The organism is Prevotella melaninogenica ATCC 25845, from assembly GCF_000144405.1.
GTDB lineage: Bacteria > Bacteroidota > Bacteroidia > Bacteroidales > Bacteroidaceae > Prevotella > Prevotella melaninogenica.
In genome coordinates this window covers 377,501-838,873 of sequence record NC_014370.1, presented here as the reverse complement: position 1 = coordinate 838,873, position 461,373 = coordinate 377,501, and the positions used below count along the sequence as shown (strand labels likewise).

Genomic DNA, 461,373 nt, shown 5'->3' with positions numbered 1-461,373 from the left:
AAGAACTACTGCCATCCTCAAGACTTTTATACTCTACTTCAACTCCAGCTCTTGTCAGCAAATCTATACCGTCAGTAAGACGATACTTCTCGGCATAAACAACTCGTCGAATACCTGCCTGAATAATGAGCTTTGCACATTCAATACAAGGAGAAGCTGTTACGTAAAGCGTTGAACCTTCACTATTATTACCACTTCGGGCAAGTTTCGTAATAGCATTGGCTTCAGCGTGGAGGACGTATGGCTTTGTTACGCCAGATTCATCCTCACATATATTTTCAAAACCACTCGGTGTACCGTTATAGCCATCGCTAATAATCATCTTATCCTTCACAACCAAGGCACCTACCTGACGTCGTTTGCAATAAGAATTCTCAGCCCAAATACGTGCCATACGAAGGTAACGATAGTCAACAGCAGCCTTACCTCTTCCCTCTACAGAAGAAGATGCTGATGAGTGTTTTGATATATGTTCGTTATTCATTCTATTGATAGATTTTATAAATAAACATGGAAACAAACAGCAAAATAGCCATTATCCTTTATCTATTATCCGATTTTCAAAACTATTACTGCCCTTTCGTAAGTCCATCTCTCGCTTTCAACGCATCAATAGTTGGCTCTTGTCCACGGAAACGTTTGTAGAGAATCATAGGATGTTCTGTACCACCACGTGAGAGAATATTATCTCGGAAACGCTGTGCAGTAGCTTGATTAAAGATTCCTTCTTTCTTAAATACACTGAAAGCATCAGCATCAAGGACCTCTGCCCACTTATAGCTATAATAGCCAGCAGCATAACCTCCTGCCATAATATGAGAGAATTGTACAGTCATACATGTATCCATACGTTGCTCATCAATAATTGCTGGTGCCCATGCTTTCTTCTCAAAGGAGATGATATCCTCAGTGAACTCTTCTTTGTGTGTGTAATAAGCCATATCTAAGAGACCGAAACTTACCTGTCTCAAACATGCTGTTGCAGCTCCATAATTACGGCTGGCTATTACCTTTTCTATCAACTCATCGGGCATTGGTTCACCTGTCTGATAATGAAAAGCAAAGGTACGGAGGAATTCTTTCTCAACAGCAAAGTTCTCCATAAACTGAGAAGGAAGTTCTACAAAGTCCCACCAAACATTGGTTCCTGATAGACTCTCGAAACGTGTGTTAGCAAATATACCGTGAAGCGAATGACCAAACTCATGCAAGAAGGTCTCAACCTCACCTAATCTTAACAATGCAGGCTTATCCTCTGTAGGCTTAGAGAAGTTCATAACAAGAGAGGCATGTGGGCGTATATTTGTACCATCACGCTCAATCCACTGACCTTGGAACTCTGTCATCCATGCTCCATCACGCTTTCCTTTACGTGGGTGGAAGTCAACATAGAGTACAGCCAAATAGCTACCATCCTTGTCGTAAACCTCAAACGGTTTTACATCTGGATGATAAACAGGTATATCCTTGTTCTCTTTGAAGGTAATACCATAAAGACGTGTAGCCAAGCCAAAGACACCCTTGATTACATTGCCTAACTCCAAATAAGGACGAAGCATCTCGGGATCAAGGTCGTATTTCTTCTTCTTCAGCAACTGACTATAATAAGCTAAGTCCCATGGCTCCATCTTAAAAGCTGCGCCCTCTTCTTCCTTAGCTAAAGCTTCTACTTCTTCACGCTCCTCAATAGCCTTTGGTTTATAAGCCTCAATAAGGTCATTCAGAAGTTTATACACATTCTCAACCTTCGTAGCCATGCGATGTTTCATCACATAATCAGCAAAGGTATTATAACCAAGAAGTTGCGCCATCTCCCTACGAAGATTTATCAGACGCTTACAAAGTTCAAGGTTGTTTGTGTCGTTATCTTTTATACAGAGCGTGTTGCGAGCCATATAGAGGTCTTTACGCAGATCACGCTGAGTACTATACATCATAAAAGGACCATAACTTGGGGCATCCAAAGTAAATACCCAGCCATCTAATCCATGCTCTTTTGCAGCTTCATGTGCCGCTTCACGTGCTGTATTTGGAAGTCCATCAAGCTGTTGCTCATCAGTAATGTGCAGAGTATATGCTTTATTCTCCTTCAAAACATTCTGTGAGAACTGCAGTGATAGCATAGAGGCTTCCTCAGTAAGCTTGCGCAAACGGTCCTTTCCTGCTTCATCCAACAAGGCACCACTACGCACGAATCCTTCATAACTTTTCTCCAACAGACAGTTTTCCTCTGGTGTCAACTCTCCATGATGTTCATAAACATACTTGACACGTTCGAAAATCTTAGGATTTAAACTAACATCATTACCGTGCTTAGTGAGGATAGGACTCATCTTCTGTGCCAAAGCATCCATTTCATCATTTGTTTCAGCACTGAGCATATTAAAGAATACACTCTCCACACGACTCAGAAGATCATAGTAATGCTTACGTCCTTTAACCTCATCCTCTGGTATAATTGTATTCTCAAAGGTTGGTTCATCAGGATTATTAATAATCTTCTCAATCTGTTCGTCCTCACGGCGAATACCTTCCATCATTGCCTCTTCATAATCAGCAAGAGTAATACGGTTGAAAGGTACCGTGTAATGCGGTGTATCATAAGGTAGGAAGAAAGGATTTATACGCTCTTTCTCCCCTGTTATATTATCTATCATTTCTTTTTCTACTTTCTCTTAATTTAATTTACAAAGATAACTCAAAAAAAGGAAATATACTACATAAAGAGGTGGAATTTAACGCAATTTTGTTTCTATATTACATGTAGAGTAATAAGTCTCTACAACTTAAACCCAAATTGACTCATTAGAAACAAATCTGATTCTGTTTTTGTCTGTCTTTGTAACGAAGGCATAGCGAGCTACGTCATATTTACAAAGACAATACAAGATGCCGACAAGATGATGAAAAACATTAAGAAATAATAAGCTGATTAACGCTCAACACGATTGGTGTTTACCATCAGCACGAGAGGTGCTAAGCCCCAGCACCATATGTGCTAATCATCAACACGTGTAAAAAAGGGAGTAAAAGAAACTCATTGTTACACTTAAACAATAAGGAATTAATAACTAATTAATATAGAAAAAAGTAACTGAATTGTACTAATATCAAATTAAATATTAGTAAAAGAATATAAGAGAAACCATCTATCCTCTTAAGGTTTCCAACTGCGGAATAGTAATGATTCCCCTACTCATTGTTAACAGCCCATCACGTTGTAAAGCATTGAGCATACGAGAGATATTAAGACGACTTTGATGTAACTCTTGAGCAAGGTCTTCCATCGTTATCCTTAACACTTTACGACCTGCTTGTGTAAGACAGCGAAGACGTAAAAAATTAACAAACTGCTGGCGTATGTCACTGGGCTGTTGCCTCCATGGGATATGACTCATTCGCTGTGCTTGCATAGAAATACTATTGAGAAGATTAAGGCGGAAAATAAGATAATTATCAAGTAGACGTAACACCTCTGACTTATCCAACGAAAGCAGACTACAATCTGTCTGCGCTATAAAATCCTTTGTATAGCGTTGCATAAGTCCGAAGAAGTGTTCGGGCTGAATAACTGCTGGTGCCGACAATTCTTCCTCTATTCGATAACGATGGTTGTCAGCATGACTTATCACACGAAGTGTACCATTCATTAGAAAGAATAGCTGTGTACATTTATCATCCATGCTTACAAGCGGTTTGTCTGCAATAAGTTTATGAAAGCCAAACTTTGTTTGTCCTACGATATCTGACAATTCATTCGTACTAATACCGATGAAAAGTGGCAGTTCGAGAAGTTTATCGTAGAGTTGGAGCATAGTAATAAAAAACATATATAGCCGCCTTCTCAAGAGAGAAAGCGGCTATACTTTTATTTAACAACTTTTCCTTTCATTGAAGGGCTATACCATACTTGCAAATTACCTTTCGCATCAGAATAGATGAAGTAAGCCATCAACTCTGGATGACGTTCGAGTAATTTACGTGCTTTCTCGATACCCATCACCATAAACGAAGTGGCATAAGCATCAGCTGTAGCACAGTTTTTAGCTAAGACAGTTGCAGAAAGGAGTGAATGCTGTACAGGATATCCAGTCTTTGGATCAATGGTATGAGCATATTTCTTTCCACCTTTATAATAGAAATTACGGTAGTTACCACTCGTTGCCATAGCCTTATCCGTAACATTCAATACCGTCTGTATCTCTTGATTAACCTTCACGCTATCATCCGTTGGCTTTGTAACACCAATCTTCCAAGGCAGACGCTGTTCACTATTACCCATCGTAACAATCTCACCACCAATCTCCACCATAAAGTTTTTAATACCATTACGACGTAAGAAACGAGCAACAATATCAGAGCCATAGCCCTTAGCAATTGCAGAACAATCAAGCATAACACGCTTATCTGTCTTCTGAATTGTGTTACCAACAAGCTTCACCTTATGATATCCTACAACTTGATGCAAGCTATCTATAGCCTGCTTAGAAGGATGCTGACCAGTCTTAAAACCAAAGCCCCACATATTTACCATTGGAGCAACTGTGATATCAAAAGCGCCATCAGTCTCTTTAGAAATAGACTCAGCGAGTGTAAACACTTCACGAAACATTTCATTCACCTTCACTGGTTTGTTTTGATTAATCTGTGATATCAACGAATTAGCTTCAAAAGTAGAGAAGGTCTGATTTACCTTCTTCAATTCTGCTTCTATCTGCGGCTGAAGATCTTCATTGCTTTGATAGGTAATATTATAAACTGTACCAAAGATAAATCCCTTGTTATGCTGATATGGCATTGAACGCTGACAACGAACAATAGCTATTGAACCAATTATCAACACAAGAAGAAAAGGAATTTGCCAATATAGTTTTTTCTTATTCATATAATGTTTTTATTTATTAAGAGTTAAGAGAAAGTTAGACTTAGAAGGGAATAACTTTTACAGTTAGGACGCACAAGCAGTACGTCCATTAGTAAAAACTATTAGAGAAACTAACAACAAGTTCTCTCTAACTTCTAAATAACTATCTCATTATAGTTCAAAAAGTACATTAAAGGTGGCACCAAGCTGTGATGACCCACCACAACCATAACCAGGAACATACCAAGCTTCACCTATTTCTCCCATCTTATGAGCTACACGGAGTTTATAACGAACACTCCAACCCATACGAATAGGGCCTAAAATCTTTGCATCAACACTACCAACGAGTTCTGCCCAAAGTTGACTTCCCTTATTACCAAGAGCACCATAAGAGGATTGTGTTCCCCAAATAGGGTCAGCAAGTCCTGGACTAAGAACATCATACTTAAACGAAGTGTAGCCTACTCTACCACCCACCATGAAGCGATAATCGTCATGCTTATTCTTAAGCATATTAAAGTCGCAGCCCACTCGTCCATAAGGTGCACTCGTCTTAAAGTTCGTTCCTGTTGTTTCATCGGCTTTATCAGCCTGTCCCACACCAACTTCAACTATAGGAAAATATCTATCCTTGAGATTTACTCGTAGCAAAGCTTCATACTGACCGTATGATGCAAGCCAACGCATAGCAGGTCCAACAAGATCTACACCCACTGCTGCCCCCCTAAAGAAAGGAATGCTATCCTCCTTTACCTTTGGCAAGAATGACCGGCGTTGTGCATTAGCTGTAGTTGGGCACAACAGGAATAATGCATTAAGGATTAGTAAAAGTGATAAGTATATGTTCTTTCGTACCATCATAATCAACATTAGGATTACTGATTTCAACCTGACTCACACGTGTGCCCTTTGCTGATACGGCAGTAAGGGTATGAAAGAATGCTGGCGAACAGTCAACACTCTCAAAATGACTAATATTTGTCTTTGACACTGTAACAGTATCAACTGTTGTTACACCTGCCTTACTTGTGAACACAAAGCGTAACTTGTCACTATCGCCACTATAGCTCATGGGCAAACTGAATTTTGTCGTGTTAACCTGTTTATTCAACAAAATCGTATCTGTTTTGTTCTGACGTATTGCCGAGATAGTAAGTGTATCGTGCAAAGTATCGCCCTGTACAACATAATTAGCCCATACACCATTGGTTACAGGACAATCAATGTCAGAACAAGAACTCATCCAAATTACTCCTCCAAAGAGAAGAGTAATCAAGAGAGTTTTACTTACTATATGTTTAATCTTGCTATAGTTCATTTCCTATTGAATTATATAAATAAGTAACATCAGTTGATAAGAGTTTTCAAACTTATTCTCACAGCTCTCCATTAAGTATGGCATATAAAAAGAGACTGTTGCTGTAATCATCTATCAAAAACTACAGAAAGAGGGATTTCTCTTACATTTCTTTCTCTATCTGATAGTCATTTCTGCGTGGATTACTGCGACTGATAAGGTCGCCAATAAAGCCAGCAAGGAAAAGCTGTGTACCCAATACCATCGCAACAAGAGCGATAAAGAAGGATGCATGATCAGAAAGTAGGTCGCCATATACACCATTAACAAGCATAATAACCTTTTCTACAATCAGCCAAAGGAATGCTATAAAGCCAATGAAGAACATAAACGAGCCCATCAAACCAAAGACATGCATTGGCTTCTTACCAAAGTTGGTGAGAAACCAGAGTGTCAATAGGTCAAGATAACCATTGAAGAAACGATTAATTCCAAACTTTGATTTACCATACTTACGTGCTTGATGTTGTACAACCTTCTCACCTATACGTACGAAGCCTGCTTCTTTTGCAAGATAAGGGATATAACGGTGCATCTCACCATATACTTCAATATTCTTCACAACATCACGGCGATAGGCTTTCAAGCCGCAATTAAAGTCATGCAAATTATGTACACCACTAATCTTACGTGCCGTGGCATTGAAAAGTTTTGTTGGTATAGTCTTTGTCAATGGGTCATAACGTTTCTGCTTATAACCACTGACAAGGTCGTACTTCTCCTCCATTATCATACGATAAAGTTCTGGTATCTCGTCAGGAGAATCCTGCAAGTCAGCATCCATCGTAATAACAACATCACCTTGAGCAGCATTAAAGCCACAGTAGAGCGCAGGACTCTTACCATAGTTACGACGGAACTTTATCGCATGAACATGTTCCTCATCTTTATGATGTAAATCCTCAATGACATCCCAGCTCCTATCTTTAGAGCCGTCATTGATAAATATTATTTCATACGTGAAGCCATTAGCGTTCATCACGCGCTGAATCCACGCGTGTAATTCTGGTAAACTTTCTTCCTCATTGTAAAGAGGAATAATTACTGATATATCCATATTCTGTATTAGGAGTTTTCTATTAGAAATGAGGAGTTTATTAAGTTTAAATTTAAGATATCTGTCTCTTGCCTTTCTTAGACATAATAGCTGCAATAAATAGAGAGCATAAGCCACCTAACATTACGGCAGTAACAAAAGTGCTTGAGGCTAACGAGTAGGGTTGAAAAGCCTCTGGCAACGCTGTAATAAACTGGTCATATGGAACACCTATAGCTGCGAGAGTGCTTTTCCCCTCATTACTGGAATAGAGATTAGTAACCATCATGAGTAATTTCCCATTATCAAGATAGTGCATATAAAGCCATTGCAGCAAGCTAAAGATAATTGCAGCATTAAAGAAAACACGTACACAATAAAAAAGACTACGACGAAAAGATATAACTCCATTACGTCCCTCCTCACGAAAAATCTTCAATCGATAAGCAACAAAGAAAGGAGTTGAAATAGAGAGTAAAAAACTAAATTGTGCCAAAACCGGCAGAATGGTTATACCCAACAAGCATGCGAAACTTGCTGCCCAAATGATAGCAAGATAAATACCATCATAACGAGTATAAGCTGTCAGCTGTTTAAAATCTTCATAAATCATGATACAAAAGTACGGAATATTTATTATAAATAATGTAGTACACTGCCAAATTTATGTTTTTTTGTTAAAAACAGAAAAAGTTTTGATTTCTCTTTGCCAGAAATAAATAATTTATGTATCTTTGCACCCGCTTTAACAGCAATGGTAAAGTAGAAGACGGGCAAGTCTCTTACGACCAGCTCCCTTTGAACCCCCCAGGACGGGAACGTAGCAAGGGCAGAAGGTTGTAGCGGTGCGATAGGAATCGCTTGTCCACCCCGCCTCTTTAGCTCAGTTGGCCAGAGCACGTGATTTGTAATCTCGGGGTCGTTGGTTCGAATCCGACAAGAGGCTCAAATTAATAGAATGACTAAGAACACAGAAGAAGGTATGTCGTGAGGCATACCTTTTTTGCATTATATGGCATCAGAAAAGTTTCTGATAACCTAATTGGAAGATCTAAAAAAATAAGACGTCCCACAGAAACCCTAAATTATCAGGACTATATTTTATCTTGGAATTACATTGTCAAGCAGGAGAAAGCCCCCCTACTCCCAAATCTTCGCGGCGAGTTTGACAAATTCGACCTTACCATCAATGTAATCTGCAAAATATTCTGCTGCTGGTACACCATCAGGAAGATTACATGAGCCACAACCGCCACACGAAGGTGCTTTACAATGGAAACGTTCTTGAATAAACTCAATTCGCTCTTCTCGGTCTGAATATTCTATTTGTGGTGCTAACATCTAACTTACTATTTGTTTAAAAAGTATTTTATCTCCTTATAATAATCGATTTGCAAACTTACACAAAATATTCGATATATAATGAAATAATTACAAAAGTTTCAGCAAGTAAAAGCAAAACAAGTTTACAAGACTTGCTTCAACTGTGTAAAATACTCCAACTTTAACAAATGAGGGTGTTCATACTCCTCTACAACTTCATGCTGCCATGTTGTATGAAAAGGAATATGAGCCGCCCAACCACCAAGTTTTAATACGGGTTCTATATCCGAACGAAAAGAATTACCCACCATCAATAACTGCTCAACATTAATAGAAAACCTCTCACACAATTGGTAATAAGATGCCTCTGTCTTATCTGAGACAACTATAATATCATCAAAATATGGCTTTAAGCCTGAACGATGAAACTTATTTTCTTGATCAAGCAGTTCACCTTTTGTAAAGACAACTAAATGGTATTCTCCTCTCTCACGTAAAACCTTCAAAGTTTCTTCAACTCCATCCATTGGCTTGCCTGGTAATTGGAGAAGTTCTTTACCTAATTTTATAATCTTCTCAACCTCATCTGCTTTTAACCTTCCCCCACTTACCTCTATCGCATTCTCCAATAAAGATAATAAGAAAGCCTTACTCCCATAACCTAAAAGTGGCATATTTGCTGTTTCAACAGCAAAAAGAGCTTTAGAAATTTCATCGGCTGAGGCGTATGACTTTAATAGCTCACAATACTCTTTCTCTACCGCCTCAAAATAAGTTTGACACTCCCACAGAGTATCATCTGCATCAAAGGCTATTAATGATATATCTTTCATAACTTTATTGTTTCCACCTGCAAAATTACATTATTTATATGTGTAACACAAATAACAGCCACGAAATAATCTCTATATTTAACTAACTACCTTAAAGGATGTAAGCGTCATTCTAAAAAAATCATTATAGACTTAACTTAAATAGGTTCTCCATAAAATTCAAATAATTATTTTCTTAAACTTTAGGATACATCCTTCAAAAAAAAATTCTTCGAAATGAAATAAACATCAATCCCTTTTGCCACCAAGAGTCCAAGCGAAAAAGTACAGGAAATTAGTAATTTATCCAATATTTTTTAGTCCAAATATTTTTTGCTGAATGAATAGTTTTATATAAATTTGCAACAGAAAGTTTATCAAAATGGAAAACTTTTGAAGAAGAAAAAATAAAAAAGTTATCCAAAACAGACAACTTTCACAAGAAAACAGTGTATTAAAATTACACCTTCTGATAGACAGTAACAACAAAGTTATAAACACCTAAAAAGATAAAATGAGCAATGGAAATGAAGAACTTTACAATCACAAAACGTGATGGGTCAAAGGATCGGTTCTCCCTCGACAAAATTATGAATGCTATTCTCAAGGCATTCGAAAGCGTCAATGAACCTACTGATTTGGGTACTTTATCAAAAATCATCGCTAACTTGAATATTCAAAACGACATCAAGGTAGAAGACATCCAGAATCAGGTTGAGTTGGCACTTATGAAAGAAGGCTATTATCAAGTAGCAAAAAGTTTCATCGTCTATCGTCAGCAACACACAGAAGACCGTGAAACTCTTGAAAAAATGAAGTTTCTTTCTGACTATTGTGTTGCATCAAATGCAGCTACGGGGTCAAAATTTGATGCCAATGCAAATGTTGAACATAAGAACATTGCAACACTTATTGGCGAACTTCCTAAGCAAGGATTTATTCGTCTCAATCGCAGACTACTTGTTGATCGTATTAAGAAGATGTATGGTAAGGACTTGGCTGATGAGTACATTGACCTTCTAAACCACCATTTTATATATAAGAATGACGAGACAAACCTCGCCAACTATTGTGCATCCATCACGATGTACCCTTGGCTTATTGGTGGTACAAATTCAATTGGTGGCAATTCGACAGCGCCAACAAATCTGAAAAGTTTCTGTGGTGGCTTTATTAATATGGTATTCATGGTGTCATCTATGCTCGCTGGAGCTTGCGCTACGCCAGAATTCTTGATGTACATGAACTACTTTATCCAAAAGGAATATGGTAAAGACTACTGGGAGCGTGCTGATGAAATTGTTGATCTTAGCCTAAGAAAGCGTACCATTGACAAGGTAATTACTGATTATTTTGAGCAAATAGTCTATTCACTCAACCAGCCTACAGGTGCCCGCAATTATCAAGCAGTATTCTGGAACATTTCTTATTATGACCGCCCATACTTCGAGTCACTCTTCGGAAACTTCTATTTCCCAGATGGATCACAGCCAGATTGGGAGAGTCTTTCGTGGTTACAGAAACGCTTTATGACTTGGTTTAACCAAGAGCGTCTAAAGACTGTTCTCACCTTCCCTGTAGAAACAATGGCTTTATTAGCAGAGAATGGTGATTGCAAGGATAAGGAATGGGGTGACTTTGCCGCTAAGATGTATTCTGAGGGACATAGTTTCTTCACATATATGAGTGATAATGCTGATTCACTCAGTTCATGCTGCCGTCTGCGTAATGAGATTCAAGATAACGGCTTCTCCTATACACTCGGTGCTGGTGGTGTCTCAACTGGATCAAAGAGTGTATTGACAATCAACCTCAATCGCTGTATTCAGTTTGCAGTCAACAACAACCTTGATTACAAGGAGTATCTGACACATATTATCGAGTTGTGTCATAAGGTACAATTAGCATACAATGAGAACCTCAAGGAGTTACTGCGCAATCACATGCTCCCACTCTTTGATGCTGGATACATCAACATTGATCGCCAGTATCTCACTATTGGTATCAATGGTCTTGTAGAAGCAGCAGAATTCATGGGACTTGACATCACACCGAATGAGGAGTATAAGAAGTTTGTACAGACTGTACTTGGATTGATAGAAACACAGAATAAGGCCTTCCGTACAAAGGAAGCTATGTTCAACTGCGAGATGATTCCTGCTGAAAATGTAGGTGTAAAGCATGCTAAATGGGATTCAGAAGATGGGTATTTTGTTCCACGCAGCTGCTATAACAGCTATTTCTATCGCGTTGAGGACAACTCGTTGACGATTCTTGACAAGTTCAAACTGCACGGAGCACCTTATATAGAACATCTAACTGGTGGTTCTGCACTTCACATGAACCTCGAAGAGCACCTCTCTGAGCCACAGTATCGTCAGTTGTTGCGTGTCGCTGCACAAGAAGGTTGCAACTACTTCACATTCAACATTCCAAATACCGTCTGCAACGACTGCGGCCACATAGACAAACGTTATATGCACGAATGTCCACATTGCCATTCTAAGAATGTTGATTATCTCACTCGCATCATTGGTTACATGAAACGTGTTAGCAACTTCTCTGTACCTCGCCAGGAGGAAGCACACCGCCGTTTCTATGCAGGAGAAGATAAATATACAGTTAATACAACAAATGAGAAGTTATGTAAAGAAACGGTTACTGAAACCAAGAACGCATAACAGACATTATTGTAAAAACGCTTTAACTTACTAATAGGGTTGACAGACTTCACGTCTAACACCTTAAAATCATTTACGGACACGCGCTTATGTGTGTCCGTATTTGTTTGTATTCCTCTTCATAGATTTCATACTGCAACATTCAAAAATAAATCCAGGTATCCACAAAACCACTTATTTGACACACAACACTATTATAAAAAGTTCACCCTACTACCAATAAAGTAACTAATCTTTTATTTTGGTGTCCTCGGATTTGGAGCATTACTCTTGAGACCTAAAAAGAGCTATTCCACATTTATAATCATCGATTTTACTGAGGTCCATCCAATCTGCTTCAGATTCATGCAACGAATGGAATGTAAGTACACATGACTCTCTTTGTATGGTTAATATAATCTCATATCCACATTTCATTTCTTTAAGTATATTCTCCAGTCTATCTGCAAAAATAAAAGCATTTGATACAATATCCTTACGACAAAAATCCTCAATGTGGACATTATTGAGAAAACATTCATACGCCGTCATATCATCAAACAAATCTAATGTTATATGTGGATTATTGACATAAAAACGTTTAAAGAAAATACATTGTCCATTAACAGTGATTCCTTCTTTTAAAAGATCTGCAAGCCCTTTGGACAGCCTATTTGAAATAGGCTGTCTTTTCAGAAAGATCATCATTTTTTTATTAAATACTATCATTCTCGAAGATATTTTTATCCTTTTTTATGACACGTTTGACATCTTTGTTCTCGAGTCATTAGTGTCCCGTTAAAATCGGGACATTAATGATATACTAAAGTTTCCCACCCTAATAAAAAGAAAGATAACAGTTTGTCGAATTTTCTTTGTAAATTAGTAATCGCTAAACAACTGATTTTAAAAACAAGACAACAAAACTATTATGGAAGCTAAAATAAAGAAAATAAGTGAGTTATTCAAACTTTTGAGTGTTAAAACTCGAATGAGTGATGATTTATTTCATCTTTTTGGCAAGTTTGACATTGGTCACTTGTTATCTCGCCTGTCATTGGAGAAACATGACGGAGTTTCGGCTTCGGAATTAATCCTTTCTCTTTGCCTCTTCCGCATTGTCGGTGAGAGCATCCACCGCATATGCAAGCATAAGATATATGAGCTTTCAAATCATGGTAAAAACTGTTTCTATCGCATGATGATTCGCCCACAGATGGATTGGAGACGTTTGATGAACCACTTTGCCCCGCGTTATATGTGCCTTTTACGTAAGTATAGCGAAGCTCCTCAATCCAATACCACGACATGTTTCATTATAGATGACACAGTGCTTGAGAAGAGTGGCGTGAGAATGGAGGGTATCAGTCGTGTTTACGACCATGTAAAAGGTAGGTGCGTATTGGGCTACAAACTGCTACTTTGTGCATTCTTTGACGGCAAGACAACCATACCCTTTGATTTTTCACTGCATCAGGAAAAAGGGAAACAAGGCGACTGTGGGTTGACAAAACAGCAATATAGAAAGGCATATCATATTAAGAGGAATACTGGCAACCCCGATTATAAGTGCTTTCAAGAGTGTAAGATGTCTAAGATGGAAGTTGCCATGGATATGCTTCGCCGTGGATGGAAGATGGGCTTGCATGCGAAGTATGTGATTACCGATAGTTGGTTCACCTGCGAGCAACTTATGACATGTGTTAGAAGCATAGGTAAAGGGGCAATGCACATTGTTGGACTTGCAAAAATGGGAAAGACAAAATACACCGTATCAGGCAGGAAGAAAAATGCGGCAGAACTCATTGCCACCTATGAACGCGAACGAGGAAAGAACTGTCGTAAGTATAAATGTCGATATATTCAACTCAACGGACACTTAGGAGATATACCTGTAAGAATCTTCCTTATCAACTATGGCAGGAACTCCCGCATGGAACGTCCTGCTATTCCACCTTTCAAATTTGCTTGTTCACTTTTACCTAAAGAAGTAATAACGTCTTTCTTTAGTACTAATTTCTGTAATTTTTTCATAAATTTAAGTTATTATATTATTATCACCCTAATATTACGCTAGGGGCCACGTTTTGTTTTAAGTATAAATCTGATGACTCTAAAGTTGAATTTGTTCAGAATGTCAATATTAATAAGATTCACTAGTGTAGTAATGAACTGCTCTTTTTAAGTGCTAATTTCTGTAACTTCTCCAAAATCTTGTTTATTAATTAATTATTTGATTTTTTTACCGAAGGGTATCTTTTATTTTTTCCTTATAAATACAAAAAATGAAATAATGATAAAGAATAACACACAGGATATGTTTAAGTATTCGCCTTTCGAAAAGTCTATTATCCCACTATAAAAACCATAGTTTAATCTCCACACTGTACCATAGGGTATAAGATAGATATAATCTTTATTTTGAGCAATAACCCCAAAGATCGTCATGAAACCAGCAAACCCGATAGGTAAAACAAAACTCTTAAAGATCAAACTAAGATAATATTGCATAATTGAAACAGCAGAAAGTGCTATAAACAAATATGAGAAATAAAAAGCTGTTAGGTTATTAACATTATAACTGGAGAATTCATATCCAGGTAATAACTTATCCAGAGCAAAACCAGACAGAAGGAAAGCAAGATAACCTATGAGGAAAGAAATAAAATTAATCTCTAAAAGGAAGACCATTTTGCTCGAATAAATTGTCAGCTTGCTAATTGGTCTTGTAAAAAGAAGTCTAAATCCATAATTCTTATATTCTACATCGCATAAAGAATAACTCAAAATGGCTGCAAGAATTGGATAAAGCAGAGCATAGAAGTCGAAGATGTATCTACCCAATACCCATACCCAAGGATTATAATCAAAAGTTATTGTTGGATTATTGACAGCATCAGCATGTTTAAACAAAACATATATATCAATGCATAAAGTCATGAACAAAGGAAATAACAAGAAGAGCCAAATGGCAATATTAAATCTTAATTTATAGTGTTCACTTTTAAGAATAGTAAAGAACGATATAGGTTTCATAAGTCGGTTTTTATTAGATGAAGGAATACAGACTCCAAATTTTCTTGGTATGTATCTGCAAATAAAATTTGAATGTGGTTTTGTTGCATTAATTTTTTAAAACTGTCAAAGGAACCATCTTGCTCTATTTCTATAATAAGCGTTCCATCAGAGATCCTTTTTGTGGGAATCAAGTGTTCTTTACATATCTTCATGCATCGTTCCGGTTGGTCCGTATGTATTAAATAAGATTGCTTTTTCTGATTGAGTAGACTATTAATTTCTCCTTGAAACAATAATCTTTTATTATTTAATATTCCGATGTGTGTGCATATTTTCTCCATTTCAGCTAAGATATGTCCTGAAATGAAAATAGTTTTTCCTTTACTTTTAAGTTTGAGCATTAGCTCTCTCATTTCAAAAACACCTTGAGGATCTAGTCCATTGAGTGGTTCGTCAAGAATGAGTAATTTAGGATTATGAAACATTGCCATCGCAATTCCCAAGCGTTGTTTCATTCCTGTAGAATATTTTCTAACTTTTTTGTCTTTATCTTTAGTCAAATTCACAAGCTCTAGAACCTCTTGAATGCGTTTTTGTCCACAATGATATAGTATATCCAAATAGTTTAGATTCTCATAGGCACTCAAATCTGCATAGAAGAATGGATGTTCAATCAAGCATCCTATATTTTGAAGGATATGCAATCTGTTGGAATGAAATTCTTTTTTATTGAAAAATACCGTATTTATTTTAGTTTGCTCCAATCCTAAAAGTATCTTTATCGTTGTTGATTTACCCTCTCCATTCTTGCCTAAGTATCCATAAATGGAACCTTCTGGAATCTTCAAGTTAATGTCTTCTAATACAGAATGATTTCTGTAGTTAAAAGTGAGATGGTTAGTTTCAAGTATATTCATAATCAACACTTTCTTTTAAAATTATTCGTATTTAAATGATTTAACTAAAGTTTCCCACCCAAATAAATAGATAGAAAAATAACAGTTTGTCGAATTTTCTTTGTAAATTAGTAATCGCTAAACAACTGATTTTAAAGACAAGACAACAAAACTATTATGGAAGCAAAAATAAAGAAAATAAATGAGTTATCCAAACGTTTGAGTGTTAAAACCCGAATGAGTGATGATTTATTTCATCTTTTTGGCAAGTTTGGCATCAGTCACTTGTTATCTCGCCTTTCATTATAGATGACACCATGCTTGGGGAGAATAGCGTGAGAATGCAGGGTATTAGTCGTGTTTTCAATCATGTAAGAGGCAGATGTATATTGGGCTACAAACTGCTACTTCGTGCATCCTTTAACAGCAAGACAACCATACCCTTTGTTTTTTTTATCACTCCAGTCCAATTTGACAACTTATAGCTAAGTGAAAAGTACTCCATCCCATTGGTGTTAGTAGTTCGCACCAATGGTGCTTACCAACAGCACAATATGTGCTAAGCAACACTACAAGTATTTTAAAGTTTCTATATGCAAACTTATATCAAGATGTAAAAGAATGAATACTCATATCAAACATTCGAATAGTTTAATCATCCTTCTTAAACACTATCATTTGCGTTTCCCTAAAACTTATTGGTATATCTATATTAACCGAATGCACTTTAATGCGTCCAACTTCTGTATTCAGAGAACAAAGTATTTCTCTAAAAATAATTTTGCTGTCACTACTGTCATCCAAAATCATCATATAACTTCTTAGTTTACAGCAGTATTACATGAAATGTTAAAAGTGACAGCAACTTAAAATAAAAAATACTCTTGTAAGATGTGTAAAATAATCCTTCTATTCGAGTGTGAAAACTTCAAAAAACACATTTATATAATCTTACCTTTATGCTTTAACCCAAGCAAATAAAGTCAATTCCAAACGTTAGTCATGTTCTTTTCATCACATTTTATTATAATTTCTCCACTCTCTTTATGTTGTTTTGATTAATATTATTATCTTTGCAGTGATTATTTCGAAATAAAAATCTCTGCTTATCCGAGAAAGATGAGTAGACAGTAAATTCTAATCGTATAAATGAAACAATTCAGACTGGTGGACAACATCGTCGGATGGCTTGCATTCTTTATTGCAGCCTTCGTCTACTGTTCCACAATTGAACCGACAGCCAGTTTCTGGGACTGTCCCGAATTCATTACAACAGGCTATAAACTGGAGATTGGACACCCTCCTGGGGCACCATTCTTTATGCTTACAGCCAATCTTTTCTCACATTTTGCAAGCGACCCAACAGAGGTAGCACGTATGGTTAACACCATGAGCGCATTGCTTTCTGCAACGTGTATCATGTTCCTATTTTGGACCATTACCCACCTCTCACGTAGACTGATTGTGCGTGATGGTGAAGCTCCTTCACTTGCAAAAACTATCGCCATCGAAGGTGCAGGCCTTGTTGGTGCACTGATTTATACTTTCAGTGACACTTTCTGGTTCTCAGCAGTTGAGGGCGAGGTATATGCCTATTCATCAGCGTTTACAGCTGTTGTTTTCTGGCTTATATTGAAATGGGAAGATAATGCAGACAAGCCTCATTCTGACCGTTGGTTGATACTGATTACCTATATGACTGGTCTGTCAATTGGTGTGCACCTACTCAACCTCCTTTGTATTCCAGCCATTGCACTGGTTTACTATTATAAGAAGGTGCCAGATGCAAACTTGAAGGGTTCACTCTTTGCCTTACTCCTCTCTGTAGTCCTCGTTGCAGCCGTTCTGTATGGTGTTGTTCCAGGTATTATCACAGTAGGTGGATGGTTTGAGTTATTCTTTACGAATACACTTGGCATGCCATTCAACACGGGTACCATTATTTATATTGCCTTACTTATTGCTTCCTTCATTTGGGGCATCTATGAGACATATCAGGATAAGAACCCACGCCGTCAGAATATAGCATTCTTGGCAGCACTGGGACTGATTGGTATTCCATTCTATGGCTATGGATGGACAGCATTCTTTACTGGACTTGTCGTACTTGCACTCGTTTACGTACTGCTTCAGTGGCAGCGTCCATTTAACAAAGATGGCAAGAAGCAGCGTGTTGCACTTGTTTCTTCACGCATAAAGAATACAGCTTTACTTTGTATGCTGATGTTGTTTATCGGCTACTCTTCATATGCTGTAATCGTTATACGCTCAACAGCCAATCCACCAATGGATCAGAATTCACCAGAGGATATCTTTACTTTGGGTAGTTATCTGAGTCGTGACCAGTATGGTGACCGTCCATTACTCTACGGACAGGCATACTCAAGTCAACCTGCAGTTGCAGAAGACGGTATGCACTATAAGTTTGATGAGGGTGCTCCGGTCTATGAGCGTAAGGAGAAAGCGTCTAAAGACGAGAAAGACTCTTACTTCATTGTCCGTCATAAAGCAACACAGGTTTTTGAACAGAATATGTTATTCCCACGTATGTACAACCCTGGTTCTGCTGGTCTATACGAACAGTGGATGGGTGGTATTACTGGACATGATGTTGATGGCGTAAAGATACCTACACAATGGGAAAACTTAAAGTTCTTCCTTTCTTACCAGTGTAACTTCATGTACTGGCGTTACTTCATGTGGAACTTTGCAGGACGACAGAACGATATTCAAGGTAATGGTGAACCAGAACATGGTAACTGGATTACAGGTATATCATTCATTGACAATTCGCTTTATGGTGACCAAAACTTGTTACCTGATGAGTTGAAAGCAAACAAAGGACACAACGTCTTCTATTGTCTACCATTATTGCTCGGATTAATCGGTCTTTTCTGGCAGGCATGGCGTGGAAAACGTGGTATACAGCAGTTCTGGGTCGTATTCTTCTTGTTCTTTATGACTGGTCTTGCCATTGTTATCTACCTGAATCAGACACCAAGTCAGCCACGTGAACGTGACTATGCTTATGCTGCTTCATTCTATGCATACGCTATCTGGTGTGGATTAGGAGTATTGGCACTCTACGACTGGGCACGTAAACTCAAGGTTGCACCAGTATTATCAGCCTCTGTCATCTCACTTGTTTGTCTGCTTGTTCCTATCCAGATGGCATCACAGACATGGGATGACCACGATCGTTCAGGTCGATATACTTGCCGTGACTTTGGTCAGAACTATCTTAATTCATTACAGCAGAAGGGTAATCCTATTATCTTTACGAATGGTGACAACGATACCTTCCCACTTTGGTATAACCAAGAGGTTGAGGGAGTGCGTACAGATACACGTGTTTGTAACCTTTCTTATCTGCAGACAGACTGGTACATCGATCAAATGCGCCGTCCAGCATACAACTCACCAAGTGTACCTATCTCATGGCCACGCCTTGATTATGTAAGTGGAACAAATGAGTATGTACAGATTCAACCAGAATTTAAGGAACAAATACGAGAGTTCTATAAGCAGGATCCTGTTTCAGCAAAGGCACAATTTGGTGACGACCCATTTGAATTAAAGAATATTCTCAAGTATTGGGTACGCTCAAAGAATGCTGACAGCCATGTTATCCCTACTGATACCATCTACATGACTATCGATAAGGAGGCTGTTCGTCGCAGTGGTATGATGCGTCCAGGTGATTCTATTCCAGATCGAATGGTTATCTCATTGGCAGGAAAACAAGCTTTATACAAGAATGACTTGATGATGCTTGAGATGATTGCTAACTGTAACTGGACACGTCCTCTCTATGTAGCTGTAACCGTTGGAGCTGAGAACTTTATGAACTTAGGTGAAAACTTCATTCAAGAAGGTCTCGTAAATCGTATTACACCATTCTCTACAATGGACAATGCTAATTCTACTGGCATCAATATGCGTAACTTCGATACTGAGAAGACTTATGATGTCATGATGAATCGCTTCAAATGGGGTGGTCTTAGCAAGCCAGGACTTTACATCGATGAAACTGTAGCTCGTATGTGCTATACACATCGTCGTGAGATGGCTGACCTTGCACTTCACCTCATTGCAAAGGGTGAGAAGGCTAAAGCGTTGAAAGTATTACAGAAGGCTGAGAAGGAAATACCAAGCTATAACGTGCCAATCAGCTACATGAGTGGTTCATCAGATATGGCACGTGCATACGCATTACTTGGTCAGAAAGTAAAGGCACGCCAGATGTATGATGATTTGTGGAAGATTTCACTTCAGTATGTAAACTACTATTTGAGTCTTAATCCTCGTCTCTTCAATATGTCTCAGAGTTCATGTAAGATGAATTTCCAGATTATGATGAATCTTGTTAACGAGAATGAGCAAGCTGATCGTGAATGGGCAAACAAACATGCAGCCCAGCTTGACAATCTTTTTGTAAGATTCAAAAATAGAGGTGGTGCATTGATGTAGGATTACTATAATCCTATTAAAGAGATTCAAAACTAAAAGCCAGAATCTGGTTGTCCTTAAAGACAGCCAAACTCTGGCTTTTTGCTTTACACTATCCGCTCTTAGCCCTACACAAACAGGATTTTAGTTGAATAGACGATAATAATATTAAAGTACAAATTCTTTCTCAGTCATTGAGAAAAGAGTTTAGGGATGTATTGAATAATATGCTAATAGAACAACCTGCACGCTGGCTACGTATCTTTTATCCACACGCTCTTTGGCGTATGAACAAGAACGACCATTCCGTTTATCTCACATTTGATGATGGACCAATACCCGAAGCAACACCATTTATTCTCGACATACTTGACCAATTCAATGCAAAGGCAATGTTCTTCATGGTTGCTGACAATGTAAGAAAACATCCAGAAATCTATGAGGAAGTAATACGTCGTGGACATAAAGTGGGGAATCATACTTATCATCATCTTGGTTCTTTCAAACACTGGACACTAACCTATGCTGTAGATGTTACTAAGGCAGATGCGCTTCTCAACACTCCTTATTTTCGTCCACCACACGGATGGTTACGCCATACTGTATATTGGTGGGTAAAACAAAATTATCGTGTTGTTATGTGGGACCTTGTAACACGTGATTATTCTAAATGGTTATCAGCTGCAGATGTTGTAAACAATGTAAAGCGATATGCTCGTAATGGGTCTATCATCACATTTCATGACTCTCTCAAAAGTATTGACAAGCTTCGTACAGCACTCCCAGAATCATTGCAATGGCTTAAAAACCAAGGTTATGAGTTTAAAGTCTTCCCTGATGACCCTGCCGAAACATTTTAATCACCCATACCTCTATGGTATAAAAAATAAAAATATTGTGGTAGTAGTTTATGTTTCTCCTTTAACTATCATCTAATTACCCTCTTTCTATAAGGAAATTTAATCTCATTATATGTCATCAATAGATGCTTTAAGCCCTAACATAAATAAGGAAGATTCAATTGTCGTCCAATCATCAACAATAAAATCTTTAGCACGCTCCATGGGATTCTTTGCTTGTGGTATAGCAAAGGCAGCACCTGTTGATAAAGCTGTAGCACAGAAATATCGTAAATGGCTGGAGAATGGTGAAGAAGCTTCAATGGCATATATGACAAATTACTTAGAGAAACGACTTGACCCACGGCTTCTCGTTCCTGGTGTACGGAGTATCGTTTCACTTGCTCTCAACTATGCTCCAGCTCAACAGCTACCTAAAGGCGAGTATCAAATAGCAGCATATGCACTTGGTTTAGATTATCATGACCTAATGAAGCAAAAGATGAGGGAATTAGCGATAAAGATAACAGAACGGTGGCAACTCCCCAAACAAGAAGAAGGCGAAGAACCCTCAGTACGTTGCTTCTGTGATACTGCTCCTGTCCTTGAACGTTATTGGGCACAGAAGGCAGGACTTGGATGGGTAGGACGCAATCATCAGCTCATCATTCCTCATGCAGGTTCTATGTTCTTTTTGGGTGAGATTTTCTTACCTTTTGATGTTGATGTATACGATGAAGCGATGTCAAACCGATGTGGAAGTTGCCATCGTTGTATTGATGCCTGCCCTACTCGTGCAATCATCCCTGATGAAGATTTCCATGCCGAACGATGTCTTTCATATCAACTGATTGAAAATCGTGGAGAACTAACTGACGAAGCAAAAAACCACATGGGTGATACGATATATGGCTGTGATCGATGCCAAACTGCATGTCCTTGGAATCGCTTTGCAACACCTAATACAGAACCAGCTCTCCAACCTAAGCCTGAGCTTCTCAGCATGAGCAAAGAGAAGTGGCACAATCTAACAGTTGAAGATTATCAACGGTTATTTAAAGGATCTGCTGTTAAGCGAGTTAAATACGAGGGTCTGAAAAGAAATATTACGGTAAAGGAAAAATAAGTAATTCCTAAGATATATGTAGTAACAAAGGCTCTCTAACAAGAGATATTACTATACTTCCTACAAGAATAAGTTTATTTTTAATTTGCTGTCACTTTTAACACTTCATGTATCTATACTGTAAGCCAAGGCATTAGATGACAACATTGAATGACAGAAGTGACAGTAAAATTAGTTTTAAGAAAAAACACCTTGTTATCAGTACTCAGTGGTAAAGTGTATTGCTTATTTCAGAGTTATCAAAAGTTTAAGAAAAAGGATACGAAAACAATTTAGAATTTTTCAAAACTCACAAAAGAAGTGAGCAAGAGAGAATAAGCTACCATTATATCTACCACCAACGACTTTAATAGTAACATTTGTTCCCACTTTCTAACTTGGCATCAACTTTGTAGCATTTAATATAGAGAAATAAAACAAAATATTATAAATCAAATAAAGGAGATACAAACATGGCTAAAGTAGAAAAAGGAATTGTTTTCACTTCAAACAGTGTGATTGATTATGCAGAAGGTGGCGTAGTAAGTAAAGAATTGGTACACAGTAATGCTGGTAGTGTTACTTTGTTCAGTTTCGATGCTGGTCAAGGACTTTCAGAGCATACCGCACCATTCGATGCTTTCATTCAGGTTGTTGATGGAAAAATGGAATTGACCGTTGAAAACATAAAGCACGTGATTAGTGCTGGCGAAGGTTTCATCATTCCAAGTGGTGCACCTCACTCTGTGAACGCACCTGAGCGATTCAAGATGATTATAACAATGATTAGAGGGTAGGGTTGATAGTTTACCAGTTGACGAGTTAACGAGTTGACGAGTAAACAAGTTGCTTGATAGAATAGTTAATTAGTTGACAAGTTAACGAGTAAACAAGTTGCTTGATAAGATATAGGCAGTAAGTTGACAAGTTAATTAATAATAAAATTTATAAGAACTTTTTAGTTGGTTAATAAAACGAGTTGGCAAGTTGAAATGATAAAAGGGGATTGAATCCTTCTTATCAAACAACTTGTCAACTCGTTTACTTGTTCACTCGTTAACTTATCTACTATCTTCTACTTCACAATAGCTTGATAATCCTTTTCAAATGAACGAGGGTGACGACCAATTAAAACCGTATTCAATAAACAGTTAGCAACCAATTCTTCATTTGTAAGGTCAACCTTAGGTTCTTTCTTAACTTCCTTACCAAGAAGAACTTCCCACGGACCATTAAAGTCATGGTCATCTGCTCCATAGAACATCTCGTTAGTATCTGGATCTTCCATTAACTGATAACGAATCTGCTTCTTTGATGCAACAGGGTTAAGCGTTAACAATAAATTGTATGCATTACCAAACTGCACACGCAAATGGCGACCTTTAGGAAACATAAGTCCTATCTGTGGATAAATTTCATCAAACTCGTAAGCCTGGAATAACTCTTTTAGCTTCATAGATAATGTTGTAATATATTATCAATTAATACTTTCGACACACCATTGCAATGATGCAGACGAACCATTATAAATGCAAAGTTACATTATTTTTTTGATACACTTGCAAGTTAGAACATTAATTCGTATATTTGCAGCGTATCACTAACCAGGGGTTCATTTATAGAAAATGATTCCCCATAAACATTCAATACACATGAGAAGAGACCAAGAAATTTTTGACCTTATTGAGATGGAACACAAACGCCAGCTCAAAGGTATGGAGCTGATTGCATCAGAGAATTTCGTCAGTGACGAAGTTATGCAAGCCATGGGATCTTACCTAACAAACAAGTATGCTGAAGGTTACCCTGGCAAACGCTATTATGGTGGTTGTCAAGTGGTTGACCAAGTTGAAACACTTGCCATTGAGCGCGTAAAGCAACTCTTTGGTGCAGAATATGCCAATGTGCAGCCTCACTCTGGTGCGCAGGCTAACCAAGCTGTGTTGCTTGCCGTGCTGAAACCAGGCGACACATTTATGGGACTTGACCTTGACCAAGGCGGTCATCTCTCTCATGGTAGTGAGGTAAATACATCTGGTATCCTTTATAACCATGTTGGTTATACATTGAACCGTGAGACTGGTCGTGTTGACTATGACGAGATGGAGCGTCTCGCACGTGAGCACAAGCCAAAGCTTATCATCGGTGGTGGTTCTGCTTACAGCCGTGAGTGGGATTATAAGCGCATGCGCAAGATTGCTGACGAGGTAGGCGCTTTGTTAATGGTTGACATGGCTCATCCTGCTGGTCTTATTGCTGCAGGTCTGCTCGATAACCCTGTAAAATATGCTCATATTGTTACCACTACAACTCACAAGACACTCCGTGGTCCTCGTGGCGGTATTATCCTTATGGGTAAGGACTTCGATAATCCTTGGGGCTTAACAACCAAGAAGGGTGATTTGAAACCAATGTCTATGCTCTTGAATTCTGCTGTATTCCCAGGTAACCAGGGTGGTCCATTGGAACATGTTATTGCAGCTAAGGCTGTTGGCTTTGGTGAGAACCTCCTACCAAGCTGGAAGGAATATGCAACACAGGTGAAGAAGAATGCTTCTGTTCTTGCTCAAGCACTTGTTGAAAAAGGCTTCAGCATTGTTAGCGGTGGCACAGACAACCATTCTATGCTGCTCGACCTACGTCAGAAGTATCCAGACCTTACTGGTAAGGTTGCAGAGAATGCACTTGTTGCTGCTGACATCACAGCCAATAAAAATAAGGTACCATACGATGAGCGTTCTGCGTTCCAGACCAGCGGTTTACGCCTTGGAACAGCTGCAATGACAACACGTGGCTGTAAGGAAGATATGATGTTACTCTGTGCTGACCTTATTGATGAGGTATTGTCAGACCCAGAGAACGAGCAGGTTATTAAGCGTGTACGTGAGAAAGTGAATGAGACGATGAAGGACTATCCTCTCTTCGCTTACTAAACACAAGATTTATAAAAGATATTATACAATAGAGGTGTACCAATCATTTGGTACACCTCTATTCGTAAAATTACCATATAACGAAATTAGCGTTTTCCAATACCCCCACATTATTCATTAGCAATTTACAATATTCAATAAAGCGGGTATAATATCCCCTAAATACCCATCTTCAATCATTGTACTACAGCTCCGCACACATCGTGTTGATACCCAGCACACGTCGTGCGGTGGGTAAACACCAATGGTGCTAAGCACTAAAGACAATACACGATGTAAGCAATTTCTTACATACCAAACGGCTTATATATTCTCAGAACAATACTGAAGTAATACACAAGCCGTTTTTATGAGTTCATTAATACAATCCAATTCCATGGAATGTAAACTAAACTAACATTCCCCTACTCTCCCGTATAGAACTTGATAAGTTTTGTAAGTCCTAAATTGCAAGCAGGACAGAATTCAGGGTGCATATTTGTACGCATACGACAGTCTGGGTATGCGCGATAAACTCCATGCTGAGAATAGCCTGCAGGTTCATAAACACCCACCTTCCACTTATCATAACGCGCATTTGGTTTATCAAGGTCAGCTGGCTGAGGAGTTGGAATAGGTGTCTTCTTGTTTATAAGATTCTCCCATTTCCCATGGAAGTCAACTAAAGTTGTAAGGTTTGGCTCCCAAGGTTCTACATCAGTTGGATACATATTAATCTGCTCCTTTTCGTATGCATATTCATCACCCAGACCTGCAAAGGAATGTCCAAACTCATGTACAACAACTGGCTTGAAATAAGGATTACGCACCATTGAAAGGTTATAAGAGTTCAGAATACCACCGCCACCATACTTCTCTGTATTTACAAGTACAATGATATGCTCATAAGGTGTACCAGCCAACCAGTCATGTAATTCCTTTAGATGCAATGTTGTCAGATAACGGTCACTGTAGAATGTATCAAAATGTGAGTGAAGTGCCGTGTTTTTCCAAATACCCTTTGATGGTTCAGACGTACCACTCTCCATAGATGGTGACTTAACAGCTACAACATTAAAGCGTTGACGCAGTGATTTAAATGGCTCATGTGCAAAAAGAGCTTCATTAGCAGTGCGACAATCTTCTATAAAGTTTGCCATCTCCGCCTCTGTATATCCCTCTGCAACATAAGCAATGTGAATACAACGTGTCGTGTCTGCAGCCTTCTGCAGTGTTTCGTAAGGTGTTACAGAACGTTCACCGATGTGACGAATGAGAATATCCTTTGGATTAACAGTATGACTCATAGATACTGTTACCTCACGACGGTTGTTCCTTAGTTCAACTGTTATATCTACAGAATCCTTTGGGAAAGGAACGAGAAAGACATTTTCAAATGCTTTACCAGAAGGTTTCTTTGCCTCATCATACGTCAACCATTCCTGAAAAAGTGTTGAGAATGAATTTCGATAAATAACCTTTTGTGTGCGATGATCACGAACAATAACTTGACCATTTCCTTCGACAGGCACCTCAGCCAATCGTTCATGCTTACCATACCAACGTGGTATGCGTGACAACTCGTCTACAGCAATGGCCTGATGCTTAGCATTACCTGAAAAAATGTAATCAAGACGAAGCGTTGCATCCTCAAAGTAATGATTAAAATCCTGTGCTGCAGCAGTTAGTGTGACAGCCAAGAACAAGAGCGTGATAATTTTTTTCATAAGGTTATAATGAATTAGGTTTCTACATTATGATCTATTACATCAATCATGAACAGGCATTTGTATAGCTTTACGCCTATTCTCAATTAGATAAATATCATACCATATATTATCGAATACAAAGTTATCAATAATAATGAAAAAGTCAAAACGAAATACCATAAATCACAACTGAAAAATACATAAATTATAAAACAATAAACAACAAAGAACCGTCTCAGCCAGAATAAAGTCTGCATTTAACCCAAATCGTTCATTAGCCACAAAATGTATAGTTCTTATTACTATGGTATGTTACCTAATAAGCGATTTGGCTTTAAAAACTAATAATATAATTTACTATCCTTATAACCTAAATATATATCGCTTAACTACAAAACTAATAACAAAAACATAAATCAAAAATTTGGCTGTTTGTTTTTTTTAATGTAACTTTGCACCGCAATACCGCCGATATGGCTCAGTTGGTAGAGCAACGCATTCGTAATGCGTAGGTCCCCGGTTCGAGTCCGGGTATCGGCTCCATTTGCGGAATTAGCACATCGGTAGTGCACGGGCTTCCCAAGCCTGGGAGGCGGGTTCGATTCCCGTATTCCGCTCACCGGTTATTAGATATAAAAATAAGGACAGCTTTCTTAAGTTGTCCTTATTTATTATTATAAGATTCAGAAGCAGCTAAACCGTGATTTTTGGTTAAAACATGCTGCTTCCATTAGACACTACTACTAATCCCAACCTTTAATTTCTACAATATTATAATCAACATATTTCTTATCAACGACGATAATGAAAAATGGTTGTGTAAAGTAGGTTTGTGCCTTTCCTTGTTCTAACTTGTATTGCAATTCAAGACGCTTCTTCTTTAAAGTCAATGAAAGAGGTGCCAAGTCTGTCTTCCGATTTGTTTGCGGGAGAATATAAGCAATTGCAAAGTTCTTATTAAAATCAATCTTGGTTGGTTCACCGCCCTTACCCATAAAAGCTGCCTCACCAAACTCCTTTGCAAGAGTCTCCTGTGAAGTAATCTTCTTTATTATCGGTTTGGTCTCATTACCAATATGAAAATAATTACGAGCTTCTGTATAACTTACAATATTAGATTTCTCCACCCCCATTTTAGAAGTGCCACATGAAGATAACAACAACATTGTAGCTGCAAAAGCAAGCAAAAGTTTCTTCATCATAATATAATTACTATCAAATATTTTTACAAACACTATACTTCTCTAAGTGAATATGAAAGAGTCACTTAAGTAGTTTTTACATCAATTGTGACTGACATTTTACCAACAATATCTGTCAGCAAAGACAAAAGTAATTAAATTATGTCATATTATCACTTTTAAGCAATTAAAATTAGTTAATTTAACACATGGCACATCTTTTGCTTATATAAGATTGTGCAAAGAATGATTCAATGCACGAATTTATTAACAAAATAGAATAAAATATGGCACATGGACATGATGTACTCCATATGATGGAGGGTAATAGTTATGAAACAAAAGAAGATTTAGTAAAGGCAATTATAGAGCACTTCGGTGAAGAGGAGCGTTTTCATACTTGTTCTGTAGACGGAATGAACGCTGAGGAATTAGTAGATTTCTTGACAGAACGCGGTAAGTTTATGCCTGCTAAAGGGGGATTCACTGTTGATACAACTAAGATTTGTAATCACTAAGACAGTGAAAAATTGAGGTAAAAAACATAATAAACTTTAGAGTTGAATCTAAAAACATTTGATTATGATTAAAATATATGGAATGAATACTTGTCCAGACTGTATTGCAGTTGACAAGCACGTAGAAGGTGACAACCGTTACGAAGTAATAGAAATTGGTTCACATATTAAGTACTTGAAGGAATTCCTTCGTCTTCGTGATAACAACGCTGTATTTGACGAGGCAAAGAAGCACGGCTATGCTGGCGTACCTTGTTTTGTACTTGAAGATGGTACAGTAACACTATCACCAGAAGAAGCTGGCATCAACCTTAACGATGCCCCTGCAGCAGCTTCTTGCCGACTTGATGGTTCTGGCTGCTAACAAAATAGATAGAATAAAATTAAAGCCCTCGACAATTCGTGGAAATAACTTCATGAATTACGAGGGCTTTTGCTAGGCTCAGTAGAAAAAAGGTGGGGAAATTTTCTTAATTAATATATTTTTCTTTCCTTTGTATCATGGAAGAAAAATATCTATATCAGTTAGCCGAATTCGTTTTACCCAGTGATGTATTACATTATTTCTCTATTGTTAAGATAGAGTCTGATACTTCATTGTTACGTATTTATCTTGATGAGAAGATGGAGAAAGAACTTTCCGATGATCTTCATTTTGAATCAAAAGGCTTTATGGAAGCTGTCGAGGTGACGGACTTTCCGATTCGTGACCATAAGGTTATTTTGGTTCTTCGTCGACGTCGCTGGATAGATATTCGTACAGGTAAGAGTTTCTCTCTTCCCTTGCAGATAGATATTACAGCCTCCGGCACTCGTTATTCCAAAGAGTTCGGAGCTTTTTTAAAAGAAACGTATGGAGACATCCCCAGTGACCTGCCGTACGCTTGAGGAATTCTATCATATCAATGGACGTAGTTTTGAGAAACAATACAAGGAAACACTAAGTGGTTACAGGTCTTGGGATCAGTTGTCTCATGCTCAGAAGTGGCTTCTCTTTGAGGATAATATTGGTAAGAATATAGCAATAGACGAGACATCCTTGTCCAATGGTGAACTCTATACGATTATCACTAATAGGGACAAACACGGCAAGCAAGGATGTCTTGTAGCCATTGTTGCTGGAACCAAATCCTTGGATGTCTGCAAGGTATTGGATAAGATAGATGAAAAGAAACGGGAAGCCGTAGAAGAGGTCACCTTGGACTTATCCGATAGTATGCGTAAGATTGTAAGGCATTGTTTTCCAAAGGCTAAACGAGTGATTGATCGCTTTCATATACAGAAACTTGCAAGTGATGCCGTGCAACAGATGAGAATAGAGTATCGCTGGGCAGCTTTACAGCTAGCAAATGACGAGAAAGAGAATGCGAAGTTAGAAAAGATAACGTATCAACCACTGACTTTTGAAAATGGAGATACACGTAGTGAACTGCTGGTAAGAAGTAGGTACCTGTTGTTCAAATCATCAGAGAAATGGACTGATGAACAGAAGCTAAGAGCCAAAATACTGTTCAGAGAATATCCTGACATTAAGAAGGCTTACGGTTTATCACATTCGCTAAGAATGATTTTTGCTAAGAATACTATCAAAGATGCAGCCAGACTATCATTGGCAAAATGGTATAATAATGTCGCAGAAGCTGGCTTTCATTCCTTTAATGTCATTGCTGCAACTTTCTACGAGCATTACGAAGACATTCTTAACTTTTATATTAACAGATCTACAAATGCTGCTGCGGAATCCTTCAATGCAAAAATAAAACTATTTAGGGCTAACTTAAGAGGAGTTGTAGATAAAAGTTTCTTTCTTTTTAGACTTGCCAAAATATATGCCTATCCCCACTAAATATCTACTGTCCCTTTTGCTATTCATATAAATTACTTCAATATAAATAGTAAAACAAAAAAGCACCCCATATAGGAGTGCTTTCTATAATAATTCAAATAAAATCAAACTTTACTTTGCATAAGCAACAGAACGAATCTCACGAATAACCGTAATCTTAACCTGTCCTGGATAGGTCATTTCATTCTGTATCTTCTCTGCAATCTCAGAACTGAGCTTCTCGCTTTCTGCATCATCCATCTTATCAGCACCAACGATTACACGGAGTTCGCGACCAGCCTGAATAGCATAAGTCTTTGTTACACCTGGATAACTCATTGCTATCGCTTCAAGATCATTCAGACGCTTGATATAAGCTTCCACAATCTCACGACGAGCACCTGGACGAGCACCAGAGATGGCATCACATACCTGAACGATTGGTGCAAGAAGTGTAGTCATCTCAACCTCATCGTGGTGAGCTGCAATGGCATTGCAAATATCTGGTTTCTCTTTATATTTCTCAGCAATCTTACCTCCATAAAGAGCATGTGGTAAATCAGTCTCTTCGTCTGGTACCTTACCGATATCATGCAATAAGCCTGCACGCTTTGCCTTCTTTGGATTCAAACCTAACTCACTTGCCATAACAGCACATAGATTTGCTGTTTCACGGGCATGCTGCAAAAGGTTCTGACCATATGAAGAACGATATTTCATCTTACCAACAATACGAATCAACTCAGGATGAAGACCATGAATTCCAAGGTCAATAGCTGTACGCTTACCTGTTTCAATGATCTCATTATCAAGTTGCTTCTTAACCTTAGCAACAACTTCTTCAATACGTGCTGGGTGAATTCGTCCATCAGCAACAAGCTGATGAAGTGCCAAACGACAAATCTCACGACGAACAGGATCAAAAGCTGAAATAACAATAGCTTCTGGAGTATCATCAACAACAATCTTAACACCTGTTGCAGCCTCCAAAGCGCGGATATTACGACCTTCACGACCAATAATACGTCCCTTCACCTCATCACTATCAATATGGAAAACACTTACTGAATTCTCAATAGCTGTTTCGGTTGCAACACGCTGGATGGTCTGGATAACTATTCTCTTAGCCTGCTGATTAGCATTAAGCTTTGCTTCATCAACAATCTCATTAATATATGAGGCTGCGTCAAGCTTTGCTTGATCCTTCAAACTTTCAATCAAACGCTTCTTAGCTTCTTCTGAACTAAGACCAGAGAGTTCCTCAAGTTTCATTCGCTCCTGCTCCTGCATCTTCTCAAGATCCTGCTGCTTAATCTGCAGTAGCTTCTTCTCATTATCAACACGCTGCTGCTGCTGATCAACATCCTGCTTACGACGATTAATCTCTTCTTGACGTTGATTCAATGCAACCTCACGCTGCTTCAAGCGATTCTCACCCTGTTGAATCTTCAATGTGCGCTGTTGAACCTCTTTCTCGAGTTCACTTTTCTTATTAAGAAACTTCTCCTTAACTTCAAGAAGTTTCTTCTCTTTAATTACCTCTGCAGCTTTCTCTGCTTTATCCATTGTATCTTTGTATTTTCCAGTTAAGATATAACGGAAAATAGCAAATCCACCAGCACATCCTGCTGAAAGGCATACCACAGCTATTATAACTGTTACTATTGGACTCATTGATTCTTTTTATGATTTAAATTAAATATTCTCACTATTACTTCAGTGCATCTTCAATTTCTGAAGTGAGTTTACTGAGAACATCATTGAATGGAGCAGTATCATTACGTACACCTTCTTTCTTATATCGCAATGCAATATCCAACATAGCCATATATATAATGTCCTTATCCCCCTTCTTACCCTTAAAAAGAGTTGAATAAGTATTAATTGTGTCGGTAATAAGCTTGGCTGCCGAACGATAATACTCCTCATCCTCTCGTGGAACGTTTACGGAGAGTTCTGCATCATAGACATGCAATCTTATATGTAACTTATCGTCTGCCATTATATTCTGTTTTATTTCTCACTTAGAAGTGTAATACACTTATTTACATCTCGGATAAGTTTGGCAACACGCTTTTGTGCAGTTTCCATATCACCATCCGTAACTTCAAGCATTTTAGCCATCTTCAACGAGTTATAATCAGCTTCTGCTTGAGATAACTCATCCTGCAGTTGCTTTATCTTCTGTTCACGTTGGCCGACAAGTGCATATAACTCGTCATTTTCCTTCTTCAGTGCTTCGTACTGAAAGATCATCTGACGAACACGCGTCGCAAACGTATTCAGAATCTTCTCATTTGCATTCATAGCTAATCTATTCGTTTTGGCTACAAAATTACATTAAAGTTTCTATTTAAGCAAATATATGCTTAATTATTTTGACTCTGCCTCTTCAGCAGGTTTAGGTTCCTTCTTAGCAAGTGAAACTACTTGATAAACGAAGTCTGTGGTCCATTTACGACTAAATCCAAGACGCTGATTATATTGGCGAACTGACATAACAGCCTTAATAACACCTGGATCAGAGAAACTATTCTTATCGTATATGTCATTTACAGTCTTCTCCGTCATCGTATAGATAGCTTTCTTGAAAAAGCCAGGAACCCGCAACTTAAACTTCATCAAATTACCCACAAGCATCATCAAATCTTGTGTGAAACCTTGGAACTGATAAAGATAAGGCTGGATATCCTGCATTTTCTTACAATTCTTTTTGATGCTTGCATCTATCTCATCAAAGAAGTTATCATCAACATTATAAATATTTTTCATAGTCTTTCGCACACTTGCTTTTTCGCCAGGTCCCAACTTATTATTCAACGTAGGGACACGAAAAGTCTGCTTGTAGGTACGTAAATCTGGAAGCATTGCTAAATTATTGATACCCAAACGAGTTGCAAGCACTGCTTGAAAATAAACTCGAACAAGTGTCATATAGTCCTCCATACCACCAGTCTTTGACTGTGTAGCATCATTCTTCCCAAAGAGTTTTGATAAGAATCCCATATCTTTTGTTTAAAGTTTTAAAGTTATTAAGATGAACTTTTAATTTTTACTCGATTGCAAAGTTAATAAAAAAACATGAAATTCACCTATTAAGTAAATGATTTCTCATTTTCACAGCTTTTAATTAAATTAAATTTATTACCTTTGCAATCAAGATAGCAATATTGCAAATGAAAGCGTGTAACGACAAATACTTAACGAAAGGATTGGTTGTCCTCAATGACTTGTTCATATTGAGTACAGCCCTATTACCACCCATATTTGCACTTAAAGCACATATGGTAGGATACGTCTATAGGTATTTAGCGTTAAAGCATATAAAGATAAACAATAACTACTAATTTAAAACAGATATCAAACCATACTATTATGAAAGGAATAGTTCTCGCTGGCGGTTCAGGCACACGCCTCTACCCTATCACAAAAGGAATAAGCAAGCAGCTTATACCAATTTACGATAAACCAATGATTTACTATCCAGTATCAGTTTTGATGCTGGCTGGAATTAAAGAGATTCTAATCATCTCTACCCCATTTGACTTACCAGGCTTTAAACGTCTTTTAGGAGATGGAAGTAGCTTTGGAGTACGCTTTGAATACGCAGAACAACCTTCACCAGATGGCCTTGCGCAAGCATTTATCATAGGCGAGAAGTTTATTGGCAATGATTCTGTTTGCTTGGTCTTGGGAGATAATATTTTCTATGGAGCAGGCTTCAGTTCATTATTACAAAATAGCGTACAAATGGCTGAAAGAGAGAACAAAGCTACAGTATTTGGCTATTATGTAAATGATCCTGAGAGATATGGTGTTGCTGAATTTGATAAGACTGGAAAATGTCTTAGCATAGAAGAAAAGCCCGAACATCCAAAGAGTAACTACGCTGTTGTAGGACTTTACTTCTACCCTAATAGTGTTGTTGAGATTGCGAAGAATATTAAACCATCTCCACGAGGAGAGTTAGAGATTACAACTGTCAATCAGTGCTATCTTAAAGAAAATAATTTAATGGTACAGACTCTACAACGTGGTTTTGCATGGCTTGACACTGGTACACATGACAGTTTGTCGGAGGCAAGTACTTTCATTGAATGTATTGAGAAACGACAAGGACTTAAGGTTGCATGCTTGGAAGAAATAGCATACAAAAAAGGCTGGATAACCACAGAAAAGCTTCGAGAAGAAGCACAACCAATGATTAAGAACAACTATGGTAAATATCTCCTTCAGCTTGCTGAGGAGAAGAGTAACCCAAAATAAACTCCTTACTGAATAATAAGAAAAGTAATAAATATGGAAGAAACAACTAAATTAGAGCAAGGGAAGGAACTTGAAGTTAATGAAGGTAACTCCTCCTTTGATTTTGCCACCTTGTATCGAACCATCGTACTCAACTGGTACTGGTTCGTACTGTCATTAATTATTTTCGGTAGCTTAGGAGCAATCTATCTTAGATATGCCACACCAATGTATCAGGCTACTGCAAAGTTGCTGATTAAGGACGAAAGTAATAGCAATAGACGTGGTTCCTCTTTACAGAACATGTCAAATCTTGGTATTATCTCAAACTCAACTGGTATTGATAACGAGATGGAGATTCTGACATCACACTCTATTGCTGAAGATGCTATTAGAGACTTGAAGTTATATGTTAACTACTCAACAAAGGGAAGAGTAAAAGACATTATTCTTTATCGCAATCAACCTCTTAACGTTGATGTAGACCAGGCTCATCTTGAGAGATTGAATGCTCCCATTAACTTGAGCATAACAAGAGACAGTTTAACATATACTGTTACTGGAACTTACTATGTACCAACTAACGACAACTCAAATGAAGGTCCATACTCTATTAATAGAAAGTTCACCAGCCTTCCTGCAACAATAGCTACTCGCGCTGGTATTATTACTATTAGTTCTAATTATGGACATTCATTAAAGAATGCAGATGTACTTAATGTAAGCATTCTCTCACCAAGAATGGCATCTAACAAGTATGTCAACGAACTTCAAGTTGCACAGACAGCAAAGTCAACCTCTATTGCGCAGCTGCAGCTTACAGACGAAGTACCACAGCGTTCTCTTGATTACTTGAAGCAGTTAGCAATTGTATATAACCGTCAAGCAAATGAGGACAAGAATACCATTGCACTTCGTACAGACAAGTTCATCAATGACCGTTTGGGTAAGATTAATGCCGAACTGGGCAAGACCGAAGGTCAGTTGCAGAACTATAAACAGCAAAATGGTATTGTAGAGTTGAAGATGAATGCAGGTAACTCTGTAGCAAATCAGAATAGCTCAGAATTAAAGCTTGCAGAGGTTGAGACACAGATTGAATTGTTCAATACAATTGCAAGAGAGGTCGAGAGTTCATCTCGTAATCTTTCTCAAGTAATTCCTTCTAATGTAGGTTTGGATGACCAAAGTTCTACATCTCTGATTAACAAATATAACGAGTTAGTACTTGAGCGTAATCGTTTACTCCGCAGTGCTTCAGAAAGTTCTCCTGTTGTAGAACCACTTACAGCACAAATTCGTGAGCTAAATGGTAACATTCGTCGTGCGATTGGTGCTGCACGTCAGAACCTACAGATTCAGCGTGATGCAGTTTTGTCACAAGTTAATAAGTTTAATGAACAGGTTGCTGAGACTCCACAGCAGGAACGAATGCTGACACAGATTGACCGTCAGCAGGAAGTAAAGTCTGGTTTGTACCTGATGTTACTCCAAAAGCGTGAGGAAAACAACATTTCTTTGGCAGCAACAGCCGATAAAGGTAAACTTATTGATGACCCACAGTTGTTAGGTAAGATTAGTCCAAAGTCAACATCAATTATGCTTGTTGCTTTACTAATTGGCTTAGTACTTCCAGTATTGGTAATCCTTATCTTACAATTCTTCCGTTATAAGATTGAGGGCCATGACGATGTTGCTCGCCTTACCAAGTTACCAATCATTGCAGACGTTGCTATTGCAAGTAATAAGGCGAAGGGTAAAGCAGATATCGTTGTACATGAAAACCAGAACAACCAGATGGAAGAAATCTTCCGTTCAATGCGTACCAACCTTCAGTTTATGCTTAAGGAAGGACAGAAGGTTGTACTCTTCACTTCATCTACTTCTGGTGAGGGTAAGACCTTTAACGCAGCAAACCTTTCTGTTAGTTTCGGTCTCTTAGGCAAGAAAGTTATCTTGGTTGGTCTTGATATTCGTCGTCCACGTTTGGCAGAGTTGTTCGGTATCAATGATCACAAGCATGGTATTACAAACCTTCTTGTAAAGGATAATCCAACGATGGAAGATATACATGAGCAGATTTTGCCTTCAGGAGTTAATAAGAATCTTGATCTCCTCATGGCAGGTCCAATTCCTCCAAACCCAGCAGAGCTTATTGCACGTAATTCATTAGATATTATCATTAATCTCTTGAAGGAGAAATATGATTATATCATGATTGATACCGCACCAGTCGGTCTTGTTACAGATACTCTTCAGATTGCGCGCGTTGCAGATGCTTCTATCTATATGTGTCGTGCAGACTATACTCCAAAGTCAAGCTTCAACTTGATTAATGCACTTGCAAACGAGAAGAAGTTCCCTAACATGGCTATTGTTCTCAATGGTATTGACATGTCTAAGAGAAAATATAGCTATTACTATGGCTATGGCGGTTATGGTAAGTATGGTAGATATGGTAGAGCAAGCTACGGTACAAGCTATGGACAGTATGGAAACTATGGCAATTATGGTAACTATGCTAACAGCCACTATGGCAATAAGCACGATGACTCTATAAAGCGATAAACTAACAGACAATGATTATTGCAGTTGACTTCGATGGAACCATCGTAGAACATAAATATCCTAAAATCGGTAGCGAAATTCCTTTCGCTACCGATACGCTTAAAATGCTGATTAAAGATGGTCACCAACTTATCTTATGGAGCGTCAGAGAAGGCGAACTACTCCAAGAGGCTGTTGATTGGTGCCATGAACGTGGGGTAGATTTTTGGGCTGTGAACAAGGATTATCCTGAAGAAGAAAAAGAGAAGAACAATCATTTTTCAAGAAAGTTAAAGGTAGAAATGTTTATTGATGACCGTAATCTTGGTGGATTACCAGACTGGGGAACTATCTATCAAATGATTACCAATAACGAAACATGGGAAAACCGTAACTTTGCGCATCGTTCGTTTGAAGATCATAAACCACCTAAGAAAAAGCATTGGTGGAATTTCTAACAAATAAAATAGGATACTCTACAAGGGTATCCTATTTTATTTGTACTATAACTTACCAACAACACTACGTGTGCGGAGCATCAGCACAACATGTGCGGAGCATTAACACAATATGTGCTAACTTACAACACATACATGAAGAACAAATTATGGGGGACGTTATAACAAAAGGGTATATTGGAAAACATTAACCCAAATCGGTCTTTAGAGCCTAAACATATTTTGTTTTATTATCGAGCAAATTGTTTGGCTTTATAACGCAGGCGTAGCAGGCTACGTCAAGTTAAAAAGACGGACAAGATGCCGATAAGAAAATAAAATATGTTAGGAAACAATACCATAGTAATAAGAATTATACATATTGTGGTCTAATGACCGATTTGGGTTAAACCAAGCCTATACAGTAAGAACTTGCCAAACAATAATAAGTTTCAATAAAAAAGATGTATCAAATATATTCATAGGATTACAATATATTTGATACATCCCTTATCGGAATATGTTCAGGTTTTAATAAACCTATTTTGATTAAAGTTTACCAGCTTCACCCAAATAACTATCCTTAAAACCAAGAAAGTAAAGTACACCATCTAAACCGATAGTAGTAATATTTTGTTCAGCATTAGCTTGTACACGTGGTTTAGCATGAAAGGCAATACCCAAGCCAGCTTCAGAAAGCATAGGAAGATCGTTAGCACCATCACCAACAGCTATAGTCTGAGCGAGATTAACCTTCTCTACTTGTGCTAATAACTTTAATAGCTCAGCCTTACGTTTACCATCCACAATATCACCAATGTAGCGCCCTGTAAGTTTATTATTTTCATCTATCTCAAGTTCATTAGCATAGACATAATCAATACCATACTTGCGCTGTAGATACTCTCCAAAATAAGTAAAGCCACCACTTAATATGGCTATCTTATATCCACACTGCTTCAAAACAGTCATTAAGCGATCAACGCCCTCTGTTATAGGCATTGTTTCGGCAATATCCTTCATGACATCAGCATCGAGCCCCTTCAACAAAGCAACTCGTTCTGTAAAGCTTTTCTTAAAATCAATTTCACCACGCATTGCACGTTCAGTAATAGCAGCAACCTGCTCTCCTACCCCAGCACGTTTTGCTAATTCGTCAATACATTCTGCCTGAATAAGTGTAGAGTCCATATCAAAACATATTAGACGACGCATACGCCTGTACATATTGTCTTTCTGCAAAGAAAAATCAATTCCTTGCTCGTGACTCATCTGCATGAGGTCAGCCTGCATCTGTCTATAGTCTTTAGGAGTACCACGCAATGAAAACTCTATACATGCTCTGACATTTTGATTACTTTTGCGAATACTCTGACGCCCTGTCAAGCGAAGAATAGAATCTATATTCACACCTTGTTCTGTAATTACCCGAGTAGCCTCCTCAATATTACGAGCTGATAAAGACCTACCAATAATCGTGAGAATATAACGATTTTTCCCTTGTCTATTAACCCAATCTTCGTATTCATCATCTGTTACAGGAGCAAAACCGATATTTACACCAAGTTCCGTAGCCTTGAATAACAGTTCTTTCATTACCTGCCCGGCACCCTGATCATCAATACGAATAAGAATACCAAGTGATAAAGTAGAATGGATATCAGCTTGACCAATATCTAAAATATGGGCATTATAACAAGCAAGAATAGACATCACCGCAGTTGTTAATCCTGGTCTATCTTGTCCTGTTATACGTATAAGTATTAGTTCCTCCCTTTTTACGTTTGCTTCGTTCATAATATGTTTTTTACAGATACAAAAGTAATCATTTCTGACGAAGTAAACAAATAGCAATTATCATTTATACATACTCTGCCGTTTACTATAAGTAAGATTCACTAAAATAAGTATGTAACCAGAATAATTGACCCATTTAGATAATGCAAAAAGTTTAAACAAAACAAAAAACGCACTTAAACTCATAGAGTAAGTGCGTTCCTAAAATCAATTATAAAATATATAATCTAAACTCATACAACATTAGTTGTACCAAATTTCACCACCAAGCGTTTCATTCGCATCGGTATGTTCCTGACTGTTCTGATTCTCGAAATCATGAGTTTCGAAAAATTCTCGTGTTTTGTTTTCTTTCATGTTTATACCTCCTATTAATTAGACTAAATGGTAAATATATTACGTTACCCGCTAAATGACTGTTACAAATATAGGTAAAATGAAAATAAAAAACAAGTCAAACACTAAATAAATTAATTATTTAAACATTTTTTACTGCATAATGAATTTTTTATATCATTATATGCATTTATGATATCAAAACTATTATCTGTGATTAAGATGTGCCAGTAAGGACGAAATAAAATAAGACTTAATACCAAGTATAAGTCAAAATGTACTTTGAAGAACACTCACACTGAAACTTAAGCGTGATATTACGCTTCATATTAGTTACTAAGCTTGACTGCGGGTCTACTTTTATATCTTTTAAAGCTAAATGCTCAGAAGAAAAGAGTTTATACATAGTTTCCTTGGCACACCAAGCAATAAGCTTATCTGTCGTACCAGGAAAGACCTCATCATCTCTTAGGAAACGTGATGATATACGGTTTACTCTATCAGAAACGTATTCTATATCAACACCTACTTCATAGTCACGAGAAAGAATAACAGCAACATAACCAAGAGTATGAGATATACTTATATGATAACCCTCTATCATTGGTTTACCATCCTCATTATGTTCTACTAAAGGCTCATAGCCTAACATTTCCGTTAAAACATAATGTACCCCATCGTTCTCAGCCTGTCTTCCTTTCTCTATCTCCAACAGACCAATGACGACCTTACCCTCAACATCATTCGTTATCCTTACCACAAACAGTAACTTTAACTTTACTAATACGACGCTCTTCAATAGCTAAGACTTCAAACTTATAGTTCTTATAGTCCAGCATCTCATGTACTGCAGGGAAATCTCCCTTGATTTCTAATAGTAAACCTGCAACAGAATCAGCATCGCCTTCTATCTCATCAAACTCATCATCTGGGAGATTAAGAATCTTAGAGAAGTCCTTCAAGAGAGTTTTACCCTCAAATATGTAGATATTAGAACCTAACTTTGTATAGTTACGCTCTTCTTCATCAAACTCGTCATTAATCTCTCCAACAATTTCTTCAAGAATGTCCTCTAAAGTAACAATACCACTCGTACCGCCAAACTCATCAACGACAATAGCTATATGAACTTTATTTTCTTGGAAGTCACGTAAGAGATCGTCTATCTTCTTCGTCTCTGGAACAAAATAAGGTGGTCGAATCAAACTCTGCCATCTAAAGTTAGTTGGCTTAGATAGGTGAGGCAGGAGATCCTTAATATAAAGTACACCTCGTATGTTATCTTGATTATCTTGATAAACAGGAATACGAGAATAGTTATTATCAACGATACATTTCAAGACATCTTCATATAAACAGCGGATATCCAAATCTATAATATCCTGACGAGAAGTCATAACCTCTTTTGCAGTTTCATCTCCAAAGCGAATAATACCTTGCAGCATACCCTGCTCATCCTTAATATCATTCTTATCTGTCAATTCTAAAGCCTGTTCAAGATCATCAACAGACAACTGACGATTCTCCTTTTGAACTACCTTTTCAGCAAAAGCACCACTTTTCAACAATATAGTTTCGATAGGCCAAAACAACTTACGGAAGAAAACAATGCCTTTGACACCACTTCTGCAGAATGCCAATGGATTTCTTCTACTATAAACCTTTGGAATAATCTCACCAAAAAGTAAAAGTAAGAAGGTTAAAAGAATTGTAACACAAAGAAACTGTAACCACTCTTCCTTAAAAGTAAACAGACTGGAAAAGATATAATTACACAGCATAATAATCGCAACATTGACAAGATTATTCGTAATAAGAATTGTTGCCAACGTACGCTCACTATCGTCTCTAAACTGCTGAATAAGCTTATCAGAAGTATTCTTATCCGGGTCAAGCGACTCTATATCAGTTGGAGATAAACTAAAAAAAGCAATCTCCGACGCACTTGCAAAAGCCGAAAGACTTAGTAGAAAAACAGCCAATAGAATTGCAAGAATCACACTAATATCTATTGGATTAATACTTATATAAGAAGAAAAAACTACTAAAAAACTATCCATTAAAAAGGTAAATTAGAATTATCTGTAGTATCAGAAGCATTATCATCTACTTTCTCTCCAGACACACTTTCAGATTTACGGGATGCGGAAAGCCATTCAAGGTTGTCACCATAAATCTCTGTAACATAACGACGCATACCTTTCTTATCATCATAAGTACGATAACGCACACGCCCCTCAATATAAAGTTTATCGCCTTTATGAATATACTTCTCAGCATACTTAGCCAATGCCTTAAAGAGAACTATGTTATGCCAATCAGTGTGATCAGGTACAACCGTACCATTTGGAAGTGTATATCCACGCTCCGTTGTTGCCAAAGTAAAAGAGGCAACACATTGGTCTGCCTCATAATATTTTATCTCTGGCTCTCGACCAACATTACCAATTAACATTACTTTATTCATAAGAAAGCAATAGCAAAAAGGCATGTGAAATTACTTCCACATACCTAAATATCTAAACTTAAAATTCTTACCTTTAGCAGAAGGGAACTGACTTCTATTGTCAACCCTATCTTTTAGATACTCAACGATACGATTATAGCAATCCCATCCTGAAACAGCCTTACACTGTGCTACAAAATGAGTATCACGATATTCATGCTTACCAGAAGTAGGAATGAGGACGACACGCTTAAAATCAAGTTCACCTTCATACCACCCCTCACGTTCCTCATTGAGATGCATAATAGCTGGATTATCCTTACGCACGATTCCATCAGCAACCGGACGAAGGGCTTTTTTCTGCTTAAAATCCATCATTGTAGCTGCCTCAGTCTTAATGACTATAAAATAAACTCGAGGACGAACCTTATAACGTTTTGGATAAAAGACATCGTTGGAAGCATAATTTCTAATATCATCTTCCAATTCTGGAGTGAGTTGAATGTCGGGAATAGAACTTAAGAAATCCAAAGCTTCCTCAACATTGTGTACTAATACTTCATTATCGAAATATCGCAAATATAAATTCATAAAGAAATTGCTATGTATGTTTCTCTAAAAAAGAGCGGCAAACGAGGCTCGAACTCGCGACCCCGACCTTGGCAAGGTCGTGCTCTACCAACTGAGCTATTGCCGCATTTACTAAGTAAGTAACTACTTACTTCAAAACTCTATGTGAAGAGGAGGAGACTCGAACTCCCACGAAACAATTTTCACTACCCCCTCAAAGTAGCGCGTCTACCAATTCCGCCACCTCTCCAGCATATACGAGACATTCTGATTTAGAAAGTGCCCAGAACAGGACTCGAACCTGCACGTCGTGAAACACACGCACCTGAAACGTGCGCGTCTACCAATTCCGCCACCTGGGCATTATTTAGAAGAATTTCTTCTATATAATTCAGAATATCAATGAGCGGCAAACGAGGCTCGAACTCGCGACCCCGACCTTGGCAAGGTCGTGCTCTACCAACTGAGCTATTGCCGCATTTAACGTCTTTCTTTCTCTAAAGAGTTAGACAAAAAGTCGGGGTGACAGGATTCGAACCTGCGACCGCCTGGTCCCAAACCAGATGCGCTACCGAGCTGCGCTACACCCCGTTGCATATTCATTAGTGATTGACTCATTTCCGAATTGCGAGTGCAAAGGTACTATATATTTCCGACACCTCCAAACTTTTCCATGTTTTTTTCAATAAAAATTAATACTTTTCTTACGATTCTTGTTTGCACATAGTATCAAACAAACACAAAGTTATTGATAAACAAGCAAGTAAGAAGATAGAGTACTTATAATGTCTAAACTCAAAAAAATATCTTATTTTTTAATCAAAACAATATTTTCATAAGATAATGTAGCTTTCAAACAAGATAACAATAGATGCAAAAGAACGAACTTTCCTATCCTTGTAAGTCTAAAATCTCAAAAATATCTCTATATCTTCACTTATAATAACAGTCCGACCACAACTTTTATACCCATTACCAACAAATTCTTTTCATAAAAACTTTTCATAATGAAGAATCATCCTACACAATAAACGAAATAAAAGCTGAATAATCCAAAGAAACATTTATTAAATAAATATCTTTTGTTATATGCCCTAATTGGCTTATTAGGCTCATTAGGCCAATTAGGCTTATTGGGCTTATAAGCCTAATAAAGCCACAATCTTAATTATCCCCCTACACTCAAGTACCAACAAAACATCAACACCCATCACCTAACACCCATCGCCCTATATATATAAGGTATTAAAAAAACGATGGGCTTACTCTATAAGAATAACCCCATCGTTTTAATATTACAAATCCTTTTAAATAAGGAAATAGATAATACTTATTTAATGATGCCTTGCGCCTTGAAAATCTTAGTCAAAGCCTGAACACCACGTTCAACCTGCTCCTCTGTATGAGTAGCCATCAAAGCAAAACGTACCAAGGTGTCTTGTGGAGCACATGCTGGAGGAATTACTGGATTGATAAACACACCAGCCTCATACGCCAACTTTGTAACCACAAAGGTCTTTTCTATATCACGAACATAAAGAGGGATGATAGGACTCTCTGTTTCACCTATCTCAAAACCCTCTTCTTTAAATCGCTTCAAAGCATAATTAGTTACCTTCCACAACTGTTCCAAACGTTCTGGCTCCTGCTCTATAATATGGAGAGCTTCCAAAGCAGCAGCTGTTGCTGCAGGTGCATTACTTGCAGAAAAGATATATGTACGGCAGGTATGACGGAGATAATTAATAGTATCCTTATCACCAGCAATAAAACCACCAATTGAAGCCAAACTCTTTGAGAAAGTACCCATAATGAGGTCTACCTCATCTGTCAAGCCAAAATGATCACAAACACCTCTACCCTGGCGACCAAAGACACCTAAACCATGTGCCTCATCAACCATGATTGAGCAGTTATACTTGTGCTTCAATTCAACAATTGCTGGCAGATTAGCTAAATCACCCTCCATCGAGAAGACGCCATCAACAACAATCAGCTTAACAGCTTCATGAGGAAGTCTCTGAAGAACACGCTCCAAATCTTCCATATCATTGTGCTTGTAACGAAGTTGAGTAGCAAAACTCAAACGACGCCCATCAACAATACTTGCGTGATCACGGTCATCACAGATAACATAATCACCACGTCCTACTACAACAGAGAGGACACCAGCATTTACAGAAAAACCTGTTGAAAAAACAAGCGCCTCATCCTTGCCTTCAAAAGCAGCAAGCTCTTTCTCCAACTGAACATGAAGATCGAGTGTACCATTTAAGAAACGACTTCCGGCACAACCTGAGCCATACTTCTCAAGGGCACGCTGAGCAGCATTAATCACACGTGGATCGTTTGGAAGACCTGTATAGGCGTTAGAACCAAACATAAGAATCTTGTTGCCATCAATATCTGTAACTTCTGTTCCTTGCTTACTTGTAATCTCGCGGAAGTATGGATAAACACCTGCATCCATAAACTTCTGCGGCTCGCGGTAGCTTTTGTACTTGTCTTGTAACTGTCCCATTATTTTTTAATGTGGTGTAGTCATTGACTACTTAAATATTATTTTTAGGCTGCAAAGATACTAATTTAGAATGACAAAAAAGTCTTTTTGATTAGAAAAGTGATTTTTAAACATTTTTACTCTCATAATATCCACGATATAACTGATAAATATGTATCTTTGTACAAATAAACCATGCGCTAATTATTTGGCACAATGAATAAGAAAAAAGTAGTTTTTATCCTAAACCCTATATCGGGTACAATTAGTAAGGCGGGTATTCCAGACCTTATTGAAGAACGACTCGATAAAGACAAGTTTGACTATCGCATTGCAGAAACGCAACATGCGGGTCATGCGACCGACCTTGCCCGAGAAGCCGTGGAAGAAGGCGTAGACCTCGTTGTGGCTGTGGGTGGAGATGGAACGGTCAACGAAGTTGGAAGGTCACTTATCAATACTAAGTCAGCTTTAGGCATACTCCCTTGTGGTTCAGGAAATGGACTTGCAAGGCATCTAAACCTACCGATGAATCTAAAGAAATGTATTGACATCATAAACTGTTATGATGTTAAAGCACTCGACTATGGTATCATCAATAACCATCCGTTCTTCTGCACGTGTGGAATGGGCTTTGATGCTTTTATTTCGATGAAATTTGCAGAAGCTGGCAAACGTGGACCTATCACTTACATGCAGAAAGTTCTTGAAGAAGGATTAAGCTATGAGCCTGAAACTTATGTAATAGAAGATGAGGATGGAACACATCGTTATAAGGCTTTCCTCGTATCAGCAGCCAATGCTTCACAATATGGTAATAATGCCTATATCGCTCCGCAAGCATCTATGAGCGATGGTCTGTTGGATATTATTATCATGGAACCATTTGACCTCATCGAAGCCCCACAGGTTGCCATTGAGCTTTTCAACAAAACGTTGGATAAAAACTTAAAGATAAAGACTTTTAGAGCCAAACATATTCATATACGCCGCAAGAAAGAAGGAGTTATTCATTACGACGGCGATCCTACCACATCTGGCGCTGACGTAGACATCTCTGTGGTACCAAAGGGAATAAATATCGTAGTCAATCCTAAGGGAGGGAAAGATTGTAGACAACCCAACATGCTGCAAACCGCCTTTTCTGAAATATTCTACAACATTGATTTGATGAGACAAGACCTCACGAAGCAAAGTAGAAAGGTACAGGCACTTAATAAAAATCTGCTTCGTAAACTGAATATATAAATCCTGAAACGAGACGAATGGGATTTACTTTCAAGCAATTTCATATCATTGATGACCACACGGCCATGAAGGTCGGGACTGATGGCGTATTGCTCGGAGCTTGGGCAAAAGGTGGTACAAGAATTCTTGATATAGGAACAGGAACAGGACTCATTGCCCTTATGATGGCACAACGTTTCTCTACAGCTCAGATTGATGCTATCGAGATTGACAAGGGAGCGCTTGAAGATGCGCATCTTAATGTTTCAGCGTCTCCATTTAATGATAGAATAAACATTCTCAATAGTTCCCTACAAGATTACATCCCATGCAGTGAAACCCAAGAAGAAGGAATTTACGATGCAATTGTTTGCAATCCACCTTATTTTATTAATTCATTAAAAAATCCTTTACAACAAAGAACAACTGCAAGACACACTGACACCCTCTCTCACCAAGAACTAATCTACCATTCTAAAAGGCTCCTTAAAGCAAACGGAACACTATCCGTTATCATCCCTTATGACAACAAAGATATACTTGAAGCAGAAGCTATATTTAACGGATTATCAATACTAAAGATAACTAATATTAAAACAAAATCTTCAAAACCTGCTAAACGCTGCTTAATAGAGTTTGGAAAGGATACTACCGCAGTATATAAGATAGAAGAACAAGTACTAAACGACGATAATGGAGTACGCACAATGTGGTATCAAAATCTTACACAAGCATTCTACATTAAGTAAGTAAGAAGGCTATAAATGATAAGACAATAACTAACATTCAGTAAAGAAACGTATTTAAAGCTATTATCATCCGAAAACACATTAACAGACAAGTAAGACGTTAAGGGCTTACTGTAGCTTATTGTTCCTACAATAGTAGACTTACTCACCAGCTTTTATCGGATCAAAGAGGCTTAGCACACATAGTGCGGAGGCTTAACACCAATGGTGCGAAGCTTCAACACCAAATGAGCGGAGTACAAACAGCCTACTATTTACCACCTGTTTCTTATGCACATAACCCCACCTTTTTACAAGATAGCTAATTAAAGCACAATTATTCTTTTAGTCTTTCGGTTTTATTTTGTACCTTTGCAAGCTAAAAGCAGGTATAAAAGAACTTTATGAAACAAAATAGCTCTATACAAATGATTACTGATTACGAAGGAGACATGCCAAACTTGGACGTACAAGTTGATGGCGAAATCCCTATTTTCGTAACCCGTAACCTCGTTATGTTCCCAGGTATTCTCTCCCCTATCCTCGTTGGCAGAAAACCAACTCTGGCTCTTGTCGAACACTTGGAAGAGAACCCTAACACGATTATAGCAATTGTAAGTCAGAAAGATAGCAATATTAATGACCCTCAAGTAGACGATGTCTATATGACAGGTATCTACGCACGATTCGTTCGTGCCTTTGATATGCCTGGCAATTACGAGGGGAACAACCGCACGGTCATCTTACAGGGACTTGGCAAGTGTAAGATAAAGGAAATCACAGCCGTAGAACCCTACATGAAGGGATACACCATTGCATTACCAGAAGAAGCAGAACCAAAGAGAGACAAGGAATTCTCTACGGCTGTTGAGGACATGAAGATGGTCACTAAGGAGTATATCCATGGTAGCGATGACATCCCAGATGACACACAGTTTGCACTTGACAATATCAACAATCCTGTTGTCGCAGTGAATTATGTGTGTTCAACCATGCCATTCCCAGTAACAGATAAGATTCAAATGTTAGAAGAAAATTCTATCAAAGATCGTCTGTTTGCGTTGATGAAGGTGCTGAATCGTGAAATTCAGTTCCAGCATCTCCGTCAGGATATACGCTCAAAAACACGTGAGGACCTTGACGAACAGCAGCGCGAATACTTCCTACATCAGCAGATTAAGAACATTAAGGAAGAATTGGGTGATGGCGATTCTGCACCTGACAAGAAAGAATTACTTGAAAAGGCTAAGAATAAAAAGTGGTCAGAAGATATTGCCAAAATATTCCAAAAGGAATTAGACAAACTTGACACTTTAAACCCACAGAGCCCTGATTATAGTGTGCAGGTGAATTATCTGCAGACAATGGTCAACCTACCATGGAATGAATATACTAAGGACGATCTTGACTTGAAGCGTGCAAAGCGTATTCTTGACAAGGATCACTATGGTATGGAGAAGGTCAAGGAACGTATCCTTGAATACATTGCAGTCCTTCAGTTGCGTGGAAATTTGAAGTCGCCAATCCTCTGCCTTTACGGTCCTCCGGGTGTTGGTAAGACCAGTTTGGGTAAGAGTATTGCGGAAGCTATGAAGCGTAAGTATGTACGTGTATCTCTCGGCGGTCTCCACGACGAATCAGAAATCAGAGGACATCGTAAGACTTACATTGGTGCTATGCCTGGACGTATCATCAAGAATATCCAAAAGGCAGGCTCATCAAATCCTGTTTTCATTCTTGACGAGATTGACAAAGTTACTCAGAACACTGTTAATGGCGACCCATCATCAGCCTTGTTGGAGGTTCTCGACCCTGAGCAGAACAACGCTTTCCATGATAATTATCTGGATATGGACTATGACTTGTCAAAGGTATTGTTCATAGCTACGGCAAACGACCTCAATACTATTCCACGTCCACTACTCGACCGTATGGAACTTATTGAGGTTTCAGGTTATATTACGGAAGAAAAGGTTGAGATAGCAAAACGCCACCTCGTACCAAAAGAACTCGAAAATACAGGTTTAGACCAGTTAGAAGAGAAGCCAAAGTTTGCCAAGGCAACGTTGGAGAAGATTATTGAAAACTATACACGCGAAAGTGGTGTGCGTCAACTTGAGAAGCAAATCAACAAAGCAATGCGCAAGTTGGCTTTCAAGCAGGCAATGGATAAGCAACTTCCTTATACGAAGATTACTCCAGATAAGTTAGAGGACTTATTAGGTAAGCCACCTTTCACACGTGATATCTACCAGGGCAACAAATATGCTGGTGTGGTAACAGGTCTTGCATGGACCAGTGTTGGCGGTGAGATTCTCTTTATTGAAACCTCACTTTCTAAGGGTAAAGCGGGTAAGTTAACCCTGACCGGTAACCTTGGTGATGTCATGAAGGAGTCTGCTGTCATTGCATTGGAGTATGTCAAGGCACATATCAGCGCATTGAACGTAGATTATCGCATCTTTGAACAGTGGAACATCCATATCCACGTACCAGAAGGAGCAACTCCAAAGGATGGTCCTTCAGCTGGTATAACGATTGCAACAAGTATTGCTTCAGCCCTCACACAGCGTAAGGTGCGTAAGAACACTGCTATGACGGGTGAGATAACCCTACGCGGTAAGGTTCTTCCTGTGGGTGGTATCAAGGAGAAGATACTTGCTGCTAAACGTGCAGGAATTACTGATATCGTGATGTGTTCAGAGAATAAGAAGGATGTTGAGGAGATTCCTGAGGTTTATCGTAAGGGTCTTCAATTCCACTTCGTTGAGAACATTCAGCAGGTATGGGACTTTGCTTTGACCGATGAAAAGGTAGAACACCCTGTAGACTTTACGATTGTTGAAGAAAAGAAGGAGGAAACAAAATAATGACATTTGAACTTCAGCATACAGATAATGCCAGTGATGCCCGCACAGGTATCATCACAACCGACCACGGACAGATAAAAACTCCTATCTTTATGCCTGTTGGTACCGTCGGTTCTGTTAAGGGTGTACACTTTGAGGAGTTACGTAAACAGGTCAAGGCTCAGATTATCTTGGGTAATACCTATCACCTTTACCTGCGTCCGGGACTCGATATCATCAAGGCTGCAGGTGGTCTGCATGGTTTCAATGGTTGGGATCGTCCAATCCTGACAGACTCCGGTGGCTTCCAAGTTTTCTCATTGACAGGTATTCGTAAACTGTCAGAAGAGGGCTGTGAGTTCAGAAGTCACATCGATGGTTCTAAGCATATCTTCACACCAGAGAATGTGATGGACACGGAGAGAATCATTGGTGCCGATATCATGATGGCTTTCGACGAGTGCCCTCCAGGACAGAGCGATTACCAATATGCCAAAAAGAGTTTGGAAATGACACAGCGTTGGCTGGATCGTTGTATCAAACGATTCAACGAGACGGAGCCGCTCTATGGTCATAAACAAAGTCTCTTCCCTATCGTTCAAGGCTGTACTTACAAAGACTTACGCCGTGAAGCAGCAAAGTTTGTGGCTGATAAGGGTGCAGATGGCAATGCTATCGGTGGCTTGGCAGTTGGTGAACCAACAGAGGTGATGTATGAAATGATTGAGGTAGTCAATGAGATTCTTCCAAAAGACAAACCTCGTTACCTGATGGGAGTTGGTACACCACAGAACATTCTTGAAGCTATTGAGCGCGGCGTAGATATGTTCGACTGCGTTATGCCTACCCGCAACGGTCGTAATGCAATGCTCTTCACCTACAATGGTACGATGAATATGAAGAATAAGAAGTGGGAAAATGATTTCTCACCGATTGATTCAGATGGCTGTGACATTGATGTTATCACAAGTAAAGCCTATCTCCATCATCTCTTCAAAGCGGGAGAATTGCTTGCAATGCAGATTGCCAGCATCCACAACCTTGCGTTCTATCTCCGTCTCGTAACGGATGCACGTACACATATTGAGCAGGGTGACTTCGTGCAGTGGAAAGCTTCTGTCATTGAACAGTTAGGAAGAAGAATTTAAGAAGAAACCAAATGAGTAAGGTTAAAGAGATTGTTGATAAAGTTAAGAAACTGATTAACCATTTCGGGCAACGTGTTTTAGCACGCTTTCCTGTCTTGAAGAAGGTAGGACATCTACTTCAGATGCTCTCCCCTTCTCATTTTATCGGTATTCTGGACTGGTATATCATTAAGAAATTCATAGGTACATACATCTATGCTATCTTATTGATTATCTCCATTGCTATTGTGTTCGACTTCAACGAGAACCTCTCTAAGTTCACGCAATATCATGCCCCATGGCGAGCAATCATCTTTGATTACTACGCCAACTTCGTCCCTTACTATTCTAATCTCTTCTCACCACTATTCGTATTCATTGCAGTAATCTTCTTTACTTCCAAACTGGCGGGTAATTCTGAGATTATATCAATGATGGCAGCAGGCATGTCTATCAGACGACTGATGCGCCCTTACATGATTTCGTGTATTCTTATTGCAGGCTTAACATTCTATCTTAACAGTTTTGTGATACCTCATGGGACTGTTATTCGCCAAAACTTTGAGTCTCTCTATCGTAATTCTAAAAAGAACACATCGGCAGAGAACGTACAACTGTTTGTTGCAAAGAATACTACCGCTTATATTCAGCATTACGACGACCAGTATAAACGGGGCTATGGATTCTCACTTGTAAAGACTAAAAACAAGAAGATTGTTAGCCACATGACTGCAATGGAGATTCAGTATGATACCGTTGCTGACACAAAGTATCATTGGAAGGTAAGTAATTGGAAGATACGTACACTCAAAGGATTAAAGGAGCATATCCAAAGCGGAGCCTCAAAGGACACCGTTCTACTCATGGAACCAACTGATCTTGTCTACTCTAAAGGTCAACAAGAAACCTTTACCTCTCCAGAACTACTAAACTACATCTCCAAGCAGACCAGCCGTGGCTCTGGTAATGTGGTACAGTATGAAGTTGAGTTCCACAAACGAATAGCGATGTCGTTCTCATCTTTTATCCTCACCATTATCGGTCTCTCCCTCTCTTCACGTAAGAGGAAAGGTGGAATGGGACTCTATCTTGGAATCGGTTTAGCATTGAGTTTCGGCTATATCATGCTCCAGACCGTTTCAGCAACCTTTGCTATTAAGGATGACACACCGCCTATATTGGCAGCGTGGATACCAAATATCATTTTTGCTATCATCGCCTACTTCTGCTATAGACATGCACCAAGTTAATAAGGCGGACAAAACAAAAGTAAAAACTACCCTCATGATGAAGGGAAAAACAGTAAAATATGTATTTTGAAGATTTAGATTTAAACGATAACGTACTTGACGCACTATATGACATGCGTTTTGATGAATGTACTCCAGTTCAGGAGAAGTGCATTCCCGAAATATTAAAAGGACACGACGTATTGGGCGTTGCCCAGACTGGAACAGGTAAAACAGCGGCTTACCTCCTTCCAGTTCTCTCTAAACTGGCTGATGGTGGCTACCCTGAGTCAGCAATTAATTGTGTCATCATGTCGCCTACTCGCGAGTTAGCACAGCAGATTGACCAAGGTATGCAGGGCTTTGCCTACTATCTTGATGGTGTATCTTGTGTTGCTGTCTATGGTGGTAATGATGGTAATAGATACGATCAGGAGTTGAAGAGTCTCGCATTAGGAGCAGATGTAGTGATTGCTACTCCAGGGCGCTTTATATCACATATTTCACTCGGAAACGTAGACTTGTCGAAGGTAAGCTTCTTTATCCTCGACGAGGCTGACCGTATGCTCGACATGGGTTTTGCTGATGACATTATGACTATTGCAAAGAAATTGCCTGCAACATGTCAGACAATTATGTTCTCTGCTACGATGCCTGCAAAGATTGAAGAACTTGCTAAGACACTGCTAAAGAATCCTGTTGAGATTAAACTCGCTGTAAGTAAGCCTGCAGAAAAGATTCAGCAGACAGCATACGTATGCTATGAGACGCAGAAAATGGGTATCATTAAGGATATCTTCAAGGCTGGAGATCTCAAGCGTGTCATTATCTTCTCAGGTTCAAAACAGAAGGTAAAGCAGATTGCAGGATCGCTTAATCGCATGCACATCAACTGTGGTGAGATGCATTCCGACCTCGATCAAGAACAGCGTAATGACGTTATGTTTAAGTTCAAGAGCGGACAAATTGATGTGTTGGTGGCTACTGACATCGTTTCACGTGGTATTGATATCGACGACATAGCAATGGTCATCAACTATGATGTACCTCATGACGCAGAGGATTACGTACACCGCATCGGTCGTACAGCACGTGCTGACCGTGACGGAAAGGCGATTACCTTCGTGAATGAAGACGATATCTACTTCTTCCAGCAGATTGAATCGTTCTTAGAGAAGGAGGTTGAGAAGGCGCAACTACCAGCAGAACTTGGCGAAGGTCCTGAATACAAGAGCAATGGAAAGCCTAAGAAGGCTGGCAATAGTGCAAAGAGTCGTCGTCGTAAGGACCGTGACCATCAGAGCCACAAGGACAAGAAACAGGGAAACAACAAGCAGCGCAACAGACGTCCTGCACCGCAGACTCAGAACAACACTGACGAGAACAACGCGAACCAACAGGAGCGTAAGGCTGGAAATAAACAGAACCATAGACCTCAAAAGCAGCAAGATAACAATCCTGCAGCAACTGAAGGTAAACCAGTAAACAAGAAGAATAATCGTCAGAATAAGGGTAAGCAGCAGGAACGTCAGCCAAAAGCAGACAACGAGAAGCGCAATGACAGGAAACCTGCTAATAATAAAGGTAATGCTGAAAGCACTACCAATCAGCAGAACAAGAAGCCTAACAATAAGCGCAAGAAGCGTAACAACCGCCAGCGTACACCAGAAGACAAGTCTGTAAGAAGGAGTACGAAATATGATATTCGTGAGGAGTTGCCATCAACATCCAACAACGAATCAGGCTTGAAGGCTCTTATTAAAAAACCTCTGAAGTGGCTTCGTGGACTCGGTAAGAAGTAAAGCGAGTTCGTTTACACATTATTATATAATGCCCGTAATCCCAAACAAGGATTATGGGCATTGTTATATCGCTATCAAACTTTTACCGTATTATACGCATAAAACATAGTTTTTTACTCATATTAGTTTATTAAACCTAAACAGATTGTATGCTATTATCGAATAGCTTGTTTGTTTTTGCAACAAAGACGTTGCACACTTTTCGAGTTACATAACCTGCCAAGAACTCTGTCTATCTACGAAATTAATAAAAGAAGAAGTCTTCAAACGCTCAAAAAGGAATACCCTTCTTCATTACTAAGCCTTATTAGTCAATATATCCGAAGTCCCATGCAACAGATTCTGTGGCTAAAGAAAATAGTAATACTCCTCCACACCATTGGTGCTTACCCTCCGCACAACATGTGCGGAACCTTCGCACATAATGTGCTAAGCATTAAAATGTATGGAGAAGATTTGTAAAAATGAAAAAGCGACCTCACTTAAAATATTTAATAAGTCAAACAGCCTTATCCGACTTGTAATGCAGTAACTATACCTTAAGATAAGAAACCATAGCAAAGTGGCTTTTATCAAGATTAATTTTCCTGTCACTACTGTCATTACCTATATATAGGTAACTATTTAGTTTACAAACACTTGTACGAAATGTTAAAAGTGACAGCAACATGAATTATAAAAATAGTGTAATAAAGTAAGATGTTTACATATATGTAGTACTAACAATACGCTCTTCATGTTGTAAAAAGATAACAGGTATTCTACTAAAATCAAAAGAGAGTTGATAGTTACTTATTCACACCATAATCAAATATTTTACAACAAAAAGATAGCTATTTGAGCAAAAAATCATTATCTTTGCAACATAAACAAGCGTAATTATAAAAATAAAACATTTCAGGATATAATAATAAAAACAACTATTTATGAAAGCAACAGAAGTCGTAGAGAGATTAAAACAGCGTTTTCCAAATGAGCCAGAGTATATTCAGGCCGTTTCACAGGTATTAGATACGATCGAAGATGAATATAATAAACATCCAGGTTTTGAACAAGCCAATCTTATTGAGCGACTCTGTATACCAGACAGAATCATTAAGTTCCGTGTAAACTGGGTTGATGACAAGGGAAATGTACAAACCAATATGGGCTTCCGTGTACAACATAACAACACGATTGGTCCTTACAAAGGTGGACTCCGTTTCCATGCATCAGTTAATGAGTCTATCTTAAAATTCCTCGCATTTGAGCAGACATTCAAGAACTCACTAACAACACTCCCTATGGGTGGCGCTAAGGGTGGTTCAGACTTTTCTCCTCGAGGTAAATCAAATGCAGAGGTAATGCGTTTTTGTCAAGCTTTCATGAGAGAATTGTGGAATTACATTGGTCCAGACTGTGACGTTCCAGCTGGTGACATCGGTGTTGGTGGACGCGAAGTTGGTTATATGTTTGGACAATATAAGAAACTGACGAACCAGTTTGTTGGTATCCTTACAGGTAAAGGTCAGGAGTTCGGTGGTTCACTTATCCGTCCTGAAGCAACAGGATATGGTAATGTATACTTCTTGCAGAACATGCTTAAGACTCGTAATATTGACCTCAAAGGTAAGACCGTCCTCGTCTCTGGTTCGGGTAATGTAGCACAGTACACAATAGAAAAGTTGCTTGAATTAGGTGCAAAGCCGCTTACCTGTTCCGATTCAGATGGCTACATCTACGACCCAGATGGCATAGATGAGGAGAAATTGGCTTATATAATGGAACTTAAGAACATTGAGCGTGGACGTATTCGCGAGTATGCAGAGAAGTATAATGTCAAGTATGTTCCAGGAGGAAGACCTTGGTCTGAGAAGGCTGACATCGCAACTCCATGCGCAACACAGAATGAAATCAACGGAGAAGCAGCTGCTGAACTCGTAAAGAATGGTGTTATCGCTGTGACAGAAGGTGCAAACATGCCTTCTACACCAGAGGCAGTAAAGATTTTCCAAGACGCAAAGGTACTCTATTGTCCAGGTAAGGCAAGTAATGCTGGTGGTGTAGCAGTGTCAGGACTTGAGATGAGTCAGAACTCTGGACGTCTGAAGTGGAGCCGTGAAGAGGTTGCCCAGAAACTCCATCAGATTATGGATGATATCCACGCAAACTGTGTGAAGTATGGTACTGAAACAGATGGATACATCAACTATGTAAAGGGTGCTAATGTAGCAGGCTTCATTAAGGTTGCTAAAGCAATGATGGCGCAAGGCGTTATTTAGATTCTTCACAGTTAGAACCGCAATAAAAGAACTGGAGTACACAACTTAAACTTTTATATATGCTCAAAGAATTCAATCGGTAAATTCTCTACTATGAATGTTTGAAAGCGTGATAAAAGATTTTAAGTTATGTGCTCCTGTTATTTTCCTACAATTAACCTTAATTGAATTACATATTCTGACTATATCAAACAATTCTACATTAACCCATAAAACACGCCTACCCCAACTCAACTAACCTTTAAAAAGACTTTTGAAACATAACAAATCAAGTTCGTTTTTTTCCGTATAATTTAGTACTTTTGCAGCTGAATTAAAAATTAAGTTTATGAAACTTTCAACAATATTACTTTCCATCATGTTAGGACTCAGTTCTTCAACTATGGCACAACAGAAAGATGTTACTATCAAACTTATCGAAACAACTGATGTGCATGGTTCTTTCTTCCCATACGACTTCATCACCAGAAAACCTAAAAGTGGTTCTATGGCAAGAGTCTATACATTGGTAGAAGAGCTGCGTAAGAAGGATGGGAAAGACAATGTCTATTTATTGGATAATGGTGATATCCTACAAGGTCAGCCTATCTCCTACTACTATAATTACGTCGCACCAGAGAAGACTAACATCGCTGCAAGCGTGCTTAACTATATGGGATATGACGTAGCAACGGTTGGAAACCACGATATTGAAACAGGACATAAGGTTTATGACAAATGGTTTAAGGAGCTGAAGTTCCCTATCCTTGGTGCAAATATTATTGACACAAAGACTAATAAGCCTTATATCTTACCTTATTATACTATCAAGAAAAAGAATGGTATTAAGGTTTGTGTTATCGGTATGCTCACCCCTGCTATACCTAACTGGTTGAAAGAGAGTATTTGGAGTGGTCTACGTTTTGAAGAAATGGTCTCTTGTGCCAAGCGAACAATGGCAGAAGTGAAGACGAAAGAGAAGCCAGACGTTATTGTTGGTTTGTTCCATTCTGGCTGGGATGGTGGTATTAAGACACCAGAATACGACGAAGACGCTTCGAAGAAAGTAGCAAAGGAAGTGCCTGGTTTTGATATTGTGTTCTTCGGTCATGACCATACTCCACATAGCTCTATTGAAAAGAACATTGTTGGTAAAGACGTAATCTGTCTTGACCCTGCTAACAATGCACAACGTGTAGCCATAGCAACATTAACCCTTAGTCCTAAGACTGTCAAAGGTAAACGTCAATATACCATAACAAAAGCTACGGGTGAATTGGTTGATGTAAAGGAACTCAAAGCTGACGATGCTTTCATTCAACACTTCCAACCAGAGATTGATGCGGTAAAAGCATGGAGCGATCAGGTAATTGGAAGATTTGAAAATACTATCTATTCAAAAGATAGTTACTTTGGCAACTCTGCTTTCAACGACCTTATCCTCAACTTGGAGTTGGAGATTACTAAGGCAGATATTGCTTTCAATGCACCTTTATTATTCAACGCATCTATCAAGGCTGGTCCTATCACAGTTGCTGATATGTTCAATCTTTATAAGTATGAGAACAACCTCTGCACCATGCGTTTGACAGGTAAAGAGATTCGTAAGCATCTTGAAATGAGTTATGATCTGTGGTGTAACACCATGAAGAGTCCTGACGACCATCTGCTTTTGCTCTCTAACACACAGAATGATGCACAACGTCTTGGTTTCAAGAACTTCTCATTCAACTTTGATTCAGCTGCTGGTATCGATTATGAAGTAGACGTTACGAAACCTGACGGACAGAAGGTACATATCCTTCGCATGAGTAATGGAGAACCATTTGATGAAAATAAGTGGTACACAGTAGCAGTGAATAGCTATCGTGCTAATGGTGGTGGTGAGTTATTAACCAAGGGTGCTGGTATTCCACGTGACTCTTTGAAGAGTCGAATCATTTGGGAAAGTCCAAAAGACCAACGCCATTATTTGATGGAAGAGATAAAGAAGGCAGGTGTGATGAATCCACAGCCAAACCATAACTGGAAGTTTATTCCAGAGACATGGACCATTCCTGCTGCAGCACGTGACCGTAAACTTCTTTTTGGAGAATAAACAAATCAGAAGGTAAAGTAACCAAAGAGCAATAAACATAATGACAGTTTAGAGTTTAAGGTTAATAGAATTAGGCAAAAGATTAATACTTAGACCAATGAAGAATTACTGGTTTGTTTTCTGTAAGACAGATATCATGCTTGAGAAAGTGGGTAAAGACTATACCATTCCACTTTCTGAAGAAGCTCCAGTAACACTACATCCTTGGACACATGTGCTGAATGTCACTCCTATGGAGGATGGTACAGAAGTGAAGGCGGTCATGATAGACCAACCAATTACAGACAATCCTCTGTATGAGATGTGTGGCTTACGTCCATCTTTCTACCACCTTTCCAAAGAACTTTATCTCAAGGCTGGTAAGTGTCATGAATTACTTTACTGGGATAATAACACTAAGTTCTGTGGCGTTTGTGGTGCACCAATGAAGATGCACACCGATATATCTAAGCGTTGTACGAATTGTGGAAAAGAAGTATGGCCACAATTGGCAACAGCAGTCATCGTTCTTGTACACCGAGGCAACGAAGTACTTTTGGTACATGCTCGTAACTTCAAGACCGACTTCTATGGACTTGTAGCAGGCTTTGTTGAGACTGGTGAAACACTCGAAGAAGCTGTACATCGTGAGGTTGAAGAAGAAACAGGAATCAAGATAAAGAACATTCGATACTTTGGTTCACAACCTTGGCCCTATCCTTGTGGTCTGATGGTAGGCTTTAATGCCGATTATGACGGTGGAGACATTCATCTACAACAAAGCGAACTATCCAAAGGAGCCTGGTTTACAAAGGACAACCTACCAACCATTCCTGAGCCTTTATCAATAGCGAGAATGATTCTTGATGATTGGATAAACAAAACATCAATATAAACTAAAGAGTATTTAAACCTTAAAACAATGATGACTTTCTTAGAAAAAGCCCTCGGATTTGATCCCAAATCTATGAAGCTCCGCACTGAGATTATTGCAGGAGCAACAACATTCTTAACTATGAGCTATATCTTAGCTGTCAATCCAAGTATTCTTACAAGTACTGGTATGGACAAGGGAGCGCTCTTCACTGGTACAGCACTGGCAGCAGCTATAGCTACATTGTTGTTAGCATTTATGGCAAAGCTTCCTTTTGCACAAGCTCCATCTATGGGTCTTAACGCCTTCTTTGCCTATACACTCTGCGTATCTTTAAAGTTTACATGGCAGCAGTCGCTTGCTATCATGCTCATTGAGGGTATTCTCTTCATCGCAATTACCTTTTTCAACGTGCGAGAGATGATTCTCAATGCTATCCCGACAAATTTACGCTATGCCATATCAGCTGGTATTGGTATGTTCATTGCTTTTATCGGTCTGAAGAATGCAAACATTATAGTTAATAACGATGCAACTCTCGTTGGCTTAGGAGCCTTCACACCTACCTGTATTCTTGGTATCATTGCTATCTTACTCAGTGGTGCGCTCATGGCAAGAAACGTCAAAGGCTCTTTGTTCTGGGGTATCATCATCACAACAATTATAGGTATACCAATGGGCGTAACAGTCTTTCCTAATGGATGGCTACCAGTTTCTGCACCACAGGACATAACTCCTATCTTCTGTAAGTTTGACTTTTCAGGTCTTCTGAATCTTAAGACTGTATTGGTAATATTCTCTCTACTCTTAATAAACATCTTTGACACTATCGGCACCCTGATGGGCTTAGCTGATAAAACAGGTATAGTTGAACCAAATGGCAACATCCCACATGTAAAGGAAGCAATGATGAGTGATGCCATTGGTACAACTTGCGGGGCTATGTTGGGTAGTTCAACGCTGACTACATACGTTGAGAGCGCAAGCGGTATTGCAGAAGGTGGTCGATCTGGTGTAACAGCATTTACAGTAGGTATTTTCTTCATCGTATCACTCTTCCTCTCCCCTATCTTCTTACTCATCCCAAGTGCAGCAACAAGTGGAGCTTTGGTTATGGTAGGTGTACTGATGATTGACTCTGTAAAGAAAATCAATCTTCAGGATATTACAGAATCATTCCCAGCCTTCATCACAATGATTACAATGGTGCTTTGCTATTCTATCGCTGATGGTATTTGCTTAGGAATCATTGCATATGTATTTATGAAGACTTTTACACGTCAGTGGAAGGATCTGAACTGGACACTCGTTGTATTAGCAGTTCTCTTTATCCTGAACTTTGTGAGAAGCTAACAACGACTTTTAAATAAGCAACTCCCTATGAGTCATAAAGCTACTCATAGGGAGTTTTTATTTATATCACCATATCACACCTACTCTAAAAGAACATTTCTTTGTCATATCATAGAAAAAAGAAGAAAAAACCATGATAAAGTTTGCACAATTAAAATAAAATGACTACTTTTGCAACCGCTTACGAAAAGTAAGGGCGTTTAGCTCAGCTGGTTTAGAGCATCTGCCTTACAAGCAGAGGGTCGGCGGTTCGAATCCGTCAACGCCCACCACCTTGGGTAGTTTCCAGAGTGGCCAAATGGGGCAGACTGTAAATCTGCTGCTTCTAGCTTCGGTGGTTCGAATCCATCACTACCCACAAAAGAGTTGTAATCAAATGATTACAACTCTTTTGTTTTCTATACCCATACCATCATACCGCTGACGAAACATTGGACTGTATGAGGGCATTCCTTCTCATACAGAAATGTAACCATATTACTATAAAATTTTAATTTTACTTTGCTGTCACTTTTAACACTTCATATAAACGCACTATAAATCAATAAGTTAAGAATAATAATTACATAACAGAAGTGACAGGAATTCATGTATCTGTTAACAATAGTGATTGTAGCAGCGTTTGCTATCTTTTAAATTCTACAAACCTAATTTAGTTAAATAAACACAAAAGAGCATCACATTTGCTTTTTTTCCTAAAGAACTTTACCGTTATCTACGAAAATTTAGTAGCTTTACAGCGCATTTAAAATATTGCACTATGTGTTATTATGTAACAAACAACATTTTTGAAAGTAAAACAAAAAAAAGCATTATAAATTTTATATGAAGAAATTATCTATTCAAGAAGAAGCAATTATGCAAAAAGTGTGGAAGCTAAAAAAATGTACGGTAACAGAGATTCTAAAGGAACTCCCTGAACCTAAACCTCCCTACACCACAGTAGCTTCTGTTATGAGGAATCTTAAACAAAAAGGGTACATATCCCAAGAAAAGCAGGGCATTGCATACAGTTATTTACCAGCCATAGAGGAAGAGGAGTATAAGCATCGTTTTATGAGAGGATTTGTACATGACTACTTCAAAGATTCATTTAAAGAGATGGTATGTTTCTTTGCCAAGGAGGAGGATCTATCGTTTAAAGATTTGGTAGACATTATTCGTGAAATAGAGAAAGGAAAAGAGTAATACTATGATATTATAGCTATCTGTATTAAAGATAATGTATAAAAAATATTTGGATTATGCTTTCATACCTTGTTGAAATAAACATTATTATCATCTTTTTGTATGGTTTTTATCGCCTATTGTTTACTAATGATACTTTCTTTAGTTGGCGAAGATTTATGTTGTTGAATATATACCTTATAGCTTTATTAGTCCCTTTTGCAGATTTTAGTAATTGGATTAGTATTCGTGAGGCTACTCAAAATATGGCTAATACATATGCTGAAACTGTCTTGTCAGAAGCTCCTTCTCCTCCATCCAAAGCCACAGTGCTGTCATGGAATACTGTACTTTTGTGGATATATATGGGTGGTGTTTGCATCTTTCTGCTACGCTTTGTAATTCAACTCATTGGAATATACAGATTAGCAAGAAAAACAGAGGTAAGTATCATTAAAGGGGTTAAGGTACACATTATCGAGAAAAATGGGAGCCCTTTTTCTTTCTTCCATTGGATTTTTATTAATCGAGAAGTACTATATGAATCGCAACTACAAGAAATATTAATTCACGAACAGTGTCATGTAGAACAGAAGCATTCCATAGATGTTATGCTATCTGAATTATTTACTATCGTATGTTGGTTCAATCCTTTTGCATGGTTATTAAAAAGAGAAATCAGACTCAATCTTGAATACCTTGCAGATTTTCATGTTGTGCAAGTAGGGTGTGATCAAAAGAGTTACCAATATCACTTATTGAGGATGACTTATCATAAGAAAACACCTACTATTCTAAATAATTTCAATGTTTTACTTCTTAAAAAGCGCATAAAAATGATGAACAAACGTAGATCAAGAGTAATAGTAAAGGCAAAATATGCCCTTCTTATTCCAGTAATAGCTACACTATTAGTCGTCAAAAATATTGAGAGTGTAGCGCACTCATTAGTATCAAACAAAATTGTAAATAATGAAGTGATTGTACCTATTTATACAAAAGCAAACAATGCACTTCAAAAGAAACCAATTTTTTCATCAAAGATTTCAAAAGAAGATAATATTAAAAAACTCAAGGAAGAAGTACATGAAGTGTCACATGATAAAATAAATACTATTGTCAAAAAGAAAGCTATAAATAATACTGCTCCGAGTAATGTAATCAAAGATTCTCATGCTGACATAAAAGATTCAGAATTACCAGAGAAAAATAGCACTAATGTGCGTATATATAATATTTCTTTTGCTGTTGACGCAAAGGGCTCAGTTTCATCCCTGAATGTAACGCATATAAAAGACACTTTATATAATCAGAAGGATTTACAAGAAATAGAAAGAATGTCAAAAGATAAACCTGATAACACCAAAAATAAGACTATAAAAGCTATATATAATCTTCCTATTTCTTTTAAGTTATAGCAACAATTATATCACATACTCTTTAGACCAATGCAAATTGGGCTAAAGGGGTGATTAGAATAATCAAACATACTCTTCATTTATAAAAAATATGAATATGAAAAACCTAAAATGGGCACAAGTTGTCTTACTTGCTTTATTAATATTACTACCAAAACAAATATCAGCTTATCAAAAAAAAGTATTACTTTCCCCAACACGAAATTATACTATTCATGGTCGTATTGTAGACTCTTTTACAAACCTCCCTATATCAAATGTTAAACTAACTTTACTATCAGCAGATAGTACTGTAATAGATACATGTCGCACCTTTATATGGAACGACAAAGCTGTTCATCCCGACTCCTATTTCTATATGCAAAAGAATTTGAGTGAGGGAAAATACATTTTTAAGATAGAACATCCTGATTATTTTACAACTTTTGTCGACAAAGAACTGCTATTCAAAAGTAGAAACACAAGCATTGACATGCAAGACATTCCTATTAAGAGAAAAGGAATGGAAAATAAAGAGCATATGTTAGGCGAGATTGTTGTTAAGAGTACAAAAATTAAGATGGTTATGAAGGGTGATACTATCATATATAATGCAGATGCCTTCAATCTTCCTCAGGGAAGTATGCTTGATGCGCTAATCAGACAATTACCAGGCGCCACACTTAATAGTAATGGAGAAATATTCATCAATGGTCGAAAATTAGATTATCTTACACTTAACGGTAAAGATTTCTTCAAGGGAAATAACAAACAATTAATAGAAAATTTGCCAAACTATACTGTTAAAAATCTAAAGGTCTTTGAAAAAAGTACTGATAGAAGTCAGGCTATGGGTGTTGATATTGATAAAAAAGACTACATCATGGATATCTCACTAAAGAAAAAATATGAAAAAACTTTTATAGCTAACTTTGATATAGCTGGTGGTACGAACAGCAGGTATGCAACCAAAGCTTTCGGATTATATTTCACTCCACGATTTCAGTTATCTATTTTCTCAAATATTAACAATGTGAATGAGGACCGCAAACCCGGAGAAAAGGGAGATTGGGATCCAACCAAACTACCAAACGGTCAGGTTATACAAAAAACAGTAGGTCTCAACGCTGCTGTTAGCAATGAAAAAAACACATTGGAAAATAATATGTCTACAAGTTTCACATGGAGAGATACACATAATATCAGTCAAATAATAGCTGAATCTTTCTTAACTGGAGGAAACAACTTTAATCGTAGCATCTCAGATGTTAAATCCAAGAACTTTATTTATGACTTTCAAAATAATTTAAAGATTTCAACGCCCATTTTCCTAAAATCAACCATAAGCTTAAATTATAATAAATTTGATAATTGGGGAACTGTCCGTTCAGCACGCTTCAATGCAGACCCATCACCAATAGGTAGTACAGAAGCAATATTAGATACAATATTTTCGTCTTCCAGAAACAGACTTATAAATAATTTTGGTGTAAACCGATTGTCTTCTAAAACATATGGATTCGGTCATTCACTTACAACTTTCGCCAATGTTAATGCATATAAACAGTTGCCATCTGGTGATCGTATATCAGCATTGATAGAAGGTGACTATTTAAATACTACAAATTCAATGTTCAACAATTACCAATTGAAGTACTTAAAAAGCAATGCTATAAGTGACTACCGCAATCGATATGACAACACTCCATCTTACTCCTACAATTATCGTGTAGGACCACAATATACATTCGTGATTCCTAATGGATTTAGACTTTTCACAGGATATCAATATCAGCAAAAAGGAAGTTACCGAAACAACCAAAAATACAGATTAGACAAACTATACAAATGGCAGGAAGAAAATCACGATCTTGGCAGTTTACCTTCTTCTCGTGATTCACTCCTACTCGCATTAGATGCTAACAATAGTTACAAAGGGTATTATATAAGTAAGCAAAATTCGGTTTCACTCGGATTTGGTTGTTCAAAATCTAAGAATCACAACAATGTGTTCTTCAATACAAACGTGTCTGTTGGTTACAAAAGTGAAAAGCTTGACTATCGCAATTCATTGCTAAACACTTCTGTCAAACAATATAATTGGGTTGCAGGATTGTCTCTAAATATGGGATTTACAATAAACAAATACAGTTTTTACGGTACTATCACTTCGAAAATGGAAACACCAGATCTTTACTCAAAAATTACCCGATCTGACAATTCCAATCCTTTAGCTATCTCTTTAGGTAATCCGAATTTGAAAAATAGTAGAAAAACAAATGTATCTTTAACCTTTAGTTATAACAACAATAGGCGATTTAAGCTACCGATGGCATTTATAAATATCAATATTCATCAGAATGCTGTTGCTAATGGTTTTACTTACAACCCTACAACGGGTGTATATACATATAAACCACAAAATGTTAAGGGAAACTGGTATGGCAATATTGGATTATATGAAACATTTCCATTAGATAATAAAAACAACTTCACATTAGTAAACGCTATTGTCTATAGTTACAACCACAATGTAGACTTCACAGGAATGACAGGTCAAGCAGAAAGTATATTGAGTAAAGTGAATAACCATTGGTTAGAAGATAATCTATCTTTAAATTATCAAAAAGGGGGATTAACCTGTAGCTTGGTTGGCGAAATGAAATGGAGATATGCTAATAGCAGACGTGAAAATTTCTCAACTATTCGTACCTTGGATTTTAATTATGGTATGTTAGGTTCATACAAATTTAAATTTGGATTAGAAACAGGTATGGATCTTAAGATGTTTAGTCGCCGAGGTTATTCTGATCCTCTTATAAATGCTAATGATTTAATTTGTAACGTATACATTAGTAAGAGTTTCTTAAAAGGAAAACTGGCAGCCAAACTCGAAGGGTACGATATATTTCATCAACTCAAGAGCATAAGTTATGAGATAAATGGGCAAGGAAAAACCGAAACACGTTTTAATGCTATTCCAAATTACTTAATGTTGCATCTCATTTATAAGATGAACATAAGTGGGAAGAAGTAAAATTAGTCGTTCATTTAAAAATATATTTCAGCGTGAAGTTTCTAAAAGTAACTTCACGCTATATTTTTAATCCATATCGGTCATTAGAGGCTAAACATATTTTGTTTTATTATCGAGCAGATTGTTTGGATTTGTAACGCAGGCATAGCGAGCTACGTCAAGTTACACCCTCTTTCTCACAAACAAAATGCAGCTATATTACTATAATAATGTTGATTTCACTTTGCTGTCACTTTTAACACTTCATATAAACATACTACATATCAACGCATTAGAAGTATATTTCGAATGACAGAAGTGACAGGAAATTTTATTCTAAAGAAATCACATTGTTATACGAAAGCAGGACTATGGGGTTTAAGTGAGAAATGAGTGTTATACCACAGAAGCATTCTTGATGACAAATCCTAAGGAGTTATATCACATTAGCGATTTGCCTTGTCTACACACACCCGCATACCCTCTATCGTAAATAAGACACAATAAAGCTTCATTATAACAAACAGAGGGCAAACACATATCGTGCGAAGGCTCAACACGCATGGTGCGAACGGCAAGTACCAATCGCTTGGAAAGTTTATAGTCTTTCACCCAACCTACTATACTTAAAGCAGAAACAACTGTTTACATATTACTCTGTTGTGAAAGAAAAAGCAAACCACAACTATTGATGTGCTGACAAAGTTATAGAAATAAAAAAAACTCCCAATACTGAGAGTCTTTTGAGGTGCCTAGCGGAATCGAACCGCTCTACATGGTTTTGCAGACCATTGCCTAACCTCCCGGCCCAAGCACCATTCTATTACAAATCATAATTGCGATTTGCGAGTGCAAAGATAATCAATTATTTCGGTCTAACCAAACAATTCAGAAACTTTTTTCAATAAAGATTACGTAAAATCTTATTCATGTAAGATACCAAGAATCTTTCACAGACATCAAGCAAAAAGATAAGTTCAAGTAATCCTATTGATAGGTTTCTTAAATGAAACTATTTAAAACAAGCGGGCTTCTTACGACCTTCCAATTTCTGCTTTTTCTTTAACTGATTATGAATGGCACAACCCGAGCATCCATGGCATGGATCACTTGCTGCTCGAAACGATTGCCACGTACGATAAACCACATAGCCTATAGCTGATAAAATTACTATGGCTAAGACAACATACTGCCACATCTTTTCCTACTTATTCTACTTTTCACACTGGAGCATCAGTAGTATCTTCCGTAAAGATATCTTCTGCTACCTCCATCTCATCATCATCAAACCACTTTGACAGCTTTTCGCGTGCCTGCTTTTTCATATCATCATCAACAGAAGACCACACCTTATTTAATACGTAAAGCAAAACACCAAGGTCGTCTGATAGTCCTGCAATAGGAATAGCATCAGGCACAGCATCAAGCGGTGAGATGAGATAACCCAATGCACCAATGATAATAGCCTTATCCTTAAGTGACACCTTATCACTTTGTATCAAATAATACAAAATCAATGCCACATATACCAATTTAGCACCAGCACGCTTTGCTACACGTTGAATCTTATCAAAGAAACCCTGTTGGGTAAACTTATCTTTATACTTTTGAAAATCAGGTAATTCCATACTACAACTAAATCATTAACAAAACTTACTTAAAATCCATAACTCGGTCTACATAAGCCTTCGCCTCTGGATAGTCTTGATTAGCACGACGAATCTTGTTGCGCACTAAAACTTTCATCATTACCCTATAAAGAAGGAAGAGAACCAAGCCCACACCGATAGCTGCCAACACATTCAGTATTCCTTTAAAAGGCAACGAATCATCTGGAAATGCCGACATTATCAATATCGGTAAGCACAAAAGGAAGCCCGCTATTGTATAACGCGAACGCTCTGTACCCTCACTGTCCAAAGCCGCTTGGTAATCAAAAAGATAATTAGAAAGTTCCTCCTCACTTACATTAGCTGGTAACTGAGGGAAGCCCACTTCGTCTTTATGATTTCTGATTTTATTTTCTACTGTGTGTTGAAAATCATCCAACACAGTTACATACTGTTCTTCTAAATCTTTCATGATTTTCCAATGTTTTTATATTAATAAAAAACTCCCAGCTCTCCTCCATCATTCCAAACAGAATGGGAGAAGATGAGCGTATATGAAAGAAAAATAAAACAGTGTTCCTATAAGCCGGGTTCTGTTTCTTCCTCATCTTTCGATAATAGGAAGATGCCTGTCATTTATCTATATTACAAGTCACCTTGCAACTAAAGCATTCTACCCTCCGTTGTGCTTGCGCTTGGGCGGGCTACCCTCAAACAACGGTTTACATGAACTTGCAGCTCCTGAACGGCACAGCCAGACGATCACCCGCCTGCTGGTAGTCTCTTACACCACCTTCTCACCCTTACCACACATTACTGCGTGGCGGTTATTTTCTTCTACCTACATCTACTGTCACCAATAGCTTCTATTTTCGGAAGCAGGATGCCCTATGCTGCCCGGACTTTCCTCTCGCATCCATTACAGATGCCAGCGACAGAGCCGGAACACTGCCTTATCAGAATGCAAAGATAATGGAAAACATGGAAAAGCCAAAATATTTCAATGATAATCTAAACTTAGCCAAGAAAAGAGATAGTATAAAAAGACAGAAAGAAGTTATTGTGTGAACCTAAACACATAGACATTAAGATAATTATAACAACATAATAGCATATCAAGCTATAAACAAGATTCTTAAAGCTACCTTTACACCTATTATACCTATGCTCTACGTATTATAAAACAATGCTTTACACACATTAGAGTATATCCTCACGAAAGTATTTTCATGACAATAAAAATTTCTTTTCATGAAAATAATCACGTCATACAGTAGTTTTTGCATCTCTGCCATACCTTTCAGTACCTATAAATATTAAATAATGCACTCATCCAAAGCCCTCTCCAAAGAGTGGAGTTACATCAATCACATGATACAATGACTTACATTTCCTTTCATTTTGTCAACTTCTTAAAACAATAAGATGACAATTAGGAACAAAACAACTACCCAAAACAAATAAATGCAAAATTTACATCACATCAGATTAATAGTCGTTAAGTGTTAAATTTTAATTGTTAAAATCGGATAAAGATAACTGACAAATTGTCGGTTTTACAAAATTTGCTCCTATATTTGCATTTCAGAATATGTCAACAAGACATTTACAAATAATGACGGCTTGACACATAAAAAAGTAATTAACGAACAAATAATTAAGAATATGAAGAATTTATCAAAGTATTTGGCAGGCGCGGCATGTGTTACAGCCCTCGCCTTTTCTACTGGCGCCTTCATCAAAGTGTATGCTGCAGAAGCCCCAGTTGTAGCTCCTGGTCAGCCAGTTGACCTCACATACGCATCTGAGAAAGCTCTTCCAGCTGTCGTTCACATTAAGTATGTACAGAATTCTAAGACACAAACCGTTGAGGTTCAAGATGACCCATTTGGTGGTTTCTTTGACCCATTTGGTTTCTTTGGAAATCCTAACCAAGGTAATGGTTCACGCCGTCAGCAGGTTCAGACTCCTAAGAAGGAGGCTACAGGTAGCGGTGTTATCATCTCACCTGATGGTTATATCGTAACGAATAATCACGTTGTTGAGGGTGCTGACGAATTGACAGTCACACTGAATGACAACCGTGAGTTCTCTGCTCGCATCGTTGGCACTGACAAGCAGACTGACCTCGCACTGCTAAAGGTAAACGCAACGAATCTCCCTACCCTTCCTATTGGCGACTCAGACAAGCTGAAAGTTGGAGAATGGGTAATTGCAGTAGGTAACCCTTACAACCTCAACAATACTGTAACGGCTGGTATCGTAAGTGCTAAGTCACGTGGTTTGGGTGCTACTCGCAATGGTATTGAGAGCTTTATCCAGACTGACGCAGCCATCAACCAGGGTAACTCTGGTGGTGCATTGGTTAACACTCAGGGTGAGTTAGTAGGTATCAACGCTATGCTCTACTCACAGACAGGTGCATATAGTGGTTACGGTTTTGCTATCCCAACATCAATAATGAATAAGGTTGTTGATGATATCAAGAAGTATGGTAGTGTACAACGTGTAATGCTCGGCATTCAAGGTGGTGACGTACTGAACTTCATCAACGCTCAGAAAGAAGAAGGCAAGAACGTTGACCTTGGTACAAATGCTGGTGTTTACGTTAGTGAGGTTTCAGAAGAAGGAAATGGTGCAGCCTTAGGTTTGGCAAAGGGTGATGTTATCACTAAGTTTGACGGACAGAAGGTGACACGTATGTCTGAGCTTCAGCAGGCACTCAACAGCAAGCGTCCTGGCGATAAGGCAACCGTTACTTTCATCCGCAATAAGAAAGAAATCTCAAAGACTATCACACTGAAGAATGCACAGGGTACGACAAAGGTAATCGAGCAGGCTGATATCGACGTTCTTGGTGGTCAGTTCCGCCCAGTACAGGATGCCCTTAAAAAGCAGTTGAATATCAACTATGGTCTTGAAGTACTGAAGGTTAACAATGGTGCATTGAAGTCTGCTGGAATCAATCGTGGCTTCATCATTCAGAATGTAAACGAGACCATGGTGAAGAACATTGACGACTTGCAGAATATTGTTAAGAAGGCATCTACCAGCAAGGACCCAGTTCTCTACGTTCAGGGTATTTACCAAACTGGTAAGAAGGCTTACTTCGCTATTCCTCTTGCTGATTAACGACAGATAACTTTCAGCTGAAAATCTGGCAAAATAAGAATTCCCCCATTCTTGGTTTTAGATACAAGAATGGGGGATTACTTTTTGATAGGCAACACCTTGAAAAATCATTACATAATACCAAGTGAAGCATCTATAAACAACGGCAAAAACACATATAAAAAGTGACTTTATAACCAACAGTATATCAACCAGTTATAAATCAGTAAATCAAAAGGTACTTAATAGGACTTCAAAAGGGCGTTAGTAAGGGTCTTAAAGGGCATCTTTTGCAAGTCAATTAGGCGTCTTTAAGAAGCCAAATGGGCATATATTGGTTTCGAGTCATCCGAAAATAGTTTACAAACTTCAACAAGTAAGGGAATAAATTGTTTGTAGAATACAGATAGACATCAGACCTAATGACATTTATCATGTAGTCTTTCCGCCTTTATAAAACCATCTAATTGGGGGTAGTCATACCATGCAAGTAAATTAATATTATTCTATTAACAATCTATGTGTTTAACGTAAGAACCCTCTTCTTACCCTATAAACGCAACATAATAACCACCAAGAATCCAAATCTAACCACCTCTTATCGCACTAAAAAACGTTGTATGAACATGACGAGAATATGCAACCATTATCAACCAATAAAACTCCTATCAGTCAACAAGAAACCGTTAAAAGACCAAAAACCTAATACACAACACAAAATCATTATAGATTCTTATGTGAGTTTTTTACTTTTTTATTTGTTTAACTCATTGAATTTGTGTAAATTTGCCATCACTTAAAATAATGCTAAGCACATGAGACAATTGAAAATCACAAAATCGATTACGAATCGAGAGAGTGCTTCTCTTGATAAGTATCTGCAGGAAATCGGTCACGAAGAAATGATCAGTATCGAAGAAGAAGTTGAGCTTGCTCAAAAGATTCGAAATGGTGATCGAAAAGCTTTAGAACGTCTGACGAAAGCTAACCTGCGCTTCGTTGTCTCAGTTGCAAAGCAATATCAAAATCAGGGGCTTTCTCTGCCCGATCTTATTAACGAAGGTAATGTAGGATTAATCAAAGCAGCAGAGAAGTTTGATGAAACACGCGGCTTTAAGTTTATCTCATACGCTGTATGGTGGATAAGACAAAGCATCTTGCAAGCAATAGCAGAACAAAGTCGTATCATCAGATTACCACTAAATCAAGTAAGCTCTGTCAATAAAATCAATAAGATATTGACACAGTTTGAACAAGAGAACGAACGCCGCCCGAGTATTGATGAGATAGCACAGAACACTGATATACCAGAAGACAAGATTGTTGATGCAATGAAAGTTAATTCACGTCATGTCTCGGTAGATGCTCCATTCTATGACGACGAGCAAAGTAGCTTACTTGACGTTATTCCTAATGATAACACACCATCAACTGATAAAGAGTTGGTTGAAGAGAGTCTACGGGAAGAAATTGGAAGAGCTTTACAGATTCTTGAGGATAGAGAGAAGGTGGTTATAGAGGCTTACTTTGGAATTAACCAACGTGAAATGACATTGGAAGAGATAGGAAGTAAATATAATCTCACACGTGAACGGGTAAGACAGATTAAAGAAAAAGCAATAAGACGCCTACGCCAACTATCCAATAGCAAGGTTTTGAAGGCTTATTTAGGACAATAACATTAACATTGTAAGATATTAATTTAAGATGAAATTACGTCAGGTATTAATCATAGCAGTACTCCTGCTGGGATGGGTAAATAGTAGTAACGCAAAAGGATACAAGCCTACAAAGGTATATATGTTTGGTTTTGCAGCCTCTTTTAATGATTCAACGGTTTATATGACCAATATTCAGAAGGTGGATGCCTACCTTGTAAACGACCGTACTAAGTTCCTTGCTAATCGTGAAGACTACTCATATCAACTCCGTTATTACCTTCAGAACAATGGTTTGGTAAGCTATCCAACTTGCGTTACGATGTATGCTGAGAATGAGAATAAAGCTATGAAACAGTTCACAGCTTTGAAAAATAAATACGAAAAGGGAAAGAAGAAATATATAGTTAAGTCTATCTCTGATGCAGAGTTCAGCTATAAGACTATAACACCAGACAACTATACTCCAAACGAAGAGACACAAGTGAATACTAAAACCACAAAGTCAAAGTAAGCAGAGCCTATAAAGATGGAAATAAATAACTTCAGAATAGCTGACTTTGATATACAGATTATATTCCGTGAGACTGATGTCAACGGAATGCACTTGCTAAGTTCGTTTGAACCTTTCAGAATCAAAGAGATTTCAGAGAATGTCTTTTTCCGCTTAACGGTTGACGATACGCTTCGACCTGTTCCAAAGGAAAAAAGACAACGTATCCGTGCTTTCGATACAGGAAATGGTGATACCATTGTGGATCGGGTTGATGATGGTAGCTATCAGTATATTATCAAGGACATTAATGGCTCTGATTGTTGTCTGCTACAGAGTAATAAAGACTTCTCTGACTGTCGTTGTGCACTCAATGGCAACAAGAATATGCGCACATTTGGACTTAATAATGCATTGATGCTTATCTTTGCCTTTGCTGGTGCACATAAGAAAACCTTGCTGATTCACGCATCTCTTGTTCGTAACAATGGCTATGGCTATGCCTTCATTGCCAAGAGCGGAACAGGTAAGTCAACCCAGGTTAGTATGTGGCTACGCTATATTCCAGGCAGTGACCTCATGAACGATGACAATCCTATCGTGAGAATCATTGATGGAGAAACATGGATATATGGTAGCCCATGGAGTGGTAAGACACCATGCTATCGCAATGTCAAGGCTCGTTTAGGTGCTATTACACGTATTGACCGCGCTACAACAAACTCTGTTGAGAAGCCCAATCCTATTGCAGCATTTGCTTCACTACTCCCCTCTTGCTCCAGCATGAAGTGGGATTCAGACATTTACAATGGCGTTTGTGATACTATTACAAAGATTGTAGAAGCTGGGAAGATATTTACGCTACATTGCTTGCCTAATCAAGAAGCAGCAGAAGTGTGCTATCAAACCGTAACGAAAAGATAAAACTTATGTCAAAAACAGTACTTACGACTTCTGAAATCCAGTTTGCGAATGCAGAGTTTCTACCAGAAGTTGTCAAGATGTTAAATGAAGGACATACTGTTACGTTACGCCTTCGTGGCTATTCTATGCGTCCTTTCCTTGAAAATGACCGTGACAAAGCTTTGCTTGTCAAGCCTTCCACAATAAAAGTTGGCGACCCAGTCTTAGCGGAGATAACACCACGACACTTCGTCTTACATCGTATTGACAGCATAGAAGGTGACAACGTGACCTTACGCGGTGATGGCAACCTTGGTGTTGAGCATTGTAAGAAAGAGAATATTGTTGGAGCAGTCATTGGTTTCTACCGTAAAGGAAGAAATAAGATGGATGCTACAAATGCTTGGAAATGGAAGACATATAGCTTTATTTGGACTCGACTTCTTCCTATCCGAAGATATTTATTAGGTATTTACAGACGTATCTGGATTCCTATCTTTGGCACCATTTAATGGAATATAAAAAGAAAGATAATAATATAAACTATCAATAAGAATGAAAGTAAAGAATGGCTTCAACCTCCGTGAAGTATGCGGAGAACATATTATCGTTGCAGAAGGAGATGAGAATATTGACTTCAGCAATATTATATCTATGAACGAAAGTTCTGCATACTTATGGGAAGAGGTGCAGAAGATGGATTCTTTTACAGTAGATAAGCTCGTAGAGTTAATCTGTAGTCAATATGAAATTGATGAGGAAACAGCTCGCAAAGATGCCACAATACTTGCTGCACAATGGGGTACTGCGGGTATCATCGAGGGTGAAGACATCCCTGCAGATGATTCTGCTGTTAAGAAGGAAACAATCTCTGAGAAAGTTGATTCTACACACCTCGAGGCAGCTACAAGCGAAGAAAAGCCTAAAAAGAAAGGTTTCTTTGAGCGTCTCTTTGGTTAAAGAGCAAACTGAAAACAATTATAAATAAAAACTCGGACACTGATTATATCAATTCAGTGCCCGAGTTTTTTATTTATTAGTGCTATCTGATAGAACTTTGAATAATATATTCGTCCATACGACATCACCTTTGATTTACAGTTATCTGATAGAACAACTCCTTTCTACCAACAATTTGTTCCCTGATAATATCATATTGCACTACACTAAGTACTCAACACCATTGGTGTTTACCATCCGCACATGACGTGTTAAGCATCCGCACACTATGTGTTGAGCATTAACACATCAGTAAAAGATGAATTAAAAGCCCCTTGTCATCATCATAATATGTAGTAAGACACGCATGGTTCATTTATACATAAGGGCGCTTAGCAAACAGCACAGTTCTTTTATCAGCGCCTATTACAGATTCTCAATAAACCATTCAGCAACCTGTCTCAGAAGATGATTACGTGTGTTACCCCCATAAATACCATGGTTACGATTGGTATAAAGATTTTCTTTGAAGTCCTTATCAGCTTGAACCAAAGCCTCAGAATACTCAAAGGCATTCTGCGGATGTACGTTATCGTCCGTTAGACCATGACATATTAAGAGTTTTCCATGAAGCTTCTCTGCTCTATTGATTGGATTAATAGCATAACCAGTAGCATTCTCCTGTGGTGTACGCATATAACGCTCAGTATAAACAGAGTCATAATAGCGCCAGTTCGTTGGTGGAGCAATAGCTACACCTGCCTTGAACGCATTGCGTCCCTCGCTCATACTCATCAATGTATTGAAGCCTCCAAAGCTCCAACCCCATATTCCAATACGCGAAGCATCGACATAGCTTTGCTTGCCCAACCACAATGCAGCTTCTGTCTGATCCTTTGATTCCAAATCGCCAAGCTTCAAATAAGTACACTTCTCAAACTCTGCACCACGCGCACCAGTACCACGACCATCTACAGTAACAACGATATAGCCCTTTTGTGTTAAGTAGTAGTCAAACATTGCCCCACTACCCATAGACCCAACGCCCCAGTTGTCGACAACCTGCTGACTACCCGGACCACTATACTGGTGCATAATTACAGGATACTTCTTTGTTGCATCGAAGTTAGCAGGCTTCACCATCCAACCATTAAGTTTCACACCTTCGGAGGTTGTAAATGTAAAGAACTCAACACCAGTGTTACCATACTTTGCCAACTTAGCCTGCAACTCATCATTATTGAGCACCTCACGCACCTCCTTACCCTTATTATCATAGATGGCAAACACGTATGGATGATTGCTATCGCTCCATGTATTGAGGAAATACTTATAATCGCCTGAGAATGAAGCAACATTCCATCCCGCACGAGCAGAAAGGCAAGTCAACTTACCCGACTTGTCTGCAACATATATTTCACGCTGCATTGGCTTACGTGCTGCTGCTTGGAAGTAGGTATTTCCAGTCTTCTCATCATATCCATAGATTTCAGTTACGTCATAGTTCCCCTTATCAATCTGACGTAAAAGCTTACCATCCTTATTATATAAGTAAAGGTGCATATAGCCATCACGGTCAGAAGGAACAAGAATATAATCCTTCATGATGCTAATACCCTCCATAGCTTCTTCCTTCACATACTTAGGTACACTCTCCTTTATCAGTAGTTTACATGTACCAGTGAGGGGATTAGCAGCATAGAGGTTCAACTCGTCCTGATGACGGTTCATTGTATAGAGGATAATTCTATTTGCATCAAAGGTAGACTTGATGCGTGGAATATAACCATCTGCCGCTAATGGTAAATCATATTTACGCACAGCACCATCACTCAAGCTATAAGACCATGCACTAACCTTTGAGTTTGCTTCGCCAGCCTTTGGATATTTATAGCTGTAATCACCAGGATAGATATCAAACATATCATATGCAGGGTGAGAACCTTTGTAAAACTGTAGAGTATAACTCTTTACCTCACTCTCGTCATATCTAATCCAACTTAGCGTCTTGCTATCTGCACTCCAAGCAAGTGCATTATTAAAGCCGAACTCCTCTTCATTCACCCAGTCGGGTAAACCATTGATTACCTTATTGAACTCACCATCCGTTGTAACCTGCTTTACGCTCTCTCCATCTGTAATATAGATATTATTCTGATGAACATAAGCGATCTGACGACCATCTGGAGAGAAAGTCGGAATCTGCTCAGAGCCATCTTTTGACAGTTTCTTTAACTGTTTTGTCTTTACATCATAGAGATAAAAGTCTGCTGTAAACGAACGACGATAGATACGATTTGTATTCGTTTGTAATAACAGTCGACTTCCATCAGACGAGATCTGATAATCATCAAAGGATTTTAATTGTTCACCCTTGGCATCAGCGAGGTCAAAGATAACCCCTGTAGAGCTACCTGTTTTAAAAGAATACTTAACAACCTGACGACCATCAGACGAGATTTGTGCATACTCAGAAGTTCCTTTTAAAGGATTAACACCCGAGATACGCTTAGTTGCAAAAGCACCATTAGTAATGTCTTTCAAAGAGATAGGTTCTCCAGCCATCAACTGAAGTACGGTTAGCATTGTTGCAAACAGAAGTAATATACGTTTCATAAATTCAAGTTTTAACAGCACAAAAATATAAAATATTCCGTATATTTGCAAAAGAATGGAACAATATTATTGCGATTTCGGGAACTGGTTGCGCTCTCAGTTCCCTTATAAAGTACAGAAGATATCGGTTAATGCTGGCTTTACTTGCCCTAACCGAGACGGTAGGATTGGCCGTGGTGGTTGCATTTACTGCAATAATCAGACATTCAATCCTGCTTATTGCGATAATGGAAAGAGTGTGACCCAACAACTTGAAGACGGCAAACTATTCTTTTCAGGTAAGTATCCTGAGATGAAATATCTTGCTTATTTCCAGGCTTATACCAATACTTACGGCACTAATGACCATATTAAAAAGCTCTATGAGGAAGCACTTGCTGTGAAGGATGTGGTTGGACTCGTTATCGGTACACGTCCCGACTGTATTAATGACGACCTCTTAGACTACTTTGAAGAACTGAATCGCCGCACATTCCTCATCGTTGAGTATGGTGTGGAAACCTGCAATGATGAGACATTACGACTGGTTAATCGCGGGCATGACTTTGCTTGTGCTCGTAAAGCTATAGAAGAGACTGCCCGACGTGGTATCCGTGTCGGTGCACATATCATTCTCGGTCTACCTGGCGAAGATGCAAAAGAGAGTTTAAGACAAGCTCCAATCATCTCTTCTCTTCCCTTAACGACATTGAAGATTCATCAGTTACAGATTATTCGTGGAACTCGTCTGGCAAAGATGTACGCTGAAAAGCCATTTCACCTTTATACGGTTGAAGAGTATATCAAGCTCATAGCAGATTACATTAGTCTTCTTCGCCCCGACCTTGTACTCGAACGCTTTGTCAGTCAGAGCCCTCCCGACCTCCTCATAGCACCCAAATGGGGACTGAAAAACTATGAGTTTACACATCGCCTTCATAACTTTATTAAGGAGAAGTTGAATAATAAAGCTCAATCTGACAAATGAAAAGAAAGCATCAACGCTCAATAGCCTATCTTGTTATCGCATTGTTAGGAATCTCTTTATGGCATGTATGGAAGAGTAGCAAGATTGCTGAGAACCCAGCTTACACTAAAGGTGTAGTCAACAAGCTTTATAAAATTCGCGCAACTCCTTACTACTCCTATTCATATAACGTAGATCAGAAGACCTATGAAGGTAGGGGTAAACAATATGGAGAATATGAAAGTCTGCATATTGGTGACACTATCACCGTTTATTATCAAAAAAATAACCCCAGTAACAGTGAAGCTTATGTAAGAAATAATAAACAATAGTCATAATCTTATACCAATTCTTATATTTGACTCTATCAAAATATGGAGTGATAAAAACAAACCTATTACATAATAAGGCACACAGATAAGCAGAGAGAAGACGGAGTTAAAAACAATACATGGAGGTTCCAACGAAACAAAGAACGAAAGAGATGTTATACACAGATGACTAACATCTTTGTTATTTTTGCCAATAAACATTGCAATTATACTCCTTTGCTCTCTAAGCCTTCGATGAATCTGTGTGAGTTTTAACGTAGAAAGGCAAAGAAAAATATTGACAAAATAGTTAAAGCAAAGGTAGAAAAATAGACTAAAAGTGATTTATTTCAGCACCCCTGTAAGTTTCTTACTATCAACAAATTGCAAGGATAGATTTAAAAAGGTGCTTAGTAAGGCTTCAAAAGGGCGTTAGTTAGACCTCAAAAGGGCATCTTTTGCAAGCCAATTGGGCGTTATTTGCAAGCCGTTTTATGGTCCTTATAAAATTAACATACGAAAAATACGGACAAAAAAGCGTCTTTAAAACTTGGGAATGACAAGATTTACCTTTTGCATTTAGCATTATAAGAAATATTATACAGAGCAGTTTTAAGTTTCTTACTGAGAACTTAGAGTTGCTATGTGGGCCTTATTATATAATTACTTTATCTCGTCCCTCTATATATTGGATGAGCCTTATATCTTTTCTTTATCTTTAGATGTAACAAACAGATATATTATACGAAAGAGTTTTCTATACTCTTTGGGGCATACTTGCATGTGTTTGTGCATTAATATACTGTAAGTGACAAGAGAACTAATCATTAAGAAACACGACTCCTTCCTCCCTTTCCTCCCTTTTCAAGAAACGAATAGCTGACAAATTGTCCAATATAAGCGACAAGTTGACAGAAAACACCTATAGGCATAAGGTTTGATATATAGGCATTAGAAACAAAAAATAAGAACAAGTTCTGAAGCCTATTATAAAGGTGTATGAGCTATAGGAAGGAGATTTGAATATGACATTTGAGAAATTTACAATTAAAGCACAAGAAGCTGTTCAGAGTGCGATAAACATTGCACAGCGAAATGGACAGCAGACCATTGAGCCAGTACATATATTAGCTGGTGTAATGGATAAAGGAAAGGATGTAATAAATTACGTCTTCCAGAAAATTGGCGTCAACGCACAAGCTGTGGAGACTACCATTCAGAATGAGATGAGCCACTTACCAAAAGTATCTGGTGGTGAGCCTTACCTCTCTTCTGAAACCAATCAGGTGATGCAGCGTACTATAGAGACCTCCCAGAAGATGGGTGACGAATTCGTTAGTATCGAACCGATGCTGCTCGCCCTACTTGCGGTAAACTCAACTGCAAGCCGCATTTTGAAAGATGCGGGTTGTACTGAGAAGGAAATGACAGCTGCTATCAATGATCTTAGACAAGGTCAGAAGGTACAGTCACAAAGTGGTGATGAGAACTATCAGTCATTACAGAAATATGCACGCAACCTTATCGAGGATGCACGTGCAGGAAAACTCGACCCAGTGATTGGTCGTGATGAGGAGATTCGTAGAGTATTACAGATTCTATCTCGTCGTACAAAAAATAACCCTATTCTCATTGGTGAGCCAGGTACTGGTAAGACAGCTATCGTTGAGGGGTTAGCAGAGAGAATCGTTCGTGGTGATGTGCCAGAAAACTTAAAGGACAAGCAACTCTATTCACTGGATATGGGTGCGATGTTGGCTGGTGCTAAATATAAAGGTGAGTTCGAGGAGCGTCTTAAAAGCGTTGTTAAGGAAGTGATGCAGGCTGATGGTAACATCATTCTCTTCATTGACGAGATTCACACATTGGTTGGTGCAGGTGGTGGCGAAGGTGCCATGGATGCAGCAAATATCCTTAAACCAGCCTTAGCACGTGGTGAGTTGAGAGCTATCGGTGCAACAACACTCAATGAATATCAGAAGTATTTTGAGAAAGATAAGGCGCTTGAACGTCGTTTCCAAACCGTATTAGTAGATGAACCAGACGAGTTGGATGCTATCTCTATCCTTCGTGGATTGAAGGAACGTTATGAGAATCATCACAAGGTACGTATCCAAGATGATGCTTGTATCGCAGCTGTTAAGCTTTCTGAGCGGTATATTTCAGACCGTTTCTTGCCAGATAAGGCTATCGACTTGATGGATGAGGCTGCTGCAAAACTGCGTATGGAACGTGACTCTGTACCAGAGGAGTTGGATGAAATCAGTCGTAGATTGAAGCAACTTGAGATTGAGCGTGAGGCTATTAAACGCGAGAACGACACAGAGAAGATTGCACAACTCGACAAGGAAATCGCTGAACTCAAAGAGCAGGAACATGGATTCCGTGCAAAGTGGGAGGGCGAACGTGGACTGGTGAATAAGATTCAGCAGGACAAGCAAGAGATTGAGCAGCTCAAGTATGAGGCTGATCGTGCCGAGCGTGAGGGTAATTACGAGCGTGTTGCCGAGATTAGATACTCACGACTAAAGCAATTAGAAGACGATATCAAGAACATCCAACAGCAGTTGCAAGCGACACAAGATGGGCAAGCAATGGTGCGCGAGGAGGTTACAGCAGATGATATCGCTGAGGTTGTGAGCCGTTGGACAGGTATTCCTGTCACACGAATGTTACAGAGTGAGAAGGATAAACTGCTCCACTTAGAGGATGAATTGCACAAGCGTGTCATCGGACAAGATGAGGCTATCACAGCTGTAGCAGATGCGGTTCGTCGTTCACGTGCAGGATTGCAAGATCCAAAGAAGCCTATTGCTTCCTTCATCTTCTTAGGTACAACGGGTACTGGTAAGACCGAGTTGGCAAAGGCATTGGCTGATTATCTCTTCAATGACGAGTCTATGATGACCCGAATTGATATGAGTGAGTATCAAGAGAAGTTCAGTGTAACTCGACTCATCGGTGCGCCTCCAGGATATGTAGGCTATGATGAGGGCGGTCAGTTGACTGAGGCTGTACGCCGCAAGCCTTACTCTGTCGTACTCTTTGATGAGATTGAGAAGGCACATCCAGACGTATTCAACATTCTTTTGCAGGTGTTGGACGATGGTCATCTGACAGATAATAAGGGACGAACAGTGAACTTCAAGAATACGATTATCATCATGACGTCTAATCTTGGTTCACAATACATCCAGCAACAGTTTGAATATCTTAACGATACTAACCGTGAGGAGGTAATCGACAAGGCAAAAGTTGCGGTAATGGATATGTTGAAGAAGACTATTCGTCCTGAGTTCCTCAACCGTATCGATGAGACTATCATGTTCTTGCCATTGACAAAAGAGCAGATTGGTGATGTCGTTCGTTTGCAGCTCGAAAGAGTTAAGGATATGTTAGAGCCACAGGGTATTGAACTTCAGTGGACCGACCCAGCCATCAATTATCTTTCAGATGTTGGCTACGACCCAGAGTTCGGTGCACGTCCTGTCAAGCGAGCTATCCAACGTTACGTATTGAACGACCTCAGTAAGTCATTGCTTGCAGGTACAGTCAACCGTGACAAGCCTGTCATCATCGACAGCTTCGGCGAAGGCTTAGTATTTAGAAACTAATATAAAAAGGGAGTGTGTCATTTGGCACACTCCTTTTTTTTGTTTCATCGGACATTTCAAGTGATACTACTATAAACCTTTATGACGTAAACTTCTGTTCTCCTTTAAGCTTCTTCGTGACCAACATCGTTTCTTATCTTTAGTGATTCTACATGTCATAACCGTCCGCACTATTGGTGTTCACCAACCGCACCATTGGTGCTAAGTATCCGCACGATGATATGACATGATAAAAAGGGCTATTGTGGCTCATCCACTATGGAGAAAAAAATAAGATGTGCCGTCACTGTGAAAACAGTTCCAAACTCCTTACTATCAAGAACGAGTCCGTCTCAGAATACGCTATTTCTCACTTTCATTCCATCATCTATGATTTTCTACAATAAAAGAAGGGTCTTCTGGAATTTCAAGTGATAGCTTTTATATTTTTAGGCTACTTGCTGATAAACAAGTATGGATCTATAACAAATCGTGTGGGTAATTATAGAAAACTCAGATAAGAATATTACCTTTGTCACATGAATAGTACCGAGATATTTACACAAGCTTTGAGCCTATCAGAAGCAACTTCTTAAAAGGAGGGCAAGGGGATTCGTAAATACAGAAAACTTTAAGTATATGGTCTATTTCATAACAGGGGAGCTTAAACTTAATTACCCACACGATTCGTTATAGAGCCGAATATTTTTTGTAACTTTGTGCTATAAAACTTAAAAACATTATCATTATGGCATCAAAAGCATATAACGTTCTATTTATTGTAGCAATGTTGTTGTTCAGTAGTTGCAGCGTATTCCGTGGACTCACACTCGATGGTCCTTCTGGTCCGGATATATATGAATATCAGAAGTTGGAACGAGACACTATTTTCAAAGGAAACAATCCGTTTCATTTTCCACTTGCTGCATCGCATCGTTGCATAGATAGAAATATGCATATAACTCACAAAAAGGCAGGAAATGCAGAGGAGATGCGAATAGATTCACTCGTTGAACAATGGTTTGGAAAAGATGGGCAATTGCTTATTATTCATAACGACAGTATTGTTTACGACCAATGGACAGAGCCTTTTTATCCAAGAAAGAATGCTACCATTTTCTCTGTTTCCAAATCGTTGACGGGGCTTCTTTGTGGTATTGCCGTAGACGAAGGTTATATCAAGAGCGTAGACGACTATGTAACTGATTATATTCCAGAATTGGCACAATACAATGCTACATTCAAAAAGTTACGGATTGTCCACCTACTGAATATGCAGGCTGGTTTCGATTTTTACGAGGACTATGAATTGACTCTAAAAGGTTTGTTTAAAATATTCAAGATAACTCAACTGCAATATGGGCACGACTTCACCCAACTTTTCCGACACATAAAGTTTAAAAGTCAGCCTGGCGAGAAATATGAATATAACAGTTTAACAACAGCTCTACTTTCTTGGATTATTGAACGAGCAACGGGTAAAACCTATGCAAACTATATGAGTGAGAAGGTATGGAAACCATTAGGTATGGAACGCGATGCATGGGTTACAATAGACAGTCGTAAGCATCATCACACACAAGGCTTTGGAGGTATTGCTACAAACGTGTATGACCTTGCAAAAATAGGAAGATTATATTTGAATGATGGTACGTGGAATGGGAAGCAAATTGTCAGCAAGGAGTGGATAGACAAGAGCTTAGAAAAGACTACCGAGAATAAAGGTTATCATTATTGCTGGTACCATCAGTATCGCGATAACAATGCCGAAAACTCTTCTTTCTATGCGTTTGGTGTCGGACACCAATTCATTTATATTAATCAGAAGAAGAATGTAATTATTGCCCGAATAGGAAACAACTACAATTGGATGGGGTGGGAAATGTCATTTTTCGACTCCTTATGCGACAAATTGTTCTAAACAAAATAAGTAGTTAAAATTCTGAATATATTTTGTAGGTAATGACAAGTAATACTACACAAAATATCCCGAAAATTTATGAAAAATATTTTTGCCGGTTAAACTTGGGATAAGATCCTTACTGTCAAAAACGAGTCCGCCTCAGAAACGCTATTTCTCACATTCATTCCAATATCCCTGATTTTCTACAATGAAAGAAATCCTCAATATGAAAGTTCCTGTCACTCCTGTCACAAAAGAACAGCGTATAACCTACTGACTTATAGCACGTTTATACGAAGTGTTAAAAGTGACAGCAAAATGAAATTAAAAATACTATCGTTATATCGTTACATTTTTAAAAGAGCTAACAACTTTTTATTACTCAAAGAACAACATATAAACAGAATTATTAGACGCACCCAACTCTTACGTTAGCAAGATTAATATTTCTTCTCGAATAAAAATAATTCTATTCATACATTTAACCTTAGTGAAAGCAATAAGAACCTTCTACTCATAGTAAAAAGAAGCAATGAAATAATAGAGAACAAAGATAAAAAGCGTTGCTTTACACTTAACTATAAAGGTTCAAGACTGCATATTACATACTTCTTGCTATGTTTTAGAACATAGTTTATAAACAAACTATCTATAACAAATCCTGCAAGGAGTAAAGCCTTTTGACTTTGCTGCACTCACAGAAAGGCTTTTTATACTGCCAGAGCATCTATTAAGACCACGGCAATTTGGGCTTGAATGATACTTTCTTGCCTTTGGACCCGTACAAATGTAAACCGTTCCAGACTGAATATTCGTATTTTTCTTTGTAGAAGCAGTCGTTCCTCCTATCGTAGAGAACAACGCAAGTGCTATAAACGCTGATTTAATAAATTGCATTTTGGTATAAAGTAAGATTGTTGTAATGAACTTAGTAAATTAGAAGTGAGAGCGAAAGGTAAAGACTCTACCTCTTTTAGATATACATTTATAAACCATAAGAAATAGGCGGTATACCTACGTAAAAACATGGTATACCGCCTAAAAAATATATTTCTAAGAAATTACTTCATTTCTTCCACTGCTGCTTGTGCCGCAGCAAGTCTTGCGATAGGCACGCGGAATGGAGAACAGCTAACGTAATTAAGACCTACACGATGGCAGAACTTAACAGAACTTGGCTCACCGCCATGCTCACCACAGATACCACACTTGAGGTTCTTGCGAGTCTTGCGGCCCTTCTCAACACCCATTTGAATTAACTGACCAACACCCTTCTGGTCGAGAACCTGGAATGGGTCAACATCAAGAATCTTCTTCTCCAAGTAGCTTGGCAAGAAGCTTGCGATATCGTCACGGCTATAACCGAAGGTCATCTGAGTCAAGTCATTTGTACCGAAGCTAAAGTATTCTGCCTTCTGTGCAATAACATCAGCTGTCAAAGCAGCACGAGGGATCTCAATCATCGTACCCACCTTGAATTCAACCTCAACACCCTCCTTCTTGAAGAGTTTATTTGCAGTTTTGCGAATGATGTTCTCTTGAATGTCAAGCTCATTAACAATACCAACCAATGGTACCATAATCTCAGGCTTAGGATTGAAGCCTTCCTTCTTCAACTGAACAGCAGCACCGAGGATAGCCTTAGTCTGCATTGCAGTAATCTCTGGGAATGTGTTACCCAAACGGCAACCACGAAGACCCAACATTGGATTGCTCTCAGAGAGTGCACTTACACGACTCTGAATAAACTGAACGCTAACGCCCATCTCTTCAGCCATGACTTCCTGTCCCTTAAGGTCATGTGGAACAAACTCATGCAAAGGAGGATCGAGCAGACGGATGTTAACTGGTAAACCGTCCATACATTTCAAGATACCATAGAAGTCCTGCTTCTGATAAGGCAAGAGCTTGTCAAGTGCTCTTTCACGCTCCTCAGTAGTGTTTGCGAGAATCATCTCACGCATAGCCTTAATCTTCTCGTTCTCAAAGAACATGTGCTCTGTACGGCAAAGACCGATACCAACAGCACCGAAGTTGCTTGCTACTTCTGCATCGTGTGGAGTATCTGCGTTGGTACGAACAACCAACTTGCTATACTTCTTACAAAGATCCATTAGCTCAGCGAAATCACCTGTTACCTCAGCTGGACGAGTCTTAACCTCACCGAGATAAACTTCACCTGTTGAACCATTCAAAGAGATATAGTCACCCTCACGGATAATAGTTCCATCAATCTCTAAGGTACGCGCCTTATAGTCGACCATGATTGCACCAGCACCACTGACACAGCACTTACCCATACCACGAGCAACAACGGCAGCGTGTGAAGTCATACCACCACGAGCTGTCAAGATACCCTCAGCAGCAGACATACCTGCGAGGTCCTCTGGAGATGTTTCAATACGAACCATGATAACCTGACGACCATCCTCATGCCACCTTGTAGCATCGTCAGCGAAGAATACAACCTGACCACTTGCAGCACCTGGAGAAGCTGGCAAACCACGTGTCAACACATGAGCCTGAGCCAATGCCTCCTTATCGAAGACTGGGTGGAGGAGTTCGTCGAGTTTGTTTGGTTCACAACGCATAAGCGCTGTCTTCTCATCAATCTCACCTTCATGAAGCAGGTCCATAGCAATCTTAACCATTGCAGTACCTGTACGCTTACCATTACGAGTCTGGAGGAACCAAAGCTTACCTTCTTGTACTGTAAACTCCATATCCTGCATATCATGGTAGTGCTTCTCCAACTTATCCTGGAGTGCATAGAGCTGCTTGTACAACTCAGGCATAGCCTCTTCCATTGAAGGATATTTAGTTGCACGAGTCTCTTCATCAATATTTTGCTGTGCAGCCCAACGGAGTGAGCCTTCTTTTGTAATCTGCTGTGGAGTACGGATACCTGCAACAACATCCTCACCCTGTGCATTGATAAGATACTCACCATTGAAGAGATTCTCACCAGTACCAGCATCACGAGAGAAGCAAACACCTGTTGCAGATGATTCTCCCATATTACCGAATACCATTGCCTGAACTGTTACTGCTGTACCCCACTCTTGTGGAATACCCTCCATCTTACGGTAAAGGATAGCACGCTCGTTCATCCATGAATCAAACACAGCACAAATAGCACCCCACAACTGCTCCATTGGATCATCAGGGAAGTCCTTACCTGTCTGCTCCTTGATAGCCTTCTTGAAGAGAGCAACAAGTTGCTTCAAGTCTTCAACAGTCATCTCGCTATCGAGCTTAATGCCACGCTCAGCCTTAACCTGCTGAATAATTGCCTCAAATGGATCAATATCTTCCTTGTTTACAGGCTTCATACCCAAAACAACATCACCGTACATCTGTACAAAACGACGGTAACTATCGTAAGCAAAACGCTCGTTACCCGTCTTTTCAATTAATCCGGCAACCACTGCGTCATTAAGACCAAGGTTAAGGATTGTATCCATCATACCTGGCATAGAAGCACGTGCACCAGAACGCACACTCATCAGGAGAGGATTAGCTGGATCTCCGAAGGTTGAATTCATCAAGCTTTCTACATGCTTAACACTATGCTCTACTTCTGCCTTCAGCAAGCCTACTACAGTCTCTTTACCTTTCTCATAATACTCAGTACATACATCAGTGGTAATTGTGAAACCTGGAGGAACAGGTACACCGATGAGGTTCATCTCAGCCAGATTGGCACCCTTGCCACCAAGGAGATTTCTCATATCAGCCTTACCCTCAGCCTTACCATTACCAAAGGTATAAACTCTCTTTTCGCTCATAAGTTAAAAATGATAATGAATTTTAGTTATTTCTATAGTGCAAATATACCAATAAATAGGTAAAGTAACAAACTTTTCTATAAAAATTGCTATCTTCACCTTACATTTTTGCTTTGTTAGCGAACACAGACTTGATAAAAACTATCAAGCAGACTACAAACGGGAAAAAATTAGTAACTTTGCAGCGAAATACAAAACAGATTATGAGTAGAAAAAGAAAGCCATTACCCATTCTGGAGAATGTCACAATAGAAGCTGTGGCGGCCGAAGGTAAATGTGTTGCACATGTTGATGATAAAGTTATTTTTGTTCCTTTTGTTGTACCAGGAGACGTAGTTGACCTTCAGGTACGCAAGAAGAAGCGTAGTTATTGTGAAGCTACAGTCATACGCTTCATCAGTAAAAGTGCTGTACGTCAGGAACCTATGTGTGAACACTTTGGCATCTGTGGTGGATGTAAGTGGCAAAACCTTCCTTACGAAGAACAGTTGAAAGCAAAGCAACAACAAGTATATGATCAACTGAGTCGTATTGGCAAGGTTGAGCTCCCTGAGTTTCGCCCAATCATGGGTTCAGTACACACCAAGGAATATCGTAACAAGCTCGAATTTGGTTGTGCTAATAAGCGTTGGTATACAGAAGAGGAGCTAAAAGCGCTACCAGAAGGCATTGGCTTGGCTGAAGGAGCCATCGGCTTCCATATTACAGGTGCCTTTGACAAGGTATATCCTATAGAGAAATGCTGGTTGATGGATGACCTCTGCAACGAGATTCGCAAGGATATCCGGGACTATGCACTCTCTACTGGAATGAAATTCTACGATATTCGTGCACAACATGGTTTATTGCGAGATATTATGGTGCGCAACTCTAATACAGGCGAATGGATGGTACTTGTACAGTTCCACTATGATGAGGAGGGAGACGATGAGCGTGCAAAGGCATTAATGCAGCATATTGCAGACCGTTTTCCACAAATTTCTTCACTCTTCTACGTTGATAATCAGAAAGGTAACGATACATTCAACGACCTTGAACTAACACTTTTCAAAGGTAATGATCATATCTTTGAAACGATGGAAGACTTAAGATTCAAGGTGGGACCAAAGAGTTTCTACCAGACTAATACCGAACAGGCATATCACCTCTATTCTGTTGCACGCGAATTTGCCAACCTTACAGGTAACGAGCTTGTATATGACCTCTATACGGGTACGGGTACAATTGCAAACTTCGTAGCAAAGAAAGCTCAGAAAGTAATTGGTATTGAATATGTTCCAGAGGCAATAGAAGATGCAAAGGTTAACTCAGAAGTCAACAAGATTGACAACACACTCTTCTATGCAGGTGACATGAAAGACATTCTTACAGAGGACTTTATCAGTGAGCATGGACGCCCAGACGTTATCATCACAGACCCTCCACGCGCAGGTATGCATCCAGACGTTGTGAACGTTATACTCGGAGCAAGTCCAAAGCGAATTGTTTACGTTAGTTGTAACCCTGCAACACAAGCACGTGACCTTGCTCTGCTCGATGCAGACTATAAAGTTTCTGCCGTCCAACCTGTAGACATGTTCCCACATACACCACACGTTGAGAACGTTGTCTTATTGGAGAAACGATAAACGACAGTAAACTACATATTTAAAGATTGCCCACTATTCCAGCCAAAGGAATTATCCTTTACAGTGACTGCCATAGTGGGTAATTTCACCTTAATATATATAGAAAGCCCTTATCTTCAAACTCTAACCAAGAAAAGACACGACAAAAGCAGCATAATATTTTGTTATTATTTGATAAAATACTATCTTTGCATCGTCAATAGCCGAGTTATCAACCTAAAATATTATCATTACCTAAATTCATAGAGTTATGAGAAAAACAATTATCCTATCAGCAATGATGCTATGCTCACTTCTCGGTAAAGCACAGGAAGCACCAAAGTGGATTAATAACGTAAAATTGTCTGGCTTCGGTATCGTTCAGTACCAATACAATGGTATGAACAACAACAAGTCAAATAGTTTCAACCTCCGCTTAGGCCGTGTATCACTTGATGGTCGTATCCTTGAAGATTGGGCTTGGAAAGCACAGTTACAGTTCAATGGAAACACATCTACATTGGGCGCATCACCACGATTAGTCGACCTCTTTATTGAATGGCAGAAGTATGATTTCTTCCGTGTTAAAGCAGGACAGTTCAAGAATCCATTCACTTTTGACAACCCTATCCATCCTATCGACCTGGGATTTATGAGTGTAGCACAAGGTGTTCAGAAATTAGCAAGTTTCTCAGACCGAGCTGGTGCACATCCATCTAACGGACGTGACATTGGTGTACAGATACAAGGCGATTTCCTAAAGACAGCCGCAGGTAGAAATCTTGTTCACTATCAGGTAGGTGTATTCGATGGGCAAGGAATCAACGTAAGAGATGTTGACCAACAGAAGAATATCATTGGTGGTGTATGGGTAATGCCTGTTGAAGGCATGCGCTTAGGCTGGTTCGGATGGACTGGTTCGTATGCTCGCAAGGGAACATGGACAGATGCAGCTGGTGCCACACACTCAGGTGTACGTAGTCTGCAACAACGACGCTATGCCTTCTCTGCAGAATACAAAGTTAACGATTGGACCATACGCTCTGAATACGTACATTCTACTGGTAATGCCTTCGCTAAAGCACTGAGCAACACAGATGCTTCGGCAGCTACAGACTGCAGTCTTAGTGCAGATGGAGACAAAGCTCAGGGTGTTTATGCTTTAGTCATTGCGCCTATCATTCCTAAGAAGCTACATGCCAAGGCACGTTACGATATGTATCAGCCATCTGATGGTGCTGAAAAGCAGCGTACACAATACGACTTAGGACTTGACTACGAGTTCACCAAAAACCTTGCATTGAGTGGTATTTATTCTTATGTTCATGATCGTTCTATGAATAGTACGGGTAAACCAAACTATTCAATGTTTGACTTAGAATTAAGTTTTCGCTTTTAAAATAAAGAAAAATTAAAGAAAATCACGGATACATTAGGTTGTATCCGTGTTTTTTTGTATCTTTGCCGAAGTTATGATAAACAAATATTAACAAACGAAGGTTGTAAGTATTCACGATAAAACATCCTCGTACAAACTCTAAAACATGACAAGACATCAGCACATCGACTATCAGACAGGAGGAATCAAACCTCCTTCTTCATCAGCGGCACGCCGTCGTAAGGTTTTTAATAAGGTAATGAAGATTGTTATGACATTCTTTGCCTTAGCAGTTGTTGGCTTGGCTTACTGGATGTATCACAACTAAGCCTATTAAATCTTTTAACCAACAAAAAATCAAACGTCTACGTCTTATTCAGCTATTTTTAGCTGAATAAGTCCGAATTTGTAAGTAAATACAAGTTCACAACATCATGGGAATGTTATTTTTAAACACTATTTCTTAGTAAACATTTCCTATATAAGATTGTCATTAATAGCTTACTATAGTGTAATTAATGACAATTGAGGTCTTCTATCCCTCTTTATTTAATGATATCTGTAGCCCAACACATATCGTGCGAAGCGCTAGCACTATTCGTGCGGAGGGTAAACACAAGTTGTGTTGCAGGCTAACACATCACAAATAAAGACCTGATATGACTTCATATACTCTTCTATAAGCAATTATTCAAGTACAGACATTATCTATCTTTGTGAACTATATGAAGATGATAATGAGAACCATCATAATCTATTCGCATCATTCTATTATGGAGTTCTTCCCAAGCAGATAAAGACAAGGCTACATGCCCCATCGTACGTCTCAAGTTAATCTCTACTACAGGGTGAAGCATAAAACTATCTTCTGCAGCAACAATCATCATATCAACGCCTAACGGACCGCTATAAACACCTCGCAAATGATTGGTTAGCAACTGCTCTAAAGCTGAAATAACTTCATGTAACAGTTCATTCGATACATAAGTAGACAGAGTCGAATGTTTCTCAGCTTCGTCTGCAAGGCTATTACCTACATATGCACCGCTAACAGTATGGAATACAGACAGTCCTGCGTAATGGGCTCCATCCGCATCCGCATAAAATTCTACACCAAAATCCTTCACCTTATTGTAATAAGGCTCTATCATTATACCGCCTTGCGTCTTTATCACATTCTTAGACCAATTAGCCAAGGCAGCATCCAAGACAGTATCAACATAGCGCACTCCTCTCCCACTGCTACTCCACGGAGCCTTTATCACAGCCTTACCCAAACTCTGAAGAATACGTTCTAATTCTATAATACTATCAACATAGGACGACTTACCAAGTAAAATAGGATGAATAAATTTCTCTTGTAGTTCCTTTAATACAGCAGAAGAGAACTGACGATTACTAAGTCTACGTACATTTGCAAGCACCTCATTATCAGGAAGTACAGATGGCTTAACCCCCATCTGGCTCAACTGAAACTTAATAGAAGAATCCCATCCCCATGGCACAACCTTATCAATCTGTTCTAATAGACGATCTACACCTTTTTTATCAACAAAATTCACCTGCTTACCATAACGCTGAAGGCGAGAGGCATGCTGCTGAGCAGAACTCACGTTTTCTACAAGTACATAGTCACCTTCCGCTGCCCACAGAACAGGTAGGTAATCTAAATCATTGCGAAGCTGCCTACCTGCGTGCGGAGCCGTAAAGTACTTGTTATCATAAGCTAACGCAATATCATGTTCGGGGTTAAATACGTGTAATGTCATTGAAATCCTTTGTTAATGCTGTGCAAAGGTACATCAAACCAAATATAACACAAAATAAAAACAAAAAAATCATTTTTTGCTATCTATAGTTTGCAAATTAAAGAAATTAATAGTAACTTTGCATGTGGATAATATATATAACGGGAACAAGATGGACGCATTCTTTCGCACGCATACTTACTTGGTGGAGCATGTAAATGCCCCAGTGCGTCGTCGTCTCATGGATGAGATTAATTGGGACGACCGCCTCATCGGCATCAAGGGTACGCGAGGCGTAGGTAAAACGACCTTCCTCCTACAATATGCCAAAGAGCGCTATGGCGCTACTGATCGCCAATGCCTTTATGTAAATATGAATAACTTTTACTTCCAAGGCAGAGGTATAGCAGACTTCGCTGGCGAGTTTTATCGTAATGGCGGAAAAGTCTTGCTGATTGATCAAGTATTCAAACAGCCTGATTGGAGTCATGAACTCCGTCAATGCTATGACAATTATCCTGAGTTGAAGATAGTTTTCACAGGCTCAAGTGTCATGAGACTGAAAGAAGAGAACCCAGAGCTTAATGGCATTGTAAAGAGCTATAACCTGAGAGGTTTCTCTTTTCGCGAATACTTGAATTTACAAACAAACCAACAGTTTGAGCCTTACGCATTAAAGGATATTATAAACAACCACGAGGAGATAACAAGACATATTCTCTCAAAGGTTAGCCCGATGAAGTACTTTGCAGACTATATTCACCATGGCTTTTATCCCTTCTTCTTAGAACATCGTAACTTCTCAGAGAATCTGCTGAAGACGATGAATATGATGACAGAGGTAGATATCCTTCTCATCAAACAAATAGACTTGAAATATCTGACCAAGATTAAAAAGTTATTTTACCTTCTTGCTTTGGAAGGTCCTAAGGCTCCAAACATCAGCAACCTTGCTAAAGATATCAACACAAGCCGTGCTACGGTAATGAATTATATCAAGAATCTTGCTGATGCACGACTTATCAACCTTGTATATCCAGTAGGACAAGAGTTTCCTAAAAAGCCTGCAAAGGTTATGTTACAGAACTCTAACTTGATATATGCCATCTACCCCATCCAACTTGATGAACAGCAGCTTATGGAGACATTCTTTGTAAATGCGTTACAAGAAGTATGCTCGGTAAATGAAGGTAATAAACAAGGCACATATATTATCAATCAAAAAGAAAAGTTTAAGGTATGTGATACTGGAAAGACTAAAAAGCGATTTAGCACAGACACAACCTATACTATATACAATACTGAGGTGGGAAAAGACAATCAAGTACCACTTTGGCTAATAGGTTTCCTATATTAGGCAAGACCAAAAACATTATAACAATATTCATTTAATAAATTTCAAAATGGCTAAAGAAAAGAAGTTTATCACTTGTGATGGTAACGAGGCCGCTGCTCACGTGAGCTACATGTTCTCTGAGGTAGCAGCTATCTATCCTATCACTCCATCATCTCCAATGGCTGAGCACGTAGACGAGTGGTCAGCACGTGGTCGTAAGAACCTTTGGGGTCAGACAGTAAGCGTTCAGGAGATGCAGTCAGAGGGTGGCGCAGCAGGTGCCGTACACGGTTCACTGCAGTCTGGTGCTCTCACGACAACCTTCACCGCATCACAGGGTCTTCTCTTGATGATTCCTAACATGTACAAGATTGCTGGTGAACTTTTGCCATGTGTATTCAATGTTTCAGCACGTACACTCGCAAGTCACGCTCTTTGTATCTTCGGTGACCACCAGGACGTAATGGCTTGCCGTCAGACAGGTTTCGCTATGTTCTGTTCAGGTTCTGTTCAGGAGGTTATGGACCTCTCTGCAGTTCCTCACCTTGCTTCATTGAAGACATCAGTACCATTCATCAACTTCTTCGATGGTTTCCGTACATCACACGAGTATCATAAGATTGAGTGCCTTGACCAGGAAGATATCCGTCCATTGGTTGACGAGGAAGATATTAAGCGTTTCCGCGATCGCGCAATGACTCCAGAGCGTCCAGTAGTTCGTGGTACAGCTGAGAACCCTGAGACATTCTTCACACATCGTGAGGCATCTAACAGTGCTTACGAGAATGTAGCAGAGGTTGTTGAACATTATCTCGGCGAAATCTCAAAGATTACAGGCCGTGAGTATCACCTCTTCGATTACTATGGTGCTAAGGATGCAGAGAACATTATCATCTTGATGGGTTCAGCTACTGAGGCAGCTCGTGAGGCTATCGACTACTTGATGTCTCAGGGTAAGAAGGTTGGTATGATTGCTGTACACCTCTATCGTCCATTCTCAGTTAAGCACTTGCTCGCTGCAGTACCAAAGTCTGTTAAGCGTATCGCTGTTCTTGACCGTACTAAGGAACCAGGAGCAGAGGGTGAGCCATTGTACCTCGATGTTAAGAGTGCATTCTATGATGTTGAGAACAAGCCATTGATCGTTGGTGGTCGTTATGGTCTCGGTTCTTCAGATACAACACCAGCTAAGATTATCGCTGTTTATGACAACCTCGAGTTGCCAGAGCCAAAGAATCACTTCACTGTAGGTATCGTTGATGACGTAACCTTCACTTCTCTCCCAGAGGTTGAGGAGATTCCATTGGGTGGTGAAAGCACATACGAGGCTAAGTTCTATGGTCTTGGTGCTGACGGTACCGTTGGTGCTAACAAGAACTCAGTAAAGATTATCGGTGACAACACTAATAAGTACTGTCAGGCTTACTTCTCTTATGACTCTAAGAAGTCTGGTGGTTTCACTTGTTCTCACCTCCGCTTCGGTGATAATCCAATCCGTTCTACTTATCAGGTAAATACACCTAACTTCGTAGCTTGTCACGTTCAGGCTTACTTGAACATGTACGACGTTACACGTGGTTTGCGTAAGAATGGTACATTCTTGTTGAACACTATCTTTGATGGTGAGGAACTTGTACACTTCATTCCTAATAAGGTTAAGCGTTACTTCGCAAAGAACAATATCAGCGTTTACTATATCAACGCTACTAAGATTGCACAGGAGATTGGTCTTGGCAACCGTACCAATACTATCCTCCAGTCTGCATTCTTCCGTATTACTGAGGTAATTCCTCTCGACCTTGCTGTTGATCAGATGAAGAAGTTCATCGTTAAGAGTTACAGTAAGAAGGGTCAGGACGTTGTAGACAAGAACTTCGCTGCTGTTGATCGTGGTAACGAGTACAAGCAGTTAACTGTTGACCCAGCATGGGCTAACCTCTCTGATGACGATGCTAAGGTAGACGATGCACCAGCATTCGTTAAGGAACTTGTTCGTCCAATGAACGCACAGGCAGGTGACCTCTTGAAGGTTTCTGACTTCGTTAATCATGGTACTGTTGACGGTACATGGTCAGTAGGTACAGCAGCTTTCGACAAGCGCGGTGTTGCTACCTTCGTTCCAAAGTGGGATGCAGAGAACTGTATCCAGTGTAACAAGTGTTCATACGTTTGTCCTCACGCTTGTATCCGTCCATTCGTATTGGATGAGGCTGAGAAGGCTAACTTCAACGAAGAGACACTCGACGTCATCGCTCCAAAGCAGCTCAAGGGAATGCAGTTCCGTATTGAGGTGTCAGTTCTCGACTGTACAGGTTGTAGCAACTGTGCTGATGTATGTCCAGGTAAGAAGGGTAACAAGGCTCTCTCTATGACTCAGTTCGTTGCTGGAGAGGAAGAGGCTAACCACCGTGCAGCTAACTGGAATTACCTCGTTAAGAACGTTAAGAGCAAGCAGAACTTGGTAGACATCAAGTCAAATGCTAAGAACTCTCAGTTCGCTCAACCTTTGTTCGAGTTCTCTGGTGCTTGTGCTGGTTGTGGTGAGACTCCATACGTTAAGCTTGTTTCACAGCTCTTCGGTGATCGTGAGATGATTGCTAATGCTACTGGTTGTTCTTCAATCTACTCAGCTTCAGTTCCTTCTACTCCTTACACAACTAATGAGGAAGGTCATGGTCCTGCATTCAATAACTCACTGTTCGAGGACTTCTGTGAGTTTGGTATGGGTATGGCTATGGGTAATAAGAAGATGCGCGAGCGTATCGCTGTACTTCTTAACGAATCTATGGCTAACGACCATACACCTGCAGAATTCAAGGAGGCTGCTCAGGAGTGGCTTGATAACATGAATGATGCAGATGCATCTAAAGTTGCTGCTGCTAAGCTGAAGCCATTGATCGCTGCTGGTGCTGAAAAGGGATGCCCTGTATGTGCAGAGCTGAAGACACTCGACCACTATCTCGTTAAGCGCAGCCAGTGGATTATTGGTGGTGATGGTGCTTCTTACGATATCGGTTACGGTGGTCTCGACCACGTTATCGCTTCTGGTGAGGACGTTAACATCTTGGTTCTTGATACTGAGGTTTACTCTAACACTGGTGGTCAGAGTTCTAAGGCTACTCCACTCGGTGCTATTGCTCAGTTCGCAGCTAAGGGTAAGCGTATCCGCAAGAAGGACCTCGGTTTGATGGCAACTACATATGGTTACGTTTACGTAGCTCAGATTGCTATGGGTGCTGACAATGCACAGACATTGAAGGCTATCCGTGAGGCTGAGGCTTATCCTGGACCATCACTCATCATCGCTTACTCTCCATGTATCAACCATGGTTTGAAGGTGAAGGGCGGTATGGGTCGTAGCCAGGCTCAAGAAGCAAATGCTGTTGCTTGTGGTTACTGGCAGCTCTGGCGTTACAACCCACTGTTGGCTGAAGAGGGTAAGAACCCATTCTCACTCGATTCTAAGGAACCAGAATGGGATAAGTTCCAAGACTTCCTTCACAGTGAGGTTCGTTTCCTCTCTGTCCTCAAGGCTTATCCAAATGAGGGCGAGGAGCTCTTCAAGGCTTGTGAGGATATGGCTAAGCTCCGTTACAAGAGCTATGTTCGCAAAACTCAGGAAGACTGGAGCGAGGAGGCATAATCGCCTAACCCACAGATTAAAAAGATATAGTTAAAACACTATATAACATACGCAAAGAGGCTTCTCCATCATGGAGGAGCCTCTTTTTTGGGCTATTCCGTTAAATGCATAGACACTTATCGTATAGCGTTAACAAAAGAATCAAAATAATTCATTAAACAAAAAATAACCAAGACAGTCTTGACTATCTATTTTGTTCATCCTCCGACACAGAAAATCTTATCATGTTAAGGCTACGAAAATTTGCAGATAGAATATTGAAAATTCATGACACAATTTTGGATAAAAAGTATAAAATAAAGCGGAAAAGCACATATAAAAGGTAAGATTACAACCAGCAGTAAATCAATTAGTTATAAAATCGTGCAAGTAAAGGTGCTTAGTAAGGTTTCAAAAGGGCGTTAGTAAGACCTCAAAAGAGCACCTTTTGCAAGTTAATTGGGCGTCATTTCAAAGCCCAAAGAGCATATATTAGCTTTGAGTTGCATGAAAATAATTTACTAACATCGCTTTATAAGGGGGATAAGTTATTTGTAGAAGACAAAAACATATTTATCCCAATAAGCCTATTTTTTTCAAGAAAAGAAAGTAAAATAACAACAAGCAAATAGAAACAATGCACAATAAACATATTTTCTTTTATTTCTTAAGAGAATAAAAACATCTTATATTGTTTGTTTTTCCTAAAAATTATATATATCTTTGCCCTAATTGTAGAGAAAACAAGTTACATCATAGCACAAAATAAAATAGTTTTTTAGATTATATATCAGAATATTAATATTATTAATTATTCATAATGAGTTATTAGATTAGGTATCTTTATAACATTTCAAAGATTAGACAAATTTGACAATAAATAAGATTGTCAAATAAAAATATTTATAGATTCTAATAAGTAGCATGGTAACCTTTCGCTACTAACAAAAATATAAGAAAGTATGGATACATCTAAAGAAATCTTGAACAACCCTTTCGTCAACAAGGGAACAGCCTTTAGTATGGCTGAACGTAAGAAGTTAAATCTTGTAGGACTACTCCCTCCAGTTGTACAGACACTTGAAGAGCAGATAGAAAGAACATATCTGCAATATCAGAAAAAGGTAAATAATCTGGAGAAACGTGTATATTTGATGACACTTTTCAATACCAACCGTACTCTATTTTATGCACTTATGGCGCAGCACATCGAGGAATTCATGCCGATTGTTTATGATCCAGTTGTCGCAGATGCTATTCGTCAATACGACGAATTATTCATGAAACCACAAGATGCAGGATTCCTCTCTATCGACCATCCAGAAGATATCGAGAAGTCATTGCGCAACGCTTCAGAAGGAAGAGATATAAAACTCATTGTGGTTACTGATGCCGAGGCTATATTGGGTATAGGTGACTGGGGAGTTAATGGTGTTGCCATTGCCATTGGAAAACTGATGGTTTATACCGCAGCAGCGGGTATTAACCCTAATGAGGTATTGCCATTAGTACTTGACGTGGGAACTGATAATAAACAGTTGCTCGACAATCCTCTTTATTTAGGCAATCGTCATGAACGTGTTCGTGGTAAAAAATATCATGAATTTGTAGACAAGTTTGTTGAAACAGCAGAATGTCTCTTTCCAAATTTATACCTTCATTGGGAGGACTTTGGTCGTCCTAATGCAGCAGCCATTCTCGAACGCTACCAGAATAAAATTACAACATTTAACGATGATATACAGGGAACAGGCATAGTTTCTTTGGCTGCTATTCTCGGTGCACTGAACATTTCAAAACAGAAATTTACTGACCAACGTGTGATGGTGTTTGGTGCAGGAACAGCAGGCGCAGGTATTGCACATCAGATTTACGAAGAATTTATGCAACAAGGACTATCTTCTGATGAGGCAAAGCAACATATTTATTTAGTAGACAAACAGGGATTGCTCACTGATGACATGACTGACTTGACAGAAGGTCAGCAGTTCTTTACACGCTCAGTAAATGATTTCCATAAGCCTCTACCTACTTTGCGCTCAGCAGTTAGCGCCATTAAACCTACTATATTAATAGGAACTTCTACACATCCAAGAGCTTTTACAGAAGAAATTGTGAAAGAAATGGCTGCACATACAGAACGCCCTATTATCTTCCCGCTGTCAAATCCAACAGAACTTGCTGAAGCAAAAGCTTCTGACCTGATAGAATGGACTGATGGACGTGCGCTCATCGCTACTGGTATCCCAAGTTCACCTGTAGATTATAAAGGGGTAACTTACGCTATCGGGCAAGCTAATAACGCTCTGATGTATCCAGGATTAGGACTGGGAGTGATAGCCTCTACGGCAAAATTAGTAGATCAATCACTCTTATCAGCAGCAGCACATGCTTTAGGCGGAATTGTGGATGCATCACAACCTGGCGCAGCAGTGCTCCCTCCTGTGAACAAAATTACTTCTTTCTCACAGCATCTTGCCGAGGTAGTAGCACAACATGCCATTGACCATCAGAATACAAGAGAGAATATTACAGATGCACATGCTGCTGTAGAGCATATAAAATGGTATCCTCGTTATGAATAGATGGAAAGTACAAGTAATTTTATAATGCTAAAGATTGCTATCCGATAAAACTTAAATTATATAGAAATCCTTGCAGAATTACCTTTATATAGAGGTAATTCCGCAAGGATTTTTTTTAATGATTACCAAATAGTAATAGTTTTATATAAACATTTTTATAGCGTTTATACGAATAAAAAAACAGATATTCGTTTTGAACTTTATAAAATAAAATCTATCTTTGTTCACGAAAACAGACTCTTCTAACATCAACAACAATCATAATATGAAAAGTAAAATCCTATCATTAGCCATTATCATTGCAATTACAGTAATTGCATTATATTGTGTTCTGAGTGGACCTGAGACTATTATCCTACATTGGAACATTGGTGGAGAAGCAGAAAGCTATGGTTCTAAGTATCTTATACTGGCACTTCCAGTTATTTCATTTATCGTATTCTTACTGATTGTCAACCAAGAAAAGCATCCATACGACACAAGTCTTATGAGCGAAAAATCACGCAGAAACAGGAATCCTAAAGCTCTTCGCGATATAATGCCAATCCTGTTGTTGGTTATATTGTATCTTACAGCATGTTCTGTCCAAATAATTTCTATGTCATCATTAGTACCATTCTCTCTTATTATTATTGCTATTATTCTCTTTATGTATAAATCACGCAAGTCGACAAAGCTATAAAAACGACCTTATTTATTTTGCATTTCGCTTGATTTAATGTATCTTTGTAGCTATGAATGCACAAGAAGCACAGAACATTAAATGGAGTGAGAACATCATCATTGTGGATGGTGATTATATAGACCATGTCGCTTTCGACCTCATTGTCAACTTTGAGCGAATGCTGAACCGTCGTATTCCCGCTGCTGATTTCAGCCAGTGGGTTGTAAACATTGCCCTTGATGGACGTTTGAAGCCTGGAAATCACGAAACACAAGTGGTGCTTTTACATGATAAGCAGAATCCAAAACTTGAGAATTTTGCTCCAGCGGATTATGCGAAAGAACTGAATGGGCAAGCATTCAAGGATTCACAGCTTGGCGAATTTATTATCAATGCTATTGCTACAGGTGATGAAGTAGCCAAGAAAGACGATGTTCTTCTCGACCTTCTAAAGACAATTCTTAATCATGAAGAGGTTAAACGTATTATGGTTGTATCAAACGCTGAGGACAGCCAATTGATGAGTACACTTCGTTCTACGCTTCGCGATGTAGATGATGAGCTAAAACATATTACCTTGTTTGCAATGCAACCACTCGAAGGAGGTAATTTCAAACAGCAAATTTTGGGTTACTCGCTTCTTAATGCAATGGGTATATCCGCTTCAGAGATTGAAAGTAAGATTAAGTAAGACATAAAAATAAAGTAATAATAATAAAATAAGAATTCTCAAAATAACATTCCATAGCTCCCTTCTTTGGAGTGGAGAATAGAATGGGAATACAGAGAATTAAATTGAACTATGGGAAAAGTTTTAATGATTGGCGCAGGTGGCGTAGCTACTGTAGCCGCTTTTAAGATTGTCCAGAACCAGGACGTGTTTACGGAGTTCATGATTGCCAGCCGTCGTAAGGAGAAATGTGACGAACTGGTTAAGGCAATTCATGATAAGGGCTACAAGGCTGATATCAAGACTGCACAGGTTGATGCAGATGATGTTGAGCAATTGAAGGAACTCTTCAATTCATTCAAGCCTGAGCTGGTTATCAATCTTGCACTACCCTATCAGGACCTCACTATCATGGATGCCTGCTTAGCTTGCGGTTGCAACTATCTTGACACCGCTAACTATGAGCCAAAGGATGAGGCACACTTCGAGTACAGCTGGCAGTGGGCTTACAAAGATAAGTTCGAGCAAGCTGGATTGACAGCTATCCTCGGTTGTGGTTTCGACCCTGGAGTGTCACAGGCTTATACCGCATACGCAGCAAAGCATCACTTTGATGAGATTCACTATCTCGATATTGTTGACTGTAACGCAGGTAACCACCACAAAGCATTTGCAACCAACTTTAACCCAGAAATCAATATCCGTGAGATTACCCAGAAGGGACTTTATTATGAGAATGGCAAATGGATTGAGACAGATCCATTGGTAGTACATCAAGATATTACCTATCCAAACATTGGTCCTCGTGACTCATACTTGATGCACCACGAGGAGTTGGAGTCATTGGTCAAGAACTTCCCAACTATCAAGCGTGCACGTTTCTGGATGACCTTTGGTCAGCAATACCTTACTTACCTTGATTGTATTCAGAACCTTGGTATGAGTCGTATTGATGAGATTGAGTATGAAGCACCATTGGCAGATGGTTCCGGCAAGACAGTGAAAGTTAATATTGTACCTTTACAGTTCTTGAAGGCTGTGTTGCCTAACCCACAGGATCTCGGTGAGAACTATGATGGTGAGACTTCTATCGGCTGCCGTATTCGTGGTATCAAGGATGGTAAGGAACAGACTTACTACATCTATAACAACTGTAAGCATCAGGATGCCTATAATGAAACAGGTATGCAGGGCGTAAGCTATACGACAGGCGTACCAGCAATGGCTGGTGCAATGATGTTCTTCAAGGGATTGTGGCGCAAGCCTGGTGTATGGAACGTGGAAGACTTCGACCCTGATCCATTCTTGGAGGTACTCAATAAGCAGGGCTTACCTTGGCATGAAGAGTTTGGTGGTGATTTAGAACTATAAGAAGATGGCTTGCTCTTTGGACTTTATTGAATTTGTCAGTAGTCAGATAGCTACTGCAGGGACTGTAAGATACAGGAAGATGTTCGGTGAATACATGATTTATGTTGACGAAAAGCCTGTTATCATAGTTTGTGACAATATACCTTATGTCAAAGAACACGAGGCAATTAAGTCAATGATGCTATCTGCCGAACGTGGATTCCCTTATGAAGGAGCTAAGGAACACTACGTTTTAGATGTTTCAAGGTCTGATTTTGCTGTCAAGGTTGTTAAGGTCTTGGCAGAAGTGTTACCTTATCCAAAGAGTAGAAAGAAGAATAAATAATATTTTATCAATCAGAAAAAAAGATAATAGTATATGGCAAAAGAAGATACAGGTACGACATCAGCAGCTGAAGGTAAACTGAAAGCTTTGCAGGCTGCAATGTCTAAGATAGAGAAAGACTTTGGTAAAGGGTCCATCATGCGTATGGGCGACGAACAAATAGAACAGGTAGAGGTTATCCCAACAGGTAGTGTTGCACTCGACACAGCACTCGGCGTAGGCGGTTATCCACGTGGTAGAATCATTGAGATTTATGGTCCGGAGAGTTCTGGTAAGACTACATTGGCTATTCATGCCATTGCAGAGGCACAGAAGCAGGGCGGTATTGCAGCCTTCATTGATGCTGAGCACGCCTTCGACCGTTTCTATGCAGAGAAGTTAGGTGTGGATGTTGATAACCTTTGGGTTTCACAGCCAGACAATGGTGAGCAGGCTTTAGAGATTGCCGACCAGCTGATTCGCTCTTCCGCTATTGACATTCTCGTTGTCGACTCAGTTGCAGCCTTGACTCCAAAGAAGGAGATTGAGGGTGACATGGGTGACTCTGCAGTAGGTTTACAAGCACGACTGATGAGTCAGGCATTGCGTAAACTTACCTCAACAATCGCAAAAACTAATACTTGCTGCATCTTCATCAACCAGTTGCGTGAGAAGATTGGTGTGATGTTTGGTAATCCAGAAACAACAACTGGTGGTAACGCACTGAAGTTCTACAGCTCTGTACGCCTTGACATCCGCCGTGTTACATCTATCAAGGATGGCGATCAAGTTATCGGTAATCAGGTTCGTGTGAAGATAGTAAAGAACAAGGTTGCTCCTCCTTTCCGTAAGGCAGAGTTTGAGATTACCTTCGGTGAGGGTATTTCAAAGATTGGTGAGATTGTTGACTTGGGCGTTCAGTATGGCATTATCCAGAAGAGTGGTAGCTGGTTTAGCTATAACGGAACCAAACTCGCACAAGGCCGTGATGCTACAAAAACAATGATCAAGGATAATCCAGAACTTGCAGAAGAGCTGGAGGGCTTGATTAAGAATGCTATCGTCGAACAGACGAAGTAATAAGCACAAACCTATGGTAACTTGAATGTAACTCTTTCATATAAGTACATTCCTGATACCATAGGTTTTTTGTATACCTTAATTAATTTCCAGTCCTATAAGGTTTAACAAGGATACTACATTAATTATAAGCTTTATTTTTATGCTTTCATTCTCTTCTCTTAATTCCAACGAGCGCACACTTCTTATGCTGATGGCTTATTTTTACAAATATGGTCAAACTAAGAAAAAACTATCAAACTTGTTGGAGAAGATAATGTTGCCATCTCTTTCCGATTTGGCTTTTAAAAAGTTAATGACCGATGGTTTACTGGTAGAAGTAAATCTTCACTATTACGGAGGTGGAAAAGTATTATACATAAATAAGGATATGCTGATTCCTTCTCTCTTTGAACTTTTCAAAGAAGAAAACAGCCTATTATTACAGAATATTCGCAGACTTTATAAAAAGACTTATAATAATGAAAAACCATCTCCTTTGGTGCGTTTGATAATATATTACATTGCGACAAATGCAGAGGAAGCTGTATCTACTCCCTATGCGCAAATCTTAGAATCGTTCAATGACTGTTGCCTTAACTTGATTGATGAAAGAGAATATGAGACTTTCTTTCTATCAATGCCCACAGAATTATTGTCTTTTGTTCTGAATGCAACTCTTCGTATGGCAATGGCTCGGGATAAAGTAATGGACTGGGAATATTTAAAAGGACTTGTTTTCAGTCGTAAAAAAATAGGCAATAGTGTAGCAAAAAAAAGCGATTTAGAATCAGTCTTTGCTTATTATTACTATTTAGGTACAGGTAAAATCTGTATTAATCTCAAAACATCTGTAAGCAATATCTTTACACTTCAGATAGCAGCAATTGATGCATTGTATAAAGAAGATTACGCTTTAGCCTATAAGCTATATACCAAGGTGATGACGGCTAATAATAAGGTAGCGCCTATTAAGGGACTTTTTGTAAATCCAATTGCTAATTATTATTTCTCACTTGCAGCTATCTTTACCAACACAGAGACCTCTCTGAAGAAGTTAGAAACGATGATGAAGCGTAATGGGGATAGAGAATACACGCCTACATACTTCCTTGTACAACCGTTGAAGGCTTATTTTTATGATAAGTCTGATGCAAATATACGAAAAGAATCTTATCTTGAATCGTGTGGGAAACCAGATATGCAGATGGTATCCTGGCTTACTTGGACGATGTATCCGTCTTTTGGCATACTTCCGAAAAAAGCAACTAAGCCTATGGCCCCACCTAACTGGGCTTTCTTACAGCTAGAGACTGGCATTATGAAGAGTAGCTCTTCTGAAGCAAATATGGTGAAAGACTTCGGTGGCACATCGCTGTTGAGCCGATTAGAAGTAAAATCTCTTTGGCAGCTTCGCCTTGAAACGCTAATTGCGGAGAATCAAGCAGTAGGGAATCAAACAACAGAGATTGTTCGAGACACAATGCTCGTATATCTGTTGCGTTATGGAATTGTTGTTCCCATTCTTAAACGTAGGTTGAAAAATGGTAGTTGGTCTGTGGGTAAGGAACTTTCTGTTCGTGAACTTATAAATCTGGATGTTCCGGGCTTAGACAGTGTTGATCAGCGTATTAAAGAAGGAATCTTTTCCTGGGAATATAGTGTCTATATTGAAAAGTATCTGTATCTTTTTGTTGATTGTGACCATATCTACACTGGTTCCACCTATGACTTGCAGCCTGTGAAGATTCATAAGGACAATCCACACCTTATAATAGATAAACGTTCGGATGGTTCTTTCAGTGTCTCTACGAATGTAAAAGAGTTACAAAGAGGTGAGAAGTCGTCTTTCTTTTATAAGAAGAATTCAGAAACAGACTATTCTGTCTTTACCCCTTCTGAGTTTGAATACAAGACTTATAAGGAGATTCTCACACAGAGCATTTACCCTGCAGAAGCCGAGCCCTATCTTATCAAGTTGATTACAGCTATTGGAGGCAAGACAGAGATACACTCTAATATGATTGCGGAACTCGATTCTATGAAGAAGGTTGACATCTCACCATGTATCACCCTCCGCATCGTTCCAGACAAGAACTACAGCTTCTTAATGACTGCCTCTGTACGAGCTTCAGAAAGTATGCTATTTGTTCCAGGAAAAGGTAACATCACTACAATAGCTGAACATGAAGGGAGGAAGGTGCAACTGGTGCGAAATTTAAAGAAAGAACGGGAATGTTTAAAGACTATCAATGAAGGTTTAGTAGAGTCAGAAGTCTTCGAAGAAGAAGACACATGGACTCCTCAGAGCATCAACGAACCTTTAACCCTATCACTTCTGTCATTACTTCCGTTTATCAATTGGTGTAAGGAACATCAAGATATATGCACTTTAGAATGGGCTGAAGGCTGTAAAATTAATTATTATCCTAATATAAGTAGCAGTACAACACAAATTTCTTTCAGCTCAAAGAACGGTTGGTTTGAAGTTGAGGGAAATGTACAAATAAGTGAAGGACAAGTTATATCCCTCCAGAAACTTCTTGAACTAATGCGACAAAGCTATAAACAGAAGTATATTCGCATTAGTGACAATGAGTTTATCACCCTTAGTAGCCAGCTTTCACGTATACTAAAACGGCTCGACACGGTGACAACAGAAAACCACTCACACTTACAGATGTCTCCTGCTGGCGTTTCTTTATTAGGCGATTTATTAGATGATACATCTTTAGATATCAAGAGTAATAAGACGATAGACGAATTGCGCCAACGTATTGAGGCGTGCAGTAAGAAGTCACCTGTAGTCCCCAAGACCTTACAGGCACAGCTTCGCGACTACCAGCAGGAGGGATTTGAGTGGATGTCAAGGACCACTTCGTGGGGAGCAGGTGTATGCCTTGCCGACGATATGGGATTAGGAAAGACTATCCAAACCATCACCCTACTGCTTGAACAAAGTGAAAATGGAGCCTCATTGATTGTCGCACCAGCCTCAGTCGTCCCCAACTGGCGCAATGAACTCCAGCGTTTTGCACCGACGTTGAATCTTACTATTCTCAATCAGAGTGAGGATCGTTCAAAAGATATTAAGGAGGCAAAGGCTGGAGATGTTATTATCACCACGTATGGTTTGTTGAATATTCAGCAGGATGACCTCACTGGGAGGGAATGGAACGTAGTCTGTCTTGATGAAGCACATACCATCAAAAATGCCAATACAAAGATGTCAAAGGCGGCTATGCTGTTGAAGGCACAGCACAAGGTTATCCTTACGGGTACTCCTATTCAAAACCATCTTGCAGAGTTATGGAATCTCTTCCAGTTTATTAACCCCGGTCTTTTAGGAAGTGCAGAACAATTCAGGAAGAAGTTTATCCTGCCTATTGAAGGAGATAACGACAAAGCACGCCAAAGCCAGTTACGCCGTCTGATTTCTCCGTTCCTTTTGCGTAGAACAAAAGCAGAGGTCATTGACGAATTACCTGCAAAGAACGAAATAAAACTCCCTGTTGAACTATCATCGGAAGAGATGGCTATGTATGAGGTTAAAAGGAGAGAAACAGAGGCGAAGATTCTTGAAAATAAAGCTGACAAGGTAAGTACGTTGGCAGAGCTTACTCATTTGCGCCAGATGGCGTGTAGCTGTTCGTTGGTTGACAAGAAATGGAAGCTACCAAGCAGCAAAGTACTTGCGTTCATAGACTTGGCGGAGAGTCTCAACGACAGCGATAATCGTGCACTTGTTTTCAGTCAGTTTACCAGTTTCTTTGAAGAGGTAAGAAAGGCGATGGATAAGGCAAAACTTCCATATCTTTACCTTGACGGAAGCACCTCGATGGCTATGCGCGAGAAGCTGGTAAAGGAATTCCAAACAGGAAAATGTCCTTTCTTCCTTATCAGTCTGAAGGCTGGAGGATTGGGACTGAATCTTACGGGTGCTAACTATGTTGTTCACCTTGACCCTTGGTGGAATCCTGCCATCGAACAGCAGGCTACCGATCGTGCCTATCGTATAGGACAACAACAGGATGTAACGGTTTATCATCTTATTAGTCAGCACACTATCGAGGAGAAGATTCTACGCTTACATAAGACAAAACGTAATCTTTCCGACTCGCTTCTTGAAGGTTCTGATATCTCTCATGCAATGACACAGGAAGAATTGCTCGAGTTGTTGCAAGATAACAGATAAGAAAAGAGAAATATGAGGAACTTGCTTATTTATATCTATTATATGTTTAAGAATAGTTTACTGTCATTTTAACATTTGCTTATAACAGACTTATAATCAATTTCTTAACGTTTAGTTCTGCATGACAGGAATGACAGCAAACACAAATTCTTAAACCTATATCTCCGTAAGTATTGATAAAGTGAGGGATGCACTTCAGCCTGTGCATCCCTCACTTTTATTATCAGATCCTGATAGAGAGAGAACCCTCTTACTTATTATCCATTTAGAAAGAGGCTGTCATTGTTGCGCTTTCTCCCACTCTTTCTCTATATCTTCTATTGTTATTCCTAATAGTTTCATCTCACGAAAGACAGAGGGAAGAGACTGTGTAAGGAATGTTTTACGCCGAGCTATTATAATTTGCTCACGTGCACCAGCTGAAACAAAGTAGCCAAGACCACGTCGGTTATAGATAATCTCCTCACGAGAGAGTAGCTCATAGGCCTTCACTGCAGTGTTCGTATTCACCTGCAGCATAACAGCATACTCCCGGACAGACGGTATTCGGTCGTCAGCTTTATAGGTTCCAGCTATGATCTCATCGCAAAGGCGGTCAGCCATTTGCTCATAGATAGCCTTATTATTTTCAAAATTCATAAGCCTTAATATTTAATCCACGCCGTGTTAAATATTTCTCCATCGATTGTTGATAACCTGCAGACGTGTATAAATCTTATAGGAAGACCAGAACATCAATAGGCTTACTCCAATCGAAATCATAGAATCATAAGAATCTCCTATTAAAACAACCTCATAATCAGTGTATTCGTAAAGGTACAACTTTAAGAAGAAATAACCTATAAAAAAAAGAATAATCACAATAAAAAAAACAACTATCGACTTCAGCCAAGCTAACTTGCGAAAGAGTAAACCTCCATAGATAGCAATTGAATAGTTCGAAAGTGTCGACAAAGCCTTGGTCCATAGGGGTGAGTCTGCACTTACATACGTATCAATATCAAAGTAGGCTACAACCATAGACATCCTTTCTCCGTGTGCAATAATCATTGAAATCAACTGCTGTAATCCGTCTGCAACAATAAAAGATGCACAAATAGCTAATGGATAAATCACTGCAACCAATAGCACACGGGCAACAAACTTCTCAAGATTAGTAGCTGGTAGCATCAATTCATTGATACGTTGCTGATGTCCTTCAAGGTCTTGAATAAAAAATGTACCTAACACGAAGAAGACAAATGGAGAAAAACTCCTAAGAGGACCTACGATATCAATGACGAGTTGCCTGTAACCAATATCATCTATCGTCTTTCCAGAAAACATAGGTATAACGAACATTGCAAAAGCTAAGAATATGATAAGAAAAGTAATAAAGATTACACTTATCTTGCGCTGACTTATCACCGAGAGTCTGCTCATTACATTACCGAAACGGTCTAAATCAAACTGTGCCATAATTTATATCCTCCTAAATTCTATTTTATTCTTGTTGTTTTATCGTTAATAACACTTGATTCCCGTGCTATCATTATCAAAGGCAAGCGCGTTGTCCCTGTGATATTAGCCTTTCCTTTACCCATCGTAGAGATAATTGCCGTATCAGTTCGATAGAGATTTACGCCTAAGCCAATATCCCCATTGGTATCAAAGTCTGCTTTCTTAGCTGTTAGGCTTTTGACACCAATAGCTCCAGCATTCTTCATAGATACTTTCAGCTGATTTACATTCATCTTATTTATCTTCAAATTACCACCAGCGGGAGCTTCAATACTGAGCGTATTAAGCTTAAAAGAATCTGAAAGAATAACTGTAGCAGAATTGTTCCATCTTAGACTCGAAAGGGTTGGCGTAGTAATGTATATATCAATACTTTTAGTTACCCTATCAGATGGGGGTAATAAAAATAAAACCATATTCTTTTTTAAGTTTTTCATGTCAATTACCAGTTTATTTTGTAGATTGACAAAACTGAAAACATCAAGTCGCTTTTTCTGTCCTTTAAACTTTAAACTATACTTTTCACCTTGCGAAATATAAACAGTACCAGCTCCACGAACATCTATCGTGTCAAATGAATCAACAGGAACCTCCTCTGTAACTACCTTTCCGTAATCAATTTTTCTAATAATACAAGAACTGAAAAGGAATAGGCAAGCAGCGAAAACAAGGCTGATATTAATGATTTTTGCAAATGTTGTCTTCATAATTCTCTTCCTCCTCGTTTTATTTAAGTTTACCTGTTGTTGCAGCATTAAACAACAATTCAAGATTGATCGTAGTCTCGTTGTCACCCGTCTGACGTCGTGCAATCACGTTGTTGCCTTGAATGGATGGCTCTGCATAGAGTACGCTGTCGTCCATCTCGTTAGGTTGACGAATACCGAAGGTGTAATCATTTGTTATATCCTCAGTTGATGCGTTCACAATCACTTGTGAATTGTCAAGAATGATAATATGGTCAAGCAACTGCTCAACATCGTGCACCTGATGGGTAGAGATAATCAGCGATGAATCTTCTGCCATATTGCCTGCCACAACCTTACGGAAAAGAGCCTTTGATGGAATATCGAGTCCGTTAGTAGGCTCATCCATCAGAAGAAGATGACATCCAGTAGCAAGTGCAAAGCTCATATACACCTTCTTTTTCTGTCCCATAGAGAGTTGCTTAAAGTCAAGATCAGAGGACATCTCGAAGTCTGACAAGCACTTTTCAAGAACCTCCTCGCTAAATCGAGGGTAGAAGTCTTCGTGAATCTTCGCATACTTACTGAGTGACATATTGGGCAAGTCATACTCTTCTGGTACAATATACATTTCCTCTAACATTTCTGGATAACGGCACGAAGCGGTGTAACCATCAACGATAACACTACCCTTCTTCGGTTTCAGAAGTCCTGCTATAAGATATAGCAGCGTACTTTTTCCCATACCATTCTTGCCTAAGAGACCGTAAATTCGGTTCTCATTGAGTTGTAGATTCAGTCCCTCAAACACGTTATGCTTACTTTTTGGGTAGCTGAAAGTCAGTTCATTTACTTGAATCATAGGGCTTTTCTTTTTAATAGATTGTTTTCTTTGATTGCATTTTTTATTCTCATTTTTTTAACCTAAAGTGTACTACTATAATAGTACACTGCAAATGTAAGACTAAAAATCAATACTTGCAAGTATTTTAGTAAAAAAGTGATGAAAAGATAATCATTTTCTTATGAACAACCTCAATTTAACAATCATGCTCTTTAGGTTTTCTAAGAAAAAAGAAAGCCATATATAAATAAGGTATAAATGGAATAGAGTGACAACTACAAAGCACATTTTGTAATAAATTTATCATTGCTTCATTTTCAATTCATGCTTAATAGCGTTTGAATTAAGCCTTAATTGGCTTTCAAAAGACGCCCTTTTGGGCTCTAACTAACGCCCTTTAAGAAGCCAAGTAAGCACCTTTTAAAATCCATCCTTATAACCACCAGAATATAAGGAAGTTACAAAGACAACACAAAACGTACTTTTATACATTTCAAAAGGCTTAAAGCAACTAATTATGTAAAGATATTTCACACCTTAAAGGATAAATACATTCTTTCAAAGAATAAGCCATTAACCACATGCAAAATCTCCAAAAGCAAATAAAAGACAGCTTTTAGGTGAAGTCTTTAATGAAAAGCACCTATTAAATAACAAGAAAATAGTAACTTTGTAAACATAAACAATTTACCGCAAAGTTTGAAACTCAACTGGCAAATACTGCCCTACCCATATATTCTTAACCGATTATTTGAGACGAAAAGTTCTCAATTTCGCATTAGAAAAGGGGTAAACGAGGGAGAGGCGCAACTATCATAAATAGTATTAAATTCAAAACAACAATAAATGAAGCATATAATCCTAAAAACAATCATACTTTCTCTGTCCCTATTGGCTGTTGCATGCAAAGGAGAGAAACAGAAGAGAGATTTCTCAACATTAGACAAACCCTTTATAGAATCCTATAACAACAATAGGTCTGACGACACTAATACATCAAAGGGAAAGAAGAATGCGAACCAGAAAAACACATTTGAAGTAAAACAAGGCTTAGAAATTCCTATCGGTAAAGCCAATATTCCGTCTCTCATACTCTATCGTGAGGGCTATACAACATCGTATAACGCAGAAACACGTACACCTAATTGGGTGGCATGGCACCTAACGGCAGCTCACACAAACGGACCTATTAAGCGCAAGGGTATCACCTTCCAAGCAGACGAAGAGATACCTGCACCACGTGTGGATACCTATGATTATATGCGTTCGGGATACGATCGTGGACACATGTGTCCTGCTGGTGACAACCATTGGAGCCAAAAAGCAATGGAAGAGAGCTTCCTAATGACGAATATTTGTCCACAAGAACCAGCGTTGAATAGTGGTTTGTGGAATACAGTAGAAAAGCTCTGTCGCACATGGGCAGAGCAATATGGCGATGTTTATATTGTCTGTGGACCTATCTATTTCAATCGAAAGCATAAGACAATTGGTAAGAATAAAGTGCAAGTGCCAGAAGCTTTCTTCAAAGTTGTCCTCCGACTGAAAGACGAACCGAAGGCTATTGGTTTTATATGTAGGAACGCATCGGCTAAAGGACACAAGAAGACTGATTACGTCAATACAGTTGACGAGGTAGAACGCATCACTGGAATAGACTTCTTCTCACAACTTCCTGATAACATTGAACAGGTAATAGAAAGCCAAGCTAATATAAAAGAGTGGTATTAATAAGGAGTTAAAGACTTTAAGCGATGGTAAATGAGGAACTAAAGTATAGGATTTTACAGAACTTCGGATTTGCTCCTACTGCCGACCAGCTACATGCTGTAGAAGTCTTTGCACGCTTTATGACCGACCGTGATGAGCGTGCTGTAATGATTCTCAGAGGTAGTGCTGGTACGGGTAAGACCTCCTTAGCAGGTGCGATTGTGCGTACAATGCTGGTATTACGACAGAAGGTTACACTTTTGGCACCAACGGGTCGTGCCGCAAAAGTATTCTCACTGAATGCCAATCAGCCTGCAGCAACGATTCATCGCTCTATCTATCGGGAAAAAGCATTTACAGGACTTGATGGGAAGTTTAATCTGAATGTCAATCTCTTCCATGACCGTTTATTTATGGTTGATGAAGCATCCATGATTAGTCTGGCATCAAATAATAGCACTTTCGGTAGCGGTTGCCTACTTGACGACCTTATCCAATATGTTTATAACGACCATAATTGCCGTATGTTGCTTGTTGGTGACAAGGCACAGCTCCCTCCTGTAGGTGAAGAAGAGAGTCCTGCGCTACGTTCAGATGTTCTCCGTGCTTATGGACTGACGGTCTATGAGTGTGATTTAAACGAGGTTCTTCGTCAGAGTCAAGACTCAGGCATTCTCTATAACGCCACCGTTATTCGCCAAATGATAACCCATGATGAGGTAACGCAACTACCCAAGATTCGTTTCAATGGCTTTGCTGACATCTCCATCGTACCAGGTGATGAACTTATCGAACGACTGGCCTCCAGCTATTCAGAGGTGGGAATAGACGAAACAATGGTTATCACGCGATCCAACAAACGTGCTAATGTATTCAATCAAGGTATTCGAAACATGGTTCTTGGACGTGAAGAAGAACTGACAACAGGCGACATGTTGATGGTCGTGAAGAATAAGTATAAGAACAGTCCACCCCCATCACCTTCCCTCAATGGCAGCCTCAACAATGCTACAAATAATGTAAACGGCCTTACTACACAAGCGACAAGACAGGTTACGCAACTCCCTTCAGGAGGTGGAAAGGAGACAGAAAAACCTGCACTAACCTTCATTGCCAACGGCGACCGCGCTGTTGTGCGTCGTGTTCGCAATGTCCGCGAGTTCTATGGGTTCCGCTTTGCCGATGTATCACTGGAGTTTCCCGACTATAATAACGCTGAAGAGGAGATGACAGTTATCCTTGATGCACTGATGACAGAAGCCCCCGCCTTGACTCAAGAGCAGAACGAACAACTCTTCCAACATGTGTTGGAGGATTATGAAGACATCCCTCTAAAGGCAGACCGCATGAAAAAGGTGCGCGAAGATGAGTATTATAACGCCCTACAGGTAAAGTTCGGTTATGCTATCACCTGTCACAAAGCACAAGGCGGACAGTGGGCACACATCTATCTTGACCAAGGATATATGACAGATGAGATGCTCACACCCGACTATATCCATTGGCTTTACACCGCTTTCACTCGTGCTACTGAACATCTCTACCTTGTCAACTGGCCCAAAACACAAGTAGAATAAGCATTTGTAGCCGAAGTTTTAATCTCATTACATGGATAATAAACATTTCCATAAGACCTAAACAGCATAAAAAACATAATGGTGTGCATCATCTACAGAGGCTATTGACACAGAGTACACCTATGATGCAAAAGGAATATACTGCTCTTTTATCTTTATAATAAAACAATCTGGACTTAGCCCAAGTTGGTTTTTATTTTTTCCTCCAAGCATTTCTGCAGGATTAAGTCCTAATTACCTATAATAGGACATATATCATAGACGCCTACAGAAAACACTCCAAGACGTATTTATCCATTGATGACAACACCTCCGCCTACCCTCTTTTAGTATCGTGTTGATGTCCAGCACATGTGGTGCGCATGCCCCGCACCATTGGTGCGAAGGCTTAACACCAATAGTGTTGAACGCTTAATACAAGACGCTATGTTGTCAACAAGAAAACAAAATACCATTAGCATATATGAATACGACCATTAACAAATAACAATTACTTGCTTAACCCCAAATCATTCAACCATACTCTTTTATAGTTAAAACATGCTAAAAATAAACCAACTAAACAAAATTATACCTATCTTTGGCAAATATAGTAGTTAAATTTTTTATTCACTAAAGCTTAAAAAGATTATGAAGAAAGTATTTATTATGGCTATTGCTGTAGCAGCAATGACCCTCGCAAGTTGTAACAACGGTAAGACTAATGCACCAAAGGCTAATGCAGACTCAGACACAACAGAGTCAGTTGCAACTGATTCAGCAACAACTGCAGCAGCTCCAGCCTCAGCAGATCAACTCATCGAGCAACTCAACGAGAAAGTAAAGGCTAAGGATGATAAGGGTGTAGCTGCATTGCTTACAGCAGCACAGACCAAAATGGCAGAATTGGCACAGAAAGATCCAAAAGAGGCACAGGCTTATGTTGCAAAGCTTCAGCAGTGGATGCAGAGCAATTCTGAGAATATTCAGGCTGCATTGAAGTCTTCTGGCAATGAGGCTGCAGCAAACGCAGTAGGTGCTGCTATCGACGCTGCCTCAAAGGCTGACCCAAAGGCTATTACTGAAGGCATGTCAAAGGCTAAGGAAGCTATGCAATCAGCATCACCTGAGCAGGTAGAAGCTGCTAAGAAGGCTGCCAAGGAAGCTGCAGAAAAGATGCAGGGCAAGTCTGGTGAGGCTGCACAGAAGGCAATGAAGGACTTAGGTCTTTAATATCACCTACCCCACTTCCTTCACAGTTTGAAGGAAGTGGGAGATTATTCAAGCCGATACGATAAAGAAATCATCCAAGAGAAACACACTATCTCAAATAGTTTTCGTATCTTCGCACTATGATTAAGATTGAAGATGCACAAAAGAAGCAGGCTACAGTAATAGCCCGTTTAATTATGGAGGCTATGAACCACGAGTGTTGTCAGTGGTTTGCAGGTCCTAACCACACCTTAGAAGACTTCCATCTGCTAATGACAAGATTAGTGGAGCGTGAAGACTCGCAATACTCCTATCTTAATACACTTGTAGCAATAACAGAAACAAATAAGATTGTTGGTATCTGCGTCAGCTACGATGGAGCTAAACTTAGAGAGCTAAGAAAGGCTTTCATAGAAGGAACTTTGGAGGCTTTCGGTCGTGACTTTTCTGATATGGAGGATGAGACAACAGCTGGTGAACTATATATTGACTCGCTTTGTGTTGACAATTCTTTCTGTGGACGAGGGCTTGCTAAGCAGCTACTTGAAGCTACAATAGAGAAAGGAAGAAAGATGAACCTCCCTACTGGATTACTTGTTGACACAGGAAACCCTCAGGCAGAACGACTTTATCACCATGTAGGATTCGTATATATAGGTGATAATCAATGGGGCGGTCATAAGATGAAGCACCTACAAAAGCCACTCTAAAATCACATTTCAACAGGTGATAAGCATTATGCTGTAAGTAGAAAAGTACACCTTTATTTGCCTATCTCTCCCCTTTGTCGTATCTTTGCATATGCAATAGGTTCATTACTATCATGATTAAAAAGGGAAAGCGGTGTAATTCCGCTACTGTCCCGCAGCTGTAAGTTGTCTCTCATTGGTAAGCTGATACCACTGGTGAATATAAAACCGGGAAGGTGCTTACCTACATTGGATAACGAGTCAGAAGACCTGCCATTGCAAGTCATTGCATCCCTCGAGGAAGGGCACTGCATAGAACCATTTGATTACAGAATGAGATATGAGGCAATTGGCTTCTTTCTTACTTTTATTGTGCCCACTCGGTGCGATAGCACAGACTATTGAATCTGACACAACACAAACCATAGAAGAGGTTGTGGTCAATGGCTTTCGCATTTCTGGAAATGTATTGGCAAGTTCGCCAGTACAGACACTTTCACATGCTGATATGGAACGACTTGGCATCCACGATATGGGCGATGCCTTGAAACGCTTTGCAGGTGTACAAGTGAAAGACTATGGTGGTGTAGGCGGTATGAAGACAGTTAACATCCGTGGACTTGGAGCTGGTCATACGGGAGTCGTTTATGATGGTGTTCAGGTGGGTGACTGTCAAAGCGGACAAGTAGACCTATCTCGCTTTACCCTCGATAATATCTCACTCATCAGTCTTCAAATTGGTCAAGACGACAATATTTATCAAAGTGCAAAGTCATATGCTTCTGCGGGAATGATTAATATTAGTACACTACAAGGCTATACAGACCGTAATAGTCAATCAACAAGAAAGAAGACTCAGCTCACGACAACCATCCGAACAGGTAGTTATGGTCTGTTCTCACCTTCCCTACTCTTCCACCAGCAGTTTTCACGCCTTGGTATTGGGGCATACGGAAGCTATGAAAGGGCTGATGGCGTTTACGCTTTCAAGTTGAAAAATGGTGTCAAGACTATCAATGAACGACGTAACAATAGTGACATTGAGACTTGGAGAGGAGAATTTAACCTTGATTATCAGTTCAATGACAAGCAAATACTGAAGTGGAAGTCATACGGTTTCACCTCTCATCGAGGCTTACCGGGTGCAGTCATCTACGATAACACCTACTCTGCTGAGCGATTAGTAGACAAGAATGTCTTTACACAACTATTCTATGAGAACCAATTTAGCCAGCGTATCAAGTTGAAAGCAGCTGCTAAATGGAATTATTCATGGTCACGCTACTCAGATGTGCCTGCCAGTGGCTATAAAGAAGATATCTACAGACAGCAGGAAGCATATCTAACAGCAACCTTATGGAGCGAGCCTTTACAAGGACTTCATCTATCTTTGGCACAAGACTATGCACATAATCACCTTTCAATGTCGCTTTCACAGGCTGCAAACCCTACACGTAACTCTCTGTGGACAGCATTGGCAGCAAACTATCGCATAGGTCAATTCACATTCAACACATCACTTCTTGCAACGAATATAACGGAACAAGTAAGACTCGGTAATGCCTCTGACGGCTTCCATCGTCTTTCGCCAGCCTTCAGTTTACAATGGAGAGCCTTACAAGACCTTCGTTTCCGCTTTGGATATAAGGATATCTTCCGCACGCCAACACTCAATGAACTTTACTATACAGGCATTGGCAATCGTCGCTTAAATCCTGAGAAGTCACGCCAGTGGAATCTCGGTGCAACCTATTCACATACCTTTAACCGTACATTTCAGCTCTCATTGACGGCAGATGGATACTTCGGTAATGTCACAGATAAGATTATTGCAGTACCAAAGATGTTCTACTGGCAAATGATGAATGCTGGTAAGGTGCGACAATTAGGGCTTGACATCTCCGCTAATGCAGAGAAACGATGGAGCAATGATTGGTCACTCAGTGTGACTGGAAGCTATAGCATGCTCAATGCAACCGATAGAACTAATCCAACCGATATTTACTATGGACACCAGATAGCTTATACTCCACGCCATTCGGGTTCAATCAGTTCGCTGCTACATACCCCGTGGCTGGACTTAAGCTATAATCTACTGTTAATGGGTGAACGTTATTCATTGGGATATAATATTCCTAATAACCGTATGGCAGCCTTTACTGACCATAGTATCACGATTTCAAAGGATATAAACTTCCTCAAACAGGAACTGCATCTACAGTTTGACTTACGCAACCTTGGTAATAAAAACTATGAGGTTGTACGCTTTTATCCTATGCCAGGAACAAACTGGCGACTCTCAGTAAGTTGGAAACTCTGAGGAAAAAGTAGCAAAAAAGCAAAAGAGGAATGTGCAAAAATAATAAGAAAGAGAACAAAACAAGATAACAATAAATTATAAACAAAACAACACGAAAAAATGAAAAAGAATCTTCTTACACTTGGTGTTATTCTTATGTCAGCACTTACATTTACGGCTTGTAGTGATGACAACGACTTTACTTACACACAGCCAGCAGTATCTAACACAGATGTATATGTTGCTTGTGCTGGTAACTGGAATCAAAACGATGGTACAGTGGGTATTCTCGACTATAACAGCGAGTCACGTCCAACTGCACCATACATCTACAGTGATGCTTATAGAACTCAGAATGGTATCGGAATCGGTGATGCACAGGACTTAATTGTCTTTGGAACTAAGCTTGTCGTTACCTGTACAACCTCTTCAAAGGTTGAAGTTTTGGATCGAATGGGTAAGAAAGAACAAACAATTAAGTTGCACAATGCCAGTCCACGCTATTTGGCAACAGATGGTAATTATGTTTACTTCTCTGCTTACAATGGTAAGGTATACAAGATGAACCCTAACAACACACAGAAACCATTGGTTGACTCTGTAGAAGTAGGCGATCACCCAGAGGCACTTTCTGTTGCTAATGGTAAACTTTATGCCAACATCTCAGGTTATGGTAATGGGAATACTGTAGCTGTTGTTGACTGTAACTCATTTAAAAAGACAAAGACACTTACCGTAGGTAAAAATCCTTACAACCAGAGTATTGCTGTTGGTAATGATGTTTACTTTGTATCAATGTTCAACAATGATGATGCGCTTGTACAGAAGATTAATGCTAAAAACGATGAGGTTAAAAAGCTATTCAAGGCAAGTTCAATTGCATACAGTGCTAAGAAGAACGCACTCGTATGCTTATATGCTACCTACTATGATACGAACAAGCGTTTCTTTATCTATGATCTCGCAACTGGAAAGGAAACCGACCTTGATATGACAGGCCTCAAGAATCCATCACAGGTTAATGTTGACCGTTATGGTAATATCTATGTTATAGATACCCCAAGCTATACAGCGCCAAGTGAAGTATTCTATTACTCTCCAGAGGGCAAACTCATTCAGGGAAAAATTGTAGTTGGATATAGCGCACAGAACGTTCGCTTTGCCAACTAAGATAAACTATACAGCTTGACTTTATGACTTAAGTAAAGCGTCAAACTCATCATAAAGTTTTATACAAAACACAGACACTATAAGGTCAAGGCTATATAAAACTCGCTATAAACGATAAATAGGAGGTGCATGACTTGTGCATCTCCTATAATTTTATCGTAGTAAAACACGGTAATAGCTCTTCCCACCTTACAAATAACAGATTGATTTCAAAGCTATAAACCATCCTAATAATTGGTGTTAAGCCTGCGCACAATTGGTGTTAAGCCTGCGCACAATATGTGCTGAGCCTCCACACAATGATAAAGAAAAGGAAGAAAGCTTAATGATAGATTTCTTTTCATATAGAGAAATAAGCATAATGATAAGGCATGCTTTCAATGTAAAAGATAACCCTTAACACTATTCACCAAAGACAATTCTGTATTTGTAATATTCTATCATCTTTCATTCCGTTTCTCTGCTTTCTTATAACAAAGCAATTTCTACAAAATAAGTTTTTCTGTCATTCCTATCAGCTAATTTAACCATGCAACCTACTGATTTACAACATATTTAAATAAAGTGTTAAAAGTGACAGCAAAACAAAAATAAAACTACTTTGTTGTATTTTCGTAAGATGGAAAAGATTCTACTTCTTACTTTACCTTTCATTTCCTAAAGAATAGAATAAGCCCTCACCTATCCACATGATTATATTCAGATTGGACAGATGAGGGCTTATGTTACTAAAATATAGTATTTTAAGAATTAGCGATTAAAGCGGAGTGGTAAAAATATATGTACGCATAATCCAGTATGAAAGGATACCAGCAATATAACCTAAGAAAGCAATCCACGTAATGCGCTTCATATACCAGCCAAAGGTAATCTTCTCAAGACCCATAACAACAACACCTGCTGCAGAACCAACGATGAGCATTGAACCGCCGACACCAGCACAATAAGCAAGCAACTGCCAGAAGATACCATCCACTGCCATATCTGGCTCTATTCCGATAGGATACATACCCATACTACCAGCTACGAGTGGAACGTTGTCAACAATAGCTGAAAGTACACCGATAATACCGGTCACAGCATAATGATTGCCATTGAAGGTTGTGTTCAGACCACTACCTAACTCCTTCAACACACCTACTTCCTCCAAACAAGCCACAGCCATCAAGATACCAAGGAAGAAAAGGATAGTAGACATATCGATACGACTCAGCAAACTACTTACACGCTTTGAGAATTGAATCTCATCACCTCTTTTCTTATGAAGATTACGATAGAATACCTCTGTCACAGTCCATAAAATACCCAATACGAGCAAAATACCAGCAAAAGGAGGTAAATCAGTAAAGAAGTGGAACAAAGGAACAGAGCAAAGACCACCTACACCGATAGCAAAGACTATCTTACGCTGGAACCCATTAAACTCCAAGACTTCACGATCACCCGACATATCACTTGACATATCATCATACTGAATATTACCTTTCAAAAGCATCTGAAGCAAGAATGCTGGTATCAACATTGAAACTAATGAAGGAATAAATATCTCACTGAGTACACCACCTGCAGTTATCATACCTGCATTCCACAACATAATCGTAGTTACGTCACCAATTGGAGAGAAAGCTCCACCAGAATTAGCAGCAATAATAACTAACGAAGCATAAATCATTCGGTCGTGCTTATCCTGTACAAGCTTACGCAAAATCATAACCATCACAATACTTGTCGTTAGGTTATCAAGGATAGCAGAAAGGAAGAAAGTCATAAAGGCAATCTTCCACAACAGACTACGCTTTGTCTTAGACCGCATTACATTCTTTACCCAGTTGAAACCACCGTTCTGATCAACGATTTCCACAATCGTCATAGCTCCCATAAGGAAGAAGAGTGTGGTAGCTGTATCGCCTAAATGCTCCGTTATCAAAGTATTTACAAACGACACAACCTTATCACCTGTTCCCGTAAAGTCTGGATGCATCAGCTGTACAAACGGTGCTGGATCAAACATGTAAAGTGTCCAGCAGAAAACAAACATCAATAAGGCAACTGCTGCCTTGTTAACCTTAGTAAGGCTCTCCATTGCAATGAGCGCATAGCCCAGCACGAAGACTACAATAATCGCAATTGTTAGTGTAGACATAAATGATTATAATTTCTAATATTTTATTAGTGTACAAAGATACGCAAAAGATATGAGTTGCCTATAAAGAATTGAAATTAATTCTAAGAAAGATAGACTTATTTGGCAAATTGTAGTATATTTGCAAATAAAGCAAGAAGTAAGAGGTCGAAAATAACCGAACGATAGATAAAATTATGGAAAAGAAACATCTCAACGTTGTCTGCGCTGTTATTCATGATGGTGATAAGATTCTATGTACACAGCGATTGCGTAAAGGTCCTAATTACATTGCTGAACATTGGGAGTTTCCTGGTGGTAAAGTCAACGAAGGAGAAAGTGATCATGAGGCTTTACGTCGTGAAATACTTGAAGAAATGGACTGGAATATCTATGTCGGAGCAAAACTTGGAAGCGTTGAGTATGACTATCCAGACTTTTCAATCAGCCTTACTGCCTATGACTGTATGGCACATGACAATAATTTTAAGCTTCTCGAACATATTGATTCCTGCTGGTTGAAACCAGAAGAGTTCTCAAAACTCGATTGGACTGAGGCTGATGCGGCACTTATCAAACAGCTTTGGAAATAATAGTAAGAAGTTTGTCTTTGCCTATTTCTACTTTTAATCATTTAATACGATTTACCATCGTCTATCAACAAACAAAACAATGAACAAAGAGATACAATCACTTGTTAATCAACTTAATGCTGCATCCGACGCTTATTACAATGGTCGTGACGAACTTATGACAGACTATGAATGGGATGCAGCCTTTGATAAGCTAAAAAAGTTAGAAGAAGAAACAGGTATTATACTCCCCGATTCTCCTACACAAAATGTATCTGCCGATAATGTTGCCGGTAAAAAAGAAGAACATGAGTTCCCTGCACTATCCTTGGCAAAAACTAAGAAGGTAGAAGACTTGGCCAAATGGGCAGAGAATAAACCTATATGGCTTTCATGGAAGTTGGATGGATTGACACTTGTTGTTACATACGATAATGGTAAACTGACAAAGGTTGTCACACGTGGAAATGGTCATATTGGTACCAATATTACTCATCTTTCTACGGCTATTGATGGTATCTTGCAAACCATTCCCTATAAGGGACATCTTGTTATCCGTGGTGAAGCTGTCATCAGTTATCCTGACTTTGAACAGTTTAACATGGAAGCAGAGGAAGAATATGCCAACCCTCGCAACCTCGCATCAGGCTCACTCACACTGAAAGACATCAATGAAGTAAAAGCCCGCCACTTGCGTTGGATTCCTTTTACACTCGTTTATACAGAGGAAGAAATAAACTCTTGGGGCGGACGCATGGAATGGCTTGAGCACCAAGGGTTCAGAGTTGTCGACAGAGAACTCATTGAACAGCCTACCGTTAACAACATAGAAGCGGTCATCCATCATTGGACAGAAAGAGTTACTGGTGTGAGTTCATCACCATTCCCCTACCCTGTTGACGGCTTGGTAATCTCATACGAAGACACCGTTTATGCAGCAACAGGTTCTGTCACTGGTCATCATGCCACACGTGCAGGCTATGCTTTTAAATGGCAAGACGAGAGTGCTGAAACAGAATTAGACTATATAGAATGGTCATGTGCTGCTTCAACCATTTCGCCTGTTGCCGTTTTCCGTCCTATTGAGTTGGAAGGAACAACCGTTAAACGTGCTTCCCTTTGTAATATCTCCGAATGTGAACGATTAGGGATTGGTGATAAAGGAACAAAGATAGCTGTTATAAAGGCAAATAAGATTATTCCAAAGGTTATTAACGTTATTGAAAGCGTTGGTACGTTCCATATTCCTGAGACTTGCCCAGTATGCCATTCTGCTACAGAAGTTAGCGAAAGCGAGGTTAGTGGAACACGCACACTACACTGTACCAATACACATTGTCCAGCCAAACAGCTAAAGAAGTTTGGTAGATTTGTATCAAAAGAAGGTGTAAACATTGACGGGCTCTCCGAACAAACCGTACAGAAATTTATCAATCTTGGTTGGGTACGTGAATATGCCGACCTTTTCCATCTTACAGAACATGCCACAGAACTGCGTACGATGGAAGGTTTCGGAAACAAAAGTGTCACTAAGTTATTGGCTGCTATTGAAAAAGCTCGTAATGTTGAAGCACGTCGTCTGCTCTTTGCTTTAAACATTCCCCTTGTTGGACAGGATGTTTGTAATCGTCTTTTATCAGCTTATCCATTGGAGGAACTTATTAAAACGGCTATAGAAAGTGCTGCAGAAGATGTCTTCTCAACCATTGCTGGTATTGGACCAGAGAAGAGTGCAAGTTTTGTGCGCTGGATGAAAGATACTGATAATCAGTCTATGCTACAGCATCTATTGGCCGAACTTAACGTTAGTCAGCCATCATCAGCACCAACTGGTGATAGTTGCCAGGGATTAACCTTCGTCGTTACTGGTGATGTTCATCATTATAAGAATCGTAACGAACTGAAAGCATACATAGAAAGTCAAGGTGGTAAGGTAACTGGTTCTGTTTCTAAATCGACGAATTATCTTATTAATAATGACGTAGAAAGTACTTCTGGAAAGAATCAGAAAGCAAAGGAACTTTCCATTCCTATTATCTCTGAAGATGAATTCATAGCTCGCTTTGCTCAAGTTACAGCACCAGAAACATCTTCACAACCAACAGAAGGAAGTCTATTCTAACAACACCAGATTTTACTAAAACATAGCAAAAGGAGACGATATACATATCGCCTCCTTTTCTTATCTTAAAATAATTAAGTTCTATTTATCTGCTTAGAATGTCCATTTAGCTGCCACTGTAGGGATAGCGTAGAAACGGTTATTCTGACCTTTGTCATTCCAAACGAAGTTATTGCTAATCTCAACCTCAGTACCCAAAGAGAGGTTTACATCTTTCATTCCCTTAAGCGTATTGAGATTAAACCAGAACTGAGGCTCAGAGAGAAGAATCATTTTACCATTAACATTTGGATCATACCAAAGGTCACAGAATCCAGAGAATGTACAAAGACCCTTAGCGAAGGTTGTACCCCACACCTCTGTCAACTGAAAACCACTGAAAGGATGTGCACCAGTGTGAGCATTCTTAAACTGATACTTATACATCAACTGAAGACTGAACGTTTTTGAAAAGTCTTTTGAAGCCCAGTTCCATGCTCCACCAAGAAGAACAGCATGCTGATAACGGTTACCATAATAGCTATCCATTGTTTTACCAGAACCTAAACCACCATTATACTCTATATGTGCAGCCCACTGCTTATTCTTCGTAAGATTAAACTCACGTGAAATCTCCCAATAAGCACCCATCACACCATCGCTCTTGTAGTCAATATCAGTAAACATATAGGTAGAACCCCATGTGTCAGGTTTGAACATTTCTACTGTTGTTGTTACTGACGTACGAGAACTTAGGTTCTTATAAAGACTATGACCTAAGTCATAATGCAACTGGACATCTTGTGCATTTGCACAACAAAAAGCTGCTACCATAATAGCGAGGGTAAAGAATCTCTTCATAACTGTTCTTAGTTTATATATTAGAATCTACGGCAAAGTTACAAAAAAATCCTAAACTATCAACGTAATAGCAAAAGATTAGTTAACTTTGTGCCTATATGAGAATAGATATCATCACCGTATTACCAGAGATGCTGGAAGGATTCGTACACGAAAGTATCCTTGCCAGAGCAGAAAAGAAAGGATTGGCAGAGATTCGTCTGCACAATCTTCGTGACTACACAAAGGATAAATGGCGCCGTGTTGACGACTATCCTTTTGGTGGACAAGCTGGTATGGTCATGCAGATTGAACCTATTGATCGATGTATCGCTGCTTTGAAGGAAGAGCGGGAGTACGATGAAGTTATCTTTACATCTCCTGATGGCGAACTATTTAATCAGAAGATTGCTAATGACCTCTCATTGGGAGGTAACTTCATTATTCTTGCAGGACATTATAAAGGTGTTGACCAACGTGTACGCGAGCATCTTATTACACGTGAAATATCTGTTGGCGACTTTGTTTTAACAGGTGGCGAACTACCAGCAGCCATTATTGCTGATGCTGTTGTACGACTGGTTCCAGGTGTTATCAGTGACGAACAGAGTGCACTCTCCGACTGTTTTATGGATGATATGCTCTCAGCACCTATCTACACCCGCCCTCGTAGCTATAATGGTTGGGATGTTCCTGAGATTCTACTCAGTGGAAACGAAGCTAAGATTAGACAATGGGAGTTTGATCAAGCAATGGAACGAACCAAAAGATTACGTCCTGATCTCTTGAAAGAATAAGACAAATGAGCATTTAAGATTAACAAATAAAACTATACTAAATTATGTCACAGTACAAAGAATTACCACAAGTTGAGTTTGCTGTAGCAGCACAGAACGCATTCAAGAAATTCTTTCAGTTCAATGGACGCATCCGTCGTTCTGAGTATTGGTGGGGCTTTCTTACCCTCTTCATCGCAGCTTTTGTTATATCATTAGTTCCCTTTGTTGGACCTCTTGTAGCACTTGTTCTTAGTATTGCAGGTATTTCTATGCAGTTCCGTCGTTTACATGACACTGGAAGAAGCGGATGGTGGTGGGCTGCCCAAGCTTGTGTGGGAACAATTTCTTGTACACTTTTCTTTGTGTCTTTCAACTTCAGCGCATATTTAGAAGCCATACGATCACAAGATATTCAGGCCGCAATGAACGTTTTGATTAGTGCTATAACAAGCATAACAGGTATCTTAGCTATCGTTTTCTATCTAATAAACATCGCCTTAGGTATTACAATTCTGGTTTTCCTTCTACAAGATAGTCAGCCAGAAGCAAACAAGTATGGTGAGTCTCCGAAGTATGTTCTTCAGAATACAGAGGTGTAAAAAACATTATTGTTGGGTAACGTAGTTAAAAGAAAAGAGACGACTTACCGTCTGACTAATAACTTTCCAGCCGACGTTACACTAAGAAACAGAACGTAAGCTACTACTTTGCTCAACATCTTCATAGAAACGTAATGGGTAATCTTCCATGTTTCAAAAGAACCAGTAAAGTAATAAAAAATCATTACATAACATCGTACAAAACATCTTCACCGAAAGGATATAACATCTCCAACAACCAAGCTCATAACATACAACAAATCAGCATATTACAGATTGCATCATAGAAGACGTCCCTCTTGCAGCAAGAAGGGCGTCTTCTTCATATAAGAAGAGCATGTTCTTGAACGTAGTTAGGCCTCTTCTTCCCTCATATACAGCCTTTTCTCTGAATGAAGAGGGAGTAATTACAGAAATATCCTTACAATTTCTACTTACCCGTTTAGCGTCCCCTCTTCAGCTAACAGCTTTTTCATAAGGGTAAACTAACATTCTATTTCTCGCTACATTTGAAAAGATACGGAAGTTAAACCATTCTTTCTAACTTTTACAAGTGCTCTCCCACAACACATAAGTAGGGACTTATTATTACATATTGTCACTCAATAACCTAACAGAAACTAATTTATACCAACTCTTAGGTATTGTGGTATTCATATTTTATATATACTTTTGCACCGCTTATAAATTATTTCAGGATCATTATATTTATCAATATGGTTAAAAGATTACACTCTTATCTTTTATTGACAGGCACCTTATTATATTCAGCAGTTCTGCCAATAAATGCACAAGGGAACACGGTGGGTAAAGTTCCAACAGACAGCCTTACACAAGACACATTGTTCTCAACTCCTTATCTGCACGACCAAGTGTTGCAGACGGTAGAAGTAATTGGACGTAACGAACGTTCATACAAGAATACCAACTCTTTCATCGGCACAAAGACAGAGACACCTTTGAAAGACATTCCACAATCTATCGGTTACGTAACAAAGGAGTTAGTGCGCGACCAAGGCGCAACCACAGTTAATGAGGTTGTAAAGAATATCAGTGGTGTAAACCAATATACCTTCTATAATGACTTCTCTATCCGTGGTTTCCGCACTACTGGTAACCGCAATTCTGGAAACCTTGTCAATGGTATGCGTGCACAGACAAGTCTTTGGAAACAGCAGTCATTGGCAAATATCGAGCGTGTTGAAGTCATCAAAGGTCCTGCTTCTGCTCTCTTCGGCAATGCTGCACCGGGTGGTGTTATTAATCGTGTAACTAAGAAACCACTACCTTATCAACGCAATACAGTATCAACAACCGTTGGTAGCTTCAACACACTGAACACCTACGGAGATTTTACGGGACCATTAGACAAGAAGAACACCCTTCTATATCGTCTTAATATCGGTTACGAACATACTGATTCTTACCGTGACCTACAGGAAAATACAAACTATATCGTTGCACCATCTTTCTCGTTTCTCCCAACACAAAGGACACGCTTTAACGTCGACATCGTTTATCAGCGCACCAATGGCAAGGTCGATCGTGGTCAGCCTATCTTTGGAGATGGTGACCTCAATTCAGTACCAATTAGTCGTTCGCTCTCTGCAACAAATGACTATCTTAAGGAGAACCTCGTGAATATTACGCTTGGTGTAACCCATAAGTTCACGGATAACCTCTCTTTCAATGCTACCTATCTGAACTCTTCCTATGATGAAGACCTCCGTGAACACAATCAGGCTAATGCGTATGTGAAGTTAGCCGATGGTACACAAAGTCCGTCACGCATCCTTATGCAGTGTCTTATACGCCAGCGTCACTTCCGCAACAATAGTTTCAACACCTATTTTAACTATAACGTAAGCACGGGTCCCGTTAATCATCGTATCCTCTTGGGTTATGACTATTTCCAAATGGCACAACAAGCAGGCTCATCAGCAATGACTGCAGGAGGCTATTTGCTAAAAGACGGTACGACAACAACAGCTTTCAAGCCTACAAACATTGCTAAGTACGTACTCGACAAGGATGGTAATCCACGAACGAATGTGCCTTACTATGACTTGACAAGTAATAATAACAACATTGAGCGTGACTATTCGAAGTATATCTTTGTCTCAACAGCACTCTCTCCTTACCTGCAGTATTCTCATGGTATCTACCTTCAAGAGCAGATGGAAGTAGGACCAGTGAAGCTTCTCTTGGGTATTCGTCAGGAGATATTCACCGATGTACTAAATTATAAGACTAATAAGGAAAGCCGTACTACACAGCATGCGTTCATTCCACGTCTTGGTGCAGTCGTTGCTATCAACAAGAATCTGAATGTGTATGGTACATGGGTAAAAGGCTTTGAACCACAGAGTGCATCCGTACAGGGTAACCCTAACACCGGTGGACCATTCGACCCAGAATACAGCCAGTTGTTGGAGGCGGGCTTGAAAGGTGAATGGTTTGACAAACGACTCAGTACAACCCTTTCTTTCTTCCATCTTCAGAAACGCAATACACTCTATAATGCCAACGATGCAAACAACCCTGAGTTGTTAGAACAGGTGGGAGAAGAAACTTCAAAGGGTATTGAATTTGATGTAGTAGGTTTCATTCTTCCTAATTGGAGTATCGTTGCTAACTATGCCTACACCCATGCTGCTATCACAAAGACTGCAACCAACTCAGAGAAAGACTATGGTATGCAACGACCAAATACACCACGTAACTCTTTCAACATTTGGTCAAAGTATATCATTCAGACAGGTGCGCTACGCAACTTTGGTTTCGGTCTGGGTTTCAATGCAGTAACAAAGCGTTACGGACAGGTTGGAAGACGTGAGAATACCATTATCTATCCTGGCTATGGACTCCTCAATGCAGCACTTTACTATCGTCTCCGTAACCTGCAGGTACAACTAAATCTCGACAACGCAATGAACAAAGTTTATTGGGTGGGTGGATATGACAAGCTCCGTTCCTTCCCAGGTGCTCCACGCAGCATAAAAGCTACAGTGACTTACAAGTTCTAAAGAGTTAATAAAACATCCTAATTAAAAAGCCTTCATCCATCTACAGAGCTATAGCTTTTGTAAAAGGATGAGGGCTTTTTCTATAAGTAACAACACACTATAAACCATGTACGCATCTTTACTCCCCACTACTTTGACAATGTATGTTTTTGTAAATAGGCATATTTACCAGGGAAAGGACAATCATAATCAATTGATTCCACACAACTAAACACTACATATCGATTGTAGACAACAAGGCTATAATGCCGATTTAACTCATACGCAAGTGAGTCTGTGAGCGGTTTATCATAGATTCTATAATCAAACTCTTTATTTCCAGTCACCCCATAAACGATTTCTGTATAGTCACTTACAGTACCACCTCTACTGACAGACAAGCCTCGATAACCCATCTTCTGCAAGGCTAAACGAACAGAATCAAGCTTTTCTATACTTAATCCTATCTTTTGTAGTTCTCTTTCCTGTTCTTTCTTCGACTCTATCTCATCACCTTTGAAATTAACTTCTTGCTTTGATGATACGCCCCAATCCGTCAGTTTTCCATGCTTCGAATACTCTACAGAGAACCCAGTACTGTCTGGCAACCAACTTCTTGTAACCTTAATAAGTCTCTCTATATTCTGCCGATTAGCCTTGTAGGACGCCTCCATCGTCTCAGGAGTACATTCTTCTTGTGGAACAACAGCAAAACCGACAATACACAACACCTGTAAGATATTAAAGCAATGGAGTCCAAGAAAGATATTGTTCACATAATTACGATACCAAACCGACTGTACAAGAGAACAGATATAAACAAGAACAATAGGTATTGAAATGAACCAACCAAGTATTGCAAAAATCATTAACCAGGAGAGCGAATCCTCTGGATAATCATCTTCGTAGAAGCTCAACATGATTGTAAACAACAGGACTGTTACAAGAACATATATCAAAAAACGTAGAAACAGCCAGAAGAAGAAACGATAATAGCTTTTACAAGAACCCTCTGCATCGACAACTACATCCTTTTGCTTACTTTTCTTCCTGGTATCCATCCATAGCCAAACACCAAGAACTATCAAGAAAAGCAAAATGTTAACAGCAAAAATAATCATATTGTATGTTGATTAAACTTTTAGGACATTATTGGACAAAGATATTTATTTATCTTCGAAATTACAAGAGAACAACTAAAACATTTTCATTAATAAAACGGCTAAATCCCACTTAACTTAGAAGCCATTTATTATACCTCGGTATCATAGATTTTTTATTTTCAAGTTGCTGTCATTTTAACATTTAAAGAAAACTTAGTGAATAACAGCCTATTACCTCACCACAAAGAATGACAGCAGTGACAGGAAAATTGATTTAAAGAATTGCCTATCGGGTTTAAGAAGAAATAAGTAAACTCCAAAAAATCACAAAACAAAGTAGCTGAAGGACATTGAAACAATGACAGCCAAGAAAAACTTTATTCGTATAATCACGATATCGAATAGCTTGAACCAGCGAGCAAATATAAATAATAATAAGAGGTATTGAAATAAACCAACTTCCAACAACAAATATCATAATCCAAATGCAAAAATCGCCTACATCTTCACCTACATACGAAGCGTATAATGTTAAGAACAGAAAGGCAGTAACCAAAGCAAACGACAACACACGTAGGGATATCCAAAAAAAGGAGCGCCAGTTCTTTTTGTAAAGTGTTTCTATTTTTACCGCTTCCCCACTCTTCGCACCATTACTCCAATGACTCGCTAATAGTGATATACCAAGAGCAAGAATACAAATTAGTATAATGATAGTAAATGCAAACATAATTAATTTATTGTACCAGAAAAGCCGACCGTATAAATAACAAGAAAGATCTCTTGCAAAGATATCCTTTTATTCTCACATATACAAGTGAAGCATCTATAAAGAAATGACTTCAACAACTTACAAGAAAGTTTTATCATGTATATATTGTAACTCGTCACACATGGGGTTGAGCATTAACTCCTTACAACATACTATAGAAAGAGGGTGTATCAATCGCTTGACACACCCTCAAACATTATCTGTAATCTATTTGATTATACTTTATTCAGCATAAAGTTACTTGATAGCTTCACCATTTGCCTCAACTGGCCAGTAGATATTCTGATACAAGTTAGAGTTCTCTGCGTTACCATCAGGTGAACAGAGCTGCATCTCCTGATAAGAGAATGGAGACAAGTAGTGTGCCTGATAGAAGGTGTAACCATTATAGAGAATGTTGTTAGTCTTCTGAATCTGGTAAGGACGAACATACTTTGAAAGTGTCTTAGCAGACATTGTAGCCTTAGCATCGCCATCAGCAATAATCAGACTCACACCATTCTTATCAACGAAAGAAGGATTCTGATAGATCTGATCCCAGAAGTTAACACCCTCAATCTGATAGTTCTTCACCTGATCCAAAGCTGCCCAACGAATCAAGTCATCGTCACGAAGACCCTCACCAGCAAACTCGCTGCGACGCTCACGACGGATAGAATAGAGTGTTGCATCTACGGGATGACCAGCTGAGAATGCTGCCCAGTCGTATGATGGACGATTTACATCAGCCTCCTTAGTCATATCAGTTGCAGCAATAGTTGTTGAGATTGGAGCAGTGATACCAGCACGTGCACGCAAAGCAGTCCAATAACCTGTTGCTGTTGCATCCAATGAACCTGTACGGAGGTAAGAAGCCTCAATATAGTTGAGCATAGCTTCCTCAACACGGATGATAATCTGACCATCAACATCAGAGAAGGTCTGACCCAATTGCATTGCAGGATCATAGTTGTAGAACTTACGCTGACGATAGCCAGTTACGTCTCTACTTGCCTGGTCTGTTGCGAAAAGAGTTGCCGCATCGAATAAGAGTTTAGTAATGGTAGGTTTACCTTCTTTAACTCTTTGCTTATTAATTAAATCAATACTCTTCTGATCAATATCAAGGTCATTAGACTCACCGAACACGAAAAGCTGCAAACGCTCATCACGATCAGTCTTAGCTAAGTCTACAGTAGTATCACCATGATAGCCTGAACCAGAAGCATAGATAGGCAAACCATTCTTCATAAGGAATGACTCTACGAGTCCACGAGTCCAACCTGAAGACAAGCCACCACGCAGTTTGTTTGATGTGAGGTGAGCTACGTTGATATCAGTATTGAATTCTCTCCACAATAGAACTTCTGGATACTTTGCCAAGTTTGGACTTGCAAACATATCATAGTATGGATTCCAGCCATTGAAGTTACCAACAGTACCAGGATTCATTACGTGGTTATTCTGAGTTGACAATGGTACAGCATCACACACCTTCTTAGCTGCATCAATCGCTTGATCAAGGAAGAAATTAACCTCATCATCCTGATTGATAGTGAAGTTCTTGTTCCACTCCTTGTTCTTACCTGGCCAGTTAGCATCACCTGGCACACGACCAGTTCCTCTGTGATACTTCTCGAAGGTTGCTTCATAGAGTGCCATTCTTGACTTCATAGCCAAAGCAGCATTCTTATTGATGCGCACCTTATTAGCAAAGTTCACCTGCAACTTATCAATAGCCTTATCCATATCAGAAAGAATCTGACGTGCAACAAGGTTACGAGGCTGACGCTTACTTGCTTCTACGAGGTCTTTATCAATGTTTAACTCCTCAAGCATGATAGGGAAGTCACCGTAAGTCTTCAACTTATCAAAGTAGAGCATAGCTCTGATGAAGTAAGCTTCACCCATGTATTGATTGATGAGTTCTGGTGTACCAGTTACTTCTCCTTTGGCAATCTTTGCTTCACTTTCATTAATGAATTTATCTACATTTCTGATAGCATACACATCAAGACCTCCTGCTGTTGGGACTTTCCACTGGTCCTGTAGGTACATTCCTGAGTTTCCACTTCTTGCAGCTTGGTTATCTGTACCATTATCAAATGTAGCAACACCTCCAAACCAGCCACTATTATTAGGGAAAATACTTGTATAGTAGTTGATGGTGAATGTACCAAGTTGATCTGCAGTTTTGAAGTATTCGCTTGGTGAAACCTGATCAAGAGGTTTTCTATCAAGGAAATCATTACATGAAGTAACAGTCATGCCAAGGCACAGCAATGGTAGACCACCTTTTAGTATATCTGAAATAATCTTTTTCATAATTCCGTTATGTTTAGAAGTTAAGATTCAAACCGAATGAAACAGTTCTCTGAAGAGGATAAATCTTTCCAGGTCCCCAGTCTCCTCCTGTTGCTTCAGGGTCGAAAATCTTATTCATCTTAGTGAATGTAGCAAGGTTCTCAGCAGAGAAATAGAAACGAACGCGGCTTGCACCAATCTTGCTTGCAATAGCAGCAGGGAGAGTGTAACCAAGCTGAATATTCTTGATTCTCATGTATGCTGCGTTCTGTAAATATCTGTCGCTTGTCTGGAAGTTTTTTGAACCTGCACCGAAGAGAGGTCTTGGATAGAAAGCATTTGGATTAGGTCCGAAGTTGGTATCGGTAGCTGGACGCCAGTAGTCAAGGTGATCCTTAAATGCTGCACTCTGCCACAAACCTGTATTAGCACCAACGCTATAAGGAGAAGCATCCCAGAAGTCACGCTTACCAACACCCTGCATAAAGATGAGGAAGTCAAAGCCCTTCCAGTTAGCATCCAAAGTAATACCGAAACGATAACGTGGCAAAGAGTTACCAATCTTGGTCAAGTCACCCATATCATTGTATGTGCTCTTACCAGAGTTCACTTTCTTATCACCATCAAGGTCTTTGTACATAACATCACCGGCAGCCCAGTTAGAACCCCATGAAGGCTTATTATTAGCCAACCATTCGTTCATCTGCTGATCAGTCTGTGCTATACCTTCTACTTTATAACCATAGATATCGCCCATACGCTTACCTGCACACCACTGAGAAAGCAGTCTGTTTGGATTATAGAAGTTCGTAATAGTCTGGTAATCATCAGAGAGAACGAGCTTGATACCATAGTTTACTTGTCCAACTCTGTCTCTCCATCTTACTTCTAAGTCCCAACCATTTGATCTCATATCACTATTATTCTCTTTTGGCTGTGTCGCTCCGAGAATAGATGGCTTAACAGGTGCAGGACCTACCATATCCTTTGTTGTACGAACGAAGTAATCGAATGTTCCTTGAAGTTTGTTATTGAACAATCCGAAGTCAAGACCGATGTTCCATGACTGTACTCTCTCCCAAGTTAGGAAAGGTGATACAAGACCAGGAACGCTTGATGTATTAACGCGTTCGCCATTGATAATCCATGCAGAAGAGTTTGAGCTAATAGGCTGTCTGAGGAACCAAGGATAGAGCTGGTCTGTATTTGTATTACCAAGTGAACCGTATGTTAATCTCAACTTAAGAGTATTAACTGTCTTATTAAGAGGCTTAAAGAACTGCTCGTTAGCAATATTCCAACCGAGTGCAATAGATGGGAATGTTCCCCATGTCTTATCCCCAATGAAACGTGAAGAGCCGTCTCTACGGATAGAGAACTCAGCCAAATAACGTGAGTCATAAGCATAGTTGATACGACCAAACATACCCATTGTTGACCAGTGTGTGTTAGAGAAACCACGTCCAACAACTTTATTAGTTGCATTGTTGAGGGTTGGCACTAATGGTGTTACAAGGTCAGCTTGAGAAGCACTGAGGTAAGTATAAATATTAGACTCCATGTCCAAACCAGCAAGGAACTTAAATTCATGCTTGTCATTGAGGGTCATGTTATACTCAGTGAAGAAACGTCCATTGTAGTAATTATTCTTAGACATAGCCTCACCAACATTAGACTTTCCTGCTGCATAGTCTCCACTCCATGCTGCAGCTATTGGATGTTGATCTGGATCATAATAGTAGATAGGCAACACGTCCCAATGGTTGTGGTAGTTAGTTGTATTGTAGTTACCTTCTAATCTTATCTTCCAACCCTTGATTGGTCGGAACTCAAGAGCAAGCTGCTGGAAGAGCTTATCCTCTTGGGTTGCATCAATACCACCATTCTCCATCTGTAAGATCTCATTTCCATGTACATAGTGACCATTTGGGTCGTAAACAGGGTTGGTAGGCCAGCGGCGTGCGATATTATGGAAGAAGAGTCCAGTCATATAAGATGGTCTGCTATAGTCTTCACGAATCCACTTAGAGTTATAGGTAACTGTTGCCCAATCAGTGAGATTTGCTGTAACCTTAGAAGAGAAGTTATATCTCTTCAACTTATCCTTACCATGACGGATCAATCCACGCTGACTTAAGATAGCTCCACTGATATAGTAGTTCACCTTATTACCACCACCACTTACAGAAATATTATGTTCTGTTGAAGGAACGGCAGACCTATACATCTCCTTGAACCAGTTGGTATTGTCCCAAGAACCTGTGTACATACTCCAAGGCTCATTAGCAGCAGTACCCTGCCAAGTCGTAGTTACCTCTTCACCAGGTGCAGGTGTGCCATTGATATGGTTTTTAATCTTGTTCAGCATATCCTGGCTGAATGGAGCATTACCACCACTATTAGCAGCAGCATCATTCCAATAGCGTGCGAAGTCATATGAGTTAGGCATCTCAGGAATCTGAGTTGCAGTAGAGAAACGTACGTTACCATTATAAGAAACGTTCATACGACCTTCCTTACCACTCTTGGTTGTAACGAGGATAACACCAAACGCAGCACGTGAACCATAGATTGCACTTGATGAAGCATCCTTCAATACAGAGATACTCTCGATGTCATTTGGAGAAATAGAGTAAAGATCACCCTCTGAACCATCGATAAGTACGAGTGGAGCAGCATTAGAACCATCACCAATAGTTCCTATACCACGAATGTTAAGTCCCATACGGCTCTTCAATGAACCACCCGCATTGCCAACGCTGAAGTTCAAACCAGGAACCTCACCCTGCAATGCCTGAGCAACACTCGTTACAGGACGAGACTCAAGTTGCTTTGAGTTTACAACAGAGACAGCACCAGTAAGGTTAACCTTCTTCTGAGTACCATAGCCGACAACAACAACGTTCTCGAGCATCTCACTGTTCTCTTGGAGAGTAACCTTAAGGTCCTTACCACTCCAAGTTACCTGCTGGGTCTTGTAACCAACATAAGAAATAGTAAGTGAAGATCCAGAAGCAACGCCTGCAATCTCAAAATTACCATCAAGGTCAGTCACACTTCCCTTTTTCTGTCCATTACTTACGACAAAGACAGAGGCACCAACAACAGGGTCTCCATTATTGTCGACAACAGTTCCTTTACATACAGACTGCTGTTGAACAACAGCTGCATTCGCTTCGTACGTAATGTTGGCATGCAGTAAACTTGTACTGAACAAAGCCACCATCAATAAGCTCGTAGTCCTTTTTCTTTTTAGGTACATAGGCTTTAAGTATACTTTAGGTTAAAAAATGCTTTTAGGTTTATTAATCGCAAAGTTAAATCATTTTAAACGTCCATTCTACAATTACATGTATAAAAGATGTTAAATATGTGTTTTGTTTAGTTTATTGTAATAAAAACAACCGCAATTCATACATTCTTTTGCACTTTTCTACATTAAACAAGACCTGACAGCGACTCTTTCAGGCACATGGATAACATGCTATTCTACAAAGGAAGCTCAATCGAGAAAAAAGAGACTGATTCTACTACTATCAAGATTATACATTAATTAATAGATAAAGATACTTTTCAAAACCACATGAAGCTATTTTAATAAATATAACTTGAATAGAGCTATCAGAGTTTCTTCCGTCAGTTCATCCTCTGTTACATTTATATAGTAATGCCCATAACTATATGAAAATCTTTTGTTCTTATCAGGTTTATCACGACACACATTGATATATACACTCCTCGTGAAGTCTAATATATTTGAATTTAGGAACAACCACTTTGCAACTGTTTGTGTCAAGTTCCCATATTTATTACTGAGTTCATCGGGCGTCATCGCTGGTCGAAGAAAACACACATGAAATCCGTTATAGTGTGTAGATAATTGTGTACAAGGGGAACTATACGCATAACCCTCAGACGTAGAGACATTCCAACTCTCCGCCAACTCAAATGTCTTAAAGTGTCGTGTCAAAGAATCAATTTGAGGGATGAGCTGTTGAATAACTTCTGGCTTATTATTCTTCACAGCATTACATGATATTTCCAAAATATCAATCAAACTTCCTCGTCCAACATCCACCTTACGTGAAGAGTATTCAGCCCCATCTTGCAAGTCAAAGAAAAAACAAGTCTTTAGTTGAATACCAAGCTTCTTACGTACAAAGGTTGTAGAAGAAAACACAGCATAACGCAGCAATGATGCTATTTTCATTTGACAAAGACTATCAGTGATTTCTTTCTTATTGCCTTTTAAGTCCTTGTAAGCAAGTATGTATGTTCGTTCTGAGAAGTGTGAACCCTTGATTACTTGCAAAGCGTACTTCTCAGACTCCCCGTCTACAACAATATACTGTTGTGAGGCGAGAGGATTATACAACTCCTTAAGTACAGGCGCATAGAGTTCATAATCCTGCTTACTACAAGGGGAAAGACGGTTCTGTGCTACCGAGGCTATCGCCATAAAGAGTAGCAATGAAAGCAACAAAACCTTAATAACATAAGTACTATAAAATTCTTTCATATCTTCATCTTCATGCTCTTGATCGTAATTAAGGAAGCACCTTACTCTTCCAGTTTCCGAATCACCCTACAAGGATTACCAGCTGCCACAACACCGCTTGGGATATCATGTGTAACGACAGAACCAGCACCAATCGTAGTATTATCGCCTATCGTCACACCCGGCACGACAACGACATTGCCACCTATCCACACATTATTCCCAACATGAATAGGTAGTGCATACTCTATCTTCTTATTACGCTGCTCAACATCAAGTGGATGACCAGCAGTATAGAAGGCGCAATTAGGTGCAATAAAAACATTATCGCCGAATGTCACCTTAGCCTCATCGAGAATCACACAGTTAGTATTAGCAAAGAAATTCTCACCGACTTCAATGTTATAACCATAGTCACAGAAGAACGGGGCAACAATAAACATTCCCTCTCCTGCCTTACCAAACAACTTTCTAAGGCGTTCCATGCGTTCCTCCCTACGTGAAGGAGGAATCTGATTGATTTCAAAACATTCGTTCTCGCAGTAGTATAAGTCTTTTAAAACTTCTGGGTCGTTTGCTTGATAAAGCATCCCTTTCTGCTGTTTCTCCTTCTCTGTCATAATCTTGACTTTAGCGTTTATATGCACAAAGATACAAATCAATTTCTAAGAAACAGAGAATTTCATTCATGAAAAAATAATTTTAGGGAAGAAAAGAGTGAGATGCGTGAAGTTTTTTGTATTTTTGCGACAACGCTTTATTCATTACATAATAAAGAAAGAACATGAACATGATAACTTATGAATTTGTACTGAGACTATTCGTAGCTGCTATGTTAGGTGGTGTGATTGGCTTGGAGCGTGAGTATCGTGCAAAGGAGGCTGGTTTCCGAACCCACTTCCTTGTAGCATTAGGTAGTGGTTTGTTTATGATTCTATCACAGTTTGGCTTTGATGATGTACTCGCCCATTACGAGCGAGTGTCACTCGACCCCAGTCGTATAGCCTCACAAGTAGTAACGGGTATTGGTTTCATTGGTGCGGGAACAATTATCTTTCAAAAGCATGTGGTACGCGGACTGACAACTGCAGCAGGTCTATGGGTAACATCGGCTATTGGTATGACTGCAGGTGCAGGAATGTATGTACTCTCTATTGCAACAACTGTCCTTGTCTTGCTCTGTTTGGAAGCACTTTATTTTATACTCCAACACTTTGGCACACGCAATATAACCGTTACTTTTAGTACTCCAAAAGAAGAAAACATTCAACCTGTCTTGCAACGATTACGCGATAAGGAGATTATTATTGATTCCTACGAGATGACACGCAAAGACACTTCTTCAGGTCATTACTTCGTTGTAACGATGGAAATGAAGTTCAAACGGAAACGTTATAAGAATCATCTCCTTAACTTTATGGCTGAATTTGAAAACGTAACTGTTGAAACTATGGAGTAAATAGGAACTGAAAAAAATGGTTCTTCTGTTAAACCCAAATCGATGTTTAACCTCTAATGACCGATTTTGGTTTAACACATAGATTGAAAATAGAATAAAGACCGATACATTTGCATAGTAAGACTATCCTAAATAGATAGTCTTACATAGAAGACAAATTACAAGATAAAATGCAAATAGATACTATCTCTTTCTGTATTCTACAAATAGCTTATTCCCACATTATTGGTATTTGTAAACTATTTTCATGCAACTCAAAACCAATATATGCTCTTTTGGCTTCTTATAGACGCCCTTTAAGCTTGCAAAAGGTGCCCTTTAAGACCCTTACTAACGCCCTTTTGAAGTCCAATTAAGCACCTTTTCTCAAACTACTTCATAAACAACTGATTTACTGTTGGTTACAAACTTGCTTTTTACACTTGTTTTTGCCGTTATTTATAGATACTTTACCAGAAACTATGTAATGATTTTTCAAAGCCATATCTACAAGATTTTCTTCATGTAAATGATTTCTTCTTTTTACAAAATAGCTCAGCAGTAGTGCTTAGATATCCCCCAAAGTTGCTAAGATGAAGGAGTAAGATTCAGACGATCAAGGAGTAGATAACCACTCACAAAATACTAAAAAACGCGCTGAAAAGCTAATCTACTATCTCCATTCTCAACATAGAGAATACCACAATAAACGAAACCTAAACGAATCAAAGAAGCCTGCATCGGGCGATTATCTGCATGGGTATCTATACGAATAGAAGAGGTAAATGCCGAACAATAGTTGATTGTGTCAGCCATTACACCATGTACACCTTCCAAAGAAGCCACACGATGGATGACATAATAAGGTTGGTCATCAAGCCAACTACCATTATCAATACGGTGGTAATTTGGTTCTGGACCCGCCTTAGCTACAAAGGTTGCAATAGGTTTCCCACACTCATAAAGTAGATAACAATCACCTTGTGCAATGTCACGCCTTATAGTACTCTCCGCAGGATAATTTGCTGACCATTGATTAGGATTACCAGTTTTAATCATCTTTGCTTTCCCCTGCTCAATTAGGTTCGATACTATAGTAAAATCATCTGTTGATGCTTTGCGGATAGTACGATTAGATGACAGATTTATTGTTTTCTCCTTTGTCATAAGATTTATACTTTTCTATTTCTAACGAGGCAAAAATACGAAGAAAAACTAACATCAAGTTCCTAATATAAAAGAAAGTTGTACAAAACGAAAAATAAAGAATACCACACTGATAATAAATAGAGAAAAATAGTATGAAAAATAATTGCGAATAAAGAAATTAATATGTATTTTTGTCCTCATAATCAAATACTAATCTTATAAAAGCTACGACAATGGAGAATAACCTTTTTAAGTGTTCAGCAAATAGGCTGGAAGCACACTTGGGCAAAGACTCACATGAATTTACAAAAGATGATATCAAGCAAGTTGTCAGTGACTTGAACATCAGAATGGTCAACTTTATGTATCCTGCTGGTGACGGACGATTGAAGACACTAAACTTCATGCTTCACACACCCGACTACTTGGAGACAATACTTACAAGTGGTGAGCGCGTTGATGGTTCTTCACTCTTCAACTTTATTGCAGCTGGTAGTAGTGACCTCTATGTAATGCCACGCTTCTCTACAGCGTTCATCGATCCTTTCTCAGAGATTCCAACACTTTGCATGCTCTGTTCTTTCTTCGATCGAGATGGTAATCCATTAGCTTCATCTCCAGAATATACACTCCGCAAGGCTATGAATGCCTTTAAGAAAGTAACTGGTATGGAGTTCCATGCTATGGGTGAGTTAGAATACTACGTTATCCGAGAGGATGAAGGTGTATTTCCTGCTGACGACCAACATGGTTATCACGAGAGTTCTCCTTTCTCAAAAGGCAATGACTTCCGTATGCGTTCTATGCAGTTGATTGCTGAATGTGGCGGTAAGATTAAGTATGGACATTCTGAGGTAGGTAATTTCATTGAGAATGGACGCTGCTACGAACAGAATGAGATTGAGTTCTTGCCTGTTCCAGCAAATGAATGTGCTGAACAGCTACTCATTGCTAAATGGGTGATTCGTAGCTTAGGTTACGAAGAAGGACTTGATATTACCTTCGCTCCAAAGATTACTGTGGGTAAGGCTGGTTCTGGTATGCATATTCACATGCGTATAATGAAGGACGGAAAGAACATGATGCTCGAAGGAGGAAAACTTTCTAAGGATGCTCGTCGTGCTATTGCTGGTATGATGGACTTAGCTGAGAGTATCACTGCCTTTGGCAATAAGAACCCAACATCATACTTCCGTCTCGTTCCACATCAGGAAGCTCCAACAAATGTATGTTGGGGTATGAGTAACCGTTCTGTACTTGTTCGCGTACCATTAGGTTGGACCTCTGGCGAGGATATGTGCCACAAGGCTAATAATATAGAACCACTTACAGCGCGTGACTACTCTATCAAGCAGACTGTTGAGATGCGTTCTCCAGATGCTTCAGCTGATATCTATCAGCTTTTAGCTGGTCTTTGCGTGGCCTGTCGTCATGGTTTTGAGATGGCAAACGCTGAGGCTGAGGCTGAGAGAACCTTTGCAGACGGTGATATCCACGACCCAAAGAATGCAGAACGCTACGCTACCTTGGCTCAGTTGCCTGATAGCTGTGCCGCTTCTGCAGACTGCTTGGAACGTCAGCGTAAGGTTTATGAGGAATATGATGTATTCTCTCCTGCAATGATTGATGGTATTATCAAACAGCTTCGCTCATACAACGACCGTACACTACGTCAAGAGATAGAAGGCAAAGAGATGATGATGGAGAAACTTGTTCGTCAATACTTCCACTGTGGATAAAGCAAACATCATCCTAATATGTGACTACTATTAGTCCAAATATAAAATCCCAGGCAACGAAAAGGTTGTCTGGGATTTTTCAAATAGAAATGTTTTACTTAGTAATATATACATCTATTCTCTTGTTTAACATATTATTACAAGACTATCATACAAACCTATCAGAAGAGAAATAATGGCATACACTTTGCTCCTTTTACATCTATTAAAGATTAAGAAATTATGAGTTTACAAGAAATATTAGATCATAGAAGGGCTGTCAGACATTTCGACCCAAAGAAACCAGTCGATAGCACAGTTGTAAAGAAATGTATTGAACAAGCGACTTTAGCTCCAACAAGCTCAAACTTACAACTTTGGGAGGCTTATCATGTTACTGACAAGAAGGTTTTGGAGAAGTTGACACCAGCATGCTTGGACCAGTTGACAGCACGTTCTGCACAACAGATTGTTGTGTTTGTGACTCGACAGGACCTCTATAAGAAACATGCACAGGCGACACTTGCATTTGAAAAGGAGAACATCAACAAGTATAGTCCCACAGAGAAGAAGGAAAAACGCATTAAGAAATTAGAACTATATTATGCAAAAGCAATGCCATTTATCTATTCACGTTGCTTTGGATTGTGGGGACTTGTTCGTAAAGGCTTAGCACAAACGATTGGACTTTTCCGTCCAATCATTCGTCAAGTAAGTGAAGGCGACATGCGAGTTAGTGTACACAAGAGTTGTGCTTTGGCTGTTCAGACATTTATGTTGGCTATGAGTGAGGCTGGTTATGACACTTGTCCACTTGAAGGTTTCGATAGTCTGTTGGTAAAGAAGACACTGAATCTACCTTACAATACAGAAATAAACATGGTTATAACCTGTGGCGTTCGTATGCCAGATGGCGTTTGGGGAGATCGTTATCGCCGCCCATTTGAGGAAACCTATCATTTGGTTTAGCACCCCTTCTGTAAATTATCATTGCTGTATGATACTTCTTCATTGCAAGAAGAAAACATACAGAATAGTTAACAGATAAACAAAAAGCAACAAGAAGGGATTTAGTAAGGATTTTATCCTTATCCATTGTCTTATTCGAATAGAAATACGTATCTTTGCAAAGAATCTGAACAAGACAATGGATAAGGATATTAAAGACTTAAAAATAGCTGTAGCTGGAACGGGCTATGTAGGTCTCAGCATTGCAACACTGCTGAGTCAACACCATCATGTAACAGCTGTTGACGTAGTAAAAGAAAAGGTTGACCTCATAAACAACAGACGTTCGCCTATTCAAGATGATTATATTGAACAGTATTTGGCAGAGAAGGATTTAGATCTTACTGCCACATTGGATGCAGAGACTGCTTATAGGGATGCGGACTTTGTAGTCATCGCTACGCCAACTAATTATGATCCTGTGAAGAACTACTTTGACACACGACGTGTTGAGGAAGTTATCGAAATCGTAATGAAGGTGAATTCAGATGCTATCATGATTGTTAAGTCTACGATTCCGGTTGGTTACACTGAGCATATTAGAGCAAAATACAAGTGTAATAACATTCTCTTTGCTCCAGAATTCCTACGTGAAAGCAAGGCGCTTTATGACAATCTTTATCCAAGTCGCATTATCATTGGTCGTCCTGAAGGTGACGAACGCTTGGAACAAGCAGCGCAGCTATTTGCCCAATTACTACAAGAAGGAGCAATAAAGGAGAATATCCCTACCCTATTTATGGGACTAACAGAGGCAGAAGCGGTGAAACTCTTTGCTAATACTTACCTTGCACTACGCGTAAGTTACTTTAATGAGTTAGACACCTACGCTGAGGTAAAAGGTCTTGATACATCTAACATCATTCAAGGTGTATGTCTTGACCCACGTATCGGCTCCTTCTACAACAATCCTTCTTTCGGTTATGGCGGCTATTGTCTACCTAAGGACACTAAGCAGTTACTTGCTAACTATGCCGATGTACCTGAAAATCTTATCCAGGCTATCGTTGAGAGTAACCGTACACGCAAGGACTTCATAGCTGACCAAGTATTGCATAAAGCTGGATATTACGACTATTACGACCGTGGTGACTATAGCCCAGAAGATGAGAAAGAGTGCGTCATTGGTGTCTATCGCCTTACTATGAAATCTAATAGTGACAACTTCCGCCAAAGTTCAATTCAAGGAGTAATGAAGCGTATTAAGGCAAAGGGTGCGCAAGTCATCATCTATGAGCCTACGCTTGAAGATGGCGCAACCTTCTTCGGCAGCCTTGTTGTCAACAACCTTGCTGACTTCAAACAGCGTTGCCATGCCATTATCGCCAACCGATACGATAAATGCCTTGATGATGTAAAGGAAAAAGTGTACACAAGAGATATATTTAGAAGGGATTAATATAATCCCAAATGCGGTCATTAGACCACAGAAGCATAGCTCTTATTACTATAGTTTTGTTTCCTAACATCTTTTATTTCCTTATCGGCATCTTGTCTGTCTTTGGAACACAGGCGTAGCCCGCTACGCCTGTGTTCCAAAGACAGACAATCTACTCGATAATAAAACAAAATATGTTTGGGCTCTAATGACGGATTTGGGATAATCCCATTCTCCACCCTCAGCCAATGTATTCATACTCATCACTCATGGTGCTAACAGTAAACACCATGAGTGCTAATGATATACACCTTCCGAAAAGTAGATAGGAAGAGCTTTACCCATTTGTTAGTAAATGAGACTTACACCACCAAGAGAGAGTATTTATTACTTGGTTATATTGAGAAATACCCCTCCCAAGTAAACACAAAATTACCTATATAAAAGAGAGCCCTCAGCGAATTATATACTAACAAAATACTGTTAATATTAGCCCTCATCCTTTCATTTAGAGTCTTCTATTGCCCTCTATAAACTAAACATCACTATATCAACTTTTAGGTAAAACTATTTTTCCTGTCATATCTGTCACATCTTATATACTCATAACCCTTTTATCGTCAATAAAATACGGCAAATGTTAAAAGTGATAGCAACGTACATTTAAACTAAATGTGGTGTTATTCACAAGATAAATACGCGTTATAAAGAGATTGCCCAGACCTATAACTATATAAAGATAAAAAGGCTTGTCTCCCGACAAGCCTATTTATAATACAAAAACATTATGAAATAATTTATTTCGCGAACAAGATTATCATTTAATAATTCTGGCTTATGTCGCACATTTACAAGTGCAGCACTTGCGTTCACAGTACCGCTCGCACTGTACGCGAATGTCATATCCCAACATTGCACCGAGAATAAAATCTTCTTCTGGCGTTAGTTGGTTAAGAGGTTTGGTAATCATCAGCCGGATGGCATCAAGACACTCCTGACGACCAAAGAACAGGTTCATACGGTCACGACCCACCGGCTGGATGATATATGGGATATTCTGATGCTCGAGGCGGAGCGTAGCAAATGACTCATACTTCTTATTACAAGTATACAAGACCATCTGTCGAACACCCTTCTTGTACTCATAGATGTGATTCATCAACACCTTCATATCGGCGGTCATCATATCTGTCATCATAGTTATCCCTTCGTGTGAATAGTTATAATGTAAGCACTAAGTTTATTTATCTTACAATGAAGGCTTAATATCTGCCAACCATGCATCAATACGACCTTCTGTCTGATCCTCTTCGTTTACATCATCCAAAGCAAGACCTACGAACTTACCATCAACAACAGCCTCGCTGTCATCAAAAGTATAGCCATCTGTTGATACACCAGGGAGGATATTTGCACCCTGTGCTGCATCATAAATCTCCTTCATTGCACTACAGAAAGTATCTGAATAGCCCTCGCTATCACCGCAACCGAAGATTGCAACAGTCTTACCAGAGAGGTCAGCACCCTTCAGTACGTTAATACCATCATACCAATCATCCTGCAACTCACCTGCGCCCCATGTTGAAGAGCCAAGGATAAGATTGTCATTCTCTGCTACAACTTCTGCAGAGAAATCTGACACGTTAATAGCTTCAACGCCGAGCTTCTCAGCGATGGTATTTGCAATGCTTTCGCATGTACCGGTTGATGAACCGTAAACAACAATAGTCTTCTTCATATTTTGTTACTGATTTAATTTCTGATTTTATTAATCTTTACGGTTGCAAAGATACAATGAAAAACTATTACCTGCAATACCTAAAAATGATGGTTTGTGCAAAATACCTACTTTTAGTGAGTACTTTCTTTTACTTTACAAACTTCTTTCCATTTCTTATATATATACCTTTAGGTAGATTGGCATCAGAAGTTCCTACATAACGACCATCTAAGAGGTAAATACGGTTATCATATTGCTCTGATACCTTCTTTTGACCAATCGTATTAATACCCAAAGCCTTTCTACGTAAAACTTCTCTCAGTCCTGCAGCAACGTCAATCTGCCCATATCCATAAAGATTATTAGGATAACTGAGTGACGTATCATAATGAGAACAAGTCTTAGCGAATATCTCCAGACAATCAGTTGGCGTCAACGTTGGATCAGCTTGTAACCAAAGTGCTATCGCACCCGTCACAACTGGTGCAGACATTGACGTTCCTGCATTAGCATTCCAAGCATAGGTACGACCATTATATTCAAAATGACGCACATCACTTTTTACAGAAGCATTTACATTCTTTGGATTATTGATAAAGAAGGTACTATAAGATGAGATGATATTCTGACCTGGTGCCATTACGTCAGGTTTTATACGCCCATCCAATGTTGGTCCCATAGCTGAGAAAGAAGAACGGATGCCCTTCTGTCCACTATCATACACCTTCTTTTCACCTAAATAATTAACAAACTGTGTACGATAGCTTGTCGAACCAACACATATCACATCTGGCGAACTGGATGGTGAGAAGATTGTATATCTACAATCCCCTGCATCCAACACGGGGTCAAGTGAATGTGGAAACATATAGCCCGACATACGGTAAAGTTCTATATCGGCATCCCTACCCATAACTTGAAGTGAAACTTGCGGACTATCTCCAAGCTTCGATGGACTACTAATTTGAAAATCATAAGCCGTCTCACGTGCATCATAACTATTCGGATATGCCAACACACGCCATATATATTTCTTTCCACCTACTAATAAGGAATCAGTAAGTAGTGAGTCTTGAGCATTACAAACATTAACCGTTGAAATATCAACGATTTGCGGGGAAGCTACGTTATCATATACACTTACTCGAAAAGTAAACGTCTGCTTAGACTTTGCCGTACAACTAAAGCGTTTCTCATTACCCATGATAAAAGCTCCAGCTCGCTCTTTTCCTATATTCTTATGTATATACGAATTTCTTGCTCCATCGTTACCAGCAGAAGAAACAATGATTCGTCCTGGTCCTATTAGTTTAGCAAGTAGCTCATAATATAATTGGTCATAGCCATGAAAATCCTGCGAACTACCCTCACTAAAATTGATGACACAAGGTTGATGCATACGTTCCGCATAATCGAATATATACTTAAAACCAAGTGCATCTGTGGCATAGGTAAACTTATAATAATCTTTTGGATCTATCAAAGAAGCATTATCAGCAGCATTATCAACCAATACCAAGTCGGCATCACAAGCCATACCACGATAAGGGGAAATGTCTCCATTCCCTTCTGCTCCACTACCGGCAGCAATGCCAGCTGTATGTGTTCCGTGTGTCTGTGTCTCACCATCAATGGGATGTCTCAGTTTTAACAAGGCATCACGACCTACATAATCGCGACCTACATATAATGTTGAACCGATCGTATCACGCGACAACTGATCCCATAATGCTTTGATACGATACTGGCTCATATCAGCTGAATAAAAATTAGGATGCGTCAAATCAAAACCAATATCTTGTACACCAACAACGACACCATGTCCAGTATAGCTCTGCGATAGTCCTTCACCCGTATAAACTTTTTCAGCATTAACAACTAATCGAGTAGTATCCATTTGTATGCTGCATCGTCTTCCTGTCTCTATTCGCTTCACTTGTCTGCCACACGACAATGCCCCGAGGCTACTAAGAGGGATGGCTGCTATACTAATATCCCCCACACGTGCCAACTCCTTACAGCCATACTGCCTTAGAACTTCTGCCGCATTACCATCAATACGTACAAAAGCAGTCAACAATCTATCATCACTCTGACTACGAGTAAGCTGCTTCGTTGCCAATGCCGATGCCATTGCTTCGCGAACAAAGGGCGACATCTTCTCATAGCGAGGACGCTGAGCAATAATGCCAAGAGAGGTAAATATAAAGAGTAGAAAAACTATTAAACGATTCATTTCTTTATGGGCTAATTACAAATAATGTATTATAAGTAATGTATTCTGCCACAAAGGAACAAAAAAAAACTGACATATGCAAAATGTATTAGAGCTCAGTACCATATGTACGAAGCATCAACATGGCTCTTCTACAAACAATTTATTCCCATGTCATTGATTTTTGTAAACTATTTTTGTGCAGTTCAAAACCAATACATGCTCTTTTGGCTTCTAAGAGATGCTTAATTGACTTGCAAAAGACGCCCTTTAAGACCCTTACTAACGCCCTTTTGAAGTCCTATTAAGCACCTTTAAATTTACCACTTTATAACTGATTGATTTACTTATGGTTACAAACCTACTCCGTATATCTGTTTTTACCGTTAGTTATAGATATTTTCCTTGAACGTATGTAATGATTTTTCAAACTCTTATCCATAGATTTTCGAAGTTAAAAAGAAATGATTTTCAATGTCAGAGGATGATAATAGGATAGATATACGACTATTTTAGCCATATTCTTGTTTAGTGAGTAACCTTGGTTGTTTCGTTAAAGCAATACGAAAAACATCCATATATTTAACGGAAGAACCAAAAAAAAGGCTATAAGTCAGAATCTGACTCATAGCCTTTCCATTTATATATATGAAACCTTCTCTACATGAGAATATGTTGATTTCTTACTTGTTCAAGCCACGGTTGTTCAGTGTAACGTTGAGAAGCTTTACATACTCACGATACTGACGGTCGCTCAAAACATAACGCATATAAGAAAGATCCTTCTTAATAGCACTCTGAACCTTAGCTTCACGCTCTGAGCTATCAGCAACAGAAGCATTCATCATCTCTGTAGCAAAAGTGCGATTAATATCCTCAACAACATCAACCTGATCATAATTAAGATTCAACGCACGACTAAGAGCGTATGTGCTTACATTGAACTTGTATGCGTTAGCATTTGTAGTTGTGTTGTTGTTATCGTTCTCACCTGCTGCAAAAGCCATTGTCATACTCATCACTGCTGCTACTGTCAATACAATCTTCTTCATATTCATTATCCTTTCTTAATTATTTAAAGTCTTATTAAAAGACTTATCATTATCTTTTATTCTGTAATTAATTTCCTTATTATGAATGCAAAGTTACAAGATTATTCGGACTCAATATAACTATTCGTTACTTATTATTAATTTTTGCTTATATTTTTGACACATATCAATGCATTTGATTTATATCAGTTACAAAAACATAGATACGACCCTACCCTTCCTAATAAACCATATATAATAGTAGTACGCAAAAGAAAAAACAGTAACTAAGCAGATTTTATTCCGTTTTAAATCATTACCTTTGCAAATACGTATAATAAATATCGATTAATAAAAATAACAATGGAGAATAATAAACATCGACTCGTTGTAGTCAGCTACGAACTATATAGTATCGAAAATGGTGAGGAGCAATTCCTCGAAAAGACAGAAGATATGCAGCCAATGCAGCTCTATACAGGTTGCGACATGGCGTTACCAGCCTTTGAGCAGGAGATTGTTAAGTTTGAAAAAGACGCAGACTTCAAGTTCTCTCTCACTAAGGAGCAGGCTTATGGGGAGCATGATGACAATAGTGTTTTAGCTCTCGACAAGGCTACCTTCTCTCCTAACGGAGTTTTTGATACTGAGAACATCTATAAAGATGCAGTCGTTCCCTTGCAGAACGAAAATGGTCAGCGCTTCTTAGGAAAGGTTTTGGACATATCAGACGATAAAGTAACCATCGACCTCAACCACCCTCTTGCAGGAAAGGACCTTGTTTTCTATGGTCATGTCTTCGAGAATCGTGAGGCAAGTGAAGAAGAAGTAAAAGACTTCTTTGAGCAAATGAATCAGCATCACTGTGGTGGTGGATGTGGCGGAGGCTGCGGTAGCGACAACGGAGGTGGCTGTGGTTGCGGAGGCCATGAAGATGGAGAAGGAGGCTGCTGCGGCTGTCATTAATATAAATTCTCCCTCTCCCGTCCAGCTATTTACAATGGAACATATAAAGAGTAAGGAGATAATAGGAAAGTCTACAACATACTTTTCTTTCCTATCAATCACGCATCACGATTATCATTCATAGGAACTTTGGTATGAATACATTCGGAAAGCTCTTCACACTTACCACCTTCGGCGAAAGCCACGGAGCTGCCGTGGGTGGTATAGTTGATGGTATGCCAGCTGGTGTAACCATTGACACAGACTTCATTCAGCGTGAATTGGCACGTCGACGACCAGGTCAAAGCAATATCACAACGGATAGAAAGGAAGCAGACCAAGTAGAACTGCTAAGCGGTGTGTTTGAGGGAAAGTCAACAGGTGCGCCCATTGGTTTTTTTGTTCGCAATACCAATCAACATTCAAAGGACTATGATAATATCCGTGACATCTTTCGTCCGTCACATGCCGACTATACATATTACAGCAAATATGGTATTCGTGACTATCGTGGAGGCGGTCGGGCGTCTGCTCGCATTACACTTTCACGTGTCGTAGCAGGAGCCTTAGCCAAACTTGTGTTGCGCCAACAGGGTATCAGTATCTCTGCCTACACTTCACAAGTGGGCGACATTCTACTTGAGAAAGATTATCATAAATATGATTTAAATCTCATTGAGTCAAACCCAGTTCGCTGTCCCGACCCATTAAAAGCAAAGGAGATGGAGAACCTAATAGCACAGGTAAAGCGCGAAGGAGACACCATCGGTGGCGTTATTTCTTGCGTTATCAAAGGCTGTCCAGTGGGCTTAGGCGAACCAGAATTTGGAAAACTTCATGCACAATTAGGTGCTGCTATGCTTAGTATCAACGCTGTGAAGGGTTTTGAATATGGTGAAGGCTTTGCTGGTTCTTCATGGAGAGGTAGCCAGCAAAACGACACTTTCCTACCAACTGGCGATGGTATGCAATACCCAAGATGCAATGTAGAAACGAACCATAGCGGTGGCATACAGGGTGGAATCAGTAACGGAGAGGATGTTTACTTCCGTATTGCATTCAAACCTGTCGCAACCCTACTTATGGAACAGCAGACAGTGAACATAGAGGGTGAGGCAACAACGATGGATGTACGTGGCCGACATGATCCTTGTGTCTTACCTCGCGCAGTCCCTATTGTTGAGGCTATGGCTGCAATGACAATACTTGACGCATTGCTGATAAGTAAGACTAACAGACTGTAGACAAATTCTTTCGTAAGGACTTACTTCCCACAGCAGTGATAAAACAACATATTAGAAGGAGTTAATTCTTATCTTCTCACGCTTACATTCTGTAGATAGTAGCGGAGGCAGACATGGACTTAACTCCTTCTAATTTGTTTTAGCTCTATTTCATTTTAATAATACAGAGCTAACCTATCTTTTTCTCGTTTGTTATAGGCTTGCAATGAAAGCACTTAAAGCCGTTCCACCGTCCAAAGAAGGCGAATATGATTCAAGTACATTGAGCTTTGTACTACCAATAACGTTCTTTAAATCCTTTGCAGTATTCAGTACACAGATATCTCCAGCCAAGCCACAAACATCTATCTGTTCTATCTTCAAAGCCTTAATTAATTGATGGAGAACACCCGCAGAAGCTTCATTTTGCATGATAGAATACTCATCCTTTTCTATGCTATCGCCCTTATATAATAAGGTGAAGCCGCCCTTTGATTCATTAAGAGCAACCAATAGTGATTGCCAAAGAGCTGCTCCAACAGAATGTTGTACACAATGACGTGGCCATACTCCACCCTCATCAGCAAACGAACTATGATGATAAGGATGCCAATCTGCTGTAACAATCTTCACGGTATATTCATTACCTTTTTCCTTTACATACTTTGCCAGCGCATCCATTGCCTCGGCTGCGCCTGCTACAGGAAGTGTTCCTGTAATAAAGTCGATTTGTGGATCGACTATTAACAATAGCTTTTTCATATTTTATTGTCCCTTTAAACAATAAGACCAAATAGTTTCATTATATATATTACAAAGCTAACAGAATGTAAATCGCAGCTTTATAATATCAACGTTAATACGCTACAGATATTTTCTGAACACACCAAAATTAATATAAAAATAGTGATACATAAGCCACGTATCACTATTTTCCTCTTAAGTTTTTATACTTGTGCGTTGTCTGGTTCAATCTCGTGAGCATCTACTTCTACCACTCCACGCTTAACGTGACCATCGTAAGTAACAAAGTAAATACCCGTACCCGGTGTCCATTCCATACAGAAGAGTTCTCCTGGACCATTAAAACCATTCTTCTTGATAACGCGTAATGCCCATGCCTGTGAACGACCACTCTGCTTAAGACCACTCGCTACGAACTCGCCATTGTTAACAAGTAAGAATGAATCAGCTGTCTTACCGGTTGGTAGAACTGTCACTGCACCATTTGCTTCAAACAAAACATCCTCAACTTCAAACATAGAGAAGATTCCCTTTTGTCTTAATAGCAAACGGAACTGCTCCATTTCAAGGCTATTACGCTTAAAATTCTTAAAGTTAATAACGCCATTCTTCACAAGGAAAACGCTCTCTCCCTTGATAATGTGACGTAGACGAGCAGAACGCATAGCAAAGCGCACGAGCATATTAAAGCCTGTCCATACTGCCAAAGCAAAGAGAATATGCCATATAGACATATCAGGATTATACAAGACACCACCGACCAAGGCACCAATCACAAAGGCACTCACGGTATCAAGTGGCGTAAGCTGTGCCATCTGAGCCTTTCCTGTAATACGTAGAAAAGCCAAAATACCTATCATACCCGTAACAAGTTTCAAGGTAATGCCTATATAAGGCTGAATAAACTCAATCATTTTTTGTTCTTAAAGCTGTTACTATAAATTGAATTTTTATTCTTTTTGATGCTGCAAAAATACGTCTTTTATACTTAACTCACAAATAAGATGACTAAAAAAAACTACGAAACAATTAATTCTATTTACAGAAAGCTTAAAAACAAGTCTTTTATAGCTATAAAGCCATCTGTAGAAATTAAAAAAGAAAGCAACTCCTTTGTCAGTTCAGAAATAATATATAACTTCGCACCGAACAAACTGGTAGAGTGATTAATAGATACCTAAATAATAGGGATTTCCACCTTTACCATAAAAGAAAGATAAAAATGGAATACTATATCAAGATTAATGAAGAAAAGAGAGGTCCTTATAGCCTCAACGAATTAGCCGAAAGAAAATTGGATGCTACAACCTTAGTAATGCCAACAGATGGTGTAGAATGGGTTCCTGCCGACCAGATAGAAGAACTTCGCACACTCTTTGAGAGCAAAGAATCTATCAATAAGACAGAGAAAACAGAAGAGATACCTTTTGTTGAGGCAAGACCTATTATACCAACAGCACAACAAGAAGCAGTTCAGCAGCCACAACCAGCACCTAAGAAGAAGAGTCACACTGGTTGTCTTATCGGTATTTTGCTCACATTAGTTGTCTTGGTTGCAGTGATGGTTGTTACTTGTCCAAAGACAGAACAACACAAGGAAGTTCTCTCTACCGTTATCACCACTACTGTAAATGATGCTGTAAATGACAACGATAATCTTACAGGCAACACTTTCATCGACAATGCTTTCAAAACAGTCAGCAATGCCTTTGCAGGTAAGGTGATTGAGACTGCTGTTGATAACCTCGTCACTGTCGATAACTATGTTGTATGTTCATTAGGTAAGGTACACTACGATGGCAAAGATCATATCGTATCTTTAGGTGTCTTCGGGCATATCTTTACTGTTGATGAAGATGACCTTCGGGAAGCTGCAGAACAGTATTACAAGAAAGAAGAAATCAACATGAAGGAACAACTTAAGAAAAAAGCACAGAAGATGTTGCAGGAAAACATCATTGCACCTGCAACCTCAGCCATCGAAGGACTCTTGGGAAGTGCTATGGATGGTCTTCTGGATGAAATCGGTTTAGATAATCAACCCTCAAAACAAAGTAAGAAAAAGACAGCGGAAGCTGATTCTATCTAAGTAAATATTAGGCTTTCAGATAACAAGAGAACTGACTTATAGATGGATAATAACGCAAAAGATAGTTGTTAAAAAACAATATTTCTACATAAAAGGAAAGGTTTTACATATTATCTTTTGCATATAAACAATATTTTATATACATTTGCACAATTAATTTAAATAGAAAACAAGTATGAAGAAATTATTTTTTTTAGGGTTAATAACGTTGTTTTTTGTATCTTGTGCCTCTTCTTTAAATAGTGAAAAGATTGACACTCTGAAAGAACAGCAGAAGGTGCTCAAGATGACTACAGAGTTAAACAAACTGCAGTTAGATTACGAAAAAGAGAAGGCAAACAATGCCGAACTCAGCAAGAAAGCTGCTGACATCAATGTTGAAGCAAATATAGCAACAACAGAATTCAGCACAACCAACGCATCAAGCACTGTTAAGGATGCAAAGACCACTATCAAGCGTCTGAAGGAAGCTAAGTCTATCAACAAGAAGTTGGCTAAGAGTCAGAAGACTTTAAGCAAGATGGAAAGAAAGATTGCTAAGCTTCAGGCAAAGATTGATGACTCTAACAAACGTATCAAGTTTGTTAACAATTAATATCGTCAAAAATATTATCGAAAATAAAGGACGCACATTTTGTGCGTCCTCTCTTATGTATAGTCCGTTTAACAGACAACTATACTTTTTTACCTCATAACTAATAGTCTCTACGAAAAACCATCATTTTACTCTCGTAAAAATATCATATAATGAAAAAGAAAATACTTCTATCACTATTGGTACTATTGGCTCATTTACCAATATACTCCCAAATGCTCTTTTCAGAGAATCTAACATTAGATATAGATAGTACAAAAACAATACAAGGAACTTTATTACCTGTACTGGATTTTAAGACAGAAAAGGAAAATGTTCTCACACTCAAGAATACCGCTAATCTCAACCTCTTAATAAAGCACAAGCGTGTTATCAACTTAATAAACAAGTTGGAGTTTTCAACTTACGGCAAGAAAGTAACGGTAAGTGGAGGATATGTACACGTAGAATACCGTTATCTCCTCAGTCGTGCTTTTGAGGTTTACCCTTATGCTGAGTCACAATGGGCAGAAAGTCGTGGAATGGAATACAAGATTTCAACTGGCTTACTATCACGCTATAGGATTATAAACAAAGAAAAATATCTTATGTTTGCATCAGCGGGTATGTTCTATGAATTTGAGAAATGGGAAGATCCAACTCCTAATGCAGTCCCATCACATGTTTATAGTCGTAGCATAAAAAGTCACCTATCAGTAAGTTTCAAACAGCATTTAGGCGAACACTGGGAACTAACAACCACAGCTATTCATCAGGCGAAGCCAGATAGTTACTTTAAGGAAGCACGATTCGGTGGCGCAGCAGACTTAAAGTATAATATTACACCAAACATTGGAATTAATGGTGCCTACCGTGTCATCTACGACACAGCACCAATTGTACCAATTAGAAAGACTTATACAACCGTAGAGGCTGGGCTTAGTGTATCATTCTAAGTAGTACAACAGTGATAAATTAGCAATAAGGCAATACTTTTCTGCATCTTTTTCTGCTATAAAATATGGTTCTTCCGTTAAATGTGCGGACGCTTTTCGTATTGCTTTAATGGAAGAAGCGAAGTTACTCACTAAACAAAATATGGCTAAGACTGTCATCTATCTATCCTATTATCATCCTCTGACATTAAAAAACTTTTTGTTTTAAGACTTTGAAAACAACAGATAATGATTTGAAAAATCATTACATAAATTCAAATAAGACATCCATAAATAACGACAAAAACACATATAAAAGCCAGGCTTGTAACCATAAAGAAATCAATTAGTTATAAAGTAGCAAAGTAAAAGGTGCTTAATTGGACTTCAAAAGGGCGTTAATAAAGGTCTTAAAGGGCACCTATTGCAAGTCAATTAGGCGTCTTTTAGAAGCCCAAAGAGCATATATTGGCTTTGGACAGCATGAAAACATTTTACAAAAAATGTGTATATTTTAATATTGGAGACGCAGAACAAGTGGAAGATGGTCGCTAAATCCATTATTAAAACGCATACCATTATAATTACGGCGGGGCTTTACTCCGCCATATTTTGTATCTTCTTCTAATAGAAACGGCGCATCATTGATACGACAATCTGTTACCCACGAACGCAGGTTTACACTTACGAGTATCTGATCCAGACTTCCCCATTCTCCATGATAACGATAAGTTCCTTTCGCCCCATTACGTCCGTGCACTCCCGCAGATATATTAATCAATCCATATTCGTACGCAAGTTGTAGTGAAGGACTATCTGCATAATCATTAAAGTCGCCCATCACTAACAGTTTCGGGTCTGTATACGCACTACGAAGAGAGTCTATAGCACTACGCAATCGCTCCATTACGTGCATTCTAAAAGGACGAGAATAAAGTTCACCACCCATTCGACTTGGTGCATGAAGTAGGAAAACGTGTAGCGTATCACCGCTTTCTATTTCACCTTCTACATGTAGAATATCTCGAGTTGGGCGCATTTCCTTCATAGGTATGACACGAATCGTATCAGCTTTTATCAATCGGAAGGAAAAAGGAGAATACAATAACGCCACATCTATACCACGTGCATCATTCGAAGCTGTCATCACATATTCATAACGAGCCTTACGCAACAAAGATCGACGAGTAAGGTCAAAGAGTACACTATCGTTCTCTACCTCGCATAAACCTACGATATCTGGCAGTGTCCAACCACTACTATCTTCACCACAAGCAATGATTGTCTGCCCTATCCTATTCAGTTTTTGCCAATACTTCGTACGTGTCCAATGGCGAGGAGAGTCTGGTAAGAATTCATAATCATTCTTCAAAGTATCGTGTCGAGTATCAAACAAATTCTCGGTATTGAGTTCAACGATCGTCAAACGAGTTTGAGCTACTGATAAAAAAGAACTCAACAAGAAGAAAAAAGTTAACAATATACGCATAAGTTTCAGGTTTATAGATAAGTAAGTTACTATTTCTTTATCTCAATATCTCGTGCCACATGATTACGTATTTAGTCTGATACGCCTTCATGTCAGCAGTATCCTTTTCATCAATATCTACATAAAACCATAATAACCACCTTCATCACTATTCATCTACACTCACTACACAGCACCCTACTTATTCACAACCTCCAACTGCTGACGTACACTCTCCTCATGTATTAGTTCAAAAACCTGGGCTGCAAAGTTGGCATCCATACCGCAAAGACTTGCTTGCGCGCCACGCTTTTCGAGGATTTCACTATATCTACCAGCTTGAAGAATGGTCATATTATGCTCTTTTTTAAAGGCTCCTATCTCACGACAAATGCGGAAACGCTTGGCAAGAAGTCCCATTAAAGAGTTGTCAATTTCGTCTATTTGCGTACGAAGTAATCTTAATCCTTCAGTTGTAGAGGCATGATCACGCACTACCAAAAGAGACAGAATATAATCAAGAATATCAGGAGTTACCTGCTGTTCTGCATCGCTCCACGCCTTCTCTGGAGTACAATGACTCTCTACTATCAAACCATCAAAGCCTAAGTCCATAGCCTGCTGACATAGTGGTGCTATTAAATCGCGACGACCACCAATATGACTTGGGTCACAGATTATAGGAAGTCCTGGTATTCTTCTACGCAACTCTATAGGAATCTGCCACATAGGGGCATTTCGATAGATTTTCTTTTCATAGCTTGAGAAACCTCGATGAATAACTCCTAAACGTTTCAAGCCAGCTTGATTAAGTCTTTGAAGTGCACCAATCCACAGTTCAAGGTCAGGATTGACAGGGTTCTTTACCAAGACAGGGATATCTATTCCTTGCAAAGCATCAGCCAAAGCCTGCATAGCAAAGGGGTTAGCAGATGTTCTTGCACCTACCCAAAGAATATCCATACCATATTTCAGAGCAACTTCAACATGCTCAGGTGTCGCCACCTCGGTTGAAATCATCATACCAGTCTCTTCCTTTACACGCTGCATCCATGGTAAAGCCATCTCTCCATTACCCTCAAAACCACCCGGTTTCGTACGTGGTTTCCATACACCAGCACGGAAGATATGGCACCCTTTGGCAGCAAGATTACGTGCCGTAGACATCACTTGTTCTTCTGTTTCAGCCGAACAGGGACCTGCAATGACTAATGGACGTTCCTTGTCGCTCGGAAGTCGCAAAGGCTCTAACTCTAATTCCATAATCATATATCTTTTATTTCTTATTTACTTAATTGTTCCCCAAAGGTAATACAAATGATGCATAAAACCTTATTTTACCATTCTAAAGATGCAATTTGATTGCATGCTTTTATCATCAACTTGTCTTTTACACGTTGGGAAATACGCACATGACAACGACCACACGTCTCTCTACAACATACTTCAAGGCATTAAACGCTCATCATATCTTGTACTTACCCTCAACACCATTGGTGCTTACCAACAACACGATATGTGCGGGGCATTAACACCATTATAGAAAATGGCAAAAAAGAATCAAAAAGAATATGAATTAAAGACAGAAAAACGCTAACAACTAACTCATAAGACGAATTCTATCACTAAAATACGTTATACTCTTCTATTAAAATAAAGAAATTCTGAGTCACATATCATCTTTTTTACTATCTTTGCATAAGATAGACTGCACTCGGCAATACAAAAGTAAACTTTCATTGCACTCGCTGGTACTATCTTTGCATAAACATATAAAGAAACCTATGAAGCAGTTATATGCAATACTGACAGTAGCAATGCTTAGCGTTGTTCTCTGTTCACACGCACAAGAGCAGGTACAAATCCGACTTGTGAACGGAAACGGTATGGAGGCTGTCATCAGTAACTATGGTGCTCGCCTTGTCTCGCTTACTGCCCACAACTGGAATGGTAGGTTGGAGCCTGTCGTAAAAGGATATACCAATAAGGAGGAGTATCTGAAAGATAGAACCTTAGGTGCTACGCTTATATACTTTGGCAAGAATAACGAGGAGACACTATCAGGCAAGATGTGGGAACTTGTTAGTTCTGACAACCAATCAGTTACACTACGATATGTGACTTCACAGGGAGAGAATGGATTAGATGGAAAGTTAAACGCCACAGTTACTTACACCCTATCTGACCAAAACGCCCTTGATGTAGACTATCGTATTGCAACGACAGCTGAAACCAAGTTGGAAGTAACAAATGGTATTTGCTTCAACTTATCAGGAGAGATGCACCGCTCTATCCTCAAACAACATCTCTGGGTTGATGCTGTTCAGATAAACACCTACAACGCTAAAAGACAGTTGACTGGTGTACTTCAACGTATAAAGAACACACCATTCGACTTTACAAAACCAAGAGAAATTGGTGAGTGTATCAAGAGTACGAGTAAGGGATACGACAATGCCTATCAGTTGCGACATCCTGATAACATGCAGAAGGCTGCAGCAATCCTCTTTGATGCACAGAGTGGACGTGCTATGACAGTCTACTCAAGTGAACCAACACTCAATATTAACACATATGGTAAGGAGAGTTGCGGTATCTCATTACAGCCAATTCATGCTGGATATAATAGTGGTATGGAGAAAGTAAGTAACGAATTGCATCCTGGTCAGGTATTCCATGGGGCAACAGTTTTCTTCTTTACAACAGATCCTCCATTGATAATGCGCACCAAATAAAACTATAAGGGGTAAGAACTTCTGGATTACTCGGACGTTAATATCCCCAGTTTGAAAAAGCACTAATTATCTTTAAAATCCTTGGCAGTTGACTGCCAAATATTTATATTTGCAAGTAAATGAGGAAATATAGTTTCATAATAGCGGCTATTCTCTGTATACCATTGTATGCACAGAATACAAAAGGAGACCACAATGGGAGTACTTCCACTGTGGAACCTATAGAGTCAGCACGTCTGCAAGGACCACGCGAAGCCACAGAGGCTGAGAAGGAGTATGCCAGACGATTGGCTGAAGACCGTGCACAACAGGCACAAATAGACAACAATCTACCTCTCATTACTGAGAACGGACAAACCGTTACACCCAATGATTTCTATTATCCGGCTTGGGGTTATGGTGTTGGAGCATGGCGATTACATAAAGGATTGAACATCAACCTTGGTGCATCGGCCTTTGCAAGCTTTGGACACGGAAACAATCATGGTGCAGGCTTCTCACAGGATGTGTCATTAATGTATGTAACAAACCTATCAAAGAAGGCTACATTGGCTGTGGGGGGATATGTAAACCATCTTACATACCGTGGCGACAACTACTTCGTAGGTGGTATCAATGCTGTCTTTGGATATCAGTTCAATGAACATTGGAGTGCATACGCCTTCGTACAGAAAGCTTTTACATCTAACAACTTCGGAGATGCCTTTGGCTACGGAGGTTATGGTTCACCTTATTGGGCTGGTTATGGTGGCTTTGGCTATTCACCTTTCGGCTATGGTTATGCTTCAATGGGATACGGATATGGACCAATGGCTTGGGCTTATGGTACTGGAGTTAGTCGTTACATGGATAGAATTGGTGGTGGTGTGACCTATCAATGGGGCTCAAACAATCAGAATTCAATTTCTGTTAGCGTAGAGTTTGACCGCCTCCCTTCTCAACGTAATGGTTTCTATAATAACAATCGATACGATTATCCTGTAAGATAAACAGTCAACAGGTTTACATAAGAAAATAGAGTTTACAATTACTACAGCACATTGCTGAACGAGTAATTAGTAAACTCTATTTTTTATAATACTAAATTCATCTTATTTCATCCACCGTAAGCGAAGACTGTTAAGTACAACACTAACACTGGAGAATGCCATCAGCGCACTTGCCCATGATGGAGTAATCTGCCAATCAATGCCAAAAGCATAAAGCAAACCTGCTGCTAATGGGATACAAACAATGTTATAGATGAAAGCCCAGAAGAGATTCTCCCAAATCATACGTACTGTATTGCGACTCAACTGTACTGCTTCTGGGATAGCAGACAAGTCATCTCCCATGAGTGTCACCTGTGCTACATCCATAGCTACGTCCGTTCCCTTACCAATAGCAATACTTACATCTGCCAAAGCCAAGGCTTGTGTATCGTTAATACCGTCACCTACCATTGCTACTCGCTTCCCTTCGGCTTGCAGCTGTCTAACAAGATTCTCCTTATCTTGTGGCAACACCTTACTATGATAGTGTTTTATACCAGCCTTTTCAGCCCAATAACGAGCCGCCTCGTCCTTATCTCCACTCATCATATAGACCTCAATCCCCTTCTTCTGCAGTTCATCCATTGCCTCACGAGCATTAGGCTTTAATGTTTCACGCTCTTCAAAAGGAAGGTTATCAGCCTTTGTAAAGTCGATGTTCTTATTAGGTATGGTCAAAGTACCAGTCTTATCGGTCACCAACACATCTACCTTACGCAGACTCTCTAAGGCTGTAGCATCCTTAATAAGGATTTGCTTCTGAGCAGCTTTACCAATACCAACCATAAGCGCAGTAGGTGTTGCCAATCCCATTGCACATGGACAAGCAATGACTAAGACGGCTACAGCCGACATGATTGCCTGTGGTAAAGCACTATTCCCTCCTATCAACCACCATAAAAGGAAGGTAACAAGAGCAATACAAGCTACCACTGGAACAAATACTAAGGCTGCTTTATCAACGATTCGTTGGACTGGAGCCTTTGAACCTTGTGCTTCTTGCACCATTTTAATTATGTGAGCTAAGGCTGTGTCCTCACCAACTTGACGAGCACGCATGCGGAACTTACCTTGACTTGGTATTGTTCCTGCCAACACCTTTGAGCCTTTTTTCTTCTCCGCAGGCGTTGGTTCACCCGTTATCATACTCTCATCAACGTAGGCTGCATCAGCTGTCATAAAGCTTTCTGCCCATATTACTTCACCATCCACAGGTACCTTTTCACCAGGGCGAACCTCCAAAATATCCCCAACCTCAATGGTTGAGAGTGGAACCTCCTCTATCTTGTCGCCATCAACGATATGTGCTGTCTTCGGAGCCATACCCATCATCTGACGAATAGAGGATGCTGTACCATCTTTAGCCTTCTCTTCTAACAGTCTACCAGTCAAAACGAAGGTTATAATCATTACCGAAGCATCAAAGTAGGTGTGCCATACAACTCCCCTACTTGCCCATACGGCATCTCCCCAAAACGTGTTAAACGCACTGAAAAGAAAGGCAATACCCGTAGACAAAGCCACCAATGTATCCATGTTTGCACTGCCATGACGCAACTGTCTAAACGAAGATACATAGAACTGGCGACCGCAATAAAGCATGTTTGCCAAGGCTATCAATAATGCAACCTGATTGGTAATATCACGAGAGCCCAAGTCTATCCATCGCATAGACACACACATCACAGCGATTGAGAACAACCATGATAACACGGTCTTACGCTTTAGGAGTACATACTCACGCTTCTCTATCTCGTCTACCGACGTCTCCTTATCTATCACTAAGTCATATCCGAGTGCATTGATTTCAGCCTTCATTTTCTCAAGTGAGATTACCTGAGGATTGAAATCAATCAAAGCTGAACGACCAGGTAGCGAAACAGAAGCAGAATTAACACCCTTAAGTGTATTCAACTTCTTCTCTATATTGGCTGAACAAGCTGAACAAGCCATACCAATTACTGGAATTGTCTGTTTCATAATAATACTATTTTTATCTTCCCCTTACCAGCGAAGGGGAAGGATTCTACAAATGAAAAGAGCATAAAAATATGCTCTTTAGAGTATAAATAAGCTGTTACAAACTCAGCTCATAGCGTCCGCTGTTGTCTACAGCTTCCTTGATTTCAGAAGGATTAACCTTACTTTCGTCATATTCTACTGTGACATTAGCATCATCAAGATTAGCTTCAGCAGACGCTACACCATTGAGTGCTTTTAAGGCATTCTCAACATTTGCCTTACAATGTACACACTTCATACCACTTACTACATAAACATTCTTTTTCATAAGTCTTTCCTTTCTATTAATATTATGTGATTACTATTCTATTTTCTTCTTATCGTTTGCAAAGTTACACATATATTATCAATCATGTCTTATAGAATTATGGATAAAGATTATAACTTCTCGCATCGGTTCTACAAGAAGTTCATTCATAACATGGTAAGAAAAGAGTCTGAAATATCATCATCCAAGTGTTGAAAAATTATTACATAATTTCGAACTAAAGCCTTAGAATAATGCTAAAAGATAGATATAAAAGTCGAGTTTATAACCAACAGCAAATCAATTAGTTACAAAATCGCATTTCAAAAGGTGCTTAACAAGGGTGCAAAAGGGCGTTAGTTCACTTCCTAAAGGGCGTCTTTAAGAAGACAATTAAGGCTTAATTGAAACGCTATTAGTGCTCTATTAAAATATGACGAGTAAAATATTACAACAAAATATTCTTCTTTGCATCATTAAACATATGCTCACTTTCCTCCTAACATCCGTCTATTTTCCATCCCGAAAGTAAGAACAAAAATTAAATTCCACCTATAAGCAGTAGACTTAACTTTGTAAATAGCAGCCTAAAGTTTATCTAAGGCCGTTCGAAGATTATCTTTCATCCCCTTAAACTGACTGGGAGTCATACCAGTTACTGACTTAAACTGACTGGAAAGATAAGCCACAGAAGAGTAATTCATACGAAGCGCTATCTGCGTCAAAGTCAACTCATCATAACGAATGAACTCTTTCACTCGTTCTATACGCAACTCAATATAATATCTTTCGATAGTCTTTCCTTCGACCTCAGAGAAGAGTTTTGAAAGCGCACTATAGTCTTGACGAAGTTCAGATGACAGATAATCACTAAGATTAGTTGAACTTTGATTATCATGGTAATGTACAAGTCTGATTAAAGCAGACTTGATGTGATCGATGGTTTGCTGACGACGGTCGTCAAGAAGTTCGAAACCAAGCTCTTTAAGGGCTGTCCGAAGGGTAGAAAGTTGGACAGAAGAAGGGTCTTCCTCAATACTAACTTCACCTAATTCAACCTTTTGGGGGTGTAGTCCAACCTGCTGCAAAGTTTGGCTAACAGCCATTTTACAGCGATCACAAACCATATTTTTAATATAAAGTGTACTCATACTGTTGTTTTCTTTGCTGCTGCTTCACGTGTAAACTCACGGAAGGTATAAATAACAATAGGTACTGTAAGCGTGAAAGAGAGCACGTCACTGACGGCTTGACACATCTCAACACCTAACAGCCCAAAATAAGATGGAAGAATAAATATCAGCGGAATAAAGAACAAACCTTGTCGGGCTGCTGCCAAAATGTTCGCACGCCACGGCTTGCGGCAGGTCTGAGCAAGCATATTGCTTGCCAAAATAAGAGCATTAACAGGAAAAACACAAAGCTGCCATCGCAAGGCTACAACACCAATAGCAATCACCTCGGGGTCATCACGGAAGACACCTATCAACGTTCCGCTTATCATCCAGCCAATAATAGCTAACACGATAAGAAAAATCGTACCAATGGTTACAGTAAACTTATAGGCTTCCTTCAACCTGTCGTATAAGCCTGCTCCATAGCAGAAGCCACAAACTGGCTGAAACCCTTGTCCCAATCCGATGACAACAGCAAAGGAAAGCATTGCAATACGCCCAACAATACTCATCGCTGCGATAGCTGAGTCACCATAAACACCTGCTGCTAAGTTTAATGACATCGTTGCTATACAAGCTAATCCCTGCCTCATCATGGAAGGACTGCCACCATAGAATATCTCCTTATAACGCTGTAATGAGGGTGAGAAATTACGAAAATGAATGGCTATATTCTCTCCCCTGCGCGTCATTAAGAAAAGAATAACGAAGGACACAGCCTGTCCTATCACTGTTGCCCACGCAGCACCGCTAACACCCAAACCGCAAGTAAAGATGAGGATTGGGTCAAGAACCACGTTCAATATAGCACCTGTCACAATACCATACATCGCAAAATTGGCGTTTCCTTGCAATCGCATCTGGTTGTTCAAAGTAAGTGATGAGGTTAAGAAAGGTGCACCAAGTAGGATGACTTGCATATAGTCTTCCGTGTAAGGAAGAATGGTAGGTGTACTTCCAAGCATCAAAGAGAGGGGAGTGAGGAATATCTCACCAAGGATAAGAACAATTACTCCAACAAGAAACGAACTAAAAAAGCCTGTTGATGCCATCTTTATCGCATTTTCATGACGACGTGCCCCCAACTCACGAGAGATATAATTGCCCGAACCATGCCCAAAGAAAAAGCCCATTGCCTGCACAAAGAACATCAGAGAAAACACAACACCGACTGCTGCTGTGGCTTGTGTATCAATCTTACCAACAAAAAACGTATCGGCAATATTGTATAATCCTGTCACAAGCATGGAGATGATAGTCGGTATCGCCATTGTGATAATGACACAATGAACTGGTGCTTGCGTAAGATAAGTATAGTTATCTATATGTTCGTGCATAAACTTTTGCTATTTAAAAACTTATGCAAAGGTACTAAATAATTCAGAATCCATAATTCAAAATTCGTAATTATGATATTTCTTTAATTCATAATTTATAATTCAGAATTCATAATTATGATATTTCTTTAATTCATAATTTATAATTCACAATTCATAATTATGAATACTGGAAAGGAGGAATTCTTGGGTTAAGAAATACATATACCTGGCAAACAACTCCAATATTAGGTAAGCATTAACATCATAATATATTCATCATTAACGTCATACTATTTTCGTAATGATAACCATAATAACCCTATCCTCCCACCTTCAGCCGACGTGTTAGTACTCCGCACATATCGTGCTGGTGGTAAACACCAATGGTGCTAAGCACTAATTACCGCACAATCTCTTACTAACCTAATTACTTAATACTGCATACATAAAAGCAACATTTAGTCTTTTGCACTTTTATCCTATAGAAACAATAAGGACAGATATCCTCTATTGTCCGACTATTCTATAATAATAGCGAACAACAAGAATATCTGTCCCTACATTAAGAGCGTTAAAGCCCCTCTCAATATAAATGCGAATTAATGACGTTCGAGTAGGATTTGAACAACACGTTCAGCTGAACGGCCATCCCAACGTTCAGGTACACCACACTTCTTCCATGTTCCTGCAACCATATCACTCAATGAAGAACGGAGCAGTTCTGGGTCTTCACCAACCAAAACGTTAGAACCTACCTTTGCAGTCTCAATGTGTTCAGTATAGCTATTAAGCGTAATACATGGTACACCATTGAATGTTGCTTCCTCTGCAACATTACCAGAGTCAGTAATGATACCCTTAGCGTGAGCTGTAAGATAAGCAAATTCAAGATAACCCAATGGTTTTACGATATGGAGGTTATGGAGTTTGATGTTCTTCTTCAAGCTAAGTGCCATGATAACCTGCACTGCTGAGTCGCGAAGAGGAGCAATAATAGGGGTATCACCTGCTGTCTCACTCAACACGTGTAACATTCGTTCAAGATTGTCTTGATCAGCCAACAACGCCTTACGGTTCAATGTAAAGACAAGATAGTTACCCTCTTTCAAAGGTAAACCTGCCAACTCGTCAATGTCCGAAAGCCTCATACCCTCAATACGCTCACGATCATAGCGGATATTATCAATGAGAATATTACCCACCATATAAACCTTTGACAACTCTGCTCCTTCCTTGTTAGCAATGCTGTTGTTGCTAAATCCGGCTGTAAAAAGTATATCAGAAAGACCGTCAATTACCAAGCGATTGATTTCCTTAGGCATCGTTATATCAAATGAACGAGTACCAGCTGCAATATGCGCAAGGGTGATTGCCTGCTTCTTTGTCACAATAGCAGCCGCCATTGTAGAAGCAAGATCGTCCACAACGATAACCACATCAGATGGATTCTCTTGTAGATACTTCTCAAACTTAGACATCACCTGACCTGTAAGTTCATTCAAGTTCTCACATTCAACACCAAGATAAACATCTGGTCTGCGAATAGAGAGATTATCAAAGAGCTGATCTTCGAGTGTAGGATCATTCTCACTACCTGCATAAACCAATGAATAAGAAACCTTATGAGAACTATTCTCCTCAGAAAGTCTATTGATTACCCTGATGATTGGTGCTACCTTTATAAAGTTAGGACGTGCACCACAAAAGATACAAAGTTTTTTCATTTCTTCAAAGACCCACTCCGTAAGTCCCTTTATAGCAAGAGAAGCTTACGGAGTAGTCATCTATTTTAGTGTTTATATTTAATTATTCGCAGCAAAAGCGATGCTTAAGAGAAGCATTACTTAAACATATCCTTAATCCCACCGATAGAACCCATGAGATTACTTGCCTCAAATGGGAGATAAACAGTCTTCTGATTGTTATTCTGTGCGAGTTCTGTAAGCATCTGAATGTACTTCTGTGCAATAAGATAGTTTGCTGGATTCGTACTCTGACCAACAGCATCTGTAATCTTCTGAATGGCAATAGCCTCAGCTTCAGCCTTACGAATGCGAGCTTGTGCCTCACCTTCTGCAATCAAAATCTGCTGCTGTTTGTTAGCTTCAGCTCGGTTGATAGCTGCTTGTTTCTCACCTTCAGACTGGAGAATAGCTGACTGCTTCTGTCCTTCACTGGTAAGAATAGTTGCTCGTTTGTTACGTTCTGCCTGCATCTGCTTCTCCATTGCCTCAGAAACACTTGCTGGAGGAGTAATATCCTGAAGCTCAACACGGTTCACCTTGATACCCCACTTATTTGTAGCATCATCAAGAACGGCACGCAATTTAGTATTAATCGTATCACGAGAAGTCAGTGTTTGGTCAAGTTCCATCTCACCTATGATATTACGAAGTGTAGTCTGTGTCAACTTCTCAATAGCATTTGGCAAGTTATTAATCTCATACACAGCCTTGAATGGATCGATAATTTGGAAATAAAGCAGTGCATTTATCTGCATCTGAATATTATCCTTTGTAATCACATTCTGGCGATCAAAGTCGTACACCTGCTCACGCAAGTCAATTGAGTTTGTATAAGTATAACGTCCTGCACGCAATGCCACAATATCCTTTGCATGGTCAATAAAAGGGATAATAATATTGATACCTGGTTGAAGGGTTGCATAATACTTACCAAGACGTTCGATAATCTTTGTCTCACTCTGTGAGATAATCACGATTGACATCTTAGCAAAAACGAGTGCTAACACAACAAATGCAATCAGCACATAAGCTATTATATCCATAAGCATTAAAGTTTTTAATTTCCCACCCTAAGTATTTTATTATCTTAATGAGGCAAGAAACCGAAGGTTATTATTTGTTATTTAATTATTTTCAGATTACTGTTTAACAACGTTCGACCGTTGCGATAATAGAGTCAAGTCGTAAAATACGCACAGCAGCACCCGAATCGATTTCCATTCCATCAACAGACTGCGCCTTCCATGAGTCACCGTCTACCTTTACTCTGCCGTATCCACCAGCCTCAATCGTATCTGTTACCTTTCCTTCACGACCAATCAATGCTTCAGCATTACTTAATCTTTTATCTGCACCTTGATGAAGATATTTAAGCGCAATCGGTCGTACTAAGAATATACTCAATACCGAGAAAATGACAAAGACTATCACGTGAACAACTATGCTATCCGTAAATGCAGAAGCAAGTGAAGCACAGAAACTGCCTATTGCAAAACACATAATGTAGAAATCTCCGTTCATCATCTCTAAAATCAGACAAACAAGACCCACTAACAACCATGTTAACCACAGGTTTTGTATCAGATAATCCATCATAGCTATAAAGGTTTAAATTCGCTTGTAAAGATAATAAAAAAAGATGATTCTATCAAATCTTTCAATGAAAAAATAACACTATAACAGCTACTTACCACTATCAGAAAAGTATTTCTTTGCAAGATGACAATATAATACGAATCATAACGCCTAATAAACATTTCGCATAAATTAGCCGTTAGTGGCTTTTGATATTCTTGAAGATGACCATTGTGCTCGTATCTACAGATATCCGACCAACGTATTTGTGCTTAGCACATGACGTGCTGATGCTTAGCACATGTCGTGTTAGTGCTTAGCACCAATGGTGCGGAGTATTCATCAGCTTATAATATACCGTCAAAAGGGAGTTATTCAAGCATAAAACAGCACGACTTGTTCGGTCAGAAGAATATTACTTTTCAGAGCCTAAAACGACTAAGTTTATTTGATAGAAATTTCATATGCTAAAGAATGTCATTACATTTTTTATCAAACAGTATTGACTATATAAAAATTACGGCTATGTGCCTTCGTTCTTGAAAAGGTAAATAGCCGTAATAAAATATCATAAAATGATGCTCGTTCAAATTATCAACGTCTGTTTGAACGTTTAGAAGACGAAGAACCACCTATATGCAATGTTCTTGATGACTGTGAATATCCCGTAGAAGAAACACGATTAGAGCCACGACCACGATAATATTTCTCTGCCTCTGGCAGCCACTTCTTGATATTCTCAATACGACGAGCATCTGAAGGGTGGTCGCTCAGAATCTCAGAACGGCTACTATTCGTTGCTGCAGCCATTCGTTGCCAGAATGTTACGGCATTCGCAGGGTCATATCCAGCCATCGCAGCAAAGATAAGTCCCATGTAGTCAGCCTCACTTTCATTATCGCGACTGTACTTCAAGTTACGGAAAGAGAAGTATCCTCCCGCTACCTGTGAAGCGATGTCGCCTACTCCACTACCAACAGTAGAGTTCAAGACAGTACCCAATATATTGGTTCCCATCTGCTGATTCATCTGCTTTGTAATCTGCTCAGCACTGTGCTTAGCTACAGCATGCGCAATCTCATGACCTAAAACGATTGCCAGACTTGCCTCATTCTGTGTGTAAGGCAATAATCCTTCGTAAACAACAATCTTACCTCCAGGCATACAAAAAGCGTTAGCCTGCTTGTCTTGAACAAGATTAAACTCCCACTTGAAGTTATTAATCTCATTAGCATAACCATTATTACGTAAGTAAGTCTCCACCGCATTGGCAAGGTTGCGACCTACACGCTGAACCATAGCAGTATTCTTTGCATCAGTAGAACGTTTTGCTGATGCCATAAACTTTGTATATTCCTGATTACTAAGGCTAAGAAGCTGCGCATCAGAAATACTGATACGATGTGTACGACCCGTTAATGGAACTTTAGAAGCCGTACCACAGGCTGTCATCAAAGCGACAACAGCTGCCATTAAGAAATACTTAATCTTCATTTTATTTACTGTTTTTTATAACTATCTATTTGCGAAAGTACAACATTTTTCGTGAGGTACAAATAAAATCATGACTTTTTTATAAAGGTTAACGGCTGAAAACAAAACATCAGAACTGTCGTTTTAAATGGATTTAAACCATCCTTTTTCGTTTTCCTATCTCCTTTGTTACAGGGAGAAAGTAGGTCACTATAAAACTGATAACACCCAACATTGCCACAAGAAGGAAGAATAGACGATAGCCCACATACTCCTGCAAGAAACCTGTAAACCATCCTGTCATCACCAACGAGAAGGCTGTTATTGCCGTACCTATTGAATAAGTAAATGTGGAGTGCTCCCCTTTTGTACAATGAGCGAGCCATACAACATAAAACGTTAATCCCAAACCTGCTCCAAACTGTTCGATAATCACACACAAATTGATAATTGATAAGGTGGAGACAAAGTAATAACTGAGATAAACAAAGACAAACTTTGGCAAGGTCAAGGCTATAACAAACAGCCACAACCAACGCTTCAAGCCGTCACGACGTACCAAATTAGCACCTAAGGCACTTCCTCCAATTAACGAGAACGTACCCACTGTTCCCAAGACTAATCCTAACTCCTGTGGTGAAAGAGCTAATCCTGCATTACTTCCTGGGTCTATCAAGAAGAGTGGTGCTATTCTAAAAAACATCCCTTCGGGTATTAGAAAGGCAAAAAGGAAACACAAGTTTGCCACATAATGAGGACGGCGGACAAAGGCAGCCTTGACATCATGCCACCATTGACGTGTCACCCCTGTCCATATAGGGAGGTTCGCATGAATATTATCTTTGGGAAGTATGATAGCATGAAGTAGCATCAAACAGGTCAATAAGCCTGACAGAACCCTAAAAATAATTGCCCATGAAGGGGCTACCGTCCTATAAATAACCTCTAAGTTTCCTGCTATCGTAACAGGAATAGCCTTTCCCACAATGATAGAAAGCATATAAGAAATGGCACGCGTACCAATAAAAGCAGGACGATTATGCAAGGCCGTTTCACGCTTATACAGTCTTTCGATAGCCACATCATGCAAGGCAGCCATCGTTGCGATTATCATTAAGAAGAAGACTGTCCACTCAAACCAATCAACAGATGATGCCATAAACGCCAATCCACCAAGACTCAGTGCCATAACAAACTCTGTCAGAATTACCCATGCATACTTACTCCAATAGCCAACGACCAATCTACCTAACAAAGGTCGGAGGATAAAGGGCAGTATTAACCACGATGTCGTCAGCGTGATAGCACCATTCGACAAGCCCATTCTGTTGAAATAGACTAATGAAGTCATCAACAAGATAACATACGGTAGTCCACGTGTCAAATAGAGCGTAGGAAGCCAGAGCCAATAGCTACGCCACTGGTCAACAATAGGAATTCCATTGATTATCTTCTGTTCCTCGTGCATCTTCGTATGCTTTATTAGTATTGTGCTTCAATAGCTGCTGTCTGGTAATAATGTTGGAGGATTTCGTCATATCGATAGCCTTTCTCGCCCATTACTGCAGCACCAATCTGACACAAGCCAACACCATGTCCCCACCCTGCACCAATAAGACGGAAGTGCTGTGGGACACCATTCACGACCTCACTACGTTCTACCACGAAAGCAGAACTGTAGAGATGGCTCTCACTTAACGTACGTCTTATCTCTAATTCCTTACCGATAATACGTGTGAGCTTTGTCCCTACAATCTTCAAACGCGTGATACGACCACTCTTACCACGCTCTAAAGGTTGGAGGTCAATAATCTCTCCGAAATCAAGACCACTCTTACGAAGGATTAGCTCAGCAAGTTCTGACTGTGTGAAGTCTACTGTCCAGCGATAAAAGTCTTGTGTTTCTTGATCGTAGTTATTAAGCACCTGCCCCAAGACTGCCGCATCCTTTGTATTACAAAAAGCCTCTGGAGACGACAGAATCCACTCCTGTGCCGTCTTCTCATCAGTGAGATCAATCGTAGGGGCTGTTCCCAAAGGTGCATTATCTACTACAGAGAGTAGGTAGGGCTTATGAGTATTGTCCCAACAGTATTCATATTCCTCCGAAACACCTCCGCAACACTTACTGAAACGAGCGTCGCAAATTTCCTTTCCATTCATCAACAACTGCCCACGAGTAGCCTTTATTGCCTCTTCAACATGTGGACTCGTTGCCTTCGTAATGCCCTGATAACGTTGACAATGGTCGTCTGCACAGACATCAAACAAGGTATGTGCATCGCTATCATACCATACAACACCCTCTTCATCCGATACTTTTACTGGTGCAGATGCTGTCTGAACACCCATTTCAATGGCTTTTCGTCTTCTCATCTGTACCAAAAGCCAACTGCGAGAGATAACAGCATGTGCCTTCAAAAGCTCTAACGAAGAGGTAGCACTCATCTCACTTGAGATAACACTTGCTAAATAACGCTCTACAGGTAGTTCATTAATAGCCAAAAGTTTATCTCCATCGACAACAAAACGTAGCTTTCCGAGGAAGGTTTGTGCCTCTTTGCGCTCCCAATGGAAGTCTACACCGATAGTAACATCCTCCAAAGTGAAGGATATATCATCATTTTGCGGGGTAAAGCAAAGTTCTGTATAGTCTGCAGAATCCCACAAAATCTGTCCGTCTTTGAACTTTACAATCTGCTTACCTGTCACCTCTTTGTTTCCTATTGTATAAGTACCATTCAGCTGAAAACGAATTTCGTCGCCACGAACGATACCTACAGAAACTATAGGTTCGTGCTTCCAATCATCGAAAGCGAGGTCAACTGCCTTATTGCGAATCCGTTTCACGACTTCATTCATTGCCTCATCTGACAGTGAAACCTCACGTAAAATCGCCTTGGCAAGCTCTGCTGTCATCCCTTCGAAGTCGCTCTGACGAGGCAATATCATCAATCCTGCCATATCCAAGCTACCCGGACTGACCAGACACTGTGCCTCCCCATCAGCAGAATAACAATCAGGGCGATGCTTCTCACGTGGGAATACGACTGAAATAAACGCCTCCCCACTGCGCCAAGCCACAATATTCATCATCGGTTCAGTCTCATCTTCCTTTATTGGAAGTGACTCATATAAACGGCTGAAGAGCTCAACATCGTGCTTCCCTGTATGACTCACGATAGCTAAAACAGAACAGATATAGTCTTTTATCTCATAGATTCCCTCCGTATCATTCAGTTTTAAGAGTGGGACAGATGTCTCGTAAAGCCGTTGCCAGTCACGTTGTAAAGGGAGAATACCACTTGTTCCTGCCTGAAAGTGGAGATGATCAGGTGCACTCGCCCCACACTTCGGACCATTATAGAACACCATCAGCTGCGGATAAGCTCTTAGCAAGCGATGTATCTGTACGTAATTATCCGCTATTGCTTGCTGTTGATGATGACGAGAAGGTATCGTGAAATGAACAGGGAGAATTGGGAAAGGGTTGACAAGGATATCAAAACCTTCTCCAAAAGGCAGAACAATCTGCTCTACTGGGCGATTCTTTTCACAAAGAAAGCAAGGGCGCTTAGCCAGCGTAGCCTTATCAATCTTTGCACCTGTACTCACTAAGCGTGCAGGATTGAATTGCGCAAGGGCTGAACCCACCTCACGCGTCTGCACACCCTTCAACTCTTCAAAACGTTTTGCAACGTCTTGCCATTGGTTCAGCTGGTTATGAAAAAAATCAGTTAGCCCTTTCTCTCTGTCTTGATTCTGTTTTTGACGTGCAAGAATCTCAACTGTACGCAGCTGATCTTTATAGTGATTGTTGGCATTTACCTTATCAATGCTCAGTACGGCATCACTATTTCCACCCCAACGACGGCACAGATAAAGTTCATCATAGATTCGTCCGATACGGAAACGACGACTAAAAGCCAAGCCCATCGCATAGTCTTCACCATAACTTGTATTAGGGAATTGATGCTGACGAACCAAAGGAGTGAAGAAAGCACGTGGTGCACCGAGTCCGTTGATACGCAGGGCATTGTTGCAACCATTATCCTCCGTCCACTCATTATGACTAATCAAGCCCGGTGGAAGGGTATTAAGATCGAAGTCACACATACGATAAGAGCCTACTATCATCGCTGCTTTCTGTTCGTGGAAAGCATCGACAATAGCCTGCAAGGTGTTCTCTGAAGAATAAAGGTCATCACTATCCAACTGAACAGCAAAGCGACCACAATGCACATCATTGATAGCATAGTTCCAACAGCCACCTATACCGAGGTCTGTACGTGTAGGAATAAGATGTACAAGGCGTTCATCTGCAGCCAAAGAAGAGAGAATCTCCGTCGTACTATCTGTCGAATGATTGTCAACAACGATAACGTTAAAAGGAAAATCTGTCTTCTGCGAGAGTGCAGAAACGACCGCATCGCGCACCGTCTTCTCACGATTAAAGACAGGAATTACCACCGATGCCTCTACCGGAAAAGCCTCACCAGAGAAGTCAGGCTGTACATATTGCGTTGTATCAACCAAGGCTTTGATAGCAGAGAGATGTGCCGTTGCTGCCTGCTCCATCTCAATCTGTACCTCACGGTTGCGTGGATTCACATAATCAAACTGCTTCTCACCACTTGCACGTAGGTCATCTTCTTCCTCTGTATAGAGATATTCATTCAGATGAAAGAGTTCTCCCTCACGACTTAAGAATAGACGAAGGTCGTACCAACCTGCAAACTGATAATCCTTTGCCACCTCTTTCGCTGCATACTTCTTTAGACACTCTGTCTTAAGAAGTACAACAGAACCAAAATCAAAGTCATCACGGATACTACCCAACTGATAGTCTGTAACGGGATGCTTCACCGTCTTGCCAGCTTCCACAGAGTAATGGTCAGCATAAACCATTGCTGCACCAGTCTCTTCAGCTACCTGCAGCATACGCTCAAGCGCATGATAACCTAACGTGATAGGTCCTTGCTTCAAATAAAGCAGAGCATAATCGGCTGCCGCTGTTGTTGAAACAAGGCGCATAGTAGCAAGGGAAAGCAAGCTGCCTGCCTGCAGGTGATGGGTGTACTGAGGCAGTGCCTCAGTAGGCAGGACATCTGCAGCTAACGTATATATATTCTTTACCACACCTGACTCGTACAACTGTGCAGCAAGCGACTGCATCATTGCAGCTGTACTATACGGTAGAAAGCAATCTATCTGTTTCTTCTTTTTCATCTAAAATGTATTCTTTTATCTACTTGCAAAGATACTATAAAATCCCGTCTTACGTACGAAGATTCGAAAGAAAACAACCAACTGCGAATTATTTTCATGAAAAGAAATATTTATTTACGCAAAGAAAAAAATTTTTTTTCATGAAAAGAAATTCTTTTCTTCGTGAAAATAATTTGGAAGCGGTGGTCATACTGAACTTTTTCTGTAACTTTGTACACATAAAAAAGACATTAAAAGATAGCCAAAAGATGGAAAAAGAAAATCATATAGACCGTGCATTAGCATTTATGGAGAATCTTGAAAAGCTTGGTGCACAGCTTCAGAAGGCTGACGAACAGCAGAAACTAATGCTGCAACAGATGCTGACAAAAAGCCAGAACAAAGAAACAAACACGGATGAATACCGCGAACTGGAACAAAGAAGCAAGGACCTTCAAGCTATGATTAACAAGTGGCGTCCTATCTATGAGGAACGTCTGAAGATGGTGAAGGAGGCACAGAAGGCTGCAAAGAAGTAAGGCTGATTGTAGAAGAACAAGACTTAAAGAAGTTCGTTTCCCCCTCTGAAAAGGAAGTATGTCTCCCTTACTGCTACTCACTATCTATTATTCAAGATTGCAGAACTCCGCATATACAAACAAACTCCCTAACTATCAATAACAAATGAAGAAAGACTTATACAAAGACATCAGACTGTTCTTATTAGCTATCATAGCTGTTAGTTTGTTTTTCTCATGTTCGTCTGTTCCTTCTGGAATAGCCGAAGAGATAACTTATCACGGAGAACAACTGCATCGTTATCTGACGATTATCAAAGACGTAACATCGAAAGCGGAGAAGAGTAAGGATACAATCACCTATTATTGTAACCAAAAAGGACAGCTCATCATAGAGCGTGTGGGTACAGATAGCTTGGATGATTACACCTACTCCTACGTCGGTGACACGATTTTCATTCATAAGAAACATAATCAGAACCCGATAGAAAGACTCTTCAAGAGCTATTACATAGTAAAAAACGGACTTATCGTAGAAGCAAATGACATTCCTCAGTTCTACACATACACCTACGATAACAAACGAAGACTTGTATGTCGTGACACACCTAATGTTATCTGTGGCAGAACAACCTACAACCTCCAATGGAAGGGAGAAAAGATGTTCCCTTATAAACCATTTAATATCAGCTACAGAGAGACTGGGCAGAAGGCAGCCTGCCACAACTTCTATTTCTTGTGGATGCATGGCAGTGGCATAAGGATACCCATCCCCTTCATCACCTTAGGCTATATGGGTGTTATTCCGGAAGGAGATATTAGCAGCTATAGCTTCAGTTCAAAAGATAAAGACTTCGATTTTAAGTCGCAACTGACAACGGAGTATGATAAGGAAGGACGTCCCACCCGCATTGAAGAAGTGGTGACAACACTAAATAAAAATAACAAAGAGGAAAATAGTAAGTACATTACAGAATACATCTGGTAAATATATACCAATATCAAAAAGCTTAAAACAGGATATGAAAAAGGAAAAGAAAAGTGAAGGAATGATGAGTGTTATCGCTGCCTTAGGTGCAAACATCTTGGTAGCGATATCAAAGTTTGTTGGTTTTGCTGTGTCTGGCTCAGCTGCAATGTTGAATGAGTCTATCCATAGTATCGTAGATTGTGGCAATGAAATACTACTGTTAGTAGGCAACCGACAGTCAACAGCGAAGATATCAGATAAACATCCGTTCGGACAGGCACGTGCTAAGTATTTCTATAGCTTAGTTGTTGCAATGATGTTGTTCTTCGCCGGTGGTGCATTAGGTATCATGGAAGCAGCAGAGAAGTTATTTCACCCAGAACACAGCTTGGAGAACACATGGCTCGTCATTGGTATTCTTGTCTTTGGACTCTTAGTAGAAACTGTCAGTCTAAGGGTTGCCTTCAAGGAGATTAAGGAACTGAACAAGGACAATCTTTCACTTTATCGTTTCCTACGAGAAAGCCGTCACAGTGAAATTCTCATCATCTTTGCAGAAGATAGTTGTGCTGTCATTGGTCTGCTAATAGCCTTAGGAGGTACATTTCTGACCCACTTCACAGGTAATCCATTCTATGATGCCCTCTCGGGTGTACTGATTGGTGTACTCCTCTGTGCAGCAGCTCTTTTCCTCGCACGTGAGTTCTACAGTCTGCTTATTGGTGAGAGTGTCACGCAGAAGGATTTAACTCGTATCAAAGAGACATTCAACAGAACAGAAATCAACCGCCTCATCAACGTCAAGACCATTCACCTCGGTCCTAATGACATCCTTATCACTGCAAAGATTGATGTTAAAAGCGAATACGAAGCGCAAGCACCTCAGTTGGTTAACGACATCGAGAAGAATATGCGTGCCGCTTTCCCTGAGTACAAGATTTATATCTATATTGAGACGGATAAATATAAAGAGGATTATTAAAGACCTCTCCCCCAACCCCTCTCCGAGAGAGAGGGGAGTGCTGGACACAAGAGAAAGTAATTCCTATTACTATTCCTATTCGTCTTCTACAATCAATCTATCCCCTCACAAAGCGATATTTGTAAACTATTTTCATATGATTCAAATCCAAAACATGCTCTTTAGGCTTCTAAAAAAAGCCTAATTGACTTGCAATAGGTGCTCTTTTGAGGGCTAACTAACGCCCTTTTGAAGTCCAATTAGGCACATCTTCTTATACCACCTTACAACTAACTGATTACCTGAAGGTTACAAACCCACCTTTTAGACATCTTTTTGCCGTTATTTATAGAGCTTTTGTTTGAAAATATGTAATGATTTTTCAAACACATATCTATGTTTGTTAGTATGAAAAGAAAAAGGTTTTCTGTGTCGGAGGATAATAATAGAATAGACTATTAACGGTCTCAGTACATCTTGTACAAAGACAAAAAAAACAGAGGTGCACTCTTGGTACACCTCTGTTTTATTATATTTACTTACCATTAATTACTTAAAGGTGTGTTTACCTTCCTGTGCAGCAGGCTTAACAATAATCTCACGCTGCTTAGCATTTGTCATCACTTTCATAGCCACAGCTGTGATATCTTGTGGTGTAAGTGTCTTGAATACTGGTGCGGAAGCGGCATTATCATTTGGAGATAGCTCGTTGCCCGTCTCAGCATAGATATTCAATAAAGCCATCCAAACTGATGGGTCACTGTTTGACTGTGATGCTGCACCAGACTGTTCCTCATCAACAGCCAAAGGTACCATTGCAGCCTTGAACTCATCTGCAGTGAAACGGCCAGCCTTCACATCATCAAGAATACTATAAACAAGGCTAACAGCTTTATCAGCATTCTCTTTCGCAGTAGAAAGATGAATATTAAGGCTCTCGCCAGCTACTGGCTGTGAAGTATAGTTGCTCTGTACACCTACGGTATAAGTAAGGTGTTCTTTCTCACGCAACACATCAAAATAACGACGCTCCAAGAGTCCACGCATCACCTCCAGAGCAGCTTGCTCACGCTCAGAAAGTTTCTGCTTATTGGCAAATGAAATCTCAATCTCTGCCATACCACCTTCTGTTTCCGTCTCGAAAGTACGCTTGATAACAGGCGTAGATGACGAGAAATCCATTGGCTGGATAGTTGTCTTCACAGGCTTACCTTCACCCTTGAGAGAACCTATATAGCGAAGCACCAACTCTTTTGCCTTTGCTTCTGGAATATCACCAATAAGACAATAGGTAAAACGTGATGCATCACCAAGGTGTGCTTGGAACTGTTCCTGTAACTTATCAAACTGAACTGACTTAAAGAAAGCCTCATCCTGACGTGGATTCATCGCACTAACTGGATAGAGCAACTGCTGGATAGAATCCTGTACAGCAGCCATACCTGTTGTTGCACGGTTCTCGTAGACGTAGAGATTACGCTGGATATACTTGTCAAAGGCTGACTTAGAGAAGTTCTGACGTGACAGAATCAAATACAGATAGCTGAAGAAATCGTCAGCCTTGTCAACAGGTGCATTACCACCGATACCATCACTGTAGTCTTCCAACGAGAGGGAAAGATTGATGTCCTTGCCCTGTAGCCACTGCGCCAACTGATTTCGGTTGTAATTATATACACCTGACTGCATCAAGAGTGAACGCATTGCATTATAGTTAGCAAGTTCTTGTGCTGGGACAATAGACTTACCTCCCTCTGCAGAACCTGCAAAGAGGAACTTACCACTCAGTTCTGGAACGTTACGATAAAGAACTTTTGCACCATTAGAGAGTGTCCACTCCTTTGCCTGCAAAGTCTTTAACTGCTTCTCAGAAACAATCTTTCCTCCTGTCAGAGGGAAGTCAATCAACTGACTGATAGGCTTCATACCATCAGCACGAGCCATATCGCTGAATGAACTCTTTGCCTTCAATGCAGCCATAAGATCATTCTCAGTGATATTCATCTCACTCTGCGACTTAGAATAAGTGACAAAAGCGAGGTTATTATCATTGAGCAATGACTTCATCCAAGCATTCATGTCCTCAACCTCTAACTCAACCAAAGTCTCGAGGTTACGGTTAATCTGTCCGCGGAAGTCTTGTACAGGAATATCATAGAGGAAGTTCTGACGGAAAAGCATCAAAGCATTGTCTGGTGTTCCCAGTCCCTTTGCTTCGAGGACATCCTTCATTCCATTGTACATCTTCTCCTTCTCAGCATTGAACTCAGTTGCAGTAAAGCCCTGGTCGCGCAAGTTATCACGTACAGCTAACATCTGCTGAAGCGCCTTCTGTTCATTACCCTGATAGGGAACCATGTCCCATGCCATCTGATAATAGTTTCGTACCAAAGGAGATAGACTCACCTCAGCGGCAATATAACTCTCCTTATCAGCATTCTTCAACATCACAAAACGCTTTGGAGCCAATGTATTGAAAAACTTAGTGAAGATAAACTGACGTACTCGGTCCTCCTCAGGCGCATTACCCTTCACCTCATAACGTTGATAAAGACCAAAAGAAGCACTCTTGTTCTCTGGGTCAATGAAACGCATATAGAGTGGTGTGGTATTGTCAGGAATCTGTCTTGTCTGTGGATTTACAGCAGGTGCTTGCTTAGCAGGTAATGTCTTGAAGACCGTCTGAATATTCTTTTCCATCTGGTCGACATCAACATCACCGATAACAGCAATAAACTGCATATTAGGACGATACCACTTATCATAGAACAGCTTTACCTGCTTCTGCTGAAAGGTCTCCAATATCTTCTGTGAACCAATCACATTATGAGTAGCATAGCCAGCATGATTATAAACAACAGGTGCAATGGCATCTGTCAGACGACGGTCTACTCCCGAACGATGACGCCATTCCTCAAGGATAATACCACGTTCCTTTTCAATGTCTTTAGGGGTCATCTTGACGCCATGGCACCAGTCACGGAGCACCCAAAGCATATTCTCATTAAGCTTCGCATCATTGGTTGGTACGTTATGAACCGCATAACGCGTATCATCAACACCAGTGAAAGCCTCAAAGTCATTAAGGTTATTACTGCGAAGGAAGTTCATCACACCATTAGGGAAATGGTCTGTCGTATTGAAAGCCAAGTGCTCCAACACGTGCGCCAATCCCATTTCCTCATCATTCTCTAAGATAGCACCTACATTCTGGTAGAGGTAGTATTGTGCCTCACCAGTAGCAGAACCATCATTATAGATATAATAAGTAAGCCCATTTGCCAGTTTTCCCTTTCGCAATCCATTCATCTGCGCATTGGCAGGACTAAAGGGGGAAAACAAAAAGCCTATGAGCAGTGCCACTGGCATGCTCGATAGGCATTTAATGATATTCTTGAACATAGTCATTGTTTACTTTTCAAGGAGTTCGAGCGTAGAGAGCTTCTGCTTGATTGCACCCTGCAACATAGCCTGTGGCATCTCCATATTCTCCAAACGGAGTGTCTCAGCAAATGCCTGGTTATAGTATTCACGTGCCTTGGTATAGTTCTTCAATTCACGATAAGAGTCACCTATCATTACCATATAGTTGACACGGTCCATCACAGCATCTTCCTGTGACAAAGCTTTCTCAGCCCACTTGATAGCTACCTCATGATCCTTAGCCTTCAGATTCTTGCCTGCAGCCATGTAGAGGTTCTGTGCAGCCTTACCATAGTCGGCTGAACGGAGGTTATTCTCCATCTTGCCAAAATAGGTCTCCATAGCTTTCACATAGCCATTCACATCCTTGTTCTTATACAAGTTGAAAAGAGCATCAAAGTAGAGCTTAGCCTTCTCGTATGGAGTAATACCTGTCAAGCCAACAACCTCGTATGCCTTTGCATACTGGTTCTTAACTTTCTCTACATAGTCTTTATACTTCACGTTGCCATCTTTTGCCATATCCTCGGCAAAGATGTCGTTAGCCTCAACAATGTAGTAGGCAGGTGCCTTACCAAGTTTCTTCATCCAGTCATCAAGGTGGTCGTTCATAAGGTCAATCATATACTGCTTGTGCTCCTTATCTTCATCACCCTCCAATGTTAGAATGATACGATAGTCATTCTCATTGATAAGCTTCAATGGTGCCTTTGCAGCTACATAGTTCTTATAAAGTTTCTGCAAACGTGTTACCCACTTATCTGCATCCATACCCTCCTGCGCCTGCAAGAAAGATGGTGCCTTGAGAAGAAGTTGCTGCTGAACGTCAAGGTCGTTGTTATCAGCCTTGTACTTATTGTAAAGTTCCTCAAAACTTACACTCTCTCCAGCAGCAATCTTAGCAGCCTCCATGAGTTCATCCTTATCCATCGCACCTGTATTCACAGACAAGGCCTTACCATCTGGTGCAATGAAAGCTACTGTTGGATATGCTGCTACCTTATAGTTCTTAGCGATATCAACATTCTCACCCTTCTCTGCATCTAACTGCAGACTGATAAAGTGTTCATTGAAATACTTTCCAACTTCCTCTTGTGTGAAAACTGTCTTTGCCATCTTCTTACAAGGAACACACCACACTGCGTAGAAGTCAACAAACAGAATTTTATTCTCTTGCTTAGCTTTTACCAAAGCTTCACTGAAAGTTCCCTTAAAGAACTTTATACCATTTGCTGCTTCTGTACCCTGCTGTGCACGAAGCTGTACTGCCATCATCAAAAGACATACAAGCAGTAAGATATATCTTCTTCTTTTCATATTTAATCTGTTTTTAATGGATTATTTTATTCAATCTATTCATTAAACTGTATCCTACTTACAGCATTGATTTTATTCATATCTATCTTTTTAATACATGAGAGGAATACGCTTAAAGTCAATGCTGAACGTAGTATATACATCTACAATATACCTTTATCGAAATTACTCGACAGGCAGTTCATCATCTGTTACTACCACCTTAAAGATGTTTTCCAATACTACCTCATGGTCTTGATTATACACCTTAAGAGAGAGACGATATCTGCCGTTTGCCAACTGTTGCGTAGCTTCTTGTGTGACAACAATCAGACCACCGGTAACAGAAATCTTGCCCTCCTTATAGAGTTTCATAAACAACTGTGCTTGTTCCTGATTGTCAGCCTTAACTCCTGACAACTCATAATTGATAGGGTTAGTACCTGCAACACCTTGGATACGTGTTGAAACGAATGGTAACTTATTGATACCACGCTCACTCGTTGCATCGACGTTATGGAAGGCATTAAGAGAATCGGGAGTAAAAGATGCTCCCGTTGTTCTCAGATAGCCAACATCCATTTTGCTACATGATACCATAAAACCTATTGTAAGGGCCATAAGGCATAGCAATGCGATTCCTTTCTTCATCTTTTTCATTTTTAAAAGTCGGTTAAGTTGAAGTCATAAACAAGTGAGTGAACCACTCCTGTGTTTGTTTCAATATTACATGAAGCAACGTCAGAAGTCTTGGTGGTCGTTGGGGAAACCAAGTGGATACGCAACGGTCCAGCACCAGGAACACTGTTGTAAGACTCACGGAATGTATAAATCCACAACTGATTACCAGAAGCCATCTCTACTGTCTCACCACCCTTACCGATTGGTGTTGATACATCAGAAGATTTAACACCTTCCTTAAAATCATCAAGCATCACTCGCTTGTTAGGTAAAACACAATTTAAGATAAACTTCTTACAGTCAGCAACAGGAATATCTGACACTCTCGTCATTCCATTATCATAGAGATAACGATTGATACTATGATTGGTAGGACCAAAGAACGTGAAGTTCTTGCCATACTGACTTGTACCTTGGAAAAGAGAAACTAAACCTGCACGCTCAGTCATCACGCAAAGAGAATCCCAGTTATAGCTATCGCCTTTGAAGTATTCCCACATCGTCATATCGTGCTTACCATTAGCAAGACCTGTGTCATCAAAGTTATACTTGGTACAACTGGAGAGTACTCCCATTGTCAGACACACAGCTATTATATATATAATCTTTTTCATATATCAAACAATATATTTATTGTAACGTTCCTAACCCGTTATTAGTTATAAGCCTGCCAATATGGCTTCTGGCGCAACTGGGTATTAATAACGTGTCCATCTTTATCCTGCCATGCATCCTTTGGAAGTGGAAGGAAGAGTGCACCGCCTTGAATGTCTTGATTGGTCAGCAAAAGGAACTTACCTTGCAGTTCTTCTTTCACATATCCATTACGAATGACATCGGCATAACGTGCATCATTTTCACCGATAAACTCTTTCTCTCTTTCAAGGAAGATAGCCTTCTTCAGTCCCTCTGTATCGTAGGTTGATGGATAAGAAAGTGCACCAGCACGTGAACGAATCACATTAAGGTCAGCGATAGCCTTTGCATCGTTGCCTAACTTCTGATAACACTCTGCTCTCAACAGATAGAAATCAGCAAGACGCCAGTAAACATAGTCAGCATCTACCGTACGGTAAGTCTTACCACTTGCAGAATACTGATCGGCATCCATAATTGCTTTTCTGAACTTATACATAATAGCGTAATCAGTTCCATCTACCTCATGTGAGGTACCCCACTGATAGAAAAATGCCTGTAGACGCTGGTCAGTAGCATCAGGAAACAATCTTTCTATTGTTGAAGTATAAAGCTGATAGGTACTACTTGATGGTAAATCAGCTAATGTTTGGTCCTCTCTTACAGGCCAGCTCACAAAGTTCTGTGCCACTTCATTAGGAGAAACAACATTCTCTGAGCGCGTCTTATCGAAGTACAAACTGAAGATTGCCTCTGGATTAGGAGACTTCTCATTAGACAGATACGTGCAGAGTTCCTCTGGTGAAGAGCAAAGCTGATAATTACCGACCTGACCATCGATAAGCTGTGTTGAGTAATCGATAGACTTCTGATAATCTTCTTGCGCATTACCCTGCAACTTATAAAGTTCTGTCACACTACCCTTCCACGCATAAATCTGTGCGAGTAAGGCTGCAGCAGTACCCTTTGAAGCAGTCTGACGATTAGTGATAGAAACACCATTCAAGTCTGTCAACTTATCCCATGTAGGCAGAATATCCAATGCTTTCTTTGCGTGTTCTATTGCAGCATTAAGCACATCACTCTGTGAAGAGAGAGAGTAAGGCTTTATCTCTGAAGAATTATCAGTGATGATTGCCTCACCATAACGTTGTGCCAAAAGGAAATAAGACAATCCAAGAGCGAATTCAGCTTGTCCTACATGATACTTCCGACGATCTTCAGCCAAGTCTTTTGTCTTATCTATATTATCAAGCAATAGATTTGATTCAAAGATAATGTCGTAAAGACCCTTCCATGAATACTCACTTGTTATTACTGTTCGTGGATTCCACTGGCGTAACTGCTTGCCATCAAGAATCTCGTCAGCCTTCATACCTGCTGTTGAAAGAACATAGTTATTGCCAACAACGGTGTTGATATAGTATTGAATAGAAGTGGTTGTCGCATTCAACTCTTTCTCTGTATTGAACGAGTTGCTGTAAGTCAATCCGTTCTCAGGCTGCAAGTCAAGGCTGCAAGAGGACAGAAGACAACCACATATTGAGAGCATTATAATCTTCTTCATTTCTGTTAGAATTTTAAGTTGAGACCCAAAGTAACCTTTCTATTCAATGGATACTGTGTTCCATCGTCCTTACCAGAATAAGGATTAATAATTTCTGGGTCTACTCCTGAGTAATTGGTAAGCAAGAACAAATTCTCTCCGCTGAGGTAAACATTAGCATCTTTGATGAATGAACCCTTCAGCCAGTTCTTAGGTATCTGATAACCAATAACCAACTGCTTGAGTCGTAGGAAGCTAATATTCTCAATGTTAGAATCGACGTTACCATCAAACTGACCTACATAATCCTTATCAGCAAACTCAAGTGATGGATACTTCGCATCTCTATTGCTTGTTGTCCAGAAGTCACCAGCATGGAAGTAGTTCATAATAACACCAAAGTCCTTTGTAAAGGTGAAGGCACTGTTCTTATACATATTCATAACCTTACGGCTAATGGTATAGCTGAACAGTACATCAAAGCTCAATCCCTTCCACTCCAAGTGGCTATTCAAACCACCATAAACTGCAGGAAGTGTGCTACCAGCATAATAGAGGTCCTTATCATCGATCACACCATCATAGTTCTGGTCCTTAATCTTTCTTCCGCCCACACGCAATGGATTATTGATTGATTGGAAGTAAAGTGGAATCTGCTTACCTGATGCATTAAGATACATTGGGATATCCTCTTCCTTCTGAACGATTCCCTCATCCTTGAAAGTATAGATACCATAGACTGGACGACCTAAGACTTTATCATTAAGGTCTTCGCCATTGTATGTCTTACGCAGCATGTTCTTATTATGAGAAAGGTTGAAGCCTACGCTCCAGTTCCAATTCTTCTTGCGGATAACATCATACTGAGCCTCGAACTCGATACCTTCGTTAGAGATAGCAGATGCATTATCCCACATATTTGTAGCAAGGAAGACATTACCTGGAAGATAAGATTGCATCAACAGCTTGCTTGAATACTTATAGTAATAATCGAGCTTGAGTTTCAAACGATAATCCAGCATCTGCAAGTCAAGACCGAGGTCATACTGGTCACTCTCCTCCCAAGTCAACTTCTTATTAGCCATAGATTGTGGGATAAGACCTAACGAACCGTTAAAGATGTTACTCTCCTCCATCACACCCAATGCCAAATAAGGCTCCTGGAACTTCTGTCCAGACTTACCCCAAGAAGCACGAAGTTTACCGAAGCTTAACCACCAGAACTTCTTCATGAAGTGCTCTTCACTGAATGCCCAACCAAGACCAACAGAAGGGAAGGTTCCCCAACGTACATCCTTACCGAACACACTTGATCCATCTGCACGGATAGAAAGCTCTGCCATGTAACGCTTCTTATAGCTATAAGCTGCACGACCTAAGAAACTGAGCAATGACTGCTCCTGCTGGTTAGTAAGGAAACTCTGTGCGGCTCTTACTGTTCCACCATCATTGAAGAGTGAAGGCCATCCCTCACCAGCATACTTAATAGAGTTGGTAGGACCACCCTTTGCAGTACCACTTAAGTTCTGCAACAAGTCATAGTTATATGTCATACCAGCCATCAACTCCAACTTATGCTCACTTGGTAATGCCAAGTTGTAAGTAAGAATATTCTCTGTCTGGATATTCGTCATTGCAATATTGGAAGCCTGAACCTCAGACTTCTTATCATACTTCAAATAATCAGGTGTGAACGTGTACACACGTGTGAAGTAATGGTCAAGCGAATAAGTAGAAGAGAACTTCAGACCCTTCAAGATGTTATAGTTCAAACCGACACTCAAACGAACATTATAATTTGAGTTGGTCTTATCAATATCCTTCAATTGCCTCAATGCCACTTGCTCAGCAGTACTACCCTTACCAGGCAAGAGAGTTGATGTACGCTTCGGATCGAATGTCAATCCCTGCACACGACCTCCATCTGCTCCAGCTTTCTGCGTAGCATATGTAAGATTAATACGTGTGAAAGCACTCAACTTTGTTGACAGATTGAAATCAAGATTACTCAACAAACTAAAACGACGGAAGTTAGAACTAATCATAATACCAGTCTCATTATAGACACCAGCATTAACCATATATCGAATATTATCAGTACCACCAGCCAACAACATATCAGCCTTGGTCACCTTACCAACACGGAAGGCATACTTCCACCAGTTTGTTCTGTTATTATAGAAGGTATTAAGTGAATCTTGTGCAATACCAGGCAGTCGACGTTCTGGGTCTAACACCCTACCATTACGCCACAAATAGTCGTAAGCACCATCATTATCAGCATCCCAACCATAGGAATCCTTATAAGAACCTGGATAAATCAACTTATCCGTGATATAATCATAATGTGCACCTCTCTGACTCTTTGCAAGAAGAAGTGCAATATCGCGTTCACCCTTACCAAGGGTTTGCATTGGTGTACTTGGCAACCAAGAAAGAGACTGTGAGAAATTGAAGCTCACTTCAGAACGTCCAGACTTACCCTTCTTCGTTGTAATAAGGATAACACCATTACCAGCACGTGAACCATAGAGGGACGCTGATGCAGCATCCTTAAGTACCTGTACAGACTCAATACTTGAAGGATCGAGTCCTGACAATGGGTTGATACCACCCGTTGCATCTCCTGCACTACTTGACACAGGAATACCATCAATCACATAGAGAGGGGATCCATCATTGATACCCTTCTGATTAAGAGAACTAAAACCACGAATAGTAATACGAGAACCACCACCACCAGGTGAACCTGAGAGGTTAGTTACATCTACACCAGCCATACGACCCTGCAAGAGGTTCTCAATACTTGCCGTTGGTGCCTTCTGCAAATCCTCAACTTTTACAGAAGCCACAGCACCCACTTGCTCACGTGTATTACGCTTACCATAGGCAACAACCGTAACCTCACCCATTGCGATAGCTGAAGAAGTCAGGATAACGTTCATAGCTTTACCAGCATGATACTTTAGCGTTTTAGCATCATAGCCCACGCTGGAGATAGTAATCGTCCCCTCTTCTTTCTCTACAGGCATTGAGAAGTTACCGTCAATATCAGCAGTAACACCTTGCGACGTACCCTTAATTTGCACAATAGCAAAAGGCACTCCCAATCCGTCTTTGTCTTTTACTGTGCCACGAATCGTGTATTGTCCTTGTGTTGCGTTCTTCATCTTGAACACATCAATCACCTTGCCATCGATATTATAGACGAAAGATGAGTGAGACAATAGATTTTCCACAGCACTCAGTTCGTCTACATCCTCAAACGATATCGTAAGAAGCAACGTGTCGTTCTTAACATCGTCAGAGTAATTAATCTTGTAGTCTCCCTTTGTAGAAATGAAATCCAAAATCTGAGCAACACTCTTATCCTTAAACGAAATCGAGAATTTCTTACCCGCTACTTGTGCAGAAGCAGGAGAACTCCACGAAAGCATCAAGATAAAAGTTGTCAGAAACACCAAAGAAGGTAACCTTCTTAAAGTTCTAAACATGCGTTGATGATACTTCATTGATTAGTCTTTATTGTTATTATTTTTGATATTAACTTATTAAAAGAATTAGATTCCTTCACAAATGTGCGCTCAATAAAATCTACATAAAAACGGTATTAATATTGATTACGATGCAAATGTACATAAAAATCTTGAATCACAAAGTCTATTGATTATAAAAAAAGTAAAAGAAATGCAGTTATAATAACACACACTATCCCCCTCTCTGTACGAGAAGGGGATGGTTAGTATTTACGTTTCAAGTTTCAGATACTCCGCTACGTTCATCTTCCTCTACGTTTAAGGTTATATTGATGATAGAACCCACGAAACTGCCTCTATACCTTTTAACTTGCATCATTCAATTAGAAACTATACTGGAAACCTATAGAAGCAAACTCCTTCAACTGCCAAAAGGCATAATGGTCATCACGACGTACACCATCATCAAAACGAGGATAGATAAACACACGACTTGATATATAGCGATTAAAGTGGAAGGTAAAGGTATTCTCCCATTCTAACTCCGTACGCTTATAAGTCGAATAGCCATACAGGCGTGTCTTCCAAGTAAGCGATTCCATCAACTGCCATTCTAAATCAACCGTAAACTCAGAACCGAAGTCATGCAGGAAATGATTACCATCCTTGATACCCAAACGACGCGTCAACTCTAACATACGAGTATACTTCATATTATAGGCTAATGGTGCCAAGTGGAAGTTACCCTTCAAACGATGGTTCATCCAGTCTACCGAGTAATCCATACCGATAGAAAGGTTTATGTTCAACGGAGCTGCAAAAGCTGAATAAATCTTTGGATCATTTGAACGGTAAGAATGGCTAAATTGCGTATTGCCAATAAACTGAACCGTATAATACCAACGCTTTGTTGCCTGCAAACCGAGTTTAGAGGTAAGACGAATCAAGTCCTCTGTACTCTTAAAACTGTGTAGGGAGTCGGAGCGGCTGCTCTGCATACCATATTTTAATTCCAAACGGTTCTCCCACTTCACTTTCTGCTTATTATTATAATTAGCTTGCATGACCAATGAAACCAAAGCAGAATAATTGCTTTCGCCACCTTTATACCAGTTTCCAGATACGTAATTCTGCAGGAACTGTAGAGCATAATCACCACTAAACGTCCAGAAATTAGGACGCTTTACCAAAACATCTACAGGTACATTTGTTGGCTCAACAGGACGATCAGCCACTTTCTCTACCAATGTAGGATCATGATGTATTGGTGCTTTAATATCATCTAATTTCGTCTGCTGTTGCTGTACCATACGATCAGTGCCCTCCACAAGGTCAGGACGTGTCAAGTAAAGGTGCATCAACTCTGAGAGAATTGGACTTTCCTTTCTATCACGTGTAAACAGTCTTTCTGCCACATTACCATAATAGGTCAGTGGTAAAAACAATCGCATATCATTCCGACGAAGCCTCTGCCCGCGTTGAACTTTCGGCATCTTACGTGTAAACACACTATCCTTCAGCGATTTTAGTGAATCAATATACGCTTGAATCTTATCCATTGACGGCCGTTCATCGCTACGAACAGAGATAGGATGATTCACTTGAGCAATAGTACCCAAGCTCACTATTAAAAATAATGTGATTAAAAAGTTCCGTTTCATCATATTTATTATAATGTGCAAACTTACGGTATTTTTTTTAATTTACAGCCCTATTTACTGAAAATCTTAACCACTATAAGCAATTTACTCATATAATTAGTGACTCTTCCGAAATATGGAGTGATAAACTAAACTCTTACATATAAGGCACACAGAGTCACGGAGGGGGACGGAGGTAACGCAATGTCACGGAGGTGCCGAGGGCACAAAGAGTGACGGAGGTGTAGCGTACAGATTCTTGCTAAATATTTTGGAATAAACGTTTTGTATATAAATTGCTAATAGAATTAGTAAACAAGCTCCGTTGCTCTATGCACCGACGGTGCCTCCGTTACTACTATAGCTTTGTATTTAATAATCCTCCGTTCTCTCCGTTCCTCCGTGTGACATTACTTCAAACTCTAAACATAAGTGGCAAACCTTATCACTCCAAAATCCTGAAGATCCTAATTAGTAGCCTTCCACTTCTTCCTGAAATGAAAGACAACGAACAACGATATTACATGGTTATCCTATTTCTTTAATAAACAAGAAAAGCCTTAGCGTTGTCTTAAAGATTTAATTTATAACCTACAGACACCTCAAACACGCTGCTACGAGAAGAGTCACCTTCCTTGTAAATATTAAAGACTCCCACATGATATAATGCTCCTAACACAACGTTTTCGTACTCATAGCTTACGCCAACTGGTATAGAAAGACCAAACTTATGCATACCATTCTTTATATCGATAGTAAACTCATCTTCGTGGAAGTTAGACTTCCTACCCTCCTTGTCCACATCAAACGACTGTTGTATTTCATGACTTCTTGCACCAAGTAACCAAGTTGGCTCTACACCTGCCTTTACTGAGAATCCTGGTAACAAATAACTATGGATTAGAATCGGCATTGCAACATAATTCATTCGCAAATTACGATTATATACTACAGAGTTCTTCTCTTTATCATCTTTAAACTTACAACCTGCTTGAACAAAAGATAAACCAGCTGAAACGCCAACAACATCTGATGCTTGATACATCACATCTGCTCCGCCAATAAAGCCTAATGACGCATAGGGTTTAACCTCAACAACCTCATTGTCAGCAACTTCATAAATACCAGACCCACCTAACAAAGAAGAAATTGACACTCCAACATGCGGTATCACTGACCATGTACCTAATTTATTCTGTGCCATTGATACCAAAGTTGATGCAACTAATACGATTAGAATAGCTATTCGTTTCATAGGTTTTGTTATTTATTTTGTTAAAGATTATATTTGTTAAACGTATTTTGCATGATTTTATTGCAAAGCACATACGATTTGTGAATATTTTATGCAGACATACAACAGCATTATCACCACAATAAGAGTCGTGAAAATTATTTACATTATTTCATAAAATATTCATCTAAAAAGGTAAAAAACATCCTTTTTAAGTACCTTTGTAACTTAATACAAATCAGATAGTTACAAAACAGCAGCGCAAAAGGTGCTTAATTGGACTTCAAAAGGGCGTTAATAAGACCTCAAAAGGGCACCTTTTAGAAGCTAATTGGGCGTCTTTAAGAGCCTTAAAGAGCATCTATTCATTTTTAAGTGTGAGCTTTTTATTACAAAACAGAAAAATATCACCTTTGAACTTAGCCTACTTATATGTATAAAATAAAAACATTAAAAACCTCTTATGGCGGTTAAAGAGAAAAAACAACGCAATTATTTTAAAACTTTCGAGCATAACTCCCCTACCTTCCCTTCCATAGTAATATGCTCACAAGTTTCATCTTTTATCTCTAAATAAAGCATAATTTCCTTTGTCGTTACCTTATTTTGCAGTATCTTTGCAACAACTTTGGTGTATTATACCTTATTAAAGAAATGGCAAAAAAGAGAAACAAAGCCCGCAGTCGTCATAGTCTGCAGGTTGTCACACTATGTATCAGTACAGCTATGGTACTGATGCTGATTGGTATAGTTGTACTTACAGGCTTTACCAGTCGCAATCTTAGTTCTTATGTAAAGGAGAATCTGACTATCACAATGATTCTCCAACCCGATATGAATACGGAAGAGAGTACTGCTCTCTGCGAGCGTATTCGCACCTTGCATTATATCAATAGCTTGAACTTTATCAGTAAAGAACAGGCGTTGAAGGATGGAACCAAAGAATTAGGTGCCAACCCTGCCGAATTTGCAGGTGAAAATCCGTTTACGGGTGAGGTAGAAGTACAGTTGAAGGCTAACTATGCTAACAATGACTCTATCCGCAATATTGTTCAGCAATTGCGTACCTATCGTGGTGTGAGTGACATCACTTATCCACAGAGTTTGGTAGAAAGTGTAAACCAAACATTGGGTAAGATTAGTTTGGTGTTATTGGTTATTGCTGTATTGCTCACCATCATCTCATTCTCTCTGATTAACAATACTATCCGATTGAGTATCTATGCACATCGTTTCTCAATCCACACGATGAAACTTGTTGGTGGTTCATGGAGTTTTATCCGTGCGCCATTCTTGCGCCGTGCAGTATTAGAAGGATTAGTTTCAGCCCTATTGGCTATTGTAGTCTTGGGTATAGGAATATGTCTCCTCTATGAAAAGGAACCAGAGATTACGAAATTATTGTCATGGGATGCATTGATTATCACAGCAATCGTAATGTTAGCTTTTGGTGTGATTATTGCAACCTTCTGCGCATGGTTGTCAGTAAACAAGTTCCTGCGCATGAAGGCAGGTGACTTATATAAGATTTAAAAGGAACCGTAAAAAGAGGAAAAGATAAGAGAGTAAAAGTTTCTTATAGATGGAAAAGAGAAAAACTCATTATTCCAACTCATCTTTTTAACTTCTCAATCTCAGCCCCTTGAACTCTTCAAAAATAGAATATGGACAAAAGAAATTTAGCTTTTGGTAAGACCAACTTTATTTTGTTGGCTATAGGTGTAGCCGTTGTTATTCTCGGCTTTATCCTTATGAGTGGTGGAACATCTACTGAAACCGTATTTGATCCAGACATCTTTAGTGCACGCCATATCACGATTGCACCTATTGTTACCTTTATTGGTTTTATCTCTATCATTGGTGCTATCCTCTATCAGCCGAAAGAAACTAAAGAAGTGGAGGAATAATGACACTTTTACAAACGATTATTATCTCCATTGTCGAAGGACTGACGGAGTTCCTTCCCGTGTCATCTACGGGTCACATGATTATTACACAAAATCTTTTAGGTGTACCATCAGGTGACGAGTTTGTACATGCCTTTACCTTCATCATACAGTTTGGTGCTATCCTCTCTGTCGTATGCTTATATTGGAAGCGCTTTTTCCAGATTGACCATACACCTGTACCTGCTGATGAAACTTGTACTTTCAAGAAGATTATTCATCCAATCCGCTTCTACTGGTTATTGTTCATTGGTGTCCTACCAGCTGTTATCATTGGCTTAGCAGCTAAGAAAAGTGGTTTACTTGACTGGCTGCTCGACTCAGTTTGGGTTGTAGCAATAATGCTCGTTGTGGGTGGTATCTTCATGCTTTATTGTGATAAACTGTTCAATAAGGGAAAAGAAGAGAATCAAGTAACAGAAAAGCGTGCCTTTAGCATTGGTCTTTTCCAGTGCCTATCGGTTATCCCTGGCACAAGCCGATCTATGGCTACTATCGTTGGCGGTATGGCAAACGGATTGACACGTAAGCGTGCAGCAGAGTTCTCATTCTTCCTTGCAGTACCTACTATGGCTGGTGCAACACTGCTCGACCTACTTGATTTATTAAAAGGTGACAGCACATGGGCGTCTGCTCATAACCTTATAATGCTCGCTGTAGGCTGTGTTATATCATTTATCGTTGCGCTATTGGCAATGAAATGGTTTGTAAGTTTCCTTGCAAAATATGGTTTCAAGTGGTTCGGTTGGTATCGTATCATCGTTGGCGTTATCATTATTATAATGCTGCTCTGTGATATTCCACTGAATATGGTTGACTAATCTTATATACTTATTGCCCTAATGAACTTCAAAGAAGGAGTAATCATCCCTATCGACAAGCCCTACGGAATCACCAGTTTCAAGGCATTAGCGCACGTACGCTACCTTTGTACACAGGCGAATGACGGAAAAGTAAAGATTGGTCATGCAGGTACTTTAGACCCTTTGGCTACAGGAGTACTCATCCTTGCTACGGGTAAGATGACAAAACAGATTGAAACCTTGCAGACACATACAAAGGAATATACAGCGACCCTACAGTTGGGAGCAACCACACCAAGCTACGATATGGAGCATGAGGTGAATGAAACATTCCCAACTGAGCATATTACAATGGAACTGATAGACGCTACACTTCCTCAGTTTGTGGGTAATATCGAGCAGATTCCACCAACTTACAGTGCTGTAAAGGTGGATGGTAAGCGTGCTTTCGACTATCGAAGAAAAGGTAAGGATGTTACGTTAAAACCTAAGAACATTCGCATTGATGAGATAGAAGTAGTAGACTTCGATGCAGAGAAGATGCAATTATCAATCCGTGTCGTCTGCGGTAAAGGTACTTATATCCGTGCATTAGCACGCGACCTTGGACGAGCAGTGAATAGCGGAGCCTATCTTACAGCATTGCGCCGCACACGTGTTGGAGACGTAAGAGTGGAAGACTGCGTCAATTATGACCAGTTTGAAGCATGGCTTCAGCAACAAACAATAGAAAAATAATAAACTCCCCAATAAATAAATATGAAGCTTTCACAGTTTAAATTCAACCTACCAAAAGAGCAGGTAGCCTTATATCCACATTCATCTGAACGTGTATTGACTCGTACTGACGGCAGTACACAGACCTTTACTGTTACACGTCGTGACGAAGGTAGACTGATGGTGTTACACCGTAAGTCAGGAAAGATTGACATGTTTAAGGGTGAGATCAATGGTGAACCTAAGGAAGAAGACTACATCCGCTTCAAAGATGTGTTCAATTACTTCGATGAGGGCGATGCTTTTATCTTCAATGACACTAAGGTTTTCCCAGCTCGTCTGTATGGAACAAAGGAGAAGACTGATGCTAAGATTGAGGTATTCCTCCTTCGTGAGTTGAATCAGGAGATGCGTCTTTGGGACGTATTGGTTGAGCCTGCACGTAAGATTCGTATCGGAAACAAGCTTTTCTTTGACGAGTCTGGCACAATGGTGGCTGAGGTTATTGACAATACGACTTCTCGTGGTCGCACACTTCGTTTCCTTTATGACTGTCCTCACGATGAATTTAAGCGTGAGTTGTTTGCATTGGGTGAAGCTCCATTACCACGTTATATCATTGACAATCGTCCAAAGGAGGACGGAGAAGAGTTTGCACACGCAACAGCTGACGACATGGAACACTTCCAGTCAGTCTTTGCAAAGAACGAAGGCGCAGTCTCTGCACCAGGCACAAACATCCACTTCTCTGAACACATGATGAAGATGATGGATATTAAGGGAATCAAGAAAGCATTCATCACCTTGCACTGTGGCTTAGGTAACTTCCATGACATTGAAGTAGAAGACCTTACAAAGCACAAGATGGATTCTGAAGAGATGCACATCAATGCTGATGCTTGTCGTATTGCCAATGGTGCTAAACAGGCAGGACATCGCCTTTGTGCCGTCGGTGCAAGTGTTGTTAAGGCTACAGAGACAGCCGTTGGTACAGATGGTATGTTGAAAGAGTACGATGGTTGGACCAATGAATTTATCTTCCCTCCATACAACTTTGGCTTTGCTGACTCTATGTTGGTTAATTTCTATCACCCATATTCAACCTTATTGATGGAAACAGCAGCCTTCGGAGGTTATGATCTTGTGATGGAAGCATATGACAAAGCGGTAAAGAATGGTTATATGTTTGGTTGCTTCGGCGACTCATTGTTGATTCTCAACGATTAATATGCACATAGTTTATTTATCCCTCGGCACAAATCTTGGCAATAGAAAGGCTATTATGCACGAGGCGATAGCATTGATAGAAAAAAAGATTGGCACAGTTTTGCGCCAATCTTCTTTTCATGAAACGGAGCCTTGGGGGTTTGAGAGTCCTAATCTCTTCCTCAATGCCTGTGTATGTGTCTCCACATCGCTTGCTCCCCGACAGTTATTAGAGACTACTCAAGCCATAGAAATAGAGATGGGACGAGTAAAAAAGTCTATCAATGCACAATATACAGACCGCATCATAGATATTGACATCCTGCTTTACGACAAGCTAAATATCAATGAACCAGACCTTATCATTCCCCACCCTCTTATGGAAGAGCGTGAATTTGTTATGCTTCCTTTAAAGGAGATATGGGAGGATTAGACTGCCTCAAGTCATAAAATAAACTAAATCTATTTGTTTTAAGTGTTCTCAAACTTATACAACCCTGACATAAAATATAACAAACCAATATAATTGACTAATAAGATAAACAAATGAAAAGAACTTTATTATTAGTACTAACTGCGTTCACAAACATTCTATTTGCTAACGCAGAACCCATCACCAAAGCACGCGCTTTGAGTATTGCAACTAAATACATCAACAACCCAAAACTATCGAACGATACTCCAAAAACCCGCTCATCACAAGCTAATGAGCAACCAGCCTATTACATCTTTACTAATCCAAACGACAAGAAATTCGTTATTATTTCTGGAGAAAGTAAACTCAACGAGCTCGTGGGTTATGGAGATAAGATGACAGAAAATCCCAACGATCAGCCTCCATACTTCAAACTGTTCTTAAAGGAATATGAACGTGTTGTAAAGGAGGTGCGTTCTAAAGCTACAACTACTACCCCACAGCGTCCTATCAAACGAAAGGTAGAACCCCTGCTTACTTGTAAGTGGAGCCAGTATGACCCTTTCAATAAGTACACCCCACTAAGTAATGGTCAGCATACACCTACAGGTTGTGTTGCAACAGCCACAGCACAGGTGATGTTCTACAACAAATGGCCTAAGAATCGACCACAAGATTATATTGCATCAACAGGTGATGATGCTAAGAAAAGCGCTACTTATTGGTGGGATGAAATGAAGAACACGACTAATGAGATGAGAGCAGAACAATCTCGACAAGCCGTTGGCGTGTTGATGTATGATATTGGTAAGGCTGTCCATATGAGATACTATATTAAAGGAAGTGACTCAAATTTACAGCGTGCCTGCAATGCACTTCGCGACAAGTTCGACTATACCGTACGTTATCTTGACAAAAACTTCCTTCCTGCCAATGACTTCCTCAATGAGGTGATGCAAGAAATCTCAGATGGATATCCAGTCTTAGTAGTAGGTGGACCTCATGCCTTTGTTTATGATGGCTATGATGAGCAGGGGCTCATTCACACCAACTGGGGCTGGGGAGGCGAAAACGACGGATACTTCGATATCAACATAGTTACCCTTAATGTTTCAGGCTTTGCCCTCAATAGCGGAACATTCTGGGATGACATCTCAGTTGTCTTTGCCCATCCTAATGACGGCAAGGCTGTTCCTTTTAAGGATATAGAACGCGGATTAGATGCAAGAACCACCACATCGCTCACTATTGACAAGACTGAAGCAAACCGCTCTGAAAGTTTCAGTGCAAAGATTGAGAGGTTAGGCTCATATAGTTCAGTTAAAGGTGAACTTGGTGTATTCACTGGGAAGGTTGCACTTGCCCTCTATAATGAGAAGAACGAACGAGTAAAAATCTTTGATTCAACTGCTGGCGACCAAACATGGGCATCTATCTTTACTTCCATGTCATTTGATGTTGCTGATATTAACTTTAAGGGTATTGCTGACGGAAACTACCGTTTGGTACCAGTATTCTCTGAGATGCTCGATACCAAGACAAAGGAACATGGCGACTGGAAGCCAATCAATCACGCCAATGAGGTAGAAGTAAAACTCACTCCAAATGCAGTACAGCTCAATACAAACAACCCAAAGGATGTAGTTGTTATTGAAAAGGCTCCAAGCCTACTTGCACCCTACTATGAAGGTTCTGGATTTAAAGGTGCATTCAGTTTCACGATGTATAACCCTGGACGTGAAGAGGTGCGTGGCGAACTTGTGATGACACTTACAAATCAAGAGACAAAGAAAGAATATAATGGTTATCTTCTTACTCCAAACGTTGTTGCACAACGTCTTGGACGAACCACCTTTGTCATTAATATGCTTCCATTATATTACAACAAACCAAGTTTAGGGAATCTTCCAAGAGGTAAATATGACGTCAAACTATCAATAAAAGCCAATAGAAAAGGAACTGAAGTAGAGATACCTATTGACATGAAAGAGCCTTTCGAAATCGAAGTAATACCTTATGTCAATAATGGAAATATCGAATTAACTTTCCTCGACTACTATGCGGATGGTGAATACGCCAATTACAGCACCTTCCAACTTAATAAGATAAAGAATATCAGTCTGCAAGTACATTCTAAAGTATCTGGCTATCAGATTAGAAATGGCTACCGCGGTCCAATTCATTATCGTCTACTCGATTTGACAAGTAACAAGTGGATAGACTTGGGTACCATCAATAATGTCTATCTTCCATGTGATGCAGACAACAATGCAGCCCAAACACGTATCACCTTTGCTGCTTCTCAATTAGAGGCTAATCATTCATACGAGATACACATTGAGGTTGAAAGAGATGGAAAACGAGAAGACATTTGGAATCCAAATGTGTTACGCAACACATTCTCTACGGTTGATGAGTTGAGACCTAATGGTATTAACTTGCTTAAAACCAAGCAGAGCAGAGCACTGAACATCTTTACCTTGCAAGGGCTTCGCCTATCACAGCCTTGGGAGGAGCTCCCTGCAGGCATCTATATCATTGATGGTAAGAAAGTGATTAAGAAATAGGAAAAGAGTCTATCTGTATAACAAATACGGATAATATTGAGTTTTCAAACTCCAATAAAAAGATTAAAAGCCAAGTCGGTCATTGTGTATTATCTCATAATATGCGATGACCGATTTTCTGTTAAGGCAAATCATACCGTAATTACCAGCCTCTTTGTAAATATTTTTCACCGCTTCGATTTTTATTAAGGCTTAATTGGACTCGAATTAACGCCCTTTTGGCTTCTAAAAGGTGCCCTTTTGAAGTCTTATTAACGCCCTTTTGCAAGCCTATTAAGCACCTTTTGCAAACTATTCCTGTAACATCCTCAATATAAAAGAGTTACAAAGGTGCATAAAAAGACTGTTTTTTACTATTATGCTACTATGCCATCGGGAGATAATGTAAAGAAAAATCAAGAGCTCTAAAAGCTTTTAGAAAACCCTCTTACACGGACGTACTAATACTTAGAATATTGAGATAAAATAGAAAAGGAAACAATACTATCTCTTAAGAGCAAATAGAATAGTAGCAGGAGACAAAGAAAAAAGGTAAGAAAGTAAAGTATGGATAAACCAACTTTAACTTTCTTACCTTTTATTTTTTTGCTTTCAGAAATCTTACTTACGGAGACCCAAAGCCTTGATGATTGCACGGTAGCGCTCAATGTCGCGATCGTAGAGGTAATCGAGCAATGCACGACGCTTACCAACGAGCTGTGTCAATGAACGAGTTGTAACGTAGTCCTTGCGATTCTTCTTTACGTGCTCGGTCAAGTGCTTGATACGATAAGAGAAAAGAGCAATCTGGCTCTCAGCTGAACCTGTATCAGTTGTGCTCTGTGCCTTACCATACTGTGCGAAGATTTCTGCCTTCTTTGTCTTGTCTAAATACATAATTTTGTTTTGATTAATGTGATTTGCAATTACATCTTTCCGTCGTTAGCCGCCTTAATCACAACGGGTTACGACATCAAATGCATCGGACGTTCCGAAAATGCTGTGCAAAGTTACAACTTTTTATTGGAACCACAAACGTTTTCCATTTTTTATTCGTAATTTTGCAGCATAAATTTAGCGTAAGCTTTTTAAGGTATTTAAATGCAAGATATTCGTAACATCGCAGTTATTGCGCACGTAGACCACGGTAAGACAACCTTGGTTGACAAGATGATGCTCGCTGGAAAACTTTTCCGTGACGGACAAGACAACAGCGGAGAAGTTCTCGACTCTAATGACTTGGAGCGCGAACGAGGGATAACAATTCTGAGTAAGAATGTAAGTATTAATTGGAAAGGAGTAAAAATCAACATCCTCGACACGCCGGGTCACTCTGATTTCGGTGGTGAGGTTGAGCGTGTATTGAACATGGCAGACGGCTGTTTGTTGCTCGTAGACGCTTTTGAAGGTCCTATGCCACAGACACGTTTTGTGCTACAAAAGGCCCTTCAGCTTGGTTTGAAACCAGTTGTTGTTATTAACAAGGTAGACAAACCTAACTGTCGTCCTGAAGAAGTATATGAGATGGTATTCGATCTCATGTGCGACCTTAACGCTACAGAAGATCAGTTAAACTTCCCTGTTGTCTATGGTTCAGCTAAGAATGGCTGGATGAGCGAGGATTGGAAGAAGCCAACAGATAATATTGAATATCTGCTCGACCTCATTATTGAGGCAATCCCTGCTCCTAAGCAGATTGAAGGAACACCACAGATGCTGATTACATCTTTGGACTATTCAAGCTACACCGGACGTATCGCCGTTGGTCGTGTACACCGTGGAACATTGAAGGATGGACAGAATATCACAATCTGTCACCGCGACGGAACACAGGAACGCACTAAGATTAAAGAGCTTCATACCTTTGAAGGTATGGGACATAAGAAGACTGATGCCGTAGATTCAGGCGACATTTGTGCCGTAATTGGTTTGGAGAAGTTTGAGATTGGAGATACTATTGCTGATTTTGAGAATCCAGAACCACTGCCACCAATCGCTGTTGATGAGCCAACTATGAGTATGCTCTTCACCATCAACGACTCTCCTTTCTTCGGAAAAGAAGGTAAGTTCTGTACCTCTCGTCACATTAGCGATCGTCTGAATAAGGAACTTGAGAAGAACCTTGCACTTCGTGTACGTCCGATGGAGGACTCCATGGATAAGTGGATTGTTAGTGGTCGTGGTGTACTTCACCTCTCTGTCCTCATTGAGACAATGCGCCGCGAGGGCTATGAGTTGCAGGTTGGTCAGCCACAGGTTATCTATAAGGAGATTGATGGTCAGAAGTGTGAGCCTATTGAGGAGTTGACAATCAACGTTCCAACCGATTTCTCAAGTAAGATGATTGATATGGTGACTCGTCGTAAGGGTGACCTTCTCGGTATGGATGCTGAGGGTGAGCGTGTGAACATCACCTTTGAAATACCATCACGTGGTATCATTGGTCTGCGTACCAACGTCTTAACAGCCAGCCAGGGTGAAGCTATCATGGCACACCGTTTCAAAGATTATCAACCATTCAAGGGCGAAATCGTACGTCGTACAAATGGTTCAATGATTGCATTGGAAGCTGGTACTGCCTATGCATACGCTATCGATAAGTTGCAGGATCGTGGTAAGTTCTTCATCGAATCAGGTGAGGAAGTTTATGGCGGACAGGTTGTTGGCGAGCATGTTCACGACAATGACCTCGTTATCAACGTTACGAAGGCAAAGCAGTTGACTAACGTCCGTGCATCTGGTTCTGACGAGAAGGCACGCGTTATCCCTAAGACCGAGATGAGTCTTGAGGAATGTCTTGAGTACATCAAGGGCAACGAGTATGTTGAAGTAACTCCAAAGAACATTCGTATGCGCAAGATTACACTCGATCATAATGATCGTAAGCGTGAGAGTAAAGAATAGACATCTTACTAATAATAAGTTAGAAAGGCGGCTGTCCACAACGGATAGCCGTCTTTTTTCTTTAACCCAAGTCTATTAGACAAACCTTTTTCCTGAATGCCCAACACATAATTCAACTCCTCTTTACCTAAAAATAAATTCATAGAAACATAGATTACACGCCTTATCCATCTCTAAATAAATGAAAATAGTGTACGTCCAATATAGATAGAAGCAAATTAAAATAACAAGAAACATCAAGACTTTCAGCGAAAATATGTATCTTTGCTTTATCAAAGATTAGGAGTTGAACAAACGTCAGAGTAGACATAACAATCAACCTAATTATTTTGCACGAACAATATATTCAACAAAAACATATTCAATGAGCACGATTATCTATCCATCCCCTATATTTGGACCAGTTCACAGCCGTCGTTTAGGTATTTCCTTAGGCATTAACTTGATGCCAGCAGACGGTAAGATATGCACATTCGACTGCATATATTGCGAATGTGGTTTCAACAAAGACCACCGTACAAAGACGCCCCACCCTACTCGTGAACATGTTGCGGAAGCTTTGGAAACCAAGTTAAAGGAGATGCAACAAGAGAATATTCACCCTGATGTATTGACTTTTGCAGGTAATGGCGAGCCAACTTCCCACCCACACTTTGATGAAATCATTGACGACACAATCCGTCTACGTAACAAATATTGCCCACAAGCAAAGATTTCTGTCCTTAGTAACTCTACGTTCATCCATCGTCCGAAGATTCATGAAGCGCTGGCAAAGGTAGACAACAACATTCTGAAACTCGATACCATCAATGCTGAATATATCAATAAGGTAGACCGCCCTACGCAGCCTTCCTATGATGTAAACCGAATCATTGCAGATATCAAGTCTTTCAACGGACAAGCAATTATCCAGACAATGTTTATGAAGGGGACTACTGAAGACGGATATGATGTTGACAACACAACTGAAGCCTTTGTTGCACCGTGGCTTGAGACAATCAAAGAGATTGCTCCACGTGAAGTAATGATTTACACTATTGATCGTGAAACACCCGACCTACACCTACAAAAGGCTACACACGAAGAATTAGATGCTATCCGTGACCGTGTGATTGCATTGGGAATCCCTTGCACAGCATCGTATTAACATTTCTATATTCTTAATATTTCCATCAAAGAGAAACTCATATTTATAGAAAAACTACCCAATACGAAAGTATAAACCAACCATAATGGACGCACTTTTGATGCGTCCATTTCATTTTGACGAATGTATAAACCTTCCGCCTTCTTACTTATAAAGCAAATTACTTTAAGTTCAGTTGAGAGTTTCTTGCATTACCAGAAGCCTACAGAGTCTACTGAATTGTAAAAACTTTTCTTGGTCTTGCAATCTCAATACATGCTCTTTTGGCTTCTAAAAGACGCCCTATTGACTTGCAAAAGGTGCCCTTTTGAGGTCTAACTAACGCCCTTTTGAAGTCCAATTAAGCACCTTTTACTTTACAACTTTACAACTAACTGATTCTCTGTTGATTGCAAACTTGATTTTTACACGTCTTTTTACCTTTGTTTTTAGATGTTTTATTCGAATTTATGTCATGATTTTTCAAAACCCTGTCTACAAATTTAAGCACAAATCAGGCACCAGTTTAACCCAAATTAACAAATGACTTAAATAAAAAAGGAGAGTCAACCTCACGGCTGGCTCTCCCATCATCAAAAATTTATAGGTATGAAAATTATAATTTACTGATGATTCCTTCTTCTGTACCTCGCACGAATTCGAGGATATTACGGATTGCAGGTGAGTCTGGCACCTGTTGTTCTATCTGAATACATGCATCAAAAACTGATGTCTGACCATGGAACAACAAACGATAAGCATTCGCAATATGCTTAATTACCTTATCATCAAGCCCGGCAGTCTTACTTACAGTTGTATTTACACCATTAAAACCAATAGGTGAGCCACCAGCTATAATATAAGGAGGGACGTCCTTAGAGAAGGTTGTACCAGCTTGTACCACAGCATATTCACCAACACGAGTATTGGCTTTCTCAACAACATTAGATGAGATAAGAGCACCGGTACCAATGTTACAGTCACCAGCCACCTTTGCCCCATAACCAAAGACACAACGGTCACCAACAACAGTGTCATGACTGATATGTGCACCTTCCATCAAGAAGTTGTTTGAACCAAGAACTGTCTTACAACCACGATGTGTAGCACGATTGATAACAACATTCTCTCGAATAATATTATTATCACCTATAATCAGTTCGCTCTTCTCGCCCACGAACTCAAAGTCCTGTGGCAAGGCAGCAAGTACTGAACCTTGGTGAATCTTGTTTCCGTTACCCATACGAGTACCATTCAAGATACTCACAAAGGGAAAGATAATACAGTTATCACCAATGACAACATCATCCTCTATGTATACGAATGGGAATATCTTACAGCCGTCTCCAATCTTTGCCTTTGGAGATATATCAGCTTTTGGACTAATTTCGCTACTCATAATCTTAAATATTTAATTTTTCAGTATCTACCAACAATCATTTGATGTATCACATCAGTAATCGTGGTAATCATAATTATGAATTATGAATTGTGAATTATGAATTATGAATTAACACAGTAATCATAATTATGAATTATGAATTCTGAATTCTGAATTACTTCGCACCTCCACCTAAGGCTTTGTACAGATTGACAATTGACTGAAGCTTTGTAAACTGCTCCTGTACCTGTGAGATTTCAGCATTGAGCAGACTCTGCTGTGCAGTAATAACCTCAAGATAAGTACTCGAACTCTGAGTATAAAGCATCTGCGTATGCTCAACATTCGTCTTCAAGACATCAATCTGCTGCTTACGCAACTGCTCCTTTTCATTAGCAGCATTGTAGGCTACAAGCGCATTACTCACCTCTGAGCCAGCCTTAAGAATACTGTTCTGCCATGTGTTGTATGCCTGCTTGTACTTATCTTCGGCAACACGCAAACCTGCAGTCAGCTGACCACGCATAAAGATTGGCTGTGTAAGGCTACCCACAACACTCAAAAGGAGTTTACCTGGATTCACCATACCACCACCATTAGTCCATGCGCCAGTAGGAGAAATGGTCAATGATGGATAGAAACGGCTGCGAGCTGTCTGAACATTATAGAAGCACTGTGCCAAAGCCATTTCATTTGCATGAACATCCGCACGATTGCTCAACAACTGTACACCAATACCACCTGCGAAGTTAGCTGACAGACTCTGATTATCAAGACTACCACGTGCTATGGTCTGAGCAGGCTCACCAAGGAGTAAGCTAAGCGTATTCTCTGCCTCACGAATCTGACGACGGATATCTGCAGCCTGTGTCTGAACACTATAGAAAGCAGCCTCAGCACTCTGTACACTCGTTGAACGAGCACGACCAAACTCCATCTGCAGTTTCATCACATCCCAAGTATTCTTGGTCAGACCTAACATATCATCGACAATCTGCTTTTGACGGTCGAGCATTAAGAGGGTATAATAAAGATTAGCGACACTACTAATAAGCGTAGTCTGCGCATAAACCTTATAGTCTTGTGCCTGAATCATCGTCATCTGAGCAGCCTTCTTTGAAGAACGCAACTTACCAAAGAGGTCTATTTCCCAACTTGCTGAGACAGGAAGTGAGTAAGACTGTGTAGATGATGTATGTGTACCGAAATGAGAAATAGTTCCTGTCGGTGCAAAGACGACTGATGGCAAGAAAGACAACTTAGCCGCCTTAACCTGCTGCTCAGCAATTTCAACATTCAAAGCAGCATTGAGCAAGTCTGGATTATTATTAAGTGCCTTCTCAATAAGAGTCTGCAGATGTGGGTCAGTAAAGACACTGCGCCATGGCAGATTACCAAAGTCGTTAGCACCCTCAAGCACAGCCTTATCATCAACAGGGTCGCGCACAATGCCGTTCGTCTTCACATCTGGACGTTCGTAATTGCCATAGAGACTCTTACAGCCTGTCAGTGACAGGGCTGCAAGAGCTATGATGATTATATTTAATTTCTTCATTGTTATTCCTTTATTAGTGTCTACTCTTCAATCTTATAATCCGTTGCAGGTCCCTTTGAGAACTGCTCAAGTTCCTTGATTACATCACGGCTTGCCTCATCCTCAAATACGAGAGGCTTAACACGCTCCTGCAAGTACTGGAAGAAGGCGAACAGAGCTGGTACAACAAATACCTGACAAAGTGTACCGATAAGCATACCACCGACAGCAGCTGCACCCAACGTCTGGTTACCATTACGACCTACACCACTTGCAAACATCAATGGTAACAAACCGATAATCATTGCAAGAGAGGTCATAAGGATAGGACGCAGACGAGCACCAGCACCTAAGATTGCTGCATACTTAATAGCCATACCTGTACGACGACGCTCAAGAGCGAACTCTACAATAAGAATAGCATTCTTTGCCAACAGACCAATCAACATAATCAGTGAAATCTGCATATAGATATCATTGTTATGTCCGAAGATCAACGTAAAGATAAATGCACCAGACAAACCGATAGGAATAGAAAGAATTACAGCCAAAGGAAGGATGTAGCTCTCATACTGAGCACTCAAAATCAAGTAAACGAATACGATACAAAGAACAAAAATCATTGCGGTAGAGTTAGATGCCTCCTTCTCTGAACGAGTCAGACCAGAGAACTCATAACCATAACCCTGTGGCAATACTTGTTTTGCAACCTCCTCTGCAGCCTGGATTGCCTGACCAGAAGAGTAACCATCAGCTGGTGTAGCACTGATTGCGATAGAGGTAAAGAGGTTAAAACGAGTGATATTTGATGGACCATAGACACGCTTCAATGTACAGAACTCGCTTACAGGTGCCATTCCACCAGCTGTTCTTACATAGATATTTGTCAGTCCATCCTCATTCATACGACTCTCAACCGTACCTTGAATCATAACACGGAAGAGTTTACCATAAGCGTTGAAGTTCGAAGCATACATACCACCATAATATCCCTGCAATACTGAGAGAATTGCAGCTGGTGATGTACCTGCCTGTTTTGCCTTTGCCACATCAACATCAACCATATACTGTGGATAGTTAGGGTTGTAGGTGGTAAGTGCTCGGCTAAACTCTGGTCGCTTGTTCAATGCAGCCAAATAGTCCTGTGCTACCTTATAGAACTTATTAAGGTCGCCACCCGTCTTATCCTGCAACACGAAAGACACACCATTTGTGAGTCCATAACCAGGAATCATTGGTGATCCAAAAGCAATAATCTGTGCACCCTTGATACTTGCTGTCTGCTTGTAAATCATACCCAAAATCATATTAGATGATGTAGGGTCGATGAACAAACCGGCTATACCTGCGCCATCAAAGACAGACTTAATGCGGTCTATCATTCCATACTTACGCTCAGCAAATGGTTTTAACTTGATAATAAAGGTTGACTGGTTAGAACCCTGTCCTGCCATGAAGTTGTAACCAACAATTTGCTCACGACGTTCGATATATGGGTTACTTGCCAACATCTTATCAACTTGATCAGTTACCTTTTGGGTCTCTACCTGTGATGTACCCGGTGGCAAACTAATCATTGCAAACAACGTACCTGTATCCTCATTTGGAACAAGACCAGTCTGCGTGAATTTCATTGTTACAACAAGTGCAACAATACCTAATATAACCGCAAGACTGGAAATCCAACGATGGTTGATGATCTTCTCAACAACCTTCTGATACTTTGTGTTTATCTTGTCATACTGCGTATTGAAAGCCATGTGGAAACGGTCAACACGTGACAACTTCTTATGCCCCTCATCCTTACTATGTGGTTTCAAGAAGATAGCACAAAGCGCAGGAGACAATGTCAAAGCGTTCAAAGCAGAGATAACGATAGACACAGCCATCGTCACACCGAACTCACGATAGAATGTACCAGAGGTTCCACCAATAAAGGATACAGGAACAAACACAGCTGACATCACCAAAGTAATAGAGATAATAGCACCAGAGATTTCGTTCATTGCATCAATAGCTGCTGTCATAGCGCTCTTATAACCTAAGTCGAGCTTTGCATGTACAGCCTCAACGACCACGATGGCATCATCGACTACAATCGCAATTGCCAACAGCAATGCCGAGAGTGTCAGCAGGTTGATGGAGAATCCGAATACCCAAAGGAAGAAGAAGGTTCCTATCAAAGCCACTGGTACTGCTATCATTGGAATTAACGTTGAACGAATGTCCTGCAAGAAGATATACACAACGAAAAATACCAATAAAAGAGTTATAAACAATGTAAAGACTACCTCTTCGATTGAAGCAAAGAGGAACTCTGTTACATCCTGCTCAATTGTAACTTTCATGCCCGGCGGCATCTGCTTCTGAGCATCAGCCAAGGCAGTCTTCACATCATCTGCAATCTGTGTAGCATTTGAACCAGCGACCTGGTTTACCATACCAATAACAGCAGGACGGCTGTTGTTCTTCATCATAACTGAATACATCAGACCACCCAACTCAACCTTTGCTACATCGCGCAAGTGAACGGTTTGACCATTGGTATTGCTTGAAATAATGATATTGCCATACTCCTCTGGAGTCTTTAGACGTCCCTTATAACGCATGGTATACTCAAACTTCTGATTGCTCTGCTCACCAAATGAACCCGGCGCAGCCTCAATATTCTGCTCTGCCAAAGCCATAGATACATCTGATGGGACAAGTTTATGCTGCTTCATCTTATCTGGATACAGCCAGATACGCATAGAGTAGGTCTTCATACCCGGTATGTGTACGTCACCGACACCATTGATACGCTTCAACATTGGCACGATATTGATATTGTTATAGTTCGTCAAGAACTCATCATCATATCGTCCGTCATCTGTTGTCAATGAATACATAACAACATTTGAGCTCTGACGCTTTGACACCGTCACACCCGCACGTGTTACCTCAGCAGGCAACAACGCCTGTGCTTGTGACACACGGTTCTGTACATTGACTGCTGCCATATTAGGGTCTGCACCCTGCTTGAAGTAAACAGTAATCATTGCCATACCAGCATTGGTTGCTGTTGACTCCATATAAGTCATGTTCTCAACACCATTGATACTCTCCTCCAATGGTGTAATAACTGAATTTAATACGGTCTGTGCATCAGCTCCTTGATAAAATGTCTGAATAGAAATCGTAGGAGGTGCAATATTCGGATATTGTTCAATAGGCAGTGATATCAATCCAATGATACCCAAGAGTACAAAGAAGATTGATATAACCGTTGACAATACCGGTCGTTTGATAAAATTCGTAAATGTCATAATACCTAATTCTTTATTTAGGGTTTATAAATGTCGAATGAGTTAAGCAATTCATCATCACCCATCATTCAACACCTATCACCCATCACTTACTTATCTTCTCCCTTCATAGCTTTGAGGAAGCCTGATGCTGAGCCTTGATTTGCACCCAACTTCTCTGCTTTCTCAATGGCTTTATCATACTCTGCAGGTGTAAGTGCTGTTATCTTTGCGCCATCCTCAAGACTTGAAAGGCCCTTGCTCACAATACGGTCGCCCATTTTAAGACCACTTGTAACAATATAATTGATGCCATCATTCTGTGGGTCAACAGTTATCTCGGTATAATGTACCTTACTATCACCATCAACCTTATATACAAAGATCTTATCTTGAACCTGTACAGTAGCTTCCTGTGGTACTAACAAAGCACGGTTATTATTCTTTGCAATAACAATCTGACCGCTACCACCGCTCTTCAACAAGTGTTCTGGATTAGGAAAACGTGCAATAACACTTACTGTACCAGTTGTTGCATCTATAATACCACTGGTTTTAACAACTACACCTTCATGGTTATAAATTGTACCATCAGCTAACATCAAACTTACACTTGGGAAAGACTTGATAGCATTATTCAAACCATTATTAGTACGGCTGAGCTTTAAGACATCAGACTCTGTCATTGAGAAGTAGACTTCTATAGAAGAAGTGTTGCTCACTGTGGTAACAGGCTGTGCAGAAGATGCGCTAACCAAAGCACCCTCCTTATAAGGAAGACTACCCACATAACCTGATGCAGGACTCTTCACATAGCAGAAACCGAGGTTATCTTTAGCTGTTGCGAGCATTGCCTGAGCCTGACGGACAGCAGCATGTGCCTGTGTTACTGCTGCATTAGCAGATGCTACGCCACTCTGTGCTTGGCTAACAGCAGCTTGGGCAGTCTCATACGCATTCTTTGCTGATTCCAACTCGTACTCACCTATTACCTTATTATTATAAAGGTTCTTACTGTTACTATAAGTCAATCGTGAAGTTGCAGCCTGCGCATTGGCTGAATTCAGACTTGCATTAGCCTGAACAACACGAGCCTGAGCACCTGCAACACCACTCTGTGCTGATACGACTTGAGCTTCAGCCTGACGAACAGCAGCCTGATAAGTAGAGTTATCTACCACGAAGAGCACCTGTCCTGCACGAACATACTCACCTTCATGTACATAAAGTTTTGTGATAAAACCACTAACTTTTGGACGTACCTCAACATCCTGCACACCCTTAATGGTTGCTGGGAATGTCGTCTTCAACTGTGCATTGGCTGCACCAATTGTAATTACTGGATACTCATCGCTTGTTGGAAGGCTTTGTTTTCCTCCACCACAACTGGTAAGTAACAAGACCATTGCTGCTATAGCAGACAATAAGATACTTTTTTTCTTCATACTTATTTAATATATATTCTTTGTTTATCTTAATTCAACAGGACAAACTAATGTTTAACCTGCATACAGTAAGTTAATTTACTATGAAAGCAAAGCACACTGAAAACTATGATATATCATTATAGTTTTCAGTGTGCAAATTTACATATTATTATTTAATCCAACTCTGTTTATAGCCTCTTTTTTAACAATAATTGGCTATATCAAACCGAGTTCCTTTGCCTTTTCCCTCAATAAAGCTAAAAGTGGTTCACGTTCATTAGGAACTCTATTGTCAAGGACGGCATCTTTCAGTGTTTGTTTTAATACACCGACCTCCCTACTTGGTTTCAAATTAAACATCTCCATAATCTCGTTTCCATCAACACAAGGTTGTAAAAGACGCTTATAATCACGATCTTTCAAGTCCTTTAGTTTCTCACGAACAATACGGAAATTATCCAAGAAGCGTTGTTTTCGAACTGCATTCTTACTTGTTATATCAGCTTCACAGAGTGTCATCAAGTCATCTATGTCATCACCTGCATCATTCATCAAACGACGTACAGCAGAATCAGTTACCTCCTCATCAGCAATAGCAATCGGACGCATGTGTAAGTCAACTTGTTTCTGCACATACTTCATCTTACTATCCATTGGAAGTTTAAGACGTCGGAAGATAGTTGGGACCATCTTTGCACCGACAAAGTTATGGTTGTGGAAGGTCCATCCTACTGTTGCATCCCAACGCTTACACTTAGCCTTACCGACATCATGCAACAATGCCGACCACCGCAACCATAGATTATCCGTATGTTTACAAATATTATCTAACACTTCTAAGGTGTGATAGAAGTTATTCTTATGTGCACGTCCATTTCTTGTGTCTACAACGTCAAGTGCTACAAGCTCTGGCAGAATGAGCTGTAAGAGTCCACAACGATACAACTCTATAAAGCCCTTGCTTGGAGTTGCTGTCATCATTATCTTATTCAACTCCTCCTCAATACGCTCTCCACTTATAATCTTGATTCGTTCTGCATTACGCTCCAAAGCTTCGAAGGTCTCGTCTTCTATGAAGAAGTTAAGCTGTGTAGCAAAACGAACACAACGCATCATGCGCAATGGATCATCTGAGAAGGTTACATCTGGATCAAGTGGTGTACGGATAATACCGTCCCAAAGGTCATCAATGCCTCCAAATGGGTCTACCAATTCTCCGAAACGCGCTTTATTCAAACACACCGCCATCGCATTAATCGTAAAGTCACGACGGTTCTGATCATCTTCTAATGTGCCGTCTTCAACTATTGGTTTCCTACTGTCGTGGCTATAACTTTCCTTTCGTGCACCAACAAATTCCACCTCTATATTCTTATACTTTACCTGTGCAGTTCCAAAATTACGGAAAACAGACAAATGAGCCTTCTTTCCTAAGATGACTTTCAATTCACTTGCAACCTGAATACCACTCCCTACAACAACGACATCAATGTCATTTGACGGACGTTCCAAAAACAAATCACGAACGTAACCACCTACAACATAGCATTCTAATCCAAGTTTATCAGCTGCTGTTGAAATATGATGAAATATATCTTTATTTATAAGCTGTGCCAATTCGGCATCTGAAAGATCTCGCATAAAATAATGTTATCTTTTATAATAAGAGTCATGCAAAGATACATATTTTCCTCAACTCTCACAAGTTCAAAACTAAATGGATGTGCATTTTATGCACAACACTTTGTTATATGACAATCGAATCAACATGATTTAAGTCAAGTATTTAAGTAAAAAGATTATACAGCATATTCGAGTCATTCATATAATAAAAGCCACATTAGAGGACAATAAACCATCATTAAACTGTTAACAAAAGCAAACTACTACAACTCTATCACGATTTATATGTTAATTATATTTTTGTTTTAAAAACTTTCCAAGCTGACTATCTGCTATTTACAGAAGAATTGCTAACTTTGCACTCCGCTAAAAGAAATAGATAAAGAGCTTGACAACAAGTTTTAAGAATAGGTAAAAGAAGTATAACAACCGAATACACATTTGTGATGTCATAACCCTACAATGTTATTTGACAGAAGTATTTAGAATGAGAACTAAGTACGACTATTTTAACAAAGTTCTTTAAGGATAACAAAAGAATCCAAAGGGTTTACGACATCTATAAGCGTAATTAGGATAATTAAACAAGACAAAAATGAAGAAAGAATATCAAAGACCATCCACTCTTCTGGTGAAAATGGAGACTGAAGGTGATTTCTTAATGGATAGTGCGCATAGTTCTCAACACGAGGGGTTCACTAAGACCACAGATTCTAACCTTAGAGTTGAGGATGGCACTGATGACGACACACCATTCTAATCAAAAGAGATTAAACTTATCACAAAAACGAATAAAATCAAAAAGAACAATATGAAACATTTTAAGACATACTTGCTGTGTTTAGGACTTGCTCTCACCACAGCATCATGCTCACAAGACGACTTTGATAGCACTGAGGCAACCAGCGAGAAACTGGTTGACATGAGTTTTATTGCTGGCTCTTCACAGCCTGTCACACGTACAGTACTTGGCTCAGACGGCTCAACTGTAACTTGGCAGACTAATGACCAAATAGGTATTGGCTATAATACAGCCATCAACAAAAAAACCTATCCTTTTAAAACTTCGACAACAGGAAGTGAAGTACGTTTCTGGGGACAAGCTGCTGATCAACCAAACCCCTACTTCATGATGTATCCTTATCAGGAGAAGGCTACGATTACAGTTAAGAGCAATACTCAAGCAGAATATCAGTATGACTTCCCTAAGAATCAGAAGGCTGTTGCAGGCAGCTTTGATCCAAAGGCAAATGTTTCTGTTGGTATCATTCCACAGCGTGGAAAGAAATTCATCGCTTACAATGTTGGCGGCTTACTTCGCTTTACCATCAAAGGTACTTCAGACGTAAAGCAGGTTAAATTGCTTGCTGTTGGACAGGAAAATCTTGCAGGTACAATAACATCAGCCATCACTTTTACTAATGATGGTAAGATTAGTGCTGCCCAAAACCAATTCAGTGCTGCTTCTCCAGTAGTAAACCTTACAGCAGAGTCTGGAAGCCTTGAGGAAAACAAGGCATATTACATTGCACTCCCTGAACAAAAACTTTCTCAAGGTTTAACCCTTATTTTTGTTTTACAGAATGGCAAGTCTATCTTGAAAAAAGTAAAGCAAGAAGTTAATATTCAGCGTGCTCAGGTATATAACCTCGGTGAGATGACACTTGACCCTACTAAGGCAAAAGAGTTTATTCTCAAGAACCAGGGTCTGATTGAGGCTGTTGCTGCAAAGGTAACAGGCTTAACAAGAACCGCAGATGGTCACTTGGATATTTATGCTGCAGACAACTTGGAGAAGATTCTTTCTTATAAGGGCGTATTATCAATAGCAAACAATGACAAACTAACATCTCTTGACGAACTGCAATACTATCGCAATGTCACAGGATTGAACCTTAGCAACAACAAGAATCTTGCTGGCAATATAGATTTATCTAAGTATCCACAGCTCACAGAGATAGTAGTAATAGAAAAGAGTCCATTAGTAACAGAGATTAATGTAAAAGGGTTAGACAAGATTACAATACTTTCTGCTAATTATATGGATGGACTAAAGAAGCTAACACTCGAAGGTAATAGTAAACTACAAATATTGTCTTCACATCATAATAAAGCAATAGAGGCTATTGATGCAAGCAACCTCCCTTCATTAACTCTTCTGGAGACATACTACAGTGGTAACATTAAGAGCATTAACGTAACAGATTCGCCAAACTTGCAGCACGTCAATAGTATTTCTAACGGTAGCCTTACAAGCTTTTCTGGTTTATCTGACATGACAGAACTTGTATCGTTTAAAGCCTCTGGATCAAAGATTGAATCTTACGACTTCAGTAATATGTCAAAACTAAAAGAAATCAACCTTGCAAGTGCTAAAGTAAAAGAAATAAAGGGATTATCTGCCGCAGGTGCTAACTTACAGAGCCTTCAGTTATCTAACACACATGTGGCTTCTTTGGATATATCAAATAATCCAAACCTTACAAGTATTGACTTGTATAATGTAAAGGAGTTAACAGCATTGGATGTTACTCATAACCCCAACCTTACATCCCTACGTGTACCAATGACCTCTATAAGTACACTTGATGTTTCAAACAACACTAAGTTAACATATTTAGGTGTAGCACATTGCAAACTTACGACATTAGATATACGCAATATACCAGGCTTAACAACATTCTATGCAGGAAGTCAAAGTAATTCAGCAGGTTTTTCACAGATGATTACCGTAACAATGACTCAAGCACAGAAGACAAAATTTGGTAACATCTTCTTTGAGAATGCTTCTGGACCAAACAATAATTATGAAGGAAGTAACAATTACGTAAAAATAAACGTTCAATAAAGAAATAGCCTTTATTTCTATGCGTACTCATCTAAGAGTGGGAATGTCCCTAACAGGCATTCCCGCTCTTTCATTTTATAATCTTTTGTATGGTTTTAGGCAAAGTATTACGAAGATAGAAAGACTTTCTTAGACACGTCAAAGCCACAGACAAGATTCTGAAATATCATTACATAATTCCGTATAAAACATTTATAAATAAGTACAAAAACGCTGACAAAAAGCAAGTTTGCAACCAACAGAGAATCAATCAGTTATAAAGTAGCGCAAGAAAAGGTGCTTAATTGGACTCCAAAAGGGCGTTAGTTAGACCTCAAAAGGGCACCTTTTACAAGCCAATTAGCCGTTTTTAAGAAGCCAAAAGAGCATGCATTGGCTTCGAACTGCGTAAATATATTTTACAAACATCAAACAACAAGGAAATAAGTTGTTTGCGGAAGACGAATAGATAGGGTATCAATTTGTATTTTACCCTGCAGTTTATCCTCCTTTGTGAAAGTAACAGATATAAGAAAGTAATACCATACAAGTGTATAACCCTTTATTCAATTCACAACCAATAATTTAACAGAAGGACCTTAAGGCATACGATTTCTCTCAAAAAGACTTAGGGTTAAGACTCTCAGAAAGCCTCGTAATCCGACCGAAAGACACGGATCTATCTTCAACACAAAGATTGACAAAGGATATTCAAGTCCTTGCTGCAATCGCTCACAATGATTTACGAACCAACCTTAAAGACAGGAATAGTTGTTAATTCATTCGTTTATTACAGCGAAATTACGTATTTTTGCAGTCAAATCAATATAAGACTATGGCAAGTCAACTGACAAAGACACAGCAGGAATTTCAAGACGTACTCGCAGAGTGCAGAAGTCTATTTGGAAAGAAGCTCCATGACTATGGTGCTTCATGGCGTATTTTGCGCCCTTCTTCCCTTACTGATCAGCTTTTTATTAAGGCGAAACGCATCCGTTCTTTGGAGATTACGGGTGAAAGTTTGGTGGGTGAAGGTATTCGTCCAGAATTCATTGCGCTGATAAACTACAGTATCGTAGGACTTATCCAGCTGGAAAAAGGCTTTGTCGACAGCGTTGACATGACACCTGATGAGGCATTAGCACTATACGATAGCTACGCAAAGGAGTCATACGAGTTGATGATAAAGAAGAATCACGACTATGGCGAGGCTTGGCGCGACATGCGTGTCAGCAGCTATACCGACCTTATCTTAACAAAGATTGAACGTATCAAGGAGATTGAAGACCTTGGTGGTGCCACACTCGTCAGCGAGGGTATCGATGCCAATTATATGGATATAATGAACTACGCTGTTTTTGGAGCAATCAAACTACATGAATAAAATAAAGTCTATACTGGTAAACCTCAGCCGTACCCTACTTGCTTTGACATTCATCTTTTCGGGTTTTGTCAAAGCGATTGACCCTTTAGGTTCGCAATATAAGATTGCAGAATACTTAGAGGCGGTGCAGTTGTCGGCATATATTCCAGATTGGGCACAATTGATTTTATCTGTCGGACTATCAGCAATAGAGTTCACCTTGGGTGTGATGCTCTTACTTGCTATTCGTCGTCGACTCGCCAGCAAGCTATCTCTTATCATGATGGTAGTGATGACGCTTGTGACCCTTTGGCTTACTGTAAGCAATCCGATACAGGATTGTGGTTGCTTTGGTGATGCCATTCACCTCACGAATACGCAGACTTTCATCAAGAATATAATCCTCTTGACAGCAGCCATCATCCTTGCCTGCTGGCCACTTTATCAAGTTCGCTTTGTATCAAAAACAAATCAGTGGATAGCTTTTTATTTCACGATTGTCTTTATTGTCACAGCCTCCACACTGAGTCTTTATCATCTGCCTATCTTTGATTTCCGTCCTTATTACATCGGACAGAATATCAAAAAGGGAATGGAAATACCCAAAGGGGCTAAGCTAACGACTTATAAGACGACCTTCATTTGTGAGAAGAATGGCGTAACAAAAGAATTCACAGAGAATGATTACCCTTACAATGATTCTACATGGGTATTCAAAGATACACACCAAGAGATACTTGAAAAGGGTTACGAACCGCCTATTCACGACTTTTCAATTACAGACGAAAAGACGGGAGAGGACCTTACCGATAGTATTCTAACCAAGGATGGATATACTTTCCTACTCATTGCCCCTGTATTGGAGCGTGCTGACGACAGCAACTTTGGTGAGATTGATGCAATCTATGAATATGCTAAGGAGAATGGTTATGGCTTCTATGGATTGACCGCAAGTACAGATAAAGCTGTAAAACACTGGCGAGATATTACCGGAGCCGAATATCCATTCTATACAATGGATGGCACAACCCTAAAGACCATTATTCGAAGTAACCCAGGCTTGGTACTGCTTTATAAAGGTACTATCATTAATAAGTGGAGCCATAACGACCTGCCGAAACAAGCAGAACTGAACGCACCATTGTCGCTTATAGAGGTAGGACGTGAACCAGAGAATGAGACATGGACAAAAATTGTATTGATTCTTATTTGTTATATCTTCCCACTAACACTCCTTATCGTAGCCGATCGCATTTGGTCATGGACACGATGGGTAAGAAAACGTGAGGAATGGTTGAGACAAAAGGAGCAATGGTTAATACAAAAAGAACAATCAAATAAATTATATCAACTTTTAAAACGTAAAAGACAAATGAGAAAGAAAATTGTAGCAGGTAACTGGAAGATGAACGAGACCCTGCAGGAAGGTGTTGCTTTGGCAAAGGAAATCAACGACTCATTGAAGGCAGAGAAGCCAAACTGTGATGTTGTTATCTGTACTCCATTCATTCACCTTGCAAGTGTTGCACAGGTATTGGATGCAGAGGGTGTTGCTCTCGGTGCAGAGAACTGCGCTGACAAGGAGAAGGGTGCTTACACTGGTGAGGTTTCTGCCGCTATGGTAAAGAGCACTGGTGCACAGTACGTTATCCTCGGTCACTCTGAGCGTCGCCAGTACTACGGTGAGACAGCAGAGATTTTGAAGGAGAAGGTACAGTTGGCATTGGCTAACGGTTTGAAGGTTATCTTCTGCTGCGGTGAGACTCTTGAGGAGCGTGAGGCTGAGAAGCAGAACGAGGTAGTAAAGGCTGAGCTCGAGGGTTCTGTATTCCACCTTTCTGCTGAGGAGTGGAAGAACATCGTTTTGGCTTACGAGCCAATCTGGGCTATCGGTACTGGTAAGACAGCTACATCTGATCAGGCTCAGGAGATGTTGGCTTACATCCGCTCTATCGTTGCAGAGAAGTATGGCAAAGAGGCTGCAGAGGACACAACTATCCTTTATGGTGGTAGCTGTAACGCAAGCAACGCTGCAGAGTTGTTCAGCAAGTCTGACATCGACGGTGGCTTGATTGGTGGTGCTTCATTGAAGGCTGCTGACTTCAAGGCTATCATCGACGCTTGGAAGAAGTAATTCAAAGAAAATCTAAGAGGCTGTATCAAATTGCTACTTGGTCAACAACCATTGGCATTTTTGATACAACCTCTATTTCAATTTTTATACACTAAAGAATGAAAAGACTCCTTACAATCATAGTTTTTATGCTGACTGCTATTGTGGCTGTTAATGCCCAAGGGTCGGTGACGGTATCGCAGAGTGCCGAGATTGACGCATTGGTGAATGGCAAGAAAGCTTCAAAGAAAAATAATAAAGACCGACAGAAAGTAGAGAGTCAAAACGAGAGCGCACGTCCAGCTATCAAGACGCCAGACACGAGACAGCTAACTGTTCCAAAGTTAAACGAGCATAAGCCTGAAATAGCACGCCCAGACAACAGCACCTTACAACCTGTCAGAACAAAGATTGTAAAACGTTTAGTCAGAAGACCGCACATCCCTTCATGGGATGAGGTTGAAGACACGCGGATTGTGACCAAACGTATCAAGAAAGGTACACAGAAAGTAAGAGGCTTCCGTGTACAAGTTTATAGCGGTGGTAATACTCGTATTGCTCACCAACAAGCAGACAAGGCGGGTCAAAAAGCGAAGCAACTCTTCCCTGATCAACCTGTTTATGTACATTTTTACCCACCACGTTGGATGTGTCTTGTTGGCAACTTTACCGACTACAATGCTGCAAAGAAGATTATGCGAACACTCCGAAAGGAAGGCTATTCACATGCTAACGTCATCCGCATGATGGTAACAATTAAGACAACTGAACCTGTAGATTTCTAAGGATTATTCCACCTTATTATCATAAAGAGAACCCTAACAAATACAATTAATCAGAAATCAAAATAATATGACGCCAGAAATACCATTCCGTGAAGGATTAGATGAACTTGCATCACACTACAAACAGGTGCTTACACTCTTAGGAGAAGACCCTGAAAGAGAAGGTTTGCAGAAAACACCTATGCGTGTTGCAAAGGCTATGCAGGTACTTACACGTGGTTATACACAAGACCCACATAAGGTATTGACAGATGCTTTGTTTGAAGAGAAGTACAACCAGATGGTGATTGTGAAAGATATTGACTTCTTCTCCATGTGTGAACACCACATTCTTCCGTTCTATGGTAAGGCTCATGTTGCATATATACCAAACGGATATATAACAGGATTGAGCAAGATTGCACGTGTTGTGGATATCTTCTCACATCGTCTGCAGGTACAAGAACGCTTGACAGAGCAGGTAATGCAGTGCATCAATGACACACTGAAGCCACAAGGAGTAATGGTTGTCATCGAAGCAAAGCACATGTGTATGCAAATGCGTGGTGTGGAAAAGCAGAACTCTATTACAACAACAAGTGCTTATAGCGGTGTATTTGAATCAAGTAAGACCCGCAATGAGTTCATGGACTTGCTACGCGGAGAGACCAAGAGAATATAGAAGAAACCAACAATAAACTTAAAACCCAAAGTTATGAGAAAGACTATAAAAGCCACAACGATAGCCATTTGTGCACTTGTAATAACATTGTTTGCGGCAAGCTGCTCAAAAGACAACAATATTCCTGACGCAGAAAAGACTGCGGAACAAGCGCTCAACAACATGGTCGGTACCTATAACGGCACTTTGAGAACTGATAATAACACACCCAACTCAGTCTTGACAATAATCACTTGGACAGCAAACAAGAACTCTACTATTATAGTTAACGACTTTCCTTATAATTTGTTAGTAAATGGTGTATCAAAGAATACGGCATCTCCATTGTACACAACCCTGCTGAATGCGAAGGAAGCACCCCTAAAATTCTATATTACAACACTCCTACCACAAGAGGACTACGTGCTTTTCAACTTATCACATAACTTCAAGTTTGATGTAACAACAGGCAGTGAAACCTACGAGTTAACAGGCGTTGTCACCTTTAAGAATAATCTGTTTAATAGTAGCTACACGATGAGTAGATCAGAGATGGCAATACAATTCACTATAAACAGCTTAGTGAGAATAGACAAGGCACACGCAACTGCTACTAAACAGGACGACTTTGACACACCTGTCAGCTTTTCTCTTATAGGGAGAAAAATATAAGACAACAACAAATTCATTAATGTTTAATTAAGAACAATAGAAAAGAAAGAAATACAATGAAGTTTATTTCATGGAATGTAAACGGGCTTCGCGCCTGTGTAGGAAAGGAATTTGAGCAGCAATTCAAGGACTTGGATGCTGATTTCTTCTGCCTACAAGAGACAAAGATGCAAGCAGGACAGCTCGATCTCAGTTTTCCTGGTTATGAATCTTATTGGAATTACGCAGACAAGAAGGGCTATTCTGGTACGGCAATATACACAAAGCATAAGCCATTGAGTGTGACTTATGGTATTGATATTGATGAGCACGACCATGAGGGACGTGTAATTACACTCGAGATGGAAGACTTCTACCTCGTAACTGTTTATACACCGAACTCACAGGATGGGCTTCGTCGATTGGAGTATCGTATGAAGTGGGAAGATGACTTCCAAGCCTATCTCCACAAACTCGATGAGAAAAAGCCTGTTATCGTATGTGGTGACATGAATGTTGCTCATCAGGAGATAGACCTTAAGAACCCAAAGACAAACCACAAGAATGCTGGTTTTACTGATGAAGAGCGTGAGAAGATGACCCAATTACTAAGTAATGGCTTCATCGACACCTTCCGTACCCTTTATCCAGAGCAGGTTACTTATTCTTGGTGGTCATATCGTTTCCGTGCAAGAGAGAAGAATACGGGGTGGCGTATCGACTATTTCCTAATCTCAGAACGTCTCAAAGACCGCCTCGAAGATGCTAAGATTCATACAGAGATTATGGGAAGCGACCACTGTCCTGTGGAAATTATCTTGAAATAAGACAATCGTATGCACGCCCAGATAAAGACACTACTCTTGATGGCTGCTGTCATGGCAGCCATCATTGTCTATGCTGTTATCCCAACTGAGATAACAATGGGCAGCTATACTATCCGCAAGATAACGCTTGTCAACCTAAGCCGACCGCTTATTGAGAAAACAAAACAAACAAAGCATACCGCTAAAAAGGTACATCGCAACCAAACAATCCTTTTCATTGGAGACTCAATGGTGGAAGGGCTTTCACGTAGGTTGGGTGATTATGCAGGCGAAAACGGACACAAACTATATACCGTTATCTGGTATAGTTCTTCTACAGAGCGTTGGGGAACCACCCAAACCTTAGAACACTTCATTGCTGAATATAAGCCAACATACATACTCATCTGCCTTGGCAGTAATGAGCTATTTATCAACGACCTTGCCAATCGTACGCAATATATACAACAATTAGTAAAGAAAATAGGTAATATTCCTTTCGTATGGATAAGTCCTTCTAATTGGAATGGCGATACTGGCATCAATGATGTCATAAAGGAGAATGTCGGAAAAGGACATTTCTTTGACAGTCGTAACCTAAAACTCAAAAGAGGTAGCGACCATTATCATCCTACATGGGCAGCAGCTGCCTACTGGATGGATACCGCGGCTAAGTTTATAAGGAGTAAAGAGTGTGCTAATCCGCTACAACTCAACAATCCAAAAGCCCATCACAAGGCAACAAATACAAAGCTTTTGCAACCTTCCTTTGAAGGCTATTAAATAGGAAACAAGCAGCAAATAAACGATTAATAGATGACAAATATAACACAGCTGATGACTGCCTTCTTTGACTTCTTGTCTTCACAAGACAAGAACTGGTCGCTGTGTACATTTCCATTTATGGTTTCTTTCCTTGTTTTCTTTGCCATATACATAGGATTAAACCGCTATCGCCAAACATGGACAAAGGCATACGTCATAGCTTTTAGTCTTTTCTTTGCTTTCAAAGCGAATGGAGTTTTGATGTGGCTATTGCCCATTGTTACGATTAGTTCATGGTATCTCACTCGCTTTATGATGCGCTTAAAGCGTGGAAAAGTACGTAAAATTGGACTTGCCATTGTCATCCTAACTGAGTTGTTACCCCTACTCTACTACAAATACTCAAACTTTACACTTGAGATATTCCACGAACTATTGCGTAGCAACTTCTCACCAGAGAAGATGTTGCTACCTGTCGGTATCTCATTCTTCACCTTTCAAGCTATCAGTTACACCGTTGACATCTATAAAGGACGCTATCCTAAGACGGCAGAACTGATTGACTACGCTTTCTACCTTACCTTTTTCCCACTCCTTATCGCTGGTCCCATCACCCGTGCTGAAGTATTGCTCCCACAGGTTCAGACACCGAAAGACAATGTCAACGAGAACCTTGTTTATAAAGGTTTATGGCTGATCATCTGCGGACTGATAAAGAAAGCCCTCATCGCCGACTATATTGCACAATACAATAATATTGTTTTTGATGCGCCAGCAAGCCAAAGTGGCTTTGGTAATTTGATGGGTGTATTGGGCTTTTCAGTTCAAATCTATTTCGATTTCTCGGGTTACAGCGACCTTGCTATTGGTGTTGCCGCCCTGATGGGATATGAGCTAAAAGACAATTTCAGATTCCCTTATCAGAGTCTGAACCTCACTGAGTTCTGGCATCGTTGGCATATAGCTCTCTCCACATGGTTCCGTGACTATCTTTACATCCCATTGGGAGGAAACAGAAAAGGCGAACTTCGCACCTATCTCAATAGCTTCTTGGCAATGATAGTGGCAGGTCTGTGGCATGGTGCATCATGGATGTTCATTGTATGGGGTGTACTTCATGGTATCGGACTGGTCATTCATAAGTTTTGCCGAAACAATGGATTGGATAAGATACCAGACAATAAATATACAAAAGGTATCAGTTGGTTTATTACGTTTAGCTATGTTTCCCTTGCATGGATATTCTTCCGTGCAGCGGATATGACAACTGCTACAACATTAATCGACAATATCCTGCATACTATCAGCCTCTCAGATGCCTACACCTTCCTAATGGAATACCCACTATGGCTTGCCGTTGTGCTGATAAGTTTGGAACTTCATAGTATTCGAGAGACTGACTATAACTGGCTGCAAAGTAAGTTTATCCATTCTTCATGGCTTGTTAAACTATGTATCTTTGCTGTTGTTATGCAGTTAGTTATTAATCTTAGTCATCATAGTATCCAACCTTTTATCTACACACAATTCTAAGATGGTTATCAAATACAAATATAGCGGTTTATTACTCTTAGAAGCGCTGCTCTCACCCATCCCCATCTTCTTATTTATATGGTTTTTCTTTGGGCACATAGTTGTAGACGCTGCCCATCCTTTCATGCTCATTTTCGCACTCTCAATCATACTTCATACTGTTTTGTTTTGCCTTTTCAAACTTTTTGTTGCCTGCCAAAAACTATGGGAAAAAGACTATCTATCCATCAAAGGTGACCATATTTGTTTCTACGATTGTCTACGTTGCAAATATACAGAAGTAACTGCTGATGAAATAGAAGGGATAAACGACTACAATTATTACTTCGTTCCTTTCATCGTTCAGATAATTTATACAACAAAGGGAAGAATCTTCACCCTTCCAGCACTTACTAACGAAGGGCAAGAAAGGGTTACAGAAATTATTTACGACTTCCTATATCAGGCTGAAAAAGAGAAGGACGAAAGGCATACAAGCATACCCTAAAAGAAGATAAGTATAACCTATCAACTTTCCGTTTCCTTTCTTTGGTGAAACAAAACAAATGCTTTCGCGTTTCATTCACCTTTGAAACAAGCAATGAACAAGCATTAATCGACTCTGAACCAACTATTTACCGACAATCACATCTACATCTGTTTGCTTGGTGCGAAGCCTCCGCACCATAGGTGCTTACCACCCGCACCACACGTGCTAAGGCTCCGCACGACTCTTATTGGAAGTGTAAAATGAGGGGAAAGTTATATCTATAAGCTACAGCTTTACCGTTATGCATTGCAGGTTTCCAACCTCTTAATAATTGAAGTGCTGCAGCAACACTGCGGTTCAACTCAATATTATTTACCGTTAGAAAGACTATATCTTTCAAAGAACCATCCGTATCAACAATAAAAGAGGCGTAAATTCTCCCCACAGGAGTTGTTGCTGGGTTAAGTCCTGTATCGGAAAAATTCTGCCCAAAAGCCGCAACTAAATTTCCATCAAACTGTGGCAATATTTCTGGGAAGACAGAATCAGGTGATAAGGAGACATATACAGCCTCATTAGGAAGTTTCTTAGTGCCTGCATAAGATAATGACTGTTTCTGCCACTTCTTAAAACTCTTAGAGAAAAGTACATCTACCATGTCATTACTTACTTCTGAATAAACTCCTCCACCGTTATCAACACCAAGGTCGAAAAGTATATTCTGTCCTATCAGTGCAAACTGATTGGGCAGAAGGTCCCAATTTATAGAGTCCTCAGTATGCGTATTTGCCGTATAATCTAACAGTTCATAAAACTGATAGCGAACGTTAGGATCCTGCCACATGCGTGTCTGATTAAACACATCATTCTGCGTTAAGACTTTCTTATTGATAAGATCAAAGGTAAAATAAGAATGCTTTGCCGTAATGACACTTGTTGCATTACGTTCCTCCAAGCGGGCAAGAAAAGAAATGTATCTGCCTGGCTCCAACCAAAGACATCGTAACCCCATATCATAAAAACGCCTTTCAGCACCCGCATCATCCTTTATAGTTCGCACTTCTTTACCTAACGAAGACTCAAACTGCTTCCAACCAGTATCATAACTTTCGGAAGACTGGTTAAAGAAAAAGTTTGTAAGATAATGCTGTAGTTCTGGTAAGAGAGAGCCATCCAAGCCTTTTGGCCATTCAAAATCCTTTGAAATAATCGTCAACGTATCACCCTTCTCATACAGATGTCGAGACGACTCATAAAGCATGGCATCCTTAGACGCAATTGTTCCTGCCGACTGTCCGAATGCCATATGACTTACAAACAGTAACAGGAACAAAGTATTAAGTCGGTTAATCATAATTTCATGAATGTTGTCTGGTGTCTCTTACTTGCTTTTTGACCCTTTGGTGTAAAAACATCATTAAGCTCCATCACACCAGAAAAGCTAATCGTCTCCTTTTCACTGGGATTAATTACCAATGACACAGTAGCATTATCGAAGACTTCAAGTACAATCTGATAGCTCTCGAAATCATTACGAGCGGTCATAAAGATACGACGTCCGCCCTTCATCGGTTCTTCCTTGTAACTCGTCAGAGGTTCTACAAGGCTCAAACCGCCACCACGTCCGTAAGGAATATAGTAAGCTCTACCGAAATAAGGGAGGAAAAGCCCTACCGAATCACCACTCACCTCGAGTCCCCAATCGTCCTGTAAATAGACAGCAGGACCACGCATAGGGTACATACGGTCCACAAAGACGCGGTAGCGATGCTCTGCTAAGTGAGCCTTCACAGCAGTAGCACGCAACTGACTCATTTTCTCCTTTGACACAGGATTACCCTCTGAATCATAATAAGTTGTAGCACAACCCACCATTAGGACAGCTACAAAAAGAAATAAAACTAAACGTTTCATTGCATACCTCTCTTTCTTTTAAGTCGTTATAGTATTTTTTCTTTCTACTTTACAAGCATTAGGACAACGTTTACACAAAGTTGTGAAGATTCTTATAGTCTACTGTTCAGTCTAAAGAACAGTTCTTATACTATTCAATCTTTTCAATCTTTGGGGCATCCATCTTCTCAATAGAAGGTGCTGTCTGCTTAGCAGGAAGTTCTGAAGATGGAGTAACGTCTGGAGCAGGTGCAGCGATAGGAGCATCGTATTGGTTAGACTGCACCTTATCAGAAGCCTCCTTCCCCTTATCATCTTTACCAGCCTTAGCCTTTTCAGCCTCAGCAGCTTTCTCCTCATCAGTCATCATATCCTCTTTTGAAGGCTTCATATTAGGCCAAAGATAATCGCCTACTATGTCTATTGTGTCTGCATCTGCATTGCGTTTCTGCACCTCTTCCTCCTCCTGTTCAGTCATTGGAGCATCATCTGAAGCCACAATGAGATTATAAATTAAGCCCAAGAATACGAGGACAGCCAGTCCACAAAGAACTTTAAAGGTCAGCGACTTTGTAAATTTACGCTGCTTATTCTGATTTGACATAGTCTTGTTATTATTCTGTTTTGTTAAGAATCAATTTATACTTCACGGAGAAACGCAATCGGTACATTCTCCTTCTATCTTTTGCAAAGATAAACATTTAAAAGGAGAATGTACCGAAAGGATAGTAAAAAACTGCTTTTTTCTTACAGAAAACACTTAAATCATTATTGATTCTTTGGTTTTCTATATTGCTTAAGTTTACTCCTTGATGCGGATAAAGGCATTGGCAAGGATAGCTGTAAGGCCACCTGTAGTGATACCACTTGAGAAAATGTTCTTGATGATATCAGGCATCTTATCAAGAATACCAGGTACCAACTCTACGCTCAGACCCATTGCAAAACTGATAGCCATGACCAACACAGCCTTACGAGTAATCTCAGTAGAAGCGATAATACGAATACCTGCAGCGGCAACAGTACCAAACATCAACAAGGTTGCACCGCCCAAAACAGGATCAGGAATAAGTGAGAACACCTTACCAACAACTGGGAACAATCCTAAAAGAACCAAAGCGCCAGCAATGAAATAACCAACATAACGGCTGGCAACACCCGTAAGCTGTATCATACCATTGTTTTGGGCAAAGATAGAGTTAGGAAAACTATTGAAGACAGCAGCTAATAAAGAGTTGAAACCATCTGCAAGAACACCACCCTGCGCTCTTTTCAAGAAGACAGGACCTTCAACAGGCTCACCAGAGATGAGTGAATTGGCTGTAATATCACCAAAAGCCTCTACAGCTGTTACCAGATAAATAAGTCCGATACCAATGATTGTACCTAAATCAAAGTTCAATCCATATTTGAAAGGAACTGGAATATTAAGGCTACCACTACCTTTGAGGCTTGAAAAGTCAATCATATTGAGTGCATAAGCAGCTACACAACCTATCAATAGTCCCAACACAATGGATCCCATACGTAGGAAACGGTTGTTTGATCGGTTGAAGAAAATAATGCTAACCAATACGAGTAACGCAAGTCCAAGATTCTGCATAGACCCAAATGTACCAGCATCAACAGCCGACTGACCACCACCACAAGAGTTGATACCTGCCTTAATAAGACACATACCAATGAGGGAAACAACGATACCTGACACCAATGGAGTGATAATCTTACGTGTGTAAGGCAAGAGACGGCTCACAACCATCTCTACAACAGAGGCAACAAGACAAGCACCAAAGATGTAACTGAGTCCCATTTCTACGTTCATCTTGCCGTTAATCATACCCAACATACCTGCTCCGATGATTGGACTGATGAAAGAGAAAGACGTTCCTTGAATACAAAGAAGACCTGCTCCAATCGGACCAAACCTACGACACTGAATAAAGGTAGCCAATCCAGACACGAAGAGAGACATTGACACGAGGAAACCTGTGGTATCCAAGTCGAATTTCAATGCTGAACTGATGATGAGGGGTGGTGTGATAATGGCTACGAAGATTGCCAACAGATGCTGCAAAGCAGCAAAAATAGTTTCACGAATTGGTGGACGATCATTCAGACCATAGATAAGTTCCTTAGACTTTTCCATTCTTTTTGTTATTTAAAACGATATAATAAAGGTAAGATGTTATTCTTTACTGAAATAAAAGGGTAGCTTTGGTGATTCCAAAGTACAGCTTCATCTTTCTTAAAAGTTAGTTCTACGCCTCTTAAAGAGTAATCTCAATGCTTTAAAGAAGCGTTTGCGTTAAAGATGATTACCATATAAAACAAGAAAGGTGGGCACACAAGCCCACCTCGTTTATGTTTCTCTCATTTTAATCTCACAGTTTTCAAGCGACTCGATGATAGCCAAACTCTCACAACGAACACCTGCTACTTCAATCGCATCACGACCATGTTGAAATGCTTTCTCTATGATAAAGCCCATACCAACTAACTCTGCACCTGCTTTTTTACAAAGATCTATGATTCCTTTCGCCGCATTACCATAAGCCAAGAAGTCATCAACAAACAGCACCTTGTCGCCTTTACCGAGATACTCTTTGGATATCACGACGTTATACTCTCTTTGCTTGGTAAACGAGAAGACGCTTGTCGAAAGCATATCGCCCATTGTTGAAGGCTTTTTCTTCTTCGCAAAGACCACAGGAAGGTCGAGTAAAAAGCCCATCATAATGGCAGGAGCAATGCCACTCGCTTCAATTGTGATAATCTTGTTGATTTCTGTTGATGCATAACGGCGGATAAACTCCACACAAATCTGCTTCATCAGATTAGGATCCATCTGGTGATTAATAAACTTGTCTACCTTCAAGATTCCGTCTGGGAAGCACTTTCCATCCTTTAAGATACGGTCACGTAATGCTTTCATTGTGCAATTAATCGTTTGTCTGTTTCGAGAATTAATTGCCTACAAAAGTAGTAAAAATCTCAAATATAACGTACATAAACGAAGGTTTTTCTACACCTTACCCACATAAAAGTCGATAATCATCGATTAATCCACGCTGTTACAAAAACTTTTATTACTTTTGCACCCGTTTGTCGGTTGGGGAAAGCTCCACCTTCCGACGTTTTCTTTAATTATATTATGTACAAACCAACATTTCAAAAGCGCAGCGTTCTGAAGTTTAAACACTTCTCCAACCATGGCTATTCGCTCTTTTCAGTTCTTGGGAAAGAGGTTCTGATTGGTGTACTGAGCGTCGCTACCTTGCAAAATGCTACTGCCAAGGGCATTAGTATTGAAACAGAGAAGGCAGAGACGGACTCAACTATCACCAACAGAGGCATCATGATGGAGGAAGTGAACGTCACTGGAACGCGAGCACCGCTGACAGTTAGTCAGCAAGCGAGAATGGTAACTGTACTGAGTCGTGAGGATATTCAGGCGGCTCCAGTACAAAGTGTAAACGATTTGCTAAAGTATGCCGTCGGTGTTGACGTCCGCCAAAAAGGACCTTTAGGTGTCTTGACCGACGTAAGTATTCGTGGTGGCAACTCAGAGCAAATCACAGTCCTCCTTAATGGTATCAATATCTGTGATGCACAGACTGGACACAACTCCTTTGACTTCCCAGTTGACATCAGTGAAATCGAACGGATAGAAGTCCTTGAGGGTCCAGCAGCCCGCGTTTATGGTACATCTTCGTTATTAGGTGCTATAAACATCGTAACCAAAACTCCACAAAAGACAAGTCTTTCTGCCCATATTGAAGGTGGTTCCTACGGCTATCTCAGTGCTGGCATACGTGGAAACATTGCTTCAAAAGACCGTTGGAACAATCAGCTATCAGCTTCTTACACTCGCAGTGATGGCTATCTTCGCAACAAGGCAGGCAGCCTCAACGCTGATTACCGCACTGCAAAAGTTTTTTATCAAGGTAATTATACGGATGAAGACATGATGGTTCGCTGGCATACAGGTATGAGTGTGAAAGACTTTGGATCAAATACTTTTTATTCAGCAAAGTACGATGACCAGTTTGAACACACCTTCAAGACCTTCACAGCCATTCAAGCTGAGAACCTAAGGGGCCGTTTCCACATTCGCCCTTCTATCTATTGGAACCGCAATATGGACCGCTTTGAGCTCTTCCGTGGTGCATCCAATAAGTATCCTTTCAACTATCACCGCACAGATATCTATGGTGTAAACCTCAATGCCTACTTTGATTGGACACTTGGGCGTACTGCCTTTGCTGCAGAACTACGCAATGAAGACCTCGTCAGTGGTAACCTCGGCGAACCACTCTCTCGTCCAAAGCATATCCATGGCACAGACAGAGACTATACAGTCGGACTTAATCGCACAAATATTCAGTTTGTTCTTGAGCATAATATCATCCTTGACCGCTTCACGCTGTCAGCTGGTTTGACAGCAGTCAAGAACAGTCAAGCAGATATGCCAATGCATGTTTACCCTGGAGTTGATGCAAGTTTCCGTATAGGAAACGCTTGGAAGCTATATGCTTCTTATAATTCGTCCCTCCGTATGCCGTCTGTTACAGAGTTATTCTACTCAGTTGGTGGTCATAAGGCAGACAAACATCTTCGCCCAGAAGAACTTTCAGCATTCGAAACGGGTGTGAAATATGACAATAAGGGCGTCACTGCCAAGGCAAGCGTTTACTGGAACAATCATAAGAACCTTATCGACTGGATTAGTGATGGTACATTAGATGCTAACGGAGCTGTGCTATGGAAGAGTGTAAACTTCGGAAAGATAAAGCACTTTGGAACAGAGGCTTCACTCGATTTCGATCTCTATCAGCTTCTTCCTTCACAAAGATTCTTTAAGAAGTTTGGTGTGGCTTATAGCTATATCCACCAAAAGAAGGTTGATAATCAAGGTTATGTAAGTAAGTATGCGTTGGAATATTTGAAGAACAAGTTTGTCAGCAATCTCCAGTTGAACCTCTGGCGCAATCTTGATCTTGGCTTCTACTATCGCTTCCAACATCGAATGGGAAACTATATCGACACAAACAACCAACGACAAAGCTATAAGAGCTATGGCGTTGTTGATAGTCGTATGACTTGGAATGCAAAGAAGTGGACGGCATATGTTGAAGCAAACAACTTATTTGGGGCTCATTACGTTGACTATGGGAATGTTCCACAGCCAGGCGCATGGGTCGTTGCTGGTGTAAGTCTGAACCTTTAGCGAATTATTTTCATGAAAAAAAAATTTTTCTTCACGACAAGAAATATTTTTTTTCATGAAGAAAAATATTTATCATCACGAAGAATAATTCATTACCTTCGTGATGATACTTTTATTTATAACGGTCTGTCGTCATCGTAAAGACTTTCTTTTTACAAGCTGACAACCACCATCTTCACTCTATCTTACGTTTACAGCGATACCACGACGCAGCATATCATCTGTCAACGGACGAACTCGCTTGAGGAACTCCTTATAACTTCTACGTTCTGGTACACTCCATCCTGCCTCAGCCAAAGCAGCTGCACGTGGAAAAGCTTGATAGTAAATACGCTCTGTGGAGTTGATACATTCACTCCAAAGCGTTCCACTCACTCCGAGTAGATTATCACGTACAAATACACTATCCTGCCCCCATGCAGGGTCAAGACGGTAGGTCTGTTCGAGTGTGGTTACCGGCATTCCCCAGTTCTTCTCAGGCATATCCCCCTTCTGCTGTGGATAGTCAAGGTAACAGTGCTCGCCCGGACAGAGCATTATCTTGGCCTTATTGCGTACAGCAGCATCAATAGCCGTCTTCGTCAAACCATGTCGCCATGCATAAACCACACAACCCGGCTGAATCGTCTTAAACTCCTGTTCATACCAGTACATTGGGATCTTACCCAATGACTGAAGTTTATTAATCACGCGGTCGAAGAGGTATTGCTGCAACTGCCAGTTCTCTGTGTACCCTTCTTTCTTCTTCAGTGCTGTACAAGCTGCGCAATCTGACCATGCCCCCAATGGTGGCTGCCCAGCCTCATCACCCCCTAAATGAACATATGGAGCAGGGAACACATCGGCTAACTCTGTCAAAACATTATCGAGAAACTCATAAACAAAAGGCTCTGCAGGACATAGTAACTCATTGCTCACACCACAAGTCAAGCGAATAGGTACAGGCTTCTTAGCACAAGAAAGCCGTGGGAAACAATGAATAGCTGACACTTCATGACCCGGAAGTTCTATCTCTGGAATTACCATCACATGATACTGAGCAGCAAAACGAACGAGTTCGCGCATCTGATCTTGGGTATAATAACCGCTGATACGCTCTGGCATGTCATCCATTCCGACACGATCAGACGCCTTCTCAATGAGTTCTGGGTACTTCTTTATCTCTATACGCCATGCCTGATCGTCTACCAAATGAAGATGGAGTGCATTAAACTTATAGCGTGCCATCTCAACAATAAAGCCCTTCAAATCTTCAAACGGAATGAAATGACGCACTGGATCGACCATCAATTCACGGATTGCCGTACGTGGTTCGTCCACAATATTGAGCGCAGGAATCTTCACTGAACGTGCGGAAACACCATTACCAATACAGAGTTGTTCGAGTGTCATCAATCCATAGAACACCGCTGTTGCTGTGCGTCCTTTAATCGTTATACCCTTATCGTTCACCTGTAAGATGTAAGCCTCATTATTAGTAAGCGACTTATCAAGTGCAAGGCGCACCATCGGTCCTGTTTTACGTCCCTTCTTATAGACTGTTCGCTCACCGAGGATACACTCAGCTTGCATCTTTTCATTACTCAATTCCTGTGGAGCCTCTACCCCTACAACATCTTTCCATTTGAGAGGAAGACTATTTTTGTAGACTTCCAGCTTGAGAGGATGCGGTACGAGGAGATTCTCTGGGTCGCATACATTCTCCATTTCATGACGTGAGAAGAAGTTTCGCCAGCCTGGAGCATTACGATATGCCTTCTTTGCTTGAGCAGGAACGATGAGTCTCACACGGCTAAGATCTATACCATCAAAAGTATTGTCAGCACAAACAGGAGGAACAACTGCCGATAGACGAACTTCACGAAGTCCACGACAATTAGCAAAAGCGAAAGCACCTATACGTGTAGAGCCGTCGAAGAACAATTCTGTCAACTGACGACAACCATTAAAAGCTGATGCATCTACCACACGTGTAGTTGCTGGGAAATATAGTTTTCCACTGATTCCGTCACAAGCAAAGAACGCTTGCGTACCGATAGAATCAAGTTTTGGGGGAAGTGTAAGCGACGTAAGACGATGACACGAGTGCATCGCATTGCGAGGAATCACTTTACAGTCAGACTGTGAAAGATCGAGTACGGTTTCATTCACTTTTACATCTCGCAACGTTCTGAAGTTCTGCGCATTGACTGACTGACCTAATAGAAAAAAAGCAAAGAGCGTGAACATGCCCCTATCTAAACATCTTCTCCAAGAAGAGATACTATTAAGTCCTTTTTTTTTATGAATAAACAGCAGAGAATCCTGCAACAGATTTGCCCAAGAGGTTACGCTCATTGTAGCCATTTTCTTGTTTGATTTAATTACGTAATACAATAGATTTTGGTTTTATTATCTTAACAGATGGGACAAAGATACAAATAAGATTTGAGATACAAACATTTTCTATCGGCTTACTTCTTAAACACAAAGGGTATTGTTCGTTTTTGCCGATAATACAAAGGAGATTGTTAACCCCACGTCATCACTCGTGACACGCTTTCTTTCTACCATAGTAGAAGAAACAAATAGCTCTTTTTGCGCTACGTATAAAAGGCATTTTGCAAGGCTATAAACCGCACGCACGATTGGTGCGCACCATGCGCACCACTGGTGCTGAGGCTCCGCACGTTTACAAGAAAGGGAAGAAAGGATTTATTGTTGCCCATTCTCAATATGGGGTAAAGGGACATATGACGTAATATAGATCATCTGTATGATTTTTATCAACAAAAAAAGAGGCTATAACAGCCTCTTTTGTAATCATATTTCACAGTCGGGATGACCAGACTCGAACTGGCGACCACTGGTCCCCCAGACCAGCATTCTAAACCTACTGAACTACATCCCGCTCTTTTTAAAGCAATGCAAAATTAGTTACTTTCCACCATATTAGCAAACTTTTGGACTTCTTTTTCTCTTATACCAAGTTTATTTCGTACTTTTGTCCTATAATAAATCTGCACTAAATACACATGCAATACATCATAACTTGCCCCGAACATATTGATACTTCTATCACGCTTCCCGCATCAAAAAGTATCAGTAATCGTGCATTGATTATCCAAGCACTTACAAAGGGAGGAATGATGCCAGAAAACCTATCGGACTGTGACGATACAGAGGTTATCATCCGTGGACTAAGTAAGCAGTCAGATGTCATCGATATCAAAGCTGCAGGAACAGCAATGCGCTTTATGACAGCTTATCTAAGTGCAACGGATGGAGAATATACAATCACAGGAACGGAACGAATGAAACATCGTCCGATTGGTATTCTCGTAGATGCACTGCGCTATTTAGGGGCAGAGATTGAGTATGTTGGCGAAGAAGGTTATCCCCCACTCCACATCCGTGGCAGACAACTTGAAGGAGGTTCATTGCAGATACCAGGTAACGTCAGTTCGCAGTATATCTCTGCACTATTGATGATTGCACCTATTCTGACAAAAGGATTAGAACTAAAGCTGACGGGTAACATTATTTCACGACCTTACATAGACCTCACATTGCATCTTATGCATGAGTTTGGTGTATCGGCAGAATGGTCAGACTTTGATACAATTAGCGTAAAGTCACAAGCCTATCAGCAACGTGCCTACACAATAGAAAGTGATTGGAGCGCAGCAAGCTATTGGTATGAGATACTTGCGCTGACAGATGACACACGCTCAAAGGTGGCTTTGCAAGGATTGAAAGATGGTTCACGACAAGGCGACTCGGCTGTGCGCTATATCTTCTCACTATTAGGAATAAAGACAAGTTTTAAGGATAAAGATTCTAACGGCTTACCAGAAGCGATATTGACACGCCATTCACGAATGCTGAACAGAATGGAGTATGACTTTACCAATCAGCCAGACTTAGCCCAAACACTCATCGCTGTGTGTCCGATATTAGGAATACCCTTCCATTTCACAGGCTTAGGTACACTGAAAATTAAAGAGACTAACCGCATTGAAGCTATGACGAGAGAGATGGAGAAGTTAGGCTATATCCTCTATTCGGAGAACGAAACAGAACTTTCGTGGAATGGTGAACGTTGCGAGCCAATGGCAGAACCCATCATAGAAACCTACGAAGACCATCGCATGGCAATGTCGTTTGCCCCATTAGCTATCAAATTAGGCGAGATACGCATTAATCATCCAGAGGTAGTTTCTAAATCTTATCCCCACTATTGGGACGATTTACGCAAAGCGGGCTTCCATATACAAGAAGTGGATTAACCTACTCACAGAGTTGCTCAAACAATAAAACGAAGTAAAAGAATGAATATATTTTTCATTGGCATAGGTTCTCTTTTAATCTTAGCGATTATAGCTGCTATCGCAACAAAGCTTACCAAGAAGAAAGAAGGTGAGCCAGATGTTGTCATGCCGACATCTGGCGATTGTTCTTCTTGTGATGGAACAGACGACAAATGTGAACAGGTATGTATGATGGAGGCGGCTGTGAAAGGTGTAGAATACTATGACGATGAAGAACTTGACCGTTTTCGCGGTAGACCATCTGACCAATATACCGACGAGGAGGCAGAGGAGTTTGCAACGGTTCTTTATACGATGCAACCCCATGAGGTGAAAGGTTGGAACAGAAGTCTTATCCTTCGGGAAATTAACCTACCCAATCAAATTAAGGATGAGTTGATAACAATGATAGAAGGTTAAGCTTGTTATCTGTATTTATCTCCACTTTTAAGACGCTTACTTTAGAATAGAACATCAAAGAAAACGTGAAGAAAAGAGTATTAAGACATATTATCCTCTCTCTGTTGGCAATCAGTGTACTAACTATAATCAGTTGCTCAACAAAGAATAACACCTCGCAAACGCGTTGGTGGCATGCCTTCAATACACGTTATAACGTCTACTATAACGGCGCACAAGCTTATATTGATGGTTCATTAGAGAAGGAGAAGGGAAATAAGGATAACTTCACAGAACTCATCCCACTCTATACTGTCGGCAATAAGAATAGTCGTGACTTAGGAAAGGGTAACTTCGATAGGGCTATAGAAAAGGCTGAGAAGGCGATTGCAAAGCATAGTATTAAGAAAAGACCAGAGTGGACAAAGAGCAGACGAAAGACGGAAAAGGACATAGAATGGCTATCGCGACGTGAGTATAATCCCTTCTTATGGAAGGCATGGATGCTTATGGGGCGTTCACAGTTTCATAAAGGTGCCTTTGAAGAAGCGGCTGCTACCTTTGCTTATATGAGCCGCATCTACAAAGGACAACCTGCTATCTATGGGAAAGCAAGGGCTTGGTTGGCTAAGTGTTACATAGAACAAGACTGGCTCTATGATGCTGAGGACATCATTCGGAATATGCAGCGCGACTCTTTAGATTGGCAAGCTGTGAAGGAGTGGGACTATACCTATGCTGATTATTACCTGCATTCAGGTGAGTTTGAGAAGGCTGTTCCTTATCTCCAGAAGGTTATCAAGCATGAAATGCGTAAGAAACAGAAGGCTCGTGAGCTGTATCTGCTGGGACAGGTATTGGCTTCACTCGGCAGAAATGAGGAAGCCTACAAAGCGTTCCAACGCGTAATCCGTACCAATCCTCCCTATGAATTAGAGTTCAATGCACGTATTGCTCAGACTGAAGTTACCGCTAAGGGGCAGACGAAGAAGATGATTAGTAAGCTCAAGAAAATGGCTGCTTCGGACAATAACAAGGAGTATCTTGATCAGGTGTATTACGCTATGGGCAATATACACCTTGCTGCACGAGACACACTGGCAGCTATTAATGCATACGAGTTAGGTAACAAGAAGGCTACAAGAAGTGGTATTGAGAAAGGCGTTTTACTGCTCCACCTTGGTGATCTCTATTGGGCAAAGGAACGCTTTGGAGATGCTAAACGATGCTATGGAGAAGCTATCGGACTCCTTGATAAGGACCGCAAAGACTATGAACAGTTGTCTGAACGTTCAAAGATATTGGACGAGTTAGCACCTTATACAGATGCCGTACAGCTCCAAGACTCGCTTCAATATCTTGCAAAATGCTCTGAACAAGAGCGTAATGCTACCATTGATCGTGTCATTACTGCCCTTAAGAAGAAAGAAAAAGAAGAACGAGAGTTGCAAACTGCGATGAATAATGGACAGCAGCAAGGTATGGATGGCAACTTTGGAAACAATAACCTTGGAACGCCTAAGCCTTTAAATAATAGACAACAGCAAGGAAATACGTGGTATTTCTATAACCCAACAGCGGTTCAACAAGGTAAGACTACCTTCCAACAGCTATGGGGCAAACGAGAGAATGTTGATAACTGGCAACGCATTAATCAAAGTGTTGTGGGCAAAATAGGCAATACCAACATGCCTATTGAACTTACAGAGCAGCAAAGGGATTCTATCATGCACGCTGAAGCACGACTGGATTCTATCAAACAAGCGGCAGACTCACTTAAGAATGACCCTCACAAACGTGAGTATTATCTGTCACAGATACCTTTCACTGCAGAACAGTTGGAGGCAAGTAACAAGATACTGGAAGACGGATTGCACCACTCTGGTGTTATCTTTAAGGACAGACTTGATAACCTTCGATTAGCAGAAAAGGCGTTGCGACGTGTGAGTGACAACTATCCTGACTATGAACAGATGGATGATGTGTACTATCATCTCTACTTACTCTACATGCGTAAGAACGAACCACAGGTGGCTGAGAACTATGTTACACGCTTAAGTCAGAAGTTCCCAAAGAGCAAGTGGACTGCTCTTCTTACTGATCCGTACTACAAACAGAACCTTCGTTTCGGTGTACAGATAGAAGATTCTCTTTATGCAGCAACCTACGAAGCCTTCAAACAAGGCCGATATGGTGAGGTAGCAGCTAATACTCACATCTCTAATTCACGCTTCCCAATGGGTGCCAATAGGGATAAGTTCCTCTTCATTGGAGGCTTAGGTAAGTTGAATAATGGCGACCCTACGGGTTGTGTCAATGACATGAAAGAGGTTGTACAGAAGTATCCTAACAGTCGTATAAGCGAGATGGCGGGTATGATTGTTAATGGTGTGCAAGCTGGCAAGAAACTGCGTGGAGGTAAGTTTGACCTTGACGACATCTGGAGCTATCGTGCAAACGTAATGAAAGATAGCGATAGCATACAACAAGCTAAGCTTTCTTCAGAGCGTGATATAGACTTTAAGTTCCTGTTAGTGTACCACCCTGACTCCCTGAAGGAGAATAAGTTACTATTCGAATTAGCACGCTTCAACTTCACAAACTTCCTCGTTCGTAACTTTGAAATTGAGATAGAAGACCTCAATGGCTTACATCAGATGCAGGTATCAGGCTTCCGTAGCTTTGATGAGGCTTACCAATATGCACGCCAATTATTCGCATCACAGGCTGTAGTACAGCAGATGGGCAAGAGCACAAAGGGGATTATAATCAGCGATAAGAACCTTAAACTGATAGGAACAATATACAGTTATAAGGACTACGAGGCGTTCTATGCAAAGCATTTTGCACCTTTAGTAGTGACACAAAGATACTTACTTAGTGAGCCAGCTGAGGTTGCTACACCACGTGAACGCGACATACAGCAGGAGATAGAACAGAAACATGCAAATGATCCAGACCTCTATCCTGATACGCAGGACGTACCTGTTGACAACACGATGACTATCCCAATGGAGGAGTCTAAGCCTAAGAAGACAGAACAGAAGGTCGTTGAACAAAATAACAACACCTTTGAGATTCCTGTAGAGGACAAGAAACCAGTTGTAAAGGACAAGAATACTGCCCCTGTGGAGAAGAAAACAACAACGGAACAGAAACCTGCTGTTGAAGAAAAGAAGCCTATAACGGAGGAGAAAAAGCCTGTACTGGACGACAATAGCACCTACTTCATACCAGAGGAGGAACCTGTAAAGCCAACTACTCCTGTGACACCAGCTAAGTCAACAGTGCCAACAACTCCAAACAAGACAACTAAGCCTGTTATACCAGCTAAGCCTACGACTCCTGTAGCACCTGCAAAGACAACAAAGCAAGTGGCAACAGACAAGTCTGCTAAGCCTATTGCGCCAAAAACGCAACAGCCTTCTACACAGAAGCCACAGGCTACACCTGCACCAAAAAAGAAGATTTCGGATGACGGTCCGATAATCTACTTCGGTGATGAAGTGCCACAACAGAACAAGACAAACAACAAGAATAATAAAAAGAACCAGCCCATCCAGAACGATATCGAAGATGAATACTACGATTTGGAGGGGTTCTAAGGAAAGGAGATAACAGCTATGAGCAATGGATTGTTACTTTGGGTAGATGATGAGATTGAGTTGTTAAAGGCTCATATCATCTTCCTTGAGAAGAAAGGATACGAAGTGGTGACGGTCAGCAATGGTACTGATGCTATTGACCAATGCCAAACACAGACATTCGATCTCGTTCTCTTGGACGAGCAGATGCCTGGATTATCAGGTTTAGAGACGTTGCAACGTATTAAGGAGATTCAACCTGCCACACCTATCGTCATGGTAACGAAGAGCGAGGAGGAAGATATTATGAACCAAGCAATCGGTGCAAAGATTGCCGATTACCTTATTAAGCCTGTCAACCCTAATCAGATCCTCCTTACACTGAAGAAGAATATCCACCAAAAAGAGATTGTTACGGAAGTAACTCAAAGCGGTTATCAGCAGAACTACCAACAAATTGCTATGCAGATAGCCGACTGCCGAACATTCAATGACTGGAAGGACGTCTATCGAAAGCTTGTACATTGGGAACTGGAACTAAGCAGTGCTGATAGCAATATGACCGAGATGCTGAAGATGCAAAAGGAAGAAGCCAACAATGGTTTTGCTAAATACATTGCGAAGAACTATCTTGATTGGGTAGCACCACAAGACAACAAAGTCAGCAATAGCTTCTCTAAATTGGCTGGACAGAAGAAACAGCAGACGAACAACGATGATAATCGTCCGTTGCTTAGTACTGATATCTTCAAAAGTAAGGTGTTCCCACTCATTGACAAAGGTGAGAAGGTGTTTCTCATCGTCATTGATAACTTCCGACTCGACCAATGGCGCATTCTCTCAAAAGAGATTGGCGACATGTTTGACATTGAAGAAGACCTCTACATGAGTATTCTTCCAACTGCCACACAGTATGCTCGTAATGCTATTTTCAGTGGTCTTATGCCAAAGCAGATAGCAACAATGTTCCCAGAACTATGGGTAGATGAAGACGAGGAAGAAGGTAAAAACCTTAACGAGGAACCACTCATACAAACACAGATAGACCGCTATCGCCGACATGATAAGTTCTCTTATCATAAGATTAACAACTCTACTGGTGCAGACAAGTTCATGCAGCAATATAAGAACCTTGCGCAGAACGACCTCAATGTACTTGTAGTAAACTTCGTCGACATGCTTTCTCACGCTCGTACAGAGATGCGAATGATACGAGAATTAGCAAGCAACGAGAGCGCATATCGTTCTATCACGCTCAGTTGGTTCCAACATAGCGTATTGGCAGATGTATTCAAAGAGTTAGCGCAGTCTGACTATAAGGTCATCATTACAACCGATCACGGTTCTATCCGTACGACGAATCCTGTCAAGATTATCGGTGACCGCAATACGAATACCAATCTGCGTTATAAATTAGGAAAGAGCCTCAACTACGATGCACGACAGGTGTTTGCTATCAAGAATCCTCATCTTGCACAGCTCCCTGCACCAAACCTCAGCACAAGCTATGTCTTTGCAACAGGCGACTCGTTCTTTGCCTACCCTAATAATTATAACTATTACGTCTCTTACTATAAAGATACATTCCAGCACGGAGGTATCTCTATGGAAGAGATGATTGTGCCATTGGCAACACTTAGTCCGAGGAAGAGGTAAGAGGAAGCCTCCCCAACCCCTCCGAAAGGAGGGGAGATTTCCTCAAATACACTTAAGAATGGGATAGAGAATATATCTTATTAAAGGTAAGTGTGCTTAAGACATAAACATAGGTTGTATAGGTTCGTTCTCACATAGGAATCTGTAAAATTCTTGAAACCATATAGTTCCATACAAATGGACGAACTGCAGGCGACCACCTACCGCATAAACAAAATAAAAAGAAAACAATATGGAAATTACAATCAAAAGCCTCGATTCCATCCATGAGGCTGCAAAGGAATTTGTCAAGGGGATGGGTGATGGAAAGGTATTCGCTTTCTACGGAAAGATGGGTGCAGGAAAGACTACTTTTATCAAGGCTCTTTGCGAAGTCTTGGGCGTAGAAGATGTCATTACCTCCCCTACTTTCGCTATTATCAACGAATATACGGATGGCAACGGTGACCCAATCTATCACTTTGACTTCTATCGTATCAAGAAGTTGGAAGAAGTATATGACATGGGATATGAGGACTACTTCTATAGTGGTAACCTCTGCTTGTTAGAATGGCCAGAACTCATCGAGGAAATCCTCCCTGAGAATGTCATCAAGGTTACGATTGAAGAGCAACCAGATGGTACTCGTAAGCTGAGTTGTTAACAAGAAAGGAGCATCAAAAAGTAGTTCATGCGAATGCGAAATATCTTTACATAGATTGCCGTTCATTGGGCAATTTATAGGGATAAAATCGCATTTTCGAGCACACTTGTAACTGTCTTGTATTCATAATGTTACAAAACAGAAAAAGAAAAGGTGCTTTATAAGCCTCTAAAAGGGCGTTAGTAAGACCTCAAAAGGGCACCTTTTAGAAGCCAATTAAGGCTTAATTCGAACGCTATTAAGCATCAATAGAAAAAGTAGAGATAAAAAAATAGGACAAATCAAATTGATTTGTCCTATTTTTTTGTGGGTATAATGTAGTGTTACATTTAATTACGATTTTGTATCATCAGACTCGGTGAAGTCAACATACTCGCCTTCGCTGTCTGGGATTACTTGCTTATTGCGCTCTTCCATTGGGCGGTTATCAATGATAGTGTTCTCTGTAGAGCTTGGTTCTTGATACTGATAGTTGTTAGGATTAAACTGACGACGTGCGCGTGTCATCTGCTTATAGAATGCAAAAGCCACCCATAAGATAATCACAAAAAACGCTATAAAGAAGAAGAACGCAAACTTCAGAATAAAAGCAATTATTGACATAGCTTTGAACTTATATCCCTTACTGTTGTGTTGGGGATTGTTTTACGATAGCTGATAGTATCACATACCATGCAATGATAATAGCAAATGACGAGATACCAAAGATAACAATCAATGGACAACAAGTAATCAAGAAGAGATACTTCACCTCATTACCCTTGAATGACCAGTGCTTGAACTTTAAAGCAAACATTGGAATCTCCGATACAAGCAGCCATGAACTAATCAGAATACCTGCAAGGAGGAAGTATAAAACCCAAGGACGAGTCTCTAACTTCTCCCCTACACCTACAAGAAGTGAACCCCAAAAGAGTGCATTCGCTGGTGTTGGCAAACCTATAAAACCTAATGCCTGACGTTCATCAAGATTGAACTTTGCAAGACGCAATGCCGAGAAAGCTGCTATGATAAAGGCTGTATAAGGCAGATAGTCACGTAATGGCTCAAGAAAAACAGGATAAGACATTACGTATAACTGTGAAAAAATGATAGCTGATGGTGCTGCACCGAAAGTAATAACGTCTGCCAAAGAGTCTAACTCTTTACCAATAGGAGAACTAACATTCAGTAAGCGTGCCACCATTCCATCAAAGAAATCAAACACTGCACCTATAATAATAAATAGCAAAGCGACCTCTATCTTGCCTGCAAAAGCAAAACCAATAGCGATGCAACCAGAGATAAGGTTGCAACAAGTAATACTATTAGGAATATGTTTCTTCATCTTTACTTGTTATTTGGCTTCAACTTAGCAATCACTGTTTGGTCACCTGTTGTCGACTGTCCCATCTTAACACATACCTCAGAACCTACAGGAAGGAAGATATCAACACGACTACCTAACTTAATAAAACCAAGATGCTCATCAATATAACAATCTTCACCAGGTTTAGCGTATGTCACGATACGGCGTGCCATAGCACCTGCAATCTGACGACAGAGGATGTCTGTGCCATCAGGAGTTGTGATGATAGTATCTGCATGTTCGTTCTCCTCACTTGCCTTAGGTAACCAAGCCTTGTGGAAGTTACCATCAAAATGCTGTACAGACTTTACTACTCCATCTACAGGGAACCAATTGGCATGAACGTTCCATAGACTCATAAAGATTGAAATCATCAATCGGCGCTCATGAAAATATTCGTTTTCGTCTACTTCTTCTATTACAACGATATGACCGTCGGCTGGAGCTACGACAATACCCTCCGTATCCTCACTACCAAAATAGCGGATAGGACACTGATAGAAATTAAGTACTATACCATAGACAGTACCGAACACGACTGTAAAAATCCAAAATGGTATCTTCGTTGGAACTGCAAACCAGAGAACCAAAGCTATAAGGACAAGACCTATACCTCCGTAGAGCAGTGTATTTGTCCCTTCGTGATGGATTCTAATCTTTTTGAGTTTCTTTTTTATTTTTCCCATGGTCGATAAACGACGTATTTGTTTTGTTGCAAAGGTACTTCTTTTTTGTCATTTCCACAAATTTTCACTCTCAATCTTTTGTTATGTCGGCTTTTCATAGTAACTTTACAGCTCAAAAACGCATAAGTTCAATGGAAGATTACGTACATTTACACGTCCACACCAATTATTCTATTCTTGATGGTCAGTCTAAGGTTACACGCCTTGTTGATAAGGCTATTGCAGACGGAATGAAGGGTATGGCGATTACTGATCATGGTGTAATGTTCGGCATAAAAGAGTTTGCTGACTATTGTGCTAAGGTCAATAAAGGTAGGAAAGAGAAGGGTGAAGAGCCTTTCAAACCTATCTTCGGATGTGAGATGTATGTAGCACGTCGCACAATGCATGATAAGGATAAGAGTATGCATGATAATTCTGGCTACCACCTTATCGTATTGGCAAAGAACTATACAGGATACAAGAACCTTATTAAACTTGTATCTAATGCGTGGGTAGATGGTTATTACTATCGTCCCCGAACGGACCGTGAACAGCTTGAGAAGTATCATGAGGGACTGATTGTGTGTACAGCTTGTATTGCAGGTGAAGTCCCTAACAAGATTATACATGATGATATCGAGGGGGCAAGAGAAGCTTGTGAATGGTATCATCGTGTCTTTGGAGATGATTTCTACCTTGAGTTGCAACGTCATGAAGTAAAAGACCCAAGTTTAGTGGCAAACCGTGAGGCTTATCCTTTACAGCAGAAAGCTAATAAAGTACTCATGAAGTTTGCACAAGAATATGGTATAAAGATCGTATGTACCAATGACTGTCACTTCGAAGACAAGGAGACCGCCGAGGCACATGACCACTTACTCTGTCTTTCAACAAATGAAGATTTAGATGATCCTAAGCGTATGCGTTACTCTAAACAAGAGTGGTTTAAAACGCGTGCAGAGATGAATGAGATATTCTCAGACATCCCAGAAGCTATGACGAATACGCTGGAAATCTTAAATAAGGTAGAGACTTATGATATTAATCATGGCCCTATCATGCCTTTCTTCCCCATCCCAGAAGACTTCGGAACGGAAGAAGAATGGAAAAAGAAGTTCACTGAGGAAGACTTATACAAGGAGTTTACCACCGATGAGAATGGCGAGAACCCTCTTCCCCCTGAAGAAGGACAGAAGGTTATCGACCGTTTAGGAGGCTATGAGAAGATGTATCGCATTAAGTTCGAAGCCGATTATCTTGCGAAGTTAGCCTACGATGGTGCCAAAAAATTATATGGCGACCCTCTTTCTGACGAGGTTAAGAATCATATTCGCTTTGAGTTACACGTCATGAAGACGATGGGTTTCCCTGGTTACTTCCTCATAGTACAAGACTTTATCAATGCTGCACGACAGGAATTAGACGTAATGGTGGGGCCAGGTCGTGGATCAGCAGCAGGTTCTGTAGTGGCTTATTGCTTAGGAATTACACAAATAGACCCTTTGAAGTACGACCTCCTTTTTGAGCGTTTCCTCAACCCTGACCGTGTCAACCTCCCTGATATTGATACCGACTTCGATGATGATGGTCGCGGACGTGTACTGCAGTGGGTAATGGATAAGTACGGACACGAGAACTGTGCACATATTATTACCTACTCTACGATGGCAACAAAGAACTCTATCAAGGATGTTGCTCGTGTAGAGAAACTACCAGTAGATGTCTCTAATGCCCTTTGTAAGGCGATTCCAGAACGCTTACCTAATGGCATGAAGATGAACTTAACGAATGCTATCAAGTGTACTCCAGAGTTGCAGAATGCAGAGGTTAGTGAAGACATAAGGGAGCGTAATACGATTAAATACGCCAAGATGTTGGAGGGAACAGTGCGCGGAACGGGTATCCATGCCTGTGGATTCATTATCTGTCGCAACCCTATTGATGAATGGGTGCCTATCTCTACGGCAACAGACCCAGACTTCCCAGAGAAGAAAGTACCTGTGACCCAGTATGATGGTCACGTGATTGAGTCTACTGGTCTTATCAAAATGGACTTCCTCGGACTGAAAACACTATCCGAGTTAAAGGAGGCTTGCAAGGTTGTTAAGCAAACGAGAGGTGACGTGATTGACCTTGAGAAGATTCCTATTGATGACGAATTGACCTACCAACTCTATCAACGTGGACAGACCGTTGGTACTTTCCAGTTTGAGTCGGCAGGTATGCAGAAATACCTTCGTGAGCTTCATCCAACCGTATTTGAAGACCTCATCGCCATGAATGCGCTCTATCGTCCGGGACCAATGGACTATATCCCAGACTTTATCAAGCGTAAGCATGACCCATCTTTGGTGAAGTACGACATCCCATGTATGGAGAAGTACCTCAAAGACACATACGGTATCACAGTCTATCAGGAGCAAGTAATGCTCTTGAGTCGCCAGTTAGCGAACTTTACACGTGGTGAGAGTGATGCCCTTCGTAAGGCAATGGGTAAGAAGATGAAGGCTATCGTTGACAAGATGAAGCCTAAGTTCATCAAGCAAGGACAAGAGAACGGACACGACCCACAGATACTTGAGAAGATATGGAGCGACTGGGAGAAGTTCGCCAGCTATGCTTTCAATAAGTCACATGCCACTTGCTACTCATGGGTAGCTTATCAGACAGCTTACATGAAGGCGCATTATCCAGCCGAATATATGGCTGCGTTGATGACACGTCGCTTCAGTCAGATTACCGAAATCACTAAGTTGATGGAGGAATGTAAGGCATTGAAAATTGCAACCCTTGGTCCTGATGTCAACGAGAGTCAGATTGGCTTTGGTGTGAATAAGCATGGTGAGATTCGCTTCGGACTCTCTGCTATCAAGGGAATGGGGGCAAGTGCGGCTGATAGTATTGTACGTGAACGCATGGAGAATGGCCCTTATAAGGATATATACGACTTTGCTGAGCGTGTCGATCTCAGTAATGTGAACCGCAAAGCATTTGAAAGTTTGGCTTATAGTGGCGGCTTCGACAGCTTCGGTTTACAGCGAGAACAATACTTTGCAGTCACTGCAAAGGGTGATTTGTTCTTAGATACTATTGTCCGTTATGGTCAGCTTTTCCAAGCCGAAAAGGCACAACAACAGAACTCCCTCTTCGGAGGTATGGATGCTATTGACGTAGTACATCCTATCGCACCAAAGGCAGAGAAGTGGCCAGTCATTGAGAAATTAAACAAGGAGCGTGAACTTGTTGGTATCTATCTGTCAGCCCACCCACTCGATGAATACAGTGTTGTGCTGAACAACATGTGTAACACTCGTTGCTCTATGATAGGTCGCAATGCGAATATGACAGAATTGGCAAAAGCTGACGAAGTGACATTTGGCGGTATTGTCACATCTGTAAACGAACGCTTCTCGCAAAAGACTGGTAAGCCTTTTGGCTTTGTCACGATAGAAGACTTTGAAGGAACGGGCGAATTAGCATTGTTTGGTGACGATTGGGCACGGTGGAACAACCTCCTGAAGATGAACTACACCGTTTATATAACAGCTAAGTGTCAGCCTCGTTACCGCAATAATCCTGACATGTTAGAGCTAAAAGTGCAGAAGATTGAGCAACTCTATGACGTGAAACAAAATCGTTTGGAACGCTTTACCATCTCTATGGATGCAACAGCTTTAGACGATGCCTTCGTTTCGGAATTAGCAACAGTCATCGAGGAACATATCGGCAACACACAACTTTACATACAGTTGCGAACACCTGACAACACAGTTCTTATGCTAAGGAGTAAGAATGGTGGCGTTAACGTCGACCGTACGCTGATAGACTTTATCTCATCGAATGAGAAGATGGAGTTCCATATAAACTAAATCAAAAGTGGCACAATCTTTGATGATAAGTAAATAGATAGAAAAGACTATATTAATAAACTTATAAACAGAATAAAAATGGAAGTAGTAATTACTAACGAGAATTTAGAGACTTACAAGAATGGTGAATTACCATTGGTAGTTGATTTGTGGGCAACATGGTGTGGCCCTTGTAAGATGATTGGTCCTATCATCTCAGAACTCGCTGAAGAGTACGATGGTAAGATTGTTGTAGGCAAGTGTGATGTTGAGGAGAATGATGACGTAGCCATTGATTTCGGTGTACGTAACATCCCAACCATCCTCTTCTTTAAGGGTGGTCAGTTGGTAGACAAGTTTGTTGGCGCAGCTTCAAAGGACGTTCTCAAAGAGAAGTTCGACGCTCTGCTCTAAGCTAAACACTTATAAATATAAAGCCATATCAGTAATCCTTTGATAGGATTCTGGTATGGCTTTTTTTGTACATAAAGTCTTATCTCTAAACCACCTCACAACTAAAAAAGACACATCAAACTGAAAGTTTTTCCTTTTTTTTTATTAGTAATCATATAATTTTATACCTTTGCATCAGAAACCTATCGCTTTTTAAAAGCATAACTGAGTTTGAACCTTTCGTATCACTTAACTTCATTAGTTATGGAAAAACTATTGCTTATCCTCCTTCTGTTCTGCACTGGATTTCGAGCTAATGCACAATCCGTATCTGGAAAGGTGCTTGATGAAAACAAGAAGCCTATCCCCTACGCAAATGTCATTATTCTTTCAGCCAAGGATTCTACCTTCATTGTTGGCACAACAACCGCTGATGATGGTAGTTTCAACTTCAAGGAGGTTACATTAGGTAATATCCTTAAAGCCTCCTTCGTAGGTTATGAGCCCTTCACTACGGTCCTTTCCAACCAAGACAACCTTACTATCGTACTGAAAGAAGATGCAAAAATGATGAAAGAGGTGGTCGTCAAAGGCAATGCTCCCCTACACAAGATGACAACAGAGGGTATACAAACGAACATCGAGAACACCATACTGAGCAAACTCGGCACTTGTGAGGATGTCCTTGCACATGTTCCGGGACTGACAAAGAAGAAAGATGGCTACGAAGTATTTGGTAGAGGTACACCTATCATCTATATCAACGGTCGTCAGATGCGTGATGCGACAGAGCTTGAACGCCTAAAGTCAAGCGATATCAAGAGCGTTGAGGTGATAAGCAATCCCGGAAGCAGATATAATGCAGCAGTAAGAGCAGTCGTAAAGATACGCACAAAGAAAGCTGTAGGCGACGGCTTTGGTTTCGATGTACGCTCTGCCTACTACCAGTCAGAGAATGTAGACCTCTCGAAACGGGTCAACTGGAAGTATCGCCATAAGCGTTTAGAACTCTTTGGTGCACATGGCTATTCACTTGACAATGGTCACTATCCCAGCAAAACAACTACAATTGTTCAGACAGACACCCTCTGGCAGCAGGATTTCACGATAGAAGCCACCGAAAGAAATTCTATTTTCAAGAATACAGTAGGAGCAGACTATCAGCTAAATGATAGTAATTCTGTCGGTATCAAATACATGCTTAACTTCCTCCACGACTCCCCTCTACCTATTACACTTAGTAGTGATGTAACGGCAAACGGGACTTTCTACGACCATATTAACACCTTTACAACACGCAAGCAGTCCCATCGTCCTTCCCAATTCATTAATTTATATTATGTCGGAAAGATAGGAAAGATGGACATAGACTTCAATGCGGATTATCTTTATAACAAGCAAAATGACCATACTACCTATCGAGAAGAAAGTCGCAACAAGGTCAGTCGTACCGTAACTTCCGACAACCAAGAGCGTAATAGGCTCATTGCTTCCAAGCTAACCTTGGGCTATCCCGTTTTAGGAGGTAATCTGTCAGTGGGCGCAGAATATACCTATACGAACCGCAATGACACGTATAGCAATCCTGAAAACTATGTCCCAAGCTCATCCGCACAGCTAAAGGAGTCGAATATAGCCCCTTTCATGGAATACAAACACCAGCTATCAATCTGCCAATTGACAGCTGGTCTACGCTGGGAGGCGGTACGTTTTAACTACTATGAGAACGGACAGCACATTGCTAATCAAAGTCGTTCGTTCAGCAACCTATTCCCAAGCATCTCCGCAGCTACACAGATAGGAGACCTACAGATGCAATTAAGCTATGCAGCGAGGACACGTCGCCCTTCTTACCGTCAGTTAAGCAATAACGTTTTATACGCCAATCGTTTCTTGATACAGTCGGGTAATCCACGGCTTCAGCACGAATACATCCACAACATAAGCTTAGGAGCAATGTGGAAGTTCATCCAGTTTGGCATTTCATACAATGACCGTCGCCACGCCATTGTCTACTGGAGCGAACAAGACAGTCATAACTCAGCCATCACACGCCTTACCTACACGAATCTTCCAAGCATCAAGACGATATCTACTCAGTTAGCTTTTTCGCCAACAATAGGCATCTGGACACCTGAGTTCACGGCATTAATGAAAAAGCAATGGCTCACATTACATACAAGTACGAAGACTTATAAGCTGAACAAACCAATCTGGCAATTCAGCTTCAACAACAGCTTTGACTTTGGAAAAGGTTGGTTGCTGTCAATGGAGTCATACTACATCAAGAGAGGTGATGATGAAATTGGATCCATTGCACGAAACTCAGGAGGCGTCGACATCAGTCTGACCAAATCCTTCCTAAAGGATAGACTCGCACTTCGCATTGGTGGGACAGACTTATTCCATACCCAAAAAGGAGGAGGAATTAGTTACACTGAATCAATGGAGACACAACAGATTAGTACATACGACAGCCGTCAGTTTGTTCTAACTGTTACCTATAAGTTCAACACTTCACGAAGCAAATACAAGGGTACAGGTGCTGGACAGGCTGAAAAGAACAGATTATAGACGGCAGAAAAGCACAAGTCAACTTAGCCTCTGACCCAATAGGCTAAGTTGACTTGTGCCTGAATAACTCCCTACTTACACCCAATTGGCTCTACTTTGGCAGTATATCATAAGTTGTTTAGTACTCCGCACCATTGGTGCGAAGCCTTAGCACAATATGTGCGAAGCCTTAACACGCCATGTGCGCAGCAACAACACGTCAGCTAAAAGTGAGAAGAAAGGGGCTTTATGGGCATTATTATGAATACAGTAAGACGTTAATGGCTAACTAAGATAAGAAAGATATATTAGCTTATACAAATAAGAAGATGATCTATCAAAGGGATGTAAGTGATTGAAAACATACAAAACCATCATACGATTTGATATTACATACAAAGGAAGAGGGTATATCCAAGACACTAACGTCTAAGATATACCCTCTGAAATGTATGTTAACACGGAAGATTAATCATTCATATAACGCTGGACACGTGCATACATCAACTCATATTGAGATTTGATAGTTGTGTCCTTCGTTGTCTTAATGCGCTCCTCAAGAAGTTTCTGAAGCTTCTGTGCATAGTGGAACACATATTCAGCTGTGCGGTCGATAGTTTCTGTCCACATTGTCTCTGGTTCACCATAACCTACACCAAAGCCAAGGAAAGCCACATCCTGCTTGTCATCACGCAAGCTGCGGACTTTACCAACCTGTTTAACCTCAACAATGTTAGCCTTCAGACGTTCAACATAGAGTTGCTGCATGGCGATATCATCGTCGTCAAGATTCTCATCACCAGCAATTGTCTTAGCCCAAACATTATTATACGTGTCTTCGCAATACTCCAATGGAGAATAAGAAGTAGAGTCAGCATAATAGCTCAATGCTAAACGCGCGGTTGCCGAAAGAGCCATTTCCTGAATACCACCTGCCAATGTTTTGTAAGGATGAGAGTTAATCTGAGGTAGACGATTCTCGATACTCTCAACACCACGCTTACCAAACTTGCGTGCTTCCTGTAACAACCACATCGCAGCAGCACGCTGTTTCTCCTTAGGCATCACCTCATAACGAGGAATACCAGAAGACTCTGTGGTCTGATTCAGCTTGATACCACCAATGACAGTATAGACATTACGAGCATAACCGTAAGCTTGAGAAACCATTTGACGATAGAGCTTAGCCTTACGAGTACCATCAGTACCGTCTGGAATCCACTCATCAAAATGACTGAGGATATACTCAAGGTTCTTAAGACCGTATGTACTTGACTTCACAGCATCGTCACCGAGATCCTCCTCAATGGCGGTTGGATCATAACGATAACGTGACTGCTGAAGTACGTAACGATACATTGGGTCGTTATCATGAGACTCAACAAGTGCCATCAATGGCTTTACGTCATCTCTGAAACTCTTTGAGTTAGGGAAAACACGGTATCCCCACTCTATTGCATAGTTATCATAAACACCCAACTCAGGAGGAGTCAGTGACACGCCCTTATCTGTTGGCTGTGCAACATAATTGAAACGAGCATAGTCCATGATAGATGCTGTCGTACCATACTTCTGTGTGAAGCTTGCAGAACGGAGTGAATCTGTTGGGATTGCAGCCGATGCAGCCATGTTGTGCATTAGTCCGAGTGTATGTCCTACCTCGTGAGTTACAATATACTCCAATGTTGGTAACAAAATGCTATCAGGCATATCCAATGTTCGTGCAGCAGGATCAAGCTGTGATGTCTGAATAAATCGCCAGCTATTGATGACATTCACAACATCATTATACACCAATACGGTCGCTGTGATAATCTCACCTGTACGAGGATCAACCCATGAAGGACCCATTGCATTCTCTGTAGCAGTAGGCAGATAACGAATGCAAGAATACTGGAAGTTATCAGGATCGAAGTTTGGATCATTGGTTGGGAAGTCCACTGCCTGCATCACATTCTTGAAACCGATACGCTCGAAAGCCTTATTCCATCTAAGAACAGCATTCCGCATCGCTGGCTTCCACTTTTCAGGGAATGCATTATCGATATAGAACACAATAGGTTTTACTGGCTCACTGAGCTGACCTGCAAAGTAAGCAGCTGGGTCTTTTGGTTCTACACGCCAACGATTGATAAAGCTTGCATGGTCGATAAGACTGTCATTGACGATAGATTTCGGTGTAAGGAAGTAGCCAAGACGAGTATCACTCAGACGTGGAGTCATCTTATCCTCTGGCAAAAGAGCCAAAGTAAACTGTACACCGATAGAAACTGGATGATTGCTAATAGCCACACCACCACTATTACCAGTCATATTGGTAACGTAGTTGCGCTCCATCGAGATACAAGCATTGTTTGCAAACGACTTCAAAGAAGTTACCTTAATCCATTCTGGTCTCAATTCGGCATCCACACGATATGGACCAGCAATCTTTGCAATCACTGGAAAATACTTACTCTCTCTCAAGAAGAAAGAAGAAACATCAAAGAGAATACCTCCAGTCTTCTTGTTTCTTGCCTTGATTGGGAAGCTATAGAAGTCAAGGTTACGATAGTTCGTAGCCTGTGCCTGCTTCGCATTGCCAGTTGGTAGGGCATCAAGTAATTCAGAGTTGATAGCCTGCATTACGATAGAGCTATCCTTCTCTACAAAGCGTACGTGTGAAACAGAACCAGCACGAGTACCAACCTCAGCAAACTGTGGGCTTGATACAGATGAAATTGTAGCACCAATCAGCATGTCACGCCCGATAGAAGAAGGTGGCAACTCCATGAGGAGTTTCTCACCTGTTCTATAGAACGAAACGAATGGTCCCTTTGCAGAGTCTGTCTTCTCTTCGGTTAGAATACGCTCATAGGCATCTTTCTTCGCCACAGAGGTAGTCGTTGTAGCCTTCTTTTTCTTCTTTTTAAAGAAAGGGAAAGCCTGTGCTGACAGTGAAAGGCTCAAGAAGCCCACTGCTAATAGGGTTGCATGAACCGATTTCATTGATAAAAATGAAGTCTTTCTCATTTCTTCACCTCCATTGTCTTATTGATTTTGAAGAGCATCATCTCATAGTGTGTACGCGCTTCAAGTGGCAAGTTTGCCTTCAAACATTTCTCCAAAGCTGTTCTCAACTTCAAAAGACAGTTGTAGAAGTAAAGCTCTGAGTTGTCTGCGAGTGTGATATCAACTGTTGGAGCAAGATTCTGAGATGGGTCACCAAAGCCCGGAGTAGCACCAAGATCATCACCCTTCAAAGCCATGCTGGAACCAGAACCACCACCAGAACCACCGTTTCCAGTAGCCTTAGAAACAACACTCTGTGCCTGACTCATGAATGCACGCTGCAAAACACGCTCGCCCTGAGATGGTGCGCGCATGTCAGTTACACTCTTGAAGAGGGTGTTATAGATATCATCAAAGTACTCTTTCTGTGTGTAACTGTTTGGATTCAAGTAAGAAGTGATAGCCACACGCATACGTGCTGCCATCAAATCGTAGCCCATGAACTCTAAACTCTGGTCATAATAGCTTACTGACAAGTAGCCCTTACGCTCGAAGTTACGGTTAGCATACTTCTTGAAGCTCATTGCCTCCTGCAAACACCACAAGAGTGAACGACGCTGAAGATCCTTAGAAACAACCTGATACTGTGGTACTCCTGCTGAAATCTTCATATTGTTGAGGTACATTCCACCAACATTACTCAACACCTGCTTGAACAAAGCGTAACGATTCTGTGATATCTGCAGGTATAACTGATCTTTGATACGAGTATCCTCATCGTTCTTAATCCACTTAGAGAGGTTGTTTTCAACGATTGTATAGTTCTTATTTGCAAGGTTTGCACTTGCAATCATATCGTTACCAAGTGCACCAGCAGCAAGACGTGGGTCCCACTTAGCATTACGCTCAGCATAATAACGAAGACGTGGGTTTGTCACCTTCTTGTCTACAAACGCCTCAAGCGTATTCTTCTCATCATTGATAGAAACATTATCGGTATCGAAGTAACGATAGTTCCAATCAATTGTAAAGTAGTCGTACATGCCAAGTCCCTTCGGAGCAAGACGTAAACCATTATCTGTTGGCTGTGCAACATAATTGTAATGAACGTCATCCATAACAGAAGGAGCAAGCCCCATGGTAGTCGTGAAACGTGCATTACGCAATGAATCAGTAGAATAAGTAGCTGAAGCACCAAGGTTATCCAAGAGTCCTAACATACTACCAGTTTCCTTTGTAACCAACATCTTCAACCCTTCAGCAAACTTTGCAGCAGACAAACGGTTGCTACGTACTGATGGATCAACAGCACCTGTTTCTATTAAACGCCACTTATGTAACAACTTCTCGACATCAGAATAGATGAACATAGAGGCTGCCATAATCTCTCCAGTATTAGGATTGACATAGATATCACTCTTTGGAGCAGATGAAGAACCACTTGGTATGTAGCGAATACAAGAATACTGAATGTTGTCTGGATCGAAATCTCCTTGCTTCTGAGGGAAGTCAACAACCTCAATAGCATTCTTAAAGCCTATCTTTTCAAAAGCTTTATTCCACTCAAGAACACCCTCACGAATTGGCTGTTTCCATGCCTCTGGGAAGGTATCATCCAAATAGAAACGGATTGGATTAGCAGGCTGAGTCAACTTACCCTTAGCATAAGCCTTCTTATCCTTTGGTACAAGATTCCAACGATGAGAGTAGAAGATACGCTTTGTACCTTCACCTTCCTTTGGAATTCCCAAACGAACTGAGTAGTTAACACCGATACGTGAGTCCATAATACGTGGACGCATTGCAGACTCTGGCACAAGTGCTACACTATAACTAACACCAACAGTTGTAGGACGTTCACCTCCGATAGGCATAGACATCAGAGAAGTAGACACACCATAAGTGAAGTCATTATTAACGATAACATTCGTATCAAAGCTCTTTATACCACGAATGAACGAGAGTTCAGGCTTTGGAGTAGCCTTGATACTATAGTTACCATTCTTTGTTGGCATAACTGATATGAGGTTAGTTGGTTTACCTAACAAAGAAGTTACGTCAAAGACAACCGCAGAGCTGTCGTTATTATAAGCCATAATGCTAAAGCCCTGCCAAATACCATCACGATAGTTCAGAGACAATGCATTATCAAGGTCTGCTGAGTTAGCATTCTCCTTGAAAAGAACATTGTTAGGAGTCTTCATCACAACAGAACTATCCTGTATGTCAAAATAGAACAAAACAGGATTAGAACTTGTTGAACCAACAGTAACTGTAGATGCATCAGTTGTTGAGTTTACTACTCCACCAAGCATCATCTGCTTCTTCAACAAAGTACGTGGCAACTCAAAGTAAATCTTGTTATCAAGCTTATGAACTGTAATAAACTTACTACGTGCCGTCTCAGTCTTTTTATCTTTGAAGAGACGGTCATACTTTGTCTCCTTCTTTGGTTTAGACTTAGACTTGTCATCATCAGCTTTTGCAACAGTACTTTGCAATACAAGGAGGAGCAATAATGCCCCTCCAAGTAAAGAGTTCTTAAATGAGAAATTCATTCTTATCATTTGTATGTTATTTATTTCTGAATAATGCCTTCACAATACGTCCCGTAATGTGCTGCTTTGACCAACGTAGAGCATTTGTCTGCGTGTCATAACAGTATAGACTACCTGGCATAGATGCCGATGTATCATTGGTTGCAACATAGATGAGGTTATCATCATCTGAGAACACCATGTCTACAATCTTCTCAGAACTGCTACCTACAGTGAACAGTGCTGCAGTTGGGAAGTTACTATTAGCAAGTACGTTATGTGCATAGACAGCATTGCCATTAGTGTAATAAACAATGTTCTTGCTACGAGCCGAGCGTACGACAGAGCCATTAGCGATACCAGAAGTAGAAGGCATTGCAACACGGTAAAGCACATTAGCTGCAATTCTCTTATCTGCAGAAGAAGAGTAGTAGCCTGGGAAGATGTATGTAAAGTAGAATGTTCCCGTGCTTGTTTGATTAGTAATCAGTGCAAGGTTACGCTGTTTGTTAACACTACCCATACCAACCAACGTATCACCAGTGAAGGTTCCCTTCAAGATTTCAGCAGGAACAGATGTATTCTCAATAGCCATTGCTAACAGAGAGCCATGTGCATTGTCAAAGTAAGCATCACCATGTGCATAGAAAAGGTCGTCTCTCCACCATGGAGTCATGCTATTTGCAAATGTAACAGAACCACCTACAGCACTTGTAAAGCGTGAAGTCTGTGAAACCAAATTGGTTGTGTTCAGACCCAATGAATACAAGTTATTCTTAGTAACAGCCATAACCTTTGGTGCACCTGGATCAGAGTTAGCCGCTACCTGTATCACCTTCTCACCGACAGGAGTTTGGAAAAGTGACAACATTTCATAACCATCAAGCTGGTAAAGTGTTGATGGATTGCCTGCTGCAATAATCAGAACATTGTTTGCCTGACCACCGATAGTCTTGTTCCATGCCATTGAGCAAGGTGTACCAAAGTTAATGTTAGGGTTGTTAGGAGCCAACACATCAAGGTGGAAACTCTTGTTTACATCCTCTGTAGGTACATATGAAAGGATTGACTTACTATTGTTTTCTGCCAAGAGATAAACACCCTTTGTATAAGCATACTCAACATTCACATTGAATTCATAGATCTGAATATTCTGACCATTGCTCAAACGAAGACGTCCAGTATAGCTTCCTGAATTCTGAATAGGATAAACAAGTGCAGAATCACTTGAAACCAACTTATGATTTATCTCCCATTCGTAGGTGAGTTTCTGCTTTCCATTGCTTTGCAACACCGCTGGGTTGATTTTCAAAGTATCACCCTGATTAAGTGTATAACTGCTATTCAGAGGTGTCTGCAGACTGATTACAGACACACCATCACCCCCTTCTGTTGAATCATCCTTGATACAAGAAGTGAAGGCAAGGGCTGTTGTAGCTAAGATAAATAAATATTTCTTTACCATAATTCGTCAATTATTTTAATCGTTATACCTATGAACGTGCTTATTCAGGATTGGCAGCAAAGTAAGCTTTCAACTTCTGAATATTTCTATAAAGCTGTGTCCAACTTCTTGTATTACGTATTGCCTTCTCAATCTCACTTGCATCTGAGTTATACAAGGACAGAAGATAACGATACTTAGCTGGTGTATAAGCTGGAAGACCCATAGCCTGCAACGTAGGATTGTCCCACCAGTATGGCTTTTCAAGCACATTATCAAAAGTAATCGTTCTCTTTAGTGCATTAGGGAAACGAACACCGAGGTCGTCAGATGCTTCCAAACGCAGAACAAGACGAATATTGTCATTCTTAACATCACTAAGATTCTGACGCAAAAGAACTACACGAAAACTGGATGCAAGACTATCAGCTGGAATTACTTGATCACTATTGATTGCCTCAAAGTGTACTCCTGCTTTTGCAGAACTACTTTGGTCAACAACTACTTTATAATGTTGAGCCTGTGACTTTCTCACTCCAGCAAGCTTAACTTTTACAGTTACCGTGTCTGTTGTCACGCTCGTAGGCTGTGTTCCGAACGAATAGTTATATAATGTGTCAGAAGCATTATTGAGGTCGAAATAAACCTGGTTTGCTCCTTCGAAAGTACCATCCTTTGAGTATTCACCTTTGTACTCATCGTTTGAACACGCTGCCAACGACAATGCGATGACACCGATAGCGAAGAAGTTTGTGATTGATTTATACATAATCATTTGTTTTTTAGTGTTGTCCGATAAGCAATTACCATGTAGCTTTGTCTTTTTCTCCCTTATTATATAGGACTGTGACGACTTCGCTTTTCCATGTTTTGCCAATGTCTTAACTTCCCGCACATGTGGTGCGAAGGCTCAGCACGGATAGTGCGGAGAGCTAACACCAATGGTGCTGCATATTAGTTAGCCCATCAAAGAGCTTATACTACTTAAGTATTATCGGATTACAATATTTGTTTTTATGTTTATATCTCTTCTTTTATACACTCAAGTCAGTGATTTAGCTATGCTAAACGCTTTTTACAAGTAGTCTTACTCGTATCGTTTAGCAGTGCTAAACCATGCTAACTCTTTGATATGAACTATTCGTTATGTACTGCCTGATCACCGTACTCATTCTCTCTATCTGGCCAAGGGAGATTGAAAATGGCATCTGAAGGCTGATACGTGTCGATATTTCTGAAGTCAGTGAAACTACGGTTATAGTGCTTCAACGCATAGAAGGTCTGTCCCATACCAGGGAACTCACGCATACGCTCACGCATCATCTCCTGCTCGAAGAGTGTACGTGTAGCTACCTTAGCCGCGTCAACATCACCCAATCCCCTACTCTTTCTTACCTGATTGAGCAGACTGATTGCCTCTGTCTGATTTGTATCATAAAGACTTTCGCTCAAAATATAATACATCTCTGGCAGACTAATCAACACAAAGCCTTTCAACACACCTCTTGTAGCCTCGGCATCATTCTGGATTAGACGGATAAAGCTGAAAGAAGAAGTTGAACCTGACGTGTTCTCTCTAAAGAAAGAGGTGAAACGGAGGTCAGAGCTAAGTGCTGTAAAGAGGTCGGTCTCATAGAGACTACGTGTATCACGACGACCCTCAACGAAAGATCCGTAACCTGTAGAGCGCAGAAAAGCAGTACGGATTGCTGTTGAACGATCGGCAGCATAAACACCAAAAATCATCTCCTTACTTGCAGGGAAACGCATCACAGAGTCAAGTGAAGTACTTGTATTCAGCTTAAAGTTCTGTGTAGCATTGATGACTTCACGAGCATACTTTGCTGCTTCTGTGTACTTACCCATAGCGTAGTATACACGAGCTTTGGTAGCCTTTACTGCATACTTATTGAAAAGTATCACACGTCCCTTACTATAATCACGTACGAAAGTATTATCGTAAGTAACATCATTGTCGTCTGTCAACAATGAGTCAGCCTGATTCAAGTCCTTAAGAATAAGGTTGAACGTAGCCTGCAAGGTATAACGTGTGCGGTTCTTCAAATTGAACTCTGTTGCATAAGGCAGACCAAGTGTGTTTGCATCACTGCGCGTATAGTCTGTACAGTAGAGGCGAGCGAGGTCGAAGTGCATAAAGCCACGCAGACCCAACGCCTCACCATGAATCATCTTGCGCTCTTGTGCACCTGCACTAATATCATTAATGTGCCTCAACACATTGTTGACATTAGAGATATTGTTATACATATTGCTCCAAACAGCATCCACGATGTTGCGTGCTTGCTGGTTAGTATATTGGTAGCGGTTCAGATAATAACTAACATCTTGTGTGTTGTCATAACCGAACTGCTGACCTAACTCATCCACCATACCCCATGAAAGGTTACTACCATAGAGATTGGATGAAGCTAACTTACCGTAGATACCAAACATAGCATCCTCATAACCAGTAAGGTCAGTGAACATCTCGTCATCTGTAAGCTGTCCTTTTGACTGCACATCCAAGAAGTCGCTACATGATGTAAGCAAAGCAAACACCATGGATAGTCCTATATATTTCGTTATCTTCTTCATTGTTATCCGAATTTAGTTTTAGAGTGAGAATCGTAATGAGAATTCAAAGCTTCTGTCATATGGATAGTTCAAACCACGCTCTCTCTTCGCTGTTGACAGGTAGAAGAGGTCGTTAGTAAGAAGCTCCAAGAACATACGCTTCAATCCGTACTTCTGAATAAAGTTTGTTGGAACCTCATAAGAGAGTGACAAACTGCTCATACGCAAGAAATTGTTCTTCTCTACGAAGCGTGATGTCTGATATGGAGTAGTTGTATCGTCGATACGCTTATACTTTGCAACAGTTCCAGGAGTCTTCCATCTGTCATTCAATACACGCTCATCAGCATTGTACTTAGGGTTAGCTCCCTCTACCTTTGTTGCCAAAGTCTCATTATAGAGAGAACCTCCGAAAGAGTACAAGAACGAACAACTCAATGCAAATCGTTTATAAGTAAGGTATGAAGTGATAGAACCCGTACCTAAAGGATTCGTATCTCCGAAGATTACCTTATCATTTGAGTCATAAACGAAAGTATATGCACCATCACGCTTAATAAAGATTTCCTGACCTGTTACTGGGTCGATACCTGCAGAAGGAACGACCTTCAAGGCTGTCAAAGACTGACCTTCTTCATAGATAGGAAGCGGCGCAACACCATCGCTATTCTTGTTCTTCTCATTCTGTTCACGCAGAGAATTACTGATCTTCTTAATCTTATTCTTGTTATAAGCATATGTAAGACCGAGTGACCATTGCCAATCTTTATTCTGAATTGGGAAGGTACGCAGACGAAGTTCAAAACCTGAGTTCTGCACCTCACCAATGTTCTCACGTGAAGTTATCACACCCACTGATGGTGCCTTAGTAATATCCAAGAGCAGGTTGTCTGTATTCTTGATATAATAATCAGCTGAAAGGTCGACACGACCACGGAAAGCAGTGAAGTCAACACCGATGTTGGTGCTCAATGTACGCTCCCATTTCAAGTCTGGGTTACCGATAGTAATTGGCGTAGCACCAGTTCCCTTGCCATAGAAGTAAGAGCTATTATAACTATAGGTAGTCAATGCCTGATATGGGTTAAAGTTGATATTACCCAAGTAACCAACACTGGCACGAAGCTTCAAAAGCGAAACTGGTGAGCCCTTCATAAACTTTTCGTTGTGAATATTCCATCCACCACCGACACTCCAGAATGGAGCAAAGCGCTGATTCTTACCGAAACGAGATGAACCCTCATAACGATAGATAAGGTCAAGGAAGTACTTGTTATCCCAAATTGTATTGGCATTAACGAAGAAACCGACACCTCTTGTCTGTGTATCAGAGCCACTTGGACGCGTTGCAGCGTATGCTGTAGCGAAAGATGGATGTCCGAGCTTATCTGAATAGAATCCTATTGAAGTATAAGTAGCGGCATCTGATGACGTAGACTCAATACTTCCACCTCCCATTGCAGTAAGGAAGAGCTTCTTAAAGAAGTAGTTATTATATGATAACATTGCTTTTCCTTGCAATGTTGTGGTATTTACCCAGTTATCAGACAATGAACCACGCTGATCAGCAGACTTATTACGAATTTCACTATAGGCAAAAGGAGATGTAAAAGTGCGTCTATCCTGCTTGCTACGGTCGATTGTAAAGTCTCCATCCAAACGAATCTTCTCACCGAACCACAACTGAATACTGGTCGTATTGAGGAAGTCAAAGTTATTTGTCTTACTATAACTACCCAACGAAGCATCATACAATGGGTTCGCCAAGTCATGATAGAGTGAAGAGCGCAACTGTCCATCAGAGTTATATGGATTCTCATAAGGATTCATCTTAACCCAGTCTGAGAAATCACCATAAGGTGACACGTTACTTGTCACAGATGAAAGTGTCGAACTGTTTGATACAAAGAACTTACCTGCAATATTGTAAGAGAGACGGAAGTTAGTTGAAAGACGAGTACGATCAGAACCCTTCATAACACCAGCATCATTACCATAACGAATACCGAGATTATACTTTGCACGGTCATCACCACCATCTACACTCAAACTGTGTGACTGTGAGATAGCATTACGCAGTGGCTTAGACAACCAGTCTGTCTCAACACCTCTCTGGACATCATTATATATACGTGCATAATCCTTGTCAAGCGTATATTGAGTTGAAGGACTTGTATCTGTAAACAAGCCTGCAAGACGCTCATACTCCAACTTCTGACGTGCATTCAACAAATTATAGTCGGACAAATCAGGTGTTGACAAACGTACTGTTCCACTATAGTTCAATTTCAACTTACCACCCTTCAAGGTCTTTGTTGTAATAACAATAACACCTGCAGAAGCTTTCGCACCATAAAGAGCAGATGCTGAAGCATCCTTTAATACGGTAACTGTCTCGATATCATTCATATCCATATCGGCAACATACTCAGCAGAAACCTGCGCACCATCTACCACATAGACTGGTGTATTGGCTTGTCCTTCGAAGGTTGCACGACCACGGATATTGAGTTCTGCCACCTTATTAGGGTCAGAACCTTTGAGGTTATCATCTGCGATGACCATACCAGGAACGAAACTTGCAATACTCTGCAACACATTCTTCGTACCCACATTCATCAACTGGTCACGACTTACAGCCACCTGAGAACCTGTAAACGAATTCTTATTCTTAGTCTGATAACCCGTCACAACGACTTCCTGCATTTCCTTTGAGTCTTCACGCAAAGTAATATTGGCTGTAGCACCATTCTTTACAGTCTTTGTAACTGTCTTATATCCAATATATGACACATTCATGTGTACCTCTTTAAGGTCTGTCACAATCTCGTATTCACCATTGATATCGGTCACATAGCCACCATTTACGCCATCCACACGGATAACTGCACCGATGATTGGCTCACCGCTACTATCAGTAACCTGACCACGAACGCCGCCCTTACGCTGTACAGTTTCCTTCTTTGCAAGCGTCAGGGTATTACCCTCAACCGTGTATGAAAGTGGGAACTGGTTTGCCAAGTTCAGTAACAAACTTGATACTGACTGATCACGCACGTCAAGAGTAACACCCTTAAGTGCCTTCACACCTTCATCCGCAAACTTTACATTTAATCCTGTCTGCTTTGCGACCTCATTGGCGAAATCCTCTACCGTTGCATCATGCATAGAAAGAGTTACTTTTGCGCCATTCAGGTCCTGCGCTGACATGGGGAGACTTAATGGACCAAAACATAAAAGGTTCAAAAAAAGAACACATATTATGCGTTGGAGGAATTTAATCTTCTGCATCGTTCTCTAAAATTATGAATTTTGTTACTTGAAATTACAATCTTTTTTTACTCGAAAACTCTTATGTTAATAATTGTTCAGAGAGAAGAAAAGAAATCTTCATTTCTATTAATACTATCGAGATAGTCCCTTCACAGGTGGACAATACCTATTATATATTATTCTGCAAAAGTACGAAAAAAAATAAAAAACCAAGCTATTTTATTATTAAAAATAAAGAATTCCTTTCATTATTATTAATTTTTGATAGCCAAATATACATTTTAATGGCATTTTCTTTACGAAATGATAGTAAAAGATAAACGATATATCTAATTCGTATAAGAATCCCTTATACTTTTTTACTTTTATGTTCTGATTGCTTTTCAATAATTTTTTTTAACCGTCCTTATACATACAAGCGCCCGTTTATCATTGACAAAAGTTTACTATTCTATCAGTGTCTACATTCCGTAGCATCAAAAACATTTTGCTTTTAGAGGCTAAAATTGAAAACAACTTACTTCAAGTTGCTCGCATATCAACCATCTTTTGAAGACTGTCTTATGCTCCGCACCATTGGTGCTAAGGCTCCGCACCTATAGTGCTCACCATCAACACAAAGTGTGCTGACCATCAATATAGCGAAACAAAATGACATAAAAGAGTTCATTATGACTGTTACGAATCATAAAGATATTGATAGTTAACTTATTCAGCGATCACTTACAAGATTACACAAACCACTCTTTTTAACCCTTAGTTCGTATAACCAACATAAAAACAAGGGGTTGTATCAAAATAAAACCACTATCGGTTTCTTTGACACAACCCTTTTTGAAGTTATAACTGTCGTCTTTCTACTATCTATATAGATAGCAAAAAGCTATGTTATCACATAAAAATCTTACTGATGCTGTGCATGATAATTCTCCAATCCCTTATCAAGGAACTCAAGATAAGCAGGTACATCCTCCTTAAAGCTAAAGCTACCATTCAATGGTTTACCCGCATTGTCCAAAGGCACATAGAATGGCTGAGCAAGATAACCGAACTTAGTCTGCTCCAAATAGCTCCACTTGTCACCGATGGTACGCAGTGTACGTGATGTTCCATCAGGGAGTTTCACCTCTACAGGCTGCTTCAATGGTGTCTTATCATCTACATAAAGTGAGATGAGAACATAGTCCTTATTCAACTTTTCTGCTACACGTGAATCAGTCCATACAGATGCCTCCATCTTACGACAGTTCACACATCCAAAGCCTGTGAAGTCAACCAAGACTGGCTTACCAGCTGCTGCAGCGGCGCGCATACCCTCATCATAATCTGTATAAGCAGCATGTACCGTCTGTGGAGCAAGGTTGAAATCCTGTGTGTTAATAGGTGGTGCGAACGCACTAACAGCCTTAGAAGGAGCACCCCAGAGTCCTGGAAGCATATAAACAGAGAATGCCAATGAACAAAGACCAAGCATGATGGCAGGTACAGGCATAGCCTTCTGATCTGGATCATCATGTGGGAACTTAAGCTTACCAATGAGATAAAGACCCAAGAGACCGAAGAGGACAATCCAAATAGAGAGGAATGTCTCACGATCAAGAATATGCCAGCCGTATGCGAGGTCGGCTACTGACAAGAACTTCAGTGAGAATGCCAATTCGATGAAACCCAACACAACCTTAATCATGTTCATCCATGAACCAGACTTTGGTGCTTTCTTAAGTAAAGTTGGGAAAAGAGCAAAGAAGGTAAATGGCAAGGCAAGAGCCAAAGCAAAACCAAACATACCCACTGCAGGAGCTACCCAGTCACCACTTGTTGCTGCCTGAACAAGGAGAAGACCTACAACAGGAGCAGTACAAGAGAAGCTTACCAATGACAAGGTGAATGCCATAAGGAAGATAGAAAGCAAACCAGTTGTCGCAGAAGCCTTATTGTCAACCGCATTACCCCATGAAGAAGGTAATCGAAGTTCAAACCATCCGAAGAAACTGAATGCAAAGACTACTAACAAAAGGAAGAAGAACACATTGAATGGTGCATTTGTTGCCAACTCATTCAACTTTTGTGGACCGAAAGCCCAAGTAACAAGCGTTGCCAAACCCATATAAATGACAATGATTGACAAGCCGTATGTCACTGCATCACGTATACCCTTCTTACGGTCATCCTTCGCTCTCTTGAGGAAGAAACTTACCGTCATTGGAATGATAGGCCATACACAAGGGGTGAGCAAAGCGATGAAACCACCTAAAATACCCATAAAGAAAATACTCCAAAGAGAGCTATTAGTACTATCCTTGGTGCTATTGAAGGCAGACAACTCTTTGATAACAGGTTGCCACAAGTTAACATCTGCATTTACTTGTGCATTTTCTTGCTTTAATGGTCCTGCTGTATCGACAGGTAACACATCAGTTTTCTTAGCTGTATCTGCAGCCATTGCGGTAAGTGCAGATAAACCATCAGCTGCTACATCAGTAGCAGCTGTCGTTGTTTTTTCCGTTTCTGCATTAGCAGCTGTTGGTGTTGCTGCGGGCGCGGAAGCTGGTCCATTACCTTTGAAATTGAATTCTACCTGTGTTGGTGGCAAACACATCTCATCGTTACAAGCACCATATTCCAAGTAACCCTTTATACTATAGGTCTTAGCTGTTATCTTGTAACGCTGAACGAAACCAACGCTATTCTCGAAATAACGTAGTTTCATCTCGAAAGTCTTATCATAGACATTCAACTCTTTACCACGTGTTGTGAGCTTACCTACTGGTGTTACGCCCTCTGCTTTGTCTACATGTAAAGATGCAGATGTAGGACCATCAGCAGGAAGATTCGTTGAATATACATGCCATCCCTGGTCGATCTTCGCTGTGAAGACAACCTCTACCTCTGTTGGTGAAACCTGCTTCTGTTGTACAGAAAAATGAACAGGGTTCTGCTGTGCCATAGCTGTGAGGCTAAACAACAGCGTAAAGAGGATAAATAGTGTATTTCTTCTTTTCATCGTTTTATACTATTAGAATTTGAACTGCAAAGATAAGAAAATTATTTTTATAACATTACATAATGTATATATTTAATATTTATATCCAATAACTTTTTATCAATCTATGTTCAAAAGGTTTTCAGGATTAAGATGAATTCTCTCGTCGATTTTTATTTTACGTATATTGTTGCAGACAGGTAGTCACCTACCTGCTGCAACAGCTATTCCTTTAAGAATAATCAGCATTAATTATGCACCAACGTACCTATATCTTCACCGTCCATAACCTTCTTCAGATTACCGACAACGTCCATATTGAAGACATAAATAGGTAGGTCGTTTTCTTTACACATGGTCGTTGCCGTGAGATCCATTACCTTAAGACCCTTATTATAAATCTCATCATATGTGATTTCAGAGAACTTTGTTGCTGTTGGGTCTTTCTCTGGATCGGCAGTATAGATGCCATCTACACGTGTACCCTTAAGCATTACGTCTGCCTCAATCTCAATACCACGTAGGCTTGAACCAGTGTCCGTTGTAAAGTAAGGACAACCAGTACCAGCTGAGAAGACACAAACATATCCTGCCTCCATAGCCTCGATAGCCTTCCACTTACTATAGAACTCGCCGATTGGTTCCATACGAATAGCGGTCAAGACCTTAGCTTTCACACCGGCAGCCTCAAGTGCTGAACTAAGAGCAAGAGAGTTGATAACGGTAGCACACATACCCATCTGGTCGCCTTTCACACGATCAAAGCCTTTCTGGCTACCGCTCAAACCACGGAAGATGTTACCACCACCGATTACGATACCAATCTGTACACCCATTTCATGTACTTCCTTAATCTGCTTAGCATAATCGCTAAGACGCTCAGGGTCGATACCGAAGCCCTGTTTTCCCATCAAACTCTCACCCGAAAGTTTCAAGAGTATTCTTTTAAATCTTGCCATTATTTTTGGTATTAAAGGAATTGAGGGGATTCCTTAACCTCCCCATAGACCTTATTATATAATAAATTCTACTTCTTTAAATTGATATTCACGAATCATGCCATTGCTATCACGAAGAATGAGATGCCCATCATCTTCTACTTCAACGATAGCGCCTTCAAACTCACCATCAGCATCACGGAACTTATGAAAACCTCCACGACGATACAAGGCTTCGTGATACATTGCACTGATATCATTATATCCGCCCATCTCTAACAGCCGATAGAGTTCTGAGAACTTCTTGATAATCTTATTCAACAGTTCTTCTTTATCAACCTCATGCCCTAAAATCTGACAAAGAGAAACAGGGTTAGGAGCATCACTATGGAACGCTTCCTGATTTACATTCAGTCCCACACCGAAGACACAGTCTTTTATACGTCCCGAAGCAAGTTTTGTTTCAATCAGTGTTCCGCTCAGTTTCTTATCTTTCCAATAGATGTCATTGGGCCATTTCAGGCGGATATCCTCTTTCACATAGTCTGCTAAAGCTTCTTTCAGCGCCAAAGCACCAGCTTCAGAGAGTAGGAACTGACTACGAACAGGCAGCATCGTCGGGTGTACAAGTACCGAGAACAACAGGTTCTTACCAGCTTCACTCTCCCAAGTGTTCGTCCCCTGCCCTTTTCCTGCAGTCTGATAATCGGCAACAACGACTGTCATTGGCTCATCTTCAGCAGGTGTGTAAGTGCGAAGGTAGGCATTTGTACTATCGACAGCATCCAATCTTACGACTTTCACCTCTCTTTCTTTCTCTACTACTGTTGGCTTGAAAAAGCCTAATACGGCATCTATTATCTTCATTTACAATCTATTCTTTATATGAATGGAAGAAAGGCATCCTTCACGTGGCGCACTTCATTGGTTCCTGTTGGCTGCCCTACGACAGTGATTATATCAAAGCGGATATCCAAATTGATATTATATCGCTTGACATATGCATTGGCAGCTATCGAGAGCGAACGCACTTTCTGCACGGTGACAGCCTCATCAGCATCAGCAAACTGCTCATTCTTTCGGGTCTTTACCTCAACGATAACCAGCGTACCATTATCTATTGCAACAATATCTAAGTCTCGATGATGATAATCCCAATCACGATGAAGAATGACATAACCCAACTGTTGGAGATAGCTTACCGCCACATCCTCTCCCCATTTACCTAATTCGTTATGGTATGCCATGCGTCTTTCTTTCCTCAACTTGCAGAAGTTTTAGAAGTTCAGACTATTAGAAGGAGATAAGATAATTCTTTATACGTATCAAATCGATTTACGGATGAAACAAAGGTATTGCCTACTTCTTCTAAAATCCTTAAACTTTATCACTCCCGTCAAGAATTGTGTACATTAATATTCACGCACAAAGTTAGAATAATCTTTCGTAAAATCAAAATAAAACCCGTATTTTTGCAGTATGAGTACAGAAGAACAAAGCAAGAAAGACCTATACTTTATGCAGCGTGCATTAGCTGAAGCCGAAGCGGCTTATAAAGAAGGTGAAATCCCTATTGGTGCTGTTGTGGTGTGTCGCGACCGTATCATCGCTCGTGCCCATAACCTGACAGAGACGCTCAATGACGTCACTGCGCATGCTGAAATGCAAGCAATAACCATGGCTGCCAACGAGTTAGGGGGTAAGTACCTACAGGATTGTACGCTATATGTGACTGTTGAACCTTGCATCATGTGTGCTGGTGCTATAGGCTGGGCACAACTCCAACGCATTGTCTACGGTTGTCCCGATGAAAAACGAGGCTATCACGAGTATGCACCCAAAGCCTTTCACCCAAAAGCTAATGTTACTTACGGTGTGATGGAAGAAGAATGTCGTGCCTTGATGCAGCGATTCTTTCAAGAGAGAAGGTAGGGATCGAGGAGTTAAGGAGTGAAAGGGAGTAAAAGGAGTTAAGACATCACCTCTTTTCGTGATACTAATAAAGATATAGAAAGGAAAGAGAAAGGATTTCACCTGTGCTCTCTACGAATATTAGAGGTAAGAGATAAACTGCTGATAGATGCCCTTTTAACCTCTTATAGCTACACGCTAACGAATTATTTTCATGAAAATAAATATTTATTGTCGTGTAAATAATTATTTTTCTTCATGAAAATAAAAATTTCTTTTCATGTAAATAATTTGCTCAAAAGCTGTTGTAAACATAAAAAAGAGCCATTATCAAGAATACAATTAATACCATAAAACAAATAAAATTATGCCTTTGATGTCACCTTTTACAAACCAATAACGTTATACAAGTGAATCGGTTCAGAAAGAAAACCAAATGTATAACATACTTAAAAGATTAAGATTATGAATATTTTATTACTCGGCGCGCTTATTAGTGACCTAATCCCTATGGGGCTTGTAGTTGCTCTTCCTATCCTATACGTCTGGCTTACCCAACGAAACAAGCAACATGAAACAGATAAAAGAAGCGAAATAGCAATGGCAATTATCGAGAAGAACCCTGACATAGACATACAGGAGTTCCTCAACAAACTGAATCCTCCAAAGGAATCATACAAAGAGAAAATGCTTAAAATAATGCATTATGAAGTTCTTTGGGGAACAATTTGCATGATTGGTGGTATAGCAACCATCTTGGTTGTCGTAGTTCTGAGCATCCTGCAAGACTTTGATGGCGCCTTTATTCCCCTTGGCTCTGTATTTGGTATTGTCCCATTAGCAGTAGGATGCGGGCTGTTGGCTGCCTATAACAATGCCAAAAAGACATTGGAAAACTTGAAAGACAACGATTAGGTTATTATGACAAGAGAACAATTCGTCGAACAGGTCGGTCGGGAACAGGCACATCTACGCCGGTTCCTGACGGCTTTATGCTGCGGCAATGGTGCTGAAGCTGACGATATTGCTCAAGAGGCTCTCATCAAAGCCTACCTTCGCAGTAGTCAATATGACGAACGTGGACAGTTCTCGGCTTGGCTAATGAAAATTACTTATCGTGTCTTCATAGATTCTCGTCGCAAACAGAAACACCAGCAGGAACTACCCCTTGAAAAGGCTATCACGCTCCAAGGAAACAGTAAGAGTGATGATGCCTTCCGCTATCAAGAACTACACAGTGCTTTGGCAACGCTCTCGGAGACAATGCGCACAAGTATCCTGCTTTATTATATGCAGGGTTATCAGATAAAAGAGATTGCAGAGATAACCGAAAACAGTGAGGATGCGATTAAGAAACAACTCTCACGTGGACGGCAAGAACTTAAACATATTTTGGAAAGATGAACGAAGATAAATTCTTGAAAGACTTACTGGCGGACTATCATCCACAACTGTCGGATGACAATGCCTTCATGCAAAGACTGCAACGACAGATGGAACTCATCGAAGAAGTCAAGGCATATCAACGTGCGGAGAGCCGAAAGAACAAACTGATGTCGCTAAAACTGCTTGCTGTCGGTGTTGTTTTGGGCTGTATAGTGACGCTTGCAAGCTTCACGCTACCCACTATCTTTGATAGATATATCAATGGAACTGAATCAGAATTCATCCTTACCTTGCTTCATAACATTCAGTATATCGGACTGGCAATAGGTGCAGGCTTTATCACGCTCAGCTTGCTGTTTAGCTCGAAATTAGCAGAACTAAAAGATGAAGTTCCGAAGACATAAGATCCTCTTTGAGCTTTGTAGAGTGCGAGGCTATAAAAAGAAAGCACACAGAAAATAGCTATTACCACTCTCATTTGATTTGAAGACATAAGAAAAGAGGCATCCTCACGGTGAGAATGCCTCTTTTCTTATTTTGTTTTCTGTGATTATCTAACCTGAATAACCAAGTACTTGCTTGTGCTCCAGAAGGTCTGTGGGTCAGTGATACGGAGTACATACTGTCCGTTTGTATCAGTTGTCAGCGTGTAGCTGCTGCTTGGATGAGCAGTCAACAGATGTGCACTCTTGCTGTAAAGCTTGATTTCCTTATTAACACGGATATCAATCTTTGTGAAGTAACCCTTGTTGAAAGAACCCTGAAGAACCTTACCTCCATCGAGGATGCGCTGTGCCTTCAACTCGCTCTTAGTACCGAATACATACCAACCAGTGTTCAACTGCTTGTCCTGTGTATTGATAGTCTCTGTCTTCTGGTTGCTCTCTGTCTGGAGATTCTCTTTCTCCTTGGTGAGGTTTTCCTTCTCTGCTGTAAGGTTCTCCTTATCAGTCTTGAGATTAGTAACATCCGTATTCAAACCAGTGATAGTCTCATCAAGTTCCTTGATATGGATATTCTTTGACTCCAACTCAGCACGCAACTGCTTCAACTCAGTCTCCTTTGCGCTCAATTGATTTGTCAGACGGCTAAGAGTTTCCTTCATTGCATCACCCTTAAAGCCTGTCTCGCGTAACTGCTGTTGCAACTTCTTGATGAGTTCACGGTTTTCCTGCATACGCTGAGCGATGAATTGGATATTCTCCTTCATCTGTTCTGTCTTGTTAGCAGCCTCACCATTCTTAGCAATCGTCACACGATTCTCTGCTTCGTTGATAGCAGCAAAACCCTGCTGAATATCATTCAGCGTTCCCATCATATCGTTAATCTCGTGATCACGTGCGTCGATAATATTACGCAATGAATCATTCTGTATTTCGGATGGATTCAAAGCCGACTTCTTTCCTTGATTGCAGGATGCCAGTGCAAGTACTCCACATACTGCTAAAACTAAAAGTTTATTCATACATTATTTATTTTATCCGTTTGTTTCTTCCTTTCAGAAGACTTTACTTTTTCTTTTCCTGCCACTACAATGACAAACTCACCACGTGGTTCTGTCTCTTTGAAGTGGGCTATTACTTCATCCAATGTACCTCGAACGCTCTCTTCATGCAGCTTTGAAATCTCACGACAACAACTTACTTGTCGCTCTGCTCCAAACACCTCAGCAAACTGTTCCAAGGTCTTCACAACTCTATAAGGTGACTCATAGAATATCATTGTACGCGTTTCTTCAGCCAAACTCTCTAAATGAGTCTTACGTCCCTTCTTCTGAGGGAGGAATCCTTCGAAGCAGAAACGGTCACAAGGCAAGCCACTTGACACCAATGCTGGTACGAAAGCGGTAGCTCCCGGAAGCGTCTGAACAGTTATTCCATTGGCTGCAGCCTCACGAGCGAGGAAGAATCCTGGGTCACTAATACCCGGAGTTCCCGCATCTGAGATCAGTGCAACCGTCTCACCAGCTTTTAATCTATTGACTATACCAGCAGAACTTGCATGTTCATTGAATTTATGATGAGACATAAGACGATTCTTAATCTCAAAATGTTTCAACAAGATACCCGATGTACGAGTATCCTCACACAAAACTAAATCAGCCTCCTTCAGGATTCTGATAGCACGGAGGGTCATATCCTCCATGTTTCCAACTGGTGTCGGTACGAGATATAATGTTCCCATTGTTGGTTGCAAATGTAAAGTAAATGAACAGAAGGACAAAATAAATTAGCTTTTTTTACATAACAATCATGTCCGTTTGCAAGGAAAAAGACAAAGTAACAATGATGTTATAATTTTAAAGAATAAATACTACTATCTACGAAAAAATACAACTTCATTCTACAAATTAACTTTCAGTTCTCTTTTATTTTCCGCTAAGAAGACAAAGAACACACTTCCTCAATAACTTTTAACGCTTAACGTTTATCTATTCTTTTTAAATTATATATCTTTGCAATGATTATGACAAAGATAGACAACCATAACGGTGAAAGACGTCGTCAAGGACGCATTGAAGTGATTTGTGGAAGTATGTTCTCTGGTAAAACCGAAGAACTCATCCGTCGTATGAAACGTGCAAAGTTCGCAAAACAGAGGGTTGAGATTTTCAAACCTTCTATTGACACACGCTATTCAGACGAGGATGTAGTCAGTCATGACCAGAACAGCATCCATTCTACACCTATCGACTCTTCTGGCAACATTCTTCTTCTTGCCTCAGACATTGATGTCGTGGGTATTGACGAGGCACAATTCTTAGACGAGGGACTCACTGATATCTGCAATAAGTTGGCAAATAACGGTGTACGTGTCATCGTTGCAGGACTCGACATGGACTTTAAGGGTATTCCTTTCGGTCCTATCCCAGCTCTTTGTGCTATTGCAGACGAGGTAACAAAGGTACACGCAATCTGTGTGAAGTGTGGCGCGTTGGCATACGTTAGCCACCGTCTCATTGCTGACGACCGTCGTGTTATGCTCGGAGAGCAGCAGGAATATGAGCCTCTATGCCGTGACTGCTACAAGAAGGCAACACAGGATGAAGCAAACAAAAACGTTTAAAAAGACATATGAGACAAACAATTACTTTTGATAAGTTCATACGCTGGGCATTGATAGCACTTGCCGTTTTAGCAGTTGGATTTATCATCAATGCACTATCTGAGGTTCTTTTACCATTCTTTATAGCATGGCTAATAGCCTACCTCCTCTATCCTATCGTGAAGTTTGTACAATATAAACTCCACATTCCAGGCAGAGCTTTGAGCATAATCATCACCTTTATATTGGTTGCAGCACTCTTTACTGCCATCTTCATGTTCATCGTTCCACCAATGATCAATCAGGTTGATAAGTTTATGACGATTGTCAATCGCTATCTACATGAGACGACACATACCAATGACATAGCGACAATGATACAGAAATGGATTAGGGAGAATCAGACAGAAATAGAAAGATTCTTAAAAAGTTCAGACTTCACAAACACGATTAAGACCGCTATGCCGAAGTTATTCTCTGTAATAGGTCAGACGGCAAGTATCCTGATTTCTATCATTGCATCATGTATCACTCTACTCTATACCTTCTTTATCCTGCTTGATTATGAGGTGTTGACTAACAATTGGATTAAGATATTCCCAAAGAACGTACGTCCTTTCTGGGCTGGATTGGCAGAAGATGCTGAGCGAGAATTGAATAATTACATACGTGGACAGGGATTAGTTTCACTCTGTATGGGTATACTCTTCTGCATTGGCTTTACCATTATTGATTTCCCAATGGCTATCGGTATGGGAATCCTTATTGGTATTCTTAACCTCGTCCCTTATCTTCACACCTTTGCACTTATCCCAACAGCTTTCCTTGCATTGCTCAAAGCTGCTGATACAGGACAGAATTTCTGGATTATCTTTGCCTCTGCACTAATTGTTTTTGCGGTTGTACAGCTGCTAATGGATATGGTGATAACACCAAAGGTCATGGGTAAAGCAATGGGTCTCAACCCAGCTATTCTACTCCTCTCTCTCTCTGTTTGGGGTGCACTCTTGGGCTTTATCGGACTTATCATAGCCCTACCACTCACTACTCTTATCATTGCTTACTGGCAAAGATATGTCACCAAAGAGGGTGATGGGGTTCAGGTAGAAAACATACCGGCTATTGCTGAGGAAAAGAAAGAAGATAAAGAATAAAGAAAGATAGTATCTATAGAACTATAACGAGCCTCCTTTTCACATGGAAAGGGGGCTTCTTTTTAATGCTATCTACCACCCGCACCAATGGTGCTTACCATGAACACCATATGTGTTAAGCCTTAGCACCATGTGTGCGTGACCTTAATACACTGACCGAAGATAGGAAATGAGAGGCATTCAGGTCGTTATAATGGAGATCGTAAGACGCTAATATCTAACTAAAAGCAAATCTATAAAATAAAAATAGCTCTCCTCTTCACACGAAAAGGAGAGCTAATTTTATGCAATCTACACCACTATTAGCAGTTTATCAACACCATGAAAACTCAGCTGAAGTGGTCTTTAATATGCTTATTTATACGTAAGACTCCAAGAACTTAACTGTTCCTGAAACCTTCACAGTGGTTGCTGTAGCTGGAAGGAGTACACTCTCACCTGCACGGAAAGAAATAGTATTGCCTTCAGCATCAGTAATTTCACCCTCACCCTTGAGTCCAACGAAGATTACAAAAGAGTCCAAATCACTATAATCGAGTGTCATTGGCTCTGTAAGGTCATAGACAGAAGTGGTGAAGTAAGGACAGCTAACGAGTTCTACAGGCTCATTCTGACGTGCTTCATACTGTGTGCGATAGTCTGGATAGACGGTATAATCGATGCACTCAGCTGCTTCCTTGGTATGTAACTGGCGATAATTGCCCGCTGCATCCTGACGCTTGAAGTCATAGATACGGTAGGTTACGTCGCTTGTCTCCTGAATCTCTGCCAAGAAACAGCCTGCACCGATAGAGTGAATACGACCTGCTGGCAAGAAGAATACATCGCCTTCCTTTACTGGATATTCAGACAAAGCCTCAGTAATGGTATCATTTTCAACCATTTCCTTGTATTGTTCTGGTGTAATCTGCTGCTTCAAACCGCTGCGGAGAGAGGCATCAGCATCACTGTCCATCACATACCACATCTCTGTCTTACCACGACCCAAGCCCTGTGCTTGTGCCTGCTCGTCCGTTGGATGAACCTGAATAGAAAGCTGCTCGCGTGCATCAATGAACTTAACAAGCAGAGGGAACTCATTGCCAAAGCGTTCATAGTTCTCCTTACCCACCAGTTTATCCTTCAAAGTCTCAACAAGTTTGTTCAGTGTCCAGCCTTTATATTCGCCATTAGAGACAACACTCTCGTTGTCCTTAACACCTGAAATTTCCCAGCTTTCGCCCACCTGCTTCTGATCAGAAGTCAAATGCTTGAAAGGTACTATCTTTTCTCCACCCCAAAGGATAGACTTTAAAAGAGGATTAAACTTAAACATTTCCATTTTTTATTGCTATTTTGATGTATCAAACTTTATAATAACGAAACCAATCTATGGTCTCATTTGTACTGCAAAGTTACACTTTAATCAGTAGATTACCAAGAAAACTGATAGAAAGGCATTGTTTCATTCTCCTCTAAAAGACAGAGAGAAGATTGTCATATCGGATGATTACACAACTGACTTTCACCTTTATTCCTACTCTATTCCTACTAATAGATAACAAGAAACTATCCATCAGTTTCTATATCGCGGTTTATATCAACTATAAAGCTGTTGTTTGGCTTATGTAAAAAATAGGTTTAGACTTATTAAACCTTAACTTTACAAAGTTCAAACAACAGCTTTAGCCTATCATTTTACTTAATTTCAGACATTCGCTTTGTCTGTTTCTGGATTATCTTTTGTGTTGATTTGTCTGATGCAAACACACTGTAGAATCCTTGTGGCTCGTGTGCAGGATCGCAGGTGAAGTCGTCTCCTGCCTGCCAACGCTCATGACGAGGTTTTCCATAACCACCCCAACCCCAGAAGTTACAACCAACAAGAAGTCCACCGTTCGCTGCGTTCTCTGCAACAGCTTCCATAACATACTTGTAATAAGCGTCGCGAGCCTTTGTTGTACTCTTCAATGAGAATGAGAAACCATCACGAGGATAACCGAACTCTTCAAGAACAAGTGGCTTATTAAGACGCTTGCAGATGGCAAGATGGTTGTCGATATATTCTTGTGTCTGCTTAAAACTTGCCTTAAGGTCCTCTTTTAGATGTGTCTTTCTTGCCCATTGCCAGTTGTATGGCCAAATGTGAATATTGCAATAGTCCACATTCTTATCTGCACAGATACGCTCAAAGCAGCCATAATCACGCTCACAACCGAAGACACCTTCACTTCCAAGGCTTATCAGATGGTTCTGATCAAGACTGCGAACGAGTGCTGTTGCCTCTGAAAGCCACTTCTCAAACTCTGGCAAAGCTTCCTTTGAAAAGGCACGAGGCTCGTTACAAATCTGCCAAGACATGATGGTAGGGTCATCAACATACTTGATACCAGAGTATCGGTTGGTACGACTAAGGATGAAGCGAATATGCTCATAGAACATTAAATGTGCCTTCTGATTAGCCGCAAACTTGCTGGCAAACTTTGTATAAGCGCCATAGCCGTCTCTACGTGGAATCAAAGCAGGTCCCTCATCAGCCCACTCCAAATAAGCACCATAGCCCCCACTCCATTCCCAAGAGTTGGTAAGATAAAGTACAGCAACCATCTTTCGCTTGCTCATCTCAGTTAAAAGATAGTCTAATCCTGCAAGAATAGAATCGTTATATACACCCGGACGAGACTGTAAAACAGGCTCTATCTTATCCTCAACACCGGGCAAACCATCTGCACCAACCAAAATACGGAGGTTATCAATACCCAAACGCTGCATCTCATCGAGTTCGCGACGAAGACGCACACGGTCTCCTCCTGGTCCTTCAGAGCCAAGTATAGGTCCATACCAGAAGTTTGTTCCCACATAATAGTAGGGTTTTCCACCACGAACAAAGCGTCCGTTCTTTACTTTCACAAAGTCACCGGCCATCATATTCACAGCCATTGCCAAGGCAATAATTGCCATAAAAACTCTTTTCATATAATTAGTAGTAAGTCGAAATATTACCAACTTTACGAGCAATGTTTCCCTTTTAGGGAAGATGCATCTACTTATTAATACACCTAAAGCAAGTTTTTCCCTTACCCACATTGCTATTTTTAGAAGAATAAATCGTTCTTCCGTCCAAATGTTTGGACGCTTTTCGTATTGCTTTAACAAAAGAACAGAAGTTACTCATTAAGCAAAAACATGGCAAAGACAGTCAACTATCTACCCTATTATCATCTCCTTTTATTAAAAACCTTTTCATTTTAAGACTTCGAAAAACCGTAGGCAAGGGTTTGAAAAATTATTACATAATTTCAAGAAAAACATCTATAAATAACGACAAAAGCATATACAAGAAGTAGATTTGCAACCAACAGCAAATCAATTAGTTATAAAATAGTAAAGTAAAAGGTGCTTAATTGGACTTCAAAAGGGCGTTAGTAAGGGGCTTAAAGGGCGTCTTTTGCAAGCCAGTTGGGCGTCTTTTAGAAGCCAAAAAAGCATGTGTTGATTTTGAAGAGTATGAAAATAGTTTACAAACTTCAACTAATAAGAGAATACGTTGTTTGTAGAAGACAGATAGATATATGGGTCTTCAGGATTTTGAGTGATGAGTCTTACCACTTAAGGTTAGGTTTCTGATGAAATGTCACACGGAGGGACGGAGAGGACGGAGGATTATTAAAACAAAGCAATGGAAGTCACGGAGGCACCGTCGGTACATAGAGCGACGGAGCTTGTTTGCCAATTCTATTAACAATTTATATACAAAACGTTTATTCCAAAATATTTATCAAGAATCTGTAGGCTACATCTCCGTTGCTCTTTGTGCCGTCGGCACCTCCGTAATATTGCGTTTACCTCCATCCCCTCCGTGACTCCGTGTGCCTATTATATAAGACTTTTAGTTTATCACTCCATATTTCGGAAGAACCATAAATACGCTTTTACTTTTTACTCTTTAACCGTTTTACTTATCCAAACCTATCCTTTTTCTCACATTTATTTACTAACTTTGTAGCCAAATGGGCAACAACATAACAGATATAAAGCAATTACTGAATGATGAGACCGACGAGAAACATTTCTCGTTTGAGGTTCTTCCCCCTTTGAAGGGTAATGGAACAGCGTCTCTTTTCCGCAATATTGATCAGCTCAAGGAGTTTAATCCGAGCTTCATAAACATAACCACTCACCATAGTGAGTTCGTATATCACGAGCGCGAAGACGGACTATTGGAACGCCAGAGTATACGTCGTCGACCTGGAACGGTAGCCATTGCAGCTGCTATCCAGCAAAGGTATGGCATTCCTGTCATTCCTCATGTGATATGCTCGGGTGCAACGAAAGAAGATATTGAGTACGAATTACTCGATTTACAGTTTCTTGGTATAGAGAACTTGATGCTTCTGCGTGGCGATAAAGCGCGCGAAGACCGATTCTTTACACCGACAGAAGGCGGTCATAGTCATACGACAGAACTGATTGAACAAGTAAACAGTTTCAACGAAGGTATATTCACTGATGGGTCTACAATGAAGCACCCAGGTAAGCCTTTCGTGTATGGTGTGGCATGTTATCCAGAGAAACATGAGGAAGCACCTAACCTTGAACAGGACCTACGTTACCTCAAGATGAAGCAGGATCTTGGTGCAACATTTGCCGTTACACAGCTTTTCTACGACAATGAGAAGTTCTATAACTTCGTTGATCAGGCTCGTAAGATGGGCGTTACCATTCCCATCATACCAGGAATTAAGCCTTTTGCAAAGCTATCCCAGCTGAATGTCGTTCCAAAGACATTCCATTGTGACATCCCAGAAGAGCTTGCTGGATTAGCTTTACTGTGTAAGTCGGACGAGGAGGCACGCCTGTTAGGTATTGAGTGGGCTGTTAGACAGGTGAAAGACCTTTATGCACATGGTTTCAACAACGTACATTTCTATACCGTTTCGGCGGTGAGCAGTGTGCACGAGGTAATGAAACGGTTGGTAGAAACTGGTCTTCTGAAACAGAACAGCAAATAAAAAAGAATACAAGAGAAGATGAACTTTTCAGAAGTTATAGGACAAGAAGCAGTTAAGGAACGGCTTATTCAGATGGTTAAAGAAGACCGTCTGCCCCATGCCTTGCTTTTCTGCGGACCACAAGGGGCGGGTAAGATGGCACTTGCAATGGCTTTTGCCAGCTATTTGCTTGCTGGTGACGAAGCTGAGGAAGCTACGTCATCAACCGTATCAAATGCTCGTGCCATGCTTCGAAACTGGGAACATCCTGACCTTCACTTCTCTTATCCTACCATCAAACTACCGAGCATGAGTGGTGAACACCAACCTGTAAGTGCAGACTTTGCGAAGGAATGGCACGGACTCATCATGCAAGGGACTTACTTCACCATGAATCAATGGATGAATCAGATGGGGGCTACCACACAGCAGGCTATCATCACGGGTGCTGAGAGCGACGAACTGTCACGCGTTTTGGCGTTGAAATCAAGTCAGGGGGGCTATAAGGTGTCTATCATCTGGCTGCCAGAACGAATGAATCTCACCTCAGCCAATAAGCTATTGAAGCTATTAGAGGAGCCACCACAGGGCACTATCTTCCTCATGGTATGCGAAGAACCAGAGAAACTTCTCGAAACTATCATCAGCCGTACACAGCGTATTGATGTGAAACGCATCAACGATGAGGCGATTGAACAAGCACTCATCAACAAAAGGGGGATTGATACTGATGCGGCACACCGCATTGCTCGTATCGCAAATGGTAGTTGGCTGAAAGCATTGGAAGCAATGGATACGGGTAATGAAAACCGTGAATTCCACAACATGTTCCAAATGCTTATGCGCCTATGTTACCTTCGTAACGTCAAAGACCTCAAACGTTGGAGCGAGGTTGTAGCAGGATATGGACGTGAGAAAGAGCGTCGTATGCTTACTTACTTCCAACAGCAAGTGCGCGAGAACTTCATGTTTAACTTCCAAACGCCCGAACTCAACTACATGACTTTGGAGGAAGAGAACTTCGCTAAGAACTTCGCACGATTCATCAACGAGGCAAACGTCATTGAAATCAACGAACTCTTCCAGCGTGCTAATCGTGATATCGGACAGAATGCAAACGCTAAGATTGTCTTCTATGACATGGCATTGAAACTCATTGTGCTGTTGTTGAAGAAGTAGACGAGTGGACAGGTGAACAAGTAGACGAGTTAACAAGTTGACAAGTTATATGCTTGAAACCTGTACTATATAATTAATCATTGCTTATCACAGCCTACCAAACTCTACAAGCAAAGAGGAACTTGGAGGCTTACAACATATATATAAACAAAAAGAAACAATCAATGGATTACAAAGATATGAAATTCAAGGTCTGGCATGGTTGCGACCGAGGCTTATGCCACAAAGGTTGTGGCAGACAAAACCACCAGTTAAACACGTTTGACTGGTTAGCTGACGTGCCTGGAAACAACCAGACAACTGACCTTGTTGAGGTTCAATTCAAGAATACTCGTAAGGGTTACTATCACAATGTCAACAATCTTGACCTAAAGAAGGGTGACATCGTGGCTGTAGAAGCTAACCCTGGACACGATATCGGAGTCGTTACACTGACAGGACGACTCGTTAAACTGCAGATTAAGAAGTCGTCAAGTGTGAAGTCACCAGACGACATCAAACGTGTCTATCGACTTGCAAAAGAAGTTGATATGCAAAAGTATCACGAGGCAAAAGCACGTGAACACGCTACAATGATTGAGAGCCGACAGATTGCGAAGGGTTTAGGACTGAAGATGAAGATTGGCGACGTAGAGTATCAGGGCGATGGAAACAAAGCTATCTTCTACTACATTGCCGACGAACGTGTCGACTTCCGCCAGCTTATCAAGGACCTTGCTGCTGCCTTCCACGTACGAATCGAAATGAAACAGATTGGTGCACGACAGGAAGCAGGACGCATTGGCGGTACAGGTCCATGTGGTCGTGAGCTTTGCTGTGCTACTTGGATGAAGAATTTCTCCAGTGTTTCGACCACAGCTGCCCGTATTCAGGACATCTCACTCAACCCAACCAAACTGGCGGGTATGTGTGCTAAGCTAAAATGTTGCCTGAACTATGAGGTTGACGACTATATGGAGGCAGGCAGAAAGCTTCCAAGTAGGGAGGTTATCTTGGAGACAATGGATGGCGAATACCATCTCTTCAAGACGGATATCCTCAATGGTCAATGCACCTACTCTACCGATAAGAACCTTGCAGCAAACCTCGAGACCATCAGTGCGGAGCGTGCAAAGGAGATTATCGAACTCAACCGACGTGGTGAGAAGCCTCTTTCGCTCCTTGAAGATGGTAAGGCAAAACCAGCTAAGAAGCCTGTTGACCTCCTTGCTGGTGCTGACCTCAGTCGATTTGATAAGGCTAAGAAACGCAAAAAGAACAACCAACCACGCAACAACAACGGACAGCAAGGTGGTAGACCACAACGCGACGACCGTCGAAATCAGCGTGATGGACAGGACAACTACCGTCAGCCAAATGACAACAGACGTCCACAGAACGATAACCGTCGCCCTCAGAATGGTAATCGTCGTCCTTATAACGGTCCTCGTCCTGCACAACAACAGAGCGAAGCTACTCCACAGAACAATAGATATGAAGGCAGACAGCCTCAGCAAACAGAAAGAAAACAAGAATGAGACATAAGGTTTCCACCTTATTATATATCATAGCACTCATGGTAATTACCATGGGTGCTGCTTCATGCAGTGACCCACGCACCTATGACCAATATAGAAGTGTGTCACTACAGGGGTGGTCACGCAATGATACACTTTCTTTTGATATCCCTCGCCAATGGGAAGGTAACTACCAATTAGACCTCTGCCTACGTGCTGCACAGACTTATCCTTACCGCAACATAAGTATGATTATTGAACGGAAGGTAATCTACTACAGACAACGGAAGAAGCGAGAAAAGACATATAATGATACTATTAATTGTGAGATTATCAATGATAAGGGAATATTGGTAGGACAGAAAGGTATCTCAAATACTGAAATACGTCAGGCAATTACCGCATTCCGCCTCAATCGCAATGACTCTATGCACGTCACGATACGTCATATCATGAGCCGTGAGTCACTTCCTGGTATCAGCGATGTAGGTATCAGGCTCCTCAAGAAGTAAACATTAGAGACAAACTATAAAGGCTGCTTCATCCTCCATACATTAGAGTCATGAAGCAGCCTTTACTTATGCAGGAATAAGCCTAAGTAGCACCTGCCTGAGCTATAATATCATATTTAGCGAGTATTAGTATCATACTCTCTTTCATTTCATGGCAATTACTTCCCCTACAAGCCATATACTAAAATGGTGATAATGCTTAACACAAATGGTGTTGATGCTTAGCACGTGTGGTGCGGAGGCTTAACACCAATGGTGCGAAGCACAAAACATATTGCCAAATACTATGCAATCAATATCCAAGCGTAGTCCTATCGCCTACTGACGGATAAGATTACGTCCTGCATCTATGCGGAGGAAAATAAATAGGAGCAACGTAAAGCCCCAAAGAGAAGAACCTCCGTAACTAAAGAAAGGTAACGGAATACCAATAACTGGCGTCAAACCTAATACCATTCCTACGTTAATAAAAAGATGGAATAGGAATATTCCTGCAACACAATAGCCATAGACTCGCCCAAACTTAAAGGGTTGTCGATCGGCAAGGTACATTAATCGGAGTATTAGGAAGAGGAACAGCACAAGAACAGAGGCTGAACCGAGGAAACCCTCCTCCTCACCTACCGTACAGAAGATAAAGTCTGTATCCTGCTCTGGTACAAACTTCAATTTAGTTTGTGTACCATTCAAGAAACCTTTACCTTGTAAGCCACCAGAGCCAATGGCTATCTCACTCTGATGTACATTATATCCTGCTCCTGCTAAGTCCTCATCTAAGCCTAAAAGTACGTTGATACGCACACGCTGGTGTGGCTGCATGACATCGTTCAACACATAGTCTGCTGAATAGAAAAAAGCAATTGACCCTAAAGCAAACAATGCAATATAGAAATAGTTAGCAAAGCGAGTGTTCATTGCATTATAAACTAAATAACCAATGACACATGCTGATAAAACCAACTGTATCCAAACAACATCAAACGGAATAACAAACTCTGAGAAGAGCAAGGCAAGTCCTGTGACACCAAAGACATAAGTTAGCAATAGGCGCGTACGTCCTTTGTCACCCACATAGACCCACACCATGACCGAAGAGAATATCTGAACAAGTAGGAGTACAACAAACTTTCCTAAGGATGTAGGGGTATCCCATAACAAGATTTCCTCATACTTGATTCCGACAACAAAGTAAATGACCATTGCCAGCCCAGTGAATAGGAACACACCAGACATTCCTTCACGATAAAGCATGAGGAAGAAAGAAAAATAAACCAAGGCAGAACCTGTCTCACGCTGTCCGACAATACACAGCATTGGTAGGAAAATGATTCCGCACGCACCAGCAAAATGCTTCCAATTCTTGATAGTAAAGCCATAAGCCGACATAAACTTGGCTATTGCTAATGCCGTTGCAAATTTCGCGAACTCGGCAGGCTGCAATCGGAGTGGACCCATAACGAGCCACGAGCGAGAACCCTTAATACTATGAGGATTAAAGATTGTGGCGAAGAGCAGTAGTACTAACAAACCATAGATGACATAAGCAAAGGTGTCATAGAAACGGTCGTCCATCATTAGAAGCACAAAGCCTAAACAGATAGAAGTACCAATCCACACAATCTGCATACCCGAACGGGTTGAAAGTGAGAAAATCTCTGTATCGCCATAAGTATAACTTGCACCACAGACACTCACCCATCCAAAGGTGAGCAACGCAATATAGATACCTATCGTCCACCAATCTAATGAACGAAGTACACCTGGTTGTCTGTCTGCTGTATAATTACTTGGCACGATTTACTTTCTCCTTGCTTTTTTGTTTATCGTTGGATTGACCCTTTGATTTCTCTTTAGGCTGTTCCTTTGGTTTATCTTTTACTTGTTCCTTCGGTTTAGCCTTAGGTTGCTCCTTAGGCTTTTCTTTCGTCTGTTCCTTAGACTTCACCTTGGGTTGTTCCTTTGCTTTGTCTTTGGATTGCTCCTTAGGCTTTTCCTTCACCTTAGACTTTTCCTTATTATCCTTTCGACTGTCTTTATTCTTTTCTTTTTCTTTTTCCTTCTTATCGCCTTCCTTATCCTTCTCTTTCTTCTCCGTCTTAACCGTTGTTTCAGGCTCTACACGGATAGCAGGTTCGTTCTGTGGTTGCTTCTTCTTCTCCTTTTCCTCAGCTTCTTTTCTTGCCTTTGCTTCCTTCAGCTTTTCTGCATCAGCTAAATCCTGCTTCTCTTTTACCTTCTTCAGCGAGTCTCTAATAGTATTTACACGCTTAATAGAGTCGAGACGAAGAGAGTCAGCACGTGACAAAGGACGCTTAAAGGAGTAAGCGATATGACGTTTCTGAACCGCTGCAGCACGAGCTTCATCACCAGGAGTAAGCTTTCCATTAATATACTGCTCTATCATTAGCGAACCAATTGGCACACCGTAGTCTGCACCAAATCCACCATTCTCAACATAAACAGCAATAGCTATCTTTGGAGTATCAACAGGTGCAAAGCCCATAAACACAGAGTGGTCCTTACCACGGTTCTGAGCCGTACCCGTCTTACCTGCCAATGAGTAACCAGGATGAACCGCATGCGCACAAGTTCCACCACGTACTGATGAAACCATACCCGCTATTACTTCTTGGTAAGCTCTTAGACTTCCCTTTGTATGGTGCTTCTCCACATACTTCTTATCGAGTTTTTTCCCTTGAATACTACGTACAACATGTGGCGCAATGTAATAACCACGATTCGCAATCGTAGCACCGAGGTTAGCAATCTGCAGTGGAGTAAGGTTGACCTCACCCTGACCGATAGAAATAGAGATAACCGAAAGCGGATTCCATTTCTTAAAAGCATTATCATAGAACTTCGCATTTGGAATCATACCGCGCTTCTCACCAGGAAGATCAATACCTAATTTATAACCGAAACCCATTGATACCATGTAGTCGCGCCACACGTTCATAGCATCCTCCAATGTCTTATATTTCCTACGATTGGAGAGCATATGATAGAGTCCCCAACAGTAATAACTATTACAAGAGGTGCTGATTGAAGGTACTAATGAGATAGGAGATGCATGTGCGTGACAACCAACATGAAGTCCTTTAAAGTTGAATCCATGATGACAAGGATAACGAGTTGAGTCTGTCACAATCCCTTCTGTGAAATAAGTAACAGCCTGTCCGGTCTTAAACGTTGAACCTGGAGGGTATTGACCCATTATAGCACGATTAAGTAGAGGCTTGGCTGGGTCGAGCGTCATATCTCGCTGGTACTTACCACGCAGTTTACCTATCATCGAACGAGGGTCGAAAGTAGGTGCAGAAACCATTGCTAAGATTTGTCCAGTCTTTGGTTCGATTGCCACAACAGCACCTAATTTACCTTCCATTAGACGTTCACCAAGTGCCTGAAGTTCTGCATCAAGACCAAGTTGGATATCACGTCCAGGATGTGGACGCTGGTCATACTTACCATTCTGATAGCGACCCTGTATCTGTCCGTGGGCATCACGCAGAAGTATCTGTACTCCCTTTACTCCACGTAAGTCTTTCTCATACTCACGCTCGACACCCATCTTACCGATATAATCTCCTGGCTGATAGTACTCATCTTCCTCAATATCACCCTGACTCACCTCTGCTACATCTCCAAGGACATGTGCAGCAATAGCTCGTTGATACTGGCGAACACTACGTTTCTGAATATAAAAGCCTGGAAAACGATAAAGTTTCTCTTGGAAGGCACTAAAGTCTTTATCACTCAATTGGCTCAAGAATAGTTGTTGCGTAAAGCGAGAGTAACCCGGATTCTTACTTCTATCCTTGATGTTAGCCATTCGGTTGATAAAATCAGCCTTTGTTATGTTTAGTGCCTTACAAAACTCCAATGTATCAAGATGACCTTTCATCTCGTTGGTTACCACCATAATGTCATAAGCTGGCTGATTAAAAACCAGCAACTTACCATTCCTATCAGTGATAGAACCACGTGAAGGGAACTCAATCTTCTTTAAGAAAGCATTAGAGTCGGCACTCTTCCGATAGTCGTCACTGGCTATCTGAAGAGCAAAAAGACGTATAATATATATCACCACGATACCTATTGCAACAGCGCTAAGCACGAGGCGACGCTTTTCTAAATCGTAATTCTTCATTTCTTATCGCCTCCTTACGTTCTCAACAACAAGAATAAGAATAAGCGTGAGCAATGAACTACCGCCAATACAAAGTAACCATTCTAACACATTAAAGAAACTAAACATCTCTAATGAGAAGAAAACAACGCTGTATGTCAAGGTTAGAATAGCCGCATACCACGTATATTGCGGTATACTAAGCGTGTCCATACCTGCTTGGAAGTTGTCACTACTGTCACGAGGTATGAATAGCTGCAGTACATAAGGCTGTAAAGCAGCTATTAAAGTCAATGAAGCAGAAGCTACACCGGGCGTATTTGAGAAAGTGTCAATAGTAAGACCCATTAGAAACGCCCATATCAACATAGCCCACTGAGGATAATTACGAGGGAACAAAAGGATAAAATAGATATAAAGCAATGGTGTGGCAACAGCAAACAGATGAATGTGATTGAGTACAAACACCTGTGCCACTGTCAAGACAGCAAACCAAAGCAAACGTTTTAGGAAATCTATATTCATTCTTTTTATTCGTAATTCAAAGGGGGAAAGTGGCTGACACCAATGTTAGAATGACTCTACAAAGTGCGGTTATCCTACCTCCCATCTATCTAAATAATATCTGCAAGCAGTCTACTTACTGTACACTATTCTCCATCTGACTCTCAATAGGCTTGATAGAGTCTTGTGCTGCCTTTATAACTTGACGTTGATCTCTTATAGAAGCATCGTCAATCACACAGACATCACGAAGGTTTCCGAAGTCTGTTGATAGCTGGATTTGTAGTCGATAAGAGAGTCCATCTTCTGAATTATAGACATGTTTTATCTTACCAACTAACACACCAGCTGGGAAAACAGAAGAATATCCACTCGTTACAACACGGTCGCCTAACTTAAACTTTGCATGACGAGGGACATCATCTAAATAAGCAACATCAGATGCGCCTCCATTCCAATGAAGATAACCGAAGTAGTCACGTCCTTGAATAGAACAACTGATGTTTGACTTTGAGTTCAGCACAGGAATTACAACTGCATAATGAATACCTGCCATATAGACAATACCCACAACACCATTACCACAAGCAACACCCATATCCTTATGTACACCATCCCATGTTCCTTTGTTGATGGTGATAAAGTTATTAGGTTTATCCAGCGAATTGGCAACAACCTTTGCCTGTATCAATCGGAACTTTGAAAGGAAACGATACTGACCTTTATGAAGAAAGGTAGAATCCTTTGTCTTATCATAAAGTTGAGCAGACAACTCCTTCACTTGACGTTCCAGTTCAAGGTTGCGTTTGGTCAAAGCCTCATTCATCTCACCCATTGTTAGATAAGACGTAACCTTTGAACTTCCTTCATAAGCTAAACCAGCCACATAGTTTGCTGACGTGAACCACACACTGCCCTGATAGTCATTGAATCGGAACAGAAGAACCATACTCAAGACTTCCAGGGCAACGAACAAGAACCAATGCTTGTACTTAGCAAGGAACTCAGTCAGATTGTGCATGAACGTTAGTTGTTATCTCATCAAGAACGAGAAACGATCTACGTTCTTCAATGCAATGCCTGCACCCTTAGCCACACTGTGCAATGGGTCTTCGGCAATATGGAATGGAATATTAATCTTATCAGTCAGACGCTTGTCGATACCACGAAGCAAAGCACCACCTCCACTGAGATAGATACCATTCTTTACGATGTCAGCATAAAGCTCAGGTGGAGTGTTCTCCAATGCTGAAAGAACAGCATTCTCAATCTTTGCAACAGTCTTATCAAGACAATGAGCAATCTCCTGATAGCATACAGGAACCTCCATAGGGAGAGCTGTGATGCGATTAGGGCCATGTACAATGTAATCTTCTGGAGCTTCATCACCAAGGTCTGTCAGCGCTGAACCTACATGGAGCTTAATACGCTCTGCCATACGCTCACTGACCTTCACATTGTGCTGACGACTCATATATTCCTGAATATCTGCAGTGAGGTCATCACCAGCTACACGGATAGAGTTATTACATACGATACCACCCAAAGAGATTACAGCAATCTCTGTGCTACCACCACCGATATCAACAATCATGTTACCCTCTGGAGCCTCTACATCAAGACCCATACCAAGAGCTGCAGCCATTGGCTCGAAGATAAGATATACATCACGACCATCAGCGTGTTCAGCTGAGTCACGGACAGCACGAAGCTCCACTTCAGTAGAACCTGATGGAACACCGATTACCATACGTAATGAAGGTGAGAAGAAACGATTACCACTGTGAACCATCTTAATAAGTCCACGCATCATCTGCTCACAAGCTGTAAAGTCAGCGATAACTCCGTCGCGCAAAGGGCGGATTGTACGAATATTGGGATGTTCCTTCTCGTACATCATCTTTGCATCACCACCCACAGCAATCATCTTATCTGTGCGACGGTCCAGTGCTACTACTGACGGCTCGTCAACTACAATCTTATCATCGCTGATAATAATCGTGTTTGCCGTTCCCAGGTCCATAGCAATTTCCTGGATAAATGAAAATAATCCCATTAATATATCTGTATTTTATAATTGTATATTCTTTTCTAATCTGTGCTTATTCTGTCGCAAACCAGCTATGGATAGCTTTATCATAGTGACTGCTAACACCAAAAGCACGCTCTGCAAACATCTTTCGGTCTTCGATATCTGTCTGCGCACCATTTGTATTGAGGATCTGGAGCAACACTGGATATTCTGCCTTACTTGGCACGATAACAACATCCTTAAAATTCTTTGCTCCTGCACGTATCAGTGAAATACCACCGATATCAATCTTCTCAATGATGTCTTCTGCGCTGGCACCACTGGCAACTGTCTGCTCAAACGGATAAAGATCTACGATAACAAGATCAATGAAAGGTATTTCATATTTCTGCATCTGTGCCTGATCACTTTCATTATCACGGCGAGAAAGGATTCCTCCAAAGACCTTTGGATGAAGGGTCTTCACACGACCTCCAAGGATAGAAGGATAAGATGTTACGTCTTCTACCTTTTGACATGGGTATCCTAATGATTCGATGAACTCTTGTGTACCACCTGTACTTAAGAATTTCACACCTTCCGCATCTAACTTCTTGAGCAAATCCTCAAGTCCATCTTTATGAAAAACCGAAATAAGAGCAGTCTTAATTTGTTTTTTACCAGCCATTGTAAAACATTTTATGGATTTGATTTGCAAAGTTACTAATTATAGGTGACTAAACAATATTTTAAATCAAAAAAAAACAAAAGGTTGCCAACTATTTGCTTAAAGTCTAATAAGCTGCCACCTTTTGTTTTATTCTGCCTGCTTCAAGTTCTGCTTTTTGAGAACTGAAGTTCAATTTCTTTATGCCTACCAAAGACCTTATCAAGTCTATTCTTTACCTTTGATACCGAAAGCATCTAAGATACCTTGTATCTCACTGCCAAGACCAAAGACGCTATTCATCACACCATCCTTGGCACCGCGCACCATATAACGGGCACAATCACCTTCGAGCTTACCGATACGCTGGCGTTCTGCAACGGTATAATCATGGCGTGAGATCTCTCGACGGATACGACCAAACTTATCAACAGCTTTACGCCACTTCTTTGCTGTGTAGTATTGGCTGTTATCACGTAATTCGTAGGAGAAATTCTCTAAGTCGTTAATAGCTGACTCACGCGTAGCACATGAGCTTACCGATAGCATTGCCACAATGAGGGCAAGGCCCATAAACATTTTCTTTACCTTGTTTCTCATCTTTTATAACTTCTAATTTTATAATAATCCTCCCTATATCTGGCTTATGTTTATAATACTTCTCTATCTGAAAGTAACATAAAAATATGCCTTTTAAGGGTAATAGTCATGGCAAAAATAGGAAATTATAATGATTTAACCAACAAAACATCACATTACTTTTCATTCTTTTTCCACTTTTTAACTACCTTTGTTCCATGAATTTCGCAGTAACACTCCTTCAATGGTTCAAAAATAACGGACGTTCTCTACCTTGGCGAGAGACAAAGGATGCATACGCTATCTGGCTGAGTGAGGTTATTTTACAGCAAACTCGTATCGTTCAAGGTATGAGTTATTGGGAACGTTTTATGGCAAAATGGCCCACCGTTAACGACCTCGCTGCTGCCACTGAGAACGAAGTGCTAAAGGCTTGGCAGGGTTTGGGTTACTATTCTCGTGCAAGAAACCTCCATACGGCAGCACAACAGGTGATGGAATTAGGTGGATTCCCACAGACTTTCAAAGAATTAAAGACTCTGAAAGGTGTAGGCGATTATACTGCTGCTGCCATTGCTTCTATTGCTTTTGGCGAACCAGTTGCTGTGGTAGACGGCAACGTTTATCGTGTGCTTTCTCGCTATTATGGCATCGAGACACCTATTGATAGCACCGAAGGGAAGAAGGAGTTTCAAACACTCGCTCAATCTCTTTTACCTATAAATGAACCGGCAGACTACAACGAAGCTATTATGGACTTTGGCGCAACGCAGTGTACACCAAATTCTCCTCATTGCAGTGCTTGTCCACTCTGCGAAACATGCGTTGCTTTCCGTGAACAACGCATTGATGAACTACCAGTAAAAAGCAAAAAAGTGAAACAACGGGAACGTCATTTCACCTATCTTTGTATTGAATATGAAGGAAAGATTGCCATCCACCAACGTGGTGCGGGTGACATTTGGCAAGGACTATGGGAGTTTCCACAGGAAGAACACCTTACATCATCTGAAGACTCTGCGTGGAAAACAGAAGCGCAGCTACTACAAAAGGGGGTAAAGCATATTCTTACCCATCAGATTCTTCTTGCAGACATCTACCTTTGGCAGCCTACGAGGCGTCCACAACTGCCCTCTGAATTCATATGGATTGAAAAGCAAGACCTTGAAAATTATGCTTTACCACGGCTAATTGAGATTCTGTTAAAGGCAGTTCCTGCCTAAATTCCGCCTCCCTTCAGCCGTCTATCTCACGGTCCGCTTCTACGAGGAATTGCCTCGTAGCCTTCCCTCCTCTCCTTTTTCTGTCTTCAAAGCGCCTCTATCGGCTACTTCTTCCCAAAATCCTCATCAATACGCAGCTGATGAGCAACCAAGAATGGGAAGATGCAAACAATCATGACGATAACAAAGAACCAACGATAACCCACCGCCTGTGCCAATGCACCTGCAAACAAGCCTGGAATCATCATTGACAACGCCATAAAGCCTGTACAAAGCGCATAATGACTGGTCTTATGCTCACCCCGACTGAAATAAATCATAAAGAGCATATAGGCACTAAAACCAAATCCATAACCGAAATTCTCAATAAATACAGCAATACTAATCGCTATCACATTATCGGGAAGTATATAGGCTAAATAGACATAAGCTAAGTTAGGCAACGTGATAGCTGCCGTCATCGGCCATATCCAGCGCTTCAAACCATCTCGACTAATCATCATTCCTCCAATGACACCTCCTATCAGGAGACCTGCCACGCCCACAACACCATTCACGGTGCCATACTCTATCTCAGAAAGTGCCAATCCCCCTTTAGTCTTCGATGCCTGCAGAAAGAGTTGAGAAATAGGGATTATCAAAGCTTCTGGCAAACGAAAGAGAAGTAGGAAACAGATCGTTGTCAAAGCCTGCTCCTTTTTAAAGAAGGAAAGAAAAGTCTCTCCAAAACTGCGAAGCAGATGACTGGCAGACACCTGTGCCCTCTCAGAATCCTCAGACGGACGTGGAAGAATAAAGCGATGATAGAGGGCAAGTCCCATAAAAAGAGCCATCAGACCGTAGAAGACAAGCGACCAAGTCCATTGTATATCAAACTTCTTATGTAAAAAACCAGCGAGCGCAATCAGACCGCCCTTACCGACAACCATTGAAATACGATAAAAAGTAGAACGAATACCCACGAAAAATGCCTGATCATGCTGGTTAAGTCCCATCATATAAAAACCATCAGCAACTACATCATGTGTCGCACTACTAAATGCCAGTAGCCAAAAGAAACAGATTGTCCCCTGAAGCCATAACGAGGTATTGACCGTAAAGGCAACACCTGCAAAGGCTGCCCCAACAAGCATTTGCATAACGATAATCCACCAACGCTTTGTCTTAATCAAATCAAGAAATGGACTCCACAGAGGTTTGATAACCCAAGGGAGGTAAAGCCATGAAGTATAAAAGGTCACTTCAGCATCTGACAAGCCCATCTGCATATAGACCTGCAGGGACAGTACTGTTACTGCAATATAAGGTAATCCCTCAGCAAAGTAAAGTGAGGGTATCCATGCCCATGGGCTTATCTGTCTTTCTGTTTTCAATGCTTATTGCGCTTTTGAGTTCTGTTATTATCATCATTGTATGCAAAGTGTCTTTTCTTCACAACCTATTATCAACAAAACCAATGAGAGATATATCAATCATGTAACCAAAAGAGATAAATAGGTTCAAGCAGGCTATTCAAACACCACTGCAAACTTAGTATTGTGTCTTTTCAAACGATGACAAAGATACATAAAATTAACGAGAAAAAGGAGGGATAGCGCTCACGAATAAGAATTAAAAGATAATTTATATATTAAAGACTAATGATTTTCGTTTTTCTTGAAAGTATGATTGAAATTTTTAGCTTATCTTTGTGAACAGGGGTTATGATTTATTACACTAACATTTACTCCATTTTACATACTGAGTAGTTTGACATAAATCATAAACACAGAATGACTCTAATACACTCTACCCTCTCTATTGGATATAGAGAATCATAGAGTAACACGATAAGGAAGCATGACACTGTAGAAGGTCTATCTACAACTCAAAGTGATATGCTTCCTCTTTTCTATAAATTCATAGTTACAAGCCCTATAAGAGTTGGAACATCCACAAGAAAATAAATTGAAACTTCAGCTATCTAAGTAGTATATCGTTCCATCTTATACAAACAGCTTATTCTTATATCAGCCAACATTTGTAAACTATTTTCACACAACCCTAAACCAATATATGTTCTTTTGGCTTCTTAAAGACGCCAAATTGCGTCGCTAAAGGTGCCCTTTAAGCCCCTTACTAACGCCCTTTTGAAGTCCTACTAAGCACCTTTTCTTCTACAGTTTTATAACTAATTGATTTCCTGTTGGTTGCAGACATGCTCTTCATACGTGTTTTTGTCCTTATTTATAGATGTTTTATTCGAAATTATGTAATGATTTTTCAAAACCTTATTTGCGTGGAACTCACTAAGTATAAACATGAAAGGGACATCTATGTCGAAGAATAAAATTGGTAGTTGATAGTCCTACTATGTTTTAGAGAAACACTAAGGTTCTTACGTTAAAACTATAAGGTAAGTATCCAAACATTTAATAAAGGAAGCAAAAAAAAGGGCGATAGTCATTACGACCATCGCCCTTATATCTAATGATTGTTTCAGATAATTACATACCTAAAGCCTTCTTAGCGCCGTCATTGTTAGGATTAATCTTCAGCACCTTATTGAAGTACTCGTCTGCAAGTGGCTTGTTACCCTTCTTTGAGTAATAGTAACCGAGACCATAGTAAACGTTCTCCAAGTAGCTCTTGCTATCCTCATCGAGCGTTGGCTTAGCCTCTTCGTAAGCAGCCACCTTCTGATAGATTTCAGCTACCTTATCAGGATCGTTCATCAACTGAGCTATGTTAGCTTGGTTCAACCATACCCAGTCAGAGATTGTTGGGAACTTAGAAACCATCTGCTCGTAAACATCAAATGCCTTTGCAAGAACAGCGTTCTTAGCAGCACGGTCTGTCAAGCCCTCTGCCTTTGTAACATATGTGTTAGCAAGTGTTGCCCAATCATTGTTAGTAGCCTTCTTACTCTTAGAAAGGTACTCCTGCTGAACCTCAAGTGCCTTGTCATCATTACCCTGTGCAGCATAGATAGCAGCCAAAGTCTTCAAAGGCTCAATATTGTTCTTATCAACCTCGAGTGCCTTGTTAACAGTGTTGATAGCTTCGTCATACTGCTGAGCACCGCAAAGTGCCTTTGCATATACATCGTAGTCGTTAGCAACCTTCTTACCAGAACCAGCAAACACTACCTTACCATAGTTGATAGCAGAAGCATAATCCTTCAACTCAACTGATGCCATCATAGCAATACGGCTCAAGTACTCACTGTTAGGGAACTTCTGCAAGCCCTGCTTTACAACATCCAAAGCTCTCTGATAGTCTTTTGTGATGTAAGCAGCAAAACCGTAGTTATAGAAGTTGTCCTCTGACATATTAGCTGGATTAGCCTTAGCATACCACTCTAATGCCTCCTTGTACTTACCATCGCCAAGCATGATTTCAGCTGCAGTTGCCTCTACTGGATAGTCTGGCTTAACCTTACGAAGTTCTTCAAGCTTCTGAACAGCAACCTTTGAGTTTACATGACGGAAAACCTTAGCATAACGCTCGTAAGCTGTTACGTTCTGTGGATCAACAGTAATCGCATTCTGATACTGTGTTGCAGCTGCACCAGCATTACCGATAGAATCCTTAAGAGCCGCAATATCACCCAAAAGAACATAAGCTAAACTTCCCTTGTATTTCTTGTTATTGATAACATTGTTTGCAATCTCTGTTGCTGCATCATAATTATGCTGCAAAAGGTAAACATTACCCAAAGCAACAATAGCCTCTTCACTCTTCTTAAAGTTCTTCTGATACTCCTTAATAAGATCCTTTGCTGCCTTTGGATCATTTGGTGCAGCTTCGATAGCAGCTACAATAGGCTTAAGAGCTACTGCATAATCAACATCCTGTGCCATTGCTGGAGTTGACATTGCCAACATCAAGGCTCCAGCTATTAAATATTTCTTTGTTTTCATAATTCATTCTCTTTAAATTTTAATTCAAGTGAACTTTATTCATTAAGACGCCTACCACGGCATTTAGTTTAATTCTATGAGAGTAGTAACTAATGTTGATAAGCAAAATAAATCTTCTCTAATGTTATAACGACCACATTTAATTAATCATAACCGATTATCATTTGCCAATAAATAACACACTATGCTTTACTGACTACTGGGTCTTAACTTCAACTTCACGAATGTTGATTTCACCACGATAAGGCAAGAGACCAGCCTTAAAAATAATCTTCTGACCAATTGGATTGGTTACGAAGTTTGCAAATGCCCAAGGCAATGCTTTGTGAGGGTCAGCCACGACAGCATAGATAGTTCTTACGAAAGGATATCTGCCATCCAACAGATAAGCTTGGTAAGGTTGCCAACTATTCTCTGGCTGTGCAACGGTAGTCTTTGAAAGACCAACCACTCTAATATCTTTCTTAAATGTAGTGTTTGTAGAGTCACGATGATCATTCAACCAATTTGACCCAATAACACCTATAGCATTCGGAGTTTTGTGAACATAGTCAATAACTGACTTACTGTTATTTGCAGCAACAATGTTCGCACTCTTAATGTTCTTTCCACCTAAAATGGAGTCGACTACATAATGTAACGTAGCTGATGCTTTGTTGTCAAAGACAACTTCAATATTACCCTTATCATTCTTAGGGTTCAGCTGATTCCATTTTGCAATCTGACCACTGAGAATCTTCTTAACATCGGTAACCGTAATACATGAATCTGCATTCGTATTGTTCACGATGAAAGCAATTCCATCATATCCTATCGGGAATACCGCTGGGATAGGACCTTTCTCTCGTAACATAGCATCTTCTCCCTTCGTCAATGCATGAGAAGTAAAGAAAAGATTAACTTTCTGGTCGAGGAGCAGTTGCATACCTTTGTTGTCATCTGTATAGATTGGCAACAAGTGAGTTTCTGGATAGCGGAACTGATAATTCTGTAACAGTTCCTCTATAATAGGACTAAAACTTTCGTCAGAGGCGAACTTAATCGTCCCTGACGTCGGTGTATCTGTTCTGCCGTCCTTAGCTTTCTTCTGTCCGCAAGCAGACAGAAGGAAGCCGAGGGATAGCATCAATCCTACTGTTATGTAGAATCTGGTTCTTTTCATATAATATTTGCTTTTACTGCAGTTTGAAGGTAATAGGAAGAGTAAACCAAACGTTTGCTGGCTGACCATTGTTCATACCTGGAGACCACTTCGGCATGCTATTAACAACGCGAAGTGCCTCACGGTCGAGTGCCTGATCAACACCACGAACGATTTGTGCCTGACTAACGCTACCATCACGTCCTACAACGAACTTGACAATAACACGTCCCTGCACACCATTCTCTGCTGCAACTGCTGGATATTGGATATGAGAAGCCAACCAAGCATTTACGTTAGGGAATGAAGGCATAACCTCTGCCACTGTGAAGACCTTGTTCTCAACCTCCTGCTTTGGCTCTGGTTTTGGAGCCTCAACAACAGGTTTCTCGATCTTTGGTACAATCTGTTCAGGAGTAGCAACAGTGCTACGAGCAGCAACTTCAGTACGATCTTCCGTACCTTCCTTGTTCTCAACACCGACTGCCTTGGTCTCCTTATTCATCTTGACCATTGGAGGCATCTCTTCCTTAACATCCTTATCATCCTTGATGACAGGGGCTGTAAACTTAACAGTTGCACGCGTTTCAGGAACAACCTTTTCAGGTTCAATCTTCTTAGGTTCTTCCTTCTTCTGCTGTTTCTTACGCTCAGCCTGTTCCTTCTTAGCCTGTTCAAGAGCTGCCAATTCCATCTTAGCTGCATATTCAGCTTGAGCAGCTAATTCATCGTTGTGCTTCTTAATCTGATAAGCTAAGTAACCACCACCGAGGAATGCAGCACAAAGCAGAATAGCTAAAGCCTTGATGTTACGCTGAGAAACAGTTTTACGAAGCTTGTATGCACCGTACTCCTTGTTCTTGTCGGCGAACACCATGTCGACCCATTTAGGATCGCATAAATCTATTTTTGCCATTGTTTTCTTTCTTTAATTGTTACTATTCAGTGATTAAGCCTTTATACCTTTCTTGGCTAAGAGAGCCTTGTCTTGGTCTGTCAGCTTGTCAATGACGTAAGTTCCAATATATGAAATCTGCATTTCATCGAGGATGTCTACCAAATGACGATAAGAAGCTTGATCAGTTGGCTTGATAATGACAGTCATAGTAGAAACCTTCTTGCCATTAATCATACCAGTTTTGATCGCGGACAAATCAGCCTGATAAATACTATCTGGATAAGCCTTTGGATTTTCCTGTTTCTTACGATTCAGTTCCTTCACAGCGATGTCCATATCCTGATATGGGATAGAAACTGGATCGCCTGTTGAAGGGTCACCCACCTGCTTATGCTGAAGAACGTAGCGAATACCACTTGGAGTGTTACTCCAATCAGCTGGCTTCAACCAATTAGCGTTATCATACTCTGGTTTACCATTACCGTAGAAGATTTTATCTCCGTCAGCAATGTAAATCGTAATAGAGTGTGACTCCTTGGCCTCATTCTTCTGAGTGTCCTTCTGAGTTTTATCATTACTTGGCATCGTCAACTCCATAGTTGAAGGCTTGCTAAGTGAAGTACAAAGCATGAAGAAGGTAATCAGCAACATAAGCATATCCACCATCGGCGTAAAGTCTACGCGGACGGTCATCTTCTTCTGCTTGCCGCCTTCTTTTCCTGTATCCATCATTTCCATACTTTGATCTCCTTACTTATTAGCTGCCTGCGCAGCCTTTTTAGCGTCCAACTGTGTGATCATATAGTAATGGCTCTCATCCATGTCCTGGAGTTCACTCATTACCTTCTTAACGGTACCATAAGGAGAATCGGAATCAGACTTGATAGCAAGTCTAACCTTAGGGTTCACCTGGCGGGCTGCGTTAACCCACTGTTGGAACTCAGTCATCTCCTGTCCTTGGATACTATCGAGAGGAATACCCATCTTAGGGAGTTCTTTACCACGCTCAGCAGCTGGCTTTGATAAATAAGCAGCTAACTTATCGAGCGGAGTACCAAATGTAGACTCAGCAACAAAAGTTTTCTTCTGTGCAGGAGTCAATGTAATGCCCATATTATCTACGATTTGTCCCAACTCATTGGTGTTATCGTAGCTCAAAAATACCTGGCCTTCGCCAGTAGGCTTTCCTGTAGGTCCCTTTTCTGGACTCACAAGAATTGTCAAGACACCATTCTCAGGCACCTTAGTTTCAGACACAGAACCTGGAGTATTTACCTTCACTGGCTCGTTCTTAACGAACGTTGATGTCAGCATGAAGAAGGTAAGCAACAGGGTCATAACGTCTGACATAGGCGTCATGTCGATAAAAGTGTCATTCTTCTTAACTTTTACTTTACCCATAGCGATAAATTATTAAAGGGTTAGCAAAAATTAAGCCTCGTCTGTGTGGTTTACTTCGTATGTCTGAGCGATAGAATAACCAACCTCGTCGAGGGCAAAAGTCAACTTGTCAACCTTGTTAGAGTAGTAACCATAAGAAACTACCGCACACCAAGATGTTGCAATACCGAATGCGGTGTTGATCAACGCCTCAGAAATACCAGCAGAAAGTGCAGCAGAGTCAGCACCACCACCTGCAGCAAGAGCAGAGAACGACTTGATCATACCGGTTACAGTACCGAGAAGACCAGTAAGAGTACCAAGTGTTACGAGAGTAGCAATGATAGGGAGGTTCATTGTCAGAGTTGGCATCTCGAGCTGAGTAGCCTCCTCGTGAGCCTGCTGAATCTTAGCTACCTTCTGAGCCTTCTTAAGGTTAGCATTAGCACCAGTCTCCATATCCTTGTAAGCGTTCAAAGAAGCCTTAACAACGTTTGCTACAGAACCCTTCTGCTGATCGCAGAGCTGGTTAGCCTTAGCAAGGTCATTTGCGTTAAGAGCACTCTTGATGTTTGCAACGAACTTTGGAAGGGCACCCTTACCGAAAGCAGTCTTCAAAGCCATCCAACGCTCGATAGACATAGCGAGCACTGTCAACAAGAGAGTGTGGATAACAGGAACGACTACGCCACCCTTAAAGATGGTACCCCAAACGTCTGCTGGGTTCTCACGTACTGCTCCATCCTGGAAGTGCATTGGGTTACCGAACCATGTGTAGAACAATGTGAACGCAACGACAGCGCAAACGACGATAATCCAGAATGCACCTCTAACTCCTGTGAAGCCCTCAGACTTTTTCTGTGGGACTGGTTTTTGTTGTGTAGTTGCCATAATTTGATAAAATTTTAATTTTTAGGTTATTAATGAATTAATTTGTTAATATCTTTCTGATTTATAAGCATTTGTATCTTACCGCCATTATAAAAGGGAGTTCAACACTGCTTCTTATCTCCGCAAAGATAGTAATTAAAAGAAAACTACAGCTACGATTAATAACATTTAACAGTTATAAATGTACAGTTTCTATCTCATCTTTATTACTATCTGCATTTCCGATTCCTATTTAAGTTTTGAAAGTACTTCTTTAATACGACGAAGCGCTTCCTTTATATTTTCATCACTTGTTGCATAACTCATTCTAAAACAGTCTGGAGCACCAAAAGCATCACCACCCACTGTTGCTACACATCCTTCTTCAAGAATATACATAGCAAGGTCGGATGAGTTGTTAATCACATGCTTGCCATCTGTCTTTCCAAAGAAGCTGGAACATTTAGGGAAGAGATAGAATGCACCTTGTGGCACATTTACCTCAAGTCCAGGGATTTCTTTTGCCAGACTAACAATCAGATCACGACGGCGACGGAATGTCTCTCGATACTCTGTTACACAAGCTTGATCTTCAACATATGCCGCAACAGCAGCCATCTGACTTACGCTACATGTACCTGACGTATATTGTCCTTGCAACTTATTGAGACCCTTTACAATCCACTCTGGTGCTGCTACCCAACCGATTCTCCAGCCAGTCATAGCATAAGCCTTACTAACTCCGTTACAAAGAATCGTACGTTCTTTCATTCCAGAACAAGATGCGATACTGCAATGACCACCTATATAACTAATGTGTTCGTAAATCTCATCTGAAAGAACAAACACGTCTTCATGTGCCAAGACAACCTTTGACAAAGCCTCCAACTCCTCTGCAGCATAAACACTACCAGTAGGATTACTTGGAGAGCAAAGAATTATCATCTTTGTCTTTGGTGTAATAGCCTCTTCTAACTGCTCTGCGGTAATCTTAAAGTCTTGCTCAATTCCTGCAGAAACAACAACAGGAACACCGCCAGCGAGTTTAACCATCTGTGGATAGCTCACCCAATAAGGTGCAGGAATAATCACCTCATCACCTGGATTCACCAAAGCCAAAACAGCATTGCAAACGCCTTGCTTACCACCAGTACCAACAATAATCTCTGATGCAGCATAATCAAGATTGTTTTCATCTTTCAGCTTCTTTGAGATAGCCTCTCTCAAAGCAGGATAACCAGGAACAGGAGAATACTTAGAGAAGTTATCATCAATAGCCTTTTTGCCCGCCTCCTTAACATGATCAGGAGTCATGAAGTCTGGTTCTCCCACACTCATGTTGATAACATCAATTCCCTGCGCTTTCATTTCACTACTCTTCTGTGACATTGCTAATGTCTCAGAAGGCGCCAATCGATTTAAACGATCTGATAGTTGTGCCATTTCGAACCTTATCTTTCTTTATAAATAATATCAAGTACAAAAGTACGCAAAATCATTTTGATAACGCAACTTTTCTTTCTTTATTTTATCTATATAACATTTTTACTGCCGATTTGACAGTTTAAATTAAACAATTATATAATAAATGAACTCTTTATAAACAAAACTATAAAAGGATATAACAATGGCATTCTTTTAAGCCTACAAATTAAGAATCCCACCACAGAGAAACAAGTCATTTCTCTATAGTGGGATTCATTATAAGACTTATCTTAAAGCCTTCGTATTTGTCATTACACTTACAGATGCAAGTCGTGTCCCATACGATCACGCTTGGTCTTCAGATAGCGATAGTCAAACTTATTTGGAGTAATCTCAATAGGTACATTCTCCTCTATCTCTAAGCCATAAGCCTCAAGGCCTACTCGCTTCGTTGGATTGTTTGTTATCAAACGCATCTTATGAATACCAAGATGGCGCAACATCTGCGCTCCACAACCATAATCGCGTTCGTCTGGACGGAAACCAAGATGAAGGTTAGCCTCAACCGTATCAAGGCCTTGCTCTTGCAACTTATAGGCTGCAATCTTATTCATCAAACCAATGCCACGACCTTCCTGCTGCATATAGATGATAACACCCTTGCCTTCTTTCTCAATCATCTCCATTGCCTTGTGAAGCTGTTCGCCACAATCACAACGCTGACTACCAAGGATGTCACCCGTTGCACATGATGAGTGTACACGTACAAGTACTGGTTCATCCTCTTTCCATGTACCCTTGATAAGAGCCATGTGTTCCAAGCCATTTGCTTGACGGAATGGAATCAAGTGAAACATACCATATTGTGTAGGGAGTTCTACTTCCTCACCAACGACAATACTTGTTTCCTTCTTCAAACGATAGGCAATAATGTCCTTGATACTGATAATCTTCATATCCCACTCCTTTGCACGCTTCTGCAAATCAGGCATACGAGCCATTGTACCATCTTCGTTCATAATCTCCATTAACACACCTGCTGGGAAACAACCTGCAAGCTTACAGAGGTCAACAGCAGCTTCAGTATGACCCGAACGACGCAAAACACCATTATCCTGAGCATAAAGTGGATTGACATGTCCAGGACGGCCAAAAGTCTGAGGAGTAGAATTAGGATCTGCCAAAGCCTTAATTGTTTCAGCACGGTCGTGTGTAGACACACCTGTTGAACAGCCTTCCAACTTATCAACCGTAACGGTGAAAGGAGTTCCAAGTACTGAAGTATTATCAGAAACCTGATGAGGTAAATCTAATTCTTCCGCACGTGATATCGTTATAGGAACACAAAGCACACCTCGTGCATTCTTCAACATGAAGTTAACCTTCTCTGGCGTTATCATTTCTGCAGCCATAATAAGGTCGCCTTCATTCTCTCGGTCTTCATCATCTACTACGATAACGAACTTTCCTTCCCGAAAGTCTTTCAGTGCATCCTCGATGCTATCGAGTTTAAAATCTTCCATATAGTTACTGATTTATATTGTTTTTATCAATAGCCCCTTGCTTCTTCTTTTTCCTTTATACGTTGTATCTCTGCGATAATCGTATCATTACAGCTAATAATAGTACGAAGGTCGCGATAAAGACGTAAGCGGAAACGCCACATTCGGAAGTAGAAGAAAATACCAGCAGGCACTATAACTGCTGCAAGAATGTTCGACCACTTATGATCGAATGGTCTTGTATGTGCCTTTACTGCTAATATTGGGTATTTATTTAATTCTGCCATGATGACTTTATTACGCGTATTGCCTAAGTCTTCTATGACATTTTCAAGTTCATCATTAATCTTCTCAATGACATGATCCGTATGATAGCGGAAGAACACCTTTATAATATTAGGCGCAGACTTCAACCTGCGTGTCTTAGCATACTCCGTAATTCTTACGTTCAAATCATTGAGTTGTTCTGCTGCCTTGCTATAATCAGGGTCATTTAAGATAACCTCCTTGCTGGCCACACTACGTTTCACACGCATTCCAAACATCTTCATCAACATGTTCTTATACATATCCGCATTGAACACTGTTGAATCATTGTTCGCCTTGTAGGTGAAGAATACAGCCATTGGGATAAGAACAGCCATAGACAATCCTTTACCAAACCATATCGCCCAGTCTCCCTGACGTGACATTCGATAACCAGTATTATCGAGGATATAAAAAATAATGAACACGATAACGCTGATAATGATAGGAATACCCAATCCTCCCTTACGGATAATCGCACCAAGTGGAGCTCCGATAAAGAAGAAGATAATACATATCAACGACAAGGTGAACTTGTTAATCGTCTCAATATCATGTAGACGGATTAGCCTATCACCATCGCTGGTTATCATACTCTTAAAGTCAAGGTCGCTAACTTCTTGCTGAACGGTAGACAACGCTTGGTCAATAACATAACGACGCTGGTCTGCAGGAAGCTTTTTAAATACCGAGTCTACGTTAAAAGCCTTTTCTCCCGACAGTTTAATTGCCTGTTTCTTTTCTGAAGCTTTAAGATTAGGTTCTCGATAATAAACAGTCTGCGCATCCTTATAAAACGCATTACCCACACTATCATAAACATGCACTAAGGAGTCTTTGTCGTGCTGTATCTTCTGAATACTCTTCGTACGGGCATCGTTAGAGATACCAGCCATGTCCGTAAGATTGAAGTCTCCATCGAAATCAAGAACAATATGCTTGTGTGCAAATGTCTCTCGACGATATGGAACACTGGCACTATTTCCCATTTCCTGTGAGCGCATATTCTCAAACCACTCGCCACTCCATAGGTTAAGAACAAGATGTTTCTTATCCGCTGTAGACTGCAACATACCTGAGTCTGCAAGGATAATAGCCTGATCTTCGTAGCTATCCGTCATTCGGTACACCATAATATTATATAGGTGACCTGTCTTCAAGTCTTTCTTCTCTACGTAGAGATTGGTTTGTGGAATACCATCATAGAAGATTCCTTCTGGGATTTCCAACTCAGGACTCTTCTGCTTCATAGAGATAAGCAGTTGGGCTATATGTTTATGTGCTATTGGTCCTACATTATTTTGGAAGTAAAAAGAGCCAAAAGCAATAAAAATACTAACAACAATCAGTCCTCTAAACGACTGAATCAAAGAGATACCAGCTGCTTTTATTGCTGTCAACTCTGAACTTTCGCCAAGGTTACCATAAGAAATAAGCGATGAAAGAAGAATCGCCAAAGGAAGTGCCTGTGGCACCATCATCAAGCTCATATACCAAAAGAATTGTCCAAGAACGTCCATTGACAATCCTTTTCCAATCAAGTCATCAACATATCGCCACAAGAACTGCATCATCAACACAAACAAGCTGATGAAGAATGTTCCCATGAAAAGCATACCAAACTGCTTGGCAATGAATATATCTAACTTCTTGATTTGAAACATGATATAATAACGAGGTTCTTATCCTCCCTTATTTTATGTGCGAAGCTATTACGAATAAAAGCAAAGAAATCTTGCTTTTTATCTGTAAAATACGACTTACCTTTTGCAAAATTACATAAAAATATCAGAGTAATGGTCTTTTTTAGTATTTTTATTCTTTTACCAGTGTCTTTCCTTTTATAACATCTACCCTCCTCTACCCTTTACTCTTTTGTTTATACATCTTCTCCATAAAGCGCTACAACTTCAAAAGAAGTAACACTGGAAAGGCTCTTTCTTTCTCTATCTGTACAATATACTGAGTAAACAAAGAACATCATTCCTCTCTTACAACCCCTCTAAACAACAGAATAGAGTATATGGACGACTACTTCAACGTCGTGTCATATACCCTATTCCGATTACAATATATTTATAAAAGATTACATTCCTGTTATACGATGTAGGCGGTCTATATTCTGATTCCAAAGTTGTTCCAACCCTTCCACATCATCATCAGCGAAGTCAGTAACCAACAGATGATAGTTGCCAGCAATCTCGCTATGAAACATCTTCATTTCCCAATAAGAATCACTATCAGACGACTCCCAATGAAAACGTATATAATTGTTTTTTACCATTTCGACAACTGTTGCTGTATGTGTATCGTGTTCACGTAGTGGGTCACCCCAAATAAAGGTTGCCACATCTTCATTAATCGTTACTTCATCTGCCAACCATTTCATCAAACCAATTGGTGTGCTAATCAGTGCCCACACAGCACTGCCCGAACGTGTTTTCAATTCGTATTCCAGTTCGATTTTCTTACTCATCTTCAATTATTACGTTTAATATTATTCTTTTTACAACTCTCTTTTTTTCTGCTATCAACGCTTCAAAAACATTCTATTAAAAGACATTCTTCATACAAGTCAGTTTTTAGCAGTTGTACAAATAGTCATTAGAGACAACATAGTCTACATCATGTTAGAACTACAATTCTCTTTCCATGCGCCATACAGAAGGACATATCTTTAACGAATAAAACCCCATTTTATTGCCTTTCAAACAAACTAACAGATAAATCCGTCAGTAATATTACAAGCCAAGAAATGCAGTTATCACACAAAATAACAACATGTTATATAGTCGTTTATTCCTATTATCAGGTGCAAATATAAAACTTTTTATCGAATATCCGTTAAAAAAAACGACTTAATATTTGCGAGTATGATATTTTCTTCATACCTTTGCACCCGCTTTCAAGAACGAAAGTTAAACGGACGGCGGGATAGCTCAGTTGGTTAGAGCGTCGGATTCATAATCCGGAGGTCCGGGGATCGTAGCCCCGTCCCGCTACAAAAAGGTTGATAATCATTATGATTACCAACCTTTTTTTGTTTTCTATACAACCCAATGCACGCCTCAACATGAGTTTAAGCAGACAGGAAAAATCTTATTATAAAGCTATTCTTAACTTCATCGTACATACACATATCTTACAAGAATATTTTTATTTCTATTTCCTGTCACTTTTAACACTTCGTTTATTCCTCTGTAAACTAACAAGTTAAGCACATACAACAAATGACAGCAGTGACAGCAAATTGAATTTCAACAATTGCCCAAGCAGCTCCACAAACTAAATGTGTATTTACACTAAAAATCTACTGTTCTACGAAAACTTATCAGGAAGTAGCAACTATTCATAGCGTTCGCAATTGCTCCTACTAATAATTCCCATTACAAACTATCATAAAACTTACAAGGCGAGCCTTTCGACTCGCCTTGTGAATTTAATCAGTAACAGGTTATAAAACCTTATGGAAGGCTGATAGCCTCACTTGGACAAACTGATGCACAAGTACCACACTCAGTACAAGCGTCTGCATCAATTTTATAGATATCACCCTCAGAGATAGCCTCTACTGGACATTCGTCGATACATGTACCACAAGCGATACAATCATTACCAATTACGTAAGCCATAATATAAATAATTTATAATGTTAATAATGTTCTTGTATTACAAATAGGCTCAATACCTAAATTTGATGATGCAAAGATAGAAATAATTTCTGGAATACCTAAACATATTGATAAAAATTACAAATATTTAGACGGCATAAAAATAAAAAACATGAAACATTCTATATGTTAACTTACTGATAAATCGACTATTACATAAACTTTTGGAACAATTATAAACAACAGATTAACCTCTATTTAGCCAAGACATCCTTTCCACTCCCTACCTAAAAAGGATGAGAAGGCAGAAAAGTTAGACGAGAACTTTATTAATATAGACAATAAAACCAGTAGAAATACGTTTGAAGATTAATTATGAAAAGAATATTAGTAGCCCTCATCCTATTGGCTTCTGTGCTTACAATCCACGCACAGGAACGAAGAGTGCAGAACCGCCCTTATACGGATCTGCGTGAATTCCATTTCGGTGTACTCGTTGGCACACATCTACAAGACCTTGAACTCAACAATGTTGGACCACAGATGGTCGACCTTGATGATGGCAACGGAGTAGTTCAGAAGATTGTTTCAGCCGATCAAGACCGTTGGGATGCAGGATTTACAGTGGGTGTATTGGGTGAGTTGCGCCTCAATTCTACCTTTCAGTTGCGTATGGCACCTGCCATGTACTTTGGTACACGACATCTAACTTTCCGCAATATCACAGACCTTAACGCACAAGGAGAGCCTACAGAGCAGGTGCAAGAACTCAAAACGGCATACGTTTCTTGCGCTTTCGACCTCATTGCAGCCGCTCCTCGCTTTAATAATCATCGCCCTTACGTGATGTTAGGATTAAACCCTATGCTCAACCTTTCAGGTAAGGACAATGATTATATCAAGCTCAAACGTAGCGATGTCTTCGTAGAAGTAGGACTCGGTTGTGATTTCTATCTCCCTTATTTCAAGCTACGCCCAGAGTTAAAGTTCATGTATAGTCTTATGAACAGTCTTGACAAGATTCATGCAAAGAATCTCCAAGACAAGAATATGCTCATGTACACAAACTCTGTTAACGAAACACGAGCTAAGATGATAGCACTTACTTTCTACTTCGAGTAGATCCTTTATTTGCCAAGTAATATAGATACAGCATAAAAGATTAATAACGAAGAAAGACTTATCAAAAGTAAACAGAATCTATGCAATTTTGAAGTTGAACTCCAAAATTGCATAGATTTTTTATTAAAAACACGCTTTTCACTTGTACGTACGTTCTTTTTTATGTAATTTTGGAGTGCAACTTCAAAATTGCATAGGTTAGATTTATAAAATTATTCATTTACTAAATAAAAATCTAAAGTTCATAAACTAAAGGAATTATGAGAAAGTCTATTATCCTAATCGTTGCACTCATAGCAAGTTTGAACATAAGTGCACAAACTAAAGAGAAACAAGATAGTCTGAACATACCAGTGTTTCTTGTAGATGGAGTTGAGGTACAGAACATCGATAACCTTGACCAGAAAGATATCATTAGTGTGAATGTTATCAAAAACGGTGACTTCAACAAGCTATTTTATCCACGTACTGGCGGCGTGATGCTGATTACAACAAAATCAAAAAAATATCTGAAGCCTATCATTCAAAAGTATCAGGAAAATATGAAGAAAGCAAAGAGTGACAAGAAGTCTGGTGAGATTTACATAAGATAAAGGTGCACACAAACACCTTTCATAATACGAGAACGCTATCAGGCTATAGCTTTTTACATCGTAATCAATGTCCAATAGTAGCTGAATAATCGTAACTGCTACTATTGGGATTGGTTCTTGTAAATAAACGAGATTGATTACATCAAATTAATACCATGCATAAAACAAAAAACAAATAGATACGATAGCTGCTTCAACAAACAACTTGTCCCCTTATTAAACACTATTTGTAAACTATTTTCACACAACTCAAATCTAATATATGCTCTTTTGGCTTCTAAAAGACGCCTAATTGACTTGCAAAAGGTGCCCTTTTGAAGTCTTACTAACGCCCTTTTAAGGTCTAATTAAGCACCTTTTCTTATACCATTTTATAACTAATTGATTTTCTGTTGGTTGCAGACATACTCTTCATACGTATTTTTGCCCTTATTTATAGATGTTTTATTTGAATTTATGTAATGATTTTTCAAATCCTTATTTGCGTAATTTTCAACATATTAAAAGAAGGGGTTTTCTGTGTCGAAAGATGATAATAGAATAGACAGTGAACAGTTTTAGCTATGTATTCGCTTAATGATAAACTTTCAATAACGTTTTAGAAAGTATAAAAGACCGTGGGCTGCATCAATAAGATTGCTATTGACAATCATACTGATACAGCCCACATTATTTATATATAGGTCTTATCGATTGAAAGACTTACTTTATCTTCTTCATATCAAGCACCAACTTACCTACGTAAATAGCATGCTTACCATTCTGATCTTCGCCAACCAGCTTGCCGTCAAGGTCTTTCACGTACTCTAACTTTGTAAGATAGGTATGTGAGTGACCGCCTAATACAAGGTCAAGACCACGAGTTCCTGCGATAACCTCCTCATCACTGACCCCTTCTATATTCCATCCAAGGTGAGAGATACAGATAATAAGGTCGCACTTCTTTGCCTTTAATTCATTGATTACCTTCTGTGCGCATACCACAGGGTCATTATAAACAATTGGGCCATAGTTAGCTTTCACGACCAAACCATCCAATTTTGGAGCAAGACCAAAGACACCAATCTTCAGTCCGTTACGCTTCAAAATGATGTATGGCTTAACCAACTTTGCTAATTCAGTTCCTTTAAAATCATAGTTTGCACAAACGATTGGGAAGTTTGCCTTCTTAAAGAGGCGCACCATATTATCCAAACCAAAGTCAAATTCATGATTACCAATCGTAGCAGCGTCATAGTGCATCTGATTCATCAGCCCCACTTCAACATCACCCTTGAACATTGTGTAATAAGGTGAGCCTTGCGAGAAGTCGCCACTATCAAAGAGTAGCAAGTCTGGGGTCTTTGCACGCTCTTCTTTAAGCATTGCAATACGACGCACAAAACCACCACGATCAGCCTTCATCGTATCAGCAAGATTAGGACTTAGCGGATAAATCTGACTATGTGTATCGTTTGTATGGAGGATTGTCAGTTTCTTGTCCTGTCCAAAACCTACAACAGCCATGAAACAGAACATTATCAATAATATATTTCTTTTCATTTTCCTAACTCCTTAAATATTTATTCCACACGGATACGTCCTTCTGTGTGAGCATTAACCACCTTACCTTGAGCTGTCTGCTCCTTGAAATAGTTCATAATGATGAAACGTGTGTTGTTACTGCTTTCTTGTGGTGAAACAACACTTGTTGCAGACTTAAACGCCTCCATCTTATCATTACCCTGTGCTAAGTAATCGAGCGTAGCAATACGATAACTTGCCTTTGGATCAATCTCCTTACCATGCAAACGAGCCGATTTAAGCTTATGGTCGCGTGTGAAAACAAGTTCTACTCCATGGCTAACAGCCTCACCACCGGTATGAGCCATCTGTGAGAACAGCTCTAAAAGTTTCTCACCAGAAAGTGTTACGAAGCAAATTTTATTCTCGAAAGGTGCGATATCCAACACGTCACCAAAGGTAATCTTACCCTTAGAAAGGGCTGCACGGATACCACCCATATTATAAACACCAAAGTCAACCTTCTCATTATAATCGCGTGCAGCCCACACCATGATGTCTGCCAACAGATTAGAGAGATCGCTCTCTGGGCGGTGTGCCACCATATCGTGGTCAACCTCTCCCACAACAGGTCCCATCACCGAGTCAACCTTGTGCTTAAATGGTTCCATAAACTTTGCAGCCCCTGCATCAGGAGTAGCATCATATCGATTATCAACCAGCACACGTGTACGCTGAATGCCAGCTAACTCATAATGAGAAGCACAGCCCGTCAACGCTAATAATGCTGTTAATCCAGACAGATAAACTGTTTTTTTATACATATATAATGACTTTTATAGTTCTCATAAATATTTATCAGAGTAGGAAATAGCCCTACTTTGATTAACTTCAAACGTCGCTCACCCTACTATGCTTAGGTAACATCGGAAGTCGATAATATTCAAAAAGATAATGCAAAAGTAAGAAAAAAAAACGAATCAAATGCTTGTCGCATTATTAAAGATATATTATCACATGGAAAAATACGTTCAAAATAAAGTGCATAGAACTACATATACCTCATTTTAGGTATTGCACGCTCTATAGAATATTAATACTTTTGCAAAAGTTAATTAACACTCATAGGATTGTATTATATGAAGAAAGAAACAATTTATCTATCTCTCGCAATGCTTGCAATTACAAATATCCCTTGTAATGCACAATCAGAAGAGATTAAAGACTCCACACAACATCTCGAAGAAGTAACAATCAGTACCACACGTATGCCTGAAATAAAGCAGAATGCGGCTGCAACAGTTACGATTATTGACCAAAAGCAAATAGCAGAAATGAGCAAGGCAGCTCCCGATATCACCCACCTCTTGGGCATGCTCACACCTGGTATGGCTCTATCAAGTAATACCACAAGCTCGCGTGCACAATCACTTCGTGGAAGAAGTGCACTCATCCTGATTGATGGTATACCTCAATCAACTCCTTTACGTTCAACAGACCGTGATATACGAACCATCGATATCGCTGCTATCGACCATATAGAAGTGGTAAAAGGTTCTACCGCTCTCTATGGTAATGGTGCTATCGGAGGATTGATAAACATCATAACTAAGAAGAATACCACCAACAGATCTGTAGCTGGAGAGACGACTCTCTCAGGTTCAACTTATAACTTCTTCCGTCACGGGAAAGGGCAAGGTTATCGCATCAACCAGCAAGTTTATGGTCGGTTGGGACAGTTTGATTATCTCGTAAATGGGGCTTTTGGACGTACAGGTAGTGCTATTGATGGTGATGGAAAGTTTATCTCTCCACGCTACGGACTCGGTGATACCTATACAACAAACGTACTTGTTAACCTCGGTTATTCCCTATCTTCAAAGAACAGAATCGAGTTAATGTATAATTTCTATCGTAGTTTGCAAGACACGAAATTGATTCCTTTCGGTGGAAAATACCTCCAAAGTCCTTCTATTGGTATAATTGGCAGCAAGGACCCACAGGCTGTTGACGAGGGAACAAGATACAATCACAATGCTTACCTCAAGTTTACATCAAAGGATATATTCAAACATACCGACTTAGAAGCATCTGTTTATGGTTCGGGAATATATACTATCTTTGACTTCCGTAAGGCTAACCCAGCACAACCAAGATGGGAAGAAACAAGCGGACAGTCGGCTGTTAAGGATCGTAAGTTTGGTTTCCGCACCCAGTTTAACACTCGACTTATATTCTCAGAGAATGCTTTTGCACATTTAGCATACGGTTATGACTATCTCTACAACAAGACATCTCAACCATTGGTAGATGGTAGATATTGGGTACCATGGTTAACAAGTAACAATCATGCACCCTTTATTCAAGTGAAGGCCACACTTTGGCAACACCTAAACCTCAAATTAGGAGGACGTTACGACTTCATTAATGTGAACGTACCAGACTATGATGTATTGCGCAATAAGCTCTCCGACCCACAGGTTCAGGTCAAGGGTGGAAAGCTAAAGTATAATAATATGTCTTTTAACGTTGGTCTTTCCTATAACAGATATCGCGCATTTCAACCCTTCGTAGCCTACTCTCAAGGTTTTTCTATCTTTGATTTAGGACGTACATTACGTGCTGCCAAGGCTGATGTACTCTCTAAGATATCAACAGAACCTGTAAAGACAAACAACTACGAGGTGGGTGTTTACTCTGATATTAACCATTGGTTGCAGTTGAATGGATCTGTTTTCTACACCTATTCTAAGCTTGGAAGTGACCTCAAGATAGAGAATGGTTTCTGGGTAGTAAACCGTACTCCACAGAAGGTGTATGGCGTTGAATTGAGTGCAGATGCACAAATTCTCCGTAACTTAAAGGCTGGTGCTAACTTCTCATGGTTCGAAGGTAAGCTCAAATCAGCTACTGGTGATTGGGACACATATATGTCAAACATTTCCATCCCAGCCGCTAAGTTGGCAATGTATGTCAACTATGCTCCTGTCAAGAACACCTATCTCCAACTGCAATACATGCACACCGGTAAGCGTGACAGATTTACTCCTAATGCTTCAGGAGTATATAAGGAGGGTGAAGGTATCGTAAATCGTATCAACTTACTGAACCTTACTGCAGGCGTAAAGATGAAGGCTTGCGACTTAAGTTTGGCTGTATCCAACTTATTGAACTACACTTATTACACACCAGCATCTATGATGATGGCACGTAATGCAGAGTATGCACATGCTGATGGACGCAAGATAACACTCACTGCAGTGTTCAAGTATTAATGTTCAAACACTCGATATACTTATTCTCAGGTACTAAAAGGACATTATATAACAAGGTAAAGTTAGGTAAAGTTTACCTCTTATAATTATATAAGATACCCTTCTAAATACAGAAGTAGCCTAAAGTATATCATAAACTATAAGCAGGGAAGACGGAATACAACAAGTATTCTACCGCTTCCCTGCTTTTCTTTTAGTTCTTCCGTTAAATGTGTAGATTGTTATTGGAATGAGAATAATCCACATACATGGTATGCTTTCATCCAATAAGATTGTTTTATAAAGACTCAACACCCAACAACCATCACCCAACACCGGTATGATTACCCTCAATTAAATGGTTTTACAAATAGGGGTAAACTACATGACAAATGTAATTAGGTGCGATGTCTATCCGTCTTATACAAACAACTTATTCCCTTATTAACTGAAGTTTGTAAATTATTTTCGTGTGATTCAAAACTAATATATGCTCTTTTGGGTTCTAAAAGACGCCTAATTGACTTGCAAAAGGTGCCCTTTAAGCCCCTTACTAACGCCCTTTTGAAGTCCAATTAAGCACCTTTTCTTATTCCGTTTTATAACTAATTGATTTCCTGTTGGTTGCAAACCTGCTTTTTATATGTGTTTTTGCCATCCTTTATAGATGTTTTACCCGAAATTATGTAATGTTTTTTCAGACTCTTGTCTACAGATTTTCAAAGTCTTAAATGAAATAGTTTTCAATATCAGAGAATGATAATAGAACAGATAGATAACTGTTTTAGCCATGTTTTTGTTTAATGAGTAACTTCGATTCATCCGTTTACGCAATACGAAAAGTGTCCACACATTTAACGGAAGAACCATTCTCTTACTTCTCAAAAACCTTATTTATTTCTTCACACCCTATTTACTACCAACGTATAGATAACCCTTCATTACTACATGAGAGGCACACTGTCAGGCATTTATACATCAGGAAGCCAATAGTTGCAACCCTACTAAAAGACCACTAACGCAGAATGCAACTATTAAAAAGTCATTAAACTTTTGACAGAAACGCATAATTACTTACTTTTGCAATACATATCAATTAATTCAACAAAACATTTATTATTATGAAAAAGAGTTTGTTCGTTAGCATAGTTATGCTCTTTGTAGGCATGACTGTCAATGCGCAGGATTACAAAAAACAGTCGTTCATACCAGAAGCAGCTATGCCAGATGCAGGTATCTACCTCCCAGCTCCACCCGACACAGCATCTTATCAATTTGACTATGACTTCCGTCAGTATTGGTGGGGTCGAAAGATGAGAGAGGACAAAGAACGTGCTGCACAGGCTAAGTTCGACGCCAACTTCGATGTTGATTCTGTTCTCGTAGGCTTTGCTCCATCTTTTGGTTTGCTTATCACACCAGAAAAGACACCAGAGACCTACAAACTCATGTGCATGATAGGTATTGATGGCAACCACGCTGTTGACCGTGCTAAAGCGAAATATATGCGTAAACGTCCGTTTGCACAATTCCATGAGCATACACTTCAACCACAGTTTGAGGCAGAGTTGATTAACAACGGCTCTTATCCTTCAGGTCATACCTGTCGCGGTTGGATATTCGGATTGACTTTGACAGAGCTGAATCCATCACGTGGCAACGAGATTATGAAGCATGCTTACGAGTATGGTCAGAGCCGAGTGATCTGTGGTTATCACTATCAGAGCGATGTTGATGCAGGCCGTCTTTGCGCAAGTGTAGGCTTTGCTGCCGTACAATCATCTGATGCTTTCCAAAAGCAAATGGCAAAGGCTAAGAAAGAAATAGCCAAGGTGCTTGCAACAAATAAGCATTAAAAAGCTAACAATTACTTTGTTATTTCATTGAAAAGTAGTAACTTTGCACCGCTTTTCGGCGTAACCGCTGATCGTGGAAGAGTCATGGATTACGTTACGTTGGAACGACAAACAATATTTAATTAATAGAAAAATGGATTTAATTAAAGTTGCTGAAGAAGCATTTGCAACCGGCAAACAGTTCCCAGAGTTCAAGGCTGGTGACACTATCACTGTCGCTTACAAAATCGTCGAGGGTAACAAGCATCGTATTCAGCTCTACCGTGGCGTAGTTATCAAGATTTCTGGTCATGGTGAGAAGAAGCGTTTCACAGTTCGTAAGATGTCAGGCACCATTGGTGTTGAGCGTATCTTCCCAATCGAGTCACCAAACATCGATTCTATCGAGGTGAACAAGCGCGGTAAGGTTCGTCGTGCGAAACTCTACTACCTCCGTGAACTCACAGGTAAGGCTGCACGCATCAAGGAGAAGAGAACTGTTGTTGCAGAGAAGTAAGCCCTTGGAAATCCAAGAAAATAAAAGTCCGAAACTATTGGTTTCGGGCTTTTTTATTTACCTATTAATAAGGATTATTAGACATTCATTATTGATAAAGCTAACGAAAGAAAGAGAGAAAGAGTTATTATATTGCGCTGTCTAAAACTCCTTATTATCAGTTTTTTGAGTGTAAAGATAAAAACTTCTCATCATAAAAAACACATATAAATAATGTAGGGACCCATGCCTTGCTTATCTTGTGATAGGTATCGCTAACAGATAAACACATCATATGTCCCTACAATCCTTCAGAGATAACCTTTCAGAGAATTCCCCTTACTCAATCTCTCTACAGAGCAATTAATCTTCGTAATTCAACTTTGCATCATTTTCACCATGCAAAGCCGCATTTAAGTCTTTCCAATTCTGGAAACCAGCAAAGAGAGCCAGCCTGTCTAAAGTCTTTTTAGAAGGTTTTTCCTTCCCCTTGAAATAGCCAATAATTTTCTTCAATGAAGCCGATTCCAAGTGAATGTGATAAAGTGCTAACCTACTGGACAATCTTTCCAAGTCAGAAGCCAATTCTCTGCGGATATTTGCCTTTTGACCAAGCTCCTCGATAATGGTTCTAAGCTTCTTTTTCATTTCTCATTCTTCACTATATATACTAACGTGGTACAAAAGTAATAAAAGAATAAGTAATTAAGTAATATTCAACGACTTTTCTTAAAGTTAAATATGTTAATTAAACTTGTAAACAAGGAGTGTAAATATAAATTACGTACTACGCTATATAAAATCGCTTTGAAATAGAAAATAATGTATCAGTTATGGATAAGCAAAACCATAATCAAATAAACATTATTCAGGGTAACATAGCATCTGATTTACCACTTTCTATCCTCTTATAACCAGCCTATCTTACAACATTTAGTGCTTCGCACATCATGTGCGAAGCGTTAGCACCCTATGTGCGAAGCATCAACACCATACGTGCGGACCATCCACACAACAACAGAAAAGCAATGAAACTACGCTTGTTTGAATACAAAACGAAAACAACAAGCGTCCTTCTGTAAGGATAGAAATAGAATACTACCCATTACAAAAGGACGCTTATATTTCGTCATTTCAACCTAATAGCGCATCAGAAAGCGTATGCTATTAGGCTAATCAATGCAATTTATTTCACTGCGATGCACTCAATCTCAACAAGCGCACCCTTTGGCAAAGCCTTTACAGCGAATGCAGAACGTGCTGGATAAGGTTCCTTGAAGAACTCGGCATAAACTTCATTCATCGCAGCGAAGTTCTCCATATCAGAAAGGAATACTGTTGTCTTAACAACATGAGACAGGTCTACACCTGCAGAAGCCAACACGTTGCATACATTAGTGAGCGACTGGCGAGTTTGTTCCTTCACACCACCCTCAACAAAAGCATTGGTAGCTGGGTCAATAGGAAGTGAACCAGATGCGAAAATAAAACCATTGGCTTCAATAGCCTGACTGTAAGGACCTACTGCAGCAGGTGCCTTGTCTGTGTGTAATGCTTGCATATCTTTAAGTAATTTAAAGGGATTAGAGGAGTCAGAGGGTATTCAGCCTGCGCTGGATAACCCTCCCGCTCCAAAGATTGTTTTCTTTTCGAGTGTAAAAGTACTGATTTTCTTCAAAAGAAACAAACCAACACGCCTAATTTACTTAAAAACAACAAGCGTAACAGCGTATTCCATTATTTTTCCTTATCTTTGCACTACCAATTTACATATACCACATAAGTTATATGAAAGAATTAGCTCTTAAGTACGGATGCAATCCGAACCAAAAGCCTTCACGTATCTATATGGAGGAAGGCGAACTCCCAATCACAGTTCTCAGTGGTCGTCCCGGCTACATTAACTTTCTTGATGCGCTCAACAGCTGGCAACTCGTTAAAGAGTTGAAGGCCGCTACTGGTCTGCCTGCAGCTGCATCGTTCAAGCATGTCAGCCCAGCTGGTGCTGCAGTAGGTCTTCCTTTGAGTGATACACTCAAGAAGATTTACTTCGTCGATGATGTTGACTTCGAGCTTACACCGCTTGCCAGCGCCTATGCACGTGCTCGTGGAGCCGACCGTATGTGTTCTTATGGCGACTTCTGTGCACTCAGTGACACCTGCGATAAGGAGACAGCGTTGCTGATTAAGCGTGAAGTTAGCGATGGTGTTATCGCACCTGACTATACTCCAGAGGCTTTAGAAATTCTGAAGGATAAGCGTAAGGGTGCATACAATGTCATTAAGATTGACCCTAACTATGTGCCTGCTCCTATAGAGAAGAAGCAAGTTTTCGGCATTACATTTGAACAGGGCCGCAACGAAGTGAAGCTTGATGATCCCGCACTCTTCGAGAACATCCCTACAAAGAACAAGACATTCACTGAGGATGCTAAGCGTGATCTCATCATTTCGCTGATTACATTGAAGTATACACAGAGTAACTCTGTTTGCTATGTGAAGGACGGACAGGCGATTGGTATTGGTGCTGGACAGCAGAGTCGTATCCACTGCACCCGCTTAGCTGGCAGTAAGGCTGACGAATGGTGGTTGCGCCAGTGTCCAAAGGTTATGAATCTTCCATTTAAGAAGGGTATTCGCCGTGCCGATCGAGATAACACCATCAATATCTACATCTCTGATGAGTATGAAGATGTACTACAGGATGGTGTATGGCAGCAGTTCTTCACAGAATGCCCAGAGCCTCTGACACGTGAGGAACGCAAAGAGTGGATTGCCAAGAATACGGGTGTTGCACTCGGTTCTGATGCTTTCTTCCCATTTGGCGACAACATAGAGCGTGCGTATAAGAGTGGTGTAGAATATATAGCACAGGCTGGTGGAAGTATTCGTGACGACCATGTTATTGACACTTGTGACAAATACAACATCACAATGGCATTTACTGGCGTTCGTTTATTCCATCATTAAAAAGATTGTATATGAGTGATATTGACGATATTATTGAAACCGGAATGGTCTTTCGAAGTGCCTCGAAACCCAAAACCGATGATGGCAAGGTGAAAACCAAAGCCAAGAAAAAGAAGTATATTACTGGTGCACACGGCTCTGGCAGTGCAAAGCAGAAGGCTAAATACCGTCAGCAACGTGCCAACCGACACAAGTAAAGAAAACAACGAACGCCCTCATTTCTCCGTCCTTATCAAAGGGAACTGGAGAAACGAGGGCGTTTGTTATTGATGATACGGCTATTTACTCATAGCCATCACCAAAGTCCTCACCAGGATACTTCCTTAATAAGCTGGCAAAACGAGGATTATAATGAGATAACATAGCCGAATGAAAGCTTGTTGCCATCGTTATATCAGAGCTATACTCACGTTCTTTCTTTTTTGAAGACAAGGCAAGTGTTGCGTCAATAAAGTTGTATGCCCACTGATTATCATAAGCCATAACAGCCTCAAATAAGTATTTGCTACGAGGAAGCATGCAACTATCATGTTTCTTTATTTCATAGTCTCGGATGCGCATCAGCAAAGGGACGAAATCTTGACAAGCCCAAACCGTAACAGCCAACAAAGCATTATCGGTTTCATCATCTTCCCTATCAACATCTTCATTCTCATTATCATAATGCGATAAAGCATCCAATAAGATAGATTTATCCTCTTCTCTACGATAGGAAGCTAAAGCTTTCAGTGCCTGATAGGTTTGTTCTTTAAGAACAATCTCCTTTATCCTTGAGTAATAGCTTTCCTTCGGTGGAAGTCTCAATAAAAGTTTCTTTGTATATTGATATTTGGACAATCGGGGTGTATAGAGTGCTAAAGAGTCATTACGCAATGAATCTTCTTTACTAATGATTGTCTTATCTCTGCATGACTGAACATTACGTAAGAATACACTACCAGCATACTCCTCTTCTATTACATCATCTGAACGCACATAAATCTTCGTCGTATCAGTATAATTCGAGAGTAATATTTCCTCTAAGTGTGCATACTTTCGACGTATCAAAGCATCTGTAGCTGCAAGTCGAACGCCCACAGAATAGTTCCTATTAGTAAGTTCGCAAAGTTCTTTCGTAGTACATAATGAATCTAATAAAGACTGCACCACAGGAAAAGCTCTTGGTCCTTTGCATGTTTTAATATAAGTCGTATCAATACAATCCAACAGACTATCCACATTCAGATAATACTGTCTACCATTAGTATTTTGCATTTCATGGTATGTTCCAGTTCTATTCAACAGAAAGAGAACCTTCGCTATCTGCTCCTGTCGCTTGTCTGTACAAGCCACCAACAGCATACATATTGAAAGGAAAAACAGAATTTTCTTCATACTATACAATAAATATCTTTGCACGGAATAAACACCTTCGAAGATAGCAAAGATACTAAATTATTGATAAAAACATGCTTTTCAATCTCTTTTCTTCATCCTATTACCTTTCAAATAGAAGGTATAAAATCATTGAAAAGAACGACTTGTTCGAATTATATTCATGAAAAAAAAGATTTATCTGCATGAAAGGAAATATTTATTTTCACGACAAGAAATATTTATTTACGTGAGAATAATTCCATAATAACCATGGAATGGGTATCTATTTCAAGGCTATACCTGTGTAAATAGTGCCGAATCCTTCTTTAAGAATACGTGCTGAGAAGAAGTCGGAAGCATTATCATAGGTGCAAATACCAGACTGAAGAATATTAGCTGTTGGCACACCAAGTTCTTCTAATTGAAATTGATTGCAGAGCGGAAGGTTGATATGCCATTTCTCATACATACGTGCAATGTGTTCCATAGGGAAGCCTGCAGCTGAAAAAGCATCATAAACCTCCTGACCTACCTCAAAGTTCTTCAGCGAAATACAAGGACCAATAACCGCCTTGAGTTCCTTCGGGTCGGTACCATATAGTTCTGTCATCTTGCGAAGTGTGTGCTGTGCGATACGCTGCACCGTACCACGCCAACCGGCATGGGCTGCACCAATGGCATGATGAACAGGGTCATAAAAAAGAATAGGAACACAATCAGCAGTATGAACACCGATGCAGACGTTACGACAATCGGTAACGACAGCATCTTTCCCTTCTTCCATCTCGTACTGTTCAGCGACTGAAAGACGAAAAAACGCATCCGTCACAGTCAGACAATGTGTCTCGTGTATCTGATGCAGACGAATAACCTTATCCGCCTGAACACCAATCTCAGCTGCTACAGTCTGCAGATTCTCGGCTACAGCAGACGGTTCATCACCCCGATGAGGATTGATGTTGAGTGTAGCAAGCTTTCCCTTGCTAACTCCGCCATGACGGGTAGTGCTAAAGCTGACTACCTCGTCGGCAAGATTAAAGTAATGTAGAACAGGCTTAATCATTCGTATATTCAAAATCTTCAAGGTCTTCTACCTCATCCAATTCGTCTATACCCACCTCTTCAACATCATCAATATCAGCGTCCTCAGCTGCTAACTCGGCAGCAAAACGCGACATATCCTTGTCACGATGAACAAGTGTATCTTCTGAAAGAATACTTTGCAGCTTATTACTTTCTGCATTAAGTTCTTTCCAAAGAATATCCTTTAAGTCATCAATTCCCTGTCCTGTAACAGCTGATATGAAGACAACAGGAAGGTCTGTTGGCAACGTTTCACGCAGCATCTCAATGAGTTCATCATCAAGAAGGTCACTCTTCGTTACCGCTAAGACACGATGTTTGTCGAGCATCTCTGGATTAAACTGCTGCAACTCATTTAGTAACACCTCGTATTCACGCTTGATATCGTCGGTGTCTCCTGGTACCATAAAGAGCAGAAGGGAGTTTCGTTCGATATGACGGAGGAAACGCAAGCCGAGTCCCTTACCTTCACTGGCTCCTTCGATAATACCAGGAATATCAGCCATAACGAAACTTTGGTTATCACGATAGCTGACAATACCTAACGATGGTTCCATCGTTGTGAAAGGATAGTTGGCTATCTTTGGCTTTGCACTTGAGAGAGAAGACAGCAAAGTAGACTTACCTGCATTTGGAAAGCCCACCAAACCAACATCAGCTAACAGCTTCAACTCAAGAATAACAGTCATCTCCTGCATTGGTTCACCTGGTTGTGCATAGCGTGGAGCCTGATTCGTAGCTGTACGGAACTGGAAGTTACCCAATCCACCACGTCCACCTTTCAACAGTAACACCGTCTGTCCGTCATGCATGACATCGCAGACATACTTACCAGTTTCGGCATCATAGGCAACAGTACCACAAGGAACATCAATATAAATATCCTTACCATCTGTACCATGACACTTATCACGACCGCCATTACCTCCATGCTCAGCATAGATATGACGCTGAAACTTCAAGTGCAACAGCGTCCAATAATTGTGGTTACCACGCAAGTAAACACTTCCACCCTTACCACCATCGCCACCATCTGGTCCACCATTAGGGTTATACTTCACATGACGAAGGTGCATGGAACCTCTACCACCCTTACCAGAGCGGCAGTATATCTTTACATAATCAACAAAATTACTTTCCATCTTTAAACTTTGAATTTTGAACTTTGACCTTTATGATTTGTACTGTAACTTGAAATATTATTGATTAAGAGAAGAACGAGTTGCCTTAACTATTTTTGTCAAGACCGCTTGAATCTTATGACAATCATCTGATAAAGATTTATACTCACTCTCGCTAATATATTCTGCTTCCCTTAATAAATCAATCCAATAGTTTGACTCTGTTGCTTCTTTCAAAGCGATATTCATCTTACTACAGAAGTCTGCACGACTTTGTCCGTTCTTTCCTTCATGAACATTAGCCCCAATACTCGTCCCAGAACGCAGAAGTTGCTTTGACAGGACATACTCCTTATGCTCATCTGTCAGGTATTTATATAACCGTACAACCCTTAGTGCAAAACTTTTTGATAAGATATAGATATCATTCTCTACGATTTTTCTCTCCAACATACGGTACAAATCATAAAGTTCAAAGTTCAAACCTCAAAGGTCAAAGGTCTACAGAGCGTCAATAACAGACTCAATACGTGCGAAAATATCTTCTACAGTACCAAGACCCTCAACATGGTGGTGAATATTCTCACCCTTATACCAATCAATTAATGGAGAAGTCTGGTTGTTGTAAACATTGAGGCGCTTCTTGATTGTTTCCTCGTTGTCATCAGAACGGCCGCTCTGCTGACCACGGAGAAGCAGACGCTTCATCAACTCATCCTCTGGAACAAAGAGCTCAACCATAGCTGCCACATTGTGACCACGCTCAGCCAACATCTTCTTCAAAGCCTCTGCTTGTGGGATTGTACGTGGGAAACCATCGAAGATAACACCCTTATGCTCCTTGCCAAAGCTATCGTATACGCTTGCAAGAATATCTATCATCAACTCATCAGGAATGAGCTGACCATTGTCAATGTATCCTTTTGCAGTCTTACCAAGTTCTGTACCATTCTTAATTTCATTACGAAGTACGTCACCGGTTGAGATATGACCGAAGCCATACTTCTCAATCATCTTGTCGCTCTGAGTACCTTTACCAGCACCTGGCGCACCGAAAATTACAATATTCTTCATTATTCTTGTACTAAAGTATAAATATCTCTCAAGTTACGACCCTCCTGGTCATAGTCAAGTCCATAGCCAACAATGAAGTCATTTGGGATCTCCATTGCTGCATACTCGATGTTCAAAGGAACAGTAAGCTTACCTGGCTTCAAAAGTAAAGTTGTAATATGCAGACCAGCAGGCTCGCGTGTACCGAGCGTTTCGAGCATACGCTTCATAGTTGCACCTGTATCAACAATATCCTCTACAATGATAACTTCTCTACCACGGATATCTTCGTTCAAACCGATAATCTCCTTAATCGTACCCGTTGAGGTAACACCTTGGTAAGAAGCCAACTTTACAAAGGAAATCTCACATGGGATAGTGATATGCTTCATCAAATCAGAAGCATACATGAACGAACCATTCAACACCGCAAGAAAGAGCGGAGTCTTACCTTCAAAATCCTTGTTTATACAATCTGCTACCAGCTTTACTCTTTCCAAAATCTCGGCTTCAGGAATAGAAGTCTCAAACGTTTTGTCCTTAATTGTTACTCGACTCATTCTTCATTATTTATAATTTAGCGCAAAATTACGAAAATAATACCAAACTATCCGCATTTATTTTGTAAATTTGCCATCGTTATGAAGATATTTACAAGTGCCCAGATTCACGAACTGGACAGATACACTATAGAACACGAACCAATCAAGTCAATTGATTTGATGGAGCGTGCAGCAAAAGCCATTACTCGTGCTATCACTGAGGAGTGGTCGACACATACGCCAATTGTTGTCTTTGCAGGACCTGGCAACAATGGTGGTGATGCCCTTGCTGTGGCACGTTTGCTGATAAATGAGGGATATAAGGTGAATACTTTCCTTTTTAATATTACCAATCATCTATCAGAAGACTGTGTAACAAACCGCCAACGTTTGCTCGACAGCAAGCATGCAAAGGATTTTACAGAAATCACTGCGAAGTTTGACCCACCTGAATTAACCGCAGACACATTGGTGATTGATGGTTTGTTTGGTTCTGGACTCAACAAACCATTGGCTGGTGGTTTTGCCTCTTTGGTGAAATATATCAATCAAAGTCCTGCAAAGATTGTGAGTATTGACGTTCCATCTGGTTTGATGGCGGAGGACAATACATATAACGTACGTGCGAATATCATTCACGCTACCCTCACATTAACCCTCCACGAACGCAAATTATCCTTCCTTTTCGCTGACGCACAGCAGTTTATTGGTAGACTAAAGGTGCTTGATATCCGTCTGAATCAGGAGTTTATTCAGAAGACAGAAGCACAATATTACCTATTAGAAGAGAACGATATTCGTTCGCGTTTATTCCATCGTGATGACTTCTCACACAAAGGTGATATGGGTAATGCACTTATCATCGCAGGTAGCTACGGTATGTCGGGAGCAGCTATCCTTGCAACTCGTGCCTGTCTACGTAGCGGTGTGGGTAAGGTTACGGTACATACCCCTAAAAAGAACTACGATATCATGCAGATATCCGTTCCTGAAGCTATCTTACAAATGGACCATGAGGAGACAGCTTTTACCGAAGCGGTTGATACGGATGATTTCGACGCACTTGCAATAGGTCCAGGATTAGGCAGACAGGAGCCTACCGCCATTGCGATGATAGCACAGATAAGACGCGCACAATGTCCTATTGTTGCCGATGCTGATGCCTTGAATATTCTTGCAAGCCATCGTGCATGGATGCAACAACTACCAAAGGGAATCATTATGACGCCTCACGCAAAGGAACTCGACCGTCTTGCAGGCTCTCCTGCTAATGCAGACTATGAGCGTCTCCAGCGTACACGCGAGTTAGCAAAGTCTTTACAGGCTTATATCATCCTTAAGGGACATAACAGTGCACTCTGCCTACCTAATGGCAACGTTATCTTTAACTCAACAGGTAACAGTGGCATGGCAACAGTTGGTAGTGGTGATGTACTCACTGGTATCATCACAGCCCTCCTTGCTCGTGGTTATCACCAACAGAACGCTTCTATGGTTGGAATGTACCTCCATGGTCTTGCTGGCGACTTAGCTGCGAAAGAATTAGGTAAGGAAAGCCTTGTTGCAGGAGACATTATCAACTATCTCCCTAAAGCTTTCAAGCTTTTGGACGATTAATAAAGCCTTCCCATTCCAGCTATTATTGATAGGTAATAAAGCTATCCAAGTATAAGCAACAGCCCCACATGGAAAGAACCATGCGGGGCTTCTTGTTTCCTCTGTCATAGCCTACGAGGCACTGCCTCGTAGAAAGCAACACAAAAGAAAAGCGGCAGTTCCCTAAAGGAAGCTGCCGCTAATGTTTTATTTAGTCAAGCCGACCTCAACAAATGATTAGTCGAGGTTAGCAAGCTTGTTCTCAGAACCAAGAACGTCTGTAATCTTGTGCTTGTAAAGATCCTCCATGTACTCACGAGCCTTACCACAGTACTGACGTGGGTCGAAGTACTCTGGGTGCTCATCAAATGTCTGGCGAACACCTGCGGTGAATGCAAGACGAGAGTCAGAGTCGATGTTAATCTTACAAACAGCACTCTTAGCTGCCTGACGGAGCTGCTCCTCTGGGATACCTACAGCGTTTGGCATCTTACCACCATGCTCGTTGATAATATCAACATACTCCTGAGGAACTGAAGAAGAACCGTGGAGAACGATTGGGAAACCTGGGAGCTGCTTCTCGATAGCTGCAAGAACATCGAATGCCAATGGAGGAGGAACAAGACGACCAGTCTTTGGGTCACGTGTACACTGCTCTGGAGTGAACTTGTAAGCACCGTGAGAAGTACCGATAGAGATAGCCAAAGAGTCGCAACCTGTACGAGTAGCGAAATCAACAACCTCCTCTGGCTTTGTATAGTGAGAAACCTCAGCTACAACGTCATCCTCAACACCAGCAAGTACACCGAGCTCAGCCTCAACTGTTACGTCGAACTGGTGAGCATACTCAACAACCTTCTTTGTCAAAGCGATATTCTCCTCATATGGAAGAGAAGAACCGTCGATCATTACAGAAGAGAAACCGAAGTCTACACAGCTCTTGCAAGTCTCGAAGCTATCACCATGATCAAGGTGAAGTGCAATCTCTGGATGGTGGCAACCCAACTCCTTAGCATACTCTACTGCACCCTCTGCGAGGTAACGGAGAAGAGTCTGGTTAGCATACTTACGGGCACCCTTAGAAACCTGAAGGATAACTGGTGATCTCAAATCAGAAGAAGCCTTGATGATAGCCTGAAGCTGCTCGAGGTTATTAAAGTTGAATGCTGGAATAGCATAACCGCCTTTGATTGCTCTCTTGAACATCTCACGTGTGTTCACGAGACCTAATTTCTTGTAATCTACTACCATAATTTCTTTTATCTTTTAAAATTAATAAGTCTATACCTATTTACACATGCAAAAGTACGGTTTTATTTTCTGATAGCCAAAACATACCACACATTTAATAAACCTAAAGTGTTAAAATCCGTAATAAAGGGCAATAGTTTTTGGAATAAAAGATAATTAGGCTTATTAGACATGACTGCCTAATAAGCCTAACCAAACATTTATCTGATAAATGAATTACTTCTCAGCTGGTTCAATAACACGCCAGATCACTGATGCGAGTGCACCACCAGCAAATGGACCTACGATAAAGATCCAAAGATTGCTCAATGCTGTTGCAGGACCGCCTGCAAGCTGTGCGAAGATAGCAGGACCAAATGAACGTGCTGGGTTTACAGATGTACCTGTATAACGGATACATACAAGGTGAACAAGGATAAGTGACAAGCCGATTGCCAAACCTGCAAACTTACCTGTCGTGCCGTTAGTCTTTGAAGTTGCACCCAATACAACGAGTACAAACACACAAGTAAAGATAATCTCTGCGAGCAAACCACTTGCTACACTAATACCATCTTGCAAACCATTTGCACCTAAACCAGCACCTGCAGTAGCAAAACCGCTACCTGCATTGGTTACAAGAAGGAACAACAAAGCTGCGCCAATCAAGCCACCAATAAACTGGAACAACATGTACATAGCACAATCCTTTGCACTCATACGACCGCTCAAGAACACACCGAGTGTAATTGCTGGGTTGATGTGGCAACCAGAGATACCACCAATAGCGTAAGCCATTGCTACGACAGAAAGACCAAATGCCATTGCTGTACCAACTACTGCAGCCTGATTGTTTACTGGGTCACAACCCAAAGACACTGCTGCACCACATCCCATGAGGACTAATACCATTGTGCCGATCATTTCGGCCAAATACTTCTTCATAACTCTCTACAATTAATTAATATTATTCTTTTAGTTTAAAACGCCTTTGAAACGGTTAATTCTCCATACAAACGTAAACGTTCACGATTTATTGTATCTACCTTGCACCTTTTTAAAACTTATTGTTTTATATCAATCAAAACGCTGTCTTTAATCCATAAAAAGCCTTACCTTTGCAAATAGATTAATATTACTTGATAATGATGAGTCGTCACCCATAAGGGAGATTACAAAGGAAAAAGTATTCAAACGATATGAAGTATAAAATGATTGTGCTCGATTTGGACGGCACACTGACCAATAATAAAAAGGAAATTACACCACGTACCAAACAAGCCCTCATGCAAGCACAAGCTGCTGGGGTACATGTCGTATTGGCATCTGGCCGCCCTACTTATGGTATCGTTCCTTTAGCTAAGGAATTGAAACTAAAAGATAATGGTGGATATATCCTTGCTTTCAACGGAGGAAAAATTATCGATTGCACCAAGAACGAAGTTCTTTTTGAACAGAAATTGGACGAACAGCTTGTACCTATCCTCTTTCAAGAAGCCAAGAAAGCTGGAATGGAAATCCTAACCTATCAAGGTGAGGGTATTGCTGCTACTAATAAAGATGACGAATACGTACAACACGAGGCTTTTATCAACAAGATGCCTGTAACCCAATATGACGATTTCCTCAATCAGTTAGTCTATCCTATCAACAAATGTTTGATTGTTGGCGACCCTACCCCTCTCCACGAGTTGGAGATAAGATTAGCCAAAGAGTTGGAAGGGAAGATGGATGTATATCGTTCTGCCGACTTCTTCCTTGAATGTGTACCACTCGGTATTGACAAGGCGCGCTCTCTCGACCGTCTTATCTCATCGCTCCGTATCAGCCGCGAAGAGGTTATTGCCTGTGGCGATGGTTATAACGACCTTAGCATGATTCGCTTTGCTGGACTTGGCGTTGCTATGGCAAACGCTGCAAAAGACATTCAAAGTGAAGCTGACTTCGTTACTTTATCAAATGAAGAAGATGGTGTTGCACACGTCATTGAACACTTTATCCTCTCACCAGAGAATATGAATTAAGAGGATATCTTCTACGAACAGCTCATCTGCTTATTAGCCGTATTGTAAACTATTTTCGCACAGCTCAAAACCAACACATGCTCTTTTAGCTTCTAAAAGACGCCTAATTAGCTTGCAAAAGGTGCCCTTTGGGAGTCTAAGTAACGCCCTTTTGAAGTCCAATTAAGCACCTTTTACCTCACGGTTTTGTAACTAATTGAATACATGACACTTACAAGAGCAACAAAAATAGCCGTTTTTACCCTAAAAATAAGGTAAAAACGGCTATTGGATTGTAAATAAATTTCTAAACAAACAAACGTTTGAACTACAATCTGAAAGGGGTGTCACTCAAATACGATTGGGGTTTAAGATTCCTTTCAACAAGAATGTAGCATTCTGATTACGTGCTACTCCCTTTGTAATCTTATACGAATAAGTGATATCCTCGCCTAACTCAATCTCAAAACAATAATTATGAAAACGCCCTGCGTATTCCTCTTCCATCTTTGAAAGTTCAAGATCGTGCGTGGCGATAACACCTGTCACATTGCGTTCGGCAATATACTGCAAGAAAAGACGAGAGCCATTCAACTTATCGAGAGAGTTTGTTCCCTTCAAAATCTCGTCCAAAATAATCAGACTTGGTACATCATCACGCAACGAGCCTAACAACTTCTTCAAACGAAGTAGCTCAGCATTGAAATAAGAGATGCCATGCGTAAGGTCGTCTGTGGTGCGCATACTCGTAAAAAGATGAAACACTGAAACCTTCAAGTGTTCTGCAAAAACAGGCAAACCATTCATCGCCAAGAGGTAATTTATACCCAACGAGCGTAAGAAGGTACTCTTACCCGCCATATTCGCACCCGTAACAATATAATACTCATGATCATGGATTGTGAAGTCGTTTGCAACAGCCTTCTCACCGAGGAAGGGATGATAAAGGTCTTTCGCATCATAAACCACCTTATTCTCCTCGCTGATTTCTGCCTGTACTGCCCTATCTTCATTCAATCGGAAGTTACCCATTGACACCAAAGCATCAAAGAGATTTAGACTATCTATCCACTCATTCGTGCGCTGCTCATACGTATGTTGCCAACGAAGGAAGAGTCTTACGATTGCAATATCAATTAAGGCAAAACTGTTAAAGACAAAGACACCCACCTCGTTACTTCTGTTATCAATCTTTTGTAAGATAAGTTCTAACTGTTCGAAAGACTCCTCCGCACCCGCAAGTTTCTGTTTCAAAGCTTGTAGTTCAGCCGACTTAAACTCAGTCTTATTAACTAATTTCAATACACGTAAGTAGCCATCTACCTGCGTATGTGCCTTTGCTATCAGTTCAGAAATGACACGCATGTGCTTATGCCCACAAAGAAAAGAGAACATAAAGTTAAATATTCCCCACCATACAGGTAATAAGAAAGGAACCAATCCCACAATGGAAAGCACAATACTCACATAGAAACCAAGTAAATCTGCATAACAGAAATAACATAAAAGAGAGCTATGAAAAAACTTTGGAAAACTCTGGCTATGAACATCCGTCAATGCCTTCAAAACCTCCTCTGTATTAATACGCCCCTTTACGCCCAAAGACTTGAATTCAGAAAGGAAAGTTTCCTCCTTACCCAACTCGTCTATGGAAGCCATTCGTTGACGTATTTGCCCAACAAGTTCCTCCCTCTTTGCACTGCCCCATTCCGTAGACAGACAGGCTGCCAACTGGTCACTACCACCAGTTGAGATAGTGCGGTTCATCCTTTGAAACAGAGAACCTATACCAAAGACATCCATATCAAAGGTATAAGAATGTTGCGGACTGACATATTGCCCGCCAGCTTCAAAGCCTGAGTAGTCGCCTTTCTGATAGGCTATCTCGTTTTGGTAGACCAGCAATAAAGCCTCCCCTTTATTTATCTTTCGGTCGTTCAACACGTCACGACGACGAATGTAAAGATAAAACAATAATGCAGCTAAGGCACAGAAAAGTGTCCAAGCTGCATTATCAAATAAGGTGTAGAGAACTACAAAACCAATGGCTACCAAAAAAGAACCGATTTCTGTCAGGATAAAAACACGACTACGGTTACGGAGAGAAACGAGCGTTTTGCTCGTCTCTTCTGCTTTATGCTGATACAAATCAGTCAAATCTTTATTCATACGTAAACAAATATAATATTCAAGGGGTACTAATCCGTCACCACCTCTTTGCTCACACGACCATCGCTGTACTTCACTATGTTGATTCCCTTTTGTGGAGTCGTGATACGTCGACCGTCAAGTGTGTAGCGCTCAGCCTCAATAGCTGTGCGAGTTCCTTCTGAAACAGAAGAGATGCCAGTAGTCTTAAACTCTGAAATACTGCACTTAGCAGCGTTCTCTATTTTACCAGTATTCGTATTAATCAGCAAGACACAGACACGTAGATTTTCCTTCTTTTGTATGACTTTCTTACTATTAATATTCTTAAAGACATACGTGTGGCTCTGTGCTTCATCTGCCTTGATTGGTGCTTTAAGGTGACCTGTCCGAGCAGTCATTACTCCATCTGCAGCAATAGCTACAAAGTTGTTCTCAAGATTATAAATAGTTCCAGGCGCATTGACAAAATAATCGAGTTCTTCTGATATGCCATAAAACTGCGTTTGTCCAGTATAATAGTTAGCTTGTTTCCAGTTGTGGCTTGACATTCCATTCTCTGTCAACACGTAAGCAAAGCCATAAGGAGCTTCTTCTCGGTTCAGCCGGAAGGTTACAGTGGGGGTCACTGTGATATTATTCTTCTCCTTGTCCCACATTGCTGACACTTCCAAATCCATATAAGCACCTTTTGATCGTTCCGTTTCAAACTCTGTTTGTGCTATATAAGACCCAAGCGTTAGGTCTCTATTCATAGTCAATGAAGGACGACTCTTGTATTCTGCAGCTTTCCAAGCATAGTCCTCACAGTTTAAAGGCTCATAACCACGTCCCGTATGAATAGCAATACCAATGAAATCATCACCATACTTATGTGCAAGATTCTCCATTAATGCTATACCACGTGGACAGTATTGGCACCACATTCCAGTATACTCTTCAACGACAACTCTCCTATGAGCCACCTTAGTAACAGTTACTCTCGGAAGCGTTGCATAGTTAATAGTGGCATTATTCCGTTCTCCATTTACTTTCGTAATCGTGAAAATAAGATCATTTTCACCTAACTCTGTATATGGTGGGACATCAACTTCTATCGTAGTATCATCATAACGATTCAACGCTTGAGGCAGAACATAGTGCTTTGAATCTATTTCTTGCCCATTAAAAGAAAGTGTATAATCGAAGTTTCGGACAATAGTTCTACCGTAATTGGAAACTGTCATCTTGCCCTTTACAGTCTTTGCCGAGAGAGGAACATATACCTTCTGCCCTGCTGCAGCAATAAGACTATAGTCTTGTGCCTTAACGTTTACCGCATAACAGATGACCGCTATGAGCGTAAGAAACTGTATATAAAACTTACTTAACATATCAGATTATGGTTATTAAAGGTGTATGTTTAGCGAACAACGTACTTCTTTGTAGAGGCAACGCCCTTCTGCTTTACGATGTAAATACCCTTAGGGAGATTTGATAAAGACGTAAGCTGCTTGTGTAACAACACACCCTGAGTATTGTAAACATCGAATGTAAGACCCTTCTGCGATGCTACCGAAGCAATACCTGCTGCCTTAGTATCAAACTTAATAGTAATCGATGAGCCTTCCTTCTCTTGCTCAGAACCAAATTCTTTTACTTTAAGTTTAAGCGTTATTGAGCAGTTCTCGAATTCTCCATAGAAGTGTTCTATGTCAATAGCTTCCTTATCTGAACCAACAGAAAAAAGCTTATCACCAACCTCGTAACTACCTATTTCTGAATTATTAGTACACTTTTCAAACGCACAAACCTGCACTTCGCCTTCATCTATATTGTTAATGATATAGGAAAGGGAAACATTTAAAGGCTTATCCGACTTGTTTAGAAGATGCACTTTTCCTACTATTTTATTCCCTTCAAAAGGAAATTCGGATGGAACAGCCTTATTCAAGACAACTACTGTACCGTTAGGAATAACTCTGCCCTGCTCATCAAGGAAGGCTACATCATTAGAACTTGTCTGTGCTTGCGCACTAACAAAAAGACTGGTCAACAGACCAACAAAAACGAGTAAACGTAATTTCATATTGATTTTTTTATAATTATATTCTTAATTGATGATGATTCATTGCTTAGAGCGAAACCTTTTGGCGCACAGCCTGCAATACTCCGCTGTCGTTATAGAAGAAACCTACTATCCATGCGTTCTTTGGAACGATACCTTCTGGGAGTGTATATGTTGTTTTCTCCTTATGAATACCCTTTGTAGAGAGCATTAATTCCGTCCCCCATTCCCCATTAATAGCATCACGGAACACGTGATTATGCACATATTCCTTCTCCACTTTATTGTTTGGAAACATCTGTGGAGCTACTACGCTATCCTCAACTAACCACAGCTGTAGCTTCCCTTTCACATCATCAGCTAAGGTTTTCAAGTCGGTTTCAATCTCCACCTGATGTGTAGTTGCCTCATACTGGCATTTAAGATCTATACCTATGGTTGTTGTTTGAGCGAACTCATCATAGATTCGTCCAGCCCAAGTATCTTTTGAAAGTACACCTCCACGACGATTGATAATGGCTTTTGGCACATTTGGAACTGCCCAATACTTATAATAGACATCACCCACATCAGTGCGCAAACCAACAAACCCAGTCCCACTCTTGATTGCGAGTGGACCAGCATGAAAGGCAACAGCAATCAGTTTGCCTGCACCATAAAGCTTTTGCTGCTCTGCTATCGCTTCTGAAGCAGCTGGACAGAAGATGCAACGCTGTCCTGTGAAATCCTCTATCAGCACATTACGCTGAACGGTTGCAGCTGGAATCTCTATCAGTCTTTCATCAGAACCAACAGAATCACAGCCTGTCAAAAGCGCAACCACAGCCAAAAGAACTATATAAAAACTTTTCATTTCCTATCAGAAGTTATAATTATAAGAGAGGGTCAAGCCCTTTGTTGCTGGGATATAACGACATACGCCACCCGAACAGTTGAAGCCTGCACGTGTCCGACCATAGCCTAATTGCAAGCGATGGGCACCACCACTATAGGTTACATAACCTTGGTAGTAATGCACCCGAGTATTACCAACATTATAAAGGTCACTCAATGTGAACATCCAATGCGGTGCAAGCGACAGCTCACCCAATCCAAACAGCCAATCTTTATCACCATCTTTCGACGCAAGATACTGTGCCTCTACACGCAACGTTGTGTTAGGTGAAAGCTTCTGTTTGACATCTGCCACAAAGATATGCGAATTAAGCATTCCTCCATGTCCTTCGAGTAGCATCTGATTGTAACGTTGATACATATACATCAGATTGAGTTTCGTATCTTTAGCAAGTCGCTTTACCAACTGTATATCAATGTCTTGATAATAGGTAGCGTCTCCCCATGCCCAGAACGGACTGCCATAACCATCTGTTCCTATGTCACCTGAACCATTCTTACGCACGGAATGGACATGTGAGAAGTTCACCTTTGCTGTCGTACCATACTTACCACCTAACAAAGAACCCTTTTTAAAGGTATAGGCTACAGCTGCTTGATATGCCCACTCACCATCAGGACGAGTCGCATATGGATAGAGAGCAGCCAAAGTATAGGTATGCTCCATCGTAAATGGGGGCAGATGATTGATGAAAGAGGAGATTCCCTCCATTCCTCTACGGCTTCGGAAACCCATATTTGTACTACGCTTTGCCTGCAGAAGCAGACTCATTCCACGCTTTGAATAGGAACCAGAGAGCATTACTACATAACCATTACGATAGATATAGCCATTATCGTGAGAAGGGTCCTGTGTTTTCATTGCCACCTCTGCCAATATATTGAACGAACGATGTTGCACACGTAGACGCATATCAAAGGCATTGACATTAAGAGGGAGGCGCAAACGATGGGTTGGATCAACCATTACCACCTCATCTCGCTCATGTTTATTAAGATAGGAAGCACCAAACATTAGATAGGTGTTATGCTGTTGGAGGGACTTAAACAACTCGTCAATATTCCATTCAACATCAGCACCAGTCATCCAACTCTTGTTATAACTCCAATATCTACGCTGCCGACCCGTTAGCACTTTCACTGCAACACCAGCACAAGGTTGATAGTTCAATCGTGCACCTTGTAGGGAATTATCAATTCCTAAACTGCGTTCTTCATACGAACGGAGAATAAAACCAGAGCCAAACTGCTCGTAGAAGCTACCCAAGGTAAGTTCCGCATTCTTGTAACGACCTTTCAAGTAAGCGTAAGGAACACCCCAACCCTTAAAGTCACTCTCGTATCCGGGAAGCGGATGCTTCAAATACTCCAGTCTTGCACCAGCCTCAACATAACGACTCGATAGCTTCAAGTCGAGATAAGTGTTCGTCAAGAAACGACCATCGGTAGCCTCAGCACCTGTCGTACTGTCCTTTTGAGCCAACAGCATATCACTCTGAATACTTCCAGAAAGGCGCAATTTATTGGACTCCTGTGCATACAGAGATACACCGCTCATACCTATGAGCAGTCCTATCATCATCCATCTTTTCATAGAATTACTTGCCAGCTACCTCTTTCACCTTCTTATATAACTCAGCTTCAGCGCCATCAGTATAGCCGTTGTGCTTATAAACAATCCTACCCTGTCCGTCAAGCAATACGGTATAAGGTACAGACTGGATTCCTAACGAACGACGGAACTCGCCATTAGCATCGAGCAACACATCGTAACGCCAGCCATTCTGGTCGACCATAGGCTTTACCTTATTGACATTCTGCGCCTGATCAATAGACACAGCAACGAGTCGAACCCCCGTTTCCTGCTGCCAATCGTCATAGACCTCATCAATACTTGTGAGTTCACGATTACAAGGCTTGCACCAAGTAGCAAAGAAAGCTATGATAAGAGGTTTGCCATTGTTTGAGATAGTGTCGGTTTGTACGGTTCTCCCTTCTATGTCTTTGAGAATCACTTTGGATAGACGTTCTTGTGCAGACGTTGCAAAGCTTATCAACAACAAACAAAGGGATAAAAATAATTTATTCATTGTTTTTAATTATATTGCAGCTACAAAAATACTAAAAAAAAGCGATAAAACAAAGAAGAAACCGCCAAAGACTGACAAGACTACATACCTTAATCTATTTTAGATGCCTTTGCTATGCATATTAATCCTACTAAACACATTTTCTTTGAAAGAAATACTATCTTATTTTCAAATAAGTTTTATCAACTTTTTGACATCTGATGTGCTCCCCAAATTAAGTAAATAGAACCTCTTTCTGTAATTGACGCCCTTATATTCAGCCCTTCGCACCATCGGTGTTAGTACTCCGCACCACATGTGCGAAGCCTTAGCACCATCTGTGCGGAGCATCAACACAACAATCAAAAACGGTAAGAAGAACCAATTTATAACGTTATTATAATTCATAAATATCAATGACTTACTCACACAAGATTACATTTTCTATACAAGGCACATATAAAATCCTTCCTAACAGAAACTTATCAACTGCTTAAGACCATCTATATAAACAAAAAAAGATTACTTGCCGGCAACATTAAAGCTGCTAACAAGTAATCTTAGATGTATACGTAGCGCCTTCAAGGAATAGGCTACGTTATGTCATTTCTTCTGTAAAAGCCTTTATGCTTACTTACTATTTTGTTTCTTCTTAGACCCTTTCAGCCACATATAACCTATCAGTAAGATGAAAGCAGCCAAGATACAAAGTAGCTGTACGGCATATTCTTGTGGGTGAACCCAGAACTCCTTAAAGAAATTAATACGTCCGAGAATCTCTACTGGCGTCCAGAAAACAATCACCGTTGCGATTGCCATACGGATATTTGCACCCCATGAAGCAATATAAAGTTGCTTTTTCAACATATAAAGTGCGCCGAAGAAACAGCCAATACCTACCAAGAAGGTTACTGGGTGATGATCGCCAAGGAAGTTCTTATCGTAACAGAACATCAGTAAAAGGTAAGAAGCCCAAAGAATCATGTTCACCTCCATAAAGGTGACAATAGATGTATGGCGTGTCATTGGTTGGAAAGCAATCTCATTCTTACGCTTTCCGAAAAGCCGTTTCTGAATCCATGTAATAAAGTTACAACCATTGCGCGTACTAAAAATATACATTGTCATCATCATCATCCAGAAACCAAAAGAGGCAGGAAGAATCAGATATTCTGGCTTAGTAACAACCACTCCGTTTTCAATCTCTGGTTGTACACCAAAGCGGTGAGCGTAATATTGGAAGAGAAACTCCACCCAGCCAGTCCAGAAAAGCAGACCACCAATAAGTCCCCAGAGTGTCTGACGAGTATCGCCTTTGACAAACACACCGATAATGACCATTATCAAACCTACGAATCCCATAGTAAAGCCTGCATAATGTACGGCTTCTGTAGTCATGGTCTTTTCCATCATGATCATAAGAGCATGACCCAAAGGCATCGTAAACAACACAAGGATAAACGAGGCGAGTGTTCGCCATAAATAGATTTTACTTTTTCCCATAAATTAAAAACGTATTGAGAGCTTAAAATAGTTTATCAACATCAACTGACATTCCAATCATTAAGTTTGTTCCATCAGTCAATGGACAGTTCAAATAATAATATTCTGGTTTATAATTAAAGATGTTATCAAGGATTACACTTACCTTCACACCCTTACCGATGCGTTGCACCAAGGAGAGTTTGAAGAGTGCATATGCGGGGTAATGTATTGTTTTTATACCCTTAGAGATGTCATAGTAATCAACAAACTCTTCATTGTCGACTGCTGAGAGGAAGCGTCCACCTAATCCGATGTTCGTTCCATAGTTCTTCAACCACTGATGATCCCAATCGATATGACCTGTCATAGAGTGTTTGCGAGCAGGTATATACTGATTGTTTACAGAGTTACTGTTCTTGTCTTTTGGCAAGCGTTCATTGGTATAAGCATAACTTAAACGAGCTGTAAGACCATTCGTCCAACGTGCTTGTGCCGTTGCTTCTCCTCCACTAACCATATAGTTGTCCAAGTTAAGGTAAGGAAGACGTGGGATAATGTCTGATGGATTCTTATAGTAAGGTGCACCAGTTGCAATCTTATTTTCAATCTTGTTACAATAAGCACTTACTGTAAAGTTATAGCGTCCCTTAGTATAATCAACCGAAGCATTAAAGTTCTGGCTTACTTCTGGTTTCAAAGAAGGGTTGCCTTCAACAATCCATATACCCGACATATCAAAGTTATAGTACTTCTCTTTCAATGTCGGAGCACGGAAACCCATACCATAACTAAAACGAACATTCAAGTTATGTACTGGCTGATAACGTGCACTTACCTTCGGAGTCAAGCGCGAGATACGCCCGTCTGAGAAATAATCGTAACGCAAGGCACCCACTACTTCCCACTTCGGACTGATGTTCCAGTCGTATTGTGCAAAGGCATCAAAAGAGTCTTGCTTACGAATTCGACCCTCCAAGTTGGTATTAAAGAGATAATCATGCATATAGTCTGCACCCACAGAAAGGACGTTTTCCCCCTCAAAAGTGTGATTATAAAGCAAGCGAAGACTGTTCTGTACATTTGAATAGTCACGGATATCCAGTCGAGTGATGCGCTGATAGTCTGACTTATCATACTGATCAAAAGCATAGGAGAAGTCAACACTATTAACAAGGTCTGGTGTCCATGTTCCACGAAGACCACCTGAAAAGTCACGATAGCGTTCTGGTACCTCTGATGTACGCACCAACTGACGATAGAAATAACCTGCACGCCCTGTCAAACGAAGCTTTTCATTCAACCTAAAAGTGAGCTGTTCCTTAAAGTTCCAAACTGCATCACCATAGATAGTTGAGACAACTCGTGTGATTGGATTGGCTCCATTGTGTACATTAAAGTTGTCAGAACTATTCCGATTCACTGTCAGTAAGTTGTTCCACTTGCCTCTTGCGTATTGCCATGATAGTCCATAACGTTGCTCGTTGTGGCGACCAAAGCGCATGTTAAGGTTAAGTGCGCATGGATTTGGCTTTTTCTTGGTGATGATATTGATAACTCCACCAGCAGCATTAGAGCCATAAAGGGCAGAAGCAGCACCTTTCACAATCTCGATATGGTCAACATTATCCATACCAATACGAGTGAAGTCGACATCGTCCATCGTCTCACCAGCAAGGCGTTCACCGTCAACAAGAATCAACATACTCTGTCCACCAAAGCCAGAGAAGTTCATATGTACCTGCTGATTCATGGCGTATGAGAACTCAATACCCGGTATTACCTGTTGCAATACATCACGCAGATTGGTGGCATCTGTCTTCATAATATCATCAGCTGTGATGAGTTTCGTCAACACAGGGGTATTGGCAAGTAGCTTCGGTGTACGTGTTCCCGTCACTACAACCTGTTCTAACTCTAAGGATTTGTATATAGAATCAGGCAACTCATCAGCCCACATCGACGTAGGAAGCAGACAAACAAGAGCTGATAGTATAATGTTTTTTTGTTTCATAACCAATCAAAAGATCTCATAACCTTATCCCTATTATCTGAAAGAGCCGTTTGTGGGATGGTTTTCTGTTGTAGTTAATATGGATATTTATAATTGATTCTCAACCAACATTTGGTTCCATCGGTACCAATATAGTTCTCCAACTGTAGAGCAGCATACTTTCCATTATTCAGACGAAGAATAAAGACATGACTATTCATGGTAAAAGAAGGAGGCATTGGAGGTATTTCGATTTTCAACCAAGAGGAAAGTACCTTATTAATACGTATTCCTTGGCAGCCAATCAGACTCATAAGCATCTGCGACTGGTCCTCCCAAACTTCGTTCTCTGTCCATTCATCTTCTTGGAATGTTGCTCCTAAGAAATAGGAACTATTCTTTGGAAGCTCATTCAAAGAGGTGTACTTCGTTTCAAGTACTGCTCCACCGTTCGTCCTTACATTGTTACGATGAAAGGCAATGCTCCACGACTGTGGTTCAGGTTGTGCATCAGTAGAAGTAAAGCCACGCTTTTCATTTACCGAGATACCTTTTCCAAAGACATCAAACCAGTAAGTGTACATACCCGTTTTCCCATCACCACTACCCGATGTCAGATTTGTTGGGATGGCATAATGCGTGAAGTTCGTCTGTGCCTTAAGCAATCCTGCAGTGTCTTTACGCTCGATATACATCTGTAAAGAGTCAAAGTCAACATAATACCAGTCCTTCCAACTGGCGGCATTAACAAGGAGTTGACCTTCCGTTGTTACATTTGCTGTGGCTGGAGCCTCATCATATATATCTTCAAAAATGCCGTTACAGGCTGTCACCATCATCATAATGGCACAGCCTGCAAGGGTAGAAATAGGGCGAAATACTCTGTGCATGAGCGTATAAAATTTTACTTAGCCTTCTTACCAGTATATGTTGCAGAGATTGGGAATGGCATTCTGCCTACCTTATAATTGTTAGTTATGGTCAATGTACCATCCTCAGCAAGTGTAACGGTCATCTTACTTGTTTCTCCGAACTCGTAATTTTCATCCCTTTCCATCATACCACCGGTTGCCTTGAAGTGTACTTTGATGCCGTCTTCACTATAGTCACGACTAAAGCTATTGGTTGCCTTATCGTAAGCAAGGTTCTTTACAGTGTATGTTCCTAATGTTAAGTTATTCATCATAGTAACACCTGTGTACTTCTCTTCAGATGCTGTCACATTGATAGTACCATCATTATTAGCTGTAATCGTATAACCAACAGTAGCTGATACGAAAGGACCCATAGTTGGACCAACCTTCAATGATGTTGTACCAGAGTAGTTTCCTGCCACTTTCGATGCTGCTGAAGCCTCAGCATAATGCCAAGTAATATCAGTACCACCCATGAGTGATGGGATTGAAATCTTTATTTCTCTCATCGAACCACTCATCGTAGCATCATACTCCTTCGCTGCGCCACCACCATTTGGGTTAGCAATCTTCATCTTTCCAGTACCGTTAATAGCATGATTAGCCATGGTTATCACGAAAGAACCAGTACCCCACTGAGTATCAGAGAACTCTGCAAGGAACTTACCACCGTCCTGCAACACCTTAATCTTAGCGCCATTGTCATAACGCACATTATTAATCATCTTGTTCTTTACAGTCAAATAGCCTGCAAACTCGTGTATCAACTTTGGTTGTGAAGGGGTTTCACTTGGCAAGAACTCAATCTTTGAAATATCTGATGCGTTATAAGTTACAACGTTACCATCAGTTTTGGTTACCTTTAATGTTTGTGCCTGTACTGCGAGTGCACTCAATAAAGATACGATTACTAAAGTAAAGATCTTTTTCATTTACGTATGAATTTAAATGTCTTAGATAATGATTTAACTACAAAAACGCCTGTTTGTCCGTCGAGAGGAATCTCAACAGAACCGCTCTGGCTTACGGTGGCACGACCAACCAACTGTCCGTTGATTGTGTAAACAGCTACTTGACTACCTGCTTTCAGCCCTTCTCCCTTCAAGGAGTTACCAAAAGAAAAGACTGAATTGTTGCTTTCTGCATCAAGCGTTCCAATACCTGTTGGCTGGTCGGCAAAGGCAAAAGCACGGAAATCTGTCAGAGGATACTCTATTGTTTGACTTCCAGCAGTCAAAACCATGGCAGTGGAAGTGAAGGTAACAGTAGGTTTCTCAGACAGAGCAAAGTAAGTGTCTTTGCCATCTTTGTCACTTACTTTTACATAGTTAGCCGCAGAGGCAGAGAGTGTACTCATAAAAGCTAACAGCATAACAGCAAGTGTAAGAAATAAAGTTTTAATTCTCATATTACTGATTCAGTTTATATTAAATTCTAATCGAGTGCAAAGGTACAAGAAACACCATTACAACACAATACCTAATAATTATGATTTTAACCCAAATTAGATAACCTAACAAAGAAAGATAAAATACAAGACAAATGTAAGTTGGTATGAAAAGTATGCGTCTTATGCAAACAACTTACTCCCATATTATTGACCATTGTAAACTATTTTCATGCAACTCAAATCTAATATATGCTCTTTTGGCTTCTAAAAGATGCCTAATTGACTTCTAAAAGATGCCCTTTTCAAGTCTAACTAACGCCCTTTTCAAGTCCAATTAGGCACCTATTACATCACCATTTTATAACTAACTGATTCTTTGATGGTTACAAACCTACTTTTAATATGCATTTTTATCCTTGTTTGTAGGTATTCTATTTGAAATTATGTAATTATTTTTCATAACCTTGTTTGCGGGATTTTCGAAGTATTAAAATGAAAAGTTTTTATGTCAGGGGATGATAATAGAATAGACCATTGAGGGTCTTAGGTATATTTTTATTTAATGAGTACGTTCGCTCCTTTCGTTAAAACTATATGAAAAGCATCTACACTTTTAACAGAAGAGCCCACTATAATCTATCAAACATGAGCCAAATATCAAGCACAAATCGCATCTCATCTATGTATAACAACAATAAAGGCTGAAATCCACAATCGAATATCAGCCCATTAGTTTTAGGTATTGCAGGAGTGAACCTTACATTATTTGTTAGGAAATAAGTAAGACTTACTATGTTAAGATTTGTCTTTGCTTCATTTCCAAGTATTTATTGATAACATCAATACTGAGTTTGTCTGGCGTTGTCAAAACACTATAGATACCATGCTGACGCAGTGTTGAGACTATCAAACGCTTTTCAGAAGCAAACTTCTCTGCGATAACATGCTGGTAATATTCCTCTGTCGAGTGCTTCGGAGAACGAATATAATCATTCATCTCTGCATCTTCAAAAAAGACAACGAGTACACGATGCCACTGACTAAGCAACTTCAAGTAAGCCAACTGACGATTGAGAGCTGTCATACCAGAGAAGTTTGTGTAAATAACGAACAAACTACGCTTGCTAACTTGTTTATGTACATTGGCACACAAACCACTAAAATCACTTTCACCAAACTTCGTTTCTTGTGCATAAAGTGACTCTAAGAGAAGTTGCATCTGACCAGTTTGCTTCGAAGGAGCAACAAACGTGTCCATTTTATCTGCAAAGGTTATCAAGCCAGCCTTATCATCACGGCGCATGGCAACGTATGACAACACCAAAGAAGCATTGATACTATAGTCGAGAAGCGTCATTCCACGGAACGATTGCTGCATAACACGTCCCTTATCAATAACTGAGAATATCTGCTGAGAGCGCTCATCACGATAGACATTCACCATCAACTGATTGCGACGTGCACTTGCCTTCCAGTTTATACTTCGGTATTCATCGCCTTTCACATAGTCTTTTATCTGCTCAAACTCAGTGTTGTTACCTGCCCGACGTATACGCTTTATACCCATTTCGGTAAGGTTATTGCTTATCGCAAGAAGTTCATAGCGATTCAGCATCATATAAGAAGGATAGACCTTAACGTCTTCTGCGTTACCCAACGTATAACGACGTTCGACAAGTCCTAAGACTGTACGTGTGAAGCAACGAATCTTACCAAAGGAGTAGACGCCACGCTTCATCGGTCTGAGCGTATAACGAATCGTATTCTTTCCCATCGCTGTTAGCTGACTCTTATAGCTAATATCTCTCCGTTGGAACACCTCTGGCGCCTCATCTATTACCGTCAGCCATACAGGGAAGGAGTACTTACTTTCCAGACTTATCTTGACAACATTCTTATCACCATTAGAGAAACGTTCTGAACAGGTTCGCTTCGCTGTTATTCCACGACGATGATAGAGCATAACAGCATCGACCACAACCATAGCAGCAAAGATAAAGAGAAGTATCTTTGCACCCATGAAAAGCTGTGGGAACACATAACCAAAGCCTGCGAGCAGGGTAAGGCTTGCTAATATAAAATAAAACCTTTTAGTAAGGAACATTTCGTCTTTATTTATTTGAGTGCTTCTCGGCTAACCTCATTACTTAGGTACTTCGACCTTGTCAATCAACTTCTGTGCTACCTTCAATGGGGTATATCCCTCCATTTCAGCCTCAGCAGTAAGGATAAGACGATGTTGAAGAATACTTGGCGTAACAAACTTGATGTCTTCTGGTGTTACAAAGTCGCGACCACCCAATAAAGCTGAAGCCTTAGCAGCATTGAGCATAGCCACAGAAGCACGTGGACTGGCACCGAGATAGACAGCCTTTGAGGTGCGTGTCTGCTGTACGATGTTTGCAATATAGCGTAAAAGGCTCTCCTCAATGAATACCGTATCAAGTTTCTTGCGCATCTGCAGAAGTTCGTCAATGGTAAGTATTGGCTTAACATCTTCCAACTTGATGAGGTTTCGCTTCTCCTGATGACGCTTAAGGATATTCATTTCCTCATCAACAGAAGGATAACCCATGCTTATCTTAAAGAGGAAACGGTCGAGTTGTGCCTCTGGTAGACGATAAGTACCTTCCTGTTCTACTGGGTTCTGTGTCGCAATGATTGTATAAACATCGCTCATACGACGAGTTGTACCATCAATCGTCACCTGACGTTCCTCCATTACCTCGAAAAGAGCTGCCTGTGTCTTTGCAGGAGCACGGTTGATTTCATCTACAAGAACGAGATCTGAGAACACAGGACCTTCATGGAAGTCGAACTCAGAGGTCTTCATATTGAAGACTGTCGTACCGAGTACATCACTTGGCATGAGGTCTGGCGTGAATTGAATACGACTGAAACGCGCATCAATCAGGCGAGACAACAGACGTGCCAACAAGGTCTTAGCAACACCAGGCACACCTTCAATCAGCACATGACCATCTGCAAGAATCGCTGTTAACAACAAGGCAACTGCCTCCTGCTGTCCAACAACAACCTTACTTATCTCTCCTCGCAACTGCATCACCTTTTCACTGAATGCAGCAAGGTCGGTTCTTTCTTCTTTATACTCTTCCATCTTATTTATTGTTTGCTCTTCAATTACATTATTCTTTTGCTCATCCATTGCGTTTATAGCTTATTGATTATCATATCCATACCGTCTATTGCCTTTCGCAGAGCAGCATCTTTTAGTTCATCATCACCCTGCAAATAACGATCGACACGGTCAAATATCATTCGTACTTCAGCCTCTGGCATTCCCGTTCGAATGGCTATCTGTGCTATATTCTCCTTCCTTGACTCAACATCTTCGACATCTATCATCGTCATACGACGTAAGGTCTCGCCAAAGTAACTATACTTTTTCTGCAGCAAGTCTCGATTAATATGCTTCTGATGATAAAGAGTACCTATCAACTTCACAAACTCCAACGAACGATTAGCTGGTTCCTCTACCACTGGGATAACGCGTTGTCGTCTACGTGCATAGAACATACAGAAGAGTAATAACCCTCCTAAGGTGAGATAGATAGCCCAGCGGAGAGGCTCGTTTTGTAGCCAAAACCGCAGTGGAGTATCCGTTTCATATTCTGTGTAAGGTCCGTATGCCTCAGTACGAATGATTGGCAAGCCTCGGAATTGGGACATCATACGGAAGATGAGTCCATTTGTCTGCGTATCAAGGATACCATAATTGGTCATTAACAATGGATCACAAGAAACAAAGAGTTCACCCTTTCCTCGCTTCACCCTAACCATATGTGCCAACCAATAGCCATCTGTAGAATCAATTTCCTCCTCAGAAAGCCAACAGCTAACCAAAGTATCACACGCAGTCTTCCCTTCTATTGTAACATTATTACCTGCCATCGCGGCATAGACCGCGTATTCTTTCTCCTGATAAGGCAACTGATGAGACCAAACTAAGGTATCATAAGGAATTGACTGATTCGCAATTGAGGACTTAACCTCCATAGGAGAGAACCCATATTGCCCATTAATATCTACCTGCAAATCTGGATATAGAGAATCAGGCTCAATATCAGACGTTGCAATGAAGACTTTATTACCAGCTTTCAACAGTCTATCCAACGAACGGATATCCGTTGCAGAAGGGCTAAAATGGTCTGTTTGAATTAAGAAGGCATGCGGTTTCTTACCATATCCATCACGTTCCAACTGTGCTATTGTTTTATTTGTCACCTCATATCCTGCAGGAACAGACTTCTCCATCAGTGAGTCGAACACCGCACAACCAAATGGTTGCTTATCGTAATGATTAAAGGTAGGCTCCCAAACAAACTTTGAAGGCGCATTCCACTCTAATAGAAAGACAAAGACAAGGAAGCCAGCTACGAAGAACCAAAAGCGCTTGTTCATTCCTCACCTCCCTTCTTTATCTTGCTTTCTAAGTCTAACAGTAGTTCTACGAGTTCTTCAGACGCTTGATAATTACCATATCTTACACGCATAAAAGCTGTAGTCATTCTTTCAAATTCTACTGATAGGAACTCACGAGTGTATTGAGTTGGCGTCTTATAGAGCTGCCAACTAATCTTATTACCATCTGATAACCAACGAAGTGTACGCAGATAGACAATTCGAACAGCCTTGTAATAATCCTTCTGTGCCATTGCTTTGGCATAGACAGCATCAAAGTCTACGCCATAGATATTGTCTTCTTCATCGTTTTCATTCGTCACCTTACCCGCTCTACCAAAGAGTTTGAATTGATAACGGTACAAAATGAAAGCGATTAGAGCAATAAAAACAAGTGCAATAACAATGTATATCACGATACGGAAGTCCCCTTTGCTCTGAATACTAAATAAATCAGAGAGGAACTCGCCTATCTTTGACATCAGCCAATCCCACCAATCAAGTTCAGGTGCCTGTAACTCTCGCGCATAGTTGTACGCTTCATCAGCACGATACTGATGAAGTAACGCCGAATCACACGACAAAGTATCACTTAATGGCTGTAACATAGAACCGCTTTATCAGAGTTTATCAAAGTTATCAATGTCGGTATCTTTCTCTGCTAACTCCTCAAAGTGCTGTATGTCGTCCTCAACTGAGAAGCCATCTTCCTCCTCTGCGATGCTTCCATAGTGAAAAGCTAAGGCGAAGGTTGAGATTGTCATCGTCAGATACATACCAAAGTTCATAAATACAGATGACAAATAGACAAAGAAACTATATACTGGACTTGCTGCAAAAGAGCTTTGAGTAGTATCAGTAGCCAGCAAAACTGACTTCACAACAGTCAATATATACCAAGGAATTGATGTGAATGAAGACAGGATATTAGTCAAGAATCCTATCACAAACATCAAACCAAACAACGACCAGAAAGAATGGAAGCCAAGTTTTAAGCCGCGTAATATGGAGCTAAACAACGTTTCCTTATCTTCAAAAACATAAACAGGTAACGCCATAGAAACTGGCAAGCAGCACACAATCAATGCAAGAATTGGTATTATAGCCAGTATCGGTGCACTTGTGATTGCAGTAAAGAAGATAATAAGAACCAAAACTCCTATAAACAGAGCTACAAGCACCACGGTCATTAACAACGAGCGTTTAATCACTTGAATGATTATAGGTTTTAAGTCGCTCAGTGTCGTATTACGAAGTCTATTTGGACTTTTATGATAGTATTTCACCATACTATAGCAGATTCCAGCCAATAAGGTAGAACCTATCAGCAGACAAATACCATATCCCACGTACGAAACACCGAATCTAAGGAGCATCCCCTGTGTCACGTCTACATCCTCTCCGACATCGAAGGTATTGGTATAATAAGGTGCTAAGACCTTCGTCATCATCTCCATAGCGAAACCTTGTACCAAACAAAGTGGCAAGAGTAGATAGGTACATGCACGCAACAAAAACTTAAAGTTCTCACGAATAAACTCAAAAATCGCTGAGAACTTCTCGCCGAAACTACGAACTTGATAAAGTTCAATCTTTGGTCTTTCTATTTGCATCTTCTAAATAATAATTACGCTTATAAGGTAAGTAAATAAAATAATACACGACAAACGCCAATGATACGAGTATGATACCAAGGCGGATAAAGTTGTTCAACTCTGTATGACGAGTAATGAATCCTTCGATAAAACCTGCCATGATAAAGATAGGCACTGTTCCAACAACAATCTTCATTCCCCTCTTTGCACCCCGCTGAAAGCTGACCAAACGCGAGTAAGTACCTGGGAATAACCAACCATTACCAATTGCCAAGCCTGCAGCACCTGCCACAATGATTGCTGAAAGTTCCAACGTACCGTGTAACATCGTGGCTAAAAGACTTTCGCCTAATAATCCATGCTGATAAAAGAAAGTATCAAAACACCCTACCATGATACCATTTCGGAATAAAAGGAAGCCTGACATAAAGCTTGTCAGTACGCCCGAAACAAACACATTAAACGATACCATGATATTGTTCAGCGTAATACCAATAAACATACCTCCCTCTTCTTCATTGCCATATACGCCCATCGGCTTTCCCTTCGCTATATTCTCAAGGGTCATATCCATATAGCTGTCGCCAAGTATCAAGCGTGGGAAGGACTCGTCTCCTAAGGTAGAAACAACACCAATCAGCACACTCACCATAAAAATAATGAATGAGAGAAGCAGTAACTTACGCTCTTTCCACATCACGTCAGGCACCTCCTGCGTCCAGAAAGTCACCAAACGCGACCACTTCTCCCGTTTATTACGGTAGATTTCATTATGAAGTGCAGAAGCAAGTTTGTTGAGATAGATGGTAATACGTGAATGAGGATAATGTGTCTGTGCAAAAGCGAGGTCGGCTGTAAGCTCAGTATAAGCATCAGCCAACTGGTCAGGCATCTCAAATTTGACATTATCTATCATGCCTTCCATTGCCCGCCATTTCTCAATATTATTGCGTATGAAAAGAATCTCTTTCATGCAAAGTCCACACGTAATTTACACATTATTATCATTTACGCAACAAATTTAGAGTTTTTTTCTTACATTTGCAACAGAAACAACATTTAATTATCAAGAAAATGCCCGAAGCCAATATCATAACAGGTCAGTACGTCCAGATAAGTCAGTCGCCGGCAAGTTTAGGAGAGCGTATCGTTGCACAAATCATTGATGACTTCCTAATTATCTGCTATCTGGTTGGTGTGTCGCTCCTGATAGCTGAGTTAGACTTTTTTTATAGAACGAAAATGTTATTCTTCCTAATAGCCATCTACCTTCCTGCCCTCTTTTACCACTTCCTTATGGAACTTTTCAACCATGGGCAAAGTGTTGGAAAGATGGTGATGCGTATCCGTGTTGTGAAGAAAGACGGAACAACACCGGGCATTGGTGACTTTTTTATGCGTTGGCTTCTGCAACTTGTCGACCTTGGTTTCTCTGGTGTTGGTGCACTTGTCATTCTTATCTCTAAGAATTCACAACGTCTCGGCGACCTCGCAGCAGGAACAATGGTCATCCAACTCAACGATTATCGCAAGATTCAAGTATCACTTGACGAATTCTATTACCTTGATAGAAAGTATAAACCTGTCTATCCACAAGCTGAAGACCTCTCTCTTAACCAGCTTGATGTCATCCAACGTACCCTCAACTCTGAATACGGATACGAGCGTGAACGTCGTATTGCTTCCCTTGCTGAGAAAGTGCGAACGCACCTCAACATCTCTGATACCAATACTGCTGACGAGAAGTTCCTTTATACTATCGTACGTGATTACCAGCATTTCACGTTGGAAATAATATAAAGAAGTAGGGAAAAGAAAGTATAAGGTAGCATGGGAATCTAACAGAACTGTGCTGTATAACCTTCATATTTGTGCCTTACACTATCCTATTATAACGACAAGAACAAAACGTTTTACCCATTATCTTCCGCTGTGTTATTATTCAGCACATGATGTGCGGATGCCCAACACACATGGTGCTCATGCTTAACACATGATGTGCGGAGCATTAATCACATCGCTATTGGTTATCAAAACAAGCACGTCTAATCGTTAGAAAATAGTTATGATGACGTCTCTCAGAAAAAAGATAATAGCTATTGGAGGTGCATTGGCTTACCCAACCATAAGTCTTTCACCTGACATTACAAGAGAACACTTCTCTGGGAAGTGGGTACTTGTGACGGGTGCATCGCATGGAATAGGGAGAGCATTAACCGAAAAACTAATTAGTGCAGGTGCAAATGTCTTTCTCATTGCTCGAAGTGAAGCGGACTTACGCCTCTTATGTGCCAAAGCTAAGCAAATGGGTAGCAGTGCAGACTACTGCGCAATAGACCTAAGAGACAGGGAAAAACTGAAGCAGCTTTGCCAAAAACTAAGGGAAACACCACCGCAGTTGGATTACTTCTTTTGCAATGCGGGTAAATCTATCCATCGCAAGATCAATGATGCGCAGGACCGCCTACACGACTATGACCGTACGTTGGACCTCAACTATCGTTCCTTGGTTGCGTTGTCACTGGCTATCTTACCTGCCTTGAAGGCAAGCAAAGGGCATATCATCTATTCTTCATCAGTGAGTACGCTCTACCCAATGGCACCGGGCTGGTCGGCTTATCATGCCTCAAAAAGTGCAGCAAACACATGGTGCGAAACGGCAGACAGCGAGTTTGCACTGTTAGGTGTTCACGTGCAGATAGCTTATTTACCCTTGGTTCACACTGCGATGTCGGATGTCAACGAACAATACAAGCACTTACCTGCATACACACCAGCTGATGCAGCCAATATTCTATTGAAACTTGCTATACGGAAGGTCAGGACTTATAAACCTTGGTGGGCAAAGTTTTCAGCCCCAATAGCCTATCTCTTTGCTCCGATTATTCACCTATATTATAAGCGATTGCCATGAGAAGAAAGAATGAAGCTATCCTTTCTATCCTCTATCGCTTACACATAATCTCACCAAAGGGCATATTTGTGTGGGCTAAAAGCCTCATCTATGAAGGCATCAGCCTAATGGCGTTGCTCCGTTTTGCGGCTCATTTCTATCCGCATCGTTGTGCTATCACTGACGAGAAGCAATCTCTATGCTATCAAGAACTCTATATCCGTACGCATCAACTCGCTGAGATTCTTCACACGGAATATCACCTCCAACCTGAAATGAGTGTGGCTTTGCTTGGACGTAACAGTCTTATTTTGACTCTCCTACTGCATGCACTTTCACGATTGGGCATTCGCACTACCTTATTAAGCACCGACTTGGGAACAGAACAGATAACAGCTGATTTGCAGAAGCACCATTACCACCTTATTATATATGATTCAGACCTCAAACAGATACCTACGGAACTTCCCTGCATAGCTGTTACAACAGAGAGGCTTAATGACATCCTTTTACATAAGACTTCTCTAACAAAGAAAAGAAAACTCCCTAAAATCTGGCGAGGAAGCGAAATCGTCATTCACTCTGGAGGAGCAAGTGGCAACTTTAAGAGTATTGCCCGCCGTCCTTCTGTCACCTCTTTTCTCGCTCCATTGTTTGCCTTACTGCGTGACATTAGAATCTATCAATATGAGCGTGTGCTGATATCCCTGCCCTTCTACCATGGTTTTGGACTTTCAACGCTTATCATCTCCTTGCTTATGGGTAAGAAGATATGTCTGCAAAAACGCTTTGATGCGCTCCAGACTTTAGCTATTATCCAGCAAGAAAAGATTGAAGTCATGCCGATTGTTCCTGCTATGCTCGCTCGTTTTTGGCAGATTGAAAATGCAAAGGAGAAGATGAAGAGTCTACGTTGTCTTATAAGCGGTGGTGATAAACTTCCTAAAAGCCTCATCGACACGACCCATAAAGAAATAGGAGAGTTAATCTTTAACCTATATGGTACGTCTGAAGCAGGATTCTTTATGCTTGCTAATCCCAAAGAATTAGCTTCTTTCAAAGAGACTACCTTAGGGAAACCTATTCGAGGAGTCGACTGTAAGGTAAAAGACTGTAATCGTCAAGGGATAGGAACACTTTGGGTTCGTTCTCGTTGGGCAATGCGAGGACTACGAAATCAATGGCAAAACACAGGCGATTTAGTCTCACAGAATAGCGAAGGTTACTTCTTTCATCATGGGAGAGCCGACCGAATGGTGGTCTGTGGAGGTGAGAACGTTCAGCCCGAACACATCGAACAGGTACTTCTCTCCCACCCTATGATTATTGCTGCACGTGCCTTTACCGTTCCCGACCCTAACTTTGGCAATGTCATCCACACAGAAATAGAATGTACACCAAAGGCAACACTAACAGAGGCAACACTCCTCAACTGGCTCCGCCCACAACTGTCACGGGCAGAAATGCCGCATAGCATCCGCTTCAAAACCATTGAAATGCTCTCAACTGGTAAGCAGAAGTTGTATTAAAAACATTATGTTTTAACTCCAAACACAAGCTTTGCTGAATTATTTTCATGAAAACATCATGCTCTTATACTGTATAAGCTAAAGGAAAACAGATGGAATATCTCCCTCTTTTAACCTCACCGACAAAGTCCTGACCCATATTGAAATTCCATACCTTGTTCAAAACGATTCGTAAAGTGTGTTATTTCTCGTCGGGGAAGCCCTAAATCCTCTGCCATATTCTCCCAGTACTTCATGTTCCTTGTTACGTCCTTGATAATACCTCTTGCTGTCGTTTCATCCAGCATATAAAACTCATGAGCATTATAAAGACTATTGAGAGAACTGTCGTTCGAATTAGCATCAATAAGCAATGCCTGAAACAAACTGTTTGTTGGATTTATGTCGTAAGCAGGGGACAACTCCCAACCTTCCTTACCAAGCAGGAACGAATGATTTCTAAAGTGATCGTCGGTATTGCCAATGCAGATATTAAAGGCTACTCGCTTGTATAGCTCTTCTAAATTAGTCTCAATGTGGTTACCACCTCCTGAAATGATAAAGTCCACAATATCCAAATAGCCTTTTCCTGTTCTTTGTCCGTCGCCATCAGTGAGTCCGAGAACGGTAAGGGAAGAAGCCATGTGGATTCTCTTGTTGTCTTCGGTCCTATCAAACCTCTTAGATAATAGTATATCCTGGCCAGTGCCAGCCTTAATTACTTTTGTTTCAGCTACATTGATACCACATTCCTTAGCCATCAGATGTGCGAAGTGTTCCCATCGAGATACGTTGACGTCGTCATTGATGGAAGGAAATTTGGCAAGATAAAGATGACCGCCACTTTGGACACAAGCCTTTGGGCGTGCGCCACCCATTGAGGAACCAGGTTGGAAAAGCCTTTGTACCCATTTCTTTTCAGGCTTCAAATGTTTATATTCGCTTTTCTCAATCTCCTTAGCAGCTTGTAAAAGTTCGTCAATCTGTATGACAGGCGGAACGCTGTAACTGAGTGTAGAGCTGATAAATGCTCCGCTATCTGGATCCTGAAAGCGAAAACCACCCATACGCAGCTCATCTTCCACGCCTTTAAGATAATTCCAATCAGATAAGGCATGGCTTGCTTTCCCTTCTGTCTCTAATGAAGTACGCAAGTCTATCAGTCGTCGTCCCCATCTGTCAGGGAGAGCATCAGAAAAACAACCGAAGATGTGGTTATCTCGGCTATATTGTACCCCAGGATATGGGCGGAGGTCTTGCCCAAAGTCAATTTTAGGAAAGGTTTTGAGCCAGTTTTTATCAAACTCAAAAGAAAACACGTCAGAGCCTCTTAGATATTCATGTCCAAGAGTGCCCACCTTTTCTTCCTTATCCATCCAGTCGAAACTGGCTATCACATCTAATTTTTCCATGTGCTATCTTTTAGAAGCTCGTTTCTTATTCTTAACGCCTAAGTCTTGTATCATGTGCCCCAACTCATCGTCTTTAGCCAAATGGAGAATATCATCTTCGAGCTGTAAGGCATTGAGTACACGCATTACTACACCGAGCGACACGGTAGGCTCTCCCTTTTCCAAACGTGCGAGGGTAAGCCTTGTGCATTGCGCACGTTGTGCCACCTGATCCATCGTCAGGTCTCTTCGTAATCGGGCGAGGCGAAACTGCTCACCCACTACGTTCAACTTCTCTTGCAGTGCTCTGGTCATCCAGTTGGCTTTGGTAAATCTTGTCATAATGTATCTTTTGTGGTACAAATATACAATAAAATGTTTAGTTTATAATACTTTATTTGTTTTTCTTATAATATTTCTTCATACTGCTGCTTTCTCCATTAGCCTATGCCATCTGAAAGTTGGTCCCATGATATATTTGTTCAATTCATTGAATAGTGGCTGAAAGTCTTTGTCATCTATGGTAAAACTCCATTCAAAGTCCTTTGATATAATGTATTTGCTATAAATCTCAATTCCTGGTAATAGATATTCTGCAACCTTTTTTACCGAGTCAAAATATTTTGCATAAAAGAAGATCAGAAATCAATAAAGCCATCACCCACGGACAAAAATCGTAGATGATGGCTTTACTTTTATAGAATCATACCCTTTCTTAGAGAGGATGTCTACTCCTTTTCCTCTTGAGGAAGCATGATAAGGGCTTCTTGTTTCTTACCATCCATCATTATCTTTAATGGATTTGGGAAACGAACATGGCGTACCCACTGAGTTTCTTCCACAGCTGGAAGAGCATCAAGTACACTGCGCTGATAGAATCCATCTTCCTTATAAGGATTGATAGTAAAGTAGCCTACACCGAAAGAGGTGAGATTTTGAAAGAAATGTGTTCCCTGACTTGGATCTACACGATAGTGTTCCAGTCCCTCCTCAACGATGACACGGGCTGCCGAGATATGTGGCCACTTCACAGGAATACCCAACCAAGGGTCGCTTGAACCCCAACGGCCAGGACCAATGAGCACATAATTTTTGTCAGTATCAAGGAACTTGCGGTTTATCCGTTCTATCTCATCAGCAATAGTTGGGTTGTTAGATGCTGTAAAAGAACTGTCGGTCTTTACATACACAACATCTTGTACATCGTCTGAAACGCCATGTCCCAAAGAGTTATGACTCCGCAAGAGACATTGATCATCAGGAATAGTCGTGAGATCTTCGTCTAACATCTGTTTAGAATCAACGATTGGACGAATCTGCAGGAGATATAATTCACCCGTACGGTCATCATTCAAATTAACAGCAAACTCTATCTCCACAGGGCGACGCATAGCCTCAGCACCGTATGTCATTGCCATTTGTAACAACTCTGGTAGTGGAAAGACGTCCTGTTGGAGGACACCACAGAAAGAGATAACCTTTCTTCCTCCTTCGTAGAGTCCATCATAAATAGCATGGTCTTCGGGAGAATAAGTGGAGGTGATATATTGTAGACTGCCGTCAGCCTCTGCATCTTTCGCACGTAGTTTGAGGATATTAAAGCCGTCATCTACCTTAAAGTCCTCACTGATATGCTTCATGTCGAGAGCATAGAACTGAGTTTGGGTTTCGCGCAAGGCTATTTCCATTTCGCTCATCTGTAAGACTTGATGCGGATGGAACGGACAAACACGCAGCGTCTGCCCACCATCAACAATATACTTACCTAATCCCAATGCCAAAGAGGCAATACCTTCCTCTGCTTTCTCTTCTCCTATCGGATAATAGTTGAGAGAGCGAAGCACACCAGAGATGTTCGGATAGAAATGATCGCCATACTCCTTACCGACAACCTGCTGTAAAATAACTGCCATCTTCTCCTGATCAATGACATTACTTGTGGCAGTCATATAGGCTTTGGAGTCACGATAATATACTGATGCATAGACAGCCTTAATCGCACAAGCCAACATTCGGAGCATTTCATACTTATCCTCAAGATAAGGGATCATATAGGTAGAATAGATGCCTGCGAACGGTTGGTAGTGACTATCTTCCAACAACGAACTTGAACGGACGGCTATTGGTGAGCGAGTAGCTTCAAAGAAGGTAAAGAAGTCGCCTATGAATTCATCTGGCAATTGGGCACGAAGGAAGGCTTGGAGTATCTCTTCGTCGCTTGCATCACTCAAAGCAATCTGGTAAAGATTGTTTTGTTCCATAAAGCTATCGAAGACATCCGTACAAAGAACGACTGTCTTTGGTATCTGTACCTTTGCATTGGGGAAGCGATTGAAGTCTGGTCGGAGTTTAATAACATTATCAAGGAAAGCCAAGCCACGTCCCTTACCTCCCAACGAGCCATCTCCAATACGAGCAAAATGGGCATATCGGTCGAATTTTCGTCTATCAAACAGGGCTACAACACCCACATTGCGCATCCTTCGATAGGCGACAATGGCATCAAAGATAATCTGTCGGTGCATATCTACATCCTGCAGTTTATGCCATGTAATACCTTTTAGGAAGGAAGAAACTGGGAAAATGGCACGTGCAGAGAGCCAACGACTCATGTGATTGCGGGAGATATGATAGAGCATAGAGTCACGTGGAATCGTAAAGATATTATCCTGCAACTCTTTCAAGCTTCGAATACGCATCACCTCCTCACGTGTTTCTGGATTACGGAAAATGAAATCGCCAAAACCCATGTGTTCCTCGAGTAGGTGGCGAAGGTCTACACTCATCTTCTTCGAGTTCTTATCGACAAAGTGGAAACCTTCTGCCTCAGCCTTTTCACGGTTCTCACTCTCCGAACTTTCAATAATCAAAGGGAGATATTCATCTTCTTTCCTTATGGCACGAAGTAGTTTTAAGCCTGCCTCTGGATCTTTCTCTACTACAGGAATGTTCCCTTCTGTCGCAGAAGAGCCCTTATCTTCTACATTATTAATAGGGAATCTTACATCGGAGATAACACCCAAACAGTTGTCTTTATAACGTTGATAGATATCCCATGCTTCCTCGTAAGTACGTGCTAAGACAACCTTTGGACGTCCACGCTGGCGCAAAGAGGCATCGTGTCGGGTCAAGGCTTCAGTGGCAAAGTTCTGACTCTGCGTGAGAATATAGCTATATAAGTTAGGTAGAATAGATGAGTAGAAACGGATAGAATCTTCTACCAGCAATATCATCTGTACACCAACCTCATGGATATCATTGTCTATATTCATCTTATCCTCCATCAACTTAATGATAGAAAGTATGAGATTGGTATTTCCCAACCAACAGAACACATAATCAAAGATACTAAGATCTTCGTTTTGTATACGCTTTGTAATACCATGAGAGAAGGGAGTCAGTACCACACAGTGGATGACTGGGAACTCTGCCTTTACAGCTCTTGCCACATCAAAAGCATCATTATCAGCATTACCCGGCATACAGATAACAAGGTCAATGTCTACGGTATTGAGCACCTTAGAGGCCTCTTCGGTTGTAGACACCTGTGTAAAGGTTGGCGGATAACGCAGACCTAATTCCATATACTCATTGTAGATCTTCTCTTCCACGCGTCCATCATCCTCCAACATGAAGGCATCGTATGGATTAGCTACAATCAAAACATTGTAGATTCGTCGCATCATCAGATTGACGAAACTAACGTCTTTTAGGTAAAAATTACCCCATTCTGCAGGAATTTGCTCACTCATAATCCAAAACTTAATATTGGACAAAAATACAAAATAAATACAAGTCAACCTATCTTTTCGCAACTTAAATAATATATTTTTTATTACTTTGCATACTGGTTACCATTTTTTGCGACTTAAGTAGCTTCCAAAAAGAAAGAAAAAAATGAAAAATTTTTGATTTTCATTTGGACTTTTGATAGAATTTGGATATATTTGCCGTACCATTCTGAACTGAATGATACTATCTAACATAAACAAATAAAAGTCAATTTACTATGGAAGTCGAAAAAATCATGCAAGCACTGGAGCAGAAGCATCCAGGTGAGTCAGAGTATTTACAGGCCGTACATGAAGTACTCATGTCTGTAAAGGATGTTTACAATCAGCACCCAGAGTTTGAGCGCGCAAGTATTATTGAGCGTATTGTGGAGCCTGAGCGCATCATCACATTCCGTGTACCTTGGGTTGATGACCAGGGAAAAGTACAGGTAAACATTGGTTATCGCGTACAGTTTAATGGCGCTATCGGCCCATACAAGGGTGGTCTGCGCTTCCACGCATCAGTAAACCTCAGTATCTTGAAGTTCCTCGGTTTCGAGCAGACATTCAAGAATGCACTCACCACATTGCCTATGGGTGGTGGTAAAGGTGGTTCTGACTTCTCTCCACGTGGTAAGAGCGATGCTGAAATCATGCGTTTCTGCCAGGCTTTCATGAACGAGTTGTATCGTCACATCGGTCCTGACGAGGATGTTCCTGCAGGCGATATCGGTGTTGGTGGTCGTGAAATTGGTTACCTCTTTGGTCAGTATCGTAAGCTGACTCACCAGTTCCAGGGTATGCTCACAGGTAAGGGCAGAGAATGGGGTGGATCTATCCTCCGTCCAGAGGCTACAGGTTATGGTGCACTCTACTTCGTTCACCAGATGATGGAGACTCACGGTCTTGACATCAAGGGTAAGACTGTTGCCATCTCAGGTTTCGGTAACGTTGCATGGGGTGCTGCTAAGAAGGCTACCGAACTTGGTGCAAAGGTTATCACATTGAGTGGTCCTGATGGTTATATCTATGACCCAGAAGGCATTAGCGGTGAGAAGATCGAGTACATGCTCGAGCTCCGTAACAGTGGTAATGATGTTTGTGAGCCATATGCAGAGAAATATCCTGGTTCACAGTTCTTCAAGGGTCGTAAGCCTTGGGAGCAGAAGGCAGAGATCTATTTGCCATGTGCTACTCAGAACGAGCTTAATGGTGAGGATGCCGACAAGATTCTTGCTTACAAGCCATTGTGCGTAGCTGAGGTTTCAAATATGGGTTGTACAGCAGAGGCTGCTGATAAGTTCACTGCAGCGAAGCAGCTCTTCGCTCCTGGTAAGGCTGTTAACGCAGGTGGTGTGGCTACATCAGGTCTCGAAATGTCACAGAACTCTCTCCGTCTCTCATGGAGTCCGGAAGAGGTTGATCAGAAGCTCCATTACATCATGAGCTCTATCCACGAGCAGTGCGTGAAGTATGGCAAGCAGGCTGATGGTTACATCGATTATATTAAGGGCGCCAATATTGCGGGCTTCATGAAGGTAGCGAAGGCTATGCTTGCCCAGGGTGTCGTATAAATAGACCAGTCTTTCTATTCCCTCTCCTGCTTTCTATAGCAGAGAGGGAATAAACTCTATGAGAGAAGGCTGGCGATACTAAATAATTAATATGTATAGAACCAAACTTCTCCTTATAGCGTTATTTGCGCTATGCAACGTCTTTACACTGACTATAAAAGCACAGTCAGATGGTAAAGCTTCTTATTATAGTAACGGATTACACGGTCGCCGAATGAGTAATGGCGAACGTTATGACCGTAATGCTTTTACTTGTGCACATCGCACACTCCCCTTTGGTACACGTCTAAAGATTACGAATCCTCGTAATGGTAAGTCTGTCATTGTCCGCGTAACGGATCGTGGCCCATTTGTTCGTGGACGTGTCGTTGACTTATCCTATGCTGCTGCACGCGAATTAGGTACACTTGCCAGTGGTGTAGCTTACGTGAAGGTTGAGCTTGTACGCAAAGAAACAGAGATACCATTCCCTTCTGAGTCAAATGGTACACTTGAAATACCTGAAATTGAATATGGTACTGCTGGCGTATGCTATGAGTTTATCCCTGAATGGGAAAAGGTTGAAGAGGATAAACCTAAAGAGATTGAGCGCAAAGTAGATACGCACTTAAATTATAAAAAGAATCTACAGCAAGGCAAGGTGGAGAAAGAAAACATTAGCGAGACACGCAAGCAGGTACAAACTTCTACTCCAGCTAACCAGCAGGCGACAAAGACTAAGAGTCAGGCGACAGCCCGTACCACTCCTGCTGCAACCAACCGACAGCAGACTGCTCAGCAGAACAAGTCAACCACACAACCTACTACTTCAAAGAACAATTCAAGTAGCAGTTGGACCAACTTCTTCAAACGTGTGAAGGATGGCGTGACTGGACTCTTTGAATAGAAAGGAATAAGACATAAGCAAGCTGCTCCTCCCCCATCCCCTCCCCCATAGGGAGGGGCGTTAATACCGTGATATCCCCACAAAAAGGTTCTTCTGTTAAATGAGTGGACGCTTTTCGTATTGCTTTAACGTAAGAACCATAGTTACTCATCAAACAAAAACATGGATAAGACTGTTAACTATCTATCCTATTATCATCCTATGCCATTAAAAATCATTTCTTTTTAGACTTCGAAAATATGTAGATAAGGGTTTGAAAAATCATTACATAATTTCGAAGAAAACATCTATAACTAACGGCAAAAACACATATACAAAGTAGCTTCGTAACCATCAGCAAGTCAATTAGTTATAAAGTAGTAAAATAAAAGGTGCTTAATTGAACTTCAAAAGGGCGTTAGTAAGAGCCTTAAAGGGCATCTTTTGCAAGCTAATTAGGCGTCTTTTAGAAGCCAAAAGAGCATGTATTCAAAATTATGATGTGAAAAATTATGACAGAATAATAAATTATTAGCCTAATTAGACCAATTAGACCAAATAGCCTAATTAGGCTAATAGGAATAAGTTGTTTGTAGAAATATGTTTAGCCTCTAATAAACGATTTGGGTTAAAAAGAAATAGAGGCTGCACCAGTTTAATGATACAGCCCCATTCCGTCATTTAAAGTTTTAGTTATCAGTAGTTAGTACTTACACAATAATATCTTTATAATCTCTATTTAATCTTATCCTTTTAGAATCGAAACCGTAAGACGATTTGCTGACTCTTAATGTTTTCTGTTTATCAACAATCTTACTTGCTGGTTCTTATATTGAATTCTGTCACTTTGCTTATACTCTTTTGACCCTGCAAAACAGTTAAAGCAAATCGTGCCATACCGTTCTTTAATTTCTTATCAGCCTTCACAAGTGCTGTGTAACGGACGCCCTTACCGGGTGCAATACTCTCAATGTGGATAGAAGGGCTGACATAAATATGAGCATTACCAGTTGTTTCCAACACCGATGGCTGCACATCACTGATAGCCTTGTTTCCACGATTCATCACCTCAAAGATAATCTTACCTACCTCATTACGTGATAATACGCCATCTTGGTTGTCATCAACAAAACGAGCATTAACTATCTCAATGTTTGGAGTATACTGATAATTACCTGCCAACTTATCCACACTTGACTCAGCTGGTGCCTTTGTATTTGGCTGTGCCGCACTGTAACTGCCTGTATAATCACTGCCTTGGAAATCGTAAATACGGTCGTCGCCAGAGTTAGTGCTATCAAAACCGCTTCCATCTACCCTATTAGGCTGTGCATAGTCGTCTGTCTGATTATAATTATCGTATCCTGATTGATTCCTTCTTTCACGTGCCTTACGCTGTTGTACCTTCTCATAATGGTCGTGTACATCCTCTTTCGTACGTCTGTCAGCCTTTGCTCCTGTAGAAGCACCTATGATAGCACCACCAGCCATACCAACAATCGTACCTATATCTGAACCTCTCGCTCCACCAGCAATACCACCAATAGCGCTTCCAAGAATGCTTCCTAACGAGCCACCTGTTACAGCACCTGACCCTGTATAGGTATCGCAACTGCTCAGCACCACAGCTGCGGAGAGGGAAAGAATTAAAGACTTCTTCATAACTTACAAATTCTTAACGTTGGCAAAATTAGCTACATATTTTCACACTTACAAAGATATTTCCCTACTCAGCGAGGGGAAAACCCTAAAATACCTAAACATATTTTCCACTACTCTGATTTCCAGAAGTAAAAAGCAATAAAATTTATTATTCTTCTATCGGAAGATACAACATCAAATGATCAAATGCTATATAACGTTTATCAGCCCAAGTGATAATACCAATAGCATCATTCAACGTACAGTTTCTTAACTCTTCATGCTCAGAAACAGAAACTCTATATGACTTCCCATTCTCATCTTTTACGGAGATAAAATCTGGTGTTATAGCTTCCAATTCTTGATAGAAAGTATAGGAATAGGCTGCAAAATCATTTACTACCTCCATTCCCTTTTCAGTTGGAGCTACCCAATCATCTTTTGCACGTATCAATTGCATCGGACGAAACCACGACACATCCATCATAAACGACTCAAAAGCTATCATCGTTGGTTTGTCTCCTCCCCTAAAAACAAAGTGTGGATAAGTGATATCATCCTTTGACAGCTTTTCATTGTTCAACCACTGCAAGACAGAACGGGGATGCTGCACACAGGCATAATCCTCACTATTACTATAGAAGCTTACAGTGAACTCTTGCTGATGCAGTTTACCAGCCTCACCTTCCTTCTGAAAATAATGACAAAATAGATAGCTTGTTGCTAATTCTTCCACTTGCCAATAGTCTGGACATTGCTCACTATGCTGCTCACTCAACCAATAACCATCGAGATTAGGATATAACTGGTCCCACTGAACACGCCGACCATTCTCTGCAACCTGCTCTGCACTTGCAAGAATTGACAGATTGCAAAGTACATCAGCCGTAAACTTAACCAATCTAATACGTGTCAGATTCTCTTCCGACTCCTTTAAAGCTTTATGAAAAAGTGTCATCCTTGGCGTCTGTACAAAAAGAATATTACGATGACATACACGTAGAAAGAAGTTATAAACCTGCTCGTATTTTACCTTCATCTCCTTCGCATCCCCTTGTCGAGTATCAAAAGACAAAGGCAATGTGCCAAGCAACATCAACAACAAAACCGCAAGGCAATAAGTATCTTCTTCCTGCAAACGTAGAAGAAGTTCCCTCATCTTCGCATCTTGCTCATCTGTTATCTCATCATCAAAAACACAGACATTGATGATTTGCTCACAACATTCTATCCTCACACCCTCGTCTTCATCCTCATGCAAAGGCTTAAACCTCTCCATAAGCTTTGCTGCTTGTGCATAAGCATCTAACAACCCATTAAGAATAATGCCCGTTTCGTCATACCATTCACGCTCCAACTCGTGAAACACGGCTCTGCGTAAAAAAGCATCTTTTCCACCTACACGACCAAAGGAATTGTTTCCACTGCCCGCCTTTCCTATATGTTTCCACAGCTCTTCACCACTATTATATAATAGTCTAAGCCGATACACAGCATTCAGTTTTGCCTTTATAGCCTCGTCTTCAGTATCAGTCTTGACAGACTTTCCGCACGTCTTAGCCTCCTCAGTACTTAAGTTGATAGTCTTATCGTCTATATTCATATCTCTCATTCTTAGCTTTGTCATCTTCTATCTGCCTACAAATACTACACAGATACAAGTCCTGTCAAACGTTTTCTATTATTAACACTACTTTTCACCCTCAATCTGTAAAGAAGATTCCGAAGTTCTTTCCTATAATTTTGAGTTCTCCTTTCTTCATATATTACTAATCGCAGCACTTAAGCTACTCTTCCGCAAAAATACAAATTAAATCCTTTGTGCCTCTCACAATTAAATATTTATTTTGCAAACAGAAACAAAAACCTAATAAATTATGAACAAAACAACATTTATCTTAACGATTGGTATTACATTACTCTGTAGCACAACTTTACTCACAACTACCAGTTAAATTGAGTTTTCCTGTTCATAGAGGAGTAAATAGTTCCTACCTTTCAACTATGTTTTATTAACTTGTGATAGTACAACTCATTCCCTACAAAGAAGTTGCTTCCTTCACAACAAGACTGAGAATTATAATTTAAATCATCAAACTTATGATCAGAGGTTATATAAATTTCAGATGCGACAACTGCAACAACACCTTTCGCGCATTAGACATTGAGTACAATGCAACAATATTCTCTGTCCCAATGCCTTGCCCAAAGTGTAACAGCCAACACACTTATATCCCAAGTCTAAGTATATTCGGCTTTTACCCTTTCGGCAACGACCGTAACATATATAAAAAGATTTGGGAAGAAATGGACAAAAATAAACTTAACGAAGTCTAACAAGTATATCTCATTCTGTTGAATACAGGACAGATTTCCATACTCTTCAAATGATTCAACCTATATCAAGCAAGATTATAACTCCACTCTCTTCGGAGATGGCATTTTTGTTTTTCTTTACTTTATTTCGATATTATTTTGTTATGTCTAACAATTTCCTTATATTTGTGCCATATTTGGCGGATGACCTACAAATCACTCGCCATTCACTGCACAAAACTTGCAAACGAGGTTATTCGACCCGGTTAAATCTGGAAAATTCAACTAAGGAGTCGTCACTAATCGAGTTTAGGCAGGTTCTGTGCCCCTATCCTATATGGGGGCATGGACTGTCTTTACTTTATTTTGACTCCAAGGTGTTTTCCAGAACCGAACCGGATAAATAAAGATAAAGCGGGCCGTGTCCCCTTTCTTCTTTTTTATCCTCGTCTAATACAAACATAACTAAAAACAATATAACGACAATGGAAGACTTCGCACATAGCTATGTTCAACTTTTTGATGAACATTGGCTCATCATCTTCATTCTGTGGGCTATTAATATCATTTGGATGTACAATCAAGATGAAACAAGAAAGTCTGCTGGATGTGGGTGCATAACACCCATAATAGCATTTATACTTTATATTTTATTTAAAACTCACTAACAAACTTCAAACAGATAAAAGTCACATTATGATTAGAGGATTTACAAGATTTAAGTGCAACGAGTGTTCTAAAAAGTTTTGGGGACTTGATGTTGAATGGAGAGCTACTGCGTTCACCACACCATTACAATGTCCCCAATGCAAAAGTTTCCACACATACCCTGTTGGAATATTAGGTTTAGGGACAGGAAAGGCAAAACTTTATAAAGGAATATGGGAAGTATACGATAATCTACCTAACAAATAATAATCCTTACTCAAACAAAAGAGACTTTTAGCTTGAACAAATAGAATATATGATATATTGTAAATAATAAAAAAGTAGTAAATAATAATGAATGATAAGAATAATCAACTACAAGAATGGGCTGAATTAGATTGCGATTCCATGAACTTTGATGAGCTCGAAAAAAAACTGAACTCTGAACTAGAAGAGCAGATGGCAGATTTAAAAGGATTGGAATTAGATAGAGAAAAAATCGGAAATCCTGACACTATCGGCCATACTGTGATGAATGTCGTTTGGGAACAGTTTATCAATCAAGTTGGAGTTATTGCTGGTGAAGACTTTATCAAAGAAAATCGTGGATTAACGCTTGATCTACGTGATTCGGCTCATATTCAAACTACTGAAAATTTCGCTGCTGGAGAAATAGCCACACACAATAATGAAATTGACTATCAGGAAAGGTATGACGATTGGCAAAATAATTTTCAACACGATAACGAGGGGAACATTATAACTCACCAGACCAGATCAGGCAAAGAAGAAGCAACCTTAGTTCCTGGTGCGAGAAAGGCATTCGATAAAGGGAGACCTGCAGGTTCAGTTGAACGCGGTACAGATATGGATCATACCGTCTCGGCTGGCGAAATAATCCGTAATCCAGAAGCAAATGCACACATGACGCAAAAAGAACAGATCAAATTTGCTAATAGTGATGCTAATTTAAATGAAATGGATTCAGGGCAAAATCGTTCAAAAGGAGATAATCCTACAAAAGTTTGGCTTGATACCCCAAATAAAAATGGACAAAAGCCAGATGAGATATTTGATATATCTGAAGAGCAAAAGAAGAAATATATAGAAAAGGATGAAGAGGCACGAGCTGAATTTGAGAAACAGAAGAAAGAAGGAGAGCAACGTTCTATCGAAACAGGTAAACAATCTCAAAAAAAAGAAGCTATACGTATTGGTGGAAAAGCACTTCGAGCTGTCGTTATGGGACTTTTGGCATCTCTTATCAAAGACATTATTCGCAAATTAATTTCTTGGTTCCGTTCAGGAAGTAGAAAACTTAGTACCTTCATTGACAGCGTCAAAGCAGCTATAAAATCTTTTGTATCAAATTTAAAAGGACATTTGCTTAATGCAGCCAACATCTTTGTGACAACAATTGCCACTGCTATATTTGGACCTGTTATTGGCATGATTAAGAAAGCATGGATTCTCCTTAAACAAGGATATAAATCTGTAAAAGAAGCTATCGATTTTTTGAAAAATCCAGCTAACAAAAATATGCCACTTAGTCTTAAGATGATGGAAGTAGGCAAAATTGTTATTGTGGGATTAACAGCTGGAGGCGCAATTGTACTTAGTGAGGCTATTGAGAAAGGGCTAATGACTTTCCCTGTGTTTGCTTTCGACATACCTGCAATAGGATCTCTTGCTAGTCTTATTGGAATGTTCTTAGGTTCGCTTGTTAGTGGTATTATTGGTGCATTAGCATTAAATCAGATAGACAGACTTATCGCAAAGAAATTAAAAACAATCAATACTCAACAACAATTCTATAAAAAAAATGACATTCTAGTAACGCAAGAACAACTAATTAAAGTTTATGAGAGTAAAGTTGAAAACACTCAAAATAAAACTATTGAAAGTATTAAGAAAAGACATACAGAATGTGCAGATTTTATGAAAGAATCAATCGAAAAGATTAAAAGTAACTCCGAAGAGATATATGAAAACTCAATAGAAGAAGCAGAGATAATTGAGGATGAAGAAAATAATCAATCTGAAAACGAGGAGACTTTAGACAGCATTACCGATATTTTAAAACAAATAAATTGACATGACACACGATATAATAAAATCCAAAAGGTTTGAGAATGCGAAAAACGAAATTCGCGAACTATCACAAGATGTGCCAAATATTTCCTTACAGAAATTCAAAACAGAGGCTTCTATATTTTCATGGAATGATCATAATATAACTGGAAGTGAAATTAATGAATCACTCGTATTACCATTACAAGATACATTGATCAAACAAAATGTGATATTTGCTAGGCTTTTCAAAATCTCAGAAGAAGTCTATAATGCAATAGACTACTTAGACCAAGATTATATACAAGGACTGAAAACAGCAGTGAAGTCTGCAGAAATTGCTAGTAATCAAGCTAAAGATGCAAGTCAACAAGCTTTTGAAGCTTCAACAAAAGCTACAACTGCACAGGGTGATATAAAAAAAACGATTAAAGCATTAGAACTTACAGTTGCGACTTTAAAAGATTTTATAGAAAAAATAAATCGTACTACAGCCCATATTAATAGCAACATAGAAAACTGGAAGCAGTATCAAACCTTACTTGAGTCTTATCAGCATCTTAATGATATTGATAGCATCTGGACTGATGTTGAAAAACATAAAGAACACCTACTTGACTGGCATGAAAAACTGGAGTTATTTATAAAACAAGGTAATACCAGACTTGAGAGAATTGAAAGGTTAATCCAACAGGCTGAAAATGATAACACACTTTTACATCAACAATATAACAAAAAACTTAAAATTGCATATTGGATTGGTGGGAGTGCAACTGGATTAATAATTGCGAACTATATCCTTCAAATTATAGGACTATTATGATAGAAAACAAATACGAAAAGAAATTGATTGACAATGCAATGTATTTAGATACTGTCACTCAAAGCAAAGGTAAGATTGTGGAATGTGCAAAAACAATTATTAAAAATAACAAAAACGAAGCAATACTTTTATGCAGATACATAAGTGACGCAACAAAGCACAAAAACGCACAAATTACAAAAATTGCTATATCAACAAAAGACGCACTTATTAGTTACTATGGCTATAAAGAATTAAAAAATATTTGTTCTAACAAAACAAATCAGGAAGAAGACTATAGTTTAGAGGAGTTAATGACCCAATTGAACTCGTTGATTGGATTAGAGAAAGTAAAATCAAAGGTTAATGATCTTATTGCTTTCCAGAAAGTACAACTATTAAGGAGAGCAGAAGGGCTTCATACTACTAAAAACACTATGCATTTAGCCTTTACTGGAAACGCAGGCACAGGTAAAACTACTGTTGCAAGAATCGTCGGAAGAATATATAAAAAAATTGGACTACTTTCAAAAGGGCACTTTATGGAAGTATCAAGAACAGACCTCATTGCTGGCTATCAAGGACAAACAGCGTTAAAGGTAAAAGAGGTAATAGATAAAGCCAAAGGAGGTGTATTATTTATTGATGAAGCATACAGCATAACAGAAAATGACCACAGTGATTCATACGGACGAGAATGTCTTACAGAACTAACAAAAGCATTAGAAGATTATCGTCAAGACCTTGTTGTTATAGTTGCAGGCTATCCAGAACCTATGGAAAAGTTCTTTGATTCTAATCCAGGACTGAAATCTAGATTCAACTCCTTTATTATGTTTGAAAACTATAATGACGAAGAACTTTTTAATATACTTCAAAATATTTGTGATAAAGAAGATTATTTTATTTCAGATAATCTTAAAGTAGAAATAAAAAAACATCTCAGTAGAGAAACAATGCATGAGAAAAAGCAATTTTCAAATGGAAGATATATTCGTAACTTATTTGAAGAATTGATAATGCAACAAGCGAGAAGATTATCCTCTATCAAAACACCTACTATTGAAGAACTAAAAACTCTGTGCACAGATGATTTCAAAAAAAACGAAATTATCCTGAAAGAAAGAGTTTAAAAATTATCAAACAATCAACATTACAACTAACTTCCCAAAATACAACTTAACCCCTCATACGTGAAGTATTAGCACAATTATACGGAACATCTGTACAAGAAGCTGCAGACATCATAGGGAACCAACTTGACTGCGCTCCGCACGAAGACATCTCTGGCTATATCTTTATGGTACCTAACTGGGCACATAAATGGTTCCGCCACAATGGCTATGTGTCAAGAATGTTAAAGTAAAAACACTTATAGAAAAACAATCCCGAAAGTTTATAATGACCTTCGGGATTGCTAATTCTACTCTTTCCGCTTTCTCATGCGGACAAGTTTGATGTCATTCTATTCAACTGCTACAACTTTTGAATAACCCTTCGCTTTAACAATATAGATACCTGATGGTAGACTAACCGTCTTATGCTCTCTTACAATAGTAGAGAACATCAATTTGCCACTTAAGGTATAGACTTGCAAGTGTGTAGGCGTTCCTGTCATAAAACTTAGATAATTCTTACCCCCAGAGACTTTAAAAGCATCAGTAGTAGAAGCATCTATTTGTGACGAAACTGTGAAGATTCCTCCAATAGTCACAGAAGAAATAACCTTAAAATTAGGAGAATCCACTTCTTCATCATTAAGTGTCAAAGTTTCAAGTTTATATCCAGATGCGGGTATCGCTTTAATGACAAGATCTGTATTCTTAGCCACCTTTGTACCTGTCAGAACCTCAACGCCATCTGTTGTAAATACCTTTAACGTTCCAGATTCAGGCTCCTGTATTGTAATATACGCCATGTTACAACCTGTTCCATCGCCCTCATAATCAATCGTCCAACCCTTCAACTTAGCGATAGATGATTCTGCATGCTCAGCGTCATTATACTCTCCAGCTTTTTCACCATGAACGAAAAGCGTGTTACCACGTGGCATCTTTCCACTCTGAAGTTTAGGATAACGTGAAAGGCTATAATAAAGATCATTTAAAGTACATGCATCCCATCTATTACCACCTACATTCAGATAGGTCAATCGTTCATGCCCCGTAAGGTCCAGCCCCTCTAATCTATTGCCATCAACAGTAAGTGTCACAAGTTGAAGATTATTCTTTAAGTCTAAGTTTGAGACTGAATTATTAGATAGCTGCAATGTCCTCAATGCAGGGTTCTTGCTAACATCAAGAGCAGTAATCTTATTATTTGAAACATAAAGTTCTACGAGTTCTGGCATATCCCTCACGTCAACTGCCTCTATCTCATTACTACTTATATTCAAATAAACGAGTTTCTTGTTATGACTTAAATCTAAACTTTCTAACCAGTTATTTTTGACATCAAGATAAGCTAAATCGACAGCACCTGTAATATCTATATTTTCAACTTGATTACCATAAGCACGTAAATTAATAAGTTTACTATTCTTGCTAACATCCAAGGAACTGAGGTCTGAATAAGAACAATCAAGAGATTCAAGATTCGATAGCTTTGAAACATCTATGGACGTAATAGAATTCATATACGTAGAAAGAGAACGTAAATGAATATTATGACTCAAATCGATAGCAGTTATCTTATTATCAACACCTACACCTGGATAACTTGAGAAATCAGCTCCTGTAACAGCACCATATATCGTTACAATCGCTCCAGATGTTTGCCCCTCTACTGTTGTTGGAGTTGATTTAACCTTCACTTTTACAAGTTCACCATCTCCCCAATCAATTGAAACATCTTTATCCTCACCATTAACAGAAAGGAAATACTGTTGGTCTATACCTGTAGGAACTGTTAGTTTGATATAATCATCATCACCAGAAACACTAAAAATAGGTTTTACAACCGCCGCTTCAGATACGACAAATATACTGTCAGCTATTAATTTTCCATTCACCTCTACCCCAACGAACTTTGAGCCAGCAGGTGCTTTAGTATCTATCTTAATTGGAAAACCAGGCAGAACTTTCCCATTAACAGGTTCATAAGTTGCAAAATACCCATCATCAGGGATTTGACTTAGTGTGTAACTAATTCCATTTTCGGATGTTTGCATAGTTATAGAAACAGAATCCATAGACGCAGTAGCATCACCATGAACATCTAATTTATAAGAATTGTCGGCATCATCATCTAAAGTCCCAGTGTTGGCATGCTCGTAGTTAGACCCTAATAGGAAAACATTTGTACGATAAGAATTACCGGTATGTGACGGCATTGCTTTGAATGTGAAGTTAAGTGACTGAGGAGTAGTATTCTTACAGTCACGCATATCAAGGTGATTAAGTCTATTAGTACCGATAGCACCATGCATATCAAGGAATTGTATTCCAGTATTCCGTACGCTCACACTACGTAAAAACCGTTGGTGAGATAAATCAATACGTTGTATCTTCGTATTATCAATATTAATTGTATAAAGATTTGCAAGATTAGACACATCTAAACGAGACAACTTCGTATCACTAAGTTCAAGCGTTGTTACATTCTTGTTACCACTTAAGTCAAGCTTTGCAATGTCGGTATTAGACGCATCAAGCATGATAAGCTCTGGGTTATTAATAAGGTTTAGCTCAGTTATCTTCGTTCCCTTTATAAGAAGCTTTTCAAGTTTAGTTTGTTGCGTAACATCAATAGATGTTACTCCAACATTCCCTGTAATATCGACATCACGTAACTCTGGATAATTATTACCCAATTCTAACTCTAACAAACTACCGTTTGCAAGATTAAGATAACGGAGGTTAGGAAGACTAACAGGATAAAAGTGTGTAATATCTCCATCTGACATGTCGATATTTCGTAGTTCTGTACTGCCATCTGGAAATAAAACAGTTGCCAGAATTGTATTATGATTAGCTGTAAAGTTAGTTAACTTCTTAAAATTACGCAGGTCTAAACGCGTAATTTTATTATAGCTAAGGTCAAGTGTAACAAGATTAGGAGCACCTAAGAAATCAACACCTTCGTAGGTTAATTCGTTCTTCTTTGCTTCAATTTGCTTTAAATTAGGCTGATTCTTAAAAGCAAGATATGTTGCTTTTGCCTCAGAAACTTCAACAGCAGAAAAATCACCATAAACAATAATTGTGTCTTTCAGTAACTTTCCTGTTACCTTCTTATTATTACTCCATCCTTCTAACGTAGCCTCTTGTTTATTACCATCTCCCCAGTCAACAAACACTTTGCTGGTTTCATCGGTTCGAGTAACACGGAATTCAAAGTCTTGCCCTACGGCTGTAGATGTTGCAATCCTCATTTCACCATTTGTTTGTGCGAACGTCACTAAAGACACAAACAAAGAAAACATCAGTAAAAATTTCTTCATAAGCTGTAATGTCTAAGCACTTTATAAGAAAGGTTTATCAAACGACAGAATATAGAAATTAACCATAGTTCTGTCTACCAAAGCGTAAAGAACATCGTGATAGTGCTATTAAACCACAATATAAATCACACTTTTGATTGCAAATATAAGTAAAATAAATATAACATGCAATATATTGTAACATTGACTATTATCATTTATTACATACCGCAGAATAAGAGTCAGGTGTAAGTCCACAACGAATACTTAGATTTTGACATTAACGAATAAAGGAACATGAACTATACTACATCACCTGAAACATCTGAAAAATCGAGATTTTTAGGTAACAAAGTCTATTGTCGCATGGTAGAAGATGAGGGAATTGTAAGGCATTACTGATTGTAAGTAGCTGATTAGCCTATTCTCTCTACTTCGTTACAAATAATCATCTTAGTCATCTTAACCAAAGGACAACTCTTTCCGACCCACTCTCTTGTCTACTTATCTACTTGCGAGCACCTCATTTTATCGCCTTTACATATTTACAAAAATTAATCGCCATTTTTATTGCTTAATATATTTATTTTATTTATATTTGCTCACATAATAAAAACTATATAAATAACCGTTAAGCAACACTTTATGTGTCGTAAAACATACTAACACTAACCTACAATCGAAATTACAATATCTACAATACTTAAAAACCATCTTTAGAGTATCAATCTGTTTACTCAAAGATATCAGAAGTTATTAATAAGAACCTATAACTAAACAAATAAAAGTCTCTCTCAATAAGAGTTACAAGAGCGATAAATTCATTGCGGTAATAGCTGCTACACATAGCTAATATTCAAAACAACAAAACCTAACACAAAGAGCTGATACAGAATGAAAGTGAAATAGAGACATATATAAAACCTAAACAATAAATTTTACATATTAATCTTTAACTATAAGCAAAATGAACAACAAGCAGAACAAAGCGCAAGCCTTATGGCGAATCTGTATGATGGCACTGATATGGATGTTCGCTACTGAGCTTTATGCGCAAAATGTCACGGTTAGTGGCATTGTGAAAGACCCAACGGGCGAGCCTGTAATCGGTGCTTCGGTAACGGTGAAAGGTACAAATATGGGTACTGTGACTAATATCGACGGGCAATACACCCTACAATGCCCCACAAAAGGCACGTTAGTATTCTCATACTTGGGAATGAAGCCTAAAAATGTAGATATTAATGGTCGACAACAGATAAACGTTGCCCTTGAAGAAGAAGCCACTGCGCTTAATGATGTGGTGGTTACGGCATTGGGAATTAAACGACAAACAAAAGCATTGGGTTATGCTGTCACCGAACTGAAAAGCGATGAACTGGAACGAGCCAACACGGTTTCTCCTGTTACAGCATTGCAAGGTAAGGTGGCTGGTGTAGAGATCAGCCAGTCAGACGGTGGAATGTTTGGTTCTACTAAAATTCAAATAAGAGGTGCATCTACTCTTAATGCCAACAACCAACCTATCTTTGTAGTAGACGGTGTGATATTAGATAATGCTACAAGCCAATCAGGGGACGCTGACTGGAATAGCAATATCAACGACTATGGTAATCAACTAAAGAACCTTAACCCCGACGACTTTGAGAGTGTAAGTGTACTAAAAGGTGCTGCCGCAACAGCATTATATGGTTCACGTGGTTTGAATGGTGCTGTAGTAATTACCACTAAAAGTGGGAAAGCAGGCAAAGGTGTTACTGTGAAGGTTTCGCAAACAGTAGGATTAGAAACAGTCTATCGTTCACCAGATCTACAAAACACTTATATGATTGGTGCTTTCCCTGGTGGTGTAGACTATGGAGACGAATACACCGCCACGGGCAATCTTTGGAGCGATAACATGACATCGTTCGCTCGTAACTCTAAAGGTGAATACTCGCTCATCGAACAATATGGTAACTATGCTTGGGGACCTGATATCTCATGGGCTGAGGGTAAACAGTTTGAACAGTATGATGGAACAATGGGAACGGCGAAGATGTTCCCAAACAACTATAAAGATGCTTACGACACAGGCTTTAATACCAATACGAATGTATCATTGCAAGGTGGTAATGATCGTACACAATTCTACGCTTCAGCATCTTATAAATACAATAAGGGTACTACACCACGCAACACCTTTAACCGTCTGTCGTTCTTAGGAAAAGCTTCACAAAAGATTGGGAACATCATGACGGTAGATTTCAGCGTGAACTTTACGCAATCACAGCCCCGTAATGCACCATTAAACATTGGAGAATACTTTGCTAATAGTACGTTCCCACGTGAATACGACGTTAATCGTTATCGTAACCTTTACAAAGGGGAACATGGTGGACTTGCCAGCGAAAGATATGGTGATCTCTATCGTGCTGTACCTGGCAAGGAACTGTGGTGGAGTATCTTTGAAAACGATTACAAACAAACAGAAACCATGTTCAGGCCTGTGCTTAACATCAATATTCAAGCACTGCCTTGGCTACAACTTTCAACTGGTGGTTCGCTCAACTATTATGCCATCGATGGCGAGCTAAAAGCCCCTGGTAGTGGTTATGCCAACGAAGGTGGGTCTTATGCACTCTCACACACGCACACTACACAAGAGAACCTGTACCTTGCGGCCAACCTAAACTATCAAATTAATAAGGACTGGGAAGTACATGGGTTCTTACGCGAGGAATATTTTAACCAATATGCACAGTATAATAGCGAGAGTACGAACGGTGGACTTATTGTGCCCAACCAATTCTTTATCAAGAATTCAAAACAACAAGCCAGCTTTAATGCGTATAAATTCAACACCAAGCGTATCGTCTCTACCATCTTTATGATTGGAACAAGCTGGAAGAATCAACTATTCTTGGACATAACGGGACGTAACGACTGGTCCTCAGCCTTGGTTTACAGCTACGGAACAGGTAATTTCTCTTATTTCTATCCTTCTGTTTCGGGCTCATGGATCATCACAGAAACCTTCAAAGACAAACTTCCAAAATGGGTTAGCTTTGCAAAGGTACGCGGTTCTTGGGCGCAGGTGGGAAACGACACCTCTCCTTATTATATAAATTCGGGCTATTCTGTGGCAACATATCAACGTGGCGACAAGAAAATCTATGGAATGACTATCCCTGAGAATATGAAGAGTACCAACTTAAAACCTGAACGTAAGAATGCTTGGGAAGTGGGACTTGACTGGCGTTTCTTTGACAGTAGGATTGGGGTAGACCTCACCTATTATAAGGAGAACACTCGAAACCAAATTATGACTATCAATGTACCTTGGGAATCGGGCGTAAAAGAAAAGCTAATCAACGCTGGTAATATACAGAACTCAGGTATAGAAATAGCACTCAACACAACTCCTATAAAGAAGAAACAATGGCAATGGGACCTAAATTTCACCTACACTCGCAACCGCAATAAGATTGTAGAACTAAGTCCTGATGTAACCTCTTACATTAATCTGGATGGTGCAGCAAACTATGGTAACTACCGCATAGCATCTGTTGCCAAAGTAGGCTCCGACTATGGTATGCTAATGTCTGACTCTTGGATAAAGACCGACGAAAAGACTGGCAAACCAGTGGTAGGCTACACTAACAAATTCCGAACAGTGTATTATAAGCGCGGAGGTACTGTGAAAGAAGTTGGATCGATGTTGCCTAACTTCCTTGGATCACTAAACTCTACCCTAAGATGGAAAGACCTTAGTCTCTATGTGCTATTTGACGCACGCTTTGGAGGATACGTTGCTTCGTATAACTCACGCTACGCAACTGCATACGGTTTCTCTGGAGAGACCGAGAAATACCGTAAGGGGATGACCTGGACCAGCAAATACGCTAATGCGCAAGATAAGGTGTTTACTGATGGCTTTATCCCTGATGTCGTTTTCGATGCAGGAACTATTGTTACCACACCAGGAGGAACTAACCAAGACGTTAGTGGAATGACCTATCAGGAGGCTTATGAAAAAGGTTATGTAGAACCTGCACACCTACAAAGTGCTGCATACTTTAAGAATAGCTGGGGAACAGGTGTTATTAACGATGATTGGTTTAAGAAAATCAACTACATCGCTCTGCGAGAAATAACTCTCTCGTACAACGTTCCAACCAAAATTAGCAGCTATATCGGTGCAAAGAACTTATCCCTTAGTTTCACCGGACGTAACTTGGCATACCTACTGAACACTGCGCCAAATCACGAGAATCCTGAATCGGTACGTGGAACAGGAGCTGCGCAGTTCCGTATGCGATCATTTATGCCTTACACAGCAAGCTATCTCTTCACATTAAACGCTACATTCTAAATGCCTTTCATTATGAAACAGAATATTATAAAATTCAAGTCGCTCGCCTTTGGTATATGTGCCACATGCATGGTACTGGTAACAGGATGCAGCGAAAGCGAATACGCAAAAATAAATACTGACCCATCGACTATCGCCGAAGGAAATCCTGTGTTCTTGTTTACTCAGGAACAGGTGCAATACCAACCCTTCGATTACCTGCTATGGTATTACGATGGGGCTTACACGTCAAAAATAGTTCAGGCATATTCACCATCAAGTAGTTTTAATGACTTGTATAACAAGTTGGCTGAACTGGGCGGTGTGGGTTCTCAGCTTATTTATGTTAAACGATACGAGAACGATATTAAAGCTACTATCGATAAGATGCCAGCCAACAAAGCTGCTCAATACTCACACCTTTCGGCTATGGCAAACGCTCTAACAGTTTACATGGGACTGTTCGATACCGACCTCTTTGGTTCAAGACCTTACTCTGAAGCTGCACAAGCCAAGTATGGGGGCACATTAACTCCTAACTACGAATCGCAAGAGAGTCTATTCGACCAATGGTTGACTGAACTAAACACCGATCTGGATAAGCTGAAGTCAACGACAACGCAGATAAGTGTTGGAGACAATGACTTAGCCTACGGGGGAGATACTAAGAAATGGGTGAAATTTATAAACGGCATAAAACTTAAAATTGCAGTAAGACTTCTTCACCAAAACAAAGCTAAAGCCTTAAAAATAGCAGAAGAAGTGGGTGCTGATGATGCAAACGTAATGCAATCTATTGCAGACGACTATGTATATAATAAAGGTACAGGTGGAGATGGTGGCAACAACACCTATGGAAGTGATAATAGTGTGAACTTAGGTGTTAGCAGCAAAAACGTTATCGACTTCATGAAACGTAACAAAGATCCACGTATGTTGGTGATGTTTACCAAAAACGATTTCAACTCTGAGGTAGTACAAGCATTCTTTGATGCACAAGCAAGAGGGGATAACAACTGTGCTATTCCTAAATATATTTTAGACCAGGTGAACTATACCACAGATGCTTCTGGCAAGAAACATTTCGACAGTTGGAAAGGTGATGGGGAACCATGGGTGCGCTATCAGGGATTACCTATCGGTATGGCTATATCTGAAAAGACAGAATACACTGGCGTCAACAATTATTTTGTAACAACCAGATGGAAAGTAACTGACGGAGAAAAAACAAAAACCTACTCACCGCTATCGTACTTTAACGAGGAATTAGTGCGTGGCCGCGTTGACTTCACTTTCCCAACAGCTCCAAAAGGTAAGGTGGTACAAGACACTGAAGATAACCCACTTTACGAGATGACCCTTTCCACAGCTGAAATGAACCTCTATCTGGCTGAGTTTAAGTTACTGGGTGCTAACTTGCCTCATACTGCAGCCGAATATTTCAAACTTGGCGTTGAGGCTTCAGCTAAGGCTTATAACCGTTTAGCGATACTGAACAAAATACCTTATTATGATAAGGCACATTGTAACGACAAGTTAGACGAGCCTGTTACATACGACGATGCAGCCATTGCTACGATGATGGCTAATTCTGACTACCAACTAACAGGTAATGTGCCAAGCGATTTAGAGAAGGTTTACATCCAATTGTATCTACATTTCTTCTATCAACCACTTGAGCAGTTTGTAACAGTGCGCCGCTCTGGCGTTCCTAAAGTTGGTAGCTCGCTCATTCCTTGGATTACAATGAAGCCCAACACTGAGTTGCCTCGCCGATTCTATATCGCTCAACCCGATCCAGCCGATAAAATGCGTACTATTATTGAAACTGCGATGACGCAGCAAGGATTCACCTTTACAGATGGACAAAGACCTGAACTGCTTAACTCTGAAAGGGTGTGGTACGACAAGGGGGCTCCAAACTTTGGTGAAGGTCCTAACTACTAATAGGGAGACTTGCAGAATAAAGAGGCATCAATAAACGCTATGAAGAAGCAAGTGGGTATAAACACCCAATAAACTTGCGCTCACCTGCCTCAAGATTGTTTTCGTTAGATTATTGAAAGAGGGTGTGTCAATTATGAACACACCCTCCTTCGTGAAATAAATGGATTACAAGAGACTTTAGGTCTCTTTTTGTCACTTATACCAAAATCTCATCTTTAATCGTCGAATGCTCCTTAACCAACTATTCAAGCCAACAGCTGAAAACTATCAGCTGTTAAAGGAATTCAACGAAACACTTAAAGAAGTAGTAATTAAAAACTATCAACAAAGCAGAGAGTTGTATTACAACACAAAGAAAATATTGGCAGATAGTGGAAGTAGTTTGCTGTTTGAGGGTGTAGAGTGTAAAATCTTCTTAGAAAAAAACAAACAATACTCGAACAGTAATCCTTTTCAAGGAGAAGAATCAGAAATGATATGGGAGATTCTCAATGATGAAGGCTATAACGACATCTATTGCAAATATGGTTGCTGCATGAGTTTTGACGGATATCATGGAGAGGAAGACGACAAGACAGATATGGAACTCATGGGAATGCAAGATGCGAATGATTGTTGGAATGAAGGGTTAGACCGAGAATGGAGTTACGACTTACACCTTCATCAGCATTTCCACAATCTATACGACCATACAAGCTTCAGTATCATCGACTTTATTTATGTTAGGGACTTCTACACAAAGTTTGAACTAAAATTTAATCAGAATACTTAAACAAGAATAAATGGAAAGAAAAGAGTTATGCATAATCTCCGACTCTGATATCCCAGCTGGTTCTGGAGGTATCAACGGAGAAGGCTATACATACGGACAATTACGTCATCAACCCATTATCACAGAGATATTACAACGTATCACCCACCCTATTGCACGTCAAATGGCAGAGGAATGTAACGAACGTAACAGCAGAGATGGGTTTACGATGTATAAAGTAGATGGGGAATACTGCTTTGAAGGGCTACGTGTTGGTCCAAAGGTTAAGATACCAGAAAAAGACGAATTATTAGCTCTGTTAGGTGATCAACCCGTCAACGCTGCAACTATCCGTAACATCACTTATACGCTCATACGCGAAGAATTAGCACGTTTATACGGGACATCTGTACAAGAAGCAGCAGACATCATTGGAAACCAACTTGACTGCGCCCCGCACGAAGACATCTCTGGCTATATCTTTATGGTACCCAACTGGGCACATAAATGGTTCCGCCACAATGGCTATGTAGCAAGAATGCTAAAGTAGAAAGCTTAATCTACAAAAAAACTCCCGATACATTAAGTACCGGGAGTTCTTTATATAGAGATAAAATCTATTCGGATTATTCAGCCTTTGCTTCTTCAGCAACGTTCTCAGCAGCCTCTGCAGGTGCATCAGCCTTCTTTGTAGAACGACGGCTACGACGAGTCTTCTTAGCATCAGCCTTTGGAGACTTAGCCATATTCTCATTGTAGTCAACCAACTCGATGAATGCTATCTGAGCAGCGTCACCCTGACGAGTACCGAGCTTGATAACGCGTGTATAACCGCCTGGACGATCAGCTACCTTAACTGAAATCTCCTTGAAGAGCTCAGTAACAGCCTCTTTGTTCTGAAGATAACGGAATACAACACGACGTGAGTTAGTTGTATCATTCTTAGAACGTGTGATCAGCGGCTCAACATACTTCTTAAGAGCCTTTGCCTTAGCAAGAGTCGTAGTGATTCTTTTGTGCTGAATCAAAGCAACTGCCAAGTTTGAAAGCAACGCAGCGCGGTGGTCAGCAGTACGACCCAAATGGTTGAATTTCTTATTATGTCTCATTTTGTTTTTAACTTGTTGTGGATAAACCCGTCAACTTGTCGTTTAGACAACTCGTCAACTATTCTTTATCCAATTTATACTTTGTAATGTCGGTTCCAAACGACAGATTCAGACTCTCGAGCAAATCATCAAGCTCAGAAAGCGATTTCTTACCAAAGTTACGGAACTTAAGAAGATCCGTCTTGTTGTACTGTACGAGGTCGCCTAATGTCTCTACATCAGCTGCCTTCAAGCAGTTGAGTGCACGAACACTCAAATTGAGACTTGCGTCGGTCAACTTGGTCTTCAAGAGCTGGCGCATGTGCAGAACCTCCTCATCAAACTCTTGGTTGCCCTCCTGATCTGGATTCTCAAGAGTAATCTTCTCATCAGAGAACAACATGAAGTGATAAATAAGAATCTTTGCAGCCTCTTTCAGTGCATCCTTTGGGTGGATGGAACCATCTGTCGTAACTTCAACAACCAATTTGTCATAGTCGGTCTTCTGTTCAACACGATATGGCTCAACGGCATATTTTACGTTACGAATTGGGGTGTAGATGGAATCGATTGGGAGTACGTTTACATCAGTGCAGTATTCGCGATTTTCCTCAGCAGGAACGTAACCACGTCCCTTGTTGATGGTCAAATCAATCTGCATAGAAGCCTTGGAGTCTAAATGACAAATCACCAAATCAGGGTTTAACACTTCAAATCCAGTCAGATACTTACCGATATCACCTGCTTTGAATTCGGTGGAATTCTCTACGGTGATACTAACTTTCTCATTCTCGAATTCTTCTACTACTTGCTTGAATCGAACTTGCTTGAGATTCAAGATGATGTTGGTAACATCTTCCTTTACACCTGGAACTGAAGAGAATTCGTGCTCAACACCAGCTATACGGATAGTGTTGATAGCGAAACCTTCCAGCGATGAAAGGAGGATGCGGCGAAGAGCGTTACCAATGGTAACACCAAAGCCAGGCTCAAGAGGACGAAATTCGAACTTGCCGAAATGGTCATTGGCCTCCAGCATCACTACTTTATCAGGTTTTTGAAATGCTAATATCGCCATTAATTTAATGAATTTTATTGTTTAGAGTACAACTCAACGATTAACTGCTCCTTAATGTTCTCAGGGATGTCAGCACGGTCTGGACGATGGAGGAACTTACCGCACTTAGCGTTATCATCCCACTCGAGCCAAGGATACTTGCTGTGATTGAAGCCTGCCAAAGCAGCCTCGATAACCTCAAGTGACTTAGCCTTCTCGCGAACGCCTACAACGTCACCTGCCTTTACCTGATATGAAGCAATATTTACGACATTACCGTTAACAACAATGTGTTTGTGGCTAACGAGCTGACGAGCAGCTGCACGAGTAGGAGCGATACCAAGACGGAACACTACATTATCCAGACGGCTCTCAAGGCTCTGAAGAAGAACCTCACCAGTAATACCCTCTGCCTTTGCAGCCTTATCGAACAGATTACGGAACTGACGCTCCAAAACGCCATAAGTGTATTTAGCCTTCTGCTTCTCTGCAAGCTGAGCACCATACTCAGATACCTTGCGACGACGGTTATTACCGTGCTGTCCAGGAGGGAAGTTTCTCTTAGCTAATACCTTATCTGCGCCGAAAATTGGCTCACCGAAACGGCGTGCAATTCGTGATTTTGGACCTATGTATCTTGCCATAATTAATATGAATTCTTTTAATTGTTATAAGATGTGATTATACACGACGACGCTTTGGAGGACGGCAGCCGTTGTGTGGCAATGGAGTAACGTCAACGATTTCAGTTACCTGAATACCTGCTGCATTCACCGCACGGATTGCGCTCTCACGACCGTTACCTGGACCCTTAACGAATGCCTTAACCTTACGAAGACCGAGATCGAAAGCTACCTTAGAGCAATCCTCTGCTGCCATCTGAGCAGCGTAAGGTGTATTCTTCTTTGATCCACGGAATCCCATCTTACCAGCCGAAGACCAAGAGATAACCTGACCCTCGTTGTTAGCCAAAGATACAATGATGTTATTGAATGAGCTGTGTACGTGGAGCTGTCCCAACGCATCAACTCTTACATTTCTTTTTTTAGATGTTGCTGATTTCTTTGCCATAATTAATTTCCTCCTTAGAATTACTTAGTAGCCTTCTTCTTATTAGCAACAGTCTTCTTCTTTCCCTTACGGGTACGAGCATTGTTCTTAGTACTCTGACCGCGAACAGGAAGACCATTACGATGTCTAACACCACGATAGCAACCGATATCCATGAGGCGCTTGATGTTCATTTGGATCTCAGAACGGAGATCACCTTCAACTTTGAATTCAGCACCGATAATTTCACGGATCTTGGCTGCCTGGTCATCAGACCACTCGCTGACCTTCAGGTCACGGCTAATACCAGCCTTATCCAATATCTTTGCTGAACTACTTCGACCAATACCATAGATATAGGTCAATGCGATTTCGCCACGCTTATTCTGGGGCAAATCTACTCCAACAATTCTTATTGCCATTGTTTGATAATTAAATAAATAAATGTCATTTACCGCTAAAAAGCACGCAAAGGTAAGCATTAATTACGAGAAAACTTACTCTTTACGCTTTTTTAACTTAACCCTGACGTGTTTTGAACTTAGGGTTTTTCTTGTTAATAACGAACAGACGACCCTTACGACGAACGATCTTGCAGTCAGCTGTACGCTTCTTTAATGATGCTCTTGTCTTCATATCTCTATGTTGTTTATTTGTATCTGAAAACGATTCGACCTTTAGTTAAATCGTATGGACTCATCTCAACCTTCACCTTGTCACCAGGAAGAATCTTGATGTAGTGCATTCTCATTTTACCGGAAATATGAGCGGTGATGTCAACACCATTCTCTAATTCCACTCGGAACATTGCATTTGAAAGTGCTTCAAGAATTGTTCCATCCTGCTCTATTGCAGTTTGCTTTGCCATATACTAATTAAAAATTTTGTCCTTCTAAATGTTCAACTTCCTCAAAAGAAGATAAAATATCAGCCTTACCAGCCCTAATCGCAATAGTATGCTCAAAATGGGCTGCCGGATGACGATCACGTGTAACGATACTCCAACGATCAGGTAATAAACCAATTTCTCGTTTACCCATAGTTACCATCGGTTCTATCGCAATACACATTCCTGCCTTAAGCAATACTCCACTCCCACGCTTACCATAATTGGGAACGGATGGCTCCTCATGCATCTCACGACCAATACCATGTCCTGTTAATTCACGAACTATACCATAACCTTGTGCTTGGCAATAATCCTGAATCACTTGACCAATATCACCTACATGATGACCTGCTTGTGCTACCTCAATACCCTTATAAAGGGATTCCTTCGTTGTACGAAGCAACTTCTTGACATCTTCACTTACTTCCCCAACACAAAAAGTATAACAACTATCTCCGTTGAAACCATTAAGTAAAGTCCCACAATCAACAGAGATAATATCTCCATCTTTCAAAACTACATCCTCACTTGGCACCCCATGCACCACAACATCGTTTACAGACGCACAGATACTGCCAGGGAAAGGAGGTCCATAAGAACTTGGATAACCTTTGAATGTGGGTATAGCACCATTGTCACGAATAAACTCTTCAGCTATTTTATCTAACTGGAGAGTTGTGACACCAGGCTTGACATGATGACCAACTTCTGCCAGTGTTTTACCGACCAGCAGGTTGGCCTCACGCATGAGTTCAATTTCATCTTCAGTCTTTAGAAATATACTCATTTCTTAAGATAAAGATTTAATAGGCTGCAACACCACTATTGCCACGTGTATGTCCAGAATTGAGAAGTCCATCATAGTGACGCATCATCAAATGTGACTCAATCTGCTGGAGTGTGTCAATAACAACACCAACAAGAATCAACAATGAAGTACCACCAAAGAACTGACCAAATGCATCAGCAACATTTAAATACCCTGCTAATGCTGGCATAATAGCAATAAAAGCGATAAACAAAGCTCCTGGTCCCGTAAGACGAGACATAACAGTATCAATGTAATCTGCAGTATCCTTTCCAGGTTTAACGCCAGGGATAAAACCGTTGTTACGCTTCATATCCTCAGCCATCTGAGTTGGATTAAGTGTAATCGCAGTATAGAAATAAGTAAACACTACGATAAGAAGCACATAAATACAGTTATAAGCCAAACTTTTCGTGTTCATCAAAGACTGAAGTACTGAACTTGTACTATCAGATGAATACTGAACGATTGCCAACGGAATAAACATCAATGCTTGCGCAAAGATAATAGGCATTACGTTAGCTGCGAAAAGTTTCAATGGAATATACTGACGTGCACCACCATATTGTTTATTTCCAACAACACGCTTAGCATACTGCACAGGAATCTTACGAGTTCCCTGTGTCAGAAGTATAGCCGCACATACAACAGCATAAAGGATGATAATCTCAATGATAAGCATCACAATACCACCACCGATAGCTTCTGAAACACGGTTACCGAATTCCAAAATAAGCGCTTGTGGCAGACGCGCAATGATACCAATCATAATGATAATAGAGATACCGTTTCCGACACCTTTATCCGTAATACGCTCACCGAGCCAAAGAATGAACATTGAACCAGCTGCAAGAATAATTGTAGCTGGAATCATAAATGTAGTCCAATCAATACCTGATGCTAACGCACCAGCGGCCTGCATTTTTAAGTTCATCAGGTAAGACGGTGCCTGAAACAGTAGGATCACTACTGTCAGGACACGCGTATACCAATTTATCTTCTTATGGCCACTCTCGCCTTCACGCTGCATCTTCTGAAAATAAGGTACAGCGACGGCAAGGAGCTGCATAACGATAGAAGCTGAGATGTATGGCATAATTCCTAATGCGAAGATTGACGCATGAGAAAATGCACCACCGGAGAACATGTCCAAAAGTGACATAAGACCGCCCTTGGTCTGTGCCTGCAATTTTTCCAACAGGGTAGGATTGATGCCAGGAAGCACCACAAACGACCCAAACCGGTAAATAGCTGTGAACAGAATAGTAATGAGAAGTCGCTGACGCAAATCCTCAATTTTCCAACAGTTCTTCAGTGTCTCAATAAACTTTTTCATTAACTTAGATTATAGTTGTGTTACCACCTACTGCCTTGATAGCCTCTTCAGCAGTCTTAGAGAAGGCATTTGCTGAAACCTCCAACTTAGCCTTCAATTCACCATTACCGAGAACCTTAACAAGTTCCTTACCATTGGTAAGTCCAGCAGCCTTAAGCTCCTCAACACCAATCTTAGTAAGATTGTTCTTCTCAGCAAGTGCCTGAAGAGTAGAAAGATTTACAGCGAAATATTCCTTGTGGTTGATGTTCTTGAAACCAGCCTTCGGTACACGACGCTGGAGAGGCATCTGACCACCCTCAAAGCCAATCTTCTTCTTATAACCAGAACGTGACTTTGCACCCTTATGACCACGAGTAGAAGTACCACCGAGTCCAGAACCTGGACCACGACCAATACGACGACGTGAATGTGTAGAGCCAACAGCTGGTTTCAAATTATTTAATTTCATAATTACTGTTTTCTTTAAAAGATTAATTAATCAATTACTGATACCAGGTGATGCACCTTACGGATCATACCTCGGCAGCTTGGAGTATCCTCTACCTCAACAACCTGAGAAATCTTACGAAGTCCCAATGCCTGCAAAGTTTCCTTCTGGTCCTTAGGAGCACCAATACGGCTCTTAATCTGCTTAATCTTAATTGTTGCCATAATTTAATACCTCCTAAAATTAACCGTTAAATACTTTATCCATGCTAATACCACGCTCACCAGCGATTGTATATGCGTCACGCATATCAGCGAGTGCAGCGATAGTAGCCTTTACAAGGTTATGAGGGTTAGAAGAGCCCTTTGACTTTGCAATCACGTCAGTAACACCTGCGCTCTCAAGAACAGCACGCATAGCACCACCGGCCTTCAAACCAGTACCGGCAGCAGCTGGCTTAAGGAGAACATGAGCACCGCTAAAGCGAGCCTCTGCCTCATGAGGAACAGTACCCTTCAAAACAGGAACCTTAACAAGGTTCTTCTTTGCTGAATCTGTACCCTTCTGGATAGCAGCAGTAACCTCACCAGCCTTACCAAGACCCCAGCCAATAACGCCCTTACCGTCACCTACAACGACGATAGCTGCGAATGTGAAAGTACGACCACCCTTTGTAACCTTAGTTACACGGTTGATAGCAACCAAGCGATCTTTCAGTTCTACATCACTATTTACTTTTACTCTATTCATTGCCATAATCGTTTAGAATTTAAGTCCTCCCTCACGTGCAGCATCAGCCAAAGCCTGTACACGTCCGTGATAGAGATAACCGTTACGGTCAAAAACAACCTGCTCTACGCCAGCAGCCTTAGCATGCTCAGCAACGAGTGCACCAACCTTCTTAGCCTGTTCAATCTTAGCCATCTTATCAAGGCCAAGTGAAGAAGCAGAAGCGAGTGTTGTTCCTGTCAGATCGTTAATAACCTGTGCATAAATCTGCTTATTACTGCGGAAAACGCTCAAACGTGGGCGCTCAGCAGTACCGTTCACACTCTTACGAATGCGGAACTTTATCTTAATTCTTCTTTGTTCTTTCTTTGTTGTCATAATCGTAATGATGTATTAAAGTTACTTAGCTGCAGCTGTCTTACCAGACTTTCTGCGAATAACCTCACCCTGGAACAGGACACCCTTACCCTTGTAAGGCTCAGGCTTACGGAAAGAACGAATCTTTGCACAGATGAGACCAAGCAGCTGCTTGTCAGCTGATTCAAGAGTGATGATTGGATTCTGGTTACGCTCGCTCTTTGTCTCAACCTTAACTTCTGAAGGAAGCTGAATAAAGATTGGGTGAGTATAACCAAGAGAGAACTCTACCAAGTTACCCTGGTTAGAAACACGATAACCTACACCAACAAGTTCCAATGTCTTTTTGTAACCCTCACTTACACCAACAACCATATTGTTAACAAGTGAACGATAAAGACCGTGGAAAGCCTGCTTCTGCTTGTAGTTTACTGGGCTATTCTCATCAATTTCGAATGTTACCTGACCGTCCTCGATGATAGTCTTAATAGAAGAATCTACCTTCTGAGAAAGTTCACCCTTAGGACCCTTTACTGTAACAACACCATTGTTAAGAGCAACTGTAACGCCAGCTGGAACACTAATTGGTAATTTTCCTATTCTTGACATATTCAATCCTCCAATTAATAAACATAGCAAAGAACCTCACCACCGATCTTCTCTGCAGCAGCTTCCTTGTCTGTCATTACACCTTTAGACGTGGAAAGGATAGCAATTCCAAGTCCGTTAATTACTCTCGGCATGTCTTTGTAACCAGTATACTGGCGAAGACCTGGGGTAGAAACACGCTTCAACTTATTGATAGCGCTCTGCTTTGTTACAGGATCGTACTTAAGTGCGACCTTGATTGAACCTTGGGGACCATCCTCAATGAACTTATAGTTCAAGATGTAACCCTTCTCGAAGAGAATCTTAGTAATAGACTTCTTCAAGTTAGACGCAGGAACCTCAACAACACGGTGATGAGCCATGATTGCGTTTCTGAGTCTTGTCAGATAATCTGCTATTGGATCTGTCATAAAAATATAAAGTTTAATTAATCGGGACTACCCCGACAATATTAAAAAATCGCTTGAAAGCGGATAATGAACTGCAAAGATACAAAATAAATTTCACAATTCACTATCCGCGTCGATATATTTGCTTACCAGCTTGCCTTCTTAACTCCTGGAATGAGTCCCTGAGATGCCATCTCACGGAACTGAATACGAGAGAGACCGAACTGACGAATGTAACCCTTTGGACGTCCTGTTATCTTGCAACGATTGTGCAAACGGATTGGATTAGCATTCTTAGGAATAGACTGCAACTTGCGAGCAGCCTCATAAGCCTCTTCAGGATCATTTGAAGTAGCGATAATCTTCTTCAGAGCAGCGCGTTTCTCAGCATAGCGAGCAACAAGCTTTGCACGCTTTACCTCGCGAGCTTTCATTGATTCTTTTGCCATATCAATTAATCGTTTTTAGCATTCTTGAATGGAAGTCCGAAGCCCTTCAGCAAAGCATAACCCTCTTCATCAGTCTTAGCTGATGTAACGAAGGTAATGTTCATACCCTGGATGCGGTCAACCTGATCGATATTAATCTCTGGGAAAATAATCTGCTCGGTGATACCGAGAGTATAATTTCCACGACCATCGAACTTGCTCTCGATACCCTTGAAGTCACGGATACGTGGCAAAGATACGCGAACGAGTTTCTCGAGGAACTCATACATACGCTCACGACGCAGAGTTACCATAACGCCAATAGGCATCTTCTTACGCAACTTGAAGTTTGCAATATCCTTTTTAGAATATGTTGCAACAGCCTTCTGACCTGTGATAGAAGAAATCTCGTTCACTGCAACCTCGATAAGCTTCTTATCCTGAGTTGCATCACCAAGACCCTGATTGATAACAATCTTCTTCAAAACAGGCACCTGCATAGCTGAAGAATAGTTAAACTGCTTCTGCAAAGCAGGAGCAATCTGCTCCTTATACTGTTTCTTTAACTGAGCTGTATTCATTACTTAATTTCCTCCCCTGACTTTTTAGCGATACGCTTAACAGTCTTGCCTTCACGCTCAATCTTGATACGTGTAGCCTTACCGCTCTTCGGATCGATGAGACTTAAATTTGAGATATGAATTGCAGCCTCCTGCTTAACGATACCACCCTGAGGGTTAGCAGCAGAAGGTTTTGTGCTCTTAGAGACCATATTCACGCCCTCAACGATAGCACGCTCCTTGTCTGCGATGACCTTAAGCACCTTTCCAGTCTTGCCCTTGTCCGCACCGGCAAGAACAATGACCTGATCGTCTTTCTTTATATGGAATTTTGCCATTTTATTATTCTATTTAATAATTAAAGAACCTCAGGTGCCAAAGAAACGACCTTCATGTTCACTGCACGCAACTCACGAGCAACAGGGCCGAAGATACGGCTACCACGAATTTCGCCAGCATTGTTCAGCAATACACATGCATTATCATCGAAGCGGATGTATGAACCATCAGCACGACGAATTTCCTTCTTTGTGCGAACGATCAAAGCCTTTGATACTGCACCCTTTTTCAATTCACTTGATGGGATGACGTTCTGTACAGCAACTACGATAACGTCACCAACACTTGCGTAACGACGGCGAGTACCACCGAGTACACGAATGCACTTAGCTTCACGAGCACCGCTGTTATCACATACTGTAAGTTTTGATTCTGTCTGTATCATAATTACTTAGCTTTTTCTACAATTTGAACTAATCTCCATCTCTTTGTCTTAGAAAGAGGACGAGTCTCCATAATGAGCACTGTATCACCTACATTAGCCTCATTCTTCTCGTCATGAGCATGGTACTTCTTTGTCTTCTGGACAAACTTACCATAAATAGGGTGCTTCTCCTTGAACTTAGCTGCAATAACGATGGTTTTATCCATTTTGTTGCTGATAACGACACCCTGTCTTACTTTTCTTAAATTTCTTGTTTCCATCTGGACCATTGTTATTTATTAAGTTCTCTCTGAGAAAGTTCTGTTTTCATACGTGCTATATCACGACGAGCGGCCTTAATCTGAGATGGATTCTCAAGCGGAGTAATCTGATGATTCAGCTTCATCTTTGCGAGAGCTGTCTCAGCGTTCTCAATTTTCTCAACCAAATCCTTGGTTTCGAGTTCTTTTACTTCTTTAATCTTCATCTTTCTTAAGCGTTTTTATCGAAATCACGTCTAACAATAAACTTTGTCTTAACAGGCAGCTTCTGTGCAGCGAGGCGAAGAGCCTCCTTTGCAATATCAAAGCTTACGCCCTCTACTTCAAAGAGAACACGACCTGGAGTAACTGGTGCAACCCATCCTGCTGGATCACCCTTACCCTTACCCATACGAACATCGGCAGGCTTACGAGTGATTGGCTTATCAGGGAAGATGCGAATCCAGACCTGGCCCTGACGGTTCATATAGCGGTTTACTGCTATACGAGCGGCCTCAATCTGACGGCTGTCGATCCACTTAGCCTCAAGTGTCTTGATGCCGAATGAGCCGAAAGCCAGCTGTGTACCTCTGTGGGCGTTGCCTTTATTGCCACGTCCGTCTTGAGGTCTTCTATATTTTACTCTTTTTGGCTGTAACATGATAGCTTCTTCTTTTAACGGTTATTGTTTCTTCTACGATTACCTCTTCCAGAACGGCCACCATTATTAGAACGGCCATTGCTCTTCTCCTGAGTAAAGTTAGGAGTAAGATCTACCTTGTTGTAAACTTCACCACGGCAAATCCATACCTTAATACCCAGCAGACCAACCTTTGTAAGGGCTTCTGTCTGACAATAATCGATGTCTGCACGGAATGTATGCAGAGGAGTACGACCCTCCTTAAACATTTCCTTACGAGCCATTTCGGCACCGTTCAGACGACCTGTAATTTGAACTTTGATACCCTCAGCACCAGCACGCATAGTGTTAGCGACTGCCATCTTGATAGCACGACGGTAAGCAATCTTACCCTCTACCTGGCGAGCGATATTGTTACCAACGATGTTTGCATCAAGTTCAGGTTTCTTAACCTCGAAGATATTAATCTGAATCTCCTTCTTGAAAAGGTTCTTCAACTCTTCTTTAAGCTTATCAACATCCTGACCACCTTTACCGATAACGATACCCGGACGAGCGGTGCAAATAGTAATGGTGACGAGCTTCAATGTGCGCTCAATGACAATACGGGAAACGCTTGCTTTTTCCAAACGCTTGTTCAGGTAAGTACGAATCTTGCGATCCTCTACGAGATTATCCCCGAAATTCTTGCCACCGAACCAATTTGACTCCCAACCGCGGATGATACCAAGACGGTTGCTAATTGGATTAACTTTCTGTCCCATTCTACTATTTATTTATCATCATTATTAGCGTCATTCTTTGAATCAACGAAAAGAGTGACGTGGTTAGAACGTTTGCGGATTCTGTAGCCACGGCCCTGTGGTGCAGGACGCATGCGCTTCATTGTAACGCCTTCATCAACGAAGATCTTAGAGATATAAAGTTCACCGTCTTCAGCCTTGCGGTCATTCTTTGTCTCCCAGTTGTTGATAGCTGAACGCAGAAGTTTCTCAACGTTCTGAGCAGCAGCCTTCTTGGAGAATCTCAGCACGCCAAGGGCACGATTGACCTCCATACCACGAACCATGTCTACAACATAGCGCATCTTACGTGGAGAAGAAGGACAGTCCTTGAGCTTTGCAAAATACTGGCTTCTCAAAGCTTCTTTACGAGCTTCAGCCTTTATATGTTTTCTTGCTCCCATTATATTTTTCTATTTTCTAAATGGATTATGACCTGCTTACCTCTTATTATTACCAGAGTGACCACCGAAACGGCGTGTAGGGCTGAACTCTCCGAGCTTGTGACCTACCATATTCTCAGTAATGTAAACAGGGATAAATTTATTTCCGTTATGAACTGCAACAGTGTGACCCACAAAATCAGGGGAAATCATTGATGCTCTAGCCCATGTCTTAACTACATTCTGCTTACCACTCTCATTCATAGCAAGAATCTTCTTCTCGAGTGATACGTTGATGTATGGACCTTTTTTTAATGAACGACTCATAATTTACTCTTAATTACTTTGATTACTTCTTGTTAGCTCTCTCAATAATGTACTTGTTTGAAAGCTTCTTAGGTGCACGAGTCTTAAGACCCTTAGCGTACAAGCCCTTACGTGAACGTGGGTGACCACCAGACTGGCGACCTTCACCACCACCCATTGGGTGATCAACAGGGTTCATAACAACACCACGGTTGTGAGGACGACGTCCCAACCAGCGAGAACGACCAGCCTTACCAGACTGCTCAAGAGCGTGGTCAGAGTTACCTACACTACCTACAGTTGCCTTACAAGCTGACAAAATCTGGCGTGTTTCACCAGAAGGGAGCTTAATAACACAATAACTGCCTTCACGAGAAGTAAGCTGAGCAAAGTTACCAGCCGAACGAACGAGCAATGCACCCTGACCTGGACGTAACTCAATGTTATGAATTACAGTACCAACAGGAATGTTAGCCAAAGGAAGTGCGTTACCAACCTCAGGTGCTGCCTCAGCACCAGACATCAGTGTTGCACCAACCTGCAGTCCGTTAGGAGCAATAATGTAACGTTTTTCACCATCAGCATAGTATAACAGCGCAATGCGAGCTGATCTGTTAGGATCATACTCGATTGTCTTCACTACAGCTGGAACACCATCTTTCTCTCGCTTGAAGTCGATAAGACGATACTTCTTCTTGTGACCACCGCCCATGTAGCGAACAGTCATCTTACCGGTGTTGTTTCGACCACCGGTAGAACGTTTACCGTAAACGAGAGACTTCTCTGGCACGGATGCAGTAATATCCTCGAACGTGCCAATAACCTTGTGTCTTTGTCCCGGAGTAACCGGGTTTAATTTACGTACTGCCATTTTTTATTTAAATATTGCTGTAAAAATCGATTGAATCGCCATTCTTCAAAGTGACGATAGCCTTCTTGAATGCGTTCTTCTGTCCCTTAACGAGACCCGCCTTAGTATAACGTGCCTGACGCTTACCTGCGTAACGAATCGTATTCACATCTACTACTGTAACGTTGTACAAAGCCTCAACTTCTTTCTTAATCTCAAGCTTGTTGGCCTCTGGCTTAACGATGAAACCATACTTTGGCTGAGCCAAAATAGTTCTCTTCTCACCCTTGTGCTTTACAACCTTATCCTCAGAAGACTTGTCAGTCAACTTGGTCATCTTCTCAGTGACCACTGGTTTAATGATAAATCCCATAATTCTTCTTGTCTCCTAATAATTACTTGGTTAAGATTTCGTCGATAACCTTCAGAGAGTTCTCTGTGATAACAACTACGTCAGCATTCAAAACTTTGTATGAATTTACCTGAGCAGCTGTCATAACCTCAGCTTTCTGTAGATTACGAGCCGACAAATATACGTTTTTCTCTACTTCTGGCAAAACAAGAAGAACTTTCTTGCTATCAACTTTAAGATTTTTTGCAATATTTACAAAATCTTTAGTCTTTGGAGCATCAAGATTGAAATCTTCAACAACAACGATAGCATTATCCTGTGCCTTATAAGCCAATGCTGACTTACGAGCAAGAACCTTTACCTTCTTATTCAGCTTGAAGCTGTAATCACGTGGCTTAGGACCGAATACACGACCACCACCTACGAGGACTGGAGAATTGATATCACCACGACGAGCACCGCCGCCGCCCTTCTGACGACCCAACTTACGAGTAGAACCAGCGTGCTCACTTCTTTCCTTTGACTTAGCTGTACCCTGACGCTGATCAGCGAGATACTGCTTAACTGCAAGATAGAGGACGTGATCGTTAGGCTCAATTCCGAAGATATTCTCGTTAAGAGTTACCTTACGGCCGGTCTCCTGACCTTTGATATCTAATACGTTAATATCCATTACTTCTTAATTATTACGGTTGAACCATTACATCCAGCAACACTACCCTTAACAAGGATAAGATTGTGCTCTGGAATAACCTTTAACACCTGAAGGTTCTGAGTAGTTACTCTGTCGCCTCCCATCTGGCCGCCCATGCGCATGCCCTTGAAGACCTTAGCTGGGTAAGAACAAGCACCAATAGAACCCGGCTTACGTGCGCGGTCATCCTGACCGTGAGTAGACTGACCTACACCACCGAATCCGTGACGCTTAACAACACCCTGGAAACCTTTACCCTTAGATGTACCTACAACGTCTACGAACTTAGCATTGCTGAACAATTCAACAGTAACAGTGTCACCGAGGTTATACTCCTCGTCAAACTTGAACTCGGCCAAGTGCTTCTTTGGTGTTGTGCCGGCTTTCTTAAAGTGTCCCTGCTGTGGCTTAGAAGTTCTCTTCTCCTTAGCCTCGCCGAAACCTAACTGAACAGCCTTGTAACCATCCTTCTCTACGGTTTTAACCTGGGTTACAACACAAGGACCAGCTTCGATAACAGTGCACGGTACATTCTTACCGTCGGCACTGAAAACGGATGTCATTCCGATTTTCTTTCCTAATAATCCTGGCATTTCAATTAATGATTTTAAAATGAATGTAAATGCTTTTTGTATTAATTTGTTTCTTATTTGTCAACAGATGACTACACCTTGATTTCAACCTCTACACCTGAAGGCAACTCAAGCTTCATCAAAGCGTCAACAGTCTTTGCTGTAGAGCTGTAAATATCGATGAGACGCTTGAAATCTGAGAGCTGGAACTGCTCGCGTGACTTCTTGTTAACGAATGTAGAGCGGTTTACAGTGTAAATACGCTTGTGTGTTGGCAATGGAATAGGACCGCTAACGATAGCGCCAGTAGCCTTAACAGCCTTCACAATCTTTTCTGCTGACTTGTCAACCAACTGGTGGTCGTAAGACTTCAACTTAATACGAATCTTCTGACTCATGTTTAACTTTTTATTTATTATTGAATATACAGAAAGGTTGCTCTCTCATAAGAGTCATTCGCTATGAGAGAGCAGAACCTTACATTATTTACTTAACGAGGTCTGAATTACCCTTCAACTCATCAAGAATCTCCTTAGCGAGAGTGCTTGATACTGGTGAGTGGTGATCATACTCCATAGAAGAAGTAGCACGACCAGAAGTAATAGTACGAAGAGCTGTTACATAACCGAACATCTCTGACAATGGTACCATAGCCTTAACGATACGAGCACCGCTACGAGCCTCATCCATACCCTGTACAAGACCACGACGCTTGTTCAAGTCACCGATAACATCACCCATGTTCTCCTCTGGAGTAACAACCTCTACCTTCATGATAGGCTCCATAAGAACAGGACCTGCCTTAGGACAGAGAACCTTGAATGCCTGGTGAGCTACGAGCTCAAATGACAACTGGTCAGAGTCAACTGGGTGGAAAGAACCATCAGTCAAAGTAACCTTAAGACCAGTCATTGGGAAGCCACCGAGTACACCGTTGCCAAGACAATCCTTGAAGCCCTTCTCTACTGCAGGGATGAACTCCTTAGGCACGTTACCACCCTTAACAACGTTTACAAACTGCAAGTCGCCCTCCTCGTAATCCTCGTCCTTAGGCTCGATAGTTACGTCAATACAAGCGAACTTACCACGACCACCAGACTGCTTCTTATAAGTCTCACGGCTCTGAGCTGCCTTAGTAATAGCCTCCTTGTAGTTAACCTGTGGCTTACCCTGGTTACACTCTACCTTGAACTCACGCTTCAAACGGTCGATAATAATGTCGAGGTGAAGCTCACCCATACCAGAGATAATGGTCTGACCACTCTGCTCATCAGTACGAACGGTGAATGTTGGATCCTCCTCAGCAAGCTTAGAAAGACCGTTATCAAGCTTAGCAACGTCAGCCTGGCTCTTTGGCTCAACAGCGATAGAGATCACAGTGTCAGGGAAGGTAATAGACTCGAGGATAATTGGTGCATTCTCATCACAGAGAGTATCACCAGTACGAATATCCTTGAAACCTACACCAGCACCGATATCACCTGCATCGATTGACTCCATAGGAATTTCCTTATTAGAGTTCATCTGGAATAGACGGCTGATACGCTCCTTCTTGCCAGAACGTGTATTGAATACGTAAGAACCAGCAACAACCTTACCTGAGTAGACACGGAAGAATACCAAACGGCCCATGAATGGGTCAGTAGCAATCTTAAATGCCAAAGCAGATGTAGGCTCGCTCTCACTTGGCTTACGATCCTCTTCCTCCTCTGTATCTGGATTAATACCAACGATAGCTGGTGTATCCAATGGAGAAGGCAAGAAAGCACAAACGTAATCGAGAAGAGGCTGTACACCCTTATTCTTATAAGAAGAACCAAGAAGCATTGGGCAGCACTCCATAGCGATACAACCCTTACGGATTGCAGCAATCAGCTTATCCTCTGGAATATCCTGTCCCTCAAGGTACATCTCCATCAACTCATCATCGTAGTTAGCTGCACCCTCGAGCAACTTCTCACGCCACTCAGCAGCCTCATCAGCAAGATCAGCAGGGATATCCTCAACATCATACTGAGCACCCATAGTCTCATCATGCCACAAGATAGCCTTCATCTTGATAAGGTCTACAACACCCTTGAAGTTCTCCTCTGCGCCGATAGGAATCTGAATAGCGATAGGATTAGCACCAAGGATATCCTTCATCTGCTGTACTGTCTCATAGAAGTCAGCACCAGAGCGGTCCATCTTGTTTACATAACCAATACGTGGAACATTGTACTTATCAGCCTGACGCCAAACAGTCTCAGACTGTGGCTGTACACCATCGGCTGCAGAATAAGTAGCAACTGCACCATCGAGAACACGGAGTGAACGCTCTACCTCAGCAGTAAAGTCAACGTGTCCCGGAGTATCAATCAAGTTAATCTTATAAGACTTGCCGAGATAGTTCCAGTTACATGTTGTAGCAGCAGATGTAATTGTGATACCACGCTCCTGCTCCTGTGCCATCCAGTCCATGGTTGCAGCACCATCATGAACCTCACCAATCTTGTGAGTCTTACCTGTATAAAAAAGAATACGTTCAGATGTTGTCGTCTTACCGGCATCGATGTGTGCCATAATACCGATATTACGAGTCAAATGTAAATCGTGATTTGCCATTTCTTTTACCTTATTATAATAACTTGATTAGAATCTGAAGTGAGCAAACGCACGGTTAGCCTCAGCCATACGGTGCATATCTTCCTTACGCTTGTAAGCACCACCCTGGTTATTGAAAGCATCCATGATCTCAGAAGCAAGCTTATCAGCCATGCTCTTACCACCACGCTTACGTGCAAAGGCAATCATATTCTTCATTGAAACACTCTCCTTACGATCTGGGCGAATCTCTGTTGGTACCTGGAAAGTAGCACCACCAATACGGCGGCTCTTTACCTCTACCTGTGGAGTGATGTTGTCGAGAGCCTGCTTCCACACCTCAAGTGGAGACTTCTCTTCATCCTTCATCTTACCGCCTACGATATCGAGGGCTGCATAGAAGATTTCGTATGAGGTATTCTTCTTACCATCATACATCAAGTGATTTACGAACTTTGACACCTTCTGATCATTAAACTTTGGATCTGGAAGGACTACACGCTTCTTTGGTTTTGCTTTTCTCATTTTTATTTTAAACTTTAAGTCTGCGGAGGCTGTCGTCTTTCGTTCTTCAACGCCCTCTCTTGGGCATTTACTCAACCTTTGTGATTACAAATCTCCAGCAAAACTGTTTGTTTTTAGTTGCTTCTTTTTAAAGAGCCTCGGGGCATCGACCATCACCGGCCGTTGCACCTCGGCTTTATGGTTTGAAGTTTCTTAGCTGCCTTTAGGCAACTTGAATATTACTTCTTAGCTGCCTTTGGACGCTTAGCACCGTACTTAGAACGACGCTGTGTACGGTTGGCAACACCAGCGGTATCAAGAGTACCACGAACGATGTGATAACGTACACCAGGAAGGTCCTTAACACGACCACCACGAACGAGAACAATACTGTGCTCCTGCAAGTTGTGACCCTCTCCTGGGATATAAGAGTTCACTTCCTTCTGGTTGGTCAAACGAACACGGGCAACCTTACGCATTGCCGAATTAGGCTTCTTAGGAGTTGTTGTGTAAACACGAACACATACGCCACGACGCTGTGGACAGTTGTCCAAAGCCGGAGACTTGCTCTTGTCTACGATGTCCTTTCTGCCTTTTCTTACTAATTGTGAAATAGTAGGCATAATTTTACTTTTTATTGTTATATATTTATTTTGTTTATTTTCAAACCATACAAACACAAGTGAGACACTCTAAAAACGATATAATCCACTCTGTTGTTTCGGGTTGCAAAGGTACGAATAATCCGTTAAACGACCTAATAATAAGAAAAAGAATAATCTGCCAAACGCCATTCGTTAACAATAAATAACTTTTTACTTATTATTTAACAGTTTGAAAACACCCATTCGCATGATTTTGGGGCTAAAAATCGCTACTGCCAAAGGCCATTTTCTATAATTTTTGAATGAAAAATACATTCGAAGGAGCTAAATTATGTAATACCGACTGTAAAATATATCTGATTTTTCAACAGCCATAGAACGATAACAATAACAGCAACCCAACATAGAACGTAAATCTTTCCATAAACAACAAACAGCTTATAAATCAGACACTTCACACTGCACAAAAAGAAGTTCTTATCTCATCGAGAATCTTCTTTATTGAATTAGACCAACACAACCTCTACTTAATACCAATGTTACCACTTTTTAGTATCCCACTGAAGAGTGTTTAGCAGGCTGCGCACATATGGTGCGGAGCATCAGCACCAATGGTGCTTACGAACGACACAACATGTACTAAACAGCTATGCTTAGAAAGAAGACAACCGACTGAAGTCTTGATAATTAGAAGAAGGCCCCTTATATCAGAAGATTCCCATCTTACTTCATTCTGAATCAACATATTTATGAGTGCAACGATACGACTTGTCAATAAAAATCACAATTTTTAGGTATTGCAGTATCATTATTTAAGAGGTATCTTTGCGCCACCAAATTCGGCTACACCTTATATAATGTAGTCATTACTTAATATTACTCCTTAGGAGGATAACAACAGAAACATTTCATGATACAAAACATTAAGAGAGGTATTGCCATGCTATCGGTAGCCTCTGCTATCAATTTAAGTGCGCAAACAACTTACAAGGCGCGAGTTATTAACCAAGATACAGGAGAGCCTATTATTGGTGCTGTGGTCAAAGGGAATAAAGGTGTAGAAGCAGTAACCAACGAAGACGGTTACTTCTCACTGAACACAAATGATGACCAGACACTTCACATCAGCTATATTGGTTTCAAGGAACAGGACATAAAGGCACAAGCACTAAAAGGACAGCCTACTATCAGTCTTATTCCTGGTATCGACCTTCAGGAGGTACAGGTTACAGCCAGTATCTCCAGTGCACGTAGTCAGAAAGCACTTGGAAGTAAGGTTGACCATGTCGACATTGAAAATCTGAGTAAGAATGCACATACAAATTCTCTCAGCGACATGCTTGATGGTAAGATTGGTGGTGTACAGATGTACCAAAGCAATGGTAAAGTTGGTATGCCAATCCGTTTTAACATGCGTAGCGGTGCTACAATGAGTATGGAGCGTGACCCAATCATCTATGTTGACGGTGTGAAATACAATAGCTCACACATCTCTGATATCAACAGTTCACAAGACGCACTCAGTGCACTCAATGACTTGACCATTGATGACATTGCAACTATCGATGTCATAAAAGGTCCTTCTGCCGCAGCCAGCTATGGAGCAGAGGCTGCCAATGGCGTTATTGTTATCACAACCAAAAGAGGTAAAAATAACAATCCAGAAAACAGAAAGGCTGACATACAAGTGAAGATGTCGTTAGGCGCAGCTACATTGGCAAGAAAATATGATCAGTTCGTAAATAATGACCCTATCAATAATTTCTTCCAAACGGGCTGGCAGAAAACTATCTACACCTCTGTTTCAAAAGCCTTCAAAGGGAATCAGAACCTCTTCTTCTCTTACAATATGAATGACATTGCAGGTATCGTACCTGGCAATAAGGACAAACGACATAGTGCGAAGATGGCTTATGACCTTCGTTCTGGGCGTTTCTCACTCGGTGCTACTGCTTCCTATATACATGGTAACATCAGTCTTCCACAGACTGCAATGGGTAGATATGATGCGATATGGAACTTAATGATTAACCAGACGCCATGGCCATATGTCGACGAGAGTACGTGGCGAGCACAGAGTTGGACCTATGGCAACGACCGTTTCATCGGTAACCTTCGTCTTAGCTATATGCTTCCAGCAGATATAAAGATTGAGACTATCATTGGCGCAGACATAAACCATACAGAAGGAATCTATCGTCTACCTTTCGGTTATAAGTTAGGAAATAATGCTGAGGGTGCAAAAAATATAAGCAACCGTAGAAACTCTAACTTTAACTGGGACATAAAAGCTACTCGTAAGTTCCATCTTGCTGACAAATGGGACCTTACAGCAACCCTTCTTTCACAGATTGCACGCCAGTACGAAACATTGAATAGTATTTCTGCATCTCGCTTTAGAAGTGATATCGACAATATCTCAGCAGCAACGGAACGTACAGTAACAGAGTCAAGCTTCGAACAACGCACATGGGGTCTCTATGGTGAGGCTTTCCTCAACTATGATAACCGTTTCTTTGTGAATGCAGGACTCAGACGTGATGCATCTAATCTTATCGGTAGCAATGTGGCAAGTATCTATTATCCCTCTTTGAGTGCATCATACAATCTCAAGAATCAGAAGTTCCGCATTGCCTATGGTGAGAGTGGACGCCTTCCCTACCCTACAGATGCCCGCACATCTTATGTCATGGACGGCATCAGTGCTTATGGCCCAATTGTTAAACCTCAGTACAAAGGTAACCCTGATATCAAACCTGAGCGTATGCGAGAGATTGAATTAGGAACAGACTGGACTATTCGTAACAGACATACATTGGCACTTACGCTATATGCACAATACACCTCTGACGCCATCATCTACGATGACCTTCTTTCAAGCGATGGCTGGATAGGTAGCGTTCCACGTAACGTAGGACGCATCAAGGGTCATGGTATTGAGTTCAGTTATAATGGTAACCTCTGGAAACAGGCTAATCGCCATTCTCTTGACGTGTATGCAAACCTTAATTATCAGGCAAACAAAGTGATTGATACTGGCGGAAAGGATATCAATAACTATCCTAACGTTGTGAAAGAGGGGCAACCTGTCTATGCTTTCTATTATCACACCGTTGAGAAGCCTGCCTTCAATGCTGACGGTACATACAACCAGAAAATAGGTGCCATTGAGAGTAATGACTACCAGTATCTTGGTAAGCCATTCCCATCTGTCAATGGTTCGTTTGGATTCGACCTAAAACTCTTCAGCCACTTCACCTTCGGAACAAAGTGGAACTATGCTTTGGGTGCATCTGTCTATAATCAAAGCTTCTATAATGTATCTGGTTTGGGTGACAACTTGAAGAAACGTAACGATCAGCTGCAGGCACTTGCTAATGCTACCGTAGGTACTGCAGAATATAACCAAATTGCTGAGGACTTGGCACACAGCGCACGCTTCAGAGCTAACTACATCGAGAAAGCTAACTTCTTGCGCTTGTCAACGCTCTACTTAGGTTATGATTTATCATCACTCTCTCGCAAATGGACACACAACGTGGTGAATGGAATGCGTTTCTCTTTCGCAATACAAAATGTATTTGTCCTTACCAACTACTCTGGTGCTGACCCACAAGTAGAAGGCAATGGTGGTAATCGTAAGCAAAGAGGTATTGGAAGTTTGTCACGTGACATTACCAATACTCCACATCCACGCACTTACACAGCAACATTAAGTTTCACATTATAAAAAGAAGACGATAAAATGAAAAAATCAATATATGCCATTCTCGCCTTTTCTGTACTATTCGCGAGTTGCGATTCATGGGTAGAAAATGCGGAGACACCAAGTAACACACTTACAAGAGACCAACTGAATAAATCAGCAATGGTTGCTAATATTCAAAGCAATAGTATTACTGATGGTCCGTTGGTAGCCTACGTAAAGACGCTTCAAGGCGATGCCTCTGCTGCAGCCTTCCTCGCTTTGGGTACAACCGTTGACGAATTGACCGAAGGAACGATTCCTAATGCACTCCTTTATCGCCAAATTGCGACTGATAACCTCACTCCTACTTCGGGCACGCAAAACGATCTTTGGAATAAAATCCACAATTATTATGCACGAAGCATCGAACTGACTGAGATTGCTGGACAGATAACAGGAGCAAATGCTGAGCAGACAGAGATTGTAAAGGCATACGGTAACTACGTGGGTCACCTTCATGCAGGTTATGCTCTACAGTTGCTTGCAGAGTCTTTCTCTACAACTCCGGCAGCAGAAGGTGGGTCTATCATCCTGAATAAGGCTGTTATTCCGCACGAGACACTACTAAACCAAGCCAAGGAGCAATACGAAGCTGCTGAGAGAGCTGCAAAGTCTGATGCACTAAAGTCCTTCAAAGGCTTTAACCAAGACGCAGCTATCCGACAGATAAAAACCTACGAACTCAAACTGGCTATGCATCGTGGACAATACGCAGACGCTAAGACTCTCGTAGAAGGCGCACTAAAGGATGGTGAGACTGTGGAGGTAATCTATAACAATGATGGTGGTGACAACCCACTTTACAGTGCTATCGGTCCAAACAGCCGTGATGTACAAGTAAGCCCTTCTCTTGAAGCTGCAAGAACAACAGATGCTGAAAAGAAAGCCTTACCACTGGCTCATGCAAGTGTAGACAAGAAGAATCCTAATCGCTATAACATTTATGCGTCAGGGCTAACAAGAAAGGGTTCGATGATTATTTCAAACGATGATGATATCCACCTTATCAAGGCTGAACTCATCCTAAGAGGTGTTATGACAGGTGATGCAATGACAGAGGCTAATAAGGTTATTGGTAAATATGACACAGCCAGTCAACAGTCAATGACCCCTACCCTTGCACAAATAGCCGAGTTACGTCGTATCTTCCTCGCTTTCCGTGGTGAACGCACAGCAGATATCCGCCGCGGATTGGAGCAAGGTTCTGCTGCAACAACTTGGGCAAGCCGTAAAATCAAGTGGTTACCAATACCCGAGAAAGAATTGCAAAGCCAAGGACTATAAAGCATATTATTTAACTATATTGTCTGTAAGAGGGTGTGTCAAAATGTACACATCCTCTTTTTTATGCACAAAGCCCCGACTTTCTCAAGCCTGGGCTTTGCTATTTCCTAAAGTTTTTGTACCTTTAGGCATACAAATACAGCATACGTTATCAGACAGAACGCTGTGATGGTTGTCCCTTGAGAGGCTCATGTTTTAAGGCAAGAGGGAACAGAATTATAGAAGTAAACCACCAACTACAGCACTATAAACAAAAGGCACGGGACTAACAATCCTGCACAATAGGCACCTAACAATAAAAGAATAGTAAATACTCCCTCATTAAGCTTTAATTTTGAATGCAAAAGTAAGCAAATACTTCGAAAGTAGATAGTCTCTTAAAAAATAAAGTTGAACCTTATCTAAAAACAAAGAAACACCATCGACAAATAGAATCACATTTATCATTCCAAGGATCTAACATTCTCAAACACGCGAGCGCAATTACTGCTTAAAATATGTCTGAACCTCATCTATAATTATTAACTTTGCCGAAAAATAAGCATACGATGGACAAAAGAACAAATGTAATTACCAAGAATCCTATTAATTTCATTGGAACACGATTTTTAAAACTGTATCTACTCATTGGATTCATCCTAAGAATTATCTTAATGTCGAATGTCCCCGAAGATTCTTCTTTCTCATTCTGGGAGATAATCAGATTTTTAAGTGTTGGCTTCGTAACAGACATTTGTATGGCAATTTTGCTTGCCTTACCATTGCAAATTATAAACCTTGGGCTAAATGAAGTTAAATATCATCGCGTCACAGGATGGATCATTGAACTTCTACTAACTATCGCCTTTGCCTACGTAGTATTCTTCCATACCATCTTCCACGAATACGGAGGCGGCGCACCAAAGATTGCACGAATATTCCTCGGATGGAAACTATTCAGTTTCTCCATACGCTTTTTCATTCCAAGAACAAGAGAAACATGGCGTAAGATCTCCCTCTATATAACTTGGGCTGTATATGTTTTCTTATTACTTTGCGTCACAGCAGGAGAATACATCTTCTGGGGAGAGTTTGGCGTAAGATATAATTTCATTGCAGTAGACTATCTCATCTACACTCACGAAGTTATTGGGAACATCATGGAGTCTTATTCTATTGTTCCGTTGATTGGCATTACATTACTCTTAACAGCTGCAATTATCTTCCTTCAATCACGACATTACAAGCTAAAGGTTACTCATCTTTACAATGCGAAGAAGTTTCTTATACACTTTTCTATATATATGGTCTTAGCAATAAGCTCATATTTTATCTTACAAGGCACCCATGCTCTACAAAGTAACAATCAATACGTTACTCAACTTGAACAAAACGGAGCCTGCGACTTTGTCATTGCTTTCCAAAGTAACATGTTAGAGTATGATAAGTTCTATACCATGTTACCCAAACAACAATGTGTGTCTCTGTATCGTCAACTAAGTGGACTTAATAATGAGGGAAAGAAGGCGATTGGAGAGTCCCTTGCGCCACAACGCCCTAACATCGTCTTAATAACAGTAGAAAGCCTAAGTGCTGATTTCCTTACGCGATATGGAAATAAAGAGAACCTTACCCCACAACTTGACAAGCTCATGCAAGGGAGTATTGTCTTTGACAGTCTATACGCAACAGGAAACAGAACAGTTAGAGGATTAGAAGCATTATCTCTTTGCATTCCACCGAGTGCAGGAGAAAGCATAATCAAGCGAAAGGCTAACCGAATGGGGAACTTATCAATAGGTCGTATCCTTTCTCACTTGGGATACAAATCGCAATTCATCTATGGCGGAGATAGTTATTTCGATAACATGGGCGACTTCTTCAGTCATAATGGCTACGAGGTAATAGACCGAAAGGACATACCGAACAATCAAGTAACATTCGCAAACATTTGGGGTGTCTGTGATGAAGATATCTTCAACAAGAGCTTACAAGTATTCGAGAAGAACTATCAGTCGAAGCTTCCTTTCTTCGCACAGATTATGACCACGAGCAATCATCGCCCTTACACCTATCCCAGTGGCAGAATTAAAGTAGACGGTGACCCTAACACAAGAGAAGCCGCAGTAAAATATACAGACTATGCAATCGGTAAATTCATTAATGACGCCCGAAAGAAAGCATGGTTCCAGAATACCGTATTCGTAGTTATTGCTGATCACTGTGCATCCAGTGCCGGAAAAACATCACTTCCTATAGACCGCTACCATATTCCATGCCTCATCTATGCGCCAGCTATTCTCCAACCAAGAAAGATTGAAACTATATGCTCGCAGATTGATGTCATGCCTACCCTACTTTCTCTCCTCAAGTTACGTTGCACTGTAAGTTTCACAGGACAAGACATCCTCGCACCAACCTATCATTCTCGTGCATTCATGGCAACTTACCAAGACCTTGGGTATCTTGAAGGTAACCGACTAACAGTTTTATCGCCAGTCCGCAATGTACGACAATACATCGTTCGTCCATTACATGATGGTACATTTGAAGAGCAACCTACAAAGCAGATGAATCAAGAACTCGTTCGCAAGGCGCAGGCTTATTACCAATACACAAACTTATACGTGAAAGCGCAATAGCTTAACCAAAGTAGTGACTTTGTAACATGCTTACAAGCCCCCCTGAAACAGAAAGTCGCCCCCAATATGGAGGCGACTTTCAAGTATTTTAATCTTAAAGGGATTGCTTATGCTTCAACCTTACCATTGCCGAATGGAGCGATGGTGCGTGGTCCCTGCTCTTTAGGTTCGTGGCGGTCATCTTACCAAACTCTTTCTCGTAGCGTACTACATTGTCCTGCAAAGCTGCAAGGAGACGCAATGCGTGCTCAGGAGCAATAAATACTTTCTTCTTTTACGCAAAGATAATACATTAAAGTTATTTATCTAAATCTAACTACAAAAGTTTTACTCTAAACCTATTAGATTTCCACCTCAAAATAACACTACTAACAGAACTTTCTTTAGGTTCTTCCATTAAAGTCAAATCAACCAATAGAGCCTCATGACATTTTGTTTTATTATTGATATCTTTCCGTCTTCTGCGAGGCTACTTATTCCCATATCAACCAATACTTGTAAACTATTTTCATACAATTCAAAACCAATACATGCTCTTTTGGTTTCTAAAAGACGCCTAATTGACTTACAAAAGATGCCCTTTAGAGGTCTTACTAACGCCCTTTTGAAGTCCAATTAAGCACCTTTTCTTACACAGGATCATAACTAACTGATTTACTATTGGTTACAAACTTATCTTTTACATATATTTTTGCCGTTATTTGTAGATCTTTTATTCGAGATTATGTAATAATTTTTCAAAACAATTATCTGCAACGCTTTGTTTTTACAGCATTTTTATTTATCTTTGTTTTTCAAAAGCAATTCTTATTATGTGGATATTTATAGAGTTCATTATTACACTTGTACTTATGCCCTTTGTCATAAAGTGGAGAGATTGGGGCTGGCTATCGTGCTTCACATTTATAGGACTAAGCCTTACTTTCACACCTCTTGTTGGCATCTTTATTTATAAATATGCCTTTGGAGGTTAAATCCTTTACGCTCAAATAGTCGACGAACATATTTCCTACCATTGCCATAGATACAAGTAATTCGATAACTGCACATTCTATATCTCTCGAGATTATCAAAAAAACGAAAGCCGCCCGATTGCTCGGACGGCTTTATTATTGATCATTAAGAAGTCTGCTTATGCATCAACCTTACCAGGACCAAATGGAGCAATCGTACGTGGCTCCTGCTCTGGCTCATGACGGTCAATCTTACCAAACTCTTTCTCATAGCGTACTACATTATCCTGCAAAGCTGCAAGAAGACGCAATGCGTGCTCAGGTGCAATAATAACACGGCTTGTCACTGTTGCCTTTGGTACACCTGGAAGAAGTGTAGCAAAATCAAGTACAAACTCTGAACTTGAATGAGAAATTATCTGGAAGTTTGTATAAACACCTTTAGCGATTTCTGGTGAGAGATCAATCTGCAACTGCTGTCCCTCTTGATTCTGATTGTTATTGTCCATTTTGTTAATATGATTTAGATAAATAATTCGTTTGCATTGCTTGAATAATACCGAACAAGGTTAAGCATTAACTATAACTTATATGCCTCGTATGGTCTAGCTTATGCAAAGGTAATACATTCATTGCACTTATCCAAATCTTAACACAATAGTTTTACAGAACTTATCAAAGGTCTGTACAGAACAACTAATAGACCACGGCTGAATCTATACAAACACTATCAACGTACTCCGCATCATCTACATATGAGTCACTTGTGGTTGTAACAGCATCATCACTACCCGTAAACATATTAAGGTTTATGGCATTAACATCAAAGTTACCATAATTCAAATACACCTTATCACCATCGCTACCCACAAAATAATAAGCATTGCCACTAGCGACTATCAATGCGTACTCTGTTTCCTTGACAATCGTACCCACCTTCTTCAGCTTCGCCTTTAAACTTCTCGTAAGCTGACTCAAATGACCTTTTAATAGCTTTTCATTGTAGAAGGTAACAGATATTTGATTAGGACTAATATTACTAAAGCCTGATGAGAAAGTGTAATCAGCAACATTATCATCGAACAAAGCAGCTATCTGAAACTTCACATTGTTGAAGTTCAAGTCAACACTAATATCATTAGAATATCTATACGATGAAGCATTGTCACTAAAATCGCCTTCTCCATACTGCTTATATAGGAAACTAAACGACTTTATGACATCTGCTACTTTCATGGTTAGATTAAGCCCCAAGAGCCCATCCTTCTTTATATGTAATTCGTTAATGAATGACGTAAGATCTAAGTACTGACTTTCAAACTCAGTATCTCCCTGATTATAGCTAAACTCATAAATATCAACTTTCGTCTTAACTTCTTTACCCTTATCATCTATAATAATCCAACTATCACCATCATCCTTAACAAAATACTTATCACCCAGCAAAGGGTAAACTTCATCAAACTCATTAGGAGAAATAACATCTTCCTCCTCGGTAATTAGTTTCCATTGTGGGTCAATATGGTCATCAAGAACAAAAAGTTGGTTAGCCCCCGTAAACTTAATATCTGAATACTTTGGACGTATCAGAACTTCACCATTAAAGTCCATCAAGCCACATTGCTCACCATCACTAAAGATGAACTTACCATTTCTCATTCCTTTAACAGATCGTATCTTATGGGAGGCATGAAGAACCCACTCCCCTTTATCATTGATAAGTCCCCAATAATTAATACCATCGGTACTCTTCTTTGCTACAGCCAACACACCATCAGAGAAGTAATCTAAACTCTCGAGGATCCTATCTAAAGCAAACTCAGAAAGAACCTTACCAGACGTATCCAACACTGTTATTTTAACCTTAGCCCTATCCTTTGTCTCCTTATATTTACTGTGAATTCCTACGAGCTTACCATCTTTAGCTGGTTCTAGTACAAGATAATCAGGCTTTATAACTACATTACCCGACTCATCAATTGCTCCATAATAGCCACCACACTTAAATATGGCAACTCCATCTATAAAGTTCCTACATGAGGTAATAGCCACACCATCTACATTACCCAATGTAAACTTTACTTTACCGTTCTTATCAATAAAGTCAATTGCTCTACCTTTCTCAACGACAGGCGCAACATCCTCAATAAAGGCTCCTGCTTGCACATATTCCTTACCTACTTGCCTTGCATTCTTATCAGCAGTGTACATCTCCCAATACCCTTCTTTGTTCTTAGCAAAGAATCGGTCATTTGACACAATGGTTGGCTCTCTCTTAAATTCATCTTCTAATAGTACATCTCCATCTAAATTAATAAATCCCCATTTACCATCCTTTTCTGATTTAAAAGGTATATACTCCGCTACGCTTTCCTCCTTTTGACAAGATGACAACAAAGAAATAAAGACAAGCACCAAAATTAATAAAAGATACTTTCTCATTTTTATAAGATTCTAGGTAAAGGCTATTATAATACTATTGCAGTTTAAATGTAAGTGGAAGAGAAAACCAGACATTTACATATCTTCCATTATTCATACCCGGATTCCATGCAGGCATACTATTCACAACGCGTACTGCTTCTCGATCTAGTGACGAGTCAACTCCTCTTACAACTTGTGCCTGCCTTACATAGCCTTCAGCAGTTACCACAAACTTCACAATTACACGCCCTTGAACACCATTCTCCGCAGCAACTGCAGGATATTGAATGTGGCTAGACAACCAGGAATTCACATTCCCCTTAAACGAAGGCATTTGTTCTGCAATCGTATAAATTTTATCAGCATCTTCTGACGACATATCATTCGAACTATCGTATTCAGGCTCTTCACAATCAGACTCCTCGCACGAATTACAGCTCTTGGATTTTACTTTCTTCTTCGCAGTAGGGCAATCATCATATACATATACATCATAGTTGCTAACTGCCCTAGATAGACGAGGCTGCACCGAACGTGGCTTAACAACACGTGGCCTATTCACAACTACTTTACGCTGTGGTGCAGGCTTCTTCACTGTTACTCTTACAGAAGATGCTTTAGAATGTTGCCGTTTAGTAGGGAGTCTTAAGCCTTGTGCTTCAACATTCAAAGCCATTAGACATAATAAAACGAGATATATTAATCGGAGCATAATAGTTATATTTTAAATTAAATTATTCACATGTTATAAATTGGTCTGTAGATTAACTGTCGTCATCAATTTACATTAATAGCCCAAGCCATAAGTAACACATGCAAAAATACAAAATAATATACCTCGCGGCAAACAAATATGTAAAAATCTACTAAAAAACACACAAAACCCCTGTTTCTAAGTATCTTTCGTTATGAACCACTTATCTAACCGTAAAAAAAAACACAACTCCTCTTTTTATAAGCTTAACTTGTTTCCCTTTGCTTAAGATGATTCTTCGACACCTACTTCAATGACTATAAGGAAGTACTGCATAAGGGGTATTGATATTCCTGCCACGAGAAAAATTAGTCATCGCTATAAAAAGAGATACTACAGCTCACTTACTATAAAATTGAAGGAACTAAATAGAATTATTGCTGTCCGGTAACCCTTTTTCACATATAAAAGTTAAGGGCTAAAATCCGTATTTGGATTTCAGCCCTTTTTGTTACTTTTGTTTCTGCGATAAAACTTCAATAACATGGGCAAAAGTACACATTTTATCGGACAGCCGGTCTATCATCAGGTAATAAAATTACTCGATAAGCAACAAATCAAGCAAATCAGCCTTGAAACACCCCGAAGTGAAGCTTATGTGAAGCGTCTTGATGGGTGGACTCACCTTGTCATAATGCTTTTCGGTGTTCTCAAACACTTTGATTCTCTTCGGGAAGTGGAGATAGGCATGAAGGCTGAAGTAAACAAACTGCATCATCTTGGCATCGACTATGTCGTCCGTCGTAGTACGCTTGCTGATGCCAACAAGCGTCGCCCACAAGAGTTCTTTGCAAGCGTTTATGCGTACCTCTTAGAGCGTTATGGTTCTTTTTTATCGGACAGCCGTCCTAAAGGTGAACAGAAGACATGGGAAAAGCTTCTGTATATGATGGATTCAACTACGATTACCCTTTTTGACAACATACTCAAGGGTGTAGGCAGACACCCCAAGAGTGGTAAGAAGAAAGGCGGTATGAAGGTTCATACGGTGATGAAGTATCATGTTGGCGTTCCCATGGTCGTACAGCTTACCTCTGCCGCCACACATGATCATTATCTACTTAAAGAAGTGCATCTTCCTAAGGATGCTACCCTTACCATGGACAGAGCATACGTTGATTATGCACAGTTCCAGCGACTTACAGAGGAAGGGGTATGCTATGTGACCAAGATGAAGAAGAATCTCACCTATACGGAGTTGTCCTCAGTAACCTATGTAAGCCCTGATGGATTGGTTACACATACAGACAAGAAGATTGTCTTTGAGAAGGGGGAGATAAGACACCAGGCAAGACGAGTGGAACTGTGGAGTGACAACTCACATAAGTCAGTTGTCCTGTTGACCAATAACCTTGAGCTTGATGTAAAGGACCTTGAGGAGATTTACAAGCGAAGATGGGCTATAGAGTCCCTTTACAAGCAGCTCAAACAGAACTTCCCACTGCATTTCTTCTATGGTGACAGTGTAAATGCCATACAGATACAGACATGGGTGGTACTCATTGCCAATCTGCTTTGTACCATTATCTCCAGAATGATAAAAAGACACGTATCCTTCTCGCAGCTGGTAACCATGCTGAGGCTCACACTGATGTATTACACAGATTTCATCTCATTTATGGAAAATCCACAAAATGATGAACTCATCATAATAGCTGAAAAGGCAAATTCACCACCAAAAGAACTTGACTTATTTGATTAGGGGGCTTGGATTTCAAAAAAAAATGCGGAATTACCTATATAAAGGCTATTCCGCAAGGATTTATATGTTATTTAAGTTTTACCGGACAGCAATAAAATAGAATTAAAGCATAGTTCTACTCACTAGTCACCTTTACACCTTCATCTTTCATCCTAATAAATAATGAACTTAGGCAGCCAAAGCAATACAAAAAAAGGGACTTGCAAAGTTATTGCAAATCCCTTTTAATCTTATGTATGAGAGGTTAGGATTACTCCTGTGTAGCCTCTGCCTCTTGCTTAGCGAAGTCAAGAACATTCTTCTTGTTAGCCTCCATACGCTCGTGCTCTTCTTGCGAACCAACAACGAGTTTCTGCCACTGGCGAAGACCAGTACCGGCAGGAATGAGGTGACCACAGATAACATTCTCCTTCATACCCTCAAGGTTATCGCTCTTACCACGGAGAGCAGCCTCGTTGAGCACCTTAGTTGTTTCCTGGAAGGAAGCAGCACTCATGAAGCTCTTCGTACCGAGGGCAGCACGAGTGATACCCTGAAGAATCTGGGTAGCAGTTGCCTGAACGGCATCACGCACCTGAACGAGCTTGAGGTCACGACGCTTAAGGCTTGAGTTCTCATCACGTAACTTACGTACAGAGAGAATCTGACCCTTATAGCAGTTTTCTGAATCACCCGGATCGGTAACAACCTTCTTACCCCAGATACGATCATTCTCCTCAGCAAAGTCAAGTTTGTCAACAAGTTCTTGCTCGAGGAATGTAGTATCTCCTGGATCGTCGATACGTACCTTACGCATCATCTGACGAACGATAATCTCAAAGTGCTTGTCATTAATCTTCACACCCTGCAAACGATATACGTCCTGAACCTCATTAACAATATACTCTTGAACAGCTGTTGGACCCATGATAGACAAGATATCAGCAGGTGTGATGATACCATCAGACAATGGAGTACCAGCACGAACAGCATCATGCTCTTGCACAAGAATCTGCTTAGACAGACTAACAAGATACTTACGCTGCTCACCAGTCTTAGAAGTCACGATAATCTCACGGTTACCACGCTTCACCTTACCCATAGTAATCTCACCATCAATTTCAGATACGACAGCAGGGTTAGATGGGTTGCGAGCCTCAAAGAGCTCGGTAACACGTGGAAGACCACCAGTAATATCACCAGCACCACCGACAGAACGTGGAATCTTAACAAGTGTCATACCCGTCTTAATCTCAGCACCATCAAGAAGTACCTGCTCCAAGTGACCACCTACAGGGAGGTTATATGTACCAAGGATATCAGATGCCGCATAAAGGCCATCAGCACCCTTCTTAGCACCAACCTTAACGATATCAACAGTAGGAAGTTTTGTCTTATCACGAGAATCAATAATGATACGCTCTGTAAGACCTGTAGCATCATCGGTTTCTGCCTTATAAGTAACGCCCTCTATAACGTCATGTAGGCGGAGAACACCAGCGTACTCACTAACAATAACGGCGTTGAATGGGTCCCACTTACAAATCATATCACCCTTCTTGACAGTATCTCCAGACTTAAAGTAAAGAGAACTACCATAAGGAACATTATCTGTAAGGAGTACAATACCAGTGTTAGGATCTACAAAGCGAATTTCAGCCAAACGGCTAACAACCATTTCACACTCCTTGTCATTCTCATCAACGAATGGTACGGTACGAAGTTCCTCAAACTCAATCTTTGCATCACTCTTAGCTGTAATAGTTGCATTAGCCGCAGCATTACCAGCCACACCACCAGCGTGGAACGTACGAAGAGTAAGCTGTGTACCAGGCTCACCAATAGCCTGTGCAGCAATGACACCAACAGCTTCACCCATCTGTACCATGCGTGCAGAAGCAAGGTTACGTCCGTAACACTTCTTACATACACCCTTCTTGCTCTCACAAGTGAGTACAGAACGGATTTCTACCATCTCAATTGGTGAATCTTCAATAGCCTGTGCCTTTGCCTCTGTAATCTCTTCACCTGCAGCAACGATAATATCACCAGTTGTTGGATTGATAACATCATGAACTGACACACGACCCAAGATACGCTCATAGAGGCTTGCAATTGTCTCATCACCATTCTTCAAGGCACGACACTCAAGACCACGGAGTGAACCACAATCCTCCTCATTGATGATAACATCATGAGAAACGTCAACAAGACGACGTGTCAAGTATCCTGCATCGGCAGTCTTCATAGCCGTATCAGCAAGACCCTTACGAGCACCGTGAGAAGCAATAAAGTACTCCAACACAGACATACCCTCCTTAAAGTTAGAGATAATTGGGTTCTCAATAATCTGAGCACCTTCAGCACCTGCCTTCTGTGGCTTAGCCATAAGACCACGCATACCAGCAAGCTGAGCAATCTGGTCAGCAGAACCACGGGCACCAGAGTCAAGCATCATATATACAGCATTGAAACCCTGATCAGCCTCTGTCATGTGCTTCATAACGGCCTGCTTAAGGTTATTGTTTACGTGTGTCCACGCATCAATCACCTGATTGTAACGCTCCTTATCAGTGATGAAACCCATTTCATAGTTAGCCTTCACCTGGTCTACCTCACTCTGACCCTTACCAACGATATCAGTTTTCTCAACAGGAACGATGATATCGTCGAGGTTAAAGGAAAGACCTGCAACATATGCCATACGGTAACCAAGGTTCTTGATACCATCAAGGAACTCACAAGCACGAGCCATACCAACTGCCTTAATAACGTCAGCGATAAGACCACGAAGTGATTTCTTAGAGATAATACCGTTGAAGTATCCAATCTCAGTTGGGATAATCTGATTAACAATTACACGACCAACTGATGTCTCAACCATACGCTTCTGGAGTTTACCATCAACGAGGTCATCAACGATTACCTTTACCTGTGAGTGGAGGTCACACTTCTTCTCATTGTAAGCGATAATAGCTTCTTCTGAGCCGTAGAATGTAAGACCTTCGCCCTTAGCACCTGGACGAATCTTTGTAATATAGTAAAGACCAAGCACCATATCCTGTGAAGGAACGGTGATAGGTGCACCATTAGCTGGGTTAAGGATGTTATGGCTCTGAAGCATCAACACCTGTGTCTCCAACACAGCCTCATTACTCAATGGGAGGTGAACAGCCATCTGGTCACCATCGAAGTCAGCATTGAACGCTGTACATGCCAATGGATGCAACTGAATAGCTTTACCTTCAATAAGTTTAGGCTGGAACGCCTGAATACCAAGACGGTGAAGTGTCGGGGCACGGTTCAACATAACTGGGTGACCCTTCATTACATTCTCAAGGATATCCCAAATTACAGGCTCACGACGGTCTACAATCTTCTTAGCACTCTTTACAGTCTTCACAATACCGCGCTCAATGAGCTTACGAATAATGAATGGCTTGTAAAGCTCTGCTGCCATCAACTTAGGCAGACCGCACTCACCCATCTTCAACTCTGGACCAACGACAATTACTGAACGCGCAGAATAGTCAACACGCTTACCGAGGAGGTTCTGACGGAAACGTCCCTGCTTACCCTTCAGAGAGTCAGAGAGTGACTTCAATGGACGATTGCTCTCACTCTTTACAGCAGAAGACTTACGGCTGTTATCGAAAAGTGAGTCTACAGCTTCCTGAAGCATACGCTTCTCATTACGCAGAATAACCTCAGGAGCCTTAATCTCCATCAAACGCTTCAAACGATTATTACGGATGATAACGCGACGATAGAGGTCATTAAGGTCAGATGTTGCGAAACGTCCTCCATCCAATGGAACCAATGGACGAAGTTCTGGTGGAGTAACAGGGATAATCTTCATGATCATCCATTCTGGATTATTCACACCGATTGACTGACGAAAGCCCTCTACAACCTGCAGACGCTTCAACGCTTCTGTCTTACGCTGCTGACTTGAGTCTGTTGTTGCACGGTCACGCAATTCACCTGCCAAACGATCAAGATCAATGCCTGTGAGGAGGTCATAAATAGCCTCTGCACCCATCTTAGCAATGAACTTGCTTGGATCTGAATCATCCAAACGCTCATTACCCTCTGGGAGTTTATTATCAAGGATATCGAGATACTCATCCTCTGAAAGAAGGTCGAACTTATGAGAACCATTCAAATCCTCTTCAGTATCGGCATTCTTCATACCCTCTACGACACCCGGCTGGATGACAACATATTTCTCATAGTAAATAACAGCATCAAGCTTCTTTGTTGGCATACCAAGAAGGTAACCAATCTTGTTAGGAAGACTACGGAAATACCAGATATGAGCAACAGGGACAACCAATTCAATATGTCCAGCACGCTCACGACGTACCTTCTTCTCAGTTACCTCAACACCACAACGATCGCAGACAATACCCTTATAACGGATACGCTTGTACTTACCGCAGGCACACTCGTAATCCTTTGTTGGACCGAAGATACGCTCGCAGAACAAACCATCACGTTCTGGTTTATAGGTACGATAGTTGATAGTCTCTGGCTTGGTTACCTCACCAAAAGAGTTCTCAAGAATCTCCTCAGGTGAAGCCAGTCCGATAGTAATCTTGCTGAAATTACTCTTTACTTTATTATCTTTCTTAAAAGCCATGTTTTACTTCTATTATGGGGTGTACGTATTAATCAAGTTTGACACTGAGACCGAGACCACGAAGCTCGTGTAACAACACGTTCAGTGACTCTGGAATACCTGGAGTTGGCATTGGTTCACCCTTAACGATAGCCTCGTAAGCCTTTGAACGACCAACTACATCATCAGACTTGATTGTCAAGATTTCCTGGAGAACATGAGATGCACCGAAGGCCTCAATAGCCCAGACCTCCATCTCTCCGAAACGCTGACCACCAAACTGTGCCTTACCACCAAGTGGCTGCTGTGTAATCAATGAGTATGGACCGATACTACGAGCGTGCATCTTATCCTCAACCATGTGACCCAACTTCAAGAAGTAAGTGATACCCACTGTAGCTGGCTGGTCGAACTTCTCACCGGTTTCACCATCATAGATATAGGTTGAACAGAGATTTGGCAGACCTGCCTTATCTGTCCACTCCTTCAAATCAGAGAGCTTAGCACCATCGAAGATAGGAGTAGCAAACTTAACACCCAACTTACGACCTGCAGCACCAAGGATAGCCTCGAAAATCTGACCAAGGTTCATACGTGAAGGCACACCCATTGGGTTCAATACCAAGTCTACAGGACTACCATCCTCAAGGAATGGCATATCTTCTGTACGTACAACCTTTGATACGATACCCTTGTTACCGTGACGACCTGCAAGCTTATCACCCACCTGAATCTTACGCTTCTTAGCAATGTAAACCTTAGCCATCTGCAATACGCCTGATGGAAGTTCATCACCAATAGTGATAGCAAACTTCTTACGCTTCATCTCAGCATCCATCTGCTTGTACTTGCGGATGAAGTTCATGATCAACTTCTGAATAAGAAGGTTGGTATGCTCGTCATCAGTCCATCCATTTGATTGGATTCCCTCATAATCGAGGTTCTTCAATGCCGCAACAGTGAACTTGCTTCCCTTAGTAATAATCTCAGCATCAGAGTAGTCCTTTACACCCTCTGAAACCTTATCCTCAGTCAGTTCGAGCAACTTATCAACCAAGAGGTCCTTCAAATCATTAATCTTTGCCTCTTGCTCCTCATCAATCTTAGCAAGAATATTCTTATCTTGACGCTTGCTCTCACGTGTCTTAATAGCACGGCTAAAGAGTTTCTTATCAATAACAACACCGCTCAATGATGGATTAGCCTTCAAAGAAGAATCCTTAACATCACCAGCCTTGTCACCGAAGATAGCACGGAGAAGTTTCTCTTCTGGAGAAGGATCGCTTTCACCCTTAGGAGAAATCTTACCAATCATGATATCACCTGGCTCAACACGAGCACCAATACGGATAATACCATTATCGTCAAGATCCTTAGTAGCTTCCTCACTTACGTTAGGAATATCAGCAGTAAACTCCTCAACACCACGCTTAGTTTCGCGAACTTCGAGGGAATACTCATCAACATGAACAGAGGTCAATACATCCTCGCGAACCATGCGCTCAGAAATAACGATAGCATCCTCATAGTTGTAACCCTTCCAAGGCATATATGCCACAACAAGGTTACGACCTAATGCCAACTCACCGTTCTCTGTTGCATAACCCTCTGTAAGAATATCACCCTTTTTCACGCGCTGACCCTTATCACAAATTGGTCGAAGGTCTACAACCATGTTCTGGTTAGTACGACGGAACTTAGGAATGCGATACTCTTTAAGAGCAGGCTCGAAACTTACAAACTCCTCATCATCTGTACGATCATAGAGAATACGGATTGTTGTAGCATCAACATACTCGATAACACCATCACCCTCTGCAGTAACCATAGTACGTGAGTCCTCACATACCTGCTTCTCAAGACCTGTACCAACAATAGGTGCATCATTGTGAAGTAAAGGGACAGCCTGGCGCATCATGTTACATCCCATCAATGCACGGTGACCATCATCATGCTCCAAGAATGGAATCAAACCTGCTGACACAGATGCAATCTGTTGTGGAGATACGTCGATAAGAGCAACGGAGTCTGGAGTAACTACTGGATAATCAGCATCCTGACGACACTTAACAACATCACGGATAAATGTACCATCTGCATTCAATGGTGCATTACCCTGTCCGATAATCTGCTCTTCTTCCTCCTCTGCTGTCAAGAAGACTACATCCTTATTATCCATGTCCACCTTAGCATCCTTCACACGACGATATGGTGTAACGATAAAGCCAAGATCATTAATCTTAGCATACATACAGAGTGATGAAATCAATCCGATGTTAGGACCTTCAGGAGACTCAATAGGACAAAGACGACCATAATGGGTATAGTGAACGTCACGTACCTCAAAACCTGCACGCTCACGAGACAGACCACCAGGACCAAGAGCAGAAAGACGACGCTTATGAGTTACCTCTGCCAATGGGTTGGTTTGGTCCATAAACTGGCTCAATGGGTTCGTTCCAAAGAATGAGTTAATGACGCTTGATATAGTCTTTGCATTAATCAAATCCGTTGGCTGGAACACTTCACTATCACGAACGTTCATACGCTCACGGATAGTACGATTCATACGTGCAAGGCCGACAGAGAACTGGTTAGCTAACTGCTCTCCAACAGTACGAACACGACGATTTGACAAGTGGTCAATATCATCAACCGTAGCATTTGAATTGATAAGGCTGATAAGATACTTAATAATCTCAATGATATCATCCTTTGTCAGTACACGTACATCCATATCCGTTTCCAAATTCAACTTCTTATTGATTCGGTAACGACCAACCTCACCCAAGTCATAACGCTTGTCTGAGAAGAAAAGGTTTTGGAATACCTCACGTGCACTTGCATCATCAGCAGCATCTGCATTACGCAGCTGACGATAAATATAATTTACTGCCTCAATCTCTGAGTGGCTTGGATCTTTGGCAAGTGTGTTGAAGATGATAGAATACTTACTTGCAGCATCCTCATCCTTATGTAACAAGATTGAAGAAACTGAGCTATCAAGAATCTGATCAACATTGTCTTCTGTGATGATAGTCTCACGCTCTACAACAACCTCATTACGTTCTATAGATACAACCTCACCTGTATCCTCATCAACGAAGTCTTCAGTCCAAGACTTCATGACATTACCAGCAATCTTGCGACCGATAGCTGCCTTCATATTCTTCTTATTCACCTTTACCTCTTCGCAAAGATCAAAAATCTGAAGAATATCACGGTCAGACTCATAACCAATAGCACGAAGCATCGTGGTTACAGGCAACTTCTTCTTACGGTCAATATAAGCATACATGACATTGTTTATGTCAGTAGCAAACTCTATCCATGAACCCTTAAATGGAATGATACGTGCACTATAAAGAACAGTACCATTAGCATGGACACCCTGACCAAAGAATACACCCGGAGAACGATGTAACTGAGAAACAACAACACGCTCAGCACCATTGATAACAAAAGTACCATTGCTGGTCATGTATGGAATTGTACCCAAAAATACATCTTGAATAAATGTACCGAAATCCTCATGATCTGGGTCAGTACAATACAGCTTCATCTTAGCCTTCAAAGGTACACTGTATGTCAAGCCACGCTCCAAACATTCATCAATAGAATATCTTGGTGGGTCAACATAGTAATCCAGGAACTCAAGGACGAAATTATTACGCGTATCGGTGATAGGGAAGTTCTCTGCGAACACCTTATACAAACCGTCATTCTTGCGTTCCTCAGGCGGAGTATCCAGCTGTAGGAAGTCACGGAAAGACTTCAACTGCACATCGAGGAAATCCGGATATGGATACGGATTCTTAACGCTGGCGAAATTTACTCTGGGTTTATTTTCTAATGCCATAACTGAAATTAAATATTCGAATGTTTAAAGTCCAGCGGCGGACTAAAAAGGGGAAATCCCTATATATGTCAAAAGACACAAAAAGGTTAGGACTCACCTACTTGGTAAATCCTAACCGTATTTTTTATTAATGTAAGGAAGAAGTAGAATTACTTCAACTCAACCTTAGCACCCTCAGCCTCAATAGCAGCCTTCAGGTTCTCAGCCTCAGCCTTAGCCATACCCTCCTTCAAAGTAGAAGGTGCACCGTCTACGAGGTCCTTAGCTTCCTTCAAACCGAGACCACAAGCCTCCTTAACAGCCTTAACAACCTTGAGCTTGTTAGCACCAGCGTCAACAAGAACTACGTCAAAATCTGACTTCTCCTCAGCTGCGCCACCTGCAGCAGCTGCAGCAGGACCAGCTACAGCAACAGCTGCAGCTGCAGGCTCAATACCATACTCGTCCTTGAGGACAGTTGCCAACTCATTTACTTCCTTAACAGTAAGATTTACTAACTCTTCTGCAATAGCTTTTACGTCTGCCATTTTATTCTAAATTTTTAATTTTTTGTTCTAAAAATAATATACCTTATTGACTTTATTAGATTTTTTACTCAGGACGCTCGCCTAAAGTCTTAAGCACACCATGGATGGTGCCAGCACCTGACTGGAGAGCAGAAACAACGTTCTTTGCTGGAGACTGTAGCAATGCCACAACGTCTGCAATAAGTTCGTTCTTGCTCTTGAGAGCTGCAAGTTCTTCGAGTTTATCAGCACCAATAAACAGAGATTCCTCTGCGTAAGCTGCCTTAAGAGCAGGAATACCTTCCTTCTTATACTCCTTCAACAACTTTGCTGGCACATTAGCAGTCTGAGAAAACAAAACTGCTGTATTACCCTTCAAAGAACCATACAGTGGTTCAAAATCTACATCTGAAGCTTCAAAAGCTTTGTGAAGAAGGTTATTCTTCACAACAACCATATTGATTTCGCTCTTGAAACACTTACGGCGAAGAGAACTTGTAGCCTCAGCATTCAATCCAGTTACATCAACCAAATAGAAATGAGGATAGTTCTTTAACTTCTCACCGAGTTCAGCGATAATTGTATCTTTTACTTCTTTCTTCATTGTACAAAACTTTTAGAGTTATTCAGCTGATTTAGGATCAATCTTGACACCCTTACTCATTGTGCTAGAAATAAAGATACTCTTGATATATGTACCTTTAGCAGCAGCAGGCTTCAGCTTGATAACAGTAGAGATAAACTCCTTCGCGTTACCATAAATCTGCTCAGGAGACATACTAACCTTACCGATTGAAGTATGGATAATACCAGCCTTATCAACCTTAAAGTCAATCTTACCCTGCTTAACATCCTTTACTGCCTTAGCAACATCCATAGTCACAGTACCGCTCTTTGGGTTTGGCATCAAGCCACGAGGACCGAGTACACGACCCAAAGGACCTAACTTACCCATGCATGATGGCATAGTGATAATAACATCAATATCAGTCCATCCGCCCTTGATCTTTTCAACGTATTCGTCAAGACCAACATAATCAGCACCAGCTTCCTTAGCGGCAGCCTCCTGATCAGGTGTACAGAGACAAAGCACACGTGTAACCTTACCAGTACCATGTGGGAGTGACACAACGCCACGAACCATCTGGTTAGCTTTACGTGGGTCAACACCGAGACGTACATCAACATCTACAGAAGCATCAAACTTAGTAGTGGTAATTTCTTTTACCAACTGTGCTGCTTCTGCCAATGAATATGCCTTCCCTGCTTCAACCTTCTCAGCTACTGATTTCTGATTTTTTGTCAGTTTACTCATTTTTACTTTTGAAGTTTAAAATTATTTACCAGGGAAGTCCCCTTTTACAGTGATACCCATACTACGAGCAGTACCAGCAATAAGCTTCATTGCACTCTCTACTGTAAAACAGTTGAGGTCTGGCATTTTGTCTTCTGCGATAGCTTTTACCTGCTCCCAAGTTACGGATCCAACCTTTCTACGGTTTGGCTCTCCAGATCCACCTTTCACCTTAGCAGCTTCCATGAGCTGTACAGCTGCAGGAGGAGTCTTGATGATAAAGCTGAAAGACTTATCGTTGTAGTAGGTAATAACGACTGGAAGAACTTTACCAGCCTTGTCCTGGGTACGGGCGTTGAACTCCTTACAAAATCCCATGATATTAATACCCTTAGAACCCAATGCTGGGCCTACTGGAGGGGAAGGATTTGCAGCGCCACCTTTAATCTGTAATTTGATTAATCCAGCTACTTCTTTAGCCATTTCTTTTGTTAATATTAAAAAATTAAACTATAGTAGAATAGTATCCGTAACAACACTATTCTTCTTTTGCGACTTGCATAAAACTTAGCTCCAATGGATTCTGACGACCAAAAATCATCACCATCACTTTCAGCTTATGCTTCTCGGCATTCACCTCTTCGATGATACCATGGAAACCACTGAAAGGACCATCAGTAACCTGAACAGTTTCACCAACCATATATGGTACATTCTGAACCTCTTCAAGTTCAGTATCTTCCACATTACCCAACAGACGATTAATATCTGCTTGGCGTACAGGTGATGGTTCAGACATACCTCCGAGGAATCCTAAGACATTAGGCATGAAACGCAACGTAGAAGCTACGTCAGGTGTCATATTGGCCTGAACAAGCACATAACCAGGGAGACTTAATTTCTCCTTGACAACACGCTTCCCATCTTTACGCACAGTTGCGTGTTTTTCCATAGGTAATAAAACCTCAAAAACACGCTCAGCAAGTTTTTCGTTCAGACGTAATTGAGCATCGATATATTCTTTTACCTTTGCCTCTTTACCGCTGACAGCACGAAGAACATACCATTTCTTTTCTGTATCTGCCATTTCCTAATGAATTATCTTGGATATACAAATTCCATTACGCGTTGGAACACAGAGTCCATTGCAAACACAACCAATGCAATGATAACGGAAGCAGAAATAACTACCATTGCACTATGTGTAAGTTGAGCGCGTGATGGCCATGTAGTTTTATGCGCAAGTTCGTCGTAGCAAGCCTTGCAATAATTAACTATCTTATTAAACATAAAATATTTTCTTTTTGCACGGGTTGAAGGGCTCGAACCCTCGACACCTGGTTTTGGAGACCAGTGCTCTACCAACTGAGCTAAACCCGTAAGTTAGTTCCCGATTCCCAAGAAAATCGGGAACTATATCTTGTAATATAAGATTACTGATTAGTTTACGTCTGGAAGGATCTCTGTGATCTGACCAGAACCTACTGTACGACCACCCTCACGGATAGCGAAACGAAGACCCTCGTTCAAAGCAACCTTATAGATCAATACAACTTCAATCTCTACGTTGTCACCTGGCATAACCATCTCAACGCCCTCTGGGAGGTGGATTTCACCTGTACAGTCCATTGTACGGAGGTAGAACTGTGGACGATACTTGTTACCGAATGGAGTATGACGACCACCCTCTTCCTTCTTCAATACATAGATAGATGCCTTGAAGTGATCGTGAGGAGTAATAGCACCTGGGTGCACAACAACCATACCACGCTTAACCTCAGCCTTATCGATACCACGAAGGAGGAGACCTACGTTGTCACCAGCCTGACCTGTTGGAAGGTTCTTACGGAACATCTCAACACCAGTGATAACAGACTTCTTGTCCTCACCGAGACCGAGCAACTGAACCTCATCACCTACCTTACAGATACCAGTCTCGATACGACCAGTAGCTACAGTACCACGACCTGTGATAGAGAATACGTCCTCAACAGGCATCAAGAATGGCTTGTCAATCTCACGCTCTGGCTCTTCAATCCAAGTGTCAACAGTATCCATGAGCTCCATTACAGAGTCTACCCACTTCTCAACACCGTTCAAAGCACCGAGTGCAGAACCACGAATAATAGGAGTATCCTCCTCATAACCGTACTGCTCGAGGATCTCACGAACCTCCATCTCAACGAGGTCAAGCATCTCAGCATCGTCAACCATATCACACTTGTTCAAGAATACAACCAAGCGAGGTACGTTTACCTGACGAGCGAGCAATACGTGCTCACGAGTCTGAGGCATAGGACCATCAGTAGCAGCTACAACCAAGATAGCACCATCCATCTGAGCAGCACCAGTTACCATGTTCTTTACATAGTCGGCGTGACCTGGACAGTCTACGTGTGCGTAGTGACGGTTAGCTGTTTCGTACTCAATATGTGCAGAGTTAATGGTAATACCACGCTCTTTCTCCTCAGGAGCATTATCAATCTGATCGAAAGACTTAACATCTTCTGTACCGAAGCCCTTCTCGTGAAGAACCTTTGAGATTGCTGCAGTAAGAGTGGTCTTACCGTGGTCAACGTGACCGATAGTACCAATGTTTACATGCGGTTTGGTGCGCACGAATTCTTCTTTAGCCATAGCTTTTTCTTATTTAATATTAAATGAATAATCTGTGCTTTTAGTTACACTAAATTAACAACAATAATAGCAGAGCTGTAACTGAGAGTTGAACTCAGGACCTCTTCCTTACCAAGGAAGTGCTCTACCACTGAGCTATTACAGCAAAACCATAGAGCGGAAAACGGGGCTCAAACCCGCGACCCCCAGCTTGGAAGGCTAGTGCTCTATCAACTGAGCTATTTCCGCAAATTACATTTTCTGAAGTGGGTAGTGATGGATTCGAACCACCGAAGCTAGAAGCAGCAGATTTACAGTCTGCCCCATTTGGCCACTCTGGAAACTACCCGTCAGCAAATGTATCCCCCTTTCAAGGAGAGCCTCTTGTCGGATTCGAACCAACGACCCCGAGATTACAAATCACGTGCTCTGGCCAACTGAGCTAAAGAGGCATTACTTTGCAGCCGAAGGCTACTTGTCGTAAAACGGCTGCAAAGGTAAGACTTTTTATTTTAATCTCCAAAATATTTCAGAGATTTTTTAATGCTTTCTTTGTTTTTCCTTAAACTTGGTGAGCTGAACCTTCATCGCATCTAAACACTGATCAATCCCTTCTTCAAAGGTATCACATGTTTTCTCCACAAACAAGGTATTACCAGGAACTACTACTGATAAACTTGTGGTTTTATTTAATGCTGTAGCAGGTTTCTCTACCTTCAATTGCACCTCTACTTTCTGAATGTCTTCGTAAGACTTTTCTAATTTTTCAGCCTTCTTGGTAATAAAGGCCTGTAACTTCTCGGTTGTGTCGAAATGAATCGACTGGATCTTAATTTCCATAGGTACCTCCGTTTTTAAAAGGTTAAGCCCTTGGATGGGCATTTTTATAGACTTTCTTCAACTGCTCGAAAGTTGTATGAGTATAAATCTCTGTCGTTGACAGACTCTCATGGCCAAGCAGCTTCTTTACACTTTCCAGTCCTGCTTCATGATTGAGCATTGCCGTGGCAAACGTATGGCGAAGAACGTGTGGTGAACGTTTTTTCAACGTTGACACCTTTGAAAGATTCTTCTTAACCAAAGTTCTTACCTGTGCAGTCGTCATCCTTTTGCCCTTTTCTGTTTGAAAAAAGGCTTTGGAATCACCTTTTACTGTTGCGTTGCGTACTTCTTGGTACTGAGCGAACACATCAGCAAGTTCCTTACCAAAGGGAACAATTCGTTGCTTATTTCTCTTACCTGTTACTTTAATTTCACAAGTGACATTGTCAATATCTTTATCATCAAGACCAATCAATTCTGACAAACGAATACCCGTTACGTAGAATGTTATAATTATAGTACGTTCAAGTACGTCCTTATAACTATCTGTCCACATCTTAGAATCCAACAGCCTTTCCATTTCCGACTCCTTTAGGAATTGAGGGAGAGTCTTTTGCCTTTTAGGACCTTGAAGACCATGAACAGGGTCTTTTTCAATAAGTTTACGACGAAGTGCAAATCTATAGAAAGACCTCAGCGCACTGAGTCTTCTATTGACAGACGAAGCAGAATTACCTCTATCCATCATGTACTCCATCCAATTTCTGACAATATCAGAGTCTATAGACTCCCAAGAGAGCTGAGGTTCAAGTTCCTTGTAGAATCGTTCGAACTCCGTTAAGTCCTTACGATAGTTGATTACTGTCATCGGGGAATAATTCCTTTCAAACTTAATGTAATCTAAGAACTTTTCTACCATCGGCACATTGTCAAATCATTTATATGGCAACGAATTTACGGAAATTAATCCAAACCGCCAAATTTTTAAAGAAGATTTTACTCTTCTGCGTCGCGAAGATGCTGTACGTAAACGGCACGTTCCATCTTCAAGCGCTTCTTAACAGATGGTTTGTCAAACTGCTGACGAGCACGAAGCTCCTTAACAACACCTGTCTTCTCAAACTTTCTCTTGAACTTCTTGAGCGCGCGCTCGATGTTCTCACCGTCCTTTACTGGTACAATAATCATGCTTTTTGTTTTAAATTATTTATTAATTAAACATATGCAAAAGGGCATGACACCACTTTTGCGCCTGCAAAGTTACACTTTATTCTCCTAACTTCCAAACATTTGCGGATTTTTCCTACTTTCTTATAGATTAAAGAGGACACAAAAACAAGGTTATTAAGAGCTCTGAAGCACGCTATTTAGAGCCTTTGAGCATATTTTCAATGACAACAAAACTACGTACTCTTAACAGGACTACGCCAAGTTTAGATTGGCAAAGTTGCCTTTCTCAGCCATTCTTTCTCGTTGCCTTCCAAATATGGAAACAAACTTTCATAAACACGACGATGGTAGTTATTAAGCCACTCACGTTCCTCAGTACTCAGCATTTCAAGCACAATCGGAGCCGTGTCAATCGGTGCGAGCGTAAGTGTTTCAAACTTAAGAAAATCACCAAAGGCTGTAGATTCAGCAGGAACAATCAACAATGTGTTTTCTATACGCACACCAAATTTTCCTTCCAGATAAATACCAGGCTCATTAGTAACTGTCATTCCTGCTTGAAGGGGAGCAGGACGCCATTCCATGCGTATTTGGTGAGGACCTTCATGCACATTCAGATAACTCCCTACTCCATGCCCTGTTCCATGCATGTAGTTATACCCTTCACGCCACATCGGTGCACGTGCAAGCGCATCAATCTGTGATCCACACGCACCTGCAGGAAAACGACACCTATCAAGTTGAATATGTCCCTTCAACACCAAAGTATAAACTCGACGCTGTTCTTCTGACAATTCACCCAAAGCAATAGTTCTTGTAATATCTGTCGTACCATCTAAATATTGCGCTCCACTATCAATGAGCACCAAACCATGTGGCTGAACAGGAATATCCGTCTCTGGCGTTGCTTCATAATGTACAACAGCTCCATGCGCTTCATATCCTACTATCGTATCAAAAGAGATACCCTTAAACTTTGGCTGTTCTGCACGTAGAGCCGTTAAACGCTCATCAAGTGAGATTTCCGTCTGTCCACCAGCCTCAACAGCAGACTTTAGCCACGCAAGGAATTTTACCACTGCCACACCATCACGCAACATCGCAGCACGGAAGCCATCCTGCTCCACTTTGTTCTTCACAGCCTTCATACTGGCAATTGGAGAAACACCCGAGCACACCTTCTCAAAAGGCACTGCCGTTGCCAACGAATAGTTTGTAGAGGACATATCTACTAACAGCGATTTACCCGCATATAAACGAAGTCCCTCTACAACCGATTCATAAGCCTGTACATCTATACGTTCTGAAATCAAATAGGCTTTAACATCATCGGGAAGTTTTACATTATTTATATATAAAGTAATATTTTCGGGGGAAATCAATAGATAAGATACAAAAACAGGGTTACAGTGCACATCACTCCCTCGCAAGTTCAACACCCATGCAATCTCATCGAGAGCTGTTACTAATAATCCATCAGCACAACATTCTAAAAGATGCTTACGAACCCTACTTACCTTACTCGAAGTTGATTCTCCAGAATATTCTAACGGATGAAGACTTACCATATTATCAGGAATGACAGGTCTGTCCGTCCAAAGTTCAGCCATAGGGTCGGCATCTGTTCGCACTGTAATGTTCCCTTTTGTCGCCAACTCTTGTTCCATCGCAGCAACCTCTGCAAAAGAGTTTACATTCCCATCCAGTCCAACCACAGCCTTTTCATAAGTAGACAGTTCACTTGCAAGCCATTCTGACACAGACGGAGTTCCCTCCACACGAAGTTTCATTAGCTTAAAATCAGTCCCTTGCAGTTCCTTCTCTACTGCAATAAAATAACGTGAATCCGTCCATAGCGCAGCATGTTCTAAAGTGACAACTGCCGTTCCTGCCGACCCACTAAAGCCTGATATCCACTCACGGCTCTTCCAATGGTCAGCTACATATTCACTATTATGGGGATCACTACTTGGGAAAACAAAAGCAGTAAACCCATTCTCTTTCATCCAGGAGCGTAATCTGCCAACACGCTCATTAATTGTATGTGTCATATCGTTGTTTTTAAGGTTTAATCTTAAGAAATCTCATTTACTATCGAAGTAACTTATACAAATCCTCCCTTCCTTTGTAAAAGCAACTTTGTTTACGCTGCTAAGTTAAACAATAAATTCAGAACTTCCAAGACAAGCCGACTAAGAATTAATCGATTTGATAGACAGACTTTGCAAAGCCTCTACTTTTTATAATAAATAATACATTTATTCTAAAATATCTTTCTCACATGCTCATTTTTTTCGTAACTTTGCCGTATCGATATAAAAGAGAATTTAACTTTTAATTAAATATCTATTATGAATTATTTAACAAACGAAAAACTCGTTATCGTCGGTGCTGGCGGTATGATTGGTTCTAACATGGTTCAGACCGTTCTCACACTCGGTCTCACTCCTAACATCTGTCTGTACGATATCTATGAGCCAGGCGTTCATGGTGTATTTGACGAGATGGAGCAGTGTGCTTTCCCAGGTGCTAACCTCTCTTACACCGTTGACCCTGCTGAGGCATTCACTGGTGCTAAGTACATCATCTCTTCTGGTGGTGCTCCTCGTAAGGAAGGTATGACACGTGAGGACTTGTTGAAGGGTAACTGCAAGATTGCAGCTGACTTCGGTGAGAACATCAAGAAGTACTGCCCAGACGTTAAGCACGTTGTTGTTATCTTCAACCCAGCTGACGTTACAGCATTGACAGCTCTCATCCACTCTGGTTTGAAGGCTAATCAGCTCACATCACTCGCTGCACTTGACTCTACTCGTTTGCAGCAGGCATTGGCTCACGAGTTTGGCGTACAGCAGGATAAGGTTACTGGTGCACACACATACGGTGGTCACGGTGAGCAGATGGCTGTATTCGCTTCTAAGGTTAAGATTGATGGCAAGCCATTGGCAGAGATGGGTCTTTCTGCAGAGCGTTGGGAAGAGATTAAGCACCACACAGTACAGGGTGGTTCAAACATTATCAAGCTTCGTGGCCGTAGCTCATTCCAGAGTCCAGCTTACAATGCTGTTAAGATGATTGAGGCTGCTATGGGCGGTGAGAAGTTCACCTTGCCAGCAGGTTGCTACGTTAACGACGAGAAGCTCGGCTTCAAGAACGTTATGATGGCTATGCCTACAACTATCGATGCTACTGGTGTTCACTACACTGAGCCAACAGGTACTCCAGAGGAGATGGCTTCTCTTCAGGCTTCTTACGAGCACCTCTGCAAGATGCGTGATGAGATCATTGGTCTCGACATCATCCCAGCTGTTGCTGAATGGAAGAACGACAACGTGAATTTGTAAGATAGTTGACGAGTTAACAAGTTGACAAGTTAACGAGTTATCTGATTACAAAGTAAAATAAAAAGGCAATCAACTTTTCGTTGATTGCCTTTTTCGTTTATATACATCTAACGACGCATCGTCATGACCGTGTAGTCTTCGCCATTTACTCTTAATCTAACTTCTTGTGGGTAGGACGAATAGAGTTTCCACGAAGTGACCCTATTATTCTCCCAACTAAAATCAACCTCAATATTTCCTCTTGCTTTTAATCCACGCACATTTCCATCTTTCCATTGTTGACAAGGGGCTGGTAGAAGTTCTATGACATCACTGTGCGATTGAATAAGCATTTCTATCATCGCTGCAGCTATACCATAGTTGCCATCAATTTGCAGTGGAATCTTATGACTTGTAAAAAGATTGTCCAACATATTGTGAGAGATAAGCCCCTTTATCATGTTGTGCGCTTGCTCTCCATCATGCAAACGTGCCCATAACAAGCTACGCCATGTCCAAGCCCACGAACGTCGGCTATCACCAGTTGTCTTACAATACATTAATGATTTGCGAGCAGCTTCAGCCAATGCTGGCGTCTTACTTATACTTATAGTACTTCCAGGGAAAACAGCAAACAAATGTGATGTATGACGATGGTCTGTTTCTGGGTCACGATCTACCATCCATTCCATCAAATTACCCTTCTTACCAATCTGCGGACTATACAGACGAGCTGCCATTTCTTGAAGTCCTTTTACCCAAAGTTCATCAGTCTTAAGGATATGTGCAGCCTTAATAGTATTTTGAAAAAGCTCTGCTACAATTTCTTGATCATGAGCCACCCCATCTTCTCCTCTTGGACCATGCTCAGGCGACCAACCTGCAGGAACCACCAACGTTCCTGCTTTCACCCTTTTCAATTCAGGATATTTGCTAATATCAACAGGTAAATAATTAGAACAAAACCCTTCACCAGCTTCTCCTAACGCTTTCAGATGTTTCTGCCAATAGTGACAAAGTTCTTTCATCATAGGATAGGCATGTTGCCTCAGATAGATTGTGTCATTGGTGAATGCATAATGCTCCCACAGATGCAGTCCATACCAAGCTGCACCAGGCAGGTTTACTTGCCAACCACCCGCACCAAACGGATTATGAGATGTATAGACAATCCACCCTTCGTTATTCTCTATCTCGTCTGTAGACTCGCCAATAGCCTTCAGATATTCACGCGTATTCTCTTGAAAGGGCATCCGCATAGCTTTAAGATAGTCAAGCATTGGTAGGTGACATTCTGAGAGGTTACCCACTTCAGGTAACCAATAAACCATCTGAAAATTAATGTTGCTATGATAGTCGTTGCCCCAAGGCGCAGCAACCATTCCATTCCAGATTCCTTGTAAGCCAGCAGGTAGACTTCCTGGGCGCGAGGTCTGAATCATAAGATAGCGTCCAAATCTGAAGACGAGCTCTTCAAGTCCATTATCAGTATGTGATTTTCGATAAGCTTCCAAGCGACGAGCTGTTGGTAAAGTATCGAGGCTATCGGCTGTGTGCGCAATGTTTAGTTCTTGTCGCTGATAAAGGCTTTGATAGTCTGAAAGATGATTCTTAAGCAGTTTTGCATAAGGGAGAGCAGCTGTCTTTGCCATTTGCTGCTTCAAACGTTCTTCAGCAGGAATCCCCCTGAACTTTTGTGCAGCATTCATCTCATAGTTTGTTGCTATAAATACCAATAAGGTGCAATTATCTGCATTCTTTAATTGCAAGCCCTCTTTATCAGCCACCAATTCACCCCCTTCATGTAAAACCTTAACCTCTGTCTGACACTCCACACCATTTTTAAGACGGCTATAAAGCGAGAGTCCCTTATTCCCCACTGAGATAACATCTTCTTTTCTTTGAATAGCAAAGGAAAAACGCAAATCAAGTTTTCTGCGTTTTTGTGATTCATAACGTATCACCATAACTTGATTAGAATAGCTACAGAACGCCAAACTCCGAATCATATTACCCTGCCTTAGTGCTGAAGACTCCACAAGTCCTTTGTCTAAGGTTATTTGTCTTACAAAATCTGATTGTACGAGAGCATTGTAATCTACAATAAGATCTCCGACTGGCTGATAAGAACCGAAGCCTTTATCCGTTACATCTGAACCACTCACATCATAACCCTTGTCGCCTTTATTATTGATAGTACCAGTATTTCTTCCTCCCGACCAAAATGAGACTTCGTTTAAAGAATAGCGGTCTCTCTCATCGCCATGAAAGACAGAAGCAGCAAGTCTTCCGTTACCTATTGGATAGCCTTCCGCCTCCCATAATCTTATGGGATTAGGAAACTTCCCCTTCGTTATACTATCACAATAGCCAATTAAGTAGTTCCTACCCTCTCCTTCTGTCCAACTCTTAATCGGTTTAGACGCAACAACTCCCTGCTCTTGATTTTCAAACAACAAGGTATATGCTGGTACGTCCGACCAAACCCTATGTTTTTCGATGACTTGGGCAACAGCATTTACAATACATAAATGACAACAGAGGACAAAAGCATAAAAACGACTCATACACATTGGTAAAGATTGGGCATAAATGAAAAAACGTAAGTCTTACTAAATAAGAATGTAAAGTTATCGGTTATTTTTGTCAACTCCAAATAAATGCGTTGTTTTTGATATATTGAAGGCTATTTAACCCTCAACACGATTGGTGTTAAGCATGAGCACCACATGTGCTAAGCGTCAGCACGTCTCTTAAAGATGACATATAAGAGTCATTATAACGGATAGTAAGGCACAAACACATAACTTGTATGAGAGATAAATATCACATTGTACAAATCGAAGATAGAGCGTTGTGCTAATTATATGCAAAAGAAAGGGGGAAAGACGAGAACACTCTCCCGTACTTTCCCCTATAAAATAAAACTTAATGGTCTTTTGAATTAATCTCCGTAGCCTGGAGTCTGTTTCAGCTCTGCATTGGTTGACTTCGTTGTTTCATCAATAGGCCACAACAAGCGGTCGGCACTTGCAGTTGAATACTTTGTAGCCTTATCAACCAAACGAATATCATGCCAACGCTTTCCTTCAAACATGAACTCGCGCATACGCTCTTTAAGGATAGCTTCTATTGGATCCTCATCACCACCAACAAATGGGTTATCGGTATAGAAGTTGGTCAGTGCGGTACTTCCTCCAGTACTTACATCATTTGGATATTGCACCTCTGTATGAGCATTGAAGTAGGTTGCACCGTATGCACGACGACGAACTTGATTGATTTCTGTTGATGGGTCCTGACCTAAGAAAGCCTTAGCCTCAGCAACACCAAGCAAACACTCTGCATAACGATAAATCGGTTGATCGTCATACCATGATGTGGCAGAACTACCAGCAATCAATGTTCCATGGAACTTATTACAGATATTACCAACGTATGAACCATCAGAAGCCTGATAAACATCCGCCAAAGAAGCTTTCTTACGTTTATCATTATCATTTGTATAGAGCTTAGTCCACAAACGTTTATCCAGTGGGAAACGCATTACACCACTACCTAAACGCAGGTTCAAATTATGAGACTCACTGAACTGAATTGCCTGTCCAGCATCGTTATGCAGACGATAAGCACCTACATTCTGCTTGTTCATTACGAGTGAGGTATAAAGACCTCCCCATAAAGAAGTTTCGTTCTCACGATTATGGAGTGCATAGATAATCTCTTTATTCTCCTTGTTATCATATGCAAAGACATCTTCAAAATTATCAAGCAGACTCACATCCGCATTATTCTGAACCTCTTGATAAGCAGCAAGGGCGGTCTGATAATCTGCAGCACCACCACCCATCTGCTTTCCACTCCACAGATATACCTCACCTTTAAGCATCTTGGTTGCAGCAAGTGACCAATAAGTACGACCGTTGGTGAACTTATAGTTATTGTTATAAGCGGTTTCTGAAGCCGAGATATCTGCCTTAATCTGCTTCATTACGTCAGCAGCTGCATCCTGCTTACGGGCAACCTTACCTAAGTCAATAGTCTTGCCCTCCGTGTGCTGTAGATAAACAATAACATCACCATAGGTACGGAGCAACTGAAAATACAAGAAAGCACGCATACCATAAGCACCGGCAAGGTAGTTAGTCTTCTCCGCATCTGTCAGATAGCCGGCTTCATTCACCTTATCTATCATCAAATTAATTTGGTTGATACCAGTATAAAGACCTCCATAGTTGCCTACTACCGCACTACTCTTCTCAAGTGTGTTATTCCATAGACGGTCATAACCCTGTGGAGCCTCACCACTAAAAGCGGTTCCACTATAAATATTACTTCGCATCTCACCCCAGACGATATACTTATCAGCATAGCTTCGCATCCAAGAACTCAGTCCTTGATTGAAAGCTTGTACTTGATCTGGATTCTTCCAGTAGTTTGCATCGGTAATAGTACTAACTGGCTCAATGTCCATACAGCCTGTCAGCGAAAGGCTGAGAGCTGCAGCTGTTATATAGGATAGTAACTTTTTCATTGTAAGTAACATTGCTTAATTAAAATGTAACGTTTAATCCAAAGATAAGTGTGCGAGGAGTTGGGTAACGACCGTAGTCATATCCGTCCAAGATTGCTTCAGGAGAAGCTCCGTCATAAGGGGTAAGATAGAAGAGGTTCTGTCCTGTCACATAAACATTGGCATTCGCCATCTTCATTGCCTTAATCCATGTTCTTGGTAAGGTATAACTCAATGTTATCTCACGCAAAGCCATGTAACCAGCCTTCTCAAAGAACTTAGAGCCTTCACGCCAGATGTTCTGCTTATTCAACTGGTCGGCATAACTGAATGCTGGATAGCTGGCACCTGGATTGGTTTCAGTCCACATATCTTGTACATTCTCTATAAGATTGAACTGGCCTTGATATTGTCCCATAGAGCGAGCCTTGAGGTCATTGTAGATTGTATGACCCAAAGCGTAATCGAAACGAGCAAATAATGAGAGGTTCTTATAACTTAACGTACTCGTCCAACCTCCTGTTACCGTTGGTCTTGAGTTACCCAACACCTTACGGTCGAGTGAGTTGATGATACCATCTTCATTGATATCCTCCCAACAAACATCACCAGGCTCAATAGCCTTCCAGCCTGTTGAGTTCTTATAAAGCACTCCAGTCTGTGGGTTTACTTCATCAGCAAGGCCAGGACCGTACAACTTTGCTATGTTATCAATACGTTTGTTAGCATTTGCCTTTACATCATCCCAATCTCTAAAGATGTGATCTTGGCTGTAACCATAGAGTTCTCCGAGTGTTCCACCCTCACGATAACCACCAATCCACTTAGTTGGAGTCTTACCATCAGCGCCAACTTTGCCCGCAGCAACCTCTACTCCTTGAAGTTGATTGAATGGACGGTCGCTCTTAGGAAGCTGAATAATCGTATTCTTTACAGTTGAGAGGTTGAAAGAGAGGTCCCAACGGAAGCTGTTCTTCAGGTGAATAGGAGTAGCACGCACCTCCATTTCAAATCCTTGATTACGCAACTTACCCAAGTTTGTTTGGATAGAAGAGAAACCTAAGTAGGATGGAAGACTCACGCTCTGAAGCAGATTACTCGTATTACGAACGTAGTAATCGAGAATCAATGATAGACGATTCTTAAAGAAACCGAGGTCAAGACCAGCCTCAAACGTATGACTCTGCTCCCACTTTAAGGCTGTATTCACAAGCGAACGATCATAGAAAGCAGTGTTACCATGATAGTTTGTAAGTTGGTCATAGATTCCATAGATATAGAAATCACCAATACCGCTCACATTACCATTGCTACCATAACTAATACGAGGTTTGATATTGCTAATAAAATTCGACAACTTAGACTCCTTCCAGAAGTCTTCTTCCATCATGTTCCAACCCAAAGAGATACCAGGGAAGAAACCCCAACGGTTATCTTTTAGCTTAGAGTTACCATCATAACGGAAGGTAAAGCTAAGCAAATACTTTTGTTTGTAATCATAGTTGAAACGTCCGAAGAGAGACTCGATACGATTACCAGACTTCTCAGACTTTGGATTGCTATCCTTATCAGCACCAGCATTGAGTGTAGGGATATCATCTGTAGGTGAATTCTTTGTAGAGGCATTCATCCAGAAGTAGTTATAATCATAATACTCCGCACCCAACATAAAGTCAACATTATGATGCTCAGCAAACGTATCGAAGTAATTCAATATCGTATTAAGCTGTATCTGTGTATCCTTCATCATATAAGCATATGCACGACGTGTCGTATTGATGCTATTAGGATTGCTCTGTGTGTAATAAGCTTTATTGAAGCTTTCATTCTGATTCAGCACATGATAAATAGATCCATTGGCTGACATCTTCAGATGCTTAGGTATTAATGTCAAGTCAAAACCTATGTTGAAGGTTTCTGAACGTGAACCATTCTCCATCGTGAGTTTATCATTCCAATACATATAGTTACCATCTGAGCTACTCCAACCTGGTGCTGGAGAACCATCAGCAAGGTAAGGATTCCATGTAGGACGCTGTGAACGGGTACGATAGAACAAAGAACTCCATGAGCCAAAATAACTATCTGGCTTTGTAAACCAGGTGTATTGTGCACCAGCACGCACCTTCAGCCAAGGCTTGATTTGATAATCACCCTTCACGCTACCAGTGAAACGACGGAAAGAAGTATTACGTACAACACCATTCTCATTATAGTAACCTAATGAAGCTACAAAAGAACCCATGTTATTAGCACCACTAAAGCTCAGATAATGGTCTTGTGTAAGGGTTTGATTATGGTAGATTGCATCTTCTAAAAGACCTCCATAATCCTTAAAGATAAGCTTTGCACCATTTGTTGCACCATAGTAAGGGTCGTCCATAACCTCCCATCCTTCTTCAGTTAGCAGTCTTTGGTGCTCAGGATTGGTTGCATCGTAATACATAACATCCGTACGTGGAGTATAATCAGTATATCCACGACCAGAATAACCATTCTGTGCATCGACATTAGCAGCCCTTCCGTGTCCTTCCATAGCATCAGCATAACGCTTGAAACCCATTCGGTTATAGTAAAGATAGTTACGGGCATTCATGAACTTATAGTCATCACGCTTGAAGTTGGCACCCACTTTCAAACGATAATTAATGCTGGAAGTTCCTGCTTGAGCACGCTTTGTTGTAACAAGGATTACACCACCGTTTGCTCTCGCGCCATAAATTGCAGTTGACGCCGCATCCTTCAATACTTCAATTGACTCGATATCAGATGGGTTAATCTCTGACAAAGTACGCTCAACACCATCAACGATAATCAATGCAGGAGCACTTCCTGTGATAGAAGCACCACCACGCAAGGTGATAGAAGGCGCAGTACCTGGCTGACCAGAGCTATTGACAACCTGAAGACCTGTCACACTACCCTGCAATGCACTACCGACATTTGAGAAAGCTGCCGCATCTAACACCTTATTATCCATCTTAGAGATAGCTGTTGTCAACGTAGCACGCTTCTGTTGACCACCATAACCTGTCACGATAAGTTCGTTGAGAGCATGCTGTTCCTCCTTTAACGTCACTTTAATTTCCTGACCATCCCATTTTACCTCCTTAGTGTCCATACCAATGTAGCTAATAACAATAATACTACCAGGAGGAATGTTTGATAAAGAGAAGCGACCGTCTAAATCAGTAACAGCTCCATTACTTGTACCTTTCACTTGAACAGTGGCACCAATGATAGGCTCTCCTTGTTCGTCAAGAATAATACCCGTGCATTTCCCTGATTGCTGTACGCTTTGAACAGGCAGCTTTGACACTGCAAATCCTTGCGTTGACATCAAGAAAGATACACCCATGCATAACGTAAAACCGATTGGCTTGATGTGTAAAATCATGCGCATCTAACTTTTAATAGTAAAGATTGTTTAGTTCCTCCGCAAAACTGTTGACAAAGAGCGTCATGTCTACAGTAGTACGAAAGGATATAAAATTATTAATATGATATTCTATTTATGTTCACGATATTAATGGCTTATTACGAGAGGAGGTATCATTCCCCTTTCCGCAGAACGCCATTTGCCGATGTTATATATTGTTTAGGTTGATATAGGCAAATGTAGGGACTTTTTTTATTTGACACAAATTATGCTAAGAAATATTTTCTAAATAATCATTAATTTTAATCAAGGCGAGTGTAAACTCTACTGACTATCAGACGAAAAGGGATTCTTCATCTACTCTCCTCCACTCAATATAAATAATAACTGAGGCTTTAAACCCAAATCGGTCATTAGACCACAATATGTACATTATTACTATGGTATGGTATTGTTTCCTAACATCTTTTATTTTCTTATCGGCATTTTGTCTGTCTTTGTAGCTTGACGTAGCCCGCTACGCCTGCGCACCAAAGCCAAACAATCTGCTCGATAATAAAACAAAATATGCTTAGGCTCTAATGACCGATTTGGGTTAAAGCATGGTTTACTGTTAGTATTATGGTTCTTTCCGACCAATAAATCGTTCGAAGAATTAGGACTTCTTGTAGCGTGCTAAGCCTCCGCACCAATGGTGTTAGGCGTCCGCACCATACGTGCGGGGCATCCGCACATACGTTAGAACAGGTAAGAAAACTTAATCAAAAGTACTAACTGCAGGACTATTAGACAAAAAAACAGTCTTATTCCTTCTATAAAAAGATAGAATAAGACTGCTATATGACTTTAAAGCAGAGCTAAAGACTTACTTCTGTCTGAATCGCTCAGCCTGACTCTGAATCAAGTCGGTATCTTCGAAATAGTTAATCTGCATAGCTGCACGTACCTCATCCATAGTCTGGGCTGCAGTTTCGCGTGCTTCCAATGAACCCTTTTTGAGGATGTTATAAATCTCTGGAATATCCTGTTCGTACTCACGACGGCGCGTGCGGATTGGATCCAACATCTTGTTCAAGACACTATTGAGCAACTTCTTACACTTCATATCACCGATACCACCGGCTGTATAAGCAGCTTTCAGTTCGTCGAGGTTCTGGAACTCTGGCCAGAACTCAGCGAAGTCCTCATCTGTTGAGAAGGCATCAAGGTAAGTAAACACAGCATTACCCTCAACATGACCTGGGTCAGACACATTCAGGTGAGTTGGGTCAGTGTACATTGTCTTCACCTTCTTCCATACGGTGTCAGCGTCGTCAGAGAGATAGATACAGTTACCAAGACTCTTACTCATCTTCTCCTTGCCATCTGTACCAGGCAGACGACGTGCCGTAGCGTTCTCTGGCAACATAATAGCAGGCTCAACGAGTACTGGTGCATAAATCTGATTGAAGCGACGTACGAGTTCACGTGTCAACTCCAACATAGGCTCTTGGTCCTCACCTGCAGGGACAGTAGTAGCCTTAAAAGCTGCAATATCAGCAGCCTGAGAAACAGGATAAGCAAAGAAGCCCATTGGGATATTAGCTTCAAAGTTGCGCATCTTAATCTCAGTCTTCACCGTTGGGTTACGCTGAACACGGCTTACGCTGACAAGATTCATCAAGAAAGTGGTCAGTTCGGCTATTTCAGGAATCTGACTCTGTATGTAGAGTGTACATTTCTCTGGGCTCAAGCCAGCAGAGAGATAATCTAAAGCTACCTCAATAATATTCTGTCGAATCTTCTCTGGGTTGTCAGCATTATCTGTCAACGCCTGTACGTCTGCCATAAAGACAAACATCTTATCGTAGTCTCCGAGGTTCTGAAGTTCCACACGACGGCGGAGAGAACCCACGTAGTGACCCAAGTGAAGTTTACCTGTAGGGCGGTCACCTGTTAAAATAATCTTTCCCATGTATATATTTCTGTTTTATTCGTTATGTGTATCGTTGAAGTTACTCATCGTGTCCTGGTACAGCAATGGTATCTGCGCCTTCTTCTGGCTGTTCTTCAACTTGCTCTTCTTCCTTCTGCTCAGGCTCTGCTGGGGCTGTTGCCACAGTATCAACAGATGGAGTTTGCTCTACTTGAATAGGAGATTCATATGGAATCGTATCATTAGGGATGCTATCAGTCACAGGTGTTTCTGGCGAAGAAGAGCCGAAAGTGAAATAAGCACCTACACCACCAGCCAATAGAAGTAGACCGATAACAACGCCCCAAAGGATTGCATTGCTGTCTTTCTTGTGCGTTTCTCCTTGTACCTGCTGCGCTTGTGAGGTAAAACCTGTAGGTTGTTCATACTGCTGACCAGCACTCACCAAAGGTAATGTAACCTCCATGACACCATGACAATGAGGACAAGTACACTCGATTGTCTGTCCTTCTTCAGCCTCAACAATAAACTGTGTTCCACAGTTATCACACGTTATCTGATATTTCATAACTTTACGTTGCTTAGAACTTTATTTGTAGCACCAGCCAAACTCTCGACATAAGTACCTGCCAAAGAACCACAAGCAGAGCGATATTCTTCGTCTTCAGCAAAGTGATTCATCAACAAACTAAAACTTTCAAAGTCGAAAACTTCAAAGCCACCACCATCACGCAAGAGTCCTTGTGCTTCAGCAAAATGCTTGTTATTAGGACCAAAGAGAACTGGCATATCCCACACAGCAGCCTCAAGAACATTGTGGATTCCTACACCGAAACCACCACCGACGTAGGCGACATCACCATAATGATAAATCGATGACAACAAACCAAAACAGTCGATAATCAATACATCTGCATCAGCAACATTCTCTTCTGTTGCCTGTGTGTAGCGTATTACCTTCTTATCCTTTATCAGTGAGAGGATAGTCTTTAGATGATCTTCTCCGATAACGTGCGGTGCAATAATAAGTTTCCAGTCCCTATGCTCATTAAAGTACTTAAGGAAGATTTCCTCATCAGGCTGCCATGATGATCCTGCCACAAAGACTTTCTTTCTATCAGCAGCATCCCTATTGACGAACTTCTCCACCAATGGCAGTCTCTTGCTTGCCTCCTTGATTTGCAAAACACGGTCGAAGCGAGTATCACCCACAATAACAGCATCAGAGATTCCTATCTTATTCAGGAGTTCCTTGCTCTCCTCATTCTGAACAAAGAAACGGCTAAAGCACTTCAAAACACGACCATAACCACGACCATACGACTTAAAGAAGATTTGATCTGGACGGAAAATGCTTGACACACTATAGACTGGTATATCACGATACTGCAGGATATGCAGGTAATTATACCAGAATTCATACTTGATAAAGAACGCCATGACAGGACGAACTGCACGTAGGAATCTGCGTGCATTGCCCACCGTATCTATAGGAAGGTAGGTGATGATGTCTGCTCCCTCATAATTCTTTCTCACCTCATAACCTGAAGGAGAAAAGAAAGTAAGCAGAATCTTATATTGCGGATAGTCTTTTCGTATCTGCTCTATCAAAGGGCGACCTTGTTCGAACTCGCCCAATGAAGCAGCATGAAACCAAACATATTGAGCGTCTGGCTCCACCTTCTCACGTAAAATCCGCACTGCCTCCTGTTCTCCTCGCCACATCCTACGTAGCTTTTCATTGAAAAGACTACCCACAGCGATACCAAACTGGATGACATACATTATTATATTATACATACTCGGCTCAATTAATTTAGCCTTTCAAGGTGCTTATCCCAACACCTCAATAGCCTTGTGCATACGCTTCAAGGTTTCCTCTTTGCCAAGGAAAGCAGATATATCGAACATTCCGGGACCCTTACCAATACCAACAAGGGTGAGTCGGAATGCGTTCATGATATCACCAAGCTTATAACCTTTGTTCTCTACCCACTTCAAAACAATAGGTTCCTGACCTTCAACACTGAAGTCTTCTATTCCCTCCAAGACATCAGCAAGCTCGCTCATCTGCTGTGCAGAATATTCCTTCCAACGTTTCTTAACAGTCTTCTCATCATAGCTTGTTGGTGCAATGAAGAAGAAAGAGCAAAGCTCCCAAAGTTCTTTCACGAAGCTAACACGGTCTTTCATCATGTGTACAACCTGTGTTACCTGCTCCATAGTAGCCTCGATGCCATTATTAGCTACGATTGGTGCAAAGAGTTGTGCTATCTCATCATCAGACTTTTGGAGGATGTATTCGTGGTTAAACCACATACCCTTTTGATAGTCAAACTTAGCTCCACTCTTTGAACACTTCGTGATATCGAATGCTTCTACAAGTTCCTCAAGCGAGAAGAGTTCCTGCTCTGTACCAGGGTTCCAGCCCAAAAGTGCCAAGAAGTTGACTACTGCCTCTGGGAAATAGCCACTCTCACGGTAGCCTGAACTTACTTCACCTGTCTTAGGGTCGTGCCACTCCAATGGGAACACAGGGAAACCAAGGCGGTCACCATCACGTTTACTGAGCTTACCCTTACCCTCTGGCTTCAACAACAAAGGCAGATGGGCAAAGCGTGGCATGCTATCTTCCCAGCCAAAAGCACGATAAAGCAACACATGTAACGGTGCACTTGGCAACCACTCCTCACCACGAATAACGTGAGAGATTTCCATCAAGTGGTCATCAACGATGTTTGCAAGGTGATAAGTTGGTAATTCGTCTGCGCTCTTAAACAAAACTTTATCATCAAGGATATCACTCTTGATGCAAACATCACCACGAATAATATCATTAACATGAACTTCCTCTCCGGGTTCTATCTTGAAACGAACAACATATTGTTGACCATCTTCTATCAGACTTTCAACTTCCTCCTTTGACATTGTCAAAGAGTTACGCATCTGTAGACGAGTGTGTGCGTCGTACTGGAAGTTTTCAATTTCCTTACGCTTCGCATCCAACTCCTCTGGTGTATCAAAAGCAATATATGCCTTACCAGCTTCTAAAAGCTGATTGACGTACTTTTTATAAATATCTCGACGTTCACTCTGACGATAAGGACCATGTTCGCCACCAAAGCTAACACCCTCATCAAACTTAATACCTAACCAATCAAAAGAGTCAAGGATATATTCCTCTGCCCCAGGAACAAAACGATTAGAGTCTGTGTCTTCAATACGGAAGATAAGTTTGCCGCCATGTTGACGAGCGAAAAGGTAGTTATACAAAGCAGTACGCACACCACCAATATGCAAAGGACCTGTTGGACTTGGAGCAAAACGCACTCTCACATTTCTTTCTGCCATTGTCTTAAATATTATATTTTCCTGCAAAATTAATGCTTTTTTTTGACTATCCGCTATATTTTTAGTATTTTCGCAAGTTGTTAGAGGATTACGCAACAAGTAACAACAGCTTGTTATAACATTTACGAAACAATATATAAGATGATAAGATTCAAAAACATAAGCAACCCCTATTGGCGGAATATGGTCTCAAGAGTAGCCTTGATCATCGTTGCCGTCGTTTTGATAGTGCTATTTTTACCCCGTACACAAGGTAAACTTTTCCATTATGACGAAGGAAAACCATGGATGTACGGACAGTTGATTGCTAAGTTTGACTTCCCTATCTTTAAGACTGATGCTGCGTTGAAGGTTGAGAAAGACTCTATCACAAAGCATTTCCAGCCTTATTACAACATTAACCAAACGGTTGAACAGAAGAAGATTGAACAGTTTAAGCAGGCATACAAGGATGGTATACCAGGCTTGTCAAAAGACTATATCGATGCGATTGCCCACCGGCTACACGAAATCTATGAGGCTGGAGTCATTGATCCACAACAGTACTCTACACTTGCCAAGGACAGTAACCATTATATCCGTGTCGTAACTGGTAAGCAGGCAGTAAGTGTGCCTATTAATAAGACCTACTCTACCCTTGGTGCCTATGAGCAGCTTTTCATGGACCCTTTGTTAGGTCCGAAGCGTTCCATACTTCAGCAATGTAATCTTAACGACTACATAGAGGCAAACCTTGTCTATGACAAAGACCGTAGTGAGACGGAGATGAACGACATGCTAAGTCTTATTCCGCAGGCTTCAGGCATGGTACTGGAGGGACAACGCATCATCGACCGTGGTGACATTGTCGATGCAAAGACCTATCGTGTGCTTAATTCCTTTGAACAAGCAATGGAGAAGCGCAAGGCTACTGAAGACGAGATAACATCTACCTTCATCGGGCAGACCATCTACGTCTTAATCTTCATTTGCCTTTTCACACTCTACTTGGCACTTTTCAGAAAAGATTATTTTAATAAACCACGTTCCATCTCACTACTTTATGTGATGATAGTCATCTATCCTATCCTCACATCCTTAATGATGGAGCATAACATTCTGAGTGTGTATATCCTTCCATTCAGTATGGCTCCGATATTCTTCCGTGTGTTTATGGACTCACGAACATCCTTCATAGGACACATGACAATGGTACTTATCTGTGCGGTGGCTGTCAAATATCAATACGAATTCATTATCGTACAGTTTGTTGCTGGCCTCGTGGCGATTTATTCTTTGCGCGAATTATCAAAGAGAAGTCAAATCTTCCTTACCGCACTCCTTGTCACAATTGCCTCAGCAGCAGTGTACTTATCGCTCCAACTCATACAGGCAGACGATTTCTCGAAGCTTGATCGCACCATGTATTACCACTTTGCTGTCAATGGCTTCTTCCTTCTCTTTACCTATCCACTGATGTTGGTCATCGAGAAGACTTTCGGCTTCGTATCTACCGTAACAATGTTTGAGTTGTCAAACACAAACAATGAACTGCTACGCCGACTCAGTGAGGTTGCTCCTGGTACCTTCCAGCACTCTATCACGGTTGGTAATCTTGCCACAGAAATAGCCAGTAGAATCGGCGCAAAGGGCCAGTTGGTACGTACTGGTGCGCTCTATCATGACATTGGCAAGATGCTCAACCCTGCATTCTTTACCGAGAATCAGGCAGGCATCAACCCACATGACAAGCTAAACGACCTTGAGAGCGCACGTATCATCATCAGCCATGTGACGGAAGGTCTGAAACTTGCAGAAAAATACAACCTCCCACGTGAGATTAAGGAGTTTATTACCACCCATCATGGTGCTGGACTTGCTAAGTATTTCTACATACACTACAAGAATGAACATCCAGATGAGGAGGTCAACGAAGACTTATTCCGTTACCCTGGACCAAATCCTTTCACACGCGAACAGGCTATTCTTATGATGAGTGATACCGTCGAAGCTGCTTCACGTTCTCTACAGGAATACACCGAAGAGAGTATCAGTGGATTAGTAAACCGACTCATTGATGGTCAAGTTGCTGATGGAAACTTCACGGATTGTCCTATCACATTCCGTGACATCACCGCTGCTAAGGCTGTACTTATCGAACGTCTGAAAGCGATGTATCATACTCGTATTCAGTACCCACAGTTGAAAGTATAGAAGCTTGAGGACAACCACAAGGCTGACTCCTCTCCCCTTCCTTTCCAAAAGGAAGATACATAAACGCCAAGAGACCTCACTAAGTTACAACAATAGTAACATAGTGGGGTTTCTTTTTAGGAGCTTCAATCATTTGAAATGATAAGGCTTACCTCTTAAGCTTAGAACTTTGACATGATGCCACATAGAAAGAAGGAAAACACGGAGGAAGATTTAAAAAGTAATAGAAGGAACGAAGGCGCCGTCGATACATAGAGAAAGCGGAGGTTATTAGCCTGTTTTCTTTGATACTTTAGTGTTTAAGACTTTAGAATTTTCTTTACAAAACAAGTCATAAAAAGACAGGAAATAAGGCTAAAAACGAGTATTAACAACACCTTTGTAAGTTATTCGCTATCAAGCATTTGCGAAACTCCATTTCAAAAGGTGCTTAATTGGACTTCAAAAGGGCGTTAATTAGACTCCAAAAGGGCATCTTTTGCAAGTCAATTAGGCATCTTTAAAAAGCCAAAAGAGCATGTATTGGTTTTGAGTCGCATAAAAATAGTTTACAAACACCTGTGATGTAGGAATCAAGTTATTTGTAGGAAACAGATAGACATAGTATCAAATCGTTTTTATCTTTTAGCTTATCATTCTCTGCAAGACCATCTAATATGGGATAGTAATACCCTGCATATAGATAAGTCTTTCTTCTATTCCCATTCTATTCATTTAACGACATAACCTTATTTCAGCCCTTTTACTACCTAATTAACGCTGCACATTTTAACTAAAAATGAGAAAAAACAAACGAAAATTTGGAAGTTTAGAACAATATTCATAACTTTGCAACCAAAATATATAAGTTTTATATACACTTACGAATCAACAATGAAGTATCAGAAGACTGTCCTTGCAGCTGCATTACTCGCAATGGCAACAACAACACAAGCCGGAGGATTGCTTACAAACACCAATCAGAGCATCGCATTTAACCGTAACTTTGCACGTGTAGGTGCTATTGGTATTGACGGTGTTTACTTTAACCCTGCTGGTGTAGCTTTCCTTGACCAAGGTTTTCATCTCTCTCTTAACTTCCAGAACGTATATCAGACACGTGAGATAACATCTACTTTCAGTGTGCCTGCATTAGCTAATACTCCTTATGAGTATCCATTCAAGCTGAATGGTGGCAATACAACTGATGGTAGTAAGTTCTATCAAGGTAAGGCTTCTGTGCCTATCCTTCCATCTTTCCAGGTGGCATATAATAAAGATAAATGGAGTTTTCAAGCTGGATTTGGTTTGACTGGAGGCGGTGGTAAGGCTGCATTCAACGACGGTCTTCCTACATTTGAACGTCCAGTATCGCTCCTCCCTGCACTTATCAACCAGCAATTGCCTACCTTTGCGGCACTACTTGGACAGCAGGAAACGCCTGCAACGACCTACAGCCTTCAAAGCTATATGAGCGGTCAACAGTATAACTTCGGTCTCCAACTCGGTGTTGCTTATAAGATTAACGAGAATCTCTCTGTATTTGGTGGTGCTCGTTTCAATTATATCTACAACAAATACCAAGGTAGTATCACCAACATTTCAGCAAATGTGGGTGGAAACAACCAGAATCTCTACGACTATTTCCAATCAAAGGTTAACGCTTTGAATGAAAAGGCAAGTGCATTGCAAACACAGGCTGTTGCTGCACAGACTCAAGCAGATGCTCTTCGTGCACAAGCTGATAAAGCTACCGATCCTACAACAAAGGCTCAGTTACAGGCTGCAGCAGACCAATACGCGGTTGGAGCACAGAAGGCAACAGCTGGTGCAAAGCTCGTTCGCGCAGGTGCAGACAAGTTAGAAAGTAGCAAAGAAAAGGTAAAAGACCGCTATTTAGAGGTTTCTCAGCGCGGATGGGGTATCACTCCAATCCTCGGTATTGACTACCGCACTGGCAAATGGAACTTTGCTGCACGCTATGAGTTTACCACAAAGTTCAATATTGAGAACAACACAAAGCGTGATGACACCAAAAAGTACGAGAATGGCGTGAACACACCAAACGATATTCCAGGTATTCTTGCACTCGGTGCACAGTATGAAGTACTGAAGAACCTCCGTGTTATGGCAGGATATAACCACTACTTCGATAAGGATGCACGCATGGACAATGACAAGCAGCGCTTCCTTAAGCATAACACACAAGAGTTCCTTGCTGGTGTTGAGTGGGATATCAACCCTTCAGTGACAGTCAGCGCAGGTGGCCAGCGTACGCTCTACGGACTTGGCGATGGTAAATACCTGACCGATCTTAGCTTCGTAACGAGCAGTTACAGCTTCGGTTTCGGTGCAAAGATTAAGGTTGCAAAGAACGCTCATCTCAACATTGCTTACTTCTTTACCAACTATTCAAACTTCAAGAAGGAATACAATGATGCTATCGAAGCAGGTCAGGAGCAGGTGACACAGCCTGATGGTACTGTAACAATGCAGCCTAAGACTCTCGCAACCAAAAACACCGATATCTTCACTCGTACCAATAAGGTACTCGGTGTAGGACTTGATATTGATTTCTAAGCCACAAATAAATCTACCGTTTTCCACAACTAATACCATTAAGAGGCAGTCAGAGTGATTCTGACTGCCTCTAAACTTTTATAATTTCATCACAATTACTTGTCGTTTTCAACTAATATTCATATATTTGCAGCGGAAAGGAATAAGTTTATGGGAACAACAATATCAACACTTGCTTCAAAGATTGCTTCTAAACAAGCATACCAAGAGAAAAAGAAATTAGAAAGCTTGCAAAGGATAGCAAGATACTTATCTGCCGAAGAGAAAGAGGTTCTCTTCAGTGGGAATGGGTTTGTACGTGTACCAAAAGAGGAAGCTGAGAGAATGAAGATTGATGCTTACCTCAACACTTAAATATCTACAAAAAATGAGCCTGAGTTATTATCCATACAGATTTGTGAAGAAAATAGATGAGCCTTGGGATGGACCTCAAGGCTTTTTACTTTATAAACTTTTGTATTCGTTTAAGTCCTATAAAAGTCATCAGACTTATTGGGTGTGGGTAGAGGTTTATGCACAACATTTTTATGCCGTCAAGTTTCATCTAAAAGCACATAGAAATAGTGATAAGAAGTATAATATCTTGACGGGACTTAACGAGCCCAGAGAATGTATACAGACTTGTATGGCTATTATGAAAGAAGTTTCTGGGAAAGACGATAAAGCTTCTTTCGGCTTTATTGGTGCTAACTCTATTGGAGAGTCTGAACTTGAAACAAAAAGATTCCGAGTATATAGTAGGTATATGCAGACTTACTTTAACTCAGAAGAGTTTGAACATCATTATAACCTCATGAAGAGTGCATATTTGATAATATGTAAACAGCAATTAAAAGATAATTCCAATCTCATCAACGACATCGTTGAAGGCTTTAAAGAACTTTACCCCTACTTTGACTAACATCCATCTTAAACCTATTAATACATGAGATAAAAGATGCCTCTCATACCTTATCTTATATGAAAACAGGTTCTTCCGTTACTACAGTAATCCGCAGACAAGGGTTTGAAAAATCCTTACATAATTTCAAATAAGACATCAATAAATAACAGCAAAAACACATATAAAAAGCAGGTTTGCAACCAACAGTAAATCAATTAGTTATAAAGTAGCAAAACAAAAGGTGCTTAATTGGACTTCAAAAGGGCGTTAGTTAGAACTCAAAAGGGCACCTATTGCAAGTCAATTAGGCGTCTTTTAGAAGCCAAAAGACCATATATTAGTTTTGAACTGCACGAAAATAGTTTACAAAAATCTATAATATGGTAATAAGTTATATGCAAAAGACAGATAAACATCACACCTAATTAGGGAATTTCCGCTAATTCCCTACCTTAACATTAAGTTCCGCCCAATTAGAGAATAAGACTTTAGAAAAGAGATAAGTAACTAAGACTATAGCGGATCAACGTCGTAATACACTTGAAGAGCACCATATCTCTTGTCCTTCAACATGGCATCTAAGGCCCCACGAAGATACTGGCGAACACGAGAATAGTCAATACCATTCTCCAACTTTAGCATAATCTTTCTAATGTTTAAGGTCTTCACTCGAGCTACAGCAGGTTTGTCAGGACCTAACACACGGTCACTGAAGATTTCACGGAGCCTACTTCCTAATTCTAAACCTGCTGAATTTACCGTGTTTTCATCCCTATGCTTCAAATAGACATAGACAAGTCGATAGAATGGAGGATAATGAAATTCCAGCCTCTCGGTAAGTAAGTCGGAATAAAACGACTGATAATCATTACGCACCACTTGCTGAATAACAGGCAAATCTGGACTCTTTGTCTGAAGAATTACCAACCCCTGCCTGCCTTTTCTTCCTGCTCGTCCACTCACTTGACTCATCATCATAAACGCTTGCTCGTATGCACGGAAGTCAGGATAATTCAACATTGAGTCTGCATTGAGGATTCCCACGACCGAAACCTTATCAAAATCAAGACCCTTTGAAATCATCTGCGTACCTATCAGAAGATTACTCTTCCCTATAGAGAAGTCATTAATCAAACGCTCATAAGCATTACGTGTGCGAGTTGTATCAAGGTCCATTCGCGCAATACGAGCCTCTGGGAAGATATAACGGATTTCATCTTCGATCTTCTCCGTACCATACCCACGACCACGGATATCCTCACTTTCACAACAAGGGCAAACATCTGGCACCTTCATCGTATAACCACAATAGTGGCAAGAGAGGTAGTTCATGTTCTTATGATACGTCAACGAAACATCACAGTCTGGACACTTTGGAACCCACCCGCACTGTCTACACTCCACCATCGGTGCAAAACCACGTCGATTCTGAAAAAGAATAGCTTGTTCGCCACGCCCCAAAGCCTCACGAACAGCAGAGAGAAGACGCGGAGAGAAGGGACCTGTCATCATCTTTCGACGATAAAGATCCTTTATATCAACAATCTCTATTTCGGGAAGTTGGATATCTTTATAACGGCGTGTCAACTCAACAAGTCCATACTTACCTTGTTTCGCATTGTAATAGCTTTCCATCGAGGGTGTAGCTGTTCCCAAAAGCGTCTTTGCATTAGGATACATCTGTGCCAACACTATCGCTGCCGAGCGAGCATGATAACGAGGAGCAGGGTCTTGTTGCTTAAAACTCTGCTCATGTTCTTCATCTATAATGACAAGACCTAATCGATGAAATGGGAGAAAAATAGCACTTCTTGCACCTAAAATTACATCATAAGGTGAATCAGACAACTGCTTATGCCATATTTCCACACGCTCCGCATCGCTATACTTACTATGATAAATTCCCAATCGATCACCAAAAACGGCCTTCAGACGTTCTGTAATCTGAACCGTTAGTGCAATCTCAGGCAAGAGGTATAACACCTGTTTATGCTCATTGAGGGCTTTCTGAATGAGATGGATGTATATTTCCGTCTTTCCAGAAGAGGTCACTCCATGTAGTAGTGTCACACGATGAGACATCATTTGCAAAAGAATCTGATTATAAGCCTCAATCTGTGCCTCGTTTAGAGGTTTTATATTCTCTGGATGTGATGGCTTTCCACTGTTCAATCTACCGACCTCCTTCTCATAGGTAACCAATATTTTCCTATCCTGTAAAGCACGAATAATACCAACAGAAGCATGAGTAACGTTCATCAACTCCTCTCTGGTCACCTCTCGCAGTACTGTCTCTGGTGTAATTTCTGCCATTTCATCGACACCAGCCAATTGCAAATAAGCCATAAGGACTTCCACTTGTTTCACTGCACGCTTCATAGAGTCAATCATAAGTGAGAGCGTCCTTTCATGGTGTAAGTTGTCAGCTAATCGGATATAAAGTTCTGTTCGTGGTCGATAACCGTATTCCTCTTTCAGTCCCGATGGCAATGCAGCCTTATAGACATCCCCAATTGGCGACATATAGTAATCGGATATCCAATGCCACAGCTTTAGCTGCTGTGGTAAGAGTACAGGAGTGTTATCCAGTACATCTATGATATTCTTATAGGTAATCTTCTTTCCGCCTACAACATCATTCTCCGATGGATTCGGTATATTTACAGGATATTCCGCAACAATGCCCACATAGATCTTACTCTTTCCCAAAGGCACAGACACTCGTACACCAGCTGTCACCCGAGATGCCAATGCATCGGGTACACCATACGTAAAATAGCCTTCAAGAGGAAGGGGGAGAATAATATTAGCGTAAGTCATTACAAATTCTTTATTACCTATCAACCAACACAAACAATACTATAAGCCAGATATTGGTTTGAATACAAAGTTACAAAGAAAGATGCAAATACACAATGATAGAAGTCATCAATAACACTATACTATCACAGAAACAATCTCAATATAATGTTCTATCACATAAAAATCCCATTTCATACTCGATGAAATGGGACTTTTTAAAATATCACTAAACTTCTGTTCTTAGAAGAAATAAGCCAAACCCAACTGCCAAGAGCTATTACGACTACCCTTCTTATTAAAGACAGACGTCGCTGCATCAGTTGCTGTTTTCCACGTAGCATTGCCAGTTTTACCACAAGCAATATTATAGTTAGCACTAACTTGCAAATGTTTAAATGCCGTTACACCGAAACCAAGGTTGACACTGAAGTTACTATTCTTCAAAGCATAAGTACTTCTCATGTTCCACTGATACTCCTTTTCACCAATATTAAATGCAATCTGAGGACCGCCAAAGAAGAAAACACTTGCCACACTACCTAATCCAATAGAATAGCGAGCATTCACAGGAATCGCTATCTGCTGTTGTTTTACGGTCTGCGTCATAGTAGCATAATCAAGTTTGGCTGCTCGATAGTCATAGAGAACAGAAGCATCCATACCTAAACCTACTACTGGTAAGGTGAACTTCACAGTAGGACCAATGAACCAACCTGTCTGATTAGATTTATTAAAAACATCACTATCAAAGTAGAAATCACTCACATTCAGTCCTGCCTTTACACCAAACTTTAATGGTTCATCAGCATGGGCAGGAACAGAAATAAGAAATGATAGGGCTAAGAAACCCAATGAAATAATTTTCTTCATGACCATAAGTATTAATGATAAAGAACTAAATTCACTCCTCATCATGCAAAACAGGTATGCTTACACATCTGAGAGAGACTCGAAATAGTACAACTTTTCGAGTACCCTTATACATTAACTGAATCTGTAAGGATATTATTGTCCGTTTAAAATTAATTAAGTTTGGTTCTATAAAATTCCTTTAATGAAGTTTTATCTATCCCTCATTAAAGGCTGATTCTATCGTAGGTTCTACAGAAGCAACCTTAAGGAATTTTAGGTTCTTCCAAAAGATGAAGCGATAATGTAAGCCTATTACATAGTAAGTTACATAAGAAGCAGAAGAAACAGAACTTAAAACAATACACAGAGGTGTCTCTATTGGGCTACAAATCTAAAAATAAAACCTCCCTTTCCTCCTTCCCTCCATGTGAGATTTAGCTTCAAAAGATAAAGAAATATATTGACAAAATAATCAAAGAAAAGGAAAAGAAATGACTTAAAAGCAAGCTGCTTTAGTACCTATGTAAGTCATTTTCTATCAAATAGTTGCAGAGACAGATTTTTAAAGGTGCTTAACAAGGCTTCAAAAGGGCATCTCTTGCAAGCCAATTGGGCGTTAAATGCAAGCCATTTGATGGTCTTTTAAAAATAAATATGTGAAAAATTAGGACAAAAAGGGATTTCAGTCATTTAAGTGATAAGCTTTACTTGTTACATTTAGAACTTTAAGAAAAATAAAACAGAGCAACTCCAAGTTCCTTGTTACAAACTTAGAGTTGCTCTGTATGCCTTATTATATAATGCTTTAGACTACTACACCAAACTTCCGAAGAGCAAAAAAGAATATTAATGACGCTCGCGGCGAACTGTTACACGCGCAGGAGAGACTCCTGCACTTCCACTTGAAGATGAACGACGAGAGCGACTAACACCACTTGTCGATGGACTTGTGCGACGAGAACGTCCAAGCTTTCTTGGGGCTTTCTCAGCTTCCTTAGCCGCAGAGATACTATCAAGGCTATCTCGACGAGCTGGATCGCCATAGATTGTCTTCTCGAATGCAACCAACTCACGTTCTATCTTCTTTTGTTCTGCAGCCATTGCAGAATCATTAGGACAGTATTGTGCGAGCGTCTTACCTAACATATTGGTTGTCTTATAAATCTTTCCCTTATAGAGATTCATCGTGAAATAATCGTCAACACTCATTGTTGCAGCATTATTCAGATTACTGGTCATGATAGTTTGCTTAGCAAGGAATGGGGCTAAGTCATCATAACGCACCCAGAAGAGCGGGTATTTCACTTCACCATCTCCGAAATCATCTTCACGATACATAATCGGGCAAAGAGCTACGACCTTACGATGAAAGGTGGCTGTTCCTTGATCATAATAGGCACTCTCCTTTAGATAGTAGCCTTTCACCTCACCCGAAGGGATATCACTATTGTCAAGGCGAATACCATGATCGGTGCGTTCGTAGAAAATATGATAGTTATCAAGGAACTGCAAAGGCTTAACTCGAGCAGAATCCGTAAATATCTCATTGCCGTCCATACGATAGTTATAGGCTGCAATACCCCCACGATTAGGACCATTCATCATCAACTTGAAGATGTAAGTAAAGAGATTCATCTGCGAACCCACAGGCTCTGTAGGATAATATAATCCAGCATTAGCATCCTCGGTAAGTTTGAGTTCACGATAGATATCACGTCGCCAAACAACATCTTCCTCCATAGGAGCAGTTGTAGGGAAGGATATCTGCGCACGTGTTGTAATCGTATTAGCAGGCGACTGACGCTGTTGTTGATTACGACGTGCAGCAGGCTGCGCACTTACAAAGAGTGCCAAGCAGGCTGTGCAGACTATGAGAAATATCTTTTTCATTATTATTTTGTTTATTCTTTACTAAAAGAGAAGCTGTGATATAGTGTTTTACAAGTAGATATAGTATCAACACTATCTATCAACTTGTCAACCCAGAAACTTGTCAACTCGTCTACTACTACCTCACAATAACCTCCATATTTCTTCCATTAAGCGTTCGAGTGGTACCATCAGGTCCATGAACGACAACGTTTGTGATATAGAATCGCTTGTTACGGCTCAACTGTCGGAACTGTTCTTTCTGCTGTGGAGAGAAGGAAGCACCGTTACTTGCAAGCGGTACAGCGTTACCCATATTATCAAAGAAGACAACACGGAAGCTGGTTACACTGAAAGGAATATCGAGTAAGCCATCATCAATAGCAGCCTGAATGCCTGGTGCAGACATAAGTGCAGCCTTTGAAAGGGTTCCACTCTTAAATCTATCAGCACCCATAGCGATATATGGCGATGGATCCGGCAATTTTCTCACACGGAACTGGTAATCTCCAATCTTGCGACCCTTAGCAGATACAGAGATCGTTACAGGCTGACCAACTGCTGAAGGACGTGCGATAAAATGGCCACCACCCCTTGCTACGAGTGATCCTCCTGACATAGTAGCTTGCACATCATGCTGAGAAGTATTAGGAATACTAATGGTGATTGGGTTATCAAAGCCTGCATAGAGTACGTTCATCAGGTCTGCTGCAATAGTAGCCATTCCATCGAAAGGTGGAACCTTCTGCATTCCTTGAGGACTGATATACTCTTTTGGCTGTGGACCACCCGTCACCCAATAGTCTTGTGAGAAGTTTCTACGCAACACATTACCTGTTAAGTCCTTGATAAGGATGTATCCACTCAAAGTATGTTTACCAGGTGCACCTGCTTTCACAGTTATCTGGTTGCCCTTAATAAGTTGTCCATTAACAAAGACCTGTGGCTGTTGTGTAGAGTCTACAGCCCCCATAAACATCTGTGCAGTCATTGTCTCACCCGGATAAAGGCGTGTCTGACTTGGCACAACGAATGCCTGAAGCTTGTTAACGCGTATGTCTTTTAAACCGACATTAGCCACCAAGGTGTGTAATACCTCACCTTCTGCATAGCGAACATCGCTTTGCAACTTCGAGAGAAGCGTTACTGCTGCCGCAACAGGCATATTTTCGAACATATACTCTTCCCAGTTCTTACCCATTGAATGGTGAGGTACCTCCGTAGAAAGGTTACTTGCAATAATCTTCTTCTGTCCTGGGTCTGTTACAAACTGCAATATACGTGCTCGATAGCTATTGATAGCCTCATAAAGCTTATGCCCTTGTCCATTGGCTGGGTTCAACATAATGTAACTGGCAGCCTCAATATTATCCTTTCCTTCGATGTTTAAGGGGTCACCTTTCTCACCATCAGCCTCACGAACGATGGCTACTTTCAGCGCTTGTGCATAGTTATAGAGGGAATCACTCATCTCTCTAACCGTAGACGCCATCATAAACCACTGCTTAACCTTCTGTGGATTCTTGCGCATCATCTGGTCGAGTTCGCCAAAGATAGCATCATTTTCCTTGGATGAATTCCCCGTCGTACGGTTCAGGCTCTCTTCAACAACAGAGAAGCCATTGAGTACCTCGGTAGAGATATTCAATGCCAACATTGCCATGAGGACGACGTACATAAGGTTAATCATCTTCTGGCGTGGGGAAATCTTTCTCTTCTTAATAGCCATTAATTCTATTATTTGTAGTGGGAAGACGCTAAAAACAGACGCCTTCCCTACCATATTTCATCATTACAAGCTTTCAGGTGTAGACTGCTGAGGGGCAACATTAGGTGCTGCCACACGCATATTAACAGTCATTGCCTCAATCATTCGAGCATAGATACTATTGAGTTGCTCTATCTGCTGTGCCATCTTACGAGTCTGATCATTAATCTGGTCGATTGTACCAATCTGCTGGCTGGCACTCTTAAGTTGCATCTCATAAACCTTAGCAATACCTGTGAGGGTACGATTAAGGTTCTCCATCTCTTCGCTATCACGTGTCAAACGCTGACTCTGGTCGTTCACCTTGCCCAACATCTCAGTCAGATTCTGCAATGCAGCAACATAGTTTGTCTGTGCTTCTACCATCTCTGGTGTCTGCTGTTGTGCATCTGTGATAGCCTTACTCTGCTGACCAACAACGGCTGCAGCGATATCATTAGCTGAAGGCATTGCCTCTTGAACACTCTGTGCAATATTCTCTGCAGCAGCATATTGTGGCTGTGGCACAGCTGCGGGGCGTTCTACAGTATTTTCGTTGTCATCAAGAAGTTCCTCAGTAACATGTGTTGGAAGTTCACGACCATCATCCGTCTTATCAAATGGACGATCAAACGCCGAGAGGAAGAATACGATAACCTCAGTACCCATACCGAAGTAAAGCATAATATTAGCTCCCGGCAAGTGGGTCAACTTAAACAAAGCTCCAAGAATAACCACTGATGCACCCCAACTATAACCATAGTTTAGGAACGTTTGTCCAGGAACACTATCCATCCACTTCTGCAGATGGTATATGAGATTGTATTTACTGTACTGTGTCATTTATCTTCTCTTTTTCTTACTGCTTTTCTTATTCTCTTTTGCTGCCTCACTTGAAGAACTTGCAAGACTGCGAACACAACGGAAACCGATGTAGCTACGTGGTTGGTTCTGATACTCCCAAGTACGCCAAGCACTACGGATATAGCTCTCTGGGTCTTTCCAACTACCACCACGAACACTCTTCTTCTTCAAGCGATATGGGTCTTCTTTGGCTGCTTTATAGTCTAACTGTGGATTGAGGTCATTCATCGCATCAACACCAGCCTCTGTATAGATGGTACTTGTCCACTCGGCAACATTACCTGCCATATCGAACAATCCATTAGAGTTTGCACCATAGATTCCCACCTTACTTGTAATCAAGTTACCGTCTTTGGTGTAGTTTCCACGGTCTGGTTTAAAGTTGGCATAGAAACAACCATTACCATTCTTAACGTTTTGATTATCCCAAGGGAACTCATCTTGATTCTTTCCACGAGCCGCAAACTCCCACTCTGCCTCTGTAGGGAGGCGATAACGCTGTACATAGCGCGCCTCTTTTCCCAAGCCTTTAAGCAGATACTCTGTACGCCAAGCACAGAAAGCATTAGCCTGCTCCCATGTTACACCTACTACAGGATAGTTGTTATAAGTTGGATTACTGAAGTAATTACGGAGATAAATCTCGTTGTCTGAATTGCGGAAGTCATTCACCCAACAAGTTGTATCTGGATATATATTAACAATATAGGTATTGAGGAAGTCCCAAGGACCTGTCAACGGACGATTAATGGTCTCGCTATGAATAACGCCGTTTTCATCGACATAAGCTGTATCCTTTGATATCATCACCATCTCATTAGGGTCGACTGTGATATCAGTATTTAAATTACGCTCTTGTGGATTCAAACGGTTACGACGAAGGGCAGCTGATGTATAATCATAAATCTCATAACGATAGTTCAACTGTCTGCCATCAATGCTCTTCTCACCTGTTACTGGATTAGTTACATAAAGGCTCTCGAAAGCACGCTGCTCATCCTCATTAGGCTTACGAGGAAGTCGCTTACTCCAGTCTAAATGTGGTGTGACGGGATCGCCATTCTTGTCTTCTGTAATCATATAGCTTTCATCACCACCATATGCAGGGTCTGCCAAACGGGTACGGATAATTGAATCACGAACCCACTCTACAAACTGTTTGTACTCGGAATTGGTCACCTCTGTTTCATCCATCCAGAATCCATCAACAGAGATGTCCTTTACAGGTGTCTTCTTACCCCATAGGGAGTCCTGCTTTTCCAAACCCATTCTTAACCAGCCACGCTTGACAAGTGTCATGCCGTAAGGTGCTGGTTCGCGGAAAGCACGCCCTCCACCAACGCCAGTAACCTCACCGCCACGACCTGACGAAGCGGTTGACTTACCAGCAAAACAGCCTGTCAATGTTCCCAAGACGAGTGCACCAAGACAAATGGCAACTATACTTTTCTTCATTTTCATTATATCTTTCTATAGAAATCTTACGCTTTTATGTTTGTTCCTACCTTTCTTCTGCAGGTTTATATCGGTTTGATAGCTGACAAACAGCCCATGACTACCATTCTTGAAAGCTGCTGTACCCGTGTACATCTCATAGCTATAACCCAAGTTAATTCCGTGGAATGTTCCACCAATCATGGCTGTCACTGAGTTTGTTGGACTATAAGAGACTCCTCCGTAAAGTACTTTCTTCTCGTGCGTGTAGACTAATCGAGCGGTGATGTCAGCCCGATAGTTTACGCCATCATACCGTGCCAAGACAGAAGTCGGTATAGTAAGAAACGGATTTCGTAATTTAATATTGTATCCACCCGTTAAATAATATGTTCGATTTATCTGTAATCCATTGGTCTCTCCCAAATCTACTAAGAGCGCATTGAGGTGCTGAACAGATGCGCCAACATACCAGTTCTTATGCGTATAATAAACTCCAACTCCCAAATCGAGTCCTTGACCATTGACTTCTCCTTGTGCTAAGGCTGGATCGCTTGACTCTTCTGGGTCTAACTTAGAGCCATCTAATTTTTCAAAAAGCATACCCACCTGAACACCTGCAGATAGCATTCCACCCCAAAGGTCCTTACGAAAAGCGTATTGCCCCGCTACACGCTGATGAACAAAGGCTCCTAACTTATCATTCAAAATAGAAATACCCACTCCATGATATTGCTTCATGAAATAGATAGGCATGTCTGCTCCGACATAAAAAGTGTTTGGATTGTGTTCATAACCTGCAAAGTCAAGGGCGTATGCACCCACAACATTCAGTTTGTTATCCTTTCCGACTGTAGCTGGATTAAACGATGGCTCCATCGCCCAATAGTGACTATAAGACGGATCGTACTGTGCCTTGACAGGGTTTCCTATCAGGCAAGCAAGTGGGAATATGAGTATTAAACGTTTAAACACGTTTCTATAACGTATGTCTGGTTGAATTATTGCTTTCTATACGTATAAATATTAAAGAGCATATGGATATAGAAAGGAAAA

Annotated in this window: 356 protein-coding genes, 18 tRNA genes, 2 other RNA genes, 5 pseudogenes and 1 riboswitch (1 of these 382 running past the window's edge); of the genes and pseudogenes, 152 read left to right on the top strand and 229 right to left on the bottom strand. The window is 40.5% G+C overall.

Annotation, left to right across the window (positions count from 1 at the left end; genetic code table 11):
* From HMPREF0659_RS03260 to HMPREF0659_RS03225, 8 genes are all read right to left on the bottom strand, one after another.
* Positions 1-484, bottom strand: the 5' portion of a protein-coding gene (locus HMPREF0659_RS03260) for a dCMP deaminase family protein (protein ID WP_013264379.1). The gene continues 17 nt to the left of window position 1, outside the view; 484 of the gene's 501 nt are visible here — the first part of the coding sequence; it begins with the start codon at positions 482-484; its stop codon lies beyond the left edge, outside the window.
* A gap of 85 nt (positions 485-569) precedes the next feature.
* Positions 570-2,657 carry a M3 family metallopeptidase gene (locus tag HMPREF0659_RS03255; protein WP_013263820.1) on the bottom strand — a complete coding sequence of 696 codons (2,088 nt, stop codon included), beginning with the start codon at positions 2,655-2,657 and terminating at the stop codon, positions 570-572.
* Positions 2,658-3,149: 492 nt separating this feature from the next.
* Positions 3,150-3,815 (bottom strand): Crp/Fnr family transcriptional regulator, encoded by a 666-nt coding sequence (locus tag HMPREF0659_RS03250; RefSeq protein ID WP_044045973.1) that lies wholly within the window; start codon positions 3,813-3,815, stop codon positions 3,150-3,152.
* A gap of 53 nt (positions 3,816-3,868) precedes the next feature.
* Entirely contained in the window at positions 3,869-4,885 is a 1,017-nt protein-coding gene (locus HMPREF0659_RS03245; protein WP_013264117.1) for an FAD:protein FMN transferase, read from the bottom strand.
* Between the two features lie 150 nt (positions 4,886-5,035).
* Positions 5,036-5,728 (bottom strand): DUF6048 family protein, encoded by a 693-nt coding sequence (locus HMPREF0659_RS03240; protein WP_044045972.1) that lies wholly within the window; start codon positions 5,726-5,728, stop codon positions 5,036-5,038.
* Positions 5,682-6,185: a DUF6452 family protein gene (locus HMPREF0659_RS03235; RefSeq protein WP_044045847.1), complete on the bottom strand. Its 504-nt coding sequence runs from the start codon at positions 6,183-6,185 to the stop codon at positions 5,682-5,684. The genes HMPREF0659_RS03240 and HMPREF0659_RS03235 overlap by 47 nt, the downstream gene beginning before the upstream one ends.
* 142 nt (positions 6,186-6,327) lie before the next feature.
* Positions 6,328-7,281, bottom strand: a complete 954-nt coding sequence (locus HMPREF0659_RS03230) for a glycosyltransferase family 2 protein (protein WP_036923687.1) — start codon at positions 7,279-7,281, stop codon at positions 6,328-6,330.
* Between the two features lie 52 nt (positions 7,282-7,333).
* Positions 7,334-7,873 carry a DUF4199 domain-containing protein gene (locus tag HMPREF0659_RS03225; protein WP_013264616.1) on the bottom strand — a complete coding sequence of 180 codons (540 nt, stop codon included), beginning with the start codon at positions 7,871-7,873 and terminating at the stop codon, positions 7,334-7,336.
* 158 nt (positions 7,874-8,031) lie between these two features.
* Here HMPREF0659_RS03225 and ffs point away from each other — a divergent pair.
* Together ffs and HMPREF0659_RS03215 are read left to right on the top strand one after the other, a co-directional pair.
* Positions 8,032-8,128, top strand: an RNA gene (gene ffs, locus HMPREF0659_RS12255) — signal recognition particle sRNA small type.
* A 4-nt stretch (positions 8,129-8,132) separates the two neighbouring features.
* A tRNA-Thr gene (locus HMPREF0659_RS03215) sits at positions 8,133-8,206 on the top strand.
* A gap of 194 nt (positions 8,207-8,400) precedes the next feature.
* On the opposite strand, the gene HMPREF0659_RS03210 is transcribed toward HMPREF0659_RS03215, so the two are convergent.
* Positions 8,401-8,601, bottom strand: a complete 201-nt coding sequence (locus tag HMPREF0659_RS03210) for a hypothetical protein (protein WP_013263873.1) — start codon at positions 8,599-8,601, stop codon at positions 8,401-8,403.
* 125 nt (positions 8,602-8,726) lie between these two features.
* Positions 8,727-9,416 (bottom strand): HAD family hydrolase, encoded by a 690-nt coding sequence (locus tag HMPREF0659_RS03205; RefSeq protein ID WP_013265007.1) that lies wholly within the window; start codon positions 9,414-9,416, stop codon positions 8,727-8,729.
* Positions 9,417-9,916: 500 nt separating this feature from the next.
* On the opposite strand from HMPREF0659_RS03205, the gene nrdD reads away from it, so the two are divergent.
* Positions 9,917-12,076 carry an anaerobic ribonucleoside-triphosphate reductase gene (gene nrdD, locus HMPREF0659_RS03200; protein ID WP_013264821.1) on the top strand — a complete coding sequence of 720 codons (2,160 nt, stop codon included), beginning with the start codon at positions 9,917-9,919 and terminating at the stop codon, positions 12,074-12,076.
* Positions 12,077-12,340: 264 nt separating this feature from the next.
* Here nrdD and HMPREF0659_RS03195 read toward each other — a convergent pair whose 3' ends face one another.
* Positions 12,341-12,784, bottom strand: coding sequence for a hypothetical protein (locus HMPREF0659_RS03195; RefSeq protein WP_044045845.1), 444 nt, complete (start codon positions 12,782-12,784; stop codon positions 12,341-12,343).
* Between the two features lie 202 nt (positions 12,785-12,986).
* On the opposite strand from HMPREF0659_RS03195, the pseudogene HMPREF0659_RS03190 reads away from it, so the two are divergent.
* Positions 12,987-14,004, top strand: a pseudogene (locus tag HMPREF0659_RS03190) (IS4 family transposase); the annotation flags it as partial.
* 310 nt (positions 14,005-14,314) lie between these two features.
* Here HMPREF0659_RS03190 and HMPREF0659_RS03185 read toward each other — a convergent pair.
* Both HMPREF0659_RS03185 and HMPREF0659_RS03180 read right to left on the bottom strand, forming a co-directional pair.
* On the bottom strand, positions 14,315-15,091 hold the full coding sequence (locus HMPREF0659_RS03185; RefSeq protein ID WP_013264619.1) for an ABC transporter permease: 777 nt from the start codon (positions 15,089-15,091) through the stop codon (positions 14,315-14,317).
* A complete protein-coding gene (locus HMPREF0659_RS03180; RefSeq protein ID WP_013263868.1) occupies positions 15,088-15,990 on the bottom strand; it encodes an ABC transporter ATP-binding protein in 903 nt (300 codons plus the stop codon). Before HMPREF0659_RS03180 ends, HMPREF0659_RS03185 begins: the two co-directional genes overlap by 4 nt.
* A 156-nt stretch (positions 15,991-16,146) precedes the next feature.
* On the opposite strand from HMPREF0659_RS03180, the pseudogene HMPREF0659_RS12600 reads away from it, so the two are divergent.
* The 5 genes and pseudogenes from HMPREF0659_RS12600 to HMPREF0659_RS03160 all read left to right on the top strand — a co-directional run.
* Positions 16,147-16,421 (top strand): annotated as a pseudogene (locus HMPREF0659_RS12600) (RNA-binding protein); the annotation flags it as partial.
* A 697-nt stretch (positions 16,422-17,118) separates the two neighbouring features.
* Positions 17,119-20,439, top strand: a complete 3,321-nt coding sequence (locus HMPREF0659_RS03175; RefSeq protein ID WP_013265012.1) for a glycosyltransferase family 117 protein — start codon at positions 17,119-17,121, stop codon at positions 20,437-20,439.
* Between the two features lie 206 nt (positions 20,440-20,645).
* Positions 20,646-21,278, top strand: a complete 633-nt coding sequence (locus HMPREF0659_RS03170; RefSeq protein WP_013263984.1) for a polysaccharide deacetylase family protein — start codon at positions 20,646-20,648, stop codon at positions 21,276-21,278.
* 112 nt (positions 21,279-21,390) lie between these two features.
* Entirely contained in the window at positions 21,391-22,383 is a 993-nt protein-coding gene (gene queG, locus HMPREF0659_RS03165; protein WP_013264758.1) for a tRNA epoxyqueuosine(34) reductase QueG, read from the top strand.
* Positions 22,384-22,835: 452 nt separating this feature from the next.
* Positions 22,836-23,159 carry a cupin domain-containing protein gene (locus tag HMPREF0659_RS03160; protein WP_013263956.1) on the top strand — a complete coding sequence of 108 codons (324 nt, stop codon included), beginning with the start codon at positions 22,836-22,838 and terminating at the stop codon, positions 23,157-23,159.
* Between the two features lie 278 nt (positions 23,160-23,437).
* Here HMPREF0659_RS03160 and HMPREF0659_RS03155 read toward each other — a convergent pair whose 3' ends face one another.
* The gene (locus HMPREF0659_RS03155) at positions 23,438-23,818 is read right to left on the bottom strand and encodes a hypothetical protein (protein WP_013264595.1); all 381 of its coding nucleotides are present in this window, start codon (positions 23,816-23,818) and stop codon (positions 23,438-23,440) included.
* A 196-nt stretch (positions 23,819-24,014) separates the two neighbouring features.
* Between HMPREF0659_RS03155 and glyA the strand changes: the two genes are divergently transcribed.
* A complete protein-coding gene (glyA, locus tag HMPREF0659_RS03150) occupies positions 24,015-25,295 on the top strand; it encodes a serine hydroxymethyltransferase (protein WP_013264615.1) in 1,281 nt (426 codons plus the stop codon).
* 404 nt (positions 25,296-25,699) lie between these two features.
* Here glyA and HMPREF0659_RS03145 read toward each other — a convergent pair whose 3' ends face one another.
* Positions 25,700-27,001 (bottom strand): M64 family metallopeptidase, encoded by a 1,302-nt coding sequence (locus tag HMPREF0659_RS03145; protein WP_013263965.1) that lies wholly within the window; start codon positions 26,999-27,001, stop codon positions 25,700-25,702.
* A 449-nt stretch (positions 27,002-27,450) separates the two neighbouring features.
* Here HMPREF0659_RS03145 and HMPREF0659_RS03140 point away from each other — a divergent pair.
* Positions 27,451-27,526, top strand: a tRNA-Thr gene (locus HMPREF0659_RS03140).
* Positions 27,527-27,529: 3 nt separating this feature from the next.
* A tRNA-Gly gene (locus tag HMPREF0659_RS03135) sits at positions 27,530-27,600 on the top strand.
* A 126-nt stretch (positions 27,601-27,726) separates the two neighbouring features.
* Here HMPREF0659_RS03135 and HMPREF0659_RS03130 read toward each other — a convergent pair.
* Positions 27,727-28,185 carry a hypothetical protein gene (locus HMPREF0659_RS03130; RefSeq protein ID WP_013264535.1) on the bottom strand — a complete coding sequence of 153 codons (459 nt, stop codon included), beginning with the start codon at positions 28,183-28,185 and terminating at the stop codon, positions 27,727-27,729.
* Positions 28,186-28,451: 266 nt separating this feature from the next.
* On the opposite strand from HMPREF0659_RS03130, the gene HMPREF0659_RS03125 reads away from it, so the two are divergent.
* The 4 genes from HMPREF0659_RS03125 to HMPREF0659_RS03110 all read left to right on the top strand — a co-directional run bounded on the left by HMPREF0659_RS03125 (position 28,452) and on the right by HMPREF0659_RS03110 (position 30,528).
* Positions 28,452-28,682 carry a YecH family metal-binding protein gene (locus HMPREF0659_RS03125; protein WP_004360865.1) on the top strand — a complete coding sequence of 77 codons (231 nt, stop codon included), beginning with the start codon at positions 28,452-28,454 and terminating at the stop codon, positions 28,680-28,682.
* Positions 28,683-28,746: 64 nt separating this feature from the next.
* The gene (locus HMPREF0659_RS03120; protein WP_013264228.1) at positions 28,747-29,046 is read left to right on the top strand and encodes a hypothetical protein; all 300 of its coding nucleotides are present in this window, start codon (positions 28,747-28,749) and stop codon (positions 29,044-29,046) included.
* Positions 29,047-29,183: 137 nt separating this feature from the next.
* Positions 29,184-29,570, top strand: coding sequence for an ISAon1 family transposase N-terminal region protein (locus HMPREF0659_RS03115; RefSeq protein ID WP_013263850.1), 387 nt, complete (start codon positions 29,184-29,186; stop codon positions 29,568-29,570).
* Positions 29,536-30,528 carry an ISAon1 family transposase gene (locus HMPREF0659_RS03110; RefSeq protein ID WP_013263886.1) on the top strand — a complete coding sequence of 331 codons (993 nt, stop codon included), beginning with the start codon at positions 29,536-29,538 and terminating at the stop codon, positions 30,526-30,528. Before HMPREF0659_RS03115 ends, HMPREF0659_RS03110 begins: the two co-directional genes overlap by 35 nt.
* A gap of 111 nt (positions 30,529-30,639) precedes the next feature.
* Here the strand turns inward: HMPREF0659_RS03110 and rny are convergent, their stop codons facing one another.
* The 4 genes from rny to HMPREF0659_RS03090 all read right to left on the bottom strand — a co-directional run bounded on the left by rny (position 30,640) and on the right by HMPREF0659_RS03090 (position 33,513).
* Positions 30,640-32,181: a ribonuclease Y gene (gene rny, locus HMPREF0659_RS03105; RefSeq protein WP_013265005.1), complete on the bottom strand. Its 1,542-nt coding sequence runs from the start codon at positions 32,179-32,181 to the stop codon at positions 30,640-30,642.
* 37 nt (positions 32,182-32,218) lie between these two features.
* The gene (locus HMPREF0659_RS03100) at positions 32,219-32,509 is read right to left on the bottom strand and encodes a cell division protein ZapA (RefSeq protein WP_013264202.1); all 291 of its coding nucleotides are present in this window, start codon (positions 32,507-32,509) and stop codon (positions 32,219-32,221) included.
* A gap of 11 nt (positions 32,510-32,520) precedes the next feature.
* Positions 32,521-32,814, bottom strand: coding sequence for a hypothetical protein (locus HMPREF0659_RS03095; protein WP_013264340.1), 294 nt, complete (start codon positions 32,812-32,814; stop codon positions 32,521-32,523).
* Positions 32,815-32,880: 66 nt separating this feature from the next.
* Positions 32,881-33,513: a hypothetical protein gene (locus HMPREF0659_RS03090; protein ID WP_004360860.1), complete on the bottom strand. Its 633-nt coding sequence runs from the start codon at positions 33,511-33,513 to the stop codon at positions 32,881-32,883.
* Between the two features lie 369 nt (positions 33,514-33,882).
* Here HMPREF0659_RS03090 and rfbA point away from each other — a divergent pair, with 369 nt between their 5' ends.
* Genes rfbA through HMPREF0659_RS03075 form a run of 3 tightly spaced genes read left to right on the top strand, consistent with a single transcriptional unit; the run spans position 33,883 to position 37,757 of the window.
* Entirely contained in the window at positions 33,883-34,773 is an 891-nt protein-coding gene (gene rfbA, locus HMPREF0659_RS03085) for a glucose-1-phosphate thymidylyltransferase RfbA (protein WP_013263978.1), read from the top strand.
* A 33-nt stretch (positions 34,774-34,806) separates the two neighbouring features.
* On the top strand, positions 34,807-37,320 hold the full coding sequence (locus HMPREF0659_RS03080) for a GumC family protein (RefSeq protein ID WP_013264620.1): 2,514 nt from the start codon (positions 34,807-34,809) through the stop codon (positions 37,318-37,320).
* 11 nt (positions 37,321-37,331) lie between these two features.
* Positions 37,332-37,757: a BT0820 family HAD-type phosphatase gene (locus HMPREF0659_RS03075; RefSeq protein ID WP_013263968.1), complete on the top strand. Its 426-nt coding sequence runs from the start codon at positions 37,332-37,334 to the stop codon at positions 37,755-37,757.
* Between the two features lie 528 nt (positions 37,758-38,285).
* On the opposite strand, the gene serB is transcribed toward HMPREF0659_RS03075, so the two are convergent.
* The 11 genes from serB to spt form a co-directional block, all read right to left on the bottom strand.
* Complete coding sequence (gene serB, locus HMPREF0659_RS03070) at positions 38,286-39,533, bottom strand: phosphoserine phosphatase SerB (protein ID WP_013264539.1); 1,248 nt, start codon at positions 39,531-39,533, stop codon at positions 38,286-38,288.
* A 589-nt stretch (positions 39,534-40,122) separates the two neighbouring features.
* Positions 40,123-40,629, bottom strand: a complete 507-nt coding sequence (locus HMPREF0659_RS03065; RefSeq protein WP_013264313.1) for a 4'-phosphopantetheinyl transferase family protein — start codon at positions 40,627-40,629, stop codon at positions 40,123-40,125.
* Positions 40,610-41,929, bottom strand: a complete 1,320-nt coding sequence (gene gldE / locus HMPREF0659_RS03060; RefSeq protein ID WP_044045844.1) for a gliding motility-associated protein GldE — start codon at positions 41,927-41,929, stop codon at positions 40,610-40,612. Before gldE ends, HMPREF0659_RS03065 begins: the two co-directional genes overlap by 20 nt.
* The gene (locus HMPREF0659_RS03055; protein WP_174254473.1) at positions 41,929-42,336 is read right to left on the bottom strand and encodes a single-stranded DNA-binding protein; all 408 of its coding nucleotides are present in this window, start codon (positions 42,334-42,336) and stop codon (positions 41,929-41,931) included. The genes gldE and HMPREF0659_RS03055 overlap by 1 nt, the downstream gene beginning before the upstream one ends.
* A gap of 30 nt (positions 42,337-42,366) precedes the next feature.
* Positions 42,367-42,906: a hypothetical protein gene (locus HMPREF0659_RS03050; protein ID WP_013264786.1), complete on the bottom strand. Its 540-nt coding sequence runs from the start codon at positions 42,904-42,906 to the stop codon at positions 42,367-42,369.
* A 33-nt stretch (positions 42,907-42,939) separates the two neighbouring features.
* A tRNA-Gly gene (locus tag HMPREF0659_RS03045) sits at positions 42,940-43,012 on the bottom strand.
* Between the two features lie 39 nt (positions 43,013-43,051).
* Positions 43,052-43,135 (bottom strand) — tRNA-Leu (locus HMPREF0659_RS03040).
* Positions 43,136-43,165: 30 nt separating this feature from the next.
* A tRNA-Leu gene (locus tag HMPREF0659_RS03035) sits at positions 43,166-43,247 on the bottom strand.
* A 43-nt stretch (positions 43,248-43,290) separates the two neighbouring features.
* A tRNA-Gly gene (locus HMPREF0659_RS03030) sits at positions 43,291-43,363 on the bottom strand.
* A gap of 39 nt (positions 43,364-43,402) precedes the next feature.
* A tRNA-Pro gene (locus tag HMPREF0659_RS03025) sits at positions 43,403-43,476 on the bottom strand.
* A gap of 739 nt (positions 43,477-44,215) precedes the next feature.
* Positions 44,216-45,406, bottom strand: coding sequence for a serine palmitoyltransferase (gene spt / locus HMPREF0659_RS03020; protein ID WP_013263839.1), 1,191 nt, complete (start codon positions 45,404-45,406; stop codon positions 44,216-44,218).
* Between the two features lie 195 nt (positions 45,407-45,601).
* On the opposite strand from spt, the gene HMPREF0659_RS03015 reads away from it, so the two are divergent.
* The 15 genes from HMPREF0659_RS03015 to HMPREF0659_RS02945 all read left to right on the top strand — a co-directional run bounded on the left by HMPREF0659_RS03015 (position 45,602) and on the right by HMPREF0659_RS02945 (position 66,492).
* On the top strand, positions 45,602-46,633 hold the full coding sequence (locus tag HMPREF0659_RS03015) for a diacylglycerol/lipid kinase family protein (protein WP_013264317.1): 1,032 nt from the start codon (positions 45,602-45,604) through the stop codon (positions 46,631-46,633).
* A gap of 17 nt (positions 46,634-46,650) precedes the next feature.
* Positions 46,651-47,361, top strand: a complete 711-nt coding sequence (locus HMPREF0659_RS03010) for a tRNA1(Val) (adenine(37)-N6)-methyltransferase (RefSeq protein WP_013264063.1) — start codon at positions 46,651-46,653, stop codon at positions 47,359-47,361.
* A gap of 383 nt (positions 47,362-47,744) precedes the next feature.
* On the top strand, positions 47,745-50,210 hold the full coding sequence (lon, locus tag HMPREF0659_RS03005; RefSeq protein WP_013264488.1) for an endopeptidase La: 2,466 nt from the start codon (positions 47,745-47,747) through the stop codon (positions 50,208-50,210).
* Positions 50,210-51,337 carry a tRNA guanosine(34) transglycosylase Tgt gene (gene tgt / locus HMPREF0659_RS03000; RefSeq protein WP_013264992.1) on the top strand — a complete coding sequence of 376 codons (1,128 nt, stop codon included), beginning with the start codon at positions 50,210-50,212 and terminating at the stop codon, positions 51,335-51,337. Before lon ends, tgt begins: the two co-directional genes overlap by 1 nt.
* Positions 51,338-51,348: 11 nt before the next feature.
* Positions 51,349-52,566 (top strand): LptF/LptG family permease, encoded by a 1,218-nt coding sequence (locus tag HMPREF0659_RS02995; protein ID WP_013264660.1) that lies wholly within the window; start codon positions 51,349-51,351, stop codon positions 52,564-52,566.
* A gap of 59 nt (positions 52,567-52,625) precedes the next feature.
* Positions 52,626-54,347 (top strand): DEAD/DEAH box helicase, encoded by a 1,722-nt coding sequence (locus HMPREF0659_RS02990; RefSeq protein WP_013264771.1) that lies wholly within the window; start codon positions 52,626-52,628, stop codon positions 54,345-54,347.
* A 926-nt stretch (positions 54,348-55,273) separates the two neighbouring features.
* On the top strand, positions 55,274-56,608 hold the full coding sequence (locus tag HMPREF0659_RS02985) for an NADP-specific glutamate dehydrogenase (protein ID WP_013264466.1): 1,335 nt from the start codon (positions 55,274-55,276) through the stop codon (positions 56,606-56,608).
* 328 nt (positions 56,609-56,936) lie between these two features.
* The gene (locus tag HMPREF0659_RS02980; RefSeq protein ID WP_013264767.1) at positions 56,937-58,685 is read left to right on the top strand and encodes a bifunctional metallophosphatase/5'-nucleotidase; all 1,749 of its coding nucleotides are present in this window, start codon (positions 56,937-56,939) and stop codon (positions 58,683-58,685) included.
* 97 nt (positions 58,686-58,782) lie between these two features.
* Entirely contained in the window at positions 58,783-59,559 is a 777-nt protein-coding gene (gene nudC / locus HMPREF0659_RS02975; RefSeq protein WP_013264200.1) for an NAD(+) diphosphatase, read from the top strand.
* Positions 59,560-59,589: 30 nt separating this feature from the next.
* Complete coding sequence (locus HMPREF0659_RS02970) at positions 59,590-60,891, top strand: NCS2 family permease (protein ID WP_013264136.1); 1,302 nt, start codon at positions 59,590-59,592, stop codon at positions 60,889-60,891.
* Between the two features lie 194 nt (positions 60,892-61,085).
* Positions 61,086-61,163, top strand: a tRNA-Val gene (locus tag HMPREF0659_RS02965).
* A gap of 4 nt (positions 61,164-61,167) precedes the next feature.
* Positions 61,168-61,249: transfer RNA gene (locus HMPREF0659_RS02960), tRNA-Tyr, on the top strand.
* Positions 61,250-61,716: 467 nt separating this feature from the next.
* The gene (locus tag HMPREF0659_RS02955) at positions 61,717-62,079 is read left to right on the top strand and encodes a BlaI/MecI/CopY family transcriptional regulator (protein WP_013264871.1); all 363 of its coding nucleotides are present in this window, start codon (positions 61,717-61,719) and stop codon (positions 62,077-62,079) included.
* Between the two features lie 56 nt (positions 62,080-62,135).
* Positions 62,136-63,476, top strand: coding sequence for a M56 family metallopeptidase (locus HMPREF0659_RS02950; protein ID WP_013264027.1), 1,341 nt, complete (start codon positions 62,136-62,138; stop codon positions 63,474-63,476).
* A gap of 97 nt (positions 63,477-63,573) precedes the next feature.
* Entirely contained in the window at positions 63,574-66,492 is a 2,919-nt protein-coding gene (locus HMPREF0659_RS02945) for a porin family protein (RefSeq protein ID WP_013264689.1), read from the top strand.
* Between the two features lie 725 nt (positions 66,493-67,217).
* Here HMPREF0659_RS02945 and HMPREF0659_RS12595 read toward each other — a convergent pair.
* From HMPREF0659_RS12595 to rnpB, 4 genes are all read right to left on the bottom strand, one after another.
* Positions 67,218-67,288 (bottom strand) — tRNA-Cys (locus HMPREF0659_RS12595).
* Between the two features lie 403 nt (positions 67,289-67,691).
* Positions 67,692-68,099, bottom strand: a complete 408-nt coding sequence (locus tag HMPREF0659_RS02940; protein WP_013264975.1) for a YkvA family protein — start codon at positions 68,097-68,099, stop codon at positions 67,692-67,694.
* A 25-nt stretch (positions 68,100-68,124) separates the two neighbouring features.
* Complete coding sequence (locus HMPREF0659_RS02935; RefSeq protein ID WP_013264081.1) at positions 68,125-68,553, bottom strand: hypothetical protein; 429 nt, start codon at positions 68,551-68,553, stop codon at positions 68,125-68,127.
* A gap of 94 nt (positions 68,554-68,647) precedes the next feature.
* An RNA gene (rnpB, locus tag HMPREF0659_RS12260) (RNase P RNA component class A) lies at positions 68,648-69,033 on the bottom strand.
* Positions 69,034-69,746: 713 nt separating this feature from the next.
* Here rnpB and HMPREF0659_RS02930 point away from each other — a divergent pair.
* The 6 genes from HMPREF0659_RS02930 (at position 69,747) to HMPREF0659_RS02905 (ending at position 75,206) form a co-directional block, all read left to right on the top strand.
* Positions 69,747-71,213: a trypsin-like peptidase domain-containing protein gene (locus tag HMPREF0659_RS02930; protein WP_013264012.1), complete on the top strand. Its 1,467-nt coding sequence runs from the start codon at positions 69,747-69,749 to the stop codon at positions 71,211-71,213.
* Positions 71,214-72,007: 794 nt separating this feature from the next.
* Complete coding sequence (locus HMPREF0659_RS02925) at positions 72,008-72,871, top strand: sigma-70 family RNA polymerase sigma factor (RefSeq protein WP_004360834.1); 864 nt, start codon at positions 72,008-72,010, stop codon at positions 72,869-72,871.
* A 28-nt stretch (positions 72,872-72,899) separates the two neighbouring features.
* A complete protein-coding gene (locus HMPREF0659_RS02920; RefSeq protein WP_013264237.1) occupies positions 72,900-73,364 on the top strand; it encodes a hypothetical protein in 465 nt (154 codons plus the stop codon).
* A 15-nt stretch (positions 73,365-73,379) separates the two neighbouring features.
* On the top strand, positions 73,380-74,267 hold the full coding sequence (locus HMPREF0659_RS02915) for a hypothetical protein (protein ID WP_013264055.1): 888 nt from the start codon (positions 73,380-73,382) through the stop codon (positions 74,265-74,267).
* Between the two features lie 5 nt (positions 74,268-74,272).
* On the top strand, positions 74,273-74,758 hold the full coding sequence (locus tag HMPREF0659_RS02910) for a S24/S26 family peptidase (protein ID WP_013264298.1): 486 nt from the start codon (positions 74,273-74,275) through the stop codon (positions 74,756-74,758).
* 43 nt (positions 74,759-74,801) lie between these two features.
* Complete coding sequence (locus tag HMPREF0659_RS02905) at positions 74,802-75,206, top strand: PqqD family protein (RefSeq protein WP_013264835.1); 405 nt, start codon at positions 74,802-74,804, stop codon at positions 75,204-75,206.
* 405 nt (positions 75,207-75,611) lie between these two features.
* Here HMPREF0659_RS02905 and HMPREF0659_RS02900 read toward each other — a convergent pair whose 3' ends face one another.
* A complete protein-coding gene (locus HMPREF0659_RS02900) occupies positions 75,612-77,801 on the bottom strand; it encodes a S9 family peptidase (RefSeq protein ID WP_013264428.1) in 2,190 nt (729 codons plus the stop codon).
* A gap of 55 nt (positions 77,802-77,856) precedes the next feature.
* Between HMPREF0659_RS02900 and HMPREF0659_RS02895 the strand changes: the two genes are divergently transcribed.
* The 4 genes from HMPREF0659_RS02895 (at position 77,857) to HMPREF0659_RS02880 (ending at position 84,572) form a co-directional block, all read left to right on the top strand.
* On the top strand, positions 77,857-78,768 hold the full coding sequence (locus HMPREF0659_RS02895; RefSeq protein ID WP_013264041.1) for a TIGR01212 family radical SAM protein: 912 nt from the start codon (positions 77,857-77,859) through the stop codon (positions 78,766-78,768).
* The gene (locus HMPREF0659_RS02890) at positions 78,765-79,079 is read left to right on the top strand and encodes a DUF3592 domain-containing protein (protein ID WP_044045843.1); all 315 of its coding nucleotides are present in this window, start codon (positions 78,765-78,767) and stop codon (positions 79,077-79,079) included. Before HMPREF0659_RS02895 ends, HMPREF0659_RS02890 begins: the two co-directional genes overlap by 4 nt.
* Positions 79,080-80,083: 1,004 nt before the next feature.
* Positions 80,084-82,672 carry an ATP-dependent chaperone ClpB gene (gene clpB / locus HMPREF0659_RS02885; RefSeq protein ID WP_013263938.1) on the top strand — a complete coding sequence of 863 codons (2,589 nt, stop codon included), beginning with the start codon at positions 80,084-80,086 and terminating at the stop codon, positions 82,670-82,672.
* 727 nt (positions 82,673-83,399) lie between these two features.
* Positions 83,400-84,572 (top strand): serine hydrolase domain-containing protein, encoded by a 1,173-nt coding sequence (locus HMPREF0659_RS02880; protein WP_013264408.1) that lies wholly within the window; start codon positions 83,400-83,402, stop codon positions 84,570-84,572.
* A 1,043-nt stretch (positions 84,573-85,615) separates the two neighbouring features.
* Here HMPREF0659_RS02880 and ppdK read toward each other — a convergent pair.
* Positions 85,616-88,342, bottom strand: a complete 2,727-nt coding sequence (gene ppdK / locus HMPREF0659_RS02875; RefSeq protein WP_013264166.1) for a pyruvate, phosphate dikinase — start codon at positions 88,340-88,342, stop codon at positions 85,616-85,618.
* 203 nt (positions 88,343-88,545) lie between these two features.
* On the opposite strand from ppdK, the gene rlmD reads away from it, so the two are divergent.
* From rlmD to HMPREF0659_RS12590, 3 genes are all read left to right on the top strand, one after another.
* Positions 88,546-89,970: a 23S rRNA (uracil(1939)-C(5))-methyltransferase RlmD gene (rlmD, locus tag HMPREF0659_RS02870; protein ID WP_013264753.1), complete on the top strand. Its 1,425-nt coding sequence runs from the start codon at positions 88,546-88,548 to the stop codon at positions 89,968-89,970.
* A gap of 250 nt (positions 89,971-90,220) precedes the next feature.
* On the top strand, positions 90,221-91,348 hold the full coding sequence (locus HMPREF0659_RS02865) for a porin (protein ID WP_013264003.1): 1,128 nt from the start codon (positions 90,221-90,223) through the stop codon (positions 91,346-91,348).
* Between the two features lie 145 nt (positions 91,349-91,493).
* On the top strand, positions 91,494-91,655 hold the full coding sequence (locus tag HMPREF0659_RS12590) for a hypothetical protein (RefSeq protein ID WP_013264388.1): 162 nt from the start codon (positions 91,494-91,496) through the stop codon (positions 91,653-91,655).
* Positions 91,656-92,031: 376 nt separating this feature from the next.
* Here HMPREF0659_RS12590 and HMPREF0659_RS02860 read toward each other — a convergent pair whose 3' ends face one another.
* The gene (locus HMPREF0659_RS02860; RefSeq protein WP_013264799.1) at positions 92,032-93,096 is read right to left on the bottom strand and encodes an ATP-grasp domain-containing protein; all 1,065 of its coding nucleotides are present in this window, start codon (positions 93,094-93,096) and stop codon (positions 92,032-92,034) included.
* Between the two features lie 151 nt (positions 93,097-93,247).
* Between HMPREF0659_RS02860 and HMPREF0659_RS02855 the strand changes: the two genes are divergently transcribed.
* From HMPREF0659_RS02855 to HMPREF0659_RS02815, 9 genes are all read left to right on the top strand, one after another.
* Positions 93,248-94,432 (top strand): ATP-binding protein, encoded by a 1,185-nt coding sequence (locus HMPREF0659_RS02855; RefSeq protein WP_013264740.1) that lies wholly within the window; start codon positions 93,248-93,250, stop codon positions 94,430-94,432.
* 46 nt (positions 94,433-94,478) lie between these two features.
* The gene (gene nifJ, locus HMPREF0659_RS02850; protein WP_013264001.1) at positions 94,479-98,054 is read left to right on the top strand and encodes a pyruvate:ferredoxin (flavodoxin) oxidoreductase; all 3,576 of its coding nucleotides are present in this window, start codon (positions 94,479-94,481) and stop codon (positions 98,052-98,054) included.
* Positions 98,055-98,995: 941 nt separating this feature from the next.
* Positions 98,996-100,618 carry a malolactic enzyme gene (locus HMPREF0659_RS02845; protein WP_013264072.1) on the top strand — a complete coding sequence of 541 codons (1,623 nt, stop codon included), beginning with the start codon at positions 98,996-98,998 and terminating at the stop codon, positions 100,616-100,618.
* A 220-nt stretch (positions 100,619-100,838) separates the two neighbouring features.
* Positions 100,839-101,300, top strand: coding sequence for a DUF1648 domain-containing protein (locus HMPREF0659_RS02840; protein WP_013264397.1), 462 nt, complete (start codon positions 100,839-100,841; stop codon positions 101,298-101,300).
* Positions 101,301-101,352: 52 nt separating this feature from the next.
* Positions 101,353-101,973: a DUF6621 family protein gene (locus tag HMPREF0659_RS02835; RefSeq protein ID WP_013264914.1), complete on the top strand. Its 621-nt coding sequence runs from the start codon at positions 101,353-101,355 to the stop codon at positions 101,971-101,973.
* Positions 101,974-102,084: 111 nt separating this feature from the next.
* A complete protein-coding gene (locus HMPREF0659_RS02830) occupies positions 102,085-103,323 on the top strand; it encodes a saccharopine dehydrogenase family protein (protein ID WP_013264532.1) in 1,239 nt (412 codons plus the stop codon).
* Positions 103,324-103,327: 4 nt separating this feature from the next.
* Positions 103,328-103,648: a TfoX/Sxy family protein gene (locus HMPREF0659_RS02825; protein WP_013264445.1), complete on the top strand. Its 321-nt coding sequence runs from the start codon at positions 103,328-103,330 to the stop codon at positions 103,646-103,648.
* A gap of 33 nt (positions 103,649-103,681) precedes the next feature.
* Complete coding sequence (gene recA / locus HMPREF0659_RS02820; RefSeq protein WP_013264412.1) at positions 103,682-104,707, top strand: recombinase RecA; 1,026 nt, start codon at positions 103,682-103,684, stop codon at positions 104,705-104,707.
* Between the two features lie 142 nt (positions 104,708-104,849).
* Positions 104,850-108,881: a DEAD/DEAH box helicase gene (locus HMPREF0659_RS02815; protein ID WP_013264905.1), complete on the top strand. Its 4,032-nt coding sequence runs from the start codon at positions 104,850-104,852 to the stop codon at positions 108,879-108,881.
* Between the two features lie 279 nt (positions 108,882-109,160).
* On the opposite strand, the gene HMPREF0659_RS02810 is transcribed toward HMPREF0659_RS02815, so the two are convergent.
* The 4 genes from HMPREF0659_RS02810 to HMPREF0659_RS02795 are packed head-to-tail and all read right to left on the bottom strand — an operon-like array spanning position 109,161 to position 111,929.
* Positions 109,161-109,520, bottom strand: coding sequence for a GntR family transcriptional regulator (locus tag HMPREF0659_RS02810; RefSeq protein WP_013264829.1), 360 nt, complete (start codon positions 109,518-109,520; stop codon positions 109,161-109,163).
* Positions 109,521-109,547: 27 nt separating this feature from the next.
* Positions 109,548-110,339, bottom strand: coding sequence for a hypothetical protein (locus HMPREF0659_RS02805; protein ID WP_013264418.1), 792 nt, complete (start codon positions 110,337-110,339; stop codon positions 109,548-109,550).
* A 20-nt stretch (positions 110,340-110,359) separates the two neighbouring features.
* Complete coding sequence (locus HMPREF0659_RS02800; protein WP_013264653.1) at positions 110,360-111,088, bottom strand: GIN domain-containing protein; 729 nt, start codon at positions 111,086-111,088, stop codon at positions 110,360-110,362.
* A 19-nt stretch (positions 111,089-111,107) separates the two neighbouring features.
* Positions 111,108-111,929, bottom strand: coding sequence for an ABC transporter ATP-binding protein (locus tag HMPREF0659_RS02795; RefSeq protein WP_013263985.1), 822 nt, complete (start codon positions 111,927-111,929; stop codon positions 111,108-111,110).
* 828 nt (positions 111,930-112,757) lie between these two features.
* On the opposite strand from HMPREF0659_RS02795, the gene HMPREF0659_RS02790 reads away from it, so the two are divergent.
* The 6 genes from HMPREF0659_RS02790 (at position 112,758) to HMPREF0659_RS02765 (ending at position 120,547) form a co-directional block, all read left to right on the top strand.
* Positions 112,758-113,642 (top strand): DNA/RNA non-specific endonuclease, encoded by an 885-nt coding sequence (locus HMPREF0659_RS02790; protein ID WP_013265024.1) that lies wholly within the window; start codon positions 112,758-112,760, stop codon positions 113,640-113,642.
* A 23-nt stretch (positions 113,643-113,665) separates the two neighbouring features.
* A complete protein-coding gene (locus HMPREF0659_RS02785) occupies positions 113,666-115,198 on the top strand; it encodes an ATP-dependent DNA helicase (protein WP_013264417.1) in 1,533 nt (510 codons plus the stop codon).
* A 630-nt stretch (positions 115,199-115,828) separates the two neighbouring features.
* The gene (locus HMPREF0659_RS02780) at positions 115,829-116,410 is read left to right on the top strand and encodes a hypothetical protein (RefSeq protein ID WP_013264690.1); all 582 of its coding nucleotides are present in this window, start codon (positions 115,829-115,831) and stop codon (positions 116,408-116,410) included.
* A 119-nt stretch (positions 116,411-116,529) separates the two neighbouring features.
* Positions 116,530-117,099 carry a GNAT family N-acetyltransferase gene (locus HMPREF0659_RS02775; RefSeq protein ID WP_013265020.1) on the top strand — a complete coding sequence of 190 codons (570 nt, stop codon included), beginning with the start codon at positions 116,530-116,532 and terminating at the stop codon, positions 117,097-117,099.
* Between the two features lie 80 nt (positions 117,100-117,179).
* Positions 117,180-117,370, top strand: a riboswitch (cobalamin riboswitch).
* 48 nt (positions 117,371-117,418) lie between these two features.
* Positions 117,419-119,398 carry a TonB-dependent receptor plug domain-containing protein gene (locus tag HMPREF0659_RS02770; protein WP_013264288.1) on the top strand — a complete coding sequence of 660 codons (1,980 nt, stop codon included), beginning with the start codon at positions 117,419-117,421 and terminating at the stop codon, positions 119,396-119,398.
* A gap of 99 nt (positions 119,399-119,497) precedes the next feature.
* The gene (locus tag HMPREF0659_RS02765) at positions 119,498-120,547 is read left to right on the top strand and encodes a YncE family protein (RefSeq protein ID WP_013264373.1); all 1,050 of its coding nucleotides are present in this window, start codon (positions 119,498-119,500) and stop codon (positions 120,545-120,547) included.
* Between the two features lie 757 nt (positions 120,548-121,304).
* Here HMPREF0659_RS02765 and nhaD read toward each other — a convergent pair.
* Positions 121,305-122,690, bottom strand: coding sequence for a sodium:proton antiporter NhaD (nhaD, locus tag HMPREF0659_RS02760; protein ID WP_013264208.1), 1,386 nt, complete (start codon positions 122,688-122,690; stop codon positions 121,305-121,307).
* 176 nt (positions 122,691-122,866) lie between these two features.
* Between nhaD and HMPREF0659_RS02755 the strand changes: the two genes are divergently transcribed.
* Together HMPREF0659_RS02755 and ligA are read left to right on the top strand one after the other, a co-directional pair.
* Entirely contained in the window at positions 122,867-123,262 is a 396-nt protein-coding gene (locus HMPREF0659_RS02755; protein ID WP_013264252.1) for a (deoxy)nucleoside triphosphate pyrophosphohydrolase, read from the top strand.
* Positions 123,263-123,341: 79 nt separating this feature from the next.
* Complete coding sequence (ligA, locus tag HMPREF0659_RS02750) at positions 123,342-125,363, top strand: NAD-dependent DNA ligase LigA (RefSeq protein ID WP_013264259.1); 2,022 nt, start codon at positions 123,342-123,344, stop codon at positions 125,361-125,363.
* Positions 125,364-125,456: 93 nt separating this feature from the next.
* Here the strand turns inward: ligA and HMPREF0659_RS02745 are convergent, their stop codons facing one another.
* The gene (locus HMPREF0659_RS02745; RefSeq protein WP_013264981.1) at positions 125,457-126,203 is read right to left on the bottom strand and encodes a nucleoside-specific channel-forming Tsx family protein; all 747 of its coding nucleotides are present in this window, start codon (positions 126,201-126,203) and stop codon (positions 125,457-125,459) included.
* Between the two features lie 98 nt (positions 126,204-126,301).
* Here HMPREF0659_RS02745 and trmD point away from each other — a divergent pair, with 98 nt between their 5' ends.
* The 3 genes from trmD to HMPREF0659_RS02730 all read left to right on the top strand — a co-directional run bounded on the left by trmD (position 126,302) and on the right by HMPREF0659_RS02730 (position 130,586).
* Positions 126,302-126,979: a tRNA (guanosine(37)-N1)-methyltransferase TrmD gene (gene trmD / locus HMPREF0659_RS02740; RefSeq protein ID WP_013264987.1), complete on the top strand. Its 678-nt coding sequence runs from the start codon at positions 126,302-126,304 to the stop codon at positions 126,977-126,979.
* 44 nt (positions 126,980-127,023) lie between these two features.
* Positions 127,024-127,560: a DUF805 domain-containing protein gene (locus HMPREF0659_RS02735; protein ID WP_013264644.1), complete on the top strand. Its 537-nt coding sequence runs from the start codon at positions 127,024-127,026 to the stop codon at positions 127,558-127,560.
* Positions 127,561-128,276: 716 nt separating this feature from the next.
* Positions 128,277-130,586, top strand: coding sequence for a TonB-dependent siderophore receptor (locus HMPREF0659_RS02730; RefSeq protein ID WP_013264957.1), 2,310 nt, complete (start codon positions 128,277-128,279; stop codon positions 130,584-130,586).
* A gap of 128 nt (positions 130,587-130,714) precedes the next feature.
* Here the strand turns inward: HMPREF0659_RS02730 and HMPREF0659_RS02725 are convergent, their stop codons facing one another.
* The 5 genes from HMPREF0659_RS02725 to HMPREF0659_RS02700 all read right to left on the bottom strand — a co-directional run bounded on the left by HMPREF0659_RS02725 (position 130,715) and on the right by HMPREF0659_RS02700 (position 139,841).
* Positions 130,715-131,626: a hypothetical protein gene (locus tag HMPREF0659_RS02725; RefSeq protein ID WP_227985692.1), complete on the bottom strand. Its 912-nt coding sequence runs from the start codon at positions 131,624-131,626 to the stop codon at positions 130,715-130,717.
* A 1,051-nt stretch (positions 131,627-132,677) separates the two neighbouring features.
* Positions 132,678-134,744: a RagB/SusD family nutrient uptake outer membrane protein gene (locus HMPREF0659_RS02715; protein ID WP_013264240.1), complete on the bottom strand. Its 2,067-nt coding sequence runs from the start codon at positions 134,742-134,744 to the stop codon at positions 132,678-132,680.
* A gap of 13 nt (positions 134,745-134,757) precedes the next feature.
* A complete protein-coding gene (locus HMPREF0659_RS02710; protein WP_044045842.1) occupies positions 134,758-137,985 on the bottom strand; it encodes a SusC/RagA family TonB-linked outer membrane protein in 3,228 nt (1,075 codons plus the stop codon).
* A 327-nt stretch (positions 137,986-138,312) separates the two neighbouring features.
* Positions 138,313-139,242, bottom strand: coding sequence for a hypothetical protein (locus tag HMPREF0659_RS02705; RefSeq protein WP_013264411.1), 930 nt, complete (start codon positions 139,240-139,242; stop codon positions 138,313-138,315).
* 41 nt (positions 139,243-139,283) lie between these two features.
* Positions 139,284-139,841 (bottom strand): sugar O-acetyltransferase, encoded by a 558-nt coding sequence (locus tag HMPREF0659_RS02700; RefSeq protein ID WP_013264150.1) that lies wholly within the window; start codon positions 139,839-139,841, stop codon positions 139,284-139,286.
* A 164-nt stretch (positions 139,842-140,005) separates the two neighbouring features.
* On the opposite strand from HMPREF0659_RS02700, the gene HMPREF0659_RS02695 reads away from it, so the two are divergent.
* Entirely contained in the window at positions 140,006-140,680 is a 675-nt protein-coding gene (locus HMPREF0659_RS02695; protein ID WP_013264514.1) for an MgtC/SapB family protein, read from the top strand.
* Between the two features lie 624 nt (positions 140,681-141,304).
* On the opposite strand, the gene HMPREF0659_RS02690 is transcribed toward HMPREF0659_RS02695, so the two are convergent.
* Positions 141,305-141,826, bottom strand: coding sequence for a GNAT family acetyltransferase (locus tag HMPREF0659_RS02690; RefSeq protein WP_013264638.1), 522 nt, complete (start codon positions 141,824-141,826; stop codon positions 141,305-141,307).
* A 215-nt stretch (positions 141,827-142,041) separates the two neighbouring features.
* On the opposite strand from HMPREF0659_RS02690, the gene HMPREF0659_RS02685 reads away from it, so the two are divergent.
* The 3 genes from HMPREF0659_RS02685 to HMPREF0659_RS02675 all read left to right on the top strand — a co-directional run bounded on the left by HMPREF0659_RS02685 (position 142,042) and on the right by HMPREF0659_RS02675 (position 145,933).
* Complete coding sequence (locus tag HMPREF0659_RS02685) at positions 142,042-143,547, top strand: glutamine synthetase family protein (RefSeq protein WP_013264061.1); 1,506 nt, start codon at positions 142,042-142,044, stop codon at positions 143,545-143,547.
* A gap of 222 nt (positions 143,548-143,769) precedes the next feature.
* Positions 143,770-144,495: a nitroreductase family protein gene (locus HMPREF0659_RS02680; RefSeq protein ID WP_013264772.1), complete on the top strand. Its 726-nt coding sequence runs from the start codon at positions 143,770-143,772 to the stop codon at positions 144,493-144,495.
* Between the two features lie 178 nt (positions 144,496-144,673).
* Positions 144,674-145,933 (top strand): nucleotide sugar dehydrogenase, encoded by a 1,260-nt coding sequence (locus HMPREF0659_RS02675; protein ID WP_013264874.1) that lies wholly within the window; start codon positions 144,674-144,676, stop codon positions 145,931-145,933.
* An 814-nt stretch (positions 145,934-146,747) separates the two neighbouring features.
* Here HMPREF0659_RS02675 and HMPREF0659_RS02670 read toward each other — a convergent pair.
* The 4 genes from HMPREF0659_RS02670 to HMPREF0659_RS02655 all read right to left on the bottom strand — a co-directional run bounded on the left by HMPREF0659_RS02670 (position 146,748) and on the right by HMPREF0659_RS02655 (position 150,905).
* Entirely contained in the window at positions 146,748-147,107 is a 360-nt protein-coding gene (locus HMPREF0659_RS02670) for a DUF2023 family protein (protein WP_174254483.1), read from the bottom strand.
* Positions 147,108-147,161: 54 nt separating this feature from the next.
* Entirely contained in the window at positions 147,162-147,650 is a 489-nt protein-coding gene (gene fldA, locus HMPREF0659_RS02665; RefSeq protein WP_013264785.1) for a flavodoxin FldA, read from the bottom strand.
* A gap of 130 nt (positions 147,651-147,780) precedes the next feature.
* Positions 147,781-149,868, bottom strand: coding sequence for a S8 family serine peptidase (locus HMPREF0659_RS02660; RefSeq protein WP_013263835.1), 2,088 nt, complete (start codon positions 149,866-149,868; stop codon positions 147,781-147,783).
* 662 nt (positions 149,869-150,530) lie between these two features.
* Positions 150,531-150,905, bottom strand: a complete 375-nt coding sequence (locus tag HMPREF0659_RS02655; protein WP_044045840.1) for a hypothetical protein — start codon at positions 150,903-150,905, stop codon at positions 150,531-150,533.
* Between the two features lie 336 nt (positions 150,906-151,241).
* Between HMPREF0659_RS02655 and HMPREF0659_RS02650 the strand changes: the two genes are divergently transcribed.
* Both HMPREF0659_RS02650 and aroC read left to right on the top strand, forming a co-directional pair.
* The gene (locus HMPREF0659_RS02650) at positions 151,242-151,844 is read left to right on the top strand and encodes an FKBP-type peptidyl-prolyl cis-trans isomerase (RefSeq protein WP_013264038.1); all 603 of its coding nucleotides are present in this window, start codon (positions 151,242-151,244) and stop codon (positions 151,842-151,844) included.
* A 134-nt stretch (positions 151,845-151,978) separates the two neighbouring features.
* On the top strand, positions 151,979-153,067 hold the full coding sequence (aroC, locus tag HMPREF0659_RS02645) for a chorismate synthase (RefSeq protein WP_013264036.1): 1,089 nt from the start codon (positions 151,979-151,981) through the stop codon (positions 153,065-153,067).
* Between the two features lie 192 nt (positions 153,068-153,259).
* Here aroC and HMPREF0659_RS02640 read toward each other — a convergent pair whose 3' ends face one another.
* Together HMPREF0659_RS02640 and HMPREF0659_RS02635 are read right to left on the bottom strand one after the other, a co-directional pair.
* A complete protein-coding gene (locus tag HMPREF0659_RS02640; RefSeq protein ID WP_013264454.1) occupies positions 153,260-153,808 on the bottom strand; it encodes an isochorismatase family protein in 549 nt (182 codons plus the stop codon).
* A 185-nt stretch (positions 153,809-153,993) separates the two neighbouring features.
* Entirely contained in the window at positions 153,994-154,704 is a 711-nt protein-coding gene (locus HMPREF0659_RS02635; protein WP_013264894.1) for a DUF421 domain-containing protein, read from the bottom strand.
* Positions 154,705-155,012: 308 nt separating this feature from the next.
* Between HMPREF0659_RS02635 and HMPREF0659_RS02630 the strand changes: the two genes are divergently transcribed.
* The 3 genes from HMPREF0659_RS02630 (at position 155,013) to HMPREF0659_RS02620 (ending at position 157,409) form a co-directional block, all read left to right on the top strand.
* Positions 155,013-155,879 (top strand): GYF domain-containing protein, encoded by an 867-nt coding sequence (locus HMPREF0659_RS02630; RefSeq protein ID WP_013264591.1) that lies wholly within the window; start codon positions 155,013-155,015, stop codon positions 155,877-155,879.
* A 175-nt stretch (positions 155,880-156,054) separates the two neighbouring features.
* Positions 156,055-156,474 (top strand): hypothetical protein, encoded by a 420-nt coding sequence (locus tag HMPREF0659_RS02625; RefSeq protein WP_013263826.1) that lies wholly within the window; start codon positions 156,055-156,057, stop codon positions 156,472-156,474.
* A gap of 152 nt (positions 156,475-156,626) precedes the next feature.
* A complete protein-coding gene (locus HMPREF0659_RS02620) occupies positions 156,627-157,409 on the top strand; it encodes a DUF481 domain-containing protein (RefSeq protein WP_044045839.1) in 783 nt (260 codons plus the stop codon).
* A 493-nt stretch (positions 157,410-157,902) separates the two neighbouring features.
* Here the strand turns inward: HMPREF0659_RS02620 and HMPREF0659_RS02615 are convergent, their stop codons facing one another.
* Positions 157,903-158,877, bottom strand: coding sequence for an endonuclease/exonuclease/phosphatase family protein (locus HMPREF0659_RS02615; protein ID WP_013264398.1), 975 nt, complete (start codon positions 158,875-158,877; stop codon positions 157,903-157,905).
* A gap of 177 nt (positions 158,878-159,054) precedes the next feature.
* A complete protein-coding gene (locus tag HMPREF0659_RS02610; RefSeq protein ID WP_013264822.1) occupies positions 159,055-160,119 on the bottom strand; it encodes a bifunctional 3-deoxy-7-phosphoheptulonate synthase/chorismate mutase type II in 1,065 nt (354 codons plus the stop codon).
* Positions 160,120-160,640: 521 nt separating this feature from the next.
* Between HMPREF0659_RS02610 and HMPREF0659_RS02605 the strand changes: the two genes are divergently transcribed.
* Both HMPREF0659_RS02605 and HMPREF0659_RS02600 read left to right on the top strand, forming a co-directional pair.
* The gene (locus HMPREF0659_RS02605) at positions 160,641-161,591 is read left to right on the top strand and encodes an aldose epimerase family protein (RefSeq protein ID WP_013265006.1); all 951 of its coding nucleotides are present in this window, start codon (positions 160,641-160,643) and stop codon (positions 161,589-161,591) included.
* A gap of 119 nt (positions 161,592-161,710) precedes the next feature.
* Entirely contained in the window at positions 161,711-162,580 is an 870-nt protein-coding gene (locus tag HMPREF0659_RS02600; RefSeq protein ID WP_013264594.1) for a hypothetical protein, read from the top strand.
* Between the two features lie 102 nt (positions 162,581-162,682).
* Here the strand turns inward: HMPREF0659_RS02600 and HMPREF0659_RS02595 are convergent, their stop codons facing one another.
* From HMPREF0659_RS02595 to HMPREF0659_RS12320, 10 genes are all read right to left on the bottom strand, one after another.
* On the bottom strand, positions 162,683-164,602 hold the full coding sequence (locus tag HMPREF0659_RS02595; protein ID WP_013263815.1) for a heavy metal translocating P-type ATPase: 1,920 nt from the start codon (positions 164,600-164,602) through the stop codon (positions 162,683-162,685).
* A 97-nt stretch (positions 164,603-164,699) separates the two neighbouring features.
* Positions 164,700-164,912, bottom strand: coding sequence for a heavy-metal-associated domain-containing protein (locus HMPREF0659_RS02590; RefSeq protein WP_044045838.1), 213 nt, complete (start codon positions 164,910-164,912; stop codon positions 164,700-164,702).
* A gap of 566 nt (positions 164,913-165,478) precedes the next feature.
* Positions 165,479-166,042, bottom strand: coding sequence for an AraC family transcriptional regulator (locus HMPREF0659_RS02585; RefSeq protein ID WP_013264014.1), 564 nt, complete (start codon positions 166,040-166,042; stop codon positions 165,479-165,481).
* The gene (locus HMPREF0659_RS02580; protein ID WP_013264942.1) at positions 166,039-167,403 is read right to left on the bottom strand and encodes an MATE family efflux transporter; all 1,365 of its coding nucleotides are present in this window, start codon (positions 167,401-167,403) and stop codon (positions 166,039-166,041) included. Before HMPREF0659_RS02580 ends, HMPREF0659_RS02585 begins: the two co-directional genes overlap by 4 nt.
* Before the next feature lie 581 nt (positions 167,404-167,984).
* Positions 167,985-169,109 (bottom strand): UDP-N-acetyl glucosamine 2-epimerase, encoded by a 1,125-nt coding sequence (locus HMPREF0659_RS02575; protein ID WP_004360530.1) that lies wholly within the window; start codon positions 169,107-169,109, stop codon positions 167,985-167,987.
* 116 nt (positions 169,110-169,225) lie between these two features.
* Positions 169,226-170,173 carry an SPFH domain-containing protein gene (locus tag HMPREF0659_RS02570; RefSeq protein WP_013263822.1) on the bottom strand — a complete coding sequence of 316 codons (948 nt, stop codon included), beginning with the start codon at positions 170,171-170,173 and terminating at the stop codon, positions 169,226-169,228.
* Positions 170,174-170,276: 103 nt separating this feature from the next.
* A complete protein-coding gene (locus HMPREF0659_RS02565; RefSeq protein ID WP_009012952.1) occupies positions 170,277-170,726 on the bottom strand; it encodes an NfeD family protein in 450 nt (149 codons plus the stop codon).
* 573 nt (positions 170,727-171,299) lie between these two features.
* Entirely contained in the window at positions 171,300-172,199 is a 900-nt protein-coding gene (locus HMPREF0659_RS02560; protein WP_013264088.1) for a M48 family metallopeptidase, read from the bottom strand.
* A 133-nt stretch (positions 172,200-172,332) separates the two neighbouring features.
* Positions 172,333-173,646 carry an MFS transporter gene (locus HMPREF0659_RS02555; RefSeq protein ID WP_013264058.1) on the bottom strand — a complete coding sequence of 438 codons (1,314 nt, stop codon included), beginning with the start codon at positions 173,644-173,646 and terminating at the stop codon, positions 172,333-172,335.
* A gap of 14 nt (positions 173,647-173,660) precedes the next feature.
* Positions 173,661-177,407, bottom strand: a complete 3,747-nt coding sequence (locus tag HMPREF0659_RS12320) for a DUF4922 domain-containing protein (protein ID WP_013264004.1) — start codon at positions 177,405-177,407, stop codon at positions 173,661-173,663.
* A gap of 248 nt (positions 177,408-177,655) precedes the next feature.
* Between HMPREF0659_RS12320 and HMPREF0659_RS02540 the strand changes: the two genes are divergently transcribed.
* From HMPREF0659_RS02540 to HMPREF0659_RS02530, 3 genes are all read left to right on the top strand, one after another.
* Positions 177,656-177,925, top strand: coding sequence for a hypothetical protein (locus HMPREF0659_RS02540; protein ID WP_013264840.1), 270 nt, complete (start codon positions 177,656-177,658; stop codon positions 177,923-177,925).
* 145 nt (positions 177,926-178,070) lie between these two features.
* Positions 178,071-178,892, top strand: a complete 822-nt coding sequence (locus HMPREF0659_RS02535) for a hypothetical protein (RefSeq protein ID WP_013263928.1) — start codon at positions 178,071-178,073, stop codon at positions 178,890-178,892.
* Positions 178,893-178,926: 34 nt separating this feature from the next.
* Positions 178,927-179,856 carry a cation diffusion facilitator family transporter gene (locus HMPREF0659_RS02530; RefSeq protein ID WP_013264526.1) on the top strand — a complete coding sequence of 310 codons (930 nt, stop codon included), beginning with the start codon at positions 178,927-178,929 and terminating at the stop codon, positions 179,854-179,856.
* 528 nt (positions 179,857-180,384) lie between these two features.
* Here HMPREF0659_RS02530 and HMPREF0659_RS02525 read toward each other — a convergent pair.
* The 8 genes from HMPREF0659_RS02525 to HMPREF0659_RS02490 all read right to left on the bottom strand — a co-directional run bounded on the left by HMPREF0659_RS02525 (position 180,385) and on the right by HMPREF0659_RS02490 (position 193,788).
* Positions 180,385-183,237 carry a M16 family metallopeptidase gene (locus HMPREF0659_RS02525; RefSeq protein ID WP_044045837.1) on the bottom strand — a complete coding sequence of 951 codons (2,853 nt, stop codon included), beginning with the start codon at positions 183,235-183,237 and terminating at the stop codon, positions 180,385-180,387.
* Between the two features lie 9 nt (positions 183,238-183,246).
* Positions 183,247-184,575, bottom strand: coding sequence for a thioredoxin family protein (locus tag HMPREF0659_RS02520; RefSeq protein WP_013263957.1), 1,329 nt, complete (start codon positions 184,573-184,575; stop codon positions 183,247-183,249).
* A gap of 165 nt (positions 184,576-184,740) precedes the next feature.
* A complete protein-coding gene (locus HMPREF0659_RS02515) occupies positions 184,741-185,214 on the bottom strand; it encodes a hypothetical protein (protein WP_013264890.1) in 474 nt (157 codons plus the stop codon).
* Between the two features lie 2 nt (positions 185,215-185,216).
* Positions 185,217-185,849 carry a fasciclin domain-containing protein gene (locus HMPREF0659_RS02510; RefSeq protein WP_013264138.1) on the bottom strand — a complete coding sequence of 211 codons (633 nt, stop codon included), beginning with the start codon at positions 185,847-185,849 and terminating at the stop codon, positions 185,217-185,219.
* Between the two features lie 41 nt (positions 185,850-185,890).
* Positions 185,891-187,438, bottom strand: coding sequence for a RagB/SusD family nutrient uptake outer membrane protein (locus HMPREF0659_RS02505; protein WP_044045836.1), 1,548 nt, complete (start codon positions 187,436-187,438; stop codon positions 185,891-185,893).
* Between the two features lie 5 nt (positions 187,439-187,443).
* Positions 187,444-190,929, bottom strand: a complete 3,486-nt coding sequence (locus tag HMPREF0659_RS02500; protein WP_013264909.1) for a SusC/RagA family TonB-linked outer membrane protein — start codon at positions 190,927-190,929, stop codon at positions 187,444-187,446.
* 347 nt (positions 190,930-191,276) lie between these two features.
* A complete protein-coding gene (locus tag HMPREF0659_RS02495; protein ID WP_044045965.1) occupies positions 191,277-192,554 on the bottom strand; it encodes a DUF3078 domain-containing protein in 1,278 nt (425 codons plus the stop codon).
* A gap of 550 nt (positions 192,555-193,104) precedes the next feature.
* A complete protein-coding gene (locus tag HMPREF0659_RS02490) occupies positions 193,105-193,788 on the bottom strand; it encodes a porin family protein (RefSeq protein ID WP_013264850.1) in 684 nt (227 codons plus the stop codon).
* A 633-nt stretch (positions 193,789-194,421) separates the two neighbouring features.
* Here HMPREF0659_RS02490 and HMPREF0659_RS02485 point away from each other — a divergent pair.
* From HMPREF0659_RS02485 to HMPREF0659_RS02455, 7 genes are all read left to right on the top strand, one after another.
* Positions 194,422-195,300: a cell division protein FtsX gene (locus HMPREF0659_RS02485; RefSeq protein WP_013264035.1), complete on the top strand. Its 879-nt coding sequence runs from the start codon at positions 194,422-194,424 to the stop codon at positions 195,298-195,300.
* Between the two features lie 131 nt (positions 195,301-195,431).
* A complete protein-coding gene (locus HMPREF0659_RS02480) occupies positions 195,432-195,674 on the top strand; it encodes a DUF3098 domain-containing protein (RefSeq protein ID WP_013264781.1) in 243 nt (80 codons plus the stop codon).
* A complete protein-coding gene (locus HMPREF0659_RS02475; RefSeq protein ID WP_013264446.1) occupies positions 195,674-196,534 on the top strand; it encodes an undecaprenyl-diphosphate phosphatase in 861 nt (286 codons plus the stop codon). Before HMPREF0659_RS02480 ends, HMPREF0659_RS02475 begins: the two co-directional genes overlap by 1 nt.
* A 21-nt stretch (positions 196,535-196,555) precedes the next feature.
* Positions 196,556-197,254, top strand: a complete 699-nt coding sequence (gene truB / locus HMPREF0659_RS02470) for a tRNA pseudouridine(55) synthase TruB (RefSeq protein ID WP_013264661.1) — start codon at positions 196,556-196,558, stop codon at positions 197,252-197,254.
* A 21-nt stretch (positions 197,255-197,275) separates the two neighbouring features.
* On the top strand, positions 197,276-198,460 hold the full coding sequence (locus tag HMPREF0659_RS02465; protein WP_013264503.1) for an S-adenosylmethionine:tRNA ribosyltransferase-isomerase: 1,185 nt from the start codon (positions 197,276-197,278) through the stop codon (positions 198,458-198,460).
* 1 nt (position 198,461) lies between these two features.
* Positions 198,462-198,872: a 2-amino-4-hydroxy-6-hydroxymethyldihydropteridine diphosphokinase gene (gene folK, locus HMPREF0659_RS02460; protein WP_013264624.1), complete on the top strand. Its 411-nt coding sequence runs from the start codon at positions 198,462-198,464 to the stop codon at positions 198,870-198,872.
* Between the two features lie 113 nt (positions 198,873-198,985).
* Entirely contained in the window at positions 198,986-201,421 is a 2,436-nt protein-coding gene (locus HMPREF0659_RS02455; protein ID WP_013263841.1) for a C10 family peptidase, read from the top strand.
* A 600-nt stretch (positions 201,422-202,021) separates the two neighbouring features.
* On the opposite strand, the gene rpsO is transcribed toward HMPREF0659_RS02455, so the two are convergent.
* Positions 202,022-202,297, bottom strand: a complete 276-nt coding sequence (gene rpsO / locus HMPREF0659_RS02450) for a 30S ribosomal protein S15 (RefSeq protein WP_004360506.1) — start codon at positions 202,295-202,297, stop codon at positions 202,022-202,024.
* A gap of 204 nt (positions 202,298-202,501) precedes the next feature.
* On the opposite strand from rpsO, the gene typA reads away from it, so the two are divergent.
* Together typA and HMPREF0659_RS02440 are read left to right on the top strand one after the other, a co-directional pair.
* A complete protein-coding gene (typA, locus tag HMPREF0659_RS02445; RefSeq protein ID WP_013264129.1) occupies positions 202,502-204,304 on the top strand; it encodes a translational GTPase TypA in 1,803 nt (600 codons plus the stop codon).
* Between the two features lie 364 nt (positions 204,305-204,668).
* Positions 204,669-205,451 carry a radical SAM protein gene (locus HMPREF0659_RS02440; RefSeq protein WP_013264057.1) on the top strand — a complete coding sequence of 261 codons (783 nt, stop codon included), beginning with the start codon at positions 204,669-204,671 and terminating at the stop codon, positions 205,449-205,451.
* Positions 205,452-206,046: 595 nt separating this feature from the next.
* Here the strand turns inward: HMPREF0659_RS02440 and lpxA are convergent.
* The 5 genes from lpxA to HMPREF0659_RS02415 all read right to left on the bottom strand — a co-directional run bounded on the left by lpxA (position 206,047) and on the right by HMPREF0659_RS02415 (position 214,697).
* Complete coding sequence (gene lpxA / locus HMPREF0659_RS02435) at positions 206,047-206,829, bottom strand: acyl-ACP--UDP-N-acetylglucosamine O-acyltransferase (RefSeq protein WP_013264784.1); 783 nt, start codon at positions 206,827-206,829, stop codon at positions 206,047-206,049.
* A gap of 157 nt (positions 206,830-206,986) precedes the next feature.
* On the bottom strand, positions 206,987-208,366 hold the full coding sequence (locus HMPREF0659_RS02430; RefSeq protein ID WP_013263854.1) for an efflux transporter outer membrane subunit: 1,380 nt from the start codon (positions 208,364-208,366) through the stop codon (positions 206,987-206,989).
* A gap of 20 nt (positions 208,367-208,386) precedes the next feature.
* A complete protein-coding gene (locus HMPREF0659_RS02425) occupies positions 208,387-211,650 on the bottom strand; it encodes an efflux RND transporter permease subunit (protein ID WP_013264969.1) in 3,264 nt (1,087 codons plus the stop codon).
* Positions 211,651-211,739: 89 nt separating this feature from the next.
* The gene (locus tag HMPREF0659_RS02420) at positions 211,740-213,074 is read right to left on the bottom strand and encodes an efflux RND transporter periplasmic adaptor subunit (protein ID WP_044045835.1); all 1,335 of its coding nucleotides are present in this window, start codon (positions 213,072-213,074) and stop codon (positions 211,740-211,742) included.
* A 198-nt stretch (positions 213,075-213,272) separates the two neighbouring features.
* Positions 213,273-214,697, bottom strand: coding sequence for a CCA tRNA nucleotidyltransferase (locus tag HMPREF0659_RS02415; protein WP_013263803.1), 1,425 nt, complete (start codon positions 214,695-214,697; stop codon positions 213,273-213,275).
* Positions 214,698-215,490: 793 nt separating this feature from the next.
* On the opposite strand from HMPREF0659_RS02415, the gene HMPREF0659_RS02405 reads away from it, so the two are divergent.
* The 10 genes from HMPREF0659_RS02405 (at position 215,491) to HMPREF0659_RS02360 (ending at position 226,649) form a co-directional block, all read left to right on the top strand.
* On the top strand, positions 215,491-217,527 hold the full coding sequence (locus HMPREF0659_RS02405) for a hypothetical protein (protein ID WP_013264707.1): 2,037 nt from the start codon (positions 215,491-215,493) through the stop codon (positions 217,525-217,527).
* A gap of 814 nt (positions 217,528-218,341) precedes the next feature.
* Positions 218,342-218,890 (top strand): DUF1599 domain-containing protein, encoded by a 549-nt coding sequence (locus HMPREF0659_RS02400; RefSeq protein ID WP_013264124.1) that lies wholly within the window; start codon positions 218,342-218,344, stop codon positions 218,888-218,890.
* On the top strand, positions 218,883-221,003 hold the full coding sequence (locus HMPREF0659_RS02395) for a BT_3928 family protein (RefSeq protein ID WP_013264303.1): 2,121 nt from the start codon (positions 218,883-218,885) through the stop codon (positions 221,001-221,003). The genes HMPREF0659_RS02400 and HMPREF0659_RS02395 overlap by 8 nt, the downstream gene beginning before the upstream one ends.
* A 98-nt stretch (positions 221,004-221,101) precedes the next feature.
* The gene (locus tag HMPREF0659_RS02390; protein WP_013264069.1) at positions 221,102-221,767 is read left to right on the top strand and encodes an SPOR domain-containing protein; all 666 of its coding nucleotides are present in this window, start codon (positions 221,102-221,104) and stop codon (positions 221,765-221,767) included.
* 67 nt (positions 221,768-221,834) lie between these two features.
* Positions 221,835-222,428, top strand: coding sequence for a GTP cyclohydrolase I FolE (folE, locus tag HMPREF0659_RS02385; protein WP_004360491.1), 594 nt, complete (start codon positions 221,835-221,837; stop codon positions 222,426-222,428).
* Between the two features lie 33 nt (positions 222,429-222,461).
* Positions 222,462-223,079 carry a DUF4840 domain-containing protein gene (locus tag HMPREF0659_RS02380; RefSeq protein ID WP_013264472.1) on the top strand — a complete coding sequence of 206 codons (618 nt, stop codon included), beginning with the start codon at positions 222,462-222,464 and terminating at the stop codon, positions 223,077-223,079.
* Between the two features lie 56 nt (positions 223,080-223,135).
* A complete protein-coding gene (locus tag HMPREF0659_RS02375; protein ID WP_013264970.1) occupies positions 223,136-223,885 on the top strand; it encodes an exodeoxyribonuclease III in 750 nt (249 codons plus the stop codon).
* 9 nt (positions 223,886-223,894) lie between these two features.
* Positions 223,895-224,647, top strand: a complete 753-nt coding sequence (locus HMPREF0659_RS02370; protein ID WP_013264954.1) for an SGNH/GDSL hydrolase family protein — start codon at positions 223,895-223,897, stop codon at positions 224,645-224,647.
* 33 nt (positions 224,648-224,680) lie between these two features.
* The gene (locus HMPREF0659_RS02365) at positions 224,681-226,162 is read left to right on the top strand and encodes an MBOAT family O-acyltransferase (protein ID WP_044045833.1); all 1,482 of its coding nucleotides are present in this window, start codon (positions 224,681-224,683) and stop codon (positions 226,160-226,162) included.
* Position 226,163: 1 nt separating this feature from the next.
* Positions 226,164-226,649, top strand: coding sequence for a hypothetical protein (locus tag HMPREF0659_RS02360; RefSeq protein ID WP_013264351.1), 486 nt, complete (start codon positions 226,164-226,166; stop codon positions 226,647-226,649).
* Between the two features lie 226 nt (positions 226,650-226,875).
* On the opposite strand, the gene HMPREF0659_RS02355 is transcribed toward HMPREF0659_RS02360, so the two are convergent.
* From HMPREF0659_RS02355 to xpt, 5 genes are all read right to left on the bottom strand, one after another.
* Positions 226,876-227,985: an energy transducer TonB gene (locus HMPREF0659_RS02355; protein ID WP_044045832.1), complete on the bottom strand. Its 1,110-nt coding sequence runs from the start codon at positions 227,983-227,985 to the stop codon at positions 226,876-226,878.
* Positions 227,982-228,545 (bottom strand): DUF4251 domain-containing protein, encoded by a 564-nt coding sequence (locus tag HMPREF0659_RS02350; RefSeq protein ID WP_013264231.1) that lies wholly within the window; start codon positions 228,543-228,545, stop codon positions 227,982-227,984. Before HMPREF0659_RS02350 ends, HMPREF0659_RS02355 begins: the two co-directional genes overlap by 4 nt.
* 130 nt (positions 228,546-228,675) lie before the next feature.
* A complete protein-coding gene (locus HMPREF0659_RS02345) occupies positions 228,676-229,128 on the bottom strand; it encodes a hypothetical protein (RefSeq protein WP_013264125.1) in 453 nt (150 codons plus the stop codon).
* Between the two features lie 198 nt (positions 229,129-229,326).
* Positions 229,327-230,670, bottom strand: a complete 1,344-nt coding sequence (locus HMPREF0659_RS02340; protein ID WP_013263970.1) for a nucleobase:cation symporter-2 family protein — start codon at positions 230,668-230,670, stop codon at positions 229,327-229,329.
* 213 nt (positions 230,671-230,883) lie between these two features.
* The gene (gene xpt / locus HMPREF0659_RS02335) at positions 230,884-231,456 is read right to left on the bottom strand and encodes a xanthine phosphoribosyltransferase (protein ID WP_013264458.1); all 573 of its coding nucleotides are present in this window, start codon (positions 231,454-231,456) and stop codon (positions 230,884-230,886) included.
* 219 nt (positions 231,457-231,675) lie between these two features.
* Here xpt and HMPREF0659_RS02330 point away from each other — a divergent pair, with 219 nt between their 5' ends.
* Complete coding sequence (locus HMPREF0659_RS02330) at positions 231,676-233,751, top strand: TonB-dependent receptor plug domain-containing protein (protein ID WP_013263825.1); 2,076 nt, start codon at positions 231,676-231,678, stop codon at positions 233,749-233,751.
* A 180-nt stretch (positions 233,752-233,931) separates the two neighbouring features.
* Here the strand turns inward: HMPREF0659_RS02330 and HMPREF0659_RS02325 are convergent, their stop codons facing one another.
* On the bottom strand, positions 233,932-236,097 hold the full coding sequence (locus HMPREF0659_RS02325) for a family 20 glycosylhydrolase (protein WP_013264273.1): 2,166 nt from the start codon (positions 236,095-236,097) through the stop codon (positions 233,932-233,934).
* 469 nt (positions 236,098-236,566) lie between these two features.
* Positions 236,567-236,641 (bottom strand) — tRNA-Pro (locus tag HMPREF0659_RS02320).
* Positions 236,642-236,765: 124 nt separating this feature from the next.
* Between HMPREF0659_RS02320 and HMPREF0659_RS02315 the strand changes: the two genes are divergently transcribed.
* The 5 genes from HMPREF0659_RS02315 (at position 236,766) to tsaE (ending at position 244,322) form a co-directional block, all read left to right on the top strand.
* Complete coding sequence (locus tag HMPREF0659_RS02315; protein ID WP_013264309.1) at positions 236,766-238,019, top strand: 3-phosphoshikimate 1-carboxyvinyltransferase; 1,254 nt, start codon at positions 236,766-236,768, stop codon at positions 238,017-238,019.
* A 42-nt stretch (positions 238,020-238,061) separates the two neighbouring features.
* The gene (locus HMPREF0659_RS02310) at positions 238,062-238,460 is read left to right on the top strand and encodes a hypothetical protein (protein WP_013264521.1); all 399 of its coding nucleotides are present in this window, start codon (positions 238,062-238,064) and stop codon (positions 238,458-238,460) included.
* A 65-nt stretch (positions 238,461-238,525) separates the two neighbouring features.
* A complete protein-coding gene (porW, locus tag HMPREF0659_RS02305) occupies positions 238,526-242,044 on the top strand; it encodes a type IX secretion system periplasmic lipoprotein PorW/SprE (RefSeq protein ID WP_013263913.1) in 3,519 nt (1,172 codons plus the stop codon).
* Between the two features lie 18 nt (positions 242,045-242,062).
* Positions 242,063-243,679 carry a T9SS response regulator signal transducer PorX gene (porX, locus tag HMPREF0659_RS02300; RefSeq protein WP_013264699.1) on the top strand — a complete coding sequence of 539 codons (1,617 nt, stop codon included), beginning with the start codon at positions 242,063-242,065 and terminating at the stop codon, positions 243,677-243,679.
* 232 nt (positions 243,680-243,911) lie between these two features.
* Positions 243,912-244,322, top strand: coding sequence for a tRNA (adenosine(37)-N6)-threonylcarbamoyltransferase complex ATPase subunit type 1 TsaE (gene tsaE / locus HMPREF0659_RS02295; RefSeq protein WP_004360470.1), 411 nt, complete (start codon positions 243,912-243,914; stop codon positions 244,320-244,322).
* A gap of 333 nt (positions 244,323-244,655) precedes the next feature.
* Here tsaE and HMPREF0659_RS02290 read toward each other — a convergent pair whose 3' ends face one another.
* The 3 genes from HMPREF0659_RS02290 to HMPREF0659_RS02280 are packed head-to-tail and all read right to left on the bottom strand — an operon-like array spanning position 244,656 to position 246,356.
* Positions 244,656-244,925, bottom strand: coding sequence for a DUF4834 family protein (locus HMPREF0659_RS02290; protein WP_013264531.1), 270 nt, complete (start codon positions 244,923-244,925; stop codon positions 244,656-244,658).
* Between the two features lie 19 nt (positions 244,926-244,944).
* Positions 244,945-245,649, bottom strand: a complete 705-nt coding sequence (gene pssA / locus HMPREF0659_RS02285) for a CDP-diacylglycerol--serine O-phosphatidyltransferase (protein WP_013264367.1) — start codon at positions 245,647-245,649, stop codon at positions 244,945-244,947.
* Between the two features lie 2 nt (positions 245,650-245,651).
* Positions 245,652-246,356, bottom strand: a complete 705-nt coding sequence (locus HMPREF0659_RS02280) for a phosphatidylserine decarboxylase family protein (protein ID WP_013264863.1) — start codon at positions 246,354-246,356, stop codon at positions 245,652-245,654.
* A 131-nt stretch (positions 246,357-246,487) separates the two neighbouring features.
* On the opposite strand from HMPREF0659_RS02280, the gene dnaE reads away from it, so the two are divergent.
* The 3 genes from dnaE to HMPREF0659_RS02265 all read left to right on the top strand — a co-directional run bounded on the left by dnaE (position 246,488) and on the right by HMPREF0659_RS02265 (position 253,153).
* Positions 246,488-250,207, top strand: coding sequence for a DNA polymerase III subunit alpha (gene dnaE, locus HMPREF0659_RS02275; RefSeq protein ID WP_013264609.1), 3,720 nt, complete (start codon positions 246,488-246,490; stop codon positions 250,205-250,207).
* 78 nt (positions 250,208-250,285) lie between these two features.
* A complete protein-coding gene (gene trxA / locus HMPREF0659_RS02270; RefSeq protein ID WP_004360465.1) occupies positions 250,286-250,600 on the top strand; it encodes a thioredoxin in 315 nt (104 codons plus the stop codon).
* Between the two features lie 243 nt (positions 250,601-250,843).
* On the top strand, positions 250,844-253,153 hold the full coding sequence (locus tag HMPREF0659_RS02265; RefSeq protein WP_013264188.1) for an outer membrane beta-barrel family protein: 2,310 nt from the start codon (positions 250,844-250,846) through the stop codon (positions 253,151-253,153).
* A gap of 447 nt (positions 253,154-253,600) precedes the next feature.
* Here HMPREF0659_RS02265 and HMPREF0659_RS02260 read toward each other — a convergent pair whose 3' ends face one another.
* The 10 genes from HMPREF0659_RS02260 to HMPREF0659_RS02215 all read right to left on the bottom strand — a co-directional run bounded on the left by HMPREF0659_RS02260 (position 253,601) and on the right by HMPREF0659_RS02215 (position 271,119).
* Positions 253,601-256,120, bottom strand: a complete 2,520-nt coding sequence (locus tag HMPREF0659_RS02260; protein WP_013264876.1) for a zinc-dependent metalloprotease — start codon at positions 256,118-256,120, stop codon at positions 253,601-253,603.
* 20 nt (positions 256,121-256,140) lie between these two features.
* On the bottom strand, positions 256,141-258,690 hold the full coding sequence (locus tag HMPREF0659_RS02255) for a zinc-dependent metalloprotease (protein ID WP_013264385.1): 2,550 nt from the start codon (positions 258,688-258,690) through the stop codon (positions 256,141-256,143).
* Between the two features lie 7 nt (positions 258,691-258,697).
* A complete protein-coding gene (locus tag HMPREF0659_RS02250; protein ID WP_013263846.1) occupies positions 258,698-260,125 on the bottom strand; it encodes a PKD-like domain-containing protein in 1,428 nt (475 codons plus the stop codon).
* A 40-nt stretch (positions 260,126-260,165) separates the two neighbouring features.
* Positions 260,166-260,873, bottom strand: coding sequence for a DUF4843 domain-containing protein (locus HMPREF0659_RS02245; protein ID WP_013263867.1), 708 nt, complete (start codon positions 260,871-260,873; stop codon positions 260,166-260,168).
* A 368-nt stretch (positions 260,874-261,241) separates the two neighbouring features.
* Complete coding sequence (locus tag HMPREF0659_RS02240) at positions 261,242-262,699, bottom strand: RagB/SusD family nutrient uptake outer membrane protein (RefSeq protein ID WP_044045830.1); 1,458 nt, start codon at positions 262,697-262,699, stop codon at positions 261,242-261,244.
* A gap of 18 nt (positions 262,700-262,717) precedes the next feature.
* On the bottom strand, positions 262,718-265,969 hold the full coding sequence (locus HMPREF0659_RS02235; RefSeq protein ID WP_044045829.1) for a SusC/RagA family TonB-linked outer membrane protein: 3,252 nt from the start codon (positions 265,967-265,969) through the stop codon (positions 262,718-262,720).
* Positions 265,970-266,855: 886 nt separating this feature from the next.
* On the bottom strand, positions 266,856-268,955 hold the full coding sequence (locus HMPREF0659_RS02230; RefSeq protein WP_013263883.1) for a protein-disulfide reductase DsbD family protein: 2,100 nt from the start codon (positions 268,953-268,955) through the stop codon (positions 266,856-266,858).
* A 227-nt stretch (positions 268,956-269,182) separates the two neighbouring features.
* Positions 269,183-269,893: a UMP kinase gene (gene pyrH, locus HMPREF0659_RS02225; RefSeq protein WP_013264947.1), complete on the bottom strand. Its 711-nt coding sequence runs from the start codon at positions 269,891-269,893 to the stop codon at positions 269,183-269,185.
* A 54-nt stretch (positions 269,894-269,947) separates the two neighbouring features.
* On the bottom strand, positions 269,948-270,739 hold the full coding sequence (locus HMPREF0659_RS02220) for a biotin--[acetyl-CoA-carboxylase] ligase (RefSeq protein WP_013264363.1): 792 nt from the start codon (positions 270,737-270,739) through the stop codon (positions 269,948-269,950).
* A gap of 14 nt (positions 270,740-270,753) precedes the next feature.
* The gene (locus HMPREF0659_RS02215; RefSeq protein ID WP_004360454.1) at positions 270,754-271,119 is read right to left on the bottom strand and encodes a YraN family protein; all 366 of its coding nucleotides are present in this window, start codon (positions 271,117-271,119) and stop codon (positions 270,754-270,756) included.
* 232 nt (positions 271,120-271,351) lie between these two features.
* Here HMPREF0659_RS02215 and HMPREF0659_RS02210 point away from each other — a divergent pair, with 232 nt between their 5' ends.
* The 4 genes from HMPREF0659_RS02210 to HMPREF0659_RS02195 all read left to right on the top strand — a co-directional run bounded on the left by HMPREF0659_RS02210 (position 271,352) and on the right by HMPREF0659_RS02195 (position 273,573).
* A complete protein-coding gene (locus HMPREF0659_RS02210) occupies positions 271,352-271,804 on the top strand; it encodes a nucleoside deaminase (protein ID WP_004360453.1) in 453 nt (150 codons plus the stop codon).
* Positions 271,805-272,248: 444 nt separating this feature from the next.
* Entirely contained in the window at positions 272,249-272,698 is a 450-nt protein-coding gene (locus HMPREF0659_RS02205) for a hypothetical protein (protein WP_044045828.1), read from the top strand.
* Between the two features lie 6 nt (positions 272,699-272,704).
* Positions 272,705-273,187, top strand: coding sequence for an RNA polymerase sigma factor (locus HMPREF0659_RS02200; RefSeq protein ID WP_013264545.1), 483 nt, complete (start codon positions 272,705-272,707; stop codon positions 273,185-273,187).
* Positions 273,184-273,573, top strand: coding sequence for a hypothetical protein (locus tag HMPREF0659_RS02195; protein WP_013264828.1), 390 nt, complete (start codon positions 273,184-273,186; stop codon positions 273,571-273,573). The genes HMPREF0659_RS02200 and HMPREF0659_RS02195 overlap by 4 nt, the downstream gene beginning before the upstream one ends.
* Positions 273,574-273,719: 146 nt before the next feature.
* On the opposite strand, the gene HMPREF0659_RS02190 is transcribed toward HMPREF0659_RS02195, so the two are convergent.
* Both HMPREF0659_RS02190 and rsmI read right to left on the bottom strand, forming a co-directional pair.
* The gene (locus tag HMPREF0659_RS02190; protein WP_013264331.1) at positions 273,720-274,634 is read right to left on the bottom strand and encodes a Cbp1 family collagen-binding glycoprotein adhesin; all 915 of its coding nucleotides are present in this window, start codon (positions 274,632-274,634) and stop codon (positions 273,720-273,722) included.
* Positions 274,631-275,353, bottom strand: a complete 723-nt coding sequence (rsmI, locus tag HMPREF0659_RS02185; RefSeq protein ID WP_044045827.1) for a 16S rRNA (cytidine(1402)-2'-O)-methyltransferase — start codon at positions 275,351-275,353, stop codon at positions 274,631-274,633. The genes HMPREF0659_RS02190 and rsmI overlap by 4 nt, the downstream gene beginning before the upstream one ends.
* Positions 275,354-275,635: 282 nt before the next feature.
* Here rsmI and HMPREF0659_RS02180 point away from each other — a divergent pair, with 282 nt between their 5' ends.
* On the top strand, positions 275,636-276,235 hold the full coding sequence (locus HMPREF0659_RS02180; RefSeq protein WP_013264857.1) for a thymidine kinase: 600 nt from the start codon (positions 275,636-275,638) through the stop codon (positions 276,233-276,235).
* 8 nt (positions 276,236-276,243) lie between these two features.
* Positions 276,244-277,368 carry an AI-2E family transporter gene (locus HMPREF0659_RS02175; RefSeq protein ID WP_013263952.1) on the top strand — a complete coding sequence of 375 codons (1,125 nt, stop codon included), beginning with the start codon at positions 276,244-276,246 and terminating at the stop codon, positions 277,366-277,368.
* A 358-nt stretch (positions 277,369-277,726) separates the two neighbouring features.
* On the opposite strand, the gene HMPREF0659_RS02170 is transcribed toward HMPREF0659_RS02175, so the two are convergent.
* Both HMPREF0659_RS02170 and HMPREF0659_RS02165 read right to left on the bottom strand, forming a co-directional pair.
* Positions 277,727-278,689, bottom strand: coding sequence for a type I phosphomannose isomerase catalytic subunit (locus tag HMPREF0659_RS02170; protein ID WP_013264009.1), 963 nt, complete (start codon positions 278,687-278,689; stop codon positions 277,727-277,729).
* Positions 278,690-279,045: 356 nt separating this feature from the next.
* Positions 279,046-280,308 carry a glycoside hydrolase 5 family protein gene (locus tag HMPREF0659_RS02165; RefSeq protein ID WP_013264862.1) on the bottom strand — a complete coding sequence of 421 codons (1,263 nt, stop codon included), beginning with the start codon at positions 280,306-280,308 and terminating at the stop codon, positions 279,046-279,048.
* 1,049 nt (positions 280,309-281,357) lie between these two features.
* Here HMPREF0659_RS02165 and HMPREF0659_RS02160 point away from each other — a divergent pair.
* The 4 genes from HMPREF0659_RS02160 to HMPREF0659_RS02145 all read left to right on the top strand — a co-directional run bounded on the left by HMPREF0659_RS02160 (position 281,358) and on the right by HMPREF0659_RS02145 (position 285,525).
* Positions 281,358-282,359, top strand: a complete 1,002-nt coding sequence (locus tag HMPREF0659_RS02160; protein ID WP_013264730.1) for a methylenetetrahydrofolate reductase — start codon at positions 281,358-281,360, stop codon at positions 282,357-282,359.
* 18 nt (positions 282,360-282,377) lie between these two features.
* Positions 282,378-283,517 carry a DNA polymerase III subunit gene (locus HMPREF0659_RS02155; RefSeq protein WP_013264928.1) on the top strand — a complete coding sequence of 380 codons (1,140 nt, stop codon included), beginning with the start codon at positions 282,378-282,380 and terminating at the stop codon, positions 283,515-283,517.
* Positions 283,518-283,681: 164 nt separating this feature from the next.
* Positions 283,682-285,034, top strand: a complete 1,353-nt coding sequence (locus HMPREF0659_RS02150; protein ID WP_013263993.1) for a PSP1 domain-containing protein — start codon at positions 283,682-283,684, stop codon at positions 285,032-285,034.
* The gene (locus HMPREF0659_RS02145) at positions 285,031-285,525 is read left to right on the top strand and encodes a gliding motility lipoprotein GldH (protein ID WP_013264748.1); all 495 of its coding nucleotides are present in this window, start codon (positions 285,031-285,033) and stop codon (positions 285,523-285,525) included. The genes HMPREF0659_RS02150 and HMPREF0659_RS02145 overlap by 4 nt, the downstream gene beginning before the upstream one ends.
* 318 nt (positions 285,526-285,843) lie before the next feature.
* Here HMPREF0659_RS02145 and rodA read toward each other — a convergent pair whose 3' ends face one another.
* The 7 genes from rodA to HMPREF0659_RS02110 all read right to left on the bottom strand — a co-directional run bounded on the left by rodA (position 285,844) and on the right by HMPREF0659_RS02110 (position 293,436).
* Positions 285,844-287,319 carry a rod shape-determining protein RodA gene (gene rodA / locus HMPREF0659_RS02140; RefSeq protein ID WP_013264501.1) on the bottom strand — a complete coding sequence of 492 codons (1,476 nt, stop codon included), beginning with the start codon at positions 287,317-287,319 and terminating at the stop codon, positions 285,844-285,846.
* The gene (gene mrdA, locus HMPREF0659_RS02135) at positions 287,309-289,675 is read right to left on the bottom strand and encodes a penicillin-binding protein 2 (protein WP_013264552.1); all 2,367 of its coding nucleotides are present in this window, start codon (positions 289,673-289,675) and stop codon (positions 287,309-287,311) included. Before mrdA ends, rodA begins: the two co-directional genes overlap by 11 nt.
* 3 nt (positions 289,676-289,678) lie before the next feature.
* Entirely contained in the window at positions 289,679-290,179 is a 501-nt protein-coding gene (mreD, locus tag HMPREF0659_RS02130) for a rod shape-determining protein MreD (protein WP_013264371.1), read from the bottom strand.
* Positions 290,180-290,294: 115 nt separating this feature from the next.
* Positions 290,295-291,179: a rod shape-determining protein MreC gene (mreC, locus tag HMPREF0659_RS02125; RefSeq protein ID WP_013264211.1), complete on the bottom strand. Its 885-nt coding sequence runs from the start codon at positions 291,177-291,179 to the stop codon at positions 290,295-290,297.
* Between the two features lie 12 nt (positions 291,180-291,191).
* Positions 291,192-292,214 carry a rod shape-determining protein gene (locus HMPREF0659_RS02120; protein ID WP_004360435.1) on the bottom strand — a complete coding sequence of 341 codons (1,023 nt, stop codon included), beginning with the start codon at positions 292,212-292,214 and terminating at the stop codon, positions 291,192-291,194.
* 46 nt (positions 292,215-292,260) lie between these two features.
* Positions 292,261-292,857 carry an MGS-like domain protein gene (locus HMPREF0659_RS02115; RefSeq protein WP_013264845.1) on the bottom strand — a complete coding sequence of 199 codons (597 nt, stop codon included), beginning with the start codon at positions 292,855-292,857 and terminating at the stop codon, positions 292,261-292,263.
* A 207-nt stretch (positions 292,858-293,064) separates the two neighbouring features.
* Positions 293,065-293,436 (bottom strand): hypothetical protein, encoded by a 372-nt coding sequence (locus tag HMPREF0659_RS02110; protein ID WP_013264092.1) that lies wholly within the window; start codon positions 293,434-293,436, stop codon positions 293,065-293,067.
* Positions 293,437-293,633: 197 nt separating this feature from the next.
* Between HMPREF0659_RS02110 and mutY the strand changes: the two genes are divergently transcribed.
* On the top strand, positions 293,634-294,638 hold the full coding sequence (gene mutY, locus HMPREF0659_RS02105; RefSeq protein WP_013264732.1) for an A/G-specific adenine glycosylase: 1,005 nt from the start codon (positions 293,634-293,636) through the stop codon (positions 294,636-294,638).
* Positions 294,639-294,742: 104 nt separating this feature from the next.
* Here the strand turns inward: mutY and HMPREF0659_RS02100 are convergent, their stop codons facing one another.
* From HMPREF0659_RS02100 to HMPREF0659_RS02050, 11 genes are all read right to left on the bottom strand, one after another.
* A complete protein-coding gene (locus HMPREF0659_RS02100) occupies positions 294,743-296,011 on the bottom strand; it encodes an MFS transporter (RefSeq protein WP_013264752.1) in 1,269 nt (422 codons plus the stop codon).
* Between the two features lie 1,113 nt (positions 296,012-297,124).
* On the bottom strand, positions 297,125-298,540 hold the full coding sequence (locus HMPREF0659_RS02095) for a tetratricopeptide repeat protein (RefSeq protein ID WP_013263987.1): 1,416 nt from the start codon (positions 298,538-298,540) through the stop codon (positions 297,125-297,127).
* A gap of 196 nt (positions 298,541-298,736) precedes the next feature.
* Positions 298,737-299,702 (bottom strand): PstS family phosphate ABC transporter substrate-binding protein, encoded by a 966-nt coding sequence (locus HMPREF0659_RS02090; protein WP_036886365.1) that lies wholly within the window; start codon positions 299,700-299,702, stop codon positions 298,737-298,739.
* Positions 299,703-299,715: 13 nt separating this feature from the next.
* Positions 299,716-300,597, bottom strand: coding sequence for an energy transducer TonB (locus HMPREF0659_RS02085; RefSeq protein WP_013263863.1), 882 nt, complete (start codon positions 300,595-300,597; stop codon positions 299,716-299,718).
* A 33-nt stretch (positions 300,598-300,630) separates the two neighbouring features.
* Complete coding sequence (locus HMPREF0659_RS02080; protein WP_013264757.1) at positions 300,631-301,317, bottom strand: ExbD/TolR family protein; 687 nt, start codon at positions 301,315-301,317, stop codon at positions 300,631-300,633.
* A gap of 12 nt (positions 301,318-301,329) precedes the next feature.
* Positions 301,330-301,980 carry an ExbD/TolR family protein gene (locus HMPREF0659_RS02075; RefSeq protein ID WP_004360426.1) on the bottom strand — a complete coding sequence of 217 codons (651 nt, stop codon included), beginning with the start codon at positions 301,978-301,980 and terminating at the stop codon, positions 301,330-301,332.
* A gap of 30 nt (positions 301,981-302,010) precedes the next feature.
* Positions 302,011-302,850 carry a MotA/TolQ/ExbB proton channel family protein gene (locus tag HMPREF0659_RS02070; RefSeq protein WP_013264978.1) on the bottom strand — a complete coding sequence of 280 codons (840 nt, stop codon included), beginning with the start codon at positions 302,848-302,850 and terminating at the stop codon, positions 302,011-302,013.
* Between the two features lie 228 nt (positions 302,851-303,078).
* Complete coding sequence (locus tag HMPREF0659_RS02065) at positions 303,079-304,272, bottom strand: pyridoxal phosphate-dependent aminotransferase (protein ID WP_013264543.1); 1,194 nt, start codon at positions 304,270-304,272, stop codon at positions 303,079-303,081.
* Positions 304,273-304,571: 299 nt separating this feature from the next.
* Positions 304,572-305,777, bottom strand: coding sequence for a bifunctional 3,4-dihydroxy-2-butanone-4-phosphate synthase/GTP cyclohydrolase II (locus tag HMPREF0659_RS02060; protein ID WP_013263935.1), 1,206 nt, complete (start codon positions 305,775-305,777; stop codon positions 304,572-304,574).
* 26 nt (positions 305,778-305,803) lie between these two features.
* Entirely contained in the window at positions 305,804-307,726 is a 1,923-nt protein-coding gene (locus HMPREF0659_RS02055) for an LptF/LptG family permease (protein WP_013264671.1), read from the bottom strand.
* Positions 307,727-308,148: 422 nt separating this feature from the next.
* Entirely contained in the window at positions 308,149-308,538 is a 390-nt protein-coding gene (locus tag HMPREF0659_RS02050; protein WP_013264096.1) for an START-like domain-containing protein, read from the bottom strand.
* A gap of 452 nt (positions 308,539-308,990) precedes the next feature.
* Between HMPREF0659_RS02050 and HMPREF0659_RS02045 the strand changes: the two genes are divergently transcribed.
* A tRNA-Met gene (locus HMPREF0659_RS02045) sits at positions 308,991-309,064 on the top strand.
* A gap of 462 nt (positions 309,065-309,526) precedes the next feature.
* On the opposite strand, the gene HMPREF0659_RS02040 is transcribed toward HMPREF0659_RS02045, so the two are convergent.
* Positions 309,527-309,694, bottom strand: coding sequence for a DUF362 domain-containing protein (locus tag HMPREF0659_RS02040; RefSeq protein ID WP_004360420.1), 168 nt, complete (start codon positions 309,692-309,694; stop codon positions 309,527-309,529).
* 354 nt (positions 309,695-310,048) lie between these two features.
* On the opposite strand from HMPREF0659_RS02040, the gene porT reads away from it, so the two are divergent.
* Positions 310,049-310,795 (top strand): type IX secretion/gliding motility protein PorT/SprT, encoded by a 747-nt coding sequence (gene porT, locus HMPREF0659_RS02035; RefSeq protein WP_013264787.1) that lies wholly within the window; start codon positions 310,049-310,051, stop codon positions 310,793-310,795.
* Positions 310,796-311,055: 260 nt separating this feature from the next.
* A complete protein-coding gene (locus tag HMPREF0659_RS02030) occupies positions 311,056-311,388 on the top strand; it encodes a hypothetical protein (protein ID WP_013264115.1) in 333 nt (110 codons plus the stop codon).
* A 702-nt stretch (positions 311,389-312,090) separates the two neighbouring features.
* On the opposite strand, the gene HMPREF0659_RS02025 is transcribed toward HMPREF0659_RS02030, so the two are convergent.
* Both HMPREF0659_RS02025 and HMPREF0659_RS02020 read right to left on the bottom strand, forming a co-directional pair.
* A complete protein-coding gene (locus tag HMPREF0659_RS02025; RefSeq protein WP_013264518.1) occupies positions 312,091-312,930 on the bottom strand; it encodes a bifunctional metallophosphatase/5'-nucleotidase in 840 nt (279 codons plus the stop codon).
* A 20-nt stretch (positions 312,931-312,950) separates the two neighbouring features.
* On the bottom strand, positions 312,951-313,715 hold the full coding sequence (locus HMPREF0659_RS02020; RefSeq protein ID WP_013263849.1) for a 5'-nucleotidase C-terminal domain-containing protein: 765 nt from the start codon (positions 313,713-313,715) through the stop codon (positions 312,951-312,953).
* Positions 313,716-314,030: 315 nt separating this feature from the next.
* On the opposite strand from HMPREF0659_RS02020, the gene HMPREF0659_RS02015 reads away from it, so the two are divergent.
* From HMPREF0659_RS02015 to rplS, 3 genes are all read left to right on the top strand, one after another.
* Positions 314,031-316,166: a TonB-dependent receptor gene (locus HMPREF0659_RS02015; protein ID WP_013264196.1), complete on the top strand. Its 2,136-nt coding sequence runs from the start codon at positions 314,031-314,033 to the stop codon at positions 316,164-316,166.
* A 1,100-nt stretch (positions 316,167-317,266) separates the two neighbouring features.
* Positions 317,267-318,001, top strand: a complete 735-nt coding sequence (locus HMPREF0659_RS02010; protein ID WP_036925270.1) for an acid phosphatase — start codon at positions 317,267-317,269, stop codon at positions 317,999-318,001.
* A gap of 133 nt (positions 318,002-318,134) precedes the next feature.
* The gene (rplS, locus tag HMPREF0659_RS02005; protein ID WP_013263992.1) at positions 318,135-318,497 is read left to right on the top strand and encodes a 50S ribosomal protein L19; all 363 of its coding nucleotides are present in this window, start codon (positions 318,135-318,137) and stop codon (positions 318,495-318,497) included.
* Positions 318,498-318,839: 342 nt separating this feature from the next.
* Here rplS and HMPREF0659_RS02000 read toward each other — a convergent pair whose 3' ends face one another.
* Positions 318,840-319,124 (bottom strand): hypothetical protein, encoded by a 285-nt coding sequence (locus tag HMPREF0659_RS02000; RefSeq protein ID WP_013264554.1) that lies wholly within the window; start codon positions 319,122-319,124, stop codon positions 318,840-318,842.
* A 538-nt stretch (positions 319,125-319,662) separates the two neighbouring features.
* The gene (locus HMPREF0659_RS01995; protein WP_013263865.1) at positions 319,663-320,037 is read right to left on the bottom strand and encodes a RidA family protein; all 375 of its coding nucleotides are present in this window, start codon (positions 320,035-320,037) and stop codon (positions 319,663-319,665) included.
* A 227-nt stretch (positions 320,038-320,264) separates the two neighbouring features.
* Between HMPREF0659_RS01995 and HMPREF0659_RS01990 the strand changes: the two genes are divergently transcribed.
* Together HMPREF0659_RS01990 and HMPREF0659_RS01985 are read left to right on the top strand one after the other, a co-directional pair.
* Positions 320,265-321,446, top strand: coding sequence for a phosphoribosylaminoimidazolecarboxamide formyltransferase (locus HMPREF0659_RS01990; RefSeq protein ID WP_013264924.1), 1,182 nt, complete (start codon positions 320,265-320,267; stop codon positions 321,444-321,446).
* An 11-nt stretch (positions 321,447-321,457) separates the two neighbouring features.
* Positions 321,458-321,643 (top strand): hypothetical protein, encoded by a 186-nt coding sequence (locus HMPREF0659_RS01985; protein WP_013264945.1) that lies wholly within the window; start codon positions 321,458-321,460, stop codon positions 321,641-321,643.
* 85 nt (positions 321,644-321,728) lie between these two features.
* On the opposite strand, the gene HMPREF0659_RS01980 is transcribed toward HMPREF0659_RS01985, so the two are convergent.
* The 6 genes from HMPREF0659_RS01980 to hpt all read right to left on the bottom strand — a co-directional run bounded on the left by HMPREF0659_RS01980 (position 321,729) and on the right by hpt (position 326,619).
* Positions 321,729-322,820: a hypothetical protein gene (locus tag HMPREF0659_RS01980; protein ID WP_013264470.1), complete on the bottom strand. Its 1,092-nt coding sequence runs from the start codon at positions 322,818-322,820 to the stop codon at positions 321,729-321,731.
* A 265-nt stretch (positions 322,821-323,085) separates the two neighbouring features.
* Positions 323,086-323,865 (bottom strand): peptidoglycan editing factor PgeF, encoded by a 780-nt coding sequence (gene pgeF / locus HMPREF0659_RS01975; RefSeq protein WP_013263806.1) that lies wholly within the window; start codon positions 323,863-323,865, stop codon positions 323,086-323,088.
* Positions 323,858-325,027 (bottom strand): GTPase ObgE, encoded by a 1,170-nt coding sequence (gene obgE, locus HMPREF0659_RS01970; RefSeq protein ID WP_004360406.1) that lies wholly within the window; start codon positions 325,025-325,027, stop codon positions 323,858-323,860. Before obgE ends, pgeF begins: the two co-directional genes overlap by 8 nt.
* 57 nt (positions 325,028-325,084) lie before the next feature.
* Complete coding sequence (locus HMPREF0659_RS01965; RefSeq protein WP_013264571.1) at positions 325,085-325,459, bottom strand: four helix bundle protein; 375 nt, start codon at positions 325,457-325,459, stop codon at positions 325,085-325,087.
* Positions 325,460-325,507: 48 nt separating this feature from the next.
* Positions 325,508-326,080 (bottom strand): adenylate kinase, encoded by a 573-nt coding sequence (locus tag HMPREF0659_RS01960; RefSeq protein ID WP_013264859.1) that lies wholly within the window; start codon positions 326,078-326,080, stop codon positions 325,508-325,510.
* On the bottom strand, positions 326,080-326,619 hold the full coding sequence (gene hpt, locus HMPREF0659_RS01955) for a hypoxanthine phosphoribosyltransferase (RefSeq protein ID WP_013264803.1): 540 nt from the start codon (positions 326,617-326,619) through the stop codon (positions 326,080-326,082). The genes HMPREF0659_RS01960 and hpt overlap by 1 nt, the downstream gene beginning before the upstream one ends.
* An 81-nt stretch (positions 326,620-326,700) precedes the next feature.
* Between hpt and HMPREF0659_RS01950 the strand changes: the two genes are divergently transcribed.
* Positions 326,701-328,218 (top strand): bifunctional ADP-dependent NAD(P)H-hydrate dehydratase/NAD(P)H-hydrate epimerase, encoded by a 1,518-nt coding sequence (locus HMPREF0659_RS01950; protein ID WP_013263830.1) that lies wholly within the window; start codon positions 326,701-326,703, stop codon positions 328,216-328,218.
* Positions 328,219-328,434: 216 nt separating this feature from the next.
* On the opposite strand, the gene HMPREF0659_RS01945 is transcribed toward HMPREF0659_RS01950, so the two are convergent.
* A complete protein-coding gene (locus HMPREF0659_RS01945) occupies positions 328,435-329,448 on the bottom strand; it encodes a class II fructose-bisphosphate aldolase (RefSeq protein ID WP_013264593.1) in 1,014 nt (337 codons plus the stop codon).
* Positions 329,449-329,664: 216 nt separating this feature from the next.
* On the bottom strand, positions 329,665-330,372 hold the full coding sequence (locus HMPREF0659_RS01940; RefSeq protein ID WP_013263951.1) for an MIP/aquaporin family protein: 708 nt from the start codon (positions 330,370-330,372) through the stop codon (positions 329,665-329,667).
* Positions 330,373-330,626: 254 nt separating this feature from the next.
* Between HMPREF0659_RS01940 and HMPREF0659_RS01935 the strand changes: the two genes are divergently transcribed.
* Positions 330,627-331,451, top strand: a complete 825-nt coding sequence (locus tag HMPREF0659_RS01935; RefSeq protein WP_013264419.1) for a Cof-type HAD-IIB family hydrolase — start codon at positions 330,627-330,629, stop codon at positions 331,449-331,451.
* 330 nt (positions 331,452-331,781) lie between these two features.
* Here the strand turns inward: HMPREF0659_RS01935 and HMPREF0659_RS01930 are convergent, their stop codons facing one another.
* The 17 genes from HMPREF0659_RS01930 to HMPREF0659_RS01850 form a co-directional block, all read right to left on the bottom strand.
* Positions 331,782-333,599, bottom strand: a complete 1,818-nt coding sequence (locus HMPREF0659_RS01930; protein WP_044045824.1) for a MutS-related protein — start codon at positions 333,597-333,599, stop codon at positions 331,782-331,784.
* A gap of 29 nt (positions 333,600-333,628) precedes the next feature.
* Positions 333,629-334,951, bottom strand: coding sequence for a hypothetical protein (locus tag HMPREF0659_RS01925; RefSeq protein ID WP_013264693.1), 1,323 nt, complete (start codon positions 334,949-334,951; stop codon positions 333,629-333,631).
* Positions 334,952-334,980: 29 nt separating this feature from the next.
* Positions 334,981-335,646, bottom strand: coding sequence for a hypothetical protein (locus HMPREF0659_RS01920; RefSeq protein WP_013264889.1), 666 nt, complete (start codon positions 335,644-335,646; stop codon positions 334,981-334,983).
* Between the two features lie 46 nt (positions 335,647-335,692).
* Complete coding sequence (locus HMPREF0659_RS01915; RefSeq protein WP_013264348.1) at positions 335,693-336,478, bottom strand: Omp28 family outer membrane lipoprotein; 786 nt, start codon at positions 336,476-336,478, stop codon at positions 335,693-335,695.
* Between the two features lie 6 nt (positions 336,479-336,484).
* On the bottom strand, positions 336,485-338,113 hold the full coding sequence (locus HMPREF0659_RS01910; protein WP_044045823.1) for a DUF6029 family protein: 1,629 nt from the start codon (positions 338,111-338,113) through the stop codon (positions 336,485-336,487).
* Positions 338,114-338,117: 4 nt separating this feature from the next.
* Positions 338,118-338,609 carry a TlpA family protein disulfide reductase gene (locus HMPREF0659_RS01905; protein ID WP_044045822.1) on the bottom strand — a complete coding sequence of 164 codons (492 nt, stop codon included), beginning with the start codon at positions 338,607-338,609 and terminating at the stop codon, positions 338,118-338,120.
* Positions 338,610-339,218: 609 nt separating this feature from the next.
* Entirely contained in the window at positions 339,219-340,091 is an 873-nt protein-coding gene (locus tag HMPREF0659_RS01900; RefSeq protein WP_044045821.1) for a hypothetical protein, read from the bottom strand.
* A gap of 22 nt (positions 340,092-340,113) precedes the next feature.
* A complete protein-coding gene (locus HMPREF0659_RS01895) occupies positions 340,114-342,084 on the bottom strand; it encodes a TonB-dependent receptor plug domain-containing protein (RefSeq protein WP_044045820.1) in 1,971 nt (656 codons plus the stop codon).
* Between the two features lie 74 nt (positions 342,085-342,158).
* Positions 342,159-342,953, bottom strand: a complete 795-nt coding sequence (locus HMPREF0659_RS01890) for an HmuY family protein (protein WP_013263805.1) — start codon at positions 342,951-342,953, stop codon at positions 342,159-342,161.
* Positions 342,954-342,967: 14 nt separating this feature from the next.
* Positions 342,968-343,909: a calycin-like domain-containing protein gene (locus HMPREF0659_RS01885; protein WP_013264715.1), complete on the bottom strand. Its 942-nt coding sequence runs from the start codon at positions 343,907-343,909 to the stop codon at positions 342,968-342,970.
* Positions 343,906-344,385 (bottom strand): hypothetical protein, encoded by a 480-nt coding sequence (locus tag HMPREF0659_RS01880; protein WP_013264346.1) that lies wholly within the window; start codon positions 344,383-344,385, stop codon positions 343,906-343,908. Before HMPREF0659_RS01880 ends, HMPREF0659_RS01885 begins: the two co-directional genes overlap by 4 nt.
* Positions 344,386-345,157: 772 nt before the next feature.
* Positions 345,158-346,471, bottom strand: a complete 1,314-nt coding sequence (locus HMPREF0659_RS01875) for a DUF58 domain-containing protein (RefSeq protein WP_013264880.1) — start codon at positions 346,469-346,471, stop codon at positions 345,158-345,160.
* Positions 346,472-346,510: 39 nt separating this feature from the next.
* Positions 346,511-347,485, bottom strand: coding sequence for an AAA family ATPase (locus HMPREF0659_RS01870; RefSeq protein WP_036925307.1), 975 nt, complete (start codon positions 347,483-347,485; stop codon positions 346,511-346,513).
* Positions 347,486-347,538: 53 nt separating this feature from the next.
* Entirely contained in the window at positions 347,539-348,789 is a 1,251-nt protein-coding gene (locus tag HMPREF0659_RS01865) for a DUF4350 domain-containing protein (protein WP_013264054.1), read from the bottom strand.
* Positions 348,786-349,397, bottom strand: a complete 612-nt coding sequence (locus HMPREF0659_RS01860; protein WP_013264114.1) for a DUF4129 domain-containing protein — start codon at positions 349,395-349,397, stop codon at positions 348,786-348,788. Before HMPREF0659_RS01860 ends, HMPREF0659_RS01865 begins: the two co-directional genes overlap by 4 nt.
* Positions 349,398-349,409: 12 nt before the next feature.
* Positions 349,410-350,402, bottom strand: coding sequence for a hypothetical protein (locus HMPREF0659_RS01855; protein ID WP_013264116.1), 993 nt, complete (start codon positions 350,400-350,402; stop codon positions 349,410-349,412).
* Positions 350,377-351,357, bottom strand: coding sequence for a stage II sporulation protein M (locus tag HMPREF0659_RS01850; protein WP_013264142.1), 981 nt, complete (start codon positions 351,355-351,357; stop codon positions 350,377-350,379). Before HMPREF0659_RS01850 ends, HMPREF0659_RS01855 begins: the two co-directional genes overlap by 26 nt.
* Positions 351,358-351,458: 101 nt before the next feature.
* On the opposite strand from HMPREF0659_RS01850, the gene HMPREF0659_RS01845 reads away from it, so the two are divergent.
* The 3 genes from HMPREF0659_RS01845 (at position 351,459) to HMPREF0659_RS01835 (ending at position 354,806) form a co-directional block, all read left to right on the top strand.
* Positions 351,459-352,184: an RDD family protein gene (locus tag HMPREF0659_RS01845; RefSeq protein ID WP_013264184.1), complete on the top strand. Its 726-nt coding sequence runs from the start codon at positions 351,459-351,461 to the stop codon at positions 352,182-352,184.
* A 265-nt stretch (positions 352,185-352,449) separates the two neighbouring features.
* Positions 352,450-353,298: an SDR family NAD(P)-dependent oxidoreductase gene (locus tag HMPREF0659_RS01840; RefSeq protein WP_044045819.1), complete on the top strand. Its 849-nt coding sequence runs from the start codon at positions 352,450-352,452 to the stop codon at positions 353,296-353,298.
* Entirely contained in the window at positions 353,295-354,806 is a 1,512-nt protein-coding gene (locus HMPREF0659_RS01835) for a class I adenylate-forming enzyme family protein (protein WP_013264325.1), read from the top strand. Before HMPREF0659_RS01840 ends, HMPREF0659_RS01835 begins: the two co-directional genes overlap by 4 nt.
* Before the next feature lie 116 nt (positions 354,807-354,922).
* On the opposite strand, the gene HMPREF0659_RS01830 is transcribed toward HMPREF0659_RS01835, so the two are convergent.
* The 3 genes from HMPREF0659_RS01830 to HMPREF0659_RS01820 all read right to left on the bottom strand — a co-directional run bounded on the left by HMPREF0659_RS01830 (position 354,923) and on the right by HMPREF0659_RS01820 (position 359,928).
* A complete protein-coding gene (locus HMPREF0659_RS01830) occupies positions 354,923-356,197 on the bottom strand; it encodes a type II toxin-antitoxin system HipA family toxin (RefSeq protein WP_013264984.1) in 1,275 nt (424 codons plus the stop codon).
* Positions 356,198-356,200: 3 nt separating this feature from the next.
* Entirely contained in the window at positions 356,201-356,518 is a 318-nt protein-coding gene (locus tag HMPREF0659_RS01825) for a helix-turn-helix domain-containing protein (RefSeq protein ID WP_013263999.1), read from the bottom strand.
* A gap of 386 nt (positions 356,519-356,904) precedes the next feature.
* Complete coding sequence (locus HMPREF0659_RS01820) at positions 356,905-359,928, bottom strand: PEP/pyruvate-binding domain-containing protein (RefSeq protein ID WP_013264994.1); 3,024 nt, start codon at positions 359,926-359,928, stop codon at positions 356,905-356,907.
* Between the two features lie 257 nt (positions 359,929-360,185).
* Between HMPREF0659_RS01820 and gdhA the strand changes: the two genes are divergently transcribed.
* Both gdhA and HMPREF0659_RS01810 read left to right on the top strand, forming a co-directional pair.
* A complete protein-coding gene (gene gdhA, locus HMPREF0659_RS01815; protein WP_013263955.1) occupies positions 360,186-361,523 on the top strand; it encodes an NADP-specific glutamate dehydrogenase in 1,338 nt (445 codons plus the stop codon).
* A gap of 91 nt (positions 361,524-361,614) precedes the next feature.
* Positions 361,615-362,409, top strand: coding sequence for a septal ring lytic transglycosylase RlpA family protein (locus tag HMPREF0659_RS01810; RefSeq protein ID WP_013264352.1), 795 nt, complete (start codon positions 361,615-361,617; stop codon positions 362,407-362,409).
* A gap of 792 nt (positions 362,410-363,201) precedes the next feature.
* Here the strand turns inward: HMPREF0659_RS01810 and HMPREF0659_RS01805 are convergent.
* Positions 363,202-364,050, bottom strand: coding sequence for a hypothetical protein (locus tag HMPREF0659_RS01805; RefSeq protein WP_013264469.1), 849 nt, complete (start codon positions 364,048-364,050; stop codon positions 363,202-363,204).
* 148 nt (positions 364,051-364,198) lie between these two features.
* Positions 364,199-365,656, bottom strand: coding sequence for a hypothetical protein (locus HMPREF0659_RS01800; protein WP_013263893.1), 1,458 nt, complete (start codon positions 365,654-365,656; stop codon positions 364,199-364,201).
* 1,691 nt (positions 365,657-367,347) lie between these two features.
* Here HMPREF0659_RS01800 and HMPREF0659_RS01785 point away from each other — a divergent pair.
* The 3 genes from HMPREF0659_RS01785 to HMPREF0659_RS01775 are packed head-to-tail and all read left to right on the top strand — an operon-like array spanning position 367,348 to position 370,998.
* Complete coding sequence (locus HMPREF0659_RS01785; RefSeq protein WP_013263845.1) at positions 367,348-369,087, top strand: AI-2E family transporter; 1,740 nt, start codon at positions 367,348-367,350, stop codon at positions 369,085-369,087.
* A gap of 1 nt (position 369,088) precedes the next feature.
* Positions 369,089-369,886 carry a hypothetical protein gene (locus tag HMPREF0659_RS01780; RefSeq protein WP_013264691.1) on the top strand — a complete coding sequence of 266 codons (798 nt, stop codon included), beginning with the start codon at positions 369,089-369,091 and terminating at the stop codon, positions 369,884-369,886.
* Positions 369,883-370,998, top strand: a complete 1,116-nt coding sequence (locus tag HMPREF0659_RS01775; RefSeq protein WP_013263921.1) for an AAA family ATPase — start codon at positions 369,883-369,885, stop codon at positions 370,996-370,998. Before HMPREF0659_RS01780 ends, HMPREF0659_RS01775 begins: the two co-directional genes overlap by 4 nt.
* Before the next feature lie 332 nt (positions 370,999-371,330).
* Here HMPREF0659_RS01775 and HMPREF0659_RS01770 read toward each other — a convergent pair whose 3' ends face one another.
* Complete coding sequence (locus HMPREF0659_RS01770; protein WP_226893184.1) at positions 371,331-374,306, bottom strand: leucine-rich repeat domain-containing protein; 2,976 nt, start codon at positions 374,304-374,306, stop codon at positions 371,331-371,333.
* A 946-nt stretch (positions 374,307-375,252) separates the two neighbouring features.
* Here HMPREF0659_RS01770 and HMPREF0659_RS01765 point away from each other — a divergent pair.
* The 4 genes from HMPREF0659_RS01765 to HMPREF0659_RS01750 all read left to right on the top strand — a co-directional run bounded on the left by HMPREF0659_RS01765 (position 375,253) and on the right by HMPREF0659_RS01750 (position 381,866).
* On the top strand, positions 375,253-378,639 hold the full coding sequence (locus tag HMPREF0659_RS01765) for a SusC/RagA family TonB-linked outer membrane protein (protein WP_013264268.1): 3,387 nt from the start codon (positions 375,253-375,255) through the stop codon (positions 378,637-378,639).
* 12 nt (positions 378,640-378,651) lie between these two features.
* On the top strand, positions 378,652-380,565 hold the full coding sequence (locus tag HMPREF0659_RS01760) for a SusD/RagB family nutrient-binding outer membrane lipoprotein (RefSeq protein ID WP_044045963.1): 1,914 nt from the start codon (positions 378,652-378,654) through the stop codon (positions 380,563-380,565).
* Positions 380,566-380,791: 226 nt separating this feature from the next.
* A complete protein-coding gene (locus tag HMPREF0659_RS01755; RefSeq protein WP_226893183.1) occupies positions 380,792-381,337 on the top strand; it encodes a hypothetical protein in 546 nt (181 codons plus the stop codon).
* Positions 381,338-381,347: 10 nt separating this feature from the next.
* Entirely contained in the window at positions 381,348-381,866 is a 519-nt protein-coding gene (locus HMPREF0659_RS01750) for a hypothetical protein (protein ID WP_044045816.1), read from the top strand.
* A 76-nt stretch (positions 381,867-381,942) separates the two neighbouring features.
* Here HMPREF0659_RS01750 and rplQ read toward each other — a convergent pair whose 3' ends face one another.
* From rplQ to rpsL, 33 genes are all read right to left on the bottom strand, one after another.
* Complete coding sequence (rplQ, locus tag HMPREF0659_RS01745) at positions 381,943-382,425, bottom strand: 50S ribosomal protein L17 (RefSeq protein WP_013264666.1); 483 nt, start codon at positions 382,423-382,425, stop codon at positions 381,943-381,945.
* Between the two features lie 58 nt (positions 382,426-382,483).
* Entirely contained in the window at positions 382,484-383,482 is a 999-nt protein-coding gene (locus HMPREF0659_RS01740) for a DNA-directed RNA polymerase subunit alpha (RefSeq protein WP_004361631.1), read from the bottom strand.
* A 14-nt stretch (positions 383,483-383,496) separates the two neighbouring features.
* Complete coding sequence (gene rpsD / locus HMPREF0659_RS01735; protein WP_004361630.1) at positions 383,497-384,105, bottom strand: 30S ribosomal protein S4; 609 nt, start codon at positions 384,103-384,105, stop codon at positions 383,497-383,499.
* Between the two features lie 37 nt (positions 384,106-384,142).
* Positions 384,143-384,532 carry a 30S ribosomal protein S11 gene (rpsK, locus tag HMPREF0659_RS01730; RefSeq protein WP_004383890.1) on the bottom strand — a complete coding sequence of 130 codons (390 nt, stop codon included), beginning with the start codon at positions 384,530-384,532 and terminating at the stop codon, positions 384,143-384,145.
* A 20-nt stretch (positions 384,533-384,552) separates the two neighbouring features.
* Positions 384,553-384,933: a 30S ribosomal protein S13 gene (gene rpsM / locus HMPREF0659_RS01725; protein WP_004361628.1), complete on the bottom strand. Its 381-nt coding sequence runs from the start codon at positions 384,931-384,933 to the stop codon at positions 384,553-384,555.
* A 97-nt stretch (positions 384,934-385,030) separates the two neighbouring features.
* Positions 385,031-385,147, bottom strand: coding sequence for a type B 50S ribosomal protein L36 (gene ykgO / locus HMPREF0659_RS01720; protein ID WP_004361627.1), 117 nt, complete (start codon positions 385,145-385,147; stop codon positions 385,031-385,033).
* 13 nt (positions 385,148-385,160) lie between these two features.
* Positions 385,161-385,379 carry a translation initiation factor IF-1 gene (gene infA / locus HMPREF0659_RS01715; RefSeq protein ID WP_004352768.1) on the bottom strand — a complete coding sequence of 73 codons (219 nt, stop codon included), beginning with the start codon at positions 385,377-385,379 and terminating at the stop codon, positions 385,161-385,163.
* 7 nt (positions 385,380-385,386) lie between these two features.
* On the bottom strand, positions 385,387-386,187 hold the full coding sequence (map, locus tag HMPREF0659_RS01710) for a type I methionyl aminopeptidase (protein WP_013263905.1): 801 nt from the start codon (positions 386,185-386,187) through the stop codon (positions 385,387-385,389).
* Positions 386,188-386,203: 16 nt separating this feature from the next.
* A complete protein-coding gene (gene secY, locus HMPREF0659_RS01705; RefSeq protein WP_004361625.1) occupies positions 386,204-387,544 on the bottom strand; it encodes a preprotein translocase subunit SecY in 1,341 nt (446 codons plus the stop codon).
* Between the two features lie 4 nt (positions 387,545-387,548).
* Complete coding sequence (gene rplO, locus HMPREF0659_RS01700) at positions 387,549-387,995, bottom strand: 50S ribosomal protein L15 (RefSeq protein WP_004361624.1); 447 nt, start codon at positions 387,993-387,995, stop codon at positions 387,549-387,551.
* A 26-nt stretch (positions 387,996-388,021) separates the two neighbouring features.
* The gene (gene rpmD, locus HMPREF0659_RS01695) at positions 388,022-388,198 is read right to left on the bottom strand and encodes a 50S ribosomal protein L30 (protein ID WP_004361623.1); all 177 of its coding nucleotides are present in this window, start codon (positions 388,196-388,198) and stop codon (positions 388,022-388,024) included.
* Between the two features lie 19 nt (positions 388,199-388,217).
* Positions 388,218-388,730 carry a 30S ribosomal protein S5 gene (rpsE, locus tag HMPREF0659_RS01690; RefSeq protein WP_004361622.1) on the bottom strand — a complete coding sequence of 171 codons (513 nt, stop codon included), beginning with the start codon at positions 388,728-388,730 and terminating at the stop codon, positions 388,218-388,220.
* A 6-nt stretch (positions 388,731-388,736) separates the two neighbouring features.
* Positions 388,737-389,081 (bottom strand): 50S ribosomal protein L18, encoded by a 345-nt coding sequence (rplR, locus tag HMPREF0659_RS01685; RefSeq protein WP_009435167.1) that lies wholly within the window; start codon positions 389,079-389,081, stop codon positions 388,737-388,739.
* Between the two features lie 21 nt (positions 389,082-389,102).
* Positions 389,103-389,669 (bottom strand): 50S ribosomal protein L6, encoded by a 567-nt coding sequence (rplF, locus tag HMPREF0659_RS01680; RefSeq protein ID WP_009012402.1) that lies wholly within the window; start codon positions 389,667-389,669, stop codon positions 389,103-389,105.
* A 14-nt stretch (positions 389,670-389,683) separates the two neighbouring features.
* Positions 389,684-390,079, bottom strand: coding sequence for a 30S ribosomal protein S8 (rpsH, locus tag HMPREF0659_RS01675; protein ID WP_013264714.1), 396 nt, complete (start codon positions 390,077-390,079; stop codon positions 389,684-389,686).
* Positions 390,080-390,204: 125 nt separating this feature from the next.
* The gene (rpsN, locus tag HMPREF0659_RS01670; protein ID WP_004361619.1) at positions 390,205-390,507 is read right to left on the bottom strand and encodes a 30S ribosomal protein S14; all 303 of its coding nucleotides are present in this window, start codon (positions 390,505-390,507) and stop codon (positions 390,205-390,207) included.
* A 5-nt stretch (positions 390,508-390,512) separates the two neighbouring features.
* Positions 390,513-391,067, bottom strand: a complete 555-nt coding sequence (gene rplE, locus HMPREF0659_RS01665; protein WP_004361618.1) for a 50S ribosomal protein L5 — start codon at positions 391,065-391,067, stop codon at positions 390,513-390,515.
* On the bottom strand, positions 391,067-391,384 hold the full coding sequence (gene rplX, locus HMPREF0659_RS01660) for a 50S ribosomal protein L24 (RefSeq protein ID WP_004361617.1): 318 nt from the start codon (positions 391,382-391,384) through the stop codon (positions 391,067-391,069). The genes rplE and rplX overlap by 1 nt, the downstream gene beginning before the upstream one ends.
* A gap of 20 nt (positions 391,385-391,404) precedes the next feature.
* On the bottom strand, positions 391,405-391,770 hold the full coding sequence (rplN, locus tag HMPREF0659_RS01655; protein WP_004361616.1) for a 50S ribosomal protein L14: 366 nt from the start codon (positions 391,768-391,770) through the stop codon (positions 391,405-391,407).
* Between the two features lie 2 nt (positions 391,771-391,772).
* A complete protein-coding gene (gene rpsQ, locus HMPREF0659_RS01650) occupies positions 391,773-392,039 on the bottom strand; it encodes a 30S ribosomal protein S17 (RefSeq protein ID WP_004361615.1) in 267 nt (88 codons plus the stop codon).
* Between the two features lie 2 nt (positions 392,040-392,041).
* A complete protein-coding gene (gene rpmC / locus HMPREF0659_RS01645) occupies positions 392,042-392,236 on the bottom strand; it encodes a 50S ribosomal protein L29 (RefSeq protein ID WP_004361614.1) in 195 nt (64 codons plus the stop codon).
* A 5-nt stretch (positions 392,237-392,241) separates the two neighbouring features.
* The gene (gene rplP, locus HMPREF0659_RS01640) at positions 392,242-392,670 is read right to left on the bottom strand and encodes a 50S ribosomal protein L16 (protein WP_004361613.1); all 429 of its coding nucleotides are present in this window, start codon (positions 392,668-392,670) and stop codon (positions 392,242-392,244) included.
* A 14-nt stretch (positions 392,671-392,684) separates the two neighbouring features.
* A complete protein-coding gene (gene rpsC, locus HMPREF0659_RS01635) occupies positions 392,685-393,413 on the bottom strand; it encodes a 30S ribosomal protein S3 (RefSeq protein WP_004352815.1) in 729 nt (242 codons plus the stop codon).
* 8 nt (positions 393,414-393,421) lie between these two features.
* Positions 393,422-393,835, bottom strand: coding sequence for a 50S ribosomal protein L22 (gene rplV / locus HMPREF0659_RS01630; RefSeq protein WP_009435168.1), 414 nt, complete (start codon positions 393,833-393,835; stop codon positions 393,422-393,424).
* Between the two features lie 36 nt (positions 393,836-393,871).
* Positions 393,872-394,141: a 30S ribosomal protein S19 gene (gene rpsS / locus HMPREF0659_RS01625; protein ID WP_004361611.1), complete on the bottom strand. Its 270-nt coding sequence runs from the start codon at positions 394,139-394,141 to the stop codon at positions 393,872-393,874.
* A 22-nt stretch (positions 394,142-394,163) separates the two neighbouring features.
* Positions 394,164-394,991 carry a 50S ribosomal protein L2 gene (gene rplB / locus HMPREF0659_RS01620; protein WP_004361610.1) on the bottom strand — a complete coding sequence of 276 codons (828 nt, stop codon included), beginning with the start codon at positions 394,989-394,991 and terminating at the stop codon, positions 394,164-394,166.
* Positions 394,992-394,998: 7 nt separating this feature from the next.
* Entirely contained in the window at positions 394,999-395,343 is a 345-nt protein-coding gene (rplW, locus tag HMPREF0659_RS01615; RefSeq protein WP_004361609.1) for a 50S ribosomal protein L23, read from the bottom strand.
* Positions 395,344-395,365: 22 nt separating this feature from the next.
* Positions 395,366-395,995 (bottom strand): 50S ribosomal protein L4, encoded by a 630-nt coding sequence (gene rplD, locus HMPREF0659_RS01610; protein ID WP_013264195.1) that lies wholly within the window; start codon positions 395,993-395,995, stop codon positions 395,366-395,368.
* Entirely contained in the window at positions 395,995-396,609 is a 615-nt protein-coding gene (gene rplC / locus HMPREF0659_RS01605) for a 50S ribosomal protein L3 (RefSeq protein WP_004361607.1), read from the bottom strand. The genes rplD and rplC overlap by 1 nt, the downstream gene beginning before the upstream one ends.
* 71 nt (positions 396,610-396,680) lie before the next feature.
* Entirely contained in the window at positions 396,681-396,986 is a 306-nt protein-coding gene (rpsJ, locus tag HMPREF0659_RS01600; RefSeq protein ID WP_004352787.1) for a 30S ribosomal protein S10, read from the bottom strand.
* Between the two features lie 88 nt (positions 396,987-397,074).
* Positions 397,075-399,192 (bottom strand): elongation factor G, encoded by a 2,118-nt coding sequence (fusA, locus tag HMPREF0659_RS01595; protein ID WP_013263948.1) that lies wholly within the window; start codon positions 399,190-399,192, stop codon positions 397,075-397,077.
* 27 nt (positions 399,193-399,219) lie between these two features.
* On the bottom strand, positions 399,220-399,696 hold the full coding sequence (gene rpsG, locus HMPREF0659_RS01590) for a 30S ribosomal protein S7 (RefSeq protein ID WP_004361605.1): 477 nt from the start codon (positions 399,694-399,696) through the stop codon (positions 399,220-399,222).
* Between the two features lie 218 nt (positions 399,697-399,914).
* Positions 399,915-400,298, bottom strand: a complete 384-nt coding sequence (rpsL, locus tag HMPREF0659_RS01585) for a 30S ribosomal protein S12 (protein WP_004335835.1) — start codon at positions 400,296-400,298, stop codon at positions 399,915-399,917.
* A gap of 892 nt (positions 400,299-401,190) precedes the next feature.
* Here rpsL and HMPREF0659_RS01580 point away from each other — a divergent pair.
* The 4 genes and pseudogenes from HMPREF0659_RS01580 to HMPREF0659_RS01570 all read left to right on the top strand — a co-directional run bounded on the left by HMPREF0659_RS01580 (position 401,191) and on the right by HMPREF0659_RS01570 (position 407,933).
* Positions 401,191-404,010, top strand: coding sequence for a TonB-dependent receptor domain-containing protein (locus tag HMPREF0659_RS01580; RefSeq protein ID WP_013264656.1), 2,820 nt, complete (start codon positions 401,191-401,193; stop codon positions 404,008-404,010).
* A gap of 15 nt (positions 404,011-404,025) precedes the next feature.
* Positions 404,026-405,312 carry a hypothetical protein gene (locus HMPREF0659_RS01575; protein WP_013264145.1) on the top strand — a complete coding sequence of 429 codons (1,287 nt, stop codon included), beginning with the start codon at positions 404,026-404,028 and terminating at the stop codon, positions 405,310-405,312.
* Positions 405,313-405,452: 140 nt separating this feature from the next.
* Positions 405,453-405,578: pseudogene (locus HMPREF0659_RS12305) on the top strand (transposase); the annotation flags it as partial.
* Positions 405,579-405,860: 282 nt separating this feature from the next.
* On the top strand, positions 405,861-407,933 hold the full coding sequence (locus HMPREF0659_RS01570; protein ID WP_013264879.1) for an LTA synthase family protein: 2,073 nt from the start codon (positions 405,861-405,863) through the stop codon (positions 407,931-407,933).
* Between the two features lie 107 nt (positions 407,934-408,040).
* On the opposite strand, the pseudogene HMPREF0659_RS12300 reads toward HMPREF0659_RS01570, so the two are convergent.
* From HMPREF0659_RS12300 to HMPREF0659_RS12845, 4 genes and pseudogenes are all read right to left on the bottom strand, one after another.
* A pseudogene (locus HMPREF0659_RS12300) lies at positions 408,041-408,201 on the bottom strand (DUF3467 domain-containing protein); the annotation flags it as partial.
* 864 nt (positions 408,202-409,065) lie between these two features.
* Positions 409,066-409,395, bottom strand: coding sequence for a DUF3467 domain-containing protein (locus HMPREF0659_RS01560; protein ID WP_004361672.1), 330 nt, complete (start codon positions 409,393-409,395; stop codon positions 409,066-409,068).
* Positions 409,396-409,582: 187 nt separating this feature from the next.
* Entirely contained in the window at positions 409,583-411,328 is a 1,746-nt protein-coding gene (locus HMPREF0659_RS01555) for a WG repeat-containing protein (RefSeq protein WP_013264893.1), read from the bottom strand.
* Positions 411,329-411,362: 34 nt separating this feature from the next.
* Positions 411,363-411,668, bottom strand: a pseudogene (locus tag HMPREF0659_RS12845) (energy transducer TonB); the annotation flags it as partial.
* An 880-nt stretch (positions 411,669-412,548) separates the two neighbouring features.
* Between HMPREF0659_RS12845 and HMPREF0659_RS01545 the strand changes: the two are divergent.
* Complete coding sequence (locus HMPREF0659_RS01545; protein ID WP_044045815.1) at positions 412,549-413,766, top strand: IS4 family transposase; 1,218 nt, start codon at positions 412,549-412,551, stop codon at positions 413,764-413,766.
* A gap of 250 nt (positions 413,767-414,016) precedes the next feature.
* Here HMPREF0659_RS01545 and rpoC read toward each other — a convergent pair whose 3' ends face one another.
* The 18 genes from rpoC to HMPREF0659_RS01455 all read right to left on the bottom strand — a co-directional run bounded on the left by rpoC (position 414,017) and on the right by HMPREF0659_RS01455 (position 430,684).
* Entirely contained in the window at positions 414,017-418,387 is a 4,371-nt protein-coding gene (gene rpoC / locus HMPREF0659_RS01540) for a DNA-directed RNA polymerase subunit beta' (RefSeq protein WP_013264976.1), read from the bottom strand.
* Between the two features lie 28 nt (positions 418,388-418,415).
* Positions 418,416-422,225, bottom strand: a complete 3,810-nt coding sequence (gene rpoB, locus HMPREF0659_RS01535; protein ID WP_013264493.1) for a DNA-directed RNA polymerase subunit beta — start codon at positions 422,223-422,225, stop codon at positions 418,416-418,418.
* 149 nt (positions 422,226-422,374) lie between these two features.
* A complete protein-coding gene (gene rplL / locus HMPREF0659_RS01530) occupies positions 422,375-422,752 on the bottom strand; it encodes a 50S ribosomal protein L7/L12 (protein WP_004361437.1) in 378 nt (125 codons plus the stop codon).
* Positions 422,753-422,816: 64 nt separating this feature from the next.
* Positions 422,817-423,335 (bottom strand): 50S ribosomal protein L10, encoded by a 519-nt coding sequence (gene rplJ, locus HMPREF0659_RS01525; protein WP_013264185.1) that lies wholly within the window; start codon positions 423,333-423,335, stop codon positions 422,817-422,819.
* 18 nt (positions 423,336-423,353) lie between these two features.
* Positions 423,354-424,046 (bottom strand): 50S ribosomal protein L1, encoded by a 693-nt coding sequence (gene rplA, locus HMPREF0659_RS01520; RefSeq protein ID WP_013264682.1) that lies wholly within the window; start codon positions 424,044-424,046, stop codon positions 423,354-423,356.
* A gap of 21 nt (positions 424,047-424,067) precedes the next feature.
* A complete protein-coding gene (gene rplK, locus HMPREF0659_RS01515) occupies positions 424,068-424,508 on the bottom strand; it encodes a 50S ribosomal protein L11 (protein WP_013263907.1) in 441 nt (146 codons plus the stop codon).
* Positions 424,509-424,563: 55 nt separating this feature from the next.
* Positions 424,564-425,112 (bottom strand): transcription termination/antitermination protein NusG, encoded by a 549-nt coding sequence (gene nusG, locus HMPREF0659_RS01510; RefSeq protein WP_013264354.1) that lies wholly within the window; start codon positions 425,110-425,112, stop codon positions 424,564-424,566.
* A gap of 11 nt (positions 425,113-425,123) precedes the next feature.
* Entirely contained in the window at positions 425,124-425,315 is a 192-nt protein-coding gene (secE, locus tag HMPREF0659_RS01505) for a preprotein translocase subunit SecE (RefSeq protein WP_004361442.1), read from the bottom strand.
* Positions 425,316-425,332: 17 nt separating this feature from the next.
* Positions 425,333-425,405, bottom strand: a tRNA-Trp gene (locus HMPREF0659_RS01500).
* 60 nt (positions 425,406-425,465) lie between these two features.
* Positions 425,466-426,662, bottom strand: coding sequence for an elongation factor Tu (gene tuf, locus HMPREF0659_RS01495; protein ID WP_013264904.1), 1,197 nt, complete (start codon positions 426,660-426,662; stop codon positions 425,466-425,468).
* Positions 426,663-426,735: 73 nt separating this feature from the next.
* Positions 426,736-426,807: transfer RNA gene (locus HMPREF0659_RS01490), tRNA-Thr, on the bottom strand.
* 10 nt (positions 426,808-426,817) lie between these two features.
* Positions 426,818-426,890, bottom strand: a tRNA-Gly gene (locus HMPREF0659_RS01485).
* An 18-nt stretch (positions 426,891-426,908) separates the two neighbouring features.
* Positions 426,909-426,990: transfer RNA gene (locus tag HMPREF0659_RS01480), tRNA-Tyr, on the bottom strand.
* 29 nt (positions 426,991-427,019) lie between these two features.
* Positions 427,020-427,093 (bottom strand) — tRNA-Thr (locus HMPREF0659_RS01475).
* A gap of 88 nt (positions 427,094-427,181) precedes the next feature.
* Positions 427,182-427,481, bottom strand: coding sequence for a ribosome hibernation-promoting factor, HPF/YfiA family (hpf, locus tag HMPREF0659_RS01470; RefSeq protein WP_013264738.1), 300 nt, complete (start codon positions 427,479-427,481; stop codon positions 427,182-427,184).
* A gap of 22 nt (positions 427,482-427,503) precedes the next feature.
* Positions 427,504-428,388 carry a tyrosine recombinase XerC gene (gene xerC / locus HMPREF0659_RS01465; protein WP_013264165.1) on the bottom strand — a complete coding sequence of 295 codons (885 nt, stop codon included), beginning with the start codon at positions 428,386-428,388 and terminating at the stop codon, positions 427,504-427,506.
* 71 nt (positions 428,389-428,459) lie between these two features.
* A complete protein-coding gene (gene rpsU / locus HMPREF0659_RS01460; protein WP_009012368.1) occupies positions 428,460-428,651 on the bottom strand; it encodes a 30S ribosomal protein S21 in 192 nt (63 codons plus the stop codon).
* A gap of 245 nt (positions 428,652-428,896) precedes the next feature.
* Complete coding sequence (locus tag HMPREF0659_RS01455; RefSeq protein ID WP_013263976.1) at positions 428,897-430,684, bottom strand: aminopeptidase P family protein; 1,788 nt, start codon at positions 430,682-430,684, stop codon at positions 428,897-428,899.
* 300 nt (positions 430,685-430,984) lie between these two features.
* On the opposite strand from HMPREF0659_RS01455, the gene HMPREF0659_RS01450 reads away from it, so the two are divergent.
* Positions 430,985-431,977, top strand: a complete 993-nt coding sequence (locus tag HMPREF0659_RS01450; protein ID WP_013264636.1) for a malate dehydrogenase — start codon at positions 430,985-430,987, stop codon at positions 431,975-431,977.
* 107 nt (positions 431,978-432,084) lie between these two features.
* On the opposite strand, the gene HMPREF0659_RS01445 is transcribed toward HMPREF0659_RS01450, so the two are convergent.
* The 7 genes from HMPREF0659_RS01445 to gltX all read right to left on the bottom strand — a co-directional run bounded on the left by HMPREF0659_RS01445 (position 432,085) and on the right by gltX (position 445,114).
* The gene (locus HMPREF0659_RS01445; protein ID WP_167310033.1) at positions 432,085-434,523 is read right to left on the bottom strand and encodes a glycosyl hydrolase family 95 catalytic domain-containing protein; all 2,439 of its coding nucleotides are present in this window, start codon (positions 434,521-434,523) and stop codon (positions 432,085-432,087) included.
* Between the two features lie 377 nt (positions 434,524-434,900).
* The gene (nanU, locus tag HMPREF0659_RS01440) at positions 434,901-436,490 is read right to left on the bottom strand and encodes a SusD family outer membrane lipoprotein NanU (RefSeq protein ID WP_013263997.1); all 1,590 of its coding nucleotides are present in this window, start codon (positions 436,488-436,490) and stop codon (positions 434,901-434,903) included.
* Between the two features lie 19 nt (positions 436,491-436,509).
* Entirely contained in the window at positions 436,510-439,866 is a 3,357-nt protein-coding gene (locus tag HMPREF0659_RS01435; protein WP_013263953.1) for a SusC/RagA family TonB-linked outer membrane protein, read from the bottom strand.
* An 847-nt stretch (positions 439,867-440,713) separates the two neighbouring features.
* A complete protein-coding gene (trpS, locus tag HMPREF0659_RS01430; protein ID WP_013264178.1) occupies positions 440,714-441,802 on the bottom strand; it encodes a tryptophan--tRNA ligase in 1,089 nt (362 codons plus the stop codon).
* Between the two features lie 40 nt (positions 441,803-441,842).
* Positions 441,843-442,331, bottom strand: coding sequence for a hypothetical protein (locus tag HMPREF0659_RS01425; protein WP_013264137.1), 489 nt, complete (start codon positions 442,329-442,331; stop codon positions 441,843-441,845).
* Complete coding sequence (locus HMPREF0659_RS01420) at positions 442,328-443,563, bottom strand: 3-deoxy-D-manno-octulosonic acid transferase (protein ID WP_044045814.1); 1,236 nt, start codon at positions 443,561-443,563, stop codon at positions 442,328-442,330. The genes HMPREF0659_RS01425 and HMPREF0659_RS01420 overlap by 4 nt, the downstream gene beginning before the upstream one ends.
* 33 nt (positions 443,564-443,596) lie before the next feature.
* Positions 443,597-445,114: a glutamate--tRNA ligase gene (gene gltX, locus HMPREF0659_RS01415; protein ID WP_044045813.1), complete on the bottom strand. Its 1,518-nt coding sequence runs from the start codon at positions 445,112-445,114 to the stop codon at positions 443,597-443,599.
* Positions 445,115-445,255: 141 nt separating this feature from the next.
* Between gltX and HMPREF0659_RS01410 the strand changes: the two genes are divergently transcribed.
* The 4 genes from HMPREF0659_RS01410 (at position 445,256) to HMPREF0659_RS01395 (ending at position 450,767) form a co-directional block, all read left to right on the top strand.
* Positions 445,256-447,307, top strand: coding sequence for an HD family phosphohydrolase (locus HMPREF0659_RS01410; RefSeq protein ID WP_044045812.1), 2,052 nt, complete (start codon positions 445,256-445,258; stop codon positions 447,305-447,307).
* Between the two features lie 873 nt (positions 447,308-448,180).
* Positions 448,181-449,866, top strand: a complete 1,686-nt coding sequence (locus HMPREF0659_RS01405; protein ID WP_013264306.1) for a membrane protein — start codon at positions 448,181-448,183, stop codon at positions 449,864-449,866.
* Positions 449,867-450,016: 150 nt separating this feature from the next.
* Positions 450,017-450,220: a hypothetical protein gene (locus HMPREF0659_RS01400; RefSeq protein WP_013264525.1), complete on the top strand. Its 204-nt coding sequence runs from the start codon at positions 450,017-450,019 to the stop codon at positions 450,218-450,220.
* A 43-nt stretch (positions 450,221-450,263) separates the two neighbouring features.
* Positions 450,264-450,767 (top strand): hypothetical protein, encoded by a 504-nt coding sequence (locus HMPREF0659_RS01395; RefSeq protein WP_226893182.1) that lies wholly within the window; start codon positions 450,264-450,266, stop codon positions 450,765-450,767.
* A gap of 495 nt (positions 450,768-451,262) precedes the next feature.
* Here HMPREF0659_RS01395 and priA read toward each other — a convergent pair whose 3' ends face one another.
* The 7 genes from priA to HMPREF0659_RS01360 form a co-directional block, all read right to left on the bottom strand.
* Positions 451,263-453,569 (bottom strand): replication restart helicase PriA, encoded by a 2,307-nt coding sequence (gene priA / locus HMPREF0659_RS01390; RefSeq protein WP_013263856.1) that lies wholly within the window; start codon positions 453,567-453,569, stop codon positions 451,263-451,265.
* 222 nt (positions 453,570-453,791) lie between these two features.
* Positions 453,792-454,421 (bottom strand): porin family protein, encoded by a 630-nt coding sequence (locus HMPREF0659_RS01385; protein WP_013264173.1) that lies wholly within the window; start codon positions 454,419-454,421, stop codon positions 453,792-453,794.
* An 828-nt stretch (positions 454,422-455,249) separates the two neighbouring features.
* Positions 455,250-456,293, bottom strand: coding sequence for a type IX secretion system ring subunit PorN/GldN (gene porN, locus HMPREF0659_RS01380; RefSeq protein ID WP_013264051.1), 1,044 nt, complete (start codon positions 456,291-456,293; stop codon positions 455,250-455,252).
* A gap of 118 nt (positions 456,294-456,411) precedes the next feature.
* Positions 456,412-458,001 (bottom strand): type IX secretion system motor protein PorM/GldM, encoded by a 1,590-nt coding sequence (gene porM / locus HMPREF0659_RS01375; RefSeq protein WP_013264669.1) that lies wholly within the window; start codon positions 457,999-458,001, stop codon positions 456,412-456,414.
* Between the two features lie 63 nt (positions 458,002-458,064).
* Positions 458,065-458,862 carry a type IX secretion system motor protein PorL/GldL gene (gene porL, locus HMPREF0659_RS01370; RefSeq protein ID WP_013264856.1) on the bottom strand — a complete coding sequence of 266 codons (798 nt, stop codon included), beginning with the start codon at positions 458,860-458,862 and terminating at the stop codon, positions 458,065-458,067.
* Positions 458,863-460,344: a T9SS ring complex lipoprotein PorK/GldK gene (porK, locus tag HMPREF0659_RS01365; RefSeq protein WP_013264473.1), complete on the bottom strand. Its 1,482-nt coding sequence runs from the start codon at positions 460,342-460,344 to the stop codon at positions 458,863-458,865.
* A 9-nt stretch (positions 460,345-460,353) separates the two neighbouring features.
* Entirely contained in the window at positions 460,354-461,292 is a 939-nt protein-coding gene (locus HMPREF0659_RS01360) for a PorP/SprF family type IX secretion system membrane protein (RefSeq protein WP_052299124.1), read from the bottom strand.
* Positions 461,293-461,373 lie beyond the last annotated feature (81 nt).

Bases quoted from the DNA above. Each gene is read 5' to 3' on its own strand.
- HMPREF0659_RS03255 (WP_013263820.1), bottom strand. From the start codon at position 2,657: ATGATAGATAATATAACAGGGGAGAAAGAGCGTATAAATCCTTTCTTC.
- HMPREF0659_RS03250 (WP_044045973.1), bottom strand. From the start codon at position 3,815: ATGCTCCAACTCTACGATAAACTTCTCGAACTGCCACTTTTCATCGGT.
- HMPREF0659_RS03245 (WP_013264117.1), bottom strand. From the start codon at position 4,885: ATGAATAAGAAAAAACTATATTGGCAAATTCCTTTTCTTCTTGTGTTG.
- HMPREF0659_RS03240 (WP_044045972.1), bottom strand. From the start codon at position 5,728: ATGATGGTACGAAAGAACATATACTTATCACTTTTACTAATCCTTAAT.
- HMPREF0659_RS03235 (WP_044045847.1), bottom strand. From the start codon at position 6,185: ATGAACTATAGCAAGATTAAACATATAGTAAGTAAAACTCTCTTGATT.
- HMPREF0659_RS03230 (WP_036923687.1), bottom strand. From the start codon at position 7,281: ATGGATATATCAGTAATTATTCCTCTTTACAATGAGGAAGAAAGTTTA.
- HMPREF0659_RS03225 (WP_013264616.1), bottom strand. From the start codon at position 7,873: ATGATTTATGAAGATTTTAAACAGCTGACAGCTTATACTCGTTATGAT.
- HMPREF0659_RS03210 (WP_013263873.1), bottom strand. From the start codon at position 8,601: ATGTTAGCACCACAAATAGAATATTCAGACCGAGAAGAGCGAATTGAG.
- HMPREF0659_RS03205 (WP_013265007.1), bottom strand. From the start codon at position 9,416: ATGAAAGATATATCATTAATAGCCTTTGATGCAGATGATACTCTGTGG.
- nrdD (WP_013264821.1), top strand. From the start codon at position 9,917: ATGGAAATGAAGAACTTTACAATCACAAAACGTGATGGGTCAAAGGAT.
- HMPREF0659_RS03195 (WP_044045845.1), bottom strand. From the start codon at position 12,784: ATGATAGTATTTAATAAAAAAATGATGATCTTTCTGAAAAGACAGCCT.
- HMPREF0659_RS03185 (WP_013264619.1), bottom strand. From the start codon at position 15,091: ATGAAACCTATATCGTTCTTTACTATTCTTAAAAGTGAACACTATAAA.
- HMPREF0659_RS03180 (WP_013263868.1), bottom strand. From the start codon at position 15,990: ATGAATATACTTGAAACTAACCATCTCACTTTTAACTACAGAAATCAT.
- HMPREF0659_RS03175 (WP_013265012.1), top strand. From the start codon at position 17,119: ATGAAACAATTCAGACTGGTGGACAACATCGTCGGATGGCTTGCATTC.
- HMPREF0659_RS03170 (WP_013263984.1), top strand. From the start codon at position 20,646: ATGCTAATAGAACAACCTGCACGCTGGCTACGTATCTTTTATCCACAC.
- queG (WP_013264758.1), top strand. From the start codon at position 21,391: ATGTCATCAATAGATGCTTTAAGCCCTAACATAAATAAGGAAGATTCA.
- HMPREF0659_RS03160 (WP_013263956.1), top strand. From the start codon at position 22,836: ATGGCTAAAGTAGAAAAAGGAATTGTTTTCACTTCAAACAGTGTGATT.
- HMPREF0659_RS03155 (WP_013264595.1), bottom strand. From the start codon at position 23,818: ATGAAGCTAAAAGAGTTATTCCAGGCTTACGAGTTTGATGAAATTTAT.
- glyA (WP_013264615.1), top strand. From the start codon at position 24,015: ATGAGAAGAGACCAAGAAATTTTTGACCTTATTGAGATGGAACACAAA.
- HMPREF0659_RS03145 (WP_013263965.1), bottom strand. From the start codon at position 27,001: ATGAAAAAAATTATCACGCTCTTGTTCTTGGCTGTCACACTAACTGCT.
- HMPREF0659_RS03130 (WP_013264535.1), bottom strand. From the start codon at position 28,185: ATGATGAAGAAACTTTTGCTTGCTTTTGCAGCTACAATGTTGTTGTTA.
- HMPREF0659_RS03125 (WP_004360865.1), top strand. From the start codon at position 28,452: ATGGCACATGGACATGATGTACTCCATATGATGGAGGGTAATAGTTAT.
- HMPREF0659_RS03120 (WP_013264228.1), top strand. From the start codon at position 28,747: ATGATTAAAATATATGGAATGAATACTTGTCCAGACTGTATTGCAGTT.
- HMPREF0659_RS03115 (WP_013263850.1), top strand. From the start codon at position 29,184: ATGGAAGAAAAATATCTATATCAGTTAGCCGAATTCGTTTTACCCAGT.
- HMPREF0659_RS03110 (WP_013263886.1), top strand. From the start codon at position 29,536: ATGGAGACATCCCCAGTGACCTGCCGTACGCTTGAGGAATTCTATCAT.
- rny (WP_013265005.1), bottom strand. From the start codon at position 32,181: ATGAGTCCAATAGTAACAGTTATAATAGCTGTGGTATGCCTTTCAGCA.
- HMPREF0659_RS03100 (WP_013264202.1), bottom strand. From the start codon at position 32,509: ATGGCAGACGATAAGTTACATATAAGATTGCATGTCTATGATGCAGAA.
- HMPREF0659_RS03095 (WP_013264340.1), bottom strand. From the start codon at position 32,814: ATGAATGCAAATGAGAAGATTCTGAATACGTTTGCGACGCGTGTTCGT.
- HMPREF0659_RS03090 (WP_004360860.1), bottom strand. From the start codon at position 33,513: ATGGGATTCTTATCAAAACTCTTTGGGAAGAATGATGCTACACAGTCA.
- rfbA (WP_013263978.1), top strand. From the start codon at position 33,883: ATGAAAGGAATAGTTCTCGCTGGCGGTTCAGGCACACGCCTCTACCCT.
- HMPREF0659_RS03080 (WP_013264620.1), top strand. From the start codon at position 34,807: ATGGAAGAAACAACTAAATTAGAGCAAGGGAAGGAACTTGAAGTTAAT.
- HMPREF0659_RS03075 (WP_013263968.1), top strand. From the start codon at position 37,332: ATGATTATTGCAGTTGACTTCGATGGAACCATCGTAGAACATAAATAT.
- serB (WP_013264539.1), bottom strand. From the start codon at position 39,533: ATGAACGAAGCAAACGTAAAAAGGGAGGAACTAATACTTATACGTATA.
- gldE (WP_044045844.1), bottom strand. From the start codon at position 41,929: ATGGATAGTTTTTTAGTAGTTTTTTCTTCTTATATAAGTATTAATCCA.
- HMPREF0659_RS03055 (WP_174254473.1), bottom strand. From the start codon at position 42,336: ATGAATAAAGTAATGTTAATTGGTAATGTTGGTCGAGAGCCAGAGATA.
- HMPREF0659_RS03050 (WP_013264786.1), bottom strand. From the start codon at position 42,906: ATGAATTTATATTTGCGATATTTCGATAATGAAGTATTAGTACACAAT.
- spt (WP_013263839.1), bottom strand. From the start codon at position 45,406: ATGGGACAGTTACAAGACAAGTACAAAAGCTACCGCGAGCCGCAGAAG.
- HMPREF0659_RS03015 (WP_013264317.1), top strand. From the start codon at position 45,602: ATGAATAAGAAAAAAGTAGTTTTTATCCTAAACCCTATATCGGGTACA.
- HMPREF0659_RS03010 (WP_013264063.1), top strand. From the start codon at position 46,651: ATGGGATTTACTTTCAAGCAATTTCATATCATTGATGACCACACGGCC.
- lon (WP_013264488.1), top strand. From the start codon at position 47,745: ATGAAACAAAATAGCTCTATACAAATGATTACTGATTACGAAGGAGAC.
- tgt (WP_013264992.1), top strand. From the start codon at position 50,210: ATGACATTTGAACTTCAGCATACAGATAATGCCAGTGATGCCCGCACA.
- HMPREF0659_RS02995 (WP_013264660.1), top strand. From the start codon at position 51,349: ATGAGTAAGGTTAAAGAGATTGTTGATAAAGTTAAGAAACTGATTAAC.
- HMPREF0659_RS02990 (WP_013264771.1), top strand. From the start codon at position 52,626: ATGTATTTTGAAGATTTAGATTTAAACGATAACGTACTTGACGCACTA.
- HMPREF0659_RS02985 (WP_013264466.1), top strand. From the start codon at position 55,274: ATGAAAGCAACAGAAGTCGTAGAGAGATTAAAACAGCGTTTTCCAAAT.
- HMPREF0659_RS02980 (WP_013264767.1), top strand. From the start codon at position 56,937: ATGAAACTTTCAACAATATTACTTTCCATCATGTTAGGACTCAGTTCT.
- nudC (WP_013264200.1), top strand. From the start codon at position 58,783: ATGAAGAATTACTGGTTTGTTTTCTGTAAGACAGATATCATGCTTGAG.
- HMPREF0659_RS02970 (WP_013264136.1), top strand. From the start codon at position 59,590: ATGACTTTCTTAGAAAAAGCCCTCGGATTTGATCCCAAATCTATGAAG.
- HMPREF0659_RS02955 (WP_013264871.1), top strand. From the start codon at position 61,717: ATGAAGAAATTATCTATTCAAGAAGAAGCAATTATGCAAAAAGTGTGG.
- HMPREF0659_RS02950 (WP_013264027.1), top strand. From the start codon at position 62,136: ATGCTTTCATACCTTGTTGAAATAAACATTATTATCATCTTTTTGTAT.
- HMPREF0659_RS02945 (WP_013264689.1), top strand. From the start codon at position 63,574: ATGAAAAACCTAAAATGGGCACAAGTTGTCTTACTTGCTTTATTAATA.
- HMPREF0659_RS02940 (WP_013264975.1), bottom strand. From the start codon at position 68,099: ATGGAATTACCTGATTTTCAAAAGTATAAAGATAAGTTTACCCAACAG.
- HMPREF0659_RS02935 (WP_013264081.1), bottom strand. From the start codon at position 68,553: ATGAAAGATTTAGAAGAACAGTATGTAACTGTGTTGGATGATTTTCAA.
- HMPREF0659_RS02930 (WP_013264012.1), top strand. From the start codon at position 69,747: ATGAAGAATTTATCAAAGTATTTGGCAGGCGCGGCATGTGTTACAGCC.
- HMPREF0659_RS02925 (WP_004360834.1), top strand. From the start codon at position 72,008: ATGAGACAATTGAAAATCACAAAATCGATTACGAATCGAGAGAGTGCT.
- HMPREF0659_RS02920 (WP_013264237.1), top strand. From the start codon at position 72,900: ATGAAATTACGTCAGGTATTAATCATAGCAGTACTCCTGCTGGGATGG.
- HMPREF0659_RS02915 (WP_013264055.1), top strand. From the start codon at position 73,380: ATGGAAATAAATAACTTCAGAATAGCTGACTTTGATATACAGATTATA.
- HMPREF0659_RS02910 (WP_013264298.1), top strand. From the start codon at position 74,273: ATGTCAAAAACAGTACTTACGACTTCTGAAATCCAGTTTGCGAATGCA.
- HMPREF0659_RS02905 (WP_013264835.1), top strand. From the start codon at position 74,802: ATGAAAGTAAAGAATGGCTTCAACCTCCGTGAAGTATGCGGAGAACAT.
- HMPREF0659_RS02900 (WP_013264428.1), bottom strand. From the start codon at position 77,801: ATGAAACGTATATTACTTCTGTTTGCAACAATGCTAACCGTACTTCAG.
- HMPREF0659_RS02895 (WP_013264041.1), top strand. From the start codon at position 77,857: ATGGAACAATATTATTGCGATTTCGGGAACTGGTTGCGCTCTCAGTTC.
- HMPREF0659_RS02890 (WP_044045843.1), top strand. From the start codon at position 78,765: ATGAAAAGAAAGCATCAACGCTCAATAGCCTATCTTGTTATCGCATTG.
- clpB (WP_013263938.1), top strand. From the start codon at position 80,084: ATGACATTTGAGAAATTTACAATTAAAGCACAAGAAGCTGTTCAGAGT.
- HMPREF0659_RS02880 (WP_013264408.1), top strand. From the start codon at position 83,400: ATGGCATCAAAAGCATATAACGTTCTATTTATTGTAGCAATGTTGTTG.
- ppdK (WP_013264166.1), bottom strand. From the start codon at position 88,342: ATGAGCGAAAAGAGAGTTTATACCTTTGGTAATGGTAAGGCTGAGGGT.
- rlmD (WP_013264753.1), top strand. From the start codon at position 88,546: ATGAGTAGAAAAAGAAAGCCATTACCCATTCTGGAGAATGTCACAATA.
- HMPREF0659_RS02865 (WP_013264003.1), top strand. From the start codon at position 90,221: ATGAGAAAAACAATTATCCTATCAGCAATGATGCTATGCTCACTTCTC.
- HMPREF0659_RS12590 (WP_013264388.1), top strand. From the start codon at position 91,494: ATGACAAGACATCAGCACATCGACTATCAGACAGGAGGAATCAAACCT.
- HMPREF0659_RS02860 (WP_013264799.1), bottom strand. From the start codon at position 93,096: ATGACATTACACGTATTTAACCCCGAACATGATATTGCGTTAGCTTAT.
- HMPREF0659_RS02855 (WP_013264740.1), top strand. From the start codon at position 93,248: ATGGACGCATTCTTTCGCACGCATACTTACTTGGTGGAGCATGTAAAT.
- nifJ (WP_013264001.1), top strand. From the start codon at position 94,479: ATGGCTAAAGAAAAGAAGTTTATCACTTGTGATGGTAACGAGGCCGCT.
- HMPREF0659_RS02845 (WP_013264072.1), top strand. From the start codon at position 98,996: ATGGATACATCTAAAGAAATCTTGAACAACCCTTTCGTCAACAAGGGA.
- HMPREF0659_RS02835 (WP_013264914.1), top strand. From the start codon at position 101,353: ATGAATGCACAAGAAGCACAGAACATTAAATGGAGTGAGAACATCATC.
- HMPREF0659_RS02830 (WP_013264532.1), top strand. From the start codon at position 102,085: ATGGGAAAAGTTTTAATGATTGGCGCAGGTGGCGTAGCTACTGTAGCC.
- HMPREF0659_RS02825 (WP_013264445.1), top strand. From the start codon at position 103,328: ATGGCTTGCTCTTTGGACTTTATTGAATTTGTCAGTAGTCAGATAGCT.
- recA (WP_013264412.1), top strand. From the start codon at position 103,682: ATGGCAAAAGAAGATACAGGTACGACATCAGCAGCTGAAGGTAAACTG.
- HMPREF0659_RS02815 (WP_013264905.1), top strand. From the start codon at position 104,850: ATGCTTTCATTCTCTTCTCTTAATTCCAACGAGCGCACACTTCTTATG.
- HMPREF0659_RS02810 (WP_013264829.1), bottom strand. From the start codon at position 109,520: ATGAATTTTGAAAATAATAAGGCTATCTATGAGCAAATGGCTGACCGC.
- HMPREF0659_RS02805 (WP_013264418.1), bottom strand. From the start codon at position 110,339: ATGGCACAGTTTGATTTAGACCGTTTCGGTAATGTAATGAGCAGACTC.
- HMPREF0659_RS02800 (WP_013264653.1), bottom strand. From the start codon at position 111,088: ATGAAGACAACATTTGCAAAAATCATTAATATCAGCCTTGTTTTCGCT.
- HMPREF0659_RS02795 (WP_013263985.1), bottom strand. From the start codon at position 111,929: ATGATTCAAGTAAATGAACTGACTTTCAGCTACCCAAAAAGTAAGCAT.
- HMPREF0659_RS02790 (WP_013265024.1), top strand. From the start codon at position 112,758: ATGAAGCATATAATCCTAAAAACAATCATACTTTCTCTGTCCCTATTG.
- HMPREF0659_RS02785 (WP_013264417.1), top strand. From the start codon at position 113,666: ATGGTAAATGAGGAACTAAAGTATAGGATTTTACAGAACTTCGGATTT.
- HMPREF0659_RS02780 (WP_013264690.1), top strand. From the start codon at position 115,829: ATGAAGAAAGTATTTATTATGGCTATTGCTGTAGCAGCAATGACCCTC.
- HMPREF0659_RS02775 (WP_013265020.1), top strand. From the start codon at position 116,530: ATGATTAAGATTGAAGATGCACAAAAGAAGCAGGCTACAGTAATAGCC.
- HMPREF0659_RS02770 (WP_013264288.1), top strand. From the start codon at position 117,419: ATGAGGCAATTGGCTTCTTTCTTACTTTTATTGTGCCCACTCGGTGCG.
- HMPREF0659_RS02765 (WP_013264373.1), top strand. From the start codon at position 119,498: ATGAAAAAGAATCTTCTTACACTTGGTGTTATTCTTATGTCAGCACTT.
- nhaD (WP_013264208.1), bottom strand. From the start codon at position 122,690: ATGTCTACACTAACAATTGCGATTATTGTAGTCTTCGTGCTGGGCTAT.
- HMPREF0659_RS02755 (WP_013264252.1), top strand. From the start codon at position 122,867: ATGGAAAAGAAACATCTCAACGTTGTCTGCGCTGTTATTCATGATGGT.
- ligA (WP_013264259.1), top strand. From the start codon at position 123,342: ATGAACAAAGAGATACAATCACTTGTTAATCAACTTAATGCTGCATCC.
- HMPREF0659_RS02745 (WP_013264981.1), bottom strand. From the start codon at position 126,203: ATGAAGAGATTCTTTACCCTCGCTATTATGGTAGCAGCTTTTTGTTGT.
- trmD (WP_013264987.1), top strand. From the start codon at position 126,302: ATGAGAATAGATATCATCACCGTATTACCAGAGATGCTGGAAGGATTC.
- HMPREF0659_RS02735 (WP_013264644.1), top strand. From the start codon at position 127,024: ATGTCACAGTACAAAGAATTACCACAAGTTGAGTTTGCTGTAGCAGCA.
- HMPREF0659_RS02730 (WP_013264957.1), top strand. From the start codon at position 128,277: ATGGTTAAAAGATTACACTCTTATCTTTTATTGACAGGCACCTTATTA.
- HMPREF0659_RS02725 (WP_227985692.1), bottom strand. From the start codon at position 131,626: ATGGATACCAGGAAGAAAAGTAAGCAAAAGGATGTAGTTGTCGATGCA.
- HMPREF0659_RS02715 (WP_013264240.1), bottom strand. From the start codon at position 134,744: ATGAAAAAGATTATTTCAGATATACTAAAAGGTGGTCTACCATTGCTG.
- HMPREF0659_RS02710 (WP_044045842.1), bottom strand. From the start codon at position 137,985: ATGTACCTAAAAAGAAAAAGGACTACGAGCTTATTGATGGTGGCTTTG.
- HMPREF0659_RS02705 (WP_013264411.1), bottom strand. From the start codon at position 139,242: ATGAAAGAATTTTATAGTACTTATGTTATTAAGGTTTTGTTGCTTTCA.
- HMPREF0659_RS02700 (WP_013264150.1), bottom strand. From the start codon at position 139,841: ATGACAGAGAAGGAGAAACAGCAGAAAGGGATGCTTTATCAAGCAAAC.
- HMPREF0659_RS02695 (WP_013264514.1), top strand. From the start codon at position 140,006: ATGAACATGATAACTTATGAATTTGTACTGAGACTATTCGTAGCTGCT.
- HMPREF0659_RS02690 (WP_013264638.1), bottom strand. From the start codon at position 141,826: ATGACAAAGGAGAAAACAATAAATCTGTCATCTAATCGTACTATCCGC.
- HMPREF0659_RS02685 (WP_013264061.1), top strand. From the start codon at position 142,042: ATGGAGAATAACCTTTTTAAGTGTTCAGCAAATAGGCTGGAAGCACAC.
- HMPREF0659_RS02680 (WP_013264772.1), top strand. From the start codon at position 143,770: ATGAGTTTACAAGAAATATTAGATCATAGAAGGGCTGTCAGACATTTC.
- HMPREF0659_RS02675 (WP_013264874.1), top strand. From the start codon at position 144,674: ATGGATAAGGATATTAAAGACTTAAAAATAGCTGTAGCTGGAACGGGC.
- HMPREF0659_RS02670 (WP_174254483.1), bottom strand. From the start codon at position 147,107: ATGACAGATATGATGACCGCCGATATGAAGGTGTTGATGAATCACATC.
- fldA (WP_013264785.1), bottom strand. From the start codon at position 147,650: ATGAAGAAGACTATTGTTGTTTACGGTTCATCAACCGGTACATGCGAA.
- HMPREF0659_RS02660 (WP_013263835.1), bottom strand. From the start codon at position 149,868: ATGAATCGTTTAATAGTTTTTCTACTCTTTATATTTACCTCTCTTGGC.
- HMPREF0659_RS02655 (WP_044045840.1), bottom strand. From the start codon at position 150,905: ATGAATATGAAGAAGATTGTATTGACAGTAGCAGCAGTGATGAGTATG.
- HMPREF0659_RS02650 (WP_013264038.1), top strand. From the start codon at position 151,242: ATGGAGAATAATAAACATCGACTCGTTGTAGTCAGCTACGAACTATAT.
- aroC (WP_013264036.1), top strand. From the start codon at position 151,979: ATGAATACATTCGGAAAGCTCTTCACACTTACCACCTTCGGCGAAAGC.
- HMPREF0659_RS02640 (WP_013264454.1), bottom strand. From the start codon at position 153,808: ATGAAAAAGCTATTGTTAATAGTCGATCCACAAATCGACTTTATTACA.
- HMPREF0659_RS02635 (WP_013264894.1), bottom strand. From the start codon at position 154,704: ATGATTGAGTTTATTCAGCCTTATATAGGCATTACCTTGAAACTTGTT.
- HMPREF0659_RS02630 (WP_013264591.1), top strand. From the start codon at position 155,013: ATGGAATACTATATCAAGATTAATGAAGAAAAGAGAGGTCCTTATAGC.
- HMPREF0659_RS02625 (WP_013263826.1), top strand. From the start codon at position 156,055: ATGAAGAAATTATTTTTTTTAGGGTTAATAACGTTGTTTTTTGTATCT.
- HMPREF0659_RS02620 (WP_044045839.1), top strand. From the start codon at position 156,627: ATGAAAAAGAAAATACTTCTATCACTATTGGTACTATTGGCTCATTTA.
- HMPREF0659_RS02615 (WP_013264398.1), bottom strand. From the start codon at position 158,877: ATGCGTATATTGTTAACTTTTTTCTTCTTGTTGAGTTCTTTTTTATCA.
- HMPREF0659_RS02610 (WP_013264822.1), bottom strand. From the start codon at position 160,119: ATGGAATTAGAGTTAGAGCCTTTGCGACTTCCGAGCGACAAGGAACGT.
- HMPREF0659_RS02605 (WP_013265006.1), top strand. From the start codon at position 160,641: ATGAAGCAGTTATATGCAATACTGACAGTAGCAATGCTTAGCGTTGTT.
- HMPREF0659_RS02600 (WP_013264594.1), top strand. From the start codon at position 161,711: ATGAGGAAATATAGTTTCATAATAGCGGCTATTCTCTGTATACCATTG.
- HMPREF0659_RS02595 (WP_013263815.1), bottom strand. From the start codon at position 164,602: ATGAAACAGACAATTCCAGTAATTGGTATGGCTTGTTCAGCTTGTTCA.
- HMPREF0659_RS02590 (WP_044045838.1), bottom strand. From the start codon at position 164,912: ATGAAAAAGAATGTTTATGTAGTAAGTGGTATGAAGTGTGTACATTGT.
- HMPREF0659_RS02585 (WP_013264014.1), bottom strand. From the start codon at position 166,042: ATGAGTACACTTTATATTAAAAATATGGTTTGTGATCGCTGTAAAATG.
- HMPREF0659_RS02580 (WP_013264942.1), bottom strand. From the start codon at position 167,403: ATGCACGAACATATAGATAACTATACTTATCTTACGCAAGCACCAGTT.
- HMPREF0659_RS02575 (WP_004360530.1), bottom strand. From the start codon at position 169,109: ATGAAAAAACTTTGTATCTTTTGTGGTGCACGTCCTAACTTTATAAAG.
- HMPREF0659_RS02570 (WP_013263822.1), bottom strand. From the start codon at position 170,173: ATGGATATAATAGCTTATGTGCTGATTGCATTTGTTGTGTTAGCACTC.
- HMPREF0659_RS02565 (WP_009012952.1), bottom strand. From the start codon at position 170,726: ATGATGGATTATCTGATACAAAACCTGTGGTTAACATGGTTGTTAGTG.
- HMPREF0659_RS02560 (WP_013264088.1), bottom strand. From the start codon at position 172,199: ATGAAGATTAAGTATTTCTTAATGGCAGCTGTTGTCGCTTTGATGACA.
- HMPREF0659_RS02555 (WP_013264058.1), bottom strand. From the start codon at position 173,646: ATGCACGAGGAACAGAAGATAATCAATGGAATTCCTATTGTTGACCAG.
- HMPREF0659_RS12320 (WP_013264004.1), bottom strand. From the start codon at position 177,407: ATGAAAAAGAAGAAACAGATAGATTGCTTTCTACCGTATAGTACAGCT.
- HMPREF0659_RS02540 (WP_013264840.1), top strand. From the start codon at position 177,656: ATGGAAAAAGAAAATCATATAGACCGTGCATTAGCATTTATGGAGAAT.
- HMPREF0659_RS02535 (WP_013263928.1), top strand. From the start codon at position 178,071: ATGAAGAAAGACTTATACAAAGACATCAGACTGTTCTTATTAGCTATC.
- HMPREF0659_RS02530 (WP_013264526.1), top strand. From the start codon at position 178,927: ATGAAAAAGGAAAAGAAAAGTGAAGGAATGATGAGTGTTATCGCTGCC.
- HMPREF0659_RS02525 (WP_044045837.1), bottom strand. From the start codon at position 183,237: ATGTTCAAGAATATCATTAAATGCCTATCGAGCATGCCAGTGGCACTG.
- HMPREF0659_RS02520 (WP_013263957.1), bottom strand. From the start codon at position 184,575: ATGAAAAGAAGAAGATATATCTTACTGCTTGTATGTCTTTTGATGATG.
- HMPREF0659_RS02515 (WP_013264890.1), bottom strand. From the start codon at position 185,214: ATGAAAAAGATGAAGAAAGGAATCGCATTGCTATGCCTTATGGCCCTT.
- HMPREF0659_RS02510 (WP_013264138.1), bottom strand. From the start codon at position 185,849: ATGAAAAAGATTATATATATAATAGCTGTGTGTCTGACAATGGGAGTA.
- HMPREF0659_RS02505 (WP_044045836.1), bottom strand. From the start codon at position 187,438: ATGAAGAAGATTATAATGCTCTCAATATGTGGTTGTCTTCTGTCCTCT.
- HMPREF0659_RS02500 (WP_013264909.1), bottom strand. From the start codon at position 190,929: ATGAAGTATCATCAACGCATGTTTAGAACTTTAAGAAGGTTACCTTCT.
- HMPREF0659_RS02495 (WP_044045965.1), bottom strand. From the start codon at position 192,554: ATGAAACGGAACTTTTTAATCACATTATTTTTAATAGTGAGCTTGGGT.
- HMPREF0659_RS02490 (WP_013264850.1), bottom strand. From the start codon at position 193,788: ATGAAACGAATAGCTATTCTAATCGTATTAGTTGCATCAACTTTGGTA.
- HMPREF0659_RS02485 (WP_013264035.1), top strand. From the start codon at position 194,422: ATGGCAAAAAAGAGAAACAAAGCCCGCAGTCGTCATAGTCTGCAGGTT.
- HMPREF0659_RS02480 (WP_013264781.1), top strand. From the start codon at position 195,432: ATGGACAAAAGAAATTTAGCTTTTGGTAAGACCAACTTTATTTTGTTG.
- HMPREF0659_RS02475 (WP_013264446.1), top strand. From the start codon at position 195,674: ATGACACTTTTACAAACGATTATTATCTCCATTGTCGAAGGACTGACG.
- truB (WP_013264661.1), top strand. From the start codon at position 196,556: ATGAACTTCAAAGAAGGAGTAATCATCCCTATCGACAAGCCCTACGGA.
- HMPREF0659_RS02465 (WP_013264503.1), top strand. From the start codon at position 197,276: ATGAAGCTTTCACAGTTTAAATTCAACCTACCAAAAGAGCAGGTAGCC.
- folK (WP_013264624.1), top strand. From the start codon at position 198,462: ATGCACATAGTTTATTTATCCCTCGGCACAAATCTTGGCAATAGAAAG.
- HMPREF0659_RS02455 (WP_013263841.1), top strand. From the start codon at position 198,986: ATGAAAAGAACTTTATTATTAGTACTAACTGCGTTCACAAACATTCTA.
- rpsO (WP_004360506.1), bottom strand. From the start codon at position 202,297: ATGTATTTAGACAAGACAAAGAAGGCAGAAATCTTCGCACAGTATGGT.
- typA (WP_013264129.1), top strand. From the start codon at position 202,502: ATGCAAGATATTCGTAACATCGCAGTTATTGCGCACGTAGACCACGGT.
- HMPREF0659_RS02440 (WP_013264057.1), top strand. From the start codon at position 204,669: ATGAGCACGATTATCTATCCATCCCCTATATTTGGACCAGTTCACAGC.
- lpxA (WP_013264784.1), bottom strand. From the start codon at position 206,829: ATGAGTAGCGAAATTAGTCCAAAAGCTGATATATCTCCAAAGGCAAAG.
- HMPREF0659_RS02430 (WP_013263854.1), bottom strand. From the start codon at position 208,366: ATGAAGAAATTAAATATAATCATCATAGCTCTTGCAGCCCTGTCACTG.
- HMPREF0659_RS02425 (WP_013264969.1), bottom strand. From the start codon at position 211,650: ATGACATTTACGAATTTTATCAAACGACCGGTATTGTCAACGGTTATA.
- HMPREF0659_RS02420 (WP_044045835.1), bottom strand. From the start codon at position 213,074: ATGAAGAAAAAAAGTATCTTATTGTCTGCTATAGCAGCAATGGTCTTG.
- HMPREF0659_RS02415 (WP_013263803.1), bottom strand. From the start codon at position 214,697: ATGCGAGATCTTTCAGATGCCGAATTGGCACAGCTTATAAATAAAGAT.
- HMPREF0659_RS02405 (WP_013264707.1), top strand. From the start codon at position 215,491: ATGAAACATTTTAAGACATACTTGCTGTGTTTAGGACTTGCTCTCACC.
- HMPREF0659_RS02400 (WP_013264124.1), top strand. From the start codon at position 218,342: ATGGCAAGTCAACTGACAAAGACACAGCAGGAATTTCAAGACGTACTC.
- HMPREF0659_RS02395 (WP_013264303.1), top strand. From the start codon at position 218,883: ATGAATAAAATAAAGTCTATACTGGTAAACCTCAGCCGTACCCTACTT.
- HMPREF0659_RS02390 (WP_013264069.1), top strand. From the start codon at position 221,102: ATGAAAAGACTCCTTACAATCATAGTTTTTATGCTGACTGCTATTGTG.
- folE (WP_004360491.1), top strand. From the start codon at position 221,835: ATGACGCCAGAAATACCATTCCGTGAAGGATTAGATGAACTTGCATCA.
- HMPREF0659_RS02380 (WP_013264472.1), top strand. From the start codon at position 222,462: ATGAGAAAGACTATAAAAGCCACAACGATAGCCATTTGTGCACTTGTA.
- HMPREF0659_RS02375 (WP_013264970.1), top strand. From the start codon at position 223,136: ATGAAGTTTATTTCATGGAATGTAAACGGGCTTCGCGCCTGTGTAGGA.
- HMPREF0659_RS02370 (WP_013264954.1), top strand. From the start codon at position 223,895: ATGCACGCCCAGATAAAGACACTACTCTTGATGGCTGCTGTCATGGCA.
- HMPREF0659_RS02365 (WP_044045833.1), top strand. From the start codon at position 224,681: ATGACAAATATAACACAGCTGATGACTGCCTTCTTTGACTTCTTGTCT.
- HMPREF0659_RS02360 (WP_013264351.1), top strand. From the start codon at position 226,164: ATGGTTATCAAATACAAATATAGCGGTTTATTACTCTTAGAAGCGCTG.
- HMPREF0659_RS02355 (WP_044045832.1), bottom strand. From the start codon at position 227,985: ATGATTAACCGACTTAATACTTTGTTCCTGTTACTGTTTGTAAGTCAT.
- HMPREF0659_RS02350 (WP_013264231.1), bottom strand. From the start codon at position 228,545: ATGAAACGTTTAGTTTTATTTCTTTTTGTAGCTGTCCTAATGGTGGGT.
- HMPREF0659_RS02345 (WP_013264125.1), bottom strand. From the start codon at position 229,128: ATGTCAAATCAGAATAAGCAGCGTAAATTTACAAAGTCGCTGACCTTT.
- HMPREF0659_RS02340 (WP_013263970.1), bottom strand. From the start codon at position 230,670: ATGGAAAAGTCTAAGGAACTTATCTATGGTCTGAATGATCGTCCACCA.
- xpt (WP_013264458.1), bottom strand. From the start codon at position 231,456: ATGAAAGCATTACGTGACCGTATCTTAAAGGATGGAAAGTGCTTCCCA.
- HMPREF0659_RS02330 (WP_013263825.1), top strand. From the start codon at position 231,676: ATGTACAAACCAACATTTCAAAAGCGCAGCGTTCTGAAGTTTAAACAC.
- HMPREF0659_RS02325 (WP_013264273.1), bottom strand. From the start codon at position 236,097: ATGGCTACAATGAGCGTAACCTCTTGGGCAAATCTGTTGCAGGATTCT.
- HMPREF0659_RS02315 (WP_013264309.1), top strand. From the start codon at position 236,766: ATGCAATACATCATAACTTGCCCCGAACATATTGATACTTCTATCACG.
- HMPREF0659_RS02310 (WP_013264521.1), top strand. From the start codon at position 238,062: ATGAATATATTTTTCATTGGCATAGGTTCTCTTTTAATCTTAGCGATT.
- porX (WP_013264699.1), top strand. From the start codon at position 242,063: ATGAGCAATGGATTGTTACTTTGGGTAGATGATGAGATTGAGTTGTTA.
- tsaE (WP_004360470.1), top strand. From the start codon at position 243,912: ATGGAAATTACAATCAAAAGCCTCGATTCCATCCATGAGGCTGCAAAG.
- HMPREF0659_RS02290 (WP_013264531.1), bottom strand. From the start codon at position 244,925: ATGTCAATAATTGCTTTTATTCTGAAGTTTGCGTTCTTCTTCTTTATA.
- pssA (WP_013264367.1), bottom strand. From the start codon at position 245,649: ATGAAGAAACATATTCCTAATAGTATTACTTGTTGCAACCTTATCTCT.
- HMPREF0659_RS02280 (WP_013264863.1), bottom strand. From the start codon at position 246,356: ATGGGAAAAATAAAAAAGAAACTCAAAAAGATTAGAATCCATCACGAA.
- dnaE (WP_013264609.1), top strand. From the start codon at position 246,488: ATGGAAGATTACGTACATTTACACGTCCACACCAATTATTCTATTCTT.
- trxA (WP_004360465.1), top strand. From the start codon at position 250,286: ATGGAAGTAGTAATTACTAACGAGAATTTAGAGACTTACAAGAATGGT.
- HMPREF0659_RS02265 (WP_013264188.1), top strand. From the start codon at position 250,844: ATGGAAAAACTATTGCTTATCCTCCTTCTGTTCTGCACTGGATTTCGA.
- HMPREF0659_RS02260 (WP_013264876.1), bottom strand. From the start codon at position 256,120: ATGAAATCGGTTCATGCAACCCTATTAGCAGTGGGCTTCTTGAGCCTT.
- HMPREF0659_RS02255 (WP_013264385.1), bottom strand. From the start codon at position 258,690: ATGATAAGAATGAATTTCTCATTTAAGAACTCTTTACTTGGAGGGGCA.
- HMPREF0659_RS02250 (WP_013263846.1), bottom strand. From the start codon at position 260,125: ATGGTAAAGAAATATTTATTTATCTTAGCTACAACAGCCCTTGCCTTC.
- HMPREF0659_RS02245 (WP_013263867.1), bottom strand. From the start codon at position 260,873: ATGTATAAATCAATCACAAACTTCTTCGCTATCGGTGTCATCGCATTG.
- HMPREF0659_RS02240 (WP_044045830.1), bottom strand. From the start codon at position 262,699: ATGAAGAAGATAACGAAATATATAGGACTATCCATGGTGTTTGCTTTG.
- HMPREF0659_RS02235 (WP_044045829.1), bottom strand. From the start codon at position 265,969: ATGCAGAAGATTAAATTCCTCCAACGCATAATATGTGTTCTTTTTTTG.
- HMPREF0659_RS02230 (WP_013263883.1), bottom strand. From the start codon at position 268,955: ATGAAAAGAAGAAATACACTATTTATCCTCTTTACGCTGTTGTTTAGC.
- pyrH (WP_013264947.1), bottom strand. From the start codon at position 269,893: ATGGCAAGATTTAAAAGAATACTCTTGAAACTTTCGGGTGAGAGTTTG.
- HMPREF0659_RS02220 (WP_013264363.1), bottom strand. From the start codon at position 270,739: ATGAAGATAATAGATGCCGTATTAGGCTTTTTCAAGCCAACAGTAGTA.
- HMPREF0659_RS02215 (WP_004360454.1), bottom strand. From the start codon at position 271,119: ATGGCATACCATAACGAATTAGGTAAATGGGGAGAGGATGTGGCGGTA.
- HMPREF0659_RS02210 (WP_004360453.1), top strand. From the start codon at position 271,352: ATGAGTACAGAAGAACAAAGCAAGAAAGACCTATACTTTATGCAGCGT.
- HMPREF0659_RS02205 (WP_044045828.1), top strand. From the start codon at position 272,249: ATGAATATTTTATTACTCGGCGCGCTTATTAGTGACCTAATCCCTATG.
- HMPREF0659_RS02200 (WP_013264545.1), top strand. From the start codon at position 272,705: ATGACAAGAGAACAATTCGTCGAACAGGTCGGTCGGGAACAGGCACAT.
- HMPREF0659_RS02195 (WP_013264828.1), top strand. From the start codon at position 273,184: ATGAACGAAGATAAATTCTTGAAAGACTTACTGGCGGACTATCATCCA.
- HMPREF0659_RS02190 (WP_013264331.1), bottom strand. From the start codon at position 274,634: ATGAATAAACTTTTAGTTTTAGCAGTATGTGGAGTACTTGCACTGGCA.
- rsmI (WP_044045827.1), bottom strand. From the start codon at position 275,353: ATGGGAACATTATATCTCGTACCGACACCAGTTGGAAACATGGAGGAT.
- HMPREF0659_RS02180 (WP_013264857.1), top strand. From the start codon at position 275,636: ATGACAAAGATAGACAACCATAACGGTGAAAGACGTCGTCAAGGACGC.
- HMPREF0659_RS02175 (WP_013263952.1), top strand. From the start codon at position 276,244: ATGAGACAAACAATTACTTTTGATAAGTTCATACGCTGGGCATTGATA.
- HMPREF0659_RS02170 (WP_013264009.1), bottom strand. From the start codon at position 278,689: ATGGAAATGTTTAAGTTTAATCCTCTTTTAAAGTCTATCCTTTGGGGT.
- HMPREF0659_RS02165 (WP_013264862.1), bottom strand. From the start codon at position 280,308: ATGGCAATTATTGCCTTGGCAATGGCTGTGAATATGATGGCCGGTGAC.
- HMPREF0659_RS02160 (WP_013264730.1), top strand. From the start codon at position 281,358: ATGGGCAACAACATAACAGATATAAAGCAATTACTGAATGATGAGACC.
- HMPREF0659_RS02155 (WP_013264928.1), top strand. From the start codon at position 282,378: ATGAACTTTTCAGAAGTTATAGGACAAGAAGCAGTTAAGGAACGGCTT.
- HMPREF0659_RS02150 (WP_013263993.1), top strand. From the start codon at position 283,682: ATGGATTACAAAGATATGAAATTCAAGGTCTGGCATGGTTGCGACCGA.
- HMPREF0659_RS02145 (WP_013264748.1), top strand. From the start codon at position 285,031: ATGAGACATAAGGTTTCCACCTTATTATATATCATAGCACTCATGGTA.
- mrdA (WP_013264552.1), bottom strand. From the start codon at position 289,675: ATGAAGAATTACGATTTAGAAAAGCGTCGCCTCGTGCTTAGCGCTGTT.
- mreD (WP_013264371.1), bottom strand. From the start codon at position 290,179: ATGAATATAGATTTCCTAAAACGTTTGCTTTGGTTTGCTGTCTTGACA.
- mreC (WP_013264211.1), bottom strand. From the start codon at position 291,179: ATGCACAATCTGACTGAGTTCCTTGCTAAGTACAAGCATTGGTTCTTG.
- HMPREF0659_RS02120 (WP_004360435.1), bottom strand. From the start codon at position 292,214: ATGGGATTATTTTCATTTATCCAGGAAATTGCTATGGACCTGGGAACG.
- HMPREF0659_RS02115 (WP_013264845.1), bottom strand. From the start codon at position 292,857: ATGGCTGGTAAAAAACAAATTAAGACTGCTCTTATTTCGGTTTTTCAT.
- HMPREF0659_RS02110 (WP_013264092.1), bottom strand. From the start codon at position 293,436: ATGAGAAACAAGGTAAAGAAAATGTTTATGGGCCTTGCCCTCATTGTG.
- mutY (WP_013264732.1), top strand. From the start codon at position 293,634: ATGAATTTCGCAGTAACACTCCTTCAATGGTTCAAAAATAACGGACGT.
- HMPREF0659_RS02095 (WP_013263987.1), bottom strand. From the start codon at position 298,540: ATGAAAACAAAGAAATATTTAATAGCTGGAGCCTTGATGTTGGCAATG.
- HMPREF0659_RS02090 (WP_036886365.1), bottom strand. From the start codon at position 299,702: ATGAAAAGAACCAGATTCTACATAACAGTAGGATTGATGCTATCCCTC.
- HMPREF0659_RS02085 (WP_013263863.1), bottom strand. From the start codon at position 300,597: ATGGCAAAAATAGATTTATGCGATCCTAAATGGGTCGACATGGTGTTC.
- HMPREF0659_RS02080 (WP_013264757.1), bottom strand. From the start codon at position 301,317: ATGGAAATGATGGATACAGGAAAAGAAGGCGGCAAGCAGAAGAAGATG.
- HMPREF0659_RS02075 (WP_004360426.1), bottom strand. From the start codon at position 301,980: ATGGGTAAAGTAAAAGTTAAGAAGAATGACACTTTTATCGACATGACG.
- HMPREF0659_RS02070 (WP_013264978.1), bottom strand. From the start codon at position 302,850: ATGGCAACTACACAACAAAAACCAGTCCCACAGAAAAAGTCTGAGGGC.
- HMPREF0659_RS02065 (WP_013264543.1), bottom strand. From the start codon at position 304,272: ATGGCACAACTATCAGATCGTTTAAATCGATTGGCGCCTTCTGAGACA.
- HMPREF0659_RS02060 (WP_013263935.1), bottom strand. From the start codon at position 305,777: ATGGAAGATTTTAAACTCGATAGCATCGAGGATGCACTGAAAGACTTT.
- HMPREF0659_RS02055 (WP_013264671.1), bottom strand. From the start codon at position 307,726: ATGTTTCAAATCAAGAAGTTAGATATATTCATTGCCAAGCAGTTTGGT.
- HMPREF0659_RS02050 (WP_013264096.1), bottom strand. From the start codon at position 308,538: ATGAGTAAGAAAATCGAACTGGAATACGAATTGAAAACACGTTCGGGC.
- HMPREF0659_RS02040 (WP_004360420.1), bottom strand. From the start codon at position 309,694: ATGGCTTACGTAATTGGTAATGATTGTATCGCTTGTGGTACATGTATC.
- porT (WP_013264787.1), top strand. From the start codon at position 310,049: ATGAAAAGAATATTAGTAGCCCTCATCCTATTGGCTTCTGTGCTTACA.
- HMPREF0659_RS02030 (WP_013264115.1), top strand. From the start codon at position 311,056: ATGAGAAAGTCTATTATCCTAATCGTTGCACTCATAGCAAGTTTGAAC.
- HMPREF0659_RS02025 (WP_013264518.1), bottom strand. From the start codon at position 312,930: ATGAAAAGAAATATATTATTGATAATGTTCTGTTTCATGGCTGTTGTA.
- HMPREF0659_RS02020 (WP_013263849.1), bottom strand. From the start codon at position 313,715: ATGTATAAAAAAACAGTTTATCTGTCTGGATTAACAGCATTATTAGCG.
- HMPREF0659_RS02015 (WP_013264196.1), top strand. From the start codon at position 314,031: ATGAAGAAAGAAACAATTTATCTATCTCTCGCAATGCTTGCAATTACA.
- HMPREF0659_RS02010 (WP_036925270.1), top strand. From the start codon at position 317,267: ATGAAAAAGAGTTTGTTCGTTAGCATAGTTATGCTCTTTGTAGGCATG.
- rplS (WP_013263992.1), top strand. From the start codon at position 318,135: ATGGATTTAATTAAAGTTGCTGAAGAAGCATTTGCAACCGGCAAACAG.
- HMPREF0659_RS02000 (WP_013264554.1), bottom strand. From the start codon at position 319,124: ATGAAAAAGAAGCTTAGAACCATTATCGAGGAGCTTGGTCAAAAGGCA.
- HMPREF0659_RS01995 (WP_013263865.1), bottom strand. From the start codon at position 320,037: ATGCAAGCATTACACACAGACAAGGCACCTGCTGCAGTAGGTCCTTAC.
- HMPREF0659_RS01990 (WP_013264924.1), top strand. From the start codon at position 320,265: ATGAAAGAATTAGCTCTTAAGTACGGATGCAATCCGAACCAAAAGCCT.
- HMPREF0659_RS01985 (WP_013264945.1), top strand. From the start codon at position 321,458: ATGAGTGATATTGACGATATTATTGAAACCGGAATGGTCTTTCGAAGT.
- HMPREF0659_RS01980 (WP_013264470.1), bottom strand. From the start codon at position 322,820: ATGAAGAAAATTCTGTTTTTCCTTTCAATATGTATGCTGTTGGTGGCT.
- pgeF (WP_013263806.1), bottom strand. From the start codon at position 323,865: ATGATTAAGCCTGTTCTACATTACTTTAATCTTGCCGACGAGGTAGTC.
- obgE (WP_004360406.1), bottom strand. From the start codon at position 325,027: ATGGAAAGTAATTTTGTTGATTATGTAAAGATATACTGCCGCTCTGGT.
- HMPREF0659_RS01965 (WP_013264571.1), bottom strand. From the start codon at position 325,459: ATGTTGGAGAGAAAAATCGTAGAGAATGATATCTATATCTTATCAAAA.
- HMPREF0659_RS01960 (WP_013264859.1), bottom strand. From the start codon at position 326,080: ATGAAGAATATTGTAATTTTCGGTGCGCCAGGTGCTGGTAAAGGTACT.
- hpt (WP_013264803.1), bottom strand. From the start codon at position 326,619: ATGAGTCGAGTAACAATTAAGGACAAAACGTTTGAGACTTCTATTCCT.
- HMPREF0659_RS01950 (WP_013263830.1), top strand. From the start codon at position 326,701: ATGAAGATATTTACAAGTGCCCAGATTCACGAACTGGACAGATACACT.
- HMPREF0659_RS01945 (WP_013264593.1), bottom strand. From the start codon at position 329,448: ATGGTAGTAGATTACAAGAAATTAGGTCTCGTGAACACACGTGAGATG.
- HMPREF0659_RS01940 (WP_013263951.1), bottom strand. From the start codon at position 330,372: ATGAAGAAGTATTTGGCCGAAATGATCGGCACAATGGTATTAGTCCTC.
- HMPREF0659_RS01935 (WP_013264419.1), top strand. From the start codon at position 330,627: ATGAAGTATAAAATGATTGTGCTCGATTTGGACGGCACACTGACCAAT.
- HMPREF0659_RS01930 (WP_044045824.1), bottom strand. From the start codon at position 333,599: ATGAATAAAGATTTGACTGATTTGTATCAGCATAAAGCAGAAGAGACG.
- HMPREF0659_RS01925 (WP_013264693.1), bottom strand. From the start codon at position 334,951: ATGTTAAGTAAGTTTTATATACAGTTTCTTACGCTCATAGCGGTCATC.
- HMPREF0659_RS01920 (WP_013264889.1), bottom strand. From the start codon at position 335,646: ATGAAATTACGTTTACTCGTTTTTGTTGGTCTGTTGACCAGTCTTTTT.
- HMPREF0659_RS01915 (WP_013264348.1), bottom strand. From the start codon at position 336,478: ATGAAAAGTTTTTATATAGTTCTTTTGGCTGTGGTTGCGCTTTTGACA.
- HMPREF0659_RS01910 (WP_044045823.1), bottom strand. From the start codon at position 338,113: ATGAAAAGATGGATGATGATAGGACTGCTCATAGGTATGAGCGGTGTA.
- HMPREF0659_RS01905 (WP_044045822.1), bottom strand. From the start codon at position 338,609: ATGAATAAATTATTTTTATCCCTTTGTTTGTTGTTGATAAGCTTTGCA.
- HMPREF0659_RS01900 (WP_044045821.1), bottom strand. From the start codon at position 340,091: ATGGGAAAAAGTAAAATCTATTTATGGCGAACACTCGCCTCGTTTATC.
- HMPREF0659_RS01895 (WP_044045820.1), bottom strand. From the start codon at position 342,084: ATGAAACAAAAAAACATTATACTATCAGCTCTTGTTTGTCTGCTTCCT.
- HMPREF0659_RS01890 (WP_013263805.1), bottom strand. From the start codon at position 342,953: ATGCACAGAGTATTTCGCCCTATTTCTACCCTTGCAGGCTGTGCCATT.
- HMPREF0659_RS01885 (WP_013264715.1), bottom strand. From the start codon at position 343,909: ATGAAAAAGATCTTTACTTTAGTAATCGTATCTTTATTGAGTGCACTC.
- HMPREF0659_RS01880 (WP_013264346.1), bottom strand. From the start codon at position 344,385: ATGAGAATTAAAACTTTATTTCTTACACTTGCTGTTATGCTGTTAGCT.
- HMPREF0659_RS01875 (WP_013264880.1), bottom strand. From the start codon at position 346,471: ATGTTCCTTACTAAAAGGTTTTATTTTATATTAGCAAGCCTTACCCTG.
- HMPREF0659_RS01870 (WP_036925307.1), bottom strand. From the start codon at position 347,485: ATGGAAGAGTATAAAGAAGAAAGAACCGACCTTGCTGCATTCAGTGAA.
- HMPREF0659_RS01865 (WP_013264054.1), bottom strand. From the start codon at position 348,789: ATGAACAAGCGCTTTTGGTTCTTCGTAGCTGGCTTCCTTGTCTTTGTC.
- HMPREF0659_RS01860 (WP_013264114.1), bottom strand. From the start codon at position 349,397: ATGTTACAGCCATTAAGTGATACTTTGTCGTGTGATTCGGCGTTACTT.
- HMPREF0659_RS01855 (WP_013264116.1), bottom strand. From the start codon at position 350,402: ATGCAAATAGAAAGACCAAAGATTGAACTTTATCAAGTTCGTAGTTTC.
- HMPREF0659_RS01850 (WP_013264142.1), bottom strand. From the start codon at position 351,357: ATGAAAGAGATTCTTTTCATACGCAATAATATTGAGAAATGGCGGGCA.
- HMPREF0659_RS01845 (WP_013264184.1), top strand. From the start codon at position 351,459: ATGCCCGAAGCCAATATCATAACAGGTCAGTACGTCCAGATAAGTCAG.
- HMPREF0659_RS01840 (WP_044045819.1), top strand. From the start codon at position 352,450: ATGATGACGTCTCTCAGAAAAAAGATAATAGCTATTGGAGGTGCATTG.
- HMPREF0659_RS01835 (WP_013264325.1), top strand. From the start codon at position 353,295: ATGAGAAGAAAGAATGAAGCTATCCTTTCTATCCTCTATCGCTTACAC.
- HMPREF0659_RS01830 (WP_013264984.1), bottom strand. From the start codon at position 356,197: ATGGAAAAATTAGATGTGATAGCCAGTTTCGACTGGATGGATAAGGAA.
- HMPREF0659_RS01825 (WP_013263999.1), bottom strand. From the start codon at position 356,518: ATGACAAGATTTACCAAAGCCAACTGGATGACCAGAGCACTGCAAGAG.
- HMPREF0659_RS01820 (WP_013264994.1), bottom strand. From the start codon at position 359,928: ATGAGTGAGCAAATTCCTGCAGAATGGGGTAATTTTTACCTAAAAGAC.
- gdhA (WP_013263955.1), top strand. From the start codon at position 360,186: ATGGAAGTCGAAAAAATCATGCAAGCACTGGAGCAGAAGCATCCAGGT.
- HMPREF0659_RS01810 (WP_013264352.1), top strand. From the start codon at position 361,615: ATGTATAGAACCAAACTTCTCCTTATAGCGTTATTTGCGCTATGCAAC.
- HMPREF0659_RS01805 (WP_013264469.1), bottom strand. From the start codon at position 364,050: ATGAAGAAGTCTTTAATTCTTTCCCTCTCCGCAGCTGTGGTGCTGAGC.
- HMPREF0659_RS01800 (WP_013263893.1), bottom strand. From the start codon at position 365,656: ATGACAAAGCTAAGAATGAGAGATATGAATATAGACGATAAGACTATC.
- HMPREF0659_RS01785 (WP_013263845.1), top strand. From the start codon at position 367,348: ATGAATGATAAGAATAATCAACTACAAGAATGGGCTGAATTAGATTGC.
- HMPREF0659_RS01780 (WP_013264691.1), top strand. From the start codon at position 369,089: ATGACACACGATATAATAAAATCCAAAAGGTTTGAGAATGCGAAAAAC.
- HMPREF0659_RS01775 (WP_013263921.1), top strand. From the start codon at position 369,883: ATGATAGAAAACAAATACGAAAAGAAATTGATTGACAATGCAATGTAT.
- HMPREF0659_RS01770 (WP_226893184.1), bottom strand. From the start codon at position 374,306: ATGAAGAAATTTTTACTGATGTTTTCTTTGTTTGTGTCTTTAGTGACG.
- HMPREF0659_RS01765 (WP_013264268.1), top strand. From the start codon at position 375,253: ATGAACAACAAGCAGAACAAAGCGCAAGCCTTATGGCGAATCTGTATG.
- HMPREF0659_RS01760 (WP_044045963.1), top strand. From the start codon at position 378,652: ATGAAACAGAATATTATAAAATTCAAGTCGCTCGCCTTTGGTATATGT.
- HMPREF0659_RS01755 (WP_226893183.1), top strand. From the start codon at position 380,792: ATGCTCCTTAACCAACTATTCAAGCCAACAGCTGAAAACTATCAGCTG.
- HMPREF0659_RS01750 (WP_044045816.1), top strand. From the start codon at position 381,348: ATGGAAAGAAAAGAGTTATGCATAATCTCCGACTCTGATATCCCAGCT.
- rplQ (WP_013264666.1), bottom strand. From the start codon at position 382,425: ATGAGACATAATAAGAAATTCAACCATTTGGGTCGTACTGCTGACCAC.
- HMPREF0659_RS01740 (WP_004361631.1), bottom strand. From the start codon at position 383,482: ATGGCGATATTAGCATTTCAAAAACCTGATAAAGTAGTGATGCTGGAG.
- rpsD (WP_004361630.1), bottom strand. From the start codon at position 384,105: ATGGCAAGATACATAGGTCCAAAATCACGAATTGCACGCCGTTTCGGT.
- rpsK (WP_004383890.1), bottom strand. From the start codon at position 384,532: ATGGCAAAGAAATCAGCAACATCTAAAAAAAGAAATGTAAGAGTTGAT.
- rpsM (WP_004361628.1), bottom strand. From the start codon at position 384,933: ATGGCAATAAGAATTGTTGGAGTAGATTTGCCCCAGAATAAGCGTGGC.
- ykgO (WP_004361627.1), bottom strand. From the start codon at position 385,147: ATGAAGACAAGAGCATCATTAAAGAAGCGTACAGCTGACTGCAAGATC.
- infA (WP_004352768.1), bottom strand. From the start codon at position 385,379: ATGGCAAAGCAAACTGCAATAGAGCAGGATGGAACAATTCTTGAAGCA.
- map (WP_013263905.1), bottom strand. From the start codon at position 386,187: ATGAGTATATTTCTAAAGACTGAAGATGAAATTGAACTCATGCGTGAG.
- secY (WP_004361625.1), bottom strand. From the start codon at position 387,544: ATGAAAAAGTTTATTGAGACACTGAAGAACTGTTGGAAAATTGAGGAT.
- rplO (WP_004361624.1), bottom strand. From the start codon at position 387,995: ATGAAATTAAATAATTTGAAACCAGCTGTTGGCTCTACACATTCACGT.
- rpmD (WP_004361623.1), bottom strand. From the start codon at position 388,198: ATGGCAACAATTAAGATTAAGCAGATTAAGAGCCGTATTGGTGCTCCT.
- rpsE (WP_004361622.1), bottom strand. From the start codon at position 388,730: ATGGCAATGAATAGAGTAAAAGTAAATAGTGATGTAGAACTGAAAGAT.
- rplR (WP_009435167.1), bottom strand. From the start codon at position 389,081: ATGACAACAAAGAAAGAACAAAGAAGAATTAAGATAAAGTTCCGCATT.
- rplF (WP_009012402.1), bottom strand. From the start codon at position 389,669: ATGTCAAGAATAGGAAAATTACCAATTAGTGTTCCAGCTGGCGTTACA.
- rpsH (WP_013264714.1), bottom strand. From the start codon at position 390,079: ATGACAGATCCAATAGCAGATTATCTGACAAGACTCAGAAACGCAATC.
- rpsN (WP_004361619.1), bottom strand. From the start codon at position 390,507: ATGGCAAAAGAATCAATGAAAGCTCGCGAGGTAAAGCGTGCAAAGCTT.
- rplE (WP_004361618.1), bottom strand. From the start codon at position 391,067: ATGAATACAGCTCAGTTAAAGAAACAGTATAAGGAGCAGATTGCTCCT.
- rplX (WP_004361617.1), bottom strand. From the start codon at position 391,384: ATGGCAAAATTCCATATAAAGAAAGACGATCAGGTCATTGTTCTTGCC.
- rplN (WP_004361616.1), bottom strand. From the start codon at position 391,770: ATGATACAGACAGAATCAAAACTTACAGTATGTGATAACAGCGGTGCT.
- rpsQ (WP_004361615.1), bottom strand. From the start codon at position 392,039: ATGGTCCAGATGGAAACAAGAAATTTAAGAAAAGTAAGACAGGGTGTC.
- rpmC (WP_004361614.1), bottom strand. From the start codon at position 392,236: ATGAAGATTAAAGAAGTAAAAGAACTCGAAACCAAGGATTTGGTTGAG.
- rplP (WP_004361613.1), bottom strand. From the start codon at position 392,670: ATGTTACAGCCAAAAAGAGTAAAATATAGAAGACCTCAAGACGGACGT.
- rpsC (WP_004352815.1), bottom strand. From the start codon at position 393,413: ATGGGACAGAAAGTTAATCCAATTAGCAACCGTCTTGGTATCATCCGC.
- rplV (WP_009435168.1), bottom strand. From the start codon at position 393,835: ATGGGAGCAAGAAAACATATAAAGGCTGAAGCTCGTAAAGAAGCTTTG.
- rpsS (WP_004361611.1), bottom strand. From the start codon at position 394,141: ATGAGTCGTTCATTAAAAAAAGGTCCATACATCAACGTATCACTCGAG.
- rplB (WP_004361610.1), bottom strand. From the start codon at position 394,991: ATGGCAGTACGTAAATTAAACCCGGTTACTCCGGGACAAAGACACAAG.
- rplW (WP_004361609.1), bottom strand. From the start codon at position 395,343: ATGGGATTTATCATTAAACCAGTGGTCACTGAGAAGATGACCAAGTTG.
- rplD (WP_013264195.1), bottom strand. From the start codon at position 395,995: ATGGATATTAACGTATTAGATATCAAAGGTCAGGAGACCGGCCGTAAG.
- rplC (WP_004361607.1), bottom strand. From the start codon at position 396,609: ATGCCAGGATTATTAGGAAAGAAAATCGGAATGACATCCGTTTTCAGT.
- rpsJ (WP_004352787.1), bottom strand. From the start codon at position 396,986: ATGAGTCAGAAGATTCGTATTAAGTTGAAGTCTTACGACCACCAGTTG.
- fusA (WP_013263948.1), bottom strand. From the start codon at position 399,192: ATGGCAAATCACGATTTACATTTGACTCGTAATATCGGTATTATGGCA.
- rpsG (WP_004361605.1), bottom strand. From the start codon at position 399,696: ATGAGAAAAGCAAAACCAAAGAAGCGTGTAGTCCTTCCAGATCCAAAG.
- rpsL (WP_004335835.1), bottom strand. From the start codon at position 400,298: ATGCCTACTATTTCACAATTAGTAAGAAAAGGCAGAAAGGACATCGTA.
- HMPREF0659_RS01580 (WP_013264656.1), top strand. From the start codon at position 401,191: ATGATACAAAACATTAAGAGAGGTATTGCCATGCTATCGGTAGCCTCT.
- HMPREF0659_RS01575 (WP_013264145.1), top strand. From the start codon at position 404,026: ATGAAAAAATCAATATATGCCATTCTCGCCTTTTCTGTACTATTCGCG.
- HMPREF0659_RS01570 (WP_013264879.1), top strand. From the start codon at position 405,861: ATGGACAAAAGAACAAATGTAATTACCAAGAATCCTATTAATTTCATT.
- HMPREF0659_RS01560 (WP_004361672.1), bottom strand. From the start codon at position 409,395: ATGGACAATAACAATCAGAATCAAGAGGGACAGCAGTTGCAGATTGAT.
- HMPREF0659_RS01555 (WP_013264893.1), bottom strand. From the start codon at position 411,328: ATGAGAAAGTATCTTTTATTAATTTTGGTGCTTGTCTTTATTTCTTTG.
- HMPREF0659_RS01545 (WP_044045815.1), top strand. From the start codon at position 412,549: ATGGGCAAAAGTACACATTTTATCGGACAGCCGGTCTATCATCAGGTA.
- rpoC (WP_013264976.1), bottom strand. From the start codon at position 418,387: ATGGCTTTTAAGAAAGATAATAAAGTAAAGAGTAATTTCAGCAAGATT.
- rpoB (WP_013264493.1), bottom strand. From the start codon at position 422,225: ATGGCATTAGAAAATAAACCCAGAGTAAATTTCGCCAGCGTTAAGAAT.
- rplL (WP_004361437.1), bottom strand. From the start codon at position 422,752: ATGGCAGACGTAAAAGCTATTGCAGAAGAGTTAGTAAATCTTACTGTT.
- rplJ (WP_013264185.1), bottom strand. From the start codon at position 423,335: ATGAAGAAAGAAGTAAAAGATACAATTATCGCTGAACTCGGTGAGAAG.
- rplA (WP_013264682.1), bottom strand. From the start codon at position 424,046: ATGAGTAAACTGACAAAAAATCAGAAATCAGTAGCTGAGAAGGTTGAA.
- rplK (WP_013263907.1), bottom strand. From the start codon at position 424,508: ATGGCTAAAGAAGTAGCTGGATTAATCAAATTACAGATTAAAGGTGGC.
- nusG (WP_013264354.1), bottom strand. From the start codon at position 425,112: ATGGCAGATACAGAAAAGAAATGGTATGTTCTTCGTGCTGTCAGCGGT.
- secE (WP_004361442.1), bottom strand. From the start codon at position 425,315: ATGTTTAATAAGATAGTTAATTATTGCAAGGCTTGCTACGACGAACTT.
- tuf (WP_013264904.1), bottom strand. From the start codon at position 426,662: ATGGCTAAAGAAGAATTCGTGCGCACCAAACCGCATGTAAACATTGGT.
- hpf (WP_013264738.1), bottom strand. From the start codon at position 427,481: ATGGAAATTAAGATCCAGTCGATTCATTTCGACACAACCGAGAAGTTA.
- rpsU (WP_009012368.1), bottom strand. From the start codon at position 428,651: ATGATTATTGTACCAGTAAAGGACGGTGAGAACATCGAGCGCGCGCTC.
- HMPREF0659_RS01455 (WP_013263976.1), bottom strand. From the start codon at position 430,684: ATGACACATACAATTAATGAGCGTGTTGGCAGATTACGCTCCTGGATG.
- HMPREF0659_RS01450 (WP_013264636.1), top strand. From the start codon at position 430,985: ATGAATTATTTAACAAACGAAAAACTCGTTATCGTCGGTGCTGGCGGT.
- HMPREF0659_RS01445 (WP_167310033.1), bottom strand. From the start codon at position 434,523: ATGAGTCGTTTTTATGCTTTTGTCCTCTGTTGTCATTTATGTATTGTA.
- nanU (WP_013263997.1), bottom strand. From the start codon at position 436,490: ATGAAAAAGTTACTATCCTATATAACAGCTGCAGCTCTCAGCCTTTCG.
- HMPREF0659_RS01435 (WP_013263953.1), bottom strand. From the start codon at position 439,866: ATGATTTTACACATCAAGCCAATCGGTTTTACGTTATGCATGGGTGTA.
- trpS (WP_013264178.1), bottom strand. From the start codon at position 441,802: ATGGGAAAGATTATTTTAACAGGTGACCGCCCTACAGGTAAACTTCAC.
- HMPREF0659_RS01425 (WP_013264137.1), bottom strand. From the start codon at position 442,331: ATGAAATATCAGATAACGTGTGATAACTGTGGAACACAGTTTATTGTT.
- HMPREF0659_RS01420 (WP_044045814.1), bottom strand. From the start codon at position 443,563: ATGTATAATATAATAATGTATGTCATCCAGTTTGGTATCGCTGTGGGT.
- gltX (WP_044045813.1), bottom strand. From the start codon at position 445,114: ATGGCAGAAAGAAATGTGAGAGTGCGTTTTGCTCCAAGTCCAACAGGT.
- HMPREF0659_RS01410 (WP_044045812.1), top strand. From the start codon at position 445,256: ATGATAAGATTCAAAAACATAAGCAACCCCTATTGGCGGAATATGGTC.
- HMPREF0659_RS01405 (WP_013264306.1), top strand. From the start codon at position 448,181: ATGAAGTATCAGAAGACTGTCCTTGCAGCTGCATTACTCGCAATGGCA.
- HMPREF0659_RS01400 (WP_013264525.1), top strand. From the start codon at position 450,017: ATGGGAACAACAATATCAACACTTGCTTCAAAGATTGCTTCTAAACAA.
- priA (WP_013263856.1), bottom strand. From the start codon at position 453,569: ATGACTTACGCTAATATTATTCTCCCCCTTCCTCTTGAAGGCTATTTT.
- HMPREF0659_RS01385 (WP_013264173.1), bottom strand. From the start codon at position 454,421: ATGAAGAAAATTATTTCATTGGGTTTCTTAGCCCTATCATTTCTTATT.
- porN (WP_013264051.1), bottom strand. From the start codon at position 456,293: ATGAAAAAGATATTTCTCATAGTCTGCACAGCCTGCTTGGCACTCTTT.
- porM (WP_013264669.1), bottom strand. From the start codon at position 458,001: ATGGCTATTAAGAAGAGAAAGATTTCCCCACGCCAGAAGATGATTAAC.
- porL (WP_013264856.1), bottom strand. From the start codon at position 458,862: ATGACACAGTACAGTAAATACAATCTCATATACCATCTGCAGAAGTGG.
- porK (WP_013264473.1), bottom strand. From the start codon at position 460,344: ATGAAAATGAAGAAAAGTATAGTTGCCATTTGTCTTGGTGCACTCGTC.